This window comes from Pseudomonas sp. Pseusp18, assembly GCF_059506005.1.
Window position 1 is genome coordinate 6,301,152 of record NZ_CP169240.1, and the last position, 456,940, is coordinate 6,758,091.

A 456,940-nucleotide genomic window follows, 5' to 3' on the forward strand; every position below is an offset into this window, starting at 1 on the left:
TCAGGCCTTCAAGCAGTTGCGGGCCGCCTGGGAATTCCGTCCATTGCACGTCCACGCCTTGGGCGGCGAGGCGTTTTTCCAGAGTGCCTTTGGCTTTGAGCAGCACCAGGGTGCCGTATTTCTGATAGCCGATTCGCAAAGTCTCGGCTTGGGCTTGAGTAATGACGCCGAAGGACACAGCCGCAGCAAACAGAGCGACCAGACCACGACGCAAAATGACAGGGCGCATGGCGCTCTCCTTTTTTGCAGTTGGGTTTTGGCTGCACCTGCTTGCCCGTTGGCGGGCCAGTAAGGTGAGTACTTCAAATTCAGATGTTGCTTGAGGGCTGGCTTAAATGCTCCAGCGAGCACTCAACAAACGTTCGTTCAACAGGTTCGGATCGAGCGGCTTGGGCCGGCGAGCCATGGCGCTGTAGAACAGCTCCAGCGATTCGTTCAACCGTTGCGCAAGCTCGGGGGCCAACTGCGCCTGGGCACTGCCTTCGCCGTAAGCAATCTGACTGTCTACGGCGAAAATCCCGTGGAGCATTTCCTGCGCCTTCAGCGCCGACAACACCGGCTTGAGCGCGTAATCCACCGCCAGCATGTGGGCGATGCTGCCGCCGGTCGCCATTGGCAGAACCACTTTGTGGGCCAGGGCGCGCTCGGGCAGCAAATCAAGTACGGTCTTCAACGCGCCGGAGAACGACGCTTTGTAAACCGGTGTGGCGATGAGCAGGCCGTCGGCGTTATCAATCTGTTGCAACAGATCGATCACCTTCGGGCTGTCGAAGCGGGCATGCAGTAAATCTTCAGCCGGGAAGTCCCGTACCTGGTAACTCACCACTTCCACACCTTGCTCTTGCAACCAGCGTTTGGAGCGCTCCAGCAACACCCCGGAACGGGAGCGTGGGCTGGGGCTGCCACCGAGTGAGACGACCAGCATTCAGACAATTCCTTGAGCGGTGTTGGCGATTCGCAGCTTGCGATCTCGCGTCGATGGAATGACCTTAACAGGTGATTTATATATCTATAAATCATATTTATTCATTTGGTTATATCTTAAGTGAATATGCTGTTTGTCTTTTTCCGGACAAAAAAACAGGCCGTCGAAACGGCCTGAAAATCCCCTGCTTTGGTAGACATGATCGCTCCCACGCTCTGCGTGGGAACGATCTTTTGACGTTAACGATTCGGCTGCGGCGTCAGGCGCAGGTACGGTTTCACCGCGCGGTAACCCTTGGGAAAACGTCGCTGGATTTCATCTTCGTCCTTGAGCGACGGCACGATCACCACCTCATCACCGTCCTGCCAATTGGCCGGGGTGGCCACCTTGTAGTTGTCGGTGAGCTGCAGCGAATCGATTACCCGCAGAATCTCATTGAAGTTACGGCCGGTACTCGCCGGGTAAGTGATGGTCAGCCGAATCTTCTTGTTCGGATCGATCACGAACAACGAGCGCACGGTCAAGGTGTCGTTGGCATTCGGGTGGATCAGGTCGTAAAGGTCGGACACTTTACGGTCCGCATCGGCGAGAATCGGGAAGTTGACGATGGCGTTCTGGGTTTCGTTGATGTCCTCGATCCACTTGTGATGCGAGTCCACCGGGTCCACGGACAGAGCAATGGCTTTGACGCCGCGCTGGGCAAATTCATCCTTGAGCCTGGCGGTGAAGCCCAGCTCGGTGGTGCACACCGGCGTAAAGTCCGCCGGATGGGAAAACAGCACGCCCCAGCTATCGCCCAGCCATTCGTGGAAACGGAGGGTGCCGGCGCTGGAATCCTGTTCGAAATCGGGGGCGATATCGCCAAGTCTGAGACTCATGGTGCTGCTCCTGGTGAGTGCTTGTTGAGCTCAACTGTGCCTGCGTTCCTATTTAATTAAAAAGAATAAATATCAATTTATTTAGATCATAAAGAAATATTAAAGATCTGTTCACTGGACCTGATCCGCCATCGGGACGAACATCGATCCCAAGGTTCGAGAAGGCCTTGAGTTGTTGCAAAAAGGGAACTTCAAGGAGGGTTTACGGGGGTGAGCCCGCCTTGAAAACGCAAAAGCCCCGCCCGGCGTGATGCCGGGCGGGGCTTTTTTTCGTCGGTTACGCGAGCGCTATTACAACAGCGGGATCGAGTAACTGACGATCAGACGGTTTTCGTCCTGGTCGCGCTGACCCGGAACGTCGTTGCGCCACATGGCGTTTTTCCAGGTGAGGCCCAGGTTTTTCAGCGGACCTGATTGTACTACGTACGCCAGGGTCAGGTCGCGTTCCCACTCGGAACGGCCAGAACCGTTCTCGCGACCATTGGTGCCCACGGTGTCAATGTTGTCGCCACGCAGGTAAACGATGCCGGCAGTAGCACCTGGCAGGCCAACCTTGGCGAAGTCATACGAGTAGCGAGCTTGCCAGGTACGTTCGCCGGCACGGGCGAACTTGGCGATCTGGCTGTCGGTGGTCAGGTAAGCCGACGAGCCGTCACCCTGGTTCAGCCAAGGGAAGTCGCTGCTGCCATTGCTGACCTGATAACCGCCGCCGAAGGTGTGACCGGCAACGGAGTACAGGAACAGGCCGCTGTACAGGTTGTTGTCGACTTTACCGCGACCGGAACGGAAGCCCTCGTAGTTACCGGTGCTGAAATAAGCCGAGTCGTGACCGTTGGCACCGTCATCGGAGCTGTTGAAGTAACGCAAGTCAGACTTCAACACACCAGGACCGATCGACCAGTTGTGAACCAGGCCCAGGAAGTGTTGCTTGTAGAAGTCTTCCAGGTTGCCGTAGTAGTACTGGGCAGTCAGGTCTTTGGTGATTTTGTAGTCACCGCCACCGTAGATGAACTTGTTGCTGTCACGGAAGCCAGCACCGCGCGTGTTCGCACCAGCGATCGACAACTCTTCGTTGTTGCTGGAGTTACGCCCCTTGGCGTGCTCGATCTGACCGCCAACCAGTGTCAGGTCTTTGATCTCGTTCGAGGTGATCTGACCGCCCTGGAAGGTTTGCGGCAGCAGACGACCGTCGTTGGTCACGATCACCGGCAGTTTTGGCTGCAGGGTACCCAACTTCAATTCGGTCTGGGAAATCTTGGCTTTGGCAGTCAGGCCCAGGCTGGAGAAGTTATCAACCGCTTTGCCGTTGGACTCACTTGGGAAAACAGTGCCGCCGTAAGAGGTAGGAGTTGCGCCGTTGGTGCCGCCACCCGAATCCAGACGGACGCCCAGCAGGCCGATGGCATCAATACCAAAGCCAACGGTGCCTTGGGTGTAGCCCGAGGTGAAACGCAGATCGAAGCCTTGGCCCCACTCTTCGTTTTTGCTCTGAACATTGGAAGCAGTTCTAGCTGCCGAATCACGGTTATCAGTGTTGATGTAGAAGTTGCGCAGCCCCAATGTAGCCTTGCTGTCTTCGATGAAACCGGCGGCGCCTGCCTGCTGCGCCAAAACCCCTACGGCCACAGCCAGGGCCAAGGTGGACTTGTTCATTGTTTCGCTCCTCTCATTTCTAATTCTGGGTTCCTGGTCCTGGTCGAGTGCCCGGATCCAAAGATGCGCAATGAGCGCCGGGTGGTCAGCCCCCCTTGTTTTTTACCGACATGACAAACCAAAAGACTTATTGCGGTATTTTTTAATGCCATCTAGGCATATATATCCATGCCGGGACACAAGGTATCGGCTCATGAACCAATTCCTTGATCTTCAAAATCGGGGGATGCTGAATCCGATACTCGTGTTGCTGCCAATGAGTACCTGATGAATTCATTTTATAGACTCGGGCAAAAAACAAAAAAGAATAAATAATCAACTGAAGCTATTTTTTTGGAATATAAAAAAACACAAAAAAAAAGCCTCGCCAACAGGCGAGGCTCTTTTTTGAGGGTTATTACAGGAAGCTGTAGGTGTAGTTGAAGATCAGACGGGTCTGGTCTTGGTCAGCGGTGCTGGTATTACCGCTGTAAGTACCGTGACGCAGAGTCGTACCAAACCCTTTGAGTGCACCCGTTTGAATCACGTAGTCGATACGCGCGTCGGTCTCGTGCTCATTCAGGTCTTTACCCACGCCGTTGGTTGCCTTGATGTCTCGGCCATCCAGGTAAGCAATCGAAGCTTTCAAACCTGGCACGCCCAGTGAGGCGAAGTCATAGGAGTACTGACCGTACGTGGTGTTTTCACCGGCACGGATGAAGCTGCCCACGGTGGCATCGGTGAACGAGTAGAAGCTGGCGCCACCGGCACCTTCTTGACGACCTTTGCTATCGATCAGGCTGCCCTGGTTCAAGAAGACAAAGCCGCCGTCATCGCTGACACGCTGATGACCAAGCAGGAACGCGCTGCCACCCAGGGTGTAGGTGAACGTCGCGCTCCAGGTCTTGTTATCGACCTCGCCTATATTCTTGGCGTAGCCATTGTTGTTGTTGAAGCGGTAGCCGACGTCGCCGTTCTTGCCATCGGAGCTGCTGTCGAAATAACGAATATCAGTCTTGAACGACTGGTTCGGGGCGATCGGGTAGACGTGCACCAGACCGAGGAAGTGCTGCTTGTAGTAGTCTTCCAGGTTCGCGTAGTAGTACTGCAGCGTGAGGTCTTTGGTGACTTTCCAGTCAGCACCGGCGTAACGGAACTGGTTGCTGTCCTGAGCACCGCCAGCCACTGCCAGGCCAGTTCTGTTGGAGGAGGCGCGACCCGACGCGTGCTCCAGTTGACCCAAGTTGAAGGTCACATTGTCAATTTCCTTCGAGGTGATGGTGCCACCGTCAAAGGTCTGCGGCAGCACACGGCTGTCGTTCGCGATCAGGATCGGCAAGTTAGGTGCCAGAGCGCCACCCAAGTGGGCCTCGGTCTTCGAGAAGCGCGCCTTGACGTTACCATCCAGACGACTCCACTCGTCGGCGGACCTGTCGCCGTCGCTCGGGAAGAAGGAGTTGCTGTTACCGAGCGGGTGATGTCCCCTGCCGCCATCCAGGTGGATGCCGACCAGTGCCTGGGCGTCGATACCGAAACCAACGGTACCCTGGGTGAACCCGGACAGGTAATCGAACTTGAGACCTTCAGCGGTTTCTCGCTGACGGTTTGCAGCTCTATTGTCGCCTTCACGGACATCGGCGTCGTAATACATGGTCCGGGAACTGACGGAAGCCTTGCTGTCTTCCAGGAAACCCGCTGCGCCTGCCTGCTGCGCCAAAACCCCCACGGCCACAGCCAGGGCTAAGGTGGACTTATTCATGTTTCGCTCCTCTCGTTTTCTAATTTTTGTGTTCTTTGGTCTTGGGTCGAAAGCCCTGGATCCACAGATGCGCGATTAGCGCCAGACCGTGACTACCAAGTCAATCGTAACCATGTATGTCTACGACCAAGGTCTAACGTCGAATATTGAGTCCCTGCCGGCGGCTCATCGAACCGGATATAACGGCATTGGCCCAAAAGCTAATTCCTAAAGGGTATTTACCAGCCTTTTTTTATTCCCATTGGCTTTGGCACATCCCGTACGCGTCAATCCCTATCGAAAAGGCGACGCCATCATGGCTAAACGCGCACTATCTAGTCAATTTGTTACAGTTTGTGTATCGCTAATATTTTCTCTTTCCACTCAGGCGACGACGCTCACGGTCGATTATCAACCCGGCCCCCCACCGAAGGCCTTCGAGCCGACGGCGATTCGAGAAACCATAGGCCATAAAGTCGATTGGCGTCGTTTCAATAACGATCCGGAAATGGTCAGCCCCGCGCAGCAGACCACCGCGCGGCGCGATGACGGCACGGCCACAGCGATTGGCGAGAGGACGAAATTCTTGCTGGAACAAGGGAAGGTAGAGACAGTGCTGCCGGACTATGCGCCGTATGTCAGCGCCAAATACGTCACCGAGTAGCACGCAGACCTGTGGCAAGGGAGCAAGCTCCCTCGCCACAAAAGCCAATATAGACAGCCACTCAGTCAGAGGGCTTTTTCGAAGATCTTCGAATTACGCTGATAGTTGTAAAGCGATGCCCGCGCCGATGGCAGGCGATCGACGCTGCTCGGCACGAAACCCCGCTCGCGGAACCAGTGGGCGGTCCGGGTAGTCAGCACGAACAGGGTTTTCAGGCCCTGAGCCCGGGCGCGGGTTTCGATGCGCTCCAGCAATTCATCACCGCGACCACCATGGCGGTACTCCGGGTTCACCGCCAGACACGCCAGCTCCCCCGCATCCGAATCGGCAATCTGATACAGCGCCGCGCAGGCGATGATCATGCCTTCACGCTCGACCACGCTGAACTGCTCGATTTCGCGCTCCAATACCTCGCGGGACCGGCGAACCAGAATGCCCTGTTCTTCCAGCGGGCTGATCAAGTCCAGCAAACCGCCGACGTCCTCGATGGCCGCCTCGCGCACAACTTCGAATTGTTCCTGGGCCACCAGCGTACCGCCACCGTCACGGGTGAACAGTTCGGTCAGCAGCGCGCCGTCTTCGGCGTAGCTGACGATATGGCTGCGCGCCACCCCGCCCCGGCACGCTTCAGCGGCCGCATCCAGCAGTTCGGCCTGATAGTTGCTGCCCAGGCGTTGCAGGTGCGCCGGCACTTGTTGCGGACGCAACTCGCGAACCAGGCGACCATTTTCATCCAGCAGTCCGAGATCGGCGCCAAACAGCAGCAACTTGTCTGCGCCCAGGTCGATGGCCGCGCGGGTCGCGACGTCTTCGCAGGCGAGGTTGAAGATTTCGCCGGTCGGCGAGTAACCCAACGGCGACAACAGCACGATGGAGCGTTCGTCCAACAGGCGATTGATGCCCTTGCGGTCGACCCGGCGCACTTCGCCGGTGTGGTGATAATCGACACCTTCGAGCACGCCGATCGGCCGCGCAGTGACCAGATTGCCGCTGGCCACCCGCAGGCGCGAGCCCTGCATCGGCGACGAGGCCATGTCCATGGACAACCGCGCTTCGATGGCGATGCGCAGTTGACCGACCGCATCAATCACACACTCCAGCGTCGCTGCATCGGTGATGCGCATGCCGTGGTGGTAGTGCGGGGTCAGGCCGCGAGCAGCGAGGCGGGTTTCAATTTGCGGACGCGAACCGTGAACCAGCACCAGTCGCACACCCAGGCTGTGCAGCAGCACCAGGTCGTGGACGATATTGCCGAAGTTCGGGTGCTCCACACCGTCGCCGGGCAGCATGACGACGAAAGTGCAATCGCGGTGGGCGTTGATGTAAGGCGAAGCGTGACGAAGCCAATTGACGTATTCGGGCATGAACCTGGGCCTGTAATAAATAGCAGCCGAAAAAAGAGTAACGCAGTAAACGCACAGCAGGCTGATGGTTATCGTCGGAACAGGCTTGGCGACACGCGCGCTCTCCTCATAAGTACGGGTAGTGACACTGGCAATTTATACGAGCGACGCCGGCGTCAGGCAGTAATGTTCGATCAGTTGACGTAATAGATGCACGGTAGGCTGCAAACGTGACATTTCGAGGTATTCCCCCGGTTGGTGGGCGCAAGCGATGTCGCCGGGGCCCAAGACCAGTGTTTCACAGCCAAGGCGCTGAAGATAAGGCGCTTCTGTGCCGAACGCCACTGCTTCGGCGCGATGGCCGGTGAGCTTTTCAGCGACCCTCACCAATTCCGAGTCCTCGGCCTGCTCGAATGGCGGCACTTCGGGGAACAATGGCGCGTAATCGATCTTCACCTGGTGCCGTGCGGCAATAGGGTTGAGCTTCTGCAAAATCGCCGCGCGCAGGGCACTGGGGTCCATGCCCGGCAGCGGACGCAGGTCAAACTCCAGTGAGCACTGACCGCAGATACGGTTGGGGTTATCGCCACCGTGAATGCAGCCGAAATTCATCGTCGGCTGCGGCACACTGAACTGCGGATTACGAAACTCCCGCTGCCACGCCAGACGCAAGCCGCGCAGTTCGCCGATGGCATCGTGCATGGCTTCAAGGGCGCTATGGCCCAGGCTCGGGTCCGAGGAGTGACCGCTCTGACCGAGGATGTCGATGCGCTCCATCATCACGCCTTTGTGCAGACGGATCGGCTTCAACCCCGTCGGCTCGCCAATCACCGCCGCGCGACCTAGTGGCCGCCCGGCTTCGGCCAAGGCACGCGCACCGGACATCGAGCTTTCTTCATCGCAGGTCGCAAGAATCAGCAAGGGTTGCTTGAATGGCTGGTCGAGCAAGGGTTTGACGGCTTCGATGGCCAGGGCAAAAAAGCCCTTCATGTCGCAACTGCCCAGGCCCACCCAACGGCCGTCCACTTCCGTCAGTTTCAGCGGATCGGTCTGCCACAGCGCCGCGTCGTACGGCACCGTATCGCTGTGACCGGCCAGCACCAGGCCGCCGGGACCGGAACCGAAACTGGCCAGCAGGTTGAACTTGCCGGGGCTGACCTGCTGGATGTCGCAGGCAAAACCCAGCTCCCCGAGCCATGTCGCCAACAAGTCGATGACCGGCCGATTGGTTTGATCCAGGCTGGGTTGGGTACAGCTGACAGACGGCGCGGCGATCAGCGCAGCGAACTGATCTCTCATGGACGGCAAAGGCATCGCTGACTCCCAACTCCCGAATTGAAGTCCATCATAGAGCCATCCGGCGACAGGAATAAACCGCCGCGGCGCGTAGGATGCATCAGTCCTGTACACTGCACGACCTTGGCAGCCACACATTCCCCCGGCTGCGCTCCCGATCCTGGATTTTCCGGCCATGCAGAAAGAAACCGAAATCAAACTCCGCGTCAGCCGCGAAACCCTCGCCGCCCTGCGCGAGCACCCGTTATTGAAAAAACGCAACAAAAGTGGCTGGGAACGCCGTGAGTTGATGAACCAGTACTTCGACACGCCCGAGCGCGACCTGGCCCGCGCCAAGGTTGCCCTGCGCCTGCGCCGCGATGGCGAAGAAGTGATTCAGACCCTCAAGACCCGTGGCCAGAGCGTCGCCGGTCTGTCCGAACGTCACGAGTACGACTGGCACCTGCCCAAAGCCAAACTCGACGTGAAGAAGCTCGACGGCGAATGCTGGCCCGAGCAGTTGGCGGAGCTGGACAAGAAAACCCTGAAAGCCATCTTCACCACCGATTTCGTGCGTGAACGCGCGGAAATCGCCTGGGGCCGTGGCAAGACCAAAGTGGTCATCGAAGCCGCGCTGGACCTGGGCCACGTGGTGGTCGGCAAGCAGAAAGAAGAAATCTGCGAGCTGGAACTGGAACTGCGCGAAGGCGAGCCGGCCGCACTGCTGGAACTGGCCGCCGAACTGGCCGCGACCCTGCCGCTGATGCCATGCGACATCAGCAAGGCCGAACGCGGTTATCGCCTGTTCGACGCCAACAGCTACTCGCTGAGCTTGCCGGCGCCGCAGATCACCGCCGAAATGCCACTGGACGATGCGTTCGCCGCCCTGTGCTGGCATTTGCTGGGCAGCAGCCAGCGCCTGGCCGAGCAATATCGCTTTAATGGCCACTGGCGCTTGCTGCAGGACTGGGTCGAAAACCTCGCTGAAATGCGCGCGCTGATCAGTAGCCTCGGTCAAGCCGCGCCGCGTCAGTCGACTCACGATCTGCGGGTCGCGCTGGATGCCTTGCTGGAGGACTGGCGCCCGCTGGTACAAGCCGGCCTGGACGACGAAGACGTGCGCAAAGCCGCGCCGGAGCAGTTCCTCGAAGAGCTGGAAGACCCGCGCTGGGGCCTGTTCTCGCTGAACACTTCGCGCTGGTTGCTGGCCCGTACCTGGGCTGCCGATCGCAACACCCGTGGCAATCGCCAGGGCGCCGCGCAACTGGGCAGCTGGCTGCCACGCCTTCTGGGCGAAGAAGCCAACTCGCTGCAACTGCAGCGTTACCAGCAACAGCCGGAAGACCTGGCCGAGCAACTGCCGCGCATCGAGCGTATCCAGGCCTGGCTGCACCACGCCCGTAGCGTGCTGGACATCCCGGAAATGGATCGCCTGTACGGTGAGCTGAAACAGCTTGCCCTGCTAGCTAACGAGCCGATCACCGATGAGTCGCTGGATGCGCGTAAGCAGCAGGCGATCGCGGTGTATCAGAATCGTGCGTGGAAGACCCTGCTGCGTCTGTAACACCCTGTGGCGAGGGGGCTTGCCCCCGTTCGGCTGCGAAGCAGTCGCAAAGCTTTTGGGGCCGCTTCGCGACCCAACGGGGGCAAGCCCCCTCGCCACAAAAAACCTCTACCGCAACAATCAACGCAACACCGGCAAACTCGTCGTGGATTTGATTTCCGACAAAGCCACGATCGAGTTGACCTCCTGTATCCCCGGCACCATCGACAGTTTCTCGAAGAAGAAACGCTCATAAGCCTCGATGTCTGCTGTGACGATCCGCAACAAGAAATCCACCGATCCCATCAGCACATAACATTCCAGCACTTCGGGGAAACCGCGAATCGCTTCGGTGAACTCAGTGAAGTTCGAGCGCCCGTGGGCGTTGAGTTTGATCTCGGCGAAGATTTGCGTGTTGAGGCCGATTTTCTTGCGATCAAGCAACGTCACCTGACCGCGAATGATCCCCTCCTCCTTCATCCGCTGAATCCGCCGCCAGCAGGGCGACTGCGAAAGGCCCACCTGCTCGGCGATCTGCGCGCTGGAGAGCGAAGCGTCCTCTTGCAGCAACGCGAGAATCTTGCGGTCGTAGCCATCCAGCTCGCTATGCATAGAAAAACCTGAAATTAATATGATCTTGAATTGATCGATTCGATAAATCGTCAATAAACCCAATCATAGATAAGAAATACCCCACACAGAATGTAAAAATTCCTCCAATGATTTTGGAGCCTGACCATGCCGCCCCTCGAAGCCGTGAACACCCCGCCCGCCCGCGCCGATGTCTGGAACGTCAGCAACGCCCACTGCCGCGTTCAATACCAACTGCTGGCCGAGGCCGAGCCGGATCTGCTGTGCCGCGCGCTCAACCTGTTCGCCTTGCAGTTTCTGACGCCACAGCAGGTCAACGTACAGCGCCTGGACGATCTGCTGTCGATCGACATCGTCATGGACGGCCTGAGCTGGCACCGTGCCCAGGTGATCGCGGAAAAACTGCGTAACCTGATCAGCGTCTGTTCGGTGAATCTGCAAGCGGCTGATTCGGCGTGGCAAGAGCCGGCGCAGGCAGCGGGCTGACCCCCTCCCCTGAAAAAACCCGACACGTGTTGGTCCGGTAGTGGCCCAACGGTCTGCGGGAGCGCAGCTATCCTTTGCGAACGGTTGTTCATAAGGAGCCCGCATGTCCGTTCAACTTGCCACTCAGGACCGCTGGCTGGACCTTAACGATTTGCTGCGTGAACTGGTCGCCCAAGGCTTTGTCAGCCAGGACTCGGCCGAACACGCACTCAACGCCCGCCGCCGTCATGCCACCAATGGTCAGCAACATCCGCTGGAGTTCATCGCCAGCCAACACCTGGACGACCTCAGCCGTCCCGGTAAACACCTCGATCTGGAAAGCCTGACGCTGTGGCTGTCCCAGCAGGCCGGCCAGCCTTACTTGCGCATCGACCCACTGAAAATCAACGTCGCCGCCATTACGCCGCTGATGTCCTATGCCTTCGCCCAACGCCACAAGATTCTGGCGGTGGCCATCGACCGCGATGCCGTCACCGTGGCCAGCGCCCAGCCCTTCGTCAGCGGCTGGGAAGTTGACCTGACCCACGTATTGAAACTGCCGATCAAGCGCGTGGTAGCCAACCCGGTGGATATCCAGCGCTTCAGCGTGGAGTTTTTCCGCTTGGCCAAATCGGTCACCGGCGCGACCAACGCCGATCAGCAGACAAGCAACCTGGGCAACTTCGAACAATTGCTCAACCTCGGCGCCAGCGACCAGGAGCCGGACGCCAACGATGCGCACATCGTCAACATCGTCGATTGGCTGTTCCAGTACGCGTTCCAGCAGCGGGCCAGCGATATCCACATCGAGCCCCGGCGCGAGCAAGGCACGGTGCGCTTTCGCATCGACGGCGTGCTGCACAACGTCTATCAATTCCCGCCGCAAGTGACCATGGCCATCGTCAGCCGCCTGAAAAGCCTGGGGCGGATGAACGTCGCGGAAAAGCGCAAACCCCAGGACGGCCGGGTCAAGACCAAGACCCCGGACGGCGGCGAAGTCGAACTGCGGTTGTCGACATTACCGACAGCGTTCGGCGAGAAAATGGTCATGCGGATCTTCGACCCGGAAGTGCTGCTCAAGGATTTCGACCAACTGGGCTTCTCCGCCGAGGACCTGCGCCGCTGGCAAGACATGATCCGCCAGCCCAACGGCATCATTCTGGTGACCGGGCCAACCGGTTCGGGCAAGACCACCACGCTGTACACCACCCTCAAGAAACTGGCGACGCCGGAGGTCAATCTCTGCACCATCGAAGACCCGATCGAAATGGTCGAGCCGGCGTTCAATCAGATGCAGGTCCAACACAACATCGACCTGACCTTTGCCGCCGGCGTACGCGCGCTGATGCGGCAAGACCCGGACATCATCATGATCGGCGAGATCCGCGACCTCGAAACCGCCGAGATGGCAATTCAGGCGGCACTCACCGGTCACCTGGTGCTGTCGACGTTGCACACCAACGATGCCCCGAGCGCCATCAGCCGCCTGCTGGAACTCGGCGTGCCGCATTACCTGATCAAGGCCACGGTGCTCGGGGTCATGGCCCAGCGTCTGGTGCGTACGTTATGCCCTCACTGCAAGGCCCCCTTAACGTTGGGCGAAGACGACTGGCAAACCCTGACCCGGCCTTGGCAAGCGCCACTGCCGACCAATGCCCAGCGCGCCATCGGTTGCCTGGAATGCCGCGAAACCGGCTATCGCGGTCGCGCCGGGGTTTACGAAATCATGCAGCTGACGGATGGCATCAAAGCGCTGATCAACCCCGACACCGACTTGCTGGCGGTCCGGCGTCAGGCGTTCAAGGAAGGCATGCGCAGTTTGCGGTTGTCGGGGGCGCAGAAAGTGGCGGCGGGGTTGACCACGATTGAAGAGGTGTTGCGGGTGACACCGCAGAGTGAGCAGAAATAGGCCATGACCTCCAATGCCGCACACTTCTTTTTGTAGGATTGCGCTCGGATACTTCCCCAAAGTCGCATACGGGCCTTTTGCCCTACACTCTGGTCATCGCAACTCAATCCAGACTGGACAGGGACCGTTATGAGCATTGCACTGATTCTCTTCGTCGCGCTGGTCGTGGCCATTCTTTTCATGGGCTTCAAAGTGGTGCCCCAAGGGTTTGAATGGACGGTCGAACGCTTCGGCCGTTACACCAACACCCTCAAGCCAGGACTGAGCATCATCATCCCGGTGATGGACCGCATCGGCCGCAAGATCAATGTGATGGAAAGCGTACTGGACATTCCGCCCCAGGAAGTCATCACCGCCGACAACGCCACCGTGCAGATCGACGCCGTATGCTTCTTCCAGGTGGTCAATACCGCCCAGGCCGCCTACGAGGTGAACAACCTCGAACATGCCGTGCGCAATCTGCTGCAAACCAATATCCGCACCGTGCTCGGGTCCATGGAGCTGGACGCGATGCTCAGCCAGCGCGACAACATCAACGAAAAACTGCTGCGCACCGTCGATGAAGCCACGGCGCCGTGGGGCATCAAGATCACCCGGATCGAGATCAAGGACATCAGCCCTCCCGCAGACCTGATGGCCGCCATGTCCGGCCAGATGAAAGCCGAGCGGATCAAACGCGCACAGATTCTGGAAGCCGAAGGTTTGCGCGCCTCGGCGATCCTCACCGCCGAAGGCAAGAAGCAGGCGCAGATTCTCGAAGCCGAGGGCAGTCGTCAGGCAGCGTTCCTCGAAGCCGAGGCCCGGGAGCGTCAGGCCCAGGCCGAAGCCCAGGCCACCAAAGTGGTGTCCGAAGCCATCGCCGGCGGTAACGTGCAGGCGGTCAACTACTTCGTCGCACAGAAGTACATTGATGCCTTGGGCAAGCTGGCCTCGGCCAACAACAGCAAAGTGATCCTGATGCCGCTCGAAGCCGGTTCGATGATCGGTGCAGTCGGTGGCATCGGCGAAATCGTCAAGGCCACCTTCGACGGCAAGAAAGGCTGAGGTCGCTGTCCATGGAACTGTTTTCGTTCTGGAGCTGGCTGGCCCTGGGCACGCTGTTGCTGATCCTCGAGGTGTTCGGTGCTGGCGGTTATCTGCTGTGGATCGGCATGGCAGCCGCCGCCGTCGGCGTGCTGACGTTCCTGATACCGGATTTGCCCTGGGAATGGCAGGTGCTGTTGTTTGCCGTTTTTTCGATCCTCACCGCCCTGTACTGGTGGAGACGTCAGCGCAGAGTGGTGCGGGCCAGCGATCAGCCGAACCTGAACCTGCGAGGGCAAGAGCTGATCGGCAAGGTGTTCGTGGTCACCGAAACGATTGTCAACGGCCGCGGCAAGATCAAGGTCGCCGACGGCGTGTGGATGGCCCGAGGCCCTGACGCTACGGCTGGCAGCCGTGTTCGGGTGATCGGACAGCAAGGGGCGATCTTACTGGTGGAACTAGCCGACTAACGTCACGGAACTCGATTGGGTTATTGGCAATCAAAGGCCGCAGTTAAAACCCAGTGGAGTCACCTTTTATGCGTCTCAAACTTGCTGTCGCTACCGTCGCCGTGTTGTCCCTTCAAGTCGGTTCGGCGATGGCTGATGACAGCTTTTTGCGTAACGTCCTTACTTCCGGTGCCACCACCGGTACGTCCTACCTGACCTCCAGGGATCACAAGCTGATCGTCGCCGCCCAGGACGACGCCGGCAGCTTTGTCGCCAGTGACGGCGCTATTCGCGGCCCCTATCTGGAATCTGCCATGCAGAAAGTCCGCGCTGAAAACCCTGGCCTGCAAGCCACGGACATGGAACTGGCGAACGCCATCCTGGCGAAGAATGCCATCGCCTCGAAATAAGCTTCATTGCTGGTCAAAAATGCCGCTCCCAACAGCGGCATTTTTTATGAGCCAGGTAAATTTCACAGTTATTTCCTACGACGGCTAACGCCAAAACACTGACATGCTGGCGAGTTTTCACCGACCTTCTGAGGAAAGGTCTGGTATGAACCCGTGGCATGTAAACTCAAACTTTGTCGATTCGGATTACCCACACACGCGAATCGACTCACATGAAAAAAACAGCCCTATCTTTACTGCTGCTGACCGCCACCTTCTGCCAGATATCGCAGGCCGATGGTCTGTACGGCTCGATAAAAATCCAGAGCGCTCAACAAGACCTTTCCAGCGCCCTGCTCACCAGCCCTCGAGTGAATAACCGCGTCATCAGCCCCGACAGCAACAAGAACATCACCGGCTCCGTTGCGCTAGGGTATGGGTTCAAGGGTGATTGGCGTCTGGAAGGCGAGTACACGATCAAGCAAGACTCGGAATTCAAGAGTTACTGGGCGCCGTTCAACGCCAACGTCAACAACATGCAAGTTTCGTCCAGCCGACTGATGGTCAATGGCTACAAGGATTTTCCTCTGAACGAATACCTGTCCCTGTACGCGATGGCCGGTGTCGGTGTCGCGCATATCAGTTCCGAGGGCTATCAATCCAACCCTTCGCGACGGTTCGCCAACAACAGCCAGAACAACTTCGCCTATGCCTTTGGTGTCGGGGCTGACCTCAAGCTCAACCAGCAAGTTACCCTCGGCACCGGTTACCGGTACGTCGACATGGGAGATATTGAAACCGGCTACAACACCTTTGCTAACCGCATTAATGCAAGGGACGAACAACTGAAGGGCAAACTCCGGGAGCAGAACCTATACGTCGAGGCACGAATGTCGTTCTGATTCATTGCCCAGAACAATGCCGCTCCACATGAGCGGCATTTTTTTGCCCGACACCAATCAACGGTATTCATCCACCGGCACACACGCGCAAAACAGGTTGCGATCGCCGTAGACATTGTCCACACGGTTCACTACCGGCCAGTACTTATGGGCCTTGGTGTGAGCATCCGGCGTCACCGCCTGCTCGATGCTGTACGGCCGCTCCCAGACACCGGTGATGTCGGCCAAGGTATGCGGCGAACGCTTCAGCGGGTTGTCCTCCGCCGGCCAGTTGCCGTTCTGCACCTCGTTGATTTCCGCGCGAATGCTCAGCATCGCATCGATAAAACGGTCCAGTTCCGCCTTCGATTCACTCTCGGTCGGTTCGACCATCAACGTCCCCGGCACCGGGAATGACATGGTCGGCGCATGGAAGCCGTAGTCCATCAGGCGTTTGGCAACGTCTTCTTCGCTGATCCCGGTCAGCACCTTGAGCGGACGCAAGTCGAGGATGCATTCGTGGGCCACGCGCTCGTTGCGTCCGGTGTAGAGCACCGGGAACGCCCCGGACAAATGCTGCGCCAGGTAATTCGCGGCGAGGATCGCCACCTCACTCGCATCCGCCAACTGCGGCCCCATCATCGCGATGTACATCCAGCTGATCGGCAGAATACTTGCACTGCCCCAAGGGGCTGCGCTCACCGCGCCATTACCCGGCAGCGGGCCATCGATCGGCACCACCGGGTGGTTGGCGACAAACGGCGCCAGGTGCGCCCGGACACCAATCGGGCCCATCCCCGGTCCACCACCGCCGTGGGGAATGCAGAACGTTTTGTGCAGGTTCATGTGCGACACATCGGCACCGATGTCTGCCGGCCGCGCCAACCCGACCTGCGCGTTGAGGTTGGCGCCATCCATGTACACCTGACCGCCATGGCGGTGGATAACTTCACAGATCTCGCTGACGCCTTCCTCGTAGACCCCATGGGTCGAAGGATAAGTCGCCATCAGGCAGGCAAGTTTGTCCCCCGCCTCTATGGCCTTTTCTTTCAGGTCTTCCAGATCGACATTACCCGCCTCGTCGCACTCGACGATCACCACCCGCATCCCGGCCATTTGCGCCGAGGCCGGGTTGGTGCCGTGGGCCGAAGACGGGATCAGGCAGATATCCCGCGCGCCCTGATGACGGCTCTCGTGATATTTGCGGATCGCCAGTAGCCCGGCGTACTCGCCCTGGGCGCCCGAGTTGGGTTGCATGCAGATCGCATCGAAACCGGTGATCGCGCAGAGCCAGCGCTCCAGTTCCTCGATCATCAGGGAATAACCCATCACCTGCTCTTTCGGCACAAACGGGTGCAGGTTGGCGAACTGCGGCCAGGTGATCGGGATCATTTCGCTGGTGGCATTGAGCTTCATGGTGCAGGAGCCCAGCGGGATCATCGATTGATTGAGCGCCAGGTCTTTGTTTTCCAGCTGCTTCAAGTAACGCAACATTTCGGTTTCGCTGTGATGGGCATTGAACACCGGATGACGCAGATAAGGCGTACTGCGCTGCAATCCTGCAGGAATGCCGGACGCCAGGGCCTCAGCATCCAGTTCGTCGACGTTGAGCCCATGATCGGCACCGAGAAACACATCGAACAGTTTCGCCACGGTGGTTTCGTCACTGGTTTCGTCGAGGCTCAGGCCCAACCGCCCGCGACCGAGAATGCGCAAGTTGATCTGCGCCGCCTGGGCACTTTCGATGATCGCGGTCTGAGTGCCACCGACCTCCAGGGTCAGCGTGTCGAAGAACTGTTGGTTCACACGTGTAACGCCATGGCGTTCCAGACCGGCGGCGAGAATGCAGGTCAGCCGATGGACACGCTGGGCAATATTTTTGAGCCCTTCCGGGCCATGGTAGACCGCATAGAAACTGGCGATATTGGCCAGCAGCACCTGGGCGGTGCAGATGTTCGAGTTGGCTTTCTCCCGGCGAATATGTTGCTCGCGAGTTTGCAGGGCCATGCGCAGGGCCACGTTGCCGCGAGCATCTTTTGATACGCCGATGATCCGCCCGGGAATCGCGCGTTTGTACTCGTCGCGGCTGGCAAAAAACGCCGCGTGCGGGCCGCCGTAACCCATGGGCACGCCGAAGCGCTGGGATGAACCGAACACCACATCGGCGCCCAACTCTCCCGGCGGAGTCAGCAGCAACAGGCTGAGCAGGTCGGTGGCGACGCAGGCCAGGGCTTGCTGGGCATGCAGATGATCGATCAGCGGACGCAGGTCGCGAATTTCGCCATGGGTGTCGGGATATTGCAGCAACGCGCCGAACACTTGATGCTGCTTCAAGTTATCCACAGCATCGATGACCAGGTCGAAACCGAACCCTTCGGCCCGGGTCTGCACCACGGAAATCGTCTGCGGGTGGCAGTTTTCGTCGACGAAGAACAGATTGCTTCTGGACTTGGCGACACGCTTGGCCAGCGCCATGGCCTCGGCGGCCGCCGTGGCTTCATCCAGCAGCGAGGCGTTGGCCAGTTCCAGGCCGGTCAGGTCGATGGTCAGCTGTTGGAAATTCAGCAGCGCTTCGAGCCGGCCTTGGGCAATCTCCGGTTGGTAAGGCGTGTAAGCGGTGTACCAACCGGGATTTTCCAGCACGTTGCGCAGGATGACGGCCGGCGTGAGGGTGCCGTGATACCCCATGCCGATCAGGCTGGTCCAGACCTGGTTCTGTTCGGCGTAGCCGCGCAGTTTGGCCAGTGCGGCTACCTCATCGAGGGCGGGCGGCAGGTCCAGCGGTCGGTTGAGGCGGATTCCCGGCGGCACCGTCTGCTCGATCAACTCGACGCGGCTGCCAAGACCGAGGCTGTCGAGCATCGCCTGCTGCTCGGCGGCATCGGGCCCGAGATGGCGGCGCAGGAAGGTATTGGGGTCGCGTAACTGGCTCAAGGACGGCAACTGGGACATGACGGGCTCTCTCATGACTGGCGCTCAGCGTCGATGCAACTCGGTCAAACCAGCATAGCAGTCGATACCGGCACGGATGGCGTGGCGCTGTCGGTCAATCCGGATCATTATGCTCGGCGCCTACAAACGTTCGCTGATCGGGTATCCACATTTATGAGCCAACTGTCTTTCCTGCCCTTCTCCAAACCCACCATCGATGAAGCCACGATTGCCGCTGTCGGCGATGTGCTGCGCTCGGGCTGGATTACCAGCGGCCCCAAGGTGCAGGCTTTTGAAGCGCAACTCTCGGAATATTTCGGCGGGCGCCCGGTGCGTACGTTCAATTCCGGCACCTGCACCATGGAGATCGCATTGCGAATTGCCGGCGTCGGACCGGGTGATGAAGTGATCACCACGCCGATTTCCTGGGTGGCCACCGCCAACGTGATTCTGGAAGTTGGCGCCACGCCGGTGTTTGCCGACATCGACCCAGTCACTCGCAATATAGACCTGACGCAGCTTGAAGCAGCGATTACTCCGCGCACCAAAGCCATCATCCCGGTGTTTCTCGCGGGACTGCCCGTGGACATGACGCGCCTTTACGCGATTGCAAAAAAGCATGGTTTGCGAGTGGTGGAAGATGCCGCCCAAGCATTGGGTTCGAGCTGGAACGGCCAGCGAATCGGTGCGACTGGCGATTTCGTATCCTTCAGTTTTCAGGCGAACAAGAACGTCACCTGTTCAGAGGGCGGTTGCCTGGTACTGAACAATGCCGAGGAAGCGCGGCTGGCGGAAAAGTACCGCTTGCAGGGCGTCACCCGCAGCGGTTTCGACGGGCTGGACGTTGATGTGCTGGGCGGCAAGTTCAACATGACCGATGTCGCGGCAGCCATTGGCCTGGGGCAATTTGCCCACATCGAAGCGATCACCGCTCATCGTCGTGAGCTGGCCAAACATTACTTCGCTTGCTTCGGCGAGGACTTCGAAGCGCAGTACGGTGCTCAACTGCCCCCGGCGGACTTCGAGAACAGCAATTGGCATTTGTTCCAACTGGTGCTCCCGGAACGCCAGGATGGCAAACCGGCACGGGCTACTTTCATGGAGCAGATGCAGGCACTGGGAGTGGGTATCGGCTATCACTACCCGCCGATTCACCTGCTGAGTCTTTACCGCGAACGCGGGTTCAAGGAAGGCATGTTCCCGGTCGCCGAGCGGGTCGGACGACTGATCGTCTCGCTGCCGATGTTTACGGCCATGGATAAAGCGGATGTCGAGCGTTCGGTGACCGCGGTGAAAGCCGTCTTGCGGCCTTGATTCGGCCTTGACCCAACCTTGATACAGCCTTTGTAGGAGCTGCCGCAGGCTGCGATCTTTTGATTTTAGAAACAAGATCAAAAGATCGCAGCCTGCGGCAGCTCCTACGGGGCGAGCATTATTCGCCGATGGCGGCCTTGTAGGCCATCGGGTCGAGCAGCTTGTCCAGCTCGGAGGTATCGCTTGGCTCCAGCTTGAAGAACCAGCTGTCATAAGGCGCGCTGTTGACCAGTTCCGGGCTGTTGGCCAACTCTTCGTTGACCGCAATGACGGTACCGGAGACCGGCGAGTAGATATCCGACGCAGCCTTGACCGACTCGACGACACCCGCCGCCTCGCCGGCAGCGAACACTTTGCCGATTTCCGGCAGCTCGACGAACACCACATCACCCAAGGCTTCCTGAGCATGGTCTGAAATACCCACTTTCACGCCGCCATCATGGTCTAGACGGGCCCATTCGTGACTTTCGGCAAAACGCAGGTCGACAGGGATTTCGCTCATGTTCTGTGTCCTCAAGAAAAATGTCGGCGGTCGTTGCCCGCCAAAAAAGGTTAGATCAAGGTTTTGCCATGGCGTACGAAGGTCGGCTTGACCACTCGAACCGGGTACCACTTGCCACGGATTTCCACTTCAGCGCGGTCGGCGGTGGCCGCCGGCACGCGCGCCAGTGCAATCGACTTGCTAAGCGTAGGAGAGAAACTACCACTGGTGATCTCCCCTTCGCCAACATCGGCGATGCGAACCACCTGATGCGCTCGCAAGACACCACGCTCTTCAAGGACCAGACCGACCAGTTTGTGCTGCACGCCAGCGGCCTGTTCGGCTTCCAGTGCAGTGCGGCCGATGAACTGGCGCGTGGCCGGTTCCCAGGCAATGCTCCAGGCCATGTTGGAGGCCAATGGCGAAACGTCTTGATGAATATCCTGACCGTACAGGTTCATGCCGGCTTCGACCCGCAAGGTATCGCGCGCCCCCAGGCCAATCGGGGAAATGCCCGCGCCCACCAGATCGTTGAAGAAGGCCGGCGCCTGATCGGCCGGCAGCACGATTTCCAGACCGTCCTCACCGGTGTAACCGGTGCGCGCGATGAACCAGTCACCGTCGGCCTGACCTTCGAAAGGTTTGAGTTGCTGGATCAATGTAGCGCGGGACTGGGTCACCAGTTCGGCAATCTTGTGCCGGGCGTGAGGCCCTTGAATGGCCAGCATCGCCAGTTCGGAGCGCTCGTTGAGCCGCACATCGAAGTCGCCGAGATGAGCCTGCATCCAGGCCAGGTCCTGATTGCGGGTGGAGGCGTTGACCACCAGCCGATATCCGTCATCGAGGCGATAGACGATCATGTCGTCGACGATACCGCCGTGCTCGTTGAGCATGGCGCTGTACAAGGCACGGCCGGGGCTGTGCAGGCGCTCGACGTCGTTGGCCAGTAAGTATTGCAGCCAGGCCTTGGCCTGGGGGCCGTCGACATCGATCACGGTCATATGGGATACATCGAAAACCCCGCAATCGCGGCGCACCTGATGGTGTTCCTCGACCTGCGAGCCGTAATGCAGAGGCATATCCCAACCGCCAAAATCGACCATCTTCGCGCCGAGGGCGAGATGAAGGTCATACAGAGGCGTGCGCTGTCCCATGGGTTTCTCCTTCCGGGCGTGGCGAAGGTGCGGACAGCCGCTGTACGGGGTGAAATGCCTTGGAATAAAGGCTTTCAGCCGATTTCAGCAACCCGGTCTGAAAGACGGACCGCACCGAATGCCGCGCATTGTAGCCGCAAGGTGTAGGACTGACACCTAGGTGTTTCGATGCGCCGACCTTCTGATTAATCCGATGACCGGCAACAGCCCGACCAGAACCAGGGTCAGTGCCGGCAACGAGGCCCTGGCCCACTCGCCTTCGCTGGTCATTTCAAAGATCCGCACCGCCAGCGTGTCCCAGCCGAACGGGCGCATCAGCAGGGTCGCGGGCATTTCCTTGAGCACGTCGACGAACACCAGCAACGCAGCGCTCAACGTGCCCGGAAGCAGCAGCGGCAGATACACTTTGAAAAACAGTCGTGGCCCACTGACGCCAAGACTACGTGCTGCTTCGGGCAAAGAGGGCCGTATTCGCGCCAGGCTGCTTTCCAGCGGCCCATAAGCCACGGCGATGAATCGCACCAGATAGGCCAGCAACAACGCCGACAGACTGCCCAGCAGCAACGGTTTGCCCGCGCCGCCAAGCCAGCCCGACAGCGGAATCACCAGTTCGCGATCCAGATAACTGAACGCCAGCATGATCGACACCGCCAATACCGAGCCCGGCAGTGCGTAGCCGAGGTTGGCCAGGCTGATGCCGGAACGGATCGCCCGGGTCGGTGCCAATCGACGGGCAAACGCCAGCAGCAGCGCGACGCTGACGGTGATCAACGCCGCCATGCCGCCCAAGTACAGGGTGTGCACGATCAACCCGGCATAACGTTCGTCCAGATCGAAGCGCCCGCGTTGCCAGAACCACACCAGCAGTTGCAGCACGGGAATGACGAAGGCGCAGGCGAACACCAGACCACACCAGCTCATCGCCGCCAGCGCCTTGACCCCATGCAGGTGATACAGCGCCTTGACCCGCGGCCGTTCGTTGCCCGCCCGGTTGGCTCCCCGAGCCCGGCGCTCGCCATATAACACGACCATCACCACTAACAGCAGCAGGCTGGCCAGTTGCGCGGCGGTGGGGAGACTGAAAAAGCCGTACCAGGTCTTGTAGATAGCGGTGGTGAACGTATCGAAGTTGAACACCGACACCGCACCGAAATCCGCCAGGGTTTCCATCAGCGCCAACGCCACCCCCGCGCCGATCGCCGGACGTGCCATGGGCAACGCCACTCGCCAGAACGCCTGCCACGGGGATTGCCCAAGGACTCGCGCCGCTTCCATCAGGCCTTTGCCCTGAGCCAGAAATGCAGTGCGCGCCAACAGGTAAACGTAGGGATAGAAAACCAGCACCAGCACCAGAATCACGCCGCCGGTGGAACGCACTCGCGGCAGCCTCAGACCACTGCCGAACCATTCGCGCAACAGGGTTTGCACCGGCCCGGCGAAATCCAGCAGGCCGACGAAGACGAAGGCCAGCACGTAGGCAGGAATCGCGAACGGCAGCATCAACGCCCAGTCCAGCCACCGCCGCCCCGGGAACTCACAGAGGCTGGTGAGCCAGGCCAGGCTGACGCCCAACAGCGTTACGCCGATGCCAACGCCAACGACCAGCGCGAGGGTATTGCCCAGCAGCCGCGGCATCTGCGTGTCCCACAGGTGGGACCAGATCTGCTGATCGATGGTTTGCCAGGAAAGAAGCAGGACGCTCATGGGCAGCAGGACCAGCGCAGCAATGGCGAAGACCAGGGGGTACCAGCGGCGTTGGGCGGGGTGGGCCAAGGAAAAGCTCTCGGGTAAATCAACGAAGTGTATGCAAACCGCAAAAAGATCGCAGCCTGCGGCAGCTCCTACGTCAGGATGGTATTCACCCGGTAGGAGCTGCCGCAGGCTGCGATCTTTTGACCTTTAAAACAGCAGACTCAGTTCCAGCCGACCCGATCCATCATCCGGATCGCTTCAGCCTGACGCTTGCCGGCGATTTCCACTGGCAAGGTATCGGCGACAAACTTGCCCCAACTCGCGACTTCAGCCGAAGGCGGAACGGCAGGGTTGGCCGGGAACTCCTGGTTTATGTCAGCGAAAATCTTCTGCGCATCAGGTGTGGTCATCCACTCCACCAGCGCCTTGGCGGCTTCCGGGTGCGGTGCGTGTTTGGTCAGGCCGATACCCGACAGGTTGACGTGCACGCCACGGTCGCCCTGATTCGGCCAGAACAGCTTTACCGGCAAGTCCGGCTTCTGCTTGTGCAGACGGCCGTAGTAGTACGTGTTGACGATGCCGACGTCGCACTGACCGGCGTTGATCGCTTCCAGCACGGCGATGTCGTCGGAGAACACGTCGGTGGACAGGTTATTGACCCAGCCTTTGAGGATCTTCTCGGTTTTCTCGGCGCCATGGACTTCGATCATGGTGGCGGTCAGGGACTGGTTGTAGACCTTCTTCGCCGTGCGCAGGCACAGGCGGCCTTCCCACTGTTTGTCGGCCAGCGCCTCGTAGGTGGTCAGCTCACCGGGTTTCACCCGGTCGGTGGAGTAGGCGATGGTCCGCGCCCGCAGGCTCAAGCCAGTCCAGGCATGGGAGGATGCGCGGTATTGCAGCGGAATGTTGGCGTCGATCACCTTGGAGGTGAACGGCTGGAGGATGCCCATCTGCTCGGCCTGCCAAAGGTTGCCGGCATCGACGGTCAGCAGCAGGTCGGCAGTGGCGTTTTCGCCCTCGGCCTTGATCCGCTGCATCAACGGCGCTTCCTTGTCGGTGATGAACTTCACCTGTACGCCGGTTTTCTGGGTGTAGGCATCGAAGACCGGTTTGATCAGCTCATCGATACGCGAGGAGTAAACCACCACCGCGTCGGCAGCCTGGGCGGCGGTGCTGCCTATCAGGGTCAGGGCCAGTGCGGTCAGTAGACGCTTGGGTGCCAACATGGAAGCGGTCTCTCGAAATGGGGAAGTGAGCCCAAATGATAAGGACTCACATTTCGCTTCTCAATCGAACACTGGGTGGAGGAGTTACCAGATGTTGCATAGCCGAATGAAAGACAAATGTGGCGAGGGGGCTTGCCCCCGTTCGACCGCGCAGCGGTCGCAGACCGGATTGCAGATTTTGTCTGGGATAAATGCCGGGACTGCTTCGCAGCCCAACGGGGGCAAGCCCCCTCGCCACAGGGCCGTGCCCGCTTCAGGCCTTGGCCAACGCCGGCAGATCCCCGATCAACCCAAGCGCTTCGCGCACGAACAACGCCTTGGCCTCGGGCATCTGGTCGACCATCTTCAACCCGGTATTGCGCAACCAGCGCACCGGTAACGGATCGGCCTGGAACAGCCGTTCGAACCCTTCCATCGCCGCCATCAACGCCAGGTTATGGGGCATGCGCCGACGCTCATAGCGACTGAGCACTTTCACATCCGCCAACCGCTCACCGCGCGCGGCCGCTTGCAGCAGCACTTCGGCCAGCACTGCGGCATCGAGGAAACCGAGGTTCACGCCCTGCCCGGCCAGCGGATGGATGGTGTGGGCCGCGTCGCCGATCAGCGCCAGACCTTCTGCCACGTAACGCTTGGCATGACGCTGACGCAGCGGCACGCACAGACGCGGGTCGGCACTGAGCACCGTGCCGAGGCAGCCTTCGAAGGCCCGCTCCAGCTCCTTGCAGAAGCTTTCGTCGTCCAGTGCCATCAGGCGTTCGGCTTCGCTCGGCGTGGTCGACCAGACAATCGAGCACCAATCCTGCTGACCGTCACGTTCCAGCGGTAGAAACGCCAGCGGGCCGTTGTCGGTGAAACGCTGCCACGCGGTCATTTGATGCGGTTTGGAACAGCGCACACTGGTGACGATCGCGTGGTGCATGTAATCCCATTCGCGGGTCGCAACGCCGGTCAGGCGCCGCACCGCCGAGTTGGCGCCATCCGCCGCGATCACCAACGGTGCCCGCAAGGTGCGGCCATCGGCCAGGGTCAGCAGCCAATCGTCACCGGAACGGCGCATCTGCTCCAGACGCGCATTGGCCAGCATCCCGAGGTCGCAGTCGTGCAGCCGGTCGAGCAAGGCGTCCTGAACCACACGGTTCTCGACGATATGCCCAAGCACGTCGGCATGTACGCTGGTCGCCGAGAAATGGATTTTCCCAGTGCCGCTGCCGTCCCAGACGTGCATGTCGGTGTAGGGGCTGCTGCGCCGGTTGGCGATGCCGTCCCACACGCCCAGGCGTTCGAGTATTCGCTGGCTGGCCGCCGACAGGGCACTCACCCGCGGCTCGAACGGCGCTTGGCCATCGAAGGGTTTGACGCTCAAAGGGCTGCCGTCCAGCAGCAGGACTTCAAGCCCGCTGTTTTGTAACGCCAGCGCCAGGGCACTGCCGACCATTCCGGCCCCGACAATCAGCAGATCTGCGCGCATTTCCATGCTTTAGGCCTGTCTCGCTTGCGGCTTGAGCCGCAGGTAAAGGGTTCTCTCGACGCGCGTCACCGAAGTGCTCGCGTCGTCATGAATATTGATGTGCAGGTGCACCCGCTTAAACATCCGGACGCGTACCCAGGCCCATGGCCTGCCGAGCGAACCAGCGCTTGGCCGGCGGCAGCAGATCGAGACCGAGCAGGCCGATGTTGCGCCCCAGGGAAACCAGCGGCTGGGTGCTGCCGAACAACCGGGTGACCTGATCGGAGAAGCCCACGGTCAGGTTCTGGTCCAGACGCTGGCGCTCGCGATAAGCCTGCAAGGTCGCAAAGTCGCCGAGCGCGGTCTCGCTGCTCAATAAGGTGTCAGCCAAAGCCTGGGCATCGCGCAGGGACAGGTTGAAGCCTTGTCCGGCAATCGGGTGCAGGCTGTGCGCGGCGTTGCCGAGGATCGCCAGATGCGGGCGGACTTGCTCCTCGGCTTCGATCAGCGACAGCGGATACAAATTGCGGGCGCCAACCTGTTTCAGCGTGCCGAGGCGATAACCGAACACGCCCTGCAACTCGCTGAGAAAGCTGCGGTCATCAAGGGCCGCCAGCCGTTGCGCGTCCATGCCCAGACGGGTCCAGACCAGGGCGCAGCGGTTTTCCGGCAGCGGCAACAAAGCCATTGGGCCGTCGTCAGTGAAGCGTTCGAAGGCCATGCCGTTGTGCGCTTCGCTCGGAGTGATGTTGGCGATCAGCGCGCTCTGGTTGTACGGGCGCGTCTTGACGCCGATCCCCAGCTGTTCACGCAGGCCCGAACGGCCGCCATCGGCCAACACCGCGAGGTCGCATTCCACCAGGGTTTCATCGTTGAGCGTCAGGCGATAGCCGTCGGTCAGCGGTTCCATGGCGGTGACTTCCGCCGGGCAACGCCAACTGATCACGTCCTTGTCCAGGCTGTGCCAGAGGCATTGGCCGAGCCAGGCGTTTTCCACCACATAACCCAGTGCTGGAACGCCCTCTTCCATCGCCGACAACCGCGCCGTGGAAAAACGCCCACGGTCGGAGACATGAATCTGCTTGATCGGCTCGGCGCGGCGGGAGATTTCCTGCCACACGCCCAGCCGTTGATAAATCTGCCGGGCGCCGAACGACAACGCCGAAGAGCGAGCGTCATAGCTCGGTTGGTACGTATCGCCGGGGGCAAAGGGTTCGATCAGCACGATCTTCCAGCCACGGGCCTTGGCCCCGGCCTGCAACGCCAACGCCAGGCTGGCGCCAACCAGGCCGCCGCCGATGATTGCCAGATTGACTCGACTCATGCCGCTTGTGTCCGTGCGGCGGCCATCAAGTCCTCGATCTCGGCGACCGTTTTCGGCACGCCACTCGTCAGGATTTCACAACCGGTTTTGGTGACCACCACGTCGTCCTCGATGCGCACGCCAATGCCGCGCCATTTCTTCGCCACGTTCTGGTTGTCCGGGGCAATGTAGATGCCCGGCTCGACCGTCAGCGCCATGCCGACTTCCAGCACGCGCCATTCGCCGCCGACCTTGTACTCGCCGACATCATGCACATCCATGCCCAGCCAGTGGCCGGCGCGGTGCATGTAAAACGCCTTGTAGGCTTCGCTGGCGATCAGTTCATCGACCTCGCCCTGCAACAGGCCCAACTTCACAAGGCCCGTGGTAATGACTCGAACCGTGGCTTCGTGCGCCTGATTCCAGTGTTTGTTCGGTGCGATTTCGGCAAACGCCGCTTCCTGGGAAGCCAGCACCAGCTCGTAGATCGCCTTCTGTTCCGGTGAATACTTGCCGTTGACCGGCCAGGTGCGGGTGATGTCGCTGGCATAGCAGTCGATCTCGCAACCAGCATCGATCAGCACCAGATCGCCGTCTTTGAGCACCGCGTCATTCTGCTGGTAATGCAGGATGCAGCTGTTGCGCCCGGCGGCGACGATCGAACCGTAGGCCGGCATCTTCGCCCCGCCCTTGCGGAATTCGTAATCGAGCTCGGCTTCGAGGCTGAACTCATGCAAACCGGCACGGCTGGCCTGCATCGCCCGAATATGCGCCTGGGCGGAAATCCGCGCGGCTTCGCGCATCACCTTCACTTCTGCCGCCGATTTATACAGGCGCATGTCGTGCAGCAGATGATCCAGGGCAACGAATTCGTTCGGCGGCTGGGCACCGAGATTCGCCTTGGAGCGGATCACGTTGATCCAGTCCATCAGGTGTCGATCGAATTCCGGGTTGCTGCCCATGGCCGAATACACCCGGTCGCGGCCTTCGATCAGGCCCGGCAGGATGTCGTCGATGTCGGTGATGGGGAAAGCGTCGTCGGCGCCGAAGTCGCGGATCGCGCCTTCCTGACCGGCGCGCAGGCCGTCCCACAGCTCGCGCTCGGCATTGCGCTCACGGCAGAACAGGATGTACTCGCCATGTTCGCGACCGGGAATCAAAACGATAACGGCCTGAGGCTCGGGAAAGCCGCTGAGGTACTGGAAGTCGCTGTCCTGACGGTAAACGTGCTCGACATCACGGTTGCGAATGGCAACCGCGGCGGCGGGCAGAATGGCGATGCTGTTGGGTTCCATCTGCGCCATCAAGGCCTTGCGGCGACGGCTGTATTCCGATTTCGGGATATGAATCATGGGCAGATGGCTTTTCCTGGCTCGCGATTAATGCAACGACGGTTTGGCGGCTGCTTCGTCGGTTTTCTTGGTTTCAGTGAACAGCAGCAACGGTGCGACGCGCAGGTACTCCATGACTTCCATGTAGTCGCTTTCGCCGTCGTCGGACTCTTCCAGGGCGTCTTGCACCTGAGAAATGGCGGCCAGATCCTGCAGTACTTCAGTCGCTTCAGCGCTGAGGGCATATTCGCGACGGGTCAGGCCGAAGCCAGTGAGGAAGCCCTGGCACCACTGGCCCAGCGCGGCTGCGCGCTCGGTGAGCGGCGCGTCGTCGCTCGGCAGCAGCAGAACAACGGTCATGTCGTCGCTGGTAAGCTCGCCCTTGACCATCTCTTGCAGGCCGATCAAGGCGTTGCGAACGTTGTCTTGCGGCTCGCCTTCGAGCAGCTCGGCGGCGTCTGCCAGCCAGCTGTCGGCATCGAAACCGGCACCGGCGCAGCTACGGCCGAGCAGCAGGCCGTGCAACTCGGCAGGCGAGACGGGATGGCCGCTGGTACTCAGCAGGGTGGCGAAGGCTTGGTACGGAGAATTCTGAATGGGCATGGGTAGCTAGGCGCCAGACGGCGCTATGTCTAGAATGAAGGCCTTGTATCCTACATCGACAGACTCGCCAAGACTATTAAAGGCTGTCCGCCAGCTACCTCCCATCAGACGAACACGTGGACACAATGGAAGACACCGACCTGCAAGCGCTGATGGCCAGACTCGAGCTGCTGATTACCCGAGTCGAGCAACTAAAGAGTCAAAACGCACTCTTACTAGCTCAAGAAAAGACCTGGCGCGAGGAACGCGCGCACCTCATTGAAAAAAATGAAATCGCCCGGCGTAAGGTCGAATCGATGATTTCGCGCCTCAAGGCCCTGGAGCAAGACTCATGAGTTCAAGCAATAGCGTTACCGTGCAGATCCTCGACAAAGAATATTCGATCATCTGCCCCCAGGAAGAGCGCAGCAACTTGATCAGCGCCGCCCGCTACCTGGACGGCAAGATGCGCGAAATCCGCAGCAGCGGCAAAGTCATCGGCGCCGACCGCATTGCCGTGATGGCTGCGCTGAACATCACGCACGACCTTCTGCACAAGGAAGAACGTCCGGATGTGCAGGCCAGCGGTTCGACCCGCGAACAGGTTCGCGACCTGCTGGACCGCGTCGACCTGGCGCTGTCGACCGATCCGGATGTCACCAAGGGCTGATTCGCCAGGCCGCTTGAGTTATACTCGCATCACTCCCTGGGGTGCTTGCCAGTTGACCACGTCCCTGAGCCGATTCGCACTACCCTGGAGGTTGCACGTTGGGCTGGTGTGCATGTCCGCTAGACGGAAAGCCTTAAAGCCTACTGCATCTTCCACCTTGAACTTTCGGGTTCAAGGGCTAAGTCAGCAGCGGTTCATCCGGGGAGCCTGATTTCAATCCGATGCCGGTTTTCATACCGGCATCGGCATGTTTACGGGTACGCTTTTAGTACTCGCACTTTCTGAAGCCTGAATCCATGACCGAACCTGCGCTGCTGCCCCGACCGCAACTTCGACGCATGCTGCGCAAGGCCCGCCGCGCACTGACCCCCTGTCAGCAACGCGAAGCCGCTCGCGGGCTGTATAAGCAATTGGCCCAGCACCCACTGTTTCGCCGCGCAAAACACATCTCCCTGTACCTGCCCACCGACGGTGAAATCGACCCGCGCCTGCTGATGCGTGCCGCGCAACGTCGGGGCAAGGCCACGTACCTGCCGGTACTCAGCGCCTGGCCGCGAACCAAAATGGTGTTCCAGCGGATTCGTCCCGGCGAAAAACTCAAACCCAACCGTTTCCGAATTCCCGAACCACGGGCCAATATCGCCCGGCAACGCAAGGTCTGGGCGCTGGATCTGGTGTTGCTGCCGTTGGTGGGGTTTGACGATGTCGGCGGACGCCTGGGTATGGGCGGCGGCTTCTACGACCGAAGCCTGGCGTACCTGGCGCGTCGCAAGAACTGGCGCAAGCCGACGCTGCTGGGCTTGGCCCATGAATGTCAGAAGGTTCAACGATTGGCTCAGGCGAGCTGGGATGTACCGTTGCAGGGCACGGTCACTGACAAGGCGTGGTATTTCGCGGACTAGACGCCACTGATATCAGCGGCGCCTAAAAGACAGGTTCAGCGCTTGAAGGCCGACGGCTGTTGCTGCGCGATCTCGACGGGAGCATCGGGTTTGTTGTTCCACAGGCTTTGGGCATAGCCGGTGGTCACGACACCAAGGCCGAATAAAATAACCAAAATCCATAGTAAATCCGGTTTGCGTTTCATCGACTGCCCCCCAAAGGCACATCAACACGATGACAGCAGCGGTTTCCGTTGTAGGTGTAGGCCGTGCAGCAGCGTCAAGCTAAGAAGGCCGGCATTTTGCGACAACGTGAACCGACACGCAAACGCTGGCGTCAACCGACTGTCGGTTTGTCATAAAATTGCCTGACCACTTGCCCACCCACCTCGCAAGGAGCAAAACCATGGCTTATTGGCTGATGAAATCCGAGCCCGACGAACTCTCCATCAAAGACCTGGAGAAGCTTGGCCGAGCGCGCTGGGACGGGGTTCGCAACTACCAGGCGCGCAACTTTTTACGGGCCATGGCAGTGGACGACGAATTTTTCTTCTATCACTCCAGTTGCCCTGAGCCTGGGATTGCCGGGATCGGAAAGATCGTCGAGGCAGCGTATCCGGACCCGACAGCGCTGGAGCCCGAGAGTCATTACTTCGATCCGAAGGCCACTGCCGAGAAAAACGCCTGGAGCGCGATCGATGTCGCTCACGTCGAGACGTTTTCCAAGGTGCTGAAGCTGGATTATCTGAAACAGCAAACGGCACTGGCCGAGATGCCATTGGTACAGAAAGGCTCGCGCCTGTCGGTGATGCCGGTGACGGCTGAGCAGTGGGCGGCGGTTATGGCTCTGCGTTGAAGATCGCTAAAAGATCGCAGCCTGCGGCAGCTCCTACGGGGAACGCGCTCGGCGTAGGAGCTGCCGAAGGCTGCGATCTCGGCAATCAATCAGACAAGGCAAGAACTCACTGAATGATCAGGTTGTTGAACAACAGATCCTCAACCACCGGCTTGCCGGTTTCGTCGCTCATCACTTGCTGGGTCTGCTTCAAGGCTTCCTGACGCAGCTTTTCCTTGGCCTCGACGTTATTCATGGTTTCGGTGGTCTGCTGGGCAAACAACGCCACCAGCTGATTGCGGATCAGAGGCTCATTGGCCTTCACCGCCTTGGTCGCCTCGTCACCGGTCACCCGTAGCGCCACATCGGCCTTGTAGACCTTGAGCTTCGGCGTACCGTCCAGCCCATAGTTGCCCACAAACGGCGGGCTCAGGGTGATGTAGTTGACCTTCGGGGCTTCACCTTCTTTGGCTTCTTCGGCCATCGCTGCCACAGGCAGAGACAGGGCCACCATCAACATGATCCACGCTTTCACAATTCGCTCCTTATCCGGTTTGCGGCCTAGCATAACGACCCGCCGCTCAAGCACAAGCTTATGGCTGACTATCAGGGCTGGGCATGCTCGTTGACCCGTTAACTCACACACCTACACTTATCGGCCATCACTCCCAAAGGAATAGCCCTGATGAAAGCCGTGCTGTGCAAAGCCTTCGGCCCCGCCGAATCGCTGGTGCTGGAAGACGTCGCCAGCCCCGCCCCGAAGAAGAACGAAATCCTGCTGGACGTGCACGCGGCCGGGGTGAATTTCCCGGACACGCTGATCATCGAGGGCAAATACCAGTTCAAGCCGCCCTTCCCGTTTTCACCGGGTGGCGAAGCGGCTGGCGTGGTCAGCGCTGTGGGGGAAAAGGTCAGCCACCTCAAGGTCGGTGACCGGGTCATGGCCCTGACTGGCTGGGGCAGTTTCGCCGAGCAGGTCGCGGTGCCGGGCTACAACGTGCTGCCGATCCCGCCATCGATGGACTTCAACACCGCCGCCGCTTTCAGCATGACCTACGGCACCTCGATGCACGCCCTCAAGCAACGGGGCAACCTGCAACCCGGCGAAACCTTGCTGGTGCTCGGCGCGTCCGGCGGCGTCGGCCTCGCCGCCGTGGAAATCGGCAAAGCCATGGGCGCCCGAGTGATCGCCGCCGCCAGCAGTGCGGAAAAACTCGCGGTGGCCAAAGCCGCCGGCGCCGATGAGCTGATCAACTACAGCGAAACCAGCCTCAAGGACGAAATCAAACGCCTGACCGACGGCCAGGGCGCCGACGTGATCTACGACCCGGTGGGTGGCGACCTGTTCGACCAGGCCATCCGCGCCATCGCCTGGAACGGTCGTCTTCTGGTGGTCGGTTTCGCCAGTGGACGCATCCCCGAGCTGCCAGTGAACCTGGCACTGCTCAAAGGTGCCGCAGTGGTCGGCGTGTTCTGGGGCTCGTTTGCCCAGCGCCAGCCACAGGACAATGCGGCGAACTTCCAACAGTTGTTCCACTGGTTCGCCGAAGGCAAATTGAAGCCACTGGTGTCGCAGGTGTATCCACTGAGCAATGCGGCGCAGGCGATCAATGATCTTGGCCAGCGCAAGGCGGTCGGGAAGGTGGTCGTGCAGGTTCGCTGATCGTTTTCCAGCCAGGTCGCAACCTGCGACCTGGCTCCGTCATCCCCGTACCGACTCTCATTTATACCTGAGCGACATGTTCATAAAGGAACATGCAATCTCCAACATTTCCGCTGTTTTGCCGATGCGAACCGGTGCTATTTTCGGTAACGAAACTGTAACATTCGCATCCGCAGTCAAAACAAGAAATCTGGAGCTCTTGAATGTTTGCTTTCTTTCGTCCTGCCGCACATCAGGCTCCATTGCCTGAAGAAAAAATAGACAGCACCTACCGACGCCTTCGCTGGCAGATCTTCGCCGGGATTTTCATTGGCTATGCCGGTTACTACCTGCTGCGCAAGAACTTCACCCTGGCGTTCCCGGACCTGATCGCCCAAGGCTATACAAAAGGCCAACTGGGTGTGGCGATGTCGGCGATTGCAATCGCCTACGGCCTGTCCAAGTTTCTGATGGGCATCGTGTCCGACCGCTCCAACCCGCGTTACTTCCTGCCCTTTGGCCTGGTGGTGTCCGCCGCGGTGATGTTCGTTTTCGGTTTCGCACCTTGGGCCACGTCCAGCGTGACCATGATGTTCATCCTGCTGTTCATCAACGGCTGGGCACAAGGCATGGGGTGGCCGCCGAGCGGGCGAACCATGGTGCATTGGTGGTCGCAGAAAGAGCGTGGCAGTGTGGTTTCGGTCTGGAACACCGCGCATAACGTTGGCGGTGGCTTGATCGGCCCGCTGGCGATTCTCGGCATGGGCTGGTTCAACGACTGGCACAGCAAGTTCTACGTACCGGCTGCCGTGGCGCTGTTGGTCGCCGTGTTTGCCTTCATTGTGATGCGCGATACACCGCAGTCGACGGGCCTGCCGCCGATCGAAAAGTACAAGAACGATTACCCGGAAGGCTACGACGCCAGTCACGAAGAGGAATTCAGCGCCAAGGACATCTTCGTCAAATACGTGCTGCGCAACAAAATGCTCTGGTTCATCGCACTGGCTAACGTTTTCGTCTACCTGCTGCGCTACGGCATTCTGGACTGGGCGCCGACCTACCTCAAAGAGGTCAAGCACTTCGACTTCGACAAGACCTCGTGGGCTTACTTCCTGTACGAGTGGGCGGGCATTCCCGGCACCTTGCTGTGCGGCTGGATGTCGGACAAGATCTTCCGTGGCAACCGTGGCCTGACCGGCATGGTCTTCATGGCGTTGGTGACCGTTGCGACGATCGTGTATTGGCTGAATCCACCGGGCAATCCGATGATCGACATGATCTCGCTGTTCGCCATCGGCTTCCTGATCTACGGCCCGGTGATGCTGGTCGGCCTGCAGGCGCTGGAACTGGTGCCGAAGAAGGCCGCGGGTACGGCCGCAGGCTTTACCGGCCTGTTCGGTTACTTGGGTGGTTCCGTCGCGGCCAGCGCCATGATGGGCTACACCGTGGACTACTTCGGCTGGGATGGCGGCTTCATTCTGTTGGTCGTTGCCTGCCTGCTGGCAATGGCGTTCCTGGCCCCTACCCTGGGCCACAAGAACGTCGCCAGTCAGAGCCGCGAAGCGCTCGCTTGATCTGCCTTTGATTTGCAGCGCTTGAGCCGCGCCTCCAGATTCCGGTCTGGCATGGCGTGGCTCCGCAGGGCGTGGGCGGTCTGCTCGACATACTCGCGAGTGGTGCCGTAACGCCCGCAAGCGCTTTCGAACACCTGGCTCAGCACATGATCCGGCAAGTTGCCGGCATAGCTGGGCAGGTGCCGCTCCAATACAAATCCCAATGCCTGAACCTGGTTTCCGTTTTCAAGACGGCAGTTGAGCCAGTGTGGACGATAGGAAGGGAATGGCATCTCGCGCTGCCAGAGTGCATAAAGTGAAGCTTCGAGTTGTTCTTCGGGCAAGCGATAGGCGAACCCGCTGCACGAACCACCGCGATCCAGGCCAAATACCAGCCCCGGCACTTCCGGCGTGCCGCGATGCTCGTGGGACCACAGGTACAAACCGCGATGATAGCCATGCACCCGGCCGCGCACTCGCTCAACCGCCACACATTCAGGCCGCCAGATCAGCGAACCATAAGCGAATAGCCAGACCGGCCCACCCTTGTGGCGCGCCATGGTCGACTGCATCGAGCTGAGCAATTGTTCGTGTGTAAGCTGCGGCCCCAGATCGAGCCGCGGAGGGTAAGCCAGATTCAAAAAAGCAGATTCGATGGCGCTCATGGCAATAAAATTTCGGTCCAGCAATTATTACAAAATATAAACAACTTTCACTTCATAGAACATATAGCAGTAATACTAAAACGAAAAGTACTAAGCGTCCTATGACCTTGCGCCCCCCATAAAAAATCCAATACTGAAGCTGGAGGGCTTGGCGTTATACCCTAATATCATTTAACAGAATTCTTAAATACCAGAACGAAATATACATAAGCATTCGGCGCGTCTAGGATAAAGCTCACTTAGGAGAAAATGCCTACAAACCCTTCGGATTTACCGCCTACCCATTGCAGCTTTACGTCGCGTATAACGGCCACCCAAAGACGCAAACCAAACTGCCTCAAAGGCCTGAATAATGAAAACACCATGGATTTACGGGTTACTTCTAATGCTCACGGCGCAGCACTCGCTGGCCGAGGACACCTCTGCGAAAGACACCGGCTCCTGGTATTTTCAGGCCAGCGTCTATACCAGACACTTCTCCCCCGACTCCGACCACAATAACAATCAGGACCTCATCGGTCTTGAGCGCGAGCAAGCGTCCGGTTGGTTGTTTGGTGGAGCAACTTTTCGCAACTCGTTCAGCCAGCGTTCATATTATGCGTATGCGGGCAAACGCTACGAGAGTGCTGACTATCCCGTGTACATAAAACTCACCGGTGGTCTGTTGCAAGGTTACAGCGGCAAGTCTCAGGACAAGATCCCTCTGAATCACTTCGGGGTCGCGCCGGTGATCATTCCTTCAGTCGGGGCACACTACGGACCATTGGCAGCCGAGCTGGTATTGCTCGGCTTCAATGCCGCCATGGTGACAACCGGGGTGCGCTTCTAGAACGGTTCACGCACCTACGATCGCGGGGCGTAAGCAAATACATCGGCACGCATTTGATGGGCATCCATCCCCGCTTCGACCAAAGCATCGAGCGTGCCATAGACCATGGCTGGAGAGCCGCTGGCATAGACGTGCAGTGCTTTCAGATCAGGGAAATCTTCACACACCGCCTCATGCAACATGCCGCAGCGCCCCTGCCAGCCGCATTGATCGCTGACGACTTTATGCAGGAACAGATTGGGCAGCTTCAGCCATTCATCCCAATGTTCGATCTCATAAAAGTCTTCGGGACGACGTACGCCCCAATACAGGTGCACCGGATGCTTGAAGCCCGTGGCGCGACAGTGTTCGATCAGGCTGTGGATCTGGCCCATGCCGGTACCGGCAGCAATCAATACGAGAGGACCGTTCGGCAGTTCCGCCAGATGGGTGTCGCCGAACGGCATCTCGATCCGCACCATCGGGCTGCGCTGGAGCTGTTCGATCAGGCTCAGCGCGCTGCTTTCGCGCGCCAGCACATGAATTTCCAGGTCGCGGCCGGAATGCGGTGCAGAGGCCAGGGAAAAAGCGGATTTCTCGCCACTCTCACGCTCGATCATCAGGTACTGGCCGGCGTGATAGCGCGGTGGCTTGCCCGCTGGCGCACGCAGACGCACGCGCCAGGTATCGCCGCCGACGTCCCTGCATTCAATGACCTGACACGACACGCTGCGCACCGGCAGTTCTCCCAGCGCGAGCACGCCATCCCACAGCACGATGCAGTCTTCCAGCGGCTCTGCTATGCAAGTGTAGAACTCGCCATGATCGCGCACACCGCCGGCTTGTTCGACTCGTCCTTCCACCAGCAACGCCGCGCACACATGGCAATTGCCGTTGCGGCAGCTTTGCGGGCATTCATAGCCCAGGCGCCGCGCGCCATCGAGAATCCGCTCGCCGGGCAGAATCTCAAGCACTGCTCCGGAGGGCTGCAAGGTTACACGCATCAATCTATTCCTAACTGATTCCAGATGGCATCGATCCGTTGGGTAACGGCTTCATCCTTGACGATGACCCGGCCCCACTCACGGGTGGTTTCGCCTGGCCATTTATGCGTGGCATCGAGCCCCATCTTCGAACCCAGGCCGGAGACCGGCGAGGCGAAGTCCAGGTAGTCGATCGGCGTGTTATCGATCATCACCGTGTCGCGCTTGGGGTCCATGCGCGTGGTAATGGCCCAGATCACGTCGTTCCAGTCCCGTGCGTTGATATCGTCGTCGGTGACGATAACGAACTTGGTGTACATGAACTGTCGCAAAAACGACCAGACACCGAGCATTACCCGCTTGGCGTGGCCGGGATACGACTTCTTCATGGTCACGATGGCCATGCGGTACGAGCAGCCTTCGGGCGGCAAGTAGAAATCAGTGATCTCCGGGAATTGCTTCTGCAGGATCGGCACGAACACTTCGTTCAGCGCCACACCGAGAATCGCCGGCTCATCCGGCGGACGGCCGGTGTAGGTGCTGTGGTAGATCGGCTTGATCCGATGGGTGATGCGCTCGACGGTGAACACCGGGAAGCTGTCGACTTCGTTGTAGTAGCCGGTGTGGTCGCCGTACGGACCTTCATCGGCCATTTCGCCCGGATGGATCACGCCTTCGAGGATGATTTCGGCCGTGGCCGGTACTTGCAGGTCGTTGCCGCGGCATTTCACCAGTTCAGTGCGATTGCCCCGCAGCAGACCGGCGAAAGCGTATTCGGAGAGGCTGTCCGGCACCGGCGTCACGGCGCCAAGAATGGTGGCCGGGTCAGCGCCCAGTGCCACGGATACCGGGAACGGCTGGCCGGGGTGTTTTTCGCACCACTCGCGGTAATCCAGCGCGCCGCCACGGTGGCTCAACCAGCGCATGATCACCTTGTTGCGACCGATCACCTGTTGACGGTAGATGCCGAGGTTCTGGCGATCCTTGTTCGGACCTTTGGTGACAGTCAGGCCCCAAGTGATCAGCGGGCCGACATCGCCTGGCCAGCAGGTTTGCACCGGCAGCATCGCGAGGTCGACATCGTCGCCTTCGATGACCACTTCCTGGCACACTGCGTCTTTGACAACCTTCGGCGCCATCGAGATGATCTTGCGAAAGATCGGCAGCTTGGACCAGGCGTCCTTCAAACCTTTCGGCGGCTCGGGCTCCTTGAGGAACGCCAGTAACTTGCCGATTTCGCGCAACTCGCTGACCGATTCGGCCCCCATGCCCATGGCCACCCGCTCGGGGGTGCCGAACAGGTTGCCGAGCACCGGAATGTCATAGCCGACAGGTTTTTCGAACAGCAGCGCCGGGCCCTTGGCCCGTAGCGTGCGATCGCAGACTTCGGTCATCTCCAGCACTGGAGAGACGGGGATCTGGATGCGTTTCAACTCTCCGCGCTGCTCAAGCTGCTGCACGAAATCCCGAAGATCCTTGAATTTCATTTGACGATGGCACCCCTAAAATAGGCGTACATCCTACCTGCTCTGCCGCCCAAACAGCAGCCTGTCAGTGCGCAGCAGCAATCAATTGTGATTTGCACCCAGCAGCACCGGGGCAAACAACGGGCTCAAGCGGGCACTGCCGGCGTCCGAAAGATGATCCTCGTCCTTGTACTGCGAATGACCATTGACCTCGATACTGCAAATCTGGCCCACACACATCAATGGCGTGGGATCGATGACATGCACACCTGGGTCGGCGGCACTCATCGAGTCGAACAAGGTATTGAGAAAACGCTGGCGCGCCAGATGCTCTTCGAGCGGTCGGCCCAGTCCCTCGGCCGATCGCCCGATGCGGGCCAGGCTCGTCAGTCGGTCAATGGAGCCCTTGCGTTGCAGCGGTACTTCCTTGAACAACCAGACTTGCGCGCCCGCGCCTCTTATCGCCGCCACCCGTGCCTTGAGCGCCATGGCCATGCGTTCCTCGGCCTGAGCCATATTGTCATACTGATTAAGCAGGACCTTTTTATCGCCGTCTTCGCGACCGTAAATGTACAGGTTCCAATTGGATGCCAGCACCACATCCTTGATCTGCAGACTGCGAACCCGCTCCATTGTCTGCTCGTTGAAATCCTTGCAACGCTGGCGCAGGTCATTGCTCAGAACCGGCGGACAGGCACTCATGCTGTAAAGCCATACCGGGCGACCCTCGCGCTTTGCGCTACTTTCGATCGCCGGTAACAGCGCGGCCGCGTGACTGTCGCCCCAGAACATTTGTGTCGCCGGAATCTCTTCGTTACCACCCACCAGACACGCCTTGTCCAGTTCTTTGTCCGAAGTCACCAACATGCATTTCATCTGCCCGGCCCGCCACTCTCGAGACTGCGCATATTCCAGCGCTTTGCCGGTAAGGCGCCCAGGAAAACCATCCGCCGATCGCACCATCGAACCTGTGACAGCCAGCGCGACCATGGCCAGCAAGCCCCCCAGTAACACAGGCTTGCGTCCGGCAAGCAGGCGCCGCTCACGGAATGGAAGTTCGACGAAACGCCAGCTCAACCAAGCAAGCCCGAGCGCCAATAGCATCCAGCCCGTAGCCTCCAAGGGCTGAATGCCGTCGATCGAAGTGGCATTGGCGTAGACATAGACCGGCCAGTGCCACAAATACAAGGAATAGGAGAGCAAGCCGATCCATACCAGCGCGCGAGCACTTAAAACCTGACCGCTCCATGTAGAACCGTGCCCGCCAGACCAGATCAGCGCGGTTGCACCGAGCACAGGCAGCAGTGCCGCCCAGCCTGGGAACACCGTCGCCTTGTCAAAAGTGAAAACTGCCACCAGGACCGCCGTTAACCCGGCCACTCCCACAGACTGATAGAGCCAGGGCCGCACAGCCTGTTTTGAGGCGGGCAAGACCGCGAGCATGGCACCGCACAAAAGCTCCCAGGCGCGTGTCGGCAGCGAGAAGAAAGCGACGTCGGGCTTGCGGTCGATATAGGCAATATTGAGCCCAAAAGACACCAGCAGCATGGCAAACAGCATCCAGCGCCAATGGCGTACATGGCGCATCAACAACACCATCAACAGCGGAAAGAAGATGTAGTACTGCTCTTCAACGGCCAGGGACCAGGTATGCAGCAGCGGCTTCAATTCCGACGCAGGCTGGAAGTAGCCGTCTTCGCGCATGAACAGAATGTTTGAAATGAACAGCGACTGATAACGAACCGTTCTTCCCAACTCGGAGAAGTCCCTGGCCGTCAGCAGCAACCAGCCCAGAGCCAGCGTCGCCAGCAGCACCACACTCAGGGCCGGAATGATCCGTCGTGCACGGCGGGCCCAGAAATCGACGAAGCTGAAACGCTGCGCGTCGATCTCACGGAACAGGATGCTGGTAATCAGGAATCCGGAAATGACAAAGAAGACATCGACACCGACAAAGCCACCGCTGAAAGTGCTGAAGCCAAAATGAAACAGCACGACCGGAATAACGGCCAGAGCCCGCAATCCGTCGATATCACGGCGATTGCCAAATGTGTGCATAACGTTCCTTGTCGTTCCCGATACAAAGCTGATTGAAAAGGGACTCACCGGTAGCGCGACTGCGGAGATTCGACGGAGATCAACTTCTGGAAAGATCTGTCAAAACACTTGACTCAATCGCCAGCCAGATTGAATACAGGGGCAATTGATCTGCTGTTAGCGGGCGGCGGCACCCATTGAATGGGCTCCAGTTTACAGCACGACAAGTATCAATCCAGATACAAAATACCGAGCGCAAAAAAAAGAGCGCCCTTTTGGGGGCGCCCTTCTTTGAAGCATTTGTCCCGTCCTGGACAGGCTTAACCAACTCCAGGACCAGACAGTACTTCGTGTTACTTGCGTTTCATCGACAGGAAGAACTCGTCGTTGGTCTTGGTCTGTTTCAGCTTGTCGACCAGGAACTCGATGGCAGAGACTTCATCCATCGGGTGCAGCAGTTTGCGCAGGATCCACATACGCTGCAGTTCGTCGTCGGCTGTCAGCAACTCTTCGCGGCGAGTACCGGAGCGGTTGATGTTGATGGCCGGGAACACACGTTTTTCGGCGATCTTGCGATCCAGAGGCAGTTCCATGTTGCCGGTGCCTTTGAATTCTTCGTAGATCACTTCGTCCATCTTCGAACCGGTCTCAACCAGCGCGGTAGCGATGATGGTCAGCGAGCCGCCTTCTTCGATGTTCCGTGCAGCACCGAAGAAACGTTTCGGTTTCTCCAGGGCGTGGGCATCGACACCACCGGTCAGCACCTTGCCGGAGCTCGGGATCACGGTGTTGTAGGCACGCGCCAGACGGGTGATGGAGTCGAGCAGAATCACCACGTCCTTCTTGTGCTCGACCAGGCGCTTGGCCTTCTCGATCACCATTTCGGCAACCTGCACGTGGCGGGTTGGCGGCTCGTCGAACGTCGAGGCAACCACTTCGCCGCGCACGGTGCGCTGCATTTCGGTCACTTCTTCCGGACGCTCGTCGATCAACAGCACGATCAGGTGAACTTCAGGATTGTTACGCGCGATGTTTGCCGCGATGTTCTGCAGCATGATCGTTTTACCGGCTTTCGGCGGAGCAACGATCAGGCCGCGCTGGCCTTTGCCGATCGGGGCGCACAGGTCGATGACACGACCGGTCAAGTCTTCGGTGGAACCGTTACCGGCTTCCATCTTCATGCGCACAGTCGGGAACAGCGGGGTCAGGTTCTCGAAGAGAATCTTGTTTTTCGCGTTCTCGGGACGATCGTAGTTGATCGTGTCGACCTTGAGCAGCGCGAAATACCGCTCGCCTTCCTTCGGAGGACGGATCTTGCCAACGATGGTGTCACCGGTGCGCAAGTTGAAGCGACGGATCTGGCTCGGCGAGACGTAGATATCGTCCGGGCCGGCGAGATAGGAAGCGTCAGCGGAGCGCAGGAAGCCGAAGCCGTCCTGGAGAATCTCCAGCACGCCATCACCGGAGATTTCCTCGCCGCTTTTAGCGTGCTTTTTGAGCAGGGAGAAAATCACGTCCTGCTTGCGCGAACGGGCCATATTTTCTATGCCCATCTGTTCGGCCAATTCGAGCAGTTCGGTAATCGGCTTTTGCTTGAGTTCAGTCAGATTCATATAGGAATGACGTAATCATTTATGGAGGGGGGAAATTAAGCTTTTGGCTTAATGAGGCCGCGCCGCAGAGAAGGCGACAGGATCGCGTACTTATTCGAAAAGGAGTGCGTCGGCGACGGCTAGCAGGGGGCAGTGGAGAAACCAGTGCGGGGCCGAATGTACCACCTGAGTTTCGGAGCGTCTAGCCCTCAATAACGAAAAGGCCCCGCATAATGCGGGGCCTTTTCATGACGCTTTATAACAACGCTTAGATGTTGGCGTCGAGGAAAGCGGCCAATTGCGACTTCGACAGCGCGCCGACCTTGGTGGCTTCGACGTTGCCGTTCTTGAACAGCATCAGCGTCGGGATACCACGCACGCCATGCTTGGCCGGGGTTTCCTGGTTCTCGTCGATGTTCAGTTTGGCAACGGTCAGCTTGCCTTTGTAGGTCTCGGCAATTTCGTCCAGGACAGGAGCGATCATTTTGCAAGGGCCGCACCACTCAGCCCAGTAGTCGACCAGTACAGCGCCTTCGGCCTTGAGTACGTCGGCCTCGAAGCTAGCGTCGCTAACGTGTTTGATAAGATCGCTGCTCATGGAAGTCTCCAGGTTGTAAGCAAAAAAACGTGGCCCATCATAGCTGCCCTTCCCCCGTTCAGGAAGCCGCAGATGATTGAGTCTCGCTATGGTGGCCCATGAATTTGGGTATAGCTCAAGTCACGAGGTGGCGGGAGCGACGAAGGCAATCCCGGTGCGCAGGGCGGCGTTGCGCACGTGCTCCTGCATGGCCTTCTGTGCGGCGCCGGACGATCGGCGCGCCAGTGCACGGAGGATTTTACGGTGTTCCTGCCAGGTTTCCATGGCCCGTTCGGCCCGGATGAACGGTAGCTTCTGGCTCTCCAGAAAGATGTCGGCGCTAGCTGTCAGGATGCTCAGCATCGCCTGATTGCCGCTGGCCAGGAGGATGCGCCGGTGAAACTCGAAGTCCAGTCGCGCCGCCGCATCGAAGTTGGCGGCACGCAGCTCGTTGCGCATGGCGGCGACGTTGTCTTCCAGGGCATCGAGATCGTCGGTGCTCAGGGTCACGGCCGCCAAGCCCGAGGCAAAACCCTCCAGCGCATAGCGCAACTGGAAGATGTCCAGCGGCGATGCCTGGGCCGCGAATGGCCAGCCCGGCACCGCATCGCCCCGGGGCAGATCGACCGGTGACTGCACGAACACGCCCTTGCCCGGCTGGATGCTGATCACGCCCAGCGCACTCAGGGACGACAACGCCTCGCGCAACGATGCCCGGCTGACCCCCAACTGCACCGCTAGGTCCCGTTGCGAGGGCAAGGCATCACCCGCCCCGAAACCTTGCTCGGTGATCAGTTTGCGGATGGCTTGCAGCGCCACTTCAGGTACTGCGCGGGAGATCGAGTTCATGGTTTCTTCAGACGAACCAGGCCAATGAGCGGCTAGTTGTAAAGCTATTCGCGACGTCCGGCAAGTCGTGCCCCATGGGGGTTCGGGAGTTTTCACGATTGCGCCATCAAGGTGCGAAATGCCACCCAACTGTTCAGACCAGTAAGACCGAGAAACACCAGCAAAACCGTGGCCTGCAACCCCTGAAACCGAATCTTGGCATGGCCCGTGCTCTGTCGATCCGCAGAAATCACTTCCCGCCGATCCGGAGATTTGCCATGACCATGCGTTACAGCGCCCTCCTCGCCGCCCTGTTTGCCAGCCTGATGCTGAGCCAGGCACCCGCCCACGCCGACGGTCTGGAGGATGTAGTCAAACGCGGCACCCTCAAAGTCGCCGTGCCCCAGGACTTCCCGCCGTTCGGTTCGGTCGGCCCGGACATGAAACCTCGCGGCCTCGACATCGATACCGCCAAACTGCTGGCCGACCAACTCAAGGTCAAACTCGAACTGACCCCGGTCAACAGCACCAACCGCATCCCGTTCCTGACCACCGGCAAGGTCGACCTGGTGATATCCAGCCTCGGCAAGAACCCTGAACGTGAGAAAGTCATCGATTTCTCCCGCGCCTACGCGCCGTTCTACCTCGCCGTATTCGGTCCGCCAGACGCCGCCATCAAGGGTCTGGACGATCTCAAGGGCAAAACCATCAGCGTCACCCGTGGCGCCATCGAAGACATTGAGCTGACCAAAGTCGCCCCCGAAGGCGTGACTATCAAACGCTTCGAAGACAACAACTCGACCATCGCCGCCTACCTTGCCGGGCAAGTCGACCTGATCGCCAGCGGCAACGTGGTGATGGTGGCCATCAGCGAGAAAAGCCCGAAACGCGTACCAGCCCTGAAAGTGAAGCTCAAGGACTCGCCGGTGTACGTCGGCGTGAACAAGAACGAGCCGGCGTTGCTGGACAAGGTCAATCAGATCCTCACCACCGCCAAGGCTGACGGTGCGCTGGAGAAGAACTCGCAAACCTGGCTGAAAGAACCGCTGCCGGCCGATCTCTGATCGTTCGCTCGGGAGACGACTTATGGCTTATCAGTTCGATTTCTTGCCGGTGGTGGAAAACACCGACCTGCTGCTGCGCGGTGCGTTGTTCACCCTTGAGCTGACGGCCGTTGGCGCAGTGTTCGGGGTCGCTCTGGGCATCATCGGCGCACTAGTGCGGGCGTGGAACATCCGCCCGTTCGCCGGCATTTTCGGGGTCTACGTCGAGTTGATCCGCAACACACCCTTTCTGGTGCAGTTGTTTTTCATCTTCTTCGGTTTGCCGTCGCTGGGCCTGCAGATTTCCGAATGGCAAGCGGCGGTGCTGGCGATGGTGATCAACCTGGGCGCCTATTCGACCGAGATCATCCGCGCCGGCATTCAAGCGATCCCCCGCGGACAACTGGAAGCCGCAGCCGCCCTCGCGATGTCGCGTTTCGAAGCCTTCCGCCACGTGGTTCTGCTGCCGGCACTGGGCAAAGTCTGGCCGGCCCTGAGCAGCCAGATCATCATCGTCATGCTCGGCTCGGCGGTCTGTTCGCAGATCGCCACCGAAGAGCTGAGTTTCGCCGCCAACTTCATTCAGTCGCGCAACTTTCGCGCCTTTGAAACCTATGCCCTGACCACGCTGCTCTACCTGTGCATGGCGCTGCTGATCCGCCAATTGCTGAACTGGATCGGCCGCCGCTACCTGTCCAAAAGCAGTGCAAGGAGCAGCCAATGAGCGATTTCACCTTCTGGGACATCCTGCGCAACCTGCTCACAGGCCTGCAATGGACGCTGGCGTTGTCGCTGGTGGCGTTTATCGGCGGTGGGCTGATCGGTTTGCTGATCATGGTGATGCGGATTTCAAAGAAATCCCTGCCCAGCCACTTCGCCCGCACCTACATCGAATTGTTCCAGGGCACGCCGCTATTGATGCAGCTGTTTCTGGTGTTCTTCGGTGTGGCCTTGGCCGGTGTGGAAATTTCACCGTGGATGGCGGCGGCGATTGCCTTGACGCTGTTCACCAGCGCCTACCTGGCGGAGATATGGCGCGGTTGCGTCGACTCGATCCCCAACGGCCAGTGGGAAGCCTCGTCGAGCCTGGCGCTCAACCCGCTGGAGCAATTGCGCTACGTGATTCTGCCACAAGCGCTGCGCATCGCCGTGGCGCCGACCGTGGGCTTCTCGGTGCAAGTGGTCAAGGGCACCGCCGTCACCTCGATCATCGGCTTTACCGAACTGACCAAGACCGGCGGCATGCTCGCCAACGCGACCTTCGAACCGTTCATGGTCTACGGCCTCGTCGCCCTCGGTTACTTCCTGCTCTGCTACCCCTTGTCCCTCAGTGCGCGCTACCTGGAAAGGAGACTGCATGCCTCTGCTTAAAATTTCCGCCCTGCATAAATATTACGGCGACCACCATGTACTCAAAGGCATCGATCTGAGTATCGAGGAAGGCCAGGTGGTGGCGATCATCGGTCGCAGCGGCTCGGGCAAATCCACCTTGCTGCGCACCCTCAATGGTCTGGAATCTATCAACGACGGCGTGATCGAAGTCGACGGCGAATACCTCGACGCCGCCCGCGCCGACCTGCGCAGCCTGCGGCAGAAAGTCGGGATGGTGTTCCAGCAGTTCAACCTGTTCCCGCACCTGACCGTCGGCGAAAACGTCATGCTTGCGCCACAAGTGGTGCAGAAAGTGCCGAAAGCCAAAGCCGCCGAACGGGCGCGACAGATGCTGGAACGGGTCGGGCTGGGCGAGAAATTCGACGCCTTCCCGGATCGACTCTCTGGCGGCCAGCAACAACGGGTGGCGATCGCCCGGGCGCTGGCCATGTCGCCGAAAGTCTTGCTGTGCGACGAAATCACCTCGGCCCTGGACCCGGAACTGGTCAATGAAGTGTTGAGCGTGGTCCGGCAACTGGCCAGGGAAGGCATGACATTGATCATGGTCACCCATGAGATGCGCTTTGCCCGGGAGGTGGGCGACAAATTGGTATTCATGCACCAGGGCAAGGTGCATGAGGTGGGAGATCCGAAGGTGTTGTTTGCCAACCCGCAGACGGCGGAGCTGGCGAACTTCATTGGGACCGTGGAGGCGGCGGGCTGACACCCCTGTGGTGAGGGGGCTTGCCCCCGTTGGGCTGCGCAGCAGTCGTAAAACCTGCCGACCGGCTTTTCCTGAAGCACTGCGTTGAATGGTTTTGGGGCCGCTACGCTGCCCAGCGGGAGCAAGCTCCCTCGCCACAGGAACCCACGTCGTCCGTGCGCTGGATCAAGGCATTAAACCGTACGCGTTGGCGCGAGCCTTTGATCGTGGCAGGATGTCGAGGTTAACGACCGAGACCCCCTGACCATGCCGCTATCCCAAGTCAAGAATCTGTCCCTGATCGCCGCTATCGACCTAGGCTCCAACAGCTTTCACATGGTCGTGGCCAAGGCCCAGAACGGCGAAATCCGGATTCTCGAGCGTCTCGGGGAGAAGGTTCAGCTGGCCGCCGGCATCGACGAAGAGCGTCAACTCAGCGAAGAATCCATGCAACGCGGGCTCGATTGCCTGAAGCGTTTCGCCCAACTGATCAGCGGTATGCCGCCCGGCACCGTGCGGATCGTCGGCACCAACGCCCTGCGCGAAGCCCGTAACCGCGCTGAATTCATCCACCGCGCCGAAGAAATCCTCGGCCATCCGGTAGAAGTCATCTCCGGTCGTGAAGAAGCGCGCCTGATTTACCTCGGCGTCTCCCACACCCTCGCCGATACCCCGGGCAAACGCCTGGTGGCCGACATCGGCGGCGGCAGTACCGAATTCATCATCGGGCAGAGATTCGAGCCATTGCTGCGCGAAAGCCTGCAAATGGGTTGCGTCAGCTACACCCAACGCTATTTCAAGGACGGCAAGATCACCCCGGCCCGCTACGCCCAGGCGTACACCGCGGCGCGGCTGGAGATCATGAGCATCGAACACGCCCTGCACCGCCTGACCTGGGATGAAGCCATCGGCTCCTCGGGCACCATTCGCGCCATTGGCCTGGCGCTGAAGGCCGGCGGGCATGGCACTGGCGAGGTGAACGCCGAAGGCTTGGCCTGGCTCAAGCGCAAGCTGATCAAACTCGGTGATGTCGAGAAAATCGACTTCGAAGGCATCAAGCCCGACCGCCGGGCGATCTTTCCCGCCGGGCTGGCGATTCTCGAAGCGATCTTCGACGCCCTCGAACTGCAACGCATGGACCACTGTGAAGGCGCCCTTCGCGAAGGCGTGCTCTATGACCTGCTGGGCCGTCATCATCACGAAGATGTCCGTGAGCGCACGCTCAGCTCGCTCATGGAGCGTTACCACGTCGATCTGGAGCAAGCTGCGCGGGTCGAACGCAAGGCGCTGCATGCCTTCGATCAAGTGGCCGCGGACTGGGAGCTGGATGACGGCGTCTGGCGCGAACTGCTGAGCTGGGCAGCCAAGGTCCATGAAGTGGGCCTGGACATCGCCCACTATCAGTATCACAAACACGGCTCGTACCTGATCGAGCATTCGGACCTGGCCGGGTTCTCCCGCGAAGACCAACTGATGCTCGCGCTACTGGTGCGTGGCCACCGTCGCAATATTCCCAAGGACAGGTTTGCCGATTTTGGCGACGACGGCATCAAGCTGATTCGCCTGTGCGTGCTGCTGCGCTTTGCGATTCTGTTCCACCACATCCGTGGCACCCAGGAAATGCCACAAGTCGTGCTGCACGCCAACGGCGACAGCCTGGATGTGTTATTCCCGGAACATTGGCTGGATGACAACCAGTTGACCCAGGCCGACTTCGCCCTGGAAGCAGAATGGCTGACCCGCGTCAGCTTCGTGCTGAACGTTCGCTAACCGAAAGGCTACTGAAAACCCCGTAGGAGCTGCCGCAGGCTGCGATCTTTTGATCTTTCCCACAGACCATCCGTGGGCGACAAGATCAAAAGATCGCAGCCTGCGGCAGCTCCTACAGGGGCATTCGTCAGGATTGGAAAGCCCGGGCAGCCCTTGAATGGCTACCCGGGAGGCTGGCGTTAACGCACCGCCAGAATCGGGCTGCCCAAACGCTCCAGCAAGGTGGCCTGGGCGCTGCGCGGGTTCTGGTTGCCGGTCGGGGTGTTGCGTATGTAGCGACCGTCCGACTGCAGGCTCCAGCTGTGGGTGTTGTCGGTGAGATAAAGCTCCAGCTCTTTCTTGACCCGCAAAATCAGCTTCTTGCCCTCGACCGGGAAGCAAGTCTCGACGCGCTTGTCGAGGTTGCGCTCCATCCAGTCGGCACTGGACAGGAACATCTGCTCTTCACCGCCATTGAGGAAGTAGAAGACCCGGGTGTGCTCCAGGAAACGACCGATGATCGAACGTACGTGGATGTTGTGCGATACCCCGGCGATGCCCGGTCGCAGGCAGCACATGCCGCGCACCACCAGATCGATGCGTACCCCGGACTGGCTGGCCTTGTACAACGCGCGGATGACCTTTGGATCGGTCAGCGAGTTGAACTTGGCAATGATGTGCGCCGGTTTGCCGTCGAGGGCGAATTGCGTCTCCCGGGCAATCATGTCGAGCATGCCCTTCTTCAACGTGAACGGCGCGTGCAGCAGTTTTTTCATGCGCAGGGTTTTACCCATGCCGATCAACTGGCTGAACAGTTTGCCGACGTCTTCGCACAAGGCATCGTCGGAGGTCAGCAGGCTGTAGTCGGTGTACAGACGAGCGTTGGCCGCGTGGTAGTTGCCGGTACCCAAGTGAGCGTAGCGAACAATCTCACCGGCTTCGCGACGCAGAATCAGCATCATCTTGGCGTGGGTCTTGAAGCCGACCACGCCGTAAATCACCACGGCGCCGGCCGCCTGCAGACGGCTGGCCAGCTGCAGGTTGGATTCTTCATCGAACCGCGCGCGCAATTCGATCACCGCCGTCACTTCCTTGCCGTTCCGCGCCGCATCCACCAGCGCATCGACGATCTCCGAGTTGGCGCCGCTGCGATACAACGTCTGGCGAACCGCCAACACGTGTGGATCCTTGGCCGCCTGACGCAGCAAGTCGACCACCGGGGTGAAGGATTCGAACGGGTGCAGCAGCAGGATGTCCTGCTTGCTGATCACGCTGAAAATGTTCTCGCTGTTCTGCAGCAGTTTCGGGATCTGCGGGGTGAACGGCGTGTATTGCAACTCCGGATGACTGTCCAGGCCGGTGATGCTGAACAGCCGCGTCAGGTTGACCGGACCGTTGACCTGATACAGCTCGGTCTCCTGCAGGTTGAACTGCTTGAGCAGGTAATCGGACAGGTGTTTCGGGCAGGTGTCGGCCACTTCCAGCCGCACCGCATCACCGTAGCGACGGGAGAACAACTCGCCGCGCAGGGCGCGGGCCAGGTCTTCCACGTCTTCGGTATCGACCGCGAGGTCGGCATTTCGGGTCAGACGGAACTGGTAGCAACCCTTGACCTTCATGCCCTGGAACAGGTCATCGGCGTGCGCGTGGATCATCGATGACAAGAACACGTAGTTGTCGCCAGGGCCGCCGACTTCTTCCGGCACCTTGATAACCCGCGGCAGCAGACGCGGCGCCGGGATGATCGCCAGGCCGGAATCGCGACCGAAGGCGTCGATGCCTTCGAGCTCGACGATGAAGTTCAGGCTCTTGTTCACCAGCAACGGGAACGGGTGCGTCGGGTCGAGACCGATCGGGGTGATGATCGGCGCGATCTCGTCGCGGAAATAACGGCGGACCCAAGTCTTGAGCTTGGTAGTCCAGTAACGACGACGGATGAAGCGGACCTGATGTTTTTCCAGTTCCGGCAACAGAATGTCGTTGAGAATCGCGTATTGGCGGTCGACGTGACCGTGCACCAATTCGCTGATGCGGGCCAGGGCCTGATGCGGCTGCAGGCCATCGGCGCCGGCCTGTTCACGGGCGAAGGTGATCTGCTTCTTCAGGCCGGCCACACGAATCTCGAAGAACTCGTCCAGGTTGCTGGAGAAGATCAGCAGAAACTTCAGCCGCTCCAGCAATGGGTAGGACTCATCCAGCGCCTGTTCCAGCACGCGGATGTTGAACTGCAGTTGCGAGAGCTCGCGATGGATGTACAGGCTGCTGTCATCCAGACCGGGAATGGCAATCGCTGGCGCCGCCACAACGGGCTCGGCCACCACCGCGGGTGGAGCGGGCTCCAGCTCCGGCGGAGTTTCAGCGATTTGCTCCACCACAGGTTGAGCGTCTTTTACGGCAACTTCAGTGAGTCCTTCGGTATTCATCGAATGTTCCTGGGAGGGCTATTTTTGCTCTCGTAACAATTGAGCAGCACGGACGGCAAAGTAAGTCAGGATGCCATCAGCGCCTGCACGTTTAAAAGCGGTCAGGGATTCGAGGATAACCCCTTCGCTCAACCAGCCATTCTGGATCGCCGCCATGTGCATGGCGTATTCGCCGCTGACCTGATACACAAAGGTCGGCACTTTGAACGCTTCCTTGACCCGATAAAGAATATCCAGATACGGCATGCCTGGCTTGACCATGACCATGTCTGCGCCTTCTGACAAGTCGGCCGCCACTTCGTGCAGGGCTTCGTTGCTGTTGGCCGGGTCCATCTGATAGGAGGCCTTGTTGGCCTTGCCCAGGTTCAACGCCGAACCCACCGCATCACGGAACGGGCCGTAGTAGGCACTGGCGTACTTGGCCGAGTAAGCCATGATCCGCACATTGACGTGACCCGCCAGCTCCAGCGCCTCGCGGATCGCCTGAATGCGGCCGTCCATCATGTCTGACGGAGCCACCACTTGAGCGCCGGCTTCGGCGTGGGACAAAGCCTGTTTAACCAGTGCGTCGACGGTGATGTCGTTCTCTACGTAGCCTTCTTCGTCGAGAATGCCGTCCTGACCGTGGGTGGTGAACGGGTCCAGGGCGACGTCGGTGATCACACCCAGCTCCGGGAACTGCGCACGCAGAGCGCGGGTAGCGCGCTGGGCGATGCCGTTGGGGTTCCAGGCTTCGGCGGCATCCAGTGACTTGAGCTCCGGTGGCGTCACCGGGAACAGTGCCAGCGCAGGAATCCCCAGCTCGACCCACTTGGCAGCCTCTTCCAGCAACAGATCGATGGTCAGGCGTTCGACGCCCGGCATCGACGCCACTGCTTCGCGACGGTTTTCACCGTCCAGAACGAACACCGGCAGGATCAGGTCATCGACGGTCAGTACGTTTTCACGGACCAGACGACGCGAAAAATCATCACGACGGTTGCGACGCAGGCGGGTTGCAGGAAACAAACGGTTGGCGGGGGTAAAGCTCACGGCAGACTCCTGAGCCCGCGCTGGCGGGCGAGCGTGACAGTTATAAGCGGCCATTATGACCAACGCATGACAAAAGTGTCTCGTCTTGAAGTCACTGTTCAGCCGAAGCGGCGGCTTTTGCCGGCAGGCTGCGTTGCCGCTTCTCGCCATAGCGGGCTATGACTCGGCGCGGCGCCTTGCCTGCCAACAAAATCCACTCGCTTCAGCTTGAACGTGACTCCAAGACGAGACACCTGTGCACCCCTGTGACAGGTAGCCGCATTCCATTGTCCTTGTAGGAAATGTTCACGTCGAGACACATTTGGACACTTTCATGAATGTGCACGAAGGGTTAGGCTGCGCGTTCATTTCGCCAGCACCCAGACAATGCTCCAACAATTCCTACATGACTTCGGCTACTTTGCCCTGTTCCTCGGCACGTTTTTCGAAGGCGAAACCATTCTGGTACTCGCAGGCTTCCTCGCGTTCCGCGGATACATGGACATCAACCTGGTGGTGGTCGTGGCGTTCTTCGGCAGTTATGCCGGCGATCAGCTGTGGTACTTCCTGGGGCGCAAGCACGGGCGCAAATTGCTGGCACGTAAACCGCGCTGGCAACTGATGGGCGATCGGGCGCTGGAACATATCCGCAAGCATCCGGACATCTGGGTGCTGAGCTTCCGCTTTGTCTATGGCTTGCGCACTGTGATGCCGGTGGCAATCGGTCTGTCGGGCTATCCGCCGGGACGCTATCTGCTGCTCAACGGCATTGGCGCGGCCATCTGGGCTGCGGCGCTGGCAGCGGCTGCGTATCACTTCGGCGCGGTGCTTGAAGGCATGCTGGGCAGCGTCAAGAAATACGAGCTGTGGGTGCTGGGCGCCCTGCTGGTCCTGGGCTTTGTCCTGTGGCTGCGGCGGCGCTTCAAGAATGCCCGCTTGGCGAAAAAGATCTACGCCGATGAGCAGGCATTGAAAGCCGAACAGGCCAAGTCCAGCGAACCTACGACGCCCATCGAGTGACGCGGTTTCTACAGCAGTAGAGGCCGATGCCGCTGAGCAGGCTGTAACTGAGCAGCACCACCCAGCCCACCGCGCTGGCCGGCCATAGCCCGACCATCGGTGCCAGCCACACCAGCGGCAGGTTCGACGCCAGCCGCAACAGTTCCAGCTTCAACGCCTGCGGGCGATTCTCCAGGGCTGCACCCAACACGAACAACCCCAACGCCACGGCGCCCCAACCCAACACCAGGGCTGCGGTCGGCAGGCTCTGCTCCAAGTTCATCAAGTAACTGCCCAAGGCGATGTAGACGCAGAACTGCAGCGCCACATACCACTGCTGACGTCCGTCCAGCGGCACCTCGAATTTGCGGAACTGAGCCAGGTCCGGCTTGTTCATCGGGTATTTGGCCGCCACGTCCGCCGGCCGCCAACCGGTGCGCATGAACCAGATCCGCAGCTTGTCCCACCAGCGCTCGGCGCGCCGGGCGTCATCCCACAGCTGCGTGTAAAACTGCACGTTTGCCCACACCGGATTCCAGCTCGCCAGCGGCGTGGTCACGCCGAAGATCACCGGTTCGTTGTCGTCCTCTTCCTGGAACGAGCCGAACAGACGGTCCCAAATAATGAACACCCCGCCGTAGTTGCGATCCATGTAAAGAGCGTTCTGTGCATGGTGAGCCCGATGATTGGACGGCGTGACGAAGAACCACTCGAACCAGCCAAGCTTGGGAATATGCCGGGTATGCACCCAGAACTGGTACAGCAGGTTCAACGCCGCAACGCTGACGAACACCAGCAGCGGCACGCCGAGCACGGCCAGGGGCAGGTAGAAAATCCAGCTCAACAGAAACCCGGTGCTGGTCTGGCGCAGGGCCGTGGAGAGGTTGTAGTCCTCGCTCTGGTGATGCACCGAATGCGCGGCCCAGAGGATGTTGCGCTCATGGCCCATCCGGTGCAGCCAGTAGTAGCAGAAGTCGTAGAAGACGAATGCAAACACCCAGACCCAGACACTGTCGGCCGACAGCTCGATCAAGGCCAGATGTTCCAGGGCGAAGGCATAAGTGACCAGGCCGACACCTTTGGTCAACAGGCCCGTGGTAGTCGACAATACGCCGGTGCTGAGGCTGTTGATCGCGTCTGCCACGCGGTAATTGCTCACCCCGCGCCAACGGTCGGCCAACAACTCGACCGCAATCAGCACAAAGAAAAACGGCACCGCATACAGAATGAAGTTCATGACGCGACCTGATCGGAATCGTTCAGCAGAGATTAGGTGTAGCCGCGAATTAACCCTATGGCAACGAGTGACAAATTAGTGGACATTTAACGCCATGAATCTGGAGAAAAGCCCATGAGCAAAAAAATTGCAGTGATCCTTTCCGGCTGTGGCGTGTACGACGGCGCCGAGATCCACGAAAGCGTGATCACCCTGCTGCGTCTGGACCAGCGCGGTGCCCAGGTGCAGTGCTTCGCACCCAACATCGCGCAGTTGCATGTGATCAACCACCTGACTGGCGAAGAAATGCCCGAATCGCGCAACGTGCTGGTGGAATCGGCGCGTATCGCCCGGGGCAACATCAAGGATATCCGTGAAGCGGACGTCGAAGATTTCGATGCGCTGATCGTTCCCGGTGGTTTCGGGGCGGCCAAGAACCTGTCGAACTTTGCCGTCGAAGGCGCCGGCTGCAGCGTTCAACCTGACGTCCTGGCGTTGACCGAAGCGTTCGCCGAGGCTGGCAAACCGGTGGGGCTGATCTGTATCTCGCCGGCCCTGGCGGCAAAAATCTACGGCCCGGGCGTGACCTGCACCATCGGCAACGATGCCGATACCGCCGCCGCGATGAACAAGATGGGCGCCACCCACGCCGAGTGCGCAGTGACCGACATTGTCGAAGACAAGGCGCGCAAGCTGGTGAGCACGCCGGCGTACATGCTCGCGCAATCAATCAGCGAAGCCGCTTCCGGCATCAACAAATTGGTCGACCGCATACTGGAACTGACCCACGAAAACGACGAGTAAAAGAGAGGCAAGATCAAAAGATCGCAGGCTCCTACAGGGACCGGGACCGACGCAGTTTTCGGGTCAATGCAAAACGCTGCAGGAGCTGCCGCAGGCTGCGATCTTTTCAGGTTTTGCGCGACAACCGGGTCAGTATCCGATCCAGCGCATTGGCGAACGCCTGTTTCTCGCGATCGCCGAACGGCGCCGGGCCGCCGCTCATCTGCCCCTGCTCGCGCAAGTCGGTGAACAGGTTACGCACCGCGAGTCGATCGCCCATGTTCTGCGCATCGAACTCCTTGCCCCGCGGATCCAGCGCCGCAACGCCGTTTTTCACCAGCCGATCCGCCAGCGGCACATCGCTGCAAATCACCAACTCCCCCGGCACCGCGTGTTCCACCAGGTAATCGTCGGCGGCATCCGGGCCGCTGGGCACCACAATCAGTTTCACCAGCGCAAGGCCCGGCTTGATCTGCGGCTGACCGGCCACCAGTACCACTTCGAACTGGCGCTTGAGGGCGAACTTCACCACCAGATCCTTGGCTGCCCGAGGGCAGGCGTCGGCATCGATCCATACGCGCATTGGATTTCCTCTATTGAAAAGCATCGCGGGCAAGCCCGCTCCCATAAGGTTAGCGCTGAACCTGTGGGAGCGGGCTTGCCCGCGAATATGAGCGCAGCGAATGCTTTTAAGAAGCCGGCAACTGCCGCTTCTCGGCCATCCGGCTGCGACTGTACAGCACGATGATCGCGATGATCGCCACAGCCTGGGCACTCAGCGAATACGCATCAGCGTGGATCCCCAACCAGTCGAAGTCAAAGAACGGTACCGGGCGCGTGCCGAAGACCCCGGCTTCCTGCAACGCCTTCACGCCATGGCCGGCAAACACCACCGACAACGCGCACAGCAAACCGGCATTGATGCCGAAGAACAGTGCCAGCGGCAGTTTTGCCGAGCCGCGCAGAATCACCCAGGCCAGACCGACCAGCATAACCAGCGCCGTCGCGCCGCCAGCCATTACGGCGTTATGCCCTGCAGGCCCCGCCTGCAACCACAAGGTTTCGTAAAACAGGATCACTTCGAACAGTTCGCGATACACCGAGAAGAACGCCAGGATCGCAAACCCGAAACGCCCACCGCCGCTCACCAGGCTGCTCTTGATGTAATCCTGCCAGGCCGCTGCGTGGCGACGGTCGTGCATCCACACACCGAGCCAGAGCACCATGACACTGGCAAACAGCGCAGTGGCCCCTTCCAGCAGCTCACGCTGGGCCCCGCTGACGTCAATCACATACGCCGCCACCGCCCAGGTCGCCAGCCCGGCCAACAGCGCCAGGCCCCAACCGATGTTGACGCTGCGCACCGCCGATTGCTGGCCGGTATTGCGCAGGAACGCGAGGACCGCCGCAAGCACCAGAATGGCTTCCAGACCTTCTCGCAACAGAATCAACAGACCGGAAATGTAGCTCAGCGACCAGCTCAAGCCATCGCTACCGAGCAGGCCAGCGGATTCTTTCAGCTTGGCCTTGGCCACTTCCAGACGTTGCTCCACCTGGGCCACCGGCAAGCCGTCCTGCAACGACTGACGGTAAGCCATCAGAGACTTTTCAGTGTCTTTGCGCACGTTGGCGTCGACGTTGTCGAGGGAGCTTTCGACCAGTTCGAAGCCTTCCAGGTACGCCGCAACCGACAGGTCGTAGGCCTGATCGTGCTGCCCGGCGCGATAGGCGGCAATACTCTTGTCCAGCGTGGCCGCCGTGTATTCAAGCAATTGCCCCGGGCCACGCTTGACCTGCGGCGGTTGCGCTCGTTGCGCGCGGAAGGTCGCGGCCGCTTGCGGACCTTCGACGGCCTGCACTTCGGCTGGCGTCTGACGCGCCAAGTCGGCGATGTTGTAGGTTTTTTCGGATTTTGCCGCGGCCGGATCGGCGCTGAAGCCGGCGATGTAGGTCGCCAGGTCCCAACGCTGACGATCATCCAGCTGATCGGCGAAGGCCGGCATGTCAGTACCTTCGACGCCCATACCCAGCGTGTTGTAAAGCGCGTAGAGGCTCAGGCGGTCCAGACGCGCGGCATCGCGCAGATTGGTCGGCGGTGGCGTCATGCCGACACCTGCCGGGCCGTCACCGATGCCCGTATCGCCATGGCACACCGAGCATTGCTGGGCATACAGCGGCGCGCCGCGGGTCGGGTCCGGGGTAATGACCGGAGCCTGGCTGACTTCATAGGTCACCGCCAGTTTTGCCCCCAGTTGCCGCGCCTGACGGGTGACGTCCGCGCCGTCCTTGCGAGCGGCGATCGCGGTGCGCAGACCGTTGACGCCCTGCTCCAGTTCGGAACGTTCGGGTTTGGCCGGCAAATCGGCGATCAACCCTTGCAGCTCCCCCAGGAACGTCTGCTGTTCGAGATACTCAGCCTCATCAATAACCTTGCCTCCCTCGACCGCCGTCGGGTAATCGGCGGCAATGTAATCGAGCAAATGCAAGGCCTTGGGCGCACCCTCCGCGGTTTCGGCCAGCGCATTGAAGCTGCAGAACGCGATCATCGGCAGCACGAGCCACGCCAGAAAACGAGAGGAGCCAGTCATGAATAAATCTCAAATGGAAATACGAAGTAACACATTGTTCACTTCCAATGAGTTTCGCTCAAGCTTTGTTGGTATTTCCTGCGTAGCTGCGTATAAATTCAGCGGCCAATTGCCACCCTCCGTCGGTTTCGTTCAGGGAAGAATCAACGTCCATGCATTCACGCCTGTTGTTCTCGTTGCTGTTAAGCCTTGCCCTGCAACTGACTGGTTGCGCCGCTTACCGCAACTACGACCTGGAACTGGAGCAAACGACCGCCCAGTTGAAAGCGGGAAATCCGCAGGGCGCTCTCCAACTGCTGGAGCTGCACAATCCGTCAGAAGAACGGGACCTGCTCTACTACTTCGAAAAAGGTGCAGTCCTGAGTGCCGGTGGGGCGCTGCAGCAAAGCCAGGTTACCTGGCGCAGTGCAGAGCAAATGGTGATCCAGCGCCAGGACACCGTCGAGTCTGCCGGCACACAGCTCTTGTCCGCGATGGGCGATCATTGGGGCAGTATCATCAACGACAAACTGCGTCGCTACGATGGCTACGACTACGAAAAAGTCATGCTGACCACGCAAATGGCCCTGAACCAGTTGGCCGTGAATGACTTCGACGGTGCGCGCGCCGACATCAAGAAAACCCACGAACGTGAAGCTCTGATTGCCCGTCAGCGGGAAAAGGAATACGAGCGACTTGAAGAAGAAGCCAAGGCCCAGGGCGTTCGCGTGCACTACAAGGATCTCCAGGGCTACCCCGTGATGACCCTCGATGCGCCCGCCGTGATCGCGCTGAAAAACGGCTATCAGAGTGCTTTCAGTCACTACCTGGCCGGGTTTACGTATGAAGCGCTGGGTGAGCGTGATCTTGCCGCCCCGGGTTATCGCCAGGCCATCGAGTTGCGACCCGACCTGCCCTTCTTCGAGCAGGCATTGCGCGAACTCGACAAACCGGCCACCAAGGCCAATGAAAGTGATGTGCTGATTATCGTGCAAAGTGGCCTGGCGCCAGCGCGCAGTTCGGTTCGTGTCCCCTACCCGGTGCGGCTGGAAGACAATCAGGTGATCGTCGCCAACGTGTCGTTTCCGGTGATGGTTCCCGACACGTCGACCCCGGCGTTCACGCAGATGACGATCGACGGTCGCAAACAGCAACTGATCCTTGTAAACAGCATCACCGACATGTCTTTACGCACGTTGCGCGACGATATGCCGGGCATCATTCAGCGCACCGCATATCGCGCCTACCTGGCCGCTTCTGTTCAGGCTACGGACAACCGACGCGACCCGAGCAAAGCCTCGTACGTGACGCAGCACGATGGCTTTGAGCACGCGGACACCCGAACCTGGCGTACCTTGCCCAACATCACCCTGGTGGCGCGCCTACGCCTGAAAAAAGGCGAGCACCTGATCAGCCTGCCCAACGCGCCGGGCGCCGCGCCCCTGAAAGTCCGCATCGAGCAAAACCATCAGGTCATAACCCTGCGAGCGCTGGGAGAGCGGATTTACAGCAACGGAGTGGCTTTCGAACCTGCCGTTGCGCCTGAAAGCAGTGTGGTATCAGGCCAGAAATAAGTAATGGCACGCTGTGAAAACATACAATTAAAAAGCCATTACATAGCCAGCATCCCTGTTTATAATGCCGCGCCGTCGTTATCACGATACGGCATTTAAGCTCCTCTTTTTATGAGGAATTGGCAGGACGCCAGTCTCCCTGCCGATAGGTCCCAACAGCCCGACCAGCACGCGCGGCTGCTAATACTCAGGGAAGAAGTACCCCCTATGGCCTCTCGCGCCCTTACCTCGATCGCGCTCAGCGCTGTCACCTTGCTCTCCGGCTGTTCGGCTTTTCGCAACTACGATTCCGAACTGGCACAAACCAACCAGCAACTGGCTGCCGGCAACGTCGACGCCGCCTTGACCTTGTTGGAAAAGAACAACACCGGCGCCGACAAAGACCTGCTCTATTACTTTGAGAAGGGTGAACTGCTGCGCGCCAAGGGCGACTTGTCCGGCAGCCAGAACGCCTGGAGCAGCGCCGATCAGGTGGTGGGCAAGTGGGAAGACTCGGTCAAGCTCGACACCGAAAAGTACCTGGCTCAGTTCGGCAGCTTCCTGGTCAATGACAAAGTCCGTCGCTACGAAGGCTACGACTACGAAAAAGTCATGCTGACCACGCAGATGGCCCTCAACCTGCTGGCGGTGAATGACTTCGACGGCGCGCGCACCGCGATCAAGAAAACTCACGAACGTGAAGCGGTGATCGCCGACCTGCGCGACAAGGAATACCTCAAGAGCGAAGAGCAGGCCGAGAAGGAAGGCGTCAAAACCCAGTACAAGGATCTCCAGGGTTATCCGGTGGCCAGCCTCGACGCGCCGGAAGTGGTCAGCCTGAAAAACAGCTACCAGAGTGCGTTCAGTCATTACCTGGCCGGTTTCGTCTACGAAGCCCTGGGCGAGAAAGACCTGGCCGCGCCGGGCTATCGCAAAGCTGCCGAGCTGCGCCCGAACACGCCGTTGCTGGAACAGGCACTCGTGAACCTGGATAAACCCGCCAAGGACGACGACAGCGACATCCTGATCGTCGTGCAAAGTGGCCTGGCGCCGTCCCGCGACTCGATTCGTATTCCGCTGCCATTGCCGATCAGCAACAACGTGGTGATCACTCCGCTGTCGTTCCCGGTCATCAAGCCAGACACCTCCACCGCCACCTTCGCCCAGATCGGCGTGGACGGTCAGCAGGTGAACCTGACGCAACTCAACAGCACCACCGCCATGTCCCGCCGCGCGCTGCGTGATGACATGCCGGGCATCATCCTGCGCACCACCGTCCGTGCCGTGACCAAAGGCGTGGCGCAGAAGAAGATCAACGAAACCAACCCGCTGGCGGGTCTTGCGGTCGGTATCTCTTCAGCCGTGCTCGAAGGTGCCGATACCCGTACATGGCGCACCCTGCCGGACACCACTCAGGTGGTGCGTCTGCGCTTGAAGAAAGGCGAGCATCACGTCTCGCTGCCGAGTGCCATAGGTGGTTCGGTGGTCAAAATCACCGTCGATCAGCGCTATCAGGTCATCAGCCTGCGCGCCGTGGGCAATCAGGTATTCGCCAGCGGCCAGGCCGCCCATGTGATCCCGAGCGCCAACCCGACCACCGTGGCCAGCCTCAAACAACCTTAAGAACGGAGTCTTTGCATGCGCTTCAAACTCATCACTGTTGTCGCCCTGGCCTTGCTGGCCGGCTGCGCCACCCCGCCACCACCAGAGCCAGGCAGCGCTGCCAGCAAGGTCGTGGCCATGGGCAAGCTCAAGAACATCGTGGTCGGCGCCATGCGCGTGGCGCGGGAAAACGGCTTCATGACGGTCAACGCACAGCTGAGCAACACCAGCTACAACAACAAGACCTTCTACTACCGCTTTGCCTGGCTCGGCCCTGAAGGCTTCCCGGTTGCCGAAGAGGAAACCTGGAAAAGCCAGATGATGTACGGCGAGCAGACCAGTTTCATCCAGGCCATTGCGCCAACCGCCAAAGCCGTGGATTTCCGTCTCGAAATCAAAACGCCTTAAGCCCGACACCCTATTCGTTCAGTTCTAGAGAGCACTCCCATGTTTGCACGCTTTTCGTTCATCGCCGTCATCGCCCTCCTGGCCAGCGGTTGCGCCAACACTTCGCCGACGCTGGGCAGCAAAAACATCAGCTACGGCGACACCAAAGCGGTTGAAACCGTCACCAACGAGTTCGGCTCCACCGACCTGCAGATGATCGCCGAATCCATGACCCGCTCCCTGGCACAGTCCGGAATCCTGCAAGGCCGTCCGGTGGTTCAGGTCTACGACGTGAAGAACAAGACCAGCGAGTACATCGATACCCGCGAAATCACTACCAGCATCAAGACCCAGCTGATGAAGTCCGGCGTCGCCCGTTTCGCCAGCGACAACACCGCAATGCAGAGCCAGGTCGACCAGCTCAAGCTGCAAAACCAGAGCGGCCTGTACAAGAAGAGCACCGTGGCCAAGACCGGCAACATGATTGCCGCCCAATACCGTCTTGAAGGTTCGATCAGCTCGATCGTCAAGCGCAGCAGCGACTACAAGGACGTCTTCTACAAATTCAGCCTGCAATTGATCGACGTTGAAAGCGGTCTGGCCGAGTGGATGGACGAAAAAGAGATCCGCAAAACCACGGAGCGTTAATCGATGCGCACATGGATTGGCATGATGGCCCTGGCTTGCGCGTTCAGCGTGCAAGCGGCCCCGAAAGTTGCAGTAGCGGATCTGGCGTACCAGGAGCGCGTGGAGCAGTACGTCCACACTGTTTCGGCACAGAGTAACCATAGCCAGAGCTATTACGGCGCCAGTGGTTCATCCAGTTACGAAGAGTACGAAGCTTCCAGCAGCTACATCGAGCAAGGCGAGTTGCGCAAATTCACCGGAGACATCAAGGGCGAGATCCTGCGCACCGGCATGTTCCAGCTGGTGCAGGGCACGCCTTACACGGCATCGTCCAAAGGCGACGTGTATGACGTGATCAAGCGCATCAAGGCCGGTAGCTTCAAGGGTGCCGACTATGTGCTGTTTGGCACCGTGTCAGACATCGACTTCACCCGCGACATGAACGAGCTGGCCAATACCGACAGCTATTCGGCGGTGCTGGGGCTGACGCTGGTGGCGGACTTCAGCCTGATCAACACCAAGACCTTCGAGATCACCTCGGCTTTCACGGCGATGGGCGAAGGTCAGGACACCAAACTGGTGAATGGCCGGGACATCCGGGTTTCCCTGAACCGCCCACGGGTGGTGCGTGACGTGTCCAAGGCGTTGGGTGAAGACGTGGCATCGCAACTGAGCCAACAGCTCGGTGGAGGCGGTTACGAGCAGCCGGGTCAGGCACCGTTGCGTAATAACCTGCCGCGGGATACGGCGCCGGTGATTCTGCACTGATATCTGGCTGGCCACCCTGTGATGAGGGGGCTTGCCTGTGGCGAGGGAGCTTGCTCCCGTTGGGCCGCGCAGCGGCCCCAAAACCATTCCTCCGGTCATATCGGCAAACCGCATCAGCCGGTTTTACGACTGCTGCGCAGCCGAGCGGGAGCAAGCTCCCTCGCCACAAAAGCTCCCTCGCCACAAATGAAAAAGGCGACCTCGATAGGTCGCCTTTTTTTGTGCCTGAAGCTTTATGTCGCTGCTTTACGCAAAGTCGCCATGAATGCCGCCGCGCCGATGAACAGACCGGCAAAAGTGCGGTTCATGCGCTTCTGCTGCTTGGGCGTGCGCAACAAACGCAGGACCTTGGCCGCCAGCCCGGTGTAGCCGGCCATGACGATCAGGTCGACACAGATCATGGTCACGCCGAGGATCAGGTACTGGGCCACCAGCGGCGCGTGGGGATCGATGAATTGCGGCAGCACCGCGAGCATGAACACCAAGGCCTTGGGGTTGCTGACGTTCACCAGAAAACCGCGGAACATCAGCGCCATCGGCTTGCCGATCTGCCGAATGGCAGCGTCATCGTTCATCTCATTGGGCCGCGCGCGCCATTGCTTGACCGCGAGGTAGACCAGGTAGGCCACACCGAACCATTTGATCACATAAAAGGCAGTGGCAGAGGCCGCGAGGATCGCACCGACACCGGCAGCGACAATCGCAATCTGCAACGCCAGGCCCAGTTGCAGACCCAGGGCGTTCCAGTAACCGCGCCAGAAACCATAGCGCAGGCCGCTGGACATCGACGCAATGGCGCCGGCACCGGGGGAAAGACTGATCACCCAGCAGGCGGCAAAAAACGCCAGCCATGTTTGAAGCAGCATCGCACACCTCGACTCAGACTCGTGACAAACGTCTAAGCTAATGCGCCTTACAGCCAATGACTACCGATTTTTTGCAGGACAGAGTGACTGCCGACCAGCGTTGACGGTGGTAGCGTCCTATCGAGCCTGTTTTTCGAACCCGTTTGAAGGGAATACATCAGTGCCGCGCCAGCGTCGAACCGAGCGCTGGAAGAACAGGCTGTTGGGCACTTGCACCATGGCACTGCCGGTACCGAGTTCTTCGGCTTCGATCAGCGTGGTGTAGAGCAGATTGATCGCCACCACCCGGCCCTTGACGCCCGGCTTGTCGGTGGTGTCCACCAGCTCGACCACATCGCCGATTCGGAATGGGCCGACGGTGAAGATCAGGATCGCGCACAACAGGTTGGACAGCACGCTCCACATGGCGAAAAACGCCACGGCAGCCACCGCCACGAAGCCGGACAACGCAGTCCAGAGCACCGTGGCCGACACCCCAAGGCGTTCCAGCACGAAGATCAGCGCGCTACCCATGATCAGCCAACGCAAACCACCGCGCAGCGGCATCAAGAACTGCGGCGGGAACGGGTAACGCTCGCCCAGGCGAGTCAGGCCTTTAGCGACGACGCGCTGAGCGACATAGCCGGCCAGCAGGATCAGCAGGATTTGCACGACCAGCCAGAGCGGCTCGACCCACATCGCCGGCAACGGCAGCTTGAAGGCCTCCATCAAGACAGCGCCTCCAGCTCCGCCTGCATGCTTTCGAGCAATTCGAGCGCTTCCATCCAGGCTTCTTCCAGCTCGGCTTCACGCACCTTCAGCCGGGCCTGCTCGGCCAGCAGATCACGCAATTCGTTCTTGCGTGCCGGCTCGTAAATATCGCTGTCGCCGAGGCTGACGTCGATCTTCGCCAGTTTCTCGTGCAGCTTGCCCAACTCGGCTTCGAGCTTGTCGGCCTCGCGCTTGTGCGGTGCCAGTTGCTGACGCAACGCGGCGGCGGCCTGGCGCTGGGCTTTCTTGTCGGTCTTGTCCGGGTTGACCGGGGTGTTGCTGACCGGCACGTTGCGCTGACGGTACTCCACCAGCCAACGGGTGTAGTCTTCCAGGTCGCCGTCGAACTCCTCGACCTTGCCGTCTGCCACCAGATAGAAATTGTCAGTGGTGCTTTTGAGCAAATGACGATCGTGGGAGACAACCAGAACCGCGCCACTGAATTCCTGCAAGGCCATGGTCAGCGCCAGGCGCATTTCCAGGTCCAGGTGGTTGGTCGGTTCGTCGAGCAGCAACAGGTTCGGCCGGCCCCAGGCGATCAGCGCCAAGGCCAGTCGCGCCTTTTCGCCACCGGAGAAATTCAACACCGGCTCATCGATACGTGCACCCCGGAAGTCGAAACCACCGAGGAAGTCACGCAGGGTCTGCTCACGTTCGGTTGGCGCCAGGCGCTGCAAGTGCAGCAACGGGCTGGCCTTGGAATCGAGGGAATCCAGTTGATGCTGGGCGAAGTAACCGACCACGGTGTTCTCGCCCCGGGTCAGTCGGCCCGCCAATGGTTCGAGCTCACCGGAGAGGTTCTTGATCAGGGTCGATTTACCGGCGCCGTTGGGGCCGAGCAAACCGATCCGCGCGCCAGGGGTCAGTTGCAGCTTGACCTTCTCCAGCACGGTTTTTTCGCCGTAACCCAGGCGAGCATCCGATAGATCGATCAGCGGGCTGGAGATTTTCTGCGATTCGCGAAAGACGAAATCGAACGGCGAATCGACGTGCGCGGCGGACAGCTCTTCCATCCGCTCCAGCGCCTTGATCCGGCTCTGGGCCTGACGGGCCTTGGTGGCCTGGGCCTTGAAGCGGGCGATGTAGCTTTCCATGTGCGCACGTTGCGCCTGCTGCTTCTCGTAGGCCTGCTGTTGCTGGGCCAGACGTTCAGCGCGGGCCCGTTCAAACGCTGTATAACCACCGCGATAGAGCGTGATCTTACGTTGGTCGACGTGGGCTACGTGATCGACCACGGCATCGAGGAAGTCCCGGTCGTGGGAGATCAGCAACAGGGTGCCGGGATAGCTTTTAAGCCACTCTTCAAGCCAGATGATGGCGTCGAGGTCCAAGTGGTTGGTCGGTTCGTCGAGCAGCAACAGGTCCGAGGGGCACATCAAAGCCTGCGCCAGATTCAGACGCATCCGCCAGCCACCGGAGAAATCTCCTACTTGCCGGTCCATTTGCTCGTTGGTGAACCCAAGGCCCGCCAACAGCTTGCGAGCCCGGGCATCGGCGGTGTACCCATCGGCGCTGTCGAGTTCCGAGTGCAGGCGGGCCTGAGCGGCACCGTCATGGGCCGCTTCGGCCGCCGCCAGGTCGCGTTGCACCTGGCGCAGGCGCAGGTCGCCATCGAGCACGTAGTCGACCGCCAGGCGTTCGAGGGTGTCGACCTCCTGGCGCATGTGGGCGATGCGCCAGTCGACCGGCAGGAAGCAGTCACCCGAGTCCGGATGCAGTTCGCCCCGAAGCAAGGCGAACAGGCTCGATTTGCCGGCGCCGTTGGCACCGATGAGGCCGGCTTTGTGGCCGGCGTGCAGAGTCAGCTCGGCGTCTTCTAGCAGACGTTGCGGGCCACGCTGTAAAGTCAGGTTCTGAAGTCGAATCATAATGGCGGCGGAGTCTACCAGCTTCGCTCGCAACTGGCGCGAGTAGCACTATGTCCTCTGACCTGTGGAGCTTTTCCCTCGACACCTACGCCCGCCCCGGCGTTGAAGGCGCCTGCCTGCAATTGCAGTCGACGGGGGTGAACGTGTGCCTGCTGCTCTGTGGATTGTGGCTGGGGCAACGTGGAGTCGCCTGCAACGAACAACGCTTGCAGCTGCTACGCGATGTAGCCGGGCCTTGGGACGCGGATGTCGTGCAACCGTTGCGCACCTTGCGCCAGCAATGGAAAGCCGCTGCCAGCGAGGATGCCGGTCTGGATGATTTACGCGAACAAGTGAAGACACTGGAGTTGGAAGCCGAAAGGCATTTGTTGCTGCGACTGGAGCGTTTGGCGCAGAGTTGGCCGCAGTGTGGGGCGACCGATCTAACGGCCTGGCTGGAAGGTATGGCAGCAGGCGCCGCCAACCTGAGCCGCGACGCGCTGCATCAGCTGCGCGTCGCGGTAACCGGCACTTAGGAAGCGCTGGTTGGGGTAGTGCTGGTGCTCGACGATGCGGCTGGCGTTGGCGCAGGCGAAGCTGTCGAGGTAGTGGCTACCGGAGCCGGCGAAGCCGATGCAGCCGGGGCAGGGGCCGGGGTTGCTGGCTTGGCGACAGGTGCGGCAGTCGGCTTCGCAGCAACGACTGGCTTTTTCACGGCCGGTTTTGCTGCTGGCTTGGCGGCAGGTTTTGCAGCCGGCTTGGCAGCGGCAGGTTTGGCTGCTGGTTTCGCTACAGCTGGTTTGGCGGCAGTCGCTGGCTTGGCAGCGACGGCAGGTTTCGCGGCAGCAGTTTTGGCAGCCGGCTTAGCGGCGGGTTTGGCTGCAGCTTTTGCAGCAGGTTTCGCCGCCGGTTTTGCAGCAGGCTTGGCTGCAGCGGTTTTAGCCGCGACAGGTTTGGCAGCTGGTTTGGCGGCGGCAGTTTTGGCTGCTGGTTTTGCAGCAGGTTTAGCGGCCGGTTTGGCAGCTGCAGTTTTCGCCACGGCGGGTTTGGCAGCCGTGGTTTTTGCAGCGGGTTTAGCGGCAGCTGTTTTGGCAGCGACTGGCTTAGTGGCAGGTTTGGCAGCTGTCGTTTTAGCTGCTGGTTTCGCAGCGCTGGCAGCGACTGGTTTTTTCGCCGCAGGTTTTGCGGCTGGTTTCGCTGCAGCTTTTACCGGTGCTTTGGCGGCGGTTTTTTTAACAGGAGCCGCAGCAGGCTTGGCCGGTGCTTTTGCAGCAGTCGGTTTGGCAGCGGCTTTCTTCGCAGGTGCCGCGGCTGGCTTGGCCGAACGCAGGGACAACGCCTTGCCGACAGCCTCTTGGACACGACCGACACCCTGGGCCAGTTTCAGGCTTTCTTGAGCGTCGCGTTTGAGTTGCAGGATGTAGCTGCGAGTTTCGGACTGACGAGCCTTGAGGGCGTCGAGCAGGTCCTCAAGTTCTTTCACCGCATCTTTGGCCTTGGCTTGTGCCTTGGCTTTGCCGGCCGCCGCAGCGTCCTGCAATTTGGTGCGGGATTTATGCAGTTTTTCCTGCGCTTTTCCGCGCTGCTTTTCCAGTTTGGCGAGCAGTTTTTCAGCATCAGCCAAGGCTTGGGAACAAGCGTTTTCCAAGTGCTCGAGCAGGCTGCCCGAGAGTTGTTGGAGTAAGTGCAACGGAGTATTTACTGGCTTCTTGGTGGCCGACATGGTTTACCTCCTGGCTGACGTGAATGCGGCTCATACTAGACCTCTGCTGCAACCGCCGCTAGGGCATGTTGACAGTATCGAAAGCGCTACGTTGCAACGAAGTAAAAATGTTCTGCGCTTACGCAAAACCAGTTCACCTTCGAGAGCATTCACACTGGCATAATCCTGCGCATCTCAGGTCGGAGAGTGCCTATGTCGCGCTACCTTTTTTTATTGCTGTGCATGTTTTTTTCCGTGGTCCAGGCCGCCGAAAAAACCACCACAAATGACGCTCACGATCTCGCTTACAGCTTGGGTGCGAGCCTTGGCGAACGCTTGCGCCAGGAGGTTCCGGACCTGCAACTTCAGGCGCTGCTCGAAGGTTTGCAGCAAGCCTACCAAGGTAAGCCGCTGGCACTGAAAGACGAGCAGATCGAACAGATTCTTGCCGAGCACGAAGCCCAGGTCGCCGAGCAACCCGCCATCGCGCAAAGTGAAGTTGCCCTCGAAAAAGAGCGGCGTTTTCTCGATGAGGAAAAAACCAAACCCGGCGTCCGTCAATTGGCAGATGGAGTATTGCTGACCGAACTGGCTCCCGGAACCGGCGCGAAGGCAGGACCGAACGGCAAAGTCCAGGTGCTGTATATCGGTCGTCTACCTGACGGTACCGTGTTCGATCAGAACAGTCAGCCGCAGTGGTTCAGTCTTGATAGTGTGATCAGCGGCTGGCGTAGCGCGCTGCAAAATATGCCGGTCGGCGCGAAATGGCGCCTGGTGATTCCATCAGCGCAAGCCTATGGCGCCGACGGTGCCGGCGACTTGATCGCGCCGTTCACGCCGCTGGTATTCGAAGTCGAATTGCGTGGCGCTACAAGCTGAATGCCGGAAACGAAAAACGGTGCGCATTGCGCACCGTTTTCAGTGTCCAGCCGGGAAGGGTTCAGGCCTGAACCGAACTCTCTTCCTTGTGGGCGGTGTGCAGCACTTCGATCAGGCAATCTTCCAGTTCGAAGCGTTCACGCAGTTGGCTGCCCAGCTTTTCCAGCGCTTCGGCGAAACGCTCGGTGTCATTGCAGTCACCCTTGTGACAATGATCATTGAACGACAGCGCCATCTCGGTGCTCACGTCGATACGCGGGTTGATCTGCTCCGCCAGTTCAAGGCCGCCATCGTCGCCAAAGGCCTTGGCCTCATTGACCAGATGCTCACTTACTTCGAAGTGCCAGGCAGAAACGTAATCGACAAGAATCTCACAGAACCGACCGTTCAAGGACTTGTCGGCGAAAGCCGGTTTGGCATCTCGTAGATCGCGGAACGCCGTTACCAACTCTTCACGCTCTTGTAGCCAGCGGTCAATGAGCTTATGAACCCCACCCCAGCGTTCCTGAGCATTCTGACAACTATCTAACATGGCGATCTCTCTTCCCTATTGGGTGATGCCGTCCCATGCCTGCCGCTAGACTCGGCACATCCGGTCTGGGTCAGGCAGAACAGCAACGAGCAACATAATTCCAATGATACGTGCGGGCCAGATTATGCCCGCGCGCCTATGGCTTCAAGGTACGCAGGAGATAAAGTTCATACAAGTGTTTAATCGCCCGCCAATACCCGGTGCGACGACTCGTCGCTGAGCGGTCGCTGACACGCGATCCAGACAAGGCGCAGCAATTGATACCCGCCCAGAATTATCATCGCAACGAAGAACAACAGGCTCCATTCCGGGATACTCAGGTCGAACAGCGTCCAGGAAATTTCCGCGCAGTCGGCGGTTCCCTTGAACAACCGTTGCACGGCACACAACCAGGGTGTACTGGCAAACAGATCAGTCAGGCTGGGCGAGCATGCCGAAAGCTGATGCACCGGATCGCTCTGCAACACAACCTGCCGCCACGCCGTGACGGTACCCGCCACACTGCATAGCAGACCCAGTAGCCAATACAGGAATGATCCCAAGCGACCAGGCCCCTGCACCGAAGCCGTCAGGCAGACACCCGTGAGCAGCGCCAGGCAAACCCGCTGCAACAGGCACAACCCGCAAGGCTTGAGGCCGACCGCATATTCCAGGTAATAGGAAACGCCCAAGGCCAGGGCACCTGCAATGAAAACCATGAAAAACAAGGAGCGTGAGCAGGCCAAAGACATGGCTTTTCCGTAACTGTAGAGACAAGCGGTTACGGTAGAGGAAAGCGCAACAGCCTTTCAAGGCAGGCCAGCACGGACACTTCACCAGAAGTGTAGGGAATTCCCGACAGAGTCGAGAGGATAAGATGTAGTCCGCTGTAGGACTTTGCCAGACAAGGACTACAACGCAAAAACAGTGGCAGACTCGGAGCGGTTGGATTGCCCTGACGAACGACTTCCCCTATAGCAGCTGGCGCAGCCGGCGTTCGGCTGCGCAGCAGTCGTAATCGGTTTAACACGACTCACCTGTTCCGACTGCGGCGCCTGATTTTACGACTGCGGCGCAGCCGAACGCAGCCTCCGGCAGCGGCTATAGGCCGGCATCAAGCATGAGCCGGCACCGGCAGCGGAGCCGACAGCAAGCGCTCGTCCAGCAGGCCCAAGCCCTCCTGGAACAACTGATTACTGCGTTCGGTGTCACCCAATTGCGCCAGCAACCGCGCCAGTTCGGCGCAGGCTTCAGGATTACGCTGTACACGCAGACTGTTTTCCAGATAGTCCCGGGCCTTGCCCCACAGACTGCTTTGCAGACACAAACGGCCCAACGTCAGCAACAGACTCGGGTCGGCCGGATGATCCTTGAGCCAACCTTCAGCGGTGTGCAGCTGTCTGGCCGGATCGCTACCGCGAACCAGACCGTACAGGCGTGCCAGATGACTGTCGTATTTGCGCTTGAGAGCCGTACGCAGAACCTCTTCGGCTTCGACCTGCGCGCCCAGTTGCCGCAGTTGCTCGGCATAGGCCAGCACCAGCTGCGGTTCCTGCCGCTGAGCCGCGGTGAGCTGCTGCCAGGCACGAGCGAGCGATTGCAAACCGACCGTTCCGTCCTCTTCCCGGTGCGCCGCCAACGAAAGATTCTCACCCCAGGCGCGTTGCTCCAGTTCAGCCAGCTCGGCTGGCGGCAGCACCTTGTCCTTGCGCAACTCCGGCAGCAAGCGAATCACTGCCGACCAGTCTCCCCGCTGCTGATGCAGGCGTTGCAACTGGCGCAGGGTCTGGACGTTATGAGGATGACGCTCGTGCATGGCTTGCAGGGTGACCAGAGCGCCGTCGGTGTCGCCGCGGTCGGTCTGCAATTGGGCATGACTCAAGGCAATCGCCAGCTCGGCCTGGGGCTGTCGCTCCAAAGCGCGCTCCAGCAAGTTATCGCTTTCCTGGTAGAGACCTTGTTCGTTCGCGGCGCGGGCAGCACCCAGGTAGTAGAGCAGCGGCTGACGTTCGGCTTCTGCCGCGCGATACAGGTGACGCTGCGCACTGGCCCAGCGGCCCTCGGCCAAATCCAGCTGGCCGTGCTCGATCGCCACTTGCACCCGTCGACTGCGATTGCGCCGCGACCATGGGTTGACCACCCCACCGGAAGTTGTCACCAGTTCGACCAGCGCCTTGATGCCCCAGAACACCAGCCACAGCACGGCCACCAAGGCCAGGGTTGCCCACAGGCTCGATTCGTAACGGAAGCTCTTGTAGGCGATCAGCACGTAGCCGGAATGCTCGGCAATCGCCAGCCCCAACGCGGCGGCGGCAGCGATGACCACGAACACGATCACATAGAGACGCTTCATGGTGTGGCCTCCTGCGCAGTGCTCGCGGCAGGTTTGGCCAGAGGTTTCACTGAGTCCTCGGCGTTGACGTTGCGTCGCTCAAGGTAAGCCTGGACGGCGCTCAACGTGCCTGTCAGATCCGGCGTGACCACCGTGACTGGCTGTTTGCTCAACTCGGCCACCTGCTCCAGCATGATCTTGCTCTGAGGGTTGTCCGGATTGAAGTTACCCTTGAGCACGTCCCGCGCCTCGGTCAGCGCCTGAGTGTAAACCGCAGCCTGACCGTTGAGCGCGGCCCACTGCGCCTGTTCCAGCGCCAGGCTCAAGGCCAGACGCACCTGGCTCAGGCTCTGCCCTGCCAGCAATGGACGGACATTCTTGTCGGCGTTGAAATCGATTCGGATGTAACGCGAGATCTGATCCCACCATTGCGCCCAGCGACTGGCGCCGTCGCCATCGGCCGTCAGGCCCAGCAGGGATTCGCCACGGTCCTTGTACTCGGGCGCCAGTTCGGTGAGGCTGATCACTTGATCGCGCAAGGCACCCAGTCGCAGGAACAACCCGGTGCGATCCGGCTGTTCGGTACTGCGCAGGGCCACCAGGGTTTTGGCCACTTGCTCGCGAGCGGCAAAAGCCCCCGGGTCATTCTGTTCACGGAGTATCTCATCGGCCCCCTGCACCAGGGCCTGGGCGCTGCTGATGTCCTGCAGCGCCGACAGACGCAGGCTGGCCAGTCGCAGCAAATGCTCAGCCTCGGCCAGACGCCAATCCTTGCGGCTGGCACCGAGGACGGTTTCCAGGCGTTGATTCAAACGCTGTTGATCGCCCTGAAGTTGAGTGACCAAGCGACTGCGCGCATCGAGCTCTTCGGCGGCAGGCATTTGTTCGAGGCGAGCGGTCAGACGCTGCTCGTTGAGCTTCAGGCTCTGCGCCTGATCGTTCAACGCCTGTACCTGACTCAACTGTTGCAGGTTATCGGCTTGCAGGTGACGCACCTGCCAGACTCCCCAACCGCCCACGGCAACACCGGCAGCGCCCAACAGCAGCGCGACGATTGCCAGCCCATTGCCTCGGCGCGGCTCAGTAGCAGGTGGCCCGGTTACAACCGGTGCTTCTACCGGCGCATCGAGCACCGGCTGGACGTCATCTTTAGGCAAGGCTGTTTTGCTCACGTATCCATCCTTTGCATTAGAAAACGGGTACGGGGTGCTCCCGTAACGCCGTCAGCAAGGCCGCGGCACTGGCGCCACGACAATCCACAACTGTTTGGGCCCCGGCGGCGCGTGCCAGCTCGGCGACCCTGGGGCTTGGAACAAACAACGGCAACCGCGCCATGATCGGCCAGGCATCGCCAGCCAATCGGTGCAGGTGCTCAAAACCCTGTCCACTGCTGACCACCAGCCCGTTCAAGCGTTCCGCCTCGATCCGCTCAGGCAGCGCTGCCGGTGGGTACTGCGGTAAGCCGCGTCGGTACAACTCCAGATACTCGACACTAGCACCAAGCTCGCGCAAACGCTCAGCCAGCAACTCGCGCCCACCCTCCCCACGCACGATCAACACCCGAGGATCGGGATGGGCGATAGCCTCGCGCAATCGTGGAAGTTCAAGCAAGGCTTCGCTATCATCACCGTCGGCCGGGAAACTCACATCCAGCCCGTTGGCCTCAAGGATCTGCGCCGTCGCCGCGCCGACGCTGAACCATGTCAGAACCGGTGGTTGCGGCCAATACTGGTGGAGCAGCTCTACAGCGATTCTGGCGGCCGGCTTGCTGACCACGATCACCGCGCAATAGCGATCCAGGTCCTGAATCACTGCGCGCATTGTGGCAGAGGCCGGCATCGGCTCGATGTCCAAAAGCGGCAAGCTGCTACTGAAAACCCCCGCGTCAGCCAGCACACGGGCAAGCACCGCCGATTCATCCGCAGGGCGCGTCAGCAGCAGGCGCCAGCCAGTCACTCGTGCCCAGCCTCGCCATAGACTGCTTTGAGAATGGCGTCGGCGCCCTGACTCAGCAGGTCTTCGGCCACTTGCACGCCCAAGGCCTCGGCCTCGCTGCGTGGCGCTCGGGCCTCGGCGCAGAGCAGCAGGCCGCCGTTCGGATCGCCCACCAAACCACGCAACCAGATCTGCTCGCCTTCAAGCACGGCGTAGCAGGCGATCGGCACCTGGCAGCCGCCATTCAGATGTTTGTTGAGGGCACGTTCAGCGGTCACGCGGATGGCCGTATCCTGGTGATGCAGCGGCGCGAGCAGTGCATGAATCTCAGTGTCGGCGCTACGGCACTCGATACCGACCGCGCCCTGGCCACCGGCCGGCAGGCTGTCATCGACACTGATGGCCGAGGTGATGCGGTCTTCGAAGCCCAAACGAATCAAACCCGCCGCGGCGAGGATGATGGCGTCGTATTCGCCGGCATCGAGCTTGGCCAGGCGCGTGTTGACGTTGCCGCGCAGGAAGCGGATTTCCAGGTCCGGGCGACGGGTCAGCAACTGAGCCTGGCGGCGCAGGCTGGAGGTGCCGACGATTCTGCCTGGCGGCAACTCATCCAGGCTGGCGAAGGTATTGGAGACAAATGCATCGCGCGGGTCTTCGCGCTCGCAGATGCAGAACAGACCGAGGCCTTCGGGGAAGTCCATCGGCACGTCTTTCATCGAATGCACGGCGATGTCGGCTTCGTTTTCCAGCAGCGCGGTTTCCAGCTCCTTGACGAACAGGCCCTTGCCGCCGATTTTCGACAGGGGCGAATCGAGCAGCTTGTCGCCGCGACTGACCATGGGCACCAGTGTCACGAGCAGGCCCGGATGGGCCTGTTCCAGACGAGCCTTGACGTATTCGGCCTGCCACAGGGCGAGAGCACTTTTGCGGGTGGCGATGCGGATTTCGCGAGAGGACATGGATCAATCCGTACTGAATAGATACGGCAGATAATAACAGCTCAGCCAAATCCACTTTGACTTGTATCAGAAACTGCATGGCCTCCCTGGCCCTCAAGGTCCGAAAACAGGGTAGAAATCCGCCCTGAATGGCGGATTAAAGCTGCTGCATCATTTTGCGCACGCCGGCCACATGGCGTCGGCTGACGATCAGGGCGTCGCCGTTCAGGCCTTTGAGAAACAGCTGGAAATGCCCCAGGGGGGTGCGTTGCAGCCGTTCAATGCGTTCGCGGGCGACCAGTGCGTTGCGGTGGATCCGCACGAAACGGTCGCCGAACTCGTCTTCGAGGGCCTTGAGTGGCTCATCCAGCAGCACTTCGCCACCTTCATGGCGCAAGGTCACGTACTTGTGGTCGGCAATAAAGTAGACCACCTGGCCCAACGGGATCAGTTCAATACCTTTACGGGTGCGGGCGCTGATATGGCTGCGTGGGCCGCTGCCGGTTTCGGCGGCAGGACGAGTCAAGGCTGCGAGCTGGACACGATTGGGGCGCTCGGCTTTTTTCAATGCTTCATGTAACTGTTCTGTGCGCACTGGCTTCACCAGATAGCCCACGGCGCTGGCCTGTAGGGCTTCCACGGCAAATTCATCGGGCCCTGTGCAAAACACCACGGCGGGCGGGGTTTCGCGTTCGCACAATCGTGCCGCCACTTGCAGGCCATCGAGGCCCGGCATGCGAATATCGAGCAGTACGATATCCGGCTTGTGGCTGTCGATCAGTGCCAATGCCTCTTCGCCATTCGTGGCGCTGGGCTCCAGGACGTTGTATCCCTCGAGTTCGCCGACCATTCGGCTCAGGCGCTCGCGGGCCAGGGGTTCGTCATCAACGATCAGGACATTCATATTGCGCTGGATTCCTGCGTGAGTCTCGCACAAAGATAGCGTAGACAGGTGAAGTGACGTCCGTCACCGCGATCCACGCTAAGACTAGCGCGAGGGCCAAAAAGTGCCGCAAGACCGGCGGCTAAATTTTCATCTGCCGGGTGACTGACGGCCCAGGCCCGCGTTGGCGAGGCATCGCCATAGGGTTTGCTGATACACAATATGAACACCCCTCTTCTCTCTATAGTCAGCTGCAGCATCGAGAAGTGCGCTGATCCTACTGTCCAACTGTAGACGGTTGCCGCGACGATATTGCTCAAATGAGAAATATCGTTGCGCAATTTGCGCATCGCTGGCTTCGAGTATGGATCGCCCCATGAGAAAAAAACGTATCGACCAGTGTCAGCGACAGGATTGGCAACCCTGTTATTATCCGCGTCAGCGTTCCACGCCATCTTTCTTCAAGCCGATACGAGCGAATTCATGAGCACTGACAAGACCAATCAGTCCTGGGGCGGCCGCTTCAGTGAACCCGTCGACGCCTTCGTTGCCCGCTTCACCGCCTCCGTCACCTTCGACCAGCGCCTGTATCGCCACGACATCATGGGCTCGATCGCCCACGCCACGATGCTGGCCAAGGTCGGCGTGCTGACCGATGCCGAGCGCGACAGCATCATCGATGGCCTGAAGACCATCCAGGGTGAAATCGAGGCCGGCCAGTTCGACTGGCGCATCGACCTCGAAGACGTGCATATGAACATCGAGGCGCGCCTGACCGACCGCATCGGCGTGACCGGTAAAAAGCTGCACACCGGCCGTAGCCGCAACGACCAGGTCGCCACCGACATTCGTCTGTGGCTGCGTGACGAGATCGACCTGATCCTGGCCGAGATCACCCGCCTGCAAAAAGGCTTGCTGGAGCAGGCCGAGCGCGAAGCCGGCAGCATCATGCCAGGCTTCACCCACCTGCAAACCGCGCAGCCGGTGACTTTCGGGCACCACATGCTGGCCTGGTTCGAAATGCTCAGCCGCGACTACGAGCGCCTGGTGGACTGCCGCAAGCGTACCAACCGCATGCCGCTGGGCAGCGCTGCACTGGCTGGCACCACCTACCCGATCGACCGCGAGTACACCGCACAGTTGCTGGGCTTCGACGCTGTTGGCGGCAACTCCCTGGACAACGTGTCCGATCGCGACTTCGCCATCGAGTTCTGCTCGGCCGCGAGCATCGCGATGATGCACTTGTCGCGGTTCTCCGAAGAGCTCGTGCTGTGGACCAGCGCGCAGTTCCAGTTCATCGATCTGCCGGACCGGTTCTGCACCGGTAGCTCGATCATGCCGCAAAAGAAAAACCCGGACGTGCCGGAGCTGGTTCGCGGCAAGACTGGCCGGGTATTTGGCGCGCTGATGGGCCTGCTGACCCTGATGAAAGGCCAGCCCCTGGCCTACAACAAGGACAACCAGGAAGACAAGGAACCGCTGTTCGACGCCGCCGACACCCTGCGCGACTCGCTGCGGGCCTTTGCCGACATGATCCCGGCGATCAAGCCCAAGCACGCGATGATGCGCGAAGCGGCCCTGCGCGGCTTCTCGACCGCCACCGACCTGGCCGACTACCTGGTACGCCGCGGCTTGCCGTTCCGTGATTGCCACGAGATCGTTGGCCACGCGGTGAAGTACGGCGTAGACAGCGGCAAGGACCTGGCGGAAATGAGCCTGGAAGAACTGCGCAAGTTCAGCGACCAGATCGAGCAGGACGTGTTTGCCGTGCTGACCCTGGAAGGTTCGGTGAATGCCCGTGACCATATCGGCGGAACCGCGCCGGCACAGGTCAAGGCTGCCGTGGCTCGCGGTCAGGCATTGCTCGCCAGCCGTTAAAAGCTTCGCGGGCAAGTCGGATCGCCGCACCGCTCGCGCCTACAGGGGACCGTACCCCTCAGGCGCGAGACTTGCCCGCGAAGGCATTTTCAAGATCGTTACACAATCTATTTCTTCGACGCGATCATCTCCAGAAACGCGGGCATTGATGCGTCCTTGTCTGCCGCAATTCGCTGCACGTTCGGATTCTGCCCCAGACGCTCCAGCAGCGCCTTGGCCGCCGGCATCTCAGCCAACGGATCGATATCGAACAGCTTCTGCGCCACGGCACAAGCCATCGGCACGCTGTACAGGAAATACAAATCCGCAATGCTGAGACGGTCGCCCGCCACGTAAGGGGCGAACTTGCCGTGCCTGCCCAGTGAGGCGAACCCCAGCAGCAACTCGGCCTTGGTCTTGTCCTTGATCGCCTCCGGCACTGACATGCCGAAAAACGCTTCGGGGTAGCAGGCGCGCGCCGGCAGTTCGATGTACAACTCGATTTCCTTGGCCAAAGCCAGCGCCTGCGCTCGCTCGAAGGGCTCGCTCGGCAGCAGCGGTGTGCCTTTCTGGCTCTGCTCGAGGTACTCGAGAATCACGCTGGTTTCGTTGACGAAACCTTGCTCGACGCCCAGTACCGGAACCTTGCCGCGCGGGCTGATGGCCAGCGCCTCGGGGCTGGTGCCTGGGTAAAACGGCACTTCTTCAAACGACAGTCCCTTCTCCAGCAACGCCAGCTTGACCATGTTGTAATAGTTGCTGACGCAAAATCCATAAAGCTTGAGCATTACATAGCCTCCAGGCCGTGCAGGGGGTTGGCAGCGCCAGTTATAGAACGCCCAGGCACTTCTTGCCAGCAGCATCACAATGCTGAATGCAGGTAAACTGGCCGCCTTTCCTTGAGGAGCCTGCCATGAGCGAGCCAAACGACATCGACAACGACGAAGAAGAATTCGCCGAAACGACGCTGATCGAAGCAATCGAAAACCAGATCGAAAGCGACAACCCGCCAGCGGCCAAGGCAACCTTCAACAAGCTGACCCTGGTGGGTTACGAACGTGAAGAAATCCTCAACCTGATGGCCCATGTGCTGGCCTACGAGATCGACGCCATGCTCGATGAGGACCGTGCATTCGACACCGAATGGTATGAAACGGCGCTGCGCGCACTGCCAGAGTTGCCGCCGGAAAAGCAATAACCCCGCCCCCCCTGTAGGAGCGCGCTCGCTCCTACAGAAACCACCCCCGCTGTCCGTATCACCCTCCGGGGAATGCCTCTCGGGGAGAAAAACCCTGTTGCCAGCACTGGACATGCCTCACCGACGGGTTCACCTTAGGGGCGCTATCGTCTAATTCCTAGAAAGTCTGGAGTCCTTATGTCGCTTACCCCTGAGTTGGTTGCCGAACTGGAAATCCTCGCACTCTTCAACCTGGACAGTTCCCAGGAAGGTTTGAAAATTCATCAGACCGCTGCCCCGAAAGCCATTGCCGCCGCACAAAGACTGTTCGACAAAGAATTGATCACCCAGCCCGATGGCGGTTACCTGACCAGCCTGGGGCGTGACGCCGCACAAAATGTGCAGACCGTTCTCACCATTCTGTCCGTGCGGGAAACAGCCTGAGCATCACTGCATAGCCCACGGAAAGCTCTGTCACGGGATTTCCGCGGGCACACTTGATGACTGGCCCTGTTACCTGCCGTCGCCAAACGATAGAAATCTGACGCCAGGAAAACAAAATCAGCTTAAAAGTCCCGGGGCCGAGGCGCTAAACTGCCCCTCACCCTGAGCCCTCCTACGTCCGAGCCCCGCGAGCCGGATTGAGCTGACATGACCCGCACCCATGAAATCCGCCCCGATCTGGACGAGGGAATCGACCGCAAGGTTCTCAGCCAGCTGCGCGCCCGTTTCCTGAAGCTCAACGAGGGCCGCATGGCCCGCGCCATGGAAGGGTTGTCGACCCGCCAGCAAACGGTGCTGACCCTGTTGCCGCTGTTTTTCCACGTCAATCATCCGCTGTTGCCGGGTTACGTTTCGGGTAGCACCCCGGCCGGGTTGTCGAATTACGAACCCGACACCAACACCCTCGCCGAAGCCCAACGCCTGACCCGCTCGTTTTCCTACAAGCCGCGCCATGGCAGCAATCCGCCGCGCCCCATTCACGGCCTGTTCCTGATGGGCAGTCTCGGCACCCTGGCCCAGGCCGATCAGAGCGACATGGACGTGTGGGTCTGTCATGGGCCGGACCTGAGCGAAAGCGAGCTCGCTGAACTGCGCAAGAAATGCCAGTTGCTGGAAGTCTGGGCCGCCAGCCAGGGCGCCGAGGCGCACTTTTTCCTGATCGACCCGGCCCGTTTCGTGCTCGGCGAGCGCGATACGCAGTTGAGCTCGGAAGACTGTGGCACCACCCAGCACTATCTGCTGCTGGACGAGTTCTATCGAACCGCGATCTGGCTGGCCGGACGCACCCCCATCTGGTGGCTGGTGCCGGTCTACGAAGAGGCTGCGTACGACCGTTACACCCACACGTTGCTTTCCAAACGCTTCATCCGTACCGACGAAACACTGGACCTGGGGCATCTGGCGCACATCCCGCCCGGGGAATTCATCGGTGCCGGGCTCTGGCAGTTGTTCAAAGGCATCGAATCGCCCTACAAATCAGTGCTAAAACTGCTGCTGACCGAGGTCTACGCCAGTGAACACCCGAAAGTCCACTGCCTGAGCCTGCGTTTCAAACAGGCGGTGTTTGCCAATCGACTGGACCTCGATGAACTGGACCCGTACATGGTGGTTTACCGGCGCATCGAGGAATACCTCACGGCTCGGGGCGAACCGGAGCGGCTCGAACTGGTACGCCGTGCGCTGTACCTGAAGGTCAATCGCAAGCTCACCGGCAGCAGCGGTCGAACCCAGAGCTGGCAGCGTTCGCTGCTCGAACGCCTGGCCCACGAATGGCATTGGGATCAGCGTCAGTTGGCGTTGCTCGACAGCCGCAGCCAGTGGAAAGTCCGCCAGGTCAGCGCCGAGCGCCGTGCCTTGGTCGGCGAACTGAATTACAGCTACCGCTTCCTGACACAGTTTGCCCGTAACGAGCAGACCGTCAGCCTGATCAACAAGCGCGACCTCAATGTGCTGGGCCGGCGGTTGTACGCGGCCTTCGAGCGCAAGGCCGACAAGGTCGAATGCATCAACCCGGGCATCGCCCCCGATCTGGCCGAAGACACCCTGACGCTGGTGCAGGCCCCGAATAAGAGAGAGCCGGGGCAAACCCAATGGGGTTTGTACAACGGCAGCCTGACCGCTCATGAGTGGGAGCATTTCGCGCCGATCAAGCGCAGCCGCCAGTTACTCGAACTGCTCACCTGGTGTCACCGTAACGGCGTGATCGACAGCAGCACCCGCCTGGCCCTGCACCCCGGCACCAGCGACTTGAGCGAGTTCGAACTGTTCAACCTGCTCGGCAGCCTGCAGCAAAGCATCGCCCTGCCCCTGATCACCGTCGCCGAAGAGCCTTTGCTGCGCGCCAGCGTGCCGAGCGAAATACTGATTCTGGTGAACGTCGGCGTCGATCCGCTCAAGCACCATCGCGACATGAACATCCTGATGACCACCGAGCGCACCGATTCCCTGAGCTACGCCGGCGTGCGGGAAAATCTGGTGCTGACCCTGGATCAGGTCACGCTCAACAGCTGGAACGAAGTGCTGGTCAGCCGCTTTGACGGCCCCCATGCCCTGCTCGACTGCCTGCGCGATTACCTCAACAACCTGCCGGACGGGCCACAGCAGCCCAAGCTGCGGGTGCGTTGCTTCTGCCACAACCGCGCGCAATTCATTGCCCGACGGGTCGAGGAAGTTCTCGATACCGCGCAAAACCTGCTGCTGAGCAAACTCAATCATCGTTACCTGATTCAGGTCCAGCAGCATTACCACGTGCTGGAGCTGGTGCCCGGCCAGGTCAATCACGTTGCCCTCGCCACGCTGCCGGCGCTGCTCGACTACCTCGGCGAAGAGCTGGCGAGCTACAGCCCGCTGCATCTGGACCCGATGGCACTGGAAGACCACGACCTGGCGCTGATCCTGCCCATGGGGCAACCCGACTGCGTTCAGGTGTTCTACCGGATCAACGAACACCAGGCCGATATGTACGTACTGGATGAGTTCAATGCCTTGTGGCAACAACGCTTGCCCTATCACGACGAACAGAGCCTGCTGGTGCCGCTGCAACGTTTCCTGCAGTCGATCCAGTACCGGCGCGACGCCTTGCTACCGATGGACGCCGCCCAGCCGCTGAGCCTGGAAACTTTGTATTACCAGTTGTTGCCTTCAGGCGCCGCGCGGGCGCGTCGGGTCGAAACCCGGCCAGCGCCGCAAACTCCGGTCAACAAACCGTTCTATGACGTGCAGGCGATCGTCGGCAAAGCCGCACCGGGACAGGTGCAAGTCACGTTGTATTGCAATCAGCGGGAATTTTCAGAGCTGGAACATGGCGACCAGCTGTTCAGCGTGGTCGCCCGGGAAATCGTCGAACAGCGCCGCGAGACCGAACGCTATCGCTGCTACATCACCGACCTGGACCTGTCGGGCCTGCTCGGTGATGGTCAGAGCTCAAGCAATTTGTATTTGCGCTACAAGGCCTACCTGGAGCGCGCATTGAACGAGGCGCTCGAGCAGGTCTGAGGGGTTTTATTCCGGGAAAGCGCCGCCATTGGCAGGTTGCGATTCGACTTCCAGCAGGGTCAGTTTGAGGGTCTTGCCACCCGGTGCCGGCCAGTCGATGTGCTGGCCAACCTTCAGGCCGAGCAACGCACTGCCCACCGGCGCCAGAATGGAAATCCTGCCTTCGTCGGCGTTGGCATCCTTGGGGTAGACCAGGGTCAGGTGGTAGTCCTTGCCACTGCTTTCTTCGCGGCAATGCACTTTAGAATTCATGGTCACGACATCGGCCGGCACCTCTTCGTGACCGACCAGGGTATCGGCGCGATCCAGTTCGGTTTGCAGCGCGATAACGCCCGGCAGCGAGTCATCCAGGCTGTCGATCAGGCGCTCCAGACGTTGCACGTCCAGACGGGTAAGGGTGATGGAAGGTGCGGTCATGATCAGGGCAGACTCCTTTCTTCTGCACGAAAAAAGCAAAACCCCGCCAGAAAAAGGCGGGGTTTTCACGAGCCTCGATGGGTTGAGGCGTATCTGGACACTATCACAGCTCAATAAATAAACAAGCCGGGGGGGGGGCGACCACGGCCCAGCGCTGACATCTGTGGCGAGGGGGCTTGCCCCCGTTGGGTCGCGAAGCGGCCCCAAAAAGCTTACGACTGCCACGCAGCCGAACGGGGGCAAGCCCCCTCGCCACAAAAAGAGCCGTCGCCCCAACAGAGTGATTAGACCGAAGACTTGCGTTGTGCAGCCTGCACGCAAATCACCCGCCGCCGCTCATCATCGGCCGAGCGCCATTCACGGATATCTTCGACATGCCGAAAACACCCCAGGCAAACCTTCTGCTCATCCAGCCGGCACACACCGCTGCACGGCGAAGGCACTGCCGGGCTGACGTTGCTATAGAGCGGTTTGGGCGGGCGAACGGGCGCGGGCTGGGTCACGATCTCACAGACCTTCGAAATCGAGTTCAACGTCGGCTTGCTGCTTGACGATGCGCTCGAGCATCTCGCCCAGTTGCTCGTCGCTCTTGTCGCACATCCAGCGCTTGCTCTCTTCGTCGTAGTCGAAGTGGAAGCCACCCGACACCGCCGCCAACCACAATTGCCGCAACGGCTCCTGACGACTGAAGATCAACTGGCTGCCGTTTTCGAACTTGACGGTGAGCACACCGGCCGAGCTCTCCAGATCGATATCCAGGTCACTCTCATCGAAAATATCCTCCAGCGTCTGCTGGGTGGCATCGACCAGGTCGTGAAAACGGGCTTCAGTCAAACTCATTACGGGAACCTCAAAAAGTGTCTACTCACGCTCAAGCGCCGCAAGATACGGGCGAGCCCCGATGATTGCAAAGAATAACCACCAAGGACGAGGTGCGGTACGAAATATCCCTGCGCAACGCAGGACAAGTTACTGCGCCACAGTCAAAGGCCCGCCGGACGGGAGCCGCGTCACATAGGCAAGCTGCCGGGTGGCCGGTATACTCCGGCGCAATTAACGCATTTTCAAGGATTTCGCCATGAAGCGCCTGATCTCTTCCCTTGCTGCGCTCGTCGCGGTTGCCTGCCTGGTATCGGCCTGTGGTCAAAAAGGCCCGCTGTACCTGCCCGATGACAGCCAGGATCCTGCAGAGCAGGCCAAGTCGTCGCAACAGTCTCCGTCGAAAGCACACAAACACGACGTCTACCAATAAGGGAACGCCATGGACGCTTTTAACTACCGTGACGGTGAGCTGTTCGCGGAAGGTGTTGCCCTGTCCGCCATCGCCGAACGCTTTGGTACACCGACCTACGTCTACTCCCGTGCCCACATCGAAGCCCAGTATCTGGCTTACGCCGATGCGCTGGCCGGCACGTCGCACCTGGTCTGCTTTGCGGTCAAGGCCAACTCCAACCTGGGTGTACTGAATGTCCTGGCCCGTTTGGGTGCCGGTTTCGACATCGTTTCCCGTGGCGAGCTGGAGCGTGTACTGGCCGCTGGCGGCCGCGCCGACAAGATCGTGTTCTCCGGTGTCGGCAAGACCCGTGACGACATGCGTCGCGCCCTGGAAGTCGGCGTGCACTGCTTCAACGTCGAATCCACCGACGAGCTCGAGCGTCTGCAAGTAGTCGCCGCCGAGCTGGGCGTTCGCGCGCCGATCTCGCTGCGCGTCAACCCGGACGTCGATGCCGGCACGCACCCGTACATTTCCACCGGCCTCAAAGAAAACAAGTTCGGCATCGCCATCGCCGACGCCGAAGACGTGTATGTCCGCGCCGCGCAACTGCCTAACCTGGAAGTGGTCGGCGTCGATTGCCACATCGGTTCGCAACTGACCACCCTGCCACCCTTCATCGATGCCCTCGACCGCCTGCTGGGCCTGGTCGACCGCCTCGGCGATTGCGGCATTTACCTGCGCCACATCGATCTGGGTGGCGGTTTGGGCGTGCGTTATCGCGATGAAGAGCCGCCATTGGCTGCCGACTACATCAAGGCCGTGCGCGAACGTCTCGACGGTCGTGACCTGGCGCTGGTGTTCGAGCCAGGCCGCTTCATCGTTGCCAACGCCGGCGTGCTGCTGACCCAGGTCGAGTACCTCAAGCACACCGAACACAAAGACTTCGCCATCGTCGATGCGGCCATGAACGACCTGATCCGCCCGGCGCTGTACCAGGCCTGGATGGACGTTACCGCCGTGCGCCCTCGCGATACCGCCGCGCGTGCCTACGACATCGTCGGCCCGATCTGCGAAACCGGCGACTTCCTGGCCAAGGACCGTCAGCTGGCGCTGGAAGAAGGCGACCTGCTGGCCGTGCATTCGGCCGGTGCCTACGGGTTTGTCATGAGTTCCAACTACAACACTCGCGGCCGCGCCGCTGAAGTGTTGGTGGACGGTGATCAGGCAATCGAAGTGCGTCGCCGCGAGACGGTAGCCGAGTTGTTTGCTGGCGAAAGCCTGCTGCCGGAGTAACCCCATGCTGCTGCGTTTTACCAAGATGCACGGCCTGGGCAATGACTTCATGGTTCTCGACCTGGTCAGCCAGCACGCGCACATTCTGCCCAAGCATGCCAAGCAATGGGGCGACCGGCACACCGGCATCGGGTTCGACCAGTTGCTGATCGTCGAGGCGCCCAGCAACCCGGACGTGGATTTCCGCTATCGGATCTTCAACGCCGACGGCTCCGAAGTGGAACAGTGCGGTAACGGTGCACGCTGCTTCGCCCGCTTCGTGCTCGACAAGCGCCTGACCGCCAAGCGGCAGATTCGCGTCGAGACCAAAAGCGGCATCATCGAACTGGACATCCGCAACGATGGCCAGATCAGCGTCAACATGGGCGCCCCGCGCCTGGTGCCGGCCGAGATTCCGTTCGAAGCCCCGAGCCAGGCCGTGAGCTATCAGGTCGACGTCGATGGCGCCCCGGTTGAACTGGCCGCAGTGTCCATGGGCAACCCCCATGCCGTGTTGCGGGTCAGCGATATCAACAATGCACCGGTGCATGAACTGGGGCCGAAAATCGAACATCACCCGCGCTTCCCGGCGCGGGTCAATGTCGGTTTTCTCCAGGTCATCGACCGGAACCGCGCGCAGTTGCGCGTCTGGGAACGCGGGACCGGGGAAACCCAGGCCTGCGGCACCGGCGCCTGTGCCGCCGCAGTGGCCGCGATCAGCCAGGGGTGGATGGATTCGCCGCTATTGATCGACCTGCCCGGCGGGCGCCTGTCCATTGAATGGGCAGGCCCTGGCCAACCGGTCATGATGACCGGCCCGGCAGTACGCGTATACGAAGGACAAGTGCGTCTTTGAGTGAGCGAAATCCATGACCGACAAGCCCCAGGTTCCCGCCCTACAGCCCGACGAATCCCCTTCCGAAAGCCTTGAGGCGGCGGCGATTGCCGCGTACCTGGAGGCTCATCCGGATTTCTTCATCGAGCACGAAGAACTGCTCCCGGCCCTGCGCATTCCGCACCAGCGTGGCGACACCATTTCGCTGGTCGAACGCCAGATGACGATTCTGCGCGATCGCAACATCGAGTTGCGTCATCGCCTCTCGCACCTGATGGATGTGGCCCGCGACAACGATCGCCTGTTCGACAAGACCCGCCGTCTGATTCTCACATTGATGGACGCAACCAGCCTGGAAGACGTGGTGATCAGCGTCGAAGACAGCCTGCGCCAGGACTTTCAGGTGCCCTTCGTCAGCCTGATCCTGCTGGGCGACAACCCGATGCCGGTAGGCCGCTGGGTCACCCATGCCGACGCACAAACTGCCATCGGCGGCCTGCTCTCGGAAGACAAAAGCGTCTGCGGCAGCCTGCGTGAGCATGAACTGGACTTCCTGTTCGGCGAAGAACAGCGCAAGCAGATCGGCTCCACCGCCGTCGTCGCCATCAGCCACCAGGGCATCCACGGTGTTCTGGCCATCGCCAGCCGCGATCCACAGCACTACAAGAGTTCGGTGGGCACGTTGTTCCTCAGCTACATCGCCGAAGTCATGGGCCGCGTGCTGCCACGGGTCAACAACTCCCTGCGCTCGGTTCGCTGATCGTGGAACGGCAACTGGACGCTTACTGCGAACACCTGCGCAGTGAGCGGCAAGTGTCGCCGCATACGCTGTACGCCTACCGCCGCGACCTCGACAAAGTACTTGGCTGGTGCGTCAAACAGAACATCGGCAGTTGGGCCGCGCTGGACATCCAGCGGCTGCGCAGCCTGATCGCTCGCTTGCATGCACAAGGCCAATCGTCCCGCAGCCTGGCGCGACTGCTCTCGGCGGTGCGCGGGCTCTATCACTATCTGAACCGTGAAGGCCTGTGCGACCACGACCCGGCCAATGGCCTGGCACCGCCCAAGGGCGAACGCCGCCTGCCGAAAACCCTCGACACTGACCGTGCGCTGCAACTGCTGGAAGGCGCGGTAGAGGATGATTTTCTGGCGCGTCGGGATCAGGCGATTCTGGAACTGTTCTATTCCTCCGGCTTGCGCCTTTCCGAACTGACCGGGCTCAACCTCGATCAGCTGGACCTGGCTGACGGCATGGTTCAGGTCCTCGGTAAAGGCAGCAAGACCCGACTGTTGCCGGTCGGCAAAAAGGCTCGCGAAGCATTGGAACTATGGCTGCCGTTGCGGGCCATGACCAACCCGGCAGACGACGCAGTGTTTGTCAGCCAGCAAGGTCGGCGCCTCGGCCCTCGGGCGATTCAGGTGCGGGTCAAGGCCGCCGGCGAGCGCGAACTGGGGCAGAACCTGCACCCGCACATGTTGCGACACTCTTTCGCCAGCCATTTGCTGGAGTCCTCTCAGGACTTGCGCGCCGTGCAGGAGCTGCTCGGCCACTCGGACATCAAGACCACCCAGATCTACACCCACCTGGACTTCCAGCACCTGGCGACGGTCTACGACAGCGCCCATCCACGGGCCAAACGCATTAAAGGCGATGATTCATGACCATCCAACTGATCACTTTCGATCTCGACGACACCCTGTGGAACACCGCACCGGTAATCGCCAGCGCCGAAGCCATATTGCGTGAATGGCTGACCGAGCATGCGCCGAACCTGGGCGCGGTGCCGGTGGAGCATTTGTGGTCGATTCGCGAGCGGGTGTTGAGCAACGAGCCGAGCCTCAAGCACCGTATCAGCGCGCTGCGTCGGCGGGTGCTTTTCCATGCTCTGGAAGAGGCTGGTTACGACCATGGCCAAGCCTCAGACCTGGCTGATCAAAGTTTTGAAGTGTTTCTGCATGCCCGGCATCAGCTGGAAGTATTCCCCGAAGTCGAGCCGACGCTGGAGACGCTGGCCAAGCACTACGCCCTCGGTGTAGTGACCAACGGCAACGCCGATGTGCGCCGACTGGGCCTGGCGGATTACTTCAAGTTTGCCCTGTGCGCCGAAGACATCGGCATCGCCAAACCGGATGCGCGACTGTTTCATGAAGCGCTGCAACGTGGCGGCGCGACCGCTGAAACCGCGGTGCATATCGGCGATCATCCCGGCGATGACATTGCCGGTGCCCAGCAGGCTGGATTGCGAGCGATCTGGTTTAACCCGGCGGGCAAAGTGTGGGAAGCCGAGAAGGCGCCGGATGCCGAGATTCGCAGTTTGACCGAGTTGCCGGGGTTGTTGGCCCGCTGGAACTCAGCCGATATTTGAGGTGCTGCGATTTTTTGATTTTCGCCCATGAAAAAGCCCGCAGCGACGGCGGGCTTTTTCAGCAAGCAGGAAGCAGGCGCTTAGATAGGCCGGCTGCCGTACTTGTTATCAGGCTTCTTGGGAGGATCGGCGACCACATTGGCCTCCACTTCCTGCACCTTGCCACCCCGTGCCAGAAACTCTTCCATGGCCTTGGCCAGGGCATCGCGTTCCTTGTTCTTGGCTTCAACGCTCGGCAGCTCGTCGACCGATACCGCTGCCTTGGCTTTGCCTTTGGCAGTCGGAACCGGCACATCACCGCCGTCGTCTTCAGCGACGTCTTCAGCCGCCGCTTCCAAGCCTTCTTCGGTTTCGTCGTCGTCGCCTACTTCGAGGTCGTCGTTTTCCAGATCATCGTCGCTCATGTTCTACCTCATGACTTGCGAAAAGCAGATTAGTTATAGCCCAGCTTTGCCTCCTGTCGAAGGCTGCCGGAAAAAATTCAACCACCGCTGGTGACCAGCGGTTTATGCCCCTTCACCGTGCACGGTGGCGAGGACTTTACGAGCACCGCCATGATCACGGTGCTCGCCCAGATAAACGCCTTGCCAGGTTCCCAACGCCAGTCGGCCTGCCGAGATTGGCAAACTGAGCTGACAGCCAAGCACGCTGGCCTTGAAGTGCGCCGGGAGGTCGTCCTGGCCTTCGTCGTTATGCTCATAGTCGTCCGTTCCTTGTGGGATCAGACGATTGAAAAATCGTTCGAAGTCGCGACGTACCGCCGGATCGGCGTTTTCGTTGATGGTCAACGACGCCGAGGTATGCTGTAGCCACAAATGCAACAGACCGACCCGACACGCCTTGAGTTCAGGCAAGCCGGCGAGTAACTCGTCCGTTACCAGATGAAAGCCCCGGGGCCGTGCCCGCAGGGTAATCAGAGTCTGTTGCCACATACAGTTCTCCGCACGTTCGGGGCGCATTCTAGCGCGCTCTGGGAAAAAACAAAGGCCCTAATATTCCTTCAATCGTGTAAGCCATTGGCCGCAGAAAAACACCCGTTGTAAACGCCCCTGAACGTGTATGAAAAAACCTTTCAGCCTTTCCTTCACTGACAAAATCAAGACAAAAAAATACCCGGCAAGCCGGGCATTTTTTTATAGGCGTGCTTACAAGTTGTAGCCGCGTTCGTTGTGCAGCGCCAGATCGATGCCGACTGCCTCTTCTTCCTCGGTGATACGCAGACCCATGACAGCGTCCAGCACCTTGAGGATGATGAAGGTGACGATCGCGGTGTAGATCACCGTGAAGCCCACGCCTTTGCACTGAATCCAGACTTGAGCCGCGATGTCGGTGACGGTGCCGAAGCCACCCAGGGACGGTGCCGCGAACACACCCGTCAGGATCGCGCCGAGGATACCGCCGATACCGTGCACGCCGAAGGCGTCGAGGGAGTCGTCGTAACCCATTTTGCGTTTCAGGGTAGTCGCGCAGAAGAAGCACACCACGCCTGCTGCCAGACCGATGATCATCGAGCCCATCGGGCCAACGGTACCCGCCGCAGGAGTGATCGCAACCAGACCGGCCACCACGCCCGAAGCGATACCCAGTGCGCTAGGTTTGCCGTGGGTCAGCCACTCGGCAAACATCCAGCCCAAGGCTGCGGCGGCGGTAGCGATCTGAGTCACCAGCATGGCCATACCGGCTGTGCCGTTGGCTGCGGCAGCGGAACCGGCGTTGAAACCGAACCAGCCAACCCAGAGCATCGCGGCACCCATCAGGGTATAGCCGAGGTTGTGCGGAGCCATCGGGGTGGTTGGGAAGCCTTTACGCTTGCCCAGTACCAGACAGGCGATCAGCCCGGCCACACCGGCGTTGATGTGCACCACGGTGCCGCCTGCGAAGTCGAGCACGCCCCAGTCGCCCAACAGCGAACCCGGACCGCTCCAGACCATGTGCGCAATCGGCGCGTAAACCAGGGTGAACCAGATCCCCATGAACACCAGCATTGCGGAGAACTTCATCCGCTCGGCGAAAGCACCGACGATCAGCGCGGGGGTGATGATGGCGAAGGTCATCTGATAGGTGACAAACACCGCCTCGGGAAACAGCGCCGCGGGGCCGGTAATACTGGCAGGCGTGATGCCGGCGAGGAATGCCTTGGCGAAGCTGCCGACAAACGAATTGAGGTTGACGACGTTAGCTTCCATACCCGTTGTGTCAAACGCCATGCTGTAGCCGTAAAGGAACCACAGGATGGTGACCAGGCCGGTAATGGCGAAGCATTGCATCATCAACGAAAGAACGTTTTTGGAACGAACCATGCCGCCGTAGAACAGCGCGAGGCCGGGGATGGTCATGAACAGCACAAGGGCTGTCGAGGTCATCATCCAGGCGGTATCGCCGGAATTGAGGACTGGAGGCGCCACCGGATCTGCCGCCATGGCCAGGCCAGGCATTACGATGGACAACAGGGCTCCTAGCCCTGCGAATTTACGCAGAGTCATTTTGTTTTCTCCTGGGGCGTTGGGTTTGTGGCGGCTTAGATTGCGTCGGTATCGGTTTCGCCGGTACGGATGCGAATCGCCTGTTCCAGATTGACCACGAAGATCTTGCCGTCACCGATCTTGCCGGTGTTGGCGGCCTTGGTTATCGCCTCGATAACCCGGTCCAGATCCTTGTCGTCAATGGCGACATCGATCTTCACCTTAGGCAGAAAATCGACCACGTACTCCGCGCCGCGATACAGCTCGGTGTGACCCTTCTGCCGACCGAAGCCTTTGACCTCAGTAACGGTAATGCCCTGCACGCCGATCTCGGACAGCGACTCGCGCACGTCGTCCAGTTTGAACGGCTTGATGATGGCAGTGACTAGCTTCATGAAAACTCTCTCCCGAATTGGTGGACTTGCCCCAGGAAAACAAACCCGACTCAAGTCTAAGCGCAGTGCCTGGCTTTGTAACGCATCGTCGGCCTTACCTGCCCATCCGACGCCAGCTAACCACTCCGCACGAAACTTCCCCCGTTCCGCTTGGCGCACTGCATTCGTCACAGCGACTGCATCAGTGCATGGGTCACCAGCGACTAAGCAGAAAGCTTGCCATCTATCCAAAACCCATTGATTTCAAGCCCTTGGCCGCTGCCACAGGCCCTTCCAGTCGATTGACGCAACGGTTACGCACAACAACAGTGCGCGACCGCCCACTCGTATGCGCGAAAAGCGTGCATCCCAGCCGCCGAGATTGACTATAGACACTGCGTGATACACTGCCCGTCATTGTTGACAGGACATTTCCCATGCTCGCGCCAAAAGACTTCCTCGACGCCCTGAGCGGCACCGCCTCCCGCCTCTTCAGCGGCGACACCCCACTGCCGAAAAGCGAAATCGAAAGCCAGTTCAAGGCCCTGCTGCAAAGCGGCTTCAGCAAACTGGATCTGGTAAGCCGTGAAGAATTCGACAGCCAGATGGTCGTGCTCACACGGACACGCGCCCGGTTGGAGAGCCTTGAAGCGAAAGTGGCGGAGCTGGAAGCGAAGCTCAATCCACCCACCGAATAACCCCGCCGGTTCCCTTGGCAATGGGATCTACTGTGGGGGCGAGCCTGCTCGCGATTAGAGTCACCACGGTGTTCCAGCCGCCCCGCGCTGGAACAACCGCCCCGTAGGAGCTGCCGAAGGCTGCGATCTTTTGATCTTAAGCCCCGCAAACATCCCGGCAACTTCCTCCGCCGCCGTCCGCTCAATGCCTCTTGGTGGAAGCGTGCTTCGCGGGTGATGCAAGCACCCGAAGCTCAACCACGCTCGATTTCGGCCCTGCGCTGATCGTAGGTCGATTGCAGGTTTAGCCAGAGTTCGGGCGTGGTGTTCAGGTAAATGGAAAGCCTCTCGGCAAGATCAGGGCCTACATCGCTCTCCTGCATCACAAGGGCACTCACCTCATCTCCAACCTCATTCAACGAGCTAGCCAAACCAGCCGCCGTAATGCCCATTGGCTCAAGAAACTCCTTTTCAAGGATTTCGCCAGGATGAATCGGCCGCATTCCAGAATTGCTCATCTCCCCTCCTGAGGGCTTGATCAACTGTGATCATAAGCAGCCACCCCGATCCGACAAGAGCGTCCGAGCTCTTTCACCGAAGTCCTTCATCTATCCAGGCCCGGTCCTACAAAAAAACTAGCTCCTCAGTTGATTACGCCCAAATACCAGCCGCGACGTAACCTGTGTAGCAGCTGCCGAAGGCTGGTACAGATTGCGTTACGACTTAACTGACTGGAATCAGCTCGCCCAGCAACATCCTGCGAAAGTTTGGTTACTCCGCCACAACGCTAAATCATCTGCCCACGACTACCCTTCAAAAACCCGCAGGAAGCGGTTCCCTGTCAGCTCAAGGAACGACCATGTCCCTATCCATCGTCCACAGCCGCGCCCAAGTCGGCGTGGATGCGCCCGCCGTCACCGTCGAAGTGCATCTGGCTAACGGCTTGCCGTCGCTGACCATGGTCGGGCTGCCCGAGGCGGCGGTGAAGGAAAGCAAGGACCGGGTACGCAGCGCGATCATCAATTCCGGCCTGCAATTTCCGGCACGGCGCATCACCTTGAATCTCGCCCCTGCCGATTTGCCGAAGGATGGCGGGCGATTCGATCTGGCGATTGCCTTGGGGATTCTGTCGGCCAGCGTGCAGGTGCCGACGTTGACGCTGGATGACGTGGAGTGCCTGGGAGAGCTGGCGCTGTCAGGCGCAGTGCGTGCGGTTCGCGGGGTGTTGCCGGCTGCGCTGGCGGCGCGCAAGGCCGGGCGCACGCTGGTAGTCCCACGAGCGAATGCCGAAGAGGCGTGCCTGGCTTCGGGGTTGAAGGTGATTGCGGTGGATCATCTGCTTCAAGCGGTCGCGCATTTCAATGGTCACACGCCCATCGAACCCTACGCTTCCAACGGTTTGCTCTACGCCAGCAAACCCTATCCCGACTTGAATGAAGTTCAGGGACAACTTGCGGCCAAGCGAGCCTTGCTGATTGCGGCGGCGGGGGCTCATAACCTGTTGTTCAGCGGGCCGCCGGGGACGGGAAAAACGTTGTTGGCGAGTCGTCTGCCGGGGCTGTTACCGCCATTGGTCGAGAGCGAAGCACTGGAAGTCGCGGCGATTCAATCGGTCGCCAGTTGTGTGCCGTTGAGTCATTGGCCACAGCGCCCCTTCCGACAGCCCCACCACTCCGCCTCAGGCCCTGCACTGGTAGGCGGCGGCTCGAAACCGCAACCCGGCGAAATCACCCTCGCCCACCATGGCGTGTTGTTCCTCGATGAGCTTCCAGAGTTTGATCGCAAGGTATTGGAGGTGTTGAGAGAGCCATTGGAATCCGGCCACATCGTGATTTCCCGCGCCAAGGACCGCGTACGCTTTCCGGCGCGCTTTCAACTGGTCGCCGCGATGAATCCCTGCCCCTGTGGATATCTTGGCGAGCCAAGTGGCCGTTGCTCCTGTACGCCGGACATGGTGCAGCGCTATCGCAACAAGCTGTCGGGGCCACTGCTGGACCGCATCGATCTGCACCTGACGGTTGCTCGGGAGGCTACGGCGCTGAACCCAGCGTCGAAGCCCGGCGACGACACCGCGACCTCGGCCGCGCTGGTCGCCGATGCACGGGAGCGGCAACAGAAACGCCAGGGCTGCGCCAATGCTTTTCTCGATTTACCGGGCCTGCGCAAGCACTGCAAGTTATCCACAGTTGACGAAACCTGGCTGGAAACGGCGTGTGAGCGACTGACTTTGTCCCTTCGTGCGGCCCATCGACTGCTCAAGGTCTCTCGCACTCTGGCAGACCTTGAACAAGTCGATGGCATCACCCGTGAACACCTGGCCGAAGCGCTGCAATATCGGCCAACAACACTCTAGTCCGTGTCACCCCTTGGTCAGATCAACCAACGGCGTCTGCCGCACTTCAGTCTCCCGACCACCCTGAATCTCGCTCACCCGCTTCAACGCCTTATCCACAGCCGCCTTATCCGCCAACAAGCTGTAGCTGATACGGAACTGCTTCTGTTCCTTCGGCGCAATTGTCGGCACCAGGTTCAGTGGCCGCTGATACCGGCGGTTATAGGAAAAGCTCGTTCCCGGCTCCAGCCCCGTGACATAGCCCTGGCCCTGGGTATCGGTGTTTTTCCACAGGGAGAACACCGGCAGTGTTTGAGTATTGAAGCCGACCGAGACACCCAGGCTGCCGGCCTTGTTATGCAGCACGGTCAACGTATCGCCCTTGGCATCGGCATATGGCACCACGTTGTAAACCGTCTCGTCGTAGTCCTTGGTCGGTGCGCGGTAGGTTTGCCAATCCGGCAGATCGCCCTTGGCTTTGTCGTTGAACGGTGAGACCTGCTTCACCGGCGCGGCGAAGCGGGCGCCCTGCTCCAGGAACGGTGTGCTGAAGTTGCTGTGATACAGCGCCTGGTATTCCTTCGGATAATCACCGTTGTTGGTCAGGGTGTCGTTGAGGGCGAACACGACGCTGCCGGGCTCGGTAACCAGTTCGGTTGCGACGGAGAAATCGACTTTCTTGAATGCCTGCTCTTTCAGTTCACCGCGCAGGCTGATGGCGTATGGCGGTTTTTCATCAATGTGCAGGGTGACTTTGTTGGCCGGGATGTTAGCGGCGCGACCGTGCAGGGTCAGCAGCTCGCCATTGTCCATGCCGGGATGGCCGACCCATTCGTAGCCGCAGCGGGTGACCAGCTCATTGAAACCTTCCAGCCAGCCCAGGCCACCGCGACCGTTGAGTTCGATGAAGGACGGGTTGACCACTTCCTTGACCGGCGAATCCCAGCCCATGCGCACATTGCCGACCGAAGCTTGCAGCACGTTCATACCGCGAGTCGGCACCACCGAGAGTTTCATCGTGCCGTTATCGATGTCGACGATGCTGACACCCTCCTGCCGACCGCCGTGCAAGGTGCGCAGGGTCACGGAGAAGGGTTTGGCGGTTTTTACGCCGAGTTGCTGGCTGGTGATCTGCCAGTTCTGGGCGGCTTTGTCGGTATCGAGCAGGACGTAATCCCAGGCCATGGCGTGGGAAGCAGCGGACAGTGCGCTGAGGGCAACGAAGAGTTTGAGCGGGGTCATGGCAGCAGCCTTTATTGGAGTTGTGCCATTTTTATAAACTTGAAGAAACGTTTCAGCAAGCATAAAAATCGAGATCACGATGGCAAATGCCAAATGATCGTCGATAAGGGGCTTGTGGGTAACGCGGAGAATCGAGTTGATGCCATCGCGAGCCTACTCGCGATGGCGATTTGGGCAGCGCCTCAACGAAACCGATCAACCTCATGCCGCAAGTCCGCCGCGAGCTTCTCCAGCTCTTTGGCAGTCACCGCCAGGTTCGACACCACTTCCCGCTGCTCACTGTTCGCCAGGGCGATGCTTTGCAGGTTGCTGCTGAGCAAGGTCGCGGTGCTGCTTTGTTCCTGGGTCGCGGTGGTGATGGCGGCGAACTGCTGACCGGCCGAGCGGCTTTGCTCATCGATCCGCGCCAGGGCTGAGGCGACGTTGGCGTTGCGCGACAGGCCTTCCTGCATCAGCACGTTACCCTGCTCCATGGTGCTGATCGCGTTGCCGGTTTCCTGCTGGATACTCTGGATCATCCCGGAAATTTCGTCAGTGGCCTGGCGAGTACGTGAGGCCAGGTTACGCACCTCATCGGCCACCACCGCAAACCCACGACCTTGTTCACCGGCACGGGCGGCTTCGATGGCAGCGTTGAGCGCCAACAAATTGGTTTGCTCGGCGATCGCGGTGATCACCCCGACGATGCCACCGATTTCCTGGGAGCGCTGACCCAAGGTGTTGATTACCGTCGCGGTGCTGTTCAGCGCACCGGCGATTTGTTCCAGAGACGAGGACGCTTCGTCCATCGACGTACGACCGATCTGGGTTTGCTGTGCATTTTCCTGCGCCAGGCGCTGGGTGTTGCCCATGTTGTCGGCAATGTTCAACGAGGTGGCGCTGAACTCTTCCACGGCGCCGGCCATGCTGGTGATTTCGCCGGACTGCTGCTCCATCCCTTCATAGGCACCACCGGACAAGCCAGACAACGCTTGGGCGCGGCTGTTGACCTCTTCCGAGGCTCTACGAATGTGCTCGACCATGGTCGACAAAGCCTGGCTCATCTGGTTGAAAGCGCGGGCCAACTGACCGATTTCGTCGTTGCTCGACACATTCAGGCGCACGCTCAAATCACCGGCGCCCAAGGCTTCGGCCTGACGCACCAGATCCCCCAGCGGCGCCAGTTTACTGCGCAACAACCAGACCGCCGAACCCACCGCCAGCAACATCGCCAACAGGCTGCCGATGGCCAGACGAATGCCGACGCTCCAGGTCACCGCGCGGATTTCCGCTTTCGGCATGCTCGCCACCACCGACCACGGCCCGCCTTCGAACGGTACGGCAATGCTGTAGAAGTCTTGCGACTTGTCGCTCCAGAAATCGCCCTTGCCCGGTGTCTTGGCCAGACCGACGATGGCCGGGACGGCCACGTCCAATGCTTGCACACCGGCGATCGGCACCAGCCATTTGTTCTGCTCGTCGAGCAGCGCCAGGGAGCCGGTCTGGCCGATGCGGAAGCGCTTGAGGTTTTCGAACTGGGCGTTCTGGGCGTCGGTGTAATCGAATCCCACGAACAGCACGGCAATCACCTTACCGCCGCTGTCGCGTACGGGGGTGTACTGAGTCATGTAGGACCGTTCGAAGAGCAAGGCGCGGCCGACGTAGCTCTGCCCGGCCATCAAGCGCGCATAAGCCGGGTGAGCGTGATCCAGCAATGTGCCGATGGCCCGGGTGCCGTCCTGTTTGCTCAGGGACGTGCTGACCCGAATGAAATCTTCGCCACTGCGCACGAACAGTGTCGCGACGCCGGCGGTCATTTGCTTGAACTCGTCCACTTCCTTGAAGTTGTTGTTCAACACTTCGCCGCCCAGGTGCAGGCCCGGGGTCTGCACGCCCGCCACGGCCACCGGCTCATCCGGGTGCACGCTCAAACCGGCGCTGAAGCGCTTCTCGAACAGGCCGCTGAGGCGCTGGGTACTCTCACGCAACGTGCCGTGGAACGTGCTCAGCTGATCTGCCAGCAGCCGCGCCTCGCTGGCCAGGTGCTCTTCGCGGGTGGCGAGGTTGGCAGCGTCCAGCGAGCGCAGGGCAAACACGGTGCTGCCGCTGATGACAATCGCCAGTATCACGGCAAGCGCAAGACCCAGCTGTGAGGCAATCCGAGCACGAGGTTGAGACATGACAGCTCCTGACCCAGTGGGCCGGATCATCCTGATCCCGTCGCACTCGGCAAAATTTCTGATAGTGGGAAAACGTGGAGCCTGGTACGAAGGTTCCATCAGCAGATTTTCGGCGGCAAAGCCGAATACTTGAGTGATTAACGGGGATATGGCTCAAGGCCGCCATTGCAGCGGCTCCATCGATTCAGCCCAGTCGTTCGACATCCGGCAATTCCATGGCCCGGACTTCGCCTTGCAGGAAATCGCTGAGCCTACGCAAACGTTCACCTCCGGGACGGGTTTTCGGCCAGACCAGGTAATAATTCTCACCACTGGCAACGGCCGTCGGCCACGGCAAACTCAGACGTCCCTGCGCGACATCCTCCGCGACCATCAGCAAATCACCCATGGACACGCCGTAGCCACGGGCGGCAGCGATCATGCCCAACTCCAGGGTGTCGAACACCTGCCCGCCCTTGAGCGAGACCTGATCGCTCAGGCCCATGCGCTCCAGCCAGTTGCGCCAGTCACGGCGGTCCGGCGTCGGGTGCAGCAGTTCGGTGCTGGCCAGGCGCGCAACGTCCCACGGTTGATCCTTCAGCAGATTCGGCGCGCCCACCGGAATCAACTCTTCGGGGAACAGCAAAGTCGTCTCCCAGTCCGGTGGAAAATGCCCGTTGCTGAGGATGACGGCGCAGTCGAAGGGTTCGTGGTTGAAGTCCACCGTATCGACGTCCATCCAGGCACTGGTCAATTGCACCTCGTTCCCCGGTCGCAGGTGGCGAAAACGGCTGAGCCGCGCCAACAGCCAGCGCATGGTCAGGGTCGACGGGGCTTTCATGCGCAGGATGTCGTCTTCGGCGCGCAAGGTGTTGCAGGCCCGTTCAAGGGCGGTGAAGCCTTCGCGAATGCCCGGCAGGATCAGCCGCGCCGACTCGGTCAGTTGCAGGTTGCGCCCGCTGCGATGAAACAGCCGACAGGCGAAATGCTCTTCGAGCGTACGAATGTGCCGGCTGACCGCACTTTGTGTGATCGACAACTCTTCGGCGGCGCGGGTAAACGAACTATGCCGCGCCGCCGCTTCGAATGCTCGAAGGGCATACAAGGGAGGGAGACGACGAGACATTGGGAAACCTCCTATAGCGCGGTTGCCTCAACTTATCAGAAAGTCCCGAGCATGAGTTTTAATCATGCCACCCATCCTTTTTATCCCTTTGTGGAAACCCCGCAGAGCGCCGAGAATCGACGCTTCCTGTTTTCTCTGACAATCGAGCGTGATGATCATGCAGCATCCAGCGCGTATTGAACTCTGGGCCATCCTACGGCTGGCGGGGCCGTTGATTGCCTCGCAGTTGGCGCACATGTTGATGGTCCTCACCGACACCTTGATGATGGCGCGCCTTAGTCCCGAGGCGCTGGCCGGCGGCGGTCTGGGCGCGGCGACGTATTCGTTCGTGTCGATCTTCTGCATCGGCGTGATCGCGGCGGTCGGCACCCTGGTGGCGATCCGTCAGGGCGCGGGCGACATCATCGGCGCAGCGCGGCTGACCCAGGCCGGTTTGTGGCTGGCCTGGTTGATGGCGCTGGTGGCGGGCCTGCTGCTGTGGAACCTCAAACCGGTGTTGCTGCTGTTCGGCCAGACCGCAACCAACGTCCAGGCCGCCGGCCAGTTCCTGTTGATCCTGCCGTTCGCCCTGCCCGGCTACCTGAGTTTCATGGCACTGCGCGGCTTCACCAGCGCCATCGGCCGGGCGACGCCGGTGATGGTCATCAGCCTCGGCGGCACCGTGGCCAACTTCCTGCTCAACTACGCGTTGATCACCGGCATGTTCGGCCTGCCGAAAATGGGCCTGATGGGCATCGGTCTGGTCACAGCGATCGTGGCCAACCTCATGGCGCTGGCGCTCGCGCTGCACATTCGTCGGCACCCGGCCTATGACGCTTATCCGTTGCGCCAGGGCCTGTCGCGGCCCAATCGTCAGTACTTGAAGGAGTTGTGGCGCCTGGGCCTGCCGATTGGCGGCACCTATGCGGTGGAAGTCGGCCTGTTTGCCTTCGCCGCGCTGTGCATGGGCACCATGGGCAGCACGCAACTGGCGGCGCACCAGATCGCCCTGCAAATCGTCTCGGTGGCGTTCATGGTGCCGGCGGGGCTTTCCTACGCGATCACCATGCGCATCGGCCAGCATTACGGCGCCGGGCAATTGCTGGATGCGCGGCTAGCCGGACGGGTCGGCATCGCCTTCGGGGCGGTGTCGATGCTGGGGTTTGCGATGGTCTTCTGGCTACTGCCGAATCAGTTGATCGGCTTGTTCCTTGACCACAACGACCCAGCCTTTCGCCCGGTCATCGAACTGGCCGTGAGCTTGTTGGCGGTGGCGGCGTGGTTCGAGCTGTTCGACGGCACGCAAACCATTGCCATGGGCTGCATTCGCGGACTCAAGGATGCCAAGACCACGTTCCTGGTGGGTTTGGGCTGCTATTGGCTGATTGGTGCGCCGGCCGCGTGGTGGATGGCCTTCCATCTGAACTGGGGGCCGACGGGCGTCTGGTGGGGGTTGGCGCTGGGGCTGGCGTGTTCGGCGGTGAGCCTGACGCTGGCGTTTGAGTGGAAGATGACGCGGATGATTCGGCGCGAGCCTTCAGCGCAAGACAGCTTTCGGGTGATTCAGCCGGATTAAGATCAAAAGATCGCAGCCTTCGGCAGCTCCTACAGGACCGCGCACAACCGCGCTGTGTAGGAGCTGCCGAAGGCTGCGATCTTTTAAATGGCCTCAACCACAACCTGCTGGCTGGAGCCGAAGGTTAAATACTCAACCAATTCCGCCAACGGCAACGGCTTGCTGATCAGATACCCCTGCACCTGATCGCACCCAAACCCGCGCAACAAATCCAGCTGCTCCGGTGTTTCCACCCCTTCGGCAACCACTTCGAGGTTGAGGTTGTGCGCCAGGTTGATCATGGCGTGCACCAGTTTGCGATTCTCTTCCCGCTCTTCCATGCCGCCGACAAAGCTCTTGTCGACCTTCAACAAGGCGATCGGCAGGCTGTTCAGGTGCACGAACGATGAGAACCCGGTGCCGAAATCGTCCAGCGAGAAGCGCACACCGAGCCGCCCGAGGGCGTCCATGGTCTGCTTGACCAGGTCACTGCGACGCATCACCGCGGTTTCGGTCAGTTCGAATTCCAGCCATTGCGCCTCGACGCCACGCTCGGCAATCAGCCGGCTCAGGGTCGACAGTAACTGGCTGTCCTGAAACTGCCGGAACGACAGGTTGATCGCCATGTGCAGCGCCGGCAGGCCCCGCTCACGCAACGCCTGCATGTCCCGCAGGGCTCGGGAAATCACCCAGTAACCCAGCGGCACGATCAAGCCGCTTTGCTCGGCCAGTGGCACGAATTCGCTGGGGGGCAGCAAACCGCGTTCGCCATGACGCCAGCGCACCAAGGCTTCGAGGCCGACGATCTGGCCGTCCGCAAGGTTCAGGCGTGGCTGGTAATGCAACTCCAGCTCATCGCGACGTAAGGCCCGACGCAGCTCGCTTTCAAGGTCGGCGATGCTGCGGGCATTGCGATTGATCCGCTCGTTGAAGATGTGGAAGGTGCAGCCTTGAGTACTCTTGGCCTGCTGCATGGCGATGTGCGCATGCCACATCAGCGGGTCGGCGCCGGCCTGCGCCCGGGCGTGAGCAATGCCGAGACTGGAACCGATCAACAGGCTTTCGCCGTCGATCCAGTAGGGTTCGGACAAGGCTTCGGTAATCCGTTCGGCCATCCATTCAGCGCGCTGCGGCGCGCGGCGGGTGTCGATCAGCAGGGCGAACTCATCGCTACCCAGCCGCGCCAGTTGATCGCCGGCCTCCAGCTGGCTTTTCAGCCGCGAGACCACTTGCAGGATCAACCGATCACCTGCCTGATGGCCGAGGGCGTCGTTGGCGTGTCGAAAGTTGTCGAGGTCAAGGTGACCGAGGGCCAGGCCGCGGCCGTCGTTGTCCGCCAGACGCGCCGCCAGCAAAGTCTGGAAACCCTGACGGTTGGCGATGCCAGTCAGCGGATCCTGCTCGGCCAGGCGCTGCAAGGTGTTTTCCAGCACCCCGCGCTCACGCACATGACGCAGACAGCGGCGCAACATGCCGGAATCCAGCAGATTGCGCACCAGCCAGTCGCTCACACCGTCGGGCGGCGCCAGCGGCTCGTGTTCGAGCAGCAACACCGTCGGCAGGCTGCAACGGCCGGGTGCCGGCTGCAGAGCAGGAATCGTCAACAACACCGCGCTGCGGTTGTCATCGAACAGGTTGCTGACCGACTCCCAGCTCGGCGCGCTGAGCAGCACTGCCGAACTCCCCATTGGAGCCAGACACTCGCGCAACAACGCTGCCCACGCTGGCTCTTGGGCCAGTAGCAGCAAACGCAAGGGTTCGACAGGCGTAGACAAGCTAGCTCCCTAGACTCTGCAAAGATGTAGGCGGCGCGCATTATGCCGCTCGGGTAACCAATGACCCAATATCATCGGTTATCAAACACGACTTCGAGTCTTGAATACGTACATTAGACGCGAATTCATTGCGCATCCTGCGTGAAAGTATCAAAACCGGCAAATAGAGATCGCGTGTTGCGTCACAAGTCGGAGAGAGCAGCACAATTCTCTGAGCCTGTTAAAATGCCGGCCCATTTCGCTAACGACTCCCTGATTTCGTATGTCCCGACTCAATCCCCGGCAGCAAGAAGCCGTGAGCTACGTCGGCGGCCCTCTTTTGGTGCTCGCCGGCGCAGGCTCCGGCAAGACCAGCGTGATCACCCGCAAAATTGCGCATCTGATCCAGAGCTGCGGCATCCGTGCCCAGTACATCGTCGCCATGACCTTTACCAACAAGGCCGCGCGGGAGATGAAGGAACGGGTCGGCACGCTGCTCAAGGGCGGTGAAGGCCGCGGCCTGACGGTGTGCACCTTTCACAACCTGGGCCTGAACATCATCCGCAAGGAACATGTGCGGCTGGGCTATAAACCGGGCTTCTCGATCTTCGACGAGACCGACGTCAAAGCCCTGATGACCGACATCATGCAGAAGGAATACTCGGGCGACGACGGCGTCGACGAGATCAAGAACATGATCGGCGCCTGGAAAAACGACCTGATCCTGCCGCCCGAAGCCCTGGAAAACGCACGCAACCCCAAGGAACAGACCGCCGCCATCGTCTACACCCACTACCAGCGCACGCTCAAGGCGTTCAACGCGGTGGACTTCGACGACCTGATCCTGCTGCCGGTAAAACTGTTCCAGGAACACGACGACATCCTGGAAAAATGGCAGAACAAGGTCCGCTACCTGCTGGTGGACGAATACCAGGACACCAACGCCAGCCAGTATTTGCTGGTGAAACTGCTGATCGGCAAACGCAACCAGTTCACCGTGGTAGGCGACGACGACCAGTCGATCTACGCCTGGCGCGGCGCCCGCCCGGAAAACCTGATGCTGCTCAAGGACGACTACCCGTCCCTGAAAGTGGTGATGCTGGAGCAGAACTACCGCTCCACCAGCCGCATCCTGCGCTGCGCCAACGTGCTGATTTCGAACAACCCGCACGAATTCGAAAAGCAGCTGTGGAGTGAAATGGGTCACGGCGACGAGATCCGCGTGATCCGCTGCCGCAACGAAGACGCCGAAGCCGAGCGCGTGGCCGTGGAAATCCTCAGCCTGCACTTGCGCACCGACCGGCCCTACAGCGATTTCGCGATTCTGTATCGCGGCAACTACCAGGCCAAGCTGATCGAGCTGAAGCTGCAGCATCACCAGGTGCCTTACCGACTGTCCGGCGGCAACAGCTTTTTCGGACGTCAGGAAGTGAAGGACCTGATGGCCTACTTCCGCCTGATCGTGAACCCGGACGACGACAACGCCTTCCTGCGGGTGATCAACGTCCCACGCCGGGAGATCGGTTCGACCACCTTGGAGAAGCTGGGCAACTACGCCACCGAGCGAAAAATCTCGATGTACGCCGCCACCGACGAAATCGGCCTGGGCGAACACCTGGACAGCCGCTTCACCGATCGCCTGTCGCGCTTCAAGCGTTTCATGGACAAGGTCCGCGAGCAGTGCGCCGGCGAAGACCCGATCTCCGCCCTGCGCAGCATGGTCATGGACATCGACTACGAGAACTGGCTGCGCACCAACAGCTCCAGTGACAAGGCCGCCGATTACCGCATGGGTAACGTCTGGTTCCTGATCGAGGCGCTGAAGAACACGCTGGAAAAAGACGAAGACGGCGAGATGACCGTCGAAGACGCCATCGGCAAACTCGTGCTGCGCGACATGCTGGAGCGTCAGCAGGAAGAGGAAGACGGCGCCGAAGGTGTGCAGATGATGACCTTGCACGCCTCCAAGGGCCTGGAATTCCCTTACGTGTTCATCATGGGCATGGAAGAGGAAATCCTCCCGCATCGCTCCAGCATCGAAGCCGACACCATCGAAGAGGAACGCCGCCTGGCCTACGTCGGGATTACCCGAGCGCGTCAGACACTGGCTTTCACCTTCGCCGCCAAGCGTAAGCAATATGGCGAGATCATCGACTGCGCGCCCAGCCGCTTCCTCGATGAACTGCCGCCGGACGACCTGGCCTGGGAAGGTAACGACGACACCCCGACCGAAGTCAAAGCCGTTCGTGGCAACAGCGCATTGGCAGATATACGCGCAATGCTAAAGCGCTAGAATTGACCACATTTATTTAGACCTTCGGCGCAACAGACGCCAACAGAGGACAGCTTCATGGAAGCACTGCACAAGAAAATTCGCGAAGAAGGCATCGTGCTTTCCGACCAGGTCCTGAAAGTCGACGCCTTTCTGAACCACCAGATCGACCCGGCCCTGATGAAGCTGATCGGCGACGAATTCGCCTCGCTGTTCAAGGATTCGGGCATCACCAAGATCGTCACCATCGAAGCCTCGGGTATCGCCCCGGCGATCATGACCGGCCTGAACCTCGGCGTACCGGTGATTTTCGCGCGCAAGCATCAGTCCCTGACCCTGACTGAAAACCTGCTGTCGGCGACCGTTTACTCGTTCACCAAGCAGACCGAAAGCACCGTGGCGATCTCCCCTCGCCACCTGACCAGCAGCGACCGCGTGCTGATCATCGACGACTTCCTGGCCAACGGTAAGGCGTCGCAAGCGCTGATCTCGATCATCAAACAGGCCGGCGCGACCGTGGCCGGTCTGGGCATCGTGATCGAGAAGTCGTTTCAGGGTGGCCGGGCGGAGCTGGATGCTCAGGGTTATCGGGTTGAATCGTTGGCTCGGGTGCAGTCGCTGGCTGGTGGTGTCGTGACTTTTATTGACTAACTAGCCAAACGCAAAGATCGCAGCCTGCGGCAGCTCCTACAGGAACCGAGTACCCCGTTATTTCACAGGTGCACACAACCCCTGTAGGAGCTGCCGAAGGCTGCGATCTTGGCGATCTCTGATTACCGGAGAAATCCCGATCAACCGGCGGTAGCTTTCAGGCCAGTGAGCAACAACCGCTGAAACAAATCCTCTTTCAACCCCTCCGGCTTCGTCAGCTGCATCCGCTCCAGATGCTCGGAAAACTCCGCCGGCTCCGGCGCATCCAGCGCCGCCTTGCCCAATTCCAGAATCTCCGTGAGCTTGAACTTGCTCTTCAACCAGTTCAGCGCCCGCAATAAATCCCGCTCCTGCGCCGTGAAATCGCAGCCCAACGGATATTCCGGAAACAGATTCGAATGCCGCGCCTGAATCGCCTGTAAACGCTGCGGGCTGTTGTCGGCGAAACGCGGATCGAGGCGGAAATGCTTCGGCAATTTGCCAGCGTTCTGCGCCTGCTCGATCAGCCCCGGCTGGAAGCGTGAGTCGCAGATGTTCAGCAACGCCTCGATCACCGTCGCGTCGGTCTTGCCCCGCAGATCGGCGATGCCGTACTCGGTGATGACAATGTCCCGCAGATGCCGTGGGATCGTGCAATGGCCGTACTCCCAGACGATGTTCGAACTGACCTCACCGCCCGACTCACGCCAACTGCGCAGGAGCAGGATCGAACGCGCGCCTTCCAGCGCATGGCCTTGAGCGACGAAGTTGTATTGCCCGCCAACGCCGCTCAGCACCCGCCCGTCTTCAAGTTGATCGGCCACGCCGGCGCCGAGCAGGGTCATGGTGAACACAGTGTTGATGAAGCGCGCATCAAGGCGCTGCAAGCGTTTGAGTTCTTCCTGGCCGTAGAGCTCGTTGATGTAGCTGATGCGGGTCATGTTGAATTCGAGCCGCTTGCTCTGCGGCAACTCGCGCAAGCGCTCGTAGAAACTGCGCGGCCCGAGGAAAAAACCGCCATGTACCGAGATGCCATCGGTTTGCGCGGCTTCGTTCAACGTGCCGGCGTTGGCCTGCTGCTGGGTCGACACATCCGGGTAGACCTTGCGTCGCACGATCCCGGCGTCGGCCAACACCAGCAAGCCGTTGACGAACATTTCGCTGCAACCATAAAGGCCCTTGGCGAACGGTTCGATGCCCCCTTCGCGCTCGATCAGCTGCGTCCACTGGCTGAGATTCAGATCCGCCAGCAACGCCTTGTAACCGTCACTGTCCGCCTGCCGCGCCAGTAACGCCGCCGTCAGGGCATCGCCCATGGCGCCGATGCCGATCTGCAAGGTGCCGCCATCGCGCACCAGCGTGCTGGCGTGCAGCCCGATGAAATGATCCTGGCAACCCACCGGCATGTTCGGTGTGGAGAACAACGTTGTGTTGTCCTTGGCGTCGATCAGCAGGTCGAAGGTGTCGATGCCGACTTCCGCGTCACCGGGCATGTACGGCAAGTCGTTGTGCACCTGGCCCACCATCAGGATCGTCTCCCCCGCCGCCCGGCGCTTGGCGATCATCGGCAACAGGTCGAGGGTGATGTCCGGGTTGCAGCTCAGGCTCAGGCGATCGGGATGTTCGCTGTGGCTGGCGACCAGTTGCGCCACCAGGTTCAATCCGGCGGCGTTGATGTCCCGCGCGGCGTGGCTGTAATTGCTACTGACGTAATCCTGCTGGGCCGGGGCGCTGTTCAACAGGCTGCCCGGCTGCATGAAGAACTGATGAATGCGGATGTTGTTCGGCAGACTGTCGCGACGCAGGTCAGCGAGGAAATCCAGTTCAGGGTAATCGCCGAACACCCGCTCGATAAAGGGTTCGAGGAAGCGCTTTTGCAAACCATCGCCCAAGGGCGGGCGTCCAAGGCACAGGGCGGTGTAGACCGTCAGCTGCCGCTCGGGCAGTTGCGCGATGCGTTGATACAGCGCGTTGACGAAGGGGTTGGGTTTGCCCAGCCCCAGCGGCAGGCCCATGTGGATATGCGCCGGCAATCGTGCCAGGACATCATCGACCGCCTGCTCGATAGAACACAACTGCACCATCTGATCCTCCCGCCCACCCCATGAATTGGGTTGGACCGAGCTTGCCGGGTCTTTGCTGCAAAGAATAGCCTCAGGCAAATCGCAGGCACAAAAAAGCCGCTCGCAAGCGGCTTTTCGTTGAAAACAGGCTTATTTCAGGCCAGACATCTTCTGGATGGCGCCTTCAAGGTCTTTCAGTTCGCAGTCACTGCAGGTGCCTTTTGGCGGCATCGCATTGAGCCCGCTCAACGCTACCTTCGCCAAGCCAGCAGCGGTGCCGCCTTCTTTATCGGCACGTTTTTTCCAGTCTGCGGCATCACCGATCTTGGGTGCGCCCAACAGGCCGGTGCCATGGCAAGCATTGCAGTGTTTGGCAATAATTTCGTCAGGCGTTTTCGACGCACCGCCGCCAACCGAAGCAGCGACTTCCATCCCCTTGCATTCTTTACCCTGCACACAGACTTGGCCGACTGGTTCAAGACGTTTAGCGATATCGTCGTTGGTCGCAGCTTGTGCGCTGACTGCCCAAAGGGCCAATACGGTTGCTGGTGCGGCCAGCATTTTCATAATTAGGTTCACGCGTACACCCTCAATGGTGGCTAGTCACGCCTGCGGCCACGGTTCGCAGGCGGGCGCAAGTATAGCGGTAAGCCCGCCACACTGAAACAACCCCAAAGTCGAAGGGGTCTTATCACAAGGCGGGAATACAGCATGGGCGTCTGTGCAATCCGGGCACGACGCCGTGTCTCTTAGAAATTCGCTGGAGTGGCTGCGCTGATTAGTCGCGCCGGGGCATCGAACGGATTCCGGAAACGGTGCGGCTTGGTACTTTCAAAGTAGTAGCTGTCGCCGGCCTCGAGCACAAATGTTTCGAGCCCTACCACCAGTTCCAGCCGACCTTCCACCAGAATCCCGGTTTCCTCGCCCTCGTGGGTGAGCATCTCCTCACCGGTGTCGGCGCCTGGCGGGTAGATTTCGTTGAGGAACGCGATCGCGCGGCTCGGGTGAGCCCGGCCGACGAGCTTCATGGTCACTGCGCCATCGGAAATATCGATCAGCTCGTGGGCCTTGTAGACGATCTGAGTCGGCTTTTCCTGCAGGATTTCTTCGGAAAAGAACTCGACCATGGACATGGGAATCCCGCCCAGTACCTTCCTCAGCGAACTGATCGAGGGGCTGACGCTGTTCTTCTCGATCATCGATATGGTGCTGTTGGTAACACCCGCGCGTTTGGCGAGCTCACGCTGGGAAAGACCTTTGAGCTTACGGATCGATTGCAGTCGTTCACCGACGTCCAATGCTGGAGCCTCCAGGGATTCAGGTTGCAAGAATATTGAGCGTTATCATGGCGACAGCGTTCAGTATTTACAACACTTGCGCCTGAATCCAGCCTGGCGAAGCGACTTTCGGTCGGGAGCGCTGTTGGTCAGGCCCCGGAATAGAGCAGCGGAACCCGACGCAGGTTGCAGAAGATCTGATAAGGAATCGTGTCGGCGGCCGTCGCGACGTCACTGACGAGAATATTTTTACCCCACAACTCGACGGGCGAACCGAGGCCGGCTTGCGGGACGTCGGTCAGGTCGACGCAGAGCATGTCCATCGATACCCGCCCCAGCAATTGACTGCGCTGCCCGGCCACCAGCACCGGCGTGCCGCTCGGAGCCTGGCGCGGATAGCCGTCGGCATACCCCATCGCCACCACACCCACACGCATCGGTTTGGGGGTGATGAATTTCGCGCCGTAACCAATCGGCTCGCCGGCCGGCAGTTCACGCACGCAAATCACCTTCGATTCCAGAGTCATCACCGGTTGCAGGCGAGACGCCACGGCATTGGCCTCTTCGAACGGCGTCGCGCCGTAGAGCATGATGCCCGGGCGCACCCAATCGCTCGGAATCTGCGGCCAACCAAGCACCGCCGGCGAGTTACGCAGGCTGATTTCGGCCGCCAACCCCTTACGCGCCGCTTCGAATACCGCGACCTGATCGACGCTGGCGTGGCAGTGCAGTTCATCGGCGCGGGCGAAGTGACTCATCAACACGATCTTCGCCACTTGGCCGCTGGCCAGCAGCCGTTGATAGGCTGCCTGGTAATCCGCTGGATGCAGGCCAACCCGATGCATGCCGGAGTCGAGCTTGAGCCACACCGTGATCGGTTTGCTCAGCGTGGCTTTTTCGATGGCTTCGAGTTGCCACAACGAATGCACCACACACCAGAAGTCATGCTCGACGATCAGCGCCAACTCATCGGCTTCGAAAAAACCTTCCAGCAGCAACACCGGCGCACGAATACCGGCGGCGCGCAGCTCCAGGGCCTCTTCGATACACGCCACGGCAAAGCCGTCCGCCTCGGCTTCCAGCGCCTGAGCGCAACGCACCGCGCCATGGCCATAGGCATCTGCCTTGATCACCGCGAGGGCACGGGCACCCGTGACTTCACGGGCAATCCGGTAGTTGTGACGCAGGGCTTGAAGGTCGATCAGGGCACGGGCAGGACGCATGGCGGCAGACTTCTAGGCGGTCATTGGGAAAAAAACCGGCGCTGGCTGACAGCGTTAACCACCAACAGCGCCGGGAGAGGGATCTTTGTGACTTGATTTATGGCAAAGCGTTTATGGCAGCGCGGCAACGACCGACAGCTCGACCAGGATTTGCGGTTCGCACAGCTTCGATTCGACCGTGGCACGGGCCGGCGCGACGCCTTTTGGCAGCCACTGGTCCCACACCGAATTCATGCCTGCGAAGTGCGCGTCGATGTCTTTCAGGTAAATGGTCACCGACAGCAGACGGTTCTTGTCCGTCCCGGCCAGATCCAGCAAACGCTCAATATTGGCGAGGGCTTCACGGGTCTGCTGTTCAATCCCGGCGTCCATGTCGTCGCCGACCTGTCCTGCCAGATACACAGTACCGTTATGGACAACGATCTGGCTCATGCGCTCATTGGTGAGCTGGCGCTGGATTGACATGTTTTGCAGGCTCCTTGAGTTTGTTGCCATAACGAGAAATATCGAGGCCTTCGGCGCTGATCTGCGGCGTTCTCTTGGCCATCAGGTCAGCCAGCAAACGACCGGAACCACAAGCCATGGTCCAGCCGAGCGTACCGTGGCCCGTATTCAAGAACAGGTTTTTGAACGGTGTGGCACCGACAATCGGCGTGCCGTCCGGAGTGGTCGGACGCAGTCCGGTCCAGAAACTCGCTTCGGGCAGATTGCCGCCCTGAGGATAAAGGTCGTTGACGATCATCTCCAGGGTTTCGCGCCGGCGCGGGTTCAACGACAGGTCAAAACCGGCGATTTCAGCCATGCCGCCGACGCGGATGCGGTTGTCGAAGCGGGTGATCGCGACCTTGTAGGTCTCGTCGAGAATGGTCGACGTCGGGGCCATCGCCGGGTTAGTGATCGGCACGGTCAGCGAGTAACCCTTGAGTGGGTACACCGGGGCCTTGATGCCCAGCGGCTTGAGCAACTGCGGCGAGTAACTGCCGAGGGCCAGCACGTAACGGTCGGCGGTTTCCAGCTTGCCGTCGATCCACACACCGTTGATGCGATCACCGGCGAAGTCGAGACGCTGAATGTCCTGGCCGAAACGGAACTCCACACCCAGTTTCACGGCCATTTCGGCCAGGCGGGTGGTGAATATCTGGCAGTCGCCGGTCTGGTCGTTCGGCAGGCGCAAGGCACCGGCGAGGATGTCGGTGACGCTGGCCAGGGCCGGTTCGACCCGGGCAATACCGGCGCGGTCGAGCAGTTCGAACGGCACACCCGACTCTTTCAGCACGGCGATGTCTTTGGCGGCACCATCGAGCTGCGCCTGGGTGCGGAACAGCTGGGTAGTCCCCAGGCTACGGCCTTCGTAGGCAATGCCGGTTTCGGCGCGCAATTCGTCGAGGCAGTCGCGGCTGTACTCGGACAGACGCACCATGCGCTCCTTGTTCACCGCGTAACGGCTGGCGGTGCAGTTGCGCAGCATCTGCGCCATCCACAGGTATTGGTCGATGTCGGCGGTGGCCTTGATCGCCAATGGCGCATGGCGCTGCAACAGCCACTTGATGGCTTTGAGCGGCACGCCCGGTGCGGCCCACGGCGAGGCATAACCCGGCGAAACCTGCCCGGCGTTGGCGAAACTGGTTTCCATGGCCGGCGCTGGCTGACGGTCCACAACCGTCACTTCAAAGCCGGCTCGTGCCAGATAATAGGCACTGGCGGTACCGATGACGCCGCTACCCAAGACCAGAACGCGCATTTTCATATCCCTCATCGCGGCTTACCGCTGACGTTTATTGTGCAGACCGAAGATGTGGGCAGTTTAAAAAAGATTAGCCAGTGCTTTTCACTATATAAGTGCTTATATTTGGCGACAATTCTCGGCAAAAACCCTTTTCACGGAGGCGCATCCCCTATGCGGACCAACACTCAGACCAAACGTGAGCTGGACAAGATCGACCGCAACATCCTGCGGATTCTGCAAGCGGACGGGCGTATCTCCTTCACCGAGCTGGGGGAAAAGGTCGGCCTCTCCACCACCCCCTGCACTGAACGGGTACGGCGCCTGGAGCGCGAAGGGATCATCATGGGCTACAACGCCCGGCTGAATCCGCAGCACCTGAAGGGTAGTCTGTTGGTGTTCGTCGAGATCAGTCTCGACTACAAATCCGGCGATACTTTCGAAGAGTTCCGACGTGCGGTGCTGAAACTGCCCCACGTCCTTGAATGCCATTTGGTGTCAGGGGACTTCGATTACCTGGTGAAAGCGCGGATTTCCGAGATGGCCTCGTACCGCAAATTGCTGGGCGACATCCTGCTCAAGTTGCCGCATGTGCGCGAATCCAAGAGCTATATCGTGATGGAAGAAGTGAAAGAGAGTTTGAGTCTGCCGATTCCGGATTGAAGATCAAAAGATCGCAGCCTTCGGCAGCTCCTACGGGTGTACGCGCTCCTCTGTAGGAGCTGCCGAAGGCTGCGATCTTTTATCTGGCAACACCTAAACCAGGACCTGCCGGTTTGAGGACATGTACTCGAACACCTGCTTCTCGACCCGCGGGTGAATCAGCTCCACCGGCCGCCGTCCGTTGGGGCATGGCAATGTCTTGGTGGTACCGAACAGACGGCAGATCAATGGGCGCTCGTCATACACCGTGCAGCCGTTGGGCCCCAGATGGACGCAATTGAGTTCGTCCATCGCCGCGTCCTGCTCGGCCCGGGTCTTGCGCGGCAGGCGGGACATTTCTTCGGGCGAGGTGGTCACCGGTCCGCAGCAGTCATGGCAGCCGGGCACGCACTCGAAAGTGGGAATCTGCTGGCGTAGCGTGCGAATTTTCTGACTGTTGCAGCTCATCGAAGCGGTGACCGAATGCGGAATAGATGGGGATTCTGACGCAAAAGCCCCGACCCAGACAGCACCAACCGACCAATGTTGCCCGTATCCGAAGGGGCGGCTTATGCTCCGTCAACTTTTTCAAACACACGCATCAGGATGACGTCCATGAACGCCCCCGTTCAGCAACCTGCCCCTAACCACCGGCACGTCGCCTCTTATTACGCCGCCAGCAGCCTGCCGCAACCCGACCTTCCAACACTCACAGGTGAGCTGGTCGCGGACGTGTGCGTGGTGGGCGGCGGGTTCTCGGGGCTGAACACCGCGCTGGAACTGGCTGAACGAGGCTTGCGCGTGGTGCTGCTGGAAGCGCACAAGATCGGTTGGGGCGCCAGCGGACGCAATGGTGGGCAATTGATTCGCGGCGTCGGCCATGGCCTCGATCAGTTCGCCAACGTGATCGGTGCAGACGGCGTGCGTCAGATGAAACTGATGGGACTGGAAGCGGTGGAAATCGTCCGCCAGCGAGTCGAGCGTTTCCAGATCCCTTGCGACCTGACCTGGGGCTACTGCGACCTCGCCAACAAGGTCCATGACCTGGAAGGCTTCGCTGAAGACGCCAGCGAGCTGCGCAGCCTCGGTTACCGTTACGAAACCCGTCTGCTGCAAGCCAACGAAATGCACAGCGTGGTGGGTTCCGATCGCTATGTCGGTGGTTTGATCGACATGGGCTCCGGGCATCTGCACCCACTGAACCTGGCACTGGGCGAAGCGGCCGCAGCCCGGCAATTGGGCGCCAAACTGTTTGAGCAATCGGCTGTAACCCGCATCGATTATGGCCGCGAGGTCAAGGTCCACACCGCCCGGGGCTCGGTCCGCGCCAAGACCCTGGTGCTGGGCTGCAACGCCTACCTCAACGATCTCAACCCGCAACTTGGCGGCAAGGTGCTGCCCGCCGGCAGTTACATCATCGCCACCGAACCCTTGAGTGAAGAGCAGGCTCACGCGCTGCTGCCGCAGAACATGGCGGTCTGCGATCAACGGGTAGCGCTGGATTATTACCGACTCTCGGCGGACCGCCGCCTGCTGTTCGGCGGCGCCTGCCATTATTCAGGACGCGATCCGAACGACATCGCCGCATACATGCGTCCGAAGATGCTGGCGGTGTTCCCGCAACTGGCCGGGGTGAAAATCGACTATCAGTGGGGCGGGATGATCGGCATCGGGGCTAATCGCCTGCCGCAGATCGGCCGGCTCAAGGAGCAACCGAATGTGTATTACGCCCAGGCCTATTCCGGTCATGGCGTAAACGCCACGCACCTGGCAGGCCAGTTGTTGGCTGAGGCCATCAGCGGCCAGCAGAGTGGGGGTTTCGATCTGTTTGCCAAGGTGCCGCACATTACCTTTCCAGGCGGCAAACATTTGCGCTCGCCGTTGTTGGCGTTGGGGATGCTTTGGCATCGCCTTAAAGAACTGGCCTGACCCCTTGCAGGAGCTGCCGAAGGCTGCTCCTGCAAGGGGTCGCGGTTCATCTCACAGACGCCAGAAAGGTTTAAGCCCCTCCTCCCGCGCCTGCTCCCGACTCAACCCGACATCCTTGAGTTGCTCCGGCGTCAGCTCCAACAACGCCTTACGCGTGTGCAGACGATGCCAGAACAGACCCCAGCGACCCAGGCAGGACGGTGCGTTGCGCATAATTGCCTCGCGCGCGCCGTTCTGTTGCCCTGCCGCCAGTTCCTGACTGTGTAACGTCAGCCGCACATCGCTCAAGCCGTTCATTTTCGTCGCTCCTGTTTACTTGGGTAGCCAGAGCTTTCATGATGCGCGGACGGCAAAAAGCATTACAGATTCAACAGAGCAGTATTAATTCCATACAGTTTTTCTGTTTCGGCCTCTGAATCGCTTATTTTTGCCCCATCTGTATTGGTTAACCGAATCACCCACATCGAGACTGCACCATGACCCTTTACGTCAACCTCGCCGAGTTGCTCGGCACACGTATCGAACAGGGCTTCTATCGCCCCGGTGACCGGCTACCCTCGGTGCGGGCGCTGAGTGTCGAGCACGGGGTCAGCCTGAGCACGGTGCAACAGGCCTATCGAGTGCTGGAAGACGTAGGCCTGGCGATGCCCAAACCCAAATCCGGCTATTTCGTACCGGTGAGCCGCGAACTGCCAGAGCTACCCGTGGTCGGCCGCCCAGCCCAACGACCGGTGGATATTTCACAGTGGGATCAGGTGCTGGAACTGATCCGCGCCGTGCCGCGCAAGGATGTCGTGCAGTTGGGCCGCGGTATGCCAGACATCACCTCGCCGACCATGAAACCGCTGCTACGCAACCTGGCACGTATCAGCCGCCAGCAGGACATGCGAGGCCTGTACTACGACAACATCTGCGGCACCCTCGAACTGCGCGAACAAATCGCCCGCCTGATGCTCGATTCCGGCTGCCAATTGAGCGCCAACGATCTGGTGATCACTACCGGTTGCCACGAAGCGCTGTCGACCAGCATCCGCGCCATCTGCGGACCGGGTGACATCGTCGCAGTGGATTCGCCAAGCTTTCACGGCGCCATGCAGACCCTCAAGGGCCTGGGCATGAAGGCGCTGGAAATCCCCACCGACCCGCTCACCGGCATCAGCCTCGATGCTTTGGAACTGGCCTTGGAGCAATGGCCGATCAAGGCCATACAGATAACCCCCAACTGCAACAACCCGCTGGGCTACATCATGCCGGAGTCGCGCAAACGTGCGCTGTTGAACCTCGCACAGCGTTTCGATGTGGCGATTATCGAGGACGATGTGTATGGCGAACTGGCCTACACCTACCCCCGCCCGCGCACGATCAAATCCTTCGACGAAGACGGCCGCGTCCTGCTCTGCAGTTCCTTTTCCAAGACCCTGGCACCGGGCCTGCGCATTGGCTGGGTCGCGCCGGGCCGGTATCTGGAACGGGTGCTGCACATGAAGTACATCAGCACCGGCTCCACCGCGACGCAACCACAGATTGCGATCGCCGAATTTCTCAAGGCTGGGCACTTCGAACCGCATTTACGGCGGATGCGCATGCAATACCAGCGCAATCGCGACGCAATGATCGATTGGGTCACCCGTTATTTCCCGGCCGGCACCCGCGCCAGCCGTCCGCAAGGCAGCTTCATGCTGTGGGTTGAGCTGCCGGAGGGCTTCGACACCCTGAAACTCAATCGTGCACTGCATGATCAAGGCGTACAGATTGCCGTGGGCAGTATCTTTTCCGCCTCGGGCAAATACCGTAATTGCCTGCGGATGAACTACGCTGCCAAGCCAACACCGCAGATCGAAGAAGCGGTGCGCAAGGTCGGCGTGGCGGCGATCAAACTGCTGGCGCAATCCGACTGACCTTTCTTCGGGATCCGGCGTCGATATGCTAACGACGGCCGCCACCGGAACATTCCACGTGAGAATCAGACAGCCCCTGCTTGCTCTGCTGTTACTCGCCTCGTTCCTGGGTGGCTGCACGACGCTCCACGTCCCTCGCGAACCGAGCCAGGCCCTGCCGGCGGCCGACTCTGCTTTCGGCCGTTCGATCCAGGCCCAGGCCGCTCCCCACCAGGGTCAGTCGGGCTTCCGCTTGCTGTCCGATAGCACCGAGGCCTTCACCGCTCGCGCCGAGCTGATTCGAAATGCCCAAAGCAGCCTCGACTTGCAGTACTACATCGTCCATGACGGCATCAGCACACGGATACTGATCAGTGAGCTGCTCAAAGCCGCCGACCGCGGCGTGCGGGTGCGGATTCTGCTCGACGACACCACCAGCGATGGCCTGGACCGGATCATCGCAACTCTTGCCGCGCATCCGCAGATTCAGATCCGCGTGTTCAACCCACTGCACCTGGGCCGCAGCACTGGCGTCACGCGAACCATGGGCCGGTTATTCAACGTGTCACTGCAACACCGGCGCATGCACAACAAACTGTGGGTGGCGGACAACAGCGCGGCAATCGTGGGCGGGCGCAACCTGGGGGATGAGTATTTCGATGCAGAGACCAAACTGAATTTCACCGACATCGACATGCTCAGTGTCGGCCCGGTTGCAGAGCAGTTGGGACACAGCTTCGATCAATACTGGAACAGCGCCCTGAGCAAGCCGATCGAGCAGTTTCTCTCAAGCAGGCCGAGCGCCAGGGACCTGAGAAATACCCGGACCCGCCTGGACGAATCCCTGGAAGAAACGCGCAAACAGAATCACGCGCTCTATCTGCAGTTGATGACCTACACCACTCACCCGCGCCTGGACGTCTGGCGGCGGGAGCTGATCTGGGCCTGGAACCAGGCGCTATGGGACGCACCGAGCAAGGTGTTGTCCGACGGAGAACCTGATCCGCACTTGCTGCTGACCACCCAGTTGGCGCCTGAACTCAACGGGGTCAGCAAAGAGCTGATCATGATCTCGGCCTACGTCGTACCCGGCCAACCAGGACTGGTGTACCTGACCGGTCGCGCCGATGCCGGGGTGTCGGTCAGTTTGCTGACCAACTCACTGGAAGCCACCGATGTTCCCGCCGTGCATGGTGGGTATGCGCCTTATCGCAAAGCCTTGCTGGAGCATGGCGTGCAGCTGTTCGAATTACGCCGCCAGCCCGGGGACAACGGCGGCAGCGGACCGAGCCTGTTTCACAGAGGATCATCCAACCAAAGCTCCGATTCCAGCCTGCACAGCAAGGCCATGATCTTCGACCGACAAAAAGCCTTCATCGGCTCATTCAATTTCGACCCGCGCTCGGTGCTCTGGAACACCGAAGTCGGTGTGCTGGTGGACAACCCGGAACTTGCCGGGCGTGTGCGCGAACTGGCGCTGGAGGGTATGGCCCCGGCCCTCAGCTATCACGCGCGACTGGAAAAGGGTCAGATAGTCTGGGTCACAGAAGACGACGGCAAGCAGCACACATTGACCAAGGAACCGGGGAGCTGGTGGCGGCATTTCAATTCGTGGTTCAGCAGTACGATTGGCCTGGAGAAAATGCTGTAGTCAGGAGTCTGGTGATAAATTGTGGCGAGGGAGCTTGCTCCCGCTCGGCTGCGCAGCAGTCGCAAATCGACGTCCACGCTCTACCTGAGTAAGCGACAGCACATGATTTAGGGCCGCTGCGCGCCCCAGCGGGAGCAAGCTCCCTCGTCACAGGTTTTGTGCAGCGCTCAGGCCGGCTCGGCAACCACTCCAAACGCCCCTTGCCGCGATACCAGAATCACCAACCCCAACGCGCCCGCCGCCATCAGCAACGGCAAGGCATGCCCGCTGATCCACTGGCTCCCGGCACCGGCCGCCAACGGCCCGATCAGGCAACCGATCCCCCACAGCTGCGCGATATGGGCATTGGCTCGCACCAGCGCATCGTCGCGGTAACGCTCACCGATCAGGATCAACGACAAGGTGAACAGACCACCGGCGCTGGCGCCGAACAACACCCACAGCGGCCAGATCAGCAACGTATCGATCAACAATGGAATCGCCAGGCTCGACAGCAGCAAGAGCATCGCGCAGCCGGTAAACAATGTACGCCGCGACAAGCGATCAGCCAGCGCGCCAATCGGCAACTGCAACAAGGCATCCCCCACCACCACCGTGCTGACCATCGCCAGGGCGATTTCCGTGGTGAAGCCCTGACGCAGGCAGTAGACCGGCAACAAGGTCAGGATCATCGCTTCGAACGCAGCAAACAGCGACACCGCCCAGGCAATTGCCGGCAGGCCACGGCAGAAGTTCAGCAAGTCGTTGAGGGTCACGCTGCAGGCTTCGCTGGTAGGTGCGCCGCTACGGCCCAGCAGCAGGAACGGTGACGTCATCAGCAAACCGACGCCCACCCAGAAACCGTAATCGTGCTCGGTGCCCAACGCACCCAACAGTAGCGGCCCGGCCAGCTGACTCAGCGCATAACTGCTGCCATACAGCGCTACCAATCGGCCGCGCCATTGCTCGACCACCAGTTGGTTGATCCAGCTTTCACCAAGGATGAAGACGAGTGTCAGGATCACCCCGATCATCAACCGCAGCACCAGCCAGATCGGGTAGCTCGGCCACAGCGCCAGCAAACCGATGGACACCGCCCCGGCCCACAGGCACAGGCGCATCAGATTGGCCGTGCCAAGACGGGCCGCGAGATGGCTGGAGATCTTCGCCCCCAGCAACACGCCAATGGCCGGCATCGCCGCCATCACGCCAATCGCGAACGAGCCGTAACCCCAGCCTTCCAGGCGCAGCGACACTAACGGCATGCTGACGCCCAAGGCCAGGCCGACACTCAAGACAGACGCCAAGACGGCGAAATAAGTCGCCCAACGCATGTTCCACGCTCCTGTGGATATTTTATGTACAGCACAAAACAGTGTGGGAGCGGGGCTTGGTGGCGAGGGGGCTTGTCGGAACGCCGCATCGCCCCGTTGGGTCGCGGAGCGGCCCCAAAACCTGCGTCTGCGGTGTATCAAGTACACCGCATGCAATGGTCTTGCGCCTGCTTCGCAGCCGAACGGGGGCAAGCCCCCTCACCACAAAAGCCCGCCCCCACATGGGATCTATGTCGTTCAGGAGCCCGATTGACTACCGGGCTCCCTCACTTGCTTACAACTTGATCCAGGTCGCCTTCAGCTCGGTGTACTTGTCGAACGCATGCAGCGACTTGTCGCGACCGTTGCCGGACTGCTTGAAGCCACCGAACGGCGCAGTCATGTCGCCGCCGTCGTACTGGTTGACCCACACACTGCCAGCGCGCAAAGCCTTGGCGGTGAGGTGAGCCTTCGAAATATCCGTGGTCCATACAGCAGCCGCGAGGCCGTACGGCGTGTCGTTGGCAATCGCAACGGCTTCTTCGGCGGTATCGAAAGTGATCACCGACAACACCGGGCCAAAGATCTCTTCCTGGGCAATTTTCATCGCGTTGCTGACACCGTCGAAAATCGTCGGCTCGACGTAGGTGCCCCCGGTTTCCTGAAGAATACGCTTGCCGCCAGCCACCAGTTTGGCGCCATCGGTGTGACCGGATTCGATGTAGGACAGCACGGTGTTCATCTGCTGGGTATCCACCAGCGCACCGACGTTGGTCGCCGGGTCCAGCGGATTTCCCGGCTTCCAGGCCTTGAGGGCTTCGATCACCAGTGGCAGGAATTTGTCTTTGATCGAACGCTCGACCAGCAGGCGCGAACCGGCGGTGCAGACTTCGCCCTGGTTGAAGGCAATAGCGCTGGCAGCCGATTCGGCGGCGGCTTGCAGGTCCGGCGCATCGGCGAACACGATGTTCGGGCTCTTGCCACCGGCTTCGAGCCAGACACGCTTCATGTTCGATTCGCCGGAGTAGATCAGCAGTTGCTTGGCGATCTTGGTCGAACCGGTAAACACCAGGGTGTCGACATCATTGTGCAAGGCCAGGGCCTTGCCGACGGTATGACCGTAACCCGGCAGCACGTTCAGCACACCTTTCGGGATGCCGGCTTCAACTGCCAGCGCTGCAATACGAATAGCCGTCAGCGGCGATTTTTCCGAAGGCTTGAGGATCACTGAGTTACCGGTGGACAGCGCCGGGCCGAGTTTCCAGCAGGCCATCATCAACGGGAAGTTCCACGGCACGATCGCACCGACCACACCGACCGGCTCGCGAGTCACCAGCCCCAGCTGATCGTGCGGGGTGGCGGCGACTTCGTCGTAGAGCTTGTCGATGGCCTCGCCACTCCAGCTCAGGGCTTGCGCCGCGCCAGGAACGTCGATGTACAGGGAATCGCTGATCGGCTTGCCCATGTCCAGGGTTTCGAGCAGGGCCAGCTCTTCGGCGTGCTGTTTCAGCAGGCCGGCAAAACGAATCATGGTGGCTTTGCGCTTGGTCGGCGCCAGGCGCGACCAGGCGCCGGAATTGAACGCGGCGCGAGCGTTTTCCACGGCGCGCTGGGCGTCGGCGGCATCACAGCTGGCAATCTTGCCCAGCAGACGGCCATCGACAGGGCTGATGCACTCGAACGTTTCACCGGAGACTGCATCGGTGTATTCGCCATTGATGTAGGCACGGCCTTCGATCTTCAGATCGCGAGCCCGTTGTTCCCAGTCGGCACGAGTCAGGGTGGTCATACGAGTGTCCTCCTCTTATTGAATACGAGCGCCCACGCTCTTCGCGGGTGCTGTCAGGAATTCTGCCCGGCCAGCCTGCTTTTCGGCTCAAGGCAACCGTTACCCTAAACCAGCGGCGGGTGAAGTTTCAATATATTTGACAAAAGGCCGTTAAACGACCTTGCGATGTTCATTTTAATAAACATAGACTTTCAATTTTCCAGCCAGTCGCGCCGCAATCACGGGGGAATACCAGCATGAGCATTCAGGATATCGTCGATTTCAGTCAGGCTACCACCCAGCCCGATCGCTATCGGCCAGACCCGGCGAAAGTCCTCAAGGGCGACCCCGAGCAAACCGTGTACAACCACTACAACAGCCCGTGCGGCCAGATGAGTGCAGGTGTCTGGGAAGGCGAAGTCGGTCAGTGGCGGGTTAACTACACCGAACACGAATACTGCGAAATCGTTCAGGGGGTGTCAGTGCTGCGCGATGACAACGGCGGCGCCAAGACCCTGCGCGTGGGCGATCGCTTCGTGATTCCGGCCGGTTTCAAAGGCACCTGGGAAGTGCTGGAGCCGTGCCGCAAGATTTATGTGGTGTTTGAACAGAAGGCCTGAGGGGTTTTGCTGTCTGGGCTTGCCGCGATGGAGCCCTGACAGACGATGCAAAACGGCAACAAAAAAGGCCCGTATCTCGCGATACGGGCCTTTTTCGTAAGGAGGAAAAATCAATTACTTGATTTTGCCTTCTTTGTAGATCACGTGCTTGCGAACAACCGGATCATATTTCTTGATCTCGATTTTGTCCGGAGTAGTGCGCTTGTTCTTGTCGGTAGTGTAGAAGTGACCAGTACCGGCGCTCGAAATCAAACGAATCAATTCACGCATGATTAGCTCCCTTAGATCTTGCCGGCTTTGCGGATTTCGGCCAGCACGACAGTGATGCCACGCTTGTCGATGATACGCATGCCTTTGGCAGATACGCGCAGACGCACGAAACGTTTCTCTTCTTCAACCCAGAAGCGATGATGCTGCAGGTTCGGCAGGAAACGACGACGGGTTTTGTTGTTTGCGTGGGAAATGTTATTCCCAGTCACCGGACCCTTACCGGTAACTTGACATACTCTCGACATGCCTCAGCCCTCTAAAACCACATGCCCAACCCGGCATGGGTTGGCCGCTTAATCTCTCAGTCATTTGGCGCCAGGCGCCGCGTTTCTTTAGAGGTCTTACCGGCTACACCTACAAGTGAAGGAACCGGGCCCCTAGAAAAGAGCGCTGCTTTATACCAGAAAGACCAGAGAGCAACAACAACCGGTGTGAATTGAGTTGATAAAAACCCGGTTTTTCGGGCGCCGAGTGCCTTGGACAAAGGCTGAGCCCGATAGCGACCGCTCGTCGCAGAGAATCGGCCAACGGGACAATTCAGGGCTTTTCTCAACCATCACTCACCGAAAACAATCGCCCATACTCCCCTGAAAATGAAAAAGGGGATAGTCATTTGCAAAAGAGCCCACTAGGGTAAGCCTTTTCCAGACTGCACTTGCAGATGGGCCTTCGATCTGTAAAGGAATCCGACCATGCGCCTCGCTGCCCTACCACTGTTGCTCGCCCCGCTTCTGCTGAGCCCCCTGGCCCATGCCGCCGCCCTGAGCGTCTGCACGGAGGCCAGCCCGGAAGGGTTCGACGTGGTGCAATACAACTCGCTGACCACCACCAACGCCTCGGCCGACGTGCTGATGAACCGCCTGGTGGACTTCGACACGGCCAGCGGCAAAGTGGTCGCCAGCCTCGCGGACAGCTGGGACGTCACGCCCGACGGCCTGACCTACGTCTTCAAATTGCATCCGCAGGTGAAATTTCACCGCACCGAGTATTTCAGCCCGACGCGCGACCTGACCGCCGAAGACGTGAAATTCAGTTTCGACCGCATGCTCGATCCGGCAAACCCGTGGCACAAAATCGCCCAGAGCGGCTTCCCGCACGCTCAGTCGATGCAGTTACCGACACTGATCAAGAAGATCGACGCCCTGGACCCACTCACCATTCGTTTCACCCTCGATCACCCGGACTCGACATTCCTGCCGACCCTGACCATGGGCTTCGCCTCGATCTATTCGGCCGAGTACGCCGACCAACTGATGAAGGCCGGCACTCCGGAGAAGCTCAATAGCCAGCCGATCGGCAGCGGCCCGTTCATCTTCACGCGCTTCCAGAAAGATGCCTCGATTCGCTACAAGGCCAACCGCGACTACTTCCAGGGCAAGCCATCGGTGGACCCGTTGATCTTCGCGATCACCCCGGACGCCAACGTGCGCTTGCAGAAATTGCGCCGCAACGAGTGCCAGATCGCCCTGTCGCCGAAACCGCTGGACGTACAGGCTGCGAAGCAGGAGCCGACCCTGAAGGTGGAAAAGACTGACGCCTTCATGACCGCATTCGTCGGCATCAACAGCCAGCATCCGCCGCTGGACAAGCCGGAAGTGCGCCAGGCAATCAACCTGGCGTTCGACAAGGCCAACTACCTCAAGGCCGTATTCGAAGACACCGCCGAGCCTGCCAACGGGCCCTACCCGCCCAATACCTGGAGCTATGCCAAAAACTTGCCGGGCTACCCGCATGATATCGAGAAAGCCCGGGCATTGATGGCCAAGGCCGGGCTCAAGAACGGTTTCCAGACCACTATCTGGACTCGCCCTTCCGGCAGCCTGCTGAACCCCAACCCGAGCCTCGGCGCGCAATTGCTTCAATCCGACCTGGCGGAAATCGGCATTCAGGCCGAGATCCGCGTGATCGAATGGGGCGAACTGATTCGCCGCGCCAAGGCCGGCGAGCATGACCTGCTGTTCATGGGCTGGGCCGGCGACAACGGTGACCCGGACAACTTCCTCACGCCTCAGTTTTCCTGCGCGGCGATCAAAGCCGGCACCAACTTCGCCCGTTACTGCAACCAGGATCTGGACAAGCTGATCAGCGCCGGCAAGACCACCGGCGAGCAAGGTGTACGCACCAAGCTCTACGAACAGGCCCAGGCGCAGATCCAGCAACAGGCATTGTGGCTGCCACTGGCCCACCCGACGGCCTTCGCCCTGACGCGCAAAGACGTCGAGGGTTATCGGGTCAGCCCGTTTGGTCGCCAGGATTACTCCAAGGTCAACTTCAAGTAATCAGCGTCGCCAAAAGAAACCTGTGGCGAGGGGGCTTGCCCCCGTCGGGCTGCGAAGCAGCCCCAAAATCTCGGATGCACCAAAGATCTTGTGAGTGCTACGCACTCAAACGGGGCGGCGTTTCGACAAGCTCCCTCGCCACAGGCCCGCGCCTGCATGGTTTTCGCGTAACTCCACCCTTCACATCCACCCGTACTCGGCCATGGACAACGGATCGCCATCACCGACAATGAAATGGTCGAGCACCCGCACATCGATCAGGTCCAGCGCTTCTTGCAGGCGCTTGGTCAGCACTCGGTCGGCTTGACTGGGGTTGGAGTTACCCGACGGATGGTTGTGGCAGAGGATCAACGCTGCGGCGTTGTGGGCCAAAGCGCGTTTAACCACTTGTCTTGGATAGACACTGGTACTGTCGATGGAGCCGCGAAACAGCACTTCAAAGGTCAGCACTTGATGTTTTGAATCCAAAAACAGACACCCGAATACCTCGTGAGGCTCGTGGCGCAGCATCGACTTCAGGTAGTCACGAACCGCCTGCGGATTTTCCAGCGCCGATTTTTGCCGTGCACGTTCGGCTAAATGCCGCCTGCCCATTTCCTGTGCCGCTTGCAACTGAGCGAATTTCGCCGGCCCGAGCCCCAATTGCCTGCTGAACGCAGCTTGATCGGCTTCGAGAAGTGAACGCAGGCTGCCAAACTGATTCAACAGATGTCGAGCCAGATCCACTGCACTTTTACCCGATACACCTGTACGTAAAAAAATCGCTAGCAACTCGGCGTCCGAAAGACTCGTCGAACCCAACTCAAGTAACCTCTCCCGCGGTCGCTCCGCCGCTGGCCAATCGCGAATGCTCATAACACCTCCATGTAAGTGGGCGCCGCTGTTCCGTAGCGGTCGCTGTGATATCGTAGCCCATCTTTTTTGCGGGCGATTTCACCCCTGGGGAGGGGGTATCGCCATGCAGTCATCAACGAAATGAAAGGCAGACCTATGCAGCGGCTGTATCGGAAACGCATCGTTCTGGGCGTCGGCGGCGGCATTGCTGCCTACAAGAGCGCCGAGCTGGTTCGCCGCCTGATCGACCAGGGCGCTGAAGTGCGCGTGGTCATGACCCGTGGCGGCAGCGAATTCATTACCCCGCTGACCATGCAGGCCCTGTCCGGGCACCCGGTCCACCTGGACCTGCTGGACCCGGCGGCCGAAGCCGCCATGGGCCACATCGAACTGGCCAAATGGGCCGATCTGGTATTGATCGCCCCCGCCACCGCGGACCTGATCGCTCGCCTGGCCCAAGGCATTGCCGACGACCTGCTGACCACGCTGGTGCTGGCCACCGACGCGGTAGTCGCCGTGGCGCCGGCGATGAATCAGGCCATGTGGCGCGACCCGGCGACCCAGGCCAACCTGCAAACCCTCGAAAGCCGCGACTTCAAAGTCTTCGGCCCGGCCTCCGGCAGCCAGGCCTGCGGCGACGTCGGCATGGGTCGCATGCTCGAAGCCACCGACCTCGCCCAGTGCGCGGCAGACTGCTTCCAGCGCCAGGCGCTGACCGGCAAACACGTGCTGATCACCGCCGGTCCGACCCAGGAAAACATCGACCCGGTGCGCTACATCACCAACCACAGCTCCGGCAAAATGGGCTTTGCCCTGGCCGAAGCCGCGGTAGAAGCCGGCGCCCGCGTGACCCTGATCACCGGCCCCGTGCACCTGCCGACCCCGGATCGCGTCACGCGCATCGACGTGGTCAGCGCTCGCGACATGCTCGCCGCTTGTGAAGCCGCGATTCCTTGCGACTTGTTCATCGCCTCGGCAGCGGTCGCGGACTACCGTCCGGAAGTCGTGGCCCCACAGAAACTCAAGAAAGACCCTACAAGCGGCGACGGCTTGTTGCTACAGATGGTGCGTAACCCAGACATCCTGGCCACCATCGCCACCCGTCCCGACCGTCCGTTCAGTGTCGGCTTTGCCGCCGAAACCGAACACCTGCTCGACTACGCTGCCCGCAAGTTGAAAGACAAGAACCTCGATCTGATCGTCGCCAACGACGTCGCCAACCCGAGCATTGGCTTCAACAGCGAAGAAAACGCCTGCAGCGTGATCGACCGTGAGCTGCACGCCACTATTTTTGCCCAGACCAGCAAAGGCAAGATTGCCCGCCAGCTGATCACTTTTATCGCCGAACGTCTGAACCAGGTTTAATTTACATGCACGCTTTGCAAGCCAAGATCCTCGACCCACGCATCGGCAGCGAATTTCCGCTTCCGCAGTACGCCACACCAGGCTCCGCCGGCCTCGACCTGCGCGCCATGCTGGAAAAAGACACCGTCATCAAGCCGGGCGAGACCCTGCTGATCCCTACCGGACTGTCGGTGTATATCGGCGATCCGGGCCTGGCGGCCTTGATTCTGCCGCGCTCCGGCCTGGGCCATAAGCACGGCATCGTGCTGGGCAACCTGGTCGGCCTGATCGACTCCGATTACCAGGGCCCACTGATGGTGTCGTGCTGGAACCGTGGCCAGACCGATTTCAACATGGTCGTTGGCGAACGCCTGGCCCAACTGGTGCTGGTACCGGTGGTTCAAGCGCACTTCGAAATGGTCGAAGAGTTCGTCGAAACCCAGCGCGGCACCGGCGGCTTCGGACATTCCGGCAGCCACTGATCATCGGCATTCAGGCTGGGAACAATGCCTGGCCTGACCCGCCCTCTGCATTTTAAGGATGAAAATTGCACAGACGTCATCTGGAAGGTTTACCACTGAAAATCAAGGCATTGGTTGACCCAATACTCGTCGACATTGGTGGCATGGCCTTTTCGCACCACGAACTCTCTGCGGAAAACGCCGTCATACCCTTCAGTTTGAGCCAGCCCACGAGCTTTTCGCCGGCAGGTCCAGCCACTTTAGAGATGGAGCATTCCTACAGATGAGCACCCCAGCCCAAGTCGCACCCAAGTTCCCCGACAGCATCTTCCGCGCCTACGACATTCGTGGCACCGTCCCGGAATTCTTGAACGCTGAAACCGCTTATTGGCTCGGTCGCGCCATCGGTTCCCAGAGCCTGGCCCAGGGCGAACCCAATGTGTCCGTCGGCCGCGACGGTCGCCTGTCCGGCCCGGAACTGGTGGAACAACTGATTCAGGGCCTGGCCGACAGCGGTTGCCACGTCAGCGACGTCGGCCTGGTGCCAACGCCTGCGCTGTACTACGCCGCCAACGTACTGGCCGGCAAATCAGGGGTGATGCTTACCGGCAGCCACAACCCGTCGAACTACAACGGCTTCAAGATCGTCATTGCTGGCGATACCCTGGCCAACGAACAGATCCAGGCCCTGCACGACCGCCTCAAGACCAACAACCTGAGCAGCGGCAAGGGCAGCATCACCAAGGTCGAGATACTCGATCGCTACAACACCGAAATCGTCCAGGACATCAAACTCGCCCGCCGCCTGAAAGTGGTGGTCGACTGCGGTAACGGCGCGGCCGGCGTGATTGCCCCGCAACTGATCGAAGCCCTGAACTGCGAAGTCATCCCGCTGTTCTGCGAAGTCGATGGCAACTTCCCGAACCATCACCCGGATCCGGGCAAGCTGGAAAACCTGGTAGACCTGATCGCCAAGGTCAAGGAAACCAACGCCGACCTGGGCCTGGCCTTCGACGGCGATGGCGACCGCGTGGGCGTGGTCACCAACACCGGCAGCGTCGTGTTCCCGGACCGCCTGCTGATGCTGTTCGCCAAAGATGTGGTAGCACGCAACCCCGACGCGGAAATCATCTTCGACGTCAAATGCACCCGCCGCCTGATCCCGCTGATCAAGGAATATGGCGGTCGTCCGCTGATGTGGAAAACAGGTCACTCGCTGATCAAAAAGAAAATGAAACAATCCGGCGCCCTGTTGGCCGGCGAAATGAGCGGGCACATCTTCTTCAAGGAGCGCTGGTTCGGTTTCGACGACGGTATCTACAGCGCCGCGCGGTTGCTGGAGATCCTCAGCAAGGAAAAATCCACCGCGGAAGAGTTGTTCGCGACCTTCCCGAACGATATTTCTACGCCGGAAATCAATATCCATGTGACCGAAGAGAGCAAATTCAGCATCATTGATGCACTGCACGACGCACAGTGGGGTGAAGGCGCCGACCTGACCACCATTGACGGCGTGCGAGTCGACTATGCCAAAGGCTGGGGCCTGGTTCGCGCCTCCAACACCACACCGGTGCTGGTGCTGCGCTTCGAGGCCGATGACGAGGCTGAATTGCAGCGCATCAAGGATGTATTCCACGTCCAGCTGAAGCGCGTTGCACCTGATCTCCAACTACCGTTTTGATCTATTGAAGCACCCGGAGCCCTGAATGACCCTCGAACGCGAAGCCGCCGCCAACACCGCCAAGGTCCTGTCCGAAGCGCTGCCTTACATTCGCCGCTATGTCGGCAAGACACTGGTGATCAAGTACGGCGGCAACGCGATGGAAAGCGAGGAGCTGAAAACCGGCTTCGCCCGCGACATCGTGCTGATGAAAGCCGTCGGCATCAACCCGGTGGTGGTTCACGGCGGCGGCCCGCAAATCGGCGACCTGCTCAAGCGACTGTCGATCGAGAGCCACTTTGTCGATGGCATGCGCGTCACCGACGCCGCGACCATGGACGTGGTGGAAATGGTCCTCGGCGGCCAGGTCAACAAGGACATCGTCAACCTGATCAACCGTCACGGCGGCAGCGCCATCGGCCTGACTGGTAAAGACGCCGAGCTGATTCGTGCGAAGAAGCTCACCGTCACCCGCCAGACCCCTGAGATGACCCAGCCGGAAATCATCGACATCGGCCACGTCGGCGAAGTGGTCGGGATCAACACCGACCTGCTGAACCTGCTGGTCAAAGGCGATTTCATTCCGGTGATCGCGCCGATCGGCGTCGGTGCCAATGGCGAGTCGTACAACATCAACGCCGACCTGGTGGCCGGTAAAGTGGCCGAGGCCCTGAAAGCTGAGAAGCTGATGCTGCTGACCAACATTGCCGGCCTGATGGACAAGAGCGGCAAGGTCCTGACCGGCCTGAGCACCCAGCAAGTCGACGATCTGATCGCCGATGGCACCATCTACGGCGGCATGCTGCCGAAGATCCGTTGCGCGCTGGAAGCGGTACAGGGTGGCGTGGGCAGCTCGCTGATCATTGATGGTCGGGTGCCAAATGCAATTCTGCTGGAAATCTTCACCGACACCGGTGTGGGCACGCTGATCAGCAATCGCAAGCGTCCCTGATTCAAAACCTTAAAAAGATCGCAGCCTTTCGGCAGCACCTACGGATTTCGGATGTACGAAAAACCTGTAGGAGCTGACGAAGTCTGCGATCTTTTTTATGCGCGCCGGAAATGCCTGACCTGATTGGGCGAAACGTCCGACTTCACCAAGGAAGCAATCTGCATAAGATCTTCACTGAATCCACAGGAGGTCTACCCATGCAAAAAGACTACGTCCCTTACGGCAGCGATGTTTCACCTGGCACCTATGCCTGTGTCGATTGTGGTCACGAATACTCGAATCAGGGCAAAACATCGATGCCGCCCTGCCCGCAACTCCGCAAAACCGCGCACACCCGTCATGGCTGGAGAATTCTGACTGGCCAGGGCGATGCTGTGGCTGATCCGTACCCGGAGAAAACCAATAAACCCAGCGGGATCAAAAAGGCCGAGACATTCAGCAGCACCAGCAAAAAATAAAGCTGGGGGACTGGGCCATACATAAACAAAAGACCCCGCTCAACTTGCTGAGCGGGGTCTTTTGCTGTCTGCAATCCCTGTGGGAGCGTGGTTACACGCCGAACTGGGCGCGGTAGGCTTCAACCGCAGGCAAATGTTGCTTGAGCTGCGGATCGTCAGCCAGGAACTCCAGCACTTGGTTCAGCGAAACGATGCTGATCACCGGAATGCCGAAGTCACGCTCCACTTCCTGAATGGCCGACAACTCACCATTGCCACGCTCCTGACGGTTCAGGGCGATCAGCACACCGGCAGCTTTGGCGCCGTCCTGGGAAGCGATGATCTGCATCACTTCACGGATGGCGGTGCCCGCGGTGATCACGTCGTCGATGATCAGCACGTCGCCAGTCAATGGCGCGCCGACCAGGCTGCCACCTTCGCCGTGGGCCTTGGCTTCCTTGCGATTGAAGCACCATGGCAGGTCACGGTCGTGATGTTCGGCCAGTGCCACGGCGGTGGCTGCCGCCAACGGGATGCCTTTGTAGGCCGGGCCGAACAGTACGTCGAAGGAAATACCGCTCTCGACGATGGCTGCCGCATAGAAACGGCCCAGCTGTGCCAGGGCCTTCCCTGAGTTGAACAGGCCGGCATTGAAGAAGTATGGACTGGTGCGCCCGGACTTCAGGGTGAACTCACCGAAGCGCAAAACGCCGCGATCGATGGCAAAACGAATGAAATCGCGTTGATACGCTTGCATGAAAAAAACCCCAAATACCACGGATTTAGCTAATTAGGTAGACGCCGTGTATCATACCCGCACGCGATTTTTGGGGCCACTTATGCGGATCATCAGTGTGAACGTCAATGGTATTCAGGCTGCAGTCGAGCGTGGTTTGCTCAGTTGGCTGCAAGCACAGAATGCCGACGTCATCTGCCTGCAGGACACCCGCGCCTCCGCCTTTGAACTGGACGATCCAGCCTTCCAACTGGATGGCTACTTCCTTTATGCCTGCGAAGCCGAAGTTCCCGCCCAAGGTGGCGTGGCTTTGTATTCGCGGTTGCAACCGAAGGCTGTCATCAGCGGTCTCGGCTTCGAGACGGCCGACCGCTACGGGCGCTACCTGCAAGCCGATTTCGACAAGGTCAGCATCGCGACCTTGCTGCTCCCTTCGGGGCAGAATGGCGATGAAGACTTGAACCAGAAGTTCAAGCTAATGGACGACTTCGCCCGTTATCTGGATAAACAGCGACGCAAACGTCGCGAGTACATTTATTGTGGCTCGCTGTACGTGGCGCAACAGAAGCTGGATATCAAGAACTGGCGCGACAGCCAGCAATCCCCGGGCTTCCTGGCGCCTGAGCGTGCCTGGATGGACGAGATTGTCGGCAACATGGGTTATGTCGACGCCCTGCGGGAAGTCAGCCGCGAAGGCGACCAGTACAGCTGGTGGCCGGACAACGAACAGGCCGAGATGCTCAACCTGGGCTGGCGTTTCGACTACCAGTTGCTGACCCCTGGCCTGCGCCGCTTCGTACGCAGCGCACGCCTGCCACGTCAGCCACGGTTCTCGCAGCACGCACCGCTGATCGTGGACTACGACTGGACGCTGACGATCTAAGCGTCTTTTCGCAGATGCAAAAAAGCCGACATTGCTGTCGGCTTTTTTGTGCACGCTGATTTTTTCTGGCTGTTATTTGATCAACCGCCAGGTGAAGGGATAGCGGTAAGGCACCCCGTCATTGGCCTTGAGCCCGGCAATGATGCACAGCACCATCGCCCCGATCAGAACCAGCGGCAGCAGCGCAAAACCGATCAACACCAGCATCAGCACGTAACAGATGCCCGAGACCAGGGCCACGGTGATCTGAAAGTTCAGCGCTTCTTTGCCTTGGGCATCGATGAACGGGTCCGCTTCACGCTTCCACTGCCAGAGTATCAGCGGCCCGATCAGGTGACCGAACGGAAACCAGACACCGAGAAACGCCGAGAGGTGACAAAACATCGCCCACTGGCGAGCCTCGGAGCTCGGTGTGGGTAGCAACTGCTGTTCATCACTCATGGCGCTCTCCTTTGCCGGACATCAAAACAATCAGTCAGCCAGTGCAGCCTTCTGCAGTTCGAAAATCTCGATCATGCCTTTCTTCGCCAGTGCCAGCATCGCGTTCAGCTCTTCCGGCTGGAACGGTGCGCCTTCGGCGGTGCCCTGGACTTCGATGAAACCACCAGTGCTGGTCATCACCACGTTGAGGTCAGTCTCGGCAGCCGAGTCTTCCAGGTAGTCGAGGTCAAGCACAGGTTCGCCCTGATACATGCCCACCGAAACGGCAGCGATCATTTGCTTGAGCGGGTCGCCACCTTTGAGGCCGCCGCGCTTCTTGATCACTTTCAAGGCGTCGACCAGTGCAACCATGGCGCCGGTGATGGACGCGGTGCGGGTGCCGCCATCAGCCTGGATCACATCGCAGTCGACGTACAAGGTGACGTCGCCCAGCTTGGACATGTCCAGCGCAGCGCGCAGGGAACGACCGATCAGACGCTGGATTTCCAGAGTGCGGCCGCCTTGCTTGCCGCGGCTCGCCTCACGCTGGTTACGCTCGCCAGTGGCGCGCGGCAGCATGCCGTATTCAGCGGTCAACCAGCCCTGGCCCTGACCCTTGAGGAAACGCGGCACGCCGTTCTCGACGCTGACGGTGCAGATGACCTTGGTATCACCGAACTCGACCAGTACAGATCCCTCGGCGTGTTTGGTGTAGTTGCGGGTAATGCGGATCGAGCGGAGCTGATCGGCAGCGCGACCACTTGGACGTTTCATAGGGATTACCTGTACGGGGGACGGAAAACTGCCGAGCATTATAGAGCCGTGGGCCGCGAGTGGGCACTTCTAAAAAAATCACCCGACGATTGAAGGCTCTGAATAGAGCGTAGCCGACGGCCTGCAGCCCATTGTCACAGCGTGTGATTGGGCGCATCCGCCCCACTGCGCTACAATCCTGCGCCTTTGCTGCCTGTCGGCTTTAATTCACAGATAGCGGGTCCGCGAACCATGGGTTACGCGCCGACCTGCATTGCGAGGTACCTCCATGGTGCACAGCATGACCGCCTTCGCCCGCGTCGAGAAAGCCGGCGTCCAGGGCACCCTGAGCTGGGAGCTGCGCTCGGTCAACAGCCGCTACCTGGAACCCCATCTGCGCCTGCCGGAATCTTTCCGCGACCTCGAGGGCGCCGTCCGCGAAGCCCTGCGCCAGGGAATTTCCCGGGGCAAGCTCGAATGCACCCTGCGTTTCACCGAAGAAAGCACTGGCAAACCGCTGCAAGTGGACCGCGAGCGCGCCGCGCAACTGGTCGCTGCCGCCGAGACCGTCGCCAGCCTGATCAAGAACCCCGCCGCGCTGAACCCGCTGGAAGTCCTGGCCTGGCCCGGCGTGCTGGTGGCCGACGCCGCCGACCCGCAAGCGCTGAATGCCGAAGCCCTGACGCTGTTCAACCAAGGACTGAAAGAACTCAAGGCCGGCCGCGAGCGCGAAGGCGCGGAGCTGGCGCGGTTGATCAACGAGCGCCTGACGTCCATTGAAGAAGATGTGGTGATCCTGCGTGAGCTGGTCCCGCAGATGCTCGCCACCCAGCGTCAGAAAGTCCTCGACCGCTTCACCGACATGAAGGCCGACCTCGACCCGCAGCGCCTGGAGCAGGAAATGGTCATGCTCGCGCAAAAGAGCGACGTCGCCGAAGAACTGGATCGCCTGAGCACTCATATCATCGAAGTTCGCCGGGTGCTCAAATCCGGCGGCGCTGCCGGTCGACGCCTGGATTTCCTGATGCAGGAGCTCAACCGCGAAGCCAACACACTGGGCTCCAAAGCCTTCGACCCGCGCAGCACCCAAGCGGCGGTCAACCTAAAGGTGTTGATCGAGCAGATGCGCGAACAAGTACAGAATATTGAGTAAGGCAAACCTGACATGACCCACAGTACCGGCACCCTGTACATCATTTCCGCACCTTCGGGGGCGGGCAAGAGCAGCCTGGTCAAAGCCCTGACCGACGCTGATCAGGAGATCCGCGTCTCGGTCTCCCACACCACCCGCGCCATGCGCCCTGGTGAAGTGAACGGCGTGAACTATCACTTCGTCGAACGTAGCGAGTTCGTGAAGATGATCGAGCACGGAGATTTCCTCGAGCGCGCCGAAGTGTTCGGCAATCTCTATGGCACTTCGCAAAGCCACCTGCAGCAGACCCTGGATGAAGGTCACGACCTGATTCTGGAAATTGACTGGCAGGGCGCAGAGCAAGTGCGCAAGTTGATGCCCCAGGCCCGTTCGATCTTCATTCTGCCGCCGTCCCTGGAGGCCCTGCACCAGCGCCTGACCAATCGCGGCCAGGACAGTGACGAGATCATCGAAGGCCGGATGCGCGAAGCCGTCAGCGAGATGAGCCATTACGTCGACTACGATTACTTGATCATCAACGACAATTTCGCCCACGCACTGGACGATCTGAAGGCGATTTTCCGCGCCAATCAGCTGCATCAGAAGCGTCAGCAGCAGCGTCATGGCAAATTATTGGCTGAATTGCTCGGCTAATCAGCTCTTCCCAAAACCGCTGCAAGGGCTTTACATTGGTGCTTATAGCGCGTTGAAGAGCCTGGTCAAAAAATCAGCGCTTCCCTAATCGCTGGTGATTTTTTAAACTGTTGAGTCCGCTCGCCCAACCGGGCAGCGCGCATATTGCATTCGCTCCGAGGAATACCATGGCCCGCGTAACCGTTGAAGACTGCCTAGAACACGTGGAAAACCGCTTTGAGCTGGTCATGCTCTCTACCAAGCGTGCCCGTCAACTGGCCACCGGTGGCAAAGAGCCCCTGGTTCAGTGGGAAAACGACAAGCCTACAGTTGTAGCGCTGCGTGAAATCGCTGAGGGCCTGATGAGCTACGAGTTCATCGCCAACGCTGAAATCGTCGAAGACGAACCGCTGTTCGCAGCGTTCGAGGACGAGTCCAACGAGGCAGTATAAGCCATGCCTGGTCGACGTAGCACGGCGCGGGGTCATAGCAAACGGCAGGTGTCATCATGCCGAGCATAGACGCCCTCGCCGATCGCTTATCGACCTACCTCGGCAAGGACCAGGTCAACCTGGTCCGCCGAGCGTACTTCTACGCCGAACAAGCCCACGACGGTCAACGCCGCCGCAGCGGTGAGGCGTACGTCACGCATCCTCTTGCGGTGGCGAATATTCTTGCCGACATGCACATGGACCATCAGAGCCTGATGGCTGCAATGCTGCATGACGTGATCGAAGACACCGGTATTGCCAAGGAAGCGCTGCAAGCGCAGTTCGGCGAAACGGTGGCCGAACTGGTCGACGGGGTCAGCAAACTGACCCAGATGAACTTCGAGACCAAGGCCGAAGCCCAGGCCGAAAACTTCCAGAAAATGGCCATGGCCATGGCGCGCGACATTCGCGTGATCCTGGTCAAGCTGGCCGACCGCCTGCACAACATGCGCACCCTGGAAGTGCTGTCCGGCGAAAAGCGCCGGCGGATCGCCAAGGAAACCCTGGAAATCTATGCGCCCATCGCCAACCGGCTGGGTATGCACGCCATCCGCATAGAATTCGAAGACCTCGGCTTCAAGGCCATGCACCCGATGCGTTCCGCGCGGATCAACCAGGCGGTCAAGCGCGCCCGGGGCAACCGCAAGGAAATCGTCAACAAGATCGAAGAGTCCCTCAGCCACTGCCTGGCCATCGACGGCATCCAGGGTGAGGTCAGCGGTCGTCAGAAACACCTCTACGGCATCTACAAGAAAATGCGCGGCAAGCGTCGGGCCTTCAACGAGATCATGGACGTTTATGCGTTCCGGATCATCGTCGACAAGGTCGATACCTGCTACCGCGTACTGGGTGCCGTGCACAATTTGTACAAACCGTTACCGGGGCGCTTCAAGGATTACATCGCGATCCCCAAGGCCAACGGCTACCAGTCGCTGCACACCACACTGTTTGGCATGCACGGTGTACCGATCGAGATCCAGATCCGCACCCGTGAAATGGAAGAGATGGCCAACAACGGCATCGCCGCCCATTGGCTGTACAAATCCAGCGGCGACGAACAGCCCAAAGGCACTCATGCCCGCGCCCGCCAGTGGGTCAAAGGCGTGCTGGAGATGCAGCAACGGGCCGGCAACTCGCTGGAATTCATCGAGAGCGTGAAGATCGACCTGTTCCCGGACGAGGTCTACGTGTTCACGCCCAAAGGCCGGATCATGGAGCTTCCAAAAGGCTCCACGGCGGTCGACTTCGCTTACGCGGTACACACCGACGTGGGCAACAGCTGCATTGCCTGTCGGATCAACCGTCGTCTCGCGCCGCTGTCCGAACCGCTGCAAAGCGGCTCCACGGTCGAGATCGTCAGCGCCCCCGGCGCACGGCCGAACCCGGCATGGCTCAATTTCGTGGTCACCGGCAAGGCGCGGACCCACATCCGCCATGCACTGAAACTGCAACGCCGCTCCGAATCCATCAGCCTCGGCGAACGCCTGCTAAACAAGGTGCTCAACGGCTTCGACAGCTCGCTGGAAAAAGTCCCGGCCGAGCGCGTGCAGTTGATGCTCCACGAATACCGCCTCGAATTGATCGAAGACCTGCTCGAAGACATCGGCCTGGGCAATCGCATGGCTTACGTGGTCGCCCGCCGCCTGCTCGGCGAAGGCGAACAGCTGCCGAGCCCGGAAGGCCCGCTGGCGATTCGCGGCACCGAAGGCCTGGTCCTCAGCTACGCCAAATGTTGCACGCCGATCCCGGGCGACCCGATTGTCGGCCACCTGTCGGCGGGCAAAGGCATGGTCGTGCACCTGGACAACTGCCGCAACATCAGCGAGATCCGCCACAACCCGGAAAAATGCATCCAGCTCTCATGGGCCAAGGATGTCACCGGCGAATTCAACGTCGAGCTGCGCGTCGAACTGGAACACCAGCGCGGCCTGATCGCCCTGCTGGCCAGCAGCGTCAACGCGGCCGACGGCAATATCGAAAAAATCAGCATGGACGAACGCGACGGTCGTATCAGCGTGGTCCAACTGGTGGTCAGCGTGCACGACCGCGTGCACCTGGCCCGCGTGATCAAGAAACTGCGCGCCCTGACCGGGGTCATCCGCATCACCCGCATGCGCGCGTAGCCCACCCTTCACAAGGAGTCATACATGACCAAGACCGTTATCAACAGCGACAAGGCCCCGGCCGCCATCGGTACTTACTCCCAGGCGATCAAGGCTGGCAACACCGTGTACATGTCGGGTCAGATTCCTCTGGACCCAAAAACCATGGAACTGGTCGAAGGCTTCGAAGCCCAGACCGTCCAGGTGTTCGAGAACCTCAAAGCCGTGGCTGAAGCTGCCGGTGGTTCGTTCAAGGACATCGTCAAACTGAACATTTTCCTCACCGACCTGAGCCACTTCGCCAAGGTCAATGAGATCATGGGCAAGTACTTCGACCAGCCTTACCCAGCCCGCGCCGCCATCGGTGTCGCTGCACTGCCAAAAGGCTCGCAGGTCGAGATGGACGCCATTCTCGTCATCGAGTAACGGGTAACACGTCCTGGCGCAGCCGCCGCGCTGCGCCAATTCCGTTTTTGAAAGGATTCCGTCATGCGCAAAGCGCTTGCTCTCTCTTTGCTTGCCATTTTTCTCGGCGGCTGTGCCAGCGACCCCACCGACCGCGACATCAGTGGCACCTGGATCAACCAGGCGGCAATCGATGCCGCTGCCAAAGGCGGCCCCTTGCGTGAAGCCCTCCAGGCCTACGGTCCAAACCTGGAATGGGATATCAATACCAGAGCCGGTCAGGCGCGATACACCAACGGCTTCGAAAATGTCGATGGCAAGCTGCTGGGTGAAAAATCCGGCGCCTGGAAGGTCGACTTCTATGGCAGCTCCGGCAACGAGTTGAGCCGTGACGGCAAACAACTGTTGCAGGCGGCCACAGACAACGAACCCGAGCAGGTATTCGATCGCGCCCGGGACGCAGTGCCTGAGGGTGCACCGGTTGGCGCCAGTTTCGAGCGTGCCCTGTACTCTGCATATATGGGCGGCAGCTGGAAAATCCTCAGCGGCTCAGGCGAAGGTAGCACCGTGCAGTTTCAACCAGACGGCCGGGTTGACGGCCTCCCGGGTGCTGATCGTTATGCACTCTGCCTGGCGGGAGATTGTGCCAACATGAGTAGCGGTTATGACAGTCTCTGGCTACAGCAAGGTGGCCAAGGAAGTTCGTGGATCTTTGCGCGCAAAGGCAAGCAGCTGGAAATTTTCCAGGCGATCAACACCTCCCTGGCAGACGAACAGCCATCGTTTACCCCAAGCACTCGGCAATGGTTACTGGAAAAACAGTGATCCAGCAAAAAGGAGCCCGAGGGCTCCTTTTTTCTTTTGCCTGACGACAACCCCCTCAGCATCTATACCAAACGCTCACGCCGTGTCCGGGCGCTCAAAATTGGCAACACTGTTTTCTGCGACCAAACTCCACCGCTGCCATAGTATAGAGGGCCCGGTCGAAGACTCTCCCAAGGATGAATTCATGCGCAGGGCGCTGATCGCTTTTTCATTGCTCGCCATATTCCTCGGTGGTTGTGCCAATGCCCCCACAGAAAATGATATCAGCGGCATCTGGATCAACCAGGGGGCCATCGATGCGGCCGCCAAAGGCCAGCCACTGCTTGAAACACTCAGGGGCCATTCGAACCTGGAATGGGACATCGACAGCCGCAGGGACAAGGCGACGTCCAACAGCGGTGCTGAAGTAGGCGGAGGCCGACTACTGAAGAGAAAACCTGGCGTTTGGACGGTTGACTACAACGGCTACGGTAGCGACGAACTGCGATTCAACGGCAAGCAACTGATCCAACTGGCGAAGAGCTACGAACCTGAGCAGGTGTTTGCTCGCCCCAAAGAGTCGGCGGTGAAAGACCCGCGCTGGGCCGGCACTTTCCGGCAAGCCTTGAATTCAGCCTATATGGGCGGCAGTTGGAAAGTCGTCGACGGTACGGGTAACACCGTACGGTTTTACTCTGACGGCCGGGTTGAAGGACTGCCTGGTGCCGACCATTACGAACTCTGCCTCGCCGGAGACTGCAGCAGCGACATGCCCACTGGATACGACAACCTCTTGCTGCGTAACCAAGACACCGGACGGGGGTTCTTTTTTACTCGCAATGGCAAATGGCTCGAAATATTCGGGATAACCGACATCAACCCCGAGCTGAAGGGCTCGGGTAAACCGTCGACTCGCCAGTGGCTGCTGGAAAAACAGTGATCCAAAACAAAGGAGCCCGCAGGTTTCTGCTCTTTAAACACCAGATCAGATCAACCACCACCTTCAAGAATCGCCGCATACCCCTCTCGGTAACCAGGATAACGCGGCGTCCAGCCCAACGCCTTCGCCCGAGCATTGCTGCAACGCTTGCTGCCGGCACGACGCACACTGGCATCATCGGCCCACTCGGTCACGCCCAGGTACTCACGCAACCAGCCCACCACCTCTGCCATTGGCGCAGGCGCATCATCGACACCTATATAGGCATCATCCAGCGCCACTCCACGCCGATCCGCCTCAAGCAGGAACGCCAGCAACCCCGCCGCGTCGTCGACGTGAATCCGATTGGCGTACAGCGGCGGATCGATCGCCACGCGATAACCGCGACGAACCTGAGTCAGCAGCCACTCTCGACCTGGACCATAAATACCGGTCAGACGCACGATGCTGGCCGGGATGCCACTATCACGCGCCACTTGCTCGGCTTCCAGCATCACACGCCCTGAATAGCCAGCCGCCACGGTCGGCGAATTCTCGTCGACCCACTCGCCCTCTTGCTGGCCGTAAACACTGCTGCTGGAAACGAATAGCAGCCGATCGGGCACTTGCCCGTAGTCGCCCAGCCATTCCAGCACGTGCTGCAAACCCTGAACATAAGCGGCGCGGTATCCGGCCTCATCGTGATCGGTAGCCGCCGCGCAATACACCAGGTAATCCACCGCCCCGATTGGCCAGGTCGCCGGGCAGTCTTTATTGAACAAGTCACCGGCAACGCCAATCACCCCTTGGGGTAGGCGTGAGACGTCACGCCGCAAGCCGTGAACCTCCCACCCCGAATTCAACAATTGCGTAGCCAGACGGCTGCCGACATCACCGCAGCCGGCGATCAAAACAGAAGGCGCGGACATCAGAAGACTCCCTCAAGAAAGGTACAGACTAGCGCCCGAAATGGATAAGCAGCTAGCAATGGAAGAAAAAAAGAGACGCTATTACTTTTGTTAACAAGAATTAATTGCAATAATGCCAGCCACTTTTGTTCTCGGCCTTACGAGGCCTGGAAGAACACTTACCGTCTTTTCCTCTCAGGTCCGGCCAGCATGACACGCAATCAACTCTCCGCTTCGCCAACCAAACGACCTCGCGCCTGGAGCGCGGTAGCCGCCCTGCTGCTCAGCCTGATGCTGGCGCCGACCGCCGCATTCGCCGATGCGCAAGCGCCGGCCACACTGCCTGCGGCCACTCAAACACCAGCCGTTCAAGCCGCACCTGCCGCGACCGATCCGGTCCAGGCCGTAAACGCCGCGGACATGCCGCAAGCTCTCGAAGCCGACAACTCCCTGGGAATGGCCCACGACCTGTCGCCATGGGGCATGTACAAGAACGCCGATATTATCGTGAAAATCGTGATGATCGGCCTGGCCATCGCCTCGATCATCACCTGGACCATCTGGATCGCCAAGGGCTTCGAGCTGATGGGCGCCAAGCGCCGTCTGCGCGCTGAAATCGCCCATCTGAAAAAAGCCGCCACCCTTAAAGAAGCCAGCTCGACAGCGGCCAAGGAAGGCACCCTCGCCAACCTGCTGGTCCACGATGCGCTGGAAGAAATGCGCCTGTCGGCCAACAGCCGCGAGAAAGAAGGCATCAAGGAGCGTGTGAGCTTCCGCCTCGAGCGCCTGGTTGCCGCCTGCGGTCGCAACATGAGCAGCGGCACCGGCGTGCTGGCCACCATCGGTTCCACCGCGCCGTTCGTCGGCCTGTTCGGTACCGTATGGGGCATCATGAACAGCTTCATCGGCATCGCCAAAACCCAGACCACCAACCTCGCCGTCGTGGCCCCCGGCATCGCCGAAGCCCTGCTGGCGACCGCTCTGGGTCTGGTTGCAGCGATTCCTGCGGTGGTCATCTACAACGTCTTCGCCCGCTCCATTGCCGGTTACAAGGCGCAAGTGTCCGACGCCTCGGCAGAAGTCCTGCTGCTGGTCAGCCGTGACCTCGACCACCAGCCGCCCGAGCGCAGCTCGCATCCGCACATGGTGAAAGTGGGGTAATCGGCCATGGGCCTGCATTTGAAAGAAGGCGCAGACGACGATCTGGCCGAGAACCACGAAATCAACGTCACGCCGTTCATCGATGTGATGCTGGTGCTGTTGATCATCTTCATGGTGGCGGCGCCGCTGGCCACCGTGGACATCAAGGTCGACCTGCCCGCCTCCACCGCCAAACCGGCGCCGCGGCCAGAGAAGCCGGTGTTCCTCAGCGTAAAAGCTGACCAGCGCCTGTTCCTCGGCGAAGACGAAGTGAAGACCGAAGCCCTCGGCGCCACACTCGACGCCAAGACCCAGGGCAAGAAAGACACGACGATCTTCTTCCAGGCCGACAAAGGCGTGGACTACGGCGACCTGATGAGCGTGATGGACGCCCTGCGCGCCGCCGGCTACCTGAAGGTCGGTCTGGTCGGACTCGAGACGGCAGCCAAAAAATGATCAACACGCGCCAAAAGCTGACGCGTTACGGCGGTAGCCTGGCCGTGGTGCTGGGCGTCCATGCGCTGGCCATTGCGCTGGCACTGAACTGGACCTCGCGCCCGCCAATCGAACTGCCGCCGCAAGCGATGATGGTCGAGCTGGCGCCGATGCCGGCCCCGCCACCGCCCGCACCGCCGAAGGTGATCACGCCGCCACCGGCGCCGGTGGAAGAACTACCGATTCCAAAACTCGCTGAAGCGCCGAAGGCCGAGATTGCCGTGCCCAAGCCGGTCAAACCCAAGCCGAAGCCGCAACCGCCCAAGCCTGTGGAGAAAAAACCGGAGCCACCGAAGGAAAAGCCTTCCGAGGAGAAGCCTAGCGACGCGCAGCCAACCCAGGCGCCGGCGGAGAAGTCCGCTCAGCCGGCTCCCGGTCCATCACCGGCACAGCAAGCAGCTAAAGCTAACTGGCAAGGAACCCTGCTCGCGCACCTGGCCAAGTACAAAAAGTACCCGGCCAGCGCACAGCAACGCGGCAAGGAAGGTTTGAACCGTCTGCGCTTTGTGGTGGATGCCGAAGGTAACGTGCTGTCGTTCGAACTGGTGGGCCGCTCCGGCAACGCCGATCTGGACCGGGCTACCCTGGAAATGATCCGCCGCGCCCAACCGCTGCCCAAGCCACCGGCCGACATGCTGAACAACGGCTCCATCGAAATCGTTGCACCGTTTGTTTACTCGCTGGAACGTCGCCGTTAAAACACCGCCGCTCCCACAGGCTCTTCGGCGGTTACAAAACCTATAAAAGGCACCGAAAGGTGCCTTTTTGCATATCTGGAAACGGCAAACCTGCATTGCCCAGTGTCACTTAGCACACTCAGTCTGATAACGTGCGTCTATCGATTGCAGCCGGTATGCTTGGCCCGCAACTTCATGGACGCTTGCTATGACTCTCACAGAATTACGCTACATCGTTACCCTCGCCCAAGAGCAGCACTTCGGCCACGCGGCCGAGCGTTGCCACGTCAGCCAGCCAACCCTGTCGGTGGGCGTGAAAAAGCTTGAAGACGAACTCGGTGTGCTGATTTTCGAGCGCAGCAAGAGCGCCGTGCGCCTGACCCCGGTTGGCGAAGGCATTGTCGCCCAGGCGCAAAAAGTCCTGGAACAGGCCCAAGGCATCCGCGAACTGGCCCAGGCCGGCAAAAACCAGCTGACTGCACCGCTGAAAGTTGGCGCGATCTACACCGTCGGCCCGTACCTGTTCCCGCACCTGATTCCACAACTGCACCGGGTCGCCCCGCAGATGCCGTTGTACATCGAAGAAAACTTCACCCACGTGCTGCGCGACAAACTGCGCAACGGCGAGCTCGACGCGATCATCATCGCCCTGCCATTCAATGAAGCCGACGTGCTGACCTTGCAGCTCTACGACGAGCCGTTCTACGTCCTGATGCCGGCCCAGCATCCGTGGACACAAAAAGAATCCATCGACGCCGCTCTGCTCAACGACAAGAGCCTGCTGCTGCTCGGTGAAGGCCACTGCTTCCGCGATCAAGTGCTGGAAGCCTGCCCGACCCTGGCCAAAGGCAACGACGGTGCCAAGCACACCACGGTGGAATCCAGCTCGCTGGAAACCATCCGCCACATGGTCGCCTCTGGCCTGGGCATTTCGATCCTGCCGCTGTCGGCGGTGGACAGCCACCACTACGCCCCGGGCGTGATCGAAGTACGTCCATTGAGTGCGCCGGTGCCGTTCCGCACCGTGGCCATCGCCTGGCGCGCGAGCTTCCCGCGGCCCAAGGCGATTGAAATTCTCGCCGACTCCATTCGCCTGTGCTCGGTGGCCAAGCCGCCAGCGCCGGTGGTAGCCGGTTAAGTCGCTGTCATGACCGAGTTGTCGCAAGTGTCGGTGACGGCACTCAAGGGTGTCGGCGAAGCCATGGCCGAGAAACTGGCCAAGGTCGGCCTGGAGAATCTCCAGGACGTGCTGTTCCACCTGCCGTTGCGCTATCAGGACCGCACTCGCGTGGTCCCGATCGGCCATTTGCGACCCGGGCAAGACGCGGTGATCGAAGGCACCGTCAGCGGCGCCGATGTGGTCATGGGCCGGCGCCGTAGCCTGGTTGTCCGTCTGCAGGACGGCACCGGCGGGCTCAGCCTGCGCTTCTATCATTTCAGCAACGCCCAGAAAGAAGGCCTCAAACGCGGCACGCGGATTCGCTGCTACGGCGAAGCCCGGCCCGGAGCCTCGGGGCTGGAAATCTACCACCCGGAATACCGCGCCATCACCGGTGACGAACCGCCGCCGGTGGATGAAACCCTGACCCCGGTCTACCCGCTCACCGAAGGCCTGACCCAGCAGCGTTTGCGCCAGCTGTGCATGCAAACCCTGACCCTGCTCGGCCCCAGCAGCTTGCCCGACTGGCTGCCGACCGAACTGGCCCGGGACTATCAACTGGCGCCGCTGGCCGATGCGATCCGCTACCTGCATCACCCGCCCGCCGATGCCGACGTCGATGAGCTCGCCCTCGGTCATCACTGGGCCCAGCACCGCTTGGCCTTTGAAGAGCTGCTGACCCATCAACTATCCCAGCAACGCCTGCGCGAAAGCATGCGTGCCTTGCGCGCGCCGGCCATGCCCAAAGCCACCAAGCTGCCAGCACAGTATCTGGCCAACCTCGGCTTCACCCCGACCGGCGCCCAACAACGGGTCGGCAACGAAATCGCTTACGACCTCAGCCAGCACGAACCGATGCTGCGGCTGATTCAGGGCGACGTTGGTGCGGGCAAAACCGTGGTCGCCGCCCTGGCTGCGCTGCAAGCGCTGGAAGCGGGTTATCAGGTCGCACTGATGGCGCCCACCGAAATCCTCGCCGAGCAGCACTTCATCACCTTCAAGCGCTGGCTCGAACCGCTGGGCATCGAAGTTGCGTGGCTGGCGGGCAAGCTCAAGGGCAAAAACCGCGTGGCCGCGCTGGAGCAGATCGCGGGCGGCGCACCGATGGTGGTCGGCACCCACGCGCTGTTTCAGGATGAAGTGCAGTTCAAGAACCTGGCGCTGGCGATCATCGACGAACAACACCGCTTCGGCGTGCAGCAGCGCCTGGCATTGCGGCAGAAAGGCGTCGGCGGGCGGATGTGTCCGCACCAGCTGATCATGACCGCCACACCGATTCCCCGGACGCTGGCCATGAGCGCCTACGCCGACCTCGACACCTCGATCCTCGACGAACTGCCCCCCGGCCGCACCCCGGTGAACACGGTGCTGGTCACCGACACCCGGCGCGTCGAAGTGATCGAACGGGTGCGCGGCGCTTGTGCCGAGGGCCGTCAGGCCTATTGGGTGTGCACGCTGATCGAAGAGTCGGAAGAGCTGACCTGCCAGGCCGCCGAAACCACACACGAAGACCTCACCGCCGCCCTCGGCGAGTTGAAGGTCGGCCTGATCCACGGCCGCATGAAGCCCGCCGAAAAAGCTGCCGTCATGGCCGAATTCAAGGCCGGCAACCTGCAACTGCTGGTCGCCACCACCGTGATCGAAGTTGGCGTGGACGTGCCCAACGCCAGCCTGATGATCATCGAAAACCCCGAACGCCTTGGCCTCGCACAATTGCACCAGTTGCGTGGCCGCGTCGGCCGGGGCAGCGCCGTCAGCCATTGCGTGCTGCTCTACCATCCACCGCTGTCGCAGATCGGCCGTCAGCGGCTGGGCATCATGCGCGAAACCAACGACGGTTTTGTCATCGCCGAAAAAGACCTCGAACTGCGCGGCCCCGGCGAAATGCTCGGCACACGCCAGACCGGCCTGCTGCAATTCAAGGTCGCGGACCTGATGCGCGATGCCGATTTACTGCCCGCCGTGCGCGACGCCGCCCAAGCCTTGCTCGAACGCTGGCCGGATCACGTCAGCCCGCTGCTCGACCGCTGGCTACGCCATGGGCAGCAATACGGCCAAGTGTGAGCACTGTCGCAGTTTCTGGACCCTGGCCTTAAACAAGCTGGTTATACTCCTGCAATTGTTTGAAAACGGATACAGACCATGACAGAAGCTGCCCTCGCCCCTGAAACCCCGCACGCTCCGTCTGTTATTCGGCTGCTGCTCGGCAAACTGGGCATCGCCTACCAGGAAGTCCTCGACCATCACGGCCTGAACGCCGCGCGCAAAGTGCAGGCGGTTTTGCTGGACGATGCCGTCGGCGCGCTCATGGTGCTGTTTCCGCAAAGCCAATTGCTGGACCTCAACCGCCTCGCCGAACTCACTGGCCGCCGGTTGACCGCTGTATCCACCGAACGCCTGGTAAAAATGCTCGGCAAACACAGCCTGAGCCTGCTGCCCGGCCTGCCGGCGCTCACCAGCTCACCGTGCCTGTACGAAGAAAGCCTGCTGCGCGAACCGAAGTTGCTGATCAACTCGGGCGAGCCAGGCGTGCTGCTGGAAATCACCAGCGAAGATTTCAAAACCATGCTGACCAAGGCCAGCGCCGGCAACTTCGGCGAAGCCGTGCACAGCATCCGCCCGAACCTCGACCGTCCCGACGATGACCGCGAGGAAATCACCCAGGCCGTGCAAGCGTTCACCGCGCGGCGCATTCAGCAACGCCTGGAAGCGACCATCGAAATTCCGCCACTGGCCGAAACCGCGCAGAAAATCATCAAACTGCGGGTCGACCCCAACGCCACCATCGACGACATCACCGGCGTGGTCGAAACCGACCCAGCCTTGGCCGCCCAAGTCGTCAGCTGGGCGGCGTCGCCGTACTACGCCTCGCCGGGCAAGATTCGTTCAGTGGAAGACGCCATCGTCCGCGTGCTGGGTTTCGACCTGGTGATCAACCTGGCGCTGGGCCTGGCCTTGGGCAAAACCCTGAGCCTGCCCAAAGACCACCCGCAACACACCACGCCGTACTGGCAGCAATCGATCTACACCGCCGCCGTCATCGAAGGCCTGACCCGCGCCATGCCCCGCGCCCAGCGCCCGGAAGCCGGCCTGACCTACCTCGCCGGCCTGCTGCACAACTTCGGCTACCTGCTGCTGGCCCACGTGTTCCCGCCGCACTTCTCGCTGATCTGCCGCCACCTGGAGGTCAACCCGCACCTGTGCCATAGCTACGTCGAGCAACACCTGCTGGGCATCAGCCGCGAACAGATCGGCTCATGGCTGATGCGCTACTGGGACATGCCCGAAGAACTGGCCACCGCCCTGCGCTTCCAGCACGACCCAAGCTACGACGGCGACTACGCCGAGTACCCGAACCTCGTATGTTTGGCCGTGCGTTTGCTACGTAGTCGCGGGATTGGCTCGGGGCCGGATGAAGACATTCCGGATGCCTTGCTGGAGCGTGTGGGGCTGACTCGCGACAAGGCCAACGACGTGGTCAGCAAAGTGCTTGAGGCTGAAGTGCTGCTGCGTGAACTGGCTTCGCAATTTAGCCAGGCCTGAATGCAGCCATAAAAAATGCCCCACACTTGATCGAGTGTGGGGCATTTTTTTGTGGCGAGGGAGCTTGCTCCCGCTCGACTGCGCAGCAGTCGCAAACCCAGCCACCAAGGTGAGCCTGATTGATCGTTCCCACGCTCCGCGTCACCGCCTCACGCCAAACTCAAGCCTTGGGCTTGGCCTTCTTCGGCTTCAAATACTTGGTCAACCCCTGAAACCAGATCACCAGCGCCGGGTTGCCCTTGATCTGAATCGACTTGTCCTGAATCCCCTGCATAAACGCCAATTGCTTGTTCTTCGCCTGCATCGTGGCAAAGCCATACGCCGCGTCTTTAAAGGCAATCGCAAACGCCGGCTCCGCATACACCCCAGCCTTGCTGGTAATGCGCTGATCCTTCACCACGAAATGCCGCGCCACCTTCCCGTCCAGGGTCTGTAGCTGAAACACCAACGCCTTGTCACCCAACTGCTGCTGAAACGCAGGATTAGTCCGACTGGCCTTACCCATCAACAAACCCAGCATCCACAGAAGAAAACGAAATTTCATGCGCACAGCCTCAAAAGAAAAATGAACGGCCGGCGCAGTGTAGCCGCTCCAAGCCAGAACTCCACCATCGGGTTTCGTTAGAAGAAGATGAACCGTTTTTCCCGCATGATGACCGCCAAGTCACGCTTTGCACTTCATTCTGAGGGATCCGACCTACACCTAAAGAAACACATTCCTGTAGGAGCTGCCGAAGGCTGCGATCTTTTGATCTTGATGCCCTCAAACCACTCGGACATTTCCTTCAAAACGCCGGGCTGCCCATGAACTAGGCACCCTTGGCCTTCACCGATAACCTCTGTTCGTCACCGCAAAATCGGTGACTCGGACGTGCAAGTCCGATTCAGGTGCACAATCGTTGGTGGCAATTCATCGAGCGTTTTCCTATGCTCGCGGATCGTTATGGCGGCTGTGCGTCGGAGACCTTCGGGTCTGCCGGGCACCTGGACCGGTCTTGCACACCAACGCACAGCTGCCACCTCTTTCGAAGTGCAAAGCGAAACGGTGTCAGCCTCTTAACTCCAGGAAGTTAACATCTATGATCAAGCCAACACCGAATCCCCCCGAAAACCCAGCCACATCCCCCTACGAATCCTTAGATTCCAGAAAACTCCACGAAGCCGCCGAACGCGCCCTCGACCACCATTTCGCCCCACCACCCAAAGAAAAACCCAAGCGCAAAGGCAAACTCTTCACCGTCTCCCCCGACATCGACACCGAAGCCCTCCTGGCCAATGCCTCAGAAGACCTGCTGTCCATCAGCGCCATCGCCGCCAGCCTGGCCGACGATGTTGATGGAGAACGGCGCTCCTTAGCCTTGGCGCTAAGCAGATTGGCAGATGGGGTTCGGTTGTTGGTGGAGCGAGCGCTGGATCACATTGATTCGCCGAATCCGGCGGAGCATCGGGCGAAGGCGTAGCGAAATCGCGGAAAGAGAAAGGGGACATTGAGTCCCCTTTCTCGATGGTCTCGACTCACCACTGACAGCCTGTCTCTGGTGACGCCTCCATGCTGATATCCTGATCGAACGAATATTTCTTACCGGATTTGTAATTCGTGTAGTACATCGAGTTTACCCGAGCCCCCTGAGTCGCCCTTTCATACTCCCCCGTCACCACACCGTCAGAAACCTCCACCCAAGTCGTCGTGAACTGATAAGGCCCGTCCTCCGTCATGACTTCTTCCACAGTGTTTCGATAGACGAGAGGAATGGCCTTCTTCGACTTGCTATACCTAACCCCCGCGCCGCTCCATTGGGTGACCGAGTCGTAATAGGTTTTGAATTCGAAATTGATGTTTTTACCTTCCAGCGAACGGAAACACGAGACCTGTGTTGTGATCTCACTGCGGGCCGTCAGCGGCAATACCAACAACAGCATTAAAAATAACTTCTTCACAGATCCCTCTGATCTCATTTTTTTGAAAACGATGACGTGCTCTCAGTAGAGCTTACCGCATGCCTAAAGTGAAAAATCCGAGACCTCTGCAAGCCGCCAACATTGCCCACGAACAAACTGATACTCGAAGACATAATCGGTATCCGGCTTCTGCAGGATCGCCGTGGCGTTGTTACCCCGCTCTTCCTTGACGGTCAACGTAAGACCGTCGGCCTCTCGCTTCACGCGATCCGGGATGATTGGAAACTTGATCTGATCACCACTGACGCTGCGTTTTTCCATCTCAGGCTCGGGATCTCCCGCTACGGTCGTGACCATTTTCAGCGGCTGTCGGACGAACGCTTTTTGCACGTCTGCTCGCTCGGAAAAGGCTGCGAGGAACGCTGAGAACTCGTTCGAGGGACAAGCAACATTGGCCGGGTGCATCTGCTCGATGGTTTGCAGGTTTTTGGCTAACGCTGGTTGTGACGAAAAACCGATGATTGATACAACCACGCATACACAACTAAAAAACCTGGCCATTTCCATTTACTTCCCTGTTGATCCACGAGCTGACCATTCTTCAAAGACTTGCACCGCCGACTTAAGGCCGCTCATAGTCGATCCTTTTAACCGCAGGACTCTCCTGCTGAGGCTGCCTCTTCGTGACGCCATAAGCCTTGATCAGACCTTCCCGACAACAAAGGGGACAGATTTATTTATCGAAAGTTAAATCTACCCCACAAATAAATCGCCCCCCTTTTTGGTCATAACTTACTTCGTTCGTTAACACGCTCAGGAATTTTTTTCTGCTTACCTGATGACACCATCAGATCGACATACTTCTTATAGTTGGCAGATGCCTTCTGCTTATCCCCTTTCGACCAGTACGCATCGGCTATATTAAGATAGGCAACTGTACGATCAGGACTATTCGATATCACCTTCTCGAGCAACCAAATAGCATCCTCATTAAAGCCCGCTTGCTGCCAATAGTATGCGATATCATTGTACGATTGTTGATTATTCACTGAGTACGCATACGCAGCAATGTACTTCTCCACAAACACTCGTTTAGGGAAGTCCTGGAAGCGAACTTTGTCCTTATAAAGTCTCGCAGTAGCGCTCTTAAACTCAATTAGAGTTTCAGCCTTTATAGAGCTGGTGATTTTTTTAACCAGTTCCTCCTTGTCCTTGCATTCCGACGTCGAACAAAGCTCTGATGAAGCCGACTCATCAACCTCATAACAATAAGGATGCTGGGCATCATTCTCGCTTGGAATTTTTTGCAAGCTAACTAGCTTATCTGAATCTGTATGCAGAGTCGTGCAATAAGGAACCAAACCAAACACATCCGGCACACCATTCTTATTTTTTCTTAAGTCGATAGTACTCACTATCTTACTGGTTTCAACCTTTCTCACAGACTCCTTATTGGCGCCAGAAACAAGCCAGAACGTATTCTCCTGTGAAGTGCAATTGCACTCACAACTTAAAATATATTCCCCAGTTCGCATATCCCACTTAGTTTTCGCCGTCTCGCCTGCCCCACAATAATTTTCGGCAACCAAAACTGTGCACACATTACTATCAGAATCACAAACCAAATCTTGGGCACCAGCTAAAGAGGAAGCCGCAAAAACCAGCGCCCCTAGGAAATAAGAAATATTAAATCTCACACACGTCTCCTTCGACTATTAAACCGTAATTTGAATTACTTCTAGTTTTAGTTATACCATTCATCGTCGCAGTGTATGCCTGCCCTTGAATTATTCCCATTCGGCGACTAAAGGCGTCGGACCGCCAGGCAGTTAAGGCTTTTTCTGCACGCTTCTTACATACAAATACAAGAAGCTCTTTCTGAGTTGTAATTTGGGCAGCTGGGAATTCCGCCTGAATTAATTCCTTAGCGCTATTTAGATTATTTTGCTGCACACACAAATCAAACAAAGCACAATACGTCCTCAACTGAACTTTCACCATTAAATGCGGGGCAAGCTCTCGCATTAATGCAAGGCACGATTTAATATTGTCATTGTAATGAGCCGCAAACTTCAACTGTATTTTTCGGAATTCTTCCACTTCACCAACCTTCCTAAAGGCGGACTTCCAGTTAGGATTACTAGCAGCTACACCTGTAGCCCAATTCATCTGAGAAGGGATGCTCGCAGCATTTATCGCATTCAGCAAAGCCTGAAAGTTCATATTGGTGTCAAAACAGCTATCAAATTTGACCTGATTCTCCGACCTCATCGCCAGCAACAATGGCCCAAGTGTACCTTGCCCGAAATTCCACTGAATTATGCCAAAAGACACGCCTTGACCATCAAAGTTACCAGCCACGGCCTCGTAATCCAGCGTGTTTGAGGTTGAGCCCTCATAGCCGGAAGAAACAAGAAGGGCAACCTCTTGCGCCTTTTCCAAAGGAATACATACAGATGATAAAAAATTGTCTACGAAGCTAATCGGATGAAAATGCCAAATCACATCCGAACTCATGACTGCCTTGCCGGCAAGTTTTTCCCAAAAAATGTAATTAGTTATTCTTTCTTTTTCATGCTTCAACATTTTTGGAACTGCTTCAAATATTTTGTCCAACTTACTCCATTTCGCGGAATCTGCTTCGAACTTCCACTCGGTTGGATGATGAGCAATCAGTTTCGCCCACTGACCTCTAGTGTCAGCATTCTTCAACGCGTCAGCGAGCTCTTCTGGATCAACGTCACCATCGTGATTTTTATCGATTTTTTTGAAAAGATCCTTGAAGAACTGTGGCATGTCTTCGGGATCGAGAAAGCCATCCGCCGTGGCGTTGGACTCCTCAACTATCTGAAAGCCCAACTTCGTCCAATCATGCTGAGTGATAATTTCAGCGCCAGCCTTTTTGATCAGTCCAGAAACAGTTTGATCACCCTCAACAACGCTGATGTCATACCAATCTTCGTTGCCCTCCTTGATGATAGGAGCCTTGTTGAAGTCAATCGCATGCTCATTCTTGATTGGATCGCTGGTGCCAGTAGCAGGTAACTTCTTCTTTAATTTGGTTCCAATCGGCAAATACAGGTACTGCTTGCCAAGCTTTAAGCCCGCGAGGTTGTCGAGGAAGTTCTTGATGTCAGCCTCGGCGGTGAATATCTCCACATGAACCTGGAATTTACTGTCTGTCTGACCTTGCTCATTGACAAGGTTTTCAGTTTTACCCAAGTACCCAATTGGGTCGCCAGCCTTGATGCCGATGCTTGTTGATACAACATCAAAATCTGTAGGAGTTACAGTTTCCCACTGCACATACTGACTTTCCGGATCGCTTTCGATAATCGCCCAGAAATTTGACGGTACGCTCCCAGCGCCTTGCCATATGCTAGCTTCCACCGGTGTACATGGGGCCATTCGCCGCAGTTTGTTGTCGAGAACCAAGCTCACAACATCCTTACTATCGAACGCAATGATGCTGTTGACCGTGATCTCTCGATTTTCCTCTATACGCGCACCTGCTGGTTGCCCGCTTGAAGGATTCGCTGGTGCGGCATACATCGCCAAGCGTTGGCACGTCCTAGCTTTTACTTTCCCTTGCCAATAATTTGGCCTGGCACGTTCTGGTACATCGTCCGCGAGCCAAATACGTTTGGGTTGGGAGTTTTGGTAAGGTGCACCATTCTTCAAATAGGCGAACCAAACCTCTCTCCCTGCTTCACGAACTTTGTGTGACCCGTTCTTTACACTGCCGGAAAGGATTTTTCCTTTAGCATAGGTGACGTTACCGACGCTTCTCTGCTCCAGCACCTCAAGCTTGGTGCCCATAGCCAGTTTTCCGGGTGACTGAACGCTGCTTGTTTCGGGAAACTCGTCGTATGCCTTGAAGTCATTTACCTTCATGGTCACTTTGGGTTTCGGTGTTTCTTCCTCAGATAGCGGATAGCGCTTATAAGGCAGCAAATGCATATACAGACTGTAGAAGTTCAGCTTGTTTTGCTTGCCTTTGTTCGGCCCTTCTTCCGGGTTGGGTGCTGATTTGTACTCGTGACGCACTAGACAGAAGGAGTTGGAATACCTCAGCTTTTTCTCGTTGTCGCCGAAGGTCGACTCCAGATAATCCTCGTTAAGGCGATACGCAACGACTTCGCCATCGGCCATACAGCGAACCGGCTCATTCAGCACGCACTGTGGAGCGCTCCTGTCGGAGATGTGGATGCCACCGTGCCAAAATTTGTTGCTGCCCAGCAGGTAATGGCCCGACGCTTCACTTTCGATCGCCTTATAGACTTCTTCAGCGTCAGTGAACTGCTTACCATCTGCTTTTCTGAATGGATATTGAAAGTTCATCAGGGGAGCTGGGCTGGCTGGTGCCGGAGCGGGCGCCGGAGCTGGTGCAGGTGCGGGTGCGGGTGCGGGTGCAGGTGCTGCTCCTGTTCTGAACTCTTCTTTAGCTCGCAGAAATTTAGTAACTACTGGCCAGTAAAAGCTGGGAGGTTTTGGGCCAAATATCGCTTTGGCCGGGCCGGTGCTGTTTTGAGCCCCAAATATATGTCCGACCTTGGTAGCCGGATTGAAGTCTTCAACGATGCCCGTATGGAACAAAGGCGAACCGGGTCTGTTTGGGGCCGCATTGATCCAAAGCGCGATGTCACCTCGTCGCACATCTTGCGGTAGGACCGTTGTGTAGTAAGTGGAATTTTCCATGGTGCGTGTTTCTTCATACGGAATCTGGTAACCAGCTCCGGTGAGTAACAAGTTCACCATATGGGAACAATCAATCAGTTTTTTACCCGCAGCGTTTGTTCTAACACCGTCCCCGCCCATCAGATAAACGTAATCACCGCCGGTGTAGTTGTTCTTTAAATCAAGTGGCTCTGTCATTTCTGCATCCTGCAAATTAGTAGCAATGGCTGCCGGCTCGAGCCGCTTCAGTCGCTTGCGTTTTCAATCGATTTAAATTGTTCAGAGCGGTGCCGTTACCTTTGTCGGCAGCCAAGCGATAGCACGCCAGCGCTCTAGACATATCCTTGGTCACCAACTCCCCTGTTTCAAAGGAGTAACCCAAATAATTCATAGCATCAGCCGAGCCCATCGATGCCGCGCGAATAAGCTCCTTTTCAGCTTGTTCGGGGTGCTGGCAAGGGCCTTCAGCCGCAGGGTTATTTCCGTAGCAATAAAACGTTGATAGAGAGGCGGCACCATCGGCGAGAGTGGTCGCCGCTGCCTTGAAAAGCGCCTCAACCTTCTCCGTCTCAAGCTGTGGAGCCATACCTGAGAGACTCAAACTGGCAGCATTCAAGCTGGCTTGAGGATCCCCCGAAGCTGCAGCGCACAGGTAGTTTTCCAGCGAAGCCTCAAAAAATTCGCCTGTCAACCGGTACTGCTCCACTCCCCCCAGTCCTCCGTAAGCTTCCGCACGCTGAAAGCAGAAATTCTCGGCAGCGCTCATGGTCGGAGTACTCGCCACAACTAGGTCTTTCTCACTAATCGACCAGTCCTCGACCCCCTCTAGCACCCAGCACGCTTGACGGGAAAAGTTAAAAATCTTGATGTTGCTGTTACCCGCGCGCTTATCCACAACGTTGAAGTGCCTGTCGTCCACCGCTTCGACTTCAACACCTTCTGTCTTGTCTGTGGCTACGGGTGCCATCAGTGGAAACGCCAACGTGGAGCTGTTGACTCCCGTCGTTTGCGGCTCAAAATTTCTGCTCTCTCCCGCTGGCTTCAATACCAGCGACTTCACCGTCATCGCGGTCAGACGTTGCTGTGTTTCTGCGTTCGCAGAGAACGCTGGCAGAAATTGAGCGAAGTCTTCTGACGGACATTCATCCGCATAAACGCTGCCATGAAACAGGCTCAGCAGCGACGCGGTGAAAACCGCTACAGCGAAGCCATTGCTCTTCTTCAAAACACCATTCATGTCGATCACTCAGAAAACACAAAAAAAGCCTTCGGCTTAACCTTCTCAGGCACCGCATTCCCCAACGCCTGATCCATCAAACTCCCCGCCTTATCCTTATCCGCAGCCCCCGGCAACACCGGTGGCTTAATCCCAATCCCGGTCCCACTCCCCGCCGATCCACCGGCATTAATCTTCACCACCGGCCCAACCACGGTAACCCCACCCGCATCGAGCTTGATGAAGCTCCCTCCCGCCTTTACGGTCAGCTCCATCCCAGCCTCGATAACAATCTTGTCCCCAGCCTTCAGGTGAATCTCCTTCCCGGCACTGGTCAGCTGCGCAGTCCCCAGCTTGACGTGCTGGTTCTGCCCAATCGTCAGGTGATCATCCATCCGCGCCTCAGTCTTGCGATCCGCAATCGTGGTGCGGTGCTCTTCGGCCTTCAGCTCGGTGTAGGTGTTCTTCACCACGGTGTCGTGGCGTTCATTCCCCACCCGAATCTTCTGGTCGTGCTCGATGTTTTCATCCCAATCCCGTTGGGCATGAATAAAGATCTGCTCCGCCCCTTTCTTGTCTTCGATCCGCAGTTCGTTGTACCCGCCGCCCCCCGGTGAGCTGAGGGTTTTGAAGACGGTGCGGGTTCTGTTCGCTGGCAGGTCGTAGGGAACCTGGTTTTCCTTGTGGTACAGGCAACCGGTTACCAGCGGTTGGTCGGGGTCGCCTTCGAGGAAGGTGACGAGGACTTCCATGCCGATGCGCGGGATGGCGATGGCGCCGTAGCGGTCGCCGGCCCAGCTCGAAGAGACGCGCATCCAGCAGCTGGTTTTGTCGTCGGCCAGGCCTTCGCGGTCCCAGTGGAATTGCACTTTGATGCGGCCGTACTGGTCGCAGTGGATTTCTTCGCCTTTGGGGCCGGTGACCATGGCAGTCTGGCTGCCGAGGACGCGGGGTTTTGGGTGTTCCAGGGCCGGGCGGTAGAACACGTTCCACGGGGTGGCGAGGAAGCGGTTGCGGTAGCCCTGGTGGAAGTCGTCTTTGTTGTCGGTGGTGTCGCTGGTCACCGCCTCTTCGAGCACTTGTGGCTGTTTGCCTTCGTGGACGACTTCGGTGAGTAGCCAGAGGTCGTTCCACTCGGTGCGTGGGTGGTCGGAGATTTCGAGGAAGTGGCCGCTGACGAGGGTGGTCTGGTCGCCACGGCCTTCGGCTTGTTGATAGTCGGCGCGGTGGCGTTCAAGGGCACGTTGGCTGAGGAATTTGCCGCGGGCGCGGTCGAGGAAGCGGCCGGGGTAGTCGTAGTCTTCGAGGTCCGGTTCGGTGCTTTCGGCGTCGGGTTTGTACGCGGCTTCGAGTCGCAGGTTGGGCTTTTCGAAGTCGTAGTCGCGGCGGGTGACGCGGCCGGTGCGGGTTTCCAGGCGCAGTTTGAAGCCTTTGATCACTGGCTCGTCGGCGACCATGCCGCTGCCTTGCACGTAGGCGGTGGGCTGGCCGAGTTTGGGGAACACGGTCTGGTCGTCGCCGAACACCAGCAGGTGGGCTTTTTCGCTGTGCTGGAAGTGGTAGTGAATGCCTTCTTCTTCGCACAGGCGCTGGACGAAGTGCAGGTCGGTTTCGTCGTATTGCACGCAGTAGTCGCGGTCCGGGCACGGGGTGCTCAGCTGGAAGCGGTAGGCGTTGCCCTTGATGCCGTGTTCTTCGAGGATCAGCGCGATGATTTTCGGCGCCGACATCTGCTGGTAGATGCGCTGGTTGGTGCGGTGATGCAGGTATTGCAGGTGCGGCACCAGGGAGATTTTGTAGCGGGTCAGGCGCTTGCCGGCATCGCCTTGGGCGACGCGGTAGATCTGGCCGTGGATGCCAGAACCCTTCGGGTCGAATGCGAGGAATGCCTGCTTGTGCAGGAGCTTTTCCAGGTCCAGATCCGGGTTTTCGCTGACCAGTTCCAGGTCGAAGCGATACGGCTGGCTGATGCCTTCGGTGCCGGTGAACGACAACACTTGCAGGTCGCCGGCATAGTCTTCGACGGTGAGGCTGAAGTGCGTTTCGTTAGCTGAGTTGAACATTGCTTGCTCCCTGTTCGGTAGTCATCCGTTACGCCCGCAGTCGAAGGCGTTGCAGCAAAGACGAAGTGGCGCCCAGGGCGTCACGCAATTGGGCGGCGGTGATGGTGCGCTTGGCCGCATCGAAAGCCAGCGCCGTTCGCAGGGCTGGCCAGCAGTGTTTGGGTAGATTTCGAGGTGCGTGCAGCTCACGGTCGAGGTGGCCGTCGCGGGCCTCGGTCGACGGCAAGCGGCGGAACGGGTGTTTGCCGCCCGCCAATTCATAGAGCACGCAGGCCACGCCGTACACGTCCGCGCTGGCCGAGAGTGGCTGGCCTTCAAGCAGTTCGGGGGCGGCGTAGCCGGGGGTCCAGGCGTTGAAGCGGTCGCGGCTCAGGTGCGGCAGGCCGGGCAAGATGCCCTCTTCGGCCTGGCCGAGGCCGTAGTCGAACAGACGCACGCCCTCTTCGCTGAGCATCACGTTGCTCGGCTTCAGGTCGCCGTGCAGCACGCCGCGAGCGTGGGTGTAGGCCAGCGCATCAAGCAGCGGCAGCGCGATGTCGCGCAGTTCTTTCCACGGCAGGCCCAGGGGCCGCTCGCAGAGTAATTTGTCCAGGGTCAGCCCACGCATGAGTTCCATGGTGATGAAGGCCCGCTGGCAGTCGGTGTCCACTTCGAAGGTGTGCAAACGCAGCACGTTGTTGTGGCGCAGTCGTCGGGTCAGGGTGAACTCGCTGTAGAGCAAAGCACTGGCGTCCGGCGATTCGGCAAATTCTTCGCTGAGGATTTTCAGCGCAATGTAGGGGTCGGGATCGCCGAACTGTTCGCGCAGCAGATCCCGTGCACGGTAAACCGCGCCCATGCCACCGGCACCGAGCAGGCGCTCGATGCGGTAACGGCCCGCAAGCACGTCGGGCATTTCGCCGATGCTGGCCTTGGTTGGCGCCAGCGCGGGCTCGGCCTTGTGCGGCTTGTCGTTCAGAGACTTGGCGAAAGCGAAGTAAGTCAGGTTATTGGCTTCTTCCTCGGTCACCAGCAGGTCGTCGATCGGTGGCATGAATTCAGTCATTGGCGGATCACCACGGCAGTCAGGTTATCCCGGGCCGAGCCACGCAGAGCGCCGTCGAACAGACGCTCCAGCGCAACGTGCGGTGCGGTCAGGCTCAGGGCGTTGCCCAGGGCATCGCTAGTCAGCCCTTGATACAAACCGTCGCTGCACAACAGAAACGCATCGCCGGGATAGACCTCGAGTTCCAACACATCCAGCGTCAGTTGCTCGGCAGCGCCGACCGCACGGGTCAGCGCATGAGCGGCAGGATGTGCGCGAGCGTCTTTGACGCTCATGTTCTGTTCGTCGATCAGTTGCTGTTGCAGCGAATGGTCCTTGGACAGCTGATACAAACGCTGGCCGCGCCACAGGTAGCAACGGCTGTCACCGGCCCAGATGCAGGCCGCGCGATTGCCTTCCACCAGCAGCGCCACCACGGTGCTGCCCATGATGCTGTCGTGACGCCCGGCGGTGACGGTCAACTCCTGACCCAAGCGGCGGTTGAGCCAGTGCAGACACTGGCGAATACCTTTGAGTCGTTCGTCGAAGTCATCCTGCACCGGCAATTCCGCCAGGCTGGCGACGATCAACTGGCTGGCGATGTCGCCACCCTGATGACCGCCCATGCCGTCCGCGACCACCCACAGCCCCTGCTGTGGACAGTCGAGAAAGGCATCTTCGTTGCGCGCCCGAACCTTGCCCGGATCGGTACGCGCAGCGCTGCGCCAGGGGCTGGCAACCAGCATCAGAGCTGCACCGGCATACGGAAGGTACGCAGCACGCCCATGTCGAACGGGTTCGGCGTGCGCTGGCTCGACAGCAAGTAGTTGGCGCGCAGGCCACCCACGTCTGCCTTGAGCACCAGCACGTCGCGACCGGTCAGGTACTCGGTCTGCATCAGGTCGAACAGACGGAACAGCGACCATGGGCCGGTGTTCTTCTCGATACCGATCGGGCGGCCAGCCATTTTGTCGAGGACCAGGCTGGTGCGACCGTCTTCAGCGTCGGTCGGCCATTTGAACGACACCGGCACGATCGGGCCGTGGCGGTATTCGATGGTCTTGTCGCCAAACTTGAACTCGGAACGGCTGACCGCCGGGTCGAGGGTGTACGGCTCCAGTTTGAACTGCACTTGCGGCTCGGCCGGGTTGATGGCGAAGAAGCTCTGGCGGATCACTTGTGCCGCGGCCATCTGGTCGAGGTAGACCTTGGAGATCGGCATGCTGTGACCGTCGATGCTGCGCAGGCGGTAGTTGCCTGGATCGCCACTGACGAATGGACGCATGTAGGTATCAAAGAACCGATCGGCGATGCCCTGGGCCTTGAAGAACTCGCGGAAGTCGCTGATCGCAACGTCGCTGGTGCTGTGGGCGCTGAACGGGTAACGCTTGTTGATCGCTTTGCCGTAGAAGCTGTACAGCTCACTCTGATAACGCTGGTTCAGGTACTGGTAGGAATCGTTGAGCACCAGACGCCAGGTGTCTTCGGCCAGCACGTTGAACCACACACTCACCGGACGCGGCAGACGGTTCGACGCATTGCGCAGGTTGCTCAGCGCATCACGCTGGCCGCTCATGCGGGTCTTGGCCATTTCGAACGCGGCCTGCTCTGGCGAACTGGCGCGGGCCAGGCTTGCCATTTGCATTTGCAGGTCGTTGAGTGCTTGCAGGGCCGGAGTCAAATCAGCGGCCGGGCCGTTGTTGTCATCCAGCAAGCGGTGCAGCGGTTCGAAGCGACGTTGCAGGGATTTCTTCGCGGTGTCCGGCAGGTTTTTGGTCGCGGCCATGTCAGACGCCGCGTCCGCTGCGGCCGACGCCAGTTTGCCCAACTTGCCGAGCTTGCCCTTCTGCTCGCCCAGTTTTGCAGCGGCATCGGCCGCCTCATCAACCGGTTCGGCTTCCGCCGGAAAGCGGGTGTTCTCGCGCACTTCCACCAGCAGTTGCAGCACCGGGGAATTGGCCGACGTCAGGCCCGCCAGTTGCTCGGCACCCTCACTGAAATCGCTGATCGCGGGCAGTGCCACCTGGCCGACCGCCTCGCTCCAGAAGTTGGCGTAGTCGCGGAAGTACAGTTGCTCCAGTTCGACCATCAGGCGACGCAAGTCCATGCCGCTGATGCCCGAGCCTTCGCCCAGCACCCAGTTGTCACGCAGGATATCGGTGACCAGCGCAGCGCCCTGGACCGAGAAATACTGCTGATAGCCTTGCTGGGTGTAGAACCCCGGAATCACGTAATCGGTGCCGACAAACAACGAACCCTGCGGGCCGATGTGTTGGCTCAGGCGGTATTCCGGCAGGTTGCGGGCCTGCTCGCGCAGCATCCGGTAAACCACGTTGGCCAGCGACTCGCTGCGCAGTACCTGACGCGCCTGCGCCACCAGTTGTTCGTTGAGCGGGTAGATAAACGGCTGCTTGAGCAAACGCTCGAAGTGGGCGTTCAAACCGTTCTGCACCGCAGTGTTGCCGGCGTAGCGCAGGGACCAGTCAGTGGCGACCCAATCCTTGAGCCATGCCGCATCGCGGCGATCTTTCATGTTCAGCATCAGGTACGCGCGCAGGCTGTTGAGCAGGCGTTCGCGGTCCTTCATGTTGGCGCGGATCTGCCCTTCCAGCAGCGTCGCAACCCGTGGCAGCAGTTGCGCTTCGAGCTCACGCTCGTAGGCGCTCTTGACCACCGGATTGGCATCTTCGCCCTGATACAGGCCGCCGCGTTCGTGGTACGACACGTCACCCTTGTTCGGGAACACCTGAGTCGCCGCGTAGCTGGTGTCGAGAGTCTTGAGCACCGCCATCGAATCATCGCGCGCAGTCAGGGCCGAGCGTTGCTGGTTCCAGGTTTGCGCCAGGGAGCGCAGGTTTTCCAGACGCTCATAGTTGGCCGAGAAACCGCCCGCCCAGAGCATGCCGAACAGCGCCAATGCCGCCAGTGCGCCCACGTACAGAGCACGTTGACCCCAATGGATGCGGCTGCGCTCGCGCTTGTCCAGACCGGCCAGGTCGGCCTCGGGGAAAATCACCCGGCTGAGCAAATGGTGAATGAACCGCGAACGGCCGCTGCGCAGGGTTGGCAGCATGCCGGCGCTCATGCCCAGGTTGGCGCCGATACTGGCGGTGGTCTGGTCCATCTGTTGAGTCAGGTGCGGTGCGCTGGTCAGGTAGAAACCACGCAACTGGCTGACACGCTGGTAGCGGTTGCCGGTGAACGCCAGGTCGACGAACAGGCACAGGCGCTCGCCGATCTGCCCCAGTTGATGCGGGAAGTCGAGGATGCGGCCACGGCGCTGGGTGTCGCGCTCCTGGTGCATGCGCATGATCACCTGGCTGTTGAGGCGACGCAGCAGCTCTTCGAACTCGGCGCGCAGCACGGCCACATCGGTGCCGCTCTGCTCTTTGCGGAAGCTGGTGCCGAGGACCTGATCGCTTTCTTCGCGGGTCAGTTGATCGAAGAACTCGTCGAAACCGAGCAGGCGATCGGCCTTGCTCAACACCAGATAAATCGGCACATCGACGTGCAGTTTCTGATGCACGTCTTGCAGGCGCGCACGCACCTGGCGGGCCAGGGTTTCGAGGTCCTGCTCGCTGCCGCCCAGCAGGGTTTCCACCGGAATGGTCACCAGCACGCCGTTCAACGGGCGGTTGCGGCGACGCTTACGCAGCAGGTCGAGCAAGGTGCTCCAGGCACTGCCATCGACTTCGGCATCCGGCTGGGTCAGGTAACGCCCGGCGGTGTCGATCAGCACGCCGTGGTCGGCGAAGTACCAGTCGCAATGCCGCGTGCCGAGGGTGTCGCGGGTGAGTTTGCGGTCGATCTTGTTGATCGGAAACTCAAGGCCCGAGAAGTCCAGCAGGCTGGTCTTGCCGCTGCCCTGCGGGCCGATCAGCAAGTACCACGGCAAATCACTGCGCCAGCGTTCACTGCGGCCGCGATACAGGCTCGACGTCTTCAGGGTTTTCAGGGCGTCCTTGAAACGCACCTTCAACTCTTTCTCTTCTTCGTCGATCAGCTCTTCACGGCGAATGCGGTCCTGGCCGTCTTCGGTGGCTTCCACAGCCTTTTTGCGCACACCGGCGCGCCAGCTGACGAAGACCATGGTCAGGCCCCAGATCAGGAACAGCACACTGATGGTCAGCAAACGGGAGGTCGAACCTTCCCAGAATTTGTAGTCATTGACCGCCAGCAGCGGCCCGACGAACCACACCAGCAGCGCAACGAACAGCACCAGCAACAGGGTCCATACCCAGGTCTGGCGCAGGAACGCGCCGACTTTCTTGAAAAACTTTTTCATCACACGTCCCTGTTTACGGCTTCGACTGCGGCTGAGCCGTGGCCGGATCAAGCTGCTGATAAGGTTGCAGAACGGTTTCGCGTTGTTCACCCAGCACCCAGGCAAAGCCCGAATACATCACCACCAGGCACACCACGGTGAACAGCACCACCATCCACGCCGGCACAATGCGCACCAGGCTGCGACGCTGATCGTTCAAGCCTTCCCAGTGCGGCGACAACTCGCGAGGCACGTCGCCGCGCAGTTGGCGAATCTGCCGATACAGGGCGTCGCGGATGCCTTCGAGTTCGAGCATGCCGCGCGCTTGCACCCGGTACTTGCCTTCGAAACCGAGGGACAGGCACAGGTACATCAGCTCCAGCATCGGCAGGTGCTTGACCGGGTTTTTCGACAGGCGATCCAGCAGTTGGAAGAACTTCTCGCCACCGAAGGTTTCGTTGTGGAAGCTGCTGAGCAGGCTCATCTGCGACCACTCGCTTTCGTTGCCCCACGGCGTGGTGACGACGGCTTCGTCGACCACGGTGCAGAGCACGTAACGGGCGGCCATCACCTGGCTGCTTTCAGCACCGTTGTGCAGCGCCCGCACTTCAAACAGTTTCAGCCCGGCAGTCAGCCGCTCGTTGAGCGCGTACAGGTCTTCGCGGGTGTCGCTGTGCTTGAGCCGCACCACTTCCGACAGCAGTTCGGACGCCGCCGCCACCAGCGAATTGAGGCTGATGTTGAACGCTTCGGCCGGGCGCAGGCGCGCGGCATAGATCATCCGTTCTTCCAACTGTTCAAAACGCGGTGGTGCCGCGAAGTCAGTCAGCGGACTCGAGGCCGGGCCGTGGCCCTGGCGGTCGAGCAGGACGGTTTTGTCGTCCTGGGTGTGTTCCATGTCCTTGATCATGTCGGTCAGTTCCTGATGGCCCAGAATTTCAGTTCAAGCTCGGCGAATTCGCCGGACACGTGGAACGCGAAGCCGCCGGAGCGTTCGAGTTGCGCCAGGTCTTCGGAACTGAGTTCGAGGATGAAATAGGTTTTGTTGGAGTGGAACGCGATCTGCCGTGGGGCCACCGGCAACGGTTTGACCTTGATGCCCGGCAGGTGCAGGTTGACCAGTTGGCGGATGCGCTCCACCGGGCCGACCTTGAGGTGCGCCGGCAGGCGATGGCGCAGTTCTTCGGAGTCGCAGTTGGCACTGGCTGCGAGCACGAACGAAGCCGAGCCCAGCAGTTTGTGGTCGTGCAACGGCGACACGATGATCCCGTACTGACGCGCTTGCAGAATCAGCTCGATGGCGTGCTGTTCGAGCACCATCGACAGCACCTGACGAATCGCTTCCATCAGTTTGCGAAAGCTCGCGCCCTGATCGCTGTGCTGGTAACGGCTGTCCAGACGCGGGCGTTTGCTGTCGCTGGAAAACGTCGCCAGATCGCCGAGCATGGTCAGCAGCGTGCGGTACAACTCTTCCGGGTGAACCTGCTCCAGGCCGAGGTAATGGCGCAGCAACAGTTCGGTGCGGTTGATCAGTTGCAGCATCATGAAGTCGCCGACTTCCGCGCCACCGACCTTGCCGTTGGAGCGGATCCGGTCGGCGATGGTGTCGCCCCGGTGGCCGAGCATGCTGATCACTTCTTTGAGGCACGACAGCAGGTAGCTGGACGAGTGCGCCTGAATGTAGGTCGGCACGAAATCCGGGTCGAGGCTGATCACGCCGTCAGGCGTGGTGTCGAGCACTTCGCAGATCTTCAGTTTCACGTAGGCCTGGTCGCTCTGCTGCTCGCCGAGCAATAGCTTGAAGTCCGGACGGGCGCAACTGACCTGGCTGGCGGAGTCGTCGCCGGCATTGGAGTCGGCGACTTCCGCTTCATACGCGGTGTAGCGCGCCAGCACGTCGGATTGCTCCGGGCGGCGGGCTTCGATGTGGTTACCGGTCACCAGCGGCAGCGCCAGATAGATCGGCGTGTTGCCGGTGTTCGGCGGCACGTCCAGGGCCAGCGGCTCGGTGTTGCCGCCCAGTTCGAACAGGCTGCCATCCGGCAGAATCCCCGAGGCCTGGCTGATCACCAGTTTGCCCATGTTGAGGAACTGCAAGTCGATTTCCAGGTTGAGGAAGCCCCAGGTGTAGCTGCCCAGCAACTGGGTGCGGGTCTTCATCTGGTGGTCGTAGTAACGATCGTTGTGCTGGAAGTGCTGCGGACGCAACAGCATGCCTTCCTGCCAAATGACTTTATGGGCATTCATGTTCAGTCATCCGCCTTGGCGAGCGTTTCATGGGTGTTGCGGATGCCGGCCTGATCGAGGGTCAGGTCAGCCGCGGTGACTTGCACCGGAGTGATTTGCACGGTGTAGCGCCACTTGGTTTCCGGCAGGTCGCGGTAGGCGGCGAGCACGCCAACGTAACGGCTGCCCTCTTCCACGCTGAGCTTGAGCTCGACGGTTTCGCCTGGGCGCAGTTCCAGTTCTTCGCTGGCCACCAAGTCCGGGGCCAGGGATTCCTTGGCGCGTTCGTAGAGGCTGAAGAAATCAGCGTTCTCGAAGGCCACCGGGTGCTTGAGCTCGAACAGGCGTACGACGATCGGCGACGGACGACCGTTGAGGTCCGGGTTCAATTGATCGCTGGCGGTCAGCTTCAGGTTGAGCTTGGTCACGGTGGAATACGGCGACAGCGACGAGCAACCGGCCAGCAGCACCAAAGCAGCGAACGCAGTCAGCATCTTGAAAAAAGCGGTGGAACAGCGAGACATGCGCATCATCCTTGGTGGTCGGTGTGTAGGGTGGAAATCAGGCGGATCTGTTCTTCGTAGGCCTGGGCGAAGTCGCGGGCCAACAGACGTTCGCTCCATTCATCGTCCTGACGCAGGGCCTGGTGATAACGCCCATAAGCTCTCCAGCGACTGCCGGAGGTGGCGAGCAATGGCTTGTTGTCTCGCTCGAAACGCAGGGTCAGCTGTTGTGGCGAGAAGTGCTCAAGAGTGCCGCGAACGGCGGCGCGGCTGGCGGTCAGCAAGGCCACCTGATGCGCCTGCAAATCGCGGAACGCACGGGAGATCGCTTGCTCGGCCGGCAATTGGCCCGGCTTGTTGCCCTGCAACAGAATGCCCAACGCTTCACCGGCATCGACGGCGAATTTCAACGGGTTCTTTTGGCTGCCTTGCACGGTGGTCTGGGCCAGGCGCAGTTCGTTTTTCAGCTCGCTGCGGGTGCGCAGGCTCTGCTGCAAACCGCCGACGCTCTGCTTGAGCAGGCGTGCGGCGTTCAGGGCCAGGGCTTCGCGGGCGTCGTGGTCGAGGCCTTTGAGGTCCACGCCCAACGCCGCGCCGAAGTGCTCCCAGAAACCTTCGCTCTGACGCTCAACCGCTTTTGGCGGCGGGGCTGGCGCTGGCTCTGCCGGGGCGGCGATCAGCTCCGGCACCATCAGGCTTTCCATGTCGATGCGCGCGTAGTCGGCGCGCTGACGGGTGTCCTCGATCACCGTGCTCGGGGAAATCAGCTCCTCGATTTCCGAGTACACGCGTTCTTGCTGGTCGAGGGCATTGAGCGGGTCAAGGTCGAGGAATGCGTCGTCCGGGATGATGCTGCCCGCGGCCTGCGGACGGCCGACTTCGACGTCGAACGTCGCCGGGTCGCGCACCAGTCGCGCGCGAATCTCGAAGTCACCCAGCACATACACGCTGCCGTGTTCGATGCGCATCGGCTCGCCCTTGCGCAGGCGTGCGCCGCTTTCGCTGTCCTGGATACCGTTGCTGCTGGTATCGGTCAGGAAAAACATGCCCTCGCGGTAGCTGATCACCGCGTGGTGGTTGGACAGGTGACGCTTGCGGTCGGGGATGATCCAGTCGCAGTCCTCGCCCCGGCCGATCACGCCACCGGCCTGTTTGAAGGTCTTCTGGCACAAATCCGTGGGCACGAACTGCTTGGTGTTCAGCATTTCGAAAACCAGTTCCATGATGATGCTCCTTGCGGTCACTTGCCGCGATTGACCGCCTGCGGATCACCCAACGGGCGATAGGTGTTGTCGTTGTATTTGTAATTGCCGCTACAGCCGCCGAGGCCGCATAGAACGACGAGGGTCAGCAGGACGGCTTGCCAGTGACGAACAGGCATCAGAGGGTCTCCAGAGGTAGACAAAGCACAAAGCGCCGACCCTTTCGGGTGGCGCTATCAGAAGCGAATGAGTTTGATTGGGAGGCTCTAATCCAAGGCTTAGAGCAGATCCCCTGTGGCGAGGGGGCTTGCCCCCGTTGGGTCGCAAAGCGGCCCCAAAACCGGCCATCCTGTTTATTCAGGCAAACCACATTTACCGGACTACGACTGCTTCGCAGCCGAACGGGGGCAAGCCCCCTCGCCACAGAAAGCCTGCTCACCACAGGAAGTCCACTCGCCACAGAAATTTGTTTTGGGTTAACCATCGAAGTCACCCAAATTGATATTCAGCCGCCCGAGGCGGTACAGCAGCGTGCGCCGTGGCAGCCCGAGTTCGCGGGCGGCGAGGGTCTGGTTGCCGTCGTTTTTGCGCAGGCAGTCGAGCAGCAGACTGCGTTCGACCTGCTCCAGGCGTTCGCGCAGGTTCAGGCTGCTGTCTTCCGGCATGGCTTCCATGCGCAGGGAAAAATGCTCGGCTAGCAACTCGCCGCCCTCGCACAGCAGTACTGCGCGCTCGACCAAACCCTTGAGTTCGCGAACGTTGCCGGGGAAGGCATAACCGGACAGGTGATCCAGCGCCGCGTCGGACCAACGCACCGCATCGCGCTGCAGAAACGCGCAAGCCTTGTCGGCGAAGTGCCGCGCCAGGTCGAGGATGTCGCCTTCGCGTTGACGCAGGGCCGGCAGTTCGATCGGGAATTGCGCGAGGCGGTAGTACAAGTCCTCGCGGAACTTGCCTTCGCTGACCAGCACCGACAAATCGCGGTGCGTTGCGGCGATGATCCGCACGTCGATCTTGTGGGTGTCGTTGGAACCCAACGGGCGGATCTCGCCCTCCTGCAATACCCGCAGTAACTTGGCTTGCAGGGACAGCGGCATGTCGCCGATTTCATCGAGCAACAAGGTGCCGCCGTTGGCCGCGTCGAACAGTCCCGCACGGTCGCGATCGGCACCGGTGAAGGCGCCCTTGCGGTAGCCGAACAGCTCGCTTTCCAGCAGGTTCTCGGGGAACGCTGCGCAGTTCTGCACGATGAACGCCTGGGACCGGCGCGGGCCGCAATCGTGAATCGCCCGCGCGACCACTTCCTTGCCGGTGCCGGTCTCACCGCGCAGCAGCACGGTGTAGGGGCTGTGCAGGACTTTGCTGATCAACGAGTAGGTCTGGCGCATCGCCACGCTCTTGCCGATCAGGCCATAACCGCTGGCGCTCGGGACGTTGAGTAGCGCCGGGCGTGTATCACCGGTCGGCTGACGCAAACGTTGCAGCAAGTGCAACTGACCGAGCACGAACGAGCCCAGTTGACCGAGGGAATCGGCAAACCCTTGCAGGTCGATCTGGCGGCGACTGGCGCACAGCAGCAAACCTTCGACAGCCTTCTGCTGATTGACCAGCGGCACGCACAGCAGCGACTGCCAGGGCGTGGCCTGGGGTGGCAGGAAACTGGTTTCGTGCAGGCTGCCGCTCAGCTCGCTGAGGCACACCACGCGGTTCTGGCACAGGGCGAATTGCAGCAGTTGTTCACCGTTGTAATCCGCCGGCAGGCTCGCCCCTTCCCGGGGTTGCAGAACGCCGTTCAGGCACTCGGCGTTCATCCCCAGGCAAGTGTGGGTCGCATCCAGCAGGTACAACTGCGTCAGCTCGCAACCGCTGAGCTCGGCCAGGCCGCGCACGAAGTCACCCAGCAGCACAGCGCTGTCCGCCGCCCGCGACAGGCTGGCGAACTGCGCCAGCAAGGCTTCGGCATAGACCAGCGGTTGCGGCACTTGAGTGAACATCACACCCACCTCAGGCGAACTCGCACGTCACGCTGGCATTGCCGTCGAGCGTCGCATGCACGCGCTTGAGGCTTTCACCGGTGGCCATCGCATCGAGCAAACGGTCGGCCACCAGCGGCAGCACATGCAGGTCGAGCAAGTGGTCGATCAGGCGTGCGCCGCTGTCGCTTTGAGTGCAGCGTTCGGCCAGGTGATCGACGAGGTCCTGGGAGTAAGTGAAATCCAGCTGACGGCGGTTCAGGCGCTCGCCCAGACGACCGAGTTTGATTTCGATCAGCTCGCGCAGCACCGGGCCGCCCACCGGGTAGTAAGGCACCACGCGCATGCGCGCCAGCAACGCCGGTTTGAAGTGTTTGCTGAGCACCGGGCGTATGGTTTCTTCGAGGACTTCGGCGGTCGGCCGCGCGCCGTCTTCGCAGAGTTCGCTGATGCGGTCGCTGCCCAGGTTCGAGGTCATCAGGATCAGCGTGTTGCGGAAATCGATCTCGCGCCCTTCCCCGTCGTTGGCCACGCCTTTGTCGAAGATTTGGTAGAACAGGTTGAGCACGTCCGGGTCGGCTTTTTCGACTTCATCAAGCAACACCACCGAGTACGGTTTCTGCCGCACGGCTTCGGTGAGCATGCCGCCCTCGCCGTAACCGACGTAGCCCGGCGGCGCACCGATCAGACGCGACACGGTGTGCTTCTCCTGGAACTCGGACATGTTGATGGTGGTGATGAAACGATCACCGCCGTACAACAAATCAGCGAGGGCCAGCGCGGTTTCGGTCTTGCCGACGCCGCTCGGGCCGACCAGCAGGAATACACCGACCGGGGCATCAGGCTTGTTCAGGCCAGCGGCAGTGGCGCGCATCGAACGGTCCAGCGCATGAACCGCTTGCTCCTGACCACGAATACGCGTGCGCAGGTCGGTGGCGAAGCTTGCGACCTTGGCGTTGTGTTCGCGAGCCAGTTGCGCCAATGGCACACCGGTCCAGGCGCTGATCACTTCGGCCACCAGACGCGGGCAGACTTCGAAGCTCACCAGGCGTTCTTTGACCTGAAGCTCGGTCAGCGCTTTGTGAGTTTCGTTGAGCGCGGTTTCCAGGGTTTCAACGCTTTGCCCTTCGTCCACCGGCAACGTTTCGATCACGGTGCCTTCGGCGTCTTCCTCGACCGTGATGGTCGGTTCGACAGCGGCGGTCTCACGGGCCTTGGCCAGTTGCTGACGCAGGTCCAGCAGGCGCTCGGCCAGTTCTTTCTGCTCGGTCCACAGCGTTTCGAGGGCGACCTTTTCGTCTTCGGCATCGGCCAGGCGATCTTCCAGAGCGTCCAACGCTTCGTGATCGATCAGCAGACCGGCTTCGGCGTCACGACGCAGGGCCTGACGCTGACGGCCACCTTCGGCCAGTTCGCCACGCAGGCGTTCCAGGCTTTCCGGGGCGGCGGCGAGGCTGATGCGCACCCGGGCGCAGGCGGTGTCGAGCACGTCGACCGCCTTGTCCGGCAGCTGACGACCCGCCAGGTAACGGGCGGACAACTCAGCCGCGGCAACCACCGCGTCATCGCGCAGGTAGATGCCGTGGCTCTTCTCGTAGACCTGAGCCAGGCCACGCAGAATGGTCACCGCTTCGCTGACGGTCGGTTCGTGCAGTTGCACCGGTTGGAAACGACGGGCCAGGGCCGGGTCTTTCTCGAAGTATTTTTTGTACTCCGCCCAGGTGGTGGCGGCGATGGTGCGCAACTCGCCACGGGCCAGGGCTGGTTTCAACAGGTTGGCCGCGTCAGAACCGCCGGCGTTGCCACCCGCGCCGATCAGGGTATGGGCTTCGTCGATGAACAGGATGATTGGCTTCGGCGAGGCTTTGACTTCGTCGATCACGCCTTTGAGGCGACGTTCGAACTCGCCTTTGACGCTGGCGCCGGCCTGCAACAGGCCCATGTCCAGCGACAGCAGCTCAACGCCTTTCAAGACTTGCGGCACTTCACCGGCGGCGATGCGCGAGGCCAGTCCTTCGACGATGGCGGTTTTACCGACGCCCGCTTCACCCACCACAATCGGGTTGTTCTTGCGGCGACGAGCGAGGATGTCGACCATCTGACGGATCGCGCCATCGCGGCACAGCACCGGGTCGAGTTTGCCGTCGCGAGCCTGCTGGGTCAGGTTGTGGGTGAAGCGCTCCAGCAGTGATTCGCCGGGCACCGCCGGTTTGCCGGTGGCCGGTTGTTCTTTCTGCGACAGGGCGAATTCTTTCAGACGCTCGATGTTCAGCTTGGCCAGCAACGACTGATAACGGCTGCCGGCATAGCGCATCGGGTTGCGCAGCAATGCGAGGATCAACGCGGCCTGCTCGACCTGGCTCTGGCCCAGTTCGAGGTTGGCCACCAGCAAGGCGTCCTGCAGCCACTGCACCAGTTCCGGGGCGAACACCGGGTTGCGCGAGGCGCTGTGCTCGACCCGCGATTGCAGCGCGGCGCTCAGCTCGCCAGCGTCCACTTCGGCATCCTGCAACGCCCGGGCGAGCAGGCCTTGCGGACGCTCCAGCAGGCCCAGTAGCAAGTCTTCGACGAGGATCTTGCTGCCGCCACGGGCGACGCAGCGTTCGGCAGAACTTTCCAGGTCACGACGGGTTTCGGCGTCCAGCGCCTGGATAAGTTGTTGCAGGTCTACGTTGATCATGTGTCATCTGTCCTTAATGAATTTTGCTGCCCAGGGTCACCACGCCGTCCGCTTTTTCGCGGCCGAGCCAACTGGTCCATCCCAGGCGACAGGCGTTCTGCTCACCGATGCGAAGTTCGCGGATTTCTTCCTGGCGCAGCACCAGGCGAATGTCGTAATCGAGCGGGTCACGCAGGGTGAACCGCACCAGCGCGCACAGCGGCTGGTAGCCGAAACCGATCGGCAGGAATTCGTGGAAGCGTTGCCAGTCGAGCTCGCGGATGTGAATGCGGAATTTGCCGCTGCGGTCGCGCACGTGTTCGCCCAGCACCAGGTCTTCGCCGAGCATGCTGTTGCCGCGACCGAGGCGATTGCGCTGCTCGTCGAGGATTTCGACGCGGCGCTCGATGCACTGCTCGATGGTCAGCTCGGCGTGCTTGAAGTAGTAGCGCAGCACCGCTTCGATCAACGCCGCCGAGTGCGCCCGCAAGCTGAGCAGGCCGAGGTACGGCAGCAGGCGTTTCCAGTTCAGTTCCTGGGCCTTGCGGATCTCTTCGCCGCCGAGGCCGATCAGGGCAAACAGCTGCGCCGAAAACGGGTCGAGCGCGCCACTCTGGAAACTCGCGCGGTAGCGATACTTTCGCCAGATCGGCAGCATCAGCCGTTGCAGGCGATGGTGAAACAGGTCGAGAAAGTTACGGGTCGGGTTGCCGTCTTCGCTGTCACCCAGCGCCTGTTCGCCGTAAAACGCAGGCAACGGCGAACCGGAGCCGACCAGGCCGATCAGGTTGAAACGCAGACGCGCGCGCCTCATCCCGTGTTCTTCGAAAAACTCCACGCGATCGACGTCGCTGCCAGGGAAACCCAGGCTCGGGTTGGCCTGGAATTCCAGCTGGTCGTACAGGTCGTCTTCGCTCAGGTGCGGGTGTGCATCGCGCAGCCGGTCAATCACCAGCAGCACGGCCTGAAACAGCGAGTACTCGCGTATTACCCGGGTCAGCCCGCTTAAAGCAGGGGCTGCAGGCCCATACGTGGTGTCCATTGGTACACCTCTCCCTGTGTGCTTTTTACCCGCAGCTCGTGGTACGAATTGAGACTGGCGTAAAGCGCGAAAAACTCGTTAAGAACCGAAGCGAACACGAACAGGTCGCCCTCGCCGATATACCCTTCCGGATCGATGGTCAGCTCGGTGCGCAACCCGCGAACCGGCAACCCTCGGTGCAATCTGTCGACATGCTGGTGCTTGATCGACTTGAGCCCGCCCAGCAGGCGTTTGCTGACTTTTTCCGCATGCTGGTCGTAGTAGCGCGGCAGGTCGTAGGTTTCGAGAATCACCTTCAACGCGTTGACGTCGGCCAGCGACAGATAGTTGAGCGACATGTTGCTGATCAGCTTCCAGAGGAAGTCGCGGTTCAGCGGCGGCGCGAAACTCGAGGTAGCCGGGGTGATGTTGCGGAAGCTCAAAAACTCCGGCGTCTCTTCACAGGCCATGCGGATGTCGCCGAGCTTGAGCTTGCGCGGCAGGTTCTGGTTGGTGCACATCAGCTCGATCGACAGGGTTTCGTGGGCTTCGGTATGGCGGATGCCGAAGCTCAAGTAGGTGTCGAGGCCGTCGTGCAGCAACGACGAACGCTGGCGGATGCTGTAATGCGGACGGCTGTTGGGCACGTCGAAACTCGGGTCGTGCTCGAAGGATTCGAATGGCACGTACTCTTGATAACCGAGGCCGCCGGGCTTCCAGCCAGTCACGGTTTCCACCGAAAACACACCGCAGTTTTCCAGGTCGTATTCGGCCGGCAACAGCAGGTATTCGTCCTGTTTGCCGTCGAGGCGAATCGGCAGTGCATCGTGCTCGAACAGGTTGACGATCGGCGTGCAATAGAGCTTCACGTTGTCCAGGGTCGGACGCATCCGCATGATGCCGCTCTTGCGAATATCGAAGCGCAATTCAAGGCCGCGCATTTGCTTGAGGGTGTCTTCCGGCAATGCCTTGAGCAGGTCCAGACCGTTGATATCAACGAACAGGAATTTGTCCTGGAAAGCGAAATACTCCTGCAGGTAGCGATAGCCGCGGAAGGTGTTCAGCGGATACGGGATCAACGCTTCCTCTTCGGCAAAACCCACCGGCTGCACACGGTCGCCGGGCATCTTGAACGCCATCGGTTGACCGCTTACGCCGTTGATGGGCTTGCCGGCGCCGTCCAGCGGGATCAGCTCGATGCCTTCGAGGTTGCGCAACAGGCTCAGGTAAAGCATCTGGCTGATGTAACGCTCACCGGCAAAGTGCAGGCGCAGACGACTCAGCTCCAACTCGCCGAGGTGACCATCCGCGCTCATCTCCAGGCGCAGGCTCAACAGCGAACCGTCACCCTTCACCGAGTAATTCAGCGCAGCCAGATCCAGCGGCAGCACCTCGGTCGGGTAGCACGTACGGAAACGGCAGCGCACATCATCGACCGGCACACTCTCGACCGGCGTATCACGCTCAACCCTCAACGCCGGCCCGGAACGCTTCAACGGATCGAACTGCAAAATGCTGAACGCCGGCAGCGGCCGCATGTAGTTCGGCCACAGCAACTGCATCAGCGAGTGGCTGAGCTCCGGCAACTCGTCGTCGAGCTTTTGGCGCAGACGACCGGTCAGAAAGGCAAAGCCCTCCAGCAACCGCTCCACATCCGGATCCCGCCCGGCCTGACCAAGGAAAGGCGCCAACGCCGGGCTACGCTCGGCGAAACGACGACCTAACTGGCGAAGTGCGGTGAGTTCGCTTTGGTAGTAGTGGTTAAAGGACATGGGTTACCTGTCTGGTAGTGGAACTCATGAAAAAAACGTCCTGTAGAGCGCGACTGTCAGCCCTGAAACCACGTACCCCACGAGGAGCCACAGAGCTGTGAGAAGCAACCGGCGGCGACCTGAACTGATCATGCGATCACCTCCTGAATAGGATTCACAGGTACTGCCTGCCGCATCAGAGCGCGCCTTTCCAAACGCAACTCAATGACCTGCGTTACCAGAATCGCCAGCAATGTCACTCCGCCCTGGGCCACGGTGTAGAAGAGCGCGCGAAGGGGGTTGTCCGGCACCATGGTGTACAGAATGAAACTGACCATCAGCGCCAGGATGCCAAGCTTGACCCACAGGTTCGGGATCAACGCGACCACCAGATTCACCCCGAAAAAAATGTAAATGAACGTGTAGTGAGCGATACCGATACCCACTCCACGTGTGGTAAATCCGCCGTTGAACGCTTTATAGGCAATGACAACTGCGTCGTTCAGGAAAGCGTACGCAACGCATCCAGCGACGTGGAAAGCCAGGCACATGGCAACGCGAACGTAGATGTTCATGCTGGACTCAAATTCGCATAGTAGGATCCGGTGAGCTCCATCAGGACGACGGTCATTAACACTACGAACGTCAGCACGCGATGCAGCAGCGACTCTCGGAATCCACGACGAAGCCCGGTCAGAATCAGCACAAGACTCAGCAATGCCAGAGCGCCAAACAAATTGCTGTCGGCTACAACGGCCAGGTAGCCTTCTATTTCACCGCTCACTAGCATGTCTGTCATTTTTCCAAGTGCATGTAAGGTGTATTAATGATAAATGCATTCAGCCAGTGCCATTCCCACTAGGGTATGACCATATAAAAATCAGACACTGGAGTGCGTCAAATAATAGACACCTATCACAAACATGACTGGAACAGCCATAACACAAATAAAATTCAATACCTTGTGAAGCCTTTTTTCCCTAACGCTTGGTATAAGCCCGGCAACACCAACAAAAAAACAAAAAAACGCCAGCACGCCGAAATAGTCATTATCTACCATACCGGCAAAGTAACCTTCCATAGTCATTCCTTATTAAACCCCATAAAATTCCAGCGGTATAATTCAAAGTACTTAAGAAAATCCTCACCAACAGAGCCTTTCGTCAGATTATGGTAAGTCCAGCCCGTCCCTGACTTAATGAAGTATCCTTTTTGTACCGGAAGCCCTACATATCCTCCACTTTGGGGATCAGCCATATCTTTCCCCTTAAGCTTCTCAAGCCATGTAAAAGGCCAGATAATTGCTGCGTCTGTATTTCCCTGGCGTATATCAATTCGTGAGTCAGTCACAGCCACAGCCATCTGTATGTGATGGGCAGTATTATTCGTTATCGGACGATCAAGTGCCTGCGCAAGGATGTCGCCCGGCATCAAATCCTCCAAGGAGGCTACTGCTACAGTATTGACCCCCGTTTTTTGCATCTCACGGGCGCCGTAAGTCAGCATCACCATTTCAGCGAAACCGTACTTATTCGACCCATATCGATCATGAGCGGACGGACTATAATTTTCCATGTTTCTATAAGCCCTTACGCCAGTAACCAGCTTAACTGGAAGCCCGCGCTTACTAGAAAACTCTACTAAGATCATGATTGCAAAATCTTCGCAGGTAAATCTATAGTTACTTACCGCGCCATTTTTATCCCAATACTGCTCATTGATCAGTCTTTCCGCAATCAATGGTGCTTCGTCGTGATAAGCAGCAATATCTGCATCCGTCCAGAAAGCAGTCGTTTTCCAGAATACTTTATAGGTAACTTTTTTCCCGACGGGATCTGACTTTGGAGTTAACGCAATTGACCGCGCCATCAAGGTAGACAAAATTTCGGCACTCATACCGACGCTCCATCAATTGCGGCGTGAAAGTCAAAAGTTTCACCTTCTTCCCCCCCTACCAACTGGGTTCTGCCCATTGCATCACTTTGCCCGGAGATAACTTCGCCTTTGGCGGTTGTAATCTGATAAGGAATATCCTGAAGTGGATTTCCATCCTGATCTTCCATCACAACATGCTGACAATGGGAAAACAGCATCAATGGAACCGGCGGAATAAACGGAACCGGCGTGTGAGAGTTCCCGATAATCACCGTCGAAGACCCGGCCGTAACTTTATTGCCATGAGCGCCAACGGAGCCCACGGTCGCCGCCGGTTTACCGTTAATCAAAACAGTCGTTGCAAGATCGCCAACCATCGCACCACCACACGCCGAGGCATCGCCTTGGCGGGCGGCCGCGAGGCCGTCGAAGAACACGTCGCCGGAACCGGCGGCGATCGGGTTGGTGCCGTGGCCGGGGAGCGGGCAAGCGGTGGGGTCGGATACGCGTGCTGCGGGTTTGCCGGACATCGGAGTCTCCTTAATTGACCTTTACTTGACCGCTGCCATCCAGGCGCGCGGCGAAACTGACCTGGCGCTTGAAACCATCAACTTCCAGCAGGCCTTCGATGCTGAAGGACAGGCGAAGCTGATCGTTGTCACGCGGCAGGGAGATGACACGCACGTTGCTCAGGCGCGGTTCGTAGGCTTCGATGAAGCTTTCGATGGCCCGGCGGGCCTGACTCAGGGAGTCGTGCAGGCTCAGGCGCATGTCATTGAGATCGGGTAGCCCGTAATCGGACAGCGTTTGCACGCTGCCCGCACGGGTGCTGAGCATCTTGGCCAGATGGGCAGCCACCGACGCCATGGCGGAAACCTCGCGGCTCCAGCCGACGCGTTTGTCCGCGTCGCCACCCAAGCGTTCGAAAAGGCTGCCGTATCCAGTCATGAGTCGCTCCGTTTACTCTTTGTCCAGCTTGCCAACCAGCGACAGGGTGAAATCAGCACCCATGTACTTGAAGTGCGGGCGCACGTTCAGGCTGACGCGGTACCAGCCCGGCTCGCCTTCAACATCGCTGACGATGATTTGGGCTGCGCGCAGTGGACGACGGCCACGAACTTCGGCGCTCGGGTTTTCCTGGTCGGCCACGTACTGGCGGATCCACTTGTTGAGTTCCAGCTCGAGGTCGGTACGTTCTTTCCACGAACCGAGTTGCTCGCGCTGCAGCACTTTCAAGTAGTGAGCCAGGCGGTTGACGATCATCATGTACGGCAGTTGGGTGCCGAGCTTGTAGTTCAGCTCTGCAGCCTTGCCTTCTGCGCTGATGCCGAAGAACTTCGGCTTCTGCACCGAGCTTGCGGAGAAGAACGCTGCGTTGTCGGAGCCTTTGCGCATGGTCAGGGAGATGAAACCTTCCTCGGCCAGTTCGTATTCACGACGGTCGCTAACCAGTACTTCAGTAGGAATCTTGGTTTCGATTTCGCCCATGCTTTCGAAGTGGTGCAACGGCAGGTCTTCAACCGCGCCACCGCTTTGCGGGCCGATGATGTTCGGGCACCAGCGGAATTTGGCGAAGCTGTCGGTCAGCTTGGTGCCGAACGCGTAGGCCGTGTTGCCCCACAGGTAGTGCTCGTGGCTGTTGGCGACGGTTTCTTTGTACACGAACGATTTGACCGGGTTTTCTTCCGGGTCGTACGGGTTACGCAGCAGGAAGCGCGGCACGGTCAGGCCAACGTAACGGGAGTCTTCCGACTGACGGAAGCTCTGCCATTTGGCGAACTGCGGGCCTTCGAAGTGATCCTTCAGATCTTTCAGGTCCGGCAGGCCGGTGAAGCTTTCCAGGCCGAAGAATTTCGGGCCGGCGGCAGCAATAAACGGCGCGTGGGACATGCAGGCTACGCTGGACACGTACTGCATCAGTTTCACGTCCGGCGAGCTTGGGGACATGTAGTAGTTGGCGATGATCGCGCCAACCGGCTGACCACCGAACTGGCCGTATTCAGCGGTGTAGATGTGCTTGTACAGGCCCGACTGCATCACTTCCGGCGAATCTTCGAAGTCATCCAGCAGGTCGTCCTTGGAGACGTTGAGGATTTCGATCTTGATGTTTTCGCGGAAGTTGGTGCGGTCGACCAGCAACTGCAGGCCACGCCACGACGATTCCAGGGACTGGAAATCCGGGTGGTGCAGGATTTCGTCCATCTGACGGCTGAGCTTGGCATCGATCTCGGCGATCATGCGGTCGACCATGGCCTTCTTGACCGGCTCACCGTTGTTCTGCGGCTTGAGCAGCTCTTCGATGAACGCCGACACACCGCGCTTGGCGATGTCGTAGGCTTCGTCATCCGGGGTCAGGCGGGTTTCGGCGATGATGCTGTCGAGAATGCTGTATTCGCCGTTCTCGTTGCTCTTTTGCTGTGCTGCGCTAGTGCTCATTGTGTTGGCTTCCTTGGCTGATGGGGGCTCAGGCGTCCTGGGCTGCGGCGTTCAGGCCCAGCTCACCGAGTACGCGACCGCGGGATTCGTCGTCGGCGAGCACGCCTTCGATGGCTTTGCGGAACGCAGGCGCGTTACCCAGCGGGCCTTTGAGGGCCACCAGCGCGTCGCGCAGCTCCATCAGTTTTTTCAGCTCGGGCACTTGCTCGACCAAGGATGCCGGGTTGAAGTCCTTCATCGAGTTGACGCGCAGTTGCACGGCCAGTTCTTCAGTGTCGCTTTCTTCCTGAAGACGGTTCGGTACGCTCAGCGTCAGGCTCAGCTCTTGCTTGGCCAGCACTTCGTCGAAGGTCATCTTGTCGATGCTGATCGGCTTGCGATCTTCGACTTTGCGTTCGTCCTTGCGGTGGGTGTAGTCACCGATTGCCAGTAGTTTCAGCGGCAGTTCAATCTCTTCCTGAGCACCGCCGGTGGCGGGTTTGAAGGTGACGTTGATGCGTTCCTTGGGGGCTACCGAGCCTTCTTTGGCCATGGCTTTTCTCCTTGCGGTTGTGGCCCTGGGGCCTATTCGAGTACCACTTCGAGATCGAGGTGGCACAGCCTGCGATAAATCTCTTCCTTGCGTTCACGCACTGCATGGTTCTGCGGTAACAACTCGCAGCAGCTATGCAGCAAATGCAGCACTTCCAGCGCAAGATCGGGCTCCCAGGCGTGCAGGCCTGAGTCCTGTAATGTTTGGTCGAGGGTTTCGAGTTGGGTCTTGGCCAGTTCGTATTTCTTGGCCATGAAGCACAGCCGCGCGAGGGCGAACTGCCAGAAGAACCGAACCCGCCCGCCGTGGGCGCTTTGCAGGCCCTGCTTGAGGATCTGCACGGCGGCCTTGAGGCCGTCCTTGCGCAGAATCGGCATGACTTCTTCCAGGGCCAGTTCCCAGGCCGGCTGGGTATCGGCGACTTCGACCTTGCGCGGCGCACTGGCGCTTTGCAGGTGCGGCATGACGTGGGCGCTGATCCAGGCGCGGGTGGCCGGGTCGGCGAACGGCGCGCCGTCGTGGAAACGCAATTCGATAATGCCGGGCAGGCGCTGAACCAAAAGCGCGAAGTGGATTTCCACTTCGCGCATGGCCATCTCGGCGTTCAGCCCCTGAAGGCATTCCCAGACCATTCGCTGGCCATCGAACCAGAACGGCGCCTTCGCCAGGCTCGCCTCCAGCTCTACCAGCAGATCAGCGTATTTCCCTTGGTCGAAGCGGTCCTGATAGGCCTTGAGTTTGTCTGCCGGCACGCCACGCAGGACGGTGATCTGCTCGGCATTGCGCTCGGGCACCGCGTCGATGGGCAGCCACAGCAGCGTACGATTGAGGCGCAGGGCGCGCAGGTCGGTGGCTTTCTGCTTGAGCCACCAGGCGCACAACGGACGGGCGCTTTCCTGCTGGGCGCGCAGGGCCTTATGGGCTTCTTTCTCATTGTCGATCGGCGCGCCGGGGGTGAACAGCTGGGTCGCAGCCTGCTTGACCTGGGCCACTGCGGCGCCCACCACACCGGGCTCCGGCTGGTTATCGGCGGCGCGCTGAACCATGTTTTTCAAGCGGCGGGAGATCGGCAGCAGCAACGGCGCGTCATCGCCCAAGTGCTCGGTGCACGCGGCATCGAGGCCTTCCAGATGCTCGACCAGCCGGCGGAACAGCGGCAGCTGCTCTTTGATCGCAACGTTTTCGTTCAGCACCTGTTCAAGACGCGGCACCAACCAGCTGATGGCGGCGGAGCGGGTGCGGGCCTTGTTCGGGTGAACTTCGGCCCAATGGTTTTCACAGAGATGGTGCAGCAAACCGAGGCCAGCCAGCAGCCCCTGGAAGGATTCGCGCTGGTACAGCGCCCAGGTCAGCCAAGCGCCGACACGCAAATCCTTGGATTGAGTGCGCAGCAGGTTTTCGCTGTTTTCACGGATTTTCAGCCAGTCGATCTGACCACTTTCGTGCATGGACTGGGCTTTGGCCAGTTCGCTTTCCAATGCCTCGTATTCGCTCGAAAAGCGAACATCCTCGCCCGCGAAACTCTCTTGGGAAACAGAGGCTTTTGCGAGTTCAAGGTAATGAGCGGAAAGTTTGCTTGAGTAGGACATCCATGGCCTTTAATTAGGATAACGGTCATGCGGCCATTGCAGTTGCAATGGCGCCGGACAGTATCAAAGAGCTGCGATGAGCCTCATCCAATTGAGTTCGCGCCCTTTCAAGTGCGCGCATCCTAATCACAATGATGGCCATTAGCAAGCACCCAAATAAACAATAAAACGGCGGCTTCTCTATTGCATGTAGGAGAAAGCCCTATATGTGACAGGGGATTCCCTGACGTTGACTTTAACCCTCCCATCTCGACGCATTGCCCCCGAAACCATTGGACCAGAGCGGTTTATCAAACCCGGTGATAATCGCTGAACATTCACGTTCTGAAGCGGAACCCAGCATGACAAAATTAAAAAATGAAAAATGTAGGAGGTTTCCGAAAAGTTACAGTCATCTATGGACATAGAAGTGACGGACAATAAGCAATACAAGGCTCCGTCAAAATGATGGCGCCTTGTATTTGATCCGTTTCTCTCCAGATACATATTCTGTTCGCCTCAAATTTCTTACAAAAGTATCGAAAGCCCTTCGCGCATTGCTGACGCAACATTCTGAAACGCGGAAAACTCTGACGTACTTTCTGGAGGCGTCCGACATCATTCTTTTGTTCGCTTGTAAGCGTGCCGGGTAGTTTGCGCCTGTTCCAACTCGGCATCCCCTATGGAAGCTGGCAGGGATGTAAATTGGCGTTGAGCAGAATGGCGGATAATCCGCAGTTGCTGGTGAAGCGAGCGCTGGATCATTTGCCAGCGCAGGAGATGGCGGCGCATGGCGCCCAGGCGTAGCCAGTACAGATCATTCCCACGCAGTGCGCGGGAATGATCAAAGCCCTACAGAAAGCTCAATCAAACATTCGGGCAAGGTACCGGTGCCCAGTCGCCCAGGTCCGGGTTCTTGCACATGCTGTTGACCTGAGTGGTGCCTGCGCTGGCGACTTGCTTGCTTTCCGCCTGTTTGGCTTGTGCGGTTTGCAGGGTTTTCTCGGTGGTGACCGCTTCTTTCGGCACGGTTGGCAGCACCGGTTTTTTCGCCGGTTTCACCGCTTTTTTGCTCTTGGTCGGGGTCACGACCGGTGTGGTGTCGGCGGTCGCCACGGTGACCACGTCAGTGCGCTGCACGCCTACTTGCTGCAGGTCTTTTTCGTAGGCCTGGGTGTAGTTGTTCAGGTCTTCGCTGGCTTTACCGTTCACCGCGACGATCAGGTCGTTGGACTCTTTGAGGCCGGCGACGATTTCTGCCAGGCGCTTGCGGCCCTCGGTGTCGCTGACGGTCTTGGCCTTGCGGTCGGCGACCAGTTTGGTGAACGCGCTCTGGTAGCACTGTTGCGAAGCCTTGGCGTACGCGGTGCTGCGGTCGATGTCGGCGGCGCTTTTGTTGACGTCGGAGGCGTAGGACGCGATGCGCTGGTTGTCATCGGCGATCTGCTTCTGACGCTCGTTGTAGTAACCGACCGCGCCGCCCGCCAGGGCACCGCCTGCTGCACCGATGGCGGCGTTGCGGCCACGGTTCTCGGAATCGGTCAGGGCGCCCAACAGTGCACCGCCGACAGCGCCGACAGCCGCACCGGTAACCACCGACTTGGTCATGTTCGAATCGGTGGCGCGCAGGTGCTGCACCGGCTCGTAGCAGTTCGGGTAGTACTCGACCTTGGTGCTCGAGGCGACCTTGGACGTCGGCGACGTAGCGCAACCGGTCAGTACGGTGCTGAAGCCAACAGCGATCAGCAGCAAGTGACGCTTGGAAACCGAAGCAAAAGCTTTACGGGAGGAAAGCATAGTTGTGTTCTCGTTTAAGTTTGACCAGCTCAGCACGGCCCATCGCCGCCTGAGTCCCTTCCAAGCTCGCTGTACAACGAACGATCAAGACCGCTGAGCGTTCGATGCGAGCAATTCCTTCAATATCGCCGCCGGGTCGGCTCGTCGTTGCTGACGATAATCACCGACATGGCGAACGAATAACGTCGCGCGCGTCACCAGGCTCTTGCCCAGTACCGGCTTGCGCTCCAACTCTTCCTTGATGCGTTGAAACTGCGCCTGGATCACGGCATCGGTGTAGCGCGTGCCAGTCGCCAGGTTGTCGATGTAGATCGCCACCGCGCCGTCCAGCGCGCTGCGGCCGTTGTCGATGGCCATGGCGAACAGCTTGGCGCTGGCCTCGTCCTTGGCGTCCACGGCCTGCTGGCGACTCTTCTGCAAATTGGTCAGGCGAATGTTGTAGTTGTTGACGGTCTCGGCCACCAGGGCCGCCGACTGGATCAGGTTGCCGGCCGCTTCCTCGCGCTGTTGGGCGATGAGCGAGACGTTGCGCTTGAGCTCTTCGTTGACCAGCCCCAACTCGGCTTGCAAACGCGGATCGACGCTGGCGGCAATGATGCTGTCCAGGCGTTTGGTCGGGTCCTGGGCGTCATCGATGGCATCGGTCAGCGAAGCCAGCCGACCTTCTTTCTGCCATTGGGCAAACAGTTCCTTGTAGCGCGAACGGGGCGCCGACAACGCGCCAACCGCGACCCGGAACCCGGTGGTTTCGTTGTTTTGCTCGGTGCCGTCGGCGGCGAACAGCGGGTACTCGCGGCGCATCCCGGTAAACAAGGTGCCCTCGCCTTCCAGGTAATTGCCGCCCTTGACCACGAAGCCGCCGTAGGTGCCCTGGCGGCGTCCGGCGTGCACCAGCTGGAAGGACTCCTGGACCATTTCGGCGGCGTTGCCGATCACGTCGAACAAGCCAATGGGGTTTGGCAGTTTGGTACCGATCGGCATCAACCGCGCGGCCTGACCGGTGCCGCCGGCGACCTGATTGAAGACCGCCCAATCGGCCAGCGGTCCGTCGCTTTCGCTGCCGTCCAGGCGCCGGGGAAACAGGCGCCCTTCCAGGTCCTGACGGCTGACGGCCTGCCCGCCACGGGCAGCAAATTCCCATTCGACTTCGGTCGGCAAGCGCACAAAACCCAGCCCGCCCTCCTCTGCCGAGGTGCCGCGACCGCTCACCGGCAGCAGGTCCTTGTGGTATTTCATCAGCCAGGCGCTGTACACCGCCGAGAAGCGTTCCGCCTCGAATCGCGACAGCTTCACCTTGGGCAAACGCCCGGCCATGCCTTGCGGAATTTCAGCCTGCAACGCCTCGCAGGCTGGCGCTGGTTCACCGCTGGCCAACGATTGCGCCTGGGCCATGACCTGCGCGTATTGGCGGGCGGTGACTTCGTATTTGCCGATGAAATAGAGCATCGGTTTGAGCGGGGTGTTGGCGTCGGTCTTGGGCATCAACGGGGTGATGCTTTTACTCCAGTCCTTGGGCAGATCCTTGAGGGTGAACTGGCCATTGATGAAGTCCCGGCGATAACCGGAAATGAACGACTGCTGATAGCCGGCCTCGCCTTCGCTGAACGGGTAACCGAGGCTGATCTCGCGGTCGTCCAGACTGCCCTGGGCCAGGATGTAGACGTAACGGAACACCATCTGCCCTTCGCACGGCAGCGGCAGGCTGACGTCATCGGGCAACGGCTTGGGGTTGTCCAGCTTGTCGGTGCCTTCATCAGCCCAGACCATGCCGGCCAGGCTCAGCGCCACGGCGGCGCCCAGTAACTTATACATCTCGGATTCCTTCACACGCCTGGATACGCGCCACTCGCCAGCCACCACAGAGCGCCGCCACGGCACTGACGCCGAGCACTGCCGCCAGGGCCAACGCGTAGTGACGCGCCAGCAGATGGCTGGCGTACTCGCCCGGCATCTGCGCAAATAAATGGTTCAAGCCCGATTGCGCCAGGCCATACAGCCCGGCACTCAACAGGGCGGCAAGGCCGGCGCTGTACAGCGCCTGCACCACCACAAACAACAGCAACGCTGCCGTGGAAAACCCCAGCAAGCGCAGCACCGATAACGCTCGACGCTTGCGCTCGACCGCCGCAAGCGCCCCGGCAAAAATCGCCGCGAACGCTCCCGCCACGGCCAATCCGGCGATGATCCAGAACACGATCGACAGGTTGCGGCTCAGCGATTGCACTTGGGCGATGGCCTGGGCCTGGGTCGAGACCAGCAGGTTCTGCGCAGCGAAGTACTGGCGCAGCGGCTCGACATCCTGGAGGCTGCGGGCGTACAGGCGAAACGCCGGATATACCCGCTGCTCCGTCGCGCCCACCGCATCACCTGGCCAATCGAACGCAGGCACGGCGCGGCCGTCCCGGTAATCTTCAGCCGCTTCCAGTAACGTCAACGGCGCGAACAATCCGTCCCGGGCGAAGGCTTCCAGCGGCAGAACCTGCAGCACCTGAACGCGAGTGCGCTGCGCCTCGCCACGACCGGCCACCTGCCGGCCAAAACCGGCCTCTAACCAATCACCGGCCTTGGCCCCGAGCTTTTCGGCGGCGGTCTGGCTGAGCAGCACCTGATCCAGCCCTTGGGGCACCGGCAGACTGCCGAGCAACGGATCGTTGGCGGTGGTGGGGATCATTTCCACAGTCACCGTCGAAGCGCCTGCGGTCAGATCCGCTGTCGCGGCAATCTGCCGGGTGCGCGGCAAGGCGAACGACACGTCGCTGCGCTGGCTCAACTGCTCGATAAACGCGGCACTGAACCGGCCGCCACCCAGGGGGATGATCTCCCGGGTGGCCGGGTCGTTTTCCAGGCGCTCGGTCAAACTGCTGACCAGACCGAATTTCAAACCGAACAGCACCAGCAGCGGTGCGATCACCGCCACCAGCGCCAATACCGAGCAGGCCGACAGCCAGGCATCGTTGCGGTAATCCTGCCAGGCCAGGGAAGCCACCAGCGCGCCGCGCATCAGCAGGCCTCCCCAAGGGTGGCGGTGACACCGCCATCGACGTCGCGATGACAACTGATGCGTCGCACCTGCAAACCGCTGGCGCGGGCCAGTGACTCGTCGTGGGTGGCAACGACGCAGCACACCCTGTGTTCACGAGCCTGGGTCACCAGTAACTGCATCACGCGTTCCGCGTTCAGCGGATCGAGGGCAGCGGTCGGTTCATCGGCCAACAGCAGGCGCGGCCCATGGGCCAGGGCGCGGGCACAACTCACCCGTTGCCGTTGGCCAACGGACAAGTCGCACGGTCTTTTGCCCAGTTGATCGGTGATATCCAACGCCCCGGCCAGGCGATCGACGCTGCCGTCGTCTTTCAAGCCGAGCAGTTGGCGCGACAGGTCGATGTTGCCGCGCACGTCCAGAAAATCCAGCAGGCCACCGGTTTGCAGCACGTAGCCCAAGTGCCGGCTGCGCAGGTTCGCCAAGGCACTTTGCGCATCTGCGCGCCACAGCCCGGCAATGTCAGTCGTGGTTTGGCCGGACGCAAAATCAAACTGCCCGGCCCGATCCGGCGCCAGCACCAGCGCCAGCAAATCGAGCAACGTGCTTTTGCCGCAGCCACTGGGACCGACCACCGCCAGTTGCTCACCGGCACGCAGTTGCAGCCGTGGAATCACCAGGCTGTAGCGCTGGCTGCCGGCGCCCCGGCTTTTGTGCACTGCGTTCATGTTCAGCATCACGGCAGCGTCGACAATGGAACGCGGTACAAGGCATCACCCGGTTCGGCATCGCCGAAACGCACCCAGTTGGCCAGGTCGTTGTGGAAGGTTTCGTAGAGGCGGATTTTCGAGTCCAGCTCGTCGATAAAGTCCTCCTGCTCGGCCACGCTCAGGGAAAGCCACAAATCCTGGGTCATGTTCAGCGACTTGCTGCGATAAGGCAGTCCTTCCAGGTACTCCCCCAAAACCCCGCCATCGGCCAGATTGCCGCCCTTGCGCAAGGCCGAGGGATCTCGGCTCATATAGGCACTGGCACTGGCGATTTCCTGGAAGAAATTCTTCGGTGAGGTCTGGGTCTTGCGGGCGGCGTCAACGATCAGTTTCAGCGATTGCTGCAAGTCGTTGAGCTGCAGTTTGGTCAGCATCACGCACACTTGGAACGCCGGCAGTGCCGGGTTGGTCAGGTCGCGGTCGGCGGTCCAGGCGCTGACCAGTTGCGGCGCCTGGCTGGCGGCTTTTAGCCCCAGGAAGTCCATGTGCATCGCGTAGCCGACGGCCGCCGATTTGTCGGCCAGGCTCGGCGCAGCGCTCAGCAGCGGCACGGTTTGCGACTTGTTGCTGCGCACCTGATGCACCAGGTCGGCAAACACCGAACCGATCTCGTCCACCCGTTCACCGAACTTGCGCACATCGGCGCCCGGCACCGGGATGTACAGATCGCCGATCTGCGGGTTGGCGTCGGCGGTCAGGGTGCGATACTGGCTTTGCGCACCGCCATGGGTTTTCTTGCCGGCATCGCTGAGCAGGTGCAAGGCGTAGATTTTGATCTGTTTGCCCAACGCGGCCTGACGTACTTCGGCCTCGTTCATTTGCGTGGTGGCATACGGGTCGTTCTTGCGCAACGCACCGGCATCGGTGACCAACAGAATCAAGCGTCCGCCATAACCGGACCAGTCCATGCCCTCGACCGCTTCCATCACGCCGGCAAACGCATCTTCATTGAACGAATGGCTCGAGACCGTGGACGCCTTGACCTGCCGCGCCAGGTCCATGAAGCGCTGTGGGTCGCGGCCCTGGTCCAGAGTGATCAAGGTTTTGGCGACGTATTCCAGGCCCGGGGTTTTCTGGATGCTGTTTCGAAACCCCACCAGGCCAAAGCTGACACTGTCCAGCTCGCCCCGCTCGGCGATGCGGGTTTGCAGTTGATGCACCACGTCACGGACCTGATCGATGTAGGGCTGCATGGACACCGTGGTGTCGACGACCAACACCACGGCGGTGCGAAATGCATCGGCATTGGCGGCGCTGATCGGAGTGTTGCCGACAGTGGCCTTCGGTGCATTGCCGGGGTCGATGGACGCCACGTTCAGCAACTGCACCGGCTGGCCGTTTTCATCGAAGCTCTCGCGCGAATCAAAGATTGGCAACAGATAAAACTGGTTTTGCGGCACCGCGCTGGCGGCCGGTTCCAGGGCCAGTACCTGCTGATTGTCTTCACGGTTCTGCTGGGCCTTGAGCAACAGGTTTTTTGCAGCCGACGGATCGGCCAGCAGCCGCTCCACTTCGCCGGGCTGACGCAGGAACATCACCGGCGCACGACCGGAGCGTTCGGTGAACTTGAGCACCAGGCTTTGCTTCCAGTCGCTGACTTGTTCGGCTGGCAACCAGCCGTCACTGCGCCCGTCGGTGGCGGCGCCGACGCGTAGCCACGGGCTGCCGGCCACCTCTTGGCGCTGATAGACGTACAGCACGGAAAACGCCGGCAAGGCCTTGTCAGGTGCTGCCCCCGGTTCACTGGCGAGTTTCGCTCCCGGCTTGCTGAGCACCCGCTGGAACAAGGTTTTTTTGCCGGCCATCAGCAGCGGGCGCTGACCATTATCGACGTCTGTCGCCACAGGGGGGTTCACCGGTGGCGCCACGGCTGGTGGTGGTGTTTTGACTGGAGGCACTGAAGCCACTGGCACCTTGGCGTCCGCCTCGACGTCACCGGACAGCCACCAATAACCCGCGCCGCCCAAGGCCAGCACCACGGCTACCGCAACAGCGGCAAGCGCGAACACCGGTCCCTTGCGCTGCTCCGAGGCCGGGGATTGCGGCGTCGACTTCGCCGTCGGCGCAACAGGCTTGGCTTGGGGTTGTGGCTGTGCAGGGCTCGTCGGAATGTCGATAGACACCGGCGTCAGTCCCGCCAGGTCATTGCCCACCGGAAGGGGCAACGGCCGGATCGTGGTCGCTTCAACCGATTCCCCGGGCAGATTATCCAGCGCCTGCAACAACGCCTTTGCATCCGGGAAACGCTCGGCCGGATCCTTGGCCAACAGCTTGCGCAGCACCTCTTGATAACGACCGTGGTGCACCGGCAGCTCCGGCAGCGGTTCGGTCAAATGCGCCAGGGCCGTAGAGAGCGCGTCGTTGCCGGTGTACGGCAGTTTGCCGACGAGGATTTCGTAGAGCACCACGCCCAGGGCATAAAGATCGGCCCGGCCGTCAATGTCCTGGCCGCGCGCCTGTTCCGGGCTCATGTAGCTGGGCGTGCCGACGGCGAAACCCGCTTGGGTGAACTGGGTGCGGTCGTCCAGCGACTTGGCGATGCCGAAGTCCGAGAGCACCGCTGTGCCATCGGCGCGGAACAGAATGTTCGCCGGTTTGACGTCGCGATGAACCAGCCCCAGACCATGGGCATAGCCCAGCGCCGAGGCGATCTGGCGGATGTAGATCAGGCCCTGCTCCGGCGTCAGGCCGGCGGCAATGCGCTCCTTGAGCGTACCGTTGGGCAGGTACTCCATGGCCATGTAATACAGCTCACCGACATTGCCGATGTCATGGATAGTGACCGTATGCGGGTGAGACAGGCGCGCCAGGGTTTTGCCTTCGCGCAGGAAGCGCTCGCAGAAACTCGGATCGGCTGCCAGCGCGGCGGCCATGACCTTCAACGCCACCTTGCGCTCCAGCGAGCGTTGGGTCGCCAGGTAAACGCTGGCCATGGCACCCTCACCGATCTCACCGTCGATGTCGTAGCCGGGGATCAGAATGTTCGCGGTGAGGTTCATGAAGGCACCTTCACGACGATGACGGTGATGTTGTCCGGAGCGCCGCGCATCAGGCCCAGGGACACCAGGCTGCTGGCGATTTCCCCTGGCTCGTCGTGGCCCAGCACCTCGCGGATCTCATGATCTTCAACGGTTTTGTTCAGCCCGTCGCTGCACAACAGGTAACTGTCGCCGGGCTTCAACAGCAACTCGACCATCGCCAGCTCCAGCTGTGCCTGGACCCCGATGGCGCGGGTGACAATATTGGACCGCGGGTGCACCCGAGCTTCGGCTTCACTGAGCAGGCCGCTGTCCTGCAGATCCTGGACGTAACTGTGGTCCCGCGAGATGCGTTTGAGCCGGCCGTCACGCAGGCGATACAAGCGGCTGTCACCCGCCCACAAACACACCCCACGCAAGTCACGCGCCGCCATCACCACCACCGTACTGCCCATCATGGTCACGCCGCGGTTGGCGGTTTCTTCACGCACGGCGGCGTTGACCCGCAGCAGGTCGGTTTTCAACGCCGCGACGTATTCATCCAGCGAACGGCCCACAGCAATGCTACGCAGACTGTCGACAATCAGACTGCTGACGTAGTCTCCCGCCGCGTGCCCGCCCATGCCATCGGCGACCACCCACAGGCCTTTTTGCGGCAGGTCCAGGCAAGCGTCTTCGTTAACCTGGCGGACCATGCCGACATGGCTTTTGCTTGCAGACTTGAGGGTCCTTCCCACGTTTGAACACATCTACACAACACCTTCTTGGCCGAGCAAAAATTGCGCAAAGTCAGCGGCGGCCGGCAGGCCCTGGCACCGCAATAAACCGGGGGCAATGCGCTCCGAACCCTGGCCCCACCACATACTGGCCCCTTCGCAGGCCTGTTCGGCGAGGGCGATCATTCGCGCCTGCGGATCAGTGACATCAAAGCGGTGCAGACCGGCAAAACGGCTGCTCGGGGTGCGTCGCAGATAAGCCGGACTGCCCAGCGCCTCCAGTCCTGCACCGAAGGCCTCGAAGCTTGCCTCCACGTTCAAGGTGCTCAACAGCAATTGCTCGACCTGTTCAAACCAGCTATCCGAACCGCCTATCACCGACGCAGGATCAGTGTCGTGATCCAGCAGCACCGCAACGGTCAGCGGAAAATACCGGCCAACCCGATCAATGCTCGGCATCACCACCCCCACGGCGGCCTGCGGCCCACACACACCGGGCGCGACCATAAAGCGCCACAGCGGACTGACCAGATAGGCATTCAGCCAACGGTCGCCAAGGCTCTGGCTGGCGAGCAACCCCGCCGCCAGCCACGAATCCCAGGGGCCGATAAAACTCTGCGGCAAGCCACGGCTGACAAAGTCTCCGCGACTGGCCAACTTTCCATAGAAGCCCGGCGTGCTCATAAGCGCTCCGGCAGGCTGAAACCGCTGAGCACACGGCTCTTGAACGGGTTGAAGGCGCTGTTGGCCCGCAGCTCATAAGAGGCGCTGGCGCCATCGACCCGCAACCGCAGGTTGAAGCGGTCCGGCGAGTTGCCGGCGGTCAGGTCCGATTGCTCGAGCAGGCGGAACCAGGCCCAGGGCCCGTCCAGGGTGATGCCGGACCGACCGCTGGCCGTGGGCGGCATGATCGAGATCCGCACCACGCCGATGCTGCCGGGGTTGGGCCATTGCATCGCGGTCGGACGGCTAGGTCCGTGGTCGTAGCTCAATTGCTGGCCGTCGAGGTCGAGCAAAAACTGAGTGATGGTGGAATCCATGGCCACGGGCTTGAGTTCGAAGCGCACCATCGGCTGGGTACCGCCGGAACGGAAAAACGCATCCCGGATGGTCGCTGCCCGCTGGAAGGTTTGCAGCACGCCCGGGGCGATGCCGAGCTTCTGCGCGGCGCCCGGTTGCCAGCGCCAGGCCTGGGTCGAGGTATCCACGTAGGGCTGCAGGTATTTGCGGAAGTAGTTGTCCATCACCCCGCCCACACCGAAGAACTGACCGAAGTCGTCGAGGGTCGCGTCCCGTGCACTGCCTGGCGACATCGGATAACGCCCGGCCAGGGACTGGCGATAGATGTTCACCACTTCGCTGGTCCAGGCCGCGTTCAGTTGATTGCGTACTCCACCCATCATGCTGTTGGTGGTGGAGTTGACCACCGACTTGACCAGGCCCTGCACCAACGCCGGTTGACGCTCGGCGTTGAGGCTGACCCGCGTCGCCGCCGCTGCGGCCTGGTTCTTGGCTTCGCCAAGCAAGGCGTCGCCGCTGGCACCGACCATGGCGCTGACCTGCACATACAGGGCGTTCATGTCGGCCAGCAGGCCGTCGATGGCTGCCGGCTCGCCTTCGTTCTTGCTGACGATGCGGTTGAGTTCGGCAAAATGCGCGGTGACTGGATCGTCACTGGCCTCAGGTGCGTTTTGCGTCGCCTGCTCCTGGCCGAGCAAGGTGCCCAGGCGCTCTTTGAGCTTGTCGACCCCGCCCTCCACCGGCGCGCCCTTGGCGGCCAACAGGCGTTCTTCCTGTTGCAGGTCGGTTTCCTTCGCCACCGCCACCAGCAGTTTTTTCAACGGCGAGGTCGGCCCGGAAATCACCCGCAGCACATCGGCGGCCTGGGCCACGCTGGTGATCGGCACGAAGTCGATATCAGCCAACAAGGCGTCCCACTGGCGCTGGTAATCCTGGAAATACAAACGGCGTACATCGGCAGCCAGGCTGGCGACGTTCTGTTGTTCTGCCTGATCGCGACCGAGCACCCACTGCTCCTCGGCCAGGGTGCCGGTCTGGTTCAGGCTGGTGAGCAAAAACCCTTGGCGGTAACCCTTGGCCGTGAAGAAGCCACTCAAGGGGTCGCCCAGCGGCTTGCCGCTCTTGCGGCTGAACACCAGCGCAGCATCGCGCCCGGCCGCTTCGTTAAGACGAAAGTCCGCAATGCCGTCCGGCAGTTTCTGCCGTTTGATCCGGTCGTAGACACGCTGGGCCACCGGCAGCTGTTGCAACTGCCGGCGCAAATCGTCGATCAGGCGTGGGTCGAGACGCGCAGTGGGCGGATGGCGTTCGAACAGCGCCTGCAAGTGCTCACCGAGGGCTACGCGCTGCTCGGCCGGCAAGTCGCGCGGCAGGCTGCGGTCCCAGTCCAGGGCAATCCACGCCTTGATGAAATCAGCATCGTAATGCTCGCTGTCGGCGAGCATCAGGTAGGCCTTCAAGCCTTCGTAAAGGAAGTCCGAATTGCCGCCGCCGTGCAGTTGCTCCTCGATACGCGTGAGCAAGCGCGGCGCGAAGACCGCGATCAACAGCTTGCGATAAACGCTGCCGGACTCGGCTTCAAGCATGTCGCCCTGATACAGACCCAGGCCTTCGGCCCAGTTCGGCGCATCATCGGCCAAGTGCTTCACTGCGTTGAGCAAGGGCAACACGGCGAGCACGTCCCGCTGGGCCGGGCTGAGGTTCTGCACGGCCTGGCCCAGGGGCACGACTTTCTGATCGACTTGCGCGATATACGCCTGATTGGCGCGGTAGCTGACCCACCACAAGGTCCCGACCACCAGCACCAAGGCTACGGTCGAGGCCAGCACGCCCTGGGCGATCCACTTGCGTCGACGTTCGACTTTCGGGTTGACCCCCACCAGTCCACGCTCGGCAAAGGCCACGGCGCTGAAGAGTTTTTCGATGAAGTAACTGCGCCCGGTGCCGTTCTGGCGCACCAGGTGCTGGCGGTCCAGGTTCATGCTCTGGGCCATGGAGCCGATCAGCCGGTCAATCGGGCTGCCTTCCTGGGTGCCGCTGGTGAAGTACACCCCGCGCAACAGCGCCCGCTCTTCAAAGGCGTTGGGTTTGAACACGCCCTCAAGGAAGCTTTGCAGGCAATCCTTCAACGCGCCGAACTGCTGTGGAAAACCGTAGATCAGATCGCGCCGCGCCGGGTCGCGTTCCTGCTGCAAGCGCTCCACCAGCCGATCGTTCAGGCGTTGCTCCAGACCGGCGAATTCGCTTTGCAGATGGGCCAGCGGGCTGTCATTGCTTTTGCCGTCATCCAGAGCGAAGGTCATGCCCCAGACCTGGGCTCGCTCTTCCTTGCTCAGGGTGTCGAAATACTCCATGAACCCAGGCACCAGATCGAGCTTGGTCAGCATCAGGTAGATCGGGAAACGCACACCCAGTTGGGTGTACAGCTCCTGAATGCGCAGGCGTATCGCAGCGGCATGGGCGGCGCGTTCGGCATCGCTGCCCAGCAACAGGTCGGAGAGGCTGATGGCGATAAATGCACCGTCGATCGGGCGACGGGCCCGCTGTTTTTTCAACAGCCCCAGAAAGCCCAGCCATGCGGCCTTGTCGACCGTCGCGTCGCTGTCCTGAGTGGTGTAGCGGCCTGCGGTGTCGAGCAGCACAGCCTGGTCGGTAAACCACCAATCACAATTGCGCGTACCGCCGACGCCGCGCACCGCACCGGCGCCCAACTGCGCGGCCAACGGAAAATGCAGACCGGAGTTGACCAGCGCCGTGGTCTTGCCCGAACCCGGCGGGCCGATGATCACGTACCACGGCAATTCGTAGAGATTGCGTCGTTCGTCGCCGCCCAGCTTGGCTTTCTTCAACAGCGTCAGGGCTTCGTCCATGCGCTGGCGCAGGGTTTCGAGCTCTTCGGCCGTAGCGATGCTGGTCGGGTCCGGCGGGGTTTGCGCCGCCAGGCTGCGCATGACTTCGGCGGCCTGACGGCGGGCCTGGATGATGCGAAACACTCGATAGGCGATCCACACCGCGAACAGCAGAATGATCAGCGCCCAGCGCCGGCCTTCGGGCACCAGGAGCTCAAGCAGCGGCCCGACAAACCAGATGATCAGGCTCAGGGCGATCAGCCCCAGCAACGGAATGACCCAGCGGGTCATAAAACTGAAAAACGCCTTCACTCGACCCCCTCCGCCAACACTGTGATTTCGACCCGACGATTGCGTGCGCGGCCCTCAGTCGTAGCGTTCGAGGCCAACGGTTCGGTGTCGCTGCGGCCTTCGGCGCTGAAGCGCTCGGGCTGGCCGGTCTTGGCCGAAAGGATTTGCAGCACCGAAGTGGCCCGTGCCTCGGACAACGCCCAGTTCGATGGAAACCTCAAGGTGGCAATCGGGCGATTGTCACTGTGGCCGGTCACCCGGACCTGGCCCTTGACCTTGCGAATGGCATCGGCGATGCGCAGCATCAGCGGCTGGAAATTGTCGACGATACTGGCGCTGCCCGAGGCGAACAGCTCATCGCCACGGATGGTCACCACTGAACGGTCAACGGCATCTTCCACGGCCACCCGGCCAGCCTTGATTTCATCAGCGAGAAAACCGGCCAAGCGTGGCCGCTCGACCAGTTTCGGCTGCACCACCGGACGGTCGATGGCCTGCACCGGGATCTCGCCCAGCGCATGAATGTTTTTAAACACCGGCTCGGCATCGGCGGCCAGTTTCAAGCGCAGGCCGAACACCAGGGCCAGCAGCAACGCCACACCGATGGCCACCGCGATCCATGGCGGCATGAATTGCGCCAGTCGATCGCGCGCCACGGTCACGCCGCGCCAATGGGGCGACAGTTCACGCTCATATTCGCCACGGGCGCTGCGGATAACTGCACTGGTGCGCTCACGCAACGCCTCCAGTTGGCTGCGACCATCATTCATGACCCGATAACGCCCTTCGAAACCCAGGCACATGCACAGGTACAACAGCTCCAACAGATACAAACGTTCGCGGGGGCTTTGCAGGCAATGTTCCAATAGCTGGAACACCTTCTCGCCGCCCCAGGCCTCGTTGTGCACGGTGATCAGCAGGCTCTGCTTGCCCCAGTCGCCGGTGCCACCCCACGGCGTACTCAACACCGCTTCATCCAGGGCGGTGCACAAGGCGTAGCGGGCCAGCAACACATCGTTGCGCACCACGCCGGCGGCCTCGGCGCGTTCCTCGAACTGGCGCAGGTAGGCCAGTAGTTGCGCCCGCAGACTCGCTGGTGCCGGGTGGGCAATGGTGTTGCGCAAACGGGTCAGCAAAGCCAGCAGCGGGCCCGCGGCGCTCTCCAGGGGGTTGAGACCTTCGGCTTTGCCGGTCAACACCGGCGCGGCCGGCATTGACAGCGGCGCGGGCTGGGCGCGGCCAGGGTCCGGGCGGGCCGGCTCGGCGCCACGGCCACCGGGTGTCGGCATGAACTGGGTACGATCGTCGTTATTCATCGCGGTTTATCCTCGGATCGCCCAGAAAGCCAGGTTCAACCCCGGGAACTGACCCGCGATGTGGAACGCAAAACCGCCGGAGTTGGCCAGTTGTTGCCAATGCTCGCTGCCCCGGTCGAGTTCGTAATAGGTGGAGCCGGCGTGATAGGGAATCTGCCGTGGCGCCACCGGCAGCGGCAGCAGACCGATGCCCGGCAATTGCAGGTTGACCATGTCGCGAATGTGTTCCACCGAGCCGATTTTGCTCTGCAGGCCGAAGCGGCTGCGCAGGGTCTCGGCAGGTACATCGGCACGCACCACCAGGATAAAACTGGCGTTGTCGAGCAGGGTCTTGTCAGCCAGCATGGCCACATGAATGCCATAGGCTTTTTCGACGATCGGAATCGGCGTGGCCTTGCTGTCGATCAGCATCGACAGTGCCTCACGCAGGGCTTGCATCACCGGGGCAAAACTCAGCGCGAGGTCATCATGCTGGTACTGCGGGAATTCCTGCGGTCGCCGCCCGGAAGCGGTAAAAGTCGAGAATTCCCCGGCCAGGCTCACCAACTCGCTGTAGAACCGCTCGGGATGCAACGGGCTCAAGTGGCTCAAGTGCTGGATCAACGGCTGGGCACGGTTGACCAGTTGCAGCAGCATGAAGTCGGCAATCTCCGAGGCACCGCCGGCACCGGACGCCACCACCCGCCCGGCGAGCGCTTCGCCACGCTGATGAAGCAGGCCCAATAGCTCGTTGCGAAACGCAGCCAAGGGCGTGGAGGCGACCACATCCAGCAGCGGCGGGATGTAAGTGTCATCGAGCACCAAGGCGCGGTCGGCGCGTTTCTCCTTGATTCGCACCAGGCCGATGGCCGCGTAGTCGCTGATGCCATCCCGGGCGACCAATAATCGCAGTGCCCTCGACCCCACGGCCACCGGGGCCTGGTTTTCGAACGGAGCGTTGTCGTCCCGCACTTCGCGCACCTGACTCACATAGCGCGCAGCACCCAGGGCCTCGCCTTCGTCAACGGTGTCACGCGCACCGGCGCGCTTGAGCGGCAAGGCCAGGTACACCAAACCATCGCGCAGGTTGTCATCGATATTCAGCGGGCTCGGCGCCAGATCATCCTGGGGAATGTTGAATGGCGTGCCGTCTGGCAACAGGCCCCGCGCCGAGATGATCGCCAGTTTGCCCTGGGCCAGCAGGCCCTGGTCGATCAGCAACTCAGAAAACCCCCAGGCACCGGCCGACAATGGGCGACTCCGGGCGTCGATGAGGTTCTCCAGGTAACGGTCATGCTGCTGGAAGTGCTGCGTTCCAATGAACATGCCTTCCGACCAGACCACGCGATTGTTCCAGGACATGGGGGGCTCCGATTGTTTATTGGGCAGGGCTGGATGGGGGAACCGCGACGGCGCTGCGCACGGCTCGCACGTCGAGGCTGATCTGGTATTCGGTGTATTGGCGCGGCGGGACGTTCATCACCGTGCGCCACAGCGACTGATCCAGCTCGCGATACCCCACCAGCACGCCGATATGGCGGGTGGCCGGATCGAGGTCACGCTGCAGACTCAACTGCTGGCCAGGCTGGATCAGCACTTCGTCCTGGTCGATCAGATCCGCACCGAGCGTCGCCTGGGCTCGTTCGGCCAGTGCGAAATAATCGGAACGACCGAAGGTGGCGGCATTTTTCAATTCGAAAATGCGCACCCGGACCGGGGCCGGCTGGCCAGTGGCTCCGGGGTTGAGCCCGGCGATGGCGTGAAAGTGCAACTCGACGGCGGCCGTGTCGGCCTCAGCCTCTTCGGGCTGGGGTTTGGTGGCCTCCTTGGCACACGCGGTCAGCAGAAGCGCGGTGGCGACTGCGAGTAAAAACCTGTGAATCATCCTGCGTCCTCAATGACGTTTCAGCTATCCGTTGTTCCGTTCTTTGCTCTGAATGCCGTTATGCAACGGCCACGCTCAGCGGCGGCGTTGTCTTGCACTGTGTTCTTCGTAGGCACGGCTGAATTCCCGACCGAACAGGTCCTGGAAATCCTCCTGGGCCTCACGGGAAATATTGCTGTAGAGCTCGGTGAACTGCTGCCAGTACTGGGCCTGTCGTGAACCATTGAAAATGCTCGACAGGCCACCGGGCTTGCCCATGCGCTCTTCCAGTTGTGCCGGCTCGAAACGCGCCAACAGGTGCTTGATCGCAGCTTCCACACCGGCCATCACCGCCAACTGGTGGGCACGCAAGTCATCGAAGCTGTCGCGCACCGCCAGGTCCGGCGCCATGAACGCTTGATTGGTGTGGCGCAACAGCAGCAGCAAGGCCTCATCGACGTTGGGAGCGAATTTCAGCGGGTTGTTTTCCACCGGCTGAATCATCGTCTGCTGAATGCGAAACTCGCCCTTGAGGCTGCTGCGGGCGCGCAAGACATCGATCAGGCCTTCGACCATCAATCGATAACTGCGGCCGATGTTTTCCATCTGCGCTTCGGCCTGGGCCTTTTCCAGGCGCACTTGATCCAGCCCGGCGCCGCGCAGAAAGGCTCGTAACAGGTCGGGTTGCGAATGGTCGACCGGGCCGGGCGGATTGACCGGATGCTCGACGATGGCCACGGGTGGTTCGTGCCGTGGTGGCGGCTCGACCGGTGCCTCGACCGGTACGCTGACTTGAGGCGTTGGCGGCGCAACCTCTGCAACAGGCAAGGGGGCGACAGGCAGGGGTGCAACCGCCACCGGCGCGGGCTTGTCGCTGAACAGGTCCCAATCTTCCGGAATCACCGGCGCTGGGGCTGGGGCCGACGCCAGCGGCACAGGCTCGGCCATGGGCGTCGGGTTGGGGATCGGGGTCGGTGGGCGGAAGTCGTGCTGCTCAGCCGGGACATGGTCGGACTGGGTGGCCGGCGGGACGGTGGTCGGTGCCAGAAAGTCGAACAAGTCCGGCAGCGTGTCCATGGCCGACACGCCCTGAAAATGTGCAGGGGGGGTCACGGGCAACGGGGTCGGAGTTTTCACGACGGCGCCCTGGCGCCCCATCAAGGCATCGAAGCTGCTGGATGAATCGGCAAAAGGGTTGCTGTCAGTCACCGGCAGATTGAAATCGATACGCGCCTGGATTTCATAATCACCTATGCGGATAACTTCCCCATCTTGCAACGGCTCGCTGTTTCCTTTGCGCAGACGAATGCCAGCCTTAACCAATTCCACACCATTAGTGCTGTTATCGGTTAAATAATACCGGCCATCTTTATATTGAATAACGCAATGCTTTCCGGAAACCAAGCGCTCTGGATCGGGCAATACCCAGTCATTATCAGAATTACGGCCAATTGCCATCACTCCCTGATCCATGGATTTTTCAGAGCATTGACCAGGGGTAATCTTGTGATAACTAGTGATAGTCAAACACAGCGGCATCTTGCCTCCTTGCTGCACACTTTGCGCGCCGGCGAATGAGGGGATCAATCCCCGCGGAACTCGCCGACAAACCTTGCAAACAACCTCAAAAACAACTTTTTACCAGCATATTTGCTGATCTTAACCGGTTTACGTGACAAAAAACCTGCGTCAGTACCTTCCTGGACCTACCGGTCGCAAGGGTTGTTAAGCACCTCACATCTGTCACACAGGAGAAATAGCTTACCTTGACAAGCCATAAGTACTACACCAAAAATGAACAACTTTCTTGAATACAATGATGGCACTTTAAGATCATAGAGGATCCAAAGGGCCATTACACACAAGGAAACATGCGAAGTTCCACTTGGAACTAACGTGTGAACTGCCCGATTCTGTCTCGGGCGATAGGGAGATCAATTTCAGTGGAAGTGCCTTTGCTGCTCGCCGCCGTTTCCGCGACTTCGCCTTGTGGCGAAGATCTGGAATACGACGCGGACTTTTTGCGCCTGGAACGCGACTCCCAAGGCCAGCCCGAGCGCAGCATGGGCGATTCGATATTGCCTGCCGAACCGCCTGAATGGCGCAGCATCCAGCAGCAAAGCCTGGACTTGTTGCAACGCAGCAAAGACCTGCGTATCACCCATTTCCTTTTGCAAAGCTCCCTTGCCCTGGAAGGTGTCCCCGGCCTGGCCCGCGTCCTGACGCTGATCAGTGAATTGCTCAAGCAATACTGGGCCGACCTGCATCCACGCCTGGATGCCGAAGACGACAACGATCCCACCGTGCGCATCAATGCCCTCGCCGGCCTGGCGTCCGATGCCACCATTCGCCTGCTGCGCGAAAGTATCCTGGCCCGTTCGCGAACCTTTGGCGCTGTCAGCCTGCGCGCCGCCGCCAACGCCAGCGGCCTGCAAAGCTTCCCTGACGAAAACCTCGGCGCCGAACAACTCGCCGGAGCGTTCCTCGACAGCGATCCCGAACAGTTGGACATCATCCGCAAAGCCTTGCACGAGGCCCGTAGCGCCGCCGAGACCATCGAGCAACACGTCAGCGAACAAGTCGGCTCCGCCCAGGGCGTTGACCTTGGCCCGTTGAAGCAGCCGCTCAAAATGGCCTTGCAGATTCTCGGTCAGTTCGCCCCGCAGAGCGGCGACAGCCCCCTGCCCGATGCCATCAGCGACGACAGTGCCGCGCCGGTTGAATACCCCACCGCGCCAAGCGCGCCGCGCAACGCCAGCACCAGCACCAGCACCGGCGAAATCAACAACCGTGACGACGTGCTGCGCAGCCTGGACCGGATTCTTGCTTATTACACCCGTCACGAGCCCTCCAGCCCCCTGCCGGTGCTGTTGAACCGGGCAAAGAATCTGGTGCACGCCGACTTCGCGGCGATCGTGCGCAACCTGATTCCCGACGGCATCAGCCAATTTGAAAACCTGCGCGGACCAGACAGCGAATAAAAGCGTACGGATCACGCAGTCACGTCACCGGCACCGCCGATGACGCCAACACCGTCGCTTGAGCGACCAGGAGCAGCAACGTGGCGAAGCAAAGTTCTCAGAAATTCATCGCGCGCAACCGTGCGCCTCGAGTGCAGATCGAGTACGACGTCGAGCTTTACGGCGCCGAGAAAAAGGTCCAGTTGCCCTTCGTGATGGGGGTTATGGCTGACCTCGCCGGCAAGCCCGCCGAGCCTCTGGCACCTGTGGCCGATCGCAAGTTCCTTGAAGTGGATGTGGACAACTTCGACTCCCGCCTCAAGGCCATGCAGCCACGCGTTGCGTTCCACGTGCCCAACGAGCTGACCGGCGAAGGCAACCTGAGCCTGGACATCACCTTTGAAAGCATGGACGACTTCAGCCCGGCCGCCGTGGCGCGCAAGGTCGACTCGCTGAACAAGCTGCTCGAAGCGCGCACTCAATTGGCCAACCTGCTGACCTACATGGACGGCAAGACCGGTGCCGAAGAAATCATCATGAAGGCCATCAAGGATCCGGCGCTGCTCCAGGCACTTGCCAGTGCGCCCAAGCCCGCCGAGCCTCAGGCTTAATCAGGACGAATGATCATGACCGATCCAGTACGCGCAAGCGCCCAGACACTGGGCACCACCGAAGAAGCCAGCGAGTTCGCCTCCCTGCTGCTGCAAGAATTCAAACCCAAGACCGAACGCGCCCGTGAAGCCGTCGAGACCGCCGTGCGCACCCTGGCCGAACAGGCCCTGGCGCAGACCGACCTGGTGTCCAACGACGCCATCAAGTCGATTGAGTCGATCATCGCCGCCATCGACGCCAAGCTCACCGCCCAGGTCAACCAGGTCATCCATCACCCGGAGTTCCAGCAACTGGAAAGCGCCTGGCGTGGCTTGCACTACCTGGTCAACAACACCGAGAGCGACGAGCAGCTCAAGATCCGCGTGCTCAACATCTCCAAGACCGACCTGCACAAGACCCTGAAGAAATTCAAGGGCACCGCATGGGACCAGAGCCCGATCTTCAAAAAGATGTACGAAGAAGAATACGGCCAGTTCGGCGGCGAACCTTACGGCTGCCTGGTGGGCGATTACTACTTCGACCAGTCGCCGCCGGATGTCGAATTGCTGGGCGAACTGTCGAAAGTCTGCGCCGCCATGCACGCGCCATTCATTGCCGCCGCATCGCCGACCGTGATGGGCATGGGCTCGTGGCAGGAACTGTCGAACCCGCGCGATCTGACCAAAATCTTCACCACCCCGGAATATGCCGGCTGGCGCTCGCTGCGTGAATCGGAAGACTCGCGTTACATCGGCCTGACCATGCCGCGCTTCCTGGCACGCCTGCCGTACGGTGCCAAGACCGACCCGGTGGAAGCCTTCGCCTTCGAAGAAAACACCGACGGCGCCGACAGCTCCAAGTACACCTGGGCCAACGCCGCTTACGCGATGGCGGTGAACATCAACCGCTCGTTCAAACACTTTGGCTGGTGCTCGCGCATTCGTGGCGTGGAGTCTGGTGGTGAAGTGGAGAACCTGCCGGCGCACACCTTCCCGACCGACGACGGTGGCGTGGACATGAAGTGCCCGACCGAAATCGCCATTTCGGACCGCCGTGAAGCGGAACTGGCGAAGAACGGTTTCATGCCGCTGCTGCATAAGAAAAACACCGACTTCGCCGCGTTCATCGGCGCCCAGTCGCTGCAAAAGCCGGCCGAGTACGACGACCCGGATGCTACCGCCAACGCCAACCTGGCCGCGCGCCTGCCCTACCTGTTCGCCACCTGCCGTTTCGCCCATTACTTGAAGTGCATCGTGCGCGACAAGATCGGCTCCTTCAAAGAGAAGGACGAAATGCAGCGCTGGTTGCAGGACTGGATCCTCAACTACGTCGACGGTGACCCAGCGCACTCCACCGAAACCACCAAGGCCCAGCACCCATTGGCGGCGGCCGAAGTGATTGTCGAAGAGGTGGAAGGCAACCCGGGGTATTACAACTCTCGGTTCTACCTGCGCCCGCACTATCAGCTCGAAGGTCTGACGGTGTCGCTGCGCCTGGTATCCAAGCTGCCTTCGGCTAAAGGCGCGTAACACCGCCCTTGATGTGATCGTTCCCACGCTCAGCGTGGGAACGATCAGAAAACACAACGTGGTAGACACCACACAGGGAGAGAACATGGCTGTTGATATTTTCATCAAGATCGGCGACATCAAGGGCGAGTCCATGGACAAGGCCCACAAGGACGAAATCGACGTCTTGAACTGGAGCTGGGGCATGTCTCAGTCCGGCAATATGCACGTGGGGGGCGGCGGCGGAGCCGGCAAGGTGAACGTCCAGGACCTGTCGCTGACCAAGTACGTCGACAAGGCTACACCCAACCTGATGATGCACTGCGCCAGCGGCAAGCACATCGACAAGGTCAAGCTGACCGTGCGCAAGGCCGGCGGCGAAAGCCAGGTCGAGTACATGATCATCAACCTGGAAGAAGTGCTGATCAGTTCCCTGAGCACCGGCGGCTCGGGCAGCGATGATCGTCTGACTGAAAACGTCACCCTGAACTTCGCCAAGGTGCTGGTGGACTACCAGCCACAAAAAGCCGACGGCACCAAGGAAGGCGGGCCGATCAAGTTCGGCTGGAACATCCGCCAGAACGTCAAGGTGTAATCGAACGTGCCCCCGTCGTTATGCGCCGGGGGCATTTTGGTGCTTGCTCGAATCCAATCCTTTCCCATCCGGTGTCTGAGTCATGGCCAAGCCTTCGTTTGTCAATTTGTGGAAAGCCTATTCCGACCTTCTGGTTACGTATCCTGACGCCAAGCCCTGTGAGGGCCCTTGGGAAAACCAGTGTGCTATCCGCATGAGCGCGACACTCAATGCAGAGCTGACCATCAAGGTCAACAAATCCACCTATACCGAACCCAAGTGTGCACATGAGCACGCCCGGGGTGCCGAGTCGCTGGCGAACTGGTTGTGGAAGCATCATCTGGGGCGACCAACCATTCTGGGTAACAGCGCCGAGGAGCGTCGCACGTTGATGGGCAAGACCGGGCTTATCTTCTTCAAGGACTGTTTCCAGCAGTCAGGGGAGTCGGCGGACAATCGTACTGGCGATCATATTGATCTATGGAATCGGGGCCTGACCCAAACCGGCGACCTCTTTTACAGATCCAGAGCTGTCTGGTTCTGGGAGCTCGCATAATGAAAAATCACCGGCTCGCCATGTGCCTGGCGATAAGCCTGACCAGCCTGAGCGCATGCGCCGAACATGCCCAGATGCCAACAACCCAGGCCGTCTTTGTTGGGCAGCAACTCAGCCTGATTGACGACCAGGGTCAATGCACGCTGGTCAAACCTGACCAGAGTCGCATGAAGCTGGACATGGAATGGCCTTGCAGCTTCAGCCTGAATAAACAACAGCAACTGCGCGTAGAAACGTTCAACAACATCCCGATATTTTCGGTCTGGCGCAGCGAGCACATGCCTGCGCCCAGCCGCGACTGCCTCAGCAAAATGCAGGCTATCCGCCAGATCCCGGGAGGGCTGGAGGCGGGAGCGGTCAACACGTTTGCGTCCTGCGGCACGGGAGGGGACCAAAAAATGTATGTAGCGCCATTTACGTGGTAACCGACATCGCCACCCGTGATCGCCTGCAACCGTCCCTGCTGGATCGGTTGACCGACGACGACCCAGGCAACCTCAAGGAAAGCGCCGACAAGCGCGTACTGTCCCTGACCCAACTCAAAGCCTCGGTGCTGCGGGACCTGGCGTGGCTGCTCAACACCACGTCATTGCTCAGCGCCGATGCGACCCTGCACACACCGGCCGGCACTTCGGTGGTCAACTTCGGGCTGCCAGCCCTGGCCGGCAACAGTGCATCGAACGTCGATATCGCGGCGCTTGAAGCACTGATCCACCAGGCCATCGCCACGTTCGAGCCGCGAATTCTGCGCCATACCCTGCGCGTGCGGGCCCGGGCATCCGCCGAGATGAATCACAACGCCCTGAGTTTCGAGATCGAAGGCGACCTCTGGGCCCAGCCAGTGCCGCTGCGCCTGATGCTGCAAACCGACCTGGACCTGGAATCCGGCCATGTGCGAGTGGTCAACGCCGACCAGCGGAGACACTCATGAACCCGCGCCTGCTGGAACTGTACAACCAGGAACTGCACCACGTGCGCGAAAGCGCGGCGGAGTTCGCCCAGGAATACCCGAAAATCGCCAGTCGGTTGACGTTGTCCGGCATGGACTGCGCCGATCCGTACGTCGAACGCTTGCTGGAAGGGTTCGCCTACCTGACGGCGCGGGTACAGCTCAAGCTCGATGCCGAATACCCGACCTTCACCCACAACCTGCTGGAAATCGCGTACCCCCATTACCTGGCGCCGACACCCTCGATGACCGTGGTGCAATTGCAGGCAGACCCCGATGAAGGCTCACTGAGCAGCGGCTTCCCGTTGCCCCGGGATACGGTTCTGCGCGCAGCCCTGGGTCGCGAAAGCCAAACCTGCTGCGAATACCGCACCGCCCATGCGGTGACGTTGTGGCCATTGCAGGTCAGCCAGGCCGAGTACTTCGGCAACCCGTCCGCCGTGCTCGGGCGCCTGGCCGCCAGCGCCCCCAAGGCCAAGGCTGGCCTGCGCCTGACCCTGCGCACCGGTGCCGAACTGCCGTTCAACAGTCTGGCCCTGGACAACCTGCCGCTGTACCTCAACGGCGCCGACGAACAGCCCTTTCGCCTCTACGAACAGTTGCTGGGTAACGCCTGCGCCGTCTTCGCCCGTCAGCCCGGCGGCGATTGGGTAGAACGCCTGCCCCAGGATGCACTGCGCTCCGTGGGGTTCGACGATACCGACGCCGCGTTGCCAGTGGTGTCGCGAGCCTTCCAGGGCTATCGCCTGTTGCAGGAATACTTCGCCCTGCCCCGCCGCTTTCTGTTTGTCGACTTCACCGGGTTGAGCCGGGCGGTCAAACGCTGCCAGGGCCAGGAGCTGGAATTGATTGTGCTGTTCAACCGTCACGATCCGAGCCTGGAAGGCAGCGTCGGTGCCGCGCAGTTCCTGCCGTTCTGCACCCCGGCAATCAACTTGTTTCCCAAGCGCCTGGATCGCATTCACTTGTCGGAACGGGTGAATGAACACCATGTGATCGCCGACCGTACCCGGCCGATGGATTTCGAGATTCATTCCCTGACCGCCCTCACCGGCCATGGCACCGGGTCGGAACAGCCTTTTTTGCCGTTCTACGCCGTCCGCGATCCGTCTCGCTACGGCCGCGATCAGGCGTATTACACAGTGCGGCGCGAACCCCGCATGCTCTCCAGCGACCAGCGGCGCAACGGCCCACGCTCGACTTACATCGGTAGCGAAACCTTCGTCAGTCTGGTGGACAGCCAGCAGGCGCCCTATCGTCACGACCTGCGCCAATTGGGCGTAACGGCGTTGTGCACCAACCGCGACCTGCCGCTGTTCATGAGCATGGGTAACAACAAGACCGACTTCACCCTGGCCGACAGCGCGCCGGTAGCGGCGGTACGCTGCGTGGCAGGCCCGAGCCGCCCACGCGCCAGCCATGCCCACGACGCCAAGGCCTGGCGGTTGATCAGCCAGCTTTCGCTGAACTACTTGTCCCTCAGCGAGCAAGGCCAGGGCGCCGCCGCCCTGCGCGAGCTGCTGCGCCTGTATGGCGACGACAACGATGCAGCCTTGCAATTGCAGATCGAAGGCCTGCGCGAAGTCAGCAGCAAAGCCTGCACCCGACGTTTGCCAATGCCGGGCCCGATCGTGTTTGGCCGCGGTATGGAAATCACCCTGGAATTCGATGAGAACGCGTTTCGTGGCACGGGCGTCTTTTTGCTCGGTGCAGTCTTCGAGCGCTTCCTGGCACGTTACGTGTCGATCAACAGTTTTACCGAGACGGTGATCCGTACCACCGAGCGCGGCGAGATCATGCGATGGAAAGCCAAACCCGGACGCCGTCCGACCCTGTGAATACCCTGGACGCGATGCACCAGCAGCCCTGGGAATACGACTTCTTCCAGGCATTACGGCGCATCGAGTGCGAATCGCCTGAGCTTCCGCGCCTGGGCCATTCGTTGCGCCTGGCCGATGACCCCTTGCGCCTTGGGCAACAGGCCGATTGCACCTTCGCCCCGGCGACCCTGGCCTCGGTACAGCCGGGCATCGACGGTTCGCCAGCGCGTCTGGAACAGTTCTTTTTTGGCCTCGGCGGCCCCAACGGCCCGTTGCCGCTGCACCTCACCGAATATGTGCGTGAACGCCAGCGCAACAACGCCGACAGCACCAGCAAACGCTTTCTGGATGTGTTCCATCATCGCCTGCTGAGCCTGTTTTACCGGGCCTGGGCCGAAGCGCGACCGACAGTCAGCCATGATCGCCCGGACGATGACTACTGGTCGGCACGTCTGGCAGCGCTAAGCGGTCGAGGCATGCCGAGCCTGCTCAAACAAGGCCTGATACCCGACACGGCGAAGCTGCATTACAGCGGTCATCTGTCGGCACAAACCCGCTATCCCGACGGTTTGAAGGCAATCATCGGCGAGTACTTCGGCCTGCCGGTGGAGATCGAAGAATACGTCGGCCAATGGCTGGTGCTGCCGGAGCGCAGCCGCGTGGGCGTCAGCGCCCATCAATTGGGCGTGGATTTTTGCCTGGGCCGCTGCGTCTGGGATCGCCAGCACAAATTCCGCATTCGCCTGGGGCCGCTCAAGCTGGATGACTACATGAGCATGTTGCCCGGCAGCCCATCCTTCAATGAGCTGGTGGCCTGGGTGGCCGAATACCTGGGCCATGAACTGGACTGGGATCTGAACCTGGTTCTGAAACAGCCCGAAGTGCCGACGCTGCAACTCAATGGCCGCTTCCGCCTGGGGTTCAATACCTGGGTGGGCAAGCCCGCAAAAGATGCCAAGGACTTAATACTGGCCCGGCATTACGCCGAGCAAGCCAACACCTCACAGATCTCAAGGAGCCAAGAGCATGGGTGAAATCAGTCGCGCCGCGTTGTTCGGCAAACTCAATAGCGTGGCCTACAAAGCCATCGAAGCCGCCACCGTGTTCTGCAAGTTGCGCGGTAACCCTTATGTGGAACTGGCCCACTGGTTTCATCAGTTGCTGCAATTGCAGGATTCAGACCTGCACCGCCTCATCCGCCAGTTCAATGTCGAGCCGGCGCGCCTGGCCCGGGACCTGACTGAAGCCCTGGATCGTTTGCCACGTGGCTCGACGTCAATCACTGACTTGTCTTCCCATGTGGAAGAAGCCGTGGAGCGTGGCTGGGTCTACGGCAGCCTGATGTTCGGCGAAAGCCAGGTGCGTACCGGTTATCTGGTGCTGGGCATCCTCAAGACCCCGAGCCTGCGCCATGGATTACTGGGACTGTCGGCAGAGTTCGACAAGATCAAGGTCGAGGCCCTGAGCGAGCGTTTTGACGAGTACGTCGGCGACTCGCCGGAAAATGCACTCAGCGCCAGCGATGGTTTCAACGCCGGCAGCGTGCCCGGTGAAGCCAGTGGCGCCATGGCCCCAAGCGCCATGGGCAAGCAGGAAGCGCTCAAGCGCTTTACCGTCGACCTCACCGAACAAGCCCGCAGTGGCAAGCTTGACCCGATCGTCGGCCGTGACGAAGAGATCCGCCAACTGGTGGACATCCTCATGCGCCGTCGGCAGAACAACCCGATTCTGACCGGTGAAGCCGGCGTCGGAAAAACCGCGGTGGTCGAAGGTTTTGCCCTGCGCATCGTCGCCGGCGACGTGCCGCCGGCGCTCAAGGATGTGGAACTGCGCAGCCTGGACGTCGGCCTGTTGCAGGCCGGCGCGAGCATGAAAGGTGAATTCGAACAGCGCCTGCGCCAAGTCATCGAAGACGTCCAGGCCTCACCAAAACCGATCATCCTGTTTATCGACGAAGCCCACACCCTGGTAGGTGCCGGTGGCGCCGCCGGCACCGGGGACGCGGCCAACCTGCTCAAACCGGCCCTGGCCCGGGGCACGTTGCGCACCGTGGCCGCCACGACCTGGGCCGAGTACAAAAAGCATATCGAAAAAGACCCGGCCCTGACCCGCCGCTTCCAGGTGGTGCAAGTCGCCGAACCGTCCGAAGACAAGGCGCTGCTGATGATGCGCGGCGTAGCCTCGACCATGGAAAAACACCATCAGGTGCAGATCCTCGACGAAGCCCTGGAAGCCTCGGTCAAACTGTCCCATCGCTACATCCCCGCGCGCCAGTTGCCGGACAAATCCGTGAGTCTGCTGGACACCGCCTGCGCCCGGGTCGCCATCAGCCTGCACGCCGTGCCGGCCGAAGTGGACGACAGCCGTCGGCGCATCGAGGCGTTGGAAACCGAGCTGCAGATCATCGCCCGCGAGCACGCCATCGGCATCGTCATCGGCGCCCGCCAAACCCAAAGCGAAAACCTGCTGAGTGCCGAACGCGAACGCCTCGCCGAGCTGGAAAGTCGCTGGGCCGAAGAGAAAACCCTGGTAGACGAACTGCTCGCCACCCGCGCCACCCTGCGCGAGCGCGTCGGTGTGGTGGACAGCGAGGACGGCAGCGAGACCAGCCACGCCTTGCGCGAAAAACTGGTGGACCTGCAACAGCGTCTCAGCGCCCTGCAAGGGGAAACGCCGCTGATTCTGCCGACGGTCGATTACCAGGCCGTGGCCTCGGTGGTCGCCGACTGGACCGGGATTCCGGTGGGCCGCATGGCCCGTAACGAACTGGAAACCGTGCTCAACCTCGACCTGCACCTGAAAAAACGCATCATCGGCCAGGACCACGCCTTGCAGATGATCGCCAAACGCATCCAGACCTCCCGTGCCGGCCTCGACAATCCGAGCAAGCCGATCGGGGTATTCATGCTCGCCGGCACCTCCGGTGTGGGCAAGACCGAAACCGCCCTGGCGCTGGCCGAAGCCATGTACGGCGGCGAGCAAAACGTCATCACCATCAACATGAGTGAATTCCAGGAAGCTCACACGGTGTCCACCCTCAAGGGCGCGCCACCGGGCTACATCGGCTATGGCGAAGGCGGCGTGCTGACCGAAGCCGTGCGGCGCAAACCCTACAGCGTGGTACTGCTGGACGAAGTGGAAAAGGCTCACCCGGATGTGCACGAGATCTTCTTCCAGGTCTTCGACAAAGGTGTGATGGAGGACGGCGAAGGTCGGGTGATCGACTTCAAGAACACCTTGATTCTGCTGACCACCAACGCTGGCACCGAGCTGATTGCCCAGGTCTGCAAAGACCCGCAAAACGTGCCGGAGCCCGAAGAAATCGCCAAGGCCCTGCGCCAACCACTGCTGGAGATTTTCCCGCCGGCATTGCTGGGCCGGCTGGTGACCATTCCGTATTACCCGCTCAGCGACGAGATGCTCAAGGCCATCACCCGCCTGCAACTCAACCGCATCAAGAAGCGCGTGGAAAACACCCACAAGGTGGCTTTCGACTACGACGACGCGGTGATCGACCTGATCGTCTCCCGTTGCACCGAAACCGAAAGCGGCGGGCGGATGATCGACACCATCCTGACCAACAGCCTGCTGCCGGACATGAGCCGCGAATTCCTCACCCGCATGCTCGAAGGCAAGGCACTGGCAGGCGTACGGATCAGCGCCCGGGATAACGAATTGCACTACGACTTCAGCGACGCCGCCTAAGCGGCCACCCCTCTGTAGGAGCTGCCGAAGGCTGCGATCTTTTGATCTTGATCTTTCCCTTGAAACTCAAGCGACATCAAGAGAAAAGATCGCAGCCTTCGGCAGCTCCTACGGAAGGAATCCAGCAGTGACAAGGGATAACTGATGCTATTCAAGCAACTCTCACGCCTGGCAAAGATCACCAGCCCCCTGGGGCCGGATGTGCTGTTGCTCAAGGACATGGGCGGAGACGAAGAATTGGGGCGGCTGTTCAGCTATGAGCTGCAGTTGCACTCGCTGGACAACGCCATCGACCTCAACCAGCTGCTCGGCAAACCCATGTGCCTGAGCCTGCAACTGGACGGCGGTGGCGAGCGTCATTTCCATGGCATCGTTGCCCGTTGCAGCCAGAACGTCGACCAGGGCCAGTTCGCCAGTTACCAGGCCACGCTGCGGCCCTGGCTATGGCTGTTGACCCGCACGTCCGATTGCCGGATTTTCCAGAACCTGACCATCCCGCAGATCATCAAGCAGGTGTTTCGCGACCTGGGTTTCTCGGATTTCGAAGATACCCTGAGCCGGCCCTATCGCGAGTGGGAATACTGCGTGCAGTATCGCGAAACCAGCTTCGACTTCGTCAGCCGCCTGATGGAACAGGAAGGAATCTACTACTTCTTCCGCCATGAACAGGGTCGTCATGTGCTGGTGCTGGCCGATGCCTACGGCGCCCATGCCAACGTGCCCGGCTATGCCTCGGTGCCCTACTACCCCAAGAATGAGCAGCAGCGCGAACGCGATCACATCTACGATTGGCACCTGGCCCAGCAAGTCCAGCCGGGCTCGCTGGAACTCAACGACTATGACTTCCAGCGCCCTGGCGCGCGGATTGACGTTCGCTCGGCCATGCCTCGTCCGCACACCGCCGGCGATTATCCGCTGTACGACTACCCCGGCACCTATGTGCAAAGCGAAGACGGCGAACACTACGCACGTACCCGCATCGAAGCCTTGCAGACCCTGCACGAACAGGTCGAGCTGGCCGGCAACGCCCGAGGCCTGGGGTCGGGTCATTTGTTCAGCCTCACCGGCTTCAGCCGCCAGGACCAGAACCGCGAATACCTGATCGTCGGCGCCCGCTACCACATTGACCAGGAAAGCCTGGAAACCAGCGGTGGCGCGGCCTCGGCGCAGTTCGAAAGCAGCCTGACCTGCATTGATGCACAACAAAGCTATCGCCCGCTGCCCAACACCCACCGCCCAATCGTCAAAGGCCCGCAGACCGCACTGGTGGTCGGCCCCAAGGGCGAGGAAATCTGGACCGACCAGTTCGGCCGGGTGAAGGTGCACTTCTACTGGGACCGTCACGACCAATCCAACGAAAACAGTTCATGCTGGATTCGCGTGTCGCAATCCTGGGCCGGAAAAAACTGGGGCTCGATGCAGATCCCACGAATCGGCCAGGAAGTCATCGTCAGCTTCCTCGAAGGCGACCCGGATCGGCCGATCATCACCGGCCGCGTCTACAACGCCGAACAGACCGTGCCCTACGACTTGCCGGAAAACGCTACCCAGAGCGGCATGAAAAGCCGTTCGAGCAAGGGCGGCTCGCCGGCCAATTTCAACGAAATCCGCATGGAAGACAAAAAAGGCGCCGAGCAGTTGTATATCCATGCCGAGCGCAATCAGGACATCGTGGTCGAGGTGGATGAAAGCCACTCGGTGGGCCACGACCGCAACAAAAGCATCGGGCATAACGAGACGGTGACCATCGGCAACAACCGGCTGCGCATCGTCAAGCAGGAAGACATTCTGTCGGTGGGCCAGCGCAAGACCGACAGCATCAGCCAGAGCTACGTCATCGAAGTGGGCGAAAACCTGCGGCTGGTGTGCGGCGAAAGCATCCTGGAGCTCAATGCCAGCGGCCAGATCAACCTGACCGGCGTGCAAATCAGCTTCTATGCCAGCGGTGACGCCGAGATCAACACCGGCGGCGTGCTGCACCTGAACAACGGCGGCGGCCCTGGCGCTACGCCTGACGGCCAGGGCGTCAAGGCCAGCATCGACGCCAATATCAATGCCGCATTCCCCAAGCCCAAGGGCTAACCACGAGATTCAAGCGCCATGACTTACCGCATCAATGAGCTCCAGTTCCAGCTGCCGGCAGGCGAGCTGCAAGACGCGACGATCAACATCCTCAAGTTCCCCGAACTGGGCACCTCGCTGATTGTCAGCCGCAGCTTGCTGGCCGAGGGCGAAACCCTGCAAAGCAACTTCGACGACCAGCTCAAGCGCCTGGAAAAACAAGTGCAGGACTTGCGTTTTCAACCGGGCGTCGCCGTGCGCCTGGGCGCCAGCCAGGAGGTCGAAGGCATCGAGTTGCGCAGCCAGTTCAACAAGGGCAACGACAAAGTCTTCCAATATCAGTTGGCGCTGGTATTGCCCGGCACCCGCAAAATGCTCGCCTTGAGCTACGTGAAGGCGGAAAAACTCGGCGATGCCGAAGCCGCGCATTGGGCAACCATCAAGAGTTCGCTGTTGTTCGACGTTCCGGCCTGATGAGCACCCTGCATGTCTGACGCACTCTGGGCCGCCCGGCTGGGCGATGCACTCGACCACACCTCGATGATGGCCGACATTCTTGGCGGCGTGCTGGAGGTGGCGGCCAACATCGCGATCACCGCGGTGGCGACGGCTGCCGTGGTGGCGGCCACGGGCATCACCGTCGCCACCGGCGGCCTCGGCTGCTTCCTGCTCGGCGCGGTGGTGGGCACCATCGTCGGCCTTGCCATGAGCAAGACCGGGGCCGACAAGGGCCTGAGCAACCTGTGCGAGAGCTTCAGCAATGCGCTGTTCCCGCCCACGGTGCAGGCGACGATTCTCACCGGTTCCACCAACACCCTGACCAACAACATTCCCGCCGCCCGGGCCGCCGGGGCGATTCCGTCCCATGTCGCGCCGGCCGGCACCGAGCTGGAGGCACCCGAGCCCGAAGCCGAGCCCAGCTATCTGGACATGGCCGAGAGCTTCTTCTCGCAGATGTGGCGCCCCACCGTCGCCACCCCGGCGCCCGGCGCAGTGCCCAAGCCACTGGACCTGGTCACCTGCATGAAGCATCCGCCGATGCCGCCGCAGTTTCTGGCCGAGGGCTCGGACAAAGTCACCATCAACGGCCAGCCCGCCGTGCGCAGCGGCGACCGCACCACCTGCGACGCCAAGGTCGTATCGTCCGGGCTGATCTCATCGAACGTGACCATTGGTGGCGGTTCGGTGGTAGTGCGTGAGATCCGCAGCGGCAAGACCCCGGGCGTGGGGCTGGCGGTCACCGCGTTGCTGATGCTCAAGGGCGGCAAGGGCAAGTTCTTCAGCAAACTGCCGTGCATGCTGATCGGCGGCGCGACGTCGATGGCTGTCAGCAGCGCCATGGGCGCCATGGCCAACGCCGCCATGGGTTCGTCGAACCCGGTGCATGCTGCGACCGGGGCCAAGGTGCTGGGAGGCGATGAAGAGCTGGACTTCGTGCTGCCGGGCATCTTGCCGATCGATTGGCAGCGCTTCTACAACAGCCGCGACGAACGCCGCGACAGCTTGTTCGGCGCGGGTTGGAGCGTGTCCTACGAGGTGCGGGTTGAAATCCTGCCTCACCCGGAGGGTGGAGAAACGCTGGTCTACACCGATGAGCAGGGCCGGCGCATCGATATGGGCTCGATTCCTCTGGGCGGCGCGGTGTTCAGTGCCGGTGAAGGGCTCAGTGTTCGGCGGCATGTGAATGGGCAGCTGCTGATTGAAAGCGATGACGGTGTGTACCGTTTGTTCAATCCGACGCCGGGCAATACAGCGCTGCTGCGCCTTGATCAATTGGGCGACCGCAACGACAACCGTATCCACCTCGACTATGACGAAACCGGACGGTTGGTGCGCCTGCGGGATACTTTCAATCTGGTGCAGGTCGAGCTGATTCAAGAAGGCGGTCGTGTGGCTCGGGTGGAACGTCTGTACCCCGATCAACACCGCGAAATACTCGTCAGCTACGGTTACGACGCAATGGGCAATCTGGCCGAAGTGCGCGATGCCACCGGCCAGGTGCAACGGCGCTTCAGCTACGACGCTGGGCGGCGGATGGTCGAGCATCAGTTGCCCACGGGGCTGCGTTGTTTCTATGAATGGGCGTTGGTTGAAGACCTTGAATGGCGCGTGGTCGGGCACTGGACCGACGAAGGCGACACTTACCAGTTCGACTATGACCTGAAGGCCGGTGTCACGCGCATCACCGATGGTTTGCAGCGCATCAGTACTCGCCACTGGAACACCCAGCACCAGATCACCGAGTACACCGACAACCTCGGCCAGACCTGGCAGTTCGAGTGGAACGACGAACGCCAATTGCTCAGTGCCACCGACCCGCTGGGCGGGCGCTATGAATACAGCTACGACGACGCCGGCAACCTGATCGGCGAAACCGACCCGCTGGGCCGCAGTGACTCGACCCTATGGCTCGAGCACTGGGCCTTGCCGCTGGTGGAAACCGATGCTGCAGGCAACAGCTGGCAATATCGCTACGATCAGCGCGGCAACTGCATCGCCGAAACCGATCCGCTGGACCATGTCACCCGCTACCGCTACGACACCCAAGGCCAGGTCGTCGAGATCATCGACGCCACCGGCAAAAGCAAAAGACTGCGCTGGAACCCGTTCGGCCAACTGGTCGAACACATCGATTGCTCGGGTTATCCGACGCGGTTCATCTACGACAACCGGGGCTATCTGCAAACGATCACCGATGCCCTCGGCGAACGCACCCAATTCAGCTACGACGCCCAGGGGCGGTTGCTCAGCAGCCAATTGCCGGACGGTCGCACCGAACAGTATCAGCGCGACGTCGCCGGCCAGTTGATCGGCTACACCGACCCGGCTGGGCACACCACGCTGTATCAACACAACCGCCGCGGCCAGGTGCGCCAGCGTACCGACGCCCACGGCCGGCAGGTGCAGTTTGGATATGACCGCTATGGGCGGCTGCAGGCGCTGACCAATGAGAATGGCGAAAGTTATCGCTTCGCCTGGGATGCAGGGGATCGGCTGACAGAACAACAGGATCTGGATGGCAGTGCCAAGCGCTACACCTATGACCTGCTGGATAACGTCGCGGCGGTCACGGCTGTTCCGGCGCCTTACGGCAACGGCCTGGCCGTCGTCCCCGAGTCGCCCCCCGCTCCCATCGTTCACCAACTGGAACGCGACGCCGTCGGCCGGCTGATCGCCAAAGTCACCGACGATGGCCGCACCGACTACTCCTACGACCCACTGGACCAGCTCACCGCCGTCACCTTCACCGACCACCAGGGCAACGCACAAACCCTGAGCTTCGCCTACGACGCCCTCGGCCAGTTGCTCGAAGAACAAAGCGCGGCCGGCAACCTGCACTACCACTACGACGAACTCGGCAACCTGATCCAGACCCAACTGCCCGACGGCCGCTGGCTCAATCGCCTGTACTACGGCAGCGGCCACCTGCACCAGATCAACCTCGACGGCCAGGTCATCAGCGACTTCGAACGCGACCGCCTGCACCGCGAAGTGCTGCGCACCCAAGGCCAGATCAGCACTCGTAGCGAATACGACCGCAGCGGGCGCTTACGCTCACGCCAACGCCGACACAGCAGCCAGCCATCGCTGATGCCGGCAGCGGTGCAGAAACATTTCGAGTACGACCCCGCCGACAACCTGATCGGCAAACTCGACCAGCAACCCACCACGCAACACCGCCAACTGCTGCACTACGACGCCACTGGCCGCATCATCGCCAGCCAGGACAGCCTGCACGGCCAGCGCGAAACCTTCGCCTACGACGCCGCCGCCAACCTGCTGGACGGCCCACAACCCGGCGCCGGGCTGGTGGTGCACAACAAACTGCTGACCTATCAGGACAAGCGTTATCGCTATGACGCGTTTGGCCGGATGATCGAAAAACGCAGCGCTCAACGGGGCCTGCAGCGCTTCGGTTACGACGCCGAAAGCCGGTTGATTGAAGTGCGCAATGAAAACGGCAGCGTGGTCAGAATGACCTACGACCCACTGGGCCGGCGCATCGAAAAAACCGTACACGACACCAACGGCTACCCTCTCGGCGAAACCCGCTTCACCTGGGACGGCCTGCGCCTGTTGCAGGAACATCGCCATCAACAGACCAGCCTCTACCTCTACGAAGACGAAGGTTACGAACCCCTGGCCCGCGTCGACGGCACCGGCCCGCTGCAAAAAATCCGCTACTACCACAACGACCTCAACGGCCTGCCGGAACAGCTCACCGAGGCGGACGGCCACAACGTCTGGCAGGCGAGTTATCGGGTGTGGGGCAACACGTTAGAAGAGGTGCGCGAGCCGTATTACATTGAAGAGCAGAACCTGCGGTTTCAGGGGCAGTACCTGGACCGGGAGACAGGGCTGCACTTCAATACGTTCAGGTTTTATGATCCGGATGTGGGGCGGTTTACGACGCCGGATCCGATTGGGTTGGCGGGGGGAATCAATCTTTATCAATACTCACCTAACCCATTCACTTGGATAGACGCTCTGGGCCTAAGTTGCTCGAGCGATGCTAAAGTTCTTGGAAGCCGTTTGGGTAAAGCGCCAAACTCGAACTATCGAGCCCACCATATAGTAATGTCCAATTCGAAGGATGTGCGTATGCGCTGGTTGAGAAGACGTATGGACAGACTTGGCATTGACATAAATCAGAAAGAAAATGGTATATGGCTGCCTGTAAACCCACAGTCCCGTTTACCAAATACAACAGCAACCGCTCATGCTGGGGAAGGAGTACATGGCAATGCGTATAAACAACACGTATGGGAAACCCTAAAAGGGGCGAACACAAAATCTGGATTCGAGTCGGGTTTAAATAAACTCAACTTGGAGCTCAACGGTGGAAAGGTTTTCCCATTAGCAAAGTAGGAGATACCCCATGAAGGACTTTTTATATGCACGACTCAATGAATATAAGGATAAATATTCAGAGCTTATATCGTCTATGGAGAAAAACTACAAAACGACAATCTGGGGCATGGGGATCATGCCTTCCTATTCGCCGGCCCCCTATATGTCGGAGCTCCAGGGATGTAAGCCTGGACGTTTTTTAAAAAAAGATTCCGAGCCAGCCAAAAACAGGCAATGTTATTTCTTGAATAAAGATAACAAAATAATAGGCGAGTTAAAATTTGCAAAATACGTAACAATTAAAAAGCAATGGATTGTTTATAGAAAGTTTTTTTTGCATGAGGCCGATCAAATCCTTGAGCTTACATTCGGCAGTGAGCTAAACGGCAACCTAGAGGCCAACCTTGACTCGGTTTCCCTGATTAAGTTTCTGAATGACAAAGCTACAGGGCATTACTGCTTGAACAACACGGGAGAATACTTCGAAACCCATTATAAATACAACGCCGATAAAATCACTTCGATTACTGAAAAAATATGGCGAAGCACCTTCACGAAAAGGTCTTATGAGATCAATCACGCAGATGATTCCCTAACCATTTTTGAAATACTTACGGACAATAGCAAACTGAAAATTTATCCTGAGGAATGATTGACAAAATCAATCTCTTGAAGAGCAAGTGTTTACCCACACTTGAAGACTCAGAGCATTCGAGAGGCGGTCGTACTCTAGGGTTATTTATTACCATCCAAGATGGCGGTTCCATCCAGCCCAACATTCACGGAAACGATTACTGGAAAGTGTACAAAGCCAATAGATCTGGAGAAGATATTGTATTTGGTAGAATTGGACATGGCGGGTTCAAAAATTACGATCTAATAAAAGACTCTCCAGTCTATGTTAATGGCACCTTAATGAACGGTGGAACTTGAACATGATTGACTTTACAGCAGACATCAATTCCAAGCACTCAGCAGCAGACATACTATTAGGGGAAAACATTTCCAACTATATCGATGAGCTATATAAAAAACACAATATAAAAATAAAAAACTATAATCTACCGGACGGAGCAACGAGGGTGGCCTATGTGGTAAACGACACGATCACCATAGCAACCCTTTCTGACGGAGCTATATTCTCAATTGGCTGCAATGTACATTACAAAGGACTTTACAGAGGTGTGCTTTCTACAGGAATGTCTTTTGATCAAGTAAAAAAACTTACAAAACGTCAACGCATCTTTAATGGCTCAATAATTCTTGATGATGATTTCGGATTTTCCTATGTATTACCCTCCCCTTATGACGAGATAGCCGATAGCATTGAAGATATACCTATAGATTTGATTTTAAATGAAATATATATTTCTGATTTCTCTTCTTGGCTTAGTCCGAGTTAACCGTACCAGCATGAAAAAACAATTATCGGTTGGAAAAACTGAAAAAGTTTGAATTAGGCCCGGCGTCGTCGTCGTAGTATTCGTAGCGCCCGCCCTGCAGGTCGGTGGCGCTGAGCAATTGGCGTTCGTTTCGTGTCGAGAAAAAAGGCCCGAACGGAAAGTGGAAGACATGCGGATAGCGTTAAATGGACATATTCAATCTCCTTTCATACAAGCTTGAGAGTTTCCTGAACATCCGTCCATATCCGAAAGAGCTGGGCGTTGTTTTTTACCAAGAAGACGAGCCTTCACTGCTCTCTGTCGCCGCCAGAAAACACAACGGTTCGACCTTCTATGTGAGCCGCTGGCACGATTTGTTCTCCATAAGCGCCTTCGAAAAATCCATGTCAAAAAACGGCTTCACGGAACCGGACTGCTATGCCCTTCTCCTGATCCTGTCCCGCTTTGGCTATCTACTTGAAATCGACAACCGTCAACGAACCAATAAAGACTATTTTATTTTCTTCTTTCTGATCCAGTTGATCAGTTTGAAAAACAGTTCTCTCGACTCGGATGCACAGTTCAGGAACTATATACTCAGATTCCTGCTTTTCGAATTGAGCATTGACGACGAAGCGTATCGTCGGTTCAGCATCAAGGATAATCAGCTGGTAATGGCTACCGACACCCGGGGGCCTGTAGCTTTTTTGGATGTTATCAACCTGGTTTACAACGCGATAAAATTTGATAGCAGAAAAGAACATGTATTGCTAAGCACGTTGAAAAACTATCAAACAAGCCTCGTCACATTATTGACCGAACCCGGCGACACAAATTACCGTTTCAGGCTAAATGATCGCCATAGCGAATTCATGTATCCCGATGTATTTTTGCAGGCATACGTTAAAGACAAGAGACAGATATTTAATGTTTTAATCGACACGATCAACCCCCTTCAGTCTACGGAAAATCTGTTTGTCTCCAATATTATTTTGATGAACTATTCCTTTTACATCCTGAAAAACAAACCTCGCGAAATTCTAAAGCTTAAAAAACACGTCAATGATGAGGCACTGTTCAGAAACCTGCTGGAAGCAATAATCACTCGTCGAATGGCAATCAATAAATCATCATTCGAAAAAGCATCTATAGACCAGGATCTATCCTCGATAAAAGACAATTCAACCTCATTCTACAATATTTTGTACAGCCTATAGACGCTCTCACAAACGAGAGAGCCGCGCTGATGCGCATGCTGTAACCCACAGGGAAGAACGAACATGAGCGCGTTAGAAAAGGCACTAATAGAGCTGCGCCGTATCCACAAAAAGTTTCAGTTAGAGGGCTGCTTCGAAAAGAATGGCCAAGTCAACGCCACATGGCCGCAAACGCTTGAACGCTCTGTCGAAACTGACTTTTTCTATGACAACTACGAGCCTGTGGGTGTAGAGATAGAGACAGGTTTGACTCCGATACGTTTTTTTGATCTGAACACCCTTGAAGATGACCAAGTGGGCTACAAGTGGGATGGCAATTCAAACAAGTCGCAGCTCAACCCACGCTGGCCAGCCAGTTTTGTAGTATTCATGGATGATATCGGAGGTGGTAAACCTGTCATCGCTGTTACCGACATTGAGGGTACACCTGTATTTGCCAGCTATGACGTGGCTTTGCCTTTCAAAATTGCCGACTCATTGGCTGATTTCTTTTTCGCTCTTGCAAAATTGATTGAGGTTGTCCACGGAAAATTCGAAATATTTGAGATCTATAACGACGATGACGAGCTTTCCAGCAAGTTCGTGAAATTACTCACAAAGGAAGTCAGCCCCCTGCTTGGGAAAGAAAATTTCGAACTATTTTTTAATTATTTTTATGGTTAATCTTCAGGTCATGGATCTGACCCGGCCAATGAGTGCAGAAGATGGAACAACTGGAAGACGAATACCCCGGCGATTCCGATTGGAATATGCTTGTGCGGTTATACGAAGAGGACTATCTCGACGACGACGCCCGCTCCCTAGCGAAACAACTGGATGGCAACCTCGATATGGCGGTCATTCTCTACGGTAAAAGAGGGCTCAAGGAAGGTTTGTGGTGGGTCGAACAGCAGGTGCCGGCCTTGGATAACATGCGGCCGGCCGATTGCCTCAAGGATCCGAAGCTGATCAAACGCCTGAGGACTGCGCTAATGCGCATGCCGTAACCAACAAGGAATCCGATTGGGTTGGCGGGAGGGCTGAACTTTTACAGTTATGCCCCAACCCCCCTGACCTGGATAGATCCGCTTGGGCTATACAATGGTGAAGGATCTCGCGACCTAGGGAAATATCATGTGTTCCATGAGCACTCACTGAACGCGTCCGAATACAAAATGACTGACGCAGAGCACTTTAGCCGCGCAAATGAATCTGTTTACAAACGAATGCAAACAGATCCGGACTTTAAACGTCAAATGCAGACTAAATACCCTGGCGCTGTAGAGCATGTGCAGCCACGGTCGAATGGGACGTTCAGAGGAACATCCCCAGCCAATTTGACTTGGCATCATGGAAACAAACCAGGCTCATTACAGCTAGCCGACTTCAATGATCATAAAACGTATCATAAAATCTACCACCCTGATGGTAAAGGCGGTCGAAATAAATGGGGCGGCGGTACGAAATGTCGAAAATAAGGAGTACTTATGATAACCATTAATGGCTTTGACAAGCTTCTGCAAAAATGTAATGACCTACCCAATGTCGGCTGGTTATATGTGGATACTGATTTTGATTTGGAGTCAAAAAACGACATCCTAAATAAAAAATATTACCTTGCAGAAAATGACGACGAAGAAATGGAGTTCGATGACAAATACGGAACATTCCTTGAGTCTCCAATACTCAAAGCGATCATTGAAAATAAAACAGAACATCATCCGAACTCCAGCAAAGAAGAACTACTGAAAGCAGTTACTTATTATTTGGAAAACGATGACTTTCTAGACTAGATTGGAAAAGGAGCCGGGAGAGCCAAACAACTTCCGGCTCTACTTTTTAGCGAAAACCATAACATGCATGTTTGGATAAAAAACGGGAATAAGTTTTTCTACCGAGAGACCTGACTGCACTACAACACGTTCCGGCTTTATGATCCGGATATGGGGCTCCCAACTCCACCAGGTGGATTGACCCACTTGGGCTGCTAAAAGAAGGTGAGGTGGCCGGTTACGGTGCCAAAGCCCACAAGAACGCGACCGCCTGCACCGCGAAGTGCTGCGCACCCAGGGCCAGATCAGCACCCGAAGCGAATACGACCGCAGCGGGCGCTTACGCTCACGCCAACGCCGACACAGCAGCCAGCCATCGCTGATGCCGGCAGCGGTGCAGAAACATTTCGAGTACGACCCCGCCGACAACCTGATCGGCAAACTCGACCAGCAACCCGCCACGCAACACCGCCAACTGCTGCACTACGACGCCACCGGCCGCATCATCGCCAGCCAGGACAGCCTGCACGGCCAGCGCGAAACCTTCGCCTACGACGCCGCCGCCAACCTGCTGGACGGCCCACAACCCGGCGCCGGGCTGGTGGTGCACAACAAACTGCTGACCTATCAGGACAAGCGTTATCGATATGACGCGTTTGGCCGGATGATCGAAAAACGCAGCGCTCAACGGGGTCTGCAGCGCTTCGGTTACGACGCCGAAAGCCGGTTGATTGAAGTGCGCAACGCAAACGGCAGCGTGGTCAGAATGACCTACGACCCACTGGGCCGGCGCATCGAAAAAACCGTACACGACACCAACGGCTACCCTCTCGGCGAAACCCGCTTCACCTGGGACGGCCTGCGCCTGTTGCAGGAACATCGCCATCAGCAAACCAGCCTCTACCTCTACCTCTACGAAGACGAAGGTTACGAGCCCCTGGCCCGCGTCGACGGCACCGGCCCACTGCAAAAAATCCGCTACTACCACAACGACCTCAACGGCCTGCCGGAACAGCTCACCGAAGCGGACGGCCACAACGTCTGGCAGGCAACTTATCGGGTGTGGGGCAACACGTTAGAAGAGGTACGCGAGCCGTACTACATCGAAGAGCAGAACCTGCGGTTTCAGGGGCAGTACCTGGACCGGGAGACGGGGCTGCATTTCAATACGTTCAGGTTTTATGATCCGGATGTGGGGCGGTTTACTACGCCGGATCCGATTGGGTTGGCGGGGGGATTCAACCTCTATCAATACGCACCGAATCCGATTGGGTGGGTGGATCCGTGGGGGTGGGAAGTTTGTCGACTCAGCGCCTCACAGAAGAGAGCAATGGGGCCTGCACCTAAGGGTATGGTAAAGCCGCATTACCATCATATCGTCCGCGAAAAAGCTCCGAAAAGCTGGAAAGCTCAAAATCAAAAGTACATTACCGACTCGCAAAAAATTCTGGCCAAACACAAAATTGGCCTAAACAACGACCCGCGCAACTTCACCTGGGCCCAAAATGGTGGAGGGAATCACTCGATAGCCAGCGCCAAAAAAGTCTATGAAATACTACAGAAAGCAGACGTCGGCGGGCTGGCCAGTGTCCAAAACGCATTAAAAAACATGGGTGCTCAAATGACAAAAGGTATTTTTTAAATGAACAACCCAGAAGAAATTTATGAAAAGAACATTAAAACTTTATTAGCCATTCACGCAGACATCGCGTCGGGAAATGCAGCCTCACTAAAAAAGTGCCTAGAGAAAAATTCCGTTCTATTGCACTTGCCCATGTATGGTCTTGATGGGCATGAAACCCTGCTGCACATGGCCGCTGAACAGGGGCAAACCGAAATTTGCCGCTTATTGGTGTCTTTAGGTATTGCGCTGGACCAGCCTGCCGCCAGTTCCGGCAATAGCACGCCACTTGCCGCAGCCGCTGGCAATGGACACTTACAAACATGCCAATGGTTTCTTGAGGCCGGTGCTTTGGTGGATGGGTGGCCTAACAGCATAACCACCCCGCTGATTGACGCGATTACCTTTGGGCATCAGGACGTCGTCAATCTTCTTGTAGAACACCATGCCAACATCAATCGACTGCACACCAGGCTGAATACTGCGCCATTGGACATCGCCAACACCTGGGGATTTACAGAGATTGCGTCCACCTTAAGAAAATCCGGGGCGGTCAGTATCATGGACGTTGAAAGCCAGCCTGAGGAATTTGGTGGTTCTATAGTCACTTTCGTGCACAACACCGCTGGCTGGGTTCTACCCGCGCAACTGAGTCCCATCACTAATGAAGAGGGGCTGGAGCTGCGTATCAGCTGTATTGATGGCAAAAGCAAGTTCAAGTTACTCTTCACCATCGGACTTTTTGCCAAAAGTCCTCATACCGAATTATTCGTATGCTTACCTGGCGACTGGCCTCTTACGCAGCATGGTTTTCCCCCCCACAGTCCTTGGGTTTTTCCGGTTGAGTTGCTGTCTCTGCTCGCTCGCCACACGTTCGATAATGGCCCCTTGTCGGAAGGCTTCTTGATTCGTCGTTCCGATGCCATGTATGCCAACCTGGCCTGGCCAGACGAAGTGGATGCTTTCGTGGCCGAGGATAAAGCCTGGGATACGAAAACTGAAAAAGAGATCATCCCCGACGATGAAAAGGTGATGCTCTATGTTTTGGTGCCTGTCAAATTCACGAAAAAAGGCGAACCCGACGCAGCAGCATTGCGTGTTCTGACACAACGCAAACGTACAGCCAGTTGGGCGAGCGTGGTCATTCCGGCTCCGGATCCAGGGATAATGCAGTAGAAAAGTGGAACGGCAAAGAATCAGCCAAATACCTGCTGGCCCCAAACTTGGACGCTGCTCATGACCGGAGATAACGAGTGCTTGAAAACACATTCTCAAATGACGAAGCGACCATTACGCCAGCGGATCTGGATCATCTGGAATCCGCAATTGGTAAGAAGCTACCGACGCCCTTTAGAAACCATTACCTCAAGTACAACGGCGGCGTACCGGAGCGGACCTATTGGGTCAGCGAAGATTTTGACGAGCCACTGGAAGTGGCTGCATTCAAGCCGATTACCGGTGGCGACTCCACGCTGCTGTCCACCTACCAGTTGATGCTAAAAAAACAGGTACTTCCTGCACACCTCCTGCCTTTCGCGAACGACTGGGGTGGCAACTTCTTTTGCTTGAATCTTGATACGGAGGCCGTTAGTTATTTTACGACTGATAGCTTTGATAGCGACCTAAGCCCTGAAGAAAATCAGGCTGAATCCGAAAAGCTGGTCTGCTCGAATTTCCTTCGGTTTGTTCAAGGGCTGATCGATGAGGAAGATCTGGACGAAGAGTGAATGAGCCAATGCCGCACAAGTAGCGGACTTGATTAGAAACGCAGATCCCCTGTGGCGAGGGAGCTTGCTCCCGTTGGGTGGCGCAGCCGCCCCAAAAGGGTTGATACATTCTTACAGGTAGACCGCATCAGCCGGTTTACGACGGCTGCGCCGCCGAGCGGGAGCAAGCTCCCTCGCCACGAACTGCAGGGCAGCCCGAAGCATGGCGCCGGGCTGGTGGTGCACAACAAACTGCTGACCTACCGGGATAAGCATTACCGCTATGACGCGTCTGGCCGGATGATCGAAAAACGCAGCGCTAAACGGGGCCTGTAGCGCTTAGGTTACGACGCCGAGAGTCGATTGATTGAAGTGCGCAACAAAAACGGCAGCGTGGTCAGGATGACCTACGACCCGCTGGGCCGGCGCATCGAAAAAACGAGCACGACACCAACGGCTACTCACTCGGCGAGGTTGAAAACCCCATATATCAGGAAAGGATTGTTATATGAAAGATTTAGCAGATAAAAACCCCACGTTGGCAGATGAGATAATGGCCATCATTGCCTCGGGCAATGAGCTCGATGAGCAAAACAAAAAAAATGAAGCCCAGGCCTTGTACCAAAAAGCATGGGACTTGCTTCCTGAGCCAAAACTTGAATGGACACCTTTGTCGTCATGGGTCACAGGTTCTTTTTTCAACCTGCACTTCGACAACGGTGACTTCGAGGCCGCTAAAGATTGGGCACAAAAGACCCTGGATGGCCGAGAGTCAGATATCGATACAGGTCCGTTGATCAACTTGGGAATGGTCTACTTTGAACTGGAAGATTATTCACAGGCTTATAAATACTTTGACGATGCTTATAGCTTCGGTAAGGCGCGAGCCTTTCAAGAAAGACCAAAAAAATATCTGAAGTTCTATTTAGATAAAAAAGCCTGATCATGGCCGAGGGCTCTAGGGCCGACATGTCGAAGAAACCGAGCAGGATGCCGGTCGAGGTTTGCGGATGAAAAAGATAGCTCAAACTGTGGACCTATTAATCTCCCACAGCCAAATTCAATTCCGCTCACGGCCCTTCGACGAAACCTCAAGTCAATGGGGCAAGACTACCTTGGCACAGGGTGCGGTCCTCCATAGCGACTATGTTGTGTTTGACCCTCTACCCGAAGACGCTTTCGGGGCAAACGTGCACCTGAAACTGGAAGACAGCTTCAACCTTGACCCCACCGCCCAGCGCTGCATCGTCGTGCCGTTTCGTGTCACGGATCCCAGTCATGTGGAAATTGCATCCGCTGCTGAAAAATTCAAGGTCGAGCTCGATCTAGAGAAACGCGACTATGCGTTGTACTTCGAGGTTTGCGAGGGTGAAGAAATCTTTTACAAAATCACTCTGGTCCCATCAGACAGCAAAGTTCCAGCCAAGTACCTGCTGGACGATCCTTGGGGCGGCGAGAAAGACAAGGTACTGGTAGAGGGACTTCGTTAGACATTCATCTCTGCGGCCAACAAAAAATGGGCACCCGATTCAATCGGCGTGCCCATTCTTTTCATTATCGTTTTTCCCTCAGTGTTCGAGGTACTTGCAGCAATTACGGATTAACGCTGTCTTTCAACGACTTGCCTGGCTTGAACGCAACAGTGTTGCTGGCCTTGATCTTCACCGGCTCACCGGTTTGCGGGTTTTTGCCGGTGCGGGCACCGCGGTGGCGTTGCAGGAAGGTGCCGAAGCCCACCAGCGTGACGCTATCCTTGCGATGCAGAGCGCCGGTGATTTCTTCGAGAACGGCGTTGAGAACGCGATTGGCCTGTTCTTTGGTGAGATCTGCTTTTTCCGCGATGGCAGCGGCGAGTTCTGGTTTACGCATGAGTGAAGCCCCTTTGACGGTTTTTTGTTGTTATGTCCGTGCTGTTCTCGTTGGAACAGCGCCCAAGGCGCCGCAGGTGCTCTACTCTGCGGCAGACGGGAATGAGGATGGCATGCGCGCAAGAGCGGCGCCAGTCTCCCCGCGACCTTTGTGGGGGCAAAAACGGGGTGATTCCGACAGAACGACCGGCATTTACGCCAACAGGGCCGGAAGTTCTTTGTTCAGGGCGAGTTTTTCCATCACCGCCGCGCCGGTCAGGGCATAGCCCAGCAATTTGCCGGCGCTGTCGCGGCACAGCACCTTGATTTCCGCGCCCCGCCCTTCGACCGTCCAGACGCCCTCCGCGCCCCGTGGTGGCGGGGAAACCACCAATGGGCAGACCGGGGTTTTCACGGTGATCGGCATCGGGCCGTAACTCACCGCCGTAGGGTTTCCGGCGAGGGTCTGGGCCAGCGCTCTCGCACAGCTCATGAGGGGCATGACGTACAACAGATTCAGCCCATCGACCTCGGCGCAATCGCCCAGGGCGTAGATGTTGGCGTGAGAGGTTTTCAGGTGACGGTCAACCACCACACCACGATTGACCTGCACCCCGGCAGCGGCCGCCAGGTCGATGCGCGGACGCAGACCGATGGCTGACACCACTACGTCGCAAGGGATGACCTGGCCGTCAGACAGATGCGCTTCCAGGCCGTCCGCCACTCGCTGCAGGCGATTGAGCACCGGCCCGAGGTGGAAGCGCGCGCCCAGGCTTTCCAGGCCGGCCTGGACCGCAGCGGCCGCCGCCGGGTGGAGCAAGGTCGGCATGACTTGTTCGCAGGGCGCAACCAGTTGCACTTCGTAGCCACCGAGAATCAGGTCGTTGGCAAATTCGCAGCCAATCAAACCGGCGCCCAGCAGCAGCACCCGACGCTTGCCGGCCGCCGCCGCGCGAAAACGTGCGTAGTCTTCAAGGTCGTTGATTGGGAAAACCGCGTCGGCCGCGTCGCCTTCGATCGGCACCCGCACGGTTTCCGCGCCCCAGGCCAGGATCAGGTCACGGTAGATCACCGATTCTTCGCCGATCCACAGGCGTTTGTGGCCCGGATCGATGCCGCTGATGCGCGTGTGAGTGCGCACTTCGGCCTTCAATTGCTCGGCCATGGCGCCCGGTTCGGCCATGCTCAGGCCATCGGCGTCTTTATTCTTGCCGAAGCCGGTGGAGAGCATCGGCTTGGAGTAGGAGCGTCCGTCATCTGCGGTAATCAACAGCAGCGGGGTTTCGCCATCGAGTTTGCGAAACTCCCGGGCCAGGTTGTAGCCAGCCAGCCCAGTGCCGACGATCACGACAGGTGCGTTCATTCCTAGCTCCTTGGATGCTTAGTTGATTTCAATCATTTCAAAATCCATTTTGCCCACGCCGCAGTCCGGGCACAGCCAGTCTTCCGGCACGTCCTGCCACGGTGTGCCCGCCGCAATACCGTCGTCCGGCCAGCCTTCGGCTTCGTTATAGATCAGGCCGCAGACCACACATTGCCACTTTTTCATTCAGGTACTTCCTCGGGATTCAGGCTTTTGCCGACGCGAACGGTCGATAGATGAAGCGTTGCCGTCCGGCTCAGGGCGTTTTGTACTGATCGGGCCCGGCAGATGCAAGCCTGTTCGGCGCAACGGCAGGCCGGATCAATCAAACTCGCCGCCTGACATGGTAAGCTCGCCGCCTCATTTGCTGCCAATAATGACTCACTGTGCCGCACTCAAAAGCCCCCTCCCCGACGCCGCTCTGGCTTTCTCAAAGCCAACTGATCCCCCGCCCCGACACGTCTACGCTCGATTGGTTGTTCGATGAAGGGTCACTGACCCGACGCCTGACCCGTTTGTCGAATGACGGTTTCAGCGTCACGCCGCTGTTCGAAGGCTGGCAATCGCTGCGCGCCGACGAATGTGCCGCGCTGGAGCTGGCCGAAGGCAGCGAAGGCTGGGTGCGCGAGGTGTATCTGCGCGGCCACGGTGAAGCTTGGGTGTTTGCCCGCAGCGTGGCGGCGCGTAGCGCGCTGCAGGGCGACGGATTGCACATGGATGAGCTGGGTAGCCGTTCTCTGGGTGAATTGCTGTTTTGCGATCGGGCGTTTCAGCGCCGGGCCATCGAGGTTTGTCACTATCCTCAAGCGTGGTTGCCGATGGAGGCTCAGGCGCCTGAACTGTGGGGCCGGCGCTCGCGTTTCGACCGTGGCGCTCTGAGCGTGCTGGTGGCCGAGATTTTCCTGCCGACCCTGTGGAGCGCCGCCCGCGCGCATCCGGAGAACTGCTGATGTACCAGAACCTGCTCAAGTCTCTGAACCGCGTGAATCCTCGGGCCTGGGATTTCATTCAGCTGACCCGCATGGACAAGCCGATCGGCATTTACCTGCTGCTGTGGCCGACATTGTGGGCACTGTGGATTGCCGGTGAAGGTTCGCCATCACTGGCCAATATCGTGATTTTCGTGCTCGGCGTGGTGCTGACCCGTGCCGGCGGTTGTGTGATCAACGATTGGGCGGACCGCAAGGTCGATGGCCATGTGAAACGCACCGAGCAACGGCCGCTGGTGAGCGGCAAGATCAGCTCAAAAGAAGCCCTGGTGTTCTTCGCGGTGCTGATGGGCGTGAGCTTCCTGCTGGTGCTGTGCACCAACGCGGCGACTGTCGGGTTGTCGCTGGGCGGTTTGGCCCTGGCCTTCACGTATCCGTTCATGAAGCGTTACACCTATTACCCGCAAGTGGTGCTGGGCGCGGCGTTCTCCTGGGGCATGCCGATGGCGTTCACTGCCGAGACCGGTGAGTTGCCGGCGACAGCCTGGTTGCTGTGGATCGCCAATTTGCTGTGGACCGTGGGCTACGACACCTATTACGCCATGACCGACCGCGACGATGACCTGAAGATCGGGGTGAAATCCACCGCGATCCTGTTTGGCGATGCCGACCGGGTGATCATTCTGACCTTGCAAGGCCTGGCGCTGGGCTGCCTGTTGCTGGCTGGCTCGAAATTCCATCTCGGTGGCTGGTTCCACCTTGGGTTGCTGGTGGCGGCAGGCTGCTTTGCGTGGGAGTTCTGGTACACCCGCAGCAAGGACCGGATGCGCTGCTTCCAGGCTTTTTTGCATAACCACTGGGCGGGGTTGGCGATTTTCGTGGGGATTGTGCTGGATTACGCGTTGCGTTGACCGTTGGAAAAGATCGCAGCCTGTGCCAGCTCCAACAGGGGGATGGAGCGACTGCAGGCCGCGAACTGTTTACGGCGCAGGCGAATCGCTTATTTATGCTCACGCATGATGTGCCAAACGTTCTTCATATTGTCGCCCGCCATGTCACCGGGTTTTTTGTCCTTCATGAAGGTGTAAAGCGGCTTGCCATCATAGGCCCACTGCATCTTACCGTCGTCACGCTTGATCGTGCTCCACTTACCTTCGGGCTTGGCGCCCGCCGGCGCCATCATTGGCGGCCAGTATTCAGCGCACTCGCCGTTGCACATCGACTTACCGCCTGAGTCCTTGTCGTAGGTGTAAACCGTCATGCCCTTGTGATCGACCATCATCCCGTCTTTCATCATCGCCGGTTCTGCCGCGAAGGCCAGGGACGGCAGCGTTAGCGCAGCAGTGACCAGCAGGACCTTCCAGGATTGAACAATGTGATTCATGGAAACCTTCCTCTTGTGGTTGTCAGGATTCGGAATTAGAGCTTAGTTCAGGATCGCGACAATCGCAGGGCGGCTAAAATACTGTCACACGACTGCAATAATTCCGTTATCTAATGCGGCGCAAGACAGTTAAATGACAAGAGGATTAAGGCATGGTTGGCAGGAGCATTCTGATCGTCGACGACGAAGCGCCCATTCGCGAAATGATCGCCGTTGCGTTGGAAATGGCCGGCTATGACTGCCTGGAGGCGGAGAACTCCCAGCAGGCCCATGCCATTATCGTCGACCGCAAACCGGACCTGATTCTGCTCGACTGGATGCTGCCCGGCACCTCCGGCATCGAGTTGGCCCGCCGCCTCAAGCGCGATGAACTGACCGGGGATATCCCGATCATCATGCTCACCGCCAAGGGCGAGGAAGACAACAAGATCCAGGGCCTGGAAGTCGGCGCCGATGACTACATCACCAAACCGTTTTCCCCCCGTGAGCTGGTTGCGCGCCTCAAAGCCGTGCTGCGCCGCGCCGGCCCGACCGATGGCGAAGCGCCGATCGAAGTCGGCGGCCTGCTGCTGGACCCGATCAGCCACCGCGTGACCATCGACGGCAAACCTGCCGAGATGGGCCCGACCGAATACCGTTTGCTGCAATTCTTCATGACCCACCAGGAACGCGCCTACACCCGCGGCCAGTTGCTGGATCAGGTCTGGGGCGGCAATGTCTACGTCGAAGAGCGCACCGTCGACGTGCACATCCGTCGCCTGCGCAAAGCCCTCGGCGATGCCTACGAAAATCTGGTACAAACCGTGCGCGGCACCGGCTACCGGTTTTCCACCAAGGCCTGAGCCGACCGCCAGACTCGCTGACAAGGACGCATATTTTCCGTGAACCAAAACTGGCATGGCACCCTGATTCGCCACATGCTGTTGCTGGTCACCGCCTGTTTGGTGATCGGCCTGATCTCCGGCTACTACGGCTGGAGCCTCGCCGTGGGCCTGGGTGTTTACCTGGCCTGGACCCTCAAACAGCTGCTGCGCCTGCACGAATGGCTGCGCCTGCACCAACCCGATGAAGCACCGCCCGACGGCTATGGCCTGTGGGGCGAAGTGTTCGACAGCATCTATCACCTGCAACGCCGCGACCAACGGGTACGCGGGCGCCTGCAAGCGGTGATCGACCGCGTCCAGGAATCCACCGCCGCGCTGAAAGACGCGGTGATCATGCTCGACAGCGACGGCAACCTTGAGTGGTGGAACCGCGCGGCTGAAACCTTGCTGGGTCTCAAGACCCCTCAGGACAGCGGCCAGCCGGTGACCAACCTGGTGCGCCATCCGCGCTTCAAGGAATACTTCGAGCAGGACAGCTACGCCGAGCCGTTGGAAATTCCGTCGCCGATCAACGATCGCCTGCGCATTCAGCTATACATCACCCGCTACGGCAACAACGAACACTTGATGCTGGTGCGCGATGTGACGCGTATCCATCAGCTGGAGCAGATGCGCAAAGACTTTATCGCCAACGTGTCCCACGAGCTGCGCACACCCCTGACAGTGATTTGCGGCTACCTGGAAACCCTGCTCGATAACGTCGAGGACGTGAATCCACGCTGGACCCGTGCCCTGCAGCAAATGCAGCAGCAAGGCGGGCGCATGCAGACCTTGCTTAACGATTTGCTGCTGCTGGCCAAACTGGAAGCCACCGATTACCCGTCGGACAACCAACCAGTGTCCATCGACAGCCTGCTGCAATCGATCAAGAGCGATGCTCAGCAGCTGTCGGGTCAGAAAAATCAGCGCATCACCCTCGAAGCCGATCCGACGATTCTGCTCAAGGGCAGCGAAGCCGAACTGCGCAGTGCGTTTTCCAATCTGGTGTTCAACGCGGTGAAATACACCCCGGCCGAGGGCAATATCCGCATTCGCTGGTGGGGTGATGAGCAAGGCGCACACCTGAGCGTGCAGGATTCGGGAATCGGCATCGACAGCAAGCATCTGCCGCGCCTGACCGAACGCTTCTATCGCGTCGATTCCAGCCGCAACTCCAACACCGGCGGCACCGGGCTGGGGCTGGCCATCGTCAAACATGTGCTGCTGCGCCATCGGGCACGCATGGAAATCAGCAGTGTGCCGGGGCATGGCAGCACGTTTACCTGCCATTTCGCGCCGGCCCAGGTCACCAAATCCCGCGTGATCAGCGCCGCGGACTGATACCGACTAGCACTCGCCACTAGGCAATCGATCAGTCAGCCGCTACATTGGCTGACTTGTGCCTGCCCTTCAGGCACTGCATTTCCCCCTTTTTTGAATACACGGAACCCGCAAAACTCCATCATGGACCCTTCCCCTGGCTTGACCCTCGCAACAATATTCGCCGACTTCGGCATGATTCTTTTTGCTCTGATCCTGGTTTTGCTCAACGGCTTTTTCGTTGCGGCAGAATTTGCCATGGTCAAACTGCGCTCGACCCGGGTCGAAGCCATCGCTGAACAGCACGGCTGGCGCGGACATATCCTGCGCACCGTACACAGTCAGCTCGATGCTTACCTGTCAGCGTGCCAATTGGGTATCACCCTCGCTTCTCTCGGCCTGGGTTGGGTCGGTGAACCGGCGTTCGCGCACCTTCTGGAGCCTGTGCTGAGTGCCGTGGGCGTAGATTCCGCTGAAGTGGTCAAGGCGGTTTCGTTCTTCACGGCGTTCTTCATCATTTCGTACCTGCACATCGTGGTCGGTGAGCTGGCGCCGAAATCCTGGGCCATCCGCAAACCCGAGTTGCTGTCGCTGTGGACGGCGGTGCCGCTGTACTTGTTCTACTGGGCCATGTACCCGGCCATCTACCTGCTCAACGCCAGCGCCAACCAGATCCTGCGCATTGCCGGGCAAGGTGAGCCCGGCCCGCACCACGAGCACCATTACAGCCGTGAAGAACTGAAACTGATCCTGCACTCCAGCCGTGGCCAGGACCCGAGCGACCAAGGCATGCGCGTACTGGCCTCGGCGGTGGAAATGGGCGAGCTGGAAGTGGTCGACTGGGCCAACTCCCGGGAAGACCTGGTCACACTTGAGTTCAACGCTCCGCTCAAGGAAATCCTGGCGTTGTTCCGTCGCCACAAGTTCAGCCGCTACCCGGTGTACGACAGCGAGCGCCAGGAGTTCGTCGGCCTGCTGCACATCAAGGATCTGCTGCTGGAACTGGCCGCCCTTGATCACATTCCCGAGTCGTTCAACCTCGCCGAACTGACCCGGCCGCTGGAGCGCGTGTCGCGGCACATGCCGCTGTCGCAACTCCTGGAACAGTTCCGCAAGGGCGGCTCGCACTTCGCCGTGGTCGAGGAAGCCGACGGCAACATCATCGGCTACCTGACCATGGAAGATGTGCTGGAAGTGCTGGTGGGCGACATTCAGGACGAACACCGCAAGGCTGAACGCGGGATCCTCGCGTATCAGCCGGGCAAGCTGCTGGTGCGCGGCGATACGCCGCTGTTCAAGGTGGAACGCCTGCTGGGCATCGACCTGGACCACATCGAAGCCGAAACCCTCGCCGGGCTGGTCTACGAAACCCTGAAACGGGTGCCGGAAGAGGAAGAAGTGCTGGAAGTCGAAGGTTTGCGGATCATCATCAAAAAGATGAAAGGGCCGAAGATCATATTGGCCAAGGTGTTGATGCTCGATTAAGCGTGCTTTCGGTGGTGAGCGGGCTTTTGTGGTGAGGGGGCTTGCCCCCGTTGGGCTGCGGAGCGGCCCCAAAACCGGCTGCCGCGTTTACTCAGGCAGACCGCGTTGGCTGAATGGCGACTGCTGCGCAGCCGAGCGGGAGCAAGCTCCCTCGCCACAGTAGATCTCCATCGCCTTCACTTCTTGCCCAACGCAAAGTTGGGCAACGCCCCCACCGGTTGATTGAACTGGTACGGAATCGACACCAGCCCCAATCCGGTATTGCGCTGCACCACGAAGTGCAGGTGCGGGCCGCTGCTGTTGCCGGTGTTGCCCGACAGCGCCAGCGCACTGCCCACCACCACCCGCTGACCTTCCCGTACGCAGACTGAACCCTTCTTGAGGTGCAGGTACACGCCCATGGTCCCGTCATCGTGCAACACCCGCACGAAATTGCCCGACGGATCGTTGCCGCGCCCAGTCTGGCCATTCTCGGTTTTCACCACCACCCCGCCGCGCGCCGCGATGATCGGCGTGCCTTCGGGCATGGCGATGTCCATCGCGTAACGGTTTTTCGGTCCGTAGTGGCTGTATTGGCCATTGGCGCCCTGACTCAGCCGAAACGGACCGCCACGCCAGGGCAACGGATATCGATAGGCCATGGCAGCCCCTGAGGGGTCGCCCAGGGAGTATTCGAACCTTGGGTTATACACGATCGGCCTTCCAGCCTTCGTCGGCGTGAGCAGGGCCAGACGAAGGTTACTGCGCGCCGGCATCACCCGCCGGATCGGTCGGCTCGGCGCACCGCTTACGTTCTGCAGCCCGTCGAAACTCAGCTCGATCTCGACCGGCGCATACAGGTCATTGCGCACGAACACGCTGTCGATGCCATTCATCCTCTTGATGTCGAGGTACACCTGCCGCTCAAGGTGTTCGACCATTCGGTCGCGAAAAACGAACACCTTCGCACCTTTGGTGGGGCGGTCACTGTAAGAGACCACGCCACTGGCATCAGTGGACCTGTAGATCGTCATGGCCACAGCCGAGGTGGAGGCCATGAAAAGACCACAGAAAAACAGCAGGCGCGCGAGCATGGGCAAAATTCTGTTGAGTAGGCCTGGGAAGGAGCCTAGCAGCAGAAATGGACCTGCGTAGTCGACAGATGTTTCAAATGGGCGGAAAGCAAAAACAAAAGATCGCAGCCTGCGGCAGCTCCTACACAGGCATTGTGTTTCACCTGTAGGAGCTGCCGAAGGCTGCGATCTTTTAGGAGCGAAGATTATGCGCCCGGTACGAAGTGCTTCTGCGCGGTGCCACGGGCGATCAGGCGGGAGATGTAGTCGAGCTTCTGTGCATCCTGGTCGACAAAGCGGAACGTCAGTTGCAGCCACTCGCTGTCCGGCTTCGGCTCGTGGGCGACGATGGCGTGCAAGTAGCCGTTAAGACGGGCAGTTTCGGCGTTGTCGCCCTGCTCCAGGTCGAGTACGGCGTTGTCGAGGACTTGCGGCAAGGTGTCGGTGCGTTTCACCACCAGCAGCGCTTCCTTGATGCTCAAGGCCTTGATCACGCATTGCTGTGTGCCGCTCGACAGGCGCAGTTGGCCTTGGCCACGACCGCCAGCGGAGGCAGCGGCTGGCGCCTTGACCGGTGGATTGTTGAGCAGGCCGCGAGACGGCGCCGCAGCCGGGGCTGGCGCGGCGGCGGCAGGTTTGGCAAACGGGTTGACCGCTGCAGCCGAGGGTGCGACCACCGCCGCTTTGCCACCGGTCAATGCGCTCAGGGAATCGTTGCCGAACGCCGAGTTCATTTTGGTCGGCGCGCTATTCATCAAGGTATCGAGCTTGCCAACCTTGTTCAGGGCCTGCTTGACCTTGGTCAACAGCTGCTCGTTGGTGAATGGCTTGCTGACGTAGCCGGAAACCCCGGCCTGGATCGCCTGGACCACGTTTTCTTTATCGCCACGGCTGGTCACCATCACGAACGGCATGGTCTTGAGGTTGTCCTGCTCACGGCACCAGGTCAGCAACTCCAGACCGGACATTTCCGGCATTTCCCAGTCACACAGGACCAGGTCGAACGCTTCCTTGGCCAGCATGGCCTGGGCCTTTTTACCGTTGACTGCATCTTCGGTCCGGATCCCCGGGAAGTAGTTGCGCAGGCACTTTTTTACCAGGTCACGAATGAACGACGCATCGTCCACGACCAACACACTGATCTTGCTCATCCAACACCCCTTTAAATATCCCGGCAAGCATAACGCTGGCTGATGGCACTTTGCCAAAACTCTTCAGTCACGCCGGGACTTTTCGTTCGCGGGTGCTGCTTTTCAATTCGGCTTTTCAGTTCAAAAGCCACACAAACAAAAACGCCCGGCCAAGGGGCCGGGCGCTTTTTCTTGGGCAACCTTACTTATCGTCAGCTTTGTCCGGAACATTAGCGGTTTCGGCACTTGTGCCTTCCACTTCTTCCTTCATGCGCTTGAGGCCCAGGTGACGCACGTCGGTGCCGCGCACCAGGTAAATCACCAGTTCCGAGATATTGCGCGCGTGGTCGCCGATTCGCTCAAGGGAGCGCAGCACCCAGATAATGCTCAAGACACGCGAGATAGAGCGTGGATCTTCCATCATGTAGGTGGCGAGTTCGCGCAGCGCGGTCTTGTATTCGCGGTCGATGATCTTGTCGTACTGCGCCACCGACAGCGCCAGGTCGGCGTCGAAACGGGCAAATGCGTCCAGGGCATCGCGAACCATGTTGCGCACCTGGTCGCCGATGTGGCGAACCTCGACATAACCGCGCGGCGCTTCGCCTTCTTCACACAACTGAATGGCGCGACGGGCGATCTTGGTGGCTTCGTCGCCGATACGCTCGAGGTCGATCACCGATTTGGAGATGCTGATGATCAGACGCAAGTCCGACGCCGCCGGCTGACGACGAGCCAGAATGCGCAGGCATTCTTCGTCGATATTGCGTTCCATCTGGTTGATCTGGTCGTCGACCTCGCGCACTTGCTGGGCCAAGCCGGAGTCGGCCTCGATCAGCGCAGTGACCGCGTCGTTGACCTGCTTCTCGACCAGCCCGCCCATGGCCAGGAGGTGGCTGCGCACTTCCTCGAGCTCAGCGTTGAACTGCTGGGAGATGTGATGGGTAAGGCCTTCTTTACTAATCATGTTGGCGTCCTTGGAGCGTCCGGTAAGGTGCGGTGGGCCGCAGCGTCAGTTCAGTGAGCAACAACAGCTTCCTAGCCGTAACGACCGGTGATGTAGTCTTCGGTCTGCTTCTTCGCCGGATTGGTGAACAGGGTGTCGGTGTCGCCGAACTCCACCAGTTTGCCCATATACATGAACGCCGTGTAGTCGGAAACCCGCGCGGCCTGTTGCATGTTGTGGGTCACGATAACAATGGTGAACTTGGATTTCAGTTCGTAGATCAGCTCTTCGACTTTCAGCGTGGAGATCGGGTCGAGTGCCGAGCACGGTTCGTCGAGCAGCAGCACTTCCGGCTCCACGGCGATTGTGCGGGCAATCACCAGACGTTGCTGCTGACCGCCGGACAAACCGAGTGCCGACTCGTGCAGACGATCCTTGACTTCATCCCACAGCGCCGCGCCTTTCAACGCCCACTCGACGGCTTCGTCGAGGATGCGCTTTTTGTTGATGCCCTGGATGCGCAAGCCGTAAACCACGTTTTCATAGATGGTTTTCGGGAACGGGTTGGGCTTCTGGAACACCATGCCGACGCGACGACGCAGCTCGGCCACGTCCTCGCCCTTGCGGTAGATGTTGTTGCCGTAGAGGTTGATCGCGCCTTCGACGCGGCAGCCATCCACCAGGTCGTTCATGCGGTTGAAAGTGCGCAACAGCGTGGACTTGCCACAGCCGGACGGCCCGATGAAGGCGGTCACGCGCTGTTTCGGGATGTTCATGCTGACGTCGTACAGCGCTTGTTTTTCGCCGTAGAACAGGCTCAGCCCCGGCACTTCGATGGCCACGGTTTCCTGCTCGAGACTCAGGCTCTGCTTGTCGCGGCCCAGGGCCGACATGTTGATGCCGTGAGTGTGTGCTTCGTGCTGCATGGGAGGCTCCCTGTGCTAACAAATTCGGTTCAGTGAGCCGCTGGCCTCACAAGATGGGCCAGCGGTGTCGCCGCTCTGTAGGAGCGGCGGTAATTAGCTATCCAGCGCCTTGTACTTCTCGCGCAGATGGTTACGGATATAAACGGCCGACAGGTTCAATGTCGCGATCACCAGCACCAGCAGCAGCGCTGTGGCGTACACCAGCGGTCGCGCGGCTTCGACGTTCGGGCTCTGGAAGCCGACGTCATAAATATGGAAGCCCAGGTGCATGATCTTCTGGTCCAGGTGCAGGTACGGGTAGTTGCCATCCACTGGCAGCGACGGCGCCAGTTTCACCACGCCCACCAGCATCAGCGGCGCCACTTCACCGGCGGCGCGGGCCACGGCGAGAATCATGCCGGTCATCATGGCCGGGCTGGCCATTGGCAGCACGATCTTCCACAAGGTCTCGGCCTTGGTCGCGCCGAGGGCCAACGAACCTTCGCGCACGGTGCGAGGAATCCGCGCCAGGCCTTCTTCGGTGGCCACGATCACCACCGGCACAGCCAGTAGCGCCAGGGTCAGGGAAGCCCAGAGCAAACCTGGTGTACCGAAGGTCGGCGCCGGCAGCGCTTCAGGGAAGAACAACCGGTCGACCGAGCCGCCCAGTACATAGACGAAGAAGCCCAGGCCGAACACGCCGTAAACGATCGCCGGTACGCCCGCCAGGTTGTTCACCGCAATACGGATCACTCGGGTCAGAGTGTTCTGCTTGGCGTATTCACGCAGGTAGACCGCCGCCAGCACTCCGAACGGAGTGACGATCATCGCCATGATCAAGGTCATCATCACGGTGCCGAAAATCGCCGGGAAGATCCCGCCTTCGGTGTTGGCTTCGCGCGGGTCATCACTGAGGAATTCCCAGACCTTGCTGAAGTAGAAGCCAACCTTGGTAAAGGTGCTCATGGCGTTCGGCTGATAGGCGTGAACCACTTTGCCGATGCCGATCTCGACCTCTTTACCGTTCGCGTCACGAGCCGTCAGGCTGTCACGGTTGAACTGCTTGTGCAGGTCGTTCAGACGCGCTTCGATTTCCTGATAACGGGCATTCAGCTCGGCGCGCTCAGACTCCAGGTCCGCCTGTGCGGTAGCGTCGAGACGGCCGGCCAATTCCAGCTTGCGACCGTGCAGACGAACACGTTCGAGACCGGCGTTGATCGCGCCGATGTCGGTTTTTTCCAGGCTCTTGAGCTGCCCAGCCAACTGGTTGACGCGATCGACACGGGCCTGCAACTCAGGCCATGCGGCTTCGCCTTCAGCGACGACCTTGCCGTCCTCTTTAACGTTGACCAGATAGCCGTAGAAGTTGCCCCACTCGCGACGCTCGATGGTCATCAGCTCTGGCGGAGTCTTCTGGTTGGTCAGCCACTCGCCGACAGTCCAGGTGAAGTCCGTGCCGTTCAGATCACGGTTGCCGACCTTGATCAGCTCGCGGGTCATGAACTCCGGGCCCTGATCGGGCACCGGCAGGCCAGCGCTTTTCAGACGCTCGCGTGGCACTTCTTCCTTCTGCACCACTTCGCCGATGACCAGGTGATTGGCCTGGCCCGGCACGTCATAACTGGCGTGGACCAGGTCCGCCGGCCAGAAGTGACCCAGACCGCGCACGGCAATCACCGCCAGCAGGCCAATGGTCATGATGACCGCAATGGACACCGCGCCACCGCTGATCCAGACGCCGGGGGCGCCGCTCTTGAACCATCCATTCAGGGAGTTCTGTTTCACAGACTTCTACCTTTCTTAAAGCGACGAGTATTTCTTGCGCAGACGCTGACGAATCAGTTCCGCGAGGGTGTTCATGATGAAGGTGAACAACAGCAGCACCAGCGCCGAGAGGAACAGCACGCGGTAGTGGCTGCCGCCGACTTCCGATTCGGGCATTTCCACCGCGACGTTGGCTGCCAATGTACGCAGGCCTTCGAACAGGTTCATTTCCATGACCGGGGTGTTACCGGTGGCCATCAGCACGATCATGGTTTCACCGACCGCGCGGCCCATGCCGATCATCAGCGCCGAGAAGATGCCCGGGCTGGCGGTGAGGATCACCACGCGAGTCATGGTCTGCCACGGCGTGGCGCCGAGGGCCAGGGAACCAAGAGTCAGGCCGCGCGGCACGCTGAACACGGCGTCTTCGGCAATGGAGTAGATGTTCGGGATGACCGCAAAACCCATGGCCAGGCCGACCACCAGAGCGTTGCGCTGGTCGTAGGTGATGCCCAGGTCGTGGGAGATCCACATGCGCATGTCGCCGCCGAAGAACCAGGTTTCCATGTACGGGCTCATGTACAGCGACAGCCAACCCACGAACAGAATCACTGGAATCAGGATCGCGCTTTCCCAGCCGTCCGGCACTTTCAGGCGGATCGACTCAGGCAGGCGACTGAAAACGAAACCCGCCACCAGAATGCCGATCGGCAGGAGCATCAGCAGGCTGAAGATGCCCGGCAAATGCCCTTCTACATACGGTGCGAGGAACAGGCCGGCGAAGAAGCCGAGGATCACCGTCGGCATCGCTTCCATCAGTTCGATCACCGGCTTGACCTTGCGACGCATGCCCGGTGCCATGAAGTACGCGGTGTAGATCGCTGCGGCGACGGCCAGGGGCGCGGCCAGCAGCATGGCGTAGAACGCGGCTTTCAGGGTACCGAAGGTCAGCGGCGAGAGGCTCAGCTTGGGTTCGAAGTCGGTGTTGGCGGCGGTCGATTGCCAAACGTATTTAGGCTCGTCGTAGTTCTCGTACCAGACCTTGCTCCACAACGCGCTCCAGGAAACTTCCGGGTGCGGGTTGTCGAGCAGCAACGGTTGCAGCTTGCCGCCCTGCTCCACGATCACGCGGTTGGCCCGTGGCGACAGGCCGAACAGGCCTTGGCCGTCGACCACCTGATCCACCAGCAAAGTGCGGTGCGCGGTGCTGTGAAACACGCCGAGCTTGCCGGACGCATCAAGGGCAACGAAGCCTTTTCGACGTTCTTCGGCGGTGATTTCAACAATCGGCGCAGCGCCCATCTGGAAGGTGCGGATTTGCTTCAGGCGCAGTTCGCCATCGTGATCGCGAGCCATGAACCACTGGGCGAGACCGCCCTTGGAGTCGCCGAGAATCAGTGAGATACCGCCCACCAGCTGGGTGCTGGCGGTAATCTCGGCATCGCCGTCTTCGAGCAATTTGTAGCGACCGTTGAGACTCTTGTCGCGCAGGCTGAACACATCGGCTTGAGCGCGACCGTTGACCACGTACAGCCACTGCTGACGCGGGTCGACGAAGATGTTCTTCACCGGCTCGGTCATTTGCGGCAGGTCGATACGTTTCTGCTCGTTGGTGACTTCGCCGGTCATCATGTTTTCTTCGCTGGTCAGCGACATGACATGCAGTTGCGCACCGGTGGAGCCAGCCAGCAGCAGGGTCGAATCGGTGGCATTGAGGCTGACGTGCTCCAGAGCGCCGCCCGCCTCGTTCAGCACGATTGGCGTTTCGCCGTACGGGTATTCGATGGCCGGCGAGATGGTTTTCTTGCCGTCCGGGTAGCTGACTTTATAGGTATGACGGAACACCAGCACCTGACCGTTGGACAACCCCACTGCGACCAATGGATGGCCGGGTTGATCTTCACCGATGGAGGTCACGCTGGTACCGGCCGGGATCGGCAGGTCGACACGACGCAGTTCGGCGCCGCTATCGATATCAAAGAATAGCGCCTGGCCCTTGTCGGAAACCCGCATGGCCACCTGGTTCTGTTCTTCAAGGGAGATCATCAGCGGCTTGCCGGCGTCTTGCATCCAGGCGGGCGTGATGGCGTCTTTGGCGGTCAGGTCGGCACCCTGGAACAGCGGCGCGACAACATAACCAAGGAAGAAGAAGATCAGGGTGATCGCGCCGAGGACGGCGAGGCCGCCGACGAGGACGTACCAGCGGGTCAGGCGATCTTTCAGCGCACGGATGCGGCGCTTGCGGTGCAGCTCAGGCGTATTGAAGTCAATTCGCTTGGGGGGATTTGTAGTCATGGTGGAGTTGGCCAGATCATTCATGCGCACACCCTAGCGATCCTGTATGACAGAAAGATGACAATGCAGTGACGCAACAAATCCGCCGCCGGTGGAAACTGGCAGTGGATCAGAAATTTGGGGAGGGCCGGGTTGCCATCATGGCAACCCTGGGCCTTTGTAGCAGCGAAGCTTGCTCGCGAAGCCTCGCTCCTACAGGTCCGGGTTTACCCCGGACCTAGGGTTTTACTTTTTTGCGACTTCAGCGCCGCCTTCCGCCAGACCCAGGTCAGCCAGTGCTTTTGCAGCAACCTTGGCTGGCAGTGGGATGTAGCCGTCTTTCACTACAACTTCCTGGCCCTGCTTGGACAGAACCAGTTTCACGAACTCGGCTTCCAGCGGGGCCAGAGGCTTGTTCGGGGCCTTGTTGACGTAAACGTAGAGGAAACGCGACAGCGGATACTTACCGTTCAGGGCGTTTTCTTCGGTGTCTTCGATGAATTCAGTGCTGCCTTTCTTGGACAGGGCCACGGTCTTCACGCTGGCGGTCTTGTAGCCGATGCCCGAGTAACCGATGCCGTTCAGCGAGGAGCTGATCGACTGCACAACCGACGCCGAGCCTGGTTGTTCGTTGACGTTTGGCTTGTAGTCGCCTTTGCACAGGGCTTCTTCTTTGAAGTAGCCATAAGTGCCGGATACCGAGTTACGACCGAACAGTTGTACTGGCTTGTTGGCCAGGTCGCCGGTCACACCCAGGTCGCCCCAGGTTTTCACATCAGCTTTGGCGCCGCACAGACGAGTCGAGGAGAAGATCGCGTCGACTTGTTCCATGGTCAGGTGCTGGATCGGGTTGTCTTTGTGTACGAAGACCGCCAGGGCGTCCACGGCCACCGGGATAGCGGTTGGCTTGTAGCCATACTTCTGCTCGAAGGCCGCCAGTTCGGTGTCCTTCATCTTGCGGCTCATCGGGCCCAGGTTGGAGGTGCCTTCAGTCAGCGCAGGTGGCGCGGTGGCGGAGCCAGCGGCCTGAATCTGGATGTTTACGTTCGGGTATTCTTTTTTGTAGTTCTCAGCCCACAGGGTCATGAGGTTGGCCAGGGTATCGGAGCCGACGCTGGACAGGTTGCCCGACACACCAGTGGTCTTGGTGTAGCTCGGGATAGCAGGGTCAACAGCGGCAACCGCGTTGGCAGTCGCAACGCCAGCAGCGACAAAAGTCATTGCCGCCATCAAACGCTTCAGTTTCATGCCTTACTCCTAGCAGATAGGTGTGTTAAGTCGGGGCCAAGTATCAGCAGGCCGTGTGAACACTCTATGGCTGAAATATGACAATTGGATGAAAGGCCAGCATCTAGCGATAGATCGTTCCCACGCTCTGCGTGGGAATGCATCTCGGGACGCTCTGCGCCCCATTCAAAAGCGGACGCAGAGCGTCCATGGCGGCATTCCCACGCAGAGCGTGGGAATGCTCGGTTACAAGGTTAGCGCCCCTTCTTCCAGAGATACCCGCCCACCAGAACCCCGACACCACAAATGATCGCTACGTAATACGCCGGCCCCATCGGGCTTTCCTTGAGCAGCAGAGTGACGACCATCGGGGTCAGGCCGCCGAAGATGGCGTAGGCCAGGTTGTAGGAGAACGACAACCCGCTGAAGCGCACCACCGCCGGGAAGGCTTTGACCATCACATACGGCACTGCACCGATGGTGCCGACCAGCAAACCGGTCAGGGCGTACATCGGGAACAGCCAGTCTGGATGATTGAACAGGCTGTGATAGAAGGTCCACGAGGTCAGCAGCAGCAACGCGCTACCGAACACGAACACCCGCCCGGCGCCAAAACGGTCAGCCAGTGCGCCGGAGGCCACACAGCCCAGGCTCAGGAACACGATGGCCAGGCTGTTGGCCTGCAACGCGGTAGTCGGCGGGAAGTGGTAGACGGTCTGCAGCACAGTCGGGGTCATGAGGATGACCACGATGATCCCCGCGGATAGCAACCAGGTCAGCAGCATGGAAATCAGAATCGCCCCGCGATGGTCACGCAGCACCGCGCGCAGCGGCACTTCTTCGGCCAAGGCTTTACGCAATTGCAGTTCGGCAAACACCGGGGTTTCGTGCAGCCAGCGGCGCAGGTAGACCGAGAACAGGCCAAACACACCGCCCAGCAAGAACGGGATACGCCAGGCGTAATCCGACACTTCCACCGGCGTATAAATGCTGTTGATCGCGGTGGCGACCAATGAGCCCAACAGAATGCCGGCAGTCAGACCGCTGGTCAGCGTGCCGCAGGCATAACCGATGTGCCGCTGCGGTACGTGTTCGGAAACGAATACCCAGGCGCCCGGCACTTCGCCGCCAATCGCTGCGCCCTGGATCACCCGCATCAGCAGCAACAGGATCGGCGCCCACATGCCTATCTGCGCATAAGTCGGCAGCAAGCCCATGATCAGGGTCGGCACCGCCATCATGAAAATGCTCAGGGTGAACATCTTCTTGCGTCCCAGCAGGTCACCGAAGTGCGCCATGACGATGCCGCCCAACGGCCGAGCCAGGTAACCGGCGGCGAAGATGCCGAATGTCTGCATCAGGCGCAGCCACTCGGGCATGTCGGCGGGGAAGAACAGTTTGCCGACCACCGTGGCGAAGAACACAAAAATGATGAAGTCGTAAAATTCCAGCGCGCCGCCCAAGGCAGACAATGACAAGGTCTTGTAGTCGTTGCGGGTCAGCGGACGTGCAGGTTGGGCTGGTTGCGCGATGCTCGAGGGCGCTGTGGTCATGGCAAGGGCTTCTCTTATAGTCGGATCTGCAACCTCAACAACGCTGGCGGAGGCTTGGGCAGGTTCGGCACGATAGCAAATTGTTCGAAAAAGCACATAGAGGTGCGTATTTGACGGTCGAAATGAGAACCGGACGGTCGTCTCGGAGTCTATCGACCGATATACTCACAACGTTGCAACGGTTTGTAAGGGGTTGCTGTGCGAAACCGTCGTTGGCACCCGTCAGCCGATTTCGCAGAGTTTCCCTTTAGGCGCCTTACGAAAAACGTGACGAACGTAGTATGTTCGGGGCTGAATCGTTTTTCCTTGAGACGGCTATTCACCTGAAGTACCAATGAGAGTCACGGGTCAGAGGCACCCCCGGCATGATAGAGCTCGAACAAGAAGATCCAATCCCGCAAGGCGACCTGGCCCTGCAAATTACCGCGCTTCCGCGTGAAACCAACGGCTTTGGCGATATTTTCGGCGGCTGGCTGGTGGCGCAGATGGATTTGGCGGGCACCGCAATGGCCAGCAAGGTTGCCGGTGGTCGCGTGGCCACCGTTGCGATCGATCGCATGGCGTTTCTGGTGCCGGTGGCGGTGGGCGCTCAGCTCTCCTTCTATACCCAGGCCCTGGAAATCGGTCGCAGCTCGATTCAGATGATGGTTGAAGTCTGGAGCGACGATCCACTGTCCAGCGAGTGGCGTAAAGTGACCGAAGCCGTGTTTGTGTTCGTCGCCATCGACGGCAGCGGCCGCACTCGTTCGGTTCCGCCCAGAGCTCGTTAAACAAGGCGCTCGTTAAACGCGGTGACCGTTTTGCGGTCCATAGCAGTCATTGTTCCTGATTGAGAGTCGCCCCATGAGCACGCCCACCGTCGAAGCCGTGAAACTGGATGAACTGAACTGCTGGCGCATCCGCCACGGTCAGGCCGAATTGCTGGTGGCCCAGCAAGGCGCGCACATCCTCAGTTATCAATTGGCCGGCCAACCGCCGCTGATCTGGCTCAACGACGAGGCAGTGTTCAAGACCGGCAAAGCTATTCGTGCCGGTGTGCCGGTGTGCTGGCCGTGGTTCGGCAATCTGTCGCGCAACCCGCAGAGTGTCCAGGCCATGCGCATCAGCCAGGAGCCGCCGACCGCTCACGGGCTGGTGCGAGCGATGGACTGGGAACTGGGCAGCATCGAAACCGAGGGCGAAAGCCTGAAGGTGGAGTTCGTCCTGCCCTACCCCGAAGGCGGCCTGCCAGGCTGGCCGCATCAGGTGGGCTTGAAGCTGAGCATTCGCCTGGATGAGCAGTTGCACATCAGCCTGACGAGCGAAAACAACGGCACTGAACCCGTCACGATCAGCCAGGCGCTGCACAGCTATTTCGCGGTCAGCGATGTGCGCAACGTGCACGTTGAAGGGCTTGATGGCTTGAGTTACATCGAGACGCTGGACGACTGGAAAACCGTCACTCAGACCGGTGATCTGCGTTTTACCGGTGAGACCGACCGCATCTATTTGAATACCCCGCCGACGCTGAGCATCGTTGACCCGCACTGGGAACGACGCATTGAACTGACCAGCAGCGGTTCGCGCTCGGCGGTGATCTGGAACCCATGGATCGACCGCGCCGCGGCGTTCAGCGACATGGCTGACGATGGCTGGCAGCGCATGTTGTGCATTGAAACGGCGAATGTGATGGATGATGTGGTGACGCTAGCGCCGGGTGCTAGCCATACCCTGGGCGTGAGCATCGCCAGCAAACCGCTTTAAGATCAAAAGATCGCAGCCTGCGGCAGCTCCTACGCTGATCTATGTAGGAGCTGCCGCAGGCTGCGATCTTTTTTGCGGTAACCGCGCTTACAAATCCGATTCCTTGACCACCCGTACTTGGGCCGCATCCAGCGCATACGCCGCATCCGCCAGGTCGTTGTTAACCGTCTCGATCTTCAGCGTGCCGGTCACCCACAGCGGTGTGTAGATGTCATTCAGCTTCAGGCCTTTGGGATAACGCACCAGCACCAGTTGGTTAGGCGGCGGTGGTGGCACGTGGATACAAGCGCCTGGGTACGGCACGAGGAAGAACAACGTGCTGCGGCCCTTCGCATCGGATTCCAGCGGTACCGGATAACCGCCGATGCGGATGTGCTTGTCGTTCATCGACGGCACGGTCTTGGTCGAATACATCACCGCCGGCAAGCCCTTGCTCTGCTTCATGCCACCTTTTTGGGTAAAGGTGCCATTGGCTTCCGGTGAATTGTGATCGATTTCGGGCATGGCCTCGAGGGCCTTCTGGTCCGACTTGGGCATCAGTTCGAGCCAGTCGGTTTCCGGCAGTTCGCCGGCATGGGCCAAACCACTGCCCAGGAAGAGAAGAGTCAACAGAAGACGGCGCATGAAGGTGCTCGGCAAAGGAAAGGACGTTGGAACGCCAAGCATTCTAGCCCTCTCCGGTGTTGGCGCAGAGAGGGCTTTGTCGCTTGAATCAGTTCTTTTTGATCAGGCCGTAGATCACCAGCAATATCACCGCGCCCACCAACGCACCGATGAACCCCGCGCCCTGACCCGCATGGTAAATGCCCAGGGCCTGGCCGCCGTAAGTGGCCGCCAGTGAACCGCCGATACCGAGCAGGATGGTCATGATCCAGCCCATGCTGTCATCGCCCGGTTTCAGAAACCGAGCCAGCAGGCCGACGATCAAGCCGATAAAGATGGTTCCGATAATTCCCATGGCATTTCCCTCTGATTAGGTTGGCTATGTCAAAGCCTAGACAGACTTTGGCATCCTGCCATCAGAGAACGGCGGCCTCGGAAGGTTCCGCCGCTGCTACATGAAACTATTCGGCAATCAGCGCTTCGACCTTGAGGATCTGCGCAGCGAGCGTCGCCCGATCAGCACAACGCAGGTTGGCATGACCGACCTTGCGGCCGACCTTGAAGGCCTTGCCGTAGTGATGCAGATGGCAATCGGCAATGGCCAGGACTTTCTCGGTGTCCGGTACTTTACCGATGAAGTTGAGCATCGCGCTCTCGCCGACCTTGGCCGTCGAACCCAGCGGCAAACCGGCAACGGCTCGCAGGTGGTTTTCGAACTGACTGCACTCGGCACCTTCGGTGGTCCAGTGCCCGGAGTTGTGCACACGCGGGGCGATCTCGTTGGCCTTGAGGCCACCGTCGACTTCGAAGAACTCGAACGCCATCACGCCGACGTAGTCCAGCTGCTTGAGTACCCGGCTGGAGTAGTCTTCAGCCAACGCTTGCAACGGGTGATCGGTGCTGGCCACGGACAGCTTGAGGATGCCGCTGTCGTGGGTGTTGTGCACCAGCGGATAGAACTTCGTTTCGCCATCGCGAGCACGCACGGCGATCAGCGAGACTTCGCCGGTGAACGGCACGAAGCCTTCCAGCAGGCACGCAACGCTGCCCAGTTCGGCGAAGGTGCCGACCACGTCTTCAGGCTTGCGCAGGACTTTCTGGCCCTTGCCGTCGTAACCCAGGGTGCGGGTTTTCAGCACGGCCGGCAGGCCGATGGCAGCCACGGCGGCGTCCAGATCGGCTTGGGACTGGATGTCGGCGAACGCAGGGGTCGGAATTCCCAGGTCCTTGAACATGCTCTTCTCGAACCAGCGATCGCGGGCGATGCGCAGCGCTTCGGCGCTCGGGTACACCGGAACGAATTGCGACAGGAAGGCCACGGTTTCGGCCGGGACGCTTTCGAACTCGAAGGTCACCAGATCGACCTCATCGGCCAACTGACGCAGGTGATCCTGATCGCCGTAATCGGCCCGCAGGTGTTCGCCCAACGCGGCTGCGCAAGCATCCGGCGCCGGGTCCAGGAAAGCGAAGTTCATGCCCAGCGGAGTACCCGCCAGCGCCAACATGCGACCCAACTGGCCGCCACCGATTACACCGATCTTCATCGTCAACAACCTCAGGCGATGCGTGGGTCTGGATTGTCCAGGACGCTGTCTGTCTGCTCAGCGCGGAATTTTTTCAGCACGGTATGAAACTGCGGATGCTTGGCGCCCAGGATGCTCGCCGAGAGCAGGGCTGCGTTGATCGCACCGGCCTTGCCGATGGCCAGGGTGGCGACCGGAATGCCGGCTGGCATCTGCACGATAGAAAGCAGCGAATCGACGCCCGAGAGCATCGACGACTGCACCGGCACGCCCAGCACCGGCAGGTGAGTCTTGGCCGCACACATGCCTGGCAGGTGGGCCGCGCCACCGGCACCGGCGATGATCACCTCGATGCCACGGGCCTCAGCCTCTTCGGCATACTGGAACAGCAGGTCCGGGGTGCGGTGGGCAGAGACCACTTTCACCTCGTAAGGGATGCCGAGCTTTTCCAGCATATCGGCGGTGTGGCTAAGGGTGGACCAATCGGACTTGGAGCCCATGATCACGCCAACCAGTGCGCTCATCGTCGTGCCTCTTCTCTCTGGGCGCCCGCAGGCGCGTCAAAAAACAACAAGCCACGCAAAATGCGTGGCTTGATTGTACGAATTATGGCCAGTCAAACCGGCCGAAGGCCGCGCAGTATACCTCAATGAAGCAGATAAACAGCCCCCCAAACGACCATCTGTCATACGGCGCAAAGTGCCGGTTTTATTGACTTCAGGGTCAGCCCGACGCCTACAAAAAATCATTAACCCGCAGGGTTTTGCGCTGTGCCGCCTTCCAGCTTGCGCCAGAGCAACCGCACATTCGCCTTGCGCACCAGCGCGCAGCGATACAGCCGAATCTCCAGCGGCACATGCCATTGCGGGCCACCGCAGATGACCAACTCGCCGCGAGTCAGTTCGGCGCGCACGCTCAAACGCGGCACCCAAGCGATGCCCAGGCCTTCCAGCGCCATGCTTTTCAGGCTGTCGGCCATGGCGGTCTCGTAAATAGTGGTGAACCTCAGGGCGCGCTGGCGCAACAGCATGTTCACTGAGCGCCCGAGAAATGCCCCGGCACTGTAGGCCAGCAAAGGCACGCTGGTCTCGCCTTCCAGGTCGAACAACGGTTTGCCGTCAGCGTCCGCGGCGCACACCGGGAGCATTTCGGTGTCCCCCAGATGCAATGACGGAAAAATCTCCGAGTCCATTTGCATCGCTGCGTCCGGATCATAAAACGCCAACATCAGATCACAACCGCCTTCACGCAACGCGTGCACCGCATCGCCAACGTTTGTGGCCACCAGTCGCGTGGCAATGTTCAACCCTTCGTTGCGCAATTGTGCGATCCAGCGCGGGAAGAAACCCAGCGCCAGGGAGTGCGCGGCGGCGACTTGTATTACCTCGCCCTGCCCGCCTTCCAGGTGATGCAGGTGGCGCAGCACTTCACCCAGCTGTTCGACCACGGTTCGCGCGGTCACAAGAAACAGCTGCCCCGCCGCCGTCAGCTCGACCGGGGTGCGGGAACGGTTGACCAGCGTCAGCCCCAGCGCGGCTTCGAGGCTGCGGATCCGCCGACTGAAGGCAGGCTGAGTCACGAAGCGTCTTTCGGCCGCCTGGGAGAAGCTGCGGGTGGCAGCCAGGGCACTAAAGTCCTCAAGCCATTTGCTTTCCAGATTCATCACGCCCTCCCGGACATGCACCAATTTAGGTCACACGCTCGCCGCGCACGCGGCGTCACACGGGCATTATGCCGAATGTGCATAGGCTAGTGTTTAACAGCATTGGCTCAAAATTCTGCACAAGCCTAGCATTTGCGCTGTTCCGGCATAGACCGGGTCCATATCGAGATGATTTCTATCATGTCCTCCGCTGCATCTTTCCGCACAGAAAAAGACCTGCTTGGCGTACTCGAAGTACCTGCTCAAGCGTATTACGGCATCCAGACCCTGCGAGCGGTGAACAACTTCCGTCTCTCCGGCGTTCCGATTTCGCATTACCCAAAACTGGTTGTTGGTCTGGCGATGGTCAAACAGGCCGCCGCTGACGCCAACCGCGAGCTGGGTCACCTGAGCGAAGCCAAGCACGCTGCCATCAGCGAAGCCTGTGCCCGATTGATCCGCGGCGATTTCCACGAAGAATTCGTGGTGGACATGATTCAAGGCGGCGCTGGCACTTCAACCAACATGAATGCCAACGAAGTCATCGCCAACATCGCGCTGGAGGCCATGGGCCACAGCAAGGGCGAATACCAGTACCTGCACCCGAACAACGACGTGAACATGGCGCAGTCGACCAACGACGCCTACCCGACGGCTATCCGCCTGGGTCTGCTGTTGGGTCACGACGCGCTGCTGGCCAGCCTCGACAGCCTGATCCAGTCGTTCGCCGCCAAAGGTGAAGAATTCAGCCACGTCCTGAAGATGGGCCGTACCCAGCTGCAAGACGCCGTGCCGATGACCCTCGGCCAGGAATTCCGCGCCTTCGCCACCACCCTGAGCGAAGACCTGGCACGCCTCAAATCCCTGGCGCCTGAACTGCTGACCGAAGTGAACCTGGGCGGCACCGCGATCGGTACCGGCATCAACGCCGACCCGCGTTACCAGGCCCTGGCCGTTCAGCGTCTGGCCCTGATCAGCGGTCAACCGCTGGTGCCAGCCGCCGACCTGATCGAAGCCACCTCCGACATGGGCGCCTTCGTGCTGTTCTCCGGCATGCTCAAGCGTACCGCGGTCAAGCTGTCGAAGATCTGCAACGACCTGCGTCTGCTGTCCAGCGGCCCACGCACCGGCATCAACGAAATCAACCTGCCGGCGCGCCAGCCAGGCAGCTCGATCATGCCAGGCAAGGTCAACCCGGTTATCCCTGAAGCCGTGAACCAGGTGGCGTTCCAGATCATCGGCAACGACCTGGCCCTGACCATCGCGGCCGAAGGCGGCCAGCTGCAGCTGAACGTGATGGAGCCGCTGATCGCCTTCAAGATCTTCGACTCGATCCGCCTGCTGCAACGTGCCATGGACATGCTGCGCGAGCACTGCATCGTCGGCATCACCGCCAACGAAGAACGCTGCCGTGAACTGGTCGAACACTCGATCGGCCTGGTTACCGCGCTGAACCCGTACATCGGCTATGAAAACGCCACCCGCATTGCCCGTGTTGCCCTCGAAAGCGGCCGCGGCGTGCTGGAACTGGTGCGCGAGGAACGCTTGCTCGACGAAGAAATGCTCGCCGACATCCTGCGCCCGGAAAACATGATTGCTCCGCGTCTGGTGCCTTTGAAGGCTTAACCAAACGCAGGCTCTTTTGAAGAGCACGCTCACCAGGTCGAGGGACTAGACACCTCTCACCTTTTGAGGGCTTGGGGATTTACTCCCTCAAGCCCTTTTTTTTCCAACACTTTGCGGATTTTACGAACATGTTGAATGTTTTCAGTGCCGCCAAGATCGCAGCCTTCGACAGCTTCTACAGGGTTTGACAGAGACCCGTAGAGGCTGCCGAAGGCTGCGATTTTTTGATTTTGCAGCACTTTCGTTTCGTCGATTGCACCACAACTGTGCAGACGGACGGCACTCTCCTATGTATAGTGCCGGCCCTCTTCGCGTGAGCGGTCGTCGATAACGAGACCCAAGCCCATGCGAAAGCCGAACTAATAACAACCCGCGAAATGGAACAGGGACGAACCTTCGACCCACCTGTTGTGCCACGCACAACCTGGTGTAACGCGATGTGTCGACCACCCAGTATTCGCACACACAAAAAATAGCGAGGAATAATCCATGCTCGAAGTCATCAACGACTTCCTCTCAGGGAAAGTACTGATCGCGCTCATTGTCGGGCTCGGTAGCTACTTCACGATCCGCTCGCGTTTCGTCCAGTTCCGCCATTTCGGCCACATGTTCAGTGTCTTCAAAGAGTCCCTTCACGGCCAGGCAGGCCAGCTGAGCTCGTTCCAGGCCCTGATGCTGAGCCTCGCCGGCCGCGTCGGCGCCGGTAACATCGCCGGTGTCGGCATCGCCGTGACCCTCGGCGGCCCGGGCGCCGTGTTCTGGATGTGGGTCACCGCACTGGTAGGCATGTCCAGCAGCTTCTTCGAATGCACCCTGGCCCAGGTCTACAAGCGCGCCGAAGGCGACGGCCTGTATCGTGGGGGCCCGGCCTACTACATTCAGCACGGCCTGAAGCTGAAAGGCATGGCGGTGGTGTTCTCCATCCTGCTGCTGGTCACCTACGGCTTCGCCTTCATCGGCCTGCAGTCCTACACCGTGACCCACTCGCTGCAGAACGCCTTTGCCTTCGACCCACGCCACACCGGTATCGTCCTGGCGGTGCTGCTGGCCATTACCTTCATCGGCGGCATCAAACGCATCGCCGCGGTGTCCGACCTGCTGGTACCGGTCAAGACCCTGGCCTATATCGGCGTGACCCTGTACGTGATCGGCACCCAGATCGAACACGTGCCAGCCATGCTGGAAACCATCTTCAAGAGCGCCTTCGGCCTCGACCCAGCCTTCGGCGGCCTGCTCGGCAGCGCCATCGTGATGGGCGTGAAGCGTGGCGTGTTCGCCAACGAAGCAGGCCTGGGCAGTGCGCCGAACGTCGCCGCCGTGGCCGCCGTGAAGCACCCGGGCGCCCAGGGCGTGGTCCAGGCCTTCAGCGTGTTCCTCGACACCTTCGTGATCTGCACCTGCACCGCGCTGCTGATCCTGCTGTCGGGCTTCTACACCCCGGGCTTCGAAGGTGACGGCATCGTCCTGACCCAAAACTCGCTGGCCGCCGTGGTCGGTGACTGGGGCCGCGTGTTCGTCAGCGTCGCGCTGTCGCTGTTCGTCTTCACCTGCATCCTCTACAACTACTACCTGGGCGAGAACAGCCTGCAGTTCCTCAGCCGCAACCGCGCCGTGCTGATGGTTTTCCGCGGCCTGGTTCTGGCGCTGGTGGTATGGGGTTCGATGCAGGACCTGTCGACCGTGTTCGCCTTCGCCGACATCACCATGACCTGCCTGGCCTTCGTCAACTTGATGGCCCTGGCCATGTTGTTCAAGGTCGGCCTGCGCGTGATGCGCGACTACGACGAGCAGCGCCGCGCCGGCGTCAAGCAGCCAGTGTTCGACTCCAGCAAATTCACCGATCTGGACCTGGACCTGAAGGCCTGGCCGAGCAGCCCAAGCCAATCGGCTCCACGCGAGCAAGGCGCAGCCCAGGGCACGCCTGCCACGCAACGCTGATCGCCCTGGCGGGTGGCTCCCCGCCACCCGCCGCGACAGACCGCAACGAGTGGCGTCCTGCCACTCGACGTGACACACCTTGCGCACGCAGGCATGCTGCGGCGCAAGGTGCATTCGTCCAGGAGACCCATCAATGAATTCCGCCTCTTACCCTGCCGCGCAGCACGTCATGGTGCTCTACACCGGTGGCACCATCGGCATGCAAGCCAGTGCCCACGGCTTGGCCCCGGCGTCCGGTTTCGAAGCGCGGATGCGCGACTACCTGCACAGCCAGCCTGAGTTGGTGGTGCCGCAGTGGCGCTTTCGCGAGATGTCGCCACTGATCGACAGCGCCAACATGACCCCTGCGTACTGGCAGCAACTGCGTGAAGCGGTGGTCGACGCCGTTGATGCCCAGGGCTGCGACAGCGTGCTGATCCTGCATGGCACCGACACCCTGGCCTACAGTGCCGCGGCCATGAGCTTCCAGTTGCTCGGCCTGAACGCCCGTGTATGTTTCACCGGCTCCATGCTGCCGGCCGGCGTGACCGACAGTGATGCCTGGGAAAACATCAGTGGTGCACTGGGTGCCCTTGGCCAAGGCCTGGCGCCGGGTGTTCATCTGTACTTCCACGGCGAACTGCTCGACCCGACCCGCTGCGCCAAGGTTCGCAGTTTCGGTCGTCATCCGTTCAAGCGACTGGAGCGTCAGGGCGGCGGCGAGAAAGCTTCCTCGATACCTGCCCAACTGAACTACAACCAGCCAAGGCAACTGGCGAAGGTCGCGGTCCTGCCGCTGTTCCCCGGCATCGGCGCCGAGCAACTGGATGGCCTGCTCAACAGTGGTATTCAGGGTCTGGTGCTGGAATGTTATGGCAGCGGCACCGGGCCCAGCGACAACCCCGGGTTTCTCGCCAGCCTGGAACGGGCACGAGACAATGGCGTGGTAGTGGTTGCGGTCACCCAATGTCATGAGGGTGGCGTGAAGCTCGACGTGTATGAGGCGGGCAGCCGCTTGCGCGATGCCGGCCTGTTGTCCGGTGGCGGCATGACTCGCGAGGCGGCGCTCGGCAAGTTGCATGGGCTGCTCGGTGCAGGGCTTGAAACCGCTGAAGTTCGGCGGCTGGTCGAACTCGACCTGTGTGGCGAACTGAGCTGACACAACACATAACCTTGTGGGAGCCCGCTCCCACAAGATCGTTATTGGGCACATAACTTGCTCCCGTTCCAGCATCTCGACGCTGGAAGACTCCATGCTCCACTCCCACCTCACCACCCTCAACGCCGTCTCCCTGGTGCTCAACACCTTCAAGGCCGAAGGCCTGTCCAGCGAGGCGTTATTGGCCGGCAGCGGCATCAGCGTGGCGGATCTGAGCCGGGCGGACACGCGCATCACCACCAATCAAGAGATGCTGGTGTGCGCCAATGCCGTCGCGCTGCGCCGCGATATCGGTCTGGAGTTGGGCCGGCGGATGCACGTTTCGTCCTATGGCATGCTCGGGTACGCCTTACTCACCAGCGCCACTTTAGGTGACGCCTTGCAGTTGGCGCTGCACTACCCGGCGCTATTGGGAACACTGTTCGAGTTGAGCCTGGAGGAGGATGGCGAGCGCATCTGGCTCACCGCTGGCGACTATCGGGAAAACCCCGCGCTGGCACCGTTCAATGTCGAGTTTTGCCTGGTCTCGATGAAAGTCACCTGCGAAGACCTGCTCGGCCACCCTCTGCCTTTGCTCGGCGCTCGCTTCGATTACCCGGCACCGGACTATCAGGCGCGCTACAGCGAGCGTTTCGACTGTCCGTTGCAGTTTGATGCAGCATCCAACGGATTTGCCTTCGACAAGCGCTGGCTCGAACACCCCCTGCCGCTGGCCGACGCCATCACCCACCAGGCCATGGCCGAGCGCTGTCGCAAGCAAAACACCGAGTTCACCGGGCGTCAGGCCTGGCTGGGGCGCATCCGCCAATTGCTCGCCGCGCAACTGAGCGCGGCACCGGGCCTGGACGGGCTGGCCGAACAGTTGAACTGCTCGTCGCGCACCCTGCGCCGACATCTGAAGGACCTGGGATGCAGCTATCAGGAACTGCTCGATGAACTGCGATTTGAACAGGCCAAACGCATGCTCTGCGAGGATCAACTACCGATCTACCAGATTGCCGAAGCATTGGGGTTCAGCGAGACCGCGAGTTTCCGGCATGCGTTTGTGCGCTGGAGTGGGGTGGCGCCGAGCCAGTTCCGGCCTTGAGCCGCCCCAGTGGCGAGGGAGCTTGCTCCCGCTCGGCTGCGCAGCAGTCGTTACCCGGCAACTGCTATCTGAAGGGAGGAATACGGTGTTCGGTTTGGGTCTGCTGCGCAGACCAACGGGAGCAAGCTCCCTCGCCACAGGGGGGCGAATTTCGGTCAAATGTTTTGGCCATATCGATCCCCTTTTGGCCTTTCCTGCCGTTCTCCCAAACGTCGCCTGCCGCAAGACTGTGTTCAAACCGAATCAGCCTGCGGAGAACAAGAATGCTGACGATCTACTCGGACGACCACCACCTGCATCATGGCCGTTGTGAATTGATGGACGGGCAATTGATGCCCTGCTTCGAAATGCCTTCACGGGCTGACCATGTGCTAAAGCGCGTGCAGTACCGCAACCTCGGCCCGGTGGAGGCGCCGCAGGATTTCGGTCTCGGGCCGATCGAACGCATCCACAGCCGCGACTACCTCGACTTCTTCAAAGGTGCCTGGGCGCGCTGGACCGCATTCAATACCGACGGCGACTTGCTGCCCTATACCTGGCCGGCCCGCACCCTGCGCCGAATCATGCCCACCAGCCTGCACGGCCAACTCGGCTATTACAGCTTCGACGGCGGCGCACCGATCACCGCCGGCACCTGGCAAGCGGCGTACAGCGCAGCGCAAGTTGCCCTCACGGCCCAAGCGGCGATCCAGCGCGGCGCCCGCAGTGCCTTCGCCCTGTGCCGTCCACCGGGACACCATGCCGCCAGCGATTTGATGGGCGGTTATTGCTACCTCAACAACGCCGCCATCGCCGCTCAAGCGTTCCTCGATCAAGGCCACAAAAAGGTTGCGATCCTCGATGTCGATTACCACCACGGCAACGGTACTCAATCGATTTTCTACGAACGCAGCGACGTGCTGTTCACCTCGATCCACGGTCATCCAGAAGCCGAGTTTCCGTTCTTCCTCGGCTACGAAGACGAACGCGGTGAAGGCGCAGGCGAAGGGTTCAACTTCAACTACCCGTTGCCCGCCGGCAGCGCTTGGGACCGTTGGAGCGCCGCACTGGAACAAGCCTGCAAAGAGATCGAAACCTACGGCGCCGACATCGTTGTCGTGTCCCTGGGCGTCGATACGTTCAAGGACGACCCCATCTCCCAGTTCAAACTCGACAGCCCGGATTACCTGGCGATGGGCACGCGCATCGCCAGCCTCGGCAAGCCGACACTGTTCGTGATGGAAGGCGGTTACGCAGTAGAAGAAATCGGCATCAATGCCGTGAACGTTCTCGAAGGTTTTGAAAGCGCCCAATGAGGAATTAGAACAATGAACCGACTCAAGCGTCTTATCGCTCCAGCTCTATGCGCCACGCTGCTCAGTGGCGCCGTTCATGCTGAAGAACGTACGTTGCGGGTGTACAACTGGTTCGACTACATCACCCCCAAAGCACTGGAAGATTTCAAGGCTCAGAACACCCAGACCAAACTGGTCTACGACATCTTCGACACCAACGAAGCGCTGGAAGCCAAGCTGCTGACCGGCAACTCCGGCTATGACGTGGTGGTGCCGTCCAACGTGTTCCTCGCCAAGCAGATCGAAGCCGGCGTATTCCAGCCAGTGGATCGCAGCAAACTGCCGAACTGGAACCACCTCGATCCCAAGCTGATGAAGCTGATCGAAGCCAACGACCCGGGCAACAAATTCGCCGTGCCGTACATGTACGGCACCATCCTGATTGGCTTCAACCCGGACAAGGTCAAGGCGGCCTTGGGCGACAACGCACCGGTGAACAGCTGGGACCTGATCTTCAAGGAAGAGAACATCAGCAAGCTCAAGCAATGCGGCGTGGCCCTGCTCGACTCACCGTCGGAGATCCTGCCGCTGGCCCTGCAACACCTGGGCCTGGACCCCAACAGCAAGAAGCCGGCGGACTACGCCAAGGCTGAAGCGCTGCTGATGAAGATCCGCCCGTACGTCACCTACTTCCATTCATCCAAGTACATGGCCGACATCGCCAACGGTGACATCTGCGTCGCGGTCGGGTATTCCGGCAGCTTCTCCCAGGCCGCCAACCGTGCCAAGGAAGCCAAGAACGGTGTGATCGTCGACATGCGCCTGCCCAAAGAAGGCGCGCCGATCTGGTTCGACATGCTCGCGATCCCCAAAGGCGCGAAAAACCCGGAAGACGCCTACACCTTCATCAACTACCTGCTGCAACCCCAGGTCATCGCACCGGTCAGCGACTTCGTCGGCTACCCGAACCCGAACAAGGACGCCACGGAAATGGTCGACCCGGCGATTCGCAACAACCCGAACCTGTACCCGACCGAAACGGCAATGAGCACGCTTTACACCCTGCAACCCTTGCCTCGCGATGCCGAACGGGCGCGGACCCGGGCCTGGACCAAGATTAAGTCCGGGACCTGAAACACCCGGTGAATCAAAGACCCGCGCCATCGCGGGTCTTTTTTGGTCAACTTTGATCTGCGCGGTGGCAGCAATCAGGAACTCATCGCCATTTATCGCGGCGAGATCAGTCGCACACTCGCCGTCCCAGTGTTTTATTCGTAGGTCAGCGGTTCATTAGAAAAAACGGGAGGCCATCGTTCAATCCCGCCAGACCTGTCGCAACCGTGCCAGCGCCGACTCTATCGCTGGCTCTGGCACCGCCGCAAAACCCAATACCAGACCGGCGCGCTGATCGACTGGAGTCCTGGAGTCCGATAGCCAATAGTTGCTCAAGCCATTGATCTCCACACCCACGCTTTCTGCTTGTTCGATCAGCTGCCGTTCGCGGGCCAGGCTGTCCACTGAAACCGTCAGGTGCAGCCCGGCGGAGACGGTGGGCAGGCTACCCACACCGGCAATCCCGGTCGGCCAACCGTCCAGCAAACAATTGCGACGGCTGAGGGCGGCACGCCGCATCCGGCGAATGTGCCGCTGAAAATGCCCGGTAGCCATGAACTCGGCCATCACCGCCTGAGTGCTCACCTCGGAATGGCGCATATCCACCGCCCGACGTTGCGCGAATGCGTCCACCAGGCCCGGCGGCAGCACCAGATAACCCAGGCGCAGCGCCGGAAAAGCGACCTTGCCGAAGGTGCCGACATACAGCACCCGCCCATGGCGATCGAGTGCCGCCAATGGCGCCAGCGGCGCGCCGCTGTAACGATACTCGCCATCGTAGTCGTCCTCGATGATCCAGCCCTGGTTGCGTTCGGCCCAGGCGAGCAGTTCCAGGCGCCGGGCCAGGCTCATGACCACACCGGTCGGGTATTGATGGGAAGGCGTGACGTAAGCCAGCCGACAATCGCTCAACCCCGCCAGCGCGCTGCAGTCGATCCCTTCGTCATCCACCGGCACACCATGCAACCGTGCACCGGCTACCGCAAAGGCATGACCGGCGGCGCGATAACCTGGGTTTTCGATGCCCACCCCATCGCCAGGCCCCACCAGCAACTGTGCACAAAGGCTGATCCCCTGCTGCGCACCACTGGTGATCACAATTTGCTCAGCGGTGCACTGCATGCCGCGCGAACTGCGCAAGTAAGCAGCAATCAGCCCACGCAATCGCGAATCGCCCGCAGGGTCGCCATAACACAGCTGCTGTAAATCCGGCTTACGCCAGAAAGCCGCATTCAGCTTGGCCCAAACCTCGAAAGGGAACAGATCGAACGCCGGCACGCCGACCCTGAATGCGCGCGGCGGACCACTGGGCGGCACGGCCAAATGATTCTTTTCAACGCGCCCCAAAGCGCCGCTGTGGATAACTTTACTGGATGAATCAACAGGCAAATCCAGCCAGTCTGTGGATAAGGCTGTGGGTAACCCTGTTGAAAACCCTGTGGATACTTTTGTGGATAATTTTTTCACCGACAACGCCGCCTGAGGCAATTGCGCAACGTAAGTCCCGTCGCCAACACGCCCCTCGATGAAGCCTTCAGCGTAAAGCTGATCGTAGGCACGGACCACGCTGTTGCGGGAAATCGATAAGGCCGCCGCCAGATCGCGACTGGCCGGCAGTCGTGTGCCGCTGGCCAATCGTCCGTCGAGTACGCGTACCCGCAGCGCTTGATAGAGCTGCCGACTCAGGCCCTGGCGGCGGTCGAGTTCGATACCCGCCGGGTTGAACGACGAGGGAAGCGGCGTATTCGACATGACAATGGACCTATGAAATTGGTCATTAATGGCTCTTACAACAGACCATTAGCCTGCCTAGGATGAGGGCATTCGCCAAGGAAATTTTCCCTGTACCTGCCACTTTGACGCGTTAAGGAATAAACATGAGTCAGATCGACATCCGCCAGGTCACCGCCGACGATCACGCTGCCTGGCTGCCGTTGTGGCAAGCCTACTTGCGCTTCTACAACACCGAACTGCCCGATGTCGTGACCCAAAGCACCTGGCAGCGCCTGCTCGACCCGAGTGAACCGACCCACGGGGCGCTGGCCTGGGCCGATGGCAAAGCGGTGGGCATGGTGCATTTCATCTATCACCGGTCGAATTGGAGCATCGAAAACTCCTGCTACCTGCAAGACTTGCTGGTAACGCCCGAAACCCGTGGCACCGGCGTTGGTCGGCAACTGATCGAATTCGTCTACAGCACGGCAAAGGCCGACGGGTGCTGCAAAGTCCATTGGCTGACCCACGAAACCAACGCCACCGCGATCCAGCTCTATGAACGCATCGCCGAACGCCCCGGTTTCATCCAGTTTCGCAATGCCCTTTAAGGTTTAAGGAGAGCAGCATGTCGACTTCACTCGCGGACTGGAAAGGCGTTCCGCCGCCCTCGGTTCAACTGATCGAAGGGCGTTTCATTCGCCTGGAAAAACTTGATCCGGCGCGTCACGCCAACGGTTTGTGGAAAGCCCTGGAAGGCCCGGGCTCGGATCCGAAACTTTGGGACTATTTGCCTTATGGTCCTTTCCCGGAGCGCAGCGCATTCAACGACTGGCTGAACAATCACGCGGCCAACAGCGATCCGTATTTTTTCACGGTGATCGACCGCGCTAGCGGCGATGTGCAAGGCATCCTCAGCCTGATGTCGATTGTCCCTTCGCAGGGTCGCATCGAGATCGGCCATGTGACCTTCGGCGCACCGATGCAGCGTTCACCGAAAAGCACCGAGGCGGTTTACCTGCTGGCCAGGGAAGCCTTTGCGCTGGGTTACCGGCGTCTGGAATGGAAGTGCAACAACGGCAACGCTCGCTCCAAGTACGCAGCAGAACGGTTGGGGTTCAGTTTTGAGGGGGTGTTCCGCCAGCACATGGTGGTCAAGGGTCAGAACCGTGACACGGCGTGGTATTCGATTCTGGACTCGGAATGGCCGACGATTCAGGCGGGGTTCGAGCGGTGGTTGAGCGATGAAAACCAGACGGAATCGGGGCAGGCGAAAACGTTGGTGGAGTGCCGGAGCTAAAAGCCTTAACGACAAAAGATCGCAGCCTTCGGCAGCGCCCACAGGCGCGTAGGAGCTGCCGAAGGCTGCGATCTTTTGATCTTTCTTTTTTACACCAACGTCTACACCAGCTTTTGCGCCAACACCGCAATATGCTCCGGCCCGATCCCGCAGCATCCGCCCAAATGGCTGGCCCCCCTCTTCCGCCAGTCAGCCGCCCAAACCAGGTAACCCGGCGGGTCGAGATCGTCGCGCAGCGGGTCCAGACCGTCGTTGGCCGTGGCCTCTTTCGGCTGTGGCGGGAAGGCGTTGGCGTACGCGCCGATGTGAATCTTCACCCCCAGGCGCTCGAAGGTTTCCCGCGCCGCATCAATCGCCGCCCCGATCACTTCCGGCTGGCTGCAGTTGAACAGCAAAGTCTCGACACCCAACTCAGCCGCCACCACAGCGGCCTCAGCCACCGGTTCACCAGAGCGCAAACGCGGCACTTCGTCGGTGTCTTCATCCTTCAAGGTAAACGACAGCCACAACGGTTTGCCGTCCTTCGGCAGCCCGGCATGGATCGCCCGTGCTTCGACGATCGAACTCTGGGTTTCGGCCAGCCACAGATCAACATGAGGCGCCAGGCCATTGACCAGAGGGCTCAACAGTTCAGTCACTCGAGCAGCATCGAACAAGTCCGGGCGGTAGGAGCCAAACAACGGCGGCAATGAGCCGGCCACACGCACCGCTTGGCCCGACGCATCGACTGCACGCCGAGCCAGCTCACCGGCCAACGCCGCAAGGGCCTGGCCTTCAGCGGCGAAGCGCTCCTCGCCAATGTGGAACGGCACCACCGCGTAACTGTTGCTGGTGATCACGTTGGCACCGCTTTCGATATAAGCCGCGTGCACTGCCTCCACGGCTTGTGGCGCCTCGCTCAAGGCCAGCGCCGACCACTCGGGTTGCCTGAACGGCGCCCCTCGGCGTTGCAGTTCACGACCCATGCCACCATCCAGAATTACCGTGCTGCCTGCACCCATATGCTTTTCACTCATAAGCTTATGAAAATAACTCACTACCAGAGTCGTTCTTATAACTATTTAATACGCACCACCCGGTTAATAACAACCTCTTTTTTCAGGGATCCAACTGTGAAACTTCAACCGCTGCTGGCCCTGGGCCTGACGATTCTGGCTGCCTCCACCCAAGCCTTTGCGGGCGCCACTCTGGATCGCATCGAACAAAAGAAAGAACTGGTCGGCGTGTTGATGGAAAGCTATCCACCCTTCTCGTTCCTCAACGATCAAAACCAGCTCGACGGTTTCGACGTCGACGTGGCCAAGGCCGTGGCGAACAAACTGGGCGTCAAGCTGCGCCTCGAAACCCCGTCCTGGGATGTGATCGCCGCCGGCCGCTGGAGCGGGCGTTACGACATCTGCATCTGCTCCATGACCCCGAGCAAGGCCCGCGCCGAAGTCTTCGACTTCCCGGTCGAGTACTACGCCTCCCCCGCCGTGATCGTGGTCAATGCCAAGGACGATAGCATTCACAGCGCCAAGGACCTGAGCGGCAAGAAAGTCGGTCTCACCAGCGCCTCCAGCTATGAAAGCTACCTGAACAAAAACCTGGTGATCGAAGGCGCCGAAGACACTCAATTGCAGTACCCGTTCGAGAACGTGCAGATCGCCCCGTATGACACCGACAACGTCGCGTTCCAGGATCTGGGCCTGGGCGCTGGCGTGCGTCTGGACGCGATCCTCACCAACCTCGTCACCGCGCAACCGCGCCTGAACGAAGACAAGCGCTTCAAGCTCGCTGGCCAGCCGCTGTACTCGGAGCCGAACTCGGTGGCCATCGAAAAAGGCGACGCCCAGTGGGACGCCAAAGTGCGTGAAGTGTTCGCTCAGTTGAAACAGGACGGCACCTTGAGCAAGCTGTCGCAAAAATGGATCGGCGCCGACATCAGCAAATGACTTCTTTCCCCAAACCTCCTCAGCCACCGCAACCGGTGGTTGAGTCATTACTGCGACGGGTCTTCGGCTTCCGTACCCGGCTGTACCTGACCTGGGCGGCGATGTTCGGCTTGTTCGCCAGTTTCTTCCTGAGCTTCGACCTGAAGTTCTCGATCATCCTCGACAAACTGCCGAACCTGATCGGCCTGCACCTGGCGCCCAACGGCTTTCTGCAAGGCGCGGCGCTGACGCTGTTCTTGTGCCTGTGCTCGATTGTGGCTTCGTCGCTGCTGGGCTTCATCACGGCCCTGGCTCGACTGTCGAAAAGCGCCGTGGCGTTCGGCATCGCAAGTTTCTATGCCTCGTTCTTTCGCGGCACGCCGCTGCTCATCCAGATATTGCTGATCTACCTCGGCTTGCCGCAATTGGGCGTCGTGCCCGGCGCGATTGCCGCCGGCATCATCGCCCTGTCGCTGAACTACGGCGCCTACCTGAGCGAAATCTTCCGCGCCGGCATCCTTGGCGTCCCCCATGGCCAACGCGAAGCATCGCTGGCCCTGGGCATGCGCGAAACCGTGATCTTCTGGCGCGTCACCCTGCCCCAGGCCATGCGCGCCATCATCCCGCCCACCACCAACCAGTTCATCTCCATGCTCAAGGACTCATCACTGATCTCGGTGATGGGGGTTTGGGAAGTGATGTTCCTGGCGCAATCGTACGGGCGCTCGAGCTATCGCTATATCGAAATGCTGACGACGGCGGCGATTATTTATTGGCTGATGTCGATTGGACTGGAGCTGATTCAGGCGCGGATGGAACGGCATTATGGGAAGGCGTATTTAAGTCGTAGTTAGCAACGAACAGCCTCGCCAATTTCAAGCGTGCCAGCGGCGAGATCGGCAACAACAGCCGTAATCATGGATTGATCGGGCATTGGTAGATGAGTTTCTAAGTTTTCGCCAATAGAAGCTTCCGGGATTGCTGTAAGGAAAAACATCAGATGGTCGAGTGAAAACGGACGTCGTCGAAGACCACCATTGTTTCGGCTACAACCGACGTCTCTACGCCTTTCGATGCGCCGGGAAACGCCCGGCATCCTGAAACCGGATCGACTTTTAGAGTTTGGCCTCCCTTCAAAAGAGGCTGAACCCGATGTCCAGCAGACACACTTTTCGACCGCAATGCATGGCTCTGACGATTTCCCTCACTCTTGCCCATGCAGGTTCCGCACATGCTCAACAGCCAACCGCCATCCTGCCGTCATTCGCTAATCAAATGACACTGTTCGAGGCATTCATCAACGGTTCAGACACGGTTAAAACGCCGGTAACCAAAACAGAAATAGGTGCTGATGGCATCGCATTGAAACTGAGCGATGCCAACGATCTGATAACCGTCAGCCGACGCGGCCGTTTCGACGGGATCGTTGATGGAGGCGGCGGCACCAACGCTCTGCAACTCGATATCGTGAGCGGTGGCGAACTAGGGGAAAGCCGGAATTTTAACTACCTGCACGTCAATCGAGGTGAGTGGACGCTGACAGGGACAGGTGACTTCTCCGAAGGCGCCATAGTGAAGGAAAAAGCTGCGCTAACTAATCGCGGGCACATTGTCGGCCAAGTTTCGGTTGATAAAAAAGCGACCTTTCGCGGCAATGGGCAAGTTGGCCACTTGTTGGTAGCAGGTCGGCTTGAGGTCAATGCGATGCACGGTGCACCGCGGGTAAGCGGTAACCTTGAGCTGCACGACACTGGCGAACTGGCCTATGAGGTAAATGCCGATGGCCGCAGCGAAACCATTCAGGTTGATGGCACCGCCAACCTTGGCAACGCCACGCTGAACATTGTCGCCGTGCCGGGCGACTATGCGTTGAGCAACCAGTACACCGTTATGAACGCCAGCAACGTCGAAGGTGAGTTCGGCAAGGTTCTCAACAACCTGGCTTTCATGACCCCTGCCATTCAGTACAACGAAAAATCTGTTGGCCTGACTTATGCGCGGAATGAGGTGACTATCGAAAGCCTCGCGAGCAGCGACAATGGACGCGAGTTGGCTAACAGCATCGAAGAACCAATAGAGTCCCCCTCTGCTCAGATGCCATCTGACACGACGAACAACACGATCGCCGCCGTGACTCCAACCGCCACCTCCGAACCATCCATCAGCTCACTGACTCCACCTCTTGCCACAAAAAATGAGGCCTTCGAAGTAGCGTCATCGCCCACTCCCCATCCGACGGTCGTCGCTGCGAAGTCATCCACCACAACCAACGCCGCCATCTCCGCCCTGCTCGGCTCCAACAAAGCCACCGCCATCCTGGCGATCGAACAATTGGCCGGAGGCAGTAATGCCAACCTGGCCAATGCAACCTTGAGTAGCGCCAATTCGGTGAACAGCAGCCTACTCTCGACCATGCGTCAGACGGACAATACCGACTTCAACGGGCAGCACAGAACGCCGAGTTTGGCGGCGGACAGCGAAGCCACTGGCAGGGTCTGGCTACAAGCACTGGGCAACGGCGGCACACTCGATCGCGGCCATGCCAGCAGCGCGCTGCAACATTCCACGGAAGGTCTGGTGCTGGGTGCGGATTGGGCGCTCGATGAGCAATGGCGTGTGGGCATCATCGGCGCAAAATCGCAGACACGCCTGGACGGAAATCATCTGGACGGAGATCTGGACAGTTGGCACTTGGGCGCCTATGCCCTGCGCCAAAGCGGCCCGTTGGCGTTACGTCTGGGCGCAAGTTACGGCAACCACGATGGCAGCACCAAACGGCGAGTGGCGTTCAACAGTTTCAGCGATCGCCTGAAAGGCCGCTACGACGCCCACACTCAGCAAGCCTTTGCGGAGCTGGGTTACAACCTCGGCAGCGGTAGTTTCCACGCCGAGCCCTTTGCCAATCTCGGCTATCAGCGCTACCAGCGTGACAGCTATACCGAGAAAGGTGGAGCGGCGGCATTACAGGTCCATGGGCAAACGCAGGGCAATTTCAGCAGCACATTCGGTCTGCGCCTCGCACAGCTCAATACACTGGATAACGGCATGCAACTGACGCCACGATTCGGCGCCGGCTGGAAACACACCTATGGTGATGTCGACAGCAGGACTCATCAACGACTGGTAACCGGCGGCAGGACTTACACCGTCAAAGGCGCTGCGCTGGATCGCAACAGCCTGCTGGTCGATGCGGGACTGGATCTTGGGGTTTCGGCAAACCATACATTGGGTGTTGGCCTCACTGGCGAGATCGCCAGTGATAGCCGCAACCATGGCGTGACGGGGCAGTGGCGGATGGCGTTCTGACGAAATCACCTCGCCCTCACTGATTCAGCACAGTTCCTCCTGGTGGGAGCGAAGGCCCAAACTCCGGACGAAAAAAAAGGGGAGCACATGCCCCCCCGAGGTTTAAAGCGGTATATCGAGGCTGTTAACTCAGCCTTCGATCTCGATCAGGATCTCGCCCGGGTTCACCCGGTCGCCCTTGGCCACGTGGATGGCGGTGACTTTACCGGTGATGGCCGACTGGACTTCGGTTTCCATCTTCATCGCCTCGGTGATCAGCACGGCCTGGCCGGCTTTCACGGTGTCGCCTTCCTTGACCAGCACATCGACGATGTTGCCCGGCATGGTGGTGCTGACGTGGCCCGGTGCAGTGGCTTGCTTGCGCTTGCTGCTGCCGCCGCTGACGAATTCGTTGAGCGGTTCGAACACCACTTCTTCCGGCATGCCGTCGATGGACAGGTAGAAGTGGCGCTTGCCTTCAGCCTTGACGCCCACACCAGTGATGTCGACGCGGTAGGTTTCGCCGTGAACGTCGATGACGAACTCGGTCGGCACGCCTTCACCACCGGCCGAAGCCACACCGCCCGCTTCCGGAATCGGCAGCAGCACTTCTGGCGTCAGGGTGCCGGCTGCGCGTTCTTCGAGGAACTTGCGGCCGATGTCCGGGAACATGGCGTAGGTCAGCACGTCTTCTTCAGACTTGGCCACGGCGCCGATTTCGGCACGCAGCTTGGTCATCTCCGGCTTGAGCAGATCGGCCGGACGCACGTCGATCACCTCTTCGCTGCCGATGGCTTGACGCCGCAGCTTCTCGTTCACAGTGCCCGGCGCCTTGCCGTAGCCGCCTTGCAGGTAAAGCTTCACTTCGTTGGTGATGGTCTTGTAGCGCTCGCCGGCCAGCACGTTGAAGAACGCCTGGGTGCCGACGATTTGCGAGGTCGGGGTCACCAGCGGCGGGAAGCCGAGGTCTTCGCGAACGCGCGGGATTTCCGCCAGCACTTCGCTCATGCGGTTCAGGGCGCCCTGCTCTTTCAACTGGTTGGCCAGGTTGGAAATCATCCCGCCCGGTACCTGGTTGACCTGCACGCGAGTGTCGACGGCAGTGAACGCGCTTTCGAACTGGTGGTACTTCTTGCGCACGGCGTAGAAGTACAGGCCGATCTCTTGCAGCAATTCCAGGTTCAGGCCGGTGTCGAACTCGCTGCCTTTAAGGGCGGCGACCATCGATTCGGTGCCCGGGTGGCTGGTGCCCCAGGCGAAGCTGGAGATCGCGGTGTCGATATGGTCGGCGCCGTTTTCGATAGCCTTGAGTTGGCACATTGCAGCCAGGCCAGCGGTGTCGTGGGAGTGGATGAACACCGGCAGCGATTGCTCGGCCTTCAGAGCCTTGACCAGTTCACCCGTGGCGTACGGGGTCAGCAGACCGGCCATGTCCTTGATCGCCACCGAGTCGCAGCCCATGGCTTCCATTTGCTTGGCTTGCGCCACGAAAGCCTCGATGGTGTGCACCGGGCTGGTGGTGTAGGCGATGGTGCCCTGGGCGTGTTTGCCAGCAGCCTTCACCGCTTCGATGGCGACTCGCAGGTTACGCACATCGTTCATCGCGTCGAAGATGCGGAACACGTCGATGCCGTTGACCGCGGCCTTGGCGACGAAGGCTTTGACCACGTCGTCGCTGTAATGGCGATAGCCCAGCAGGTTCTGGCCACGCAGGAGCATTTGCAGGCGCGTGTTAGGCAACGCGGCGCGCAGTTGGCGCAGACGCTCCCACGGGTCTTCTTTCAGGAAGCGTACGCAGGCGTCGAAGGTCGCGCCGCCCCAGACTTCCAGCGACCAGTAGCCGACTTTGTCGAGCTTGTCGCAGATCGGCAGCATGTCTTCGGTGCGCATGCGGGTGGCGAGCAGCGATTGATGGGCGTCGCGCAGGATTGTGTCAGTTACATGGATCTTCTTGGACATTGTCATATTCCTCACAGGCCTGCGTGGGCGGCGATGGCGGCGGCGATGGCCAGGGCCAGCTCTTCGGGTTTGCGCTTGATCGAGTAGTTGGTCAGTTCAGGGTGGCTTTCAACGAAGCTGGTGTTGAACTGGCCGCTACGGAATTCCGGGTTACGCAGGATTTCCTGGTAGTACGCGGCGGTGGTCTTGACCCCTTGCAGACGCATGTCGTCGAGGGCTCGCAAGCCACGGTCCATCGCCTCTTCCCAGGTCAGCGCCCAGACCACCAGTTTCAGGCACATCGAATCGTAGAACGGCGGAATGGTGTAGCCGGTATAGATCGCTGTGTCGGTGCGCACGCCGGGACCGCCGGGCGCGTAGTAACGGGTGATCTTGCCGAAGCTCGGGAGGAAGTTGTTTTTCGGGTCTTCGGCGTTGATCCGGAACTGCAGCGCGAAACCGCGGTGCTGGATGTCTTCCTGTTTCACCGAGAGCGGCAAACCGGAGGCGATGCGAATCTGCTCGCGAACGATGTCGATGCCGGTGATTTCTTCGGTGATGGTGTGTTCCACCTGCACCCGGGTGTTCATCTCCATGAAGTACACCTCGCCCTCGGCGAGCAGGAACTCCACGGTACCGGCGTTTTCGTAACCCACGGCCTTGGCTGCACGCACCGACAGGTCGCCAATGTAGGCGCGCTGTTCCGGGGTCAGTTGCGGGCTCGGAGCGATCTCGATCAGCTTCTGGTTGCGACGCTGGATCGAGCAGTCACGCTCGAACAGGTGCACCACGTTGCCGAAGCTGTCGCCGAGGATCTGCGCTTCGATGTGTTTCGGGTTTACGATGCATTTTTCCAGGAACACTTCCGCCGAACCGAAAGCCTTGGTGGCTTCGGAAATCACTCGCGGAAAGGCTTGTTCGAGTTCTTCGCGACTGTTGCAACGACGAATGCCGCGGCCGCCACCACCGGAGGTAGCCTTGAGCATCACCGGGTAACCGATGCGATCGCCTTCGGTCAGGGCCTCTTCGATGCCCGACACGTTGCCTTCGGTGCCCGGTGTAACCGGCACGCCGGCCTTGATCATGCTGCGGCGCGCTTCGGTCTTGTCGCCCATGCGGCGAATGACTTCCGCCGACGGGCCGATGAATTTGATTCCGCGTTCGGCGCAGATGTCCGCCAGCTCGGCATTTTCCGAAAGAAAGCCGTAGCCGGGGTGCAACGCATCGCAACCGGTTTCCACCGCCAGGTTCACCAGCTTGCGCGGGTTCAGGTAGCCGGCCAGTGGCTCGGCACCGATGCTGTGGGCCTCGTCCGCACGCTTCACATGCAAAGCATGACGGTCGGCGTCGGAATAGATCGCGACCGAGCGAATGCCCATCTCGGCGCAGGCGCGCACGATTCGTACGGCAATCTCACCACGGTTGGCAATCAGGATCTTTTTTATCACTTGGAGGTTCCCTTGAGCCGGTGGCACCCACGACCCGATTAGACAGGTCGACGCGTGACCAAATGTTTCAATTCAGTCGCAGCTCCACACTAGCGCTCGCAAGGGATTAACAAAAATGAATAATAATTGGGTCAGGCATAAGCAAAGACTTATAGTTGAGTCATCGGCCTTCGCTCAGGATTTATAGAAAATGCGTAAGTCATTGATGCGTATGACATTGCGTCAATTGCAGATCTTCAATGAGGTGTGCGATTTAAGGTCCTACAGCCGCGCTGCCGACGAAATGTCTCTCACACAACCTGCCGTGAGCCTACAGATTCGTCAACTCGAAGAGCTGATCGGTCAGCCCTTGTTCGATTACGTCGGCAAAAAGCTCTACATGACCGAGGCGGCCGAAGCGCTGCAGCGCGCCAGCCGGGACATTTTCGGCCGCCTGGAAAACCTCGATATGCAGCTGTCGGACATGCAAGGCTCATTGCAAGGTCAGTTGAAACTGGCGGTGGAGTCCAGCGCCAAGTACTTCGTGCCGCACCTGTTTGCCGCGTTCAAACGCCAGCACCCGGAAGTGAACCTGCACCTGACGGTGGTCAACCGCGGCCAGGTTATCCGGCGCCTGTCGGATAACCGTGACGATCTGGTGATCATGTCGATGGTCCCACAGGACATGGGGCTGGAATTCCTGCCGTTCCTCAATAACCCGATTGTAGCCGTGGCGCCGCCGGATCATCCGCTGTGCCACATGGGTCCGTTGCGCCTGCAGGATCTGGAACCCTACACGCTGCTGTTGCGCGAACCCGGTTCCGGCACGCGACTGGCCTGTGAGGAGTATTTCAAAGAGAAGCGCGTGCACTTCACCCAGACCCAGGAGGTCGCCTCGGCGGAAGCTCAGCGTGAATGCGTGCTGGCGGGTCTGGGCCTGGCGCTGTTGACGCGCCATGCCCTGAACCTTGAGTTGGCGACCGGTGGCCTGATTGAGCTGCCGGTCGAAGAGCTGCCGCTGCTGCGTAGTTGGTGCCTGGTGCAGGCGAAGGCCAAACGGCTATCGCCGGTGGCTCACGCATTCCTTGCGTTTATTCGCAGCGAACGGGCACAAATCAGCGCGCTGGTTGAGCGTTTCGACGGGAAGTTACCGGCGCTGCCTGCCAGTAGTTGAGTTCGAGGTCGTCGGGAAATTCGCCGATTTCGGCCAGAAGCTGGCGGCGTTCGCAACGATCTTCGATGGCGCGGCGAAATTCCATGCGGCGCTGATCTTCTTGCTGACGACGGGTTTTGACGGCGCTGTTGCGTTCTTCGTAGGGCTGGGCCATTTCGAGTCTCCCAAGGCGAGTACGGGAGTTTCAAGATAGGCGCGAGGGATGACGGTTTGGCGGCGGGAGGGTTACAGAACGATGAAACTCACTGGCTGACCGCGAACCTGTGGCGAGGGAGCTTGCTCCCGCTGGGTCGCAAAGCAGCCCTAAGATTTTGCGACTGCTGCGCAGCCGAGCGGGAGCAAGCTCCCTCGCCACAATTCCAGCCAGAATCAATCGTCCAGCGCTTTTACTGACTTTGGCGACAATCGCAAGCTGCGAAGGCTGCGCTTGACGCTTTTCAAGTGATTGACCAGGCTCGGCCCACGAGCCATGGCCACGCCCATCGCCAACACATCGATCACTACCAGATGCGCAATACGCGACGTCAGTGGCGTGTAGATTTCAGTGTCTTCGTGCACATCGATCGCCAGGTTGACGGTCGACAGCTCGGCCAACGGTGTCTGGCTCGGGCACAGAGTGATCAGCGAGGCGCCGCTTTCGCGCACCAGGTTGGCGGTGATCAACAGGTCTTTTGAACGACCGGACTGGGAAATGCAGATCGCCACATCGGTCGGCTTCAAGGTCACTGCCGACATCGCCTGCATATGCGGGTCGGAATACGCCGCCGCGGTCAGCAGCAAACGGAAGAATTTGTGCTGGGCATCCGCCGCTACCGCACCGGACGCGCCGAAGCCGTAGAACTCGACACGCTGGGCCTGGGACATCGCGGTCACGGCTTTCTGCAACGCTACCGGGTCAAGTTTCTCGCGAACTTCCATCAGGGTGTGCAGGGTAGTGTCGAAGATTTTCAGACTGTAGTCGGCAACCGAATCGTCTTCATGGATCGCGAATTGCCCGAAGCTCGCGCCGGCCGCCAGACTCTGCGCCAGTTTCAGCTTCAGATCCTGGAACCCGGAGCAACCGATGGCGCGGCAAAAACGCACGATGGTCGGCTCGCTGATGCCCACGCTGTGGGCCAGGTCGGCCATGGAACTGTGCATCACCGCCGCAGGATCAAGCAGCACGTGGTCGGCGACCTTGAGCTCCGACTTGCGTAACAGGTGGCGTGACTGGGCGATGTGTTGCAGCAGATTCAAGGGGCTGGACTCTTTGTTATTGGCAGTTGCCGGGGATGTAGCACGCTTGTAGTTATACTACATGAATCGGCTTTTTGCCTGCTCAATGCGTAACTCAATGTCCCCGTTTCACGCGACATATGCTCCATGTAGCACCTACGAGGTTTTTTCGTCTGCGCGTAAAAGCTCGGCCAGGTCCGCGGCCTCAACCGGACGGCTGATCCAATAACCCTGCACTTCATCGCAACGCTCGACCTTCAGAAACTCCAACTGCTCCGGTCGCTCGACCCCTTCAGCCACCACTTTCAACGACAGACCATGGGCCATGGCAATGATCGCCCGGGTGATCGCTGCATCTTCACTGCTCTCCCCCAGCCCGCGGATAAATGCCTGATCGATCTTCACGTAGTCCACCGGAATCCGTTTCAGATAACTCAGAGACGAATAACCTGTACCAAAATCGTCGATCGCCAGCTTCACCCCCAGATCGCGCAATTGCTGGAAGGTCGCGATGATGTGCTCGACGCTGTCCAGCAACTGGCTCTCGGTAAGTTCCAGTTCCAGGTAGTGCGGCGCCAGACCGGTTTCCTCCAGCACCTGGCGCACCAGGCTGACGAGTTTCCCCTGACGCAGTTGATGCACCGACAGATTGACCGACACCCGAATCGGCTCAAGCCCCTGACGCTGCCATTCGCAGGCTTGCCAGCAGGCCTGACGCAATACGAACTCGCCGATAGCGTTGATCAGGCCGGTTTCCTCGGCCAGACCGATGAAATCCCCCGGCGGTACCTGGCCAAGGGTCGGGTGACTCCAGCGCACCAGCGCTTCGGCGGCATTCAACCGGCCGGTGGCGAGGCAGAGTTTCGGTTGATAAAACACCTTCAACTGCTTTTCTTCGATGGCTTTGCGCAATTGGTTCTCAAGCTGCAAACGCTCGAGCGTGCTGGCCTGCAGGCTGTCGGTGTAGAACTGGAAGTTGTTGCCGCCCAAGTGTTTGGCATGCTGCATGGCCATGTTCGACTGGCTGACCAGCGCGGAAATCTCCCGCGAGGTGTCCGGCAACAGGCTGATGCCCATGGACGCGCTCATCACCAGTTCATGCCCCTCGACGGTGATCGGCAAACGCAGCTTGGTCGACAATCGGGTCGCCACTCGCGCCAGGCTCGACAGGTTGCCGTAGGCGTCGAACAGCACCGCAAATTCATCGCCGGACAACCGGGCGATGGTGTCCGCTTCCGGCAACGCATTGACCAACCGCCGGGCCATTTTCTGTAACAGCTGATCGGCGATTTCGTGGCCGAGGCTGTCGTTGAGCAGCTTGAAGCGATCCAGATTGATGTGCAGCAACGCCAGGCTGCGCCGACCGCCCTGGCGCACCCGCTGATGAGCCTCGCTCAGTCGTTCACGGAACAACGAACGGTTGGCCAGCCCCGTGAGCTCGTCGTAATGGGCGAGGTAGCGCATACGCTCTTCGGATTCACGCCGAGCAGAGAGATCGGCGAAGAAGCCGACGATATGACTGACATTTCCCCGCATATCGCGCACGGCATTCAGTTGCAGCCACTGCGGATACAACTCGCCATTCTTGCGGGTCTCGACCAATTCGCCCTGCCAACTACCGTGCTGCTCCAGCGCCTGACGAATCGCCGCGTAATGCCGACGGGCATCGCGGCTGCAGGGTAAATCGACCACGTTGCGCCCAAGCATGTCGCCGATTTCATAGCCAGTTACCCGACTGAAGGCTTGATTGACGGCGATCAGCGCGTAATTCGGGTCGAAAATCACAATGCCTTCGCTGGCCGCCTCGAACACCGTCGCTGCCAGTTGGCGCTGTTCTTCCAGGTGCTTGCTGGCGCTGATATCGCGGCGGGTGCCGACCATGCGGATCACCCGGCCGTTTTCGCTACGCTCGACCGCTCGACCACGGTCCTCGATCCAGACCCAATGGCCATCGCCATGTCGCACCCGGTACTCGATCTGATAATCCTCGGTGCGGCCCTTCAAATGCTCGACCAGCGCCCGCCTCAGCGCTGGCAAGTCGTCGGGGTGCAGCCTCGGCTTGAGGTGGCGGAGCATCGCCGTCACGTATTCCGGCTCCAGCCCGAACAACTCCTGGAGCTGGGTGTGATGGACTTCGTCGGTCTGCAGGTTCCAGTCCCACAAACCGAGTTCGCTCGCCTTCAACGCCAGCGCCAGCCGCGCTTCGCTCTTGCTCAAGGCCTGGTTGGCCGCATCCAGCTCCAGACTGCGTTGGGCGACCCGGTTTTCAAGGTCGACCTGGGTTTCGCGCAACTCGTCTTCGGCGCGACGACGCTGGTCGATTTCCTTGGCCAGTTCGTGATTGAGTTGCTCGCTGCGACTTTGCGCCTGCTGCAAGTGCTCGATCAGCGCCTGATTTTGAAAGCGCCGTAGCAACCCCTGATCGATCAGTCGATTGACCTGCCAAGCGACCACGCTCAACGAGCCCAGCAGAATCAGCCCGAACCAGCCCCAGCCCTGCTCCTGTTCATCGCCACCCCAGAACAGATAGCCGATGGCCGGCAACAGACAGGGCAAGGTAAAGGATAGAAATGCTGGCAGGCTGACCGCATAAGCGACGCTGGCCGAGAGGGCCGCGGCGCCGATCAGGCCGAACACCCAGGCTTGCTGGATGAAATTGTCAGCGGGCACCAGTGCAATGCCGGCACCGGCCAGGGTCAAACCGGTCATCGCCGAACCGAGCAGAAACATGCGACGCCAGATCGGATGGGCCTGACGGTTGGGAATCGCCGAATCGAAGGCCGCGACCTGAATCACTCGCAACGCCACCAGCGACAACAACCAGATCAGCCAGACGCTGACCACGAAGTAACGCTGCGGGCTCCAGAGCAACCCGGCGCACACCAGACCGTTGATCAGCATGAACAGCGTCGGCAATAACGAGCCCTGGTACAGCAGACGCGTGCGTTCGACCGCCATCTCCATGGCGTACTGTTTGCGGATAGCCCGAGGCTCCACGGAGGGGCCCGACAGGTCGGAGCTGAGGGTCATAGGCGATGTTCTTGTTCTTATAGTTGAGCATGCGAGCCCGAATTGTGGACGGAGCATACACAAGCAAATGCCCGGACCAAACTGCCTCAGGTCATAAAATAGACAAAAGTTTTAGTCGCCCGCATCCGGCGTAAAAGCCGCCAGGCGAGCCCCGCCCCTGCTCGCAGCCAGTGACCGACCGGTCGTCATCGGTGCTTCTTTCATCGGCCAATGCAAAGCTCGGTTTGCCCGGTGTGACGTCGCACCCTAGAATGCCCCGATGCGCGATGATCTCTCCCTTCTGCTGAACTCCCTCAACGATGCCCAACGCCAGGCCGTAGCTGCCTCCGTGGGTCGTCAGTTGGTCCTGGCCGGTGCTGGCTCCGGCAAAACCCGAGTGCTGGTGCACCGTATCGCCTGGTTGATCCAGGTCGAAAACGCCTCGCCCCACTCCATTCTGTCGGTGACCTTCACCAACAAGGCCGCTGCCGAGATGCGTCATCGCATCGAGCAGCTGATGGGTATCAACCCGGCCGGCATGTGGGTCGGCACCTTCCACGGCCTGGCGCACCGCTTATTGCGGGCGCACTGGCAAGAGGCAGGCCTGAGCCAGACCTTCCAGATTCTCGACAGCGACGACCAGCAACGGCTGGTCAAGCGGGTGATCCGCGAGTTGGGCCTGGACGAGCAACGCTGGCCGGCCCGGCAGGCCCAGTGGTTCATCAACGGGCAGAAAGACGAAGGTCTGCGTCCACAACATATTCAAGCCAGCGGCGATCTGTTCCTGGCGACCATGCGCAGCATTTATGAAGCCTACGAGGCTGCGTGCCTGCGCGCCGGCGTCATCGACTTCTCCGAACTGCTGCTGCGCGCCCTCGATCTGTGGCGCGACCACCCGGGCCTGCTCGCCCATTACCAGAAGCGCTTCCGGCACATTCTGGTGGACGAGTTCCAGGACACCAACGCCGTGCAGTACGCCTGGCTGCGTCTGCTGGCCAAGGGTGGCGACAGCCTGATGGTGGTCGGCGACGACGACCAGTCGATCTATGGCTGGCGCGGCGCGAAAATCGAGAACATCTATCAGTATTCCGACGACTTCCCGGATGCCGAAATCATTCGTCTGGAGCAGAACTACCGCTCCACCGCCGGGATCCTCAAGGCCGCCAACGCCCTGATCGCCAACAATACCGGGCGCATGGGCAAAGAGCTGTGGACCGATGGTGGCGAAGGCGAAGCGATCAATCTGTATGCCGCGTTCAACGAACACGACGAAGCACGCTACGTGGTTGAAACCATTGAAAGCGCGCTGAAAACCGGCTTGGCTCGCAGTGATATCGCGATTCTGTACCGCTCTAACGCCCAATCGCGCGTTTTGGAAGAAGCCTTGCTGCGCGAGCGCATCCCGTACCGCATTTATGGTGGTCAGCGCTTCTTCGAACGGGCAGAAATCAAGAACGCCATGGCGTATCTGCGTTTGTTGGAAGGCCGTGGCAACGATGCGGCCCTGGAGCGGGTGATCAACGTTCCGGCCCGTGGCATCGGCGAAAAAACCGTCGAAGCGATTCGCGATCATGCGCGCCACAGCGACGTGTCGATGTGGGAAGCCATGCGTCAGCTGGTGGCCAACAAGGGCCTGACCGGGCGCGCTGCCGGTGCACTTGGGGCGTTTATGGAGCTGATAGAGAACCTCGCCGCCAAGTGCATGGAAATGCCGCTGCACCTGATGACCCAGACCGTCATCGAGCAGTCGGGGCTGATCGCCTACCACCAGGCGGAAAAAGGCGAGAAAGGCCAGGCCCGGGTAGAAAACCTTGAGGAACTGGTCAGCGCCGCGCGCAACTTCGAAAACCCGGAAGAGGACGAAGAGCAGTCACCACTGGCGGCGTTCCTCGGCCACGCCTCGCTGGAGGCCGGGGACACCCAGGCCGACGAGCACGAAGACAGCATTCAGTTGATGACCCTGCACAGCGCCAAGGGCCTGGAATTCCCTTACGTGTTCCTGGTGGGCATGGAAGAAGGCCTGTTTCCGCACAAAATGAGCCTGGAAGAACCCGGGCGCCTTGAAGAAGAGCGTCGTCTGGCCTATGTCGGTATCACCCGGGCGATGCAGAACCTGGTGCTGACGTATGCTGAAACCCGACGTTTGTACGGCAGCGAGACCTACAACAAGGTGTCGCGTTTCGTACGTGAAGTGCCGAAAGGCCTGATCCAGGAAGTGCGACTGTCCAACAGTGTCAGCCGTCCGTTCGGCGGAGGCCAGCAGCAGAGTTCCACCAGCCTGTTCGGCGGCAGCGAGATCCCGGACACCGGGTTCAGCCTCGGCCAGACTGTGCGGCATTCGGTGTTCGGCGACGGTGTGATCCTGAATTTCGAAGGCGCCGGTGCTCAGGCGCGGGTGCAGGTGAACTTCAGCGAAGGCAGCAAGTGGCTGATGCTCGGTTACGCCAAGCTGGAAGCGATCTAAAACCTGCCAGTGATTTACTGTGGGGGCGAGTCTGCTCGCTCCCGCAATGTTCTGTGTTTCAGATTGATCTTATGAAAGGCGCGAATACATGGGCTCGGGTTTCTTTTCTTCCTGGACATTCTGGGCCCTGATGTCGGCGGCGTTTGCCGCCATGACCGCGATCTTCGCCAAAATCGGCATCGAAAACGTTAACTCGGACTTCGCCACGCTGCTGCGCACGGTGGTGGTTTTGGTCAGCCTGGCCTTGATTTTGTACGCTACGGGCCAATATCAGTCATTAGGATCGATCTCGGCCAGGAGCTACCTGTTCCTGCTGCTGTCGGGACTGGCCACTGGTGCCTCGTGGATCTGCTACTTCCGCGCGCTGAAACTGGGGCCGGCCTCGCTGGTCGCTCCGGTGGACAAACTCAGCGTGGTGCTGGTGGCGGTGCTCGGCGTAATCCTGCTGGGCGAAAAACTCGACCTGCGCCAATGGGGCGGAATCGGCCTGATTACGGCCGGTGTGGTCATGCTGGCGCTGCGGCGCTAGGCATCCTTCCTACAGAAGCTGTCCACTCGTCCTACAGACTAACGCTAACAGGCCTTATTGCGCTGACTGAAGCTGAACACAACCTGTCAGGCAAAAGCCCGAAACACTCTGCCGCTAGCCAGTGACACTTCAGCTGTGCAACATGGCGCGCGTGCCATCCACAAATGGGAATTCCCTTTATGAAACGTTTTCTTAGCATCGCCATGGCGTTGTGCATCGGCCTGACGATGAGCCTGGACGCCAACGCCAAGCGCTTTGGTGGCGGCAAAAGCGCCGGTGCGGCGCCGACTCACCAGACCAGCCAAATGGCTCCTTCTTCTCCTGGCGTGGGCGGTGCAGCCGCCACTGCCGGCGCGGCCGGTGCCGCTGGCGCTGCCGCCAAGGCCGGCGGTGCTTCGCGCTGGCTCGGCCCACTGGCCGGTATCGCGGCCGGTGGCCTGCTGGCTTCCATGTTCATGGGCGGCGGCTTCCAGGGCATGCAGTTCTTCGACATCCTGATCATGGCGGTCATCGCCTTCCTGATCTTCCGCTTCATCGCCGCTCGTCGTCGCAAGCAGCAGGAGCATCTGGCTCCGGCCGGCGCGCCGATGCAACGTGAAGTGTTCGAGCAGAAGCCAGCCATGGGTTCGATCTTCGGCGGTTCGGCTGCACCTGTTGCCCGTCCGGTGATCAATGCTCCGGCCTGGTTCAACGAACAGCGCTTCGTTGAAGCCGCGCGCAACCATTTCCAGTCCCTGCAACAGCATTGGGACGCCAACGAAATGGACAAGATCGCCGAGTTCGTGACCCCGCAACTGCTGGAGTTCCTCAAGCGCGAACGTGCCGACCTGGGCGACGGCTTCCAGTCGACCTACATCGACAATCTCCAGGTACAACTGGACGGCGTTGATGACCGTGCGGACAAGACTATCGCCACCCTGACCTTCAGCGGCGTGTCGAAAAACTCGCGTTTCGACCAGGGCGAAGTGTTCAGCGAAAGCTGGAACATGGAACGTCCACAGGGCGAAAATCAGCCTTGGCTGGTAGCGGGTATCCGCCAGAACGGCTGATAACTTCGCGCTTTCGCATGCTGTAATGAAAACCCCGGCTCTGCCGGGGTTTTCTATTTCACGGTTGCATCTATAGCGAGCTACTGTATAAACCGCCCCAACTAAACCGCGCCATCAAGCAAGAGGATCCCGGACGTGGAAGAAATCATCGAACAACTGCGTGAAGCCAACGAACCGGTACCGGTCCCCTTGGAGTTGCCCGACGAAGATCTGCTGGTAGAAATCGAAGAACAACTGTTCATCGACATTCCCTTCGTATTCAGAGAATTCCTGCTGACCGTCAGCGATGTAGTCTACGGCAGCCTGGAGCCGGTGACCGTCACCGACCCGCAATCCCACACCTACCTGCCGGACGTTGCCGCCAACGCCTGGGACGCTGGTGTTGATCGCAGCCTGATCCCGATTTGCCAGGACGGTGACAACTACTACTGCGTCGAAGAAGACGGCACCGTGGTGTTGTGGCTGGCCGAAGAAGAGTTACTCGCCGAAGAAACCTGGGAATCGGTCTGGCATTGGGCACGGGACGTCTGGCTGGAAAGCTGATTTACCCCTGCACGACTTTTCGTAGCAGCTGGCGCAGCCTGCGTTCGGCTGCGAAGCAGTCGTAAACCCTGACACTCGGTTAACCTGAATCACCTCGTAGCCTGATTGGCGACTGCTGCGCAGTCGAACGCAGCCTTCGGCAGCTGCTACAGGGATTCGTCACGCTCAATGCTCGGACGAATCCTTGTGGTTATCCAGGGTTTCCAGCAAGGCCACCTGCATCCGCGTATGCACGCGGATGAACCAGCGCCAGAGCAGCGCCGCTACCGCAGCCGCGACCACGACAATCAGCACCAGCAACTTGTTGGTCGGCAGAATACTGGCCGACAAGGCTGCCAGCAGCAGGAAAATCACCAGCAGCGAGAGGATCGGGATCATTTCGGCGATCACCCGCCGCACTCGCTGCGTGTGGCGGCCGGCCATCTCCGGCTTCACCCCCATTTCTGCCAGTAGCATCGACAGCGCCTTGAGCTTGCGATAGGCGGCGATCAGGAACGGCAGCGACAACAGCAACGCCCCACCCCAGATCAACGCTTTCTGCCAGCTCGGGTCGCTGATCCAGTCTTGCAGGTAAACGGACATGCGCTCGGCGAAGAAGGCGCCCGATAAAAAGATCGCAACCACCAGCGCCAGATTGACCCCCACCTGCAACAGAATCCGCCGAATCATCGACGCCAACAGCGCGCCCTCGCCCTGAGGCTGGATGCTGCGCAGCCATTCGCCATACATCCCCAGCACACGAGCCAGGCGCTGCGGCATCACGGTAGCAAGCTTGATCGACAGCGGATCGGCCGCGCGGATCAGATAGGGCGTCAACAGCGTGGTGATCACCGAAACGGCCACAGCCACCGGATAGAGAAAGCTGCTGGTGACCTGCAGCGTCATGCCCAGCGCGGCGATGATGAAAGAGAATTCGCCAATCTGTGAAAGCCCCATTCCCACGCGCAGTGAGGTGCGTCCGTCATTGCCAGCGATAAACGCGCCGAGGCCACAGGACAGCATCTTGCCCAGCACCACGGCGACGGTGATCACCGCGATCGGCCAGGCGTATTGCAACAGGATCATCGGGTCGAGCATCAGGCCAATGGCGACGAAGAAGATCGCACTGAACAGGTCGCGAACCGGCTCGATCAACTGCTCAATCTTCAGCAGTTGGCGTGATTCGGCCATGATCGCACCGATCAGGAACGCGCCGAGAACCATGCTGTATTCAAGCTTGACCACCAGCAGGCAGAAACCGAAACACAGGCCCAGCACGGTAATCAGCAACATCTCATTGCTTTCGAATTTCGCCACATAGGCCAGTAGTCGCGGCACCAGCAGAATGCCGATGACCAGTGCGACAATCATGAACAGTGAAAGCTTGCCGACGGTGGAAAAGACCTCGCCGGAACTGACCGTGCCGCTAACCGCGATGCTCGACAGCAAGGCGATGATGCCGATACCGAGGATGTCCTCGACGATCAGTACGCCGAAGATCAACTGCGCAAAACGCTCGTTCTTCATCTTCAGGTCGTTGAGCGCCTTGACGATGATGGTGGTCGAGGAAATCGCCAGGATCGCGCCGAGGAACAGCGAGTCCATGGTATTCCAGTCGAACCAGCGACCGATTTCGTAGCCGATCCAGATCATCAGGACGATTTCCAGGAAGGCCGCGATAAACGCCGTGGCGCCGACCTTGAACAGCTTGCGCAGGCTGAACTCCAGCCCCAGGCAGAACATCAGGAAAATCACCCCGAGTTCGGCAAGGGTCTTGATGGTTTCTTCGTCGTGAATCAGGCCGAACGGCGGCGTGTGCGGGCCGATGATGAAACCGGCGACGATGTAGCCGAGCACCACCGGCTGTTTGAGACGGTGAAAGAGCACGGTCACCACACCCGCGATCAACATGATCACTGCCAGATCCTGAATGAAACTGATGGCATGCATGGTGTGTGGCTCCTTCGAGGGTGGGCTTTTGAAGGGTAACACCACGACTTCCGGCGCAAAGACGGTGCAATATATGGAAACAGATCGCTTCGGGCGTGACGGCGCCTCCCCGCCCGGCGTCCCGATAACTGTTGGTTTGAAAAACACCGACAAGCACCCACAGAGGTGCAACCCCCAAACCCTGCCTTGAACCCGTGAGTACGTTATGGAACCCGGAAACGCCCAGCTGTCGATGACGGTATTGATGACCCCCGACATGGCCAACTTCTCTGGCAATGTCCACGGCGGCACCCTGCTCAAATACCTCGATGAAGTGGCCTACGCTTGCGCCAGCCGGTATGCCGGTCGTTACGTAGTGACCTTGTCGGTGGATCAGGTGATCTTCCGCGAGCCGATACATGTCGGTGAGCTGGTGACCTTTCTGGCCTCGGTCAACTACACCGGTAATACCTCGATGGAAGTGGGCATCAAGGTCGTGACCGAGAACATTCGCGAGCGCTCGGTGCGCCACACCAACAGCTGCTTCTTCACCATGGTCGCGGTGGATGACCAGCGTAAACCGGCCTCCGTCCCGCCACTGCAACCGCAGAACAGCGAAGACAAGCGTCGGTACATGCAGGCCCAGCAGCGTCGGCAGATACGTCAGGAACTGGAAAAGCGCTATCAGGAAATCAAGGGCGACGCTTAAAGCAAAAGATCGCAGCCTGCGGCAGCGCCCACAGACGCGCGGGAGCTGCCGAAGGCTGCGATCTTTTCTACCGCCACACCATTACAAACTGATCGCGGTCGCCTCGAACCGCACTCGTGGATGGGCGATCCGGTCTTGCGCCCGCACCAGTTCCAGCTCATAGCTGGCACAAGCCTGGGTTTCCAGCAGCACTTCATGCACCGCCGCCGCGGTGAATTCGAAGGCGCTCAGCAGACTGTCACCCAGCAGCACACGCGCCAGGAACAGCCCGGAAGTCAGATCACCAACGCCCACCGGCTGACGCGGGAACGCCAGCAACGGCCGACGCAAGTGCCAGCTGCCTTCAGCGGTCACCAGCAACATCTCGAAGCCATCCGCCAGTTTGCCGGGATAGTCGAGATGCTTGACCAGCACCGCCTTCGGACCGCGCGCCAGCAGCGCCCGCGCCATGGCCAGGCAATCGAACAGTGACTGCGCCTTGCGCCCCGAGAAGCTGTTCAGCTCCAGCTGATTCGGGCACATGAAGTCGGCTATCGCCGCCGCCTCTTCCAGCAGGAAATCGCTGACTTCGGCTGGAACGCTGCAGCCCTTCTCCGGATGGCCCATCACCGGATCGCAGAGGTACAAGGCTTTGGGATTGATCGATTTGATTCGCTCCACTCCCGCCAGAATCGCCCGCCCCTGGGCCGCGCTGCCGAGGTAGCCGGACAACACGGCGTCGCAGTTGCCCAGTTCGCCAATCGCCGCGATGCCTTCCACCAATTCCGGAATCTGATGCGGGGCCAGCACTTCCCCGGCCCACTGGCCATATTGCGTGTGGTTGGAGAACTGCACGGTATTGAGTGGCCAGACGTTCACCCCGACCCGCTGCATCGGGAAAACCGCGGCGCTGTTGCCAGCGTGGCCGAACACCACATGGGACTGGATGGCGAGCAGATGGGGCGTACGTTTCATGCGGTGAGTTTTCCATAAACCGATTGAAATTCGAGCCGCGCAGTATGCGACTAAACGCAGCCTGTACGACAGACCAGAGACGCAGTTAAGCTGACACTATCTTGTTGGAGCACCCTGTTGATGCTGACCCTAGGAAATATCTTCGTGCTGATGCTGCTCGCCACCGGTGGCGCATGGCTGTGGCACAACCACGGCTTGCGCGAACGCGCACTGGAGCGGGTTCAGCAGCATTGCGCCAAGCTGCGGATCGAGCTGCTGGACGGCAACGTAGCCTTGAAGAAGATCGCTTTCATTAAAGACGCCAACGGTCGTCGGCGCCTGGCCCGTGTGTATAACTTCGAATTTACCGTGACCGGCGAAACCCGCCACAACGGCACCATCACTCAGTTCGGCGCCCATAGCGCACAGATCGAGCTCGCGCCCTACCCAATGCCATTCGACGACACACCGCCGGTGGTCGAAGTCGCAAAACCCAGTGCCGAGGTGATTGAATTGAGCCAGTGGCGGCAAGAACACACCAAGTGGCGTCCTTGAAGATCAAAAGATCGCAGCCTGCGATCTTTTGATCTTCACCCCGACCGGCAATCGGCCAGATCTCTTTGCAGCGACTCAACATCCTGCACTTCACTGAAAATCAACTCGATGCGCGAATCCCGTTGCCATTCGCTGGGCTGCCAATCCAGTAGCGAGTTATCCAGTGCGTTGGCCGACACCCAGCCCTCGACACTGTGGATAACCAGCTTCGCCCGCAGCCATTCAAGGCTCTCAAGCCACTTTCCGACAAGCACTGCATCGAACGTCTGACTCGGATGCCAGCGCCAGCCGACGCTCCAGCCACCCTCTTGCGCCTGACTCAAGCAAATCGGCTGGGCGGGGTCAGTCCAGATGGCCGGCATCTGCGCCAATCCCTTGGGCACGATCAAGTTATCCACACCCGCGACAGCCTGAGCCTTGAGGCCCGGTAACTCGCTCAGCGGCAAGACAGCTTGCTGCGTCCAGTACAAAGGACGCGACGGCAACTGTGCGGCGATTCGCTGGCGATCACTGTCGTCGAGGCTTTCTGCCTTGTTCAGCAACAGCAACCCGGCACTGTCCAACGCTTGCAGTTGCGCCGCTGGCAGCGGTTTTCCAGCCGCGAGCGCCTGGGCGTCCAGCACCAGCACGCAAGGCTGCACCGCCAGGACGCCTTGCCACGGCGCCTCGCTCAATTGCCTGAGCAACTGCGCCGGATGCCCCAGCCCGGAGGGCTCGATGAACAGTCGATCCGGTCGTGCCTTGCGCAGCAACCGTCCGAGGCCGATCTGAAACGGCGCACCATTGACGCAACACAAACACCCCCCGGCCACTTCCCCCAGTGCGATACCATCGGCGTCCTGGGTCAGCAGCGCAGCATCCAGGCCGATCTGGCCGAATTCGTTGATCAGCACCGCCCAGCGCTCACCGGCCGGCCGTTGCGCCAGCAGGTGCTTGATCAGGCTGGTCTTGCCGGCACCCAGCGGGCCGGCGATGACGTGGGTGGGAATGTTCTGCAACATGGTCGAAGTTTTCTGAGGAGGTAAAGGATGCGGTTGATGGGATGGTCGTTACTTCTGGCGCTTACGTCGGGTGAAGCGCTGGCCCAGGCCTGCGTGGTACATAGTACGGCTGCGCGGCTCGACGTGAAGGTCTGCCAGCAGAACCGCAACATCCCGGAAAAACTGTTCGCCGACGGCTTCTGCCAGCCGAATCTGGCCGGGCAGAAAGTCGAGGTGCAGTACGTCGACCAATGCCCCGCCGGCGCGTTCGGGGTATGCAGCAACGCTCAAGTCGCCAATATGCCTTACCGGCAGGATATTCACTATTACGGCGTGGCCACCGATGCGGCGTATCTGAAGCCGTTTTGCGAAGCCCAGAGCCAGGGAACCTGGCTCAAACCTTGAGCTGTCAGCCCAGCCAGTCGAGGGTCAGAATCAAACGACGCTCGCCCGGTGCCGGCTGCGGCGAACGGTGTATCAAGCCGAAACCTTCGTTGCCGTGCCACTTCTCTCCTTTGAGCAGCGCCACTTCACCGCTGGCGATTTGCTGGATCAGCGAATCATCCTGGGGTTCGGCTTCAGGCTTGCCTAATTGCCGGCGATCCATTGCCCCTTCTTTCAACCATTGGCTGCCGACCCCTGCGTAGGTGGTGATCAACCGCACCGGCACATGATCGACATGGAAACGCGGGCACATGGCTTTGTCCAGAACCCGCAGACGCAGGCCGATGCGCTGGGCGCCCAATAGGCAGGCGAACGCGCTGACCAGCCAGGAAACGTCGGCGATAAAGCCTTCGAAACCTTCAAGGTCGCTGAAGCCTGAGGCTAGACCGTGGAGATTGGGCTCGGCGTCATCACTGGGCATTTCCAGGGACAGCGACTCGGCCAGCGGCTGGTTCAGGGACAACAGCAAGCGACCGAAATCGGCAATGTGCGCCGGCAGTTGGCGTTGCCAAAGGGCGAGGTTTACGCCGTCGTCCAGAATCCCGGTCAGCACTTTTGGCGTATCGCCTTGAACCTGAGCAATGACCGGTCGCAACTTCAGATTAGGCGCCAACATCAGGCCGCTGCCTCTTCGTGCCAAGGACCGAACGGGTCGGGCAACAACCGCCAATCCTCGACGCCCAAAGCCATTTCTTCATCTGTCAGCAGGCAGTTATCGAGTTCGGCAGTGAGTTGCGCGAAGTCGATGTTCTGGCCGATAAACACCAGTTCCTGCCGGCAATCGCCGGTGGCGGCCGTCCAGTTTTCCATGATCCCGGCGGTGCTTTCTTCGTCCTGCGGCCACTGGTTTTTCGGCACGAAACGCCACCAGCGCCCGGCAAACCCGTGGCGCATCAAGCCACCGGCCTGGGACCAACTGCCGGCATCCATGTGTTTGCTGGCCAGCCAGAAAAAGCCCTTGGAACGCAGCAGCTTGCCGTTCACCCACGGGCGATCGATGAAGCTGAAAAAGCGCTGCGGATGAAACGGTCGCCGCGCCCGATAAGCTGTGGAGGCAATGCCGTACTCCTCGGTTTCCGGTACGTGTTCACCGCGCAGTTCCTGTAACCATCCTGGTGCCTGAGCGGCCTTCTCGAAGTCGAAACGCCCAGTGTTGAGGATCTTCTTGAGTGGCACCTCGCCCATGACCATCGGAATGATTTCGGCCTGGGCATTGAGCCGTTCGAGGATCGCGATCAGCTCCTGGCGTTCGCGGCTGCTGATCAAATCGATCTTGCTGATCAGGATCACGTCGGCGAATTCGATCTGCTCGATCAACAGGTCAGTGATCGAGCGTTCGTCCTCCTCGCCCAGGGTTTCACCACGGGAAGCGAGGCTTTCGGCAGCTTGGTAGTCGAGCAGGAAGTTCATGCCGTCGACCACGGTGACCATGGTGTCGAGCCGCGCAATGTCGGCCAGGCTCTGCCCTTCTTCATCGCGAAAGGTGAAGGTTTCCGCCACGGGCAGTGGCTCGGAAATGCCGGTGGACTCGATCAACAGGTAATCGAAACGACCGTCCTTGGCGAGTTTGCTGACTTCTTCGAGCAAATCTTCACGCAAGGTGCAGCAAATGCAGCCGTTGCTCATTTCCACGAGTTTTTCTTCGGCACGGTTCAGGCTGACATCGCGTTGAACTTCAATGCCATCAATATTGATCTCGCTCATGTCGTTGACGATCACCGCGACCCGCAGATTATCGCGATTACGTAGTACGTAATTAAGCAGTGTACTTTTTCCGGCGCCGAGAAAGCCCGACAGGACGGTCACGGGGAGACGATTGGGCATCAGGTATTCCTCACAGGGATGCCCGGTCGCAATGTCGGGCTTAATTTATGTTATAGTATAACAATACAAACAAGCCACTCCCCCTCTTGCCCACAACGACAAAGGGCACGATGCTTTAACCCGTCCGCCCCTTGAGAAATGCCATGGGAAACGCCCTGAGATTCTCGCTGCTGAGCCTTTCGCTGCTGATCGCGGTCGATGCCTGGGGACAAATCCCCAGCCTGGCCAAATGCACCCGCAGCGCCAATCTGCTGGCCTGCGTGGATGCCGACGGCAATGCCTACAGCGTTAACACCGTCGGTAGCACGATCTACTTGCGCGGCTTTGAAGTGGCCGGTAAACGCTATTGGGCGCAGACCAATAGCCGTTATGGGCAACTGACGTTCTTTACCGGCATCGCGTCCGATGGCGAAGCCTGGGTCGGCTACAACCGCCGGGTTGGCTGGACAACCATCAATCGGTTCTCCAGCTCCGGGGGCAGCAGCGCGAAGTTCACCTGTAGCCGGCTGACTGGCTGTTAGACCTGAGCCTTCTTCTGCTCCTGCTGCCAGGCGATATAGCTGTTCATCGGCGGATTCTTCTGGAAATAACGCTGCAAACCGTCGAACAAACCATCCGCCACCGCTTGCTGATGCCGCGCCGTCACCAGTCGCTGGCTGTCGCGGGCGTTCGAGATGAAGCCGGTTTCCACCAGAATCGATGGCACATCCGGCGACTTCAGCACGGCGAAACCGGCCTGTTCCACACGCTTCTGATGCAGGGTGGTAATGCCCGCCAGACTGCCGAGCACCGTGTTGCCCAACTGCAAACTGGCGGCGATGGTGGCGTTCATCGACATGTCGAGAATCACCCCGGCGAGCATCGGATCCTTGTCCTTGAGATTGAGCAGGCTGGTGGCGCCCAACAGGTCCGCGCCGTTCTCACGTTGCGCCATGAAGCGCGCCGTGGCCGAGGTCGCGCCGCCTTCGGACAGGCAGTACACCGACGCACCTGAAGCAGTGAGACGCGGCGCTGCGTCCGCATGGACCGAGATGAACATGTCGGCCTTGTGCTTGCGGGCGATCTCCACGCGTTTGCGCAGCGGGACGAAGAAGTCATCGTTACGCACCAGTTTCACGTCGAAGCCCTTTTCACGCTTCAGCCTCTTGGCCAACAGCTGGGCGATCGATAGCACCACGTCTTTCTCCCGCTCACCTTTGACGCCGACCGCGCCCGGGTCTTTGCCGCCGTGACCAGGGTCGACCACCACAATGATGTCGCGCTTGGGATGAGCCTTGTCGATGATGGGCTCACGTTTGTCCGACGGCGCCGCCGCGATCTGTAGCGGAGCAATGGCCTTCAGATCGAGCACCAATCGATGCCCCTGCCCATCCTGTGGCGGTAACAGGAAGCTGTTGAGCTGCACCGGACCGCTGAGGTCGAGGACGATCCGTGTATCGCCCTGACCGAAATGCCCGGAACGGATCGCACGAATCACCGAGTTGTCGAGTGCCAGCTGACTGAAGTCGCCACTGAAGTTTGCGCCACTCAGATCGATGATCAGCCGCTCCGGAGCACTCAGGGAAAAAGTTTTGTACTGCACCGGCCCGCTCAGATCGAACACCAGTCGCAGCTTGTCGTCCGAACGCCACAGTCGTGCATTGCGAATTTGCGTGGCCGACACACCAAAAGGTAACGCAAAGGCTGCGCTGGCCAGAATCAGGTTGAGCAAGTGGCGTCTGTGCATGATGAAAACTCGTTCACGAAAAAGGCATCGTCGATTTGATTGTTATAATATAACATGCCAAATCAACTCCCACGATGGACCTGCTCATGAATGCGCTGACTCTTCCGGATATCGCCGCGCAGGCCTCACGCCAAGCCCTGCCACTCGATTGGGTGGGCATGCGCGGCATTGCTCTTCCTGTTTTATTCGATGGCCAGCGACTGAGTGCAAAAGCCGACGCTGGCGTTAGCCTCGACGATGGAGAGGCGCGTGGCATCCATATGTCGCGGCTGTACCTGGCGCTGGAAATGCTTGAGCAGGAAAACCTTTCACCCGCGTTGTTGCGGCGAGTCTTGCTGAGTTTTCTCGAGACTCATGAAGGACTTTCCCACAACGCTTACCTAAAAATTCACACCGAACTTCTGCTCAAAAGACCCGCGCTCGTCAGTCCGTTGGCCGGCTGGAAAACCTATCCGGTGAGCGTCGAGGCGAGTCTGAAAAACGCGATGTTCCACGTGGAACTAAAAATCGATGTGCCTTATTCCTCAACCTGTCCTTGCTCAGCAGCCCTTTCGAGGCAGTTGATTCAGCAGCAATTCGTTGACGACTTCGCCAATCAACCATTGCAACACGAAGACGTTCTGGCTTGGCTCGGTTCCACGAAAGGCATCGTCGCGACGCCGCATAGCCAACGCAGTAATGCGCAATTGCTGCTGCGTCTGGATGACTATCTGGATGACCTGCCGTTGATCGCCGCGATCAACGACGCGGAAGCAGCCCTCGGCACCGCTGTGCAAACCGCCGTGAAACGCGCCGACGAACAAGCTTTCGCCCTCGCCAACGGTCAGAACCTGATGTTCTGCGAAGATGCCGCGCGACGCTTGAACCTGGCACTGAAACGCTCCCCGGGCATCAACGCCTTTCACGTGCGAGTCGTCCATGCCGAAAGCCTTCACGCCCACGATGCGGTCGCCGAAAGCCGCTGGAACTGGGAGGCCGCATGATCCGATGCCAAGCCTTGCGCTGGGGCGCACCCGGTCAGCCGCTCACTCCAGCGGTTGATTTCGAACTGCCCAAGGGGAGTCTGACCGCCGTCATCGGCGCCAACGGATCGGGCAAAAGCAGCCTGCTGAAAGTCATCGCCGGCCTGCAAAAGCCACTGGCCGGCAACGTCGTCATTGATGTTCCACGCAAGGGCAAGGGCGGCCTTTCGTTCCTGCCTCAGCAACAACACCTGGACCGACAATTCCCCATCAGTCTGCAAGAGTTAGTGGCTGCCGGTTTCTGGGGCAACAAACAAGCGCCAGAGATACGCAGCCAGCGCCTCAAGTCTGCACTGGAAGACTGGTGCCTGACCGGTCTGGAGCACCGCCCGTTGATGGCCCTCTCCGGAGGTGAATTACAGCGTGCCCTACTCGCCCGATTGAGCCTCGCCGAAGCGCCCTTGCTGCTGCTCGACGAACCCCACGCCGCACTCGACGAACTCGGCCAGGCGCTGCTCTGGAAACACCTCCACGCCTGGCATGCCGAAGGCCGAACCCTGGTCGTGGTGTGTCATGACTTGGCCGCCGTGCGCCAACAGATTCCACAAGCGCTACTGATCAAAAGCCGCGGCTGCGTCCTCGGTCCCAGTACCGAGCTGATTCGCCAACAACCTCAGACGCAGGTGGCTTGATGATCGCCGCTGCTCACCTTTGGCAACCGTTTCACGAATTCGTATTCATGCGTCGGGCACTGCTGGGTGGCCTTGTTCTGGCCTGCAGCACGGCGCCGCTTGGGGTGTTTCTGATTCTGCGGCGAATGAGTCTGATCGGCGATGCAGTGGCTCACGGCATCTTGCCCGGCGCCGCATTGGGCTTCTGGTACGCAGGGTTGAGCCTGCCCGCGCTGACCATTGGCGGCCTCGGTGCCGGCCTGAGCATGGCCGGACTGGCCGCCTGGATTACCCGCCGCACCGGCTTGCGGGAGGACGCGAGCCTGGCCGCGATTTACCCGATATCGCTGGCCAGCGGCGTGCTGATCCTCGGCATCGCCGGTAAGCGCCTGGACCTGTTGCACCTGTTGTTCGGTTCGGCGCTGGCGGTCGATGGCCCGACCTTGACCGGCATGCTGTGGGTCTCGGGCTTCAGCCTGATCGCCATGGCCCTGATCTACAAACCACTGTTGCTGGACACCCTCGACCCGCTCTTTCTGCAAACCGTCAGCCGTCTCGGGCCGCTGGCTCACGGGGTATTTCTGACGTTGGTGGTGCTGAACCTGGTGATCGGTTTCCAGGCTATCGGCGCGCTGATGGTAGTCGGTTTGATGATGCTGCCGGCTGCGGCTTCTCGCTTCTGGAGTCGTCGTTTGCCGGTGCTGATCATCATCGCCGCGTTGCTCGGCAGCCTCTCGGTCTGGCTCGGATTGTTGCTGTCGTTCTACTACTCGCTGCCCAGCGGCCCGGCAATCGTGCTGGTGGCTGGCGGTTGGTATCTGCTGTCCGTGGTGTTCGGTCCGGTACACGGTTTGCTGCGCCGCCCGCCTTTGCTCACATCCCAATGAGGTGTAACCCGATGCGCGCTTTACTCGTGCTGTTCAGTCTGATGCTGTCGATGTCGCTGTCTGCCGCGGAAAAACTCCAGGTAGTCACCAGCTTCAGCATCCTCGCCGACATGACCCATCAGGTCGGCGGCGACCATATTCAGATCACCAACATGGTCGGCCCGGACACCGATGCCCACACCTACGAGCCGACGCCGGACGATGCAAAGGCACTGCTCAACGCCAGACTGATCATCAAGAACGGGTTGGGTTTCGAGCCATGGCTGGACCGCCTGGTGACCAGCACCGAGACCAAAGCCCCGGTCATCAGTGCCAGCCACGGTGTCATTCCGCGCTCGCTGGATGAAGACGGCGAAACCATTCCCGACCCGCACGCCTGGCACAACCTGGCGAACACTGAGTTGTACATCAGCAACATCACCAAAGCGCTGATCGCCGCCGACCCTGCAAACAAAACCGACTACGAACACAACAGCCAGGCCTATCTGAAAAAGATCTACGCCTTGCTCGCCGAGGCTAAAGCCAAGCTCGGTTCGCTGCCGCCGGGTAATCGCAAAATCGTGACCTCCCATGACGCCTTCGGCTATCTCGGTCAGGCTTACGGCATCGACTTCATGGCGCCGCAAGGTCTGTCCACCGAACGCGAACCTTCGGCCGCCGAAGTCGCTGCGCTGATCACACAGATCCGTCAGGCCAAGGTCAAAGCGGTGTTCATGGAAAACATCAAGGACACGCGCCTGCTCAAGCAAATCGCCGATGAAAGCGGCGCGCATATCGGCGGCACGCTGTACTCCGATGCCCTCGCTGCAACCGGCCCGGCCAGCACCTTCACCGGGCTGTTCGAATACAACCTCAACACCTTGTACGAGGCGTTGAGCAAGCCATGATCCGCAAGAATCCTTCAGGTGATCTGCCGTTGATTGCGGAGTCGGCTTACGTGGATAAAACCGCAATCATCTGCGGCAAAGTGGTGATCGGCGAGAACGTCTTCGTCGGCCCCTACGCAGTGATTCGCGCCGATGAAGTGGACGACTCGGGCGAGATGGAAGCGATCACCATCGGCGCCAATTCGAACATCCAGGACGGCGTGGTGATCCACTCCAAGTCCGGCGCGGCGGTGACCATCGGCGAGTTCAGCTCCATCGCCCACCGCTCCATCGTCCATGGCCCCTGCACCGTCGGCAATCGCGTGTTCATCGGTTTCAACAGCGTGCTGTTCAACTGCGCGGTGGGCGACGGTTGCGTGGTGCGGCACAACTCGGTGGTCGATGGTCGTGACTTGCCTGAAGCCTTCTACGTGCCCTCCACCACACGCATCGGCCCCAACACCGACCTGTCGCAGTTCCCACCCGTCAGCGTCAGCGCCTCGGAGTTTTCCGAAGACGTAGCGCGCACCAACGTCGATTTGGTGCGCGGCTACAAAGCCCTGCAGAACGAGTTCTGACCATGAGCAGCGTGCTGATTCGCAACGCCCGGCTGGTGAACGAAGGTCGGGAATTCGACGGTGATCTGCTGGTAAGCCACGGTCGCATCGTCAAGATCGCCAGCAGCATCGAAGGTGAAAAAGCCGCTGTGGAAATCGACGCAAACGGCCAATGGCTGCTGCCAGGCATGATCGATGACCAGGTGCATTTCCGTGACCCAGGAGCACCGGACAAGGGCAGCTTCCATACTGAATCTCGAGCTGCGGTGGCCGGCGGCATCACCAGCTTCATGGACATGCCCAACACCTCGCCGGCCACCCTGACCCTCGCCGCGCTGGCCGACAAGAAGCGTCGAGCGGCGACCCATTCAGTAGCCAACTACGGTTTTCATTTCGGCGTGAGCAACGACAATCTCGATACCGTCGCCGCGCTCAATCCTTGTGAAGTGGCCGGGGTCAAAGTGTTCATGGGCGCCTCCACGGGCAACATGCTGGTGGACGATCCACGAATTCTCGAACGGCTGTTCGCCGAGGTGCCGACTATTTTGCTGGCCCACTGCGAACACACGCCCAGCATTGAAGCCAACGCGGCCAACCTGCGAGAGCTGTTCGGTGAGCACCTTCCACCCGCTGCTCACCCGCTGATCCGCAATGCCGAAGCGTGCTTTCGATCCTCCTCAATGGCCGTCGATCTGGCCAGGCGACATGGCACCCGTCTGCACGTTTTGCACCTGACTACCGCCCGGGAACTGGCACTGTTTGAAGACAAGCCGCTGGCACAGAAACGCATCACTGCCGAGGTCTGCCTGCATCACTTGCTGTTCGACGACCGCGACTACCCGAGCCTCGGCAACCTGATCAAATGCAACCCGGCGATCAAGACCCAGACCGACCGCGATGCCTTGCGCAAAGCACTGTTGAGTAATCGACTGGACGTGATCGGCAGCGATCACGCGCCTCACACCTGGGCCGAAAAACAGCGACCCTATAGCCAGGCGCCGTCCGGTTTGCCGTTGGTGCAACACGCCCTGCCCGCGTTGTTGGAACTGGTGGCCGATGAGATCCTGCCGATCACCACCCTTGTGGCCAAGACCAGTCACCGGGTCGCCGATCTGTTTGCCATTCCCGACCGCGGCTACCTGCGCGAAGGGTACTGGGCCGACCTGGTGTTGATCAAATCCGAACCCGATGGCATTGCCGTCTCCCGACAACCGGTCCTCTCGCAATGCGGCTGGACCCCCTTCGCCCGGCATCGCTTTCGCCACAGCGTCAGCACCACCGTCGTGTCGGGGCAAATTGCCTGGCACGACAAACGTCTTAATGACAACTGTCAGGGCTTACCACTACGGTTTATGCGCTGACGCACGTTATCGAAAACATTCGAGAACACCGATCATGATCCACATCACCCTGCCTGATGGTTCAATGCGTGAGTACGACCAACCACTGTCCGTGTTTGAGGTTGCCGCGAGTATCAGCCTCGGCCTGGCTAATGCGGCGCTCGCGGGTCGGGTGGATGGCGTGCTGGTGGACTGTGGATTCCTGATCGAGTGTGATGCGCGGGTCAGCATCGTCACGTCCCAGGAGCCCGACGGGCTGGAGATCCTTCGGCGTTCCTGTGCGCTGATGCTGGCCATGGCCGTCAAACAGCTGCATCCGAATGCGCAGTTGCGGGCCGGATCGGTGCTGGGTGACGGTTTCTTTTATGAGTTTGCTTTCCAGCGATCTCTAACCCTGGCCGCGCTGCCAGTGATCGAAGCGCGTATGCGTGCACTGGCGGCGACCAACCATTCGATCCGCCGGCAGGAACTGACCTATCAGGCGACGAGTAGCAAAAGGTTATCGCTGTACAGCCTGGGGGACTTCGAGGGTTTCGCGGCAGGTCCGCATGTTCCCACCACCAAGGTGTTGCAGGCCTTTGCACTGGACCACATCAGCGGCACGTTGCAGCAACGAATCTATGGCACGTGTTGGTCCAGCCAACAGGAACTGGACACCTGGCGAGCGCCACCCCAGGTCGTGGTTGTGAATATCGATGAGCGTCAGAGCGATTATGCGCACTCGGTGACCGAAGCGCTGCGCCGGCGCGGACTGCGCGCCAACTCGGATCTGCGTCACGAGAAAATCAGCCGCAAGATTCGCCAGCACAGCCAGAAAGTGCCATACCTGTTGGTGGTCGGAGAGAAGGAAAAGGACGGTGGATTTGTCAGCATGCGCAGTGGCAGCGGGGAGGATTTCGGGGAGAAAGGGATTGAGGCGGTGTGTGATTTGTTGATCCCGCCCAAGACTGCTGGTGCCTGAGCGGACACCTTCGCGGGCGAGCCCGCTCCCACAGGGATCACATATGACCTGGTGGGAACGAGCCTACCCGCAAAGCTTTTAGGCCCTTGGCTTCACTGTGCCGCAATCCTGACCCAACCACACAGCGCGAGTATCGAGGCTACCCTTCTGCTGAATGCCGGTGGCGTTGAAGGTGCCGTTGACCTTGGTGGTGAACTCACGGTCACTCATAAAAGTGGCCACTCCGCTGCCCTGCGCTTTCGGACAGCTGAAACGGAATTTCCACTGGTTACCGGTACGCTCGGTGATTTCCTGCTTGCAGCCCGATTGCGGGTCCGTCAGCGGAATGTTGTCGCTCTTCACCTGCTCAGGTGTCAGGCACGCCCGAATCCCTTTGCCGCCCATGGTCATACCTTGTTTCTCCAGCATCGCCCGCTGTTGGGGGGTCATCTGGTTTTGTAGCTGGCCGAGGATCAATTGCAGATCGGGCATGTTCTGGTCATCGACCTTCATGTTGCTTGAGGTCAACTCCCACAAGCCCGGTTGCAGCATCTGTGCCTGAGCGGCCACAGGAAGTGCCAAACCAAACGCCATGGCCAAACCCAGCAGACGAACGTTCATCGAGTAACTCCTGATCATTAGTGGCCGTTAGACGTCGGACACGGGCTTCGGTTCATGGGCCAATTAAATAGCGACATTCTGCCCGGAACATGGTCTGTTAAGCATTGAATCTTCAAGGAGCAAGGCTGCCCCATGGATTATTTCGGACCGCATGTATTCGGTTATCTGATCGCACTGTTACACACACTGGGCTCGATCGCCGCCATCCATGCCGTGTTGACCGTTCGGACCGCTCAGGGCTCGATCGCCTGGGCCCTGTCACTGCTGTTCATTCCTTACCTCACGCTTGTCCCTTATCTGGTCTTCGGCCGCAGCACCTTCGATGGTTACATCAAGGCCCGACGGCAAGCCAACGAGGAAATGCGCAAGGCCATCTCCGAACTGAACTGGCGCCCCTGGGTAGAAGAGGCACTGGCTGCGCGTGCCTCCAGCGCTTACGCGTCTTTGCGGGCCATGCCGAAGCTGGGGCGCATGCCATGCCTGGCAAACAACGATGTACGATTGTTGATCGACGGCCAAGCCACGTTCGATGCAATTTTCGACGCCATCAGCAACGCCCGTAAAGCGGTGCTGATCCAGTTTTTCATCATCCACGATGACCGCCTCGGCCAACGCCTGCACACCCTGCTGCTGAAGAAAGCCGCCGAGGGCTTGGCGATTTACTTGCTCTACGACCGCATCGGCAGCCACTCCCTGCCCCACGGTTATGTGCAACCGTTGCGTGATGCCGGCGTCGAGGTCAAAGCCTTCGCCACCCGCAGCGGCTGGCTCAACCGCTTCCAGGTGAATTTCCGCAACCACCGCAAGATCGTAGTGGTCGACGGGCTTGTCGGCTTTGTCGGCGGGCTCAATGTCGGCGACGAGTACATGGGCGAGAAACCACCCCTGGCGCCCTGGCGCGATACCCATGTGCAAGTTCGCGGGCCGGTGGTGGCCTGCATGCAGGAGTCCTTCGCCGAAGACTGGTTCTGGGCAGCCCGCTCGCTGCCCCCGCTGATCCTGCCTGACGTTTATCCAGATGACGGCGTGCTCTGCCAATTACTGGCCAGCGGCCCGGCGGATTCCTACGAAACCTGTTCGCTATTCTTCGTCGAAGCCATCCATGCGGCGACGGAAAGGGTGTGGATCACCAGCCCTTACTTCATCCCCGATGAAGCCGTATTCGCTGCATTGCGGCTGGCAGTGTTGCGCGGCGTGGATGTACGGATCCTGTTGCCGTCGCGGCCGGATCATCGGATCGTCTACGCCGCGTCCAGCCTTTATGCCTTCGAAGCCGTACGCGCCGGGGTGCGCGTGTTCCGTTATCAACCCGGCTTCCTGCATCAGAAAGTGGTACTGATCGACGACGAGATCAGCGCCATCGGCAGTGCCAACATGGACAACCGTTCGTTCCGGCTGAACTTCGAAGTGATGCTGCTGACGGTCGACAGCGGGTTTGCCGCCGAAGTGGAGCAGATGCTCAACAACGATTTCGCCCAGGCTCACGAAATCGCCAAAGAAGAAAGCCGGGAGACCCACCGCCTGCAACAGGTCGGCATGCGGATCGCCCGGCTTATTTCGCCGATTCTCTAGTTGTAGATGTCGTCGCGGGTCCATGGCAGTTCATGGCTGCCATCGGCATGGGCTTTCACCGCGAGGATTTGATGCAGGTTGATCCAGCCCCTGGCGAACGCATAGGCGCACCCCGCCAGGTACAACCGCCAGATCCGTAGCGCCTGCTCCGGCACCAGTTTGGCGGCGGCTTCCAGATTGTCTTCCAGGCGTTCGCTCCAGTGGTCCAGGGTCCGCGCGTAATGCAGGCGCAGGCTCTCGACGTCGACAATCTCCAGCCCCGCTTCGCTGATCTCGGCGGAGATCATCGACAGGTGCGGCAGCTCGCCGTTGGGAAACACATACTTCTCGATGAACTCACCAGCACCGCGCCCGACCGGACGACCGTCGGTGTGTTTGGCGGTAATCCCGTGGTTCATCACCAGCCCGCCCTCTTTCACTGCGCCGAACAAGGTTTGGCAGTATTCGGCCAGATTGGCGTGGCCGACGTGTTCGAACATGCCGACGCTGACCACCTTGTCGAAACGCCCGTCCTGAGGCAGATCGCGGTAGTCGAGCAGTTGCAGTTCGATCTGATCTTCCAGGCCTTCGGCTTTCACCCGCTCACGAGCCAAATCCAATTGCGCTTGACTGAGCGTGATCCCGAACACCTTCGCGCCGAACTCCCGCGCGGCATACCGCGCCAACCCGCCCCAGCCGCAACCGACATCCAGCAGATACTCCCCTGGCTGCAAGCGCAACTTGCGGCACAGGTGGCGAAACTTGGCTTGTTGAGCCTGCTCAAGGGTTTCACTGCCGGTCTCGAAGTAGGCGCAGGAATACGCCATGTCGCTGTCGAGCCACAGCTGATAAAACTCGTTGGAAAGGTCGTAGTGGTAGGAGATGGCTTTGGCGTCGGTTTCCTTGTCGTGAACCAGGCGCACCGGTTGCGCATCGTCGTCTTCGTTGAGCAGCGCCTGACTCCATTCATCGCAGACGCGAATCACGTCGCTGATGGAGCCTTCCAGCTCCAGTTTGCCTTCGACAAACGCCGCCCCCAGCGCGTCCAGGCTCGGATGGGTGAACTGGGTAACCATGTGCGGGTCCTTGACCACAATGGTGACGCTGGGCGTCGGCCCCAGGTTGAACTCATGGCCGTCCCAGAGTCGCAAGCGAAGCGGCAACTGCAGATTCTGTAAGGCCGGTGGAAGTTGCGCGAGCATGGATAATCCCCCTGATTTTCAGACGTCTGATTTGAGGGTAGTCCATCCTTGAAAAATAGCCGGCTATCGATTTAATAGCTGCTCTCTATGATTCGAGGCTGCAACCAACCGTCCTGAACCCACTGTTTCAGCCATGTAACAGCCTGAAGGGATGCATCCTCACCATAGATGACTGCTAATTCGGAGCACAGTTCAGCGAAATCCCAGTCGCCCTGAAACAAGCCGTCTAGAGCTGCCGCCTCCGCAGGTTCCAGGCTGCGGTAATGACAAACCAGCCCCGCTCTCCAGATCACCAATACTTGGGGCGCCCCTAACGCTGCACTACCGGGGAACCCGGTTTCATCCTTCACTGCCCGCCACAACGCAACACTGTTGAAAGCACACTCAAGCCATTGCACAGAGGGGCTGGGGCTGACCCGCAACGTCGGCCAGTCTTCAGGCTTCAGGGCGGCCATGTCCTGTATCGTCAGCGGCGCGCCTTCAGGCGCGTCGAACGCCAGCGTGAATGCCCACTCAAGTGCCGCCAACTCCCCCAGCGCTGCACTTTGCTCTGGCACTAAATGCTGTCGAATAAACGACTCGAACCCTTCACCCAGCCACCTCAGGCTGTAATGAACAGACGGACACTGGCGAATGTAAGCCGCCGCGAGCTGCTCGAATTCATCGTCACCCAGCCAATGCCAAATGACCGGATAGTCGCCGCGCAGAACTTCCTGAAGCCTTGCCTGATAGGCGTTGTGATAGATCGCCAGCCCGGTGCTCACATCCAGTGTCGGCCCCCCCATAAGACTCGCGCCTAGCGCGGTATCGGCTGCTGTCTGCTCACCCAGCAGATACGTTTCAAAGGCCAGCTGCCAGTCGTTCAGGCGCATCTCAATCTCCGGGTCAACACGCTATCACCCAATGCCCGGGCCTTTTGCAACTCGGTAAGTAGCTCTTCAAAAGGCGGGAAATGATCATCGCGTTCCAGCAGTGTCGCGACTGGCCCGAGGTGTTCCAGGGTTTGTTGATAGAGCGCCCAGACCGGATCACTCACCGGCTGGTCATGGGTGTCGATCACGTAATCGCCGTGGTCGCTGTGGCCAGCCAGGTGCAACTGTCGAACCTTTTTGGCCGGCAGCCCTTGAATGAATGTCCACGGATCGAAGCCATGATTGCGGGAGCTGACATAGACGTTGTTGATGTCCAGCAACAGCTCGCAGTCGCTCAACCGGCTGAGCGCATCAAGAAACTCCCATTCGCTGAATTCGTCGCCAGCGCTGCGCACGTAACTGGAGACGTTTTCCAGCACCAGCGGACGCTGCAAGACGTCCTGAACCTGCCGCACTCGGCCGGCCACGTAATAAAGACTTTCTTCGGTGTAGGGCAGCGGCAACAAATCATGGAGTTGATGGGCGTTGCCACGGCTCCAACACAAGTGATCGGAGATCCATGCCGGTTCAACTCGCTCCGCCAGAAGTTTCAGCTGTTGCAGATACTGCGGATCGAGGGCATGAGGACCGCCAATAGACAGCGATACGCCATGCATCACCACGGGATACCGTTCGGCAATGGCGTCCAGGTAGTACAGGGCCTTGCCGCCCTGGACCATGAAATTTTCCGAGACCACTTCAAACCAGTCCACGGCTGGCGACTGTTCAAGAATCTGTTGGTAGTAGGCACTGCGCAAACCCAGGCCGTAGCCCAGACAAGAAAGGGAAGCAGACATTTTGCGGACTCCTCGCAAAGTGCCGCAGTGGCAAGAGAGCCACCGCGACGGCATTCGGCAGTCAGTTATTCGCCGACTTTTCCATCTGCCTTCATGCATTCGGCCTGAGTCATTGCCTTGAAGCCATGCCCTTTGCAGACAGCCTGACCTTTGCAGGCGTTTTCGGCTGTCTTGCAGTCATTCATGCCTTTGCACGATGTCACGCCGTAGCAGTGAACTTGTGCAGCGTCGGCGGCCTGAGCCTGAGTGGCAACACCTGCGAACATTGTTGCAGCGGCGAAGGCGAGAGCGGCACCGGCGGTGGCGTTTTTGAAGTTCATTTGTATATCCTCAGTAATCGTCAGGGGTGTCGGCTGGAAGGTTGTTCAGTCCCGACACAGCACTAGAGAGCGCTGCCCTGACGGCGTTACAGAGGCGATGAAAAAACTTTTCGCCTCGCTCAAACCTCATCTTTGAGCTTGAGCAAAGGCTCCTGAAAACGCAGCAAACGCCCGGCATTACCGAGCACCAATAACGTACTCAAGTTGTGCAACAGCGCGGCAATCATCGCCCCTGCCGCGCCAAGCCAGCCGAATGCGGCGAAGGCGACAATCGCCAGGGTCCAGCCCAGACCGATGATTACGTTCACCTGTAAAGTCTGCCGGCATTGGCGACTCAGGCGCACACAGGTTCCGAGCCGGCGCAGGTCGCTGCCGATCAGTACGATATCGGCCGAGGCCAGCGCGATGTCCGCGCCGCCCGCGCCCATGGCCACGCCGACCACACCGGCCTTCAGCGCCAGGGAATCGTTGATGCCGTCTCCCACCACCATCGGCCGGAAACCGCTGTCGATTTCTTTCAACACGCGATTGAGTTTGTCCTCGGGCAAGGCCTGGGCTTCGACATCGCTGATGCCCACATCCCGGGCCAGCGTATGAGCCACGCTTTGTCGATCCCCGGTCAACAACAACTGACGACCCAGGCCGAGTTCACGCAACTCGCCCAGGGCAAACCGCGCCTCGGGTTTGACGCTGTCGGCGAGCAACAGCCAAGCGAGAAATTCACCGTTGAGTGCCAGCCCAGCAATCGGGCCATCGTGTTCGGGAACAGCTGAGGTGACAATGCCCAATTGCGCGAACAGCTCCGGACGACCGAGGGCCGCTTCGCCCTGCTCGGTCATCGCCACAACACCCAGCCCCTGACGCTCGCGAATGTCAGAGAGCAGCAGGAAATGTTCCTGGGTGACCAACCCGGCCAACGCGCGGCTGACCGGGTGGCTGCTGGCAGAGCCAAGGCTGGCGGCGAGTTTCAGTACGTGACTGCGATCTTCCTGCGGACTGTCGATCGATTGCAGGCGCAAGGTGCCGAACGTCAGGGTCCCGGTCTTGTCGACCACCAACGACGTCAGGTCGGCCAATTCTTCGAGGAAGGCTGAGCTGCGAATCAGAATCCCGTGCCGAGCAGCGACCGCCACCCCGGCAATCGCCGTGGCCGGTGCCGACAACACCAGCGCGCAAGGGCAGGCCGCCACCAACACCGCAAGCATCGCCTGGGCATCGTTGGTGACGAACCAGGTTACGGCCGCCAGCAGCAACACCAGCACCATGTAGCTACCGGCGTAGCGTTCGAGCAAACGCGTGATCGGTGGCTTGGAACGTTCGGCGTTTTGCATCAGCGCGATGACTTTACCCAGTGTCGACTCGTGACCGGTGCGGGTCACTTCAATGCGCAACAGGCCATCGAGGTTGATCGCCCCGCCGAACACCGGCATGCCCACAACGGCCTCTATGGGCACCGACTCACCGGTGATCGATGCCGTGTCGAGGCTTGCCTGACCGGACAACACCCGGCCATCGGCCGGCACGCGATCACCGGCGCGCACCTCCACCAGGTCGCCGGCCTTGAGCGTGCCGTTATCGACTTCAACGATGGCGCCGTCAGCCTGAATCTTGCGCGCATGGCTGCGCGTCAGTTTGCCGAGGGCATGAATCGCTTCCTGGGAGCCGATCACGCTGCGCTCTTCCAGCACATGGCCGAAGATCATGATGATCGGCAGCAGTGCCGCGGTAAGCAGATCGCCAGTAGCCCAAGCGCCGAGCATGGCCAGGGCGATCAACTGATCGGTGATCCCGTGCAGGCTCGGATAACGCAGGCTGTACCACGCCGAGCGCATGACCGGCACGGCCACCAGCAACGAAGCAAAACCCAGCAGCAATTGGCTGACCCCGGTCTGCTCCGGCAACGACCAGCGCCAGATCAGGCCGAGCGCAAGCAAGCCCAGTGCAAGCATGGCCAGGGTCAACTGGCGCGCGGCACTACGTTGTTCAGCCGAGGACAACATGCTCGGCGCGGCGGCGGTTTGGGCAGTCATTGTGCAGCTCCCTGAATGATCAGGCGGGAATCGTCTTTCGGATCGACCGTTGTCACCGAGCCGGCCTGCCCGAGAATCTTCGGCATCCGCTCACGGTAAATACGCAGCAGCATTTGCGGGTCGGTGCCCTGCTGTTGCGCCTTGGCCAAACTCAACACCGTGGCGGTGTCGGTGGAGGCTTTGGCCAGGCGTTCGCTGGCCTGGGCGTGAGCCACTTGCAGCGTGCGGTCGGCTTGTTCGTTGGCGGACTGAGTCAGCTTCTCGGCTTCCGTGCGCGCATTGGCCACGGCCTTGTCAGCTTGCTGGCTGGCAGTTAACACGGCGTTGAACGCGCTCACTGCCGGGCCGGGCAGACTCGATTGCACATCGACCCGCGCCACTTCGATACCCAAGCCCTGCCCGGTCGCCGTCAGTTCGGCCAAGCGTTGATTGATGCCTCGCACCAGATCGCCGCGCAGACGTTCGCGACGTTCGGCAGCCTGATTGTCGGCACCGATCAGTTCCGGTCGAGCCACCAGAATGGTGTCCAGGTCTCGCGCCGCAGTGAGTGCCACGGCACTGCGCGTCACCAGTCGATCCAGCGCCGGCAGCACATGCTCACCCTGAAGCACGAAGGCATAGGGTTCGGTGACTTTGTAGAACACCCGCACATCCAGCTGCACCACGCCCGCGTCACCGGTCAGCAGATAACCGGAGCCGGCGAGCGCATCGCTGATAGGTGTGGCGAAGCTCGCCACCCGGTCGGCCTGCAACGCGGCATCGGTGCGCAGCAGATTTTCCACCCGACGCTCGATCACCCGGTCCGCAGCCGGCAACAAAATCACCTGCTCAAACGGTCGCGGCCACGCCAACAGCAAACCGGCATTTTGAATGCGATCCAGTGCGCCGAAGTGCAGCACCACGGCACGATTCTGCGGGTCGATCTGCCGCACATTGGAAAATCCCCACGCCAAAGCAGCCAGCACGGTCACGGCGTAAAGCGCGAGAAAAGCCAAGCGCCCGGCCTGAATCCAGGGGCTGCTCAATTCATTTGTTCCACGTGGAACCAAATTCATGGCTGCGATCCGGACTTGTTTTCGAGCGTCGGTGGGCCATCAACCAACACCCGGAACGGCGCCGCATCTGTGCGCAAAATCAGTTTGGTGCCCGGTGCAACGATGGTGCCCAAGGTGTCGAGCGAACGCAGCAAATTGTAGAGCTGCGGTGAGCCTGCGTAAGCCCGGCCGTAAATCTGCGCGGCTTCGACGCGGGATTGGGCTTCGATGTCTGCAGCTTTCACCGTCGCATCGGCTTGCACGATTCGCGCGTCACGCTCAGCCGCGGAGCGGATTTGCGCGGCTTCGCGTTTACCGATGGCCGTGCGTTCAGTGGCGATTGTTTCACGCTCGGCGCGCATACGATCGACCGTCGCGGTGAGAGTCACCGACGGCAGGGTCAAACGCTCGATGCCGACTTGCAGCACTCGCACGCCATAGGTGGTGAGCAACTGCTGATCGATCTGCTGACGCAGCTGCGCTTCGAAATCGGCGATGTGCACCTGATTGGCGTCGGTGTTCACCAGGTTGGCCAGGTCGAAACTGCTGGCAGTGGTTTCCAGCGCCGAGCCGACAAAGGTACGAATCTGCCGCGCGGCTTCATCGGGTTGATTCTGTACAGCGCGCATAAAGCGTTGCACGTTGTCCGGGTCGCCCTGTACCTGCCAGGCCACGTAGGCTTGCACGATGATGCGCAGACCGTCGCGCGTGCCCACATCCTGCAAACCGCTGGAGGTGGTACGCAGCCGCAGATCAACCGGAATCGCCGCCTCGAACGGCGCCGGCCAACGCCAGCCAAGCCCCGGCTCCAGCAACACCCGCGATGGATTACCGAAGCGCGTAATCACCGTGGCCTCCCCCGAGCGCACTTGCACCAGGCTTGCCGCCGCAATGGCAAACGCCACCAGCAGAGCCGCCCAGCCCATTCGCCGCCACGGGAACGGGCCAGCTTCGTGTGGATCACCGTGGTGGTGATGGTGATGATGACCGTGGTGATGCCCGCCATGGCCGTGATCGTGGCCGGCGTGGTCATCGTGGTCGTGATGATCGTGAGTAGGCGTCGACTGGCTCAATGGGCGGCTCCTGGCTGAGCGGTATTACGCGGCGGCGCAGGGTCAGCCGGCAGCGTGAATGTACGTAGGTCGATGGTCGGCGCATTGCTGCTGCCGCCCAGGCGATGATCGAGAACCAGCAGCTTGGCATTAGCCAAACCCTGGGTCAGTTGGCTGAGGTATTGCTCCAGTACAAAAGCCTGGCCGGCGCTGGCATAAGCCTTTCGCTCGGCGGCAAATTTCAGGTCGGCGGCCTGAGCGCTCGAGTTGATTTCATGCGCACTGGCCGTGGCTTGATCGCGAGCAATGCTGGCCTGCAATTGCGCCTGGTTGATCGCCTCTGCCGCTGCACCGCGCTCACGGGAGATCAATGCCTGGGCGCCAATCTGCGCTGCTTGCACGCCGTGATAGGCATTGGCCGCCCCTGCTGGCGGATGAATGGCCTCAACCACCGTGGCGAGAATTTCCACGCCGCTGTCGAGTTTTTGCAGATCGGCCTGCACGGCGTGGCCGATTTCTTCGGCGAGCCCTACCCTGTCTTCACCGAGCAAACCGTCGAGGGTACGCGAGGCGAAATCGTGGACCAAAATCCGGCTGGCGGTGCTGCGAATCAGCGTCGGCACGTCGGCGCTGTTGTACGTCGCGGCCAATGCCGCTTGATCGCTCAGGCCGATGCGATAGACGAAGCGCACGTCCATGTTGACGATCTGGAAGCTCTGCTTGTCGGCACGGCTGCTGGCAATAACCTGGGACTTGTCATTCACATGGCTGGCGTCCCACAAGCGATTGGCAATGGCCGGTGCCGGGCCTTCGGCAGGTTCGGCCGCGACCGGAGCAGATGCTTCACCCACGCTGGTGGCCAACTCGTGGACCACGCCGTTCTCGACACTCAGCACCCGACCCAGCGGCCACGGCAAACTGGCGTGCAAACCGGGCCCGAACACTTCCACCGGTTTGCCGAAACGTTCGTAGATGCCCCGCCCCTGTAGCGGTATTTCATGAATGCCAGTGAGCGACCAACCGACGATTGCCACTACCGCCAGCACCGGCAAAAACGCCCGGCGCATGTAGGTGAAGGCCCAGATTTGTCGCAGGTCGATACCGAAGCGGTTGTGCAACTCGTGCTGCAATGCGAGCAGGGGCTGTGGCGGCCAGCGCAACATATCGGAGACGAAGCTTCGCGCCAGCAAGGCCGGTTCAAGCTGTTCACGACGGGGACTGAACAGAGACAACACGGCGCGCAGCAATAACTCGACGGCGACCAGCCCCGGCAGCAAGCCGATCAGCACCGCCAGACGCACCGGCCAGACGGCTGTTTCGCTACCGAACAACAGACACAAGGCGCTGAGCACCAGGCCAATAATCGCAACCCGCGTCAGCTGCGCCAACGACCCGGCTTCAGGCCATTGGGCGACATTTTCCTGCGCCAGTTGCCGCTCCAGCACCAGCAAACCGAACGCCAGCAGCAACGACAACGCCGCGCCGACACTGGCCGATAATCCCAACGCAGCGGGTGGTAAAGCGAGGTTCCAGACCTGCTCGATGCTGTACAAACTCAACAACGCCCAGCCGCCAAGCCAGAGCGTCGGTGCACCGATCTGCCCCAGCAAGCGCAGCCAACGCTGACTGATGCCGTCCAGCAACCGCTCGTACCAGCCTTCGGCGACAACGACTTCTTCGGTGATAGCCACCGGCACCAACTCGGCCGGATTCATCGCTCGTGCACGCCACTGCGTTACCCACCAGGCCGACTGCAGACCGGCGACCAATACCAGCAAACCGGCACTCTGATTGGCCAGCAACGCGGGCCAGAGCGACTGCGGTGCAAACAGCCCGACAAAAAACGCCAGCACCAGCCCTGCGGTCGCCAAGGCACCCAAACCGATTGCCCATTGGCGCAATCGACGTCCTTGAACGACCGCCTGCTGGAAGCGCGGCAGCCCTGCTATCTGTGCTCCATCGCCATCGAGATCGACTTGCATACCACCCCAGCCATTGCTCACATCACAATTCGTTACGATATAACGAAAATGGTGAAATTTTCGTCCTGAATCGTTCTATCTAAAAGCGCTGAACCTGTCGCCAAGCTGAAGCCTTGACCGAAATGGTGAGAAACGCACATATTACGTTCGTAATTTTTTATTGAAGACTACTTTTTATCGATCCCGCCCCTCTCAATCCAGGAGTTGCACCATGAGCACTTATGACGTCGTGATTCTGGGCGCCGGCCCCGGCGGTTATAACGCAGCGATCCGCGCCGGGCAGTTGGGCTTGAAAGCGGCATGCGTGGAAGGCCGCGCCACCCTCGGCGGGACCTGCCTGAATGTCGGTTGCATGCCGTCCAAGGCATTACTGCATGCCTCCGAGCTCTACGACGCGGCCATGGGGGCGGAATTCGCCAACCTCGGGATCGAGGTCAAACCTGTGCTCAACCTGGCTCAGATGATGAAACAGAAGGATGAAAGCGTCACAGGCCTGACCAAGGGCGTCGAGTTTCTGTTTCGCAAAAACAAGGTCGACTGGATCAAGGGATGGGGCCACATCGACGGGCCGGGCAGCGTCACGGTGACCGACGATCAGGGTGGCAAGACCCGGCTGAGCGCCAAAGACATCATCATCGCCACCGGTTCCGAACCCACTCCCCTGCCGGGCGTGGACATCGACAACCAACGCATCCTCGACTCCACGGGCGCGCTGTCGCTGGCTGAAGTACCGAAGCACCTGGTGGTGATCGGCGCTGGGGTGATCGGCCTGGAACTGGGTTCGGTATGGCGGCGCCTGGGTGCTCAGGTGACGGTCGTCGAATTTCTCGACCGGATCTGCCCGGGTGTGGATGCTGAAGCCGGTAAAACCCTTCAGCGCTCATTGAGCAAGCAAGGCATCCGCTTCAAGTTGAGCTCGAAAGTCACCAGCGCCACCTCCTCGGCGAGCGGTGTTCAACTCAGTGTCGAACCGGCCGCAGGTGGCACCGCCGAGCTGCTGGAAGCCGACTACGTGCTGGTGGCTATCGGTCGTCGTCCTTACACCCAAGGCCTGGGCCTGGAGAACGTCGGCCTCGCCACCGACAAACGCGGCATGCTCGCCAACAAGGGCCACCGCACCGAAGCCGCGGGGGTCTGGGTGATCGGTGACGTCACCTCAGGACCGATGCTCGCCCACAAGGCCGAAGACGAAGCCATGGCCTGCATCGAGCAGATCGTCGGCAAGGCTGGCGAGGTCAATTACGAGCTGATCCCCAACGTGATCTACACCAAACCGGAGCTGGCCAGCGTCGGCAAGACCGAAGAACAGCTGAAAGCCGAAGGTCGCGCCTACAAGGTCGGCAAATTCCCCTTCACCGCCAACAGCCGGGCGAAGATCAACCACGAAACCGAAGGCTTCGCCAAGGTACTGGCCGATGAGCGCACCGACGAAGTCCTCGGCGTGCACCTTGTGGGCCCGAGCGTCAGCGAAATGATTGGCGAATATTGCGTAGCCATGGAGTTCAGCGCCTCGGCCGAAGACATCGCCCTGACCTGCCATCCACACCCGACCCGCTCCGAGGCCTTGCGCCAGGCGGCGATGAATGTGGAAGGGATGGCGACGCAGATTTAGAAAGACCAAAGACCAAAGACCAAGATCAAAAGATCGCAGCCTTCGGCAGCTCCTACGCGCCTGTGAGCGCTGCGATCTTTTCGCTTTTTCAATCAGGCAAATGCCCCAACGGCAACGCACCCGGCGTCTTCACCGTGTGAATTGCAAAGTTGCTGCGGATATCACTCACGCCCGGCAATTTCAGCAATCGCCCGGTGAGGAAACGGTCATAGGCGCGCAAGTCCGGCACCACCACTTGCAGTAGAAAGTCCGACTCCCCTGACACCAGAAACGCAGAAATCACCTCAGGCAACGCCGTCACGGCCAGGCGAAATGCTTCGGCTTGTTCATCGTTATGCCGTTCGACCTTGACCCCGACAAACACCGTCAGCCCAAGGCCCACTTCATCTCGATCGAGGTTGGCCTGATAGCCGCGAATCACGCCCGCCTCTTCCAGCATCCGCACCCGGCGCAAACAGGGTGAGGCCGACAAACCGATCTCATCGGCCAGTTGTACGTTGCTCAGGCGTCCGTCCCGTTGCAGCGCCGTGAGGATTTTGCGGTCGTAGGCGTCAAGTTTCATGCTTTGGCAGATCCTGATGGTTCGATCATCATAAACTGGCAGGTTATGCCAAATATCGAAGCTTTAGAAGCCGACTACGCAACCACCTGCCCTGCCCCTCGGCCGTAGACTGACCCCACCAAATCGACAACGAATGGGGGCAACATGACAGAACTCTGGCTGTTTTTCATGGCGTTGGCAGTGGTCTACCTGTTGCCCGGCCCGGATATGATTCTGCTGTTGCAGACCGGCGCTCGTCAGGGCAAAGGCGCGGCGCTGGCCACGGCATTGGGGCTGGGCGTGGCGCGCGGTTGTCATGTGGCATTGGCGGCATTGGGTTTGGCGACGCTGTTCAGGACTGCGCCCTGGACCTTCGACGTGGTGCGCCTGGCCGGCGCCGCGTACCTGCTCTGGATCGGCATTCAGTGCCTGCGCACCACGATGCTGCCGAGCTTGAACGGTGCAGACGCAACGACTGCTAAACCACGGTGGCCGGAGGCGATCCAGCGCGGTTTGCTGACTAACCTGCTCAACCCCAAGGCGCTGCTGTTTTGCTCGGTGCTGCTGCCGCAGTTCATCAACCCTCAAGCCGGACCGGTGCTCGCGCAATTTGCGACCCTGGGCATGATGCTGGTCGGCGTCGGCTTGCTGTTCGACAGCGCCTACGCGCTGGTCGGCGCGGCGCTGGGCCGTTGGCTGCAACGCAGTCCGTCGGCCCAGCGGGTACAGCAGTGGTTGTTTGGCAGCCTGTTGATTGGTTTTGCAGTGCGGCTGACCTTTGTTCAACAAGCCTGATGACTATCGTGCATTGCGCCGGCGTCGGTTGATCAACACCAGCGCAATCGCGGTAAACACCACCACGCTGCCCATCTGCAGCCACTTTTTATATGGTCGCAATGCCGAGCGGACCGGGCTCAACACCTGAGTAACGTAACGCTTATCTGCATTCTGGAAATCCGGATAAGGACATCGGTGACCGAAGTTCACCGCCCAATCCACGTACGGCCCTTCCTTCACATAGCGTTGATAGAAGGCGCTTTCTTCTTCAAGGCTGGTGTTCCACCCCGCCGCCGCACACAGAACGGCCGCAAAAGCCTGACTGGTATGAGGCAAATTATCGGCAGCGCGGCTGGCCAACGCCGTGGCGACATAACGATAGTGGTAACGCTGATCGGGCTGTGCAGCGCTGGCCTGCTGACGTTTTACTTCATCTTCAGCCACTAATGGCCCCACCTTGAGCTCGCTGCTCTCAAGGCTGTAATTACCGCCGAACGTGGCGTAATCCGGCGCCATTTCGTAGCCGAGAATTTCCATCCCCCACTCGCGCGTCAGCCAACCCGCGTTAAATAGAGCAGCAGCACGCTTGGTCGGCCACCAGGCAGCATCCGCCTCCTGACGCAATTGCCCATACGCCTTGGCCTTGTTCTGCAAATCGACGTTGTCGAAGTAAGCCGGAGCCTCATCGTAGCGCTCTTCACGCAACAAACGCCGCCCGAGCAGATTGCGCAGGTTCGCGGCCACCGACAACGGCACATAATTGTCGCGATCCTGCTGGCTGAGCGGCGGCGGTGCCGGCACCTGGGTGTCGACGTACTGCTTGAGTTCATCGAGGGTCAGCACCCGCTCGGCCACGGTGGCCGCGTCGAACCAGTAGATGCCCTGGCTGCGATAGAGCTGATCGAAGGCCTGCAGGTAATCCCCGCGTTGCAGGGCCAGAATCGCGCTTTCACCCTCGACCCGGCACTTGGGCTGGAGTGTTTCGTAATCCCAGTCGGGCGTGCGCCGCTCGCCCCAGGATTCGTTCTGCGGGAAGGCCTGGGCGGCTTTGGCATAGGCCGCTGCGGCGGCGTTTTTGTCGCCATCACGCACCGCCAGCTTCGCCCGCAACCACCACGCAAGGCCACCGTCACCAGCCTGTTCGAGGAAGGCTTTGGCGCTGGCGTAATCGCCCTGTTGATAATTCATCGCCGCCAGGCGATCGGCATTATCCAGACTGCCACGGGTGCTGCTTTGCAGCAGTTTGATCAGTTTCTGTTCGTTCAGCGGTTGATCACCGAATGACCAGCCCAGCCGACTGATCAACGACGCCGTCACCAGTTGCTGCACCGCTTTGCCCTTGAGCAACCCGGCCAGTTGCTCGTCAGGCATAGCGGCCAGATCAGCCATCAACAGCTTCAGCGAGGTGTAGCCCACCGCCGAGCCGTGAAGGTTCTGCGTGGCGTAGAGTTGGATGGCGTTGTCCCAATCACCCGCAGTGCGGGCCACTCGTGCTTCTTCGCCGAGGCTGGCGACACCCAGTTCCAATGGGTCGCTGAAGCCGTCGATGCTCAGTTGACGGGTCTGCTCGAAGGCCTTGCGGGACTGAGCCAACAGGTCAGGGGTCGCGCCTGCTTCTGAACTCATGGCAAACAGCGCCCGGCCCAACGAGTACGCCGCCCAGGTGCTACGCAACGGGCGTTGTTCCGCCGGCAGCGCCAGCACTTTCTGGAAGTAGTCGGCGGCCAGGCCATGATCACCGGCGTTGAACGCCACGGCGCCAGCCAGATAGAGCCTGTGCTCGGGCGGCAGATTCGCGCCTTGCTCTTCAACCTGACGGGCATCGGTCAGGCTGCGCAGCTGTTTCACCAGCGCTTGCTGTTCAGGCGTCAGACCGGCCTGTTCGGCGGTGTCGCGCTGACGAGTGTAATCGGGCGCATCGCCATAACCGTCCCCCGGAATGTTGGTGGCGGCGGTGACATTTTTCAGTCCCGCGATGGCATGCCCGAGGCGGCTGATCTCAAGGTTGAAGTTGCCTTCCGGCAGTTCCGCCAGCGACTGGCCACGGTTGTCCAGCAGGCGCATGGGGAAGTCCGGCCCGCAGGCCAGCGCCGAACCCAATGGCAGGCTGAGGCTCAGGCAAAGCACATGGCGGGGCCAGTTACGGGTAAACATTCGAACCTCCTTGATCAATGTGTGCGCAGCGAGCCCAACCGATAGCGCGCTGCCCGCCGGCCGGGATTCGACCGTCACGCAGGCGGGTGAAGGTAAGCAGATCCGGGCGCTGTTGCAACGCATAACCGGCCAGCGCATCGGCGCCCTCGCAGCCCTGCACCGCCAGCGTCAGGCGTTCGGGCCAGGCGCTGTCGAGGTTGCCTTGGTTGCTGAGGCTGATGTCGTAGAGGCCGTCCTGCGCCGAGAGTTTCAGCCCTACATGACTGTCGAGCGTATCGCCGCGCGCCACAGCGCCCAGCGTCGTCAGGCTCCAGGCCCTGCGATCATTGGCCAGGGGCAGGCGAAACCAGATCAGCCCGGCCAGATGGGCCGGTGGATCGGCGCGCAACTCGGCGCCGAGCTTACTCAGTTGCTGCGGGTCCGCCAGCAACTCCCGACGTTCGCCGCCTCGCTCGATGGGCACTTCGCTTTCCACAACCGGCGCGCCCCCGGCCCCCGGCAACAGCGCCACGCCATAAGCCGGCAGCGCCAGATAAAACGGTTTCGATGTGTTGCGACTCCAGGCCCTGGCCCACTGCCGTGCCTGAGCCGGATCGAACAGCCCACGCCGCGGATCGCTCACCGCGTGCACCTGCAACACGCTGCTGTCGACTGTTGCCAGCAACGCCGGCAATTCAGAACTGTCGAGCCAGGCCGGCAACGCGGTGATGCTCAGTGGCAAGGACGCCGGCAGAACGCCACGCAAATGGGTGAGGAATTCGCGGTAGGCCGGTAACCAGGCGTTGCCCGCATCGTGGTCGATTTCCACACCGGACAGGGTCAGCCCCTGCCCTCGCCAATCGCTGAGCACCTGCTGGATCTGCGCCGTGACCTCGTCCCGGTCCAGCCCATTGAGCTGGCCATCCAGACGAACCACCGCAATCAGCGGTCGGCCATCACGCTTGAGCAGCGCCGGATCGATCCGCGCCCGGCTCCAGCCAGACTGTGGAAATGCCTGCAAGGCCAGCACGCGCAAGGTCGAGAAATCGGTGCGGCTGTCGCGCAGCGCGGCGTCATGGGCCGGCGTCCATTGCCGTTGCCAGACATAGAGTTGCTGATCGAGCGGCGGCGCGTCCGGTTGCTTGCAACCGTTGAGCAACACCGCTGCCAGCAAAACGATCAAGCGTGTGAAAAAGACCATGAACACCAATCCCTGAAATGCAAAAAGGGCCTCCCAAGGCCCTTTGTCACTCTGCTCGTTACCCTACTCAGCTATCGGCTTGCGGGCAATGATCACCTGACTTTTCGGTATCAGTAGTTGGAAGAGGAATCTCTGTCCTACGCATAACTCCGTAGGAACGAACCGTGGCGAGGGGGCTTGCCCCCGCTTGAGTGCGTAGCACTCACAAAATCTTTGGTACATCAGAGATTTTGGGGCTGCTTCGCAGCCCAACGGGGGCAAGCCCCCTCGCCACGGTTCGCTCCTACAAGGGATCAGCTGTGTGGCGCAGGTTTTGGTATGGCGACGTTATCCAGCATCCGGTTCACCGCCAGTTCCGCCAGCATGACGATCTGTTGAATCGCCATCGCCGTATGCCGGTGCGGCCCTTGCAGATACCCCGCAAAATCACTCGCCATCACACTGGCCTGGGCCAACGATTCACAGGTGTGGGCCAACAGGTCTTCGTCTTTGATATCCGGCGCAACCATAAACATCGTGCTCGGCTTGCGGGCGACCGGTGCTTTGAGGGCCGAGGGGTTGAGGTAGTGATCGAGCGCGCGCTCGGCGGCTTCGTTGAGCTTTTTTGAATTGGGGGATTCGTAAGGGGAAGTGCTGTCCGCTTCGGGCGGATTTGGTGTCGGCTTAAACATGGCAAAGATCCTTAAAGAGATGGAGCTGCCATTTTTCGTTTTCCAGACGAAAGGGGTGGCAGCTGTACGCGGACTGGAAAAACCGGTGAAGGATCAAACCCGGCAGACCCGAAGGTCTCCCACGCACAGCCGCCATAACTGCAGAGCTGAAAAAGCGCCGCATTATGTCACCTGCTGTGATCCTATACTTCGGGTTTTCCAGGCCCGATCGCTGGATTGCCAGCGACCCCCAAAGCCTATCCACCCCATTTCCGACCGACAACCGTCAAAACTTGTCGGAAACATTCCCCCCAAAATCATCGTCTGTAGGACTGCCTGAAGATCAAAAGATCGCCGCCTTCGGCAGCACCTACGCAGGATTCGTTTGCACCCTGTAGGAACTGCCGAAGGCAGCGATCTTTTTCTAAAGGTCGAGCACCAACGGCTGCGAACCCTGCGCCGGCACCGCACAACAAATCAGCACCTCACCCGCATCGGGAACCTCCGCCGGAGGCTGTGGATAATTCACCTCTCCGCTGATCAACCGGGTTTTGCAGGTTCCGCAGGAACCGCCGCGGCAACTGAATTCCGGGCGCAAGCCACGGCTCTCCGCCAACTCCAGCAAACTGCCGCCGTCCGGCTGCCAACGCGCTTCTTTGGCAGAGCGCTGGAACACGACGGGCACCGAAACGGTAGCGGCCGGCAATTGCTCGATGACCACCGCGTCCGGGTCCGGCTTGCGACGCAGCGTCGACGGGCCAAAGGTTTCGGCATGAATCCTTGAATCAGGGACATCCAGATCCCGCAGGCTGTCGTACAGCCCCTGGGTAAAACTTCCCGGACCGCACAGGACAAAATCCACTTGGTCGTAGTCCTCCACCTCAAGAGTGGTCCTGAGCAAGTCGGCTTCGATGCGCCCTGTCAGGTCGTAATCTTCACCCTCACGGGCATCGGACTCCGGCTGACTAAGCAAACGCAGCACCCGCACCTCATCACCGAGGCCGTCGAGCAGGCGATCCAGCTCAGGGCGAAACGGTTGATCGGCCAATGTCCGCGAGCTCTGGAAGAACCACACAGGACGGATGCGCCGCGTGCGCAGGCCTTGATAAACCACCTCCCGCAGCATCGACAGCAGCGGCGTGATCCCCACGCCGGCAGCCAATAGCACCAGCGGCCGACGCTCATTCGGCGCCACGGTGAAATGCCCTTGAGGCGAGCGGGCTTCAAGCAAATCGCCGACACGAATCTGCTCATGCAGGTGCGAGGACACCAGGCCTTCACGCTTCACGCTGATGCGGAAAAAGTCATCGGATGGCGCGCTCGACAGGCTGTACGTGCGGATGTGCACATCGCCTGCGATGTTGAACCGCAAGGGCAAATGTTGCCCGGCTTGAAACACCGGCAACCCGGCGCCATCGGCAGGCTCCAGATAGATCGAACGGATGTTGTGGCTCTCCCGCTCGATGCGCGTCACTCGCAGCGGCCGCCAGCGATTCCCCAGCGCCTGGGCTTGCAGGCGTGCATTCGCCTGCGCCCAGGTGCCGGTCAGCAGACTGGTGGGCGACACGCCGTCAAAGCGCCAGCGCAAGGCCAGCGCCGCGGGCCGACGCACCGCGTGCTCCACCTCGAATGTCCACAGCCGCTCAGCCCCTTGAAAGGCTTCGATCTGCGGGCCTTCAAGGATGACTTGCGTGCGACCGCTGAGGTGCAGCAAATCGCCCGAATCGAAATCGATGAACAGCAAACCGGCCCGAGGGTTGATCAGCAGGTTGCCCAAGGTATTGAAGAACAGGTTGCCGGCGAAGTCCGGGATGGTCAGGCGATTGCCTTCTATCTGGACGAAACCGGCCTGGCCACCCCGATGAGAAACGTCCACCGAGCGTTGGCCATCGACGTCCACATAGCTGGCGACAAAGAATGTATCGGCGCTGGTAATCAAGGCTTTGGCCGCGTCATCCAGCCCATTGAGATGCTGCGCGATACGGGTCTCCGGATCCGCCAATGGCACCGAGCGAAACTGGCGCAATTGAATGTATTGCGGGCAATTGCCGAAGGATTGCTCCACCGTCACCTCGAAGCCGCTCGCCGTTACAGCGCCGACTCGACCATTGAGACGATTGCGACGCCGGGTGTGCAGCTCGATACCGAGCAGACCGATCGCCGCCCCGTCTTGCAGTTGTGCAGGGTCGTCGCGACCGGGCAGGCTGCCGATCTGCAACAGCCCGGGCTCGGGGGACTTCGCAAAGCCCGGCGCCCCTTCAAGAATACTCGCCCAAGGGTTGCCGTCGGCATCCACCGCGCCGTACAGCATGAACGGCAGTTGCTGATAGAACGTGCGGTGCTGGTCCGGCATCTCGCCGCGAATCACCCTACGACCCAATGCGTCCATTCGCTCGACGACACCCACATGGGCCTGCAATTTTTTCTCGCCGGCGTGCCAAGGTGAACGTTCCATAACGGCTTCTCCCCTGCGCTCATTGCGCAACAAGAACGGCCCGACTGAATAGGGCCGTGAACATCAGGCAGTTTTTTGCAAACCGGCGATGGTGCGCGGCATGCCGACAAACCCTGGCAAGGCTTCAACGCGCGCCAGCCAGGCCCGGATGTTGGCGTAGTCGTCCAGCGACACATTGCCTTCCGGAGCATGGGCGATGTAGCTGTAGGCGGCGATGTCGGCGATGGTCGGCTCGCTACCGGCCAGATAGGCCGTCGCGCCCAGTTCCTGATCGATCACTTTGAGCCAAGTGTGAGAATAGGCGATCACCTCTTCAGCGTTGTAAGGCGCACCGAATACAGTGATCAGCCTTGCCCTGCCGGGGCCAAAGGCAATCGGCCCGGCGGCGACCGACAACCAGCGCTGAACCTTGGCTGCACCGACCGGATCGGTTGGCAGCCAGCGACCGTTGCCATATTTTTGCGCAAGGTAGACCAGGATCGCGTTGGAGTCGGCCAGCACCATGCCTTGATCCTCAATTACCGGGACCTGGCCAAACGGGTTGAGCGCAAGAAAATCCGCTTGTTTGTGTGCGCCCTTGGCCAGATCGACGAAGATCAGCTCGGTCGGCAGTTGCAACAACGACAGCATCAGCTCTACACGGTGAGCATGGCCGGAACGGGGGAAGTTGTAGAGTTTGATGGCTTGCATGGTCGACTCCGCTGGGTGGTGGCGCCGCTCAGGAAGGATCAGCGCCGATGGAGCGCTATCTTCCATCCACAACCAAAGCAACAGAATAACCAGCAAACGCAATCCATTATTTCAGCCAGCGCAATAACCCTTCAGCCGTGCAGGGCCGGATGTTCGCGCAGCACCTTCACCGCAAAGTCCACAAAACTGCGAACCCGCGTCGGAGCCTTGCGCCCACCCTGGTAGACCACATGAATGGGCAATGGCGGCAGTTCGAAGTCAGCCAGAACGATTTCCAGTTCACCGCCGGCGATCTTGCTCGCCACTTGATACGACAGGACTCGGGTCAGTCCCAGGCCCATGGCGGCGGCAGTGATCGCCGCTTGATTGGCCGAGACCACCAGACGTGGCTCCGGACGAACACTGATCGGCTCTCCCGCTTCAAGGAACGGCCAGCTTCTGGGCTGCCCGATGGACGAGGTGGCGATGATTGGGGCGCGGCTCAAGTCTGCCGGATGCCGAGGCCGACCATGATCAGTCAGGAATCCAGGGGAAGCGCAGATCACTCGCCGCACTTCGCCCACTCGAATTGCGTGCTGATTGCTGTCAGGCAATTCACCGATACGCACGGCCACATCGATGCCCTCCTCGACCATGCTCACCACCCGGTCGACCAGCACAGCGTTGATGCTGACTTCAGGAAATTGAGTCAAGTAACCGACCATGAGCGGCGTGACGAACAAATCGCCGAACAATACCGGTGCCGTGATCGTCAGTTGCCCACGGGGCTGGGCATGGCTCCCGGCGGCCGAATCCTCGGCTTCCTGCACCTCGGCGAGAATTCTCCGACAGTCCTCCAGATAACGCTGGCCCGCCTCGCTCAAATGCACGCTACGGGTGGTGCGCGTCAGCAACTGAGTGCCAATGCGCTGCTCAAGCGCCGCCACTGCCCGGGTGACGCTGGCTGCTGACATCCCCAAACGCCGCGCCGCCGCCGAGAAACCCTGGTCCTGGGCGACAGCGGCGAAGACCTGCATTTCCTGGAATCGGTCCATGGGTTAACTCCTGAGCACTGAATAACGCGAGGCCGACAGTTCCCGATTGGACCTGGATATCGCTGGAAGAGGATGAGCCGTGCAGTTTTACTGGCATTCTGATTATTGTGACGTATAACCCTGATCGTTCACGCTTTCAATTGCTGAGACCGTATCCAGATGCCCTCCATCTACCAACTTAAACCCGCCTTCCAGAATCTGCTGCGACCGTTGGTTCAGCGATTGTTCGATAACGGCACCACCGCCAATCAAATCACCGTGCTGGCCGGCGTCATTTCGGTCGTGACAGGCGTCGGGATTGCCTGTTTCGCCAATCACCTATGGGTATTTCTGCTGATTCCCGTGTGGATGATCCTGCGGATGGCGCTGAACGCCATTGACGGCATGCTGGCCCGGGAATTCGGCCAGCAGTCGCGCCTCGGCGCCTACCTGAATGAACTGTGCGATATCGTTGCCGACAGCGCGCTGATCCTGCCTTTTGCCTTGATTCCCGACGTAAGCGCGTTGATTGTGCTGTTGGTCACGCTGCTGGCGTTGTTCAGCGAGTACAGTGGCGTCCTTGGGCCAATGATCGGCGCGTCGCGGCGTTATGACGGCCCGATGGGCAAGAGCGATCGCGCGTTTGTACTGGGTGTCTTGGCCACCGGCATTGCCATCGGCTGGATCAACGCGTTGTGGATTAGCATTGTGTTTGGGGTGGTCGCCGTCCTGCTGGCTTACACCTTGGTCAACCGGGTCCGTCTGGGCCTGAAAGAAGTGCAGGAAAACGCTCCCTCGGCATAAAGCTCCCAAGCATAAGGAAAGTGCAATGCGTGAAACTCAAAATCAGACCTTCACTACCCACGATGGCGTTGAGCTGTTCTACCGTCATTGGCCGGCCACGGCGGGTAATCCGGGCGAGCCGCGCAAGGCTGTGCTGCTGTTTCATCGCGGCCATGAACACTCAGGGCGTATCGCCCACCTGGTGGATGAACTGGACCTGCCAGCGTTCGACTTCTTTGCCTGGGACGCGCGCGGCCATGGTCAGTCGCCAGGCGCTCGCGGCGACAGCCCGAGTTTCGCCACCAGCGTGCGTGACGTGCAGACCTTTTGCGATCACCTGAACGCGACCCACCAGATCGACGAAGAGAACATGGCCGTGATCGCCCAAAGCGTCGGCGCGGTGATTGCCTCGACCTGGGTCCACGACTATGCACCGCGCATCCGCTCGCTGGTGCTCGCGTCGCCCGCATTTAAGGTCAAGCTCTACGTACCTTTCGCCCGTCCGGGCCTGGCGCTGATGCGCAAGTTTCGCGGCAACTTTTTCGTCAACAGCTACGTCAAGGCCAAGTTCCTCAGCCACGACCCGGAACGCGTCGCCTCCTACGACAGCGATCCGCTGATCACCAAGGCGATTTCGGTGAATGTGCTGCTCGGCTTGTATGAAGCCGCCGACCGTGTGGTGGCCGATGCGCAGGCGATTCAAGTGCCGACCCAACTGCTGATTTCCGGCTCGGATTTTGTGGTCCACCGCAAACCCCAGGAACAGTTTTTCGAACGCCTGGGCAGCCTGAAAAAGGAAAAACACATTCTCCCGGGCTTCTTCCACGACACGTTTGGGGAACGTGATCGCGCCGTGGCCGTAGCCAGCACCAAACGCTTTATCCTGCAAAACTTTGAATACCCGCTGGACCGGGCCTCGTTGCTTGATGCCGACAAGATCGGCCTGACCTGCGCCGAATCCGAATCCCTCGCCGCCCCGCTGCCGCACAACTCGTTGCGCGACCTGTACTGGCGCATGACCCGCGCCAGCATGCGCCTGGGCAGCCAGCTGTCAGACGGGGTGAAGCTGGGCTTCGACACCGGGTTCGATTCCGGCAGCACCCTGGACTATGTGTACCGCAACCAGTCCACCGGCAAGGGCGGGCTCGGGCGGATGATTGATCAGAACTACCTGAATTCCATCGGCTGGCGCGGCATCCGCCAACGCAAACTCAACGTCGAAGAACTGCTGCGCCTGACCATGGCCAAACTGCGCGAAGAAGGCCGACCGGTGCGCATCGTCGACATTGCCGCCGGTCACGGCCGCTACATTCTCGAAGCCTTGCAAGGCGTCAGCCCGCTACCGGAGTCGATACTGTTGCGCGATTACAGCGACATCAATGTGCGTGACGGTGGTGCGCTGATTCGCGATAAAGGCCTTGGAGACATCGCGCAGTTCGTGAAAGGTGACGCGTTCGACCGCGCCGACCTGGCGGCACTGGACCCAAAACCGACACTGGCGGTGGTGTCCGGGTTGTATGAACTGTTTGCCGACAATGCACTGGTCGGCGGCTCTCTGGCGGGCTTGGCCGAGGCCGTGGAGCCCGGTGGTTATCTGGTCTACACCGGTCAGCCCTGGCACCCGCAGCTGGAACTGATCGCCCGCGCCCTCACCAGTCATCGCCAAGGCCAGGCTTGGGTGATGCGTCGGCGCAGCCAGGCGGAAATGGATCAACTGGTGGAAGCAGCAGGTTTTCGCAAAATCACCCAACGAGTGGATGAATGGGGGATCTTCACCGTGTCCCTCGCGCAACGGGTGCAATGATGGGGGCTGTCCCGAGAGAGCCGGGTTTGCTCAAACCCGCCGTGCTCTGGTTGCTGGTGCTGGCGCCGCTGTTTTTCGCCAGCTACGGCTTTGCCACGTGGGTCACGGCCCAGCGAAGCGATGTCGACACCTTCGTTTTCGATTGGGAAACCGCCATGCCCTTCTGGGCCTGGACCATTGTCCCCTACTGGACGATTGACCTGCTGTACGGTTTTTCGCTGCTACTGCCCGATAGTCGCCATGAACTCAAGCGCCACGCCTTGCGCCTGCTGAGTGCACAAGTGATCTCCGTCAGTTGTTTCCTGTTATGGCCACTGCGCTTCACGTTCGAACGGCCTGAACTGGACGGAGTGTTCGGCTGGCTGTTCGCAGTGCTGGCCGGGTTCGACAAACCGTTCAATCAGGCGCCATCGCTACACATCGCCCTGCTGGTGATTTTGTGGGTGATGTACCAACGGCACACGCAAGGCCTGTGGCGCTGGCTAGTGCACGGCTGGTTCGCATTGATCGGAGTTTCAGTGCTGACCACTTATCAACATCACTTTATTGACTTACCCACAGGCGCCCTCGCCGGCTGGCTATGCGTGTGGTTATGGCCGCTGGATCGGCCCAGCCCCTTGATTAGCCTGCGGTTGGCCAAGGACCCGAAACGCTGGCGCCTGGCCCTGCGTTATGGCATCGGTGCGGCAATATTCGCCATTCCAGCCTTTGGCCTGGGCGGCGGATGGCTGTGGCTGATCTGGCCTGCCGTGGCGTTGCTGTTGGTGGCGCTCAACTACACGCTGCTGGACGCCGCCGGGTTTCAGAAACGCGTCGACGGCCGCCTTAGCCCGGCCGCCCGTTGGTTATTCGCGCCTTACGTGGCAGCGGCGTGGATCAATTCACGGCTTTGGACCCGCAAACATCCGCAGCCCAATGAGGTTGTGGATAACGTTTGGCTCGGCAGGCTTCCCGACGCTGATCAGTTGGCGCCGTTCAAAGCTGTGGTTGATCTATGCGCTGAGCTGCCGCTCAACCCGAGAGGCCGCGCCTATCAAAGCATTCCGATACTCGACCTGACCGCGCCCAGCGCTGAGCAATGCCTCGCCGCCGCCCAAGCCATTGAACACCTGCGCCAGCAAGGCCCACTGCTGGTCTGCTGCGCTTTGGGCTATTCGCGCAGCGCCACCGCTATCGCGGCCTGGTTGCTGCACAGCAGTCGAGCGGCCACTGTCGATGCCGCCGTGGCGATGATCCAAGCCGCACGCCCGCAAGTGGTGCTGCATCCGGCCCATCGCCAAGCCCTGGAGAACGCCTATGCCGGTTGATATGGAACTGCACGTGGTCGCCAGCCTGCTGCACCGGGGCCGCACCCTCGATCAGTTATCCACAGGGCTGACCTTGCTGGGTGTGTTGTTCGGCCTGCTGCAACTGCTGCTGATCACCCCGACTGCGCCGTTCTTGATCCTCAGCGCCTGGCTAATCATCCTCGGGCTATGGCAAAAATACTGGGCGCTGCGGGTGGCCTTCGACGCTGACCTGTTTACCCTGATGGCCCGCGACGCCGACGCTTTGTCAGACCGCACTCAAGCCCTCGATCAGGCCCTGCAAAACCTCGGCCTGCAACCGGCCAACCGTGCCGGCCGGCCCTGGGCCGAACGTCAGCGCGGGGGACTTAAACTGCTGCGCAAACAGGCCGTCCTGCTGGCTGCCCAAGTGCTGCCACCCTTGGCTGTCATACTGGCGAGCCCTTGGCTGCCCTTCGCTGGATAAGGAAATCGTTATGTTCGAACCTGTGATCGCCATCCTCATCACCTCCATGGCCCGAACCGTTACTGGCGCCCGCAGCCTGTGGATGGGTTGCGCGCCGGAACCCGTGCAACGCATTTATTTTGCCAACCACAGCAGCCACGGCGACTTCGTGCTGCTGTGGGCCTCGCTTCCTTCCTCCCTGCGCAAACTTACGCGACCGGTGGCCGGCAGCGACTACTGGAACAAGAGCGCCTTGCGCCGTTACATCATCAGCCGAGTGTTCAACGGCGTGCTGATCGACCGCGAGCGCAAGGACCCTGTGGGTAACCCGTTGCAGCCCATGCTCGACGCCCTGGAGAAGGGTAATTCGTTGATCATCTTTCCCGAAGGCACGCGCAATCCGGAAGATGGTTTACTGCCGTTCAAAAGCGGCCTGTATCACTTGGCAAAAAGTTACCCACAGGCCCAGGTGATTCCGGTGTGGATCGCCAACCTCAACCGGGTCATGCCCAAGGGCCGAGTGGTGCCACTGCCGCTGCTGTGTACCACCAGTTTCGGTGCGCCCCTGCAACTGACTGAAGGCGAGAGCAAAGAGCAGTTCCTTTCACGCAGCCGCGAAGCACTGCTGGCCCTCGCCCCGGAGCATTCCTGACATGGATAGACAAACCCTGATGCTGTTCGGCGGGATCGGCATGATCCTGGTGCTGGCCTCACTGATTGGCCTGATCCTCAAACTGCGCACCCGGGGCACGCCCAATGCGGTGGTCGAAAACCTCAACGCCCGCATCAACGCCTGGTGGGTGATGGTGGTGGTGATCGGCGTCGCTTTTTGGCTGGGCACCGGCGCGGTGATCCTGCTGTTTTACGCGGTATCGTTTTATGCGCTACGCGAATTCCTCACCCTCACGCCCACCCGACGCAGCGACTACCCGGCGCTGGTGGCAGCGTTTTACCTGGCATTGCCGCTGCAATACCTGCTGATCTATTCCGATTGGTACGGACTGTTCTCGATCTTCATTCCGGTGTACGTGTTTTTGCTGCTGCCGATCCTTGCGTCTCTGGGCGGCGACAGCACGCACTTTCTCGAGCGGGCGTCGAAAGTGCAATGGGGCTTGATGATCGCGGTGTTCTGCGTATCGTTCGTGCCCGCCCTGCTGACTCTGGACATCGTCGGCTATGAAGGCCGCAACCTGTTACTGATCGCGTATCTGGTGATCGTGGTGCAGCTGTCGGACGTGCTGCAGTACGTATGCGGCAAGTTGTTCGGCAAACACAAAATCGCGCCCAATCTGTCACCGTCGAAAACCGTCGAAGGCTTTGTCGGCGGCGTTCTGCTGTCCTCGCTGATTGGTGCAGCCTTGTGGTGGACCACGCCGTTCAACCCGTGGCAGTCGTTCTTTATTGCACTGCTGATCAACCTGCTGGGGTTTGCCGGTGGCATCGTGATGTCGGCAATCAAGCGTGATCGGGGCGTGAAGGATTGGGGGCATATGATCGAAGGCCACGGCGGGATGCTGGATCGACTGGATTCAGTGTGTTTTGCGGCGCCTATCTTCTTTCATCTTGTGCGGTATTGGTGGACTTGAAATAGCTGACCTTTTTCCAGACAAAAAAAGACCGCAGCCAACACTGCGGTCTTTTCGTTTGGGTGCTTACAACATAGTTTGACACACTGCCGCCCGGAAACGCTGAGCCAAACGGGCATCTCGACTACACCCATCCGCAACATAGATTGACACTATTCAGCTCATGACTGAATACGACGTCCCACCGCTTACAACATAGTTTGACACAACGCTCCCTCCACTCCCTAAGTGATCAGCTAGGATGGCGGAATCATTTCGTATGTTGCATGGATGGAAGCTATGGCTCGGAACTGTGTGGGGAAATGCGATGGCGGATGCCTTAGCGGGATGAGCGCGAACACTTCGGCACTTCTGCCATCAAGCTGCAGCGCCACGCCAATGCTCAATAGCTGGTTAGCCACCATACTTGGAGGCTTCCCTCAATGACTGGTTTGTTTACCAAGCTGAAAGGATGGTTCGCCAGACGACAAGTAGGGTCGTGTGAAGAGCCTTTGATGGATCAGCGGGTGGAAATCGGATCTGAAGCCCCGATTCGCACGAAATCAGAAGACCGTCTGAGAAGGGCAGATTTTGCGGAGCGCATAGCTGCAGTGCTATCCGAACTAAGCCTTCGCGAAGGTCGCGTGTTTGCGATCCGTGGGGGCTGGGGCTTCGGCAAGTCTTCTTTGAAGTACTTGGTGATCGAACGGCTGGAAGCGAAGAGAGATGCCGCTGATTGGCTCGATTTCAATCCCTGGCAATGGGGCGATGGCAATGCAATCGCCCGCGCACTCTTCGGCCAGATCGCTAATCGGTTAGGTGGCGATCATTCCAAGGAAGCAATCGCCCGAGCTGAAGATTTGCGACGCTACGGTGCGATTCTGACAGGAGCCAGCGCACCACTGAAAAAAGCCGGCGGGGCTAGTCAGCAAATTTCTTCAGTTTTGACGAATGCATCGGTGATCTTTGTCGCGTCAGCAATAGGCTTTGATCTGCCTACAGCTGCAACTATTGCTGCCGCTCTCGCCGGTGTATCCGTACTGACATCCCTACTCGGACGCTTATTGACGCACTTTGGGCGTGACCGAACCGGCGAGCCGCTCGATAAAATCCGCGAGGCTTTAGAAGATCGTCTTCGTAAACTTGATCGACCGCTAATCGTCTTCGTCGACGATATTGATAGACTCGAACCCGATCAGATTCGGGTATTGCTTCGACAAGTCAAGGCTAATGCCAACTTGCCCAATATCGTTTTTGTGCTGCTCTTCCAACCCAGCATAGTGGAGCGAGCTCTTGATCCGGTCGCGGACGGTGACGGTCGTGCCTTCCTAGAAAAAATTGTACAGACTAATTTCGACCTCCCCGCCGTCCCAGTGCACACGGTGCATCGTATTTTTGGTGAACAGCTGGGCCAATTGACGTCTTCCTACACCACCGACTCAAACGGGCTCACGGATATTCGGTGGGGAAATGCCTTGTTAGGCTGCATCCTACCGCGATTGCGTAACATGCGAGATGCCCGCCGACTCCTTTCCTCTATTGCAGTTCACATGCCACTACATGCGTCAGGTGACGTATTTGAAGTGAATATCGTGGATTTTTTGGTTTTGGAAGCGTTGCGCGTTTTCGAGCCAGACCTGCACGAGACTCTGTTTCGTGAAAGATCGTTGGTTTTGCAAGAACACCGCTTCCAAGGCGACGGGCGACGAGATGCGATGCAGACTGCAACTCAGAGGTTCCTTGAGACGGTACCGGAGAACCGTCGTGCTCTCGCACAGGCCACTATCAAATTACTTTTCCCGACTCTTGAGTGGGCACTGGGCGGCGCAAACTACGGAGAGGGTTTCCATGCTCAGTGGCTGGCAGCAAAGCAAGTATGCTCACCCCGCTATTTTCCGCAGTACTTCGAGCTTCAAACAACGCTCGGGGAAATGTCTGAACGCCGCTTCGTGGAATTTATCGACGCCAGTTCGACTGAGGAGAGTTTTGCCGCTTCGATTGCCGAAATCGAGGATGACGGGTTGCTCCCTTCCCTCGCCGCTAGACTGGACGAATCCTTCTCGCGTCTACCGATCGAAAACGCTGCAGTAGTGCTTCCGGGCATGTTTCAGATTTCCCAAAAACTCGTACGCTCTAGCAATGACTTTTTCAACTCTCCATATGTCGCGGCATGGCGAGCAACGTCCTGGTTCATAGATCGAATTCCGGAAAATGAACGGGGTGCCTTGGCCTTGGAAGCACTCCGTACTACGGAGGCTCTCTCGATTTCTTCACTGCTCATTCATCTTAGTGACCCTGCCGATCGTGAAGAGGGCGCCACAGGTTTCGAGCCCGCACTTGATCTCGAAACCATAGAGGCAATGAAGGTTGTATGGTTGCATTTCATAAGAAACCGAGCCGCGAACGTTGAAGCTCTGCTTGCCGCCCCCGACCTTGATTACCTGCTTTTCCGATGGAAGAAATACACAGGATCCATTGAAGAGCCTCGTGCTTGGGTGATGGATATCATCCGGACTGAGGAAGGCTTTGCCAGAATCGCCTCCGGCTTCATGAGCACGGGTACAAGCCATACGGCAGGTGACCGTGTATCCAAGGCGCATAACATGTTCAACAAAGACACTATTGCCGAGTTCATCGGACTAGAGGTAGCTAAAGCCAGATGCGATGCCATCGACCCAACAGATTTCCCAGAGCATGAAGTGCCTTTACGCACTCTCCACACACATGTTGAGGCCTGGATTGAAAGAAGGGGCGACTTTCTCTATCTATAACAGCTAGTTACAGCTACTTGAAGGTGCGGGACGCGACCGGATCCGCAGTCGGCGATGAAGCAGCAGCCGCTTGATCCACAACCGGAATGACGCAGCCCGCACGCTGGCGCCCGCCAATGGATAACGCCGAGACGTCAGCTACTCCATCGGGGGCGTTACGCTTCCAGTAGAGTTAACTGCCGCCTGCGCAGCGGTCAAAAGCCCTTCCAACGCCTCTACAAGTTTCGCCACCGCCGGCTCGCACCCCGGAGCAAGGCGCAACAGCTCATCCACCTTCCGGCCCAAGCTTGTGCTCGCCACCGTGTAAAGGCCAGGGTCTTCATCAACTTGCAAAAATATGCATATTTTTTGCAAATTTTTACCGACACTACTCATCTGTCCCCTTTCGTAACGAGAGATCTGTGAGTGATCTACGCTAACCGCACGGCCCAGTTCTACAAGCGACAAATTTCTATTTAGACGTGCTTGGCGAATCTGGCTTCCGAGGGCGGTGGCGCCTGATGCAGAGTTGAATTTTTTTCCCATAATGTGCAAAATATTTGCACAGTTTTTCACAAAAGGCGAGCAGCATGGCGGTCTACGTCGATTCGGAAGAAATCCTGTGGCGCGGAAAACTCTGGTGCCACTTGGCAGCTGATACGCTGGACGAGCTGCATACGTTCGCGATCAAGCTAGGCCTTCGCAGAAGCTGGTTTCAATCGCACGGGTATCCGCACTACGATGTGACCGTTTCAGTGCGTCAACGCGCACTGAAAATGGGAGCCATTGATGCTGATCGCGAGACCATCGTTAGTCGCTGCAAGCAACTGAAAATGGAGCTACGGCAGCAGTTACTGGCCATCGCGTAAGACGTTATCACCATGATCAGGGAGGATTTATGGCACCAGCACCTCAACCGCGCCCAGAGGCACTCTCAGTAGCCAAGTACATGCTCAAAGCGCGAGAGAGCATGCGCTTCAACGATGACCCCGATAGCCTGCAATACATCCGCTTCGGGTACTTCGGTGAAATCGGAGGGCTTCTTTCCGCGGTGAAGAAGGCTGGACGCGATCGCCTGCAGGCCGCAGATAGCCAGTTGGCCGCCGAAGAGATGGGCGACGCGTTGTGGTACCTGACCATTGCCGCGCACCTTTTGAAAATCCCCGCCGACGCCTTGGGAGAGCACTGCATCCTGGTGCTACGCGAAGAATTCGGTGAAAGCAGGAAGGCCCCGGCGCCGCCAATCACATTCCGTCAGATAGACGGTCTTATCGAATCACAGCGAGATGAGGATACAATCCCCCGCCCAATGCAGCTGGGGAAGCTCGCACTCAGTGCAGGCGTGCTGGCAGAAATGTCCCACGCCAGTCTGAATTCCATGGCAGCGCCCTCCCGAGAAGCCTACTTCGGGAAACTCCTGTCAGAGCTTGCCAAGACATGTGCAAGCTTCAACCTGAGCCTGGAAGACATCGCGCAAGGGAATCTGGAAAAGACGGCCAGTCGATGGCCAAGCAACCAGGAACGCGATTTTCCGCTGTTCGATGAAGGCTTTCCTGAGCACGAGCAGTTCGAGCGTAAATTCACGATCGAATTCATTGAGCGCGGTGAAGGGCAGAACAAGCATGTGGTGCAACGCTTGAACGGTGTCTACATCGGTGATCGGCTGACTGATAACAGCAATGAGTCTGATGACTATCGCTTCCATGACGTCTTCCATCTGGCCTATGTGGCTCATCTGGGGTGGTCGCCTGTGCTGCGGTCCCTGCTCAAGCGGAAGCGAAAATCCAACCCCGCCAAGGATGAGAACGATGACGGCGCTCGCGCGGCAATCATTGAGGAAGGCATTGCGACCTGGATCTTCGACCACGCGAAAAAATACAAATACTACGAAGGGACTCAGCCTGGTCGCCTCGACTACGGTCTTCTCAAGCAAATTGAAGGCATGGTTAAAGGCTACGAGGTTGAGCGATGCAGGCTGTGGCAGTGGGAACTTGCCATTCTCGACGGCTTCAAGATGTTCCGCGAGCTGCGTGAACACCGAGGAGGCTCCGTAGAAGTGAACATCACTGAAGGGTCGCTGACCTTTCACAAGCCCGTTAAAGAGGCCGATACGAAATGACCCCCACTTCCTTTGTGAAGGCCTTGGCTGAATTCAGCCTGGATAACGTGTTCAACCCATACGCAGACACCTGCTCAGTGCATGATCGTGCCGGAGCGGCCGCGTCGCGTCGCAAGAACTTGCGAAGCTACCTGCGAGCCGTTTCCGACCTTGGGGCAGATACCATCTGGATGGGCCGTGATCTGGGCTATCGCGGCGGGCGCCGGACTGGGCTGGCCCTCACCGACGAATACCATCTGCCTGAGATGACCCAGGTCTATCCAGGGTGCGAGTCGCAACAAGCCACCCGTGGCCCCGCCATCGCTGAACGCACGGCTGCTGAGATCTGGGCGATACTGAAAGCTGTGGACGTTCCGCCACTGCTTTGGAATGTTTTTCCATTCCATCCGCACGAGCCAGGCAACCCATTCACCAACCGCAAGTTCACCGCCAAAGAGCTAGCGTTGGTCGATGAACTGAACAACGAGCTCTTTAACTGGCTTAGGATCAAAAGGATCATCGCGATCGGCCAGGACGCCGCTCACTATGCGTCGCGCTTCGGCCTACCAGTGGAAACCATTCGCCATCCGAGCTACGGCGGTGTCCGTGATTTTCGAGCCGGGATGGCCAGGCTCTACAACATACGCCCCCAAACTCCCCAGACAAGCCGCCAAGCTTCGCTGCTCTGACGCCCCCTCTCAACCGGGCAAGGATGCCAAAAGGTCCTTGGTGACGCCTACCTTCCCGAAGGTTTCCGTGTCCAAGTATGCGTGCGTTGCAATGCAGGTTAGCGTCCCGCACTCATACTTGGACTCTTTACCCACAAACGAATGAAGCTGGCTCAACCCGACCAGGTTGCCCAGAGCACGCTGGCAGTACCACTGGGAGCGGTAAACCGCAGTCAAATCCAGCTTGCCGTTCGTAATTTTGAAACTCAGATGACTCAAGCAGGGCACATTGAGGCCCTTAGCGTCCCGGGTCGGGTCATACACTGGCAGCTCATACCCATGCCCCTCTAGCGGCGGAGCCAGATCATCCTCGGCATCGCTAACTCCCAGCTCAAACGCTGCCTGATACTTGGTACCGGTATGCGTCTTGAGCAGACGCTCGATCAGATCGTCTAGTGGGTTGATGGTCCCTGCTCCGTTACGGCGCTGGCGGCTCATCATGCGCTGGGCATAGGTTCCCCACGAACTGGGTTTCTTCCCCTTGGCCAACAAGGCCAGGTAGGTCGTATAGAGCTCAGGTCGTGCGAACCGGCGGGCCAAACCGTTCGGAAAAATAGTGCCCGCAACAGTTTCGACACTCAAATCTTTCCGGCCCTTGCGCAACACTGCGTCCACTGCCCGAATGATCGTCAAATCGTCCTTGGTGAGCTTCTGAGGTTCGCTGATTTCAATAACCAGGTTCCGATCTTTCCGCTGCGTGCATCCATCAAGATGACGCGCCGCCGCCAGCCAGGCCTGCCCCAAACGCTCACTCACGATCAGTTTTGCCATTCTCAACTCCAAAAGCACATTCGGCATGCGCGCTTACATAGGCGCCTGAAATCCAGGCGTGTCCATCTACACCCCATTGAGGGCCCCAGCTATTGCGCACGTAAAACCACGGCGCACTGCTTCCTTCTTCATGACCTAAACCAATGGCGACCACAGCATGCAGCAGCCCCGGCATGACTTGATCACTGAAAAGCACTACATCCCCTGCGGGCTTGAAGAATTCGGGGGTAACTCGCAACCCCAACCCGACCGGCTGACCGACGCTAATGAAACAAGCGATATCAGTAGGGTCAGCTGATACGTGCTGCAGAACCTGCCCATAATGCTGAAGGTCCGCAGGCAGATCTGGAATGGGGTGCGAAGGCTCCTCAGGGCAGTAGGGAAAAGCGGTTTCTTCGGGCTGGCCGGCGAGCGAAGCCCCTTGCATCGCATCGAAGGTGACACCACCCCCTGGCGCCCATGCCGGGGACAAGATTGCGGCCGCTCGGTAAAGGAATTCAGGACTCAAATCGGCAGGAGCCCCTGGACGATTGAGATCGGACAATGCAAAGGCCAAACAGGTCGGACGTCGCCCCTGCGACCTTGCCGGCGAGCCATAACCGTCAAGCATTACCTTGTGGACAATCACGATTGATCGTCCTCAAGTACTTGCTTACGCGATTGAGGTGTCAGCCCACTAGATAAAGACTCGAATTGGGCACTGGATTTGAAAGAATCGGTTGCGGGAGTAGATGCATCCCATGGCGCTCGCTCGGAGAGCTGCACACTCACTGGTGCAGCGCTGCTCGCGCGCCCCTCAGTGAGCAAATAGTCCATCGTGCCTAGCCCACCGAACGTCAAAGAATCATTCGAGGACGGCGTCGAGGGGACCGTCAACGGCTCAAGATGGAAGCCCTCCGTGGCCAGCCCTTCCACTGAATCAGCTTCCCAGAGATAGCCTGACGATGCGCGGCTTGGTAGTCGAACAACGAGCTGATCATCCGGTCGCGGCTCCAAGATCGAGGTCCGGTCATCACTGTCCAGCAGCCAAACGTCCTTTCGGGCATCAGATAGCCGATCCCCGAGCAATGATCTCTTGATCATCGCCGGCGTAGTCCGCAGCATCTGCTGCACTTGATCGGTGCTCATGACGTTGTGGCGGCTGAGCGACCAAGCGGCTGCCTCGTAGCTGACCCCCATGCGCAAGGCCAACTGATACAAAATGGCAGGACTAAACAGCTGCTCTTTCGTCCATTGCTTGCGTTGCATGATCTTGACGATCAGCTTGCGAGGAACGAGAAGGTTGTAGCCGAACTGATCCGCTTCCTGTTCGATAAGGGCGCCTTTGGAGCCGTAATAGATATGCTCGTCGGCAGTACTTCCATGCCCCATGAAGAAGTGACCCAGCTCGTGGGCACAAGTCATGTGAACAAGGCCGGCCGAACGGTCCACATTGACCAAGATGCCGGGTGTTTCATCACCTAGAAATGCACCCAGCAGCTTTTGCATGGGGCGCAGCATGACCATAACCCCAGAATCCGCAGCAATTTGGAAAGGGTCAATCCGCGTATAGCCGTCTTGCTCGATACGCGCCATCGCGCCAGTTTCGTCGATGACCTCGGTCGCACGCTGCACAGCTCGCAAAACAATATCGCGGTAACCCATTCACTATCCCTTGTGCTTGAGGAACTCGGCGAAGCGAGCTACCTCATCAATATCCTGCTGCGAAAGTCCATGCACGGCCCTGGCCAGAAACGCAAGCTGGGTTGGCCCAGAAGGCAATGGATCTTGACCGGTTGTCAGGTACTCCATCGACTTGCGGTACAGCTTGGCCAGCTTGCCCAACTCCACGGCCTCAACCTTGCGGTTGCCCGACTCAATGTTAGTCACGGCCGGGCGAGAAAGTCCCAGTGCATGGGCAACCTCATCTTGGGAGAGTCCGACATATTCGCGAGCATCCCGCAGACGTTCAGCAAGGCGGAGCCGATCTGGATCTTCCACTGACGAACTACTCATGAGTCTTATCCTTCAAGTGCTTGAGGATACCTGAGGTCACCAAGCTGACGAACTGCTCCTTGGTTTCATAGCCGCCGTTTCGGATCACAACCTCAACCGGAATCTTTACCTTGAGTATTTTCCCGATATCGACAAGAGCGTCGACGGCCATAACCGATTCCATAGGCGCGCCCAACTGGTCTACAGACAGCGGGTCTTCAACGATTTCAAGCGCACGCTTATCCCAGAACTGGCCAAGGTGCTTCTCGATTTCGCCTTTCCTATCCATAAATTCACCGTAATAAAATCGTACATTAATGGTTCGAATTTAATTCGGTACTGGAAATTTTGCAAGATCGCCCAAGCGTGACGGCGCGCTAGCCATCTACCCGCCCCCCTTACTCTGCTCCGATAAGCGGTAGCTTGACACCCTTTGGTTCGAAGAATAGTCTACCTACTAGTTGGTAGACAAACGAACAGAGGACATCATCATGCAGTTCAAAGGTCGCAAGCTTTTGGTAGTAGGTGGTACGAGTGGTATCGGTCTCGAAACCGCACAAATGGTCGCCGAGCAAGGCGGTTCGGTGGTGATCGTGGGCAACCGCCCTGAGAAAGCCGAAACTGCACGCCAACAACTGGCTGCCATTGCCGGCGAAGACAAAGTCGCGGCCTACGCGGTTGATCTGACCAATTTTGCCAGCGTCCAAGCGTTAATCGAAAAGCTGGCCGCAAGCCACAAGGACATTGATCTGATGGTCAATTCTGCGGGCATCTACTATCCGAAGGCGTTCATCGAGCACTCGCTTGAGGATTACGACAACTTCCTCAACCTGAACCGTGCCGTCTTCTTCCTGACCCGTCAGGTGGCAGCACAGCTAGTCGCTCAGGGCAAACCTGGTTCGATCGTAAACGTCACCGCCGTGGCAGCGCGTCAGGCTGTTGAAGGTGTTCCGGCTTCGGCCTACTCCATGGCCAAAATGGGTCTGGATGCCCTGACGACTCACGCTGCGGGTGAGCTGGCCCAGCACGGTATTCGAGTTAACTCGGTCAGCCCGGGCATTGTGGAAACCAAAATCTTCGAGCGTTTCATCCCTGGTGACCAGCTGGCGGGTGCGCTGAACGATTTCAACAACTTCCACCCACTGGGTCGCAACGGCACTCCACGTGATGTGGCTGAGTCTATTGTGTTCCTGCTCTCCGATAAGACGTCCTGGGTGACTGGTGCGGTCTGGGATGTGGACGGTGGAGTCATGGCTGCCCGAAAGCAAGGGAAGTAAACTCGCTGCGTAGTGGCCGGAATCGCTCTTTTCTGGTCGGGCGATGAAGGCAGGAGAATGTATGACACTGGCAACACGGGACGCGTTAATTCAAGCCGCTGAAGGACTCATGCGCACGAGAGGCTATGCGGCGTTCAGCTACGCGGATCTTGCAGATGCTGTCGGTATTCGCAAGGCGAGCATTCACTACCACTTCCCGACAAAGGAAGACCTGGGGATCGCGATCGTCGAAGAGTACGTCTCGCGAGTGCAGGCTGAATTCGAGCGCATCGAGATCAATCAGAAAGGTGCAATTGAAAGGCTCAAGGCGTTCTATGTGCTTTTCTATTCCAGCACTGAAGGTGGTCTGTTGCCATTGTGTGGTGCGCTGGCGGCAGAAATGGCCGCATTGCCCGATGGGCTTCAACGTCTGACACAGCGATTCTTCGACGTGCAGTTGTCCTGGTTGACCAGAGTGATGGACGAAGGCATTGCTGCTGGGGAGTTAGCCCAAGGGCGCGGATCCAGAGAGAAGTCTTACCTGTTGCTCAGCATTCTTGAAGGATCGAGCTTCATTAACTGGGCCACGAAGGACGGTGAGACTGTGAATATGGCTGTAATTCGGATGATCGCAGAGTACTGATCTCTGCGTGCAAGGGGCTGATAGCGACCCGCGTCGGCCCATTTTTTGGCAAATCTTACCTATCAACTAGTAGGGTGGTAATCATGTCTAGCATGCCTAACTGGCAACAAACCATCACCGATGTAAGTGCTCGCCTGAAAGAGTTCGGCACTCATTCGCCTGACACCCTGCGGGGCGCGGCAATGCTCGGTAACGCCGGCAACAAAACCAATCACCTCGATGCCAAGACTCGCGAGCTGATCGCTCTGGCTGTCGCTGTCACCACTCGCTGCGATGGCTGCATCGCGTTTCACGCTGCTGAGGCCAAGAAACTCGGCATCACCACCGAGGAAGTCAGTGAAGCCCTGGGTGTGGCAGTGAATCTAAACGCCGGTGCGGCGGTGGTGTACAGCACTCACGTCCTGGATGCCATGGACAGTACCCCCCAGAGCTGAGGGAGCTTTCGCAGCTTATCCAGCAGAGGCAGATGAGAGGAGATTCCATGAAGAAAATTACGGTTGAGGTCTGGTCCGACTTTGTCTGTCCCTGGTGCTGGATAGCAAAGAAGCGCCTGGAAAAGGCCATTGATGCACTCGGGCATGAAGTTGAAATCGTGCCTCACGCTTATCGATTGGCCAATGGCTTGAACCCGATCCCGTTCAGCCAGGCACTGGTACAGAAAACCGGCAGCAAGGCACAAGCGGACGTGTTCATGAAGTCCGTACAAGTAAATGCTTCGCTTGAAGGGTTGGACTACCGGTTTGACCTCATGCGCTTCGGGGACACCTCCGCAGCTCACCGGTACGTAAAGGCCATCTCTGATCCGACACTGCAAGCCCGCTTTATCGAGCGGCTTTACCTGGCTGGAACCACCGAGGGTAAGGACATATTTAACGAACAGATCTTGCGAGATCTGGCGATAGAGGTGGGTGCATCTGATCTCCATGGCTTCGATTCGGCAGAGGCCGCAATTCGCAGTGATGAAGCAGCGGTCAACCGCTTTGGAACTGGCATACCGCTGTTCGTGATCAATGGCAACCGCCACATCTCCGGCGCTCAGGATCCCGCAGTGTTTACCGAAGTGCTCCGGGCAGCAGTTGAAGAACTTTCGAGTGATGAAGAAGCCATCGGTGCAACCAGCTGCTCAATTTCCGGCTGCACGTACTGACAGGGTTATTGCCCTCGGCTGTCTTGAATTTCTGATTATTTACTCATGATTTTAAGAGGATTCGACAATGGACAAGCATCTCAACGGTATTGATATCGCGGCGCTGCAAGCCTTCGCACAGGGCGTCGCTGAAGATCCGTCCAAGCGTCACGCACGCTTCAAGGTCAAAACCAAGTGGGAACATCAAACCCGCACCGTGGCCACCGTCGACCGCTTCCACCTGAGCGGTACCGACTACCCACGTGACATCAAGATCGCGGCCGATGAGCCACTGGAACTGCTGGGTGCCAACTCTGCCCCGAACCCACAGGAACTGCTGATTTCCGCTTTGAACGCATGTCTCTCCGTGGGTTATGTCGTTAATGCCTCGGCCATGGGCATCACCATCCACAACCTTGAAATCGAGACCCATGGTGAGCTTGATCTGCGCGGATTCTTGGGCCTAGACGAAAGCGTTAACCCCGGTTTCGACGAAATCAGCTACGTCGTGCGCATCCACACCGATGCGCCTTCCGAGAAAGTGGAAGAGCTGCACCGCATCGTCACCAAGACGTCCGTGAACCTCGCCAACTTCTCCAAGGCGATCCGTATGGTGCCGAAACTCGAAGTCGTCACCGGTTAAGCAAGCCGTTTGAATCAGGTATTCGTTCGTAGAGGTTGCACATGAAAAAGCTGTTTACTCCATACAATCTGGACAGCCTGGAACTGGCTAACCGGGTAGTCATGGCCCCAATGACCCGTACCCGGACGGAAGACAACGTCCCGACAGAACTGACTGCGCTTTACTACGCGCAGCGGGCCTCAGCCGGTCTGATCATCACTGAAGGTCTGCCGATTTCTGACGAAGGGCGTGGTTACCTGTACACCCCTGGAATCTACACCGATGAGCAGACCCGCGCCTGGCGCGAAGTGACTGATGCCGTGCACGCCAAAGGCGGCAAGATCTTTGCCCAGCTGTGGCATGTTGGCCGAATGTCCCACGTGTCGCTGCAGCCTGGCAACGTGGCACCGGTCTCGGCGAGTGCCGAACCGGCTGTAGGTACTACGGTTTACGCGTGGACCGCACCTGACGTTGCTGGTCCTGTTGCCCCCAGCGTCCCGCGTGCACTGACCATCGATGAGATTCACCGTGTCACCGAAGACTTCGTTGCTGCGGCGTTACGTGCGGTGGAAGCCGGCTTCGATGGCGTCGAGCTGATGGCCGCTAACGCTTTCCTGTTCGACCAGTTCCTGAGCAGCCAGATCAACACACGTACCGACAAATACGGTGGATCAATCGAGAACCGTCAGCGCTTCCTGCTGGAGACTGTCGATGCTATCGCTGATGCCATTGGCGGTTTCCGCGTAGGTGTACGGATCTCACCGTTCGGACGTCTGTACGATCTGCGTCCATATCCAGAGGAAGAGGCTACCTGGAACAGTATCGCCTCGGAGCTTAACGAGCGTGAGCTGGCTTTCGTCCACTTGAACTACCAACCAACGCTGGATGCAGTGCCTTTCCCGAGAGGCTTCTACAGGCACTTCCGCTCACTCTACAAAGGCACAGTCATCGGCGCCGGTGGATTTAACGCACAGCTGGCAGAAGCCGAGCTGCAGAACGGCAACCATGACCTGATCGCCTTCGGCACCTCGTACATTGCCAACCCGGACTTGGTCGAGCGGATGCAGAACGGTTGGCCACTCGCACCGAGCGATCACTCCACCTTCTACGGTGTGATCGGAGCGAAGGGCTACACCGACTATGCGGCATACCAGGAATAAGTATTCGACTGGTTCACAGCATCACTCAACAATTGAAGGAGTCTGGCTATGCCACTGGTAACTGTGAAAGGCATTGAAGGTGTTTTCTCGACCGAACAAAAGGCCGAGCTTATCAGCAAGATCACCGATGCCATGGTCTCGGTCGAAGGCGAGAAAATGCGCGGTGTGACCTGGGTCATCTTTGAGGAAGTGAAGAGCGGCGACTGGGGCATCGGCGGTGAGCCGATCACTACCGAGAAAGTCAGAGCGATTCAGAACAGCTGAAGACGATGATAGCTCAGCCTGCGTAATGTAGGTTGAGCTCATCAGTCACTTGCACCAGCTTTGATCATCACGTTGCGTGGTCATGATTGGCAGAAAATGCGTAATTGTAAGGACTTGACCACCCATTTGCATTGGTCCTGACCAGTCGTTTGCATCAGACTTGACCAGTACAGTGAGTGACCTTGACCGGCAGAAATCAACAACCCAATGCGGACATTCGCAACACACCACCTACCTTCATGAGACTGCGCCTGAGTTAGCCGCATGGTCACGGCTTGGGTGGGAGGTTCGCCACGCCGCGATTGAGCAAGTCGAGCAGGACGATTTCACGGACCTGTTGTGCTTGCGCCAGGCCAACCAGGGCGTTTGCCGCTTCGCGTGCAAGGCGACGTGCCAAGACCCGCTGTTGGGTGGAGATGATGCGACCTTCAGGGCGCCCGTGAACGTAGGTGCATCGCATATCGTATAGGTCCAGATACTCCTTCGCTGCACCCGGCTCGACGATGGCGGCGCTCAGTCTTGCAGCAACCCTGCGTGTCGGCGATTCGTCGTGATTATCGCCTGTCAGTCGCAGCTTGCGTCTGTGGTCTGCCTCGGCGCCAAACGCGGCCTCAATCATGATGAGGTGCGCCATCACTTCATCGATGCTATCGGAAAGGAACGCACGGACCAGGAAGTGCTCCACCGGAGTTGAGAAAAGTTCCGACGCCTGGGTACTCGCTGCCTGCAGCAGCGCCCACCTGGCTTCCAGTGCCTGCCGCACATCCTCGGCGGTTGCCCAGGTTCGCAGCCACATCGGGCGTTCAGATTCCTCCCACTCGTCGTGGTCCACTTGGTAGGAGTACGGCTCCCACGACAGCCGCTCAGGGGGTGGCGGCGGGTGCGGGAAAGCGCACAGGTCATCGTCGACGGTGTAGACCCAAGGCAGCTGGAATCCCCGCCAATCCACCTCGGTCATCTCGGCCCAGTCCTCCCATGGCGCCAGCAGCAGGAAGAAAAGCGCGCGCTCTACCGCCGCGGGGAAGCGCCCGCGGTGGGGAACAATCTCGCCCAGATCCTTTCCGATGGGGAAGTCCAGCCAGGAGAACTGGCGATTGCCCGATTCGCCGCGAACAGACACGTCTTCCTCTACGACCATCCAATGAAACTGGGACAGACGCTGAGCGTCCAGCCGTATGCCTGGATAACAGCGCTCTAAGCGGGGCGCATTGAACAAAACCTCAAGTTCGGCAGCGGTGAATCGACCCATCCGGGCATTGCCAAACTGGAAGGACGGGAGCTCATCGGCCATATCGAGCGGGCAGAGGTAACGCCGCCTAGTGGTGGTCCGTTGAAACTCGTGAGCCAACGCGGCAGCCACCTTACCCATGTCTGGCCTGGGCTGGTTGGGCAGATGGGGGGTGCTGCATGGCAGACCCAGCGACCTAAGCGCATTGCCGATGGAGACCTCCAGCCCGAAGGTGGATTTTCCGCTGCGGTAGCGCTTGGTGAGCAACTCCTTAAGTGCGACGAACTCGCGGCTGCTCCAGAGATTCTGTGGGCCAGGTGGCGGGATGTCCCACAGCGCTTGAAGGGCAGCGACAAGAGATTTATCTGCGGACATGAGTTGCTCGGCCCTCCTTGGAATGTCTGTTCAAATGATCCCTGATGGAGATTACCTTAATGGTGCAGTGCAATCAGCTGCCGCTTTTGGGAGCTACACGGGCGCTGCCAGCTTTGCTAAGTAGATGGCTCCAGCCATATGTATGAGAAAAAGACCCTTCAGGAAGAAGCGATGATTTGTATTGAATGCGTCACTCCGGAACCTCTCAAGAAGCTGTTCGATGCGCACGGGCAGGAAGCTGGCTGCAAGTATTGCCAGCGCCGCGGGAAGGCAATTGAGTCCCAGATTCTATTTGAATACGTCTATGCCCGGGTTCGCGAGAATATTGCCCGTAAGGAGAGTCTCTCGGACTACGAGCTCAGCATGTTGTATGGGGCCAGGATTGAGCTTTTCCCCATTGCAGAGATAGATATTGTTCTCTCGGAATGGTTTGATCTCGGCAACGAACCATATTTCGACGATTTGTGTAGCGGTGTTCCAGATGAATTCAATCTGGATGATGCCGGCGACACTACGCACTTTTATGGCGAGGACGACGCGATGGAAGTAAACCTCTACGAAGGTCTTTGGGACCAGTTCGTTGAGGGTGTGCAGTACACGCACCGCTTCTTCAACGCGAATGCCGGAGAATTTCTCGACTCGATTTTCTCCTTTCTGGTCGCCGATAACGAAAGCCTTAAGTCTGAAGCTATCCGGACCATGGCCAATGGCGACTTGATGTACCGTGCGCGTCTTGCTAAAGGTTTCAGCGATGCGGAGAAGATAATTAATGATCCCGCTGGCCAATTCGGCCCTACTCCGAGATTCCTGGCAAGCAGTCAAAGGATGACGCCGAACGGTATCTCCGCTCTGTACTGCGCGCTGGAGCGAGAGACCTGTCTGAGCGAAATCCGCTCCATCACCGGGGATCATGTGGTGAGCACGGCGCTGACTCCAGTCGCCGAACTGAAGCTCCTTGACCTCACGGCACTGGACCAGGTTGAACCTCCGGATCTGTCGCTCCTGGACGTAGGGTTTCGTGAGGCGCTACATCGCAAGGTATTCCTGGGCTCACTTGTCAAAAAGATGTCCAGGCCAAAGGCTCGTAATGATGAGCTGAGCTATCTGTCGACTCAGGTGGTGTTCGAGTACCTACGGCTGCGCTTTGGCAAGCAGGTCGACGGTCTGGTCTTCCCATCCGTGCAGACGGGTGAGGCGGGTACCAACGTAGTCTTATTCCCCGAGGCCAGCCGCCTTGCCTATGTACCCCCGCCGGAGGCCGACGCTGAAAGACTTGGCGACGAAAAACCCCCCGTTGTGGTCGAGGTCGAATTGGACAATCCGTTTAAGCCGCCTACCAAGGTAATTGTTGTGCACGGCTCAATTCGGTATCACAAGGTTACGGCGATTGAGACCCAAGCCCGCGAGTATCGCCATATCTACGATATCTTCATGAGCGACGAGACACGCAAGCGGCTGAACTTAGACTAGGAAGCAGGGCTTCTCTGCAGAGGCACCGGTGTTGCGACCAGTGCCTTATGGGCGACCTTTTGGCCGATAGCTGCTGTCGCCAACGGCGGCTACGGGGTCGATTCCAGCCGGTCGAGGTCGCGAATTGTGCTTGTCAAATCCGATGAAAACGCTTGGTCAGCTCGAATGCAATTGAGCGGTCAGTGGCAATGCAAATGGGTGGTCAAGTGGAGTGCAATTACGCAGAAAACAACCAAAATCAGACATTCGCAGAAATGTGTTCCTACGCACTAGATCCCCGATACCTAGCTATCTCATCCCGAATAGATTGCAACGCGCGCGATTCGTGACCACAACGCCAGACCAGGTGGGTTCGAACACGTGCAACCTTGGGCGGCAGAGGGAGCGCCCTGACCAGGCTTTCCACCTGAACGGCCTTGAGAACGGACTGCGGCATGATTGCCACCCCCGTACCCGCTGCCACACACGCTGATATCGCATGATAGGAAGCGAGCTCGAGCACTCTGGTGGGCACGATTTCGCAGGTCTCTAGCCAGCTCTCCAGAATGCGCCTGAACGAGCAGCCCTTGGCGAAAGCGATGATCGTCGATCCTTGCAGTGCTCGGGCATTAACGATCGGGCTGTTCTTCGCGACGATGAGAGCCAGCTCCTCGATGAAGACTTCCTGGCTCTCCAGACCAGCAGCGGTGAACGGATCTGAGACGAATGCGGCCTCGATCTGACCGCGATGAACCTGAGCAATTAGCGAATCCGTTGATCCGGATATCAACTCAATCTGAACATCTGGAAAGCGTTCGTGATAGCTGGACAGTAGCGGAGGAAGTCTCGCGGCAGCGGTACTTTCGAGCGTGCCGATTCGAAGTGCACCTTGCAGGGTGCCGCGTTTAAGCGCGGTCTCCGCTTCGATGGAAAGGCGAAGCAATTTTTCAGCATACTGATGCAGCAGCCGCCCCTCATCCGACGGAATCAGCTTTCCACCTTGGCGATGGAAAAGCGCCACGCCCAAGCGCTCCTCCAGGTTTTTCACCCTCGTGGTGATATTCGATTGCACGCGATTGAGCTGGGCTGCCGCATTCGTGATGCTGCCGTAGTCCACCACTGCTTTGAATATTTGCAGTGAGTCTAAATCCAAGTTTCTCATTTTGAGAATCCAGTATGCTGATTATTCATTATTTGTGAATATCTTCGCAGCATACACTCCAGCCGATACGAATGGGCACTCGTCTGCCGTCAATCATCGGGAATCCGGATATAGGAGGTGTGAAGTGCGGAAGATTGGTCTCATTGGTGGCATGAGCTACGAGGGCTCTGCGGTGTATTACCGAGAGTTAAATCGAGGAATCAACCAGCGGTTAGGCGGGCTTCATTCGGCGCAGGTGCTGCTGCATTCGGTGGATTTCCAGACTATTGTCGATAAGCAAAAAGCCGGCGAATGGGATAAGGCCGGGCTTCAGCTTGCTGAAGTGGCTCGAAGCCTAGAAAGCGCAGGCGCTGACTGCGTGATGATTTGCGCGGTGACCATGCACTTGGTGGCAGATGCGGTAATGGCGGCTACACCTCTACCCTTCATCCACATCGTCGATGTCGTGGCGGATCACCTCAAGATCGCAGGTCATAAGAAACCTCTCCTGATCGCGACTCGCTACACAATGGAGAACGGCTTCTACCCAGCCCGTATGCGGGAACATGGTATTGAAGTGCTCGTCCCCGATAGCGCGGGTCGCGGTCAAATCCATGACATCATCTTCAACGAGCTCAGCCTGGGGATTGTTCGTGAGGAATCGCGAGCGGTGCTTTTGTCTTTGATCGAGCAAGGCAAAGCCGAAGGTGCTGACTCTGTCATTTTTGGGTGCACAGAAATATGCCTGATCCTGGAGACAGATAAACTTGCTTTACCAGGCTTCGACTCGACTGCCATTCATATCGAAGCAGGGATCGAATTCGCACTGGGAGATTGATCTGTCCAACTGCATCCCTGATCCATTCCCCCCATATAGGGTATTTACTGTTGGTTTTACCTAAGGTCCTCATTGTTCAAGTCGGCACGCCACCCGATGACATCCGCGATCAACTTGGTGACCTGCCTGCCTGGTTTGGAACAGCCCTTGGTGTCTCATCAGACGAGGTGACCGTAGTACGAGCTTTTGAGGGCGAACGGTTACCTGATCCTTGTGACGATTGCGTCGCTATCATCACCGGCTCTTGGGCAATGGTCACCGACCGAGAGCCCTGGAGCGAATACGTAGCGCAGTGGATTCGCGAAGCCATGACTATTGAGATGCCGCTGTTCGGAGTGTGCTATGGGCATCAGCTCATGGCTCACGCGTTAGGTGGTGTTGTCGACTATCACCCTGATGGGCGCGAAGTGGGCTGCGAAATGATCCAGCTGCTGCCCGTCGCCATGGAAGATGAACTGTTGAAGCAGTGGCCAGCTCGATTCCCAGCTCACCTCACTCATGAACAGACCGTCATCACTCTTCCTGAAGGCGCTATCGCACTGGCTCGCTCGAATCATGACCCGCACCAGATAATTCGATACGGGCGCCATGCAATATCCACTCAATACCATCCGGAGTTCAGTCCGGGTCACCTTGAAGCCTTGATCCGACGTCGCTCTGCCCTGCTGATTGCTGAGCATCGTGACCCGATCAAAATGCTCAATGACCTTCAGGAAACACCTGACGCTCAAGCGGTACTGCGACGCTTCGTGCAAAGCCATTCGAAATGACCGTCAGGTAACCAAGGCATCCGAAATGGAGATTGCATCAGGATGATCTCGCGATCACCCCTCAGCTGCGGTTGGTAGTTAACCTGGTCTCACATCAGCTCCGAGAGCTCGAAGCCAGATCCCCTCCGACGATATGCATGCCCACCCAAAATGACATCAAAACCGGGAGGCCCTTCCCAATTCCGCGATACGCCTGTCGACCTGAGTAGGGTCTCAGGCTCAATACCGTTTTTGGCGAAATGCTCAAGATTCCACTCAAAGAAGCTGAAAAGTATTGGGAAAACTTGAGCAGGTACCGTGGAGACTAACCTGAGACTTCCAGTGTTCAATGGGAGGTTTAGCCTTCGCATTTCCGCAATTGCCCACACCAGGCGCCTTAATCGAAAATGCCAGACAGACTCAAGATGACGCTCAACCATCTGAGTGACTAAAGGAAATTTCTGTTTACGAATTGCTGGTATAGGGTTCATGCGGGTTGGAAGCAATTTCAGGAGATTGCCGATGTTTACACGCTTCTGATCTTTCGTAACTCGATACAAACCATCGACACCTGCTTGAATGATGTCAGCATATGATGGATCTCGTGGGTCGCTAGCCTCCTCTACCGACAGGGGCTCGTGTTTCACCGCGCGGAGTTTCGCCATAAGCCATGAGTTGTCATGTTCCGTGATCCATCGAGTAGCTTGATAAGCATTCGCCCAGAGATGTTCCAAGTTAATGTCCGGACGCAGCGCCATAAGCGTTTCTATTTTTTGCCGATGCTGATCCTTCTTACTAGGCCGCCCCTGCTTAACTTTGGAAGGTATCCCAGAATTAGCAGCGCTAAAAAGAATCAACTCTTTTCTCAAGTACAGCTCAAACTTTTCGACACTACCGAACAGATGAAACGCGATAATCAAATGCCGGGCTAACGGCATATCGATCTGGCCTTTATAAACCCGAAATCTGATCCAGGTCTGAAGCTTCCCTTGGTCAAAAGCCCTGTCCATCTGCGACAGAACCTCATCCCCAAATTTAGCTCTAATACTATCAATCAACTTTGCAGTACTGATTAGTTCGCCGTGAGTGAAACCACGTTTCCTAGTCTGCCGAACAAGGCAGGAGTAAAGAACTTTACTGCACACCGATGGAAGATTACGCTGGAGAACTTCATACGCGAAAATTGCAAACTTCATCTCAACGTCCGATGCCTTCGCCCCTTCTGCAGCGTTTAACGGACTCCAACCGCATACACATTGTTCGGTTAAGCTCGGGAGTAATTTGTACCTCCGATAGAATGGGTGGGAGCACTTTGGGCAGGCATGAATAAGCCGCTCGCCATGACGCCAGCAAGCCATGACACCAGGCATATGGTGTGACCGATGCCAGTAGGCATAGCCAAGCTCCAAGAGATCCTGCTGTACGCAGCTGAGACAGATCCTAGCCTTTCCGTGAACAGTTACTTCTCGACGCGGTACACGCGCCACTTCAGAAACAACGCTCCCGTCAGCTCCTTTTTCCGCATCGTCGCGCATACCCAAAAAAGGCCGATAGGCTGGAAAAGTGGTGTTGTTGCTGATGAGTTCGTTGAGATTGCGCTCTCTATCCCCCGGCAGCTTCGCTGCGAGTACCTCGATCTGTTTAGGAAGCATTCCGACTCCAAATGGAGTCGAGTCGAACAGATCATGAAAGGTCTCTGCTTCGGTTCTGTTACCTGACAGGTAGTGATAACGGGTGATACGAGAATGCAACATCTCGTCCGGCATCGACATTGGGAAAAAAAGCAGATCAGACATCAGTTATCGACTTACAAGGTAGGGCTCGCAAAGGACACATATCCCGGGTTCGGCCCCTTGTAACACACGTCAACCTGTACCAGGGTAAGGATTTTCTTAACACGTGGCGCCCGATCATCACCTGACTAAATCCTAAGCCTGATACTCGCAGTCCTGTAGAGAGACGACTGACTTATGGTCTTTCCCTCCGAACGAAGCTTTTGCCTCGCCCACCACAATCGTCGATTGTGGAACTCTTCAAGAGACTCACAAAACTCGATGAGTGCTGCTGCACAGAGGGGTAGCTTGGAGAGTTGTTTCTCGAAACGGGACAGCACGTGAAGCTCTCGACCGATCCTGGTGCGTGAGATCCGGACAGGTTTTCCCGGCAAAGAGCGAAGAGCTCGGGCACATTGCCCGACTTGCTTGGCAAGTCTCACATCGAGAACGGCGAACATGTCAGCGCTATCCGCTCTGTTTGCATGATCGGCAGCTCGCTTCGCAATGCACTCCGTCAGCCAAGGCCGATCGCAACGATACAGCCAAGCGTACCCCCGGCAGTCATGTGCCTTCTGCAAGCGATACTCAGCATCGAAGACCATTCGTCTTTCGCGGAGCTGGCTGAGAAACCTTGCCTCTTTCCAGGCGTCTGACCCACCTTCCACGCCGCGGATGGTCCGGTAGACGTGGACCAGCGAAACCCCTAGTACTGAAGCGATCTTTCTCGCATCGGCTCCCGCGAGCGCATGTTTCCACACCGCCATCGATATACAGTCCAGCCCCTCAATGTCAAACATCCGTGGAGCGCACTTTGGGAGTTGAGAGACAGCCGTAATAGGGGGCGCTGTCTGTGGCTCGCATAATGTCTCTTTACCCAGCACGCTCTCCATATCGACCCTCAGTGCGCTGGCCAACAGGATGTACTTGAGAGGATGGTGGGAGTCTCTTGGCTTGCGCAGTAGCTTAGTGACCCATGTGGCGGGGACTCCCTCTCGAGCCTCGCTGAGTACCGAATATTCCCAGGTATTCGGAAGTGTTCGGCAAAATGCAGCCATATGCTGCGCAAGACGTCGTAGATGCAAGCGACGGGGCTTGGAAGTAAGGTCGTGTTCCACGGCCCCTTGCAGAAGCGTGGAGCGCACTTTGGAGGTCGACAGCGCATGGACCTCAGATTCGAGCACCAGTAGTGAGCGCAGCGCTATGTCGTGTAGCGCCGGCAGACAGATCAATGGGACATGAAGCGGTATCGAGTGTGCTTGCACACTGTCATCGCCAGGCAGGTTGAGTTGCCGAGAATTGCGACTGAACCAGCGATGATCCACGACGTTGAGCAAGGTGCAATGATAGGGACACACCAACACACCAGGGAGCGTGTGAACCCGATGCCAATAGGCGACTCCGACTCGAACCTGATCCTGGACTACACAGTCTGGGCAAAAACGCATTCTGGAGGCGAACCCGAGACGACTCGCATTGACGCCCAATTTGAGCATCAGCCCTGTTCCATCGCCGGCCATCAAAGCCTGGGCTTGATCCACTTGATCCTGGCTGACAAAGGGGGCGTAGTAGGGCAACAGCGTGTGACGCTTGATGACCTCGGCCACCGACAAGCTCGTACCGCAAGGCAGGGCTTCGACAAGTTCGTCCAAGTGGCTTGGGAACGCCACACTCTGCGAGAAGGCCGCTGGGAATCTCGCTCCGGCGAAAGCGACCTTGACGCTGCGAACACCGCAAAGGCGTGCATAACGAGAAAGCACGCTGTGTAGTGTCTCGTCGGGAAATGCTGTGGGGAAGAAATGGAATTTGAGATCCATTTCACCACCTCCAACTCACTTTTTGCGATACGTCGGTGAAAACTCAAACAGATCGTTATTTATCCAACCTGCGGCCCTTAACGCTTCAAGTGGAGAATCGTGTTCGCTCAGCGCTTTAGCCTCAGAGAACTCTACAGCGACAGCAGCAGGTGCCTGGGGTTTATTCGTGGAAACTGCTGGAGTCGGGTTTGTCGGATGTTCACGCGATACGACACTCCGAAGCAGGGCGAGGCGGTCTGCTCGAACCAGTCCATCGAACGCCATCATGTCGTTCAGTTGCTCTTCGATCGGCAGCAGGTCGTCGAACTGCCGCATCCGCTTTGGATCTCGACTGCGCAGGGCTGACAGTGCTGGCTTCAGGATCTGCATCTTGGAGTTGCTCACCTTTGCAATTATCTCGGCAGTCAAACACTCCAAACCACTTTGAACCGCATAACGCTGACTCAACACCAACAGCTTGACGAGAAAATCTGTAACGCCTTGGGTGTGCTCATACAACACATCGAAAATCTCGCCAGTCAGTTCAGCCGTCTGCTTGCACCACTGATAGCTCCAAAGGTTCCCGACCAGCATTTTCCATTCGTCATCTTCTTTTTCGAAGCGTTTGAACTCCAGCATGCCCACGCCGCAGCAACGACGGGCGTTGCGCATGACATCCGAAAACAAGCTGATCATCGAGTTTGTACCGATGAAAACGACAGGAATTCCGATGTTGTTAACCAAGTTGAGGAAGAAGTTCAGCATGCTCTCCTTGCCACCGGTTTTAGCTAGGTGGAGGTTCTGAAGCTCGTCGATTAGCAACGCACCTATGAAAAATGTGCTGGCGACCTGCTCCATCTGCTGCAGCGCATCATTGATGTTCCGATGCCGGTGACGCTTGTGATAGTCCTTGTCCCCCAGGGCATTTCCAACGGCATAAAAGAACTGCTGGCAAAATCCCGACAAGGAACCATCTCGGGGGCAGTCGAGCTTAAGCCAAGTGATTTGGGTGTGGACGAATTGCTTACCCTCATAACGCTCATGACGAATCGTTTGTGGATAAAGACTCAAGATGGCGTGCAGAGCTGTCGACTTACCAATGCCGCTTAGCCCCACCACACTGAAGGTCTCAGCGGTCGACTTGAAAGCGTCATGGTAACGCTGAGCTCCCGACAAGGAATGCAAATGCCTAACGGTATCAGGTGACGTGGGATTACGACCCACGTACCCCCGGCGGATGAGCAGTGAGAACATGGACTCTAAATCCAGGTGAAGCAAAAAGGGCTGCACCACTGTTCTCAAACGATCTATGCAGTGAATCCGGATTGCCCCATCCAGGGTGAGTTCTTCGGGATCCACTGGCTGAGGAAAATTCGAGATCAACTCCGCAGCTTCTGTATCCGTAAGGATCGGAGGCAATGCTTCGATCAGCGGGTTGCCAGCGTATTCAGGGATGGGCTGTTTGGTGTAGCTCGCAAAAATCTGGGCGCCTTTCATTTGGTGTGTCCTGGGCGGATTCTCTTGAGCATATCGATGATCTCTGCACTGCGTGGGCCGGCATATGACTCATGTGTATTGGGAGTTGATCCAGTCTCCCGATCAGTTGGCTGCGCCCGCACCCCATCAGGAACAGGAGCATTCTCGCGCTCCATAAATCGCTCCGCAGCCCGATTCTCGCGAATGTTTCCTACGGCTTCCGCTTTTGTGGCGGGTACCGGTTCTTGCTTCTGCTCCGCAAGCGCATTGTTGATGATCTTACTGACCACGTCGGTTAGATCCACACGGCTTTCCAACTCGGCGCGCCGGTGTGCAGGTGGTTTTTGTCGATAGGCTTCGATCAAATCATAGATTTCGTCCGAGCGATAACCGGCGTACTTAGTATCCGACTGGCGAAGATCACAACGGATGAACTGCTTACTATCATTGTGAATCCAGATATGAGCAGAGGAATTCGGGTCGTACCAACACTCTACCGACCAGACCCCACGACTGCGGGCCTTGGCAAACCAGTTTTTCTCCACAGCCATTTCACAGACATAGTGCATTCCGCGGAACATCAGCCCACCTTTTTGAACGGTTGCCCGATCACGAGGCAACAGGTGGAGATATACCAGCTCGTCTGGCCGACTATTGGGCTCGATTAGTTCGTTTTCAGAAGCCCATGTCCAAATCCCAATAGGAGTAGGCTCAACACCATCATTCATCATCGCCTGGGTGAGCCGACCGGGCTGCCGATGATGCCGGTTGTAGTGGAGGACACACCTGATGATGATCTGAGTGAACTCTTTCAGGTTCAGCGTTGCGTCGAGCCGGTTATCTCGTTCGCCCCTCTCTTGCTCGCGCGCAGCCACTCCACCGGGAAGCCACCTGATCCCGGTGAGGTCATTCAAAATACCGAACCGGCTCTCCACCATCGGCTTCCAATCTGGTCGAAAAGGCGGTGCAGTCCCCATCTCGATGCCCAGACCTGTCGCAAGTCCCTCTGATGCCATCGACAGCATCTCACCCCTGTCTGAGTAGATGTTGTACGGCAAGTGGTGGCAGTCCCAGTCCTCTGGGTCGATCTCGACATCATTCTGAGCACAGAACTCGACCTTGGAGGTGAAAGCATTGAATAGCGCTTGCCTAGCGCCATTCCAGCTAGGGCCCTCCAGTCCCACATAAAGGCCAACGATCATTCCAGAGAAACTATCGACTACGATGTAAAGTACCGGCCGACCTATCAGCATTCGCCTAGAGTAGCTATTTACCAAATAAATATCGGCAATCGTTGCATCGATTTCGAACTGATGACAGGGGCCACGAAGCCAATCGCGGACAGTACCAGACAGCGGACGACAGTCCTTAAGCCATTTTTTTAATCCTTTACGCCCACGCTCAGTCTCGACCTCATCAAAAAATTTCCTACCCCAATTATAGAACTGGTGATAGTTCGGTATTTCTGAGCTAGGTAACAGACGACACCCCTCACCATCTTTCTTAGACATATCCTTTACTGAATAGAACTTTTTCAGCATTTCGTCATAAGCGCTGACAATAGAGGGTTTTTTATCATTAACGTACAAAGAGTACCCCAACCGGATACAACGTTTGTCAACGGCGTTAATAATTTTGGCAGGTTGGACAAGAACTCCTTGAAACCTTGGCCGCCTCCCCGGCGGTCTACTGGGATCATAGTTTCGTTCTGGAACCCCCACTGCCGTATAATTATTCAGCAATGAGTTTCTCACCTGACCATAAACCCAATACCGGTAGAGCAGTCGATAAATAGTTTTGCGCTGAATTCCAAGCTCCGAAGCTCTGTTCGACACCAATCTCCCTAGTTCACCACGCACAAATAGTTGTCCAGGATAACTAGACTCAATCAGCGGGGCTATGACATCCCATTTATCATCTCTGGCTTGCTTCGCTTTCTCGCTCAGATCGTCTTCAAGCACCATCATGAACTCTGGCGTAGTGATGGTTACTGGCTTGGTATCACCGGAACTCAACGAGCAGCAAAAACCCTCTAGGCCAACAGCATAGGGCTGCCGAAAAGGTTCTGTTAACCCAATGACAAACACCACATCATGTTTTTCATCGAGATGGATAGCCCTAACCATGTCGCTGATAACGGAGAGCTCTGTAACCGGTTCAAATACGCCATTAACGACAACTTTCATGACATATTCTCCTTCAATGATATCTGACCGGCGGCTTGAACAACTTCAAACTCTGGCAAAGCATCAGTCAATAAGAGAGGGGCATTCAACAAATCAATCTTGACGACTTTATTCCAGACAAAATAAAAAAACACTCCTCTGGCGTCGGCATATGATATAGATAACTGAGAGGCAATTTTTCGCAGACACTCAGCCAAACTCCATGGATAGGGTCTGCTGTTCTCTAGGAGCTCGATGAATCTAGCATGCAAGGATGACTTCATTAAGTCCCTCGGCAGCTTTGAGTATTTCCTGAGCATACCAAGATTCTTTATCAAATCCCGAGTGAAATACTCTTCAGTAACGATATTCCAATCAACTCCTTGCTTTTGCCAAAACCGCTTTTCAACTTCAAGCTTTTCAAGCGTTCTCTTCGCCCCTTTACCATCCAAATCCTTTTGATACTTAACCGTTCTAGCAACAGTTTTAAAACCCCCACCTGGCTCTCGAACAGTTAATAGAAAATCTGTTGTCATTACATACGGCACTTTGGTGCCTGGGTACGTCGGATAACGGACACCTATTGAAGCGGCAATAGTTTGCACATGCTCTAGAGGTAACAAGGGGTATTGCTCACGAATATCCACAACGTCTTCAGAAAATTCGCAAACAAGGTGATAAGACCTCTCAAGGTCTGACAGAAGGTGATGTATCCGATCAACCTTCACTCCTGGGATCTTGTGCGAACGCCCCCTTGACGGAACATCCTGCACTCTTAGCCAAGGCACGTAGCTCGCTCCGGCGCCTGCGCCAAATCCGTTTGCAATGTGCCGTTCAATGTCCTGCTGTGATGCAAACCTGCGACCTCGCAACCCCCGCCTCCTCAGCTCGTGCGAACCGCTTCATTTCACGCTGGAAATAGTTGTAGGAAAAGATGCTCGGCCTAGCAGTCATCTCGAAGGCATTCCTAGGCTACTACAGCTAAAAATCGAAGCGATGAATCCAGACCGAAGGATCGATCCAGAAAAGGAAAACCCCCGTAAATACGGGGGTTTAGACCTTGTGTCAATCTATGTTGGCTTGTGTCAATCTTTATTATTTAGTGTCAATCTTTATTTTAAAGAACCATCGTTTTCATTGCCTGTGAAGAACTTATTCCACAGTCACCGACTTCGCCAAGTTACGTGGCTGGTCAACGTCAGTACCTTTCAACACCGCCACGTAGTACGACAACAACTGCAACGGAATGGTGTAGAGGATCGGCGACAGGATGTCGTGGATATGCGGCATGTGCACAACATGGGTGCCTTCACCGTTGGTCATGCCGGCCTGCTCGTCGGCGAAGACGATCAGTTCACCGCCGCGGGCGCGGACTTCCTGGAGGTTGGACTTCAACTTCTCCAGCAACTCGTTGTTCGGTGCCACGGTGACCACTGGCATGTCGTTATCCACAAGCGCCAGCGGGCCATGTTTCAGCTCGCCCGCCGGGTAGGCTTCGGCGTGGATGTAGGAGATTTCCTTGAGCTTGAGCGCCCCTTCCATCGCCACCGGGAATTGCGCACCGCGACCGAGGAACAGGGTGTGGTTCTTCTCGGCGAACAGCTCGGCGATTTTTTCCACAGTGCTGTCCATGGCCAGGGCTTCGCCCAGACGGGTCGGCAGGCGACGCAGTTCTTCCACCAGTGTGGCTTCGACGCCTGCGGCCAATGTGCCGCGAACCTGACCCAGGGCCAGGGTCAGCAACAGCAGGCCCACCAATTGAGTGGTGAAGGCTTTGGTCGAGGCCACGCCAATTTCGCGACCGGCCTGGGTCAGCAGCGTCAGGTCCGATTCACGCACCAGGGAGCTGATGCCGACGTTGCAGATTGCCAGGCTGGAAAGGAAGCCCAGTTCCTTGGCATTGCGCAGCGCAGCCAACGTGTCGGCGGTTTCACCTGACTGGGAGATGCTCACGAACAGGGTGTCGGGCTGCACCACCACCTTGCGATAACGGAATTCGCTGGCGACTTCGACCTGGCACGGGATGCCGGCCAATTCTTCGAGCCAGTAACGGGCAACCATACCGGCGTGATAGCTGGTGCCGCAGGCAACGATCTGTACATTACGCACCTTGGCGAACAGCTCGGCCGCTTGTGGACCAAACGCCTGGACCAGCACCTGATTCTGACTCAGGCGACCTTCAAGCGTGCGTTGCACCACGGCTGGTTGCTCGTGAATTTCCTTGAGCATGTAATGCCGGAACTCGCCTTTGTCAGCGGCTTCGGCACCGTCACGGTACTGAACGCTTTCACGCTCGACGAGCGTGCCGTTGATGTCCCAGATCTGCACGCTGTCGCGGCGAATTTCGGCGATATCGCCTTCTTCCAGGTACATGAAGCGGTCAGTGACCTGGCGCAGGGCCAACTGGTCGGAGGCCAAGAAGTTTTCACCCAGGCCCAGACCGATCACCAATGGGCTGCCACTGCGGGCTGCTACCAAGCGATCCGGTTGCCGAGCACTGATCACTGCCAGACCGTATGCGCCGTGCAGTTCTTTGACGGTCGCTTTCAGGGCCGCGGTCAGGTCGGGCTGCTCTTTGAGCTTTTCGTTGAGCAGATGGGCGATGACTTCAGTGTCTGTGTCCGAGGTGAACACATGGCCAAGGGCCTTGAGTTGCTCGCGCAGGGCTTCGTGGTTCTCGATGATGCCGTTGTGCACCACCGCCAGATCGCCCGAAAAATGCGGGTGAGCGTTGCGTTCGCATGGCGCGCCGTGGGTCGCCCAGCGGGTGTGGGCAATGCCCAGACGACCGACCAGAGGCTCTTCGATCAGCGCCTGTTCCAGTTCGCTGACCTTGCCCGGCCGACGCAGGCGCAAGAGTTTTTCATCGTTGGTGTACACCGCCACACCGGCGCTGTCATAACCACGGTATTCCAGACGCTTGAGGCCTTCGAGCAGGATGGCGGTAATGTTCCGTTCTGCGACTGCACCGACAATTCCACACATGCTATTTCTCCTGACTGACAGCGGCGCAAATCACATTGATGCCGCGGGCCTGAATCTGATCGCGGGCCTCAAGCGGCAGGCGATCATCGGTAATAAGGGTATGGATGCTGCTCCAAGGCAGCTCCAGATTGGGAATCTTGCGGCCGATCTTGTCGGCCTCGACCATCACGATCACTTCACGGGCGACCTCGGCCATGACACGGCTCAGTCCCAGCAATTCATTGAAGGTGGTGGTCCCGCGCACCAGATCGATGCCATCGGCGCCAATAAATAACTGATCGAAGTCATATGAGCGTAGTACCTGCTCTGCCACCTGACCCTGGAAGGATTCGGAATGCGGATCCCAGGTACCACCGGTCATCAACAGCACCGGTTCGTGCTCGAGTTCTGTCAACGCGTTGGCGACATGCAGGGAGTTGGTCATCACCACCAGGCCCGGTTGCTGGCCGAGTTCCGGGATCATCGCGGCGGTGGTGCTGCCGCTGTCGATGATGATGCGCGCATGCTCGCGAATCCGCGTGACGGCGGCGCGGGCAATGGCCTGCTTGTATTTCGAAACCGGTTGGCCGATGTCGGCGACCAGCTCCTGCGGCATGGTGACCGCGCCGCCATAACGACGCAGCAACAGACCGTTGCTTTCAAGCGCGGCCAGATCCTTGCGAATCGTAACTTCCGAGGTTTCGAAGCGTTTGGCCAGTTCATCCACACTGACTTCACCCTGCTCATTGAGCAAGGCGAGGATATTGTGGCGGCGTTGGGGCGTGTTGCGCTTTGACATGGCTTGGTAAGTTTCGATTCGAAAGATAACGTAAGCAATCAAAACCTATCAGCGAAACTTCGTCAAGCCAACGTCAGAAAAAAAGATGTGTGGATAACTCAAAAAAAGATCGCAGCCTCCGGCAGCGCCTACAGAGTGAACACGAATTCCCTGTAGGCGCTGCCGAAGGCTGCGATCTTTTGATCTGTGGATAACTTAACTCTTCTTGATCTTCTCAGGCCGCTTCCAGCCGTCGATGTTCTTCTGTCGAGCCCGGCCTACGGCCAACTGAGCGTTATCCACATTCTGGGTAATGGTCGAACCGGCCGCCGTGGTCGCACCGGAGGAGATATCCACAGGCGCCACCAACGAATTGTTGGAGCCGATGAACACATCTTCACCCAGCACGGTTTTCCACTTGTTGGCACCGTCGTAGTTGCAGGTGATGGTGCCGGCGCCAATGTTGGTGCGCGCACCGATCTCGGCATCGCCCAGATACGTCAAGTGACCGGCCTTGGCACCTTCGCCCATGTGAGCGTTCTTCAGTTCAACAAAGTTACCCACATGCGCGCGGGCTTCCAGCACTGTGCCGGGACGCAAACGAGCGAACGGGCCGGCATCGCTGCCTTCGCCGAGAATCGCGCCTTCGATATGACTGTTGGCCTTGATCGCCACGCCTTTGCGCAGGGTGCTGTCCTTGATCACGCAGTTCGGGCCGATCACCACGTCGTCCTCGATGATCACTTTGCCCTCGAGAATCACGTTGATGTCGATCAGGATATCGCGACCAACGGTAACCTCACCGCGCACATCGAAACGTGTCGGGTCTCGCAGGGTCACGCCTTGAGCCATCAAACGACGAGCGGCGCGCAGTTGATAATGACGCTCCAGCTCGGCCAGTTGTTTGCGATCGTTGGCGCCCTGCACTTCCATGGCGTCATGGGGTTGTTCGGTGGCCACCACCAGACCATCACTGACCGCCATGGCAATCACGTCGGTCAGGTAGTACTCGCCCTGGGCATTGTTGTTGGAGAGGCGGCCCAGCCAATCGCCCAAACGCTGGGAAGGCACCGCCAGAATGCCGGTATTGCCTTCGGTGATCGCACGCTCAGCCGCGTTGGCGTCTTTCTGCTCGACGATGGCAGTCACTTTGCCGGCGGCATCACGGACAATGCGGCCGTAGCCAGTCGGGTCATCCAGCTCGACAGTCAGCAGACCCAATTGCTGCGGTGCAGCCTGCTTGAGCAAACGTTGCAGGGTTTCGACTTCGATCAACGGCACGTCACCGTAGAGAATCAGCACGGTATCGGACTCGATGAACGGCACAGCCTGGGCCACCGCATGACCGGTACCCAGCTGTTGGTCCTGCAGGACGAAATTCAGGTCATCGGCGGCCAGACGCTCGCGCACCGCTTCGGCACCATGGCCGATCACCACGTGGATGCGCTGTGGATCAAGTTGCCGGGCGCTGTGGATAACATGGCCGAGCATTGAATTACCGGCAATCGGATGCAGGACTTTCGGCAAAGCCGAACGCATGCGAGTGCCTTGGCCGGCAGCGAGGATAACGATTTCAAGGGACATGACTGGCTACCAATCCTGGGTGGTCAGCAACTGCGACCAGATGATGAATATCGAAAAAGAAAAAAGGGTAGCCGAGGCTACCCTTTTTAATCAATCGCGCAACAAGTCGATGGCCGATTAGTGGCCGAACTTCTTGCGGATCTGCTGGACGGTGCGCAGCTGAGCTGCAGCCTCGGCCAGACGTGCGGCAGCAGAACCGTAATCGAATTCCGCGCCTCGCTCATGCAAGGCTTTCTCGGCAGCCTTAACGGCTTCCAGAGCTGCGGCTTCGTCCAGGTCGGCAGCGCGTTGCACGGTGTCGGCAAGAACCTTGACCATGTTCGGCTGAACCTCGAGGAAACCACCGGAGATGTAATACACCTCCTCTTCCCCGCCCTGCTTGACCAGGCGGATCGGACCTGGCTTCAGATTAGTGATCAGCGGCGCGTGACCCAGGGCGATACCAAGATCACCCAGTGCACCGTGCGCAATCACCATCTCGACCAGACCGGAAAAGATTTCTCCTTCCGCGCTGACGATATCGCAATGGACTGTCATAGCCATCTGATTGCCTCAACCTAAATTAGCGCCCGTTGCCGGGCGCCGGGATTACAGTTTCTTGGCTTTCTCGATCGCTTCTTCGATGCCGCCAACCATGTAGAACGCTTGTTCTGGCAGGTGGTCGTAGTCACCGTTGAGGATGCCTTTGAAGCCAGCAATGGTGTCTTTCAGGGAAACGTATTTACCCGATGCACCGGTGAAGACTTCAGCCACGAAGAACGGCTGCGACAAGAAGCGCTGGATCTTACGAGCACGGTTTACCAACTGCTTGTCGGCTTCCGACAGCTCGTCCATACCCAGGATCGCAATGATGTCCTTCAGTTCTTTGTAACGCTGCAGCACGTACTGGACGCCGCGAGCGGTGTCGTAGTGGTCCTGGCCGATTACGTTCGGGTCCAGCTGGCGCGAAGTCGAGTCGAGTGGATCGACCGCTGGGTAGATACCCAGGGAAGCGATGTCACGGGACAGAACGACGGTAGCGTCCAAGTGGGCGAAGGTGGTCGCTGGCGACGGGTCGGTCAAGTCATCCGCAGGTACGTATACCGCTTGGATCGAAGTGATCGAACCTTCCTTGGTCGAAGTGATACGTTCTTGCAGAACGCCCATCTCTTCAGCCAGGGTCGGCTGGTAACCTACTGCCGAAGGCATACGGCCCAGCAGTGCGGATACTTCAGTACCGGCCAGGGTGTAACGATAGATGTTGTCGACGAACAGCAGAACGTCGTTACCTTCGTCACGGAACTTCTCGGCCATGGTCAGGCCGGTCAGTGCTACGCGCAGACGGTTACCCGGCGGCTCGTTCATCTGACCGTAAACCAGTGCCACTTTGTCCAGAACGTTGGAATCCTTCATCTCGTGGTAGAAGTCGTTACCCTCACGAGTACGCTCACCCACACCGGCGAACACGGAATAACCGCTGTGCTCGATGGCGATGTTACGGATCAGTTCCATCATGTTTACGGTCTTGCCTACACCGGCACCACCGAACAGACCGACTTTACCGCCTTTGGCAAACGGGCAAACCAGGTCGATAACCTTGATGCCGGTTTCCAGCAGGTCGTTGCCGCCTGCCTGTTCAGCGAACGAAGGTGCTGGGCGGTGAATGCCCCAACGCTCTTCGGTGTCGATCGGACCAGCTTCGTCGATCGGGTTACCGAGGACGTCCATGATCCGGCCCAGGGTCGCTTTACCGACCGGTACGGAGATGGCTGCGCCAGAATCGGTAACTTCCAGACCGCGTTTCAGGCCCTCTGTGGAACCCATCGCAATGGTGCGAACCACGCCGTCGCCCAGCTGTTGCTGAACTTCCAGAGTGGTTTCAGCCGCGCTCACTACTTTCAGCGCGTTGTAGATGCTCGGTACGCTGTCGCGTGGAAATTCCACGTCGATAACGGCGCCGATGATTTGAACGATACGTCCGCTACTCATAGCTGGATCCTCTGAATATTTGAACCGTTAAACCGCGGCAGCGCCGCCGACGATTTCCGAGATCTCTTGGGTGATCGCAGCCTGACGCGCCTTGTTGTAGACCAGCTGCAAATCGCTGATCAAATCACCGGCGTTGTCGGTAGCGTTCTTCATCGCGATCATCCGCGCAGCTTGTTCAGCCGCGTTGTTCTCGACCACCGCCTGGTAGACCTGCGACTCCACGTAACGGACCATCAAGCCGTCAAGCAGCTCTTTGGCGTCCGGTTCGTAGAGATAGTCCCAGTGGTGCTTGAGTTCTTGATCCGGGGTTGCCACCAGTGGAATCAACTGCTCCACGGTAGGCTGTTGCGTCATGGTGTTGATGAACTTGTTGGACACCACGGACAGGCGGTCAATACGGCCGTCCAGATAGGCATCCAGCATCACCTTGACGCTGCCAATCAAATCATTGATCGACGGCTCTTCACCCAGGTGGCTGATAGCTGCAACGACGTTACCGCCGAAGTTGCGGAAAAAGGCCGCACCCTTGCTACCAACGACACACAGATCAATCTCGACGCCGTTTTCGCGGTTTACCGCCATGTCCTTGACCAGGGCCTTGAACAGGTTGGTGTTCAAGCCACCACACAGACCACGGTCACTGCTCACTACGACATAACCAACGCGCTTTACTTCACGGTCGATCATGAACGGGTGGCGATATTCCGGGTTAGCGTTGGCCAGATGGCCAATAACCTGGCGGATGCGCTCCGCATAAGGACGGCTAGCAGCCATGCGCATTTGTGCCTTGCGCATTTTGCTGACCGCCACTTTTTCCATGGCGCTGGTAATCTTTTGCGTGCTTTTGATGCTCGCAATCTTACTGCGAATCTCTTTTGCGCCTGCCATGTAACACCTATCAGGTTAGCAAGCGGGAGCCTTGCGGCTCCCGCTGCGGCTTACCAGGTTTGGGTGGCCTTGAACTTCTCGATACCGGCTTTCATGCCAGCGTCGATTTCGTCATTGAAGTCACCTTTCACGTTGATCTTCGCCATCAAGTCGGCGTGATCGCGGTTGAAGAAAGCAATCAGCGCTTGTTCGAAGCTGCCGATCTTGGCGATTTCAACGTCAGTCAGGAACCCACGCTCAGCGGCATACAGCGACAGCGCCATGTCAGCGATCGACATTGGTGCGTATTGCTTCTGCTTCATCAGCTCGGTAACGCGCTGACCATGCTCAAGTTGCTTACGGGTCGCTTCGTCCAGGTCAGAAGCGAACTGGGCGAATGCCGCCAGTTCACGGTACTGAGCCAGAGCGGTACGGATACCACCGGACAGCTTCTTGATGATCTTGGTCTGAGCGGCACCACCCACACGGGATACCGAAACACCGGCGTTCACTGCAGGACGGATGCCCGAGTTGAACATGGCCGATTCCAGGAAGATCTGACCGTCGGTGATGGAAATCACGTTGGTCGGAACGAACGCGGAAACGTCGCCAGCCTGGGTTTCGATGATCGGCAGTGCGGTCAGGGAACCGGTTTTGCCGGTCACTGCGCCGTTGGTGAACTTCTCTACGTACTCTTCCGAAACGCGGGATGCGCGCTCCAGCAGACGGGAGTGGAGATAGAACACGTCGCCTGGGTAAGCTTCACGGCCTGGTGGACGGCGCAGCAGCAGGGAAATCTGGCGATAAGCCACTGCTTGCTTGGACAGATCGTCATAAACGATCAGCGCATCTTCACCGCGGTCGCGGAAGAATTCACCCATGGTGCAACCGGAGTACGGTGCCAGGAATTGCAGCGCAGGAGATTCCGAAGCACTGGCAGCCACGATGATCGTGTTGGCCAGGGCGCCGTTTTCTTCCAGCTTGCGAACCACGTTGGCGATGGTCGATTGCTTCTGACCGATGGCTACGTAGACGCAGAAAATGCCGCTGTCTTTCTGGTTGATGATCGCGTCGATCGCCAGAGCGGTTTTACCGATCTGACGGTCACCGATGATCAGCTCACGCTGGCCACGGCCGACAGGGATCATGGCATCGACAGCCTTGTAGCCAGTCTGTACAGGCTGGTCTACCGACTTACGCCAGATCACGCCTGGAGCAACTTTCTCGACCGCGTCGGTCTCGGTGTTGCCCAGTGGACCTTTGCCGTCAACAGGGTTACCCAGTGCGTCGACTACGCGACCCAGCAGTTCCTTACCAACCGGAACTTCGAGGATGCGGCCAGTGCACTTGGCGCTCATGCCTTCAGCCAAAGACTGGTATGCGCCCAATACAACGGCACCTACGGAGTCTTGCTCCAGGTTGAGGGCCATACCGAAGACGCCGCCCGGAAACTCGATCATCTCGCCGTACATTACGTCGGCCAGACCGTGAATCCGCACGATACCGTCAGATACGCTGACGACAGTGCCTTCGTTACGGGCTTGGGAGGTCACATCGAGCTTGTCGATGCGGCCCTTGATAATTTCACTTATTTCGGAAGGATTGAGTTGCTGCATTGCTCTGCTGCCCCTTCAAACTCAAGATTTCAATGCTTCGGCAAGTTTCGCGATTTTGCCGCGAATCGAGCCATCGATAACCAGGTCGCCGGCGCGGATGACGACACCACCAATAAGGGCAGCGTCCTCCGCAACTTGCAGGCGCACTTCCCGGTTGAGTCGTGCACTGAGAACCTTGGCGAGTTTGTCTTGCTGTTCTTGGTTCAATGCAAAAGCACTGGTTACTTCCACGTCTACCGATTTCTCTTGTTCGGCCTTGTACAGGTCAAACAGAGCGGCGATCTCCGGCAGAAGCGGGAGACGGTCGTTTTCGGCAACGACGTGAATGAAGTTCTGTGCCTTGGCATCAAACTTGTCGCCGCACACGTCAATAAACGTGGCGGCCTTTTCTGCGCTCGTCAGTCGCGGGGCCTTGAGCACGCGCTGCATGGTGTCGTCTTCCGACACCAGTGCTGCCAGGCCGAGCATGGCTGACCAATTGGCCAGTTGCTGGTGGGCCTGAGCGTGCTCGAAGGCCGCCTTAGCGTAAGGTCGGGCCAACGTGGTCAGTTCTGCCATGATCGCCCTCGCTTAGATTTCAGCAGCCAGTTGGTTAACCAGCTCTGCGTGCGCGTTTTGATCGATTGTGGCACCCAGGATCTTCTCGGCGCCGCCGACTGCCAGCAAGCCCACTTGGGCACGCAGCGCGTCTTTGACACTGTTCAGTTCCTGTTCGATCTCGGCCTGAGCCTGAACCTTCACACGGTCAGCGTCGATACGGGCTTTTTCAACAGCCTCTTCGACAATCTGATTACCGCGTTTCTTGGCTTGCTCGATGATTTCAGCTGCCTGAGCTTTCGCTTCGCGCAGTTGCTGACCCGCTTTCTCTTGGGCCAACTCCAGGTCGCGAGCTGCTCGGCTGGCAGCGTCCAGACCATCAGCGATCTTCTTTTGACGTTCGTGCAGAGCCGCAATGACCGGAGGCCATACGAACTTCATGCAGAACAGTACAAAAATCAGGAACGCAACGGACTGGCCAATCAGGGTCGCATTAATGTTCACGCCAACACCTCGCAGTTACGTTGTCCATCACACCAAATTACCCGGAAGATCCGAGTAATTAGCCAGCGATCTGACCAACGAACGGGTTCGCAAAGGTGAAGAACAGAGCGATACCAACACCGATCATGGTTACGGCGTCGAGCAGACCGGCAACGATGAACATTTTAACTTGCAGCATTGGAACCATTTCTGGCTGACGCGCTGCGCCTTCCAGGAACTTGCCGCCCAGCAGGCCGAAACCAATTGCGGTACCCAGTGCGCCCAGGCCGATCAACAGTGCAACAGCGATAGCGGTTAGACCAACTACAGTTTCCATCTTTCCTCCCGACTTTTACGTCGTATGGTTTAGGTTTTTTAGATTTTAAAGCGGTAAAACAAATCGTTTCATAGCCCTGTTAGGGCACCCACCCGTTTGACCGGGTGGGACATCAGACCAGTCGAGACTGGTCTTAATGGTTCTCTTCGTGCGCCATCGACAGGTAAACGATGGTCAGCATCATGAAGATAAATGCCTGCAGGGTGATGATCAGGATGTGGAACACAGCCCACGCCCACTGCAGAACTACGCCCAGGCCGCTCAGCCAGAGCAGACCACTGCCGAACATCACAGCGATCAGAATGAACACCAGCTCACCGGCATACATGTTGCCGAACAGACGCAGAGCCAGGGAGATCGGCTTGGCGATCAGGGTCACGAATTCCAGCAGGAAGTTCACCGGAATCAGCAGCGCCTGAACAAAGATGTTCTTGCTGCCGAACGGGTGCAGGGTCAGCTCGCCAATGAAGCCGCCGAGGCCCTTGATCTTGATGCTGTAGAAAATGATCAGCGCAAACACCGTGAAGGCCATGGCCAAAGTAGCGTTCGGGTCGGTGGTCGACACAGCGCGGAACGGGATGTGGTGGTCGCCGGAGATCAGGATGGCCAGCTGAGGAATCCAGTCGACCGGTACCAGGTCGATGGCGTTCATCAGGAACACCCAGACGAAGATGGTCAGTGCCAGTGGTGCAACCACCGGGCTACGGCCATGGAAGCTGTCTTTCACGCTGCCATCGACGAATTCGACCAATACTTCAACGAAGTTCTGCAAAGCACCAGGTACACCGGTAGTCGCCTTCTTTGCCGCCATGCGGAAAAGAAGAACGAAGATCAGACCCAATGCGACCGACCAGCCGAGGGTATCGACGTGGAAAGCCCAGAAGCCCATTTCCTTGGCTTCTGCTGCGGAGTGGGCAAAGCCCCAGCCGCCGTTGGGTAGCTGACCGAAGGTCAGGTTCTGCAAGTGGTGCTGGATATAGCCCGAAGCGGTTGTTTCTGCCATGGTTGCCTCAAACGCCCTAAGGTCTCGAAAGTCTTGTTCTCATAAGCAGGGGAGCGAACCAGCTGACCAGTTGGGTCAGCACGAAGACGCCGAATACTGCTAACGGCGCCAATGGCTTCACACCTGCAAACGTCAATGCAAACAGCACTGCCGTCAAAATCAGTTTGCCCGCCTCGCCAGCATAAAAAGACCGGACGATGGCTTGAGCTGCTCGGGCGCCGGAAAACCGAAATGCCCTGTGAGCGAAATAAATATTGGGAAGCAAGGCTATCAGGCCTCCGCAAAGTCCTGAGTACCCGGCAACGACTCCATACCATCGCCAGAGCGCCAAAGCGGCAATCAGCAAAACGACAAGTTGAGCCATTAACACCGGAAAAACAGCCAATCGATGGAAAGGCAAGCGGTCTGGCGTGCGGTTTTCCATCACTTTTGCTCCCCAATGGTCGGCTGCCGAAATTCAATAACTTGGCATAATTTGTGCCGACAAAATGCGCGCAGAGTATAGGGGCGGTTCTGCCCCTATTCAACTGTCAGGTAGTGATTTCCGACTTCACGCTACAAGAGGAATTGTTTCAGCGGATGTGTGCGAGCACACCTTGAAGTTCATCAAGAGAGTTGTAGCCGATCACCAACTGCCCCTTACCCTTCTTTCCGTGGCGGATCTGCACCGCAGAGCCTAGGCGCTCGGCCAGGCGCTGCTCGAGCCGGGCGATATCCGGATCCGGTTTTGCCGGTTCCACAGGCTCCGGTTTGCCACTCAACCACTGGCGAACCAGTGCTTCAGTCTGGCGCACAGTCAGCCCCCGTGCGACAACATGTCGCGCCCCTTCAACCTGTTGGTTTTCCGGTAAACCCAGCAAGGCACGGGCATGACCCATTTCCAGGTCGCCGTGAGACAGCATGGTCTTGATGACTTCCGGCAACGAAATCAGGCGCAACAGGTTGGCCACGGTGACGCGGGACTTACCCACAGCCTCGGCCACTTGTTGCTGAGTCAGCTGGAATTCCTGCTGCAAACGCTGCAAGGCCACCGCTTCTTCGATTGGATTGAGGTCTTCGCGCTGGATATTCTCGATCAGCGCCATGGCGATGGCGGTTTCATCCGGCACATCGCGAACCATCGCCGGGATGGTTTCCTGGCCAGCCTGCTGGCTGGCGCGCCAGCGGCGTTCGCCGGCGATGATTTCGAAGCGGCCGCTGCCAATCGGGCGAACCACGATCGGCTGCATCACGCCCTGGGCCTTGATCGACTGCGCCAGCTCTTCCAGCGCCTGAGGATCCATGTCCCGACGTGGCTGGTACTTGCCACGCTGGATCAGGTCCAGGGGCAGGTGCTGCAGCTCACGCTGGTCGGCTTGCACCGCTTGTTCTTCCAGCGAGCTGACAGTCGGACCACTCAGCAGTGCATCCAGTCCACGTCCGAGACCTCGTTTCTTGACGGCCATGGGGATTCCTTAAGTTGCCTGGGCAGCGGCGGTGCGTGAATTTTTACGTTGACGGCGAACCATCTCGCCGGCCAATGCCAGATAGGCAATCGCGCCGCGCGATGATTTGTCGTACGCCAGCGCCGGCATGCCATAGCTTGGCGCTTCGGCCAGACGGATGTTGCGCGGAATCACGGTGTCGTAGAGCTGATCGCCAAAGTGTTCCTTGAGCTGCGCCGAAACGTCGTTCATCAGGCTCAGGCGCGGGTCGTACATGGTCCGCAACAGGCCTTCGACTTTCAGGTTCGGGTTCAGCAGTTCGGCAATGCGCTTGATGTTATCCACAAGGTCGCTCAACCCTTCGAGTGCGAAGTACTCACACTGCATGGGGATAATGACCCCGTCGGCGGCAACCAGCGCATTGAGCGTGAGCATCGACAGCGATGGCGGGCAGTCGATCAAAATGTAATCGTAGTTTTCACGGATCGGCGCCAACGCGCTGCGCAGGCGGCTTTCCTTCATCTGCATTTCAAGCAGAACGACTTCGGCCGCGGTCAGATCGCGGTTGGCCGGCAACAACTGGTAACCACCGTGTTCGGAATAGTGCATGGCCTGGGCCAGATCACATTCACCGATCAACAGATCGTAGACCGAGTTTTCCAGGCCGTGTTTATCCACACCGCTACCCATGGTGGCGTTGCCCTGTGGATCAAGATCGATCAACAGCACCCGACGCTTGGTAGCGACCAGGGAAGCTGCGAGGTTGATGCAGGTGGTGGTCTTGCCCACACCACCCTTTTGGTTCGCTATCGCGAATACCTTAGCCATTCTTGCTTGTGTTCCCAATCATGCCGTGCGGCGCAGTATCAGCAGATGGCGTTGGCCTTGGCAACCGGGTACGGCCAGGGCGTGTTCGCTATCGAGGTGGAAGTCTGCCGGCAATGCTACCAGCTCATCGGCGGGATGAACGCCCTTCATTGCCAGCCAGCGTGTATCGGCGTCGCCCAAATGGCGAGTCCAGTTGCTGAAGTTCTCCATGCTGCTGAACGCCCGGGAAATGATCCCGTTGAATGGCAGTTCAGGCTGGAAGGCTTCGACGCGACTGTGGATAACTTGCAGGTTATCCAGTTTGAGTTCGAGTTTGACCTGGGTCAGGAAGCGGGTTTTCTTGCCGTTGCTGTCCAGACAGGTCACCTGGGACTCTGGAAACAGGATCGCCAACGGAATACCCGGCATGCCGCCGCCGCTGCCAACGTCCAGCCAGCGACCGTTTTCGACGAACGACATCACGCTCAAGCTATCGAGCAGGTGACGGGAGACCATTTCATCCGGATCGCGCACGGCGGTCAGGTTGTAAGCCTTGTTCCATTTGATCAACAAGGCCAGATAACCCAGCAGCTGAGCGTGCTGGGCTTCCGTCAGTGTGACACCGAGCTGGCGAGCACCTGTGGATAACTCTTCTGCATGTTGCGAGGTAACCAACGAACTCAAGCGCTTTGCTCCAACTGACGGCCCGCGCCGCGTTTTTTCAAATGAATCATCAACAGCGAAATCGCCGCTGGGGTTACGCCCGGAATACGCGACGCCTGGCCCAAAGTCTCTGGACGGGTCGCACCGAGCTTGCTCTGGATCTCCTTGGAGAGACCGGAGATGTTCGTGTAATCGATATCCACAGGCAGTTTGGTGTCTTCGCTGGCCCGCAGGCGTGCGATTTCATCCTGTTGACGGTCGATGTAACCGGCGTATTTGGTCTTGATTTCGACCTGTTCGGCGACCTGTGGATCTTCTGCGCCCCCGCCAGTCACGGCGATCAGACCAGCGTAGTCGATTTCCGGACGGCTCAGCAGGTTGAGCAAATTGTATTCGTGGGTCAGCGGCGTGCCGAACTTCTCGGCAATCGCATCGCCCTGTTCGGTGCCCGGGCGAACCCAGGTACTTTTCAGGCGTTGTTCTTCCAGATTGATGCTTTCGCGTTTTTTGCAGAAAGCCGCCCAACGCGCGTCATCCACCAGACCCAGTTCGCGACCTTTTTCGGTCAGGCGCAGGTCGGCGTTGTCTTCGCGCAGAATCAAACGGTATTCGGCGCGGGATGTGAACATCCGATACGGTTCCTGGGTACCGAGGGTAATCAGGTCGTCAACCAAAACGCCGATGTACGCTTCATCGCGACGCGGGCACCAGGCTTCTTTGCCCTGGGCTCGCAGCGCGGCGTTGGCTCCGGCCAGCAAACCCTGGGCACCGGCTTCTTCGTAACCGGTGGTGCCGTTGATCTGCCCGGCGAAGAACAGACCGGCGATGACTTTGGTTTCCAGGCTGTACTTCAGGTCACGCGGATCGAAGTAGTCGTACTCGATGGCATAGCCCGGGCGAACAATGTGCGCGTTTTCCATGCCACGGATCGATTGCACGATCTGCAATTGCACGTCAAACGGCAAGGATGTGGATATCCCGTTCGGGTACAGCTCGTGAGTGGTCAACCCTTCCGGTTCGATGAAGACCTGGTGGCTTTCCTTGTCGGCAAAGCGGTGGATCTTGTCTTCGATCGATGGGCAATAACGTGGGCCGATGCCTTCGATCAACCCGGCATCGGAATACATCGGCGAACGGTCGAGGTTGGCGGCAATGATTTCGTGGGTCCGGGCGTTGGTGTGGGTGATCCAGCAGCTGACCTGTTTCGGGTGCTGTTCTTTGGAGCCCATGAACGACATTACCGGGATCGGCGTATCACCGGCTTGCTCGGTCATGACCGAGAAATCCACAGACCGACCGTCGATACGCGGCGGAGTACCGGTTTTCAGGCGACCGACACGCAACGGCAGTTCACGCAGACGATGAGCCAGGGCAATCGAAGGCGGATCACCGGCGCGACCGCCGGAATAATTCTGCATCCCGATGTGGATAAGTCCACCGAGGAAGGTGCCCGTCGTCAGCACCACGGAGTCGGCGAAGAAACGCAGGCCCATTTGCGTGACAACGCCGCGCACTTGTTCCTGTTCGACGATCAGGTCGTCCGCGGCCTGTTGAAATATCCACAGGTTCGGCTGGTTTTCCAAAGCTTCGCGGACAGCGGCCTTGTACAGCACCCGATCTGCCTGGGCGCGAGTTGCACGCACGGCCGGGCCTTTGCGGCTGTTCAATACGCGAAATTGAATACCACCTTTATCGGTAGCCATGGCCATCGCGCCACCCAGGGCATCGATTTCCTTGACCAGATGGCTTTTGCCGATCCCACCAATGGCGGGATTGCAGCTCATGGCACCGAGGGTTTCCACGTTATGCGTCAGCAACAGGGTTTTTGCCCCCATACGTGCTGATGCAAGTGCTGCCTCGGTACCGGCATGACCGCCGCCGATGACGATCACTTCAAAACGGGAAGGGAAATCCACCACGCACCTCGTGCCTGCTTTAGTCAGGTAATCCGGAATAGTTTGAGCTCAGGTTCTTGGACCTGGTCGGCAAGTATAGGGACTTCGCCCTTCCTAAAGAACCCTTTGCACAAAATTTAACCAGCTGTGGAGAAGTCGGGGTTATAGAAATTAAAAAGAGAGAAATTTATTAAATCTTTGTTTTTATGTTTATTTCTACTGACCCACCTTTCTGTGGATAGATTCATACAGGCCTTTATTTTAAATGTGTACAGAGATTCAAAACCCTGTGGTCATGTGCCGAGGAGGCCCTTGGATAACCGGTGTAAGCCTGTGGATGAAAGGGGTGGTTATCCACAGAGGCGGTTATCTTCAGTTTTGAGGCCTTGTTATCAACTGCCCTTAGCGGCAGTTATTCACAGGGCTTAATCCACAGAAAAGGGCTGACCGAACAAATCCCAGGCACGGAAAATCTGCCCGAACAGAAAAATCTGCTCGGGAGCGGAGGGCTATTTCAGAAGAAGGGGAGCAGACAGGCCAGAACGGCCTGTCTGTGGGTAACGCAGAAGGACTATTTACCGATGCAGAAGCTGGAAAAGATCCTGCCCAGCAGATCATCGGAGCTGAATGCCCCGGTGATCTCGCCCAAAGACTGCTGGGCTTGCCGCAAATCTTCGGCCAGCAGTTCACCGGCACCCGCTAACGTCAGCTGTGCGCGGCCGTGTTCGAGGGACGCACTCGCGTGACGCAGTGCCTCCAGGTGACGCCTGCGAGCACTGAAGCTGCTTTCAGAGGTCTGCTCGTAACCCATGCAGGCCTTGAGATGCTCGCGCAACAACTCCAGGCCTTCGCCGGCGGACCTGGCACTGAGGCTGATCGTGACGTGGCCATCGTTACTGACTTCCAGGGCAATTGCTTCGCCCGTCAGGTCTGCCTTGTTACGAATCAGCGTCACTTTTGCCGGATCCGGGCGGGTTTCAAGGAATTCAGGCCACAAGGCAAATGGATCAAGGGCCTCGGGAGCCGTGGCATCGACCACCAGCAACACCCGATCCGCTTCGCCGATAGCTTTCAATGCCCGTTCGACGCCGATTTTCTCGACCTGATCGTCGGTATCCCGCAGCCCGGCAGTGTCGACCACATGCAACGGCATGCCATCGATGTGGATATGTTCGCGAAGAATATCCCGGGTCGTGCCGGCAATCTCGGTCACGATCGCGGCTTCACGTCCGGCCAGGGCATTCAGAAGGCTGGACTTGCCGGCATTCGGCCGGCCGGCAATGACTACCGTCATGCCGTCACGCAGCAAGGCCCCCTGCCCGGCTTCCCGAAGCACTGTGGATAATTCGTCGCGCACTTTATCCAGCATACTCAGTACATGGCCATCGGCGAGGAAGTCGATTTCTTCTTCAGGGAAGTCGATGGCCGCTTCGACGTAAATGCGCAGGCCTATCAGTTGCTCGGTAAGGTTATGCACACGCAGGGAAAACGCCCCTTGCAACGAACGCAGGGCATTTCGTGCTGCCTGTGCAGAACTCGCCTCGATCAGGTCGGCAATGGCTTCGGCCTGAGCCAGGTCAAGCTTGTCATTGAGGAAGGCGCGTTCGCTGAATTCACCCGGCCGGGCCAGACGGCAGCCCAGTTCCAGGCAGCGTTTGAGCAACATATCCAGGACGATTGGTCCGCCGTGGCCCTGCAGCTCCAGCACATCTTCGCCGGTGAACGAATTCGGTCCCGGGAAATACAGCGCGATGCCTTCGTCCAGCACCTCTTCATTTTCACTGAGGAACGGGCCGTAATGGGCGAACCGCGGTTTCAGTTCGCGGCCGCTGATGGCTTTGGCCGCCACACTCGCCAGCGGCCCGGAAATACGGACGATGCCCACACCGCCGCGACCTTGAGCGGTGGCGACGGCTGCGATGGTTTCACGAGGAACGCTCATAAACCGGTATCCAGACAAAAGTGACAGATAGCAAAACGCCCCACTAGGGGGCGTTTTGAGTGGTTATCCACAGTGTAAATCAGGCAGCTGCTTTGGTAGCCGCTTCGATCTTACGAGTGATGTACCACTGTTGGGCGATCGACAGGCAGTTGTTCACTACCCAGTACAGTACCAGACCGGCCGGGAACCACAGGAAGAAGAAGGTGAAGATGATTGGCATCAGCTTCATCACCTTGGCCTGCATCGGATCCGGAGGTGTCGGGTTCAACTGCTGCTGGATGAACATGGTTGCGCCCATGATGATCGGCAGAATGAAGAACGGATCCTTGATCGACAGGTCAGTAATCCACAGCATGAATGGCGCCTGGCGCATTTCCACGCTTTCCAGCAGGACCCAGTACAGCGAAAGGAAAACCGGCATCTGCACCAGGATTGGCAAGCAGCCACCCAGTGGATTGATCTTCTCTTTCTTGTACAGCTCCATCATGGCTTGCGACATTTTCTGCCGGTCTTCGCCATGTTGCTCTTTCAGCGCGGCCAGTTTCGGTGCCACTGCACGCATGCGTGCCATGGATTTGTAGCTGGCGGCCGACAGGGGGAAGAAAATCCCCTTGATCAGCATGGTCAGGAAGATGATCGAGAAGCCCCAATTACCAACCAGTGCGTGGATATGTTGCAGCAACCAGAAGATTGGCTGGGCAATGAACCACAAAATGCCGTAGTCGACGGTCAGTTCCAGGCCTGGGGACAACTGTTTCAGGACAGCCTGGCTTTTTGGACCTGCGTACAGAACGGCGCTGGTTTCAACCTTGGCACCTGGCGCAGCGGTCAGAGAAGGACCGGTGTAGCCAATGATGTAGTTGCCTTTGCTGTCTTTACGGGTCTGGACGACGTTGTTTTCGCCCTTGGCCGGAATCCACGCGGTCACGAAGTAATGCTGCAACCAGGCAACCCAGCCACCGCTGACGGTTTCTTTCAGCTGAGCCTTGTCCATGTCCTTCATCGACACTTTCTTGTACGGCTCGTTACTTGTCCACAGGGCGGCGCCCAGGTAAGTCGCGGTGCCGGTGGCAGTGCTGGAAGAAGGATCGGAACTGGCATCACGCTTCAGTTGCGCGAACATTGCACCGGACCAGGGCTGAGCGCTCTGGTTGTCGATCAGGTAGGAAACGGTTACGTCATACAGGCCACGTTTCAGGGTGAAACGCTTGATGTAGTTGACGCCGTCCTTGCTGAACTTCAGGTCCACGACCAATTGGTCCTGACCGTCAGCCAGTTGATAAATCTTCTTCTCGGAGGAGTAAACCGGACGACCGGCAGGACTTGCGTCCGGACCGTTGGTGCCGATCAGGCCGCTCTGAGCCAGATAAGTCCGCTCGTTGCCGTTATCGAACAGCTGGAATGGAATTTCCGGATGGTCCTGGCGACGTGGATACAGCGGCAGCGTCAACTGGGCAACATCACCACCTTGTGGATCGATAGCCAGGTTGAGCACATCCGTTTTGATCTGGATGAGGTCTTTGCTTGCAGCCACTGGCGTTTCAGCAGGTGCAGTTGCACTGGTATCGCTTGCGGCGCGCGGGATGTCGTCACTGGCGGAAGCATTATTGCCAGTCGCCGTATCCGGTAGACCCGGTGCGGTAGTACTGGAAGCAACATTCTGAGTCGGCAGGGCAGCCTGGCCATAGTCCTGGTTCCATTTAAGAACCATAACGTAGGACACGATTGCCAGGGCGACGATCAGGATCGTGCGTTTGATATCCATGATTACTCGGCCATCGAAGAAGAACGGGAGGTAGGGATAGGTGGAACCGGGTCATAACCACCGGGATTCCACGGATGACAGCGACCTAAACGACGAAAGGTCAGCCAGCCACCGCGCAGAAGGCCATGATTTTCTATGGCTTCTAACGCGTAGCAGGAACAACTGGGGTAGAAACGACAGTGATTGGCCATCAGGGGACTAATGGCATAGCGATAAAACTGGATCGGAACGAGTGCCAGTTTACGCATCGGGACTGTCTACCCCTACAGTTTCGGCTTTGACTGCTGGTACCGGCTTGCTGCGTGCCAGACGTTTCCAGAGTTTGCCGAAATGCTGAATCAATTCGGGGTTTTCTACGTCACCCAAACCTTTGCGCGCGACGATAACAATGTCCCAACCGACCAGTGAATCCTGGTTCAGGCGAAACGATTCGCGCATCAGACGTTTGAGGCGATTGCGCTCGACGGAGAGCTTTACGCTCTTTTTCCCGATAACCAGCCCGAGACGGGGGTGATCAAGATCGTTATTGCGCGCAAGGAGCAGGAGATTTTTCCCCGGAACCTTGCCGGTAGGGGAGTCAAAGACTGCCTTGAAATGCCGGGGAGTAAGCAGACGCTTATCCCGACTGAAGTCCTGACTCACCTCCAGTGCCGGATTATCAAACTGCCAGACGCGCACGACCTTTGGCGCGACGACGCGACAGGACGGCACGACCGTTCTTGGTAGCCATGCGAGCACGGAAACCGTGGGTACGAGCGCGTTTGATAGTGCTTGGTTGGAAAGTACGTTTCATTGTCGTGTTACCTGGTTCGTCCACAACGGGCCGGAATGGCCCCCGTTTTAAGAGACCGGGGATTCTAGAGAAAGCAAGCCTCTAGGTCAATTTCCAACCAACGTTTCCTTATAAATAGATCTCCAGAGGATTTGCTCGTCCGCAGGTCGTTCGCTAGATATAGAAATAAAGAAGGGAATTATTTAAAGCTTTTCTGTAAAGCTTGTAAAAGCTAGGCATGCGATCATCTGTGGATAACTGCCTTAAGCCCTTAAAAACCGTGATGTACAGAGAATGACAACTACAGTGGAAAACGGTGATCAGCCTGTGCTGCGCTATCGGATAAGCTGTGTGTGGAAAGGTCAGTTATCCACAGGCAGGTTATCCACCGAGTTTCGCCCCCACTTGTCCAGTGCCCTCATGGGCGGTTATCCACAGAGCTTATGCACATACCGTTGGTCTTCTTTTTGAGGGTTAACGCGTTGATAATTCATGCCCTGTGCGCAACCTGCATGTGGATAAGTGGGCGTCTGGCCGCTACAATGACCGCTTGTTTTTGCCTCACCGGCTTTCAACTTAGGGGATATCCGTGTCAGTGGAACTTTGGCAGCAGTGCGTGGAGCTTTTGCGCGATGAGCTGCCTGCCCAACAATTCAACACTTGGATCCGCCCGCTACAGGTCGAAGCCGAAGGCGACGAGTTGCGTGTCTACGCACCGAATCGTTTTGTTCTCGACTGGGTCAACGAAAAGTACCTGGGCCGCGTCCTTGAACTGCTGGATGAGCACGGCAATGGCATGGCGCCGGCGCTTTCCTTATTAATAGGCAGCAAACGCAGTTCGGCACCGCGTGCGGCACCCAATGCCCCGTTGGCCGCTGCGGCGTCCCAGGCTCAGGCGGCGGCCGCACCGGTCAGCGCTCCAGCCCCTGCTCCGGCAGCGGCACCGACCAAGCGTTCGACGCAAAAAGTTGCCGAGGTCAGTGAAGAGCCGTCCCGCGACAGCTTCGACCCTATGGCCGGCGCCAGTTCGCAACAGGCCCCGGTTCGTTCCGAGCAGCGCACGGTGCAGGTCGAAGGTGCGCTCAAGCACACCAGCTACCTGAACCGCACATTCACCTTCGAGAACTTCGTCGAAGGTAAGTCCAACCAACTGGCACGGGCTGCGGCCTGGCAGGTGGCGGACAACCCTAAACACGGTTACAACCCGCTCTTCCTTTATGGCGGCGTCGGTTTGGGTAAAACCCACTTGATGCACGCTGTGGGTAACCACCTATTAAAGAAGAACCCGAATGCCAAGGTCGTGTACCTGCATTCGGAGCGTTTCGTGGCCGACATGGTCAAGGCGCTGCAGTTGAACGCGATCAACGAGTTCAAGCGCTTCTACCGTTCGGTGGATGCGTTGCTGATCGATGACATTCAGTTCTTCGCTCGCAAGGAACGTTCGCAGGAAGAGTTTTTCCACACCTTCAACGCCCTGCTCGAAGGTGGCCAGCAGGTCATTCTCACCAGTGACCGCTATCCGAAAGAAATCGAAGGCCTTGAAGAACGCCTCAAATCCCGCTTTGGCTGGGGCCTGACGGTTGCCGTCGAGCCGCCGGAGCTGGAAACCCGCGTAGCGATCCTGATGAAAAAGGCCGACCAGGCCAAAGTCGATCTGCCACACGACGCGGCATTCTTCATCGCCCAGCGTATTCGCTCCAACGTCCGTGAGCTGGAAGGCGCGCTTAAACGCGTGATCGCCCACTCGCACTTCATGGGCCGCGACATCACCATCGAGTTGATTCGCGAATCCCTGAAAGACTTGTTGGCGTTGCAAGATAAACTGGTCTCTGTGGATAACATTCAGCGCACTGTCGCTGAGTATTACAAGATCAAGATCTCCGACCTGCTGTCCAAGCGTCGTTCACGCTCGGTAGCACGTCCGCGTCAGGTCGCTATGGCGTTGTCCAAGGAATTGACCAACCACAGCCTGCCGGAAATCGGCGATGTGTTTGGCGGCCGCGACCACACGACTGTTTTGCACGCCTGCCGCAAGATCAACGAGCTTAAGGAATCCGACGCGGACATCCGCGAGGACTACAAGAACCTGCTGCGTACACTGACCACTTGATGAACACCAGCGCAGCTTATTAAGGCAAGGGACTAGACCATGCATTTCACCATTCAACGCGAAGCCCTGTTGAAACCCCTGCAACTGGTCGCAGGCGTCGTCGAGCGCCGACAGACCTTGCCGGTGCTTTCCAACGTGCTGCTGGTTGTCGAAGGCCAGCAACTGTCGCTGACCGGTACCGACCTGGAAGTCGAGCTGGTCGGTCGTGTGCAACTCGAAGAGCCTGCAGACCCGGGTTCCATCACTGTGCCTGCGCGCAAGCTGATGGACATCTGCAAGAGCTTGCCGAACGATGCGCTGATCGACATCAAGGTCGACGAGCAGAAGCTTGTGGTGAAGGCCGGCCGTAGCCGCTTCACCCTGTCGACCCTGCCGGCCAATGACTTCCCGACGGTGGAAGAAGGCCCGGGTTCGCTGACCTGCAGCCTGGAGCAAAGCAAACTGCGTCGCCTGATCGAACGCACCAGCTTCGCCATGGCGCAGCAGGACGTGCGTTACTACCTCAACGGCATGCTGCTGGAAGTCTCGGCCGGGATCATCCGCGCCGTGGCGACCGACGGTCACCGTCTGGCCATGTGCTCGATGCAGGCCGATATCGGTCAGCCGGATCGTCATCAGGTCATCGTGCCACGCAAAGGTATTCTGGAACTGGCGCGTCTGCTGACCGAACCGGACGGCAACGTCAGCATCGTGCTGGGCCAGCACCACATCCGTGCTACCACCGGCGAGTTCACCTTCACCTCGAAACTGGTCGACGGTAAATTCCCTGACTACGAGCGTGTTCTGCCTAAAGGTGGCGACAAGCTGGTACTCGGCGATCGCCAGGCCCTGCGTGAAGCGTTCAGCCGTACCGCGATTCTGTCCAACGAGAAGTACCGCGGCATCCGTCTGCAGCTGGCCAACGGTCAGCTGAAGATCCAGGCGAACAACCCGGAGCAAGAGGAAGCGGAAGAAGAAGTGGGCGTTGAGTACAACGGCGGCTCTCTGGAAATCGGCTTCAACGTGAGCTATCTGCTCGACGTATTGGGCGTGATGACCACCGAGCAGGTTCGCCTGATCCTGTCCGACTCCAACAGCAGTGCGCTGGTGCAAGAGTCCGACAACGACGACTCGGCTTACGTTGTCATGCCGATGCGTCTGTAATCATGCTCAGCAGAAGCTAGATGTCCTTAAGTCGCGTCTCGGTCACCGCGGTGCGCAATCTGCACCCGGTGACCTTCTCCCCCTCCCCCCGAATCAACATTCTTTACGGCGCCAACGGCAGCGGCAAAACCAGTGTTCTGGAAGCCATTCATCTGCTGGGGCTTGCCCGTTCGTTTCGTAGCACCCGCCTGTTGCCGGTTATTCAGTACGAACAATTGGCGTGCACAGTATTTGGCCAGGTCGAATTGGCCGAGGGTGGGCACAGCGCATTGGGGATATCTCGCGATCGTCAGGGAGAGTTCCAGATCCGTATCGACGGGCAGAACGCCCGTAGTGCGGCACAACTGGCGGAGATCCTGCCGCTGCAGTTGATCAACCCGGACAGCTTCCGCCTGCTGGAAGGCGCGCCGAAGATTCGCCGGCAGTTTCTCGACTGGGGTGTGTTCCACGTGGAACCGCGATTCATGTCTACGTGGCAGCGCTTGCAGAAGGCCTTGCGCCAGAGAAACTCTTGGCTGCGGCATGGTACACTTGACGCCGTTTCGCAAGCGGTTTGGGACAGGGAACTGTGCCAGGCCAGCGATGAAATAGATGAATACCGCCGCGCTTACATCAAAGCCTTGAAACCAGTCTTTGAACAGACCTTGAGCGAACTGGTTGAGCTTGAGGGCTTGACGCTCAGCTATTACCGAGGCTGGGACAAAGACCGTGAGTTGAGTGCAGTGCTCGCTGGATCCCTTCAGCGGGATCAGCAAATGGGTCATACCCAGGCCGGACCACAACGGGCTGATTTGCGTCTCCGATTAGGCGCACATAACGCCGCGGATATTTTGTCCCGTGGTCAGCAGAAGTTGGTGGTCTGTGCATTGCGGATTGCCCAAGGGCACTTGGTCAGCCAGGCCCGACGCGGCCAGTGTATTTATCTGGTGGATGACTTGCCGTCCGAACTGGACGAGCACCACCGTCGCGCGCTTTGCCGCTTGCTGGAAGACTTACGCTGCCAGGTTTTTATCACCTGTGTAGATCACGAATTATTGAGGGAAGGCTGGCAGACGGAAACGCCAGTCGCTTTGTTCCACGTGGAACAGGGCCGTATCACCCAGACCCACGACCATCGGGAGTGAAGGCATTGAGCGAAGAAAATACGTACGACTCAACGAGCATTAAAGTGCTGAAAGGCCTGGATGCCGTACGCAAACGTCCCGGTATGTACATTGGTGACACCGACGATGGCAGCGGTCTGCACCACATGGTGTTCGAGGTGGTCGATAACTCGATCGACGAAGCTTTGGCCGGCCACTGCGACGACATCAGCATCATCATCCACCCGGATGAATCCATCACTGTTCGCGACAACGGTCGTGGCATCCCGGTAGACGTGCATAAAGAAGAAGGCGTTTCGGCGGCCGAGGTCATCATGACCGTGCTGCACGCCGGCGGTAAGTTCGACGACAACTCCTACAAGGTTTCCGGTGGTCTGCACGGTGTAGGTGTATCGGTGGTTAACGCCCTGTCCGAAGAACTGGTCCTGACCGTTCGCCGCAGCGGCAAGATCTGGGAACAGACCTACGTCCACGGTGTTCCGCAAGAACCGATGAAAATCGTTGGCGACAGCGAATCCACCGGTACCCAGATTCACTTCAAGCCTTCGGCTGACACCTTCAAGAACATCCACTTCAGCTGGGACATCCTGGCCAAGCGGATTCGCGAACTGTCCTTCCTCAACTCTGGTGTCGGCATCGTCCTCAAGGACGAGCGCAGCGGCAAGGAAGAGTTGTTCAAGTACGAAGGTGGTCTGCGTGCATTCGTTGAATACCTGAACACCAACAAGACTGCGGTCAACCAGGTGTTCCACTTCAACATCCAGCGTGAAGACGGCATCGGCGTGGAAATCGCCCTGCAGTGGAACGACAGCTTCAACGAGAACCTGTTGTGCTTCACCAACAACATTCCACAGCGCGATGGCGGTACTCACCTGGTGGGTTTCCGTTCGGCACTGACGCGTAACCTGAACACCTACATCGAAGCTGAAGGCCTGGCGAAGAAGCACAAAGTCGCCACCACCGGTGACGATGCCCGCGAAGGCCTGACGGCGATCATTTCGGTGAAAGTGCCGGATCCGAAGTTCAGCTCCCAGACTAAAGACAAGCTGGTGTCTTCCGAAGTGAAGACCGCGGTCGAACAGGAAATGGGCAAGTACTTCTCCGACTTCCTGCTGGAAAACCCGAACGAAGCCAAGCTGGTCGTCGGCAAGATGATCGACGCGGCGCGTGCTCGTGAAGCGGCGCGTAAAGCCCGTGAGATGACCCGTCGTAAAGGCGCGCTGGACATCGCCGGCCTGCCGGGCAAACTGGCGGACTGCCAGGAAAAAGACCCTGCCCTTTCCGAACTGTACCTCGTGGAAGGTGACTCTGCTGGCGGCTCCGCCAAGCAGGGACGTAACCGCAAGACCCAGGCCATCTTGCCATTGAAGGGCAAGATCCTGAACGTCGAGAAGGCGCGCTTCGACAAGATGATCTCTTCGCAAGAAGTGGGCACCTTGATCACCGCGCTAGGCTGCGGCATCGGTCGCGACGAGTACAACATCGACAAGCTGCGTTATCACAACATCATCATCATGACCGATGCTGACGTCGACGGTTCGCACATCCGTACCCTGCTGCTGACCTTCTTCTTCCGTCAGCTGCCGGAGCTGATCGAGCGTGGCTACATCTACATCGCTCAGCCGCCGCTGTACAAAGTGAAGAAAGGCAAGCAAGAGCAATACATCAAAGACGACGACGCCATGGAAGAGTACATGACGCAGTCGGCCCTGGAAGATGCGAGCCTGCACCTGAACGAAGAAGCCCCGGGTATCTCCGGTGAAGCTCTCGAGCGTCTGGTGAATGACTTCCGTCTGGTGATGAAGACCCTCAAGCGCCTGTCGCGCCTGTACCCGCAGGAACTGACCGAGCACTTCATCTACCTGCCAGCCGTGAGCATGGAGCAACTGTCCGATCACGCAGCGATGCAGGATTGGCTGGCTCAGTACGAAGTTCGCCTGCGCACCGTCGAGAAGTCCGGCCTGGTCTACAAGGCCAGCCTGCGCGAAGACCGTGAACGTAACGTCTGGCTGCCAGAGGTCGAACTGATCTCCCACGGCCTGTCGAACTACGTCACCTTCAACCGCGACTTCTTCGGCAGCAACGATTACAAGACCGTCGTTTCCCTGGGCGCTCAACTGAGCACCCTGTTGGACGATGGCGCTTATATCCAGCGTGGCGAACGCAAGAAAGCCGTCACCGAATTCAAGGAAGCCCTGGAATGGTTGATGGCCGAAAGCACCAAGCGTCATACCATCCAGCGATACAAAGGTCTGGGTGAGATGAACCCTGATCAGCTGTGGGAAACCACCATGGATCCGGGCTCGCGCCGCATGCTCAAAGTGACCATCGAAGACGCCATCGGCGCCGACCAGATCTTCAACACCCTGATGGGTGATGCGGTCGAACCTCGCCGTGACTTCATCGAAAGCAACGCCCTGGCGGTGTCCAACCTGGACTTCTGATCCCGCAGGACCGCTACAACGAAAAAGGCCAACGCTAAGCGTTGGCCTTTTTTATTGATCGAAGGAATGTAACAGCTGTTCACTCGCTGGCAGTCGCTACGCTCTCAAGCCGATACCCATACCCGTAAATCGTCAGCAGTTGCCAACCGCGATCAGCCGTCAGCCCCAGTTTGTTGCGCAGGCGATAAATATGAGTATCCAGGGGCCGGGAGGACACGATTTCTTCATGGGTCCAAAAGCGCTCATACAAGTATTCACGGGATAAAGGTCGACCCAGATTGGCGAACAGGCAGCGGGCGAGACGGTATTCCCGTTCGGTCAGGCTGATGGGGGTGGAGGCACGGGTGACAGTGAGTTCGGCGTCGTCGAATTCGAGGTCATTGAATGTGAGTACTTCGGTAGCTGCCGCGCGTTGCAGTCCATGCCGACGAAGCACGGCGCTCACCCGAGCCATCAGCTCGTTAGGACGAAACGGTTTGCTCACGTAATCGTCGGCTCCGGCGTTCAAGGCCTGGACGATATCGCTTTCGGTATCGCGACTGGTGAGCATGATCGCGGCCGGTGGTGAGTCCATGTGTTCCCGGGTCCAGCGCAACAACGACAGACCGCTGATGTCGGGCAATTGCCAGTCGAGGATCAGCAGATCGAAAGTTTCCCGGCGAAGTTGCCGTAACAGGTCCTCTCCCCGCTCGAAACTGTGCAACGTCCACGTCTGCTCCCCCGTGACGGGGATCTGTCGCAGTGTCTGTTCCACCCGGCGGAGTTCGGCGGGTTCGTCATCCAGTATTGCGACACGCATGCCGAGTGCTTCCTTCATCTCGTAAGTGCAACGGTTAAGAAAATCCCTGCGGGAGTTTAGGCTGATTGATTGAATCTGAACAATTGTGGCGAATTGCTGTGAACTTCCCAAGTGTGGATACGCTGATATCACTTAGCCGGTAGGCGATGAATTGTCGGCAGAATGCTCCAGAGGGACTGTGGGAAAAAATGCGTCTAAAGATTATCTTTAACGGGTTTACAAGATTAACAGCGTTGATGTTGGCCGCGGGTCTCGGATTGGGATGCACCACGGTCCAGTCAATATCAGTCATCGAGCAGAATGTTGCACCGCGTTACTTCGGCCCGGCAGAGACGAACACGGTGATGGGCGACTCGCCAGGCTTTGCCCCGGTGCACTCCGCACAGGTGGAAGCCGCCCAGCTCGACATTCGCTCGGCGCAACAACGTTGGGTGTTTTAGGCGCCTTCAGTCAATTCTGAACAAATATTGAGAATGACCGCGCAAGGTCGCTTATGCCGGTAAATTCTTTTTCGCTGAGCGGCACAGGGGCATTGGGATGTGCTCCGACGCAGGGAGCGTCAATGCCAAACTGCAGGACCGTCGATCGCCGGTTTTCGGCGGGTCTGCAGTTCAGGGGAAAAACACATGGAGTGCCTGCTCGGTTCCGACACAGGGATGTGTCATCTCATTTCCTTTGCGCCCATGGCTATCTGCCAGAGCATCCGGTCAGGTATCGTGCGTCAGCGCGGGCGTTTCCCGGCATGATTTGTATAAGAGCATAAAAGCCAATCCATGAACCTCATGACCTTATTGCTCCCACGCCGTTCTGGCGTTTGTCTTTTACTGGTTGCCGGGTTGATGGAATTGTTCACCCAGAGTGCATCGGCGGCTGCCGCCTCGGCAAAACGTCTGCCTTATATCGATGATAATCAACAATGTCGCGGCCAACCGCTGCCCGCGACTGTCGAGCACCTGACCGGCGAAGCCTGGAAGCTGGATGCCAAAGGTAAACAGACGCCACTGCAGGAAGGCATGCCGATCGACGAGCAGGAAGGCATCAAGACCTCGCCCTCGGCGTTTGTCAGCCTTTCCCTGGGCGATGGCTCGCGGGTAGTGCTGCCCTCCAGCTCCCACATCACGCTGCACCTCAATGAAGAACATTCGATCCCTCAGGTTATCCTCGAGCAGGGCCAGGTCGAGTCGTATGTGATCAAGCGTGCCAGCGACCATGATCGTTTTCAGATCGTCACGCCGGTCGGTGTACTGGGCGTACGGGGTACGCACTTCCGAGTGCGCAACGATGATGGTGGCCAGGCATTACTGGAAGTGCTGAACGGGCAAGTGGCGGTCAATCGTGATGAGGAACTGTCGCGCCCCCGCTCTGCCCGCTCCACTGCCAAACGGACTCAGGGCCCTGAGGATGATGAAGTCCAGGTCATGGCCCGTCAGGGTTTGCGTATTCAGAAACAAGGCACGTTGACACCAATCGACTTGTTACCCGCGCCGCGTTTGTTGGGGCAAGCCGGTCAAACGGGTAATGTGCCTGTCTGGCAATTGATCATGAAGCCCATCGAAGGCGCCACGCGTTATCGGGCGCAAGTGGCCACCGACGCGGCCTTTCTGGACATCAAGCAAGAGCAGTTCTCCAGCACGCCCGAGGTCAAATTCAGCGGGCTGAAAGCGTTGTTCTACCATGTTCGCCTGTCGGCGTATGACGCTCAGGGGTTAGAAGGAGAGACCGGGGTGTATGACATTTTCTATTACCCCAGGACCACGCGTGTCCAATAGCGCCCTGGCCGACGACCGATGAAGGGCCGCCCAAGGAAGGATGGTCGCGAGCCGACCCAGGCTCAGCGGCTGTTTCGGCGAATGGTCCGCGAGTGGCTGTGGGTCAGCCTGATCCTGTTGCCGTTGACGGCAGTGCTGTCCATGACCCATGGCCTGGTCTTGAGCAATCTGCTGTACGACAACCTGCGTCGGCTGAGCCCGCTGCCGGTGGACCCACGAATACTCATCGTCACGATCGATGACTATAGCTTGCAGCAGCTAGGCAAATGGCCTTGGTCGCGGGCCATGCACGCGCAGTTGCTTGATCGGCTAGGCGCTGCGAACGCCAAAGGCATTCTGTTCGACGTGATTTTCAGCGAGCCCGATAGCCATCCCGGCAACGATCAGCTTCTGGCCCAGGCGGCCTGCCGTGCCGGAAATGTCTTCGTGCCGTTGCTGCGTGAAGGCGTGGCGCGTTATGGACAGCCTTTGGGGGAAATTGAACCGGTGGCGCCACTGAGCCATTGCGTCAAAGGCATCGGGCACATCAATGCCCAAGCGGATGCCGACGGGATCGTGCGCAGTGTGTACTTAAGCGAAGGACCGGCACAACAAACACGCGCGCAACTGGCCTGGCTGCTGTACGAACAGACCCTTGCCGACAAGGTAAATGTACCGATGCCCGGGACCCCGGCCCTGCCGTCGACGCAAGGCTGGCAGCGAGCCCACAAAATACGGATTCCTTTCATCCGTTCCGATGCGGGTTTTCCCAGTGTGCCCTACGTCAGCGTCTTGCGCGGTGAAGTCCCGCCCGAATTGCTGCGCGATCGCTTGATCCTGATCGGCTCCACCGCTCCAGGTTTGGGGGACCGTTACGTGACACCGCAATCGGCGAGCATGGGCACCACCCCGGGCATCGAAATTCAGGCAAATATCCTCAATGGGTTGCTGCAACAGCGCAACATTGTGGCTCTCGATGAACGTTTGGCGGCGTTGTTATCGGTGGTGATTGTCGGTGAGTTGCTGGGCCTGATGTTGGTGCGTCCGCGTCGCGCGTTATGGCTGACCCTGGGGGCAATGGCGGTCGCGCTGCTGGGTTCGAGCCTGCTGTTACGTCTTGGCTGGTGGTGGTCACCGGCCGCGAGTCTGCTGGGTATGCTGTTGGGTTACCTGATCTGGAATTGGCGAAGGCTGAATGCGGTGCTCGCCTATTTCGGCTGGGAACTGGCGCGTCTGGACAGCGAGCCGAAAGTTTTTCCCGAACGCCGCCGTACCCCGGCCCCGGCTGGCGATGTGCTGCAAGGGCAAATCGTCGCGCTGGAACAGGCCATGAGCCGGACACGTGACACCCGGCGTTTCATTGCCGATGGCCTTGAGTACTTGCCGGTGGCGACGCTGATCAGCGATCCGAACGGGCGCATTCTGTTGGCCAACCGTAAGGCTCGGGAGATATTTTCCAGCAGCCTGGTGGGCGAGGAGATGCTCGAGCAACTGAGCGAGTTGGGTTACCCGGTGCCGTCCGATGGAACGCTGCTGGCGTTGTCGACCCTGGAGCTGCTGGAGTTTCGTGACACTCAGGCACGCAGCCTGCGGCTGGACCTGGCGCCGCTGTTGCCGGCCGAGGGCGACTCGGTGATTGGCTGGTTACTGAGCCTCACTGACTTGAGCGTCGAACGGGACGCCGAGGAGCAGCGGGCCGTGTTGCTGCGTTTTCTGTCTCATGACCTGAGGGCCCCCCACTCGGCGATTCTGGCTTTGCTCGACGTTCAGCGGCATCAGGTGTCTGGCGACACTCAAGTGTTCAGTCAGATCGAGTTGCAAGTGCGCAAGGCGCTGAACCTGACCGAGGCCTTTGTGCAGTTGGCAAAGGCTGAATCCGAGGCCTATCAGTTTCAGCCGAGTATGTTCGCGATGTTGCTGCTCGATACCTTCGACCAGGCCTCGAGCATCGCTCATCTGAAGAACATTCAGTTGCTGCATGACCTCGACGAAGATGCTGAAGCGCTGGTCCTGGCCGATCAGTCGTTACTGACACGGGCACTGTTCAACCTGCTGGAAAACGCCATCAAGTACAGTCCGGCGGGTTCGCGGATCACCGTGCGGGTGAGTTGTACCGAGGGTTGGTTAACGTGCGAGATCGCCGACCAGGGCCGAGGGATTGCCGTCGAAGAGCTTCCCGAGCTGTTCAGTCAGTATCGACGCTTTGCATCGGCTCACGGCAGTGACGGCCTAGGGTTGGGGTTGTCCATGGTCAAGGCGGTGGTGGATCGTCACGGCGGGCGGATTTCCTGTCATAGCGTGGTAGGACAAGGCACGACGTTCAGTGTCCAGCTACCCCTTTTGAGCGAGTGAGCCTGATCATTTTTACAGGCATAAAAAAACCGGCTATATCAGCCGGTTTTTTTACGTCCGAAAAAAACTTATGCACGTTTTCCGAAGTTTTATTTGCTTAAGAAATATGTATAAAAATCAAAAGCTTAAAAACTAAATACAGCGATTTTCAACGAAACGGTACACAGGTTATCCACAGAACTTCAGACAGTCACTTGGTCGGTCGCACTCGGTGCTGCCGGGGCTGCTGGCAGCGAACCCATTTCGCGCTGCATCTGTTCGTTCCAGGCCTGCACCCGGTCATTCAGGTCGGCGATGGCCCGTGGCCCGCTACCCTCGGCGTACATCGGCGCGCCGATGATCACGGTGATCACGCCCTGCTTTTTGGACCAACCGGTTTTTGGCCAGAACTTGCCGGCATTGTGTGCAATTGGCAGCACGGGCAATGACGCATTTACGGCCAACGCGGTGCCGCCTCGGGAGAACTTGCCGATGGTGCCGTAGGGAACGCGAGTCCCCTCCGGGAAAATCAGCACCCAGACATTGTCCTTGAGCAGTTCATCGCCCTTCTTCGCTACATGCTTGAGCGCGGCTTTCGGGTTGTCACGGTCGATGGCGATCGGCCGCAGCATGGCCATGGCCCAGCCGAAGAACGGCACGTAGAGCAGTTCGCGCTTGAGCACCTGGCTCAACGGTTCGAAGTAGGCCGAGAGAAAGAACGTCTCCCAGGTGCTCTGGTGGTTCGACTGAATCACGCAGGGCTGTTCAGGCACATTCTCGGCGCCCTTCACTTCGTATCGAATACCCAGAAAGACTTTGCTCAGCCACAAGGCGCAGCGGCACCAATACACGTTGATAAAGCGATAACGCGCCTTGAACGGCAGAAACGGCGCGATAAAAAAGCTCAGGGTGCACCAGAGCAACGAACTGGTGCCCAGCAGCAGGTAAAAGAGGAAAGTTCTGATGGCCTGCAGTATCGACATGGCGACATTTACCGTTGCGGGCACTGCCCGCCTATTCAAGCGCACTCCCGATCAGTCCTTGGCCAGGATGTCAGAAGAGCCTTAGTTGTGGATAAGTTCTGCGGCAATCGCCGCCAGATCGTCAAAAATCAAGGTGCCTGCCGGTAGGGTCTTGCCCTGAGTCTTTTCGCCTTTCCCGGTCTTTACCAAAACTGGCTGACAGTCGACGGCTTTGGCGGCCTCCAGGTCACCGAGAGTATCGCCGACGAACCATAGATTCGTCAGCGAAACGTTGTAATGTGCGGCGATGGTTTTCAACATCCCGGGTTTTGGCTTGCGGCAATCGCAGCCATCGTCTGGCCCGTGCGGGCAATAGACGATCAGCCCGACTTCGCCGCCCTGCTCCGCCACCAACTCGCGCAAGCGAGCATGCATGGCCTCCAGGGTGGCGATGTCGTAATAGCCGCGAGCGATGCCCGACTGGTTGGTGGCGACCGCCACCGTCCAGCCGGCCTTGCTCAACTGCGCGATCGCTTCGATCGAACCGGGGAGTGGAATCCACTCCTCCACCGACTTGATGTACGCGTCGGAGTCGTAATTGATCACCCCGTCCCGATCGAGAATCAGCAGTTTCAACAGCAGCTCCTCAGCCCAGCAACGAAATATCGGCGACGCCGAGGAACAACCCACGCAGACGCGCCAGCAGCGCATAGCGGTTGGCTCGCACCTTGGCGTCTTCGGCGTTGACCATCACCGCTTCGAAGAACGCATCCACCGGTTCGCGCAATGCGGCCAGACGCGCCAGCGATTCGCTGTACTGACGGGCAGCGGCCATTGGCTGCACAGCCTGGTCCGCCTGCTGGATCGCCGAATACAGCGAGAACTCGTTGGCGTTGTCGAAGTACTTGGCTTCAACGACCGTCGGCACGGAGCCTTCGACCTTGCTCAGCAGGTTCGACACGCGCTTGTTCACGGCGGCCAGAGCAGCGGCTTCCGGCAATTTGCGGAACGCTTCTACCGCTTGTACGCGCTGGTCGAAGTCCAGGGCCGAACCCGGCTTCAGGGCACGTACCGACAGGTAGGTTGCGACATCCACGCCTTCGTCTTCGTAACGGGCACGCAGACGGTCGAAGATGAACTCCAGCACGGCGTCATTAAGGCCGGCAGCCTTGACCTTGGCGCCGAACGCATTCACGGCGAAGGCCACGGCGTCGTTCAGGTCGAGGTCGAGCTTCTTGTCGATCAGGATCCGCAACACACCCAGCGCGGCACGGCGCAGGGCATACGGGTCTTTGCTACCGGTCGGCAGCATGCCGATACCGAAAATGCCTACCAGGGTGTCGAGCTTGTCGGCGATGGCCACGGCCGCACCGGTCAGGGTGGTCGGCAGTTCAGCGCCGGCACCGCGCGGCATGTACTGCTCGTTCAGCGCCAGGGCGACATCTTCCGGCTCGCCGTCATTGAGGGCGTAGTAGTAACCGGCGACACCTTGCATCTCCGGGAACTCACCGACCATTTCGGTCGCCAGGTCGCACTTGGACAGCAGACCGGCACGCGCCGCCCAGGAAGCGTTACCGCCGATGCGAGCGGCAATGTAGGCCGCCAGTTTCGACACGCGCTCGGCTTTGTCGTAGACGCTGCCGAGTTTTTCCTGGAACACCACGTTCTGCAGACGCAGATTGAACTCTTCGAGTTTTTGCTTCTTGTCTTGCTTGAAGAAGAACTCGGCGTCGGTCAGGCGTGGGCGAACCACTTTCTCGTTACCGGCGATGATCTGCTGTGGATCCTTGCTTTCGATGTTGGCCACGGTAATGAAACGAGGCAGCAACTTGCCGTCGGCATCCAGCAGGCAGAAGTACTTCTGGTTGTCCTGCATGGTGGTGATCAGCGCTTCTTGCGGCACGTCGAGGAAACGTTCTTCGAACGAGCACACCAGCGGCACCGGCCATTCAACCAGCGCGGTCACTTCGTCGAGCAAGGCTTGCGGAACGATCGCCGTACCTTCCTGCATGGTCGCCAGTTCATCGGTGCGCTTGCTGATCAGCTCGCGACGCTCGTTGGCATCGGCCAGTACATAAGCAGCACGCAGATCGTTCAGGTAGTTGGCCGGCGAGGTGATACGCACGCTTTCAGGGTGGTGGAAGCGGTGACCACGGGAGTCGCGGCCGGCCTTCTGGGCGAGGATGGTGCAATCGATGACGTGGTCACCGAGCAGCATCACCAACCATTGGGTCGGACGAACGAATTCTTCCTTGCGAGCACCCCAGCGCATGCGTTTGGGGATCGGCAGGTCGTTCAGGGAGTCTTCGACGATGGTCGGCATCAGGCTCGCGGTCGGCTTGCCGGCGATGCTTTGGCTGTAGCGCAGCTTCGGGCCGCTCTGATCGATTTCGCTCAGCTCGACGCCGCACTTCTTGGCGAAGCCCAGGGCTGCTTGAGTCGGGTTGCCTTCGGCATCGAACGCAGCCTGACGTGGCGGGCCGTCGAGGTTGATGCTGCGATCCGGCTGCTGGGTCGCCAGCGCGGTGATCAGCACGGCCAGACGACGCGGCGCGGCGTAGACGGTTTTGCTCTCGTAGCTCAGGCCAGCGGCTTGCAGGCCTTTGTCGATACCGGCCAGGAATGCTTCGGCCAGGGTGTTCAGGGCTTTGGGTGGCAGTTCTTCGGTGCCCAGTTCAACCAGAAAATCTTGAGCACTCATTGTGCAGCCTCCAGCTTGGCCAGTACTTCATCACGCAGGTCCGGGGTCGCCATCGGGAAGCCGAGCTTGGCGCGAGCCAGCAGATAGGCTTGCGCGACGGAACGCGCCAGGGTGCGTACACGCAGAATGTATTGCTGGCGCGCGGTCACCGAGATCGCCCGGCGCGCATCCAGCAGGTTGAAGGTGTGGGAAGCCTTCAACACCATTTCATAGCTCGGCAACGGCAGCGGCTGGTCGAGTTCGATCAGGCGCTTGGCTTCGCTTTCATAGAAGTCGAACAGTTCGAACAGCTTCTCGACGTTGGCGTGTTCGAAGTTGTAGGTCGACTGCTCCACTTCGTTCTGGTGGAACACGTCGCCGTAGGTCACCTTGCCGAACGGACCGTCAGCCCAGACCAGGTCGTAGACCGAGTCCACGCCTTGCAGGTACATGGCCAGACGCTCCAGACCGTAAGTGATCTCCCCGGTCACCGGGTAGCACTCGATGCCGCCCGCTTGCTGGAAGTAAGTGAACTGCGTCACTTCCATGCCGTTGAGCCAGACTTCCCAGCCCAGACCCCAGGCGCCCAGCGTTGGCGACTCCCAGTTGTCTTCGACGAAACGGATGTCATGCACCAGCGGGTCCAGACCCACGTGCTTGAGGGAGCCCAGGTACAGTTCCTGGAAGTTGTCCGGGTTCGGCTTCAGCACTACCTGGAACTGATAGTAGTGCTGCAGACGGTTCGGGTTTTCACCGTAGCGGCCGTCAGTCGGGCGACGACTGGGCTGCACATAAGCGGCGTTCCAGGTTTCCGGGCCGATGGCGCGCAGGAACGTGGCAGTGTGGAAAGTGCCGGCGCCTACTTCCATATCGTAGGGCTGAAGTACCACACAACCTTGCTCGGCCCAGTATTGCTGGAGGGCGAGGATCAAGTCTTGGAAGGTACGCACGGCTGGCGTAGGCTGGCTCACGAAATTCACCTGTTTCTTGGGCTGCGATTTAAAGAGCGGGAGTATACCCGATTCGGTCCTGCGCACGCCCCCTGGAGCCTTATGCCACGCTGCTTTTGGTGTACCGAAGATCCGCTGTACATGGCTTATCACGATCAGGAGTGGGGCACGCCGCTACGCGATGCGCAGGGATTGTTCGAGTTGCTTTTGCTCGAAGGGTTCCAGGCCGGGCTTTCCTGGATCACTGTATTGCGCAAGCGAGAGCGTTATCGCGAGGTGCTGTTCGGCTTCGACGTGCAGCGCGTGGCGCAGATGAGCGATGCGGAAATCGATGAACTGATGCTCGATCCGGGGATCATCCGCAATCGCCTGAAACTCAACGCAGCCCGGCGCAATGCCCAGGCCTGGCTGGAGCTGGAAGACCCGGTGGCGTTTCTCTGGTCGTTCGTCGGCGGCACGCCGGTGATCAATCATTTCAAGGATCGCAGTGAAGTGCCGGCGGTGACACCGGCCGCCATCGAGATGAGCAAAGGCCTGAAAAAAGCCGGCTTCACGTTCGTCGGCCCGACCATTTGTTACGCGCTGATGCAGGCTTCGGGCATGGTCATGGATCACACCCGTGATTGCGATCGCTACGCCACGTTGGCGAACGGCGGTTAGAATAGTCGCCTCGCGCACAGCACAAGATCAGGAGTGACCTGTGGATAAGTTTAAAGGCGCCTTGCTGGTAGGCGCTCTGCGACTGTTTGCCCTACTGCCATGGCGGGCAGTGCAGGCGGTGGGTTCGGCGATTGGCTGGATCATGTGGAAAACCCCCAACCGTTCCCGCGACGTGGTGCGGATCAACCTCGCCAAGTGCTTCCCGCAGATGGACCCGGCCGAGCGTGAGCGTCTGGTGGGTCAAAGCCTGAAAGACATCGGCAAGTCTCTGACTGAAAGCGCCTGCGCGTGGATCTGGCCGGCCCAGCGTTCCATTGAACTGGTGCGCGAAGTCGAAGGCCTCGACGTTTTGAAAGAGGCGTTGGCGTCCGGCAAAGGTGTGGTTGGCATCACCAGCCACCTGGGCAACTGGGAAGTGTTGAACCACTTCTATTGCAGCCAGTGCAAACCGATCATTTTCTACCGCCCGCCAAAACTGAAAGCGGTGGATGAGTTGCTGCGCAAGCAGCGAGTGCAATTGGGGAACCGGGTGGCCGCTTCCACCAAGGAAGGTATCCTCAGCGTGATCAAGGAAGTGCGCAAGGGTGGCGCGGTGGGCATTCCGGCTGACCCGGAACCGGCCGAATCCGCCGGGATCTTCGTGCCGTTCTTCGCCACTCAGGCCCTGACCAGCAAATTCGTGCCGAACATGCTCGCCGGCGGCAAAGCGGTCGGCGTGTTCCTGCATGCCCTGCGCCTGCCGGACGGTTCGGGTTACAAAGTGATTCTCGAAGCCGCGCCAGAGGCCATGTACAGCACCGATACCGAAACCTCCTGCGCGGCCATGAGCCAGGTAGTCGAGCGCTACGTGCGGGCTTATCCGAGCCAGTACATGTGGAGCATGAAGCGCTTCAAGAAGCGTCCACCGGGTGAAGCTCGCTGGTATTGAGGTTGCTGTGGATAACTCCGCAGGCTGCGATCTATTGATCTTGGCCTGCGTTACCGCTGATCAGTGCGCCTGTCGCTCAAGCTTTTTCAGAAACACCGTCATCTCCTTCTCCGCCTGCTTGTCGCCATGGGCGCGGGCAGCTTCCAGGCCCTGTTCCCAGGCCTGCCGCGCCGCCGCGTAATCCGCCAGCGCCAGATGGGCCTTGCCCAAGAGCTTCCAGGCTGCCGAATACTTCGGATCGAACTCGACGCAGCGCTGGAAATGCTCTGCGGCCTTGGCGTTTTCCCCAAGATCCAGATAACCCTTGCCCAGGCCGAAGCGCAGCAATGAGTTATCCACACCCTTGGCGAGCATTTTTTCCAGGGATTCGATCATCGGCGGACTCCTTTAACGCGATTGAAGCGAAGATCAAAATATCGCAGCCTACGGCAGCTCCTACGCCGATCTCTGTAGGAGCTGCCGAAGGCTGCGATCTTGGCGATTGATGCCGCAGCATGTATTGCTGATCAGAAGAAGCTGAGCCCCACATGGAACAGTTTCTCCACATCCCGAATATGCTTCTTATCCACAAGGAACAGAATCACATGGTCGCCGGTTTCGATCACGGTGTCGTCGTGGGCGATGATCACTTCTTCGTCGCGGATGATCGCGCCGATGGTGGTGCCCGGTGGCAGGCCGATGTTTTCGATGGCCTTGCCGATCACTTTGCTCGACTTCGCATCGCCGTGGGCAATCGCCTCGATGGCTTCCGCTGCGCCCCGGCGCAATGAGTGCACGCTGACGATGTCCCCGCGCCGGACGTGGGCCAGCAAGGTGCCGATGGTCGCCAGTTGCGGACTGATGGCGATGTCGATGTCGCCGCCCTGGATAAGGTCGACGTAGGCCGGGTTGTTGATGATCGTCATCACTTTCTTCGCGCCCAGGCGCTTGGCCAGCAGCGAAGACATGATGTTGGCTTCGTCATCGTTGGTCAGGGCCAGGAAAATATCGGCGTCGGCGATGTTCTCTTCCAGCAGCAGATCCCGATCCGAAGCACTGCCCTGCAACACCACGGTGCTGTCGAGGTTGTCCGAGAGGTAGCGGCAGCGGGCCGGGTTCATCTCGATGATCTTCACCTGGTAACGGCTTTCGATGGCCTCGGCCAGGCGTTCACCGATCTGCCCGCCACCGGCGATGACGATGCGTTTATAGCTTTCATCGAGGCGGCGCATTTCGCTCATCACTGCGCGAATGTTCGCTTTGGCGGCGATGAAAAATACTTCGTCGTCAGCCTCGATCACCGTATCGCCCTGGGGCAGGATCGGCCGGTCACGACGGAAAATCGCCGCGACGCGGGTTTCGACATTCGGCATGTGTTCGCGTAACTGGCGCAATTGCTGGCCCACCAGCGGCCCGCCGTAGTACGCCTTGACCGCCACCAGCTGCGCTTTGCCTTCGGCGAAGTCGATCACCTGCAATGCGCCCGGATGCTGGATCAGGCGCTTGATGTAATTGGTGACCACTTGCTCCGGACTGATCAGCACGTCGACCGGAATCGCTTCGTTGTCGAACAGTTCGGTACGGGTCAGGTACGCGGCTTCGCGGACCCGGGCGATCTTGGTGGGGGTGTGGAACAGGGTGTGGGCGACCTGGCAGGCGACCATGTTGGTTTCGTCACTGTTGGTCACGGCCACCAGCATGTCAGCGTCGTCGGCACCAGCCTGCCGCAGCACGGTCGGCAGCGAACCGCGACCCTGCACGGTGCGGATGTCCAGTCGATCGCCGAGGTCGCGCAGGCGTTCGCCATCGGTGTCGACCACGGTGATGTCGTTGGCCTCGCTGGCCAAGTGTTCTGCCAGCGAACCGCCGACCTGCCCTGCGCCGAGGATGATGATCTTCATCCAGTCACTCCCTTAAACCCGGTTAACCGCGCGCGGCGGCAATCTTGATCAGCTTGGCGTAGTAGAACCCGTCGTGGCCGCCTTCCTGGGCCAGCAACTGGCGACCGTGGGGCTGTTTGATACCGGCCGCCGTGGCGAGGTCCAGTTCACGGGCGCCCGGCGTGCGGGCGAGGAACGCTTCGATGACTTCGGTGTTTTCGGTCGGCAGCGTGGAACAGGTGGCGTACAGCAGAATGCCGCCCACTTCCAGAGTTATCCACATGGCGTCGAGCAGTTCGCCCTGAAGCACCGCCAGTGCGGCGATGTCGTCGGGTTGGCGGGTCAGTTTGATATCCGGGTGACGGCGGATCACCCCGGTGGCCGAGCATGGCGCGTCGAGCAGAATGCGCTGGAACGGCTTGCCGTCCCACCAGGTGGCGGTGTCGCGACCGTCGGCGGCAATCAATTCTGCGCTCAGGCCCAGGCGTGCAAGGTTTTCCCGCACCCGCACCAGACGCTTGGCTTCCAGATCCACAGCCACCACGCCGGCCAGTTTGGGCTCGGCCTCAAGGATGTGGCAGGTCTTGCCGCCCGGTGCGCAGCAGGCATCCAGCACCCGTTGGCCTGGCGCGAGGTCCAGCAGATCGGCGGCCAATTGCGCGGCTTCGTCCTGCACGCTGATCCAGCCTTCAGCGAACCCCGGCAGACTGCGCACGTCGGCAGCGGCGTCGAGAATGATGCCGTCGCGACTGTAAACGCACGGTGTGGCAGCGATACCTGCCTCAGTCAGCAAACCGAGGTAGGCATCGCGAGTGTGATGGCGACGGTTAACCCGCAGAATCATCGGCGGGTGCGCGTTGTTTGCTGCGCAAATGGCTTCCCACTGCTCGGGCCAGAAGGCCTTGAGGGATTTTTGCAGCCAGCGCGGGTGGGCGGTGCGCACCACCGGGTCGCGTTCCAGCTCGGCCAGCAGCGCTTCGCTTTCCCGTTGGGCGCGGCGCAGTACGGCGTTGAGCAAGGCTTTGGCCCACGGCTTTTTCAGTTTGTCGGCGCAACCGACGGTTTCGCCGATGGCGGCGTGAGCCGGGACGCGGGTATAGAGCAGTTGATAAAGCCCCACCAGCAACAGCGCCTCGACATCGGCATCAGCCGCCTTGAACGGCTTTTGCAGCAGCTTGGCCGCCAACGCCGACAAGCGCGGCTGCCAGCGAGCCGTGCCGAACGCCAGGTCCTGGGTGAAGCCGCGATCGCGGTCTTCGACCTTGTCCATTTGTGTCGGCAGAGAACTGTTGAGTGAGGCTTTTCCGTTAAGAACTGCAGCAAGTGCCTTGGCGGCGGCCAGACGTGGGTTCATTGAGCGTCTGCCGTTTGACCGAGGACGGTGCCGACGGCGAATTTCTCACGACGGCTGTTGAACAAGTCGCTGAAGTTCAGTGCTTTGCCGCCAGGCAATTGCAGACGGGTCAGGCACAGCGCCTGTTCACCGCAGGCAACGATCAAGCCGTCCTTGCTGGCTCTGAGGATTTCTCCCGGCGCGCCCTGCCCTTCGGCCAGGCTTGCGGCCAACACTTTCAGCGCTTCGCCGTTCAGCGTGCTGTGGCAGATCGGCCATGGATTGAAGGCGCGAACCAGACGCTCCAGCTCAACCGCCGGGCGGTTCCAGTCGATGCGCGCTTCGTCCTTGTTCAATTTGTGTGCGTAGGTGGCGAGGCTGTCGTCCTGCACTTCGCCTTCCAGTGTGCCCGCAGCCAGGCCGGCAATCGCCTGGATCACGGCCGGTGGGCCCATCTCTGCGAGGCGATCGTGGAGGCTGCCGCCGGTGTCTTCGGCGCTGATCGGCGTGGTGACCTTGAGCAGCATCGGCCCGGTATCGAGGCCGGCTTCCATGCGCATCACGGTCACGCCACTTTCGCTGTCGCCGGCTTCAACGGCACGCTGGATCGGCGCCGCACCGCGCCAGCGTGGCAGCAAGGAGGCGTGGCTGTTGATGCAACCCAGGCGCGGAATATCCAGCACCACTTGCGGCAGGATCAGGCCGTAGGCGACCACCACCATCAAATCCGGTTTCAGCGCGGCCAGTTCCGCCTGAGCGTCTTCATTGCGCAGGGTTGGCGGTTGCAACACCTGGATGTTGTGCTCCAGCGCCAGTTGCTTGACCGGGCTCGGCATCAGCTTCTGCCCGCGGCCTGCCGGACGGTCCGGTTGGGTGTAGACCGCAACGATCTCGTAAGGACTGCCCAGCAGGGCCTTGAGGTGTTCGGCGGCGAATTCCGGGGTGCCGGCAAAGACAATGCGCAGTGGCTCAGTCATGGAAGCTCTCAATTGCAAAGCATCTTGAAAAGAAAAAGGCTTGCCGCGGCAAGCCTTTGAAAGAAGGGCATCAAGCGTTCTGGCGGTGGAGCTTTTCCAGTTTCTTCTTGATCCGGTCGCGTTTGAGCGTGGACAGGTAATCGACGAACAACTTGCCGTTGAGGTGGTCGCATTCATGCTGGATGCACACGGCGAGCAGGCCTTCGGCGATCAGTTCGTAAGGCTGGCCGTCGCGGTCCAGGGCCTTGATCTTGACCTTTTGCGGGCGATCGACGTTTTCGTAGAAGCCCGGCACCGAGAGGCAGCCTTCCTGGTACTGGCCCATCTCGTCGGTCAGGGTTTCGAACTCGGGGTTGATGAACACCCGCGGTTCGCTGCGGTCTTCGGAGAGGTCCATCACGACGATACGTTTGTGCACGTTGACCTGGGTAGCGGCGAGGCCGATGCCTGGCGCTTCATACATTGTTTCAAACATGTCATCGACCAACTGACGCACTTCGTCGTCCACTACGGCCACTGGTTTGGCGATAGTGCGCAGGCGCGAATCGGGGAATTCGAGGATGTCTAAAATGGCCATAAGCTTAATTGCTGCACGTGTGAGGTAAAGTCGGGTCGATGGCCTGGCGAGTCCGAAGATGCAGGCTACCGTTGTGAACGTAGCTTCCGGCTTTTCAATAATGAGCCGGAGGCGAGCCACGAGGGCTCTGGCGTTTCACGCGAACGTACATAATAAAGGGATTCACCGCATGAGGAAATCACTACTCGCCTTGCTCCTTCTGGCCTCGGCCGGTTTTGCGCATGGGCAAGTGCAACTCAGGGAAGGTTTTCCACAGCAATACACCGTGGTGGCAGGGGACACACTCTGGGACATTTCTGGCAAATACCTGCGTGAGCCGTGGCAGTGGCCGCAGCTTTGGCAAGCCAATCCACAGATTGAAAACCCTAATCTCATCTATCCCGGCGATACGCTGTCGCTGGTCTACGTCAACGGTCAGCCACGCCTGACCCTCAACCGCGGCGCTTCCCGGGGCACCATCAAGCTGTCGCCACGAGTCCGCAGTTCACCGGTGGCCGACGCCATCCCGAGCATTCCGCTGAAGTCGATCAACAGTTTTCTGTTGAGCAATCGCATCGTCGACAAGGTGGAGGATTTCGACAAGGCGCCCTATATCGTTGCCGGAGATGCCGAACGGGTACTCAGCGGCACCGGCGATCGAATTTTCGCGCGCGGCCATTTCGATCCGGCGCAGTCGGTCTACGGCATCTTTCGTCAGGGCAAGGTCTACACCGATCCGCAGAGCAAGGAGTTTCTGGGGATCAACGCCGACGACATCGGCGGCGGCGAGATCATTGCCACTGAAGGCGACGTCGCCACCCTGGCCCTGCAACGCACCACTCAGGAGGTGCGACTCGGCGACCGGTTGTTCAGTGGCGAAGAACGCTCGATCAATTCGACCTTCATGCCCAGTGCGCCAACCACCGACATCAATGGCCTGATCATCGATGTGCCGCGTGGGGTCACCCAGATTGGCGCGCTGGATGTCGTCACGCTGAACAAAGGGCAGCGCGATGGCCTGGCCGAAGGCAATGTGCTGGTGGTGATGAAAACCGGTGAAACCGTGCGTGACCGGATCACCGGTCAGCCTTTGAAAATCCCCGACGAACGGGCTGGTCTGCTGATGGTATTCCGCACCTACGACAAGCTCAGCTACGGGCTGGTGCTCAACGCATCGCGCTCCTTGGCGGTGATGGACAAGGTGCGAAATCCTTAAGCCTGCTCACAAGTTACCAACAGAGTTATCCACAGCTTATTCCCGATTCGACGGGACCTTATAACGATCAAGGATGATCCATGTCGCTGTCTGCCTGTACGTCCGTTTCCCCTGCGGAACTGGAAGCCCGTTTACGCCTGCACCTTTTGCCCGAGCTCGGTCCGGCACGTTTCAAGAAGTTGCTGGAGGCTTTCGGTTCTGCCTCCAAAGCTATCAGCGCACCGGCCAGCGCCTGGCGCGCGTTGGGCCTGCCCCTCGCTTGCGCGGAGGCCCGGCGCTGCAGTGAAATTCGTGATGGCGCCAGCCACGCATTGGCCTGGCTAGAGCGTTCGGGCCAGCATTTACTGATGTGGGACCAACCTGACTACCCCGCGCTGCTGGCGCAAATCAGTGATGCGCCGCCGCTGTTATTCGTCGCGGGCGATCCGGGCATTCTGGAAAAACCGCAGTTGGCGATGGTTGGCAGTCGTCGCGCGTCACGACCGGGCATGGACACCGCCACCGCGTTTTCCCGCAGTCTGGCCGGCGCCGGTTTTGTCATCACCAGCGGTCTGGCCCTGGGCATTGATGCCGCCGCGCATCAGGCGGCTCTGGACGTTGGCGGGCAAACGGTCGGGGTGCTTGGCACGGGGCTGGAAAATTTTTATCCACAGCGCAATCGTCGACTGGCGGACGCCATGATCGCCTCGGGAAGCGCGGTCCTTTCGGAGTTCCCGCTGAACGCCGGCCCTTTCCCCAGTAATTTCCCACGGCGCAATCGAATCATCAGCGGTTTGTCCCTCGGCGTGCTGGTGGTCGAGGCGAGTATCGCCAGCGGTTCATTGATCACCGCGAGGCTCGCGGCGGAACAGGGGCGTGAGGTGTATGCGATTCCAGGGTCGATCCATCACCCCGGCGCAAAGGGTTGCCATCAACTTATCCGCGACGGTGCGGTGCTGGTGGAAACCATCGAACACATCCTTGAGGCCTTGCGCGGCTGGCAACGGCTGCCGTTATCCACAGAAACGCCGCAAAAGACGGTAACTCATCCACTGCTCATGTTGCTCCACGCGGCGCCTCATACCAGCGAAGCCCTGGCGGTCACCAGCGGCTGGGCCTTGTCGAAAGTGCTGGCAGCGTTGACGGAGCTGGAGATGGATGGCCGGGCGGTCTGTGAGAGCGGTCGATGGTTTGCGCGGGTAAACTAGGTTTTATAAGGAAGATCGGTAAACTGCGCAGAGCCTTATTCCGGAGAGTTTTTTCATGGTTAACAGTTGGCGTGTGCAACAAGCCGCACGAGAAATTCGCGCCGGGGCGGTCATTGCCTACCCAACGGAAGCCGTCTGGGGACTGGGTTGCGACCCGTGGAACGAAGAGGCGGTGGATCGTCTGCTGATGATCAAGGGCCGATCTGTGGATAAGGGCCTGATTCTGGTGGCCGACAATATTCGTCAGTTCGACTTCCTGTTCGAAGACTTCCCGGAGTTGTGGATGGACCGCATGGCCAGCACCTGGCCGGGCCCCAACACCTGGCTGGTGCCGCATCAGAATCTGTTGCCCCAGTGGATTACCGGTGTGCATGAAACGGTGGCGTTGCGGGTCAGCGATCACCCTCTGGTGCGGGACTTGTGTGCGGTGGTCGGCCCGCTGGTGTCGACCTCGGCCAACCCTCAAGGGCGACCGGCGGCACGCACGCGGATTCGCGTGGAGCAGTATTTCCGGGGGCAGGTTGATTATGTGCTCGGTGGCAATCTGGGCGGGCGCAAGAATCCGAGCGTGATTCGCGATCTGGCGACGGGGCATGTGGTGCGCCCGGATTAATGTGGCGAGGGGGCTTGCCCCCGTTCGGGTGCGAAGCGCCCGCCAATGAGCGATTCGTTCTAACTGGCAGACCGCATCATCTGGTTGGGGACTGCTGCGCAGTCCAACGGGGCGGTGCGGCGTTCCGACAAGCCCCCTCGCCACAGTCTGGTGTCAGGGCAACAGAATCGTCGAACCAGTCGTACGCCGCGCCGACAACTCGGTCTGCGCCTTCGCTGCATCAGCCAGTGGATACCGCTGGCTGATGTCCACCTTCAGCTTGCCGCTGATGATCATCTCGAACAGCTCATCAGCCATGCGTTGCAGGTTTTCAGCATTGTTGGCGTAGGTCGCCAGCGTCGGCCGGGTCACGTACAGCGAACCCTTGGCCGCGAGAATCCCCAGATTCACCCCGTCGACTGCGCCTGAAGCGTTACCAAAGCTCACCACCAGCCCTCGCGGCGCAACGCTGTCGAGCGATGTCAGCCAGGTATCTTTGCCTACACCGTCGTACACCACCGGGACTTTTTTACCGTCAGTCAATTCCAGCACGCGTTGTGCGACGTTTTCATGGCTGTAATCGATGGTCGCCCAGGCACCATGGGCTTTCGCCAGGGCGGCTTTTTCCGCTGAACTGACCGTGCCGATCAGCTTCACCCCCAAGGCCTTGGCCCATTGGCAGGCAAGCGATCCGACGCCGCCGGCCGCGGCGTGAAACAGGATGGTTTCGCCACCCTTGAGCTCATATGTCTGACGCAGCAGGTATTGCACGGTCAGGCCTTTGAGCATCACGCCGGCGGCTTGTTCGAAGCTGATGGCGTCCGGCAGCTTCACCAGATTGGCTTCCGGTAATACGTGAACGTCGCTGTAGGCGCCCAACGGGCCACTGCCGTAAGCCACGCGATCGCCCACCTTGAAGCGGGTGACTTCACTACCGACTGCGTCGACCACGCCCGCGCCTTCAGCGCCCAGGCCCGATGGCAGGGCTGGCGGTGCATAAAGGCCGCTGCGGTAATAGGTGTCGATGAAGTTCAGGCCGATGGCCTTGTTGGTCACGCGGACCTGTTGCGGGCCGGGGTCGGCGGGTTGGTAATCCACGTACTCGAGCACTTCGGGGCCGCCATGGGCGCGGAACTGGATACGCTTTGCCATCTGCTCTCTCCTTAGGTCTTGGCTTCTAGAGTTGTAGCGCCAAGCGCCCTATCGAACTCCCAAGCTTGATCTTCGTCAACTGCGGCAGGCTCGTCTGCGATGTTATGCTACGGACCCATTTGCGCCGGCCCCCCGCTCTGATGGAGCGCCGCGTAGCTTTGCCCGATTCAAGGTGATGCCATGACTACCCGCACCGAGGCCGTAAAAGCCTACCTGCTCGACCTGCAAGACCGCATTTGCGCTGCCCTGGAAGCCGAAGACGGTGGCGCGCGTTTCGTTGAAGACGCCTGGACCCGGCCTGCCGGCGGTGGCGGTCGCACCCGGGTGATCGAGAACGGCGCAGTCATCGAAAAGGGCGGCGTCAACTTTTCCCACGTGTTTGGCAGCGGTCTCCCACCGTCTGCCAGCGCTCATCGGCCGGAACTGGCCGGTCGAGGCTTCGAAGCTCTGGGCGTGTCTTTGGTGATTCACCCGCATAACCCGCATGTGCCAACGTCCCACGCCAATGTGCGCTTTTTCATCGCTGAAAAAGAAGGTGAAGAGCCGGTCTGGTGGTTCGGTGGCGGCTTCGACCTGACCCCTTATTACGGCAATGAAGAAGACTGCGTGCATTGGCACCGCGTTGCCGAACAGGCCTGCGCGCCGTTCGGCCCGGACGTTTACCCGCGCTATAAGGCCTGGTGCGACAGTTACTTCCACATCAAGCATCGTCACGAGCCACGGGGCATCGGTGGCCTGTTTTTCGATGACTTGAACGAGTGGGATTTCGACACCAGCTTCGCCTTCATGCGCGCCATCGGCGATGCGTTCATCGACGCGTACCTGCCGATCGTGCAACGCCGCAAAAATGATGCATTCACCGCCAAACAGCGTGAGTTCCAAGAGTTTCGCCGTGGTCGTTACGTTGAATTCAACCTGGTCTATGACCGCGGCACGCTGTTCGGCCTGCAATCGGGCGGGCGTACCGAGTCGATTCTGATGTCGCTGCCGCCGCAAGTACGCTGGGCCTACGACTGGAAGGCCGAGCCGGGCAGCGAAGAAGCACGCCTGACCGAATACTTCCTGCAAGACCGCGATTGGTTGGCCAAGGCCTGAACGAGGAATTCTGATGGACCGTTATGTCGTATTCGGTAACCCGATTGGCCACAGCAAGTCGCCGCTGATCCACCGTCTGTTCGCCGAGCAGACCGGGCAGAAACTGGACTACAGCACCTTGCTGGCGCCCCTCGACGATTTTTCCGGCTGTGCGCTGGAATTTTTCCGCGAAGGCCGTGGGGCGAATGTGACAGTGCCGTTCAAGGAAGACGCCTATCGCCTGGCGAACAGCTTGACCCAGCGGGCGCAGCGGGCCGGCGCGGTGAATACCCTGAGCAAACTGGCCGATGGCAGTCTGCTGGGCGACAACACCGATGGCGCCGGGCTGGTACGGGACCTGACGGTCAACGCCGGATTCAGCCTCGCGGGCAAACGCATCCTGCTGCTGGGGGGCGGTGGCGCGGTGCGCGGCGCGCTGGAGCCGCTGCTGGCGGAGCAACCGGCGTCGTTGATCATTGCCAACCGCACCGTGGAAAAAGCCGAATTGCTGGCGCAATTGTTTGCCGATCTGGGGCCGGTGTCGGCCAGCGGTTTCGATTGGCTGCGCGAGCCAGTGGACCTGATCATCAACGCCACGTCCGCCAGTCTGTCAGGCGATGTACCGCCGATTGCCGGCAGTTTGATCGAACCGGGCAAGACGGTTTGCTACGACATGATGTACGGCAAGGACCCAACCTCGTTCTGCCTTTGGGCCAGTGAGCATGGGGCTGGCGTGTCGATGGATGGCTTGGGCATGTTGGCCGAGCAGGCGGCGGAAGCTTTCTATCTGTGGCGCGGTGTGCGCCCGGATACGGCGCCGGTGCTGGCCGAACTTCGCCGGCAACTGGCGCTGTAGTTCTTTGTGGCGAGGGAGCTTGCTCCCGCTGGGTTGCGAAGCAGCCCCAAAATCTGCGGGCGCTTCGCACCCGAACGGGAGCAAGCTCCCTCGCCACAGGTTATCTGTTTGTCATAACAGTGGCGTTTAGTCCTCAAACCGGATCGGGCATTTCTCCGCGCCTTCCAGCTTTCTCAATTCCTCCACCACTTGCGGCCTTGCCTGCCGCAGAGTCAGGCTGCGATCCTGACGCAGCAGCCGTCGTGCTTCCTGGTGCAGCATTTCCACGCCTGAATAGTCGATGAAGTTGATCTGCTGCGCCTCGATCACCACTCGCGGGCCTTGCATCCGTTGCAGGCGCACTTGCAGGTAATGGCTGGCGCCGAAAAAGATCGAGCCGCCGACCCTCAGGATGTCTTCGTCACCATTGCGCCAGTGCTGCACCCGTGGCTGTGAGGTGCGTTTGAGGTAGAAGAACAGTGACGCCAGCACCCCGGCGTAGATCGCCGTCTGCAACTCGAGCAACAGGGTGGCGACACAGGTCAGCGCCATGACCAGGAATTCGGCATGGCTGACCCGCAACAAGGCACGAATGCCGCGATGATCCACCAATCCCCAAGCGATCAAAAGGATGCTGCCAGCCATGGCCGGGATCGGGATGTGCGCAATCAATGCCGCACCGAAGATCGCGAACAGTGCCACCCACAGCGCCGAAAAAACCCCGGCCAGCGGTGAACAGGCGCCGGCATCGTAGCTCAGGCCCGAGCGAGTGAAGGAACCGGCGGACAGCGAACCGGAAAAAAACGCCCCGACCATGTTCGAGAAACCCTGGGCGCGAACTTCCTGATTGGCATCGAGCAACTGCTGCGAGCGGGCCGACAGGGAGCGGGCAATCGACAGGCTCGTCACCAGCCCGAGCATGCCGACCGCCACCGCACTGGGCAGCAGGCGCAATATCAGGTCCAGATCCAGCGGCAGCGGGCTGAAGGGCGGCAGCCGCCCGACAAACGCGCTGACCAGCTTCACATGACCGAACATCGCTGGCCACAGCCACACCAGCAATCCGCTCAGGGCCAGAGCGATCAACAGCGTCGGCCAGCGCGGTACCAGCAGTTTCAGCACGATGCCAACCGCGACTGTGGCCAGGCCCAGCAGCAGCGAGGGTTTGTCCACTTCGCCGAGATGATTGAGCAGCATCATCAAACTGTTGAGCGCCGTGGCCTGGTTGGGCACATCCAGCCCCAGCAGGTTCGGCAGCTGCCCGATGGCAATCACCACCGCCGCGCCAAGGGTGAAGCCCAGCACCACCGAGTGAGAGACGAAATTTACCAGGGCGCCGAACCGCAGCAAACCCAGCAACCACTGGAAAATGCCCGCAAGGAAAGTCAGAAGCAGGATCAGCGTGACGTAGTCCTGCGACGCAGGGACGGCCAGAGGACTGACACTGGCGTACAGGACGATGGAAATGGCCGCAGTAGGGCCGCAGATCAAATGCCACGACGAACCCCAGAGGCAGGCAATCAGCACCGGGATGATGGCGGCGTACAGGCCATATTCCGGTGGGAGGCCGGCGATCAGGGCGTAGGCAATCGATTGTGGCAACGCGAGAATCGCACCGCTCAGGCCGACGATCAGGTCACGACCGACGCTGGCGCGGGTTTGCCGGGGCAACCAGGTCAGGAAGGGAAAGAGTGAATGGCGGCTGGGGAAGGCCATGGGTCCTCTCGGTACGGGGTAAATCGTCAGGGTAAAGCATTGGCTCGTAGTGGGCAGATCATTGTGGCGAGGGAGCTTGCTCCCGCTCGGCTGCGCAGCAGTCGCAAATCCGGACAACTCGGTGAGGCTGATAAACCGGGTTTGCCGAAATGGGAGTGCTACGCCCTCCAGCGGGAGCAAGCTCCCTCGCCACAGGGAAACCTTACAACTTGGCTTTGACCGCCGGCAGAGCATCCTTGCCGTCCACGGTCTTCACGCCCTCCAGCCATTTATCCAGCACCACCGGGTTGGCCTTGATCCACGCTTTGGCCGCGTCGGCATTGCTGACCTTTTTGTTCACCACTTCGGCCATGATGCTGTTCTCCATTTCCTGGGTAAAACTCAGGTTGGTGAGCAGTTTGCCCACGTTCGGGCAGGCCTGTGCATAACCTTTGCGGGTCAGTGTATAAACGCTGCCGGTGTCACCGAAGTACTTCTCGCCGCCCTTCAGATAATGCATTTTCAACTGCACGTTCATCGGGTGTGGCGTCCAGCCGAGGAAGGTCACGAACTTCTGTTTCTTCACCGCGCGGGACACTTCGGCCAGCATCGCCTGCTCGCTGGATTCGATCAGTTTCCATTGACCCATGTCGAAGTCGTTCTTCTTGATGATCTCTTGCAGCGAAATGTTCGCCGGGGCGCCGGAGCCGATGCCATAGATCTTCTTGTCGAACTTGTCAGAGAATTTGTTCAAGTCGTTAAAGTTATGCACACCTGCGTCCCAGACGTAATCCGGGACCGCCAGGGTGAACTCGGTGCCGTCGAGGTTCTTCGCCAGCTGCGTGACATCGCCGTTGGCCACGAACTTGTCGTAAAAGCCTTGCTGCGCCGGCATCCAGTTGCCGAGGAAGACGTCCACCTGGCCATCCTTCAGACCTCCAAAGGTGATCGGCACCGCCAGCGTGTCGACCTTGGCCTTGTAGCCCATGCCGTCCAGCAGAATCCCGGTGATGGCGTTGGTGGCGGCGATGTCGCTCCAGCCAGGGTCGGCCATCTTCACCGTTTCGCAGCTTTGCTCGGCGTAGGCCGAGGTGCTGCCCAGAGCCAGAAGCCCGACTGTCAGTACTGTGGATAACTTTTGCATGGACGTCCCCTTAACATTATTGGTTTTGGCAGGGTTGTGGATAACGGGCTTTACGCTCCAGATCGTCGAGGTCGATGTGGTTGCGCATGTACTGCTGACTGGCATCTACCAGCGGCTGGTGGTCCCAGCTCTTCAGCTTGCCGATGGTCAGGGCGTCGGCGACGAAACGCCGGCGTCGCTGACTGGCGAGCACCTGTTGGTGGATCGCCGGGATATTCCATTTGGCCCGTGCTTCAGCGAGAAAATCCTCGAACAGCTGATGATGTTGCGGCGAATGGCTGAGTTCTTCCTGTTCACTCGGGTCGTTATGCACATCGAAGAGCAGGCAAGGGTCGTCTTCGCTGTAGATGAATTTGTAGGCGCCGCGACGAATCATCATCAACGGGCTGATGGTGCCTTCGGCCATGTATTCGCCGAACACCTCGTCGTGACCGCCCTGCCCTTGCAGGTGCGAAACCAGTGAGCGGCCATCCAGCGGCAGGCCTGGTTCCAATGAGCCGCCGGCCAGTTCCACAAAGGTCGGCAGCAGGTCGGCGGTGGATACTGCAGCACTGACGCGGCCGGCGCCGAATTGCCCCGGCGCACTGATCAGCAGCGGTACACGGGCGGCCATTTCGTACCAGTGCATTTTGTACCAGAGGCCACGCTCGCCGAGCATGTCGCCGTGGTCACCGGAGAACACGATGATGGTGTCATCGATCAGCCCGGTTTCCTCGAGTGTTTGCAGGAGTTTGCCGACGTTGCTGTCGATATAGCTGCACGAACCAAAGTAGGCACGGCGCGCGTCGCGAATCTTATCCACAGGCAGCGGCTTGTCCCACAGGTCATAGACTTTGAGCAGGCGCTGGGAGTGAGGATCGAGTTCATCCTGTGCGGGTGTTTCCGGCAAAGGGATGTCGGCGTCGTCGTACAGATCCCAGAACGCCTTGGGAATCGTGTACGGGTCGTGTGGGTGCGTCATCGACACGGTCAGGCAGAACGGCTGATCGCCATCCTCGCGGATGTGATCGAACAGGTATTGCTGGGCCTTGAACACCACCTCTTCGTCGAAATCCAGCTGATTGGTGCGCACGCAGGGCCCGGCTTGCAGCACCGACGACATGTTGTGGTACCAGGTCGGCCGCACGTCCGGCTCGTCCCAGTTCACCGCCCAACCGTAGTCGGCCGGGTAGATGTCGCTGGTCAGGCGTTCTTCATAGCCGTGCAACTGGTCCGGACCGCAGAAGTGCATCTTGCCCGACAGCGCGGTGCGGTAACCGAGGCGCCGCAGGTAGTGGGCATAGGTCGGAACGTCGGCGGGGAAATCGGCCGCGTTGTCGTAAGCGCCGATCTTGCTCGGCAACTGACCGCTGACCAGGGTGAAACGTGACGGTGCGCAGAGCGGGCTGTTGCAGTACGCGGCGTCGAACACCACACCTTCGGCGGCGAGGCGGCTCAGATTCGGCAGTTTGATGGGCGAAGGGCCGTAGAACGGCAACATTGGCGCGGCCATTTGATCGGCCATGATGAAAAGAATATTTTTGCGCTTCATGTGATCGCGGCATTCCATAGTGGATATTTATGCGAGAGTGCTGTGATCGAGCATGCAACCCCTAAAATTTGTGGTAAAGCCCATGCCAGGCAATGACTAGGATAAGCACAGCTTATGTATGACGCCCTCGGTGATTTGTCTCTGGACCTGCTGCGTGCCTTTGAAGCTGCGGCCCGCCAGCGCAGTTTCACTGCCGCTGCAGTGGAGCTCGGCACCACGCAACCGGCCATCAGTCAGCAGATCAAGCGATTGGAAGAGCAGCTTGCTACACGATTGTTCGACCGCATTTATCGCGGTATCGAACTGACCGAGGCTGGCGCGATTCTGTTTGAGCAAGTTCAGCTAGGTTTACAGAATATCGACGCCGGATTGAGCGCGATCAGTGCACAGCAGCAACACGAAGTGTTGCAGGTGGCCACCGACTTCGCCTTCGCCGCGTACTGGCTGATGCCGCGTCTGCACCGCTTCCATACCGCCAATCCTCAAGTGGACGTCAGCCTGGTCACCAGCGAACGCAGCCACAACATGCTGCGCACTGATATCGATGTGGCGGTGCTGTTCGGCGATGGCCGGTTCAAGCAAGGCGAGAGCCATTGGTTGTTCAGTGAAGAAGTGTTTCCGGTGTGCAGCCCGCTGCTCTTGAAGGATCGTCCCCTGCCCTTGCCGGCTCAGTCATTGCTGGAGTTTCCGCTTTTGCATCTGCGTGGCGAACACAGCAGCAACTGGTTCGACTGGAGCGGCGTGTTTCGCGAACTGGGGATCACGTCGGCGCCAGCGCCGGGGCAACTGCGCTTCGACAATTACACCTTGCTGATTCAAGCGGCGATTGGCGGCCAGGGCGTTGCGATCGGTTGGCGGCACCTTGTGGATAACTTGCTGGCGCAAGGTCTGTTGTGTCGACCGATTGCCGAGACAGTGATTTCCAGGCTGGGTTATTACGTGGTCCTGCCCCAGCGCAAACGGCGCGGGGCGTTGATTCAAACGTTTGTGGACTGGTTGATGGCGGAACAGGCCAGCAGTGCGCAATCGCTCAATGGCCTTCCTTTGCCATCGATTGCGGTATGAGGGCTTTACGGTTCCGAAGTCGCGACAAAATTCACATGCTGACCGACATGCAAATTCAGCCATAACTCATCGGCAATCCCGACGGCAACTCGGTTCAGCCGTTCCAGCGGTTCGGCCAGGCCGGGTTCCAGGCTCGTGCTGACGTGACTGAAATGCTCGATGGACAGTCCCGGTACGCCGCGTGGGGCATTCACCAGGGTCCAGTGCAATGGACTGCTTTGCAGCGCCTCGCGGATTTCTTCAGCGGCGTGGCGTTGCAGTTCGTCTTCTATCTCCGGATCGTCCAGCACCTCGAAATCACCCACCACAAACAACCGCGCGATACCCGCGGCCTGCATGCCGTCGATCAGTGCATCCACCGCCAGCACCTGCTCGACCGGGCCGGGCACGATGGATTTCTCGACATGTTCACTGTTCATCGGCAACCCCGGTGCATCCAGCAGGCAGATCACCGCCGAACAGCCGGCCACGCTCTGCTTGACCCGCTGGGCATCGAACAGGTCGCCGGCCTTGGTGCGCAATCCGGGGCGTGGTGCGAGCGCCGTCAGGTCATCGAGAATCGCGATCACTTCATGTTGGCGCCGCAGCATCTCAGCCATCAGCGCACTGCCCAGGCTACTCATGGCACCATAAAGCACTACCTTCACTACCGGGGTTTCGGCATTTTTCATGGCTGTGCTCCGAACGTCCTGCCTATATAACGTAAGACCTGTGGGGAACGGTGTGGGTTCGACCAGGTTCAAAGGGGTTTCAGATGCAACAGATCAAGGGCTACCACGCCCATGTCTATTTCGACGCCAACACCCTCCCGCAGGCCCGGGCCTTGTGCGAGCAGGCCGCGCAATTGTTTCCGCTGAAGATGGGCCGCGTGCACGAACGCCTGGTCGGCCCGCACCCGGACTGGAGCTGCCAATTGGCCTTCGAGCCGCAATACCTTGGCGAGGTATTGCCGTGGCTGGCGCTCAATCGCAAGGGGTTGGTGGTGTTCCTGCACCCGGAGACCGGCAACGATCTGCTCGACCACACTGAACACGCGATCTGGATGGGGGCAATCCGGCCACTGGATCTGTCTGTTTTCTGATCAGAGTTGTTCTTCGGCCTCGCCAGGCAAATGTTCGTCCAGATGCAGCCAGGGCAACCGACTGTCCGTCCAGATATGCCGCTCGGCCGGCGCCTGCTCAGGGTGGTCGAGGGTGGCGATGGTCACGTCGATGCTTTCGGGGCTGAGCGTTGTCACCAACGCCAGTTGCGCCCCGCAGTTGGGGCAGAAATACCGCGTGCAAGTGGATGAAGAGTCATACCGGGACGGCGTACCCGCCACCCAGGCAAATGCTGAGGCAGGCACGGTGATCCAGGTGGTCACGATCCCGCCGCTGACCCGCCGGCAAATCGAGCAGTGGCAGTGGGCGATATCCTGCAACGGCCCGCCGAATTGATAGCGGATTTGTCCGCAGTGGCAGCCTCCAGTGTGAAGTTCGCCCATGTTTTTCCCTCCTGAGCCCGTGTTTGCTGACTTTCAACCCGGCCGACGACCGGTCATACATTCGGTCAATGCTTTCATCCGCGAAAGCTGGCTGAAAGCTTCCCCGATTAGGATCGCCTCACTGCCGGCAACAGACCGGTTGGCCAACGCGAGTGTTTCATTGCCCGCCCGGCCCATTTAACAACAACAATGGTGATTCTGATGTCCGCTCCTATCCGCCTCTTCGCTGCACCTCCGCCCGTACGTTCCGTGCTTTCCGTTCTGCGCTGACCTCATCGGTTCGCCCATTCCCTAGCCGCGCTACGCCTGGAGTATTCCTATGCTGACTTTCCTTGGCTTTGCCATGGTCATCACGTTCATGTTCCTGATCATGACCAAGCGCCTGTCCGCGCTGATCGCCCTGATTATCATCCCGATCATCTTCGCCCTGTTCGGCGGTTTCTCGCCGAAGATCGGCCCGATGATGCTCGAAGGCATCACCAAGCTCGCGCCGACCGGCGTGATGCTGATGTTCGCCATCCTCTATTTCGCCCTGATGATCGACTCCGGCCTGTTTGACCCGGCCGTGCGCAAGATCCTCAAACTGGTCAAGGGCGACCCGTTGAAAGTGTCGGTCGGTACCGCCGTGCTGGCGCTGATCGTGTCCATGGACGGTGATGGCGCCACCACTTACATGATCTGCGTGGCCGCCATGCTGCCGCTCTACAGCCGCATCGGCATGAGCCCGCGGATCATGGCCGGTCTGATCATCCTCGCCGGTGGCGTGATGAACATGACCCCTTGGGGCGGTCCGACCGCTCGTGCGGCCAGTGCGCTGCATGTGGACCCGTCCGCGATCTTCGTGCCGATGATTCCGGCAATGCTGGCCGGTGTGGTGGCGATTCTGGCGATTGCCTACTTCTACGGTAAACGCGAGCGTGCGCGTCTGGGTGAATTGCATTTGGTCGGTGATGAAATCGACCATAGCGAAATCAGCGTTTCGCAGTTCCCGGACGCCCGTCGTCCAAAGTTGATCTGGTTCAACGGCGCGCTGACCCTGGCACTGATGGGCACCTTGATCGCCGGCCTGTTGCCGCTGCCGGTGCTATTCATGGTGGCGTTCAGTATCGCGATGATCGTCAACTATCCTTGCCTGCAACAGCAGAAGGACCGCGTTGCGGCCCACGCCGGTAGCGTGTTGGCGGTGGTCGGGTTGATCTTTGCCGCGGGTATCTTCACCGGTATCCTGACGGGCACCGGCATGGTCGACGCCATGTCCAAGAGCCTGCTGGCGGTCATCCCGGATTTCCTCGGCCCGTACCTGGCTGTGATCACCGCGCTGGTGAGCATGCCGTTCACGTTCTTCATGTCGAACGACGCATTTTATTACGGCGTGTTACCGGTACTTGCCGAAGCCGCCAGTCATTACGGTATAACCGCGGTAGAAATGGCACGTGCCTCGATCGTCGGTCAGCCCGTCCACTTGCTGAGCCCGCTGGTACCATCGACCTATCTGTTGGTGGCCCTGGCCGGTATCGAATTCGGTGACCATCAGCGGTTCACCCTGAAGTGGGCAGTGCTGGTTTGCCTGTGCATACTGGCGGCAGCCTTGCTGATGGGGATCTTTCCGCTGTTCAGCACGCTATAAGCCCAAGACTCACCATGACGGGTCCAGGCTTTGCTGTTTGAAGCCTGGGCCCTTCGTGGTTTAACACATCCACAAAGGAATACACATGGAATGGCTGACCAACCCTGAAATCTGGGTTGCCTTCTTCACTCTGACTGCCCTGGAGATCGTCCTGGGTATCGACAACATCATCATGATCTCGATCCTGGTCAGCCGCATGCCCAAGCACATGCAGGCGCGCACCCGGATCTTCGGCCTGGCGCTGGCCATGGTCACGCGGATTCTGTTGCTGCTTTCGATCACCTGGGTCATGCGTCTCACCGCGGACCTGTTCGAAGTGTTCGGCCAGGGTATTTCCGGGCGTGACCTGATCCTGTTCTTCGGTGGTCTGTTCCTGCTGTGGAAAAGCTCGCAAGAGATGTATCACGCGCTGGAAGGCGAGGATGAAACCAGCGACGAGCCAAGTGGCAAGGGCGGTAACTTCCTCTACACCATTATCCAGATCGCGATCATCGACATCGTGTTCTCGCTGGACTCCGTCATCACTGCCGTTGGCATGGTGTCCCACGTACCGGTCATGGTCGCGGCAATCATCGTCGCAGTGCTGGTGATGATGTGGGCTTCCGGCACCATCAGCGAGTTCATCGACAGGCACCCGTCGCTGAAAATGCTGGCGCTGTCTTTCCTGTTGATCGTCGGTACCGTGCTGATTGCAGAATCCTTCGATGTGCATGTGCCGAAAGGCTACGTCTACTTCGCCATGGCGTTCTCGCTGGCAGTGGAAGCGATCAACATCAAGATGCGCACCGCGATGATGAAAAAGAAACAGCAGCAAGAGCCAGTGAAACTGCGCAAGGATGTTCCGGGCCAGTAATTTGGCAGTGGAGCTTCTGTGGCGAGGGGGCTTGCCCCCGTTGGGGCGCGTAGCGGCCCTCCAAAACTTGCAACCGTGATGTGCCAGGCACACCGCATGCAATGGTCTTACGACTGCTTCGCAGCCGAACGGGGGCAAGCCCCCTCGCCACAATGATCAAAGGGGCCTTCGGGCCCCTTTGTCATGTCTGCATCAAACTGTTTTCATGACAGTTTTGTTTCAATCGCTTCTTTAGCTATGCGATGCTGGCGTCCAGACCGTTAGCCAACTACAGCTTAAGTACAGAACGTAGAAAAACGCGCGGCACCGTTAACTTGCCCCGCTGGGGCGCTACCACCACAGGGGGCCTGTATGCTCACCCTGCTCAATTTGTTATCGGCCGTGGCCTTGCTGATCTGGGGCACGCACATCGTCCGAACCGGCATCCTGCGGGTTTATGGCTCCAACTTGCGCCATGTGATCGGGCAGAACATGGCCAGGCGCTGGCTGGCGTTTATCGCCGGGATCATGGTGACCGCCATGGTCCAGAGCAGCAACGCCACCGCCATGCTCGTCACTTCGTTTGTCGGTCAGGGCCTGATGGCGCTGACCCCGGCTCTGGCGACCATGCTCGGCGCCGACGTCGGTACCGCGCTGATGGCGCGGGTACTGACCCTCGACTTGTCGTGGCTGTCGCCGCTGCTGATCTTCCTCGGGGTGATTTTCTTTCTGTCGCGCAAGCAGACCCGGGTTGGGCAGATGGGCCGGGTCAGTATCGGTCTGGGGCTGATCATTCTGGCGCTGCAACTGATCGTCGAGGCCGCCGCGCCGATCACGCATGCTCAGGGGGTGAAGGTCATTTTCGCCTCACTGACCGGTGACATCCTGCTCGATGCGTTGGTTGGTGCGCTGTTCGCGATGATTTCATACTCCAGCCTGGCCGCGGTCCTGCTGACTGCGACCCTCGCCGGTGCCAATGTGATCAGTCTGCCAGTGGCGATCGGCCTGGTGATTGGCGCCAACATCGGCAGCGGCATTCTCGCTTTCCTCAGCACCAGCATGCAGAACGCCGCCGGCCGTCAGGTGGCGCTGGGCAGCCTGTTGTACAAACTGATTGGTCTGCTGCTGATTATTCCGGTGCTTGACCCACTGGTGCACTGGATCGACAGCTTCGATTTCAGCGCTCAGGAAATGGTCATCGGCTTCCACCTGCTCTACAACACCACGCGTTGCCTGATCCTGTTGCCCAGCGTCGGGCTGATGGCCAGGCTCTGTGCGTGGCTGCTGCCGGAGCGGCCGGACATCAACGGCACGGCCAAGCCGCGGCACCTTGACCCGACGGCTTTGGTGACCCCTAGCCTGGCGCTGGCCAATGCCGCCCGGGAAACCCTGCGCATCGGTGATCTGGTCGACAGCATGCTCGAAGCCATGCTCGCCGTACTACGCGGCAAACAGACCGCCGTTACCCAGGAAATCCGGCGTCTGACCGATGATGTCGAAGCGCTCTATAGCGCCATCAAACTCTATCTGGCGCAAATGCCTCGGGAAGACCTCAGCGAGCAGGACAGCAAGCGTTGGGCGGAAATCATCGAGCTGGCGATTAACCTGAAACTGGCCAGCGACGTGATCGAACGCATGCTGCGCAAGGTTCAGCAGCAGAAAACCTCGCAGCGCCGGTCGTTTTCCGAGGTCGGTCTGGAGGAGTTGGCGGGTCTGCACAGCCAACTGATTGCCAACCTGCGCCTGGGGTTGTCGGTGTTCCTCAGTTCCGATCCGGAAAGTGCTCGCCAGTTACTGCGTGAGAAACGTCGCTTTCGCGCACAGGAACGCCGCCTGGCCCACGCTCATGTCAGTCGTTTGCACCGTAAGATTGTGCAAAGCATCGAGACCAGTTCGCTGCATCTGGAGCTGATCGCTGACATGCGGCGCCTCAATTCGCTGTTTTGCAGCAGTGCCTATGCGGTGTTGGGCACTTCGGACACCGGTGCTCTGGCGGTCGACGATTTGGCTGACATCACTCATTCACCCTGAACGTCCACAGTTGCCTGAAGTCTGTTGTACTTACGCTGGTCGTACGGAAACTCGTTATGCGTTGTCTGCTATTCGCTTGTCTGTTGCTCGGCGCCCTGCCTTCATTTGCCCTGGATCGCTTTCAGGTCGAGGGCTATACGCTGCCCAACGGTCTGCAATTGGTCCTCAAACCGGGCACCGAGCGCGGGCATGTGGCGATTCGGCTGGTGGTCGGCGTGGGTCTGGATGATTTCAGCTGCGCCGATAAGGAGTTGCCGCATCTGCTCGAACACTTGCTGTTCAGCGGTATCGACGCCACCGGCGAAGGCGGTCTGGAAGAGCGCATGCAGGCCCTGGGTGGTGAGTGGAACGCTTACACCAGCAACGCCGACACCACGTTCGTCATCGAAGTACCGGCGAAAAACCAGCGTAAGGCCCTCGATCTGTTGTTGGCGCTGCTGACCCAGACCCGTATCGACGACAACGCTATCAAGGTCGCCAAGCAGGTGGTCGAGCGCGAAGACGGTGGCCATTATTCGCACCTGCAACGCTGGATGGATCGCCAGGACCTGGGCCACACCGCCAGCAATCAGTTAGCAGTGGAGCTGGGCCTCAAATGCCCTGAGCGTGCGCAGGTCGATCACCTGACCCGCGAGCAACTGGAGAAGGTGCGCAAAGACTGGTACGCGCCCAATAACATGACCCTGATCGTGGTCGGCGAGCTCGACCGCCTGCTGCCGGCCTATCTGGAGCGGGCCTATGGCGCGCTCGTAGCCGTCGAGCCTGCCGATCACCTGCCCTTGCCGACAATCCAGGCCCGCGCGGCCCACGAGCGCACTCTGAGCCACGGTTTTGTCGGTGGCGGCGCCAAGTTGCACTGGCTGGTGCCGGAACCGGTGCAGGAAGACCAGCCCGACGAAACGTTCGATCTGCTCAAGGACTACCTGGACTGGGCGCTCTATCGTCAACTGCGCCTGGCCCATGGGTTGTCCTATGGGCCCTCGGCCGAGCGTGAGGTGTTTGGCGGAGTGGGCTTCATGAGCCTGAACGCCGACCTTGAACGCGGCGATGTGCCGGCAGCTGAACAGGTGCTGGATGAGCTCAAGGCCGATCTGCTCAAGAACGGTCTCGACGCCACCACCTTCGCCCGCCTCAAGCAGGCCGCCATCGCCCGCCAGAGCTGGGCCGTGCAAGGCAACAGCGCTCTGGCGGATTACTACTGGAGCGCCCTTGGGGACTACGAGGACGGCCATTTCACCAACCCGGCCAAGGCACTGCAAGAAGTGACGCTGGCCGAGGCGAACCAGGCGATGCGTGAGTTGCTGCTACAACCGGGGTATTTGCGGATCGAGAAGCCGTTGGTGAGTTATGACCAGTTGATGTGGGCGATTGCCGGGGGATTTGGATTGATGGTGCTTGGGGCAATGGGTTGGCGTGTTCACCGCAGAAAGTAGTTATTTCCCTGTGGCGAGGGAGCTTGCTCCCGCTCGGCTGCGCAGCAGCCGTAATCCGGTATCGGAGATCTACCTGAAATTATGCGGTGGGTGGTTTTAGGGCCGCTTCGCGACCCAGCGGGAGCAAGCTCCCTCGCCACAGGGTTTTGGGTTTGGACAACGTGACCGGAGCCCTCGCCACAGGACCCCTCGGACGGTACCCTGTCGGGGATTTTTCCCACGACTATTGCGAACCGCCGAATGCCGACTCTGACCCTGTACATACAGCGCATCCTGGAATTGATGAAGCGCTATCCCGGGGTCATCGCGCTCGGCGGTTTCATTTCCGGGGTCGGCAGCTTCATATTGGTGGATCGCCAACAAAGCCTGGCGACCTGGATCACCACCATCATGCTGGTCAGCTGGGTCTGGCTGATGCTGGAAAACAGCCTCACCGAGTTGTTCGCCAAGGTCTTCAAGCGCGAAATACCCCAGCCCCTGCTGCGTTACGCGACGCAGATGATCCATCAGGAAAGCCTGTTCTTCGTCCTGCCGTTCTTTTTCATCACCACCACCTGGAACAGCGGCCAGCTGTTCTTCACGGGGTTGTTGGGCATGGCGGCGCTGATTTCGATCATCGACCCGCTCTACTACAAATGGCTGGCGCCGCGCCGCTGGGCGTTCCTGGCGCTGCATACCCTGACCCTGTTCGCCGCCCTGTTGACCGCCCTGCCCGTCATCCTGCACCTGACCACCTCCCAGAGCTTCAAACTGGCGCTGGGCATCGCCATGGTGCTGTCGTTCCCGAGTCTGGCATCGATCTTCCCGATTCGGACCGTGCGCAATGCGTTGGCGATCCTCAGCATCACCGTCGGTATCGGCGCTGTCGGCTGGGTGCTGCGTTCCTGGGTTCCGCCGGCCACCCTGTGGATGACCGATGTGGCGATCAGCACCCAAATGCAGGACCGCACCCCCGGCAAGAGCCTGGAAGAAGTCAACGCCGAGCAGATTCGTGGCGACGGTTTGTACGCCTACACCGCGATCAATGCCCCACGGGGGCTGGACGAGCGGATTTATCACGTCTGGATGTTCAACGGCAAAGAGGTCGACCGCATCCCTCTGGATATCCACGGCGGGCGCAAGGAAGGCTACCGCGCCTGGACCCACAAGCAGAATTTCCCCGGCAATCCCGCGGGTAAATGGCAGGTTCGGGTGCTCACCGAAGACGGCCAGTTGATCGGCGTGCTGCGCTTCAAGGTCATGGACAGCACACCCATCAAAGATAAGTAACGCGGTTCGTGCTATTAATCTGGTCTGCGCAATTGCCGAACAAGCAGGAGCTTATGACCAGCAGCACAACGCCTGGCAGTGTCCGACTGGATACCTCGCACATCCCTGCCCTGCTGCGGGTCACGGGTGACTGGACGCTCGCTCATTACGCCGATCTCAGCCACCTGAGCGAAAAGCTCCGTGGCCAATACGACAATAACACCCCCATCGACCTCAACGGCCTCGGTGCCCTGGATACGGCGGGTGCATCGCTGTTGGTGGAGTTGCTGGGTTCCGAGCGTCTGGGCAAGTCCGCCGAACACCCTGATTGCACCCTTTCCTCCGCCGATCGCGCCTTGCTGCAGACGGTGTATTGTTCGCTGACGGATTTCTGCGTGCCGATCAAAGAGCCGGAAATCAGCGTCGGCATTCAACTGCTGACCCGTATCGGCCGCGCGGTCGATGCAATCTGGCAGGACACCCTGCAGGTGCTGGGTTTTGTCGGCCTGATCCTGCAAACCATCGCGCGCGGGCTGTTTTGTCCCAAGCGCTGGCGCCTCACGCCGATGGTCGCGCACATTGAGCAGACCGGCCTCGACGCCGCCCCCATCGTCGCCCTGCTGACCTTTATGGTGGGCGCTGTGGTAGCGTTTCTCGGCGCGACCGTGCTGGCGAGTTTCGGTGCGAGCATTTTTACCGTGGACCTGGTGGCGTTCTCTTTTCTGCGGGAATTCGGCGTGTTGCTGACTGCGATCCTGATGGCCGGCCGCACCGCCAGCGCGTTTACCGCGCAGATCGGCTCGATGAAGGCCAACGAAGAAATCGACGCGATCCGCACCCTCGGCCTCGACCCGATGGAGTTGCTGGTGGTGCCGCGGGTATTGGCGTTGCTGGTGGCGCTGCCGATGCTGACCTTCCTGGCGATGTTGTCGGGGATTGTCGGCGGTGGCGTGGTGTGTGCGCTGTCGCTGGATATATCGCCGGCGATGTTCCTGTCGCTGCTGCAATCGGACATCGGCGTTCAGCACTTCCTGGTGGGGATCGTCAAAGCGCCGATTTTTGCGTTCCTGATCGCCGCCATCGGCTGTCTTGAAGGCTTCAAGGTCAGCGGCAGCGCCGAGTCCGTCGGCGCGCACACCACGTCGAGTGTGGTGCAGTCGATTTTCGTGGTGATCGTCCTCGATGCCGTGGCCGCATTGTTTTTCATGGAGATGGGCTGGTGAGTCGTCTACCCCGAGCGCCTTCCGAGGCGGTGATCGAAGTCCGTGGGCTGTGCAATCGCTTCGGCCGCCAGAGCGTGCACGAGAACCTCGACCTGGATTTGTACAAAGGCGAAATTCTTGCGGTGGTCGGCGGTTCCGGCAGCGGCAAGTCGGTGCTGTTGCGCAGCATCGTCGGCTTGCGCCAGCCCAGCGAAGGGCTGGTGAAGGTCTTCGGCAAGAACTTGCCGAGCCTGTCGGAGCACGAGCGTTCGCTGGTCGAGCGGCGCTTCGGCGTGTTGTTCCAGAAAGGCGCCCTGTTCTCTTCGCTGACGGTGACCGAGAACGTCGCCCTGCCCCTGATCGAACACGCCGGCCTGAGCCGTACCGATGCCGAGCACCTGGCGGCGGTGAAACTGGCATTGGCCGGATTGCCGTTGTCGGCGGCCGACAAGTACCCTGCTTCACTGTCTGGCGGCATGATCAAGCGCGCCGCCCTGGCCCGGGCGCTGGCACTGGACCCGGACATTCTGTTTCTCGACGAGCCCACCGCTGGTCTCGACCCGATTGGCGCGGCGGCGTTCGATCAGTTAATCCTGACCCTGCGCGACGCGTTGGGTTTGAGTGTGTTTCTGGTCACCCACGACCTCGACACGCTCTACACCATCACCGACCGGGTGGCGGTGCTGGCGCAAAAGAAAGTACTGGTGGCGGATGCCATCGACAAGGTTTCGGAAACCGACGACGCGTGGATTCACGAATACTTCCATGGCCCTCGCGGCCGCGCGGCGCTGACGGCCGCTAACCAGCTCAACGAGGTCTGACATGGAAACCCGAGCCCATCACGTATTGATCGGCCTGTTCACCGTCATAGTGGTGGCAGGCGCCCTGCTCTTCGGTCTGTGGCTGGCCAAGTCCAGCGTCGACACCGAATTCAAGGATTACGAAATCGTCTTCAACGAGGCGGTCAGCGGTTTGTCCAAGGGCAGCGCCGTGCAGTACAGCGGGATCAAGGTCGGCGACGTAGTGACGCTGCGCCTGGACCCGAATGATCCGCGCCGGGTGTTGGCGCGGATCCGCCTGGGTGGCGATACCCCGATCAAGGAAGACACCCAGGCCAAACTGGCGCTGACCGGGATCACTGGCACCTCGATCATTCAGCTCAGCGGTGGTACACCGCAAAGTCCGACGCTCAAGGGCAAGGGCGGCAATTTGCCGACCATCGTGGCATCACCCTCGCCTATCGCCCGTTTGATGAGCGACAGTAACGATCTGATGACCGGTGTGAACGTGTTGATGCAGAACGCCAATCAGATGTTTTCTTCGGAAAACGTCGAGCGCATCAGCAAAACCCTTGAGCATCTGGAGCAAACCACCAGCACCATCGCCGACCAGCGCGGCGACATTGGTCAGGCCATGCAGCAACTGGCGTCGATCGGTAAACAGGCCTCGGCCACACTCGAACAAACCGCAGGGCTGATGCGCAACGCCAACGGCCTGCTCAACGATCAGGGCAAGCAGATGTTTGGCAGTGCCGAGCAAGCCATGAAGTCCCTGGAACAGAGCAGCGCGACCCTCAACTCATTGCTCACCACTAATCAGGATTCCCTCAACAACGGCATGCAGGGCCTCAATGGCCTGGCGCCGGCAGTGCGTGAGTTGCGCGATACCTTGAGCTCGCTGCGCACCATTTCCCAGCGGCTTGAGGCCAATCCCAGCGGTTACCTGCTGGGCAGTGACAAGAACAAGGAGTTCACGCCATGAAGCTGATCCCGTTAGCCTTGGCTGTCGGTTTTGCGCTGACCAGTGCCTGCTCGATTCTGCCCAAGTCCGAGCCATCCGATGTCTACCGGTTGCCCTCGGCCCAGAGCGGCGCACCGGCCAATCACAGCACGGCGCTGCACTGGTCGTTGCGACTGGCCAAGCCGCAGACCAGCGAAGCCTTGAACAACCCGAAGATCGCCGTGATCCCTCAGGGTGACCTGATCAGCAGCTACAAGGCTTCCCGCTGGAGCGACCCGGCGCCGGTGCTGCTGCGCAATCGTCTGCTCGATGGTTTCCAGCGTGACGGTCGGGTGCCGTTGCTCAGCACCGATGACAGCAATCTGCAGGCGGACCTGGAGCTGGGCGGCAACCTGCAGGCGTTCCAGACCGAATACCAGGGCACGACGGCGAGCGTGGTCGTGCGGCTGGATGCATTGCTGGTGCGTGGGTATGACCAGCGCATCCTCGCCAGTCGGCGCTTTGAAGTGCGCCAGCCGTTGAGCGATGTGAAGGTGCCGGCGGTGGTCGCCGGGTTCGGCCAGGCCAGCGACCAGTTGACGGCGCAGGTGGTGGCCTGGACGGTGGAGCAGGGTCAGAAAGTCGTGCCGCCGCTGAGGCCCTGAAGCCACCGCTGAAAGGAGCGGGCTTGCCCGCTCCCACAGGGTTTTCGTTTAGCCGAAGAACCAGTAGCAAACCCCGATGGCCCCCAGCACCCCGCCAAGCTCCGCCAGCAGCGCACAGCCCACCGCATGCCGTGCACGCTGGATGCCCACCGCGCCGAAATACACCGCCAAGACATAGAAGGTCGTTTCGGTACTGCCCTGGATCGTTGCCGCCACCAGAGCCGGGAAGCTGTCCACCCCCTCGGTCTTCATGGTTTCGATCAGCATTGCCCGGGCGGCACTGCCGGAAAAGGGTTTGACCAATGCGGTCGGCAAGGCATCGACAAAGCGCGTGTCCCAACCGGCCCATTCCACCAGGTGACGAATCCCGTCCAGACCGAAATCCAGCGCTCCGGATGCTCGCAGCACACCCACGGCGCAGAGCATCGCCACCAGATACGGCAGCAGGTTCTTGGCGACGTCGAAGCCTTCTTTGGCGCCTTCGACGAATGCCTCGTAGACCTTCACCTTGCGTAATGCGCCGATGATCATAAACAGCATGATCAAGCCGAACAGCGTCACGTTGCCGAGGACCGATGACAGGCTCGCCAGCGCGGTCGCCGAGAGCGTCGCCAGCAGTGCCATGAAGCCGCCAAGGGCGAGGGCGCCGGGAATCAGGTACGCCAGCACCACCGGGTCCCAGATGCGCAGGCGTTGCATGAACGCTACGGTCAGGAAGCCGACGATGGTTGAGCAACTGGTGGCGAGCAGGATCGGCAGGAACACCAGCGTCGGATCGGGCGCGCCTTGCTGGGCGCGGTACATGAAGATCGTCACGGGCAGCAGGGTCAGGGAGGAGGCGTTGAGCACCAGGAAGAGGATCTGCGCGTTGCTGGCGATCGTTGCACTGGGGTTGAGCTCTTGCAGCGCCTTCATGGCTTTGAGGCCGATCGGTGTGGCGGCGTTGTCCAGGCCCAGGCCGTTGGCGGCGAAGTTCAGGGTGATCAGGCCGATGGCGGGATGGCCGGCCGGCACTTCCGGCATCAGACGCAGGAACAATGGCCCCAGCGCCTTGGCCAGCCACTCGACGATCCCGGCCTTCTCGGCGATCCGCAGAAAGCCCAGCCAGAGGGTGAGGGTGCCGAACAACAGGACCATGACCTCGACTGACAGTTTGGCCATGGCGAAAATACTTTCCACCATCGCCGCAAAGATCCCGGCGTTACCACCGATCAGCCACTGCGCCAGCGCCGATACGGCTGCCACGATGAAGAAGCCAAGCCACAGGCCATTAAGCATCAGTCAAATCCCCCGGAAGATGCGGCGAATGATAGCGGGGTAGGCAGAAACGACAAACCCCGGATTTCTCCGGGGTTTGTTTGGGGCTCTTGTGGGAGCGGGTATTAGTTGCTGGAGGTTTCACCAACCGGCAGCTTTTCCTTGCTGCGCCAGTGCGGCAGGGAGTTCCAGTAGCGCTGGCCCTTGGCGTCGTCGTACATGCCTTCCCAGCGCGAGATGACCAGCACGGCCAAGGCGTTGCCGATCACGTTCAGCGCGGTACGGGCCATATCCATGATGCGGTCGACACCGGCGATGAATGCCAAGCCTTCCAGCGGAATACCGACGCTGCCCAGGGTGGCCAGCAGCACCACAAAGGACACACCTGGTACGCCGGCGATGCCTTTGGAGGTGACCATCAGGGTCAGCACCAGCAGCAGTTGCTGGCTGATCGACAGGTCGATGCCGTACAGCTGGGCAATGAAGATCGCCGCGATGCTCTGGTACAGGGTCGAGCCGTCGAGGTTGAACGAGTAGCCGGTCGGCACCACGAAGCTGCAAATGGCTTTCGGCGCACCGTAGGCTTCCATCTTCTCGATCACGCGCGGCAGCACGGTTTCGGAACTGGCGGTGGAGTAGGCCAGGACCAGCTCATCCTTGAAGATACGCATCAGCTTGATCACCGAGAAGCCGAACAGGCGAGCGATCAGGCCCAGCACCACGAAGGCGAAGAAGGCAACGGCGAAGTAAACCAGGACGACCAGCTTGGCCAGCGGCAGCAGGGAGGCGAAGCCGAAGTTGGCCACGGTCACCGCGATCAGTGCGAACACGCCGATCGGGGCGTAGTTCATGATCATGTGGGTGACTTTGAACATGCTTTCCGACACGCCCTGGAACATCTTCACCAGCGGTTCGCGCAGATCCGATTGCAGGCTCGACAGACCGAGACCGAACAACACGGAGAAGAAGATAATCGGCAGCATCTCGCCGCGCATCATGGCCGCAAAGATGTTCGACGGGATCAGGTTGAGGATGGTTTCGATGAACGCGTGTTCATGCTGAACCTCGGCGGCAGTGGCCTGGTACTTGGAAATATCCACGGTACCCAGGGTGCTCATGTCGATGCCGCTGCCCGGATGGACCACGTTGGCCAGCACCAGACCGACCAGAATGGCGATGGTGGTGACGATCTCGAAGTAAATGATGGTCTTCAGACCGATACGCCCGAGTTTTTTCGCGTCCCCAACGCCAGCGATGCCGACGACCAGCGAGGAAATCACGATCGGGATCACGATCATCTTGATCAGACGGATAAAGATATCGCCTGCCGGTTGCAGGACGTTGCTGATCCACCAGGCCTTTTCAGCGCTGAAGTGGTTGAGCAGTGCACCTATTGCTATCCCCAGAACCAGACCGATGAGGATCTGCCAGGCGAGGCTAAGCTTTGCCTTCTTCATATCTTTACCCTTACTTGCGTTTGACTCAGGTCGATGCATGAACTGCAACGCTCAATGGCGAAGCCGTCTTGCACCAACCCCCGTATAAGGTCCCTGCGAGCGAGCATTTACAGCTCTCTGGCAGCGAAAAAGGCGCAACTATTCCGATGCGGGGAAGCGCCGTCTAATGCCGTAAACGCCTACCCTATGCCGAATCGGCATGAGATCTTTTGACTGAAACCCACGTCCCAGCCGGTTCGAATGCGACATTTCGGCAGGCATAAGTGCCGTGAACCGGCCATTTCAGCGCAGGTTGATGTTTTTCGGATCAGTGAAAACTTAGGAAATGACCTACGTTTGAATGCGATTTTTCTTCTCGTGAAAGTCAGAGCTTTCTCGATATACGGTCACGAAGAAATAGCGCGAAACGGTTTTGCGGGGAATATGCAGCAAGAACAGATGAGCAGAATGCTCTAGATCAACGTTTTGCACGTTGAAGCTCTCCGCAAGTCCGTCGAGCCACTCTGGGCCGACGAACTTGCGTCGCAGCTTCACCTGACCCGGCCCTTGCGCGGGTACTCCCTGTACCCGTAGGTCACTCCGACCCTGAAGCAGTCAGAACGTCCCGACCCCTTGGTCATGCGTCTACCGTCCTCGGGTAGCGCAGTGGAAAGAAGCGCCAGGCCTCTTTCGTGTTTCGAACTCGTGTCGCGTGGGTGGCCGCGATCGCCATGGCACTGCCGCCCAGAAGCAGGGCGGCTGCCGATGTCTTTAACGCAATGCCCATATCAACCTCGACCGCGACGGCCAAAGAAGAAGGAAGCAATGAACATCACCAGGAATACGACAAAGAGAATCTTGGCGATACCCGTGGCGGTGCCCGCGATACCACCGAAGCCCAATACTGCAGCGATGATGGCAATGATCAGGAATGTGATTGCCCAGCTCAACATGGTGATTCTCCTTACGCTTCTATTTAAGGATGTTGCTTGTGGTGCTTTTCCCGGCGCGTTGAGCGCGCCAAGTTCGTTTGCTTAAAACACCCAGTGTTCCTGAGAGGGCGTCTCATCCACAGGCCGGGCCTGCTCGACGCCGATCATTCGCATTGAGGCGTTGTCAGTCGGGTTGCTGCTGACGGCGCTGAAGTGGGTTTGGGGGGCATGTGCAATCGACAGGTGCGGCGCCTCTGGCTGCTGGCTCTGCTCCCAACGCATGTACTGCTGGCCGCCAATCAAGGTGATCAACAATGCCAGCAGGGCAAACAAGCCTTGCTGGACATGCAGTGGCGAGAGACGCAATTGGGCGGCACTTTGGCGATTCATCCTGAAGTTCCTCCCATACGGGTAGTGATCTTTGGCGGGCCTGGTTCATTAAATGCCCTGATTACCTAGACCATTGCAGCCTGCATGCCAGCTTTAATAAAGAATAAAAATTATAAAAATCAATAAGTTATTGTGTCTGTAGAAATCGTTTTGGACGCATCCTGCACGATGATCCGTTTGCGCTCGTGCGTAATGCACGATGAGTTCGCGGGCACTTTCAATATTTTTGGAATTGCGGGGAGGGCGTAGATGTCAGAAAGGGACGCAGGCAATCGCTGAAAGAATGGTCTGTTAATAAAAATTCAAATAAATCAGCTGATTAGCTGCGCTTTGAGTAGATAGATAGCCTGTTGTGGCTGGAATCGACCAGAATCAACCATGCAACTTGCCCGATTTTTCCGGGACTAACCAAGAACACCTATTAAAGGAGCGTAGGAACATGGAATCAGCCACTGAGCATCAAGGCCGCATTCTGCTGGTGGACGACGAGTCCGCCATCCTTCGAACCTTTCGCTATTGCCTCGAAGACGAAGGCTACAGCGTGGCCACCGCGACCAGCGCTGCTCAGGCCGAAGCCTTGTTGCAGCGTCAGGTTTTCGATCTGTGCTTCCTCGATTTGCGCCTGGGTGAAGACAACGGCCTAGATGTGCTGGCCCAGATGCGGATTCAGGCGCCCTGGATGCGTGTAGTGATCGTCACCGCTCACTCGGCCGTGGACACTGCCGTGGATGCGATTCAGGCCGGTGCAGCCGACTATCTGGTCAAACCTTGCAGCCCCGATCAGTTACGTCTGGCCACCGCCAAACAGCTGGAAGTGCGGCAACTCTCGGCACGCCTGGAAGCCCTCGAAGGTGAAGTGCGTAAACCCAAGGAGGGGCTGGACTCCCACAGCCCGGCGATGAAAGTGGTGCTTGAAACCGCACGCCAAGTCGCCAGTACCGACGCCAATATTCTGATTCTCGGTGAGTCCGGCACCGGTAAAGGTGAGCTGTCACAGGCCATTCATGGCTGGAGCAAACGCCAGAAGAAATCCTGCATCACCATCAACTGCCCGTCCCTGACAGCGGAATTGATGGACAGTGAACTCTTCGGCCACAGCCGTGGCGCATTCACCGGCGCCAGCGAAAGCACCTTGGGTCGCGTCAATCAGGCTGATGGCGGAACGTTGTTTCTCGACGAGATCGGCGATTTTCCCCTGACCTTGCAGCCAAAGTTGCTGCGTTTCATCCAGGACAAGGAGTACGAGCGCGTGGGCGACCCGGTGACCCGTCGCGCCGACGTGCGAATCCTCGCGGCCACCAACCTCAACCTTGAAGACATGGTCCGCGACGGTCGTTTTCGTGAAGATTTGCTCTATCGGCTGAACGTTATCACCTTGCACCTGCCGCCGCTTCGCGAACGCAGGGAAGACATTCTGAACCTGGCTGACCGTTTCCTGGCGCGCTTCGTCAAGGAGTACTCGCGTCCGGCCCGGTGTTTCAGCGATGAGGCCCGCGAGGCGCTGCTCAGCTACCGCTGGCCCGGCAATATCCGCGAGCTGCGCAACGTGGTGGAACGGGCGAGCATTATTTGTCCACAGGAGCGGGTCGAGATCAGCCACTTGGGCATGGCCGAAGCTCCGACCAACAATACGCCACGCATTGGCGCCGCGTTGAGCCTGGATGAGTTGGAGAAAGCCCACATCGGTGCGGTCCTTGCCACCGCCGATACCCTGGATCAGGCGGCCAAGACCCTGGGTATCGATGCCTCGACCCTGTACCGCAAGCGCAAGCAGTACAACTTGTGAGCCGCACCCGATGAAACTGGCGATGACGTTGCGCACCCGGTTGTTCCTGAGTATTTCAGCCTTGATCACCGTGGCGCTGCTCGGGCTGTTGCTCGGGCTGGTCAGCGTGATGCAGATGGCCGGCACGCAGGAGGCCCTGATCCGTGACAACTTCGTCAGGCTGGATCTGGGATTGAAGCTGCGCCAGACCCTGGGTGATCAACTGATCATCATGCTCGGCGAGAAGCCTGATCCCGCGGCGTTCGAGGCATCCAGACAGCATTACCTCGAATTGCTCGATGAAGCCATTGCTCACGAGCCGTCCAGCGAGGGCGCCCAGTACGGTTTCAAAAAGGCCAAGGCTGATTACCAGAGCTTTCTGCAGGCCTACGATCTTTCCCGCGATACGGCACAGGTGTTCACTGGGGGCGGGGATCTCACGGAAAAATTCAACACGCTGCGCAACGGCTTGATCGCCGAACAGAAGCGCGCGCTGGATAACATCAGTGAAACCGAACGTCAGGCCCGGGACCGCGCGTTGCTGATTGCCGGCCTGCTCGGGTTGATCGGGGTGGGGGTGCTGTTCATCGGGTTCATTACCGCCCATGCGATCGCCCAGCGTTTCGGGGCTCCGATCGAGGCCCTGGCGGCGGCCGCTGACAACATCGGCCAAGGCAATTTCGAAGTAACCCTGCCGATTTCCTCCGCGGTGGAAATGAACCAGTTGACCCGACGCTTCGGAATCATGGCCGAGGCCCTGCGACAGCACCAAGCCACTAATATCGACGAGCTGCTCGCCGGACAGCAGCGTTTACAGGCGGTGCTCGATAGCATTGACGACGGTTTGCTGATCATTGATCGTCAAGGTCAGCTCGAGCACCTCAACCCGGTGGCTCAGCGCCAGTTAGGCTGGGACACCGAGCGTCTCGGCCAAGGGCTGGGCACGGCACTTGAGCGCCCCGAACTGGATGAACAGCTGCACCTGGTGCTGCGCGGCGGCACCCTGGAGCGAGTGCCGGACGACCTGAGCATCGAGGTTGACGGGGAGTCGCGATTGCTGACGTATAGCCTGACGCCGGTCAGCCATACCCAGGGTCATATTCTCGGCGCCGTGATGGTGTTGCATGACGTCACCGAGCAGCGTGCCTTCGAACGGGTGCGCAGCGAGTTCGTCTTGCGTGCATCCCATGAGTTACGCACGCCAGTCACCGGGATGCACATGGCATTCGGCCTGTTCCGCGAGCGGGCGCATTTTGCCGAGGATTCCCGTGAGGCCGACTTGCTGAACACCGTGAATGAAGAAATGCAGCGCTTGATGCAGTTGATCAACGACCTGCTGAATTTCTCTCGCTATCAGAACGGCCTGCAAAAACTCACCCTGGCGCCGTGCTCCATCGAAGATTTGCTGGAGCAGGCCCAGGCACGCTTTGCCGGCCCGGCGCAGGAGAAGGGCATTGAACTGTTGGTGGAAGTGCAGGGAGCTTTGCCGCGGCTGCAAGCCGATCAGGCGCAACTGGAGCGGGTGCTCGATAACCTGATCGACAACGCCTTGCGCCATACCTCCCGCGACGGGCTGATACGTTTGCAGGCTCGACGTCATGGGGAGCGGGTGATTATCAGTGTCGAAGACAACGGCGAAGGCATTGCCTACGGCCAGCAAGGGAGGATATTCGAGCCTTTTGTTCAGGTCGGCCGCAAGAAGGGCGGCGCCGGGCTCGGTCTGGCGCTGTGCAAGGAGATCGTGCAGTTGCACGGTGGGCGGATGGGCGTGTATTCACGGCCAGGGCAGGGTTCGCAGTTCTACATGGCGCTGGCGGTATAAGCCTGAACCCTCTCAGTCTTCGTCATCCAGACGCCGCGTTGCTTGTCGGCGGCCACGGGTAATCAATTCAATGAATTGCACAGCGCTCAATGGGTGCGCGAACAGCCAGCCCTGACCGAACTTCACCCCCTCGCTGCTCAGAAATTCTGCCTGGGCTTCATATTCGATGCCTTCGGCAATCACCTTGAGTTGCAGGGCCTGGGCCATGCGAATGATGTGCGGTGCCACGCCGCTGCTGGCGGCGTCATGACCCAGCGCGTCGATAAACGCCTTGTCGATTTTCAGGCAGTCCACGGGCAGTGTTTGCAGGTAGGCGAGGCTGCAATAGCCAGTGCCGAAGTCATCGATCAGTACCTGATGCCCGACATCGCGCAAGGCCTGCAGGTTTTCTCTGGCCACCACGACATCAACCAATCCGCGCTCGGTCACCTCAAAGGCAATCTGTCTGGCGGCTACACGGTGCAAGGCCAGCAGGCGCGCGATCACCTGACCGATACGCGGCACCATGACGTCGCAGGCCGCCAGGTTGACCGAGATATACAACTGCGGATTGGCGCGCAACAGTTGTCCGAGCTGTTCCAGCAGGCGCTGTAATACGAAATCAGTCATCTGGCGGATCTGGCCGGTGTTTTCCGCCATGGGAATGAACAGCTCGGGGCTGGTCAAGGTGCCGTCCGGCCTTCGCCAGCGCAGCAAGGCTTCGGCTCCGACACAGTTGCGACTGTCGAGGTCGAAGATCGGTTGATACAACACCTGCAATTCGCCTCGCTGTATCGCGCCGTGCAGTTCGGCATCCAGTGATTGACGCTGGCGCACCAGCAGAAACACCAGAATGCCTACGCAGGCACTGAGCGCGAGGCTGGCCGGAAGCAGCCACCACCAAACGGCCGGCACATGCATCCCGGTACGCGGGGTGATCAGCACCAGTTGGTATTCGGGAGTGTTGGTCGGCATTCGGTAAATCAGGCGGGTAGGGGTGACTTGCAGTGCATCGTGATTTTTCGGGGGCCAGGGTTGCGTCGGGGGCCACTCCTGCTCGGCACCGAGCACGGGAATCGCGCGGGTGTCGTGGTCGAGCACCACCAACAGGCTGCTCCCCGGAGACAGATCAACCATGTCGGTCAAATGCCCGCGAGACGTAGCCACCCGGAAATTGCCACGCCCCAGCATCAGTGCGGCGCGGTTCTCATCGGGTTCGGTGGTGGTGTTCAACCAATAGCTGTAGGTGGGGCCCTCGATGTCCGGTGGCCGGATCACCGACAGCCCTTCCTGGCGGGGGCGGTTGGAGCAGATTCCTGAAGCATCCATGTAAGCGGCTTCGTAAACGAAGCGGTAATTGAAGCTGACCTGCTGCAATGTGGCGATCATTTCATCATCGCAGCCCCGCAGCGGTTGAGCTTCAAGGTCGTCGAGGCTTTCGCGCAGTTGCCCGAACAGCTGCTCCAGACGGACCAGAAAGCGCTCCCCCTGGGCGTTCATCTCCTGGCTTTCGTTGTCCTCGACCTGATGCATCGCAATGAACAGACTGCCGGTCATCAGCAGCGTGGCACTCAAGGCAGCCGCCAGCGTCGCCAGAAACCAAGGGCGATAGAACCAGCTACGCAGCCTCTCTCGAGCAGCCGTCATCATGGAATATCCGAAGGATTACCAATGAGTTATAGCTGCTGATTGGGAAAAGGCCCTGACCGTCGGGCGGGCGTCATTATTTTGTCTGATTCAACACCTGGAGAAGCGCTGCGGTTTGCGCGTCCGGCGTGCCGTCGAAACGGGATGGGCGAAAATGCAGCTGAAAAGCCGCCAGCACATTGCGTGTCGCTACATCCAGTTCGCCGGTTTGTGGCGTGGCGTAGCCCAGGCGGGCAAGTTGCGCCTGAAACCAGCTGATGCTTGGCAGCTGCGCGGCGAACTGCGCTTGCTGATGCGCCACAGCCTGCTCGTTCGGCCAGATTCCCAGGCCTTCGGCCGCCAGGCGTTTCCAGGGGAACAGCGGGCCAGGGTCGAGCTTGCGCATGGGGGCGATGTCGCTATGGCCGATGATATGGCGAGGGCTGATGCCCTGGCGCTTGCTGATGTCCTTGAGCAGAAAGATCATCGACTGAACCTGGGCTTCGCTGTAGGGATACCAGAGGCGCCCGGTCGGGGTGTCCTGGAAGCCTGGATTGACGATTTCGATGCCAATGGAACTGGAATTCAGCCAGGTCCGGCCTTGCCATTGGCTTTCGCCGGCGTGCCAGGCCCGAAGATTTTCATCCATCAGCTTATAGATGGTGGCGTGCTCGTCGTCGCCGATCAGGTAATGGCTGCTGACCTCGCCATGGGTCAGCAATTGCAGCGAGTCCTCCAGGGATGCGGAGGTGTAATGCATCACCACGAACTGAATACGGCTGTCGTGATTGACTGAAGGGTGGCTGGTGTCAATCCGGGGACCGCTGGCGCAGCCGGCTAATACGAGCAGCGAAGCAATAAGAGCAAGAAATTTCATGGTGGAGGCAATACACGCGAGACAATAATGCAACAGTGTAACGTATTGCCTTGCGCGCCGACCGCAAAAGCGCGCCTTTAAACAAAATGGAACAATTAACTGTCAGCCCAGTTCTATCCGGTTACGGCCGGTATTTTTTGCGCGATATAGCGCCTGATCGGCTCTTTTAAGCACCAGGTCGCTATGTTCGCCCGGTCTGAAGGCGGTCAGTCCCATGGAAATGGTGATAGTGACTCGCTCGCCCTTGAAGTGGAACGGGCAAGCTTCGATCGATGCGCGCAACGTTTCCAGCAGTTTCGCGCCGACCATCGGCGCCGTGGCAGGCATCAACAGCACAAACTCCTCACCGCCAAACCTGGCTATGAAGTCCGTCCCGCGCAGACGCTTGCGCAGCACACTGGCGATGATTCTCAGCACCTTGTCGCCCGCCAGATGGCCGTAGTTGTCGTTGATGCGTTTGAAATGGTCGAGGTCGAGCATCGCCAGCAGCAGGGTGTTGCCGTGTTGTTGCCATTGACTGATTTCGTGGTCCAGCCGTTCGCTCCAGGCCGCTCGATTCGGCAGGCCGGTCAACGGATCGATCAAGGCCTTCTGGCGCTGCTCTTCGAGGTGCTCGCGGTAGCCCAGCGCTTCCTGCTCCATGTGGGCCACCCTTTCGGCCAGGCTTTGCAGGCGGGCCGCGACTTCCTGCTCGCGCTCGTCGCGTTGCCTCTGGTGCTGGTCCATGGTGCCGAGCAGACCTTCGAGATGGTCTTCCAGCATGTGCTTGAGGTCATCGAGGTCCGCCGCTTCATGCATGCTGCTTTGCAGGCCGTCGACTTGCTCGCGAATCTGCGTGTCCATCTCCCGCGCGGCAGAGCGGTTGTCGGCGTGGCCTTCGCTGGCGGCTTGCAGGTTGCTCTGAAATGACTCAAGGCGTTCGTTGAGTCGCTGCAGATACGCTTCGAATTCGTGCTGACCGCTGTCGGTAATGGCCAGCATCAATGTTGCCAGATCATCGAGGATTGGCAGCAGTTCATACCAGTTCAAACCGTTTTGAAGACGATTGCGCATCGCTTCGGCTTGCGGTCGATGGCGCTCGGGCAGTGTCAGGTCGTCGAGAAGGCCCAGCAGGGTGTCTTCGATGTGCTTGGCCACAGAGCTGTAGGACGGTTCCGGCGAGTCCGGCAGGGCATACAGAATGTCGTGTTCTGGCGCTTGCGGATCGCTGGCCTCCGGGATCAGTTCATCCGGGTTGATTGCCGACGGAGCCTGGGTGGCCGGTACGGCGATCGATGGAACCGGCTCTTGCGGCTCTTGCGGCTGTTCGATGTTCGGCTGGGTTTGTGGCTCTGGGGCCTGGCTGCTCGTGGCCTCTGGCTCCAGGACGGGCGGGACGAACGCCACGACTTCGGCTATGGGTGCCGTTGTTGCTGTCGGCGCCGGAGTGTCCACGGGTTCAGCGGGCGCAGCGGCGGGCAGGGCAGCTTCAACGGTTGGCATTACCGCTTGCGGTTTGTTGGCGGCTGGCGCGAGATTGACCGTCGCGATTGGGAGCTCGGCCAGTTGTGCGGCAACCGGTTCGACAGGTTGCGGGGCAGGCATGTGCAATTCGGGGGCGGCGATCTGTGGCGCAGCCTCGTCTGCATCCCGGCCACCGAACAGGCGCTGCAGAAAACCCGGACGACCCGGTTCTACAGGGTTCTCCAGCAGGCTCAAGGCTTTGCCTTGCAAGCCGCTCAGTTCGCTGAGCAGCAACGGGATTTCGCGAGCCTGGCCGACACGTCCGTCCAGCTGCTTGGCGAAACTCTTCAGTGGCCGGCTCACTTCCCGTGGCAGCGGCAATGCTTGCAACTGAGAGACCAGCGCCGTCAGTGCGGCGCTGACTTGATCAACCCGGGTTTCCCGGCGCTGCTCGGAGTCGAGCACGGCTTTTTCCAGGCGCGGCAGCAAGGCTGCCAGGCCGGCGTCCATATCGTCTGTGCGTACGACTTCGCGCATTTCCTTCATGCATTGGTCAACGGCGCGATCGGTACCTTCGGCAGCCAGGGTGCTGCGCACCAGCCCGCGACGCAGCAGGTCGAGCCGGGCGTCCCATCGACGTTCGAGCTTTTCCTGTTGTTCGATGCTTTTGAGGTATTTCTCTTTCCAGCGCTGTGCTTCGTCGCTCATTCAGGCAGGACTCAACGCGGGGAATGCATCGGCCGTGAGCGAGCCCGGCAGACGAATTTCTACCGCGACCGGCAGGTGATCGGAAATGGGTTGTGCCAGCACCTCGACCTTTTCAAGCGTCAGGGTGGGGCTGAGCAGAATGTGGTCCAGGCAACGCTGTGGGCGCCAGCTGGGAAAGGTCGCTTCCATCTGCGGCGCGAGCAGGCCTAAATCGCGCAGCGGGGAATGTTGCAGCAAGTCACCGGCGTGGGTATTCATATCGCCCATCAGCACCTGGTGCTTATAACCGCCGATCAACTCGCGGATGTAAGCCAGTTGCATGCTACGGGCGCGAGCGCCCAGCGCCAGGTGCATCATCACCACCACGAGCGCCTCCGGACCTTCGCCGAAGCGCACCAGAATGGCCCCGCGACCCTTGGGCCCCGGCAGCGGATGATCCTCGATCGCCCACGGGCGCAGGCGGCTGAGCACGCCATTGCTGTGCTGGCCGAGATGACCGAGATTGCGATTGAGTTGTTGATACCAATAAGGGAAGGCGCCGAGCTGCGCCAGGTGTTCGACCTGATTGACGTAGCCCGATCGCAGGCTGCCGCCATCGGCTTCCTGCAAGGCGACCAGATCGAAGTCGCCCAACAGATTGCCGATTTTTTGCAGGTTGTCGGCACGCCCGGTGTGCGGCAACAGATGCTGCCAGCCGCGGGTCAGATAGTGCCGATAACGCTCGGTACTGATGCCGACCTGGATATTGAAACTGAGCAAACGCAGACGGCTGTCCACGGGCAACCCCGTCGATTCCAGGTGATGCTCGTTGACCCGCGGGTCGTGCAGGCCAACGATGCGTTCAGTTCCCCAGCGGCGCATGGCAGGTGCCGCGCTTAGTTGGCAACGGCCTTGGTTGCCGCTCGCTCTTTGGCGACCAGTTGGTCAGCCAGTTTCAACGCTTGTTCGGCGCCGCCGGCAGAACCGATGTCAAAGCGATACTTGCCATTGACGATCATGGTAGGCACGCCGGTGATTTCATATTTCTTGGCAAGCTCTTTGGCTTTGTTGATCTGGCCCTTGATGGCGAAGGAGTCGAAGGTGGCCAGGAACTTGTCCTTGTCTACACCTTGGGTCGCCAGGAAGTCCGCCATGTCTTCTTTGTCGGTCAGCTTCTTGTGTTCTTTCTGGATTGCGTTGAACACCGCAGCGTGAACCTTGCTCTCGACACCCATGGCCTCAAGCGTCAGGAACATCTGGCCGTGGGCATCCCAAGGGCCGCCAAACATTGCCGGGATACGCACGAAATTCACGTCGGAGGGCAACTTTTCAACCCATGGGTTGATGACGGGTTCGAAGGCATAGCAGTGCGGGCAGCCGTACCAGAACAGCTCCACGACTTCGATCTTGCCAGGCTCGGCCACCGGGACCGGGTTGCTCAGTTCGACATAGGGCGCTTCAGGTTTTTCGGCGGCTTGGGCAGTCATGCCGAACAGGCTGGCAGCGACGAGTGCGGCGCTGATGATCAGATTACGCATGCTTTACTCCTGGACAATTTGGGCGCCTCGCGCGACCTGTTTTCAGACAGATTCCGGCGGGCTTGAGTTCTGTAGTGTAACGGCAGCGGCCACAAAAAAGGGCAGCCAAAGCTACCCTTTTTATGTTTGCATCGACGGATTAATCGAGAGTTAACGTTGCAAGAGATGTACATCACTCACGACGCTCGATCACAGGCCTTAGTGCAAGCCTTGAATATAGCTGGAGACGGCGGCGATATCTTCGTCGCTCAGCTTTTTAGCGATGCTCTGCATTGGTTTTGTGTCGCCGTCGTTGGTCCGGCCACCTTCTTCTTTTCTGAATTCGGTCAGTTGCTTGCCGACGTACTGAGCATGCTGGCCGCCCAGGTGCGGGAAGCCAGCAGCTGCGTTGCCTGCGCCATTGGGCGAGTGGCAGCCGGTGCAGGCTGGCAGCCCTTTGGCCAGGTCGCCGCCACGGAACAGTGCTTCACCGCGCGCCACGATTTTCGGGTCGGCGGCACCGACGCTGCCTTTCTGGCTGGCGAAGTAGGCGGAGATATCGGCCAAATCCTGATCGCTGAGGTTGGTCAGCAGGCCGGTCATTTCCAGTACCGTGCGTTTGCCGGACTTGATGTCGTGCAGCTGCTTGTTCAGATAACGCTCGCCCTGGCCTGCCAGTTTCGGAAAGTTAGGCGCCATGCTATTGCCATCCGGGCCATGACAGGCGCCACATACTGCGGCTTTCGCCTGACCAGCAGTCGCATCACCTGCAGCATGGGCAATACCGGAGATCCCCACGGTCAACAGCAGACTCACGATCAATTTGTTCATCAGCTAATCCAACTACGGCTAAGGGTTAAAGAGTTATGGACCGGGTTTACTCGCTCATCCACTGGATGATGGCTCGGTAATCCTCGGCACTGCAGTCCATGCACAAACCACGCGGCGGCATCGCCTTGAAACCCTGGGTCACGTGTTGCACCAGCGTCTCCATACCTTTCGCCAACCTCGGCGTCCAAGCTTCCTGATCGCCCCTGCGGGGCGCCATGGGTAGTTGGCCGGAATGACAGGCACCACAAACACGGTTGTACACAGCTTCCGGATCCTGTGTAGCCTGAGCGCTGTAAAGCGGCATCAAGACACCGGCAGCTAGCAGCCATTTCGTCATAAAACGACCTTTTCAGGGTTGAGAGCGTGCTGCGTTCTAATGCGCAATCAAGGTCAATCGCTCTCGTGAACTTCATCCTACGCTGGGACAAAGCGCACACAAAATCTGCGGCATTATATACTGGCGTCACTGAAACGGAAACGACACTGCTTGCCGCGTCCATTCCCGGCGCCGCCCACATCGGAAATCCCATGCAACTCAAGAATCCCATCCTCGGCCTGTGCCAACAGTCCACCTTTATGCTCAGCGCCGCCAAAGTCGACCAATGTCCCGACGACGAAGGCTTTGAAGTGGCCTTCGCCGGGCGTTCCAACGCCGGCAAGTCCAGCGCGTTGAATACTCTGACGCACGCCAGCCTGGCGCGGACCTCGAAAACACCGGGTCGCACACAGCTGTTGAACTTCTTCAAGCTAGACGATGAACGCCGTCTGGTCGACCTGCCAGGTTACGGTTATGCGAAAGTGCCGATCCCGTTGAAGATGCACTGGCAGCGTCACTTGGAAGCCTATCTGGGTGGCCGTGAGAGTTTGAAAGGTTTGATTCTGATGATGGACATCCGTCATCCAATGACCGACTTCGACCTGTTGATGCTCGATTGGGCCGTCGCCAGCGGCATGCCGATGCATATTCTGCTGACCAAGGCCGACAAACTGACCTACGGCGCGGCAAAAAACACGCTGCTCAAGGTTCAATCGGAAATCCGCAAGGGTTGGGGCGATACGATCACTATCCAGCTGTTTTCGGCCCCCAAACGCATGGGGCTGGAAGAAGCCTACACCGTACTGGCGGACTGGATGGAATTGGCGGACAAGGGTGCCGAGGCTGCCGAGTAAGGCTCTCGAGACCAATCGGCAGGCAAAAAAAACCCCGGACTTCGTATGGGGAGGGAGAAGTTCCGGGGTTCAAGTTCCGGACCGCTAGGGCGGGGTCCAGATATCTGCCAACACTTAACACAACATAGGAGCATCGAAGGGCTTCACCAGCCATTCAGTATCTCTGAGTGGCGGTTCGTGGATTTAGTTCAGACTATTTTCAAAATCCTTTGGAAATAATCACTGTCGTTTTTCGCTCTATAGCCCTTCGTCATGTGCTGCGGCGCCAGGCCGCAGTACATACGTCTTTTCAGGCGGCTCAGTGCGCCTCATCCCAGTTGTTGCCTACGCCCACCTCGACCAGAAGCGGTACGTCCAGTTGTGCGGCGTTGCTCATGTGCACGCGAATCTCCTCGCGTACCTGGTCGACCAGGTCCTCGCGCACCTCGAGCACCAATTCATCGTGTACCTGCAGGATGACTTTGGCGTCCAGGCCTGACGATGCCAGCCAGTTGTCCACCGCCACCATGGCTTTCTTGATGATGTCCGCCGCGGTGCCTTGCATCGGGGCGTTGATCGCCGTGCGCTCGGCAGCTTTGCGCAGGGCCTGGTTTTTCGCGTTGATTTCCGGCAAGTACAGGCGACGACCAAAGATGGTTTCGACGAAGCCTTGCTCGGCGGCCTGGGCGCGCGTGCGCTCCATGTATTGCAGCACGCCGGGATAGCGGGCGAAATAACGGTCGATGTAGGCCTGGGACTGTTTGCGGTCAACGCCGATCTGCTTGGCCAGGCCAAACGCGCTCATACCGTAGATCAGGCCGAAGTTGATGGCTTTCGCGCTACGACGCTGATCGTTGGTGACCGCGCCCAACTCAACGCCAAACACTTCTGCGGCCGTGGCCCGGTGCACATCGAGGTTGTTGCGAAAGGCGTGCAGCAAGCCTTCGTCCTTGGCCAGGTGCGCCATGATCCGCAGTTCGATTTGCGAGTAATCCGCGGCCAGCAGTTTGTAGCCTTTCGGCGCGACGAACGCCTGACGAATCCGGCGACCTTCGGCGGTGCGAATCGGAATGTTCTGCAGGTTCGGGTCGATGGATGACAAACGCCCGGTGGCTGCGACAGCTTGCTGGTAAGACGTATGAATGCGCCCGGTGCGTGCGTTGATCTGCTCTGGCAAACGGTCGGTGTAGGTGCTTTTGAGCTTGCTCAGCGAGCGATATTGCATCAGCACCTTGGGCAGCGGGTAGTCCTGTTCGGCCAACTCGGCCAGCACGGCTTCGGCAGTCGACGCCTGCCCCTTGGCGGTTTTGCTGAGTACAGGCAAACCAAGCTTTTCGTAGAGAATCACCCCCAGTTGCTTCGGCGAGCCGAGGTTGAACTCTTCACCGGCAATGGCAAAGGCCTCACGCTCAAGGGCGACCAGTTTTTCGCCCAGCTCGACGCTCTGGATGCCCAGCAGGTTGGCGTCCACGAGCGCGCCCTGGCGCTCGATACGGGCCAGGACTGGCATCAGCGGCATTTCAATCTCGTTGAGCACTTTGACCAGGCTTGGCGTCGCGGCCAGTTTTTCCTGCAATACCAGATGCAGGCGGAAGGTGACATCGGCGTCTTCGGCGGCATAGGGGCCTGCCAGCTCAAGGGAAATCTGGTCGAAGGTCAGCTGTTTGACGCCTTTGCCCGCAATCTCCTGGATGTCGGTCTTGCTTTGGCCCAGGTACTTGAGCGCCAGGCTGTCCATGTCGTGGCGGGTGGCTGTTGAGTCCAGTACGTAGGACTCGAGCATGGTGTCGTAGGTAATACCCCGAACAGTAATCCCGTTGTTCTGATCGCCACCGATGGCGCAATTGGCGAGGATATTGGTGTCGAACTTGGCGTGCTGGCCGACTTTCGGTTTATTCGGGTTTTCCAGCAGCGGTTTCAACGCCAGCAGCACGGTGTCACGATCCAGTTGTTCCGGTACGCCCATGTAGGAATGGGTCAGCGGAATGTAGGCTGCTTCGTTGGCCGCGACAGAGAACGACAGGCCTACCAGTTGCGCGTGTTGGGCATCGCTGCCGTTGGTTTCGGTGACGAAGGCGATCAGCGGCGCCTTGTCGAGTTTGTCCAGCCAGGCCTCGAAGCGCTTCTGATCGAGGATGGTTTCGTATTTCGCTTCGGCGGCACCCGGCTGCTCCTGGGCGACCTCGACGATGTCCTGACCCGAACGCTTGGCGTCGCGCTGGTTCTCTTCGAACCAGCTCTTAAACTCCAGCAGGGAATAGAGTTCGGCAAGCTTGTCGTGATCCGGTGGGCCCATCTGCAGATCGTCGAGGCCGATGTCCAGCGGCACGTCGATCTTGATGGTTGCCAATCGGTAAGAAAGAAAGGCCATTTCCTTATGCTCTTCGAGCTTGGCCGGCAGGGTCTTGGCGCCGCGAATCGGCAGGGTCGGGACGATATCGAGCTGCGCATAGAGCTCGGTCAGGCCGCCATTCACGCCAACCAGCAGGCCGGAAGCGGTCTTCGGACCGATACCCGGAACGCCCGGGATGTTGTCGGACGAATCGCCCATCAACGCCAGATAATCGATGATCTGCTCGGGAGCGACGCCGAATTTCTCCTTCACGCCCTCCACGTCCAGCGCGCTACCGGTCATCGTATTGACCAAGGTAATGTGCCCGTCGACCAGTTGTGCCATATCCTTGTCACCGGTGGAAATCACCACCGGGCGGTTGGCGGCCGCGCTGCTGCGGGCCAGGGTGCCGATCACATCGTCAGCTTCGACGTTGTCCACGCACAGCAATGGAAAGCCCAAGGCCTTGACGCTGGCGTGCAGCGGCTCGATCTGGACCCGCATATCGTCAGGCATGCTCGGACGGTTGGCCTTGTACTCGGCGAACATCGCGTCGCGGAACGTCCCGCCCTTGGCGTCGAACACCACGGCGAACGGGCTGTCCGGGTACTGCTTGCGCAGACTCTTGAGCATGTTCAATACGCCCTTGACCGCACCGGTCGGCAGGCCTTTGGACGTGGTCAGCGGTGGCAGCGCATGAAAAGCGCGGTACAGGTAAGAAGAACCGTCCACCAGGACGAGGGGGGCTTGGCTCATGAGCAGGATCAACCTTTTCGGCGGGTCCGGCGCTAGAATAGCGGGACCGTTGACGACAAAGGGACAAGGTTATCATGCGCACACTAAATCGCTTGTTGCTGGCTGGCTTCTTTGTAATCACCCCATTGGCAGTGATGGCGGCAGATGATTCGCCATCGGCGGAACCGCAAGTCACTATCCGCACGGAAGGCGATAAAACCATTCAGGAGTACCGGCAGAACGGTTTCCTGTATGCCATCAAGGTCACTCCGAAGGGCGGTAAACCGTACTTCCTGGTGCGCGCTGATGGCTCGGAGGGTAACTATATCCGCTCGGATCAGCCGGATATGCTGATCCCTGCGTGGGAAATCTTTAAGTGGTAAGCGGTTCTTAACTTTAATCGGCGCTTGCTATGTAGCGGCGCCCGTACTGGCAGTTTTAACCATGTCTGTGTTCACCCCCCTGGCTCGGCCCGAGCTGGAAACCTTTCTCGCCCCTTACGGGCTCGGCCGCCTGCTTGATTTCCAGGGGATCGCCGCCGGTAGCGAAAACACCAATTTCTTTATCAGCCTGGAGCAGGGCGAGTTTGTCCTGACCCTGGTCGAGCGCGGTCCGGTGCAGGAGATGCCGTTCTTCATCGAACTGCTCGACGTGCTGCACGACGCCAACCTGCCGGTGCCTTATGCCCTGCGCACCACCGACGGCGTTGCGTTGCGCGAGCTGGCCGGTAAACCTGCGCTGTTGCAGCCACGCCTGGCGGGTAAGCACATCAAGGACGCCAACGCCCAGCATTGCGCTCAGGTCGGCGAGCTGCTGGCTCATCTGCACCTGGCGACCCAGGCCAACATGATCAAGCGCAAAACCGATCGCGGCCTGGACTGGATGCTGGAAGAGGGCACGCAGTTTCTCTCGCACCTGAACGCCGAACAAAGCGATTTGCTGCAACGTGCCCTGGAAGAAATCACCCAGCAAAAGACGAAAATTCTGGCGCTGCCGCGGGCCAACATCCATGCGGATCTGTTCCGCGACAACGCGATGTTCGAAGGCACGCACCTGACCGGGTTGATCGACTTCTACAACGCTTGTTCAGGGCCGATGCTCTATGACGTGGCAATTGCCTTGAACGACTGGTGCTCGGATGAGCAAGGGCAGCTCGACGGGGCTCGGGCGCGGGCGTTGCTGGGCGCTTATGCCGCGCTGCGACCGTTCACCGCTGCCGAAGCGGAGCTGTGGCCGACCATGCTGCGCGTGGCGTGCGTGCGGTTCTGGTTGTCGCGGTTGATTGCCGCGGAGTCTTTCGCCGGGCAGGACGTGTTGATTCACGATCCGATGGAGTTTCAGCTGCGGCTGGCGCAGCGGCAGAAGGTCGACACGCCGCTGCCTTTCGCCCTTTAAAATGTGGCGTGGGGGCTTGCCCCCGTTGGACCGGGCTGGCGCTCCAGTGCGAAGCGCTCCCCTGCAATTCATTGTGCAGGCCTGTTTGGGGCTGCTTTGCAGCCCGACGGAAGCCCCCTCGCCACAGGGTCTATGGGATGCTTACAACGACTCCAGGCACCCGGCCAAATCATTTCCCAATTTTTCCAGCACCTGCTCATACCCCTGGGCGGTCGCTGGCGTGTACCCGCCCAGCGCATCCAGCTCTGCCAGTTTTACCGGCAGCCCGGCCACCAGGGTTTCTGCCAGGCGCGGGCGCAGCGGCGGTTCGCTGAACACGCAGGTTTTGCCGACTTCCTGCAACCGCGTGCGCATCGCCGCAACGTGCTGGGCACCGGGCTGGACTTCGGCTGCGACACTGAATACGCCGGCGTGTTTGAGGCCGTAGGCGTCTTCAAAGTAGTCGAAGGCTTCGTGGAACACGAAGTAAGGCTTGTTCGCGATCCCTGCCAGACGAGCCTTCAGGCGCAGGTCCAGGGCATCCAGACGTTCATCGAACGCCTTGAGGTTGCTCTGATAGCGCGCAGCGTTGGCCGGATCGGCGGCGCTCAGATCGGCAGCCATTTTGGCGGCGATTACTCGGGCGTTGATCGGTGACAACCACAAGTGCGCATCCAGGCTGCCGGGGCGATGATCGTGGTCATGCTCGTCGGCTTCTTCAGCGTGGGAGTGGCTGTCTTCGGCGAAACGTCGCAGCTTCAGGCCAGGCAAATCCTGCACCGCGACGCTGGGCAGCGTACGACCTTTCAGTACGCGAGGCAGAAAACCCTCCATGTCCGGACCGATCCAGTAAACCAGGTCCACCGACTGCACCTTCCGTACGTCGGATGGGCGCAAGGCATAGTTATGCGGCGATGCCCCGGGTGGCAGCAACACTTCCGGAATCGCCACACCCTCCTGCACCGCAGCAGCAATCAGCTGCAGCGGCTTGATGCTGGTAAGGACGTTGACTTCGGCCTGGGCTGAACCGATCAGCAGAAAACTTGCGACAAATGCGACAAAGATAGAAAAAAGTCGGGACACGATGACCACTCGAAGAGGCGAGAACGGGTAACATAATAACGTCTCTCACAACACTCGTCGCCGCTCATGCCTAAAACACCGATTGCCAGTCGTCCCCACGACCACTCTCATTGCGTCCATAGCGCATTGTCTGAGGCCGATGCCTTGTGCGCACGTCAGGGGCTACGCCTGACCGCTTTGCGCCGGCGGGTGCTGGAACTGGTCTGGCAAAGCCATAAACCGCTGGGTGCCTACGACATTCTGGCGGTGCTCAGCGAGCAGGACGGCCGCCGAGCTGCGCCGCCGACCGTGTATCGTGCGCTGGATTTTCTGCTGGAAAACGGCCTGGTACACCGCATCTCCTCGCTGAACGCCTTCGTCGGCTGCAATCACCCGGAACACGCTCACCAAGGCCAGTTCCTGATTTGCCGTCAATGCCACGCCGCCATCGAGCTTGAACAGAAGTCCATCAGCGACGCGATCGTCGGCAGCGCCAGGGACGTCGGATTTATCGTCGAGGCCCAGACCGTTGAAGTCATCGGTCTCTGCTCGGGTTGCCAGGGGGCTTAATGAGCAATGCGCTGATCCGTCTTGAGCAGGTGGCCGTCACCTTTGCCGGGCAAAACGTGCTGGATAACATCGAACTGAGCGTCGAGCCGGGGCAGATCGTTACCCTGATCGGCCCCAATGGCGCCGGCAAAACCACGCTGGTGCGCGCGGTGCTCGGTCTGTTGAAGCCGGACAGCGGCAGCGTCTGGCGCAAGCCGAAATTGCGCGTCGGTTACATGCCGCAAAAACTCCATGTCGATCCAACCCTGCCGCTATCAGTGCTGCGTTTCTTGCGTCTGGTCCCTGGCGTGGACCGCGCTCGGGCCTTGGTCGCCCTCAAGGAAGTCGGCGCCGAGCAGGTGATCGACAGCCCGGTGCAAAGTGTTTCCGGTGGCGAAATGCAGCGGGTGCTGCTGGCGCGGGCATTGTTGCGCGAGCCGGAGTTGCTGGTGCTCGATGAGCCGGTGCAAGGCGTCGACGTGGCCGGTCAGGCCGAGCTCTATAGCCTGATCACACGTCTGCGCGACCGTCATGGTTGCGGTGTATTGATGGTCTCTCACGATTTGCATCTGGTGATGAGCACCACCGACCAGGTGGTGTGCCTGAATCGCCACGTCTGCTGCTCCGGGCATCCCGAGCAGGTCAGCGGCGATCCCGCGTTCGTCGAACTGTTCGGAAAGAACGCACAAAGCCTGGCGATTTATCACCACCATCACGACCACGCTCACGACCTGCATGGCTCGGTGGTCATCGCGGCCCCGTCGGCCCATACCCACGTTCATGGAGATAGCTGCAAGCATGGCTGATTTTCTGCTCTTCGCCCTGCTTGCAGGTCTGGCCCTGGCGCTGGTCGCGGGCCCGCTGGGTTCGTTCGTGGTCTGGCGGCGCATGGCATATTTCGGCGACACCCTGTCCCACGCCGCACTGCTTGGCGTGGCGCTAGGCTTTCTGCTGGATGTCAGCCCAACCGTGGCTGTCACCGTAGGCTGCCTGTTGCTGGCAGTGTTGCTGGTGACGCTGCAACAGCGGCAGCCATTGGCGTCTGACACGCTGTTGGGAATTCTCGCACCGAGCACGCTCTCCCTGGGCCTGGTGGTACTAAGCTTCATGCATGAAGTGCGGATCGACCTGATGGCCTATCTGTTCGGCGACCTGTTGGCGATCAGCCCGACCGATCTGGCGTGGATCCTCGGCGGTAGCGCGGCAGTGCTGGCATTGCTTGTCACGCTATGGCGTCCCTTGCTGGCGATCACCGTGCACGAAGAACTGGCCAAGGTTGAAGGTTTGCCGGTAGCGGCGTTGCGTTTGGTCCTGATGTTGCTGATCGCCGTGGTGATCGCGGTGGCGATGAAAATCGTCGGTGTGTTGCTGATTACTTCGTTACTGATTATTCCGGCGGCTGCGGCACAGCGTCACGCCCGCTCGCCGGAGCAGATGGCACTGGGCGCGAGCCTGCTGGGCATGCTCGCGGTGTGTGGCGGGCTGGCGTTGTCCTGGTTCAAGGACACCCCGGCTGGCCCGTCGATAGTGGTGGCGGCCGCCGCGCTGTTTCTGCTGAGTTTTGTCCTGCCCCGTCGAGGGGTGTAGACTTGCTCGTTTTTTGCGCAAATAGAGAGTCGCAGGAATGAAGCCGTTCGCCTCCCGTTATCTGCTCCTTGTCGCATTTTCGCTGCTACTGGGTGCTTGCCAAAGCACGCCACCGGCGGCCACCGAGGTCCCCGATGCGCGGGCCACGGCTATTGCACAACTGGAACAAAGCCTGGCCAGCAGCGAGCTGGCCACCGCCGAGGATCAATTGGCGGCCTTGCAGGCCGAGTCGCCCAACGATCAATCCCTTGAGCAATACCAGCGGCAATTGGCCGAAGCCTATTTGCTGCGCAGCCAGATCGTGTTGCAAAAAGGTGATGTGAATGCTGCGGCCACTGCCCTCAGCCGTGCCCGGGTATTGATGCCCAAGGCCCCGGCGCTGACCGGTGGCGTTAACAATGCCATCGTTCATGCACGCAAGGCTGAACTGGATAAAGCCGAAGCGGCCCTCAAGGCTGCCGAAGCCAAACCGCAGGCCAAAGTGATCGACCCGACGGCTGAAAGCACGACGGTGGCATTGAACCTCACCGATATGAGCAAACTTCGTCGTCAACTCGATGCTATCGCCGCTGATGTGGTGAATTATCAGTGCGACGTGAGCATTCAGGTTCCCCGTACCCAGGATTACCCATGGTTGGCCACCTTGCTGACCAAACGGGTGAAGAAGCTGGATTCGGAGTTTGATCTGAAGCTGGAGAAACAGATTCTGCGCAATATTCCGGCGCAGATGGTTTTGAGTCCTCGCAAGCCATAAAGAAAAGATCGCAGCCTGCAGCAGCTCCGGACCGTGAAGGAGTTACCGCAGGCTGCGATCTTTTGCTTTTCTAGATGCATCAGGCCGCAATTGCCTTGGCCCAGGTTCCTACCTTTGATCGCCTTATTGCCAAATCGCTGGTTGAAGGCGAAATAAATGCTAAGAACCTCTATACGGACAGGCTAAAATGCGCGCCCGGCTAACCGCTGATCCTTTTCTAACGCGCCCCACAAGGTTCGCTACGTGATCGAGTTTCAAAACGTCCACAAAACTTACCGCGTCGCCGGTAAGGATATTCCCGCCCTGCATCCGACCAGTCTGACGATTGAGAACGGTCAGGTCTTTGGCCTGATCGGCCATTCCGGTGCGGGAAAAAGTACCCTGCTGCGCCTGATCAACCGCCTGGAAAACTCCAGTGGCGGCAAGATCATCGTCGATGGCGAAGAAGTTACGGCGCTGGATGCCAATGGCCTGCGGCGTTTCCGTCAGCAGGTCGGGATGATTTTCCAGCACTTCAACCTGCTGGCGTCCAAGACCGTGGCCGATAACGTCGCGCTGCCGCTGACCCTCGCCGGTGAGCTGTCGCGTAGCGAAATCGACCAGCGTGTGGCGCAATTGCTGGCACGGGTTGGCCTGGCCGACCATGCGAAAAAATACCCGGCGCAACTGTCCGGTGGTCAGAAGCAGCGTGTCGGCATCGCCCGTGCCCTGGCAACCAAGCCGAAAATCCTGCTGTGCGATGAAGCCACCAGTGCTCTCGACCCACAGACCACGGCGTCGGTTCTGCAACTGCTGGCCGAGATCAATCGCGAGCTGAAGCTGACCATCGTCCTGATCACCCACGAGATGGACGTGATCCGTCGGGTCTGCGATCAGGTGGCGGTGATGGATGCCGGTGTGATCGTCGAGCAAGGTTCGGTGGCCGAGGTGTTCCTGCATCCCAAGCACCCGACCACCAAGCGCTTCGTCCAGGAAGACGAGCAGATCGACGAGAACGAACAGCGCGACGACTTCGCTCATGTGCCGGGCCGTATCGTGCGTCTGACCTTCCAGGGCGAAGCGACCTACGCACCATTGCTGGGTACCGTCGCCCGGGAAACGGGCGTGGACTACAGCATCCTGGCCGGTCGTATCGATCGCATCAAAGAGGTTCCCTACGGCCAGTTGACCCTGGCCGTCACCGGTGGCGACATGGAAGCGGCGTTTGCTCACTTCACCGCAGCTGATGTCCACATGGAGGTGCTGCGCTGATGGAAGTCCTGATGAGTTTCTTTGCCAATATCGACTGGTACGAAATCTGGCTGGCCGCCGGCGACACCCTGCTGATGCTTGGCGGTTCGCTGTTGTTCACCGTGCTGCTGGGGTTGCCGTTGGGCGTGCTGTTGTTCTTGTGCAGCCCGCGTCAGTTGCTGGAAGCCAAAGGCGTCTACGCGATGCTATCGCTGGTGGTGAACATTCTGCGTTCGCTGCCGTTCATCATTTTGCTGATCGTGATGATTCCGTTCACTGTGTTGATTACCGGCACTTCCCTTGGTGTCGCCGGTGCGATCCCACCGTTGGTGGTGGGCGCCACGCCGTTCTTCGCGCGACTGGTGGAAACCGCCCTGCGTGAAGTGGATCGCGGCATCATCGAAGCGACCCAGTCCATGGGCGCGACGACTCGTCAGATCATCACCAACGCCTTGCTGCCGGAGGCCCGTCCGGGCATCTTCGCGGCGATTACGGTGACAGCGATTACACTGGTGTCCTACACAGCGATGGCCGGTGTGGTCGGCGCTGGCGGCTTGGGCGACCTGGCGATCCGTTTCGGTTACCAGCGTTTCCAGACCGACGTGATGGTGGTCACCGTGGTGTTGCTGCTGGTGCTGGTTCAAGTGCTGCAAACCGTCGGCGACAAGCTGGTGGTTCATTTCTCCCGCAAATAAACAGTTCTCGTCACCAAGACATGAGCCGGCCATTCGCTGGCAGGCGCCGAAGACTGGCGCCTCACAAGGAGTTAGCTGAATGAAAAAACTACTCGTCGCATTCGCTGCCATTGCAGCCTTTTCCGCCCACGCTGCCGACACCCTGACCGTTGCGGCCACCCCGGTGCCCCACGCGGAAATCCTCGAGTTCGTTAAACCAGCCCTGGCCAAAGAGGGCGTGGACCTGAAAGTCAAAGTCTTCACCGACTACGTCCAGCCGAACGTGCAGGTGGCCGAGAAGCGTCTGGACGCCAACTTCTTCCAGCACCAACCGTACCTGGATGAATTTAACAAGGCCAAGGGCACTAACCTCGTCAGCGTTGCCGGTGTGCACCTGGAGCCGCTGGGCGCTTACTCCAGCAAGTACAAGAAACTGGAAGAGCTGCCAGGCGGCGCCAACGTGGTGATCCCGAACGACGCCACCAACGGCGGCCGTGCGCTGTTGCTGCTGGCAAAGGCTGGCCTGATCAAGTTGAAGGATTCGAACAACATCCTGTCGACCGTCAAGGACATCACTGAGAACACCAAGGACCTGAAATTCCGTGAACTGGAAGCCGCGACCATCCCGCGCGTGCTGACTCAGGTCGACCTGGCGCTGATCAACACCAACTACGCGCTGGAAGCCAAGCTCGATCCGTCCAAGGACGCGCTGGTCATCGAAGGCAGCGACTCGCCGTACGTGAACATCCTCGTTGCCCGTCCGGACGACAAGGACAGCGCGGCAATGCAGAAACTGGTTGCTGCCCTGCACAGCCCGGAAGTGAAAGCCTTCATTCTCGAGAAGTACAAAGGCGCGGTATTGCCGGCGTTCTGATCTGAAGCTTTAACGAAAAAAATGGGGCGCATTGAATGCGCCCCATTTTTTTGCCTGAAACACCGCAGCTATGGTGCTTATTGACGGTTGAGCATCACCGGCAACTGCGCCACCAGTTTCTGGTTATTCAGCGGTGCACGAATGAACCCGCGTTGAGTCCCGTCCGGTCCGATCACCGCCAGGTTGCCGCTGTGGTCGACGGTGTAGTTCGGCTTGCTGGTGTCCGCCGGAATGAACGGAATGCTCACCGCGTTGGCCATTTTCTGAAGGTCTTCGACCGAGGCTGCGGTCAGCCCGATGAATTGCGGATCGAAGTAGCCCAGGTACTGCTTGAGTTGCTTGGGCGTATCGCGGTTCGGGTCGACGCTGACCAGGATGACCTGCAACTTGTTCACCGCATCCGCCGGCAGTTCACTCTTGATCTGCCGCAGCTGGGCGAGGGTGGTCGGGCAGATGTCCGGGCAGAAGGTGTAGCCGAAGAACAGCAAACTCCACTTGCCTTTCAGTTCGTTGATCGCCACTGGCTTGCCGTCCTGATCGGTCATCTTCACGTCCGGCAGATTGCGGCTTTGGGGCAGCAAGATGATCCCTGCATCGATCAGCGCCGTCGGGTCGCCCTGGTTTTTCCCGGTCAGTACTTTATTGACGGTCAGGCCCAGGATCAGCGCAATCAGGGCAACGAGGATGAAGACGGTTTTCTGGGTTCGAGTCATAGGATCAACAGTAAGTAGTGGTCTACGAGCAGCGCGATAAACAGCAGGAACAAGTAGTAGATAGAGTACTTGAACGTGTTGATCGCCGCGTGCGGTCGAGTGCCACGGTACAGCACCACGGCCCATTGCAGAAACCTGGCGCCCAGTAAAAGGGCACACATCAGGTAGAGCACGCCGCTCATGTGGATCACGTAGGGCATCAGGCTGACGGCCAGCAACGCAAAGGTATAAAGCAGGATGTGGACTTTGGTGTAGTGCTCGCCATGGGTCACCGGCAGCATCGGAATGTCAGCCTTGGCGTATTCCTCCTTGCGGTGAATCGCCAGCGCCCAGAAGTGCGGCGGGGTCCAGGCGAAGATGATCAGCACCAGCAACAATGGTTCGGCGCCGACATGACCGGTGGCGGCGGTCCAACCGAGCAGTGGCGGGGCAGCTCCGGCGAGGCCACCGATGACGATGTTCTGCGGCGTCGCGCGTTTCAGAAAACCGGTGTAGACCACGGCATAACCGAGCAAGGAGGCGAGGGTCAGCCACGCTGTCAGCGGGTTGGTGAAGGTCAGCAGCAAGGCCTGGCCGAGCATCGCCAGTATCAGGGCGAAGGTCAGCGCGGCGGCTGGAGATACCCGGCCTTCGGCCAGGGGCCGTTTGTGGGTCCGGGCCATGACCGCGTCGATGCGCCGGTCCACCACATGATTGACCGCCGCGGCACCGCCGGCACACAGGGCGATCCCCAGATTGCCGAACACCAGCACCGTCCATGGCACCCCGGCGCGGGTCGCGAGAAACATGCCGACCAGCGAGGTGATGAGCATCAGCACCACCACTTTCGGCTTGGTCAGTTCCAGGTAGTCTCGCCAGATGGCCTGACTGTGACGTTCGCCGATCAGAGTCGCCATGGCATCTCTCCTTTTATTGTTATGGGCCCGGCCGAGTGTTTACGCAGGCGTAGACGCCAGCGCCGAGGGGGCTGATGCTTGACCCGAACCAGGCTGGTTCGCGCGTGATAATTGACCAGCACCATCGTCAGCAACAGCGCCGCACCGCCGGCGTTGTGGGCGACGGCCACCGGCAGCGGCAAGTGGAACACCACGTTGCTGATGCCCAGGGTGATTTGTGCGGCAAGGGCGATCAGCACCATGACGGCCAGGCGCGTCATGCCGACGACCTTCAGTTGCCAGGCCAGACCGAGCAGAACAAAGGTGACCAGTAACGCGCCGATGCGGTGAGTCAGGTGAATCGCGGTGCGGGCATCGCTGTCCAGTTGCCCGCCCAGATAATTCGGACCGATGTGTTGGGTCAGGTGAAAGCCGTTGGCGAAATCAGCCGGTGGCAGCCATTGGCCGTGGCAGGTCGGAAAGTCAATGCAGGCTACTGCTGCGTAATTAGAGCTGACCCAGCCACCGAGGGCGATCTGCCCGATCACCAGCAGCAAGCCGGCGGTTGCCCAGTATTGCAAACGCCGAGGCACAGTCAGCGCCGGCAATACGCCGGACAGGCGCAAGGTCAGCAGAAACAACAGGCTCAAGGTCGCAAAACCACCGAGCAAATGTCCGGTGACCACTTGCGGCCAAAGCTTGAGCGTCACCGTCCACATGCCGAAAGCCGCTTGGCCAATGACCAACGCCAGCAAGAACAGCGGCAACTTCACCGGCTGCCCCGGATGATGACGATGGACCCAGGCGCGGCCCGCCAGCACCGCGATCAGCAGCCCCAGCGTGCCGGCGAAGTAGCGATGGACCATTTCGTTCCAGCCCTTGTGGGCTTCCACCGGGGTGTCTGGAAAATGCAGTTCGGCATGAGCCAGCTGGGCTTCGCTTTGCGGCACGCTGATAAAACCGTAGCAGCCGGGCCAGTCCGGGCAGCCGAGGCCGGCGTGGGTCAGGCGAGTGTAAGCGCCGAGCAACACCACAATCAGTGCCAGCAAGGTGGCAAACAGCGCGAGGCGAAATCCAGGTTTGGCCATGACGATGCCCTTATCCGATGTTCGACAGTTTCAGCAGGTGGCGCAGGTCGTTGAGCAGATCCTTGCCCTTCACCGTCGGGTCGTAACGCAGCACCAGATTGCCGTGAGGGTCGATGATCCACAGGTGCGGCGTGTCATTGCTCTGCGCGCCTTTGATGTAGGACGGCAGGTCCAATGAATAGCGTTGCAACTGTGGGTACTCGCGTTGAAGTTTAGTCTCGTAATCACTGTTCAGCGGCTGCGCGATGGCCAGCGCATGGCTGGCACGGGCGGCATCGCGACCGAGGCCGATCTGGATCTGCCGCGCCAGATAAACCAGCTGCTGGCAATCCACCGAGCAGTCCTTGGGCGCCGTCACCAGCAACTGCCAGCGGTCTTCCTGCACCTGTACGCCAATGTCGGCGCGAGTCTGGCCGTTGCCGATCAGTTCACCGTGATAACTGCGGCCTTCGGGTACCCAGAACTGCAATTTGTACATGCCGGTGGCGAGGATCATCGGACCGATCACCCCCAATAGGATCAGCAGCAACTGCAAGCGTCCGCGCCGCCGATTCACCGGTGTTTTCGCCTCAGACATGCCGGGTGGATTCATGGCCACTCCCATTATTGTTCTCCTTTGCGTTGTGCCATCCGAGATAGAGATAAAGGCCGAACAGCGCGATCGCCAGGGCGAACCACTGCACGGCGTAAGCCAGGTGCTTTTCCGGCCCCATGGCCACCACCGGCCAATCGGCCCGGTAGGTCGCAGGGCCACTTTGCGCGCGTAATTCGTAGGCGAAACCGTCACGTTCAAGCGCCGTCCACAGCCTGGCCGGTTCAACGGCGGTGATCAGTTGTGGCCAGGTCGTGGCGTTGGGGTCAGCGTGCAACTGGAACGTTGCGCCGGGGGAGACATAGACCCAGGCGTCGAGGCTCAACACCTGAGTTGGTGTGGTGAATGACGGCGGTGTGCGCCGATCCGGCCACGGCAGCCAGCCGCGATTGACCAGCAACCAGAGCCCGGTGGCCTGATCCTGAAACGGTTGCAACAGCTCGACCCCGACCTTGCCGTCGCGCTGCCGGTTATCCAGCAGCAGGCTGTGTTCGGCATCGAACTGGCCGTGCAGGCGAACCCGGCGGAAGGCCGGATCTGCGGTGTGTTGCAGTTCGGTGCTGGCCATCGGTTCGGCGGCCCGGCGCTCGGCGTAATTTTGCAGCAGCGCGCTTTTTTCCGCGCCCCGGCTCAACTGCCAGAACCCGAGCGACACCAGCAAGGGCAGCAGCACCGCGACCACCAGAGTCGGCACAAGGCCCAGCCGGAAGCGCTTCATGGCGTCGCCAGAAAGTCGGTCATCGCGATAGCTATACTCACATGCATCGCCTGTCCCCCGGAGTGTCACCATGCTCAAAGCAGCCATCGTCCTGATGCTGATTGCCACGGTTGTCAGCCTGTTCAGCGGCCTGTTTTTTCTGGTCAAGGACGACAGCAGCTCGAATCGCCTGGTCATCGCCTTGAGTATTCGTGTTGCGCTGGCCGCCATTACTGTCGGCTTGATCGCCTGGGGTTTTTTCAGCGGCCAGCTGGTGTCCCACGTGCCTTGGTAGTCATGAGTACCAGGCTCAAAGTACGTAGACGAAAACGAACAACCCGATCCACACCACATCCACAAAGTGCCAGTACCAGGTCGCCGCCTCGAAGCCGAAATGGTGGTCTGCATTGAAGTGCCCGCGCATGATGCGCATCAGCATCACGAACAGAATGATGGTGCCGATGGTCACGTGGGCACCGTGGAAACCGGTGAGCATGAAGAACGTTGCGCCGTAGATACCGGAACCCAGGGTCAGGCCCAGCTCGTGGTAGGCGTGCAGGTATTCTTTGGCTTGAAAGCCCAGGAAGCCGCAACCGAGCAACACGGTCAGTGCCAGCCAGATTTTCAGCGCCCCGCGATGGCCTTTCTTCAAGGCGTGGTGAGCGATGGTCACGGTGACGCTGGAACTCACCAGCAGCACGGTGTTGAGCAGAGGCAGGCCCCAGGGGCTGATGACTTCCTTGGGGGGAGGAAAGAGTTTCGAGTCCGGGTTGTTCAGCAGCGGCCAGGTGAACTCGAACGTCGGCCACAGCATGTGGGCGATGCCTTTGGTGCCTTCACCACCCAGTGCCGGGCCCGCGATGTTGCGCACATAAAACAGCGCACCGAAAAAGGCCAGGAAGAACATCACCTCCGAGAAAATGAACCAGCTCATGCCCCAGCGGAACGAGCGGTCGAGTTGCGGGCTGTACAACCCCGCGCGACTTTCCTTGACCACCGTCCCGAACCAGCCGAACAGCATGTAGGCCAGCAGCAGTCCGCCGACGAAAAAGATCAGCGGGCCATGGGATTCCGGCCGCGCAGCCTTCAGGTCATTGAACCAGGTGCCCAGGCCGAACACCGTGACCAGCATGCCGACCGTGGCGATGATCGGCCATTTGCTCTGGGCTGGAACGTAATAATGTTCATGAGTTGCCATTTATTGTTCTCCTTATCGGGCACGCTTTAACGCCTAGCCACCTGTGCTTGCTGCAACAGCTACAGGCGGATGACGTGCGGTGATATCGAACAGCGTGTAGGACAGCGTCAGGTGCTTCACATCCTTGGGCATGTCGCGGTCAACGATGAACCGTACTGGCATCTCGATGCGTTGACCGGGCTGCAGCACTTGCTGGGTAAAGCAGAAACATTCGGTCTTGTGGAAGTACGCCGCGGCTGCACTCGGCGCGATACTCGGCACCGCCTGGGCGCTCATCGGCCGGTCGGTGGGGTTGTGGGCGATAAAAATCATCTCGTTCACCGCCCCGGGGTGCGCGGTCAGCTCATCCGTCTTGGGATAGAAATCCCAGGGCATGTCAGCGGCGTTGGTCGACAGAAACTGCACGCGAACCTGCCGCGAGGCGTCGACCGTTTGCTCGCCTTCATACTGCCCGGCGGTTTTGCCATTGATGCCGAATGCCTTGCACATCACGTCGTAGATCGGTACCAGGGCAAAGCCGAAGACAAACATCGCCGCCACCACCAGCAACAGGCGGGTGACCAGCTTCTTCATCGAGATCGAGTCAGCCATGGCTTCGAACCTTTACGCATAACCCGCTAGGAGCAGGCCCTTGTGGCGAGGGAGCTTGCTCCCGCTGGGTCGCGAAGCGGCCCCAAAAGTTTTGCGTCTGCTTCGCAGCCGAGCGGGAGCAAGCTCCCTCGCCACAAAAGCTCGCTTCCACAAAGGCCAGGGCGTTCATTTCACTTCCGGCGGTGTGGTGAAGGTGTGATACGGCGCGGGCGATGGAATGCTCCATTCCAGCCCTTCGGCACCATCCCACGGCTTGGCCGGTGCCGGCTCGCCGCCGCGAATGGTCTTGATCACGATGAACAGGAAGAAGATCTGCGTGGCACCAAACATGAACGCGCCGATCGACGACACCATGTTGAAATCGGCGAACTGCAGGTTGTAGTCCGGAATCCGCCGCGGCATGCCCGCCAGGCCCACGAAGTGCATCGGGAAGAACGCCATGTTCATGCCGATGAAAGACAGCCAGAAGTGCAGCTTGCCGAGGGTTTCGTCGTACATGTGGCCGGTCCACTTTGGCAGCCAGAAGTAAGCCGAGGCGAAGATCCCGAAGATCGCCCCCGGCACCAGCACGTAATGGAAGTGCGCGACCACGAAGTAGGTGTCCTGGTACTGGAAGTCCGCCGGGGCGATGGCCAGCATCAACCCGGAGAATCCGCCAATGGAGAACAGGATCACGAACGCCACGGCGAACAGCATCGGCGTCTCGAAGGTCAGCGAGCCTTGCCACATGGTGCTGGCCCAGTTGAACACCTTCACGCCGGTCGGTACCGCGATCAGCAGGGTGGCGTACATGAAGAACAACTCGCCCACCAGCGGAATGCCGACCACGAACATGTGGTGCGCCCAGACGATGAATGACAGGAAGGCAATACTGGCCGTGGCATAGACCATCGAGGTGTAGCCAAACAGCGGCTTGCGCGAGAACGCCGGAATGATCGAGCTGACGGCACCGAAGGCCGGCAGGATCATGATGTACACCTCGGGGTGACCGAAGAACCAGAACACGTGCTGGAACAGCACCGGGTCTCCGCCACCGGCGGCACTGAAGAAACTGGTGCCGAAGTGGATGTCCATCAGCATCATGGTCACGCAGCCGGCCAGTACCGGCATCACCGCGATCAGCAGGAACGCGGTGATCAGCCAGGTCCAGACGAACAGCGGCATTTTCATCAACGTCATGCCGGGGGCGCGCAGGTTGAGGATGGTCGCGATCACGTTGATCGCGCCCATGATCGAACTGATCCCCATCAAGTGGATGGCGAAGATGAAGAACGTCACGCTTTCCGGCGCGTAGGTGGTCGACAGCGGTGCGTAGAAGGTCCAGCCGAAGTTCGGCCCGCCACCGGGGGTGAACAGGGTCGATACCAGCAGCAGGAACGCCGCCGGCAACAGCCAGAAGCTGAAGTTGTTCATTCGCGGCAGGGCCATGTCCGGCGCGCCGATCATCAACGGGATCATCCAGTTGGCGAGGCCGACGAAGGCCGGCATCACCGCGCCGAAGACCATCACCAGACCGTGCATGGTGGTCATCTGGTTGAAGAACGCCGGTTCGACGATTTGCAATCCCGGCTGGAACAGCTCGGCGCGAATCACCATGGCGAACGAGCCGCCGAGCAGAAACATGGTGAATGCAAACCACAGGTACAGCGTGCCGATATCCTTGTGGTTGGTAGTCAACACCCAACGCATCAGGCCTTTGGCAGGGCCGTGGGCGTGGGCGGTATCGGTATGAACATGGTCATCGACTACAACAGTCATGTCCTGTCTCCTGCAAACGGCTGGGCTGGGCGAACCGGGACGTCATGCCCCGACCGATTCCTTGAGTACGCAATAGACCGGGTCATTTGCTTTCCGCCTGTTTCAGCTCCAGCACTTCTTTAGGGGTGACCATGTCGCCTTTGTTGTTGCCCCAGGCGTTACGTTCGTAGGTCACGACCGCCGCGATATCGACTTCCGAGAGCTGCTTGCCGAACGCCGCCATCGCGGTGCCGGGCTTGCCATGGAAAACCAGGCTCAGGTGAGCCTCTTTCGGCCCGGTGGCGATTTTCGAGCCCTTGAGTGCCGGGAACATCGGCGGCAGGCCCTGGCCTTCGGCCTGGTGACAGGCCACGCAAGTGGTGTGATAAATCTTGTCGCCGCGCTCCTTGAGCTCGTCGAGGGTCCATTCCTTGCTGGTCAGCTCTTTGAGTTGCGCGGCTTCCGCCTTGCGCTCGCCCAGCCATTTTTCGTAGTCGGCCTTTTCCTTGACCTCGACCACGATCGGCATGAAGCCGTGGTCCTTGCCGCACAGCTCGGCGCACTGGCCACGGTAGATGCCGGGCTTGTCGACACGGGTCCAGGATTCATTGACGAAGCCCGGAATCGCATCGCGCTTGACTGCGAAGGCCGGCACCCACCAAGAGTGGATGACGTCGGCGGAGGTCACCAGAAAACGCACCTTGGCACCGATCGGCAGCACCAGTGGCTTGTCGACCTCCAGCAGGTAATGTTCGCCCTTGGCTTCCTTGTTGTGGATCTGATCGGCGGGGGTAGTCAGGTTGCTGAAAAATTCGACGTCCTGACCCAGGTATTTGTAATGCCACTTCCACTGATAGCCGGTGACCTGGATATCGATATCCGGCTCAGTGTTGTCGTACATCTTGATCAGTGTGGCGGTTGCGGGGACCGCCATGGCCACCAGAATAAGCAGGGGCACGATGGTCCAGAGGATTTCAACGGTGGTGCTTTCATGAAATTTTGCGGCCACCTGCCCGGTCGAGCGGCGGTGGATCATCATCGACCAGAACATGGCGCCGAAGACGATGATGCCGATCACCACACAGATCCAGAAAATGGTCATGTGCAGATCGAATACTGCGTGACTGATCTCAGTCGCTCCAGGCGCCATATTGACAGTCCAGGCCGCTTGCGCCTGACTGAAAATCGACCACAACAGGAGGCCCATCCAGACATGTGGATGTCGCATCATTGCGGGTTCCCCTTATCGTTCTTGTTATCCCGTAGGCGTAACGCCTGCGGCAAGGGAGCGGCTTTTTCAGACCACGAACTTGAATCGCCGAGCCTTGCTGCATATGCAGTCGGGTGTCATCAGCTAACTCCATTCAGAACCGAGTATAGACAGCGAGTGCCACCTCGCAACGCGATGGGGTAAATCAGCTGAAACAGGTTGGACTTGCGTTCCAGGTCACGAATGGAGAAGGATGCAGACGAGTGGTGGCAAATCGATATAACGCAGGCGTCTCAAGAATGAAATAATTATGACAAATGCGTCTTAGCCTTTTTCCTGAGCCAGCTAAGTTATGTCTTCCCTATTTCATTGCCTTTGTTTCCTGGAGTTTTCATGAACACCGCCGCATTGCGCGAGCAGATCCAAAAAGCCCTGCAACACGAGGCCGAGACCGGCCTGCTGACTCGTCAGCTTGAAACCCAACTGCCGCACCTTCACTCCGCCATCCAATTGCCGGATGTCGACGCCAACGGCGTGATGACGCGTTTTGTGGCCGCGTATATAGAACAAGTGCCAGACCTGCTGGATGCAGCCAATGAAGTCGCCAGGGAAGCGGGCATCGAATCGCAGATCAAGCCGGTGCTGACAATCGCCGAGCAGTTCTTCCTCCAGCCGCCGGCGATCATGGCCGGTCACGTTGGCCTGGACAGCCTGCTGGACGAAGCTTATCTGGCGCACCGCCTGGTCGAAGAGGTCAACGACCTGTACATCAAGCATTTTGGCCAGCCATTGATCCCCTTGGACATGACTGTCGCCAACCTGATTGCCCACCAATTGATTGGCGAGGAATTTGCCAACCAACTGGATGAGGCGGTGCATCACGCCGTGGACGAGATGCTTGACGATGAAAGTTTCGCGCTGGAGTCGGTGGAGGCCTACCGCGAGAAACTCAACAGCCCGGACACCGGCGCCGCGTGGAAGCGCTGGCCGTGCCTGTCGCGCCAATTGGGCGTGGAACTGGAGCTGGATCAGCCAGCGGCTTGATCCAACGGTAAGAACCGAATACCTGTGTGGCGAGCTTGTGGCGAGGGGGCTTGCCCCCGTTGGGCCGCGGAGCGGCCCCAAAAGCTTTGCGACTGCTTCGCAGCCGAACGGGGGCGAGCCCCCTCGCCACAGAAGCTCGCTCCCACACTGTTATCTATCCGGCGGAACCTACGCCCGTCGTGGTCCGCAACCGTCCTTCCAATCTGCGCTTCAACCCCCGCGCTTCAATCAACAGCTTCGAACCCTTGGCCGCATTGGCCCGGCCCCACTCCTCCAGCAACTCAAGGCACGAGTGATCGATGTAGCTCAGGTTATTGAGCGGCACATGCACCGTCGCGCCTGCCGGGATGCTCCCCAGCACCTGGGTCAACGCCGGCACCTTGAGGAAGGTCGCCGCCCCCACCAGTCGAAGTTCCATCTCGCCGTCCGCCGGCAGATCGATCAGGCTGATTTTCAGTCGCGAAGCCTTCCAGGCCAGTTTGGCCAACGTCAGGCCGAAGCCGATCAGCACACCGGTCAGCAGGTCGGTGAAGATGATTGCCAGTGCGGTCGCCGCATAGGTGAACATCGGCATCCGGCCATAACGGCCCAGGCCGCGAAAGGCCTTGAGGTCTACCAGTTTGAAACCGGTGTAAACCAGCACGCCCGCCAGACTCGCCACCGGAATGCTTTGCAGCACGCTCGATAGCAGCAGCACGAAAGCCAGCAGCCACAGGCCATGGAACACTGTCGACAGACGGGTGGTGGCGCCGGCTTGAACGTTGGCCGAGCTGCGTACGATCACCCCGGTCATCGGCAGCGCGCCGAGCAGACCACACAACATGTTGCCCACACCTTGTGCCGACAATTCGCGGTCGAAGTCCGAGCGTTGACCGCTGTGCATGCGATCCACGGCGGCGGCCGAGAGCAGGGTTTCGGCGCTGGCGATAAAGGCCACGGCGAAGGCGGCGATCAGCAGGGTTGGGTCAGCCAGGTTGAGCAGATCCGCCGGACGTAGCCAATCGATGGCCTCCGCGAGGTTAGCCGGGACCTCCACACGTTTGACCTGCAAGGCGAGCGCCAGGCTGACGATCGTTGCCAGGCCGACCCCGAGCAATGCACCGGGAACGAAACGCAGGGAATGCGGGCGGAATTTTTCCCACAGCCACATCACGGCAATGGTCGACAGCCCGAGCAAGCCCGCCTGCCAGCCAAACGAAGGCAAAGCCTGAATCACCGCAGCGGGGAAAGCCGCCAGGTTATCCAGCCCCGAGGGCTTGGGCACGGCATCGAGCATTACGTGCACCTGTGACAGCACGATCAACACACCGATACCGGCGAGCATGCCGTACACCACAGCCGGCGCCGTGACCCGAAACCAGCAACCCAGTTTCAAACGCCCGGCCACCAATTGCAGAAAACCCGCCAGCAGCAGGATCGGCCCGAGCATGGCGATACCATGCTGGCGCACCAGTTCGAACACCAATACCGCCAGACCCGCCGCCGGGCCGCTGACTTGCAACGGTGAACCGGCAAGCCAGCCAACTACCAGCCCACCGATGATGCCGGTGATCAGGCCTTTGGCCGGTGGCAGCCCGGAGGCGATGGCGATGCCCATGCACAAAGGCAGGGCAACCAGAAACACAACCACCGAAGCCAGCAGCTCCCGTGGCAGAACAGCTTTTAATTGAGCGGCACGCATGGTGACTCTCCCGAAGTTTTCTTCAGGCATGGCAAAGCCGGGCTGCCTGATCAGCAGCCTCGGCTAAACCACACAGGGATCTGTTGACCTGTCTCGCAAACGTTGTTGTGAGACAGGCTACGAAGAGGATTTAGAAGCGCGCTTTGGGCGTCGCCACCGGAATCGGATGGCTGCCATCGAGCGGCAGGAAACAACCCTGATCCGCGTCGTAAGCCTGGATTTCGCTGGTTTCGATGTTGTACACCCAACCATGGATAAACAGCTGACCGTTGGCCATGCGCGAGGCCACCGACGGGTGCGTGCGCAAATGTTGCAACTGAGCGATCACATTCTCTTCGGTAAGGATGTGCATGCTCTCGCTTTCATTCGAGCAATGGCAGTTGTCCTGAACCATGGTTTTCGCCACTTCCGCATGGCGCAGCCAGGCTTTGACCGTAGGCATCTTTTCCAGGCTCTGCGGGTTGAGTACTGCGCGCATGGCGCCACAGTCGGAGTGGCCGCAGATGATGATGTGCTGCACGCCGAGCGCCAGCACTGCGTATTCGATGGCTGTGGAAACACCACCGTTCATTTGCCCATAAGGCGGCACGACGTTGCCGACGTTACGGGTGACGAACAGGTCGCCGGGGGCGCTTTGGGTGATCAGCTCGGGAACAATGCGCGAATCGGCGCACGCGATGAACATCGCCCGAGGCCGCTGGGCCGTGGCGAGTTTTTTGAAGAGTTCTTCCTGCTGCGGAAAGATCTCGTGATGAAAATGCAAAAAGCCGTCAACGATATGCTGCAGCGCTGCATCGGCGGTTTCCGCCTCGGGTTGGGCTGAAGCCGACGCAGCCAAAGGCTGTTTATCCTTGTCACTCATGATTCATCCTCTTTGGCGGAGTAAGGGAATTTTCCCGTTTTGTCCGATGTGAAGCCAGTGGCTGTATAAAAAACATCCAGGTCGAAAAGCAGACCCATCAGTCACTCGATGAACAAGGTAGCGGCCGAAGCTTAACTCAAACTGAATCAAGCGCTCTAGAACGTGCGTTCCAGGTCATAAGAAATATGACCAGCTTGAACGCGACGTACTTTTTTCACTACTCCACCATAGGTCCAATGGTCCTTAAATCAATGACATCTGGCGACCCGGCGGACAAAAGGCTTTGCAGTCCAGATCGAAACCTTCCCGACGGTTGAGCCCCAGGCGCTTGATGGTTTTGGCAAAACGCTGCGCCAGCATATCGGCAAATGGTCCTTCACCGCGCATACGGGCGCCAAACCGACTGTCGTAAAGCTCCCCACCACGGCTCTGGCGGATCAGGCTCAACACATGAGCTGCACGCTGAGGATAGTGGGCGGCCAGCCACTCTTCGAACAGCGGCGCCACTTCCAGCGGCAGGCGCAACATCATGTAAGCCGCAGTTTGCGCTCCGGCCGCATGGGCTTCAGTCAGCAGGCTTTCGAGTTCGCTGTCGTTGATCATCGGAATCATCGGTGAACACAAGACACCCACCGGAATCCCCGCTTCACGCATTACCCGGATCGCCCGCAGTCGTGCCTTGGGCGCAGCCGTACGGGGTTCGAGGATGCGTTTGAGCTCATCGTCCAGAGTGGTGAGGCTGATCATTACCGCCACCAGTCGTTGTTCGGCGAGTTCGGTCAGCAAGTCCAGATCGCGCAGAATCAGCGAGCCCTTGGTGATGATGGTCACCGGATGACGATAGCGCAGCAGCACCTCGAGGGTCCTGCGGGTGATTTTGTATTCACGCTCGATCGGCTGATAAGGATCGGTGTTGGAGCCCAGGTTGATCGGCGCGCATTGATAGCCGCGTTTGGACAGTTGCTCTTCCAGCACATCGGCGGCGTTGGTCTTGGCGATCAGTCTGGTTTCGAAATCCAGCCCTGGCGACATGTCCCAGTAGGCGTGGCTGGGCCGAGCGTAGCAATAGATACAGCCATGCTCGCAGCCACGATAGGGATTGATCGAGCGGTCGAAGGGCAAGTCCGGCGAGTTGTTGCGGGTAATGATGGTCTTCGCCGTCTCGATGCGCACCTCGGTGCCTTGGGTGATCGGCGCTTCCTGATACCAGCCGTCATCCTCGGCCACCGAACGGTTCGGTGCGAAACGGTTGTGCGGGTTGGTGGCGGTGCCGCGACCGCGGGGTGGCAGAGGCGTGTTCATCGATAAAAACCCATTGACTGTATGTGCATACAGTATCAAGGGGGCAAGCGACAAGCCAGTGCCGTTCGGCGAGTGAATGTCGGAGATTATATAAAGGAACTAACAAGACAAGTTTATGGATCAAGCGCATCGCGCAACTGTCATCACCGGAAATATATATCAAGTAGCGCAATTACAAAGGCTGTTAGTACTATCCTCGTCACACGAAGTTGTCGTGAATTATTAATTAAAAGGATTTAGTCATGTCGTTTTTTAATCAGCGTGGTATTTTTTTGCAACTGTTGGCGCCCAGCATAACCAATCCTCGCGAAGCACAAGTATCGATGCAGCTTGCCCGTAAAGAGCTGGGATGGGATGCGGTAAATGAAGTGCAGACAGAGGCACTGGTCGATTCCGTTTATGTGACAGCGGTTTCCAGCGATGGTGGTCAGTCCTTCACGATCAAGACCATTAACAGCGATGTGGACGGTGATGGCGATATCGATGGTGACGACAAGGCAAAACTGCTGGCCTTGGCCAAGGCTTATTCCAGTATCGTAAATCCCTGAAGTTGATAGTTGTTGCCAGGCCTGCATGAGACTCCATGCAGGCCTGGTTTTATCGGTGTCTATTAACTCAAGGTCTTGCCGGATAGTGTCTCTCAGTCAACTAGCGATGTCGGACAGTCCGGCTGATCTGAATGACAACCAGCCTCGGGCATTTGCTGTTCTATTCACGATTCTTTGACAGTGCCCTCACAGGTCTTTGACTGTCCCGAGTTCAGGCTGTCGATCACTTATCCATCACTTCACGG

425 protein-coding genes, 1 other RNA gene and 4 pseudogenes (1 of these 430 running past the window's edge) are annotated in these 456,940 nt (G+C 59.4%); 195 read left to right on the forward strand and 235 right to left on the reverse strand.

Annotated features, from left to right (window positions below):
* The 5 genes from ACEN9A_RS28480 to ACEN9A_RS28500 all read right to left on the reverse strand — a co-directional run.
* Positions 1 to 229, reverse strand: partial view of a sulfonate ABC transporter substrate-binding protein gene (locus ACEN9A_RS28480; protein WP_018928625.1) — the beginning only. It extends 737 nt beyond the left edge of the window; 229 of the gene's 966 nt are visible here — the first part of the coding sequence; its start codon is at positions 227 to 229; its stop codon lies beyond the left edge, outside the window.
* Positions 230 to 331: 102 nt separating this feature from the next.
* Positions 332 to 925, reverse strand: coding sequence for an NADPH-dependent FMN reductase (ssuE, locus tag ACEN9A_RS28485; protein WP_018928624.1), 594 nt, complete (start codon positions 923 to 925; stop codon positions 332 to 334).
* A 239-nt stretch (positions 926 to 1,164) separates the two neighbouring features.
* The gene (locus tag ACEN9A_RS28490) at positions 1,165 to 1,803 is read right to left on the reverse strand and encodes a peroxiredoxin (RefSeq protein ID WP_018928623.1); all 639 of its coding nucleotides are present in this window, start codon (positions 1,801 to 1,803) and stop codon (positions 1,165 to 1,167) included.
* A 291-nt stretch (positions 1,804 to 2,094) separates the two neighbouring features.
* Positions 2,095 to 3,456 carry an OprD family porin gene (locus ACEN9A_RS28495; protein WP_258671550.1) on the reverse strand — a complete coding sequence of 454 codons (1,362 nt, stop codon included), beginning with the start codon at positions 3,454 to 3,456 and terminating at the stop codon, positions 2,095 to 2,097.
* Between the two features lie 397 nt (positions 3,457 to 3,853).
* The gene (locus ACEN9A_RS28500) at positions 3,854 to 5,194 is read right to left on the reverse strand and encodes an OprD family porin (protein ID WP_258671552.1); all 1,341 of its coding nucleotides are present in this window, start codon (positions 5,192 to 5,194) and stop codon (positions 3,854 to 3,856) included.
* A gap of 499 nt (positions 5,195 to 5,693) precedes the next feature.
* On the opposite strand from ACEN9A_RS28500, the pseudogene tauA reads away from it, so the two are divergent.
* Positions 5,694 to 5,837 (forward strand): annotated as a pseudogene (gene tauA / locus ACEN9A_RS28505) (taurine ABC transporter substrate-binding protein); the annotation flags it as partial.
* Between the two features lie 65 nt (positions 5,838 to 5,902).
* On the opposite strand, the gene argA reads toward tauA, so the two are convergent.
* Positions 5,903 to 7,201, reverse strand: a complete 1,299-nt coding sequence (argA, locus tag ACEN9A_RS28510; protein WP_105340730.1) for an amino-acid N-acetyltransferase — start codon at positions 7,199 to 7,201, stop codon at positions 5,903 to 5,905.
* Positions 7,202 to 7,336: 135 nt separating this feature from the next.
* The gene (gene argE, locus ACEN9A_RS28515) at positions 7,337 to 8,494 is read right to left on the reverse strand and encodes an acetylornithine deacetylase (protein WP_258671557.1); all 1,158 of its coding nucleotides are present in this window, start codon (positions 8,492 to 8,494) and stop codon (positions 7,337 to 7,339) included.
* Positions 8,495 to 8,651: 157 nt separating this feature from the next.
* Here argE and ACEN9A_RS28520 point away from each other — a divergent pair, with 157 nt between their 5' ends.
* A complete protein-coding gene (locus ACEN9A_RS28520; RefSeq protein ID WP_138866473.1) occupies positions 8,652 to 10,019 on the forward strand; it encodes a CYTH domain-containing protein in 1,368 nt (455 codons plus the stop codon).
* Between the two features lie 120 nt (positions 10,020 to 10,139).
* On the opposite strand, the gene ACEN9A_RS28525 is transcribed toward ACEN9A_RS28520, so the two are convergent.
* The gene (locus ACEN9A_RS28525; protein WP_018927598.1) at positions 10,140 to 10,610 is read right to left on the reverse strand and encodes an Lrp/AsnC family transcriptional regulator; all 471 of its coding nucleotides are present in this window, start codon (positions 10,608 to 10,610) and stop codon (positions 10,140 to 10,142) included.
* A 126-nt stretch (positions 10,611 to 10,736) separates the two neighbouring features.
* On the opposite strand from ACEN9A_RS28525, the gene ACEN9A_RS28530 reads away from it, so the two are divergent.
* From ACEN9A_RS28530 to ACEN9A_RS28555, 6 genes are all read left to right on the forward strand, one after another.
* Positions 10,737 to 11,075, forward strand: coding sequence for an ACT-like domain-containing protein (locus tag ACEN9A_RS28530; protein WP_019650166.1), 339 nt, complete (start codon positions 10,737 to 10,739; stop codon positions 11,073 to 11,075).
* 103 nt (positions 11,076 to 11,178) lie between these two features.
* Entirely contained in the window at positions 11,179 to 12,963 is a 1,785-nt protein-coding gene (tfpB, locus tag ACEN9A_RS28535; RefSeq protein WP_019650165.1) for a type IV pilus assembly ATPase TfpB, read from the forward strand.
* A gap of 129 nt (positions 12,964 to 13,092) precedes the next feature.
* Positions 13,093 to 14,007, forward strand: coding sequence for an SPFH domain-containing protein (locus ACEN9A_RS28540; protein ID WP_007940374.1), 915 nt, complete (start codon positions 13,093 to 13,095; stop codon positions 14,005 to 14,007).
* Between the two features lie 11 nt (positions 14,008 to 14,018).
* Entirely contained in the window at positions 14,019 to 14,456 is a 438-nt protein-coding gene (locus ACEN9A_RS28545; protein ID WP_019650164.1) for an NfeD family protein, read from the forward strand.
* A gap of 68 nt (positions 14,457 to 14,524) precedes the next feature.
* A complete protein-coding gene (locus tag ACEN9A_RS28550) occupies positions 14,525 to 14,845 on the forward strand; it encodes a DUF2388 domain-containing protein (RefSeq protein WP_019580544.1) in 321 nt (106 codons plus the stop codon).
* Between the two features lie 212 nt (positions 14,846 to 15,057).
* On the forward strand, positions 15,058 to 15,726 hold the full coding sequence (locus ACEN9A_RS28555; RefSeq protein ID WP_019650163.1) for an outer membrane protein: 669 nt from the start codon (positions 15,058 to 15,060) through the stop codon (positions 15,724 to 15,726).
* A 57-nt stretch (positions 15,727 to 15,783) separates the two neighbouring features.
* Here the strand turns inward: ACEN9A_RS28555 and gcvP are convergent, their stop codons facing one another.
* Entirely contained in the window at positions 15,784 to 18,657 is a 2,874-nt protein-coding gene (gene gcvP / locus ACEN9A_RS28560; protein ID WP_258671560.1) for an aminomethyl-transferring glycine dehydrogenase, read from the reverse strand.
* Between the two features lie 153 nt (positions 18,658 to 18,810).
* Here gcvP and ACEN9A_RS28565 point away from each other — a divergent pair, with 153 nt between their 5' ends.
* Positions 18,811 to 19,950 (forward strand): DegT/DnrJ/EryC1/StrS family aminotransferase, encoded by a 1,140-nt coding sequence (locus tag ACEN9A_RS28565; protein ID WP_258671561.1) that lies wholly within the window; start codon positions 18,811 to 18,813, stop codon positions 19,948 to 19,950.
* Positions 19,951 to 20,068: 118 nt separating this feature from the next.
* Here the strand turns inward: ACEN9A_RS28565 and gcvH are convergent, their stop codons facing one another.
* From gcvH to ACEN9A_RS28605, 8 genes are all read right to left on the reverse strand, one after another.
* Entirely contained in the window at positions 20,069 to 20,452 is a 384-nt protein-coding gene (gene gcvH, locus ACEN9A_RS28570) for a glycine cleavage system protein GcvH (RefSeq protein ID WP_018927591.1), read from the reverse strand.
* A gap of 50 nt (positions 20,453 to 20,502) precedes the next feature.
* Complete coding sequence (gene gcvT, locus ACEN9A_RS28575) at positions 20,503 to 21,585, reverse strand: glycine cleavage system aminomethyltransferase GcvT (RefSeq protein ID WP_258671562.1); 1,083 nt, start codon at positions 21,583 to 21,585, stop codon at positions 20,503 to 20,505.
* Positions 21,586 to 21,741: 156 nt separating this feature from the next.
* Positions 21,742 to 23,358, reverse strand: a complete 1,617-nt coding sequence (locus tag ACEN9A_RS28580; protein ID WP_258671563.1) for an ABC transporter permease — start codon at positions 23,356 to 23,358, stop codon at positions 21,742 to 21,744.
* A 140-nt stretch (positions 23,359 to 23,498) separates the two neighbouring features.
* A complete protein-coding gene (locus tag ACEN9A_RS28585; protein WP_258671564.1) occupies positions 23,499 to 24,503 on the reverse strand; it encodes an extracellular solute-binding protein in 1,005 nt (334 codons plus the stop codon).
* A 253-nt stretch (positions 24,504 to 24,756) separates the two neighbouring features.
* Positions 24,757 to 25,974 carry a 2-octaprenyl-3-methyl-6-methoxy-1,4-benzoquinol hydroxylase gene (locus ACEN9A_RS28590; RefSeq protein WP_167331189.1) on the reverse strand — a complete coding sequence of 406 codons (1,218 nt, stop codon included), beginning with the start codon at positions 25,972 to 25,974 and terminating at the stop codon, positions 24,757 to 24,759.
* Positions 25,975 to 26,089: 115 nt separating this feature from the next.
* The gene (ubiH, locus tag ACEN9A_RS28595) at positions 26,090 to 27,277 is read right to left on the reverse strand and encodes a 2-octaprenyl-6-methoxyphenyl hydroxylase (protein ID WP_019650156.1); all 1,188 of its coding nucleotides are present in this window, start codon (positions 27,275 to 27,277) and stop codon (positions 26,090 to 26,092) included.
* Entirely contained in the window at positions 27,274 to 28,608 is a 1,335-nt protein-coding gene (gene pepP, locus ACEN9A_RS28600; RefSeq protein WP_258671565.1) for a Xaa-Pro aminopeptidase, read from the reverse strand. Before pepP ends, ubiH begins: the two co-directional genes overlap by 4 nt.
* A gap of 27 nt (positions 28,609 to 28,635) precedes the next feature.
* A complete protein-coding gene (locus tag ACEN9A_RS28605; RefSeq protein WP_007940361.1) occupies positions 28,636 to 29,190 on the reverse strand; it encodes a YecA/YgfB family protein in 555 nt (184 codons plus the stop codon).
* A gap of 125 nt (positions 29,191 to 29,315) precedes the next feature.
* Between ACEN9A_RS28605 and ACEN9A_RS28610 the strand changes: the two genes are divergently transcribed.
* The 4 genes from ACEN9A_RS28610 to ACEN9A_RS28625 all read left to right on the forward strand — a co-directional run bounded on the left by ACEN9A_RS28610 (position 29,316) and on the right by ACEN9A_RS28625 (position 30,741).
* Positions 29,316 to 29,525, forward strand: a complete 210-nt coding sequence (locus ACEN9A_RS28610) for a TIGR02449 family protein (protein ID WP_007940359.1) — start codon at positions 29,316 to 29,318, stop codon at positions 29,523 to 29,525.
* A complete protein-coding gene (locus ACEN9A_RS28615) occupies positions 29,522 to 29,839 on the forward strand; it encodes a cell division protein ZapA (RefSeq protein ID WP_018927584.1) in 318 nt (105 codons plus the stop codon). The genes ACEN9A_RS28610 and ACEN9A_RS28615 overlap by 4 nt, the downstream gene beginning before the upstream one ends.
* A 30-nt stretch (positions 29,840 to 29,869) precedes the next feature.
* Positions 29,870 to 30,048, forward strand: a non-coding RNA gene (gene ssrS / locus ACEN9A_RS28620) — 6S RNA.
* Between the two features lie 87 nt (positions 30,049 to 30,135).
* A complete protein-coding gene (locus tag ACEN9A_RS28625) occupies positions 30,136 to 30,741 on the forward strand; it encodes a 5-formyltetrahydrofolate cyclo-ligase (RefSeq protein ID WP_019650153.1) in 606 nt (201 codons plus the stop codon).
* Between the two features lie 35 nt (positions 30,742 to 30,776).
* Here the strand turns inward: ACEN9A_RS28625 and ACEN9A_RS28630 are convergent, their stop codons facing one another.
* A complete protein-coding gene (locus tag ACEN9A_RS28630; RefSeq protein ID WP_018927582.1) occupies positions 30,777 to 30,926 on the reverse strand; it encodes a hypothetical protein in 150 nt (49 codons plus the stop codon).
* A gap of 200 nt (positions 30,927 to 31,126) precedes the next feature.
* On the opposite strand from ACEN9A_RS28630, the gene ACEN9A_RS28635 reads away from it, so the two are divergent.
* Complete coding sequence (locus tag ACEN9A_RS28635) at positions 31,127 to 31,576, forward strand: EVE domain-containing protein (protein WP_019650152.1); 450 nt, start codon at positions 31,127 to 31,129, stop codon at positions 31,574 to 31,576.
* Between the two features lie 106 nt (positions 31,577 to 31,682).
* On the opposite strand, the gene ACEN9A_RS28640 is transcribed toward ACEN9A_RS28635, so the two are convergent.
* Positions 31,683 to 32,090, reverse strand: a complete 408-nt coding sequence (locus ACEN9A_RS28640) for a flagellar basal body-associated protein FliL (protein WP_019650151.1) — start codon at positions 32,088 to 32,090, stop codon at positions 31,683 to 31,685.
* Between the two features lie 150 nt (positions 32,091 to 32,240).
* Here ACEN9A_RS28640 and ACEN9A_RS28645 point away from each other — a divergent pair, with 150 nt between their 5' ends.
* Both ACEN9A_RS28645 and glpT read left to right on the forward strand, forming a co-directional pair.
* Positions 32,241 to 33,218 (forward strand): NADPH:quinone oxidoreductase family protein, encoded by a 978-nt coding sequence (locus ACEN9A_RS28645; protein ID WP_019580532.1) that lies wholly within the window; start codon positions 32,241 to 32,243, stop codon positions 33,216 to 33,218.
* A gap of 203 nt (positions 33,219 to 33,421) precedes the next feature.
* Positions 33,422 to 34,771: a glycerol-3-phosphate transporter gene (gene glpT / locus ACEN9A_RS28650; RefSeq protein ID WP_253417678.1), complete on the forward strand. Its 1,350-nt coding sequence runs from the start codon at positions 33,422 to 33,424 to the stop codon at positions 34,769 to 34,771.
* On the opposite strand, the gene ACEN9A_RS28655 is transcribed toward glpT, so the two are convergent.
* The gene (locus ACEN9A_RS28655) at positions 34,747 to 35,415 is read right to left on the reverse strand and encodes a gamma-glutamylcyclotransferase (protein ID WP_258671567.1); all 669 of its coding nucleotides are present in this window, start codon (positions 35,413 to 35,415) and stop codon (positions 34,747 to 34,749) included. The two genes, glpT and ACEN9A_RS28655, sit on opposite strands and share 25 nt — an antisense overlap.
* Positions 35,416 to 35,800: 385 nt before the next feature.
* Here ACEN9A_RS28655 and ACEN9A_RS28660 point away from each other — a divergent pair, with 385 nt between their 5' ends.
* The gene (locus ACEN9A_RS28660) at positions 35,801 to 36,244 is read left to right on the forward strand and encodes a sn-glycerol-3-phosphate transporter (RefSeq protein WP_258674230.1); all 444 of its coding nucleotides are present in this window, start codon (positions 35,801 to 35,803) and stop codon (positions 36,242 to 36,244) included.
* Between the two features lie 14 nt (positions 36,245 to 36,258).
* On the opposite strand, the gene ACEN9A_RS28665 is transcribed toward ACEN9A_RS28660, so the two are convergent.
* The 6 genes from ACEN9A_RS28665 to ACEN9A_RS28690 form a co-directional block, all read right to left on the reverse strand.
* Positions 36,259 to 37,227: a CDP-6-deoxy-delta-3,4-glucoseen reductase gene (locus tag ACEN9A_RS28665; protein ID WP_258671570.1), complete on the reverse strand. Its 969-nt coding sequence runs from the start codon at positions 37,225 to 37,227 to the stop codon at positions 36,259 to 36,261.
* Complete coding sequence (ubiD, locus tag ACEN9A_RS28670; protein ID WP_018927571.1) at positions 37,227 to 38,693, reverse strand: 4-hydroxy-3-polyprenylbenzoate decarboxylase; 1,467 nt, start codon at positions 38,691 to 38,693, stop codon at positions 37,227 to 37,229. Before ubiD ends, ACEN9A_RS28665 begins: the two co-directional genes overlap by 1 nt.
* An 81-nt stretch (positions 38,694 to 38,774) precedes the next feature.
* Entirely contained in the window at positions 38,775 to 40,730 is a 1,956-nt protein-coding gene (locus ACEN9A_RS28675) for an acyltransferase family protein (protein WP_258671572.1), read from the reverse strand.
* Positions 40,731 to 41,062: 332 nt separating this feature from the next.
* Positions 41,063 to 42,322: a transcription termination factor Rho gene (gene rho, locus ACEN9A_RS28680; RefSeq protein ID WP_007899384.1), complete on the reverse strand. Its 1,260-nt coding sequence runs from the start codon at positions 42,320 to 42,322 to the stop codon at positions 41,063 to 41,065.
* 247 nt (positions 42,323 to 42,569) lie between these two features.
* Entirely contained in the window at positions 42,570 to 42,899 is a 330-nt protein-coding gene (gene trxA / locus ACEN9A_RS28685; protein WP_003206727.1) for a thioredoxin TrxA, read from the reverse strand.
* 120 nt (positions 42,900 to 43,019) lie between these two features.
* Positions 43,020 to 43,727: a FadR/GntR family transcriptional regulator gene (locus ACEN9A_RS28690; protein WP_258671574.1), complete on the reverse strand. Its 708-nt coding sequence runs from the start codon at positions 43,725 to 43,727 to the stop codon at positions 43,020 to 43,022.
* A 257-nt stretch (positions 43,728 to 43,984) separates the two neighbouring features.
* Here ACEN9A_RS28690 and ACEN9A_RS28695 point away from each other — a divergent pair, with 257 nt between their 5' ends.
* The 5 genes from ACEN9A_RS28695 (at position 43,985) to ppx (ending at position 48,593) form a co-directional block, all read left to right on the forward strand.
* Positions 43,985 to 44,770 carry a transporter substrate-binding domain-containing protein gene (locus ACEN9A_RS28695; RefSeq protein WP_019650143.1) on the forward strand — a complete coding sequence of 262 codons (786 nt, stop codon included), beginning with the start codon at positions 43,985 to 43,987 and terminating at the stop codon, positions 44,768 to 44,770.
* A 22-nt stretch (positions 44,771 to 44,792) separates the two neighbouring features.
* The gene (locus tag ACEN9A_RS28700; RefSeq protein WP_019580523.1) at positions 44,793 to 45,473 is read left to right on the forward strand and encodes an amino acid ABC transporter permease; all 681 of its coding nucleotides are present in this window, start codon (positions 44,793 to 44,795) and stop codon (positions 45,471 to 45,473) included.
* Positions 45,470 to 46,120, forward strand: a complete 651-nt coding sequence (locus ACEN9A_RS28705; RefSeq protein WP_007899375.1) for an amino acid ABC transporter permease — start codon at positions 45,470 to 45,472, stop codon at positions 46,118 to 46,120. Before ACEN9A_RS28700 ends, ACEN9A_RS28705 begins: the two co-directional genes overlap by 4 nt.
* Entirely contained in the window at positions 46,107 to 46,844 is a 738-nt protein-coding gene (locus ACEN9A_RS28710) for an amino acid ABC transporter ATP-binding protein (protein ID WP_258671576.1), read from the forward strand. Before ACEN9A_RS28705 ends, ACEN9A_RS28710 begins: the two co-directional genes overlap by 14 nt.
* 246 nt (positions 46,845 to 47,090) lie before the next feature.
* A complete protein-coding gene (ppx, locus tag ACEN9A_RS28715) occupies positions 47,091 to 48,593 on the forward strand; it encodes an exopolyphosphatase (protein WP_019650140.1) in 1,503 nt (500 codons plus the stop codon).
* 179 nt (positions 48,594 to 48,772) lie between these two features.
* On the opposite strand, the gene ppk1 is transcribed toward ppx, so the two are convergent.
* Together ppk1 and hemB are read right to left on the reverse strand one after the other, a co-directional pair.
* On the reverse strand, positions 48,773 to 50,995 hold the full coding sequence (gene ppk1 / locus ACEN9A_RS28720) for a polyphosphate kinase 1 (protein ID WP_007940338.1): 2,223 nt from the start codon (positions 50,993 to 50,995) through the stop codon (positions 48,773 to 48,775).
* Between the two features lie 18 nt (positions 50,996 to 51,013).
* Positions 51,014 to 52,027: a porphobilinogen synthase gene (hemB, locus tag ACEN9A_RS28725; RefSeq protein ID WP_018927563.1), complete on the reverse strand. Its 1,014-nt coding sequence runs from the start codon at positions 52,025 to 52,027 to the stop codon at positions 51,014 to 51,016.
* Between the two features lie 366 nt (positions 52,028 to 52,393).
* On the opposite strand from hemB, the gene ACEN9A_RS28730 reads away from it, so the two are divergent.
* A complete protein-coding gene (locus ACEN9A_RS28730) occupies positions 52,394 to 53,026 on the forward strand; it encodes a DedA family protein (protein WP_018927562.1) in 633 nt (210 codons plus the stop codon).
* Here the strand turns inward: ACEN9A_RS28730 and ACEN9A_RS28735 are convergent.
* A complete protein-coding gene (locus ACEN9A_RS28735) occupies positions 53,007 to 54,242 on the reverse strand; it encodes a sterol desaturase family protein (RefSeq protein ID WP_258671578.1) in 1,236 nt (411 codons plus the stop codon). The genes ACEN9A_RS28730 and ACEN9A_RS28735 overlap by 20 nt on opposite strands.
* A 114-nt stretch (positions 54,243 to 54,356) precedes the next feature.
* On the opposite strand from ACEN9A_RS28735, the gene elbB reads away from it, so the two are divergent.
* Complete coding sequence (elbB, locus tag ACEN9A_RS28740; protein ID WP_258671580.1) at positions 54,357 to 55,025, forward strand: isoprenoid biosynthesis glyoxalase ElbB; 669 nt, start codon at positions 54,357 to 54,359, stop codon at positions 55,023 to 55,025.
* 106 nt (positions 55,026 to 55,131) lie between these two features.
* Here elbB and ACEN9A_RS28745 read toward each other — a convergent pair whose 3' ends face one another.
* The gene (locus ACEN9A_RS28745; RefSeq protein ID WP_258671581.1) at positions 55,132 to 55,587 is read right to left on the reverse strand and encodes a YaiI/YqxD family protein; all 456 of its coding nucleotides are present in this window, start codon (positions 55,585 to 55,587) and stop codon (positions 55,132 to 55,134) included.
* A gap of 106 nt (positions 55,588 to 55,693) precedes the next feature.
* Positions 55,694 to 57,592 carry an FTR1 family protein gene (locus ACEN9A_RS28750; RefSeq protein ID WP_258671582.1) on the reverse strand — a complete coding sequence of 633 codons (1,899 nt, stop codon included), beginning with the start codon at positions 57,590 to 57,592 and terminating at the stop codon, positions 55,694 to 55,696.
* 152 nt (positions 57,593 to 57,744) lie between these two features.
* On the opposite strand from ACEN9A_RS28750, the gene ACEN9A_RS28755 reads away from it, so the two are divergent.
* The 5 genes from ACEN9A_RS28755 to ACEN9A_RS28775 all read left to right on the forward strand — a co-directional run bounded on the left by ACEN9A_RS28755 (position 57,745) and on the right by ACEN9A_RS28775 (position 62,508).
* On the forward strand, positions 57,745 to 59,145 hold the full coding sequence (locus tag ACEN9A_RS28755; RefSeq protein WP_258671583.1) for a COG3014 family protein: 1,401 nt from the start codon (positions 57,745 to 57,747) through the stop codon (positions 59,143 to 59,145).
* Positions 59,146 to 59,352: 207 nt separating this feature from the next.
* On the forward strand, positions 59,353 to 60,747 hold the full coding sequence (locus ACEN9A_RS28760) for a COG3014 family protein (protein ID WP_258671584.1): 1,395 nt from the start codon (positions 59,353 to 59,355) through the stop codon (positions 60,745 to 60,747).
* A gap of 15 nt (positions 60,748 to 60,762) precedes the next feature.
* A complete protein-coding gene (locus ACEN9A_RS28765; protein ID WP_018927555.1) occupies positions 60,763 to 61,134 on the forward strand; it encodes a YcfL family putative periplasmic lipoprotein in 372 nt (123 codons plus the stop codon).
* A gap of 39 nt (positions 61,135 to 61,173) precedes the next feature.
* On the forward strand, positions 61,174 to 61,761 hold the full coding sequence (lpoB, locus tag ACEN9A_RS28770) for a penicillin-binding protein activator LpoB (RefSeq protein ID WP_007941608.1): 588 nt from the start codon (positions 61,174 to 61,176) through the stop codon (positions 61,759 to 61,761).
* Positions 61,762 to 61,764: 3 nt separating this feature from the next.
* Entirely contained in the window at positions 61,765 to 62,508 is a 744-nt protein-coding gene (locus tag ACEN9A_RS28775) for a penicillin-binding protein activator LpoB (RefSeq protein ID WP_258671585.1), read from the forward strand.
* Positions 62,509 to 62,741: 233 nt separating this feature from the next.
* On the opposite strand, the gene rhtB is transcribed toward ACEN9A_RS28775, so the two are convergent.
* The 3 genes from rhtB to ACEN9A_RS28790 all read right to left on the reverse strand — a co-directional run bounded on the left by rhtB (position 62,742) and on the right by ACEN9A_RS28790 (position 65,992).
* Entirely contained in the window at positions 62,742 to 63,374 is a 633-nt protein-coding gene (gene rhtB / locus ACEN9A_RS28780; protein WP_258671586.1) for a homoserine/homoserine lactone efflux protein, read from the reverse strand.
* 117 nt (positions 63,375 to 63,491) lie between these two features.
* The gene (locus ACEN9A_RS28785) at positions 63,492 to 64,082 is read right to left on the reverse strand and encodes a mechanosensitive ion channel family protein (protein ID WP_019650132.1); all 591 of its coding nucleotides are present in this window, start codon (positions 64,080 to 64,082) and stop codon (positions 63,492 to 63,494) included.
* Positions 64,082 to 65,992 (reverse strand): ATP-binding cassette domain-containing protein, encoded by a 1,911-nt coding sequence (locus tag ACEN9A_RS28790; protein ID WP_258671588.1) that lies wholly within the window; start codon positions 65,990 to 65,992, stop codon positions 64,082 to 64,084. The genes ACEN9A_RS28785 and ACEN9A_RS28790 overlap by 1 nt, the downstream gene beginning before the upstream one ends.
* A gap of 50 nt (positions 65,993 to 66,042) precedes the next feature.
* On the opposite strand from ACEN9A_RS28790, the gene ACEN9A_RS28795 reads away from it, so the two are divergent.
* The gene (locus tag ACEN9A_RS28795; RefSeq protein WP_258671589.1) at positions 66,043 to 66,507 is read left to right on the forward strand and encodes a TIGR02444 family protein; all 465 of its coding nucleotides are present in this window, start codon (positions 66,043 to 66,045) and stop codon (positions 66,505 to 66,507) included.
* On the opposite strand, the gene ACEN9A_RS28800 is transcribed toward ACEN9A_RS28795, so the two are convergent.
* Positions 66,504 to 67,694, reverse strand: coding sequence for an AlgP family protein (locus tag ACEN9A_RS28800; RefSeq protein WP_258671591.1), 1,191 nt, complete (start codon positions 67,692 to 67,694; stop codon positions 66,504 to 66,506). The two genes, ACEN9A_RS28795 and ACEN9A_RS28800, sit on opposite strands and share 4 nt — an antisense overlap.
* A gap of 192 nt (positions 67,695 to 67,886) precedes the next feature.
* On the opposite strand from ACEN9A_RS28800, the gene ACEN9A_RS28805 reads away from it, so the two are divergent.
* Complete coding sequence (locus tag ACEN9A_RS28805) at positions 67,887 to 68,552, forward strand: FKBP-type peptidyl-prolyl cis-trans isomerase (protein ID WP_258671592.1); 666 nt, start codon at positions 67,887 to 67,889, stop codon at positions 68,550 to 68,552.
* A gap of 61 nt (positions 68,553 to 68,613) precedes the next feature.
* Here ACEN9A_RS28805 and rsd read toward each other — a convergent pair whose 3' ends face one another.
* The 7 genes from rsd to ACEN9A_RS28840 all read right to left on the reverse strand — a co-directional run bounded on the left by rsd (position 68,614) and on the right by ACEN9A_RS28840 (position 75,172).
* Positions 68,614 to 69,084, reverse strand: a complete 471-nt coding sequence (gene rsd / locus ACEN9A_RS28810; protein ID WP_258671593.1) for a sigma D regulator — start codon at positions 69,082 to 69,084, stop codon at positions 68,614 to 68,616.
* Positions 69,085 to 69,263: 179 nt separating this feature from the next.
* Complete coding sequence (locus ACEN9A_RS28815) at positions 69,264 to 69,815, reverse strand: disulfide bond formation protein B (protein ID WP_258671594.1); 552 nt, start codon at positions 69,813 to 69,815, stop codon at positions 69,264 to 69,266.
* A 362-nt stretch (positions 69,816 to 70,177) separates the two neighbouring features.
* A complete protein-coding gene (locus tag ACEN9A_RS28820) occupies positions 70,178 to 71,416 on the reverse strand; it encodes a heme biosynthesis protein HemY (protein WP_018927545.1) in 1,239 nt (412 codons plus the stop codon).
* Positions 71,413 to 72,567: a uroporphyrinogen-III C-methyltransferase gene (locus ACEN9A_RS28825; protein WP_064621060.1), complete on the reverse strand. Its 1,155-nt coding sequence runs from the start codon at positions 72,565 to 72,567 to the stop codon at positions 71,413 to 71,415. The genes ACEN9A_RS28820 and ACEN9A_RS28825 overlap by 4 nt, the downstream gene beginning before the upstream one ends.
* Before the next feature lie 16 nt (positions 72,568 to 72,583).
* On the reverse strand, positions 72,584 to 73,351 hold the full coding sequence (locus ACEN9A_RS28830) for a uroporphyrinogen-III synthase (protein ID WP_258671596.1): 768 nt from the start codon (positions 73,349 to 73,351) through the stop codon (positions 72,584 to 72,586).
* A complete protein-coding gene (gene hemC / locus ACEN9A_RS28835; protein ID WP_258671598.1) occupies positions 73,348 to 74,289 on the reverse strand; it encodes a hydroxymethylbilane synthase in 942 nt (313 codons plus the stop codon). Before hemC ends, ACEN9A_RS28830 begins: the two co-directional genes overlap by 4 nt.
* A gap of 136 nt (positions 74,290 to 74,425) precedes the next feature.
* A complete protein-coding gene (locus tag ACEN9A_RS28840; RefSeq protein ID WP_007899317.1) occupies positions 74,426 to 75,172 on the reverse strand; it encodes a LytR/AlgR family response regulator transcription factor in 747 nt (248 codons plus the stop codon).
* A 462-nt stretch (positions 75,173 to 75,634) separates the two neighbouring features.
* On the opposite strand from ACEN9A_RS28840, the gene argH reads away from it, so the two are divergent.
* Positions 75,635 to 77,029, forward strand: coding sequence for an argininosuccinate lyase (gene argH, locus ACEN9A_RS28845; protein WP_019580504.1), 1,395 nt, complete (start codon positions 75,635 to 75,637; stop codon positions 77,027 to 77,029).
* 107 nt (positions 77,030 to 77,136) lie between these two features.
* On the opposite strand, the gene ACEN9A_RS28850 is transcribed toward argH, so the two are convergent.
* Positions 77,137 to 77,796 carry a glutathione S-transferase family protein gene (locus ACEN9A_RS28850; protein ID WP_019650121.1) on the reverse strand — a complete coding sequence of 220 codons (660 nt, stop codon included), beginning with the start codon at positions 77,794 to 77,796 and terminating at the stop codon, positions 77,137 to 77,139.
* Positions 77,797 to 77,921: 125 nt separating this feature from the next.
* Between ACEN9A_RS28850 and ACEN9A_RS28855 the strand changes: the two genes are divergently transcribed.
* The 3 genes from ACEN9A_RS28855 (at position 77,922) to ACEN9A_RS28865 (ending at position 81,683) form a co-directional block, all read left to right on the forward strand.
* Positions 77,922 to 78,206 (forward strand): hypothetical protein, encoded by a 285-nt coding sequence (locus ACEN9A_RS28855; protein ID WP_018927538.1) that lies wholly within the window; start codon positions 77,922 to 77,924, stop codon positions 78,204 to 78,206.
* Between the two features lie 177 nt (positions 78,207 to 78,383).
* Positions 78,384 to 78,629, forward strand: coding sequence for a TIGR02647 family protein (locus tag ACEN9A_RS28860; RefSeq protein ID WP_007894898.1), 246 nt, complete (start codon positions 78,384 to 78,386; stop codon positions 78,627 to 78,629).
* A gap of 207 nt (positions 78,630 to 78,836) precedes the next feature.
* A complete protein-coding gene (locus ACEN9A_RS28865; RefSeq protein WP_258671600.1) occupies positions 78,837 to 81,683 on the forward strand; it encodes a class I adenylate cyclase in 2,847 nt (948 codons plus the stop codon).
* Positions 81,684 to 81,689: 6 nt separating this feature from the next.
* On the opposite strand, the gene rnk is transcribed toward ACEN9A_RS28865, so the two are convergent.
* From rnk to cyaY, 3 genes are all read right to left on the reverse strand, one after another.
* A complete protein-coding gene (gene rnk / locus ACEN9A_RS28870) occupies positions 81,690 to 82,100 on the reverse strand; it encodes a nucleoside diphosphate kinase regulator (protein ID WP_007941285.1) in 411 nt (136 codons plus the stop codon).
* Positions 82,101 to 82,384: 284 nt separating this feature from the next.
* A complete protein-coding gene (locus tag ACEN9A_RS28875) occupies positions 82,385 to 82,603 on the reverse strand; it encodes a DUF1289 domain-containing protein (protein WP_258671601.1) in 219 nt (72 codons plus the stop codon).
* Positions 82,604 to 82,607: 4 nt separating this feature from the next.
* Complete coding sequence (cyaY, locus tag ACEN9A_RS28880; RefSeq protein WP_018927535.1) at positions 82,608 to 82,940, reverse strand: iron donor protein CyaY; 333 nt, start codon at positions 82,938 to 82,940, stop codon at positions 82,608 to 82,610.
* Positions 82,941 to 83,178: 238 nt separating this feature from the next.
* Here cyaY and lptM point away from each other — a divergent pair, with 238 nt between their 5' ends.
* Genes lptM through ACEN9A_RS28910 form a run of 6 tightly spaced genes read left to right on the forward strand, consistent with a single transcriptional unit; the run spans position 83,179 to position 87,789 of the window.
* On the forward strand, positions 83,179 to 83,352 hold the full coding sequence (gene lptM / locus ACEN9A_RS28885) for an LPS translocon maturation chaperone LptM (protein WP_007941283.1): 174 nt from the start codon (positions 83,179 to 83,181) through the stop codon (positions 83,350 to 83,352).
* Positions 83,353 to 83,361: 9 nt separating this feature from the next.
* Positions 83,362 to 84,609, forward strand: a complete 1,248-nt coding sequence (gene lysA, locus ACEN9A_RS28890) for a diaminopimelate decarboxylase (protein ID WP_007941282.1) — start codon at positions 83,362 to 83,364, stop codon at positions 84,607 to 84,609.
* A 4-nt stretch (positions 84,610 to 84,613) separates the two neighbouring features.
* Positions 84,614 to 85,444, forward strand: coding sequence for a diaminopimelate epimerase (gene dapF, locus ACEN9A_RS28895; protein WP_258671602.1), 831 nt, complete (start codon positions 84,614 to 84,616; stop codon positions 85,442 to 85,444).
* A 13-nt stretch (positions 85,445 to 85,457) separates the two neighbouring features.
* Positions 85,458 to 86,183: a DUF484 family protein gene (locus tag ACEN9A_RS28900; protein ID WP_258671603.1), complete on the forward strand. Its 726-nt coding sequence runs from the start codon at positions 85,458 to 85,460 to the stop codon at positions 86,181 to 86,183.
* 2 nt (positions 86,184 to 86,185) lie between these two features.
* A complete protein-coding gene (xerC, locus tag ACEN9A_RS28905; RefSeq protein WP_018927532.1) occupies positions 86,186 to 87,085 on the forward strand; it encodes a tyrosine recombinase XerC in 900 nt (299 codons plus the stop codon).
* Complete coding sequence (locus ACEN9A_RS28910; protein ID WP_258671605.1) at positions 87,082 to 87,789, forward strand: HAD family hydrolase; 708 nt, start codon at positions 87,082 to 87,084, stop codon at positions 87,787 to 87,789. Before xerC ends, ACEN9A_RS28910 begins: the two co-directional genes overlap by 4 nt.
* A gap of 80 nt (positions 87,790 to 87,869) precedes the next feature.
* On the opposite strand, the gene sutA is transcribed toward ACEN9A_RS28910, so the two are convergent.
* From sutA to glnK, 4 genes are all read right to left on the reverse strand, one after another.
* Positions 87,870 to 88,193 (reverse strand): dormancy-specific transcriptional regulator SutA, encoded by a 324-nt coding sequence (gene sutA / locus ACEN9A_RS28915; RefSeq protein ID WP_018927530.1) that lies wholly within the window; start codon positions 88,191 to 88,193, stop codon positions 87,870 to 87,872.
* Positions 88,194 to 88,295: 102 nt separating this feature from the next.
* The gene (locus ACEN9A_RS28920) at positions 88,296 to 88,721 is read right to left on the reverse strand and encodes a secondary thiamine-phosphate synthase enzyme YjbQ (RefSeq protein ID WP_007941276.1); all 426 of its coding nucleotides are present in this window, start codon (positions 88,719 to 88,721) and stop codon (positions 88,296 to 88,298) included.
* A gap of 213 nt (positions 88,722 to 88,934) precedes the next feature.
* Positions 88,935 to 90,272 carry an ammonium transporter gene (locus tag ACEN9A_RS28925; RefSeq protein WP_018927528.1) on the reverse strand — a complete coding sequence of 446 codons (1,338 nt, stop codon included), beginning with the start codon at positions 90,270 to 90,272 and terminating at the stop codon, positions 88,935 to 88,937.
* A 35-nt stretch (positions 90,273 to 90,307) separates the two neighbouring features.
* A complete protein-coding gene (gene glnK, locus ACEN9A_RS28930) occupies positions 90,308 to 90,646 on the reverse strand; it encodes a P-II family nitrogen regulator (protein WP_002555808.1) in 339 nt (112 codons plus the stop codon).
* Between the two features lie 416 nt (positions 90,647 to 91,062).
* On the opposite strand from glnK, the gene ACEN9A_RS28935 reads away from it, so the two are divergent.
* Positions 91,063 to 91,323: an accessory factor UbiK family protein gene (locus tag ACEN9A_RS28935; protein ID WP_258671606.1), complete on the forward strand. Its 261-nt coding sequence runs from the start codon at positions 91,063 to 91,065 to the stop codon at positions 91,321 to 91,323.
* 233 nt (positions 91,324 to 91,556) lie between these two features.
* Here ACEN9A_RS28935 and ACEN9A_RS28940 read toward each other — a convergent pair whose 3' ends face one another.
* Positions 91,557 to 91,820: a HigA family addiction module antitoxin gene (locus tag ACEN9A_RS28940; protein WP_018927527.1), complete on the reverse strand. Its 264-nt coding sequence runs from the start codon at positions 91,818 to 91,820 to the stop codon at positions 91,557 to 91,559.
* Between the two features lie 341 nt (positions 91,821 to 92,161).
* Here ACEN9A_RS28940 and ACEN9A_RS28945 point away from each other — a divergent pair, with 341 nt between their 5' ends.
* Positions 92,162 to 93,655, forward strand: a complete 1,494-nt coding sequence (locus ACEN9A_RS28945) for a YifB family Mg chelatase-like AAA ATPase (RefSeq protein WP_258671608.1) — start codon at positions 92,162 to 92,164, stop codon at positions 93,653 to 93,655.
* A gap of 6 nt (positions 93,656 to 93,661) precedes the next feature.
* On the opposite strand, the gene ACEN9A_RS28950 is transcribed toward ACEN9A_RS28945, so the two are convergent.
* The 3 genes from ACEN9A_RS28950 to ACEN9A_RS28960 all read right to left on the reverse strand — a co-directional run bounded on the left by ACEN9A_RS28950 (position 93,662) and on the right by ACEN9A_RS28960 (position 98,140).
* Positions 93,662 to 94,876, reverse strand: coding sequence for an aldose 1-epimerase family protein (locus ACEN9A_RS28950; protein ID WP_028939141.1), 1,215 nt, complete (start codon positions 94,874 to 94,876; stop codon positions 93,662 to 93,664).
* Positions 94,877 to 95,058: 182 nt separating this feature from the next.
* Positions 95,059 to 97,035, reverse strand: a complete 1,977-nt coding sequence (locus ACEN9A_RS28955; protein ID WP_258671609.1) for a methyl-accepting chemotaxis protein — start codon at positions 97,033 to 97,035, stop codon at positions 95,059 to 95,061.
* A 184-nt stretch (positions 97,036 to 97,219) separates the two neighbouring features.
* On the reverse strand, positions 97,220 to 98,140 hold the full coding sequence (locus ACEN9A_RS28960) for a LysR substrate-binding domain-containing protein (RefSeq protein ID WP_019580487.1): 921 nt from the start codon (positions 98,138 to 98,140) through the stop codon (positions 97,220 to 97,222).
* Between the two features lie 157 nt (positions 98,141 to 98,297).
* Between ACEN9A_RS28960 and ACEN9A_RS28965 the strand changes: the two genes are divergently transcribed.
* Complete coding sequence (locus ACEN9A_RS28965) at positions 98,298 to 99,695, forward strand: NorM family multidrug efflux MATE transporter (RefSeq protein ID WP_258671610.1); 1,398 nt, start codon at positions 98,298 to 98,300, stop codon at positions 99,693 to 99,695.
* Positions 99,696 to 99,778: 83 nt separating this feature from the next.
* On the opposite strand, the gene ACEN9A_RS28970 is transcribed toward ACEN9A_RS28965, so the two are convergent.
* Positions 99,779 to 101,449, reverse strand: a complete 1,671-nt coding sequence (locus tag ACEN9A_RS28970) for a putative bifunctional diguanylate cyclase/phosphodiesterase (protein ID WP_258671611.1) — start codon at positions 101,447 to 101,449, stop codon at positions 99,779 to 99,781.
* 262 nt (positions 101,450 to 101,711) lie between these two features.
* Between ACEN9A_RS28970 and rep the strand changes: the two genes are divergently transcribed.
* Positions 101,712 to 103,721 carry a DNA helicase Rep gene (gene rep, locus ACEN9A_RS28975; RefSeq protein WP_018927510.1) on the forward strand — a complete coding sequence of 670 codons (2,010 nt, stop codon included), beginning with the start codon at positions 101,712 to 101,714 and terminating at the stop codon, positions 103,719 to 103,721.
* Positions 103,722 to 103,778: 57 nt separating this feature from the next.
* Positions 103,779 to 104,351, forward strand: coding sequence for a xanthine phosphoribosyltransferase (locus ACEN9A_RS28980; protein WP_019650108.1), 573 nt, complete (start codon positions 103,779 to 103,781; stop codon positions 104,349 to 104,351).
* A gap of 140 nt (positions 104,352 to 104,491) precedes the next feature.
* Here the strand turns inward: ACEN9A_RS28980 and ACEN9A_RS28985 are convergent, their stop codons facing one another.
* From ACEN9A_RS28985 to dadA, 6 genes are all read right to left on the reverse strand, one after another.
* Positions 104,492 to 106,414, reverse strand: a complete 1,923-nt coding sequence (locus ACEN9A_RS28985; protein WP_413387031.1) for an acetyl-CoA hydrolase/transferase C-terminal domain-containing protein — start codon at positions 106,412 to 106,414, stop codon at positions 104,492 to 104,494.
* 129 nt (positions 106,415 to 106,543) lie between these two features.
* On the reverse strand, positions 106,544 to 106,972 hold the full coding sequence (locus tag ACEN9A_RS28990; protein WP_081625748.1) for a c-type cytochrome: 429 nt from the start codon (positions 106,970 to 106,972) through the stop codon (positions 106,544 to 106,546).
* A 170-nt stretch (positions 106,973 to 107,142) separates the two neighbouring features.
* Positions 107,143 to 107,691 (reverse strand): cupin domain-containing protein, encoded by a 549-nt coding sequence (locus ACEN9A_RS28995; RefSeq protein ID WP_018927504.1) that lies wholly within the window; start codon positions 107,689 to 107,691, stop codon positions 107,143 to 107,145.
* Positions 107,692 to 107,819: 128 nt separating this feature from the next.
* Positions 107,820 to 108,893: an alanine racemase gene (alr, locus tag ACEN9A_RS29000; protein WP_258671612.1), complete on the reverse strand. Its 1,074-nt coding sequence runs from the start codon at positions 108,891 to 108,893 to the stop codon at positions 107,820 to 107,822.
* Between the two features lie 111 nt (positions 108,894 to 109,004).
* Complete coding sequence (locus ACEN9A_RS29005; protein ID WP_258671613.1) at positions 109,005 to 109,358, reverse strand: RidA family protein; 354 nt, start codon at positions 109,356 to 109,358, stop codon at positions 109,005 to 109,007.
* Positions 109,330 to 110,634 (reverse strand): D-amino acid dehydrogenase, encoded by a 1,305-nt coding sequence (dadA, locus tag ACEN9A_RS29010; protein WP_026331818.1) that lies wholly within the window; start codon positions 110,632 to 110,634, stop codon positions 109,330 to 109,332. The genes ACEN9A_RS29005 and dadA overlap by 29 nt, the downstream gene beginning before the upstream one ends.
* Before the next feature lie 156 nt (positions 110,635 to 110,790).
* Here dadA and ACEN9A_RS29015 point away from each other — a divergent pair, with 156 nt between their 5' ends.
* Positions 110,791 to 111,279 (forward strand): Lrp/AsnC ligand binding domain-containing protein, encoded by a 489-nt coding sequence (locus tag ACEN9A_RS29015; protein ID WP_003177284.1) that lies wholly within the window; start codon positions 110,791 to 110,793, stop codon positions 111,277 to 111,279.
* Positions 111,280 to 111,372: 93 nt separating this feature from the next.
* Here the strand turns inward: ACEN9A_RS29015 and ACEN9A_RS29020 are convergent, their stop codons facing one another.
* Positions 111,373 to 111,726 (reverse strand): YkgJ family cysteine cluster protein, encoded by a 354-nt coding sequence (locus tag ACEN9A_RS29020; protein WP_258671614.1) that lies wholly within the window; start codon positions 111,724 to 111,726, stop codon positions 111,373 to 111,375.
* A gap of 147 nt (positions 111,727 to 111,873) precedes the next feature.
* Here ACEN9A_RS29020 and ACEN9A_RS29025 point away from each other — a divergent pair, with 147 nt between their 5' ends.
* Entirely contained in the window at positions 111,874 to 113,187 is a 1,314-nt protein-coding gene (locus ACEN9A_RS29025) for an NAD(P)/FAD-dependent oxidoreductase (protein WP_258671617.1), read from the forward strand.
* Positions 113,188 to 113,238: 51 nt separating this feature from the next.
* Here the strand turns inward: ACEN9A_RS29025 and ACEN9A_RS29030 are convergent, their stop codons facing one another.
* Entirely contained in the window at positions 113,239 to 113,484 is a 246-nt protein-coding gene (locus ACEN9A_RS29030) for a DUF1127 domain-containing protein (RefSeq protein WP_007934625.1), read from the reverse strand.
* A 179-nt stretch (positions 113,485 to 113,663) separates the two neighbouring features.
* Between ACEN9A_RS29030 and ACEN9A_RS29035 the strand changes: the two genes are divergently transcribed.
* Together ACEN9A_RS29035 and ACEN9A_RS29040 are read left to right on the forward strand one after the other, a co-directional pair.
* Positions 113,664 to 115,085, forward strand: a complete 1,422-nt coding sequence (locus ACEN9A_RS29035) for an aminotransferase-like domain-containing protein (RefSeq protein ID WP_019650103.1) — start codon at positions 113,664 to 113,666, stop codon at positions 115,083 to 115,085.
* Between the two features lie 58 nt (positions 115,086 to 115,143).
* Positions 115,144 to 116,715: a phospholipase D family protein gene (locus ACEN9A_RS29040; RefSeq protein WP_258671619.1), complete on the forward strand. Its 1,572-nt coding sequence runs from the start codon at positions 115,144 to 115,146 to the stop codon at positions 116,713 to 116,715.
* A 167-nt stretch (positions 116,716 to 116,882) separates the two neighbouring features.
* Here ACEN9A_RS29040 and ACEN9A_RS29045 read toward each other — a convergent pair whose 3' ends face one another.
* Both ACEN9A_RS29045 and ACEN9A_RS29050 read right to left on the reverse strand, forming a co-directional pair.
* The gene (locus ACEN9A_RS29045; RefSeq protein ID WP_019650101.1) at positions 116,883 to 118,028 is read right to left on the reverse strand and encodes an MFS transporter; all 1,146 of its coding nucleotides are present in this window, start codon (positions 118,026 to 118,028) and stop codon (positions 116,883 to 116,885) included.
* Between the two features lie 274 nt (positions 118,029 to 118,302).
* Positions 118,303 to 119,796 carry an aldehyde dehydrogenase gene (locus ACEN9A_RS29050; RefSeq protein ID WP_258671621.1) on the reverse strand — a complete coding sequence of 498 codons (1,494 nt, stop codon included), beginning with the start codon at positions 119,794 to 119,796 and terminating at the stop codon, positions 118,303 to 118,305.
* Positions 119,797 to 120,032: 236 nt separating this feature from the next.
* Between ACEN9A_RS29050 and ACEN9A_RS29055 the strand changes: the two genes are divergently transcribed.
* The gene (locus ACEN9A_RS29055; protein ID WP_018927493.1) at positions 120,033 to 120,395 is read left to right on the forward strand and encodes a cupin domain-containing protein; all 363 of its coding nucleotides are present in this window, start codon (positions 120,033 to 120,035) and stop codon (positions 120,393 to 120,395) included.
* Positions 120,396 to 120,509: 114 nt separating this feature from the next.
* On the opposite strand, the gene rpmG is transcribed toward ACEN9A_RS29055, so the two are convergent.
* Both rpmG and rpmB read right to left on the reverse strand, forming a co-directional pair.
* Positions 120,510 to 120,665 carry a 50S ribosomal protein L33 gene (rpmG, locus tag ACEN9A_RS29060; protein ID WP_003177274.1) on the reverse strand — a complete coding sequence of 52 codons (156 nt, stop codon included), beginning with the start codon at positions 120,663 to 120,665 and terminating at the stop codon, positions 120,510 to 120,512.
* A gap of 11 nt (positions 120,666 to 120,676) precedes the next feature.
* On the reverse strand, positions 120,677 to 120,910 hold the full coding sequence (gene rpmB, locus ACEN9A_RS29065) for a 50S ribosomal protein L28 (protein WP_007894701.1): 234 nt from the start codon (positions 120,908 to 120,910) through the stop codon (positions 120,677 to 120,679).
* Positions 120,911 to 121,357: 447 nt separating this feature from the next.
* On the opposite strand from rpmB, the gene ACEN9A_RS29070 reads away from it, so the two are divergent.
* Positions 121,358 to 122,944 (forward strand): ABC transporter substrate-binding protein, encoded by a 1,587-nt coding sequence (locus ACEN9A_RS29070; protein WP_258671624.1) that lies wholly within the window; start codon positions 121,358 to 121,360, stop codon positions 122,942 to 122,944.
* Positions 122,945 to 123,124: 180 nt separating this feature from the next.
* Here ACEN9A_RS29070 and radC read toward each other — a convergent pair whose 3' ends face one another.
* Positions 123,125 to 123,799: a RadC family protein gene (radC, locus tag ACEN9A_RS29075; protein WP_026345932.1), complete on the reverse strand. Its 675-nt coding sequence runs from the start codon at positions 123,797 to 123,799 to the stop codon at positions 123,125 to 123,127.
* A gap of 135 nt (positions 123,800 to 123,934) precedes the next feature.
* Between radC and coaBC the strand changes: the two genes are divergently transcribed.
* The 5 genes and pseudogenes from coaBC (at position 123,935) to ACEN9A_RS29100 (ending at position 128,653) form a co-directional block, all read left to right on the forward strand.
* Positions 123,935 to 125,143 (forward strand): bifunctional phosphopantothenoylcysteine decarboxylase/phosphopantothenate--cysteine ligase CoaBC, encoded by a 1,209-nt coding sequence (gene coaBC / locus ACEN9A_RS29080; protein ID WP_019650096.1) that lies wholly within the window; start codon positions 123,935 to 123,937, stop codon positions 125,141 to 125,143.
* Between the two features lie 5 nt (positions 125,144 to 125,148).
* Positions 125,149 to 125,604, forward strand: coding sequence for a dUTP diphosphatase (gene dut, locus ACEN9A_RS29085; RefSeq protein ID WP_018927488.1), 456 nt, complete (start codon positions 125,149 to 125,151; stop codon positions 125,602 to 125,604).
* Between the two features lie 283 nt (positions 125,605 to 125,887).
* Positions 125,888 to 127,264 (forward strand): annotated as a pseudogene (locus ACEN9A_RS29090) (phosphomannomutase/phosphoglucomutase); the annotation flags it as partial.
* A gap of 25 nt (positions 127,265 to 127,289) precedes the next feature.
* On the forward strand, positions 127,290 to 128,195 hold the full coding sequence (argB, locus tag ACEN9A_RS29095; protein WP_018927486.1) for an acetylglutamate kinase: 906 nt from the start codon (positions 127,290 to 127,292) through the stop codon (positions 128,193 to 128,195).
* 197 nt (positions 128,196 to 128,392) lie between these two features.
* A complete protein-coding gene (locus ACEN9A_RS29100; RefSeq protein ID WP_019650094.1) occupies positions 128,393 to 128,653 on the forward strand; it encodes a zinc ribbon-containing protein in 261 nt (86 codons plus the stop codon).
* A 91-nt stretch (positions 128,654 to 128,744) separates the two neighbouring features.
* On the opposite strand, the gene pyrE is transcribed toward ACEN9A_RS29100, so the two are convergent.
* The gene (gene pyrE, locus ACEN9A_RS29105; protein ID WP_018927484.1) at positions 128,745 to 129,389 is read right to left on the reverse strand and encodes an orotate phosphoribosyltransferase; all 645 of its coding nucleotides are present in this window, start codon (positions 129,387 to 129,389) and stop codon (positions 128,745 to 128,747) included.
* Between the two features lie 82 nt (positions 129,390 to 129,471).
* Here pyrE and crc point away from each other — a divergent pair, with 82 nt between their 5' ends.
* Positions 129,472 to 130,251, forward strand: coding sequence for a catabolite repression control protein Crc (gene crc / locus ACEN9A_RS29110; RefSeq protein ID WP_007934608.1), 780 nt, complete (start codon positions 129,472 to 129,474; stop codon positions 130,249 to 130,251).
* A 72-nt stretch (positions 130,252 to 130,323) separates the two neighbouring features.
* Here crc and ACEN9A_RS29115 read toward each other — a convergent pair whose 3' ends face one another.
* Together ACEN9A_RS29115 and rph are read right to left on the reverse strand one after the other, a co-directional pair.
* Positions 130,324 to 130,692, reverse strand: a complete 369-nt coding sequence (locus ACEN9A_RS29115) for a DUF4870 domain-containing protein (RefSeq protein ID WP_018927483.1) — start codon at positions 130,690 to 130,692, stop codon at positions 130,324 to 130,326.
* A 30-nt stretch (positions 130,693 to 130,722) separates the two neighbouring features.
* On the reverse strand, positions 130,723 to 131,445 hold the full coding sequence (gene rph / locus ACEN9A_RS29120) for a ribonuclease PH (RefSeq protein ID WP_007934600.1): 723 nt from the start codon (positions 131,443 to 131,445) through the stop codon (positions 130,723 to 130,725).
* A 268-nt stretch (positions 131,446 to 131,713) separates the two neighbouring features.
* Here rph and ACEN9A_RS29125 point away from each other — a divergent pair, with 268 nt between their 5' ends.
* The 7 genes from ACEN9A_RS29125 to ACEN9A_RS29155 all read left to right on the forward strand — a co-directional run bounded on the left by ACEN9A_RS29125 (position 131,714) and on the right by ACEN9A_RS29155 (position 137,931).
* The gene (locus ACEN9A_RS29125) at positions 131,714 to 132,577 is read left to right on the forward strand and encodes a YicC/YloC family endoribonuclease (RefSeq protein WP_019580465.1); all 864 of its coding nucleotides are present in this window, start codon (positions 131,714 to 131,716) and stop codon (positions 132,575 to 132,577) included.
* A gap of 12 nt (positions 132,578 to 132,589) precedes the next feature.
* Entirely contained in the window at positions 132,590 to 133,210 is a 621-nt protein-coding gene (gmk, locus tag ACEN9A_RS29130) for a guanylate kinase (protein ID WP_018927481.1), read from the forward strand.
* 167 nt (positions 133,211 to 133,377) lie between these two features.
* Complete coding sequence (rpoZ, locus tag ACEN9A_RS29135; RefSeq protein ID WP_003177259.1) at positions 133,378 to 133,641, forward strand: DNA-directed RNA polymerase subunit omega; 264 nt, start codon at positions 133,378 to 133,380, stop codon at positions 133,639 to 133,641.
* A 56-nt stretch (positions 133,642 to 133,697) separates the two neighbouring features.
* A complete protein-coding gene (spoT, locus tag ACEN9A_RS29140) occupies positions 133,698 to 135,803 on the forward strand; it encodes a bifunctional GTP diphosphokinase/guanosine-3',5'-bis pyrophosphate 3'-pyrophosphohydrolase (protein WP_007934594.1) in 2,106 nt (701 codons plus the stop codon).
* Positions 135,804 to 135,827: 24 nt separating this feature from the next.
* On the forward strand, positions 135,828 to 136,208 hold the full coding sequence (locus ACEN9A_RS29145; protein WP_003177257.1) for a RidA family protein: 381 nt from the start codon (positions 135,828 to 135,830) through the stop codon (positions 136,206 to 136,208).
* Between the two features lie 63 nt (positions 136,209 to 136,271).
* Positions 136,272 to 137,012 carry a hypothetical protein gene (locus ACEN9A_RS29150; protein WP_258671626.1) on the forward strand — a complete coding sequence of 247 codons (741 nt, stop codon included), beginning with the start codon at positions 136,272 to 136,274 and terminating at the stop codon, positions 137,010 to 137,012.
* Positions 137,013 to 137,196: 184 nt separating this feature from the next.
* Positions 137,197 to 137,931 carry a hypothetical protein gene (locus ACEN9A_RS29155; protein ID WP_019650092.1) on the forward strand — a complete coding sequence of 245 codons (735 nt, stop codon included), beginning with the start codon at positions 137,197 to 137,199 and terminating at the stop codon, positions 137,929 to 137,931.
* Between the two features lie 50 nt (positions 137,932 to 137,981).
* On the opposite strand, the gene ACEN9A_RS29160 is transcribed toward ACEN9A_RS29155, so the two are convergent.
* Positions 137,982 to 138,839: an SDR family oxidoreductase gene (locus ACEN9A_RS29160; protein ID WP_019650091.1), complete on the reverse strand. Its 858-nt coding sequence runs from the start codon at positions 138,837 to 138,839 to the stop codon at positions 137,982 to 137,984.
* Positions 138,840 to 139,028: 189 nt separating this feature from the next.
* Here ACEN9A_RS29160 and exbB point away from each other — a divergent pair, with 189 nt between their 5' ends.
* The 6 genes from exbB to ACEN9A_RS29190 all read left to right on the forward strand — a co-directional run bounded on the left by exbB (position 139,029) and on the right by ACEN9A_RS29190 (position 145,832).
* Positions 139,029 to 139,979, forward strand: a complete 951-nt coding sequence (gene exbB, locus ACEN9A_RS29165) for a tonB-system energizer ExbB (RefSeq protein WP_258671628.1) — start codon at positions 139,029 to 139,031, stop codon at positions 139,977 to 139,979.
* 6 nt (positions 139,980 to 139,985) lie between these two features.
* Entirely contained in the window at positions 139,986 to 140,414 is a 429-nt protein-coding gene (gene exbD / locus ACEN9A_RS29170; protein ID WP_007934588.1) for a TonB system transport protein ExbD, read from the forward strand.
* On the forward strand, positions 140,411 to 141,151 hold the full coding sequence (locus tag ACEN9A_RS29175; protein ID WP_258671630.1) for an energy transducer TonB family protein: 741 nt from the start codon (positions 140,411 to 140,413) through the stop codon (positions 141,149 to 141,151). The genes exbD and ACEN9A_RS29175 overlap by 4 nt, the downstream gene beginning before the upstream one ends.
* 187 nt (positions 141,152 to 141,338) lie before the next feature.
* Positions 141,339 to 142,268 carry a hydrogen peroxide-inducible genes activator gene (locus ACEN9A_RS29180; protein WP_008007618.1) on the forward strand — a complete coding sequence of 310 codons (930 nt, stop codon included), beginning with the start codon at positions 141,339 to 141,341 and terminating at the stop codon, positions 142,266 to 142,268.
* A gap of 9 nt (positions 142,269 to 142,277) precedes the next feature.
* Complete coding sequence (gene recG / locus ACEN9A_RS29185) at positions 142,278 to 144,353, forward strand: ATP-dependent DNA helicase RecG (protein ID WP_019650087.1); 2,076 nt, start codon at positions 142,278 to 142,280, stop codon at positions 144,351 to 144,353.
* Between the two features lie 78 nt (positions 144,354 to 144,431).
* On the forward strand, positions 144,432 to 145,832 hold the full coding sequence (locus tag ACEN9A_RS29190) for an aminoacyl-tRNA deacylase and HDOD domain-containing protein (protein WP_018927474.1): 1,401 nt from the start codon (positions 144,432 to 144,434) through the stop codon (positions 145,830 to 145,832).
* A 160-nt stretch (positions 145,833 to 145,992) separates the two neighbouring features.
* On the opposite strand, the gene ACEN9A_RS29195 is transcribed toward ACEN9A_RS29190, so the two are convergent.
* Complete coding sequence (locus tag ACEN9A_RS29195) at positions 145,993 to 146,376, reverse strand: helicase (RefSeq protein WP_258671632.1); 384 nt, start codon at positions 146,374 to 146,376, stop codon at positions 145,993 to 145,995.
* A 535-nt stretch (positions 146,377 to 146,911) separates the two neighbouring features.
* Between ACEN9A_RS29195 and ACEN9A_RS29200 the strand changes: the two genes are divergently transcribed.
* Positions 146,912 to 147,292 carry a DUF6124 family protein gene (locus ACEN9A_RS29200; protein ID WP_258671634.1) on the forward strand — a complete coding sequence of 127 codons (381 nt, stop codon included), beginning with the start codon at positions 146,912 to 146,914 and terminating at the stop codon, positions 147,290 to 147,292.
* Between the two features lie 55 nt (positions 147,293 to 147,347).
* Here the strand turns inward: ACEN9A_RS29200 and ACEN9A_RS29205 are convergent, their stop codons facing one another.
* From ACEN9A_RS29205 to tagH (ACEN9A_RS29395), 39 genes are all read right to left on the reverse strand, one after another.
* On the reverse strand, positions 147,348 to 147,770 hold the full coding sequence (locus ACEN9A_RS29205; RefSeq protein ID WP_258671636.1) for a hypothetical protein: 423 nt from the start codon (positions 147,768 to 147,770) through the stop codon (positions 147,348 to 147,350).
* 63 nt (positions 147,771 to 147,833) lie between these two features.
* A complete protein-coding gene (locus ACEN9A_RS29210; RefSeq protein WP_258671638.1) occupies positions 147,834 to 148,298 on the reverse strand; it encodes a hypothetical protein in 465 nt (154 codons plus the stop codon).
* A 218-nt stretch (positions 148,299 to 148,516) separates the two neighbouring features.
* On the reverse strand, positions 148,517 to 149,428 hold the full coding sequence (locus ACEN9A_RS29215) for a tetratricopeptide repeat protein (RefSeq protein ID WP_258671640.1): 912 nt from the start codon (positions 149,426 to 149,428) through the stop codon (positions 148,517 to 148,519).
* On the reverse strand, positions 149,418 to 152,606 hold the full coding sequence (locus ACEN9A_RS29220; protein ID WP_258671643.1) for an EF-hand domain-containing protein: 3,189 nt from the start codon (positions 152,604 to 152,606) through the stop codon (positions 149,418 to 149,420). The genes ACEN9A_RS29215 and ACEN9A_RS29220 overlap by 11 nt, the downstream gene beginning before the upstream one ends.
* A 16-nt stretch (positions 152,607 to 152,622) precedes the next feature.
* Positions 152,623 to 153,645 (reverse strand): tetratricopeptide repeat protein, encoded by a 1,023-nt coding sequence (locus ACEN9A_RS29225; RefSeq protein WP_258671645.1) that lies wholly within the window; start codon positions 153,643 to 153,645, stop codon positions 152,623 to 152,625.
* A 5-nt stretch (positions 153,646 to 153,650) separates the two neighbouring features.
* Positions 153,651 to 155,687, reverse strand: a complete 2,037-nt coding sequence (locus ACEN9A_RS29230; RefSeq protein WP_413387015.1) for a type VI secretion system Vgr family protein — start codon at positions 155,685 to 155,687, stop codon at positions 153,651 to 153,653.
* Between the two features lie 28 nt (positions 155,688 to 155,715).
* Positions 155,716 to 156,732: a serine/threonine-protein kinase gene (locus tag ACEN9A_RS29235; RefSeq protein ID WP_258671648.1), complete on the reverse strand. Its 1,017-nt coding sequence runs from the start codon at positions 156,730 to 156,732 to the stop codon at positions 155,716 to 155,718.
* Positions 156,729 to 157,457: a PP2C family protein-serine/threonine phosphatase gene (locus ACEN9A_RS29240; RefSeq protein WP_258671649.1), complete on the reverse strand. Its 729-nt coding sequence runs from the start codon at positions 157,455 to 157,457 to the stop codon at positions 156,729 to 156,731. The genes ACEN9A_RS29235 and ACEN9A_RS29240 overlap by 4 nt, the downstream gene beginning before the upstream one ends.
* Positions 157,457 to 160,996 (reverse strand): type VI secretion system membrane subunit TssM, encoded by a 3,540-nt coding sequence (tssM, locus tag ACEN9A_RS29245; RefSeq protein ID WP_258671650.1) that lies wholly within the window; start codon positions 160,994 to 160,996, stop codon positions 157,457 to 157,459. The genes ACEN9A_RS29240 and tssM (ACEN9A_RS29245) overlap by 1 nt, the downstream gene beginning before the upstream one ends.
* Positions 160,997 to 161,009: 13 nt before the next feature.
* The gene (gene icmH / locus ACEN9A_RS29250; protein WP_018927447.1) at positions 161,010 to 161,885 is read right to left on the reverse strand and encodes a type IVB secretion system protein IcmH/DotU; all 876 of its coding nucleotides are present in this window, start codon (positions 161,883 to 161,885) and stop codon (positions 161,010 to 161,012) included.
* Positions 161,886 to 161,890: 5 nt separating this feature from the next.
* Positions 161,891 to 163,222, reverse strand: coding sequence for a type VI secretion system baseplate subunit TssK (gene tssK / locus ACEN9A_RS29255; RefSeq protein WP_258671652.1), 1,332 nt, complete (start codon positions 163,220 to 163,222; stop codon positions 161,891 to 161,893).
* A gap of 2 nt (positions 163,223 to 163,224) precedes the next feature.
* The gene (gene tssJ / locus ACEN9A_RS29260) at positions 163,225 to 163,725 is read right to left on the reverse strand and encodes a type VI secretion system lipoprotein TssJ (RefSeq protein ID WP_018927445.1); all 501 of its coding nucleotides are present in this window, start codon (positions 163,723 to 163,725) and stop codon (positions 163,225 to 163,227) included.
* A 5-nt stretch (positions 163,726 to 163,730) separates the two neighbouring features.
* A complete protein-coding gene (gene tagH, locus ACEN9A_RS29265; protein ID WP_258671653.1) occupies positions 163,731 to 164,927 on the reverse strand; it encodes a type VI secretion system-associated FHA domain protein TagH in 1,197 nt (398 codons plus the stop codon).
* Between the two features lie 17 nt (positions 164,928 to 164,944).
* Complete coding sequence (locus ACEN9A_RS29270; protein ID WP_007894589.1) at positions 164,945 to 165,085, reverse strand: hypothetical protein; 141 nt, start codon at positions 165,083 to 165,085, stop codon at positions 164,945 to 164,947.
* A 297-nt stretch (positions 165,086 to 165,382) separates the two neighbouring features.
* Positions 165,383 to 166,900, reverse strand: a complete 1,518-nt coding sequence (locus ACEN9A_RS29275) for a sigma-54 interaction domain-containing protein (RefSeq protein ID WP_258671654.1) — start codon at positions 166,898 to 166,900, stop codon at positions 165,383 to 165,385.
* Positions 166,901 to 166,910: 10 nt separating this feature from the next.
* Positions 166,911 to 169,559: a type VI secretion system ATPase TssH gene (gene tssH / locus ACEN9A_RS29280; RefSeq protein ID WP_258671655.1), complete on the reverse strand. Its 2,649-nt coding sequence runs from the start codon at positions 169,557 to 169,559 to the stop codon at positions 166,911 to 166,913.
* 13 nt (positions 169,560 to 169,572) lie between these two features.
* Complete coding sequence (tssG, locus tag ACEN9A_RS29285) at positions 169,573 to 170,580, reverse strand: type VI secretion system baseplate subunit TssG (RefSeq protein ID WP_018927440.1); 1,008 nt, start codon at positions 170,578 to 170,580, stop codon at positions 169,573 to 169,575.
* Positions 170,544 to 172,331: a type VI secretion system baseplate subunit TssF gene (gene tssF / locus ACEN9A_RS29290; RefSeq protein WP_019650073.1), complete on the reverse strand. Its 1,788-nt coding sequence runs from the start codon at positions 172,329 to 172,331 to the stop codon at positions 170,544 to 170,546. Before tssF (ACEN9A_RS29290) ends, tssG (ACEN9A_RS29285) begins: the two co-directional genes overlap by 37 nt.
* A 128-nt stretch (positions 172,332 to 172,459) precedes the next feature.
* Positions 172,460 to 172,885, reverse strand: a complete 426-nt coding sequence (locus tag ACEN9A_RS29295; protein ID WP_258671656.1) for a hypothetical protein — start codon at positions 172,883 to 172,885, stop codon at positions 172,460 to 172,462.
* Positions 172,882 to 173,094, reverse strand: a complete 213-nt coding sequence (locus ACEN9A_RS29300; RefSeq protein WP_408981098.1) for a hypothetical protein — start codon at positions 173,092 to 173,094, stop codon at positions 172,882 to 172,884. Before ACEN9A_RS29300 ends, ACEN9A_RS29295 begins: the two co-directional genes overlap by 4 nt.
* A 96-nt stretch (positions 173,095 to 173,190) precedes the next feature.
* Entirely contained in the window at positions 173,191 to 173,391 is a 201-nt protein-coding gene (locus ACEN9A_RS29305) for a hypothetical protein (protein ID WP_258671657.1), read from the reverse strand.
* A 2-nt stretch (positions 173,392 to 173,393) separates the two neighbouring features.
* Positions 173,394 to 174,206 carry a hypothetical protein gene (locus tag ACEN9A_RS29310; RefSeq protein WP_258671659.1) on the reverse strand — a complete coding sequence of 271 codons (813 nt, stop codon included), beginning with the start codon at positions 174,204 to 174,206 and terminating at the stop codon, positions 173,394 to 173,396.
* Complete coding sequence (locus ACEN9A_RS29315) at positions 174,203 to 174,715, reverse strand: PAAR domain-containing protein (RefSeq protein WP_064621122.1); 513 nt, start codon at positions 174,713 to 174,715, stop codon at positions 174,203 to 174,205. Before ACEN9A_RS29315 ends, ACEN9A_RS29310 begins: the two co-directional genes overlap by 4 nt.
* Before the next feature lie 10 nt (positions 174,716 to 174,725).
* Positions 174,726 to 175,133, reverse strand: a complete 408-nt coding sequence (tssE, locus tag ACEN9A_RS29320; protein WP_018927433.1) for a type VI secretion system baseplate subunit TssE — start codon at positions 175,131 to 175,133, stop codon at positions 174,726 to 174,728.
* A 12-nt stretch (positions 175,134 to 175,145) separates the two neighbouring features.
* Positions 175,146 to 176,621, reverse strand: a complete 1,476-nt coding sequence (tssC, locus tag ACEN9A_RS29325) for a type VI secretion system contractile sheath large subunit (protein WP_019580436.1) — start codon at positions 176,619 to 176,621, stop codon at positions 175,146 to 175,148.
* 28 nt (positions 176,622 to 176,649) lie between these two features.
* The gene (gene tssB / locus ACEN9A_RS29330; RefSeq protein ID WP_007934526.1) at positions 176,650 to 177,153 is read right to left on the reverse strand and encodes a type VI secretion system contractile sheath small subunit; all 504 of its coding nucleotides are present in this window, start codon (positions 177,151 to 177,153) and stop codon (positions 176,650 to 176,652) included.
* 32 nt (positions 177,154 to 177,185) lie between these two features.
* Positions 177,186 to 178,742 (reverse strand): type VI secretion system protein TssA, encoded by a 1,557-nt coding sequence (tssA, locus tag ACEN9A_RS29335; protein WP_019650068.1) that lies wholly within the window; start codon positions 178,740 to 178,742, stop codon positions 177,186 to 177,188.
* Positions 178,743 to 179,588: 846 nt separating this feature from the next.
* Positions 179,589 to 180,518 (reverse strand): type VI secretion system-associated lipoprotein TagQ, encoded by a 930-nt coding sequence (gene tagQ, locus ACEN9A_RS29340; RefSeq protein WP_019650067.1) that lies wholly within the window; start codon positions 180,516 to 180,518, stop codon positions 179,589 to 179,591.
* A gap of 84 nt (positions 180,519 to 180,602) precedes the next feature.
* A complete protein-coding gene (locus tag ACEN9A_RS29345) occupies positions 180,603 to 182,330 on the reverse strand; it encodes a formylglycine-generating enzyme family protein (RefSeq protein ID WP_019650066.1) in 1,728 nt (575 codons plus the stop codon).
* Positions 182,323 to 183,519, reverse strand: coding sequence for an ABC transporter permease (locus ACEN9A_RS29350; protein WP_258671660.1), 1,197 nt, complete (start codon positions 183,517 to 183,519; stop codon positions 182,323 to 182,325). Before ACEN9A_RS29350 ends, ACEN9A_RS29345 begins: the two co-directional genes overlap by 8 nt.
* Positions 183,519 to 184,235: an ABC transporter ATP-binding protein gene (locus ACEN9A_RS29355; RefSeq protein ID WP_019580425.1), complete on the reverse strand. Its 717-nt coding sequence runs from the start codon at positions 184,233 to 184,235 to the stop codon at positions 183,519 to 183,521. Before ACEN9A_RS29355 ends, ACEN9A_RS29350 begins: the two co-directional genes overlap by 1 nt.
* The gene (locus tag ACEN9A_RS29360; RefSeq protein ID WP_258671662.1) at positions 184,235 to 187,267 is read right to left on the reverse strand and encodes a serine/threonine-protein kinase; all 3,033 of its coding nucleotides are present in this window, start codon (positions 187,265 to 187,267) and stop codon (positions 184,235 to 184,237) included. The genes ACEN9A_RS29355 and ACEN9A_RS29360 overlap by 1 nt, the downstream gene beginning before the upstream one ends.
* Positions 187,264 to 187,983 (reverse strand): PP2C family protein-serine/threonine phosphatase, encoded by a 720-nt coding sequence (locus tag ACEN9A_RS29365; RefSeq protein ID WP_026345928.1) that lies wholly within the window; start codon positions 187,981 to 187,983, stop codon positions 187,264 to 187,266. Before ACEN9A_RS29365 ends, ACEN9A_RS29360 begins: the two co-directional genes overlap by 4 nt.
* Before the next feature lie 12 nt (positions 187,984 to 187,995).
* Positions 187,996 to 188,646 (reverse strand): type VI secretion system-associated protein TagF, encoded by a 651-nt coding sequence (gene tagF, locus ACEN9A_RS29370; protein WP_258671664.1) that lies wholly within the window; start codon positions 188,644 to 188,646, stop codon positions 187,996 to 187,998.
* Entirely contained in the window at positions 188,643 to 192,143 is a 3,501-nt protein-coding gene (tssM, locus tag ACEN9A_RS29375) for a type VI secretion system membrane subunit TssM (RefSeq protein ID WP_258671665.1), read from the reverse strand. Before tssM (ACEN9A_RS29375) ends, tagF begins: the two co-directional genes overlap by 4 nt.
* Positions 192,140 to 193,438 carry a DotU family type VI secretion system protein gene (locus ACEN9A_RS29380; protein WP_019650059.1) on the reverse strand — a complete coding sequence of 433 codons (1,299 nt, stop codon included), beginning with the start codon at positions 193,436 to 193,438 and terminating at the stop codon, positions 192,140 to 192,142. Before ACEN9A_RS29380 ends, tssM (ACEN9A_RS29375) begins: the two co-directional genes overlap by 4 nt.
* Before the next feature lie 6 nt (positions 193,439 to 193,444).
* Positions 193,445 to 194,779, reverse strand: coding sequence for a type VI secretion system baseplate subunit TssK (tssK, locus tag ACEN9A_RS29385; RefSeq protein ID WP_018927421.1), 1,335 nt, complete (start codon positions 194,777 to 194,779; stop codon positions 193,445 to 193,447).
* 16 nt (positions 194,780 to 194,795) lie between these two features.
* Positions 194,796 to 195,302, reverse strand: coding sequence for a type VI secretion system lipoprotein TssJ (tssJ, locus tag ACEN9A_RS29390; protein ID WP_018927420.1), 507 nt, complete (start codon positions 195,300 to 195,302; stop codon positions 194,796 to 194,798).
* A 75-nt stretch (positions 195,303 to 195,377) separates the two neighbouring features.
* On the reverse strand, positions 195,378 to 196,820 hold the full coding sequence (gene tagH / locus ACEN9A_RS29395) for a type VI secretion system-associated FHA domain protein TagH (RefSeq protein ID WP_258671666.1): 1,443 nt from the start codon (positions 196,818 to 196,820) through the stop codon (positions 195,378 to 195,380).
* A gap of 404 nt (positions 196,821 to 197,224) precedes the next feature.
* Here tagH (ACEN9A_RS29395) and tssA (ACEN9A_RS29400) point away from each other — a divergent pair, with 404 nt between their 5' ends.
* From tssA (ACEN9A_RS29400) to comJ, 26 genes and pseudogenes are all read left to right on the forward strand, one after another.
* Positions 197,225 to 198,262 (forward strand): type VI secretion system protein TssA, encoded by a 1,038-nt coding sequence (gene tssA / locus ACEN9A_RS29400; RefSeq protein ID WP_258671667.1) that lies wholly within the window; start codon positions 197,225 to 197,227, stop codon positions 198,260 to 198,262.
* Between the two features lie 80 nt (positions 198,263 to 198,342).
* Positions 198,343 to 198,852, forward strand: coding sequence for a type VI secretion system contractile sheath small subunit (tssB, locus tag ACEN9A_RS29405; protein ID WP_007894500.1), 510 nt, complete (start codon positions 198,343 to 198,345; stop codon positions 198,850 to 198,852).
* Between the two features lie 15 nt (positions 198,853 to 198,867).
* Positions 198,868 to 200,361: a type VI secretion system contractile sheath large subunit gene (gene tssC / locus ACEN9A_RS29410; RefSeq protein ID WP_018927417.1), complete on the forward strand. Its 1,494-nt coding sequence runs from the start codon at positions 198,868 to 198,870 to the stop codon at positions 200,359 to 200,361.
* Positions 200,362 to 200,446: 85 nt separating this feature from the next.
* A complete protein-coding gene (locus ACEN9A_RS29415; protein ID WP_018927416.1) occupies positions 200,447 to 200,935 on the forward strand; it encodes an Hcp family type VI secretion system effector in 489 nt (162 codons plus the stop codon).
* 82 nt (positions 200,936 to 201,017) lie between these two features.
* Positions 201,018 to 201,470, forward strand: a complete 453-nt coding sequence (locus ACEN9A_RS29420) for a type VI secretion system amidase effector protein Tae4 (RefSeq protein WP_018927415.1) — start codon at positions 201,018 to 201,020, stop codon at positions 201,468 to 201,470.
* On the forward strand, positions 201,470 to 201,895 hold the full coding sequence (locus tag ACEN9A_RS29425; protein WP_019650056.1) for a hypothetical protein: 426 nt from the start codon (positions 201,470 to 201,472) through the stop codon (positions 201,893 to 201,895). The genes ACEN9A_RS29420 and ACEN9A_RS29425 overlap by 1 nt, the downstream gene beginning before the upstream one ends.
* Complete coding sequence (gene tssE / locus ACEN9A_RS29430) at positions 201,889 to 202,401, forward strand: type VI secretion system baseplate subunit TssE (protein WP_018927413.1); 513 nt, start codon at positions 201,889 to 201,891, stop codon at positions 202,399 to 202,401. Before ACEN9A_RS29425 ends, tssE (ACEN9A_RS29430) begins: the two co-directional genes overlap by 7 nt.
* Positions 202,398 to 204,257: a type VI secretion system baseplate subunit TssF gene (tssF, locus tag ACEN9A_RS29435; RefSeq protein ID WP_258671668.1), complete on the forward strand. Its 1,860-nt coding sequence runs from the start codon at positions 202,398 to 202,400 to the stop codon at positions 204,255 to 204,257. Before tssE (ACEN9A_RS29430) ends, tssF (ACEN9A_RS29435) begins: the two co-directional genes overlap by 4 nt.
* Entirely contained in the window at positions 204,221 to 205,273 is a 1,053-nt protein-coding gene (gene tssG / locus ACEN9A_RS29440) for a type VI secretion system baseplate subunit TssG (RefSeq protein ID WP_026331811.1), read from the forward strand. The genes tssF (ACEN9A_RS29435) and tssG (ACEN9A_RS29440) overlap by 37 nt, the downstream gene beginning before the upstream one ends.
* Positions 205,266 to 207,944, forward strand: a complete 2,679-nt coding sequence (tssH, locus tag ACEN9A_RS29445; protein ID WP_258671669.1) for a type VI secretion system ATPase TssH — start codon at positions 205,266 to 205,268, stop codon at positions 207,942 to 207,944. The genes tssG (ACEN9A_RS29440) and tssH (ACEN9A_RS29445) overlap by 8 nt, the downstream gene beginning before the upstream one ends.
* Before the next feature lie 144 nt (positions 207,945 to 208,088).
* On the forward strand, positions 208,089 to 210,026 hold the full coding sequence (locus tag ACEN9A_RS29450; RefSeq protein ID WP_258671670.1) for a type VI secretion system Vgr family protein: 1,938 nt from the start codon (positions 208,089 to 208,091) through the stop codon (positions 210,024 to 210,026).
* A gap of 18 nt (positions 210,027 to 210,044) precedes the next feature.
* A complete protein-coding gene (locus tag ACEN9A_RS29455; protein WP_258671671.1) occupies positions 210,045 to 210,479 on the forward strand; it encodes a DUF1795 domain-containing protein in 435 nt (144 codons plus the stop codon).
* Between the two features lie 12 nt (positions 210,480 to 210,491).
* Positions 210,492 to 214,874: an RHS repeat-associated core domain-containing protein gene (locus tag ACEN9A_RS29460; RefSeq protein ID WP_258671672.1), complete on the forward strand. Its 4,383-nt coding sequence runs from the start codon at positions 210,492 to 210,494 to the stop codon at positions 214,872 to 214,874.
* A gap of 10 nt (positions 214,875 to 214,884) precedes the next feature.
* Entirely contained in the window at positions 214,885 to 215,508 is a 624-nt protein-coding gene (locus ACEN9A_RS29465; protein ID WP_258671673.1) for a hypothetical protein, read from the forward strand.
* Between the two features lie 283 nt (positions 215,509 to 215,791).
* Entirely contained in the window at positions 215,792 to 216,259 is a 468-nt protein-coding gene (locus tag ACEN9A_RS29470) for a hypothetical protein (RefSeq protein ID WP_019651903.1), read from the forward strand.
* 185 nt (positions 216,260 to 216,444) lie between these two features.
* Entirely contained in the window at positions 216,445 to 217,455 is a 1,011-nt protein-coding gene (locus tag ACEN9A_RS29475; RefSeq protein WP_019651904.1) for a hypothetical protein, read from the forward strand.
* 63 nt (positions 217,456 to 217,518) lie between these two features.
* Positions 217,519 to 218,118, forward strand: a complete 600-nt coding sequence (locus ACEN9A_RS29480; protein ID WP_019651905.1) for a hypothetical protein — start codon at positions 217,519 to 217,521, stop codon at positions 218,116 to 218,118.
* 41 nt (positions 218,119 to 218,159) lie between these two features.
* Positions 218,160 to 218,441 carry a hypothetical protein gene (locus ACEN9A_RS29485; RefSeq protein ID WP_019651906.1) on the forward strand — a complete coding sequence of 94 codons (282 nt, stop codon included), beginning with the start codon at positions 218,160 to 218,162 and terminating at the stop codon, positions 218,439 to 218,441.
* A 129-nt stretch (positions 218,442 to 218,570) separates the two neighbouring features.
* On the forward strand, positions 218,571 to 218,912 hold the full coding sequence (locus ACEN9A_RS29490) for an HNH endonuclease (protein WP_408981099.1): 342 nt from the start codon (positions 218,571 to 218,573) through the stop codon (positions 218,910 to 218,912).
* Between the two features lie 9 nt (positions 218,913 to 218,921).
* Positions 218,922 to 219,227: a DUF7716 domain-containing protein gene (locus ACEN9A_RS29495; RefSeq protein WP_019651908.1), complete on the forward strand. Its 306-nt coding sequence runs from the start codon at positions 218,922 to 218,924 to the stop codon at positions 219,225 to 219,227.
* A gap of 238 nt (positions 219,228 to 219,465) precedes the next feature.
* Positions 219,466 to 220,848: pseudogene (locus ACEN9A_RS29500) on the forward strand (RHS repeat domain-containing protein); the annotation flags it as partial.
* On the forward strand, positions 220,849 to 222,003 hold the full coding sequence (locus tag ACEN9A_RS29505; RefSeq protein ID WP_258671676.1) for an ankyrin repeat domain-containing protein: 1,155 nt from the start codon (positions 220,849 to 220,851) through the stop codon (positions 222,001 to 222,003).
* A gap of 77 nt (positions 222,004 to 222,080) precedes the next feature.
* Entirely contained in the window at positions 222,081 to 222,554 is a 474-nt protein-coding gene (locus ACEN9A_RS29510; protein WP_258671677.1) for an SMI1/KNR4 family protein, read from the forward strand.
* Between the two features lie 195 nt (positions 222,555 to 222,749).
* Positions 222,750 to 223,006, forward strand: a pseudogene (locus ACEN9A_RS29515) (hypothetical protein); the annotation flags it as partial.
* A gap of 35 nt (positions 223,007 to 223,041) precedes the next feature.
* The gene (locus ACEN9A_RS29520; protein ID WP_258671679.1) at positions 223,042 to 223,476 is read left to right on the forward strand and encodes a tetratricopeptide repeat protein; all 435 of its coding nucleotides are present in this window, start codon (positions 223,042 to 223,044) and stop codon (positions 223,474 to 223,476) included.
* 67 nt (positions 223,477 to 223,543) lie between these two features.
* A complete protein-coding gene (gene comJ, locus ACEN9A_RS29525) occupies positions 223,544 to 224,023 on the forward strand; it encodes a competence protein ComJ (RefSeq protein ID WP_258671680.1) in 480 nt (159 codons plus the stop codon).
* Positions 224,024 to 224,126: 103 nt separating this feature from the next.
* Here comJ and ACEN9A_RS29530 read toward each other — a convergent pair whose 3' ends face one another.
* The 3 genes from ACEN9A_RS29530 to ACEN9A_RS29540 all read right to left on the reverse strand — a co-directional run bounded on the left by ACEN9A_RS29530 (position 224,127) and on the right by ACEN9A_RS29540 (position 225,929).
* A complete protein-coding gene (locus tag ACEN9A_RS29530) occupies positions 224,127 to 224,402 on the reverse strand; it encodes an HU family DNA-binding protein (protein ID WP_003213368.1) in 276 nt (91 codons plus the stop codon).
* A gap of 192 nt (positions 224,403 to 224,594) precedes the next feature.
* A complete protein-coding gene (locus ACEN9A_RS29535; RefSeq protein WP_258671681.1) occupies positions 224,595 to 225,743 on the reverse strand; it encodes an NAD(P)/FAD-dependent oxidoreductase in 1,149 nt (382 codons plus the stop codon).
* Between the two features lie 18 nt (positions 225,744 to 225,761).
* Complete coding sequence (locus ACEN9A_RS29540) at positions 225,762 to 225,929, reverse strand: rubredoxin (RefSeq protein WP_007896465.1); 168 nt, start codon at positions 225,927 to 225,929, stop codon at positions 225,762 to 225,764.
* Positions 225,930 to 226,129: 200 nt separating this feature from the next.
* Between ACEN9A_RS29540 and ACEN9A_RS29545 the strand changes: the two genes are divergently transcribed.
* The gene (locus ACEN9A_RS29545; protein WP_258671682.1) at positions 226,130 to 226,693 is read left to right on the forward strand and encodes a chorismate--pyruvate lyase family protein; all 564 of its coding nucleotides are present in this window, start codon (positions 226,130 to 226,132) and stop codon (positions 226,691 to 226,693) included.
* Positions 226,693 to 227,583, forward strand: a complete 891-nt coding sequence (gene ubiA / locus ACEN9A_RS29550) for a 4-hydroxybenzoate octaprenyltransferase (protein ID WP_258671683.1) — start codon at positions 226,693 to 226,695, stop codon at positions 227,581 to 227,583. Before ACEN9A_RS29545 ends, ubiA begins: the two co-directional genes overlap by 1 nt.
* An 89-nt stretch (positions 227,584 to 227,672) precedes the next feature.
* Here ubiA and ACEN9A_RS29555 read toward each other — a convergent pair whose 3' ends face one another.
* Positions 227,673 to 228,056, reverse strand: coding sequence for a COG4315 family predicted lipoprotein (locus ACEN9A_RS29555; protein WP_019651310.1), 384 nt, complete (start codon positions 228,054 to 228,056; stop codon positions 227,673 to 227,675).
* Between the two features lie 152 nt (positions 228,057 to 228,208).
* Here ACEN9A_RS29555 and phoB point away from each other — a divergent pair, with 152 nt between their 5' ends.
* The 3 genes from phoB (at position 228,209) to ACEN9A_RS29570 (ending at position 231,724) form a co-directional block, all read left to right on the forward strand.
* Positions 228,209 to 228,898, forward strand: a complete 690-nt coding sequence (gene phoB / locus ACEN9A_RS29560; protein ID WP_007896474.1) for a phosphate regulon transcriptional regulator PhoB — start codon at positions 228,209 to 228,211, stop codon at positions 228,896 to 228,898.
* Positions 228,899 to 228,937: 39 nt separating this feature from the next.
* Positions 228,938 to 230,260, forward strand: coding sequence for a phosphate regulon sensor histidine kinase PhoR (phoR, locus tag ACEN9A_RS29565; RefSeq protein ID WP_019651309.1), 1,323 nt, complete (start codon positions 228,938 to 228,940; stop codon positions 230,258 to 230,260).
* Positions 230,261 to 230,383: 123 nt separating this feature from the next.
* Positions 230,384 to 231,724 carry a hemolysin family protein gene (locus ACEN9A_RS29570; RefSeq protein WP_007934513.1) on the forward strand — a complete coding sequence of 447 codons (1,341 nt, stop codon included), beginning with the start codon at positions 230,384 to 230,386 and terminating at the stop codon, positions 231,722 to 231,724.
* A gap of 176 nt (positions 231,725 to 231,900) precedes the next feature.
* Here the strand turns inward: ACEN9A_RS29570 and ACEN9A_RS29575 are convergent, their stop codons facing one another.
* The 8 genes from ACEN9A_RS29575 to ACEN9A_RS29610 form a co-directional block, all read right to left on the reverse strand.
* Positions 231,901 to 232,797 carry a peptidoglycan DD-metalloendopeptidase family protein gene (locus ACEN9A_RS29575; protein WP_019651308.1) on the reverse strand — a complete coding sequence of 299 codons (897 nt, stop codon included), beginning with the start codon at positions 232,795 to 232,797 and terminating at the stop codon, positions 231,901 to 231,903.
* A 185-nt stretch (positions 232,798 to 232,982) separates the two neighbouring features.
* A complete protein-coding gene (locus tag ACEN9A_RS29580) occupies positions 232,983 to 233,927 on the reverse strand; it encodes a response regulator (protein WP_258671684.1) in 945 nt (314 codons plus the stop codon).
* A gap of 181 nt (positions 233,928 to 234,108) precedes the next feature.
* On the reverse strand, positions 234,109 to 234,870 hold the full coding sequence (gene phoU / locus ACEN9A_RS29585; protein ID WP_007934507.1) for a phosphate signaling complex protein PhoU: 762 nt from the start codon (positions 234,868 to 234,870) through the stop codon (positions 234,109 to 234,111).
* A gap of 71 nt (positions 234,871 to 234,941) precedes the next feature.
* Entirely contained in the window at positions 234,942 to 235,775 is an 834-nt protein-coding gene (gene pstB / locus ACEN9A_RS29590; protein ID WP_007934504.1) for a phosphate ABC transporter ATP-binding protein PstB, read from the reverse strand.
* 93 nt (positions 235,776 to 235,868) lie between these two features.
* Positions 235,869 to 237,539, reverse strand: coding sequence for a phosphate ABC transporter permease PstA (pstA, locus tag ACEN9A_RS29595; protein ID WP_258671686.1), 1,671 nt, complete (start codon positions 237,537 to 237,539; stop codon positions 235,869 to 235,871).
* A gap of 15 nt (positions 237,540 to 237,554) precedes the next feature.
* Positions 237,555 to 239,588 (reverse strand): ABC transporter permease subunit, encoded by a 2,034-nt coding sequence (locus ACEN9A_RS29600; protein WP_258674234.1) that lies wholly within the window; start codon positions 239,586 to 239,588, stop codon positions 237,555 to 237,557.
* 450 nt (positions 239,589 to 240,038) lie between these two features.
* Positions 240,039 to 241,040, reverse strand: coding sequence for a phosphate ABC transporter substrate-binding protein PstS (locus ACEN9A_RS29605; RefSeq protein WP_019580399.1), 1,002 nt, complete (start codon positions 241,038 to 241,040; stop codon positions 240,039 to 240,041).
* A 233-nt stretch (positions 241,041 to 241,273) separates the two neighbouring features.
* Positions 241,274 to 242,572 (reverse strand): MFS transporter, encoded by a 1,299-nt coding sequence (locus ACEN9A_RS29610; RefSeq protein ID WP_258671688.1) that lies wholly within the window; start codon positions 242,570 to 242,572, stop codon positions 241,274 to 241,276.
* 365 nt (positions 242,573 to 242,937) lie between these two features.
* Here ACEN9A_RS29610 and ACEN9A_RS29615 point away from each other — a divergent pair, with 365 nt between their 5' ends.
* Together ACEN9A_RS29615 and ACEN9A_RS29620 are read left to right on the forward strand one after the other, a co-directional pair.
* Complete coding sequence (locus ACEN9A_RS29615; RefSeq protein ID WP_007896491.1) at positions 242,938 to 243,342, forward strand: acyl-CoA thioesterase; 405 nt, start codon at positions 242,938 to 242,940, stop codon at positions 243,340 to 243,342.
* Positions 243,343 to 243,415: 73 nt separating this feature from the next.
* Positions 243,416 to 244,315 carry a D-hexose-6-phosphate mutarotase gene (locus ACEN9A_RS29620; RefSeq protein WP_258671689.1) on the forward strand — a complete coding sequence of 300 codons (900 nt, stop codon included), beginning with the start codon at positions 243,416 to 243,418 and terminating at the stop codon, positions 244,313 to 244,315.
* 87 nt (positions 244,316 to 244,402) lie between these two features.
* Here the strand turns inward: ACEN9A_RS29620 and ACEN9A_RS29625 are convergent, their stop codons facing one another.
* The 5 genes from ACEN9A_RS29625 to ACEN9A_RS29645 form a co-directional block, all read right to left on the reverse strand.
* A complete protein-coding gene (locus ACEN9A_RS29625; protein WP_030132475.1) occupies positions 244,403 to 244,939 on the reverse strand; it encodes a DUF3299 domain-containing protein in 537 nt (178 codons plus the stop codon).
* An 88-nt stretch (positions 244,940 to 245,027) separates the two neighbouring features.
* Positions 245,028 to 245,273 (reverse strand): GlsB/YeaQ/YmgE family stress response membrane protein, encoded by a 246-nt coding sequence (locus tag ACEN9A_RS29630; protein ID WP_007934492.1) that lies wholly within the window; start codon positions 245,271 to 245,273, stop codon positions 245,028 to 245,030.
* 106 nt (positions 245,274 to 245,379) lie between these two features.
* Positions 245,380 to 246,462: a 5-(carboxyamino)imidazole ribonucleotide synthase gene (locus ACEN9A_RS29635; RefSeq protein WP_258671690.1), complete on the reverse strand. Its 1,083-nt coding sequence runs from the start codon at positions 246,460 to 246,462 to the stop codon at positions 245,380 to 245,382.
* 11 nt (positions 246,463 to 246,473) lie between these two features.
* On the reverse strand, positions 246,474 to 246,965 hold the full coding sequence (purE, locus tag ACEN9A_RS29640; protein ID WP_003196369.1) for a 5-(carboxyamino)imidazole ribonucleotide mutase: 492 nt from the start codon (positions 246,963 to 246,965) through the stop codon (positions 246,474 to 246,476).
* A 224-nt stretch (positions 246,966 to 247,189) separates the two neighbouring features.
* Positions 247,190 to 248,104, reverse strand: a complete 915-nt coding sequence (locus tag ACEN9A_RS29645; protein ID WP_258671691.1) for a LysR substrate-binding domain-containing protein — start codon at positions 248,102 to 248,104, stop codon at positions 247,190 to 247,192.
* Positions 248,105 to 248,284: 180 nt separating this feature from the next.
* Here ACEN9A_RS29645 and aspA point away from each other — a divergent pair, with 180 nt between their 5' ends.
* Positions 248,285 to 249,709 carry an aspartate ammonia-lyase gene (gene aspA, locus ACEN9A_RS29650; protein ID WP_007934488.1) on the forward strand — a complete coding sequence of 475 codons (1,425 nt, stop codon included), beginning with the start codon at positions 248,285 to 248,287 and terminating at the stop codon, positions 249,707 to 249,709.
* A gap of 56 nt (positions 249,710 to 249,765) precedes the next feature.
* Here aspA and ACEN9A_RS29655 read toward each other — a convergent pair whose 3' ends face one another.
* Positions 249,766 to 249,948 carry a hypothetical protein gene (locus ACEN9A_RS29655; RefSeq protein ID WP_138866537.1) on the reverse strand — a complete coding sequence of 61 codons (183 nt, stop codon included), beginning with the start codon at positions 249,946 to 249,948 and terminating at the stop codon, positions 249,766 to 249,768.
* Between the two features lie 250 nt (positions 249,949 to 250,198).
* Between ACEN9A_RS29655 and ACEN9A_RS29660 the strand changes: the two genes are divergently transcribed.
* The 5 genes from ACEN9A_RS29660 (at position 250,199) to ACEN9A_RS29680 (ending at position 256,280) form a co-directional block, all read left to right on the forward strand.
* On the forward strand, positions 250,199 to 251,647 hold the full coding sequence (locus ACEN9A_RS29660) for an alanine/glycine:cation symporter family protein (RefSeq protein ID WP_018927384.1): 1,449 nt from the start codon (positions 250,199 to 250,201) through the stop codon (positions 251,645 to 251,647).
* A 133-nt stretch (positions 251,648 to 251,780) separates the two neighbouring features.
* The gene (locus tag ACEN9A_RS29665) at positions 251,781 to 252,785 is read left to right on the forward strand and encodes an asparaginase (RefSeq protein ID WP_258671692.1); all 1,005 of its coding nucleotides are present in this window, start codon (positions 251,781 to 251,783) and stop codon (positions 252,783 to 252,785) included.
* A gap of 94 nt (positions 252,786 to 252,879) precedes the next feature.
* On the forward strand, positions 252,880 to 253,872 hold the full coding sequence (locus ACEN9A_RS29670; protein ID WP_086945214.1) for an AraC family transcriptional regulator: 993 nt from the start codon (positions 252,880 to 252,882) through the stop codon (positions 253,870 to 253,872).
* Between the two features lie 263 nt (positions 253,873 to 254,135).
* Positions 254,136 to 255,167 (forward strand): histone deacetylase family protein, encoded by a 1,032-nt coding sequence (locus tag ACEN9A_RS29675; RefSeq protein ID WP_258671693.1) that lies wholly within the window; start codon positions 254,136 to 254,138, stop codon positions 255,165 to 255,167.
* Between the two features lie 12 nt (positions 255,168 to 255,179).
* A complete protein-coding gene (locus ACEN9A_RS29680) occupies positions 255,180 to 256,280 on the forward strand; it encodes a polyamine ABC transporter substrate-binding protein (protein WP_258671694.1) in 1,101 nt (366 codons plus the stop codon).
* 180 nt (positions 256,281 to 256,460) lie between these two features.
* On the opposite strand, the gene pdxR is transcribed toward ACEN9A_RS29680, so the two are convergent.
* Entirely contained in the window at positions 256,461 to 258,011 is a 1,551-nt protein-coding gene (gene pdxR / locus ACEN9A_RS29685; protein WP_258671695.1) for a MocR-like pyridoxine biosynthesis transcription factor PdxR, read from the reverse strand.
* A gap of 125 nt (positions 258,012 to 258,136) precedes the next feature.
* On the opposite strand from pdxR, the gene ACEN9A_RS29690 reads away from it, so the two are divergent.
* Together ACEN9A_RS29690 and ACEN9A_RS29695 are read left to right on the forward strand one after the other, a co-directional pair.
* Complete coding sequence (locus ACEN9A_RS29690; RefSeq protein ID WP_019651296.1) at positions 258,137 to 258,583, forward strand: GNAT family N-acetyltransferase; 447 nt, start codon at positions 258,137 to 258,139, stop codon at positions 258,581 to 258,583.
* 17 nt (positions 258,584 to 258,600) lie between these two features.
* Positions 258,601 to 259,272: a GNAT family N-acetyltransferase gene (locus tag ACEN9A_RS29695; protein ID WP_019651295.1), complete on the forward strand. Its 672-nt coding sequence runs from the start codon at positions 258,601 to 258,603 to the stop codon at positions 259,270 to 259,272.
* 101 nt (positions 259,273 to 259,373) lie between these two features.
* Here the strand turns inward: ACEN9A_RS29695 and ACEN9A_RS29700 are convergent, their stop codons facing one another.
* A complete protein-coding gene (locus tag ACEN9A_RS29700) occupies positions 259,374 to 260,273 on the reverse strand; it encodes a homocysteine S-methyltransferase family protein (RefSeq protein WP_258671696.1) in 900 nt (299 codons plus the stop codon).
* Between the two features lie 111 nt (positions 260,274 to 260,384).
* On the opposite strand from ACEN9A_RS29700, the gene ACEN9A_RS29705 reads away from it, so the two are divergent.
* The 3 genes from ACEN9A_RS29705 (at position 260,385) to ACEN9A_RS29715 (ending at position 264,491) form a co-directional block, all read left to right on the forward strand.
* Entirely contained in the window at positions 260,385 to 261,206 is an 822-nt protein-coding gene (locus ACEN9A_RS29705; RefSeq protein ID WP_019651293.1) for an ABC transporter substrate-binding protein, read from the forward strand.
* Positions 261,203 to 262,039, forward strand: a complete 837-nt coding sequence (locus ACEN9A_RS29710; RefSeq protein WP_019651292.1) for an amino acid ABC transporter permease — start codon at positions 261,203 to 261,205, stop codon at positions 262,037 to 262,039. The genes ACEN9A_RS29705 and ACEN9A_RS29710 overlap by 4 nt, the downstream gene beginning before the upstream one ends.
* Before the next feature lie 298 nt (positions 262,040 to 262,337).
* Entirely contained in the window at positions 262,338 to 264,491 is a 2,154-nt protein-coding gene (locus ACEN9A_RS29715) for an autotransporter outer membrane beta-barrel domain-containing protein (RefSeq protein ID WP_258671697.1), read from the forward strand.
* Positions 264,492 to 264,620: 129 nt separating this feature from the next.
* Here ACEN9A_RS29715 and oadA read toward each other — a convergent pair whose 3' ends face one another.
* Positions 264,621 to 266,429: a sodium-extruding oxaloacetate decarboxylase subunit alpha gene (gene oadA, locus ACEN9A_RS29720; RefSeq protein WP_019651290.1), complete on the reverse strand. Its 1,809-nt coding sequence runs from the start codon at positions 266,427 to 266,429 to the stop codon at positions 264,621 to 264,623.
* An 11-nt stretch (positions 266,430 to 266,440) separates the two neighbouring features.
* Complete coding sequence (locus tag ACEN9A_RS29725) at positions 266,441 to 267,856, reverse strand: acetyl-CoA carboxylase biotin carboxylase subunit (RefSeq protein ID WP_007896523.1); 1,416 nt, start codon at positions 267,854 to 267,856, stop codon at positions 266,441 to 266,443.
* Between the two features lie 190 nt (positions 267,857 to 268,046).
* On the opposite strand from ACEN9A_RS29725, the gene ACEN9A_RS29730 reads away from it, so the two are divergent.
* Positions 268,047 to 269,009 carry a LysR family transcriptional regulator gene (locus ACEN9A_RS29730; RefSeq protein ID WP_019651289.1) on the forward strand — a complete coding sequence of 321 codons (963 nt, stop codon included), beginning with the start codon at positions 268,047 to 268,049 and terminating at the stop codon, positions 269,007 to 269,009.
* Here the strand turns inward: ACEN9A_RS29730 and ACEN9A_RS29735 are convergent.
* The 3 genes from ACEN9A_RS29735 to ACEN9A_RS29745 form a co-directional block, all read right to left on the reverse strand.
* A complete protein-coding gene (locus tag ACEN9A_RS29735) occupies positions 268,951 to 269,163 on the reverse strand; it encodes a PA3496 family putative envelope integrity protein (protein ID WP_026346042.1) in 213 nt (70 codons plus the stop codon). The two genes, ACEN9A_RS29730 and ACEN9A_RS29735, sit on opposite strands and share 59 nt — an antisense overlap.
* 215 nt (positions 269,164 to 269,378) lie before the next feature.
* Positions 269,379 to 270,245, reverse strand: coding sequence for a transcriptional regulator HexR (hexR, locus tag ACEN9A_RS29740; protein WP_003187110.1), 867 nt, complete (start codon positions 270,243 to 270,245; stop codon positions 269,379 to 269,381).
* Positions 270,246 to 270,380: 135 nt separating this feature from the next.
* Positions 270,381 to 273,254, reverse strand: coding sequence for an EAL domain-containing protein (locus ACEN9A_RS29745; protein ID WP_258671699.1), 2,874 nt, complete (start codon positions 273,252 to 273,254; stop codon positions 270,381 to 270,383).
* A gap of 259 nt (positions 273,255 to 273,513) precedes the next feature.
* Between ACEN9A_RS29745 and uvrD the strand changes: the two genes are divergently transcribed.
* The 4 genes from uvrD (at position 273,514) to ACEN9A_RS29765 (ending at position 277,818) form a co-directional block, all read left to right on the forward strand.
* Complete coding sequence (gene uvrD / locus ACEN9A_RS29750) at positions 273,514 to 275,697, forward strand: DNA helicase II (RefSeq protein WP_258671702.1); 2,184 nt, start codon at positions 273,514 to 273,516, stop codon at positions 275,695 to 275,697.
* Between the two features lie 88 nt (positions 275,698 to 275,785).
* The gene (locus ACEN9A_RS29755; protein ID WP_007934436.1) at positions 275,786 to 276,226 is read left to right on the forward strand and encodes an EamA family transporter; all 441 of its coding nucleotides are present in this window, start codon (positions 275,786 to 275,788) and stop codon (positions 276,224 to 276,226) included.
* Between the two features lie 179 nt (positions 276,227 to 276,405).
* Positions 276,406 to 277,275: a Tim44 domain-containing protein gene (locus ACEN9A_RS29760; protein ID WP_258671704.1), complete on the forward strand. Its 870-nt coding sequence runs from the start codon at positions 276,406 to 276,408 to the stop codon at positions 277,273 to 277,275.
* A gap of 135 nt (positions 277,276 to 277,410) precedes the next feature.
* Complete coding sequence (locus ACEN9A_RS29765) at positions 277,411 to 277,818, forward strand: SMI1/KNR4 family protein (RefSeq protein ID WP_007934432.1); 408 nt, start codon at positions 277,411 to 277,413, stop codon at positions 277,816 to 277,818.
* 165 nt (positions 277,819 to 277,983) lie between these two features.
* Here ACEN9A_RS29765 and ACEN9A_RS29770 read toward each other — a convergent pair whose 3' ends face one another.
* Positions 277,984 to 279,747 (reverse strand): cation:proton antiporter, encoded by a 1,764-nt coding sequence (locus ACEN9A_RS29770; protein ID WP_019651286.1) that lies wholly within the window; start codon positions 279,745 to 279,747, stop codon positions 277,984 to 277,986.
* A 205-nt stretch (positions 279,748 to 279,952) separates the two neighbouring features.
* Between ACEN9A_RS29770 and ACEN9A_RS29775 the strand changes: the two genes are divergently transcribed.
* Positions 279,953 to 280,435, forward strand: a complete 483-nt coding sequence (locus tag ACEN9A_RS29775; protein ID WP_007934430.1) for an acyl-CoA thioesterase — start codon at positions 279,953 to 279,955, stop codon at positions 280,433 to 280,435.
* A gap of 81 nt (positions 280,436 to 280,516) precedes the next feature.
* Here the strand turns inward: ACEN9A_RS29775 and pdxY are convergent, their stop codons facing one another.
* Complete coding sequence (gene pdxY, locus ACEN9A_RS29780) at positions 280,517 to 281,389, reverse strand: pyridoxal kinase PdxY (protein ID WP_258671705.1); 873 nt, start codon at positions 281,387 to 281,389, stop codon at positions 280,517 to 280,519.
* A gap of 120 nt (positions 281,390 to 281,509) precedes the next feature.
* Between pdxY and ACEN9A_RS29785 the strand changes: the two genes are divergently transcribed.
* A complete protein-coding gene (locus tag ACEN9A_RS29785; protein ID WP_138866545.1) occupies positions 281,510 to 281,923 on the forward strand; it encodes a DUF3301 domain-containing protein in 414 nt (137 codons plus the stop codon).
* Between the two features lie 35 nt (positions 281,924 to 281,958).
* On the opposite strand, the gene ACEN9A_RS29790 is transcribed toward ACEN9A_RS29785, so the two are convergent.
* On the reverse strand, positions 281,959 to 282,924 hold the full coding sequence (locus ACEN9A_RS29790; protein WP_258671706.1) for a CobW family GTP-binding protein: 966 nt from the start codon (positions 282,922 to 282,924) through the stop codon (positions 281,959 to 281,961).
* Between the two features lie 27 nt (positions 282,925 to 282,951).
* Here ACEN9A_RS29790 and ACEN9A_RS29795 point away from each other — a divergent pair, with 27 nt between their 5' ends.
* Positions 282,952 to 283,308, forward strand: coding sequence for a hypothetical protein (locus ACEN9A_RS29795; RefSeq protein ID WP_028940098.1), 357 nt, complete (start codon positions 282,952 to 282,954; stop codon positions 283,306 to 283,308).
* A 4-nt stretch (positions 283,309 to 283,312) separates the two neighbouring features.
* Here the strand turns inward: ACEN9A_RS29795 and ACEN9A_RS29800 are convergent, their stop codons facing one another.
* Together ACEN9A_RS29800 and zigA are read right to left on the reverse strand one after the other, a co-directional pair.
* Positions 283,313 to 283,963 (reverse strand): DUF1826 domain-containing protein, encoded by a 651-nt coding sequence (locus ACEN9A_RS29800; RefSeq protein WP_258671707.1) that lies wholly within the window; start codon positions 283,961 to 283,963, stop codon positions 283,313 to 283,315.
* On the reverse strand, positions 283,963 to 285,171 hold the full coding sequence (zigA, locus tag ACEN9A_RS29805; protein WP_258671708.1) for a zinc metallochaperone GTPase ZigA: 1,209 nt from the start codon (positions 285,169 to 285,171) through the stop codon (positions 283,963 to 283,965). The genes ACEN9A_RS29800 and zigA overlap by 1 nt, the downstream gene beginning before the upstream one ends.
* A 143-nt stretch (positions 285,172 to 285,314) precedes the next feature.
* Between zigA and ACEN9A_RS29810 the strand changes: the two genes are divergently transcribed.
* Positions 285,315 to 285,692 carry a hypothetical protein gene (locus ACEN9A_RS29810; RefSeq protein WP_018927359.1) on the forward strand — a complete coding sequence of 126 codons (378 nt, stop codon included), beginning with the start codon at positions 285,315 to 285,317 and terminating at the stop codon, positions 285,690 to 285,692.
* Here the strand turns inward: ACEN9A_RS29810 and ACEN9A_RS29815 are convergent.
* Entirely contained in the window at positions 285,689 to 286,897 is a 1,209-nt protein-coding gene (locus tag ACEN9A_RS29815) for an N-acetylmuramoyl-L-alanine amidase (RefSeq protein ID WP_258671709.1), read from the reverse strand. The two genes, ACEN9A_RS29810 and ACEN9A_RS29815, sit on opposite strands and share 4 nt — an antisense overlap.
* Before the next feature lie 86 nt (positions 286,898 to 286,983).
* On the opposite strand from ACEN9A_RS29815, the gene folE2 reads away from it, so the two are divergent.
* From folE2 to ACEN9A_RS29850, 7 genes are read left to right on the forward strand one after another with little or no spacing between them, the layout of a single operon-like run.
* Positions 286,984 to 287,880 carry a GTP cyclohydrolase FolE2 gene (gene folE2 / locus ACEN9A_RS29820; RefSeq protein WP_258671710.1) on the forward strand — a complete coding sequence of 299 codons (897 nt, stop codon included), beginning with the start codon at positions 286,984 to 286,986 and terminating at the stop codon, positions 287,878 to 287,880.
* Positions 287,877 to 288,551, forward strand: coding sequence for a metal ABC transporter ATP-binding protein (locus ACEN9A_RS29825; protein ID WP_258671711.1), 675 nt, complete (start codon positions 287,877 to 287,879; stop codon positions 288,549 to 288,551). The genes folE2 and ACEN9A_RS29825 overlap by 4 nt, the downstream gene beginning before the upstream one ends.
* Positions 288,551 to 289,417: a metal ABC transporter permease gene (locus ACEN9A_RS29830; protein ID WP_019651276.1), complete on the forward strand. Its 867-nt coding sequence runs from the start codon at positions 288,551 to 288,553 to the stop codon at positions 289,415 to 289,417. The genes ACEN9A_RS29825 and ACEN9A_RS29830 overlap by 1 nt, the downstream gene beginning before the upstream one ends.
* Before the next feature lie 11 nt (positions 289,418 to 289,428).
* Entirely contained in the window at positions 289,429 to 290,304 is an 876-nt protein-coding gene (locus tag ACEN9A_RS29835) for a metal ABC transporter substrate-binding protein (RefSeq protein WP_258671712.1), read from the forward strand.
* On the forward strand, positions 290,301 to 290,861 hold the full coding sequence (locus tag ACEN9A_RS29840; RefSeq protein ID WP_019651274.1) for a gamma carbonic anhydrase family protein: 561 nt from the start codon (positions 290,301 to 290,303) through the stop codon (positions 290,859 to 290,861). The genes ACEN9A_RS29835 and ACEN9A_RS29840 overlap by 4 nt, the downstream gene beginning before the upstream one ends.
* A gap of 2 nt (positions 290,862 to 290,863) precedes the next feature.
* A complete protein-coding gene (locus ACEN9A_RS29845) occupies positions 290,864 to 292,201 on the forward strand; it encodes a dihydroorotase (protein ID WP_258671714.1) in 1,338 nt (445 codons plus the stop codon).
* Positions 292,202 to 292,235: 34 nt separating this feature from the next.
* Positions 292,236 to 293,141, forward strand: a complete 906-nt coding sequence (locus ACEN9A_RS29850) for a His/Gly/Thr/Pro-type tRNA ligase C-terminal domain-containing protein (protein WP_019651272.1) — start codon at positions 292,236 to 292,238, stop codon at positions 293,139 to 293,141.
* Positions 293,142 to 293,219: 78 nt separating this feature from the next.
* On the opposite strand, the gene ACEN9A_RS29855 is transcribed toward ACEN9A_RS29850, so the two are convergent.
* Complete coding sequence (locus ACEN9A_RS29855; protein ID WP_258671717.1) at positions 293,220 to 293,741, reverse strand: DUF3617 domain-containing protein; 522 nt, start codon at positions 293,739 to 293,741, stop codon at positions 293,220 to 293,222.
* Between the two features lie 132 nt (positions 293,742 to 293,873).
* Here ACEN9A_RS29855 and cls point away from each other — a divergent pair, with 132 nt between their 5' ends.
* On the forward strand, positions 293,874 to 295,313 hold the full coding sequence (gene cls, locus ACEN9A_RS29860) for a cardiolipin synthase (RefSeq protein ID WP_019651271.1): 1,440 nt from the start codon (positions 293,874 to 293,876) through the stop codon (positions 295,311 to 295,313).
* Here cls and cfaB read toward each other — a convergent pair.
* From cfaB to hflK (ACEN9A_RS29900), 8 genes are all read right to left on the reverse strand, one after another.
* The gene (gene cfaB, locus ACEN9A_RS29865; RefSeq protein ID WP_258671720.1) at positions 295,310 to 296,494 is read right to left on the reverse strand and encodes a C17 cyclopropane fatty acid synthase CfaB; all 1,185 of its coding nucleotides are present in this window, start codon (positions 296,492 to 296,494) and stop codon (positions 295,310 to 295,312) included. The two genes, cls and cfaB, sit on opposite strands and share 4 nt — an antisense overlap.
* Positions 296,495 to 296,565: 71 nt before the next feature.
* On the reverse strand, positions 296,566 to 297,366 hold the full coding sequence (locus ACEN9A_RS29870; protein WP_064621172.1) for an HvfC/BufC N-terminal domain-containing protein: 801 nt from the start codon (positions 297,364 to 297,366) through the stop codon (positions 296,566 to 296,568).
* Positions 297,357 to 298,202 (reverse strand): MNIO family bufferin maturase, encoded by an 846-nt coding sequence (gene bufB / locus ACEN9A_RS29875; RefSeq protein ID WP_064621173.1) that lies wholly within the window; start codon positions 298,200 to 298,202, stop codon positions 297,357 to 297,359. Before bufB ends, ACEN9A_RS29870 begins: the two co-directional genes overlap by 10 nt.
* A 65-nt stretch (positions 298,203 to 298,267) precedes the next feature.
* A complete protein-coding gene (gene bufA2 / locus ACEN9A_RS29880; RefSeq protein WP_019651267.1) occupies positions 298,268 to 298,522 on the reverse strand; it encodes a BufA2 family periplasmic bufferin-type metallophore in 255 nt (84 codons plus the stop codon).
* A gap of 119 nt (positions 298,523 to 298,641) precedes the next feature.
* Positions 298,642 to 300,552, reverse strand: coding sequence for a cation-translocating P-type ATPase (locus ACEN9A_RS29885; RefSeq protein ID WP_258671721.1), 1,911 nt, complete (start codon positions 300,550 to 300,552; stop codon positions 298,642 to 298,644).
* The gene (gene hflK, locus ACEN9A_RS29890; RefSeq protein ID WP_258671722.1) at positions 300,549 to 301,607 is read right to left on the reverse strand and encodes a protease modulator HflK; all 1,059 of its coding nucleotides are present in this window, start codon (positions 301,605 to 301,607) and stop codon (positions 300,549 to 300,551) included. Before hflK (ACEN9A_RS29890) ends, ACEN9A_RS29885 begins: the two co-directional genes overlap by 4 nt.
* Positions 301,604 to 302,659 (reverse strand): protease modulator HflC, encoded by a 1,056-nt coding sequence (gene hflC / locus ACEN9A_RS29895; protein ID WP_258671723.1) that lies wholly within the window; start codon positions 302,657 to 302,659, stop codon positions 301,604 to 301,606. Before hflC ends, hflK (ACEN9A_RS29890) begins: the two co-directional genes overlap by 4 nt.
* Positions 302,656 to 304,620 carry a protease modulator HflK gene (gene hflK, locus ACEN9A_RS29900; protein WP_258674235.1) on the reverse strand — a complete coding sequence of 655 codons (1,965 nt, stop codon included), beginning with the start codon at positions 304,618 to 304,620 and terminating at the stop codon, positions 302,656 to 302,658. The genes hflC and hflK (ACEN9A_RS29900) overlap by 4 nt, the downstream gene beginning before the upstream one ends.
* 211 nt (positions 304,621 to 304,831) lie before the next feature.
* On the opposite strand from hflK (ACEN9A_RS29900), the gene lpdA reads away from it, so the two are divergent.
* Positions 304,832 to 306,232, forward strand: a complete 1,401-nt coding sequence (lpdA, locus tag ACEN9A_RS29905) for a dihydrolipoyl dehydrogenase (RefSeq protein ID WP_258671724.1) — start codon at positions 304,832 to 304,834, stop codon at positions 306,230 to 306,232.
* Positions 306,233 to 306,320: 88 nt separating this feature from the next.
* Here the strand turns inward: lpdA and ACEN9A_RS29910 are convergent, their stop codons facing one another.
* Positions 306,321 to 306,794 (reverse strand): Lrp/AsnC family transcriptional regulator, encoded by a 474-nt coding sequence (locus ACEN9A_RS29910; RefSeq protein WP_019580354.1) that lies wholly within the window; start codon positions 306,792 to 306,794, stop codon positions 306,321 to 306,323.
* A gap of 144 nt (positions 306,795 to 306,938) precedes the next feature.
* Here ACEN9A_RS29910 and ACEN9A_RS29915 point away from each other — a divergent pair, with 144 nt between their 5' ends.
* On the forward strand, positions 306,939 to 307,568 hold the full coding sequence (locus ACEN9A_RS29915; RefSeq protein ID WP_258671727.1) for a LysE family translocator: 630 nt from the start codon (positions 306,939 to 306,941) through the stop codon (positions 307,566 to 307,568).
* A 3-nt stretch (positions 307,569 to 307,571) separates the two neighbouring features.
* On the opposite strand, the gene ACEN9A_RS29920 is transcribed toward ACEN9A_RS29915, so the two are convergent.
* The 6 genes from ACEN9A_RS29920 to ACEN9A_RS29945 all read right to left on the reverse strand — a co-directional run bounded on the left by ACEN9A_RS29920 (position 307,572) and on the right by ACEN9A_RS29945 (position 315,713).
* Positions 307,572 to 309,704, reverse strand: a complete 2,133-nt coding sequence (locus ACEN9A_RS29920) for a hypothetical protein (protein ID WP_258671728.1) — start codon at positions 309,702 to 309,704, stop codon at positions 307,572 to 307,574.
* Positions 309,691 to 310,884: a DUF3142 domain-containing protein gene (locus tag ACEN9A_RS29925; protein WP_258671730.1), complete on the reverse strand. Its 1,194-nt coding sequence runs from the start codon at positions 310,882 to 310,884 to the stop codon at positions 309,691 to 309,693. Before ACEN9A_RS29925 ends, ACEN9A_RS29920 begins: the two co-directional genes overlap by 14 nt.
* Positions 310,885 to 311,177: 293 nt before the next feature.
* The gene (locus tag ACEN9A_RS29930) at positions 311,178 to 311,555 is read right to left on the reverse strand and encodes a DUF6124 family protein (RefSeq protein WP_007934367.1); all 378 of its coding nucleotides are present in this window, start codon (positions 311,553 to 311,555) and stop codon (positions 311,178 to 311,180) included.
* A 403-nt stretch (positions 311,556 to 311,958) separates the two neighbouring features.
* Complete coding sequence (locus tag ACEN9A_RS29935) at positions 311,959 to 313,989, reverse strand: 2Fe-2S iron-sulfur cluster-binding protein (protein ID WP_413386971.1); 2,031 nt, start codon at positions 313,987 to 313,989, stop codon at positions 311,959 to 311,961.
* A gap of 63 nt (positions 313,990 to 314,052) precedes the next feature.
* Positions 314,053 to 314,679, reverse strand: a complete 627-nt coding sequence (locus ACEN9A_RS29940) for a glutathione S-transferase family protein (RefSeq protein ID WP_018927332.1) — start codon at positions 314,677 to 314,679, stop codon at positions 314,053 to 314,055.
* Positions 314,680 to 314,810: 131 nt separating this feature from the next.
* Positions 314,811 to 315,713, reverse strand: a complete 903-nt coding sequence (locus tag ACEN9A_RS29945) for a LysR family transcriptional regulator (protein ID WP_019651256.1) — start codon at positions 315,711 to 315,713, stop codon at positions 314,811 to 314,813.
* 159 nt (positions 315,714 to 315,872) lie between these two features.
* On the opposite strand from ACEN9A_RS29945, the gene ACEN9A_RS29950 reads away from it, so the two are divergent.
* The 7 genes from ACEN9A_RS29950 (at position 315,873) to ACEN9A_RS29980 (ending at position 324,346) form a co-directional block, all read left to right on the forward strand.
* Entirely contained in the window at positions 315,873 to 316,496 is a 624-nt protein-coding gene (locus ACEN9A_RS29950) for a CDP-alcohol phosphatidyltransferase family protein (protein WP_258671735.1), read from the forward strand.
* 25 nt (positions 316,497 to 316,521) lie between these two features.
* Entirely contained in the window at positions 316,522 to 318,279 is a 1,758-nt protein-coding gene (locus tag ACEN9A_RS29955) for a bifunctional alpha/beta hydrolase/class I SAM-dependent methyltransferase (RefSeq protein ID WP_258671737.1), read from the forward strand.
* On the forward strand, positions 318,276 to 319,586 hold the full coding sequence (locus ACEN9A_RS29960) for a phosphatase PAP2/dual specificity phosphatase family protein (RefSeq protein WP_026346038.1): 1,311 nt from the start codon (positions 318,276 to 318,278) through the stop codon (positions 319,584 to 319,586). The genes ACEN9A_RS29955 and ACEN9A_RS29960 overlap by 4 nt, the downstream gene beginning before the upstream one ends.
* Positions 319,576 to 320,031 (forward strand): hypothetical protein, encoded by a 456-nt coding sequence (locus tag ACEN9A_RS29965; RefSeq protein WP_019651252.1) that lies wholly within the window; start codon positions 319,576 to 319,578, stop codon positions 320,029 to 320,031. Before ACEN9A_RS29960 ends, ACEN9A_RS29965 begins: the two co-directional genes overlap by 11 nt.
* A 10-nt stretch (positions 320,032 to 320,041) precedes the next feature.
* Complete coding sequence (locus ACEN9A_RS29970; RefSeq protein WP_258671738.1) at positions 320,042 to 320,662, forward strand: lysophospholipid acyltransferase family protein; 621 nt, start codon at positions 320,042 to 320,044, stop codon at positions 320,660 to 320,662.
* A 1-nt stretch (position 320,663) separates the two neighbouring features.
* On the forward strand, positions 320,664 to 321,596 hold the full coding sequence (locus ACEN9A_RS29975) for a phosphatidate cytidylyltransferase (RefSeq protein ID WP_258671739.1): 933 nt from the start codon (positions 320,664 to 320,666) through the stop codon (positions 321,594 to 321,596).
* Positions 321,597 to 322,018: 422 nt separating this feature from the next.
* Positions 322,019 to 324,346 carry a KAP family P-loop NTPase fold protein gene (locus ACEN9A_RS29980; RefSeq protein ID WP_258671741.1) on the forward strand — a complete coding sequence of 776 codons (2,328 nt, stop codon included), beginning with the start codon at positions 322,019 to 322,021 and terminating at the stop codon, positions 324,344 to 324,346.
* A 138-nt stretch (positions 324,347 to 324,484) separates the two neighbouring features.
* Here the strand turns inward: ACEN9A_RS29980 and ACEN9A_RS29985 are convergent, their stop codons facing one another.
* A complete protein-coding gene (locus tag ACEN9A_RS29985; RefSeq protein ID WP_408981131.1) occupies positions 324,485 to 324,871 on the reverse strand; it encodes a helix-turn-helix domain-containing protein in 387 nt (128 codons plus the stop codon).
* Between the two features lie 44 nt (positions 324,872 to 324,915).
* Here ACEN9A_RS29985 and ACEN9A_RS29990 point away from each other — a divergent pair, with 44 nt between their 5' ends.
* From ACEN9A_RS29990 to ACEN9A_RS30000, 3 genes are all read left to right on the forward strand, one after another.
* Complete coding sequence (locus ACEN9A_RS29990) at positions 324,916 to 325,194, forward strand: DUF4031 domain-containing protein (RefSeq protein ID WP_258671743.1); 279 nt, start codon at positions 324,916 to 324,918, stop codon at positions 325,192 to 325,194.
* Between the two features lie 101 nt (positions 325,195 to 325,295).
* Positions 325,296 to 326,444, forward strand: a complete 1,149-nt coding sequence (locus tag ACEN9A_RS29995; protein ID WP_258671744.1) for a hypothetical protein — start codon at positions 325,296 to 325,298, stop codon at positions 326,442 to 326,444.
* Positions 326,441 to 327,112 carry a uracil-DNA glycosylase gene (locus ACEN9A_RS30000; protein ID WP_258671746.1) on the forward strand — a complete coding sequence of 224 codons (672 nt, stop codon included), beginning with the start codon at positions 326,441 to 326,443 and terminating at the stop codon, positions 327,110 to 327,112. The genes ACEN9A_RS29995 and ACEN9A_RS30000 overlap by 4 nt, the downstream gene beginning before the upstream one ends.
* 9 nt (positions 327,113 to 327,121) lie before the next feature.
* Here ACEN9A_RS30000 and ACEN9A_RS30005 read toward each other — a convergent pair whose 3' ends face one another.
* Genes ACEN9A_RS30005 through ACEN9A_RS30025 form a run of 5 tightly spaced genes read right to left on the reverse strand, consistent with a single transcriptional unit; the run spans position 327,122 to position 330,185 of the window.
* The gene (locus tag ACEN9A_RS30005) at positions 327,122 to 327,922 is read right to left on the reverse strand and encodes a thymidylate synthase family protein (protein ID WP_258671748.1); all 801 of its coding nucleotides are present in this window, start codon (positions 327,920 to 327,922) and stop codon (positions 327,122 to 327,124) included.
* Complete coding sequence (locus ACEN9A_RS30010) at positions 327,900 to 328,550, reverse strand: C1 family peptidase (protein WP_258671750.1); 651 nt, start codon at positions 328,548 to 328,550, stop codon at positions 327,900 to 327,902. The genes ACEN9A_RS30005 and ACEN9A_RS30010 overlap by 23 nt, the downstream gene beginning before the upstream one ends.
* Positions 328,547 to 329,566, reverse strand: a complete 1,020-nt coding sequence (locus tag ACEN9A_RS30015) for an ImmA/IrrE family metallo-endopeptidase (RefSeq protein WP_258671751.1) — start codon at positions 329,564 to 329,566, stop codon at positions 328,547 to 328,549. The genes ACEN9A_RS30010 and ACEN9A_RS30015 overlap by 4 nt, the downstream gene beginning before the upstream one ends.
* 3 nt (positions 329,567 to 329,569) lie before the next feature.
* On the reverse strand, positions 329,570 to 329,917 hold the full coding sequence (locus ACEN9A_RS30020) for a helix-turn-helix domain-containing protein (protein WP_258671753.1): 348 nt from the start codon (positions 329,915 to 329,917) through the stop codon (positions 329,570 to 329,572).
* Positions 329,910 to 330,185: a hypothetical protein gene (locus ACEN9A_RS30025; RefSeq protein WP_258671755.1), complete on the reverse strand. Its 276-nt coding sequence runs from the start codon at positions 330,183 to 330,185 to the stop codon at positions 329,910 to 329,912. Before ACEN9A_RS30025 ends, ACEN9A_RS30020 begins: the two co-directional genes overlap by 8 nt.
* 202 nt (positions 330,186 to 330,387) lie before the next feature.
* Between ACEN9A_RS30025 and ACEN9A_RS30030 the strand changes: the two genes are divergently transcribed.
* The 7 genes from ACEN9A_RS30030 to ACEN9A_RS30060 all read left to right on the forward strand — a co-directional run bounded on the left by ACEN9A_RS30030 (position 330,388) and on the right by ACEN9A_RS30060 (position 334,967).
* The gene (locus ACEN9A_RS30030; protein ID WP_258671757.1) at positions 330,388 to 331,173 is read left to right on the forward strand and encodes an SDR family NAD(P)-dependent oxidoreductase; all 786 of its coding nucleotides are present in this window, start codon (positions 330,388 to 330,390) and stop codon (positions 331,171 to 331,173) included.
* Positions 331,174 to 331,234: 61 nt separating this feature from the next.
* Positions 331,235 to 331,795 carry a TetR/AcrR family transcriptional regulator gene (locus ACEN9A_RS30035; protein ID WP_008041393.1) on the forward strand — a complete coding sequence of 187 codons (561 nt, stop codon included), beginning with the start codon at positions 331,235 to 331,237 and terminating at the stop codon, positions 331,793 to 331,795.
* Between the two features lie 92 nt (positions 331,796 to 331,887).
* The gene (locus tag ACEN9A_RS30040) at positions 331,888 to 332,229 is read left to right on the forward strand and encodes a carboxymuconolactone decarboxylase family protein (protein ID WP_258674236.1); all 342 of its coding nucleotides are present in this window, start codon (positions 331,888 to 331,890) and stop codon (positions 332,227 to 332,229) included.
* A gap of 47 nt (positions 332,230 to 332,276) precedes the next feature.
* Positions 332,277 to 332,942, forward strand: a complete 666-nt coding sequence (locus ACEN9A_RS30045) for a DsbA family oxidoreductase (RefSeq protein WP_258671759.1) — start codon at positions 332,277 to 332,279, stop codon at positions 332,940 to 332,942.
* Between the two features lie 67 nt (positions 332,943 to 333,009).
* Positions 333,010 to 333,564 carry an OsmC family protein gene (locus tag ACEN9A_RS30050; protein WP_258671761.1) on the forward strand — a complete coding sequence of 185 codons (555 nt, stop codon included), beginning with the start codon at positions 333,010 to 333,012 and terminating at the stop codon, positions 333,562 to 333,564.
* Positions 333,565 to 333,605: 41 nt separating this feature from the next.
* Positions 333,606 to 334,703, forward strand: a complete 1,098-nt coding sequence (locus tag ACEN9A_RS30055; RefSeq protein ID WP_258671763.1) for an alkene reductase — start codon at positions 333,606 to 333,608, stop codon at positions 334,701 to 334,703.
* Between the two features lie 48 nt (positions 334,704 to 334,751).
* Positions 334,752 to 334,967 carry a tautomerase family protein gene (locus tag ACEN9A_RS30060; protein ID WP_258671765.1) on the forward strand — a complete coding sequence of 72 codons (216 nt, stop codon included), beginning with the start codon at positions 334,752 to 334,754 and terminating at the stop codon, positions 334,965 to 334,967.
* Between the two features lie 268 nt (positions 334,968 to 335,235).
* Here ACEN9A_RS30060 and ACEN9A_RS30065 read toward each other — a convergent pair whose 3' ends face one another.
* Positions 335,236 to 336,570 (reverse strand): hypothetical protein, encoded by a 1,335-nt coding sequence (locus ACEN9A_RS30065; protein ID WP_258671766.1) that lies wholly within the window; start codon positions 336,568 to 336,570, stop codon positions 335,236 to 335,238.
* Between the two features lie 138 nt (positions 336,571 to 336,708).
* Here ACEN9A_RS30065 and ACEN9A_RS30070 point away from each other — a divergent pair, with 138 nt between their 5' ends.
* Positions 336,709 to 338,040 (forward strand): RES family NAD+ phosphorylase, encoded by a 1,332-nt coding sequence (locus ACEN9A_RS30070; protein WP_258671768.1) that lies wholly within the window; start codon positions 336,709 to 336,711, stop codon positions 338,038 to 338,040.
* Positions 338,041 to 338,302: 262 nt separating this feature from the next.
* Here the strand turns inward: ACEN9A_RS30070 and ACEN9A_RS30075 are convergent, their stop codons facing one another.
* On the reverse strand, positions 338,303 to 339,181 hold the full coding sequence (locus ACEN9A_RS30075) for a LysR family transcriptional regulator (RefSeq protein ID WP_258671769.1): 879 nt from the start codon (positions 339,179 to 339,181) through the stop codon (positions 338,303 to 338,305).
* Between the two features lie 124 nt (positions 339,182 to 339,305).
* Here ACEN9A_RS30075 and ACEN9A_RS30080 point away from each other — a divergent pair, with 124 nt between their 5' ends.
* Both ACEN9A_RS30080 and ACEN9A_RS30085 read left to right on the forward strand, forming a co-directional pair.
* On the forward strand, positions 339,306 to 339,998 hold the full coding sequence (locus tag ACEN9A_RS30080) for an aspartate/glutamate racemase family protein (protein ID WP_258671770.1): 693 nt from the start codon (positions 339,306 to 339,308) through the stop codon (positions 339,996 to 339,998).
* Positions 339,999 to 340,048: 50 nt separating this feature from the next.
* Positions 340,049 to 340,768 carry a glutamine amidotransferase gene (locus ACEN9A_RS30085; RefSeq protein WP_258671771.1) on the forward strand — a complete coding sequence of 240 codons (720 nt, stop codon included), beginning with the start codon at positions 340,049 to 340,051 and terminating at the stop codon, positions 340,766 to 340,768.
* 89 nt (positions 340,769 to 340,857) lie between these two features.
* Here the strand turns inward: ACEN9A_RS30085 and ACEN9A_RS30090 are convergent, their stop codons facing one another.
* From ACEN9A_RS30090 to rpmH, 26 genes are all read right to left on the reverse strand, one after another.
* The gene (locus tag ACEN9A_RS30090; RefSeq protein ID WP_258671772.1) at positions 340,858 to 342,543 is read right to left on the reverse strand and encodes a TniQ family protein; all 1,686 of its coding nucleotides are present in this window, start codon (positions 342,541 to 342,543) and stop codon (positions 340,858 to 340,860) included.
* Positions 342,544 to 342,668: 125 nt separating this feature from the next.
* Positions 342,669 to 344,336, reverse strand: coding sequence for a TnsD family Tn7-like transposition protein (locus ACEN9A_RS30095; RefSeq protein ID WP_258671773.1), 1,668 nt, complete (start codon positions 344,334 to 344,336; stop codon positions 342,669 to 342,671).
* A gap of 15 nt (positions 344,337 to 344,351) precedes the next feature.
* Entirely contained in the window at positions 344,352 to 345,812 is a 1,461-nt protein-coding gene (locus tag ACEN9A_RS30100) for an ATP-binding protein (RefSeq protein ID WP_008041421.1), read from the reverse strand.
* Positions 345,809 to 347,977: a TnsB C-terminal domain-containing protein gene (locus ACEN9A_RS30105; protein WP_258671775.1), complete on the reverse strand. Its 2,169-nt coding sequence runs from the start codon at positions 347,975 to 347,977 to the stop codon at positions 345,809 to 345,811. Before ACEN9A_RS30105 ends, ACEN9A_RS30100 begins: the two co-directional genes overlap by 4 nt.
* Entirely contained in the window at positions 347,974 to 348,828 is an 855-nt protein-coding gene (locus ACEN9A_RS30110) for a TnsA endonuclease N-terminal domain-containing protein (RefSeq protein ID WP_258671776.1), read from the reverse strand. The genes ACEN9A_RS30105 and ACEN9A_RS30110 overlap by 4 nt, the downstream gene beginning before the upstream one ends.
* 280 nt (positions 348,829 to 349,108) lie before the next feature.
* Positions 349,109 to 350,941, reverse strand: a complete 1,833-nt coding sequence (glmS, locus tag ACEN9A_RS30115) for a glutamine--fructose-6-phosphate transaminase (isomerizing) (RefSeq protein WP_019580348.1) — start codon at positions 350,939 to 350,941, stop codon at positions 349,109 to 349,111.
* A gap of 1 nt (position 350,942) precedes the next feature.
* Complete coding sequence (locus ACEN9A_RS30120; RefSeq protein WP_019651248.1) at positions 350,943 to 351,719, reverse strand: DeoR/GlpR family DNA-binding transcription regulator; 777 nt, start codon at positions 351,717 to 351,719, stop codon at positions 350,943 to 350,945.
* A 195-nt stretch (positions 351,720 to 351,914) separates the two neighbouring features.
* Positions 351,915 to 353,282, reverse strand: coding sequence for a bifunctional UDP-N-acetylglucosamine diphosphorylase/glucosamine-1-phosphate N-acetyltransferase GlmU (gene glmU / locus ACEN9A_RS30125; protein ID WP_258671777.1), 1,368 nt, complete (start codon positions 353,280 to 353,282; stop codon positions 351,915 to 351,917).
* Between the two features lie 117 nt (positions 353,283 to 353,399).
* Complete coding sequence (locus ACEN9A_RS30130) at positions 353,400 to 353,825, reverse strand: F0F1 ATP synthase subunit epsilon (RefSeq protein ID WP_007985046.1); 426 nt, start codon at positions 353,823 to 353,825, stop codon at positions 353,400 to 353,402.
* Between the two features lie 45 nt (positions 353,826 to 353,870).
* The gene (atpD, locus tag ACEN9A_RS30135) at positions 353,871 to 355,250 is read right to left on the reverse strand and encodes a F0F1 ATP synthase subunit beta (RefSeq protein ID WP_007911961.1); all 1,380 of its coding nucleotides are present in this window, start codon (positions 355,248 to 355,250) and stop codon (positions 353,871 to 353,873) included.
* Between the two features lie 27 nt (positions 355,251 to 355,277).
* Positions 355,278 to 356,138 (reverse strand): F0F1 ATP synthase subunit gamma, encoded by an 861-nt coding sequence (gene atpG / locus ACEN9A_RS30140; protein ID WP_007934344.1) that lies wholly within the window; start codon positions 356,136 to 356,138, stop codon positions 355,278 to 355,280.
* A gap of 50 nt (positions 356,139 to 356,188) precedes the next feature.
* A complete protein-coding gene (gene atpA / locus ACEN9A_RS30145; RefSeq protein ID WP_007934342.1) occupies positions 356,189 to 357,733 on the reverse strand; it encodes a F0F1 ATP synthase subunit alpha in 1,545 nt (514 codons plus the stop codon).
* A 21-nt stretch (positions 357,734 to 357,754) separates the two neighbouring features.
* Positions 357,755 to 358,291 (reverse strand): F0F1 ATP synthase subunit delta, encoded by a 537-nt coding sequence (locus ACEN9A_RS30150; protein ID WP_019580345.1) that lies wholly within the window; start codon positions 358,289 to 358,291, stop codon positions 357,755 to 357,757.
* A gap of 12 nt (positions 358,292 to 358,303) precedes the next feature.
* A complete protein-coding gene (locus ACEN9A_RS30155; protein ID WP_008064601.1) occupies positions 358,304 to 358,774 on the reverse strand; it encodes a F0F1 ATP synthase subunit B in 471 nt (156 codons plus the stop codon).
* Between the two features lie 58 nt (positions 358,775 to 358,832).
* A complete protein-coding gene (gene atpE / locus ACEN9A_RS30160; protein WP_003097235.1) occupies positions 358,833 to 359,090 on the reverse strand; it encodes a F0F1 ATP synthase subunit C in 258 nt (85 codons plus the stop codon).
* Positions 359,091 to 359,223: 133 nt separating this feature from the next.
* A complete protein-coding gene (gene atpB, locus ACEN9A_RS30165; RefSeq protein ID WP_007934337.1) occupies positions 359,224 to 360,093 on the reverse strand; it encodes a F0F1 ATP synthase subunit A in 870 nt (289 codons plus the stop codon).
* 16 nt (positions 360,094 to 360,109) lie between these two features.
* Positions 360,110 to 360,517, reverse strand: coding sequence for a F0F1 ATP synthase subunit I (locus ACEN9A_RS30170; RefSeq protein ID WP_007934335.1), 408 nt, complete (start codon positions 360,515 to 360,517; stop codon positions 360,110 to 360,112).
* A gap of 148 nt (positions 360,518 to 360,665) precedes the next feature.
* On the reverse strand, positions 360,666 to 361,538 hold the full coding sequence (locus tag ACEN9A_RS30175; RefSeq protein ID WP_007934333.1) for a ParB/RepB/Spo0J family partition protein: 873 nt from the start codon (positions 361,536 to 361,538) through the stop codon (positions 360,666 to 360,668).
* Between the two features lie 9 nt (positions 361,539 to 361,547).
* On the reverse strand, positions 361,548 to 362,345 hold the full coding sequence (locus tag ACEN9A_RS30180; protein WP_007934331.1) for a ParA family protein: 798 nt from the start codon (positions 362,343 to 362,345) through the stop codon (positions 361,548 to 361,550).
* Positions 362,346 to 362,363: 18 nt separating this feature from the next.
* Positions 362,364 to 363,008 carry a 16S rRNA (guanine(527)-N(7))-methyltransferase RsmG gene (rsmG, locus tag ACEN9A_RS30185; protein ID WP_007934329.1) on the reverse strand — a complete coding sequence of 215 codons (645 nt, stop codon included), beginning with the start codon at positions 363,006 to 363,008 and terminating at the stop codon, positions 362,364 to 362,366.
* A complete protein-coding gene (mnmG, locus tag ACEN9A_RS30190) occupies positions 363,005 to 364,903 on the reverse strand; it encodes a tRNA uridine-5-carboxymethylaminomethyl(34) synthesis enzyme MnmG (protein ID WP_258671782.1) in 1,899 nt (632 codons plus the stop codon). Before mnmG ends, rsmG begins: the two co-directional genes overlap by 4 nt.
* Positions 364,904 to 365,453: 550 nt before the next feature.
* Complete coding sequence (gene mnmE / locus ACEN9A_RS30195) at positions 365,454 to 366,824, reverse strand: tRNA uridine-5-carboxymethylaminomethyl(34) synthesis GTPase MnmE (protein ID WP_258671783.1); 1,371 nt, start codon at positions 366,822 to 366,824, stop codon at positions 365,454 to 365,456.
* A gap of 79 nt (positions 366,825 to 366,903) precedes the next feature.
* Positions 366,904 to 368,589: a membrane protein insertase YidC gene (gene yidC / locus ACEN9A_RS30200; protein ID WP_018927323.1), complete on the reverse strand. Its 1,686-nt coding sequence runs from the start codon at positions 368,587 to 368,589 to the stop codon at positions 366,904 to 366,906.
* 2 nt (positions 368,590 to 368,591) lie between these two features.
* The gene (yidD, locus tag ACEN9A_RS30205; RefSeq protein ID WP_003213574.1) at positions 368,592 to 368,837 is read right to left on the reverse strand and encodes a membrane protein insertion efficiency factor YidD; all 246 of its coding nucleotides are present in this window, start codon (positions 368,835 to 368,837) and stop codon (positions 368,592 to 368,594) included.
* Positions 368,830 to 369,231 (reverse strand): ribonuclease P protein component, encoded by a 402-nt coding sequence (gene rnpA / locus ACEN9A_RS30210; RefSeq protein WP_026286513.1) that lies wholly within the window; start codon positions 369,229 to 369,231, stop codon positions 368,830 to 368,832. Before rnpA ends, yidD begins: the two co-directional genes overlap by 8 nt.
* Positions 369,232 to 369,247: 16 nt before the next feature.
* Positions 369,248 to 369,382, reverse strand: coding sequence for a 50S ribosomal protein L34 (gene rpmH, locus ACEN9A_RS30215; RefSeq protein WP_003213577.1), 135 nt, complete (start codon positions 369,380 to 369,382; stop codon positions 369,248 to 369,250).
* Positions 369,383 to 369,950: 568 nt separating this feature from the next.
* Here rpmH and dnaA point away from each other — a divergent pair.
* Genes dnaA through gyrB form a run of 4 tightly spaced genes read left to right on the forward strand, consistent with a single transcriptional unit; the run spans position 369,951 to position 376,161 of the window.
* On the forward strand, positions 369,951 to 371,471 hold the full coding sequence (gene dnaA, locus ACEN9A_RS30220) for a chromosomal replication initiator protein DnaA (RefSeq protein WP_007934322.1): 1,521 nt from the start codon (positions 369,951 to 369,953) through the stop codon (positions 371,469 to 371,471).
* A 39-nt stretch (positions 371,472 to 371,510) separates the two neighbouring features.
* A complete protein-coding gene (gene dnaN / locus ACEN9A_RS30225; protein ID WP_007903001.1) occupies positions 371,511 to 372,614 on the forward strand; it encodes a DNA polymerase III subunit beta in 1,104 nt (367 codons plus the stop codon).
* A 20-nt stretch (positions 372,615 to 372,634) separates the two neighbouring features.
* Positions 372,635 to 373,738, forward strand: coding sequence for a DNA replication/repair protein RecF (recF, locus tag ACEN9A_RS30230; protein ID WP_018927321.1), 1,104 nt, complete (start codon positions 372,635 to 372,637; stop codon positions 373,736 to 373,738).
* Positions 373,739 to 373,743: 5 nt separating this feature from the next.
* Complete coding sequence (gyrB, locus tag ACEN9A_RS30235; RefSeq protein WP_007934319.1) at positions 373,744 to 376,161, forward strand: DNA topoisomerase (ATP-hydrolyzing) subunit B; 2,418 nt, start codon at positions 373,744 to 373,746, stop codon at positions 376,159 to 376,161.
* Between the two features lie 79 nt (positions 376,162 to 376,240).
* Here the strand turns inward: gyrB and ACEN9A_RS30240 are convergent, their stop codons facing one another.
* Complete coding sequence (locus ACEN9A_RS30240; protein ID WP_258671785.1) at positions 376,241 to 376,960, reverse strand: response regulator transcription factor; 720 nt, start codon at positions 376,958 to 376,960, stop codon at positions 376,241 to 376,243.
* Positions 376,961 to 377,196: 236 nt separating this feature from the next.
* Between ACEN9A_RS30240 and ACEN9A_RS30245 the strand changes: the two genes are divergently transcribed.
* From ACEN9A_RS30245 to ACEN9A_RS30255, 3 genes are all read left to right on the forward strand, one after another.
* Positions 377,197 to 377,400, forward strand: coding sequence for a hypothetical protein (locus tag ACEN9A_RS30245; protein ID WP_172901216.1), 204 nt, complete (start codon positions 377,197 to 377,199; stop codon positions 377,398 to 377,400).
* A 342-nt stretch (positions 377,401 to 377,742) separates the two neighbouring features.
* Positions 377,743 to 378,729 carry a FecR family protein gene (locus tag ACEN9A_RS30250; protein ID WP_408981100.1) on the forward strand — a complete coding sequence of 329 codons (987 nt, stop codon included), beginning with the start codon at positions 377,743 to 377,745 and terminating at the stop codon, positions 378,727 to 378,729.
* Positions 378,730 to 378,747: 18 nt separating this feature from the next.
* Entirely contained in the window at positions 378,748 to 381,060 is a 2,313-nt protein-coding gene (locus tag ACEN9A_RS30255) for a CHASE2 domain-containing protein (RefSeq protein WP_258671787.1), read from the forward strand.
* 182 nt (positions 381,061 to 381,242) lie between these two features.
* On the opposite strand, the gene ACEN9A_RS30260 is transcribed toward ACEN9A_RS30255, so the two are convergent.
* The 4 genes from ACEN9A_RS30260 to glyQ form a co-directional block, all read right to left on the reverse strand.
* Positions 381,243 to 382,022 (reverse strand): lysophospholipid acyltransferase family protein, encoded by a 780-nt coding sequence (locus ACEN9A_RS30260; protein WP_258671788.1) that lies wholly within the window; start codon positions 382,020 to 382,022, stop codon positions 381,243 to 381,245.
* Between the two features lie 81 nt (positions 382,023 to 382,103).
* Positions 382,104 to 382,643 carry a D-glycero-beta-D-manno-heptose 1,7-bisphosphate 7-phosphatase gene (gmhB, locus tag ACEN9A_RS30265; protein WP_177324973.1) on the reverse strand — a complete coding sequence of 180 codons (540 nt, stop codon included), beginning with the start codon at positions 382,641 to 382,643 and terminating at the stop codon, positions 382,104 to 382,106.
* A gap of 4 nt (positions 382,644 to 382,647) precedes the next feature.
* The gene (glyS, locus tag ACEN9A_RS30270; RefSeq protein WP_258671789.1) at positions 382,648 to 384,702 is read right to left on the reverse strand and encodes a glycine--tRNA ligase subunit beta; all 2,055 of its coding nucleotides are present in this window, start codon (positions 384,700 to 384,702) and stop codon (positions 382,648 to 382,650) included.
* Positions 384,699 to 385,652 carry a glycine--tRNA ligase subunit alpha gene (gene glyQ / locus ACEN9A_RS30275; protein WP_003213601.1) on the reverse strand — a complete coding sequence of 318 codons (954 nt, stop codon included), beginning with the start codon at positions 385,650 to 385,652 and terminating at the stop codon, positions 384,699 to 384,701. Before glyQ ends, glyS begins: the two co-directional genes overlap by 4 nt.
* Before the next feature lie 81 nt (positions 385,653 to 385,733).
* Between glyQ and tag the strand changes: the two genes are divergently transcribed.
* A complete protein-coding gene (gene tag, locus ACEN9A_RS30280; protein WP_019651237.1) occupies positions 385,734 to 386,291 on the forward strand; it encodes a DNA-3-methyladenine glycosylase I in 558 nt (185 codons plus the stop codon).
* Positions 386,292 to 386,331: 40 nt separating this feature from the next.
* Positions 386,332 to 387,219 carry a lysophospholipid acyltransferase gene (locus ACEN9A_RS30285; RefSeq protein WP_019580330.1) on the forward strand — a complete coding sequence of 296 codons (888 nt, stop codon included), beginning with the start codon at positions 386,332 to 386,334 and terminating at the stop codon, positions 387,217 to 387,219.
* 60 nt (positions 387,220 to 387,279) lie between these two features.
* Here the strand turns inward: ACEN9A_RS30285 and ACEN9A_RS30290 are convergent, their stop codons facing one another.
* The 5 genes from ACEN9A_RS30290 to def all read right to left on the reverse strand — a co-directional run bounded on the left by ACEN9A_RS30290 (position 387,280) and on the right by def (position 391,965).
* A complete protein-coding gene (locus ACEN9A_RS30290; RefSeq protein ID WP_018927310.1) occupies positions 387,280 to 387,594 on the reverse strand; it encodes a tetratricopeptide repeat protein in 315 nt (104 codons plus the stop codon).
* A 131-nt stretch (positions 387,595 to 387,725) separates the two neighbouring features.
* A complete protein-coding gene (trkA, locus tag ACEN9A_RS30295) occupies positions 387,726 to 389,099 on the reverse strand; it encodes a Trk system potassium transporter TrkA (protein WP_007941504.1) in 1,374 nt (457 codons plus the stop codon).
* Between the two features lie 22 nt (positions 389,100 to 389,121).
* Positions 389,122 to 390,432: a 16S rRNA (cytosine(967)-C(5))-methyltransferase RsmB gene (gene rsmB / locus ACEN9A_RS30300; protein ID WP_026346033.1), complete on the reverse strand. Its 1,311-nt coding sequence runs from the start codon at positions 390,430 to 390,432 to the stop codon at positions 389,122 to 389,124.
* On the reverse strand, positions 390,429 to 391,388 hold the full coding sequence (gene fmt / locus ACEN9A_RS30305) for a methionyl-tRNA formyltransferase (protein ID WP_258671792.1): 960 nt from the start codon (positions 391,386 to 391,388) through the stop codon (positions 390,429 to 390,431). Before fmt ends, rsmB begins: the two co-directional genes overlap by 4 nt.
* A gap of 70 nt (positions 391,389 to 391,458) precedes the next feature.
* A complete protein-coding gene (def, locus tag ACEN9A_RS30310; protein ID WP_007941507.1) occupies positions 391,459 to 391,965 on the reverse strand; it encodes a peptide deformylase in 507 nt (168 codons plus the stop codon).
* Positions 391,966 to 392,134: 169 nt separating this feature from the next.
* Here def and ACEN9A_RS30315 point away from each other — a divergent pair, with 169 nt between their 5' ends.
* The 3 genes from ACEN9A_RS30315 to tsaC all read left to right on the forward strand — a co-directional run bounded on the left by ACEN9A_RS30315 (position 392,135) and on the right by tsaC (position 394,960).
* A complete protein-coding gene (locus ACEN9A_RS30315) occupies positions 392,135 to 393,160 on the forward strand; it encodes a LysM peptidoglycan-binding domain-containing protein (protein WP_019580326.1) in 1,026 nt (341 codons plus the stop codon).
* An 80-nt stretch (positions 393,161 to 393,240) separates the two neighbouring features.
* Positions 393,241 to 394,347, forward strand: coding sequence for a DNA-processing protein DprA (dprA, locus tag ACEN9A_RS30320; protein WP_019651233.1), 1,107 nt, complete (start codon positions 393,241 to 393,243; stop codon positions 394,345 to 394,347).
* Between the two features lie 55 nt (positions 394,348 to 394,402).
* Positions 394,403 to 394,960, forward strand: coding sequence for an L-threonylcarbamoyladenylate synthase type 1 TsaC (tsaC, locus tag ACEN9A_RS30325; protein ID WP_018927304.1), 558 nt, complete (start codon positions 394,403 to 394,405; stop codon positions 394,958 to 394,960).
* A gap of 153 nt (positions 394,961 to 395,113) precedes the next feature.
* Here the strand turns inward: tsaC and ACEN9A_RS30330 are convergent, their stop codons facing one another.
* The gene (locus ACEN9A_RS30330) at positions 395,114 to 396,091 is read right to left on the reverse strand and encodes an NADPH:quinone reductase (protein ID WP_258671794.1); all 978 of its coding nucleotides are present in this window, start codon (positions 396,089 to 396,091) and stop codon (positions 395,114 to 395,116) included.
* Between the two features lie 180 nt (positions 396,092 to 396,271).
* Between ACEN9A_RS30330 and hemF the strand changes: the two genes are divergently transcribed.
* Both hemF and aroE read left to right on the forward strand, forming a co-directional pair.
* Complete coding sequence (gene hemF, locus ACEN9A_RS30335; RefSeq protein ID WP_007902928.1) at positions 396,272 to 397,186, forward strand: oxygen-dependent coproporphyrinogen oxidase; 915 nt, start codon at positions 396,272 to 396,274, stop codon at positions 397,184 to 397,186.
* Between the two features lie 13 nt (positions 397,187 to 397,199).
* Positions 397,200 to 398,021 (forward strand): shikimate dehydrogenase, encoded by an 822-nt coding sequence (gene aroE / locus ACEN9A_RS30340; protein WP_258671796.1) that lies wholly within the window; start codon positions 397,200 to 397,202, stop codon positions 398,019 to 398,021.
* Positions 398,022 to 398,147: 126 nt separating this feature from the next.
* Here the strand turns inward: aroE and ACEN9A_RS30345 are convergent, their stop codons facing one another.
* From ACEN9A_RS30345 to betC, 3 genes are all read right to left on the reverse strand, one after another.
* A complete protein-coding gene (locus ACEN9A_RS30345) occupies positions 398,148 to 399,716 on the reverse strand; it encodes a SulP family inorganic anion transporter (protein WP_258671798.1) in 1,569 nt (522 codons plus the stop codon).
* 202 nt (positions 399,717 to 399,918) lie between these two features.
* On the reverse strand, positions 399,919 to 400,839 hold the full coding sequence (gene choX, locus ACEN9A_RS30350) for a choline ABC transporter substrate-binding protein (RefSeq protein WP_019651231.1): 921 nt from the start codon (positions 400,837 to 400,839) through the stop codon (positions 399,919 to 399,921).
* Between the two features lie 16 nt (positions 400,840 to 400,855).
* Entirely contained in the window at positions 400,856 to 402,370 is a 1,515-nt protein-coding gene (betC, locus tag ACEN9A_RS30355) for a choline-sulfatase (protein WP_258671799.1), read from the reverse strand.
* A gap of 114 nt (positions 402,371 to 402,484) precedes the next feature.
* On the opposite strand from betC, the gene ACEN9A_RS30360 reads away from it, so the two are divergent.
* Positions 402,485 to 403,435, forward strand: a complete 951-nt coding sequence (locus ACEN9A_RS30360; protein ID WP_096481545.1) for a choline sulfate utilization transcriptional regulator — start codon at positions 402,485 to 402,487, stop codon at positions 403,433 to 403,435.
* Positions 403,436 to 403,440: 5 nt separating this feature from the next.
* On the opposite strand, the gene ACEN9A_RS30365 is transcribed toward ACEN9A_RS30360, so the two are convergent.
* Positions 403,441 to 404,106 (reverse strand): NAD(P)-dependent oxidoreductase, encoded by a 666-nt coding sequence (locus tag ACEN9A_RS30365; RefSeq protein ID WP_258671800.1) that lies wholly within the window; start codon positions 404,104 to 404,106, stop codon positions 403,441 to 403,443.
* Between the two features lie 83 nt (positions 404,107 to 404,189).
* Between ACEN9A_RS30365 and ACEN9A_RS30370 the strand changes: the two genes are divergently transcribed.
* Complete coding sequence (locus ACEN9A_RS30370) at positions 404,190 to 404,516, forward strand: DOPA 4,5-dioxygenase family protein (protein WP_019580317.1); 327 nt, start codon at positions 404,190 to 404,192, stop codon at positions 404,514 to 404,516.
* Here the strand turns inward: ACEN9A_RS30370 and ACEN9A_RS30375 are convergent, their stop codons facing one another.
* Positions 404,517 to 404,918 carry a GFA family protein gene (locus tag ACEN9A_RS30375; protein WP_258671801.1) on the reverse strand — a complete coding sequence of 134 codons (402 nt, stop codon included), beginning with the start codon at positions 404,916 to 404,918 and terminating at the stop codon, positions 404,517 to 404,519. It lies immediately after the preceding gene.
* Between the two features lie 319 nt (positions 404,919 to 405,237).
* Between ACEN9A_RS30375 and ACEN9A_RS30380 the strand changes: the two genes are divergently transcribed.
* The 9 genes from ACEN9A_RS30380 to ACEN9A_RS30420 all read left to right on the forward strand — a co-directional run bounded on the left by ACEN9A_RS30380 (position 405,238) and on the right by ACEN9A_RS30420 (position 415,675).
* Complete coding sequence (locus ACEN9A_RS30380) at positions 405,238 to 406,545, forward strand: CitMHS family transporter (protein ID WP_019651226.1); 1,308 nt, start codon at positions 405,238 to 405,240, stop codon at positions 406,543 to 406,545.
* An 85-nt stretch (positions 406,546 to 406,630) separates the two neighbouring features.
* Complete coding sequence (locus tag ACEN9A_RS30385) at positions 406,631 to 407,398, forward strand: TerC family protein (RefSeq protein ID WP_019651225.1); 768 nt, start codon at positions 406,631 to 406,633, stop codon at positions 407,396 to 407,398.
* 351 nt (positions 407,399 to 407,749) lie between these two features.
* Positions 407,750 to 409,408: a Na/Pi cotransporter family protein gene (locus tag ACEN9A_RS30390; RefSeq protein WP_019651224.1), complete on the forward strand. Its 1,659-nt coding sequence runs from the start codon at positions 407,750 to 407,752 to the stop codon at positions 409,406 to 409,408.
* Between the two features lie 56 nt (positions 409,409 to 409,464).
* Positions 409,465 to 410,841, forward strand: a complete 1,377-nt coding sequence (locus ACEN9A_RS30395; protein WP_258671802.1) for a M16 family metallopeptidase — start codon at positions 409,465 to 409,467, stop codon at positions 410,839 to 410,841.
* A 240-nt stretch (positions 410,842 to 411,081) separates the two neighbouring features.
* On the forward strand, positions 411,082 to 412,110 hold the full coding sequence (locus ACEN9A_RS30400; protein ID WP_258671803.1) for a DUF2914 domain-containing protein: 1,029 nt from the start codon (positions 411,082 to 411,084) through the stop codon (positions 412,108 to 412,110).
* 53 nt (positions 412,111 to 412,163) lie between these two features.
* Positions 412,164 to 413,312, forward strand: a complete 1,149-nt coding sequence (locus tag ACEN9A_RS30405; RefSeq protein ID WP_258671804.1) for an MlaE family ABC transporter permease — start codon at positions 412,164 to 412,166, stop codon at positions 413,310 to 413,312.
* The gene (locus ACEN9A_RS30410) at positions 413,309 to 414,112 is read left to right on the forward strand and encodes an ABC transporter ATP-binding protein (RefSeq protein ID WP_018927288.1); all 804 of its coding nucleotides are present in this window, start codon (positions 413,309 to 413,311) and stop codon (positions 414,110 to 414,112) included. The genes ACEN9A_RS30405 and ACEN9A_RS30410 overlap by 4 nt, the downstream gene beginning before the upstream one ends.
* Position 414,113: 1 nt before the next feature.
* The gene (locus ACEN9A_RS30415) at positions 414,114 to 415,052 is read left to right on the forward strand and encodes an MlaD family protein (RefSeq protein WP_019580311.1); all 939 of its coding nucleotides are present in this window, start codon (positions 414,114 to 414,116) and stop codon (positions 415,050 to 415,052) included.
* The gene (locus ACEN9A_RS30420; RefSeq protein ID WP_019651219.1) at positions 415,049 to 415,675 is read left to right on the forward strand and encodes an ABC-type transport auxiliary lipoprotein family protein; all 627 of its coding nucleotides are present in this window, start codon (positions 415,049 to 415,051) and stop codon (positions 415,673 to 415,675) included. Before ACEN9A_RS30415 ends, ACEN9A_RS30420 begins: the two co-directional genes overlap by 4 nt.
* Before the next feature lie 48 nt (positions 415,676 to 415,723).
* Here ACEN9A_RS30420 and ACEN9A_RS30425 read toward each other — a convergent pair whose 3' ends face one another.
* From ACEN9A_RS30425 to ACEN9A_RS30445, 5 genes are all read right to left on the reverse strand, one after another.
* Positions 415,724 to 416,953 (reverse strand): nucleoside recognition domain-containing protein, encoded by a 1,230-nt coding sequence (locus ACEN9A_RS30425; protein WP_258671806.1) that lies wholly within the window; start codon positions 416,951 to 416,953, stop codon positions 415,724 to 415,726.
* A gap of 104 nt (positions 416,954 to 417,057) precedes the next feature.
* The gene (gene gltP, locus ACEN9A_RS30430) at positions 417,058 to 418,389 is read right to left on the reverse strand and encodes a glutamate/aspartate:proton symporter GltP (protein WP_018927284.1); all 1,332 of its coding nucleotides are present in this window, start codon (positions 418,387 to 418,389) and stop codon (positions 417,058 to 417,060) included.
* Between the two features lie 330 nt (positions 418,390 to 418,719).
* Entirely contained in the window at positions 418,720 to 418,923 is a 204-nt protein-coding gene (locus ACEN9A_RS30435; protein WP_177324972.1) for a hypothetical protein, read from the reverse strand.
* Positions 418,924 to 419,156: 233 nt separating this feature from the next.
* Positions 419,157 to 419,321 (reverse strand): DUF1328 domain-containing protein, encoded by a 165-nt coding sequence (locus ACEN9A_RS30440; RefSeq protein WP_003177151.1) that lies wholly within the window; start codon positions 419,319 to 419,321, stop codon positions 419,157 to 419,159.
* An 81-nt stretch (positions 419,322 to 419,402) separates the two neighbouring features.
* On the reverse strand, positions 419,403 to 419,690 hold the full coding sequence (locus tag ACEN9A_RS30445; RefSeq protein ID WP_258671808.1) for a hypothetical protein: 288 nt from the start codon (positions 419,688 to 419,690) through the stop codon (positions 419,403 to 419,405).
* 439 nt (positions 419,691 to 420,129) lie between these two features.
* Here ACEN9A_RS30445 and algB point away from each other — a divergent pair, with 439 nt between their 5' ends.
* Together algB and ACEN9A_RS30455 are read left to right on the forward strand one after the other, a co-directional pair.
* On the forward strand, positions 420,130 to 421,476 hold the full coding sequence (algB, locus tag ACEN9A_RS30450; RefSeq protein WP_018927282.1) for a sigma-54-dependent response regulator transcription factor AlgB: 1,347 nt from the start codon (positions 420,130 to 420,132) through the stop codon (positions 421,474 to 421,476).
* 10 nt (positions 421,477 to 421,486) lie between these two features.
* Positions 421,487 to 423,277, forward strand: coding sequence for a KinB sensor domain-containing domain (locus tag ACEN9A_RS30455; protein WP_258671809.1), 1,791 nt, complete (start codon positions 421,487 to 421,489; stop codon positions 423,275 to 423,277).
* A 12-nt stretch (positions 423,278 to 423,289) separates the two neighbouring features.
* Here the strand turns inward: ACEN9A_RS30455 and ACEN9A_RS30460 are convergent, their stop codons facing one another.
* The 7 genes from ACEN9A_RS30460 to ACEN9A_RS30490 form a co-directional block, all read right to left on the reverse strand.
* Positions 423,290 to 424,906: an EAL domain-containing protein gene (locus ACEN9A_RS30460; RefSeq protein ID WP_028940064.1), complete on the reverse strand. Its 1,617-nt coding sequence runs from the start codon at positions 424,904 to 424,906 to the stop codon at positions 423,290 to 423,292.
* A 73-nt stretch (positions 424,907 to 424,979) separates the two neighbouring features.
* Positions 424,980 to 425,759, reverse strand: coding sequence for an N-acetylmuramoyl-L-alanine amidase (locus ACEN9A_RS30465; RefSeq protein ID WP_258671812.1), 780 nt, complete (start codon positions 425,757 to 425,759; stop codon positions 424,980 to 424,982).
* 102 nt (positions 425,760 to 425,861) lie between these two features.
* The gene (locus ACEN9A_RS30470) at positions 425,862 to 427,910 is read right to left on the reverse strand and encodes a GGDEF domain-containing protein (protein WP_258671814.1); all 2,049 of its coding nucleotides are present in this window, start codon (positions 427,908 to 427,910) and stop codon (positions 425,862 to 425,864) included.
* Entirely contained in the window at positions 427,911 to 428,771 is an 861-nt protein-coding gene (locus tag ACEN9A_RS30475; RefSeq protein WP_007940704.1) for an endonuclease/exonuclease/phosphatase family protein, read from the reverse strand. It lies immediately after the preceding gene.
* Positions 428,772 to 428,785: 14 nt separating this feature from the next.
* Positions 428,786 to 429,427: a thiol:disulfide interchange protein DsbA/DsbL gene (locus tag ACEN9A_RS30480; protein ID WP_019580303.1), complete on the reverse strand. Its 642-nt coding sequence runs from the start codon at positions 429,425 to 429,427 to the stop codon at positions 428,786 to 428,788.
* Between the two features lie 198 nt (positions 429,428 to 429,625).
* Positions 429,626 to 430,237, reverse strand: coding sequence for a c-type cytochrome (locus ACEN9A_RS30485; protein WP_007940706.1), 612 nt, complete (start codon positions 430,235 to 430,237; stop codon positions 429,626 to 429,628).
* Positions 430,238 to 430,283: 46 nt separating this feature from the next.
* Positions 430,284 to 430,574, reverse strand: a complete 291-nt coding sequence (locus ACEN9A_RS30490; RefSeq protein ID WP_019020904.1) for a c-type cytochrome — start codon at positions 430,572 to 430,574, stop codon at positions 430,284 to 430,286.
* Between the two features lie 191 nt (positions 430,575 to 430,765).
* Here ACEN9A_RS30490 and yihA point away from each other — a divergent pair, with 191 nt between their 5' ends.
* Positions 430,766 to 431,407, forward strand: a complete 642-nt coding sequence (gene yihA, locus ACEN9A_RS30495; RefSeq protein WP_007940707.1) for a ribosome biogenesis GTP-binding protein YihA/YsxC — start codon at positions 430,766 to 430,768, stop codon at positions 431,405 to 431,407.
* A gap of 298 nt (positions 431,408 to 431,705) precedes the next feature.
* Here yihA and polA read toward each other — a convergent pair whose 3' ends face one another.
* Positions 431,706 to 434,474 carry a DNA polymerase I gene (gene polA / locus ACEN9A_RS30500; RefSeq protein ID WP_258671816.1) on the reverse strand — a complete coding sequence of 923 codons (2,769 nt, stop codon included), beginning with the start codon at positions 434,472 to 434,474 and terminating at the stop codon, positions 431,706 to 431,708.
* Between the two features lie 74 nt (positions 434,475 to 434,548).
* Between polA and ACEN9A_RS30505 the strand changes: the two genes are divergently transcribed.
* Together ACEN9A_RS30505 and ACEN9A_RS30510 are read left to right on the forward strand one after the other, a co-directional pair.
* Entirely contained in the window at positions 434,549 to 434,836 is a 288-nt protein-coding gene (locus tag ACEN9A_RS30505) for a DUF2782 domain-containing protein (protein ID WP_019651211.1), read from the forward strand.
* A gap of 61 nt (positions 434,837 to 434,897) precedes the next feature.
* Positions 434,898 to 435,848 carry a homoserine kinase gene (locus tag ACEN9A_RS30510; RefSeq protein WP_018927273.1) on the forward strand — a complete coding sequence of 317 codons (951 nt, stop codon included), beginning with the start codon at positions 434,898 to 434,900 and terminating at the stop codon, positions 435,846 to 435,848.
* A 141-nt stretch (positions 435,849 to 435,989) separates the two neighbouring features.
* Here ACEN9A_RS30510 and ACEN9A_RS30515 read toward each other — a convergent pair whose 3' ends face one another.
* Positions 435,990 to 436,910 carry a zinc ABC transporter substrate-binding protein gene (locus ACEN9A_RS30515; RefSeq protein WP_258671818.1) on the reverse strand — a complete coding sequence of 307 codons (921 nt, stop codon included), beginning with the start codon at positions 436,908 to 436,910 and terminating at the stop codon, positions 435,990 to 435,992.
* Positions 436,911 to 436,976: 66 nt separating this feature from the next.
* Here ACEN9A_RS30515 and zur point away from each other — a divergent pair, with 66 nt between their 5' ends.
* The 7 genes from zur to ACEN9A_RS30550 all read left to right on the forward strand — a co-directional run bounded on the left by zur (position 436,977) and on the right by ACEN9A_RS30550 (position 442,557).
* On the forward strand, positions 436,977 to 437,459 hold the full coding sequence (zur, locus tag ACEN9A_RS30520) for a zinc uptake transcriptional repressor Zur (protein WP_026286509.1): 483 nt from the start codon (positions 436,977 to 436,979) through the stop codon (positions 437,457 to 437,459).
* A complete protein-coding gene (znuC, locus tag ACEN9A_RS30525) occupies positions 437,459 to 438,244 on the forward strand; it encodes a zinc ABC transporter ATP-binding protein ZnuC (protein ID WP_413386932.1) in 786 nt (261 codons plus the stop codon). The genes zur and znuC overlap by 1 nt, the downstream gene beginning before the upstream one ends.
* Entirely contained in the window at positions 438,237 to 439,025 is a 789-nt protein-coding gene (gene znuB / locus ACEN9A_RS30530; RefSeq protein WP_258618619.1) for a zinc ABC transporter permease subunit ZnuB, read from the forward strand. Before znuC ends, znuB begins: the two co-directional genes overlap by 8 nt.
* 37 nt (positions 439,026 to 439,062) lie before the next feature.
* Complete coding sequence (locus ACEN9A_RS30535) at positions 439,063 to 439,779, forward strand: PA5502 family lipoprotein (RefSeq protein ID WP_258671820.1); 717 nt, start codon at positions 439,063 to 439,065, stop codon at positions 439,777 to 439,779.
* Positions 439,780 to 440,022: 243 nt separating this feature from the next.
* Positions 440,023 to 441,030 carry a methionine ABC transporter ATP-binding protein gene (locus tag ACEN9A_RS30540; protein WP_007940716.1) on the forward strand — a complete coding sequence of 336 codons (1,008 nt, stop codon included), beginning with the start codon at positions 440,023 to 440,025 and terminating at the stop codon, positions 441,028 to 441,030.
* Positions 441,030 to 441,704: a methionine ABC transporter permease gene (locus ACEN9A_RS30545; RefSeq protein ID WP_258671821.1), complete on the forward strand. Its 675-nt coding sequence runs from the start codon at positions 441,030 to 441,032 to the stop codon at positions 441,702 to 441,704. Before ACEN9A_RS30540 ends, ACEN9A_RS30545 begins: the two co-directional genes overlap by 1 nt.
* Before the next feature lie 79 nt (positions 441,705 to 441,783).
* Positions 441,784 to 442,557: a MetQ/NlpA family ABC transporter substrate-binding protein gene (locus tag ACEN9A_RS30550; protein WP_258671822.1), complete on the forward strand. Its 774-nt coding sequence runs from the start codon at positions 441,784 to 441,786 to the stop codon at positions 442,555 to 442,557.
* A gap of 77 nt (positions 442,558 to 442,634) precedes the next feature.
* On the opposite strand, the gene ACEN9A_RS30555 is transcribed toward ACEN9A_RS30550, so the two are convergent.
* From ACEN9A_RS30555 to ACEN9A_RS30575, 5 genes are read right to left on the reverse strand one after another with little or no spacing between them, the layout of a single operon-like run.
* On the reverse strand, positions 442,635 to 443,270 hold the full coding sequence (locus ACEN9A_RS30555; protein WP_019651205.1) for an SCO family protein: 636 nt from the start codon (positions 443,268 to 443,270) through the stop codon (positions 442,635 to 442,637).
* Entirely contained in the window at positions 443,267 to 444,166 is a 900-nt protein-coding gene (gene cyoE / locus ACEN9A_RS30560) for a heme o synthase (protein ID WP_018927265.1), read from the reverse strand. Before cyoE ends, ACEN9A_RS30555 begins: the two co-directional genes overlap by 4 nt.
* Complete coding sequence (locus ACEN9A_RS30565) at positions 444,154 to 445,233, reverse strand: COX15/CtaA family protein (RefSeq protein ID WP_258671823.1); 1,080 nt, start codon at positions 445,231 to 445,233, stop codon at positions 444,154 to 444,156. Before ACEN9A_RS30565 ends, cyoE begins: the two co-directional genes overlap by 13 nt.
* Positions 445,234 to 445,243: 10 nt before the next feature.
* A complete protein-coding gene (locus ACEN9A_RS30570) occupies positions 445,244 to 445,837 on the reverse strand; it encodes a PA_0111/PP_0108 family redox-active disulfide protein (RefSeq protein WP_026346030.1) in 594 nt (197 codons plus the stop codon).
* Positions 445,803 to 446,543 carry an SURF1 family protein gene (locus ACEN9A_RS30575; RefSeq protein ID WP_258671824.1) on the reverse strand — a complete coding sequence of 247 codons (741 nt, stop codon included), beginning with the start codon at positions 446,541 to 446,543 and terminating at the stop codon, positions 445,803 to 445,805. Before ACEN9A_RS30575 ends, ACEN9A_RS30570 begins: the two co-directional genes overlap by 35 nt.
* 70 nt (positions 446,544 to 446,613) lie before the next feature.
* Here ACEN9A_RS30575 and ACEN9A_RS30580 point away from each other — a divergent pair, with 70 nt between their 5' ends.
* Positions 446,614 to 446,817: a twin transmembrane helix small protein gene (locus ACEN9A_RS30580; RefSeq protein WP_018927261.1), complete on the forward strand. Its 204-nt coding sequence runs from the start codon at positions 446,614 to 446,616 to the stop codon at positions 446,815 to 446,817.
* Positions 446,818 to 446,832: 15 nt separating this feature from the next.
* Here ACEN9A_RS30580 and ACEN9A_RS30585 read toward each other — a convergent pair whose 3' ends face one another.
* The 4 genes from ACEN9A_RS30585 to coxB form a co-directional block, all read right to left on the reverse strand.
* A complete protein-coding gene (locus tag ACEN9A_RS30585; RefSeq protein WP_019580291.1) occupies positions 446,833 to 447,720 on the reverse strand; it encodes a cytochrome c oxidase subunit 3 in 888 nt (295 codons plus the stop codon).
* 33 nt (positions 447,721 to 447,753) lie between these two features.
* Positions 447,754 to 448,311, reverse strand: a complete 558-nt coding sequence (locus ACEN9A_RS30590; RefSeq protein ID WP_018927259.1) for a cytochrome c oxidase assembly protein — start codon at positions 448,309 to 448,311, stop codon at positions 447,754 to 447,756.
* A 165-nt stretch (positions 448,312 to 448,476) separates the two neighbouring features.
* A complete protein-coding gene (gene ctaD, locus ACEN9A_RS30595) occupies positions 448,477 to 450,069 on the reverse strand; it encodes a cytochrome c oxidase subunit I (protein ID WP_018927258.1) in 1,593 nt (530 codons plus the stop codon).
* A gap of 82 nt (positions 450,070 to 450,151) precedes the next feature.
* The gene (gene coxB / locus ACEN9A_RS30600) at positions 450,152 to 451,279 is read right to left on the reverse strand and encodes a cytochrome c oxidase subunit II (RefSeq protein WP_019580289.1); all 1,128 of its coding nucleotides are present in this window, start codon (positions 451,277 to 451,279) and stop codon (positions 450,152 to 450,154) included.
* Positions 451,280 to 451,651: 372 nt separating this feature from the next.
* Here coxB and ACEN9A_RS30605 point away from each other — a divergent pair, with 372 nt between their 5' ends.
* Positions 451,652 to 452,302, forward strand: a complete 651-nt coding sequence (locus ACEN9A_RS30605; RefSeq protein ID WP_019580288.1) for a hypothetical protein — start codon at positions 451,652 to 451,654, stop codon at positions 452,300 to 452,302.
* Between the two features lie 154 nt (positions 452,303 to 452,456).
* Here the strand turns inward: ACEN9A_RS30605 and ACEN9A_RS30610 are convergent, their stop codons facing one another.
* The 3 genes from ACEN9A_RS30610 to ACEN9A_RS30620 form a co-directional block, all read right to left on the reverse strand.
* Positions 452,457 to 453,983 carry a SulP family inorganic anion transporter gene (locus ACEN9A_RS30610; protein ID WP_258671826.1) on the reverse strand — a complete coding sequence of 509 codons (1,527 nt, stop codon included), beginning with the start codon at positions 453,981 to 453,983 and terminating at the stop codon, positions 452,457 to 452,459.
* A gap of 130 nt (positions 453,984 to 454,113) precedes the next feature.
* Positions 454,114 to 454,845, reverse strand: coding sequence for a carbonic anhydrase (locus ACEN9A_RS30615; protein ID WP_018927254.1), 732 nt, complete (start codon positions 454,843 to 454,845; stop codon positions 454,114 to 454,116).
* Between the two features lie 243 nt (positions 454,846 to 455,088).
* Positions 455,089 to 456,147: a PA0069 family radical SAM protein gene (locus ACEN9A_RS30620; protein WP_258671828.1), complete on the reverse strand. Its 1,059-nt coding sequence runs from the start codon at positions 456,145 to 456,147 to the stop codon at positions 455,089 to 455,091.
* Positions 456,148 to 456,389: 242 nt separating this feature from the next.
* Between ACEN9A_RS30620 and ACEN9A_RS30625 the strand changes: the two genes are divergently transcribed.
* Positions 456,390 to 456,695, forward strand: a complete 306-nt coding sequence (locus ACEN9A_RS30625) for a hypothetical protein (RefSeq protein WP_019651194.1) — start codon at positions 456,390 to 456,392, stop codon at positions 456,693 to 456,695.
* Positions 456,696 to 456,940: the final 245 nt, after the last annotated feature.

Coding starts and splice junctions, on each gene's coding strand:
- ACEN9A_RS30060 (WP_258671765.1), top strand. CDS start 334,752: ATGCCACTGGTAACTGTGAAAGGCATTGAAGGTGTTTTCTCGACCGAA.
- ACEN9A_RS29605 (WP_019580399.1), bottom strand. CDS start 241,040: ATGAAACTGAAGCGTTTGATGGCGGCAATGACTTTTGTCGCTGCTGGC.
- ACEN9A_RS30070 (WP_258671768.1), top strand. CDS start 336,709: ATGTATGAGAAAAAGACCCTTCAGGAAGAAGCGATGATTTGTATTGAA.
- ACEN9A_RS29680 (WP_258671694.1), top strand. CDS start 255,180: ATGAACCGACTCAAGCGTCTTATCGCTCCAGCTCTATGCGCCACGCTG.
- ACEN9A_RS29150 (WP_258671626.1), top strand. CDS start 136,272: ATGCGCAAAGCGCTTGCTCTCTCTTTGCTTGCCATTTTTCTCGGCGGC.
- ACEN9A_RS30395 (WP_258671802.1), top strand. CDS start 409,465: ATGCGTTGTCTGCTATTCGCTTGTCTGTTGCTCGGCGCCCTGCCTTCA.
- ACEN9A_RS28765 (WP_018927555.1), top strand. CDS start 60,763: ATGCGCTTCAAACTCATCACTGTTGTCGCCCTGGCCTTGCTGGCCGGC.
- ACEN9A_RS29345 (WP_019650066.1), bottom strand. CDS start 182,330: ATGTATAAGTTACTGGGCGCCGCCGTGGCGCTGAGCCTGGCCGGCATG.
- ACEN9A_RS29915 (WP_258671727.1), top strand. CDS start 306,939: ATGACAGAACTCTGGCTGTTTTTCATGGCGTTGGCAGTGGTCTACCTG.
- ACEN9A_RS29350 (WP_258671660.1), bottom strand. CDS start 183,519: ATGCGCGGCGCGCTGGTGGCTTCCCTGGCCTGGCAGGATTACCGCAAC.
- cyoE (WP_018927265.1), bottom strand. CDS start 444,166: ATGGCGACTCTGATCGGCGAACGTCACAGTCAGGCCATCTGGCGAGAC.
- ACEN9A_RS30590 (WP_018927259.1), bottom strand. CDS start 448,311: ATGGCTGACTCGATCTCGATGAAGAAGCTGGTCACCCGCCTGTTGCTG.
- ACEN9A_RS29600 (WP_258674234.1), bottom strand. CDS start 239,588: ATGCAAGACGCCGGCAAGCCGCTGATGATCTCCCTTGAAGAACAGAAC.
- ACEN9A_RS30330 (WP_258671794.1), bottom strand. CDS start 396,091: ATGGCAAAGCGTATCCAGTTCCGCGCCCATGGCGGCCCCGAAGTGCTC.
- ACEN9A_RS28610 (WP_007940359.1), top strand. CDS start 29,316: ATGGAAGACACCGACCTGCAAGCGCTGATGGCCAGACTCGAGCTGCTG.
- hflK (WP_258671722.1), bottom strand. CDS start 301,607: ATGAATTTGGTTCCACGTGGAACAAATGAATTGAGCAGCCCCTGGATT.
- argE (WP_258671557.1), bottom strand. CDS start 8,494: ATGCCTTTGCCGTCCATGAGAGATCAGTTCGCTGCGCTGATCGCCGCG.
- ACEN9A_RS28615 (WP_018927584.1), top strand. CDS start 29,522: ATGAGTTCAAGCAATAGCGTTACCGTGCAGATCCTCGACAAAGAATAT.
- ACEN9A_RS28590 (WP_167331189.1), bottom strand. CDS start 25,974: ATGCGCGCAGATCTGCTGATTGTCGGGGCCGGAATGGTCGGCAGTGCC.
- ACEN9A_RS28490 (WP_018928623.1), bottom strand. CDS start 1,803: ATGAGTCTCAGACTTGGCGATATCGCCCCCGATTTCGAACAGGATTCC.
- ACEN9A_RS29610 (WP_258671688.1), bottom strand. CDS start 242,572: ATGACCACAGCGCCCTCGAGCATCGCGCAACCAGCCCAACCTGCACGT.
- ACEN9A_RS28855 (WP_018927538.1), top strand. CDS start 77,922: ATGAGCGAGCCAAACGACATCGACAACGACGAAGAAGAATTCGCCGAA.
- ACEN9A_RS28790 (WP_258671588.1), bottom strand. CDS start 65,992: ATGATTCGACTTCAGAACCTGACTTTACAGCGTGGCCCGCAACGTCTG.
- gcvP (WP_258671560.1), bottom strand. CDS start 18,657: ATGTCCCAGTTGCCGTCCTTGAGCCAGTTACGCGACCCCAATACCTTC.
- ACEN9A_RS28695 (WP_019650143.1), top strand. CDS start 43,985: ATGACCATGCGTTACAGCGCCCTCCTCGCCGCCCTGTTTGCCAGCCTG.
- rhtB (WP_258671586.1), bottom strand. CDS start 63,374: ATGCTGCTTCAAACATGGCTGGCGTTTTTTGCCGCCTGCTGGGTGATC.
- ACEN9A_RS30040 (WP_258674236.1), top strand. CDS start 331,888: ATGCCTAACTGGCAACAAACCATCACCGATGTAAGTGCTCGCCTGAAA.
- ACEN9A_RS30420 (WP_019651219.1), top strand. CDS start 415,049: ATGAAGCTGATCCCGTTAGCCTTGGCTGTCGGTTTTGCGCTGACCAGT.
- lpoB (WP_007941608.1), top strand. CDS start 61,174: ATGTTTGCACGCTTTTCGTTCATCGCCGTCATCGCCCTCCTGGCCAGC.
- bufA2 (WP_019651267.1), bottom strand. CDS start 298,522: ATGAACTTCAAAAACGCCACCGCCGGTGCCGCTCTCGCCTTCGCCGCT.
- ACEN9A_RS29485 (WP_019651906.1), top strand. CDS start 218,160: ATGGAACAACTGGAAGACGAATACCCCGGCGATTCCGATTGGAATATG.
- ACEN9A_RS29195 (WP_258671632.1), bottom strand. CDS start 146,376: ATGAAATTTCGTTTTCTTCTGTGGATGCTGGGTTTGTTGATGGGTAAG.
- ACEN9A_RS29970 (WP_258671738.1), top strand. CDS start 320,042: ATGTTCGAACCTGTGATCGCCATCCTCATCACCTCCATGGCCCGAACC.
- ACEN9A_RS28775 (WP_258671585.1), top strand. CDS start 61,765: ATGCGCACATGGATTGGCATGATGGCCCTGGCTTGCGCGTTCAGCGTG.
- tssF (WP_258671668.1), top strand. CDS start 202,398: ATGAACCCGCGCCTGCTGGAACTGTACAACCAGGAACTGCACCACGTG.
- ACEN9A_RS29360 (WP_258671662.1), bottom strand. CDS start 187,267: ATGAACCTCACCGCGAACATTCTGATCCCCGGCTACGACATCGACGGT.
- tssK (WP_258671652.1), bottom strand. CDS start 163,222: ATGAATGCCCATAAAGTCATTTGGCAGGAAGGCATGCTGTTGCGTCCG.
- ACEN9A_RS30020 (WP_258671753.1), bottom strand. CDS start 329,917: ATGAGTAGTTCGTCAGTGGAAGATCCAGATCGGCTCCGCCTTGCTGAA.
- ACEN9A_RS29180 (WP_008007618.1), top strand. CDS start 141,339: ATGACTCTCACAGAATTACGCTACATCGTTACCCTCGCCCAAGAGCAG.
- ACEN9A_RS29535 (WP_258671681.1), bottom strand. CDS start 225,743: ATGAACGCACCTGTCGTGATCGTCGGCACTGGGCTGGCTGGCTACAAC.
- ACEN9A_RS29630 (WP_007934492.1), bottom strand. CDS start 245,273: ATGGGAATTATCGGAACCATCTTTATCGGCTTGATCGTCGGCCTGCTG.
- ACEN9A_RS29870 (WP_064621172.1), bottom strand. CDS start 297,366: ATGCGCCTGAACGACTGGCAGCTGGCCTTTGAAACGTATCTGCTGGGT.
- ACEN9A_RS30400 (WP_258671803.1), top strand. CDS start 411,082: ATGCCGACTCTGACCCTGTACATACAGCGCATCCTGGAATTGATGAAG.
- ACEN9A_RS29975 (WP_258671739.1), top strand. CDS start 320,664: ATGGATAGACAAACCCTGATGCTGTTCGGCGGGATCGGCATGATCCTG.
- ACEN9A_RS30460 (WP_028940064.1), bottom strand. CDS start 424,906: ATGATGACGGCTGCTCGAGAGAGGCTGCGTAGCTGGTTCTATCGCCCT.
- ACEN9A_RS29055 (WP_018927493.1), top strand. CDS start 120,033: ATGAGCATTCAGGATATCGTCGATTTCAGTCAGGCTACCACCCAGCCC.
- ACEN9A_RS30455 (WP_258671809.1), top strand. CDS start 421,487: ATGAAACTGGCGATGACGTTGCGCACCCGGTTGTTCCTGAGTATTTCA.
- ACEN9A_RS29030 (WP_007934625.1), bottom strand. CDS start 113,484: ATGAACGGCTTGAGCGATGTGCGGCTGACGTTACACAGTCAGGAACTG.
- ACEN9A_RS29270 (WP_007894589.1), bottom strand. CDS start 165,085: ATGCCTGTTCGTCACTGGCAAGCCGTCCTGCTGACCCTCGTCGTTCTA.
- ACEN9A_RS29955 (WP_258671737.1), top strand. CDS start 316,522: ATGCGTGAAACTCAAAATCAGACCTTCACTACCCACGATGGCGTTGAG.
- hflK (WP_258674235.1), bottom strand. CDS start 304,620: ATGCAAGTCGATCTCGATGGCGATGGAGCACAGATAGCAGGGCTGCCG.
- hemF (WP_007902928.1), top strand. CDS start 396,272: ATGACTACCCGCACCGAGGCCGTAAAAGCCTACCTGCTCGACCTGCAA.
- ssuE (WP_018928624.1), bottom strand. CDS start 925: ATGCTGGTCGTCTCACTCGGTGGCAGCCCCAGCCCACGCTCCCGTTCC.
- ACEN9A_RS29015 (WP_003177284.1), top strand. CDS start 110,791: ATGCGGACCAACACTCAGACCAAACGTGAGCTGGACAAGATCGACCGC.
- algB (WP_018927282.1), top strand. CDS start 420,130: ATGGAATCAGCCACTGAGCATCAAGGCCGCATTCTGCTGGTGGACGAC.
- ACEN9A_RS29995 (WP_258671744.1), top strand. CDS start 325,296: ATGCGCTTCAACGATGACCCCGATAGCCTGCAATACATCCGCTTCGGG.
- ACEN9A_RS30620 (WP_258671828.1), bottom strand. CDS start 456,147: ATGAACACGCCTCTGCCACCCCGCGGTCGCGGCACCGCCACCAACCCG.
- ACEN9A_RS29690 (WP_019651296.1), top strand. CDS start 258,137: ATGAGTCAGATCGACATCCGCCAGGTCACCGCCGACGATCACGCTGCC.
- ACEN9A_RS28965 (WP_258671610.1), top strand. CDS start 98,298: ATGCAGCATCCAGCGCGTATTGAACTCTGGGCCATCCTACGGCTGGCG.
- ACEN9A_RS30375 (WP_258671801.1), bottom strand. CDS start 404,918: ATGGGCGAACTTCACACTGGAGGCTGCCACTGCGGACAAATCCGCTAT.
- elbB (WP_258671580.1), top strand. CDS start 54,357: ATGAGCAAAAAAATTGCAGTGATCCTTTCCGGCTGTGGCGTGTACGAC.
- ACEN9A_RS29020 (WP_258671614.1), bottom strand. CDS start 111,726: ATGAGCTGCAACAGTCAGAAAATTCGCACGCTACGCCAGCAGATTCCC.
- ACEN9A_RS28800 (WP_258671591.1), bottom strand. CDS start 67,694: ATGTCGGCCACCAAGAAGCCAGTAAATACTCCGTTGCACTTACTCCAA.
- rpmH (WP_003213577.1), bottom strand. CDS start 369,382: ATGAAACGTACTTTCCAACCAAGCACTATCAAACGCGCTCGTACCCAC.
- ACEN9A_RS30055 (WP_258671763.1), top strand. CDS start 333,606: ATGAAAAAGCTGTTTACTCCATACAATCTGGACAGCCTGGAACTGGCT.
- ACEN9A_RS28815 (WP_258671594.1), bottom strand. CDS start 69,815: ATGTCTTTGGCCTGCTCACGCTCCTTGTTTTTCATGGTTTTCATTGCA.
- ACEN9A_RS29425 (WP_019650056.1), top strand. CDS start 201,470: ATGAAAAATCACCGGCTCGCCATGTGCCTGGCGATAAGCCTGACCAGC.
- glmU (WP_258671777.1), bottom strand. CDS start 353,282: ATGTCCCTTGAAATCGTTATCCTCGCTGCCGGCCAAGGCACTCGCATG.
- ACEN9A_RS29850 (WP_019651272.1), top strand. CDS start 292,236: ATGATCCACATCACCCTGCCTGATGGTTCAATGCGTGAGTACGACCAA.
- ACEN9A_RS30445 (WP_258671808.1), bottom strand. CDS start 419,690: ATGAATCGCCAAAGTGCCGCCCAATTGCGTCTCTCGCCACTGCATGTC.
- ACEN9A_RS30365 (WP_258671800.1), bottom strand. CDS start 404,106: ATGAAAAATGCCGAAACCCCGGTAGTGAAGGTAGTGCTTTATGGTGCC.
- ACEN9A_RS29925 (WP_258671730.1), bottom strand. CDS start 310,884: ATGGTCTTTTTCACACGCTTGATCGTTTTGCTGGCAGCGGTGTTGCTC.
- ACEN9A_RS30025 (WP_258671755.1), bottom strand. CDS start 330,185: ATGGATAGGAAAGGCGAAATCGAGAAGCACCTTGGCCAGTTCTGGGAT.
- tssB (WP_007934526.1), bottom strand. CDS start 177,153: ATGGCCAAAGAAGGCTCGGTAGCCCCCAAGGAACGCATCAACGTCACC.
- ACEN9A_RS28900 (WP_258671603.1), top strand. CDS start 85,458: ATGACCGACAAGCCCCAGGTTCCCGCCCTACAGCCCGACGAATCCCCT.
- ACEN9A_RS29275 (WP_258671654.1), bottom strand. CDS start 166,900: ATGTTCACTCAAGTGCCGCAACCGCTGGTCTATGCCGAAGCCTTGCTG.
- ACEN9A_RS29225 (WP_258671645.1), bottom strand. CDS start 153,645: ATGAATGGTGTTTTGAAGAAGAGCAATGGCTTCGCTGTAGCGGTTTTC.
- ubiA (WP_258671683.1), top strand. CDS start 226,693: ATGTACCAGAACCTGCTCAAGTCTCTGAACCGCGTGAATCCTCGGGCC.
- ACEN9A_RS29190 (WP_018927474.1), top strand. CDS start 144,432: ATGACAGAAGCTGCCCTCGCCCCTGAAACCCCGCACGCTCCGTCTGTT.
- atpA (WP_007934342.1), bottom strand. CDS start 357,733: ATGCAGCAACTCAATCCTTCCGAAATAAGTGAAATTATCAAGGGCCGC.
- ACEN9A_RS29675 (WP_258671693.1), top strand. CDS start 254,136: ATGCTGACGATCTACTCGGACGACCACCACCTGCATCATGGCCGTTGT.
- ACEN9A_RS28625 (WP_019650153.1), top strand. CDS start 30,136: ATGACCGAACCTGCGCTGCTGCCCCGACCGCAACTTCGACGCATGCTG.
- ACEN9A_RS29945 (WP_019651256.1), bottom strand. CDS start 315,713: ATGGACCGATTCCAGGAAATGCAGGTCTTCGCCGCTGTCGCCCAGGAC.
- atpG (WP_007934344.1), bottom strand. CDS start 356,138: ATGGCAGGCGCAAAAGAGATTCGCAGTAAGATTGCGAGCATCAAAAGC.
- ACEN9A_RS28525 (WP_018927598.1), bottom strand. CDS start 10,610: ATGCATAGCGAGCTGGATGGCTACGACCGCAAGATTCTCGCGTTGCTG.
- znuB (WP_258618619.1), top strand. CDS start 438,237: ATGGCTGATTTTCTGCTCTTCGCCCTGCTTGCAGGTCTGGCCCTGGCG.
- ACEN9A_RS30465 (WP_258671812.1), bottom strand. CDS start 425,759: ATGAAATTTCTTGCTCTTATTGCTTCGCTGCTCGTATTAGCCGGCTGC.
- ACEN9A_RS30380 (WP_019651226.1), top strand. CDS start 405,238: ATGCTGACTTTCCTTGGCTTTGCCATGGTCATCACGTTCATGTTCCTG.
- ACEN9A_RS29645 (WP_258671691.1), bottom strand. CDS start 248,104: ATGAATCTGGAAAGCAAATGGCTTGAGGACTTTAGTGCCCTGGCTGCC.
- ACEN9A_RS30130 (WP_007985046.1), bottom strand. CDS start 353,825: ATGGCTATGACAGTCCATTGCGATATCGTCAGCGCGGAAGGAGAAATC.
- tssK (WP_018927421.1), bottom strand. CDS start 194,779: ATGTCCTGGAACAATCGCGTGGTCTGGTCGGAAGGCATGTTCATTGGA.
- ACEN9A_RS30405 (WP_258671804.1), top strand. CDS start 412,164: ATGACCAGCAGCACAACGCCTGGCAGTGTCCGACTGGATACCTCGCAC.
- rsmB (WP_026346033.1), bottom strand. CDS start 390,432: ATGAACCCACGTCTGGCCGCCGCCAAGGCACTTGCTGCAGTTCTTAAC.
- mnmE (WP_258671783.1), bottom strand. CDS start 366,824: ATGAGCGTTCCTCGTGAAACCATCGCAGCCGTCGCCACCGCTCAAGGT.
- ACEN9A_RS28675 (WP_258671572.1), bottom strand. CDS start 40,730: ATGCACACATTTGGCAATCGCCGTGATATCGACGGATTGCGGGCTCTG.
- atpE (WP_003097235.1), bottom strand. CDS start 359,090: ATGGAAACTGTAGTTGGTCTAACCGCTATCGCTGTTGCACTGTTGATC.
- rsd (WP_258671593.1), bottom strand. CDS start 69,084: ATGTTAGATAGTTGTCAGAATGCTCAGGAACGCTGGGGTGGGGTTCAT.
- exbB (WP_258671628.1), top strand. CDS start 139,029: ATGACACGCAATCAACTCTCCGCTTCGCCAACCAAACGACCTCGCGCC.
- ACEN9A_RS29695 (WP_019651295.1), top strand. CDS start 258,601: ATGTCGACTTCACTCGCGGACTGGAAAGGCGTTCCGCCGCCCTCGGTT.
- ACEN9A_RS29355 (WP_019580425.1), bottom strand. CDS start 184,235: ATGCTGAACATGAACGCAGTGCACAAAAGCCGGGGCGCCGGCAGCCAG.
- betC (WP_258671799.1), bottom strand. CDS start 402,370: ATGAAGCGCAAAAATATTCTTTTCATCATGGCCGATCAAATGGCCGCG.
- ACEN9A_RS30005 (WP_258671748.1), bottom strand. CDS start 327,922: ATGGCAAAACTGATCGTGAGTGAGCGTTTGGGGCAGGCCTGGCTGGCG.
- ACEN9A_RS29745 (WP_258671699.1), bottom strand. CDS start 273,254: ATGACCCTCAGCTCCGACCTGTCGGGCCCCTCCGTGGAGCCTCGGGCT.
- ACEN9A_RS29315 (WP_064621122.1), bottom strand. CDS start 174,715: ATGTCCGGCAAACCCGCAGCACGCGTATCCGACCCCACCGCTTGCCCG.
- ppx (WP_019650140.1), top strand. CDS start 47,091: ATGCCGCTATCCCAAGTCAAGAATCTGTCCCTGATCGCCGCTATCGAC.
- ACEN9A_RS29115 (WP_018927483.1), bottom strand. CDS start 130,692: ATGAGTGATGAACAGCAGTTGCTACCCACACCGAGCTCCGAGGCTCGC.
- polA (WP_258671816.1), bottom strand. CDS start 434,474: ATGAGCCAAGCCCCCCTCGTCCTGGTGGACGGTTCTTCTTACCTGTAC.
- trkA (WP_007941504.1), bottom strand. CDS start 389,099: ATGAAGATCATCATCCTCGGCGCAGGGCAGGTCGGCGGTTCGCTGGCA.
- ACEN9A_RS29310 (WP_258671659.1), bottom strand. CDS start 174,206: ATGAGTGCCGAAATTTTGTCTACCTTGATGGCGCGGTCAATTGCGTTA.
- ACEN9A_RS29825 (WP_258671711.1), top strand. CDS start 287,877: ATGATCCGATGCCAAGCCTTGCGCTGGGGCGCACCCGGTCAGCCGCTC.
- choX (WP_019651231.1), bottom strand. CDS start 400,839: ATGCAAAAGTTATCCACAGTACTGACAGTCGGGCTTCTGGCTCTGGGC.
- ACEN9A_RS30015 (WP_258671751.1), bottom strand. CDS start 329,566: ATGGGTTACCGCGATATTGTTTTGCGAGCTGTGCAGCGTGCGACCGAG.
- ACEN9A_RS30095 (WP_258671773.1), bottom strand. CDS start 344,336: ATGGATCTCAAATTCCATTTCTTCCCCACAGCATTTCCCGACGAGACA.
- uvrD (WP_258671702.1), top strand. CDS start 273,514: ATGCGCGATGATCTCTCCCTTCTGCTGAACTCCCTCAACGATGCCCAA.
- ACEN9A_RS28985 (WP_413387031.1), bottom strand. CDS start 106,414: ATGGTGCAGTTGTGTTCTATCGAGCAGGCGGTCGATGATGTCCTGGCA.
- ACEN9A_RS29885 (WP_258671721.1), bottom strand. CDS start 300,552: ATGACTGCCCAAACCGCCGCCGCGCCGAGCATGTTGTCCTCGGCTGAA.
- ACEN9A_RS28805 (WP_258671592.1), top strand. CDS start 67,887: ATGTCGCGCTACCTTTTTTTATTGCTGTGCATGTTTTTTTCCGTGGTC.
- cfaB (WP_258671720.1), bottom strand. CDS start 296,494: ATGCTCGCGCAACTTCCACCGGCCTTACAGAATCTGCAGTTGCCGCTT.
- ACEN9A_RS28550 (WP_019580544.1), top strand. CDS start 14,525: ATGCGTCTCAAACTTGCTGTCGCTACCGTCGCCGTGTTGTCCCTTCAA.
- ACEN9A_RS28840 (WP_007899317.1), bottom strand. CDS start 75,172: ATGAATGTCCTGATCGTTGATGACGAACCCCTGGCCCGCGAGCGCCTG.
- ACEN9A_RS29710 (WP_019651292.1), top strand. CDS start 261,203: ATGACTTCTTTCCCCAAACCTCCTCAGCCACCGCAACCGGTGGTTGAG.
- dadA (WP_026331818.1), bottom strand. CDS start 110,634: ATGCGCGTTCTGGTCTTGGGTAGCGGCGTCATCGGTACCGCCAGTGCC.
- ACEN9A_RS30555 (WP_019651205.1), bottom strand. CDS start 443,270: ATGACTCGAACCCAGAAAACCGTCTTCATCCTCGTTGCCCTGATTGCG.
- ACEN9A_RS29230 (WP_413387015.1), bottom strand. CDS start 155,687: ATGTTCAACTCAGCTAACGAAACGCACTTCAGCCTCACCGTCGAAGAC.
- tssH (WP_258671655.1), bottom strand. CDS start 169,559: ATGATCAACGTAGACCTGCAACAACTTATCCAGGCGCTGGACGCCGAA.
- ACEN9A_RS28545 (WP_019650164.1), top strand. CDS start 14,019: ATGGAACTGTTTTCGTTCTGGAGCTGGCTGGCCCTGGGCACGCTGTTG.
- ACEN9A_RS29810 (WP_018927359.1), top strand. CDS start 285,315: ATGGGAAACGCCCTGAGATTCTCGCTGCTGAGCCTTTCGCTGCTGATC.
- ACEN9A_RS30535 (WP_258671820.1), top strand. CDS start 439,063: ATGAAGCCGTTCGCCTCCCGTTATCTGCTCCTTGTCGCATTTTCGCTG.
- ACEN9A_RS28925 (WP_018927528.1), bottom strand. CDS start 90,272: ATGACTCTGCGTAAATTCGCAGGGCTAGGAGCCCTGTTGTCCATCGTA.
- ACEN9A_RS30345 (WP_258671798.1), bottom strand. CDS start 399,716: ATGGCCTTCCCCAGCCGCCATTCACTCTTTCCCTTCCTGACCTGGTTG.
- ACEN9A_RS29800 (WP_258671707.1), bottom strand. CDS start 283,963: ATGTTGGCGCCTAATCTGAAGTTGCGACCGGTCATTGCTCAGGTTCAA.
- yihA (WP_007940707.1), top strand. CDS start 430,766: ATGCAACTCAAGAATCCCATCCTCGGCCTGTGCCAACAGTCCACCTTT.
- ACEN9A_RS29580 (WP_258671684.1), bottom strand. CDS start 233,927: ATGAGCAAGATCAGTGTGTTGGTCGTGGACGATGCGTCGTTCATTCGT.
- ACEN9A_RS29790 (WP_258671706.1), bottom strand. CDS start 282,924: ATGTTGCAGAACATTCCCACCCACGTCATCGCCGGCCCGCTGGGTGCC.
- ACEN9A_RS29555 (WP_019651310.1), bottom strand. CDS start 228,056: ATGAATCACATTGTTCAATCCTGGAAGGTCCTGCTGGTCACTGCTGCG.
- ACEN9A_RS29045 (WP_019650101.1), bottom strand. CDS start 118,028: ATGCGTTGGGCGACTTATTTCGCCGTCTTGGCGTCTGTCTTGAGTGTC.
- ACEN9A_RS30390 (WP_019651224.1), top strand. CDS start 407,750: ATGCTCACCCTGCTCAATTTGTTATCGGCCGTGGCCTTGCTGATCTGG.
- pyrE (WP_018927484.1), bottom strand. CDS start 129,389: ATGCAAGCGTATCAACGCGATTTCATTCGTTTTGCCATCGATCGCGGC.
- ACEN9A_RS30170 (WP_007934335.1), bottom strand. CDS start 360,517: ATGGAAAACCGCACGCCAGACCGCTTGCCTTTCCATCGATTGGCTGTT.
- lptM (WP_007941283.1), top strand. CDS start 83,179: ATGAAGCGCCTGATCTCTTCCCTTGCTGCGCTCGTCGCGGTTGCCTGC.
- glmS (WP_019580348.1), bottom strand. CDS start 350,941: ATGTGTGGAATTGTCGGTGCAGTCGCAGAACGGAACATTACCGCCATC.
- dapF (WP_258671602.1), top strand. CDS start 84,614: ATGCTGCTGCGTTTTACCAAGATGCACGGCCTGGGCAATGACTTCATG.
- tssM (WP_258671650.1), bottom strand. CDS start 160,996: ATGAAAAAGTTTTTCAAGAAAGTCGGCGCGTTCCTGCGCCAGACCTGG.
- ACEN9A_RS30570 (WP_026346030.1), bottom strand. CDS start 445,837: ATGGGAGTGGCCATGAATCCACCCGGCATGTCTGAGGCGAAAACACCG.
- ACEN9A_RS28585 (WP_258671564.1), bottom strand. CDS start 24,503: ATGTTGGCACCCAAGCGTCTACTGACCGCACTGGCCCTGACCCTGATA.
- comJ (WP_258671680.1), top strand. CDS start 223,544: ATGAAAAAGATAGCTCAAACTGTGGACCTATTAATCTCCCACAGCCAA.
- alr (WP_258671612.1), bottom strand. CDS start 108,893: ATGCGTCCTGCCCGTGCCCTGATCGACCTTCAAGCCCTGCGTCACAAC.
- tag (WP_019651237.1), top strand. CDS start 385,734: ATGCCACGCTGCTTTTGGTGTACCGAAGATCCGCTGTACATGGCTTAT.
- ACEN9A_RS29785 (WP_138866545.1), top strand. CDS start 281,510: ATGCTGACCCTAGGAAATATCTTCGTGCTGATGCTGCTCGCCACCGGT.
- ubiD (WP_018927571.1), bottom strand. CDS start 38,693: ATGAAATTCAAGGATCTTCGGGATTTCGTGCAGCAGCTTGAGCAGCGC.
- recF (WP_018927321.1), top strand. CDS start 372,635: ATGTCCTTAAGTCGCGTCTCGGTCACCGCGGTGCGCAATCTGCACCCG.
- ACEN9A_RS28865 (WP_258671600.1), top strand. CDS start 78,837: ATGACCCGCACCCATGAAATCCGCCCCGATCTGGACGAGGGAATCGAC.
- ACEN9A_RS29210 (WP_258671638.1), bottom strand. CDS start 148,298: ATGGAAATGGCCAGGTTTTTTAGTTGTGTATGCGTGGTTGTATCAATC.
- ACEN9A_RS30370 (WP_019580317.1), top strand. CDS start 404,190: ATGCAACAGATCAAGGGCTACCACGCCCATGTCTATTTCGACGCCAAC.
- rpoZ (WP_003177259.1), top strand. CDS start 133,378: ATGGCCCGCGTAACCGTTGAAGACTGCCTAGAACACGTGGAAAACCGC.
- ACEN9A_RS29760 (WP_258671704.1), top strand. CDS start 276,406: ATGAAACGTTTTCTTAGCATCGCCATGGCGTTGTGCATCGGCCTGACG.
- aspA (WP_007934488.1), top strand. CDS start 248,285: ATGTCCTCCGCTGCATCTTTCCGCACAGAAAAAGACCTGCTTGGCGTA.
- phoB (WP_007896474.1), top strand. CDS start 228,209: ATGGTTGGCAGGAGCATTCTGATCGTCGACGACGAAGCGCCCATTCGC.
- ACEN9A_RS29415 (WP_018927416.1), top strand. CDS start 200,447: ATGGCTGTTGATATTTTCATCAAGATCGGCGACATCAAGGGCGAGTCC.
- ubiH (WP_019650156.1), bottom strand. CDS start 27,277: ATGAGTCGAGTCAATCTGGCAATCATCGGCGGCGGCCTGGTTGGCGCC.
- rpmB (WP_007894701.1), bottom strand. CDS start 120,910: ATGTCGAGAGTATGTCAAGTTACCGGTAAGGGTCCGGTGACTGGGAAT.
- ACEN9A_RS30385 (WP_019651225.1), top strand. CDS start 406,631: ATGGAATGGCTGACCAACCCTGAAATCTGGGTTGCCTTCTTCACTCTG.
- ACEN9A_RS29845 (WP_258671714.1), top strand. CDS start 290,864: ATGAGCAGCGTGCTGATTCGCAACGCCCGGCTGGTGAACGAAGGTCGG.
- argH (WP_019580504.1), top strand. CDS start 75,635: ATGAGCACTGACAAGACCAATCAGTCCTGGGGCGGCCGCTTCAGTGAA.
- ACEN9A_RS30360 (WP_096481545.1), top strand. CDS start 402,485: ATGTATGACGCCCTCGGTGATTTGTCTCTGGACCTGCTGCGTGCCTTT.
- ACEN9A_RS30425 (WP_258671806.1), bottom strand. CDS start 416,953: ATGCTTAATGGCCTGTGGCTTGGCTTCTTCATCGTGGCAGCCGTATCG.
- rep (WP_018927510.1), top strand. CDS start 101,712: ATGTCCCGACTCAATCCCCGGCAGCAAGAAGCCGTGAGCTACGTCGGC.
- ACEN9A_RS30315 (WP_019580326.1), top strand. CDS start 392,135: ATGAGGAAATCACTACTCGCCTTGCTCCTTCTGGCCTCGGCCGGTTTT.
- ACEN9A_RS29035 (WP_019650103.1), top strand. CDS start 113,664: ATGACCCTTTACGTCAACCTCGCCGAGTTGCTCGGCACACGTATCGAA.
- ACEN9A_RS29620 (WP_258671689.1), top strand. CDS start 243,416: ATGAGCACGCCCACCGTCGAAGCCGTGAAACTGGATGAACTGAACTGC.
- ACEN9A_RS29985 (WP_408981131.1), bottom strand. CDS start 324,871: ATGGGAAAAAAATTCAACTCTGCATCAGGCGCCACCGCCCTCGGAAGC.
- ACEN9A_RS29145 (WP_003177257.1), top strand. CDS start 135,828: ATGACCAAGACCGTTATCAACAGCGACAAGGCCCCGGCCGCCATCGGT.
- ACEN9A_RS29470 (WP_019651903.1), top strand. CDS start 215,792: ATGATTGACTTTACAGCAGACATCAATTCCAAGCACTCAGCAGCAGAC.
- ACEN9A_RS28745 (WP_258671581.1), bottom strand. CDS start 55,587: ATGCGCGTATGGATCGATGCCGACGCCTGCCCTCGGGCAGCCAAGGAT.
- ACEN9A_RS28540 (WP_007940374.1), top strand. CDS start 13,093: ATGAGCATTGCACTGATTCTCTTCGTCGCGCTGGTCGTGGCCATTCTT.
- ACEN9A_RS28660 (WP_258674230.1), top strand. CDS start 35,801: ATGCTCACGGCGCAGCACTCGCTGGCCGAGGACACCTCTGCGAAAGAC.
- zur (WP_026286509.1), top strand. CDS start 436,977: ATGCCTAAAACACCGATTGCCAGTCGTCCCCACGACCACTCTCATTGC.
- tssG (WP_026331811.1), top strand. CDS start 204,221: ATGGAAAGCCAAACCCGGACGCCGTCCGACCCTGTGAATACCCTGGAC.
- ACEN9A_RS28520 (WP_138866473.1), top strand. CDS start 8,652: ATGCAGAAAGAAACCGAAATCAAACTCCGCGTCAGCCGCGAAACCCTC.
- ACEN9A_RS28910 (WP_258671605.1), top strand. CDS start 87,082: ATGACCATCCAACTGATCACTTTCGATCTCGACGACACCCTGTGGAAC.
- ACEN9A_RS30180 (WP_007934331.1), bottom strand. CDS start 362,345: ATGGCTAAGGTATTCGCGATAGCGAACCAAAAGGGTGGTGTGGGCAAG.
- ACEN9A_RS29295 (WP_258671656.1), bottom strand. CDS start 172,885: ATGAACATCTACGTTCGCGTTGCCATGTGCCTGGCTTTCCACGTCGCT.
- tfpB (WP_019650165.1), top strand. CDS start 11,179: ATGTCCGTTCAACTTGCCACTCAGGACCGCTGGCTGGACCTTAACGAT.
- rpmG (WP_003177274.1), bottom strand. CDS start 120,665: ATGCGTGAATTGATTCGTTTGATTTCGAGCGCCGGTACTGGTCACTTC.
- ACEN9A_RS30440 (WP_003177151.1), bottom strand. CDS start 419,321: ATGTTGAGCTGGGCAATCACATTCCTGATCATTGCCATCATCGCTGCA.
- ACEN9A_RS29730 (WP_019651289.1), top strand. CDS start 268,047: ATGCGTAAGTCATTGATGCGTATGACATTGCGTCAATTGCAGATCTTC.
- ACEN9A_RS30290 (WP_018927310.1), bottom strand. CDS start 387,594: ATGATCGAATCCCTGGAAAAAATGCTCGCCAAGGGTGTGGATAACTCA.
- radC (WP_026345932.1), bottom strand. CDS start 123,799: ATGAGCATTCGCGATTGGCCAGCGGCGGAGCGACCGCGGGAGAGGTTA.
- sutA (WP_018927530.1), bottom strand. CDS start 88,193: ATGAGCGACGATGATCTGGAAAACGACGACCTCGAAGTAGGCGACGAC.
- ACEN9A_RS29910 (WP_019580354.1), bottom strand. CDS start 306,794: ATGAAACTTGACGCCTACGACCGCAAAATCCTCACGGCGCTGCAACGG.
- trxA (WP_003206727.1), bottom strand. CDS start 42,899: ATGAGCAGCGATCTTATCAAACACGTTAGCGACGCTAGCTTCGAGGCC.
- ACEN9A_RS29940 (WP_018927332.1), bottom strand. CDS start 314,679: ATGCAAGCCATCAAACTCTACAACTTCCCCCGTTCCGGCCATGCTCAC.
- ACEN9A_RS28850 (WP_019650121.1), bottom strand. CDS start 77,796: ATGCTCAAGCTTTATGGATTTTGCGTCAGCAACTATTACAACATGGTC.
- ACEN9A_RS28500 (WP_258671552.1), bottom strand. CDS start 5,194: ATGAATAAGTCCACCTTAGCCCTGGCTGTGGCCGTGGGGGTTTTGGCG.
- tagF (WP_258671664.1), bottom strand. CDS start 188,646: ATGAGCACGCCGGGCTTCTATGGAAAGTTGGCCAGTCGCGGAGACTTT.
- phoU (WP_007934507.1), bottom strand. CDS start 234,870: ATGATTAGTAAAGAAGGCCTTACCCATCACATCTCCCAGCAGTTCAAC.
- ACEN9A_RS28705 (WP_007899375.1), top strand. CDS start 45,470: ATGAGCGATTTCACCTTCTGGGACATCCTGCGCAACCTGCTCACAGGC.
- ACEN9A_RS29615 (WP_007896491.1), top strand. CDS start 242,938: ATGATAGAGCTCGAACAAGAAGATCCAATCCCGCAAGGCGACCTGGCC.
- ACEN9A_RS29855 (WP_258671717.1), bottom strand. CDS start 293,741: ATGAACGTTCGTCTGCTGGGTTTGGCCATGGCGTTTGGTTTGGCACTT.
- ACEN9A_RS30260 (WP_258671788.1), bottom strand. CDS start 382,022: ATGTCGATACTGCAGGCCATCAGAACTTTCCTCTTTTACCTGCTGCTG.
- atpB (WP_007934337.1), bottom strand. CDS start 360,093: ATGGCAGAAACAACCGCTTCGGGCTATATCCAGCACCACTTGCAGAAC.
- ACEN9A_RS28960 (WP_019580487.1), bottom strand. CDS start 98,140: ATGTCTCGTCGTCTCCCTCCCTTGTATGCCCTTCGAGCATTCGAAGCG.
- ACEN9A_RS28710 (WP_258671576.1), top strand. CDS start 46,107: ATGCCTCTGCTTAAAATTTCCGCCCTGCATAAATATTACGGCGACCAC.
- ACEN9A_RS28635 (WP_019650152.1), top strand. CDS start 31,127: ATGGCTTATTGGCTGATGAAATCCGAGCCCGACGAACTCTCCATCAAA.
- spoT (WP_007934594.1), top strand. CDS start 133,698: ATGCCGAGCATAGACGCCCTCGCCGATCGCTTATCGACCTACCTCGGC.
- ACEN9A_RS30545 (WP_258671821.1), top strand. CDS start 441,030: ATGGAAGTCCTGATGAGTTTCTTTGCCAATATCGACTGGTACGAAATC.
- ACEN9A_RS29160 (WP_019650091.1), bottom strand. CDS start 138,839: ATGTCCGCGCCTTCTGTTTTGATCGCCGGCTGCGGTGATGTCGGCAGC.
- ACEN9A_RS29735 (WP_026346042.1), bottom strand. CDS start 269,163: ATGGCCCAGCCCTACGAAGAACGCAACAGCGCCGTCAAAACCCGTCGT.
- ACEN9A_RS30480 (WP_019580303.1), bottom strand. CDS start 429,427: ATGCGTAATCTGATCATCAGCGCCGCACTCGTCGCTGCCAGCCTGTTC.
- ACEN9A_RS30240 (WP_258671785.1), bottom strand. CDS start 376,960: ATGCGTGTCGCAATACTGGATGACGAACCCGCCGAACTCCGCCGGGTG.
- tagH (WP_258671666.1), bottom strand. CDS start 196,820: ATGCCGCTGTGTTTGACTATCACTAGTTATCACAAGATTACCCCTGGT.
- ACEN9A_RS28955 (WP_258671609.1), bottom strand. CDS start 97,035: ATGTCTCAACCTCGTGCTCGGATTGCCTCACAGCTGGGTCTTGCGCTT.
- ACEN9A_RS30490 (WP_019020904.1), bottom strand. CDS start 430,574: ATGACGAAATGGCTGCTAGCTGCCGGTGTCTTGATGCCGCTTTACAGC.
- ACEN9A_RS30470 (WP_258671814.1), bottom strand. CDS start 427,910: ATGAGCGACGAAGCACAGCGCTGGAAAGAGAAATACCTCAAAAGCATC.
- ACEN9A_RS30625 (WP_019651194.1), top strand. CDS start 456,390: ATGTCGTTTTTTAATCAGCGTGGTATTTTTTTGCAACTGTTGGCGCCC.
- gcvH (WP_018927591.1), bottom strand. CDS start 20,452: ATGAGCGAAATCCCTGTCGACCTGCGTTTTGCCGAAAGTCACGAATGG.
- pepP (WP_258671565.1), bottom strand. CDS start 28,608: ATGATTCATATCCCGAAATCGGAATACAGCCGTCGCCGCAAGGCCTTG.
- gcvT (WP_258671562.1), bottom strand. CDS start 21,585: ATGGGACAGCGCACGCCTCTGTATGACCTTCATCTCGCCCTCGGCGCG.
- ctaD (WP_018927258.1), bottom strand. CDS start 450,069: ATGACTGTTGTAGTCGATGACCATGTTCATACCGATACCGCCCACGCC.
- ACEN9A_RS29540 (WP_007896465.1), bottom strand. CDS start 225,929: ATGAAAAAGTGGCAATGTGTGGTCTGCGGCCTGATCTATAACGAAGCC.
- recG (WP_019650087.1), top strand. CDS start 142,278: ATGACCGAGTTGTCGCAAGTGTCGGTGACGGCACTCAAGGGTGTCGGC.
- ACEN9A_RS29625 (WP_030132475.1), bottom strand. CDS start 244,939: ATGCGCCGTCTTCTGTTGACTCTTCTCTTCCTGGGCAGTGGTTTGGCC.
- cls (WP_019651271.1), top strand. CDS start 293,874: ATGGATTATTTCGGACCGCATGTATTCGGTTATCTGATCGCACTGTTA.
- aroE (WP_258671796.1), top strand. CDS start 397,200: ATGGACCGTTATGTCGTATTCGGTAACCCGATTGGCCACAGCAAGTCG.
- ACEN9A_RS28630 (WP_018927582.1), bottom strand. CDS start 30,926: ATGAAACGCAAACCGGATTTACTATGGATTTTGGTTATTTTATTCGGC.
- ACEN9A_RS28750 (WP_258671582.1), bottom strand. CDS start 57,592: ATGACTGGCTCCTCTCGTTTTCTGGCGTGGCTCGTGCTGCCGATGATC.
- ACEN9A_RS30245 (WP_172901216.1), top strand. CDS start 377,197: ATGTTGGCCGCGGGTCTCGGATTGGGATGCACCACGGTCCAGTCAATA.
- ACEN9A_RS28755 (WP_258671583.1), top strand. CDS start 57,745: ATGCATTCACGCCTGTTGTTCTCGTTGCTGTTAAGCCTTGCCCTGCAA.
- pdxY (WP_258671705.1), bottom strand. CDS start 281,389: ATGAAACGTACGCCCCATCTGCTCGCCATCCAGTCCCATGTGGTGTTC.
- ACEN9A_RS30030 (WP_258671757.1), top strand. CDS start 330,388: ATGCAGTTCAAAGGTCGCAAGCTTTTGGTAGTAGGTGGTACGAGTGGT.
- ACEN9A_RS29530 (WP_003213368.1), bottom strand. CDS start 224,402: ATGCGTAAACCAGAACTCGCCGCTGCCATCGCGGAAAAAGCAGATCTC.
- ACEN9A_RS29770 (WP_019651286.1), bottom strand. CDS start 279,747: ATGCATGCCATCAGTTTCATTCAGGATCTGGCAGTGATCATGTTGATC.
- zigA (WP_258671708.1), bottom strand. CDS start 285,171: ATGCCCAATCGTCTCCCCGTGACCGTCCTGTCGGGCTTTCTCGGCGCC.
- ACEN9A_RS30065 (WP_258671766.1), bottom strand. CDS start 336,570: ATGTCCGCAGATAAATCTCTTGTCGCTGCCCTTCAAGCGCTGTGGGAC.
- ACEN9A_RS30585 (WP_019580291.1), bottom strand. CDS start 447,720: ATGGCAACTCATGAACATTATTACGTTCCAGCCCAGAGCAAATGGCCG.
- ACEN9A_RS30475 (WP_007940704.1), bottom strand. CDS start 428,771: ATGCGCCGCTGGGGAACTGAACGCATCGTTGGCCTGCACGACCCGCGG.
- ACEN9A_RS28700 (WP_019580523.1), top strand. CDS start 44,793: ATGGCTTATCAGTTCGATTTCTTGCCGGTGGTGGAAAACACCGACCTG.
- atpD (WP_007911961.1), bottom strand. CDS start 355,250: ATGAGTAGCGGACGTATCGTTCAAATCATCGGCGCCGTTATCGACGTG.
- pdxR (WP_258671695.1), bottom strand. CDS start 258,011: ATGTCGAATACGCCGCTTCCCTCGTCGTTCAACCCGGCGGGTATCGAA.
- fmt (WP_258671792.1), bottom strand. CDS start 391,388: ATGACTGAGCCACTGCGCATTGTCTTTGCCGGCACCCCGGAATTCGCC.
- ACEN9A_RS29520 (WP_258671679.1), top strand. CDS start 223,042: ATGAAAGATTTAGCAGATAAAAACCCCACGTTGGCAGATGAGATAATG.
- ACEN9A_RS29070 (WP_258671624.1), top strand. CDS start 121,358: ATGCGCCTCGCTGCCCTACCACTGTTGCTCGCCCCGCTTCTGCTGAGC.
- ACEN9A_RS29455 (WP_258671671.1), top strand. CDS start 210,045: ATGACTTACCGCATCAATGAGCTCCAGTTCCAGCTGCCGGCAGGCGAG.
- ACEN9A_RS29240 (WP_258671649.1), bottom strand. CDS start 157,457: ATGCTGGTTGCCAGCCCCTGGCGCAGCGCTGCGCGTACCGATCCGGGC.
- ACEN9A_RS28690 (WP_258671574.1), bottom strand. CDS start 43,727: ATGAACTCGATCTCCCGCGCAGTACCTGAAGTGGCGCTGCAAGCCATC.
- ACEN9A_RS30610 (WP_258671826.1), bottom strand. CDS start 453,983: ATGCGTGCCGCTCAATTAAAAGCTGTTCTGCCACGGGAGCTGCTGGCT.
- ACEN9A_RS29950 (WP_258671735.1), top strand. CDS start 315,873: ATGCCCTCCATCTACCAACTTAAACCCGCCTTCCAGAATCTGCTGCGA.
- ACEN9A_RS28760 (WP_258671584.1), top strand. CDS start 59,353: ATGGCCTCTCGCGCCCTTACCTCGATCGCGCTCAGCGCTGTCACCTTG.
- ACEN9A_RS29200 (WP_258671634.1), top strand. CDS start 146,912: ATGATCAAGCCAACACCGAATCCCCCCGAAAACCCAGCCACATCCCCC.
- cyaY (WP_018927535.1), bottom strand. CDS start 82,940: ATGAGTTTGACTGAAGCCCGTTTTCACGACCTGGTCGATGCCACCCAG.
- gltP (WP_018927284.1), bottom strand. CDS start 418,389: ATGAAGAAGGCAAAGCTTAGCCTCGCCTGGCAGATCCTCATCGGTCTG.
- ACEN9A_RS28730 (WP_018927562.1), top strand. CDS start 52,394: ATGCTCCAACAATTCCTACATGACTTCGGCTACTTTGCCCTGTTCCTC.
- dprA (WP_019651233.1), top strand. CDS start 393,241: ATGTCGCTGTCTGCCTGTACGTCCGTTTCCCCTGCGGAACTGGAAGCC.
- ACEN9A_RS29420 (WP_018927415.1), top strand. CDS start 201,018: ATGGCCAAGCCTTCGTTTGTCAATTTGTGGAAAGCCTATTCCGACCTT.
- ACEN9A_RS29305 (WP_258671657.1), bottom strand. CDS start 173,391: ATGGAAGGTTACTTTGCCGGTATGGTAGATAATGACTATTTCGGCGTG.
- ACEN9A_RS29775 (WP_007934430.1), top strand. CDS start 279,953: ATGGAACCCGGAAACGCCCAGCTGTCGATGACGGTATTGATGACCCCC.
- tssF (WP_019650073.1), bottom strand. CDS start 172,331: ATGTCCTTTAACCACTACTACCAAAGCGAACTCACCGCACTTCGCCAG.
- ACEN9A_RS29660 (WP_018927384.1), top strand. CDS start 250,199: ATGCTCGAAGTCATCAACGACTTCCTCTCAGGGAAAGTACTGATCGCG.
- ACEN9A_RS30565 (WP_258671823.1), bottom strand. CDS start 445,233: ATGGCCAAACCTGGATTTCGCCTCGCGCTGTTTGCCACCTTGCTGGCA.
- tsaC (WP_018927304.1), top strand. CDS start 394,403: ATGGTTAACAGTTGGCGTGTGCAACAAGCCGCACGAGAAATTCGCGCC.
- ACEN9A_RS29495 (WP_019651908.1), top strand. CDS start 218,922: ATGATAACCATTAATGGCTTTGACAAGCTTCTGCAAAAATGTAATGAC.
- ACEN9A_RS29505 (WP_258671676.1), top strand. CDS start 220,849: ATGAACAACCCAGAAGAAATTTATGAAAAGAACATTAAAACTTTATTA.
- pstB (WP_007934504.1), bottom strand. CDS start 235,775: ATGCAGCACGAAGCACACACTCACGGCATCAACATGTCGGCCCTGGGC.
- ACEN9A_RS29635 (WP_258671690.1), bottom strand. CDS start 246,462: ATGAAGATCGGTGTAATCGGTGGCGGCCAGTTGGGTCGCATGTTGGCG.
- ACEN9A_RS29920 (WP_258671728.1), bottom strand. CDS start 309,704: ATGTTTACCCGTAACTGGCCCCGCCATGTGCTTTGCCTGAGCCTCAGC.
- ACEN9A_RS28950 (WP_028939141.1), bottom strand. CDS start 94,876: ATGACCCCGCTCAAACTCTTCGTTGCCCTCAGCGCACTGTCCGCTGCT.
- ACEN9A_RS30100 (WP_008041421.1), bottom strand. CDS start 345,812: ATGAAAGGCGCCCAGATTTTTGCGAGCTACACCAAACAGCCCATCCCT.
- ACEN9A_RS30045 (WP_258671759.1), top strand. CDS start 332,277: ATGAAGAAAATTACGGTTGAGGTCTGGTCCGACTTTGTCTGTCCCTGG.
- ACEN9A_RS28935 (WP_258671606.1), top strand. CDS start 91,063: ATGCTCGCGCCAAAAGACTTCCTCGACGCCCTGAGCGGCACCGCCTCC.
- ACEN9A_RS29755 (WP_007934436.1), top strand. CDS start 275,786: ATGGGCTCGGGTTTCTTTTCTTCCTGGACATTCTGGGCCCTGATGTCG.
- coaBC (WP_019650096.1), top strand. CDS start 123,935: ATGCAGCGGCTGTATCGGAAACGCATCGTTCTGGGCGTCGGCGGCGGC.
- lpdA (WP_258671724.1), top strand. CDS start 304,832: ATGAGCACTTATGACGTCGTGATTCTGGGCGCCGGCCCCGGCGGTTAT.
- ppk1 (WP_007940338.1), bottom strand. CDS start 50,995: ATGAATACCGAAGGACTCACTGAAGTTGCCGTAAAAGACGCTCAACCT.
- glnK (WP_002555808.1), bottom strand. CDS start 90,646: ATGAAGCTAGTCACTGCCATCATCAAGCCGTTCAAACTGGACGACGTG.
- tssA (WP_019650068.1), bottom strand. CDS start 178,742: ATGTCCTACTCAAGCAAACTTTCCGCTCATTACCTTGAACTCGCAAAA.
- ACEN9A_RS30075 (WP_258671769.1), bottom strand. CDS start 339,181: ATGAGAAACTTGGATTTAGACTCACTGCAAATATTCAAAGCAGTGGTG.
- ACEN9A_RS29025 (WP_258671617.1), top strand. CDS start 111,874: ATGAACGCCCCCGTTCAGCAACCTGCCCCTAACCACCGGCACGTCGCC.
- yidD (WP_003213574.1), bottom strand. CDS start 368,837: ATGCGTAAACTGGCACTCGTTCCGATCCAGTTTTATCGCTATGCCATT.
- tssC (WP_019580436.1), bottom strand. CDS start 176,621: ATGAGCACTAGCGCAGCACAGCAAAAGAGCAACGAGAACGGCGAATAC.
- ACEN9A_RS30035 (WP_008041393.1), top strand. CDS start 331,235: ATGACACTGGCAACACGGGACGCGTTAATTCAAGCCGCTGAAGGACTC.
- ACEN9A_RS28555 (WP_019650163.1), top strand. CDS start 15,058: ATGAAAAAAACAGCCCTATCTTTACTGCTGCTGACCGCCACCTTCTGC.
- ACEN9A_RS28655 (WP_258671567.1), bottom strand. CDS start 35,415: ATGAGCGCCATCGAATCTGCTTTTTTGAATCTGGCTTACCCTCCGCGG.
- tagQ (WP_019650067.1), bottom strand. CDS start 180,518: ATGCTTTCCTCCCGTAAAGCTTTTGCTTCGGTTTCCAAGCGTCACTTG.
- ACEN9A_RS30250 (WP_408981100.1), top strand. CDS start 377,743: ATGACCTTATTGCTCCCACGCCGTTCTGGCGTTTGTCTTTTACTGGTT.
- znuC (WP_413386932.1), top strand. CDS start 437,459: ATGAGCAATGCGCTGATCCGTCTTGAGCAGGTGGCCGTCACCTTTGCC.
- tssH (WP_258671669.1), top strand. CDS start 205,266: ATGGGTGAAATCAGTCGCGCCGCGTTGTTCGGCAAACTCAATAGCGTG.
- rho (WP_007899384.1), bottom strand. CDS start 42,322: ATGAATCTGACTGAACTCAAGCAAAAGCCGATTACCGAACTGCTCGAA.
- coxB (WP_019580289.1), bottom strand. CDS start 451,279: ATGATGCGACATCCACATGTCTGGATGGGCCTCCTGTTGTGGTCGATT.
- ACEN9A_RS30255 (WP_258671787.1), top strand. CDS start 378,748: ATGAAGGGCCGCCCAAGGAAGGATGGTCGCGAGCCGACCCAGGCTCAG.
- ACEN9A_RS28645 (WP_019580532.1), top strand. CDS start 32,241: ATGAAAGCCGTGCTGTGCAAAGCCTTCGGCCCCGCCGAATCGCTGGTG.
- ACEN9A_RS29965 (WP_019651252.1), top strand. CDS start 319,576: ATGCCGGTTGATATGGAACTGCACGTGGTCGCCAGCCTGCTGCACCGG.
- folE2 (WP_258671710.1), top strand. CDS start 286,984: ATGAATGCGCTGACTCTTCCGGATATCGCCGCGCAGGCCTCACGCCAA.
- ACEN9A_RS30000 (WP_258671746.1), top strand. CDS start 326,441: ATGACCCCCACTTCCTTTGTGAAGGCCTTGGCTGAATTCAGCCTGGAT.
- ACEN9A_RS30050 (WP_258671761.1), top strand. CDS start 333,010: ATGGACAAGCATCTCAACGGTATTGATATCGCGGCGCTGCAAGCCTTC.
- ACEN9A_RS29980 (WP_258671741.1), top strand. CDS start 322,019: ATGACTGGTTTGTTTACCAAGCTGAAAGGATGGTTCGCCAGACGACAA.
- ACEN9A_RS28980 (WP_019650108.1), top strand. CDS start 103,779: ATGGAAGCACTGCACAAGAAAATTCGCGAAGAAGGCATCGTGCTTTCC.
- ACEN9A_RS29935 (WP_413386971.1), bottom strand. CDS start 313,989: ATGGAACGTTCACCTTGGCACGCCGGCGAGAAAAAATTGCAGGCCCAT.
- ACEN9A_RS30580 (WP_018927261.1), top strand. CDS start 446,614: ATGCTCAAAGCAGCCATCGTCCTGATGCTGATTGCCACGGTTGTCAGC.
- tssE (WP_018927433.1), bottom strand. CDS start 175,133: ATGACTGGATACGGCAGCCTTTTCGAACGCTTGGGTGGCGACGCGGAC.
- ACEN9A_RS29005 (WP_258671613.1), bottom strand. CDS start 109,358: ATGTCAATCCAGCGCCAGCTCACCAATGAGCGCATGAGCCAGATCGTT.
- ACEN9A_RS29700 (WP_258671696.1), bottom strand. CDS start 260,273: ATGGGTGCAGGCAGCACGGTAATTCTGGATGGTGGCATGGGTCGTGAA.
- ACEN9A_RS30150 (WP_019580345.1), bottom strand. CDS start 358,291: ATGGCAGAACTGACCACGTTGGCCCGACCTTACGCTAAGGCGGCCTTC.
- argB (WP_018927486.1), top strand. CDS start 127,290: ATGACCCTCGAACGCGAAGCCGCCGCCAACACCGCCAAGGTCCTGTCC.
- ACEN9A_RS29220 (WP_258671643.1), bottom strand. CDS start 152,606: ATGACAGAGCCACTTGATTTAAAGAACAACTACACCGGCGGTGATTAC.
- argA (WP_105340730.1), bottom strand. CDS start 7,201: ATGCCCGAATACGTCAATTGGCTTCGTCACGCTTCGCCTTACATCAAC.
- oadA (WP_019651290.1), bottom strand. CDS start 266,429: ATGTCCAAGAAGATCCATGTAACTGACACAATCCTGCGCGACGCCCAT.
- lysA (WP_007941282.1), top strand. CDS start 83,362: ATGGACGCTTTTAACTACCGTGACGGTGAGCTGTTCGCGGAAGGTGTT.
- ACEN9A_RS29570 (WP_007934513.1), top strand. CDS start 230,384: ATGGACCCTTCCCCTGGCTTGACCCTCGCAACAATATTCGCCGACTTC.
- dnaN (WP_007903001.1), top strand. CDS start 371,511: ATGCATTTCACCATTCAACGCGAAGCCCTGTTGAAACCCCTGCAACTG.
- ACEN9A_RS29960 (WP_026346038.1), top strand. CDS start 318,276: ATGATGGGGGCTGTCCCGAGAGAGCCGGGTTTGCTCAAACCCGCCGTG.
- ACEN9A_RS28920 (WP_007941276.1), bottom strand. CDS start 88,721: ATGTGGCAACAGACTCTGATTACCCTGCGGGCACGGCCCCGGGGCTTT.
- ACEN9A_RS29830 (WP_019651276.1), top strand. CDS start 288,551: ATGATCGCCGCTGCTCACCTTTGGCAACCGTTTCACGAATTCGTATTC.
- ACEN9A_RS28495 (WP_258671550.1), bottom strand. CDS start 3,456: ATGAACAAGTCCACCTTGGCCCTGGCTGTGGCCGTAGGGGTTTTGGCG.
- tssC (WP_018927417.1), top strand. CDS start 198,868: ATGACCGATCCAGTACGCGCAAGCGCCCAGACACTGGGCACCACCGAA.
- ACEN9A_RS29050 (WP_258671621.1), bottom strand. CDS start 119,796: ATGACCACCCTGACTCGTGCCGACTGGGAACAACGGGCTCGCGATCTG.
- ACEN9A_RS29460 (WP_258671672.1), top strand. CDS start 210,492: ATGTCTGACGCACTCTGGGCCGCCCGGCTGGGCGATGCACTCGACCAC.
- ACEN9A_RS29175 (WP_258671630.1), top strand. CDS start 140,411: ATGATCAACACGCGCCAAAAGCTGACGCGTTACGGCGGTAGCCTGGCC.
- ACEN9A_RS30510 (WP_018927273.1), top strand. CDS start 434,898: ATGTCTGTGTTCACCCCCCTGGCTCGGCCCGAGCTGGAAACCTTTCTC.
- ACEN9A_RS28735 (WP_258671578.1), bottom strand. CDS start 54,242: ATGAACTTCATTCTGTATGCGGTGCCGTTTTTCTTTGTGCTGATTGCG.
- ACEN9A_RS28795 (WP_258671589.1), top strand. CDS start 66,043: ATGTCCTCTGACCTGTGGAGCTTTTCCCTCGACACCTACGCCCGCCCC.
- ACEN9A_RS29465 (WP_258671673.1), top strand. CDS start 214,885: ATGAAGGACTTTTTATATGCACGACTCAATGAATATAAGGATAAATAT.
- tagH (WP_258671653.1), bottom strand. CDS start 164,927: ATGGAACTGGTTTTCGAAATGCTGAACACCAAGCAGTTCGTGCCCACG.
- ACEN9A_RS29380 (WP_019650059.1), bottom strand. CDS start 193,438: ATGAATAACGACGATCGTACCCAGTTCATGCCGACACCCGGTGGCCGT.
- ACEN9A_RS29665 (WP_258671692.1), top strand. CDS start 251,781: ATGAATTCCGCCTCTTACCCTGCCGCGCAGCACGTCATGGTGCTCTAC.
- ACEN9A_RS29575 (WP_019651308.1), bottom strand. CDS start 232,797: ATGCTCGCGCGCCTGCTGTTTTTCTGTGGTCTTTTCATGGCCTCCACC.
- ACEN9A_RS29840 (WP_019651274.1), top strand. CDS start 290,301: ATGATCCGCAAGAATCCTTCAGGTGATCTGCCGTTGATTGCGGAGTCG.
- ACEN9A_RS29125 (WP_019580465.1), top strand. CDS start 131,714: ATGGTGCACAGCATGACCGCCTTCGCCCGCGTCGAGAAAGCCGGCGTC.
- ACEN9A_RS29930 (WP_007934367.1), bottom strand. CDS start 311,555: ATGTTTAAGCCGACACCAAATCCGCCCGAAGCGGACAGCACTTCCCCT.
- def (WP_007941507.1), bottom strand. CDS start 391,965: ATGGCCATTTTAGACATCCTCGAATTCCCCGATTCGCGCCTGCGCACT.
- ACEN9A_RS28605 (WP_007940361.1), bottom strand. CDS start 29,190: ATGCCCATTCAGAATTCTCCGTACCAAGCCTTCGCCACCCTGCTGAGT.
- ACEN9A_RS30505 (WP_019651211.1), top strand. CDS start 434,549: ATGCGCACACTAAATCGCTTGTTGCTGGCTGGCTTCTTTGTAATCACC.
- ACEN9A_RS30415 (WP_019580311.1), top strand. CDS start 414,114: ATGGAAACCCGAGCCCATCACGTATTGATCGGCCTGTTCACCGTCATA.
- ACEN9A_RS29670 (WP_086945214.1), top strand. CDS start 252,880: ATGCTCCACTCCCACCTCACCACCCTCAACGCCGTCTCCCTGGTGCTC.
- ACEN9A_RS30105 (WP_258671775.1), bottom strand. CDS start 347,977: ATGAAAGTTGTCGTTAATGGCGTATTTGAACCGGTTACAGAGCTCTCC.
- ACEN9A_RS29100 (WP_019650094.1), top strand. CDS start 128,393: ATGCAAAAAGACTACGTCCCTTACGGCAGCGATGTTTCACCTGGCACC.
- ACEN9A_RS29795 (WP_028940098.1), top strand. CDS start 282,952: ATGCGGTTGATGGGATGGTCGTTACTTCTGGCGCTTACGTCGGGTGAA.
- tssJ (WP_018927445.1), bottom strand. CDS start 163,725: ATGTCTCGCTGTTCCACCGCTTTTTTCAAGATGCTGACTGCGTTCGCT.
- glyS (WP_258671789.1), bottom strand. CDS start 384,702: ATGAGTGCTCAAGATTTTCTGGTTGAACTGGGCACCGAAGAACTGCCA.
- ACEN9A_RS29990 (WP_258671743.1), top strand. CDS start 324,916: ATGGCGGTCTACGTCGATTCGGAAGAAATCCTGTGGCGCGGAAAACTC.
- icmH (WP_018927447.1), bottom strand. CDS start 161,885: ATGATCAAGGACATGGAACACACCCAGGACGACAAAACCGTCCTGCTC.
- tssG (WP_018927440.1), bottom strand. CDS start 170,580: ATGGACACCACGTATGGGCCTGCAGCCCCTGCTTTAAGCGGGCTGACC.
- ACEN9A_RS28820 (WP_018927545.1), bottom strand. CDS start 71,416: ATGAAGCGTCTCTATGTGATCGTGTTCGTGGTCATCGCTGCCGCCGCC.
- ACEN9A_RS30175 (WP_007934333.1), bottom strand. CDS start 361,538: ATGGCCGTCAAGAAACGAGGTCTCGGACGTGGACTGGATGCACTGCTG.
- exbD (WP_007934588.1), top strand. CDS start 139,986: ATGGGCCTGCATTTGAAAGAAGGCGCAGACGACGATCTGGCCGAGAAC.
- ACEN9A_RS30605 (WP_019580288.1), top strand. CDS start 451,652: ATGAACACCGCCGCATTGCGCGAGCAGATCCAAAAAGCCCTGCAACAC.
- yidC (WP_018927323.1), bottom strand. CDS start 368,589: ATGGATATCAAACGCACGATCCTGATCGTCGCCCTGGCAATCGTGTCC.
- ACEN9A_RS30550 (WP_258671822.1), top strand. CDS start 441,784: ATGAAAAAACTACTCGTCGCATTCGCTGCCATTGCAGCCTTTTCCGCC.
- ACEN9A_RS29235 (WP_258671648.1), bottom strand. CDS start 156,732: ATGACTGAATTCATGCCACCGATCGACGACCTGCTGGTGACCGAGGAA.
- ACEN9A_RS28530 (WP_019650166.1), top strand. CDS start 10,737: ATGCCGCCCCTCGAAGCCGTGAACACCCCGCCCGCCCGCGCCGATGTC.
- ACEN9A_RS30615 (WP_018927254.1), bottom strand. CDS start 454,845: ATGAGTGACAAGGATAAACAGCCTTTGGCTGCGTCGGCTTCAGCCCAA.
- ACEN9A_RS29480 (WP_019651905.1), top strand. CDS start 217,519: ATGAGCGCGTTAGAAAAGGCACTAATAGAGCTGCGCCGTATCCACAAA.
- dut (WP_018927488.1), top strand. CDS start 125,149: ATGCACGCTTTGCAAGCCAAGATCCTCGACCCACGCATCGGCAGCGAA.
- hemC (WP_258671598.1), bottom strand. CDS start 74,289: ATGTCCTCTCGCGAAATCCGCATCGCCACCCGCAAAAGTGCTCTCGCC.
- bufB (WP_064621173.1), bottom strand. CDS start 298,202: ATGTCTGCTTCCCTTTCTTGTCTGGGCTACGGCCTGGGTTTGCGCAGT.
- tssJ (WP_018927420.1), bottom strand. CDS start 195,302: ATGATTCACAGGTTTTTACTCGCAGTCGCCACCGCGCTTCTGCTGACC.
- glpT (WP_253417678.1), top strand. CDS start 33,422: ATGTTTGCTTTCTTTCGTCCTGCCGCACATCAGGCTCCATTGCCTGAA.
- ACEN9A_RS29475 (WP_019651904.1), top strand. CDS start 216,445: ATGGACATATTCAATCTCCTTTCATACAAGCTTGAGAGTTTCCTGAAC.
- ACEN9A_RS30485 (WP_007940706.1), bottom strand. CDS start 430,237: ATGAACAAATTGATCGTGAGTCTGCTGTTGACCGTGGGGATCTCCGGT.
- ACEN9A_RS30090 (WP_258671772.1), bottom strand. CDS start 342,543: ATGTCTGATCTGCTTTTTTTCCCAATGTCGATGCCGGACGAGATGTTG.
- rnk (WP_007941285.1), bottom strand. CDS start 82,100: ATGACCGCACCTTCCATCACCCTTACCCGTCTGGACGTGCAACGTCTG.
- purE (WP_003196369.1), bottom strand. CDS start 246,965: ATGAGCGCACTGGTTGGCGTGATCATGGGCTCCAAGTCCGATTGGTCC.
- ACEN9A_RS30575 (WP_258671824.1), bottom strand. CDS start 446,543: ATGAAGCGCTTCCGGCTGGGCCTTGTGCCGACTCTGGTGGTCGCGGTG.
- ACEN9A_RS29155 (WP_019650092.1), top strand. CDS start 137,197: ATGCGCAGGGCGCTGATCGCTTTTTCATTGCTCGCCATATTCCTCGGT.
- ACEN9A_RS28665 (WP_258671570.1), bottom strand. CDS start 37,227: ATGCGTGTAACCTTGCAGCCCTCCGGAGCAGTGCTTGAGATTCTGCCC.
- ACEN9A_RS28565 (WP_258671561.1), top strand. CDS start 18,811: ATGAGCCAACTGTCTTTCCTGCCCTTCTCCAAACCCACCATCGATGAA.
- ACEN9A_RS30120 (WP_019651248.1), bottom strand. CDS start 351,719: ATGTCAAAGCGCAACACGCCCCAACGCCGCCACAATATCCTCGCCTTG.
- gmk (WP_018927481.1), top strand. CDS start 132,590: ATGACCCACAGTACCGGCACCCTGTACATCATTTCCGCACCTTCGGGG.
- crc (WP_007934608.1), top strand. CDS start 129,472: ATGCGGATCATCAGTGTGAACGTCAATGGTATTCAGGCTGCAGTCGAG.
- rph (WP_007934600.1), bottom strand. CDS start 131,445: ATGAAACGTCCAAGTGGTCGCGCTGCCGATCAGCTCCGCTCGATCCGC.
- ACEN9A_RS28785 (WP_019650132.1), bottom strand. CDS start 64,082: ATGGAGGCCTTCAAGCTGCCGTTGCCGGCGATGTGGGTCGAGCCGCTC.
- ACEN9A_RS28860 (WP_007894898.1), top strand. CDS start 78,384: ATGTCGCTTACCCCTGAGTTGGTTGCCGAACTGGAAATCCTCGCACTC.
- ACEN9A_RS29835 (WP_258671712.1), top strand. CDS start 289,429: ATGCGCGCTTTACTCGTGCTGTTCAGTCTGATGCTGTCGATGTCGCTG.
- ACEN9A_RS29815 (WP_258671709.1), bottom strand. CDS start 286,897: ATGCACAGACGCCACTTGCTCAACCTGATTCTGGCCAGCGCAGCCTTT.
- ACEN9A_RS29450 (WP_258671670.1), top strand. CDS start 208,089: ATGCTATTCAAGCAACTCTCACGCCTGGCAAAGATCACCAGCCCCCTG.
- ACEN9A_RS29715 (WP_258671697.1), top strand. CDS start 262,338: ATGTCCAGCAGACACACTTTTCGACCGCAATGCATGGCTCTGACGATT.
- ACEN9A_RS28945 (WP_258671608.1), top strand. CDS start 92,162: ATGTCCCTATCCATCGTCCACAGCCGCGCCCAAGTCGGCGTGGATGCG.
- ACEN9A_RS28940 (WP_018927527.1), bottom strand. CDS start 91,820: ATGAGCAATTCTGGAATGCGGCCGATTCATCCTGGCGAAATCCTTGAA.